General features: G+C 60.1%; 335 protein-coding genes, 3 tRNA genes, 2 pseudogenes and 2 riboswitches (1 of these 342 running past the window's edge). Of the genes and pseudogenes, 131 read left to right on the top strand and 209 right to left on the bottom strand.

Annotated elements, in window-relative coordinates:
• The 5 genes from ACMVPR_RS22030 to ACMVPR_RS22010 form a co-directional block, all read left to right on the top strand.
• On the top strand, positions 1 to 1214 hold a 1214-nt coding region (locus ACMVPR_RS22030; protein WP_416884590.1), incomplete at its 5' end, for a Z1 domain-containing protein.
• The gene (locus ACMVPR_RS22025) at positions 1201 to 2175 is read left to right on the top strand and encodes a PD-(D/E)XK motif protein (RefSeq protein WP_416884589.1); all 975 of its coding nucleotides are present in this window, start codon (positions 1201 to 1203) and stop codon (positions 2173 to 2175) included. The genes ACMVPR_RS22030 and ACMVPR_RS22025, both read left to right, overlap by 14 nt.
• Complete coding sequence (locus ACMVPR_RS22020; RefSeq protein ID WP_416884588.1) at positions 2172 to 4241, top strand: AIPR family protein; 2070 nt, start codon at positions 2172 to 2174, stop codon at positions 4239 to 4241. The genes ACMVPR_RS22025 and ACMVPR_RS22020 overlap by 4 nt, the downstream gene beginning before the upstream one ends.
• Positions 4242 to 4505: 264 nt before the next feature.
• Entirely contained in the window at positions 4506 to 5519 is a 1014-nt protein-coding gene (locus ACMVPR_RS22015; protein WP_416884587.1) for a hypothetical protein, read from the top strand.
• Between the two features lie 395 nt (positions 5520 to 5914).
• On the top strand, positions 5915 to 7021 hold the full coding sequence (locus tag ACMVPR_RS22010) for an ATP-dependent DNA helicase (protein ID WP_416884586.1): 1107 nt from the start codon (positions 5915 to 5917) through the stop codon (positions 7019 to 7021).
• A 378-nt stretch (positions 7022 to 7399) separates the two neighbouring features.
• On the opposite strand, the gene ACMVPR_RS22005 is transcribed toward ACMVPR_RS22010, so the two are convergent.
• Positions 7400 to 9160 carry a TRAP transporter permease gene (locus tag ACMVPR_RS22005; protein WP_416884585.1) on the bottom strand — a complete coding sequence of 587 codons (1761 nt, stop codon included), beginning with the start codon at positions 9158 to 9160 and terminating at the stop codon, positions 7400 to 7402.
• A 61-nt stretch (positions 9161 to 9221) separates the two neighbouring features.
• On the bottom strand, positions 9222 to 10175 hold the full coding sequence (locus tag ACMVPR_RS22000; RefSeq protein ID WP_416884584.1) for a TAXI family TRAP transporter solute-binding subunit: 954 nt from the start codon (positions 10173 to 10175) through the stop codon (positions 9222 to 9224).
• 442 nt (positions 10176 to 10617) lie between these two features.
• Here ACMVPR_RS22000 and ACMVPR_RS21995 point away from each other — a divergent pair.
• The 3 genes and pseudogenes from ACMVPR_RS21995 (at position 10618) to ACMVPR_RS21985 (ending at position 13197) form a co-directional block, all read left to right on the top strand.
• A pseudogene (locus ACMVPR_RS21995) lies at positions 10618 to 11449 on the top strand (DUF3883 domain-containing protein).
• A gap of 88 nt (positions 11450 to 11537) precedes the next feature.
• The gene (locus tag ACMVPR_RS21990; RefSeq protein WP_416884583.1) at positions 11538 to 12545 is read left to right on the top strand and encodes an LLM class flavin-dependent oxidoreductase; all 1008 of its coding nucleotides are present in this window, start codon (positions 11538 to 11540) and stop codon (positions 12543 to 12545) included.
• A gap of 406 nt (positions 12546 to 12951) precedes the next feature.
• On the top strand, positions 12952 to 13197 hold the full coding sequence (locus tag ACMVPR_RS21985; RefSeq protein ID WP_416884582.1) for a PqqD family protein: 246 nt from the start codon (positions 12952 to 12954) through the stop codon (positions 13195 to 13197).
• On the opposite strand, the gene ACMVPR_RS21980 is transcribed toward ACMVPR_RS21985, so the two are convergent.
• Positions 13185 to 13832 carry a hypothetical protein gene (locus ACMVPR_RS21980; protein ID WP_416884581.1) on the bottom strand — a complete coding sequence of 216 codons (648 nt, stop codon included), beginning with the start codon at positions 13830 to 13832 and terminating at the stop codon, positions 13185 to 13187. The two genes, ACMVPR_RS21985 and ACMVPR_RS21980, sit on opposite strands and share 13 nt — an antisense overlap.
• Before the next feature lie 63 nt (positions 13833 to 13895).
• Between ACMVPR_RS21980 and ACMVPR_RS21975 the strand changes: the two genes are divergently transcribed.
• Both ACMVPR_RS21975 and ACMVPR_RS21970 read left to right on the top strand, forming a co-directional pair.
• Positions 13896 to 14321, top strand: a complete 426-nt coding sequence (locus ACMVPR_RS21975; RefSeq protein ID WP_416884580.1) for a hypothetical protein — start codon at positions 13896 to 13898, stop codon at positions 14319 to 14321.
• Positions 14322 to 14330: 9 nt separating this feature from the next.
• Positions 14331 to 14741, top strand: a complete 411-nt coding sequence (locus ACMVPR_RS21970) for an adenylyltransferase/cytidyltransferase family protein (RefSeq protein WP_416884579.1) — start codon at positions 14331 to 14333, stop codon at positions 14739 to 14741.
• Positions 14742 to 15036: 295 nt separating this feature from the next.
• Here ACMVPR_RS21970 and ACMVPR_RS21965 read toward each other — a convergent pair whose 3' ends face one another.
• The 6 genes from ACMVPR_RS21965 to ACMVPR_RS21940 form a co-directional block, all read right to left on the bottom strand.
• Positions 15037 to 16368, bottom strand: a complete 1332-nt coding sequence (locus tag ACMVPR_RS21965; RefSeq protein WP_416884578.1) for a TRAP transporter large permease — start codon at positions 16366 to 16368, stop codon at positions 15037 to 15039.
• Complete coding sequence (locus ACMVPR_RS21960) at positions 16365 to 16931, bottom strand: TRAP transporter small permease subunit (protein ID WP_416884577.1); 567 nt, start codon at positions 16929 to 16931, stop codon at positions 16365 to 16367. Before ACMVPR_RS21960 ends, ACMVPR_RS21965 begins: the two co-directional genes overlap by 4 nt.
• A gap of 78 nt (positions 16932 to 17009) precedes the next feature.
• Complete coding sequence (locus ACMVPR_RS21955) at positions 17010 to 18062, bottom strand: C4-dicarboxylate TRAP transporter substrate-binding protein (protein WP_416884576.1); 1053 nt, start codon at positions 18060 to 18062, stop codon at positions 17010 to 17012.
• A 46-nt stretch (positions 18063 to 18108) separates the two neighbouring features.
• Positions 18109 to 20490 carry a xanthine dehydrogenase family protein molybdopterin-binding subunit gene (locus ACMVPR_RS21950; RefSeq protein WP_416884575.1) on the bottom strand — a complete coding sequence of 794 codons (2382 nt, stop codon included), beginning with the start codon at positions 20488 to 20490 and terminating at the stop codon, positions 18109 to 18111.
• Entirely contained in the window at positions 20487 to 20987 is a 501-nt protein-coding gene (locus ACMVPR_RS21945; RefSeq protein WP_416884574.1) for a (2Fe-2S)-binding protein, read from the bottom strand. The genes ACMVPR_RS21950 and ACMVPR_RS21945 overlap by 4 nt, the downstream gene beginning before the upstream one ends.
• Positions 20984 to 21817, bottom strand: a complete 834-nt coding sequence (locus tag ACMVPR_RS21940; protein WP_416884573.1) for an FAD binding domain-containing protein — start codon at positions 21815 to 21817, stop codon at positions 20984 to 20986. Before ACMVPR_RS21940 ends, ACMVPR_RS21945 begins: the two co-directional genes overlap by 4 nt.
• Positions 21818 to 21946: 129 nt before the next feature.
• Between ACMVPR_RS21940 and ACMVPR_RS21935 the strand changes: the two genes are divergently transcribed.
• The gene (locus ACMVPR_RS21935) at positions 21947 to 22591 is read left to right on the top strand and encodes a TetR/AcrR family transcriptional regulator (protein ID WP_416884572.1); all 645 of its coding nucleotides are present in this window, start codon (positions 21947 to 21949) and stop codon (positions 22589 to 22591) included.
• 235 nt (positions 22592 to 22826) lie between these two features.
• On the opposite strand, the gene ACMVPR_RS21930 is transcribed toward ACMVPR_RS21935, so the two are convergent.
• Positions 22827 to 24488, bottom strand: coding sequence for a winged helix-turn-helix domain-containing protein (locus ACMVPR_RS21930; protein WP_416884571.1), 1662 nt, complete (start codon positions 24486 to 24488; stop codon positions 22827 to 22829).
• A gap of 156 nt (positions 24489 to 24644) precedes the next feature.
• Between ACMVPR_RS21930 and ACMVPR_RS21925 the strand changes: the two genes are divergently transcribed.
• From ACMVPR_RS21925 to ACMVPR_RS21905, 5 genes and pseudogenes are all read left to right on the top strand, one after another.
• Positions 24645 to 24875 (top strand): hypothetical protein, encoded by a 231-nt coding sequence (locus tag ACMVPR_RS21925; RefSeq protein ID WP_416884570.1) that lies wholly within the window; start codon positions 24645 to 24647, stop codon positions 24873 to 24875.
• Positions 24876 to 24947: 72 nt separating this feature from the next.
• Positions 24948 to 25874 (top strand): annotated as a pseudogene (locus ACMVPR_RS21920) (IS5 family transposase); the annotation flags it as partial.
• Between the two features lie 91 nt (positions 25875 to 25965).
• A complete protein-coding gene (locus ACMVPR_RS21915) occupies positions 25966 to 28848 on the top strand; it encodes a tetratricopeptide repeat protein (RefSeq protein ID WP_416884569.1) in 2883 nt (960 codons plus the stop codon).
• Positions 28849 to 29968: 1120 nt separating this feature from the next.
• Entirely contained in the window at positions 29969 to 31099 is a 1131-nt protein-coding gene (locus tag ACMVPR_RS21910) for a metallophosphoesterase family protein (protein ID WP_416884568.1), read from the top strand.
• Positions 31096 to 33699, top strand: a complete 2604-nt coding sequence (locus tag ACMVPR_RS21905) for an AAA family ATPase (protein WP_416884567.1) — start codon at positions 31096 to 31098, stop codon at positions 33697 to 33699. The genes ACMVPR_RS21910 and ACMVPR_RS21905 overlap by 4 nt, the downstream gene beginning before the upstream one ends.
• Positions 33700 to 33968: 269 nt before the next feature.
• Here ACMVPR_RS21905 and ACMVPR_RS21900 read toward each other — a convergent pair whose 3' ends face one another.
• From ACMVPR_RS21900 to ACMVPR_RS21885, 4 genes are all read right to left on the bottom strand, one after another.
• A complete protein-coding gene (locus ACMVPR_RS21900; protein ID WP_416884566.1) occupies positions 33969 to 34370 on the bottom strand; it encodes a helix-turn-helix domain-containing protein in 402 nt (133 codons plus the stop codon).
• Between the two features lie 378 nt (positions 34371 to 34748).
• Positions 34749 to 35258, bottom strand: a complete 510-nt coding sequence (locus ACMVPR_RS21895) for a protein-tyrosine phosphatase family protein (protein WP_292266248.1) — start codon at positions 35256 to 35258, stop codon at positions 34749 to 34751.
• A 1-nt stretch (position 35259) separates the two neighbouring features.
• Entirely contained in the window at positions 35260 to 36093 is an 834-nt protein-coding gene (locus tag ACMVPR_RS21890) for a neutral zinc metallopeptidase (protein ID WP_416884565.1), read from the bottom strand.
• 63 nt (positions 36094 to 36156) lie between these two features.
• Positions 36157 to 36948, bottom strand: a complete 792-nt coding sequence (locus tag ACMVPR_RS21885; RefSeq protein WP_416884695.1) for an inositol monophosphatase family protein — start codon at positions 36946 to 36948, stop codon at positions 36157 to 36159.
• Positions 36949 to 37127: 179 nt separating this feature from the next.
• On the opposite strand from ACMVPR_RS21885, the gene ACMVPR_RS21880 reads away from it, so the two are divergent.
• Positions 37128 to 37577 carry a YHS domain-containing (seleno)protein gene (locus tag ACMVPR_RS21880; RefSeq protein ID WP_416884564.1) on the top strand — a complete coding sequence of 150 codons (450 nt, stop codon included), beginning with the start codon at positions 37128 to 37130 and terminating at the stop codon, positions 37575 to 37577.
• A gap of 53 nt (positions 37578 to 37630) precedes the next feature.
• On the opposite strand, the gene ACMVPR_RS21875 is transcribed toward ACMVPR_RS21880, so the two are convergent.
• Together ACMVPR_RS21875 and thyX are read right to left on the bottom strand one after the other, a co-directional pair.
• Complete coding sequence (locus ACMVPR_RS21875) at positions 37631 to 38641, bottom strand: hypothetical protein (protein WP_416884563.1); 1011 nt, start codon at positions 38639 to 38641, stop codon at positions 37631 to 37633.
• Positions 38634 to 39542, bottom strand: a complete 909-nt coding sequence (gene thyX, locus ACMVPR_RS21870; protein WP_416884562.1) for an FAD-dependent thymidylate synthase — start codon at positions 39540 to 39542, stop codon at positions 38634 to 38636. Before thyX ends, ACMVPR_RS21875 begins: the two co-directional genes overlap by 8 nt.
• A gap of 213 nt (positions 39543 to 39755) precedes the next feature.
• Between thyX and ACMVPR_RS21865 the strand changes: the two genes are divergently transcribed.
• The 4 genes from ACMVPR_RS21865 to ACMVPR_RS21850 all read left to right on the top strand — a co-directional run bounded on the left by ACMVPR_RS21865 (position 39756) and on the right by ACMVPR_RS21850 (position 43475).
• Positions 39756 to 40895: a hypothetical protein gene (locus ACMVPR_RS21865; RefSeq protein ID WP_416884561.1), complete on the top strand. Its 1140-nt coding sequence runs from the start codon at positions 39756 to 39758 to the stop codon at positions 40893 to 40895.
• A complete protein-coding gene (locus ACMVPR_RS21860; protein WP_416884560.1) occupies positions 40895 to 42259 on the top strand; it encodes a tetratricopeptide repeat protein in 1365 nt (454 codons plus the stop codon). The genes ACMVPR_RS21865 and ACMVPR_RS21860 overlap by 1 nt, the downstream gene beginning before the upstream one ends.
• Before the next feature lie 69 nt (positions 42260 to 42328).
• Positions 42329 to 42757, top strand: a complete 429-nt coding sequence (locus ACMVPR_RS21855; RefSeq protein ID WP_292269382.1) for a VOC family protein — start codon at positions 42329 to 42331, stop codon at positions 42755 to 42757.
• Between the two features lie 4 nt (positions 42758 to 42761).
• A complete protein-coding gene (locus tag ACMVPR_RS21850; RefSeq protein WP_416884559.1) occupies positions 42762 to 43475 on the top strand; it encodes a DUF1194 domain-containing protein in 714 nt (237 codons plus the stop codon).
• On the opposite strand, the gene ACMVPR_RS21845 is transcribed toward ACMVPR_RS21850, so the two are convergent.
• The 3 genes from ACMVPR_RS21845 to ACMVPR_RS21835 all read right to left on the bottom strand — a co-directional run bounded on the left by ACMVPR_RS21845 (position 43472) and on the right by ACMVPR_RS21835 (position 44701).
• Positions 43472 to 43969, bottom strand: a complete 498-nt coding sequence (locus tag ACMVPR_RS21845; protein ID WP_300581553.1) for a MarR family winged helix-turn-helix transcriptional regulator — start codon at positions 43967 to 43969, stop codon at positions 43472 to 43474. The two genes, ACMVPR_RS21850 and ACMVPR_RS21845, sit on opposite strands and share 4 nt — an antisense overlap.
• 82 nt (positions 43970 to 44051) lie before the next feature.
• Positions 44052 to 44312, bottom strand: coding sequence for a succinate dehydrogenase assembly factor 2 (locus ACMVPR_RS21840; RefSeq protein WP_300581556.1), 261 nt, complete (start codon positions 44310 to 44312; stop codon positions 44052 to 44054).
• Entirely contained in the window at positions 44309 to 44701 is a 393-nt protein-coding gene (locus ACMVPR_RS21835) for a helix-turn-helix domain-containing protein (protein ID WP_292269371.1), read from the bottom strand. Before ACMVPR_RS21835 ends, ACMVPR_RS21840 begins: the two co-directional genes overlap by 4 nt.
• Positions 44702 to 44786: 85 nt before the next feature.
• Here ACMVPR_RS21835 and ACMVPR_RS21830 point away from each other — a divergent pair, with 85 nt between their 5' ends.
• From ACMVPR_RS21830 to ACMVPR_RS21815, 4 genes are all read left to right on the top strand, one after another.
• The gene (locus tag ACMVPR_RS21830) at positions 44787 to 45989 is read left to right on the top strand and encodes a pyridoxal phosphate-dependent aminotransferase (protein ID WP_416884558.1); all 1203 of its coding nucleotides are present in this window, start codon (positions 44787 to 44789) and stop codon (positions 45987 to 45989) included.
• A 110-nt stretch (positions 45990 to 46099) separates the two neighbouring features.
• Complete coding sequence (locus tag ACMVPR_RS21825) at positions 46100 to 46513, top strand: hypothetical protein (RefSeq protein ID WP_300581563.1); 414 nt, start codon at positions 46100 to 46102, stop codon at positions 46511 to 46513.
• A 75-nt stretch (positions 46514 to 46588) separates the two neighbouring features.
• A complete protein-coding gene (gene parE / locus ACMVPR_RS21820) occupies positions 46589 to 48547 on the top strand; it encodes a DNA topoisomerase IV subunit B (RefSeq protein ID WP_416884557.1) in 1959 nt (652 codons plus the stop codon).
• 39 nt (positions 48548 to 48586) lie between these two features.
• Positions 48587 to 49081: a hypothetical protein gene (locus tag ACMVPR_RS21815; protein WP_416884556.1), complete on the top strand. Its 495-nt coding sequence runs from the start codon at positions 48587 to 48589 to the stop codon at positions 49079 to 49081.
• Between the two features lie 93 nt (positions 49082 to 49174).
• On the opposite strand, the gene rplQ is transcribed toward ACMVPR_RS21815, so the two are convergent.
• The 6 genes from rplQ to ACMVPR_RS21785 all read right to left on the bottom strand — a co-directional run bounded on the left by rplQ (position 49175) and on the right by ACMVPR_RS21785 (position 52571).
• Positions 49175 to 49597 (bottom strand): 50S ribosomal protein L17, encoded by a 423-nt coding sequence (gene rplQ, locus ACMVPR_RS21810; protein ID WP_416884555.1) that lies wholly within the window; start codon positions 49595 to 49597, stop codon positions 49175 to 49177.
• A gap of 121 nt (positions 49598 to 49718) precedes the next feature.
• Positions 49719 to 50735: a DNA-directed RNA polymerase subunit alpha gene (locus ACMVPR_RS21805; RefSeq protein ID WP_416884554.1), complete on the bottom strand. Its 1017-nt coding sequence runs from the start codon at positions 50733 to 50735 to the stop codon at positions 49719 to 49721.
• 115 nt (positions 50736 to 50850) lie between these two features.
• Positions 50851 to 51243 (bottom strand): 30S ribosomal protein S11, encoded by a 393-nt coding sequence (gene rpsK, locus ACMVPR_RS21800; protein WP_021693342.1) that lies wholly within the window; start codon positions 51241 to 51243, stop codon positions 50851 to 50853.
• Between the two features lie 15 nt (positions 51244 to 51258).
• The gene (rpsM, locus tag ACMVPR_RS21795; protein ID WP_292268151.1) at positions 51259 to 51627 is read right to left on the bottom strand and encodes a 30S ribosomal protein S13; all 369 of its coding nucleotides are present in this window, start codon (positions 51625 to 51627) and stop codon (positions 51259 to 51261) included.
• A gap of 201 nt (positions 51628 to 51828) precedes the next feature.
• Entirely contained in the window at positions 51829 to 52050 is a 222-nt protein-coding gene (locus tag ACMVPR_RS21790) for a helix-turn-helix domain-containing protein (protein ID WP_416884553.1), read from the bottom strand.
• Positions 52050 to 52571 (bottom strand): hypothetical protein, encoded by a 522-nt coding sequence (locus ACMVPR_RS21785; protein ID WP_416884552.1) that lies wholly within the window; start codon positions 52569 to 52571, stop codon positions 52050 to 52052. Before ACMVPR_RS21785 ends, ACMVPR_RS21790 begins: the two co-directional genes overlap by 1 nt.
• A 68-nt stretch (positions 52572 to 52639) precedes the next feature.
• Here ACMVPR_RS21785 and ACMVPR_RS21780 point away from each other — a divergent pair, with 68 nt between their 5' ends.
• Positions 52640 to 53176 (top strand): hypothetical protein, encoded by a 537-nt coding sequence (locus tag ACMVPR_RS21780; RefSeq protein ID WP_416884551.1) that lies wholly within the window; start codon positions 52640 to 52642, stop codon positions 53174 to 53176.
• On the opposite strand, the gene ACMVPR_RS21775 is transcribed toward ACMVPR_RS21780, so the two are convergent.
• From ACMVPR_RS21775 to ACMVPR_RS21760, 4 genes are all read right to left on the bottom strand, one after another.
• The gene (locus ACMVPR_RS21775) at positions 53173 to 53817 is read right to left on the bottom strand and encodes an adenylate kinase (protein ID WP_416884550.1); all 645 of its coding nucleotides are present in this window, start codon (positions 53815 to 53817) and stop codon (positions 53173 to 53175) included. The two genes, ACMVPR_RS21780 and ACMVPR_RS21775, sit on opposite strands and share 4 nt — an antisense overlap.
• Positions 53814 to 55178, bottom strand: coding sequence for a preprotein translocase subunit SecY (gene secY / locus ACMVPR_RS21770; RefSeq protein ID WP_416884549.1), 1365 nt, complete (start codon positions 55176 to 55178; stop codon positions 53814 to 53816). The genes ACMVPR_RS21775 and secY overlap by 4 nt, the downstream gene beginning before the upstream one ends.
• A 104-nt stretch (positions 55179 to 55282) precedes the next feature.
• Positions 55283 to 55756 carry a 50S ribosomal protein L15 gene (gene rplO, locus ACMVPR_RS21765; protein WP_292268141.1) on the bottom strand — a complete coding sequence of 158 codons (474 nt, stop codon included), beginning with the start codon at positions 55754 to 55756 and terminating at the stop codon, positions 55283 to 55285.
• A gap of 138 nt (positions 55757 to 55894) precedes the next feature.
• Positions 55895 to 56374 (bottom strand): papain-like cysteine protease family protein, encoded by a 480-nt coding sequence (locus tag ACMVPR_RS21760; protein ID WP_416884548.1) that lies wholly within the window; start codon positions 56372 to 56374, stop codon positions 55895 to 55897.
• A 219-nt stretch (positions 56375 to 56593) separates the two neighbouring features.
• Here ACMVPR_RS21760 and ACMVPR_RS21755 point away from each other — a divergent pair, with 219 nt between their 5' ends.
• Positions 56594 to 57298 (top strand): vWA domain-containing protein, encoded by a 705-nt coding sequence (locus ACMVPR_RS21755; RefSeq protein ID WP_300584882.1) that lies wholly within the window; start codon positions 56594 to 56596, stop codon positions 57296 to 57298.
• 81 nt (positions 57299 to 57379) lie between these two features.
• Here the strand turns inward: ACMVPR_RS21755 and rpmD are convergent, their stop codons facing one another.
• The 11 genes from rpmD to rpmC form a co-directional block, all read right to left on the bottom strand.
• Positions 57380 to 57568 carry a 50S ribosomal protein L30 gene (rpmD, locus tag ACMVPR_RS21750; RefSeq protein WP_292268137.1) on the bottom strand — a complete coding sequence of 63 codons (189 nt, stop codon included), beginning with the start codon at positions 57566 to 57568 and terminating at the stop codon, positions 57380 to 57382.
• A 5-nt stretch (positions 57569 to 57573) separates the two neighbouring features.
• The gene (rpsE, locus tag ACMVPR_RS21745) at positions 57574 to 58158 is read right to left on the bottom strand and encodes a 30S ribosomal protein S5 (RefSeq protein WP_416884547.1); all 585 of its coding nucleotides are present in this window, start codon (positions 58156 to 58158) and stop codon (positions 57574 to 57576) included.
• Between the two features lie 165 nt (positions 58159 to 58323).
• On the bottom strand, positions 58324 to 58677 hold the full coding sequence (gene rplR / locus ACMVPR_RS21740) for a 50S ribosomal protein L18 (protein WP_292268135.1): 354 nt from the start codon (positions 58675 to 58677) through the stop codon (positions 58324 to 58326).
• Between the two features lie 12 nt (positions 58678 to 58689).
• Positions 58690 to 59223, bottom strand: coding sequence for a 50S ribosomal protein L6 (rplF, locus tag ACMVPR_RS21735; protein WP_416884546.1), 534 nt, complete (start codon positions 59221 to 59223; stop codon positions 58690 to 58692).
• A gap of 12 nt (positions 59224 to 59235) precedes the next feature.
• Positions 59236 to 59628, bottom strand: a complete 393-nt coding sequence (gene rpsH, locus ACMVPR_RS21730; RefSeq protein ID WP_292268132.1) for a 30S ribosomal protein S8 — start codon at positions 59626 to 59628, stop codon at positions 59236 to 59238.
• 12 nt (positions 59629 to 59640) lie between these two features.
• Positions 59641 to 59946: a 30S ribosomal protein S14 gene (gene rpsN, locus ACMVPR_RS21725; protein ID WP_292268131.1), complete on the bottom strand. Its 306-nt coding sequence runs from the start codon at positions 59944 to 59946 to the stop codon at positions 59641 to 59643.
• Between the two features lie 13 nt (positions 59947 to 59959).
• Positions 59960 to 60520: a 50S ribosomal protein L5 gene (gene rplE / locus ACMVPR_RS21720; RefSeq protein WP_292268130.1), complete on the bottom strand. Its 561-nt coding sequence runs from the start codon at positions 60518 to 60520 to the stop codon at positions 59960 to 59962.
• Entirely contained in the window at positions 60513 to 60824 is a 312-nt protein-coding gene (gene rplX, locus ACMVPR_RS21715) for a 50S ribosomal protein L24 (protein ID WP_416884545.1), read from the bottom strand. The genes rplE and rplX overlap by 8 nt, the downstream gene beginning before the upstream one ends.
• Entirely contained in the window at positions 60824 to 61192 is a 369-nt protein-coding gene (rplN, locus tag ACMVPR_RS21710) for a 50S ribosomal protein L14 (protein ID WP_007427594.1), read from the bottom strand. Before rplN ends, rplX begins: the two co-directional genes overlap by 1 nt.
• A 77-nt stretch (positions 61193 to 61269) precedes the next feature.
• Entirely contained in the window at positions 61270 to 61500 is a 231-nt protein-coding gene (gene rpsQ, locus ACMVPR_RS21705) for a 30S ribosomal protein S17 (protein WP_292268127.1), read from the bottom strand.
• 15 nt (positions 61501 to 61515) lie between these two features.
• On the bottom strand, positions 61516 to 61722 hold the full coding sequence (gene rpmC, locus ACMVPR_RS21700; RefSeq protein WP_292063933.1) for a 50S ribosomal protein L29: 207 nt from the start codon (positions 61720 to 61722) through the stop codon (positions 61516 to 61518).
• 182 nt (positions 61723 to 61904) lie between these two features.
• On the opposite strand from rpmC, the gene ACMVPR_RS21695 reads away from it, so the two are divergent.
• A complete protein-coding gene (locus ACMVPR_RS21695; protein WP_416884544.1) occupies positions 61905 to 62525 on the top strand; it encodes a 2OG-Fe(II) oxygenase family protein in 621 nt (206 codons plus the stop codon).
• Here the strand turns inward: ACMVPR_RS21695 and ACMVPR_RS21690 are convergent, their stop codons facing one another.
• The 14 genes from ACMVPR_RS21690 to rpsL all read right to left on the bottom strand — a co-directional run bounded on the left by ACMVPR_RS21690 (position 62526) and on the right by rpsL (position 73665).
• Complete coding sequence (locus tag ACMVPR_RS21690) at positions 62526 to 62888, bottom strand: type II toxin-antitoxin system death-on-curing family toxin (RefSeq protein WP_416884543.1); 363 nt, start codon at positions 62886 to 62888, stop codon at positions 62526 to 62528.
• A gap of 354 nt (positions 62889 to 63242) precedes the next feature.
• Positions 63243 to 63656 (bottom strand): 50S ribosomal protein L16, encoded by a 414-nt coding sequence (rplP, locus tag ACMVPR_RS21685; protein ID WP_188483779.1) that lies wholly within the window; start codon positions 63654 to 63656, stop codon positions 63243 to 63245.
• 2 nt (positions 63657 to 63658) lie between these two features.
• Positions 63659 to 64372, bottom strand: a complete 714-nt coding sequence (gene rpsC, locus ACMVPR_RS21680; protein ID WP_292268125.1) for a 30S ribosomal protein S3 — start codon at positions 64370 to 64372, stop codon at positions 63659 to 63661.
• Positions 64372 to 64752: a 50S ribosomal protein L22 gene (gene rplV / locus ACMVPR_RS21675; RefSeq protein WP_292268124.1), complete on the bottom strand. Its 381-nt coding sequence runs from the start codon at positions 64750 to 64752 to the stop codon at positions 64372 to 64374. Before rplV ends, rpsC begins: the two co-directional genes overlap by 1 nt.
• Positions 64753 to 64755: 3 nt before the next feature.
• Positions 64756 to 65034, bottom strand: coding sequence for a 30S ribosomal protein S19 (rpsS, locus tag ACMVPR_RS21670; RefSeq protein ID WP_085628850.1), 279 nt, complete (start codon positions 65032 to 65034; stop codon positions 64756 to 64758).
• Between the two features lie 3 nt (positions 65035 to 65037).
• Entirely contained in the window at positions 65038 to 65880 is an 843-nt protein-coding gene (gene rplB, locus ACMVPR_RS21665) for a 50S ribosomal protein L2 (protein WP_300584878.1), read from the bottom strand.
• A gap of 1317 nt (positions 65881 to 67197) precedes the next feature.
• Entirely contained in the window at positions 67198 to 67494 is a 297-nt protein-coding gene (locus ACMVPR_RS21660) for a 50S ribosomal protein L23 (protein ID WP_292268116.1), read from the bottom strand.
• Complete coding sequence (rplD, locus tag ACMVPR_RS21655) at positions 67491 to 68108, bottom strand: 50S ribosomal protein L4 (RefSeq protein WP_416884542.1); 618 nt, start codon at positions 68106 to 68108, stop codon at positions 67491 to 67493. Before rplD ends, ACMVPR_RS21660 begins: the two co-directional genes overlap by 4 nt.
• Positions 68105 to 68947, bottom strand: coding sequence for a 50S ribosomal protein L3 (gene rplC, locus ACMVPR_RS21650; RefSeq protein ID WP_292268113.1), 843 nt, complete (start codon positions 68945 to 68947; stop codon positions 68105 to 68107). Before rplC ends, rplD begins: the two co-directional genes overlap by 4 nt.
• 13 nt (positions 68948 to 68960) lie before the next feature.
• A complete protein-coding gene (gene rpsJ, locus ACMVPR_RS21645) occupies positions 68961 to 69269 on the bottom strand; it encodes a 30S ribosomal protein S10 (protein WP_188483786.1) in 309 nt (102 codons plus the stop codon).
• A 119-nt stretch (positions 69270 to 69388) separates the two neighbouring features.
• Positions 69389 to 70564: an elongation factor Tu gene (gene tuf, locus ACMVPR_RS21640; protein WP_416884528.1), complete on the bottom strand. Its 1176-nt coding sequence runs from the start codon at positions 70562 to 70564 to the stop codon at positions 69389 to 69391.
• A 107-nt stretch (positions 70565 to 70671) separates the two neighbouring features.
• Complete coding sequence (gene fusA / locus ACMVPR_RS21635) at positions 70672 to 72795, bottom strand: elongation factor G (RefSeq protein ID WP_416884541.1); 2124 nt, start codon at positions 72793 to 72795, stop codon at positions 70672 to 70674.
• A 15-nt stretch (positions 72796 to 72810) separates the two neighbouring features.
• Entirely contained in the window at positions 72811 to 73281 is a 471-nt protein-coding gene (rpsG, locus tag ACMVPR_RS21630; protein ID WP_292270649.1) for a 30S ribosomal protein S7, read from the bottom strand.
• 12 nt (positions 73282 to 73293) lie between these two features.
• Complete coding sequence (rpsL, locus tag ACMVPR_RS21625) at positions 73294 to 73665, bottom strand: 30S ribosomal protein S12 (RefSeq protein WP_054000841.1); 372 nt, start codon at positions 73663 to 73665, stop codon at positions 73294 to 73296.
• 372 nt (positions 73666 to 74037) lie between these two features.
• Here rpsL and ACMVPR_RS21620 point away from each other — a divergent pair, with 372 nt between their 5' ends.
• Positions 74038 to 74877 carry a putative rhamnosyl transferase gene (locus ACMVPR_RS21620; protein WP_416884540.1) on the top strand — a complete coding sequence of 280 codons (840 nt, stop codon included), beginning with the start codon at positions 74038 to 74040 and terminating at the stop codon, positions 74875 to 74877.
• On the opposite strand, the gene ACMVPR_RS21615 is transcribed toward ACMVPR_RS21620, so the two are convergent.
• The gene (locus ACMVPR_RS21615) at positions 74810 to 75715 is read right to left on the bottom strand and encodes a DMT family transporter (RefSeq protein ID WP_416884539.1); all 906 of its coding nucleotides are present in this window, start codon (positions 75713 to 75715) and stop codon (positions 74810 to 74812) included. The two genes, ACMVPR_RS21620 and ACMVPR_RS21615, sit on opposite strands and share 68 nt — an antisense overlap.
• Positions 75716 to 75855: 140 nt before the next feature.
• Here ACMVPR_RS21615 and ACMVPR_RS21610 point away from each other — a divergent pair, with 140 nt between their 5' ends.
• A complete protein-coding gene (locus ACMVPR_RS21610) occupies positions 75856 to 77232 on the top strand; it encodes an MATE family efflux transporter (protein ID WP_416884538.1) in 1377 nt (458 codons plus the stop codon).
• 234 nt (positions 77233 to 77466) lie between these two features.
• Here the strand turns inward: ACMVPR_RS21610 and ACMVPR_RS21605 are convergent, their stop codons facing one another.
• The gene (locus ACMVPR_RS21605) at positions 77467 to 77856 is read right to left on the bottom strand and encodes a winged helix-turn-helix transcriptional regulator (protein WP_416884537.1); all 390 of its coding nucleotides are present in this window, start codon (positions 77854 to 77856) and stop codon (positions 77467 to 77469) included.
• 103 nt (positions 77857 to 77959) lie between these two features.
• On the opposite strand from ACMVPR_RS21605, the gene ACMVPR_RS21600 reads away from it, so the two are divergent.
• Entirely contained in the window at positions 77960 to 78805 is an 846-nt protein-coding gene (locus ACMVPR_RS21600) for an SDR family oxidoreductase (RefSeq protein ID WP_416884536.1), read from the top strand.
• 246 nt (positions 78806 to 79051) lie between these two features.
• On the opposite strand, the gene rpoC is transcribed toward ACMVPR_RS21600, so the two are convergent.
• The 9 genes from rpoC to secE form a co-directional block, all read right to left on the bottom strand.
• Positions 79052 to 83299 (bottom strand): DNA-directed RNA polymerase subunit beta', encoded by a 4248-nt coding sequence (gene rpoC, locus ACMVPR_RS21595; RefSeq protein ID WP_416884535.1) that lies wholly within the window; start codon positions 83297 to 83299, stop codon positions 79052 to 79054.
• 93 nt (positions 83300 to 83392) lie between these two features.
• Positions 83393 to 87529, bottom strand: coding sequence for a DNA-directed RNA polymerase subunit beta (gene rpoB / locus ACMVPR_RS21590; RefSeq protein WP_416884534.1), 4137 nt, complete (start codon positions 87527 to 87529; stop codon positions 83393 to 83395).
• A gap of 253 nt (positions 87530 to 87782) precedes the next feature.
• The gene (gene rplL, locus ACMVPR_RS21585; protein ID WP_292270275.1) at positions 87783 to 88166 is read right to left on the bottom strand and encodes a 50S ribosomal protein L7/L12; all 384 of its coding nucleotides are present in this window, start codon (positions 88164 to 88166) and stop codon (positions 87783 to 87785) included.
• A gap of 68 nt (positions 88167 to 88234) precedes the next feature.
• Positions 88235 to 88747, bottom strand: a complete 513-nt coding sequence (gene rplJ, locus ACMVPR_RS21580; protein WP_292270273.1) for a 50S ribosomal protein L10 — start codon at positions 88745 to 88747, stop codon at positions 88235 to 88237.
• 522 nt (positions 88748 to 89269) lie between these two features.
• Positions 89270 to 89731, bottom strand: coding sequence for a hypothetical protein (locus tag ACMVPR_RS21575; protein ID WP_416884533.1), 462 nt, complete (start codon positions 89729 to 89731; stop codon positions 89270 to 89272).
• 145 nt (positions 89732 to 89876) lie between these two features.
• Entirely contained in the window at positions 89877 to 90575 is a 699-nt protein-coding gene (gene rplA, locus ACMVPR_RS21570) for a 50S ribosomal protein L1 (protein ID WP_292270560.1), read from the bottom strand.
• A gap of 1 nt (position 90576) precedes the next feature.
• Positions 90577 to 91026 carry a 50S ribosomal protein L11 gene (rplK, locus tag ACMVPR_RS21565; RefSeq protein WP_416884532.1) on the bottom strand — a complete coding sequence of 150 codons (450 nt, stop codon included), beginning with the start codon at positions 91024 to 91026 and terminating at the stop codon, positions 90577 to 90579.
• Positions 91027 to 91207: 181 nt separating this feature from the next.
• The gene (nusG, locus tag ACMVPR_RS21560; RefSeq protein WP_292270553.1) at positions 91208 to 91738 is read right to left on the bottom strand and encodes a transcription termination/antitermination protein NusG; all 531 of its coding nucleotides are present in this window, start codon (positions 91736 to 91738) and stop codon (positions 91208 to 91210) included.
• 179 nt (positions 91739 to 91917) lie between these two features.
• Positions 91918 to 92115, bottom strand: a complete 198-nt coding sequence (gene secE, locus ACMVPR_RS21555; RefSeq protein WP_292270551.1) for a preprotein translocase subunit SecE — start codon at positions 92113 to 92115, stop codon at positions 91918 to 91920.
• 294 nt (positions 92116 to 92409) lie between these two features.
• On the opposite strand from secE, the gene ACMVPR_RS21550 reads away from it, so the two are divergent.
• Positions 92410 to 92988, top strand: a complete 579-nt coding sequence (locus tag ACMVPR_RS21550; RefSeq protein WP_416884531.1) for a hypothetical protein — start codon at positions 92410 to 92412, stop codon at positions 92986 to 92988.
• A gap of 110 nt (positions 92989 to 93098) precedes the next feature.
• Here ACMVPR_RS21550 and ACMVPR_RS21545 read toward each other — a convergent pair.
• Positions 93099 to 93174 (bottom strand) — tRNA-Trp (locus ACMVPR_RS21545).
• Between the two features lie 709 nt (positions 93175 to 93883).
• Between ACMVPR_RS21545 and ACMVPR_RS21540 the strand changes: the two genes are divergently transcribed.
• Both ACMVPR_RS21540 and ACMVPR_RS21535 read left to right on the top strand, forming a co-directional pair.
• The gene (locus tag ACMVPR_RS21540; protein ID WP_300582007.1) at positions 93884 to 94090 is read left to right on the top strand and encodes a hypothetical protein; all 207 of its coding nucleotides are present in this window, start codon (positions 93884 to 93886) and stop codon (positions 94088 to 94090) included.
• Positions 94091 to 94142: 52 nt separating this feature from the next.
• Positions 94143 to 94349, top strand: coding sequence for a hypothetical protein (locus ACMVPR_RS21535; RefSeq protein WP_416884530.1), 207 nt, complete (start codon positions 94143 to 94145; stop codon positions 94347 to 94349).
• A gap of 109 nt (positions 94350 to 94458) precedes the next feature.
• Here the strand turns inward: ACMVPR_RS21535 and ACMVPR_RS21530 are convergent, their stop codons facing one another.
• From ACMVPR_RS21530 to ACMVPR_RS21520, 3 genes are all read right to left on the bottom strand, one after another.
• Complete coding sequence (locus ACMVPR_RS21530) at positions 94459 to 95112, bottom strand: CatB-related O-acetyltransferase (RefSeq protein WP_416884529.1); 654 nt, start codon at positions 95110 to 95112, stop codon at positions 94459 to 94461.
• Between the two features lie 156 nt (positions 95113 to 95268).
• Positions 95269 to 96444, bottom strand: coding sequence for an elongation factor Tu (tuf, locus tag ACMVPR_RS21525; protein ID WP_416884528.1), 1176 nt, complete (start codon positions 96442 to 96444; stop codon positions 95269 to 95271).
• Positions 96445 to 96584: 140 nt separating this feature from the next.
• Positions 96585 to 97211 carry a hypothetical protein gene (locus ACMVPR_RS21520; protein ID WP_416884527.1) on the bottom strand — a complete coding sequence of 209 codons (627 nt, stop codon included), beginning with the start codon at positions 97209 to 97211 and terminating at the stop codon, positions 96585 to 96587.
• Between the two features lie 84 nt (positions 97212 to 97295).
• Here ACMVPR_RS21520 and ACMVPR_RS21515 point away from each other — a divergent pair, with 84 nt between their 5' ends.
• Positions 97296 to 98678, top strand: a complete 1383-nt coding sequence (locus tag ACMVPR_RS21515; RefSeq protein ID WP_416884526.1) for a cytochrome P450 — start codon at positions 97296 to 97298, stop codon at positions 98676 to 98678.
• Here ACMVPR_RS21515 and ACMVPR_RS21510 read toward each other — a convergent pair.
• Entirely contained in the window at positions 98675 to 99871 is a 1197-nt protein-coding gene (locus tag ACMVPR_RS21510; protein WP_416884525.1) for an NAD(P)/FAD-dependent oxidoreductase, read from the bottom strand. The two genes, ACMVPR_RS21515 and ACMVPR_RS21510, sit on opposite strands and share 4 nt — an antisense overlap.
• Before the next feature lie 3 nt (positions 99872 to 99874).
• Entirely contained in the window at positions 99875 to 100738 is an 864-nt protein-coding gene (locus ACMVPR_RS21505) for a D-amino-acid transaminase (RefSeq protein WP_416884524.1), read from the bottom strand.
• Positions 100739 to 100912: 174 nt separating this feature from the next.
• On the opposite strand from ACMVPR_RS21505, the gene ACMVPR_RS21500 reads away from it, so the two are divergent.
• Entirely contained in the window at positions 100913 to 101920 is a 1008-nt protein-coding gene (locus ACMVPR_RS21500; protein WP_416884523.1) for a DUF5671 domain-containing protein, read from the top strand.
• A gap of 3 nt (positions 101921 to 101923) precedes the next feature.
• Here ACMVPR_RS21500 and dgcA read toward each other — a convergent pair whose 3' ends face one another.
• Together dgcA and dgcN are read right to left on the bottom strand one after the other, a co-directional pair.
• A complete protein-coding gene (gene dgcA / locus ACMVPR_RS21495; protein WP_416884522.1) occupies positions 101924 to 102886 on the bottom strand; it encodes an N-acetyl-D-Glu racemase DgcA in 963 nt (320 codons plus the stop codon).
• A 74-nt stretch (positions 102887 to 102960) separates the two neighbouring features.
• Entirely contained in the window at positions 102961 to 103962 is a 1002-nt protein-coding gene (dgcN, locus tag ACMVPR_RS21490) for an N-acetyltransferase DgcN (protein WP_416884521.1), read from the bottom strand.
• 257 nt (positions 103963 to 104219) lie between these two features.
• Between dgcN and ACMVPR_RS21485 the strand changes: the two genes are divergently transcribed.
• Positions 104220 to 105182 (top strand): L-malyl-CoA/beta-methylmalyl-CoA lyase, encoded by a 963-nt coding sequence (locus ACMVPR_RS21485; RefSeq protein WP_416884520.1) that lies wholly within the window; start codon positions 104220 to 104222, stop codon positions 105180 to 105182.
• A gap of 166 nt (positions 105183 to 105348) precedes the next feature.
• On the opposite strand, the gene ACMVPR_RS21480 is transcribed toward ACMVPR_RS21485, so the two are convergent.
• From ACMVPR_RS21480 to ACMVPR_RS21470, 3 genes are all read right to left on the bottom strand, one after another.
• Positions 105349 to 105846, bottom strand: coding sequence for a transglycosylase SLT domain-containing protein (locus ACMVPR_RS21480; RefSeq protein ID WP_416884694.1), 498 nt, complete (start codon positions 105844 to 105846; stop codon positions 105349 to 105351).
• A gap of 72 nt (positions 105847 to 105918) precedes the next feature.
• On the bottom strand, positions 105919 to 106077 hold the full coding sequence (locus tag ACMVPR_RS21475; RefSeq protein WP_416884519.1) for a hypothetical protein: 159 nt from the start codon (positions 106075 to 106077) through the stop codon (positions 105919 to 105921).
• 103 nt (positions 106078 to 106180) lie between these two features.
• Complete coding sequence (locus ACMVPR_RS21470) at positions 106181 to 106633, bottom strand: Lrp/AsnC family transcriptional regulator (RefSeq protein WP_300586317.1); 453 nt, start codon at positions 106631 to 106633, stop codon at positions 106181 to 106183.
• Between the two features lie 74 nt (positions 106634 to 106707).
• On the opposite strand from ACMVPR_RS21470, the gene ACMVPR_RS21465 reads away from it, so the two are divergent.
• The 3 genes from ACMVPR_RS21465 (at position 106708) to dtd (ending at position 108788) form a co-directional block, all read left to right on the top strand.
• The gene (locus ACMVPR_RS21465) at positions 106708 to 107304 is read left to right on the top strand and encodes a LysE family translocator (RefSeq protein WP_300586315.1); all 597 of its coding nucleotides are present in this window, start codon (positions 106708 to 106710) and stop codon (positions 107302 to 107304) included.
• Positions 107305 to 107380: 76 nt separating this feature from the next.
• A complete protein-coding gene (locus ACMVPR_RS21460) occupies positions 107381 to 108343 on the top strand; it encodes an acetyl-CoA carboxylase carboxyltransferase subunit alpha (RefSeq protein WP_416884518.1) in 963 nt (320 codons plus the stop codon).
• Position 108344: 1 nt separating this feature from the next.
• Positions 108345 to 108788 (top strand): D-aminoacyl-tRNA deacylase, encoded by a 444-nt coding sequence (gene dtd, locus ACMVPR_RS21455; RefSeq protein ID WP_416884517.1) that lies wholly within the window; start codon positions 108345 to 108347, stop codon positions 108786 to 108788.
• A gap of 343 nt (positions 108789 to 109131) precedes the next feature.
• On the opposite strand, the gene ACMVPR_RS21450 is transcribed toward dtd, so the two are convergent.
• From ACMVPR_RS21450 to ACMVPR_RS21425, 6 genes are all read right to left on the bottom strand, one after another.
• Positions 109132 to 110313 (bottom strand): HlyD family efflux transporter periplasmic adaptor subunit, encoded by a 1182-nt coding sequence (locus ACMVPR_RS21450; RefSeq protein WP_416884516.1) that lies wholly within the window; start codon positions 110311 to 110313, stop codon positions 109132 to 109134.
• A 3-nt stretch (positions 110314 to 110316) separates the two neighbouring features.
• Positions 110317 to 112476, bottom strand: a complete 2160-nt coding sequence (locus tag ACMVPR_RS21445; protein WP_300586339.1) for a type I secretion system permease/ATPase — start codon at positions 112474 to 112476, stop codon at positions 110317 to 110319.
• A 56-nt stretch (positions 112477 to 112532) separates the two neighbouring features.
• Positions 112533 to 113843 carry a TolC family protein gene (locus ACMVPR_RS21440; RefSeq protein ID WP_416884515.1) on the bottom strand — a complete coding sequence of 437 codons (1311 nt, stop codon included), beginning with the start codon at positions 113841 to 113843 and terminating at the stop codon, positions 112533 to 112535.
• A gap of 104 nt (positions 113844 to 113947) precedes the next feature.
• Positions 113948 to 117145, bottom strand: coding sequence for an Ig-like domain-containing protein (locus ACMVPR_RS21435; RefSeq protein WP_416884514.1), 3198 nt, complete (start codon positions 117143 to 117145; stop codon positions 113948 to 113950).
• Positions 117146 to 117312: 167 nt separating this feature from the next.
• Positions 117313 to 118404: a Gfo/Idh/MocA family protein gene (locus ACMVPR_RS21430; protein WP_416884513.1), complete on the bottom strand. Its 1092-nt coding sequence runs from the start codon at positions 118402 to 118404 to the stop codon at positions 117313 to 117315.
• A 35-nt stretch (positions 118405 to 118439) separates the two neighbouring features.
• Positions 118440 to 119141 carry a GntR family transcriptional regulator gene (locus ACMVPR_RS21425; RefSeq protein WP_300586301.1) on the bottom strand — a complete coding sequence of 234 codons (702 nt, stop codon included), beginning with the start codon at positions 119139 to 119141 and terminating at the stop codon, positions 118440 to 118442.
• 85 nt (positions 119142 to 119226) lie between these two features.
• Here ACMVPR_RS21425 and ACMVPR_RS21420 point away from each other — a divergent pair, with 85 nt between their 5' ends.
• The 6 genes from ACMVPR_RS21420 to dctP (ACMVPR_RS21395) all read left to right on the top strand — a co-directional run bounded on the left by ACMVPR_RS21420 (position 119227) and on the right by dctP (ACMVPR_RS21395) (position 125011).
• On the top strand, positions 119227 to 120381 hold the full coding sequence (locus tag ACMVPR_RS21420) for an LLM class flavin-dependent oxidoreductase (RefSeq protein WP_416884512.1): 1155 nt from the start codon (positions 119227 to 119229) through the stop codon (positions 120379 to 120381).
• 166 nt (positions 120382 to 120547) lie between these two features.
• A complete protein-coding gene (locus tag ACMVPR_RS21415) occupies positions 120548 to 121435 on the top strand; it encodes an aldo/keto reductase (RefSeq protein ID WP_416884511.1) in 888 nt (295 codons plus the stop codon).
• A gap of 8 nt (positions 121436 to 121443) precedes the next feature.
• Positions 121444 to 121950: a flavin reductase family protein gene (locus tag ACMVPR_RS21410; RefSeq protein WP_416884510.1), complete on the top strand. Its 507-nt coding sequence runs from the start codon at positions 121444 to 121446 to the stop codon at positions 121948 to 121950.
• A gap of 71 nt (positions 121951 to 122021) precedes the next feature.
• Positions 122022 to 122600, top strand: coding sequence for a TRAP transporter small permease (locus tag ACMVPR_RS21405; protein ID WP_416884509.1), 579 nt, complete (start codon positions 122022 to 122024; stop codon positions 122598 to 122600).
• 4 nt (positions 122601 to 122604) lie between these two features.
• A complete protein-coding gene (locus ACMVPR_RS21400) occupies positions 122605 to 123894 on the top strand; it encodes a TRAP transporter large permease (RefSeq protein WP_300586291.1) in 1290 nt (429 codons plus the stop codon).
• Positions 123895 to 123952: 58 nt separating this feature from the next.
• On the top strand, positions 123953 to 125011 hold the full coding sequence (gene dctP / locus ACMVPR_RS21395; protein WP_416884508.1) for a TRAP transporter substrate-binding protein DctP: 1059 nt from the start codon (positions 123953 to 123955) through the stop codon (positions 125009 to 125011).
• Positions 125012 to 125763: 752 nt separating this feature from the next.
• On the opposite strand, the gene ACMVPR_RS21390 is transcribed toward dctP (ACMVPR_RS21395), so the two are convergent.
• From ACMVPR_RS21390 to ACMVPR_RS21380, 3 genes are all read right to left on the bottom strand, one after another.
• Entirely contained in the window at positions 125764 to 126561 is a 798-nt protein-coding gene (locus ACMVPR_RS21390; RefSeq protein ID WP_416884507.1) for a DUF1828 domain-containing protein, read from the bottom strand.
• Between the two features lie 8 nt (positions 126562 to 126569).
• A complete protein-coding gene (locus ACMVPR_RS21385) occupies positions 126570 to 127088 on the bottom strand; it encodes a hypothetical protein (protein WP_416884506.1) in 519 nt (172 codons plus the stop codon).
• Positions 127089 to 127256: 168 nt separating this feature from the next.
• Positions 127257 to 127733 (bottom strand): tetratricopeptide repeat protein, encoded by a 477-nt coding sequence (locus ACMVPR_RS21380; RefSeq protein WP_300586286.1) that lies wholly within the window; start codon positions 127731 to 127733, stop codon positions 127257 to 127259.
• On the opposite strand from ACMVPR_RS21380, the gene ACMVPR_RS21375 reads away from it, so the two are divergent.
• Positions 127719 to 129026 (top strand): cytochrome-c peroxidase, encoded by a 1308-nt coding sequence (locus tag ACMVPR_RS21375; protein ID WP_416884505.1) that lies wholly within the window; start codon positions 127719 to 127721, stop codon positions 129024 to 129026. The two genes, ACMVPR_RS21380 and ACMVPR_RS21375, sit on opposite strands and share 15 nt — an antisense overlap.
• A 54-nt stretch (positions 129027 to 129080) precedes the next feature.
• Positions 129081 to 129446, top strand: a complete 366-nt coding sequence (locus ACMVPR_RS21370) for a cupin domain-containing protein (RefSeq protein ID WP_416884504.1) — start codon at positions 129081 to 129083, stop codon at positions 129444 to 129446.
• A gap of 18 nt (positions 129447 to 129464) precedes the next feature.
• On the opposite strand, the gene ACMVPR_RS21365 is transcribed toward ACMVPR_RS21370, so the two are convergent.
• The 12 genes from ACMVPR_RS21365 to ACMVPR_RS21310 form a co-directional block, all read right to left on the bottom strand.
• A complete protein-coding gene (locus ACMVPR_RS21365; protein WP_300586280.1) occupies positions 129465 to 129923 on the bottom strand; it encodes an NUDIX hydrolase in 459 nt (152 codons plus the stop codon).
• A 96-nt stretch (positions 129924 to 130019) separates the two neighbouring features.
• Positions 130020 to 130631 (bottom strand): urease accessory protein UreG, encoded by a 612-nt coding sequence (ureG, locus tag ACMVPR_RS21360; RefSeq protein ID WP_300586278.1) that lies wholly within the window; start codon positions 130629 to 130631, stop codon positions 130020 to 130022.
• Positions 130628 to 131278, bottom strand: a complete 651-nt coding sequence (locus ACMVPR_RS21355) for an urease accessory protein UreF (protein ID WP_416884503.1) — start codon at positions 131276 to 131278, stop codon at positions 130628 to 130630. Before ACMVPR_RS21355 ends, ureG begins: the two co-directional genes overlap by 4 nt.
• Positions 131250 to 131690, bottom strand: coding sequence for an urease accessory protein UreE (locus tag ACMVPR_RS21350; RefSeq protein WP_300586273.1), 441 nt, complete (start codon positions 131688 to 131690; stop codon positions 131250 to 131252). The genes ACMVPR_RS21355 and ACMVPR_RS21350 overlap by 29 nt, the downstream gene beginning before the upstream one ends.
• Before the next feature lie 90 nt (positions 131691 to 131780).
• Positions 131781 to 133541, bottom strand: coding sequence for an urease subunit alpha (gene ureC, locus ACMVPR_RS21345; protein WP_416884502.1), 1761 nt, complete (start codon positions 133539 to 133541; stop codon positions 131781 to 131783).
• A gap of 1 nt (position 133542) precedes the next feature.
• On the bottom strand, positions 133543 to 133857 hold the full coding sequence (locus ACMVPR_RS21340; protein ID WP_292266954.1) for an antifreeze protein: 315 nt from the start codon (positions 133855 to 133857) through the stop codon (positions 133543 to 133545).
• The gene (locus ACMVPR_RS21335; RefSeq protein WP_292266957.1) at positions 133857 to 134162 is read right to left on the bottom strand and encodes an urease subunit beta; all 306 of its coding nucleotides are present in this window, start codon (positions 134160 to 134162) and stop codon (positions 133857 to 133859) included. The genes ACMVPR_RS21340 and ACMVPR_RS21335 overlap by 1 nt, the downstream gene beginning before the upstream one ends.
• A complete protein-coding gene (locus ACMVPR_RS21330) occupies positions 134159 to 134338 on the bottom strand; it encodes a hypothetical protein (protein WP_300586266.1) in 180 nt (59 codons plus the stop codon). The genes ACMVPR_RS21335 and ACMVPR_RS21330 overlap by 4 nt, the downstream gene beginning before the upstream one ends.
• Before the next feature lie 41 nt (positions 134339 to 134379).
• Positions 134380 to 134682, bottom strand: a complete 303-nt coding sequence (locus ACMVPR_RS21325) for an urease subunit gamma (protein ID WP_416884501.1) — start codon at positions 134680 to 134682, stop codon at positions 134380 to 134382.
• Between the two features lie 3 nt (positions 134683 to 134685).
• On the bottom strand, positions 134686 to 135501 hold the full coding sequence (locus ACMVPR_RS21320) for an urease accessory protein UreD (protein ID WP_416884500.1): 816 nt from the start codon (positions 135499 to 135501) through the stop codon (positions 134686 to 134688).
• Positions 135502 to 135682: 181 nt separating this feature from the next.
• Entirely contained in the window at positions 135683 to 136132 is a 450-nt protein-coding gene (locus tag ACMVPR_RS21315; protein WP_416884499.1) for a hypothetical protein, read from the bottom strand.
• 4 nt (positions 136133 to 136136) lie between these two features.
• Positions 136137 to 137267: a lytic murein transglycosylase gene (locus ACMVPR_RS21310; protein ID WP_416884498.1), complete on the bottom strand. Its 1131-nt coding sequence runs from the start codon at positions 137265 to 137267 to the stop codon at positions 136137 to 136139.
• Positions 137268 to 137471: 204 nt separating this feature from the next.
• Between ACMVPR_RS21310 and ACMVPR_RS21305 the strand changes: the two genes are divergently transcribed.
• The 3 genes from ACMVPR_RS21305 (at position 137472) to ACMVPR_RS21295 (ending at position 140207) form a co-directional block, all read left to right on the top strand.
• Positions 137472 to 138455, top strand: a complete 984-nt coding sequence (locus tag ACMVPR_RS21305) for a fatty acid desaturase (protein ID WP_416884497.1) — start codon at positions 137472 to 137474, stop codon at positions 138453 to 138455.
• Positions 138452 to 139294: a sugar phosphate isomerase/epimerase family protein gene (locus ACMVPR_RS21300; RefSeq protein WP_416884496.1), complete on the top strand. Its 843-nt coding sequence runs from the start codon at positions 138452 to 138454 to the stop codon at positions 139292 to 139294. The genes ACMVPR_RS21305 and ACMVPR_RS21300 overlap by 4 nt, the downstream gene beginning before the upstream one ends.
• 76 nt (positions 139295 to 139370) lie before the next feature.
• A complete protein-coding gene (locus ACMVPR_RS21295) occupies positions 139371 to 140207 on the top strand; it encodes a 3-keto-5-aminohexanoate cleavage protein (RefSeq protein WP_416884495.1) in 837 nt (278 codons plus the stop codon).
• 260 nt (positions 140208 to 140467) lie between these two features.
• On the opposite strand, the gene rpsA is transcribed toward ACMVPR_RS21295, so the two are convergent.
• The 12 genes from rpsA to miaB form a co-directional block, all read right to left on the bottom strand.
• Complete coding sequence (gene rpsA, locus ACMVPR_RS21290; protein ID WP_416884494.1) at positions 140468 to 142153, bottom strand: 30S ribosomal protein S1; 1686 nt, start codon at positions 142151 to 142153, stop codon at positions 140468 to 140470.
• 271 nt (positions 142154 to 142424) lie between these two features.
• The gene (locus tag ACMVPR_RS21285; RefSeq protein ID WP_416884493.1) at positions 142425 to 143042 is read right to left on the bottom strand and encodes a (d)CMP kinase; all 618 of its coding nucleotides are present in this window, start codon (positions 143040 to 143042) and stop codon (positions 142425 to 142427) included.
• The gene (trmB, locus tag ACMVPR_RS21280) at positions 143039 to 143755 is read right to left on the bottom strand and encodes a tRNA (guanine(46)-N(7))-methyltransferase TrmB (RefSeq protein WP_292264419.1); all 717 of its coding nucleotides are present in this window, start codon (positions 143753 to 143755) and stop codon (positions 143039 to 143041) included. The genes ACMVPR_RS21285 and trmB overlap by 4 nt, the downstream gene beginning before the upstream one ends.
• Before the next feature lie 60 nt (positions 143756 to 143815).
• On the bottom strand, positions 143816 to 144355 hold the full coding sequence (locus ACMVPR_RS21275) for a histidine phosphatase family protein (RefSeq protein ID WP_416884492.1): 540 nt from the start codon (positions 144353 to 144355) through the stop codon (positions 143816 to 143818).
• A 91-nt stretch (positions 144356 to 144446) separates the two neighbouring features.
• Positions 144447 to 145628, bottom strand: coding sequence for a methionine adenosyltransferase (metK, locus tag ACMVPR_RS21270; RefSeq protein ID WP_416884491.1), 1182 nt, complete (start codon positions 145626 to 145628; stop codon positions 144447 to 144449).
• 3 nt (positions 145629 to 145631) lie between these two features.
• Positions 145632 to 145679: riboswitch (SAM-SAH riboswitch) on the bottom strand.
• Between the two features lie 12 nt (positions 145680 to 145691).
• Complete coding sequence (gene lnt / locus ACMVPR_RS21265) at positions 145692 to 147242, bottom strand: apolipoprotein N-acyltransferase (RefSeq protein WP_416884490.1); 1551 nt, start codon at positions 147240 to 147242, stop codon at positions 145692 to 145694.
• Positions 147184 to 147951, bottom strand: a complete 768-nt coding sequence (locus tag ACMVPR_RS21260) for a hemolysin family protein (protein ID WP_416884489.1) — start codon at positions 147949 to 147951, stop codon at positions 147184 to 147186. Before ACMVPR_RS21260 ends, lnt begins: the two co-directional genes overlap by 59 nt.
• Positions 147952 to 148160: 209 nt before the next feature.
• Complete coding sequence (gene ybeY / locus ACMVPR_RS21255) at positions 148161 to 148670, bottom strand: rRNA maturation RNase YbeY (RefSeq protein ID WP_416884488.1); 510 nt, start codon at positions 148668 to 148670, stop codon at positions 148161 to 148163.
• A 59-nt stretch (positions 148671 to 148729) separates the two neighbouring features.
• On the bottom strand, positions 148730 to 149707 hold the full coding sequence (locus tag ACMVPR_RS21250; RefSeq protein ID WP_416884487.1) for a PhoH family protein: 978 nt from the start codon (positions 149705 to 149707) through the stop codon (positions 148730 to 148732).
• A gap of 75 nt (positions 149708 to 149782) precedes the next feature.
• Positions 149783 to 150079: a hypothetical protein gene (locus ACMVPR_RS21245; protein WP_416884486.1), complete on the bottom strand. Its 297-nt coding sequence runs from the start codon at positions 150077 to 150079 to the stop codon at positions 149783 to 149785.
• An 11-nt stretch (positions 150080 to 150090) separates the two neighbouring features.
• Positions 150091 to 150576 (bottom strand): OmpA family protein, encoded by a 486-nt coding sequence (locus tag ACMVPR_RS21240; RefSeq protein ID WP_416884485.1) that lies wholly within the window; start codon positions 150574 to 150576, stop codon positions 150091 to 150093.
• A 174-nt stretch (positions 150577 to 150750) separates the two neighbouring features.
• Positions 150751 to 152091 (bottom strand): tRNA (N6-isopentenyl adenosine(37)-C2)-methylthiotransferase MiaB, encoded by a 1341-nt coding sequence (miaB, locus tag ACMVPR_RS21235; protein ID WP_416884484.1) that lies wholly within the window; start codon positions 152089 to 152091, stop codon positions 150751 to 150753.
• Between the two features lie 113 nt (positions 152092 to 152204).
• On the opposite strand from miaB, the gene ACMVPR_RS21230 reads away from it, so the two are divergent.
• Entirely contained in the window at positions 152205 to 153071 is an 867-nt protein-coding gene (locus ACMVPR_RS21230) for a hypothetical protein (RefSeq protein ID WP_416884483.1), read from the top strand.
• Between the two features lie 6 nt (positions 153072 to 153077).
• Here ACMVPR_RS21230 and ACMVPR_RS21225 read toward each other — a convergent pair whose 3' ends face one another.
• The 4 genes from ACMVPR_RS21225 to ACMVPR_RS21210 form a co-directional block, all read right to left on the bottom strand.
• A complete protein-coding gene (locus ACMVPR_RS21225; protein WP_416884482.1) occupies positions 153078 to 154088 on the bottom strand; it encodes a PAS domain-containing protein in 1011 nt (336 codons plus the stop codon).
• Positions 154089 to 154203: 115 nt separating this feature from the next.
• Positions 154204 to 154878, bottom strand: a complete 675-nt coding sequence (locus tag ACMVPR_RS21220; protein ID WP_416884481.1) for an FAD-binding oxidoreductase — start codon at positions 154876 to 154878, stop codon at positions 154204 to 154206.
• A gap of 58 nt (positions 154879 to 154936) precedes the next feature.
• A complete protein-coding gene (locus tag ACMVPR_RS21215) occupies positions 154937 to 155728 on the bottom strand; it encodes an enoyl-ACP reductase FabI (RefSeq protein WP_300587484.1) in 792 nt (263 codons plus the stop codon).
• 2 nt (positions 155729 to 155730) lie between these two features.
• On the bottom strand, positions 155731 to 156960 hold the full coding sequence (locus ACMVPR_RS21210) for a beta-ketoacyl synthase N-terminal-like domain-containing protein (RefSeq protein ID WP_416884480.1): 1230 nt from the start codon (positions 156958 to 156960) through the stop codon (positions 155731 to 155733).
• Positions 156961 to 157232: 272 nt separating this feature from the next.
• Here ACMVPR_RS21210 and ACMVPR_RS21205 point away from each other — a divergent pair, with 272 nt between their 5' ends.
• Positions 157233 to 157895 carry a dimethylsulfonioproprionate lyase family protein gene (locus tag ACMVPR_RS21205; RefSeq protein ID WP_416884479.1) on the top strand — a complete coding sequence of 221 codons (663 nt, stop codon included), beginning with the start codon at positions 157233 to 157235 and terminating at the stop codon, positions 157893 to 157895.
• 26 nt (positions 157896 to 157921) lie between these two features.
• Here ACMVPR_RS21205 and fabA read toward each other — a convergent pair whose 3' ends face one another.
• Positions 157922 to 158431: a bifunctional 3-hydroxydecanoyl-ACP dehydratase/trans-2-decenoyl-ACP isomerase gene (gene fabA / locus ACMVPR_RS21200; RefSeq protein WP_416884478.1), complete on the bottom strand. Its 510-nt coding sequence runs from the start codon at positions 158429 to 158431 to the stop codon at positions 157922 to 157924.
• Positions 158432 to 158604: 173 nt separating this feature from the next.
• On the opposite strand from fabA, the gene irrA reads away from it, so the two are divergent.
• From irrA to ACMVPR_RS21185, 3 genes are all read left to right on the top strand, one after another.
• Positions 158605 to 159021, top strand: a complete 417-nt coding sequence (irrA, locus tag ACMVPR_RS21195; RefSeq protein WP_292264403.1) for an iron response transcriptional regulator IrrA — start codon at positions 158605 to 158607, stop codon at positions 159019 to 159021.
• Positions 159022 to 159351: 330 nt separating this feature from the next.
• Positions 159352 to 162942, top strand: coding sequence for a DUF4214 domain-containing protein (locus tag ACMVPR_RS21190; protein ID WP_416884477.1), 3591 nt, complete (start codon positions 159352 to 159354; stop codon positions 162940 to 162942).
• Between the two features lie 233 nt (positions 162943 to 163175).
• Positions 163176 to 163370, top strand: a riboswitch (cobalamin riboswitch).
• Positions 163371 to 163470: 100 nt separating this feature from the next.
• Positions 163471 to 163773, top strand: coding sequence for a hypothetical protein (locus tag ACMVPR_RS21185; RefSeq protein WP_416884476.1), 303 nt, complete (start codon positions 163471 to 163473; stop codon positions 163771 to 163773).
• Here the strand turns inward: ACMVPR_RS21185 and ACMVPR_RS21180 are convergent.
• The 12 genes from ACMVPR_RS21180 to ACMVPR_RS21125 form a co-directional block, all read right to left on the bottom strand.
• Complete coding sequence (locus tag ACMVPR_RS21180; RefSeq protein WP_416884475.1) at positions 163768 to 164427, bottom strand: transaldolase family protein; 660 nt, start codon at positions 164425 to 164427, stop codon at positions 163768 to 163770. The genes ACMVPR_RS21185 and ACMVPR_RS21180 overlap by 6 nt on opposite strands.
• Before the next feature lie 4 nt (positions 164428 to 164431).
• A complete protein-coding gene (locus ACMVPR_RS21175; protein WP_416884474.1) occupies positions 164432 to 165385 on the bottom strand; it encodes a carbohydrate kinase family protein in 954 nt (317 codons plus the stop codon).
• Between the two features lie 23 nt (positions 165386 to 165408).
• The gene (locus tag ACMVPR_RS21170) at positions 165409 to 166131 is read right to left on the bottom strand and encodes a peptidase (RefSeq protein ID WP_416884473.1); all 723 of its coding nucleotides are present in this window, start codon (positions 166129 to 166131) and stop codon (positions 165409 to 165411) included.
• Between the two features lie 31 nt (positions 166132 to 166162).
• Entirely contained in the window at positions 166163 to 166960 is a 798-nt protein-coding gene (locus ACMVPR_RS21165; protein WP_416884472.1) for a transglutaminase family protein, read from the bottom strand.
• Between the two features lie 21 nt (positions 166961 to 166981).
• Positions 166982 to 167923 (bottom strand): alpha-E domain-containing protein, encoded by a 942-nt coding sequence (locus ACMVPR_RS21160; RefSeq protein WP_416884471.1) that lies wholly within the window; start codon positions 167921 to 167923, stop codon positions 166982 to 166984.
• A 4-nt stretch (positions 167924 to 167927) separates the two neighbouring features.
• On the bottom strand, positions 167928 to 169352 hold the full coding sequence (locus ACMVPR_RS21155) for a circularly permuted type 2 ATP-grasp protein (protein WP_416884470.1): 1425 nt from the start codon (positions 169350 to 169352) through the stop codon (positions 167928 to 167930).
• 218 nt (positions 169353 to 169570) lie between these two features.
• Positions 169571 to 170881, bottom strand: coding sequence for a TRAP transporter large permease (locus ACMVPR_RS21150; protein ID WP_416884469.1), 1311 nt, complete (start codon positions 170879 to 170881; stop codon positions 169571 to 169573).
• Complete coding sequence (locus ACMVPR_RS21145) at positions 170881 to 171387, bottom strand: TRAP transporter small permease (RefSeq protein ID WP_300588100.1); 507 nt, start codon at positions 171385 to 171387, stop codon at positions 170881 to 170883. Before ACMVPR_RS21145 ends, ACMVPR_RS21150 begins: the two co-directional genes overlap by 1 nt.
• Before the next feature lie 56 nt (positions 171388 to 171443).
• The gene (gene dctP / locus ACMVPR_RS21140; protein ID WP_171046114.1) at positions 171444 to 172457 is read right to left on the bottom strand and encodes a TRAP transporter substrate-binding protein DctP; all 1014 of its coding nucleotides are present in this window, start codon (positions 172455 to 172457) and stop codon (positions 171444 to 171446) included.
• A 41-nt stretch (positions 172458 to 172498) separates the two neighbouring features.
• Complete coding sequence (gene leuD, locus ACMVPR_RS21135; RefSeq protein WP_416884468.1) at positions 172499 to 173146, bottom strand: 3-isopropylmalate dehydratase small subunit; 648 nt, start codon at positions 173144 to 173146, stop codon at positions 172499 to 172501.
• Entirely contained in the window at positions 173143 to 174543 is a 1401-nt protein-coding gene (leuC, locus tag ACMVPR_RS21130) for a 3-isopropylmalate dehydratase large subunit (protein WP_416884467.1), read from the bottom strand. Before leuC ends, leuD begins: the two co-directional genes overlap by 4 nt.
• On the bottom strand, positions 174540 to 175334 hold the full coding sequence (locus ACMVPR_RS21125) for a GntR family transcriptional regulator (RefSeq protein ID WP_300588092.1): 795 nt from the start codon (positions 175332 to 175334) through the stop codon (positions 174540 to 174542). The genes leuC and ACMVPR_RS21125 overlap by 4 nt, the downstream gene beginning before the upstream one ends.
• A gap of 129 nt (positions 175335 to 175463) precedes the next feature.
• On the opposite strand from ACMVPR_RS21125, the gene ACMVPR_RS21120 reads away from it, so the two are divergent.
• From ACMVPR_RS21120 to ACMVPR_RS21060, 13 genes are all read left to right on the top strand, one after another.
• Positions 175464 to 176024 carry a nuclear transport factor 2 family protein gene (locus tag ACMVPR_RS21120; RefSeq protein WP_416884466.1) on the top strand — a complete coding sequence of 187 codons (561 nt, stop codon included), beginning with the start codon at positions 175464 to 175466 and terminating at the stop codon, positions 176022 to 176024.
• Positions 176021 to 177715 carry a hydantoinase B/oxoprolinase family protein gene (locus ACMVPR_RS21115; RefSeq protein ID WP_416884465.1) on the top strand — a complete coding sequence of 565 codons (1695 nt, stop codon included), beginning with the start codon at positions 176021 to 176023 and terminating at the stop codon, positions 177713 to 177715. Before ACMVPR_RS21120 ends, ACMVPR_RS21115 begins: the two co-directional genes overlap by 4 nt.
• Positions 177712 to 179769, top strand: a complete 2058-nt coding sequence (locus tag ACMVPR_RS21110; protein WP_416884464.1) for a hydantoinase/oxoprolinase family protein — start codon at positions 177712 to 177714, stop codon at positions 179767 to 179769. Before ACMVPR_RS21115 ends, ACMVPR_RS21110 begins: the two co-directional genes overlap by 4 nt.
• A 3-nt stretch (positions 179770 to 179772) precedes the next feature.
• Positions 179773 to 180378: an isochorismatase family protein gene (locus ACMVPR_RS21105; RefSeq protein WP_416884463.1), complete on the top strand. Its 606-nt coding sequence runs from the start codon at positions 179773 to 179775 to the stop codon at positions 180376 to 180378.
• A complete protein-coding gene (locus ACMVPR_RS21100) occupies positions 180375 to 181244 on the top strand; it encodes an isocitrate lyase/PEP mutase family protein (protein ID WP_416884462.1) in 870 nt (289 codons plus the stop codon). Before ACMVPR_RS21105 ends, ACMVPR_RS21100 begins: the two co-directional genes overlap by 4 nt.
• Before the next feature lie 3 nt (positions 181245 to 181247).
• Positions 181248 to 182639: an FAD-dependent oxidoreductase gene (locus tag ACMVPR_RS21095; protein WP_416884461.1), complete on the top strand. Its 1392-nt coding sequence runs from the start codon at positions 181248 to 181250 to the stop codon at positions 182637 to 182639.
• On the top strand, positions 182632 to 183846 hold the full coding sequence (locus ACMVPR_RS21090; protein ID WP_300588078.1) for an acyl-CoA dehydrogenase: 1215 nt from the start codon (positions 182632 to 182634) through the stop codon (positions 183844 to 183846). The genes ACMVPR_RS21095 and ACMVPR_RS21090 overlap by 8 nt, the downstream gene beginning before the upstream one ends.
• Positions 183846 to 185000, top strand: coding sequence for a CaiB/BaiF CoA transferase family protein (locus tag ACMVPR_RS21085; RefSeq protein WP_416884460.1), 1155 nt, complete (start codon positions 183846 to 183848; stop codon positions 184998 to 185000). Before ACMVPR_RS21090 ends, ACMVPR_RS21085 begins: the two co-directional genes overlap by 1 nt.
• 246 nt (positions 185001 to 185246) lie before the next feature.
• Positions 185247 to 186377: an ABC transporter substrate-binding protein gene (locus tag ACMVPR_RS21080; RefSeq protein WP_416884459.1), complete on the top strand. Its 1131-nt coding sequence runs from the start codon at positions 185247 to 185249 to the stop codon at positions 186375 to 186377.
• Positions 186378 to 186431: 54 nt separating this feature from the next.
• Positions 186432 to 187352 (top strand): branched-chain amino acid ABC transporter permease, encoded by a 921-nt coding sequence (locus ACMVPR_RS21075; RefSeq protein ID WP_416884458.1) that lies wholly within the window; start codon positions 186432 to 186434, stop codon positions 187350 to 187352.
• Positions 187349 to 188332, top strand: a complete 984-nt coding sequence (locus ACMVPR_RS21070) for a branched-chain amino acid ABC transporter permease (RefSeq protein ID WP_416884457.1) — start codon at positions 187349 to 187351, stop codon at positions 188330 to 188332. Before ACMVPR_RS21075 ends, ACMVPR_RS21070 begins: the two co-directional genes overlap by 4 nt.
• Entirely contained in the window at positions 188325 to 189074 is a 750-nt protein-coding gene (locus ACMVPR_RS21065; protein WP_416884456.1) for an ABC transporter ATP-binding protein, read from the top strand. The genes ACMVPR_RS21070 and ACMVPR_RS21065 overlap by 8 nt, the downstream gene beginning before the upstream one ends.
• A complete protein-coding gene (locus ACMVPR_RS21060) occupies positions 189071 to 189757 on the top strand; it encodes an ABC transporter ATP-binding protein (protein WP_416884455.1) in 687 nt (228 codons plus the stop codon). The genes ACMVPR_RS21065 and ACMVPR_RS21060 overlap by 4 nt, the downstream gene beginning before the upstream one ends.
• 994 nt (positions 189758 to 190751) lie before the next feature.
• Here ACMVPR_RS21060 and ACMVPR_RS21055 read toward each other — a convergent pair.
• From ACMVPR_RS21055 to ACMVPR_RS20995, 13 genes are all read right to left on the bottom strand, one after another.
• Positions 190752 to 192227, bottom strand: a complete 1476-nt coding sequence (locus tag ACMVPR_RS21055; protein ID WP_416884454.1) for a TULIP family P47-like protein — start codon at positions 192225 to 192227, stop codon at positions 190752 to 190754.
• A 4-nt stretch (positions 192228 to 192231) separates the two neighbouring features.
• Positions 192232 to 193986 carry a TULIP family P47-like protein gene (locus ACMVPR_RS21050; protein WP_416884453.1) on the bottom strand — a complete coding sequence of 585 codons (1755 nt, stop codon included), beginning with the start codon at positions 193984 to 193986 and terminating at the stop codon, positions 192232 to 192234.
• Positions 193983 to 196532: a TULIP family P47-like protein gene (locus tag ACMVPR_RS21045; RefSeq protein WP_416884452.1), complete on the bottom strand. Its 2550-nt coding sequence runs from the start codon at positions 196530 to 196532 to the stop codon at positions 193983 to 193985. Before ACMVPR_RS21045 ends, ACMVPR_RS21050 begins: the two co-directional genes overlap by 4 nt.
• Before the next feature lie 30 nt (positions 196533 to 196562).
• On the bottom strand, positions 196563 to 197945 hold the full coding sequence (locus ACMVPR_RS21040) for a TULIP family P47-like protein (RefSeq protein WP_416884451.1): 1383 nt from the start codon (positions 197943 to 197945) through the stop codon (positions 196563 to 196565).
• 374 nt (positions 197946 to 198319) lie between these two features.
• Positions 198320 to 198802 carry an Lrp/AsnC family transcriptional regulator gene (locus tag ACMVPR_RS21035; RefSeq protein WP_416884450.1) on the bottom strand — a complete coding sequence of 161 codons (483 nt, stop codon included), beginning with the start codon at positions 198800 to 198802 and terminating at the stop codon, positions 198320 to 198322.
• Between the two features lie 105 nt (positions 198803 to 198907).
• Positions 198908 to 205105: an Ig-like domain-containing protein gene (locus tag ACMVPR_RS21030; RefSeq protein ID WP_416884449.1), complete on the bottom strand. Its 6198-nt coding sequence runs from the start codon at positions 205103 to 205105 to the stop codon at positions 198908 to 198910.
• A gap of 340 nt (positions 205106 to 205445) precedes the next feature.
• Positions 205446 to 205520, bottom strand: a tRNA-Gln gene (locus ACMVPR_RS21025).
• A gap of 63 nt (positions 205521 to 205583) precedes the next feature.
• Positions 205584 to 206903, bottom strand: coding sequence for a mechanosensitive ion channel domain-containing protein (locus tag ACMVPR_RS21020; protein WP_416884448.1), 1320 nt, complete (start codon positions 206901 to 206903; stop codon positions 205584 to 205586).
• A 76-nt stretch (positions 206904 to 206979) separates the two neighbouring features.
• Positions 206980 to 207996, bottom strand: coding sequence for a diguanylate cyclase domain-containing protein (locus tag ACMVPR_RS21015; protein WP_416884447.1), 1017 nt, complete (start codon positions 207994 to 207996; stop codon positions 206980 to 206982).
• The gene (locus tag ACMVPR_RS21010) at positions 207993 to 208592 is read right to left on the bottom strand and encodes a heme NO-binding domain-containing protein (protein WP_416884446.1); all 600 of its coding nucleotides are present in this window, start codon (positions 208590 to 208592) and stop codon (positions 207993 to 207995) included. Before ACMVPR_RS21010 ends, ACMVPR_RS21015 begins: the two co-directional genes overlap by 4 nt.
• A 68-nt stretch (positions 208593 to 208660) precedes the next feature.
• Positions 208661 to 210220, bottom strand: coding sequence for a trimethylamine methyltransferase family protein (locus ACMVPR_RS21005; protein ID WP_416884445.1), 1560 nt, complete (start codon positions 210218 to 210220; stop codon positions 208661 to 208663).
• Positions 210221 to 210321: 101 nt separating this feature from the next.
• Positions 210322 to 211032: an HAD family hydrolase gene (locus ACMVPR_RS21000; RefSeq protein WP_416884444.1), complete on the bottom strand. Its 711-nt coding sequence runs from the start codon at positions 211030 to 211032 to the stop codon at positions 210322 to 210324.
• On the bottom strand, positions 211029 to 211313 hold the full coding sequence (locus tag ACMVPR_RS20995; protein ID WP_416884443.1) for a DUF3572 domain-containing protein: 285 nt from the start codon (positions 211311 to 211313) through the stop codon (positions 211029 to 211031). Before ACMVPR_RS20995 ends, ACMVPR_RS21000 begins: the two co-directional genes overlap by 4 nt.
• Before the next feature lie 83 nt (positions 211314 to 211396).
• Between ACMVPR_RS20995 and ACMVPR_RS20990 the strand changes: the two genes are divergently transcribed.
• Positions 211397 to 212791: a diguanylate cyclase gene (locus ACMVPR_RS20990; RefSeq protein ID WP_416884442.1), complete on the top strand. Its 1395-nt coding sequence runs from the start codon at positions 211397 to 211399 to the stop codon at positions 212789 to 212791.
• Positions 212792 to 212816: 25 nt separating this feature from the next.
• Here ACMVPR_RS20990 and ACMVPR_RS20985 read toward each other — a convergent pair whose 3' ends face one another.
• The 4 genes from ACMVPR_RS20985 to ACMVPR_RS20970 form a co-directional block, all read right to left on the bottom strand.
• A complete protein-coding gene (locus tag ACMVPR_RS20985; protein WP_416884441.1) occupies positions 212817 to 213299 on the bottom strand; it encodes a periplasmic heavy metal sensor in 483 nt (160 codons plus the stop codon).
• A 1-nt stretch (position 213300) separates the two neighbouring features.
• On the bottom strand, positions 213301 to 213642 hold the full coding sequence (locus tag ACMVPR_RS20980; RefSeq protein ID WP_300584797.1) for a hypothetical protein: 342 nt from the start codon (positions 213640 to 213642) through the stop codon (positions 213301 to 213303).
• Positions 213617 to 214216, bottom strand: a complete 600-nt coding sequence (locus tag ACMVPR_RS20975; protein WP_416884693.1) for a sigma-70 family RNA polymerase sigma factor — start codon at positions 214214 to 214216, stop codon at positions 213617 to 213619. The genes ACMVPR_RS20980 and ACMVPR_RS20975 overlap by 26 nt, the downstream gene beginning before the upstream one ends.
• 83 nt (positions 214217 to 214299) lie before the next feature.
• Positions 214300 to 214785 carry an EF-hand domain-containing protein gene (locus ACMVPR_RS20970; RefSeq protein WP_416884440.1) on the bottom strand — a complete coding sequence of 162 codons (486 nt, stop codon included), beginning with the start codon at positions 214783 to 214785 and terminating at the stop codon, positions 214300 to 214302.
• A gap of 234 nt (positions 214786 to 215019) precedes the next feature.
• On the opposite strand from ACMVPR_RS20970, the gene ACMVPR_RS20965 reads away from it, so the two are divergent.
• Complete coding sequence (locus ACMVPR_RS20965) at positions 215020 to 215415, top strand: DUF983 domain-containing protein (RefSeq protein ID WP_416884439.1); 396 nt, start codon at positions 215020 to 215022, stop codon at positions 215413 to 215415.
• Between the two features lie 27 nt (positions 215416 to 215442).
• Positions 215443 to 216147 carry an NUDIX hydrolase gene (locus ACMVPR_RS20960; protein WP_416884438.1) on the top strand — a complete coding sequence of 235 codons (705 nt, stop codon included), beginning with the start codon at positions 215443 to 215445 and terminating at the stop codon, positions 216145 to 216147.
• On the opposite strand, the gene ACMVPR_RS20955 is transcribed toward ACMVPR_RS20960, so the two are convergent.
• Both ACMVPR_RS20955 and ACMVPR_RS20950 read right to left on the bottom strand, forming a co-directional pair.
• Positions 216144 to 217046: an EamA family transporter gene (locus ACMVPR_RS20955; RefSeq protein WP_416884437.1), complete on the bottom strand. Its 903-nt coding sequence runs from the start codon at positions 217044 to 217046 to the stop codon at positions 216144 to 216146. The two genes, ACMVPR_RS20960 and ACMVPR_RS20955, sit on opposite strands and share 4 nt — an antisense overlap.
• A 19-nt stretch (positions 217047 to 217065) precedes the next feature.
• Positions 217066 to 217998 (bottom strand): fatty acid desaturase, encoded by a 933-nt coding sequence (locus tag ACMVPR_RS20950; protein ID WP_416884436.1) that lies wholly within the window; start codon positions 217996 to 217998, stop codon positions 217066 to 217068.
• A 121-nt stretch (positions 217999 to 218119) separates the two neighbouring features.
• Here ACMVPR_RS20950 and ACMVPR_RS20945 point away from each other — a divergent pair, with 121 nt between their 5' ends.
• Positions 218120 to 218968: a helix-turn-helix domain-containing protein gene (locus tag ACMVPR_RS20945; RefSeq protein WP_416884435.1), complete on the top strand. Its 849-nt coding sequence runs from the start codon at positions 218120 to 218122 to the stop codon at positions 218966 to 218968.
• On the opposite strand, the gene ACMVPR_RS20940 is transcribed toward ACMVPR_RS20945, so the two are convergent.
• A complete protein-coding gene (locus tag ACMVPR_RS20940; protein WP_416884434.1) occupies positions 218969 to 220102 on the bottom strand; it encodes a CaiB/BaiF CoA transferase family protein in 1134 nt (377 codons plus the stop codon).
• Positions 220103 to 220236: 134 nt separating this feature from the next.
• On the opposite strand from ACMVPR_RS20940, the gene ACMVPR_RS20935 reads away from it, so the two are divergent.
• Complete coding sequence (locus tag ACMVPR_RS20935; RefSeq protein ID WP_416884433.1) at positions 220237 to 221514, top strand: MFS transporter; 1278 nt, start codon at positions 220237 to 220239, stop codon at positions 221512 to 221514.
• 20 nt (positions 221515 to 221534) lie between these two features.
• Here the strand turns inward: ACMVPR_RS20935 and ACMVPR_RS20930 are convergent, their stop codons facing one another.
• The 4 genes from ACMVPR_RS20930 to modA are packed head-to-tail and all read right to left on the bottom strand — an operon-like array spanning position 221535 to position 225180.
• Positions 221535 to 222578 carry an aldo/keto reductase gene (locus ACMVPR_RS20930; RefSeq protein ID WP_416884432.1) on the bottom strand — a complete coding sequence of 348 codons (1044 nt, stop codon included), beginning with the start codon at positions 222576 to 222578 and terminating at the stop codon, positions 221535 to 221537.
• A 39-nt stretch (positions 222579 to 222617) separates the two neighbouring features.
• Positions 222618 to 223715, bottom strand: coding sequence for a molybdenum ABC transporter ATP-binding protein (gene modC / locus ACMVPR_RS20925; protein WP_416884431.1), 1098 nt, complete (start codon positions 223713 to 223715; stop codon positions 222618 to 222620).
• Complete coding sequence (modB, locus tag ACMVPR_RS20920) at positions 223712 to 224410, bottom strand: molybdate ABC transporter permease subunit (protein ID WP_416884430.1); 699 nt, start codon at positions 224408 to 224410, stop codon at positions 223712 to 223714. The genes modC and modB overlap by 4 nt, the downstream gene beginning before the upstream one ends.
• Positions 224407 to 225180: a molybdate ABC transporter substrate-binding protein gene (gene modA, locus ACMVPR_RS20915; RefSeq protein WP_416884429.1), complete on the bottom strand. Its 774-nt coding sequence runs from the start codon at positions 225178 to 225180 to the stop codon at positions 224407 to 224409. Before modA ends, modB begins: the two co-directional genes overlap by 4 nt.
• A gap of 132 nt (positions 225181 to 225312) precedes the next feature.
• Here modA and ACMVPR_RS20910 point away from each other — a divergent pair, with 132 nt between their 5' ends.
• From ACMVPR_RS20910 to metG, 4 genes are all read left to right on the top strand, one after another.
• Positions 225313 to 225996 carry an ImuA family protein gene (locus ACMVPR_RS20910; RefSeq protein ID WP_416884428.1) on the top strand — a complete coding sequence of 228 codons (684 nt, stop codon included), beginning with the start codon at positions 225313 to 225315 and terminating at the stop codon, positions 225994 to 225996.
• Positions 225986 to 226462 (top strand): hypothetical protein, encoded by a 477-nt coding sequence (locus ACMVPR_RS20905; protein WP_416884427.1) that lies wholly within the window; start codon positions 225986 to 225988, stop codon positions 226460 to 226462. Before ACMVPR_RS20910 ends, ACMVPR_RS20905 begins: the two co-directional genes overlap by 11 nt.
• Positions 226463 to 226553: 91 nt before the next feature.
• A complete protein-coding gene (locus ACMVPR_RS20900) occupies positions 226554 to 227774 on the top strand; it encodes an MFS transporter (protein WP_300584771.1) in 1221 nt (406 codons plus the stop codon).
• Positions 227775 to 227844: 70 nt separating this feature from the next.
• Entirely contained in the window at positions 227845 to 229563 is a 1719-nt protein-coding gene (gene metG / locus ACMVPR_RS20895; protein WP_416884426.1) for a methionine--tRNA ligase, read from the top strand.
• 128 nt (positions 229564 to 229691) lie between these two features.
• Here metG and ACMVPR_RS20890 read toward each other — a convergent pair whose 3' ends face one another.
• Positions 229692 to 230126, bottom strand: a complete 435-nt coding sequence (locus tag ACMVPR_RS20890) for an FKBP-type peptidyl-prolyl cis-trans isomerase (protein WP_416884425.1) — start codon at positions 230124 to 230126, stop codon at positions 229692 to 229694.
• Positions 230127 to 230292: 166 nt separating this feature from the next.
• A complete protein-coding gene (locus ACMVPR_RS20885) occupies positions 230293 to 230751 on the bottom strand; it encodes an Lrp/AsnC family transcriptional regulator (protein WP_300584765.1) in 459 nt (152 codons plus the stop codon).
• A 137-nt stretch (positions 230752 to 230888) separates the two neighbouring features.
• Here ACMVPR_RS20885 and ald point away from each other — a divergent pair, with 137 nt between their 5' ends.
• On the top strand, positions 230889 to 232010 hold the full coding sequence (gene ald, locus ACMVPR_RS20880; protein ID WP_416884424.1) for an alanine dehydrogenase: 1122 nt from the start codon (positions 230889 to 230891) through the stop codon (positions 232008 to 232010).
• 59 nt (positions 232011 to 232069) lie between these two features.
• Here ald and ACMVPR_RS20875 read toward each other — a convergent pair whose 3' ends face one another.
• From ACMVPR_RS20875 to pyk, 9 genes are all read right to left on the bottom strand, one after another.
• A complete protein-coding gene (locus ACMVPR_RS20875; protein ID WP_416884423.1) occupies positions 232070 to 233554 on the bottom strand; it encodes a fused MFS/spermidine synthase in 1485 nt (494 codons plus the stop codon).
• Between the two features lie 68 nt (positions 233555 to 233622).
• Entirely contained in the window at positions 233623 to 234600 is a 978-nt protein-coding gene (locus ACMVPR_RS20870; protein ID WP_416884422.1) for a serine hydrolase domain-containing protein, read from the bottom strand.
• Positions 234601 to 234696: 96 nt separating this feature from the next.
• Positions 234697 to 236496 (bottom strand): NAD(P)-binding domain-containing protein, encoded by a 1800-nt coding sequence (locus ACMVPR_RS20865; protein ID WP_416884421.1) that lies wholly within the window; start codon positions 236494 to 236496, stop codon positions 234697 to 234699.
• Positions 236497 to 236667: 171 nt separating this feature from the next.
• Positions 236668 to 237033, bottom strand: a complete 366-nt coding sequence (rplT, locus tag ACMVPR_RS20860) for a 50S ribosomal protein L20 (RefSeq protein ID WP_292061203.1) — start codon at positions 237031 to 237033, stop codon at positions 236668 to 236670.
• Between the two features lie 12 nt (positions 237034 to 237045).
• The gene (gene rpmI / locus ACMVPR_RS20855) at positions 237046 to 237246 is read right to left on the bottom strand and encodes a 50S ribosomal protein L35 (RefSeq protein WP_292265484.1); all 201 of its coding nucleotides are present in this window, start codon (positions 237244 to 237246) and stop codon (positions 237046 to 237048) included.
• Positions 237247 to 237356: 110 nt separating this feature from the next.
• Entirely contained in the window at positions 237357 to 238238 is an 882-nt protein-coding gene (locus ACMVPR_RS20850) for a bile acid:sodium symporter family protein (protein WP_416884420.1), read from the bottom strand.
• Between the two features lie 5 nt (positions 238239 to 238243).
• Entirely contained in the window at positions 238244 to 239965 is a 1722-nt protein-coding gene (locus tag ACMVPR_RS20845; RefSeq protein ID WP_416884419.1) for an AMP-binding protein, read from the bottom strand.
• A gap of 126 nt (positions 239966 to 240091) precedes the next feature.
• Positions 240092 to 240313, bottom strand: a complete 222-nt coding sequence (locus ACMVPR_RS20840) for a hypothetical protein (protein WP_300584749.1) — start codon at positions 240311 to 240313, stop codon at positions 240092 to 240094.
• A gap of 34 nt (positions 240314 to 240347) precedes the next feature.
• A complete protein-coding gene (gene pyk, locus ACMVPR_RS20835; protein ID WP_300584747.1) occupies positions 240348 to 241793 on the bottom strand; it encodes a pyruvate kinase in 1446 nt (481 codons plus the stop codon).
• Between the two features lie 178 nt (positions 241794 to 241971).
• On the opposite strand from pyk, the gene ACMVPR_RS20830 reads away from it, so the two are divergent.
• Together ACMVPR_RS20830 and ACMVPR_RS20825 are read left to right on the top strand one after the other, a co-directional pair.
• Entirely contained in the window at positions 241972 to 242709 is a 738-nt protein-coding gene (locus ACMVPR_RS20830; RefSeq protein WP_300584745.1) for an N-formylglutamate amidohydrolase, read from the top strand.
• A gap of 17 nt (positions 242710 to 242726) precedes the next feature.
• Complete coding sequence (locus ACMVPR_RS20825) at positions 242727 to 243044, top strand: DUF1244 domain-containing protein (protein WP_292265478.1); 318 nt, start codon at positions 242727 to 242729, stop codon at positions 243042 to 243044.
• A gap of 61 nt (positions 243045 to 243105) precedes the next feature.
• Here the strand turns inward: ACMVPR_RS20825 and ACMVPR_RS20820 are convergent, their stop codons facing one another.
• The 4 genes from ACMVPR_RS20820 to ACMVPR_RS20805 all read right to left on the bottom strand — a co-directional run bounded on the left by ACMVPR_RS20820 (position 243106) and on the right by ACMVPR_RS20805 (position 245340).
• Positions 243106 to 243678 (bottom strand): cob(I)yrinic acid a,c-diamide adenosyltransferase, encoded by a 573-nt coding sequence (locus ACMVPR_RS20820; RefSeq protein WP_300584743.1) that lies wholly within the window; start codon positions 243676 to 243678, stop codon positions 243106 to 243108.
• Positions 243679 to 243681: 3 nt separating this feature from the next.
• A complete protein-coding gene (locus ACMVPR_RS20815; RefSeq protein WP_292265476.1) occupies positions 243682 to 243882 on the bottom strand; it encodes a twin transmembrane helix small protein in 201 nt (66 codons plus the stop codon).
• A gap of 68 nt (positions 243883 to 243950) precedes the next feature.
• Positions 243951 to 244778, bottom strand: coding sequence for an SDR family NAD(P)-dependent oxidoreductase (locus tag ACMVPR_RS20810; protein WP_416884418.1), 828 nt, complete (start codon positions 244776 to 244778; stop codon positions 243951 to 243953).
• Between the two features lies 1 nt (position 244779).
• Positions 244780 to 245340 (bottom strand): SH3 domain-containing protein, encoded by a 561-nt coding sequence (locus ACMVPR_RS20805; RefSeq protein WP_416884417.1) that lies wholly within the window; start codon positions 245338 to 245340, stop codon positions 244780 to 244782.
• 137 nt (positions 245341 to 245477) lie between these two features.
• Here ACMVPR_RS20805 and ACMVPR_RS20800 point away from each other — a divergent pair, with 137 nt between their 5' ends.
• The 5 genes from ACMVPR_RS20800 to ACMVPR_RS20780 all read left to right on the top strand — a co-directional run bounded on the left by ACMVPR_RS20800 (position 245478) and on the right by ACMVPR_RS20780 (position 251953).
• Positions 245478 to 247793: a DNA topoisomerase IV subunit A gene (locus tag ACMVPR_RS20800; RefSeq protein WP_416884416.1), complete on the top strand. Its 2316-nt coding sequence runs from the start codon at positions 245478 to 245480 to the stop codon at positions 247791 to 247793.
• 79 nt (positions 247794 to 247872) lie between these two features.
• Complete coding sequence (locus ACMVPR_RS20795; RefSeq protein WP_416884415.1) at positions 247873 to 248979, top strand: DUF898 family protein; 1107 nt, start codon at positions 247873 to 247875, stop codon at positions 248977 to 248979.
• The gene (locus ACMVPR_RS20790) at positions 248976 to 250097 is read left to right on the top strand and encodes a M48 family metallopeptidase (RefSeq protein ID WP_416884414.1); all 1122 of its coding nucleotides are present in this window, start codon (positions 248976 to 248978) and stop codon (positions 250095 to 250097) included. The genes ACMVPR_RS20795 and ACMVPR_RS20790 overlap by 4 nt, the downstream gene beginning before the upstream one ends.
• Positions 250098 to 250265: 168 nt before the next feature.
• On the top strand, positions 250266 to 251024 hold the full coding sequence (locus ACMVPR_RS20785) for an electron transfer flavoprotein subunit beta/FixA family protein (protein WP_416884413.1): 759 nt from the start codon (positions 250266 to 250268) through the stop codon (positions 251022 to 251024).
• Positions 251024 to 251953, top strand: a complete 930-nt coding sequence (locus ACMVPR_RS20780) for an electron transfer flavoprotein subunit alpha/FixB family protein (protein ID WP_300584731.1) — start codon at positions 251024 to 251026, stop codon at positions 251951 to 251953. The genes ACMVPR_RS20785 and ACMVPR_RS20780 overlap by 1 nt, the downstream gene beginning before the upstream one ends.
• 52 nt (positions 251954 to 252005) lie before the next feature.
• On the opposite strand, the gene ACMVPR_RS20775 is transcribed toward ACMVPR_RS20780, so the two are convergent.
• Positions 252006 to 252818, bottom strand: coding sequence for a DUF6473 family protein (locus tag ACMVPR_RS20775; protein WP_416884412.1), 813 nt, complete (start codon positions 252816 to 252818; stop codon positions 252006 to 252008).
• A 149-nt stretch (positions 252819 to 252967) separates the two neighbouring features.
• Here ACMVPR_RS20775 and ACMVPR_RS20770 point away from each other — a divergent pair, with 149 nt between their 5' ends.
• Positions 252968 to 253843, top strand: a complete 876-nt coding sequence (locus tag ACMVPR_RS20770) for a 3-hydroxybutyryl-CoA dehydrogenase (RefSeq protein ID WP_416884411.1) — start codon at positions 252968 to 252970, stop codon at positions 253841 to 253843.
• Here the strand turns inward: ACMVPR_RS20770 and ACMVPR_RS20765 are convergent.
• The 7 genes from ACMVPR_RS20765 to ACMVPR_RS20735 are packed head-to-tail and all read right to left on the bottom strand — an operon-like array spanning position 253840 to position 259283.
• On the bottom strand, positions 253840 to 254721 hold the full coding sequence (locus ACMVPR_RS20765; protein WP_300584725.1) for a lysophospholipid acyltransferase family protein: 882 nt from the start codon (positions 254719 to 254721) through the stop codon (positions 253840 to 253842). The genes ACMVPR_RS20770 and ACMVPR_RS20765 overlap by 4 nt on opposite strands.
• A 48-nt stretch (positions 254722 to 254769) precedes the next feature.
• A complete protein-coding gene (locus ACMVPR_RS20760; RefSeq protein WP_292265466.1) occupies positions 254770 to 255048 on the bottom strand; it encodes an HPr family phosphocarrier protein in 279 nt (92 codons plus the stop codon).
• A 28-nt stretch (positions 255049 to 255076) separates the two neighbouring features.
• Positions 255077 to 255478, bottom strand: a complete 402-nt coding sequence (locus tag ACMVPR_RS20755; RefSeq protein ID WP_292265465.1) for a PTS sugar transporter subunit IIA — start codon at positions 255476 to 255478, stop codon at positions 255077 to 255079.
• Positions 255475 to 256398 (bottom strand): RNase adapter RapZ, encoded by a 924-nt coding sequence (gene rapZ, locus ACMVPR_RS20750; protein WP_416884410.1) that lies wholly within the window; start codon positions 256396 to 256398, stop codon positions 255475 to 255477. Before rapZ ends, ACMVPR_RS20755 begins: the two co-directional genes overlap by 4 nt.
• 16 nt (positions 256399 to 256414) lie before the next feature.
• Positions 256415 to 256855 carry an HPr kinase/phosphorylase gene (locus tag ACMVPR_RS20745; RefSeq protein WP_416884409.1) on the bottom strand — a complete coding sequence of 147 codons (441 nt, stop codon included), beginning with the start codon at positions 256853 to 256855 and terminating at the stop codon, positions 256415 to 256417.
• Positions 256856 to 256863: 8 nt separating this feature from the next.
• Positions 256864 to 258576 carry an ATP-binding protein gene (locus tag ACMVPR_RS20740; RefSeq protein ID WP_416884408.1) on the bottom strand — a complete coding sequence of 571 codons (1713 nt, stop codon included), beginning with the start codon at positions 258574 to 258576 and terminating at the stop codon, positions 256864 to 256866.
• A 2-nt stretch (positions 258577 to 258578) separates the two neighbouring features.
• Positions 258579 to 259283 carry a response regulator transcription factor gene (locus ACMVPR_RS20735; protein WP_292265461.1) on the bottom strand — a complete coding sequence of 235 codons (705 nt, stop codon included), beginning with the start codon at positions 259281 to 259283 and terminating at the stop codon, positions 258579 to 258581.
• 343 nt (positions 259284 to 259626) lie between these two features.
• Between ACMVPR_RS20735 and ACMVPR_RS20730 the strand changes: the two genes are divergently transcribed.
• From ACMVPR_RS20730 to ACMVPR_RS20715, 4 genes are all read left to right on the top strand, one after another.
• Positions 259627 to 261225, top strand: a complete 1599-nt coding sequence (locus tag ACMVPR_RS20730; RefSeq protein WP_416884407.1) for a phosphoenolpyruvate carboxykinase — start codon at positions 259627 to 259629, stop codon at positions 261223 to 261225.
• 217 nt (positions 261226 to 261442) lie between these two features.
• Positions 261443 to 263131 (top strand): acyl-CoA dehydrogenase family protein, encoded by a 1689-nt coding sequence (locus ACMVPR_RS20725; protein WP_416884406.1) that lies wholly within the window; start codon positions 261443 to 261445, stop codon positions 263129 to 263131.
• A 145-nt stretch (positions 263132 to 263276) separates the two neighbouring features.
• On the top strand, positions 263277 to 263612 hold the full coding sequence (locus tag ACMVPR_RS20720; RefSeq protein WP_416884405.1) for a carboxymuconolactone decarboxylase family protein: 336 nt from the start codon (positions 263277 to 263279) through the stop codon (positions 263610 to 263612).
• Between the two features lie 80 nt (positions 263613 to 263692).
• Positions 263693 to 264124 (top strand): EF-hand domain-containing protein, encoded by a 432-nt coding sequence (locus ACMVPR_RS20715; protein ID WP_416884404.1) that lies wholly within the window; start codon positions 263693 to 263695, stop codon positions 264122 to 264124.
• A 75-nt stretch (positions 264125 to 264199) separates the two neighbouring features.
• Here ACMVPR_RS20715 and ACMVPR_RS20710 read toward each other — a convergent pair whose 3' ends face one another.
• Both ACMVPR_RS20710 and ACMVPR_RS20705 read right to left on the bottom strand, forming a co-directional pair.
• On the bottom strand, positions 264200 to 266701 hold the full coding sequence (locus ACMVPR_RS20710; protein WP_416884403.1) for a GcvT family protein: 2502 nt from the start codon (positions 266699 to 266701) through the stop codon (positions 264200 to 264202).
• Positions 266702 to 266808: 107 nt separating this feature from the next.
• On the bottom strand, positions 266809 to 267189 hold the full coding sequence (locus tag ACMVPR_RS20705; protein WP_416884402.1) for a hypothetical protein: 381 nt from the start codon (positions 267187 to 267189) through the stop codon (positions 266809 to 266811).
• Between the two features lie 361 nt (positions 267190 to 267550).
• Between ACMVPR_RS20705 and ACMVPR_RS20700 the strand changes: the two genes are divergently transcribed.
• The 7 genes from ACMVPR_RS20700 to rpe all read left to right on the top strand — a co-directional run bounded on the left by ACMVPR_RS20700 (position 267551) and on the right by rpe (position 274859).
• The gene (locus tag ACMVPR_RS20700) at positions 267551 to 268597 is read left to right on the top strand and encodes a rod shape-determining protein (protein WP_085628165.1); all 1047 of its coding nucleotides are present in this window, start codon (positions 267551 to 267553) and stop codon (positions 268595 to 268597) included.
• A 97-nt stretch (positions 268598 to 268694) separates the two neighbouring features.
• A complete protein-coding gene (gene mreC / locus ACMVPR_RS20695) occupies positions 268695 to 269600 on the top strand; it encodes a rod shape-determining protein MreC (protein WP_416884401.1) in 906 nt (301 codons plus the stop codon).
• On the top strand, positions 269600 to 270136 hold the full coding sequence (locus ACMVPR_RS20690) for a rod shape-determining protein MreD (protein WP_416884400.1): 537 nt from the start codon (positions 269600 to 269602) through the stop codon (positions 270134 to 270136). The genes mreC and ACMVPR_RS20690 overlap by 1 nt, the downstream gene beginning before the upstream one ends.
• Positions 270133 to 272076, top strand: a complete 1944-nt coding sequence (gene mrdA / locus ACMVPR_RS20685) for a penicillin-binding protein 2 (RefSeq protein WP_416884399.1) — start codon at positions 270133 to 270135, stop codon at positions 272074 to 272076. The genes ACMVPR_RS20690 and mrdA overlap by 4 nt, the downstream gene beginning before the upstream one ends.
• Positions 272073 to 273212, top strand: a complete 1140-nt coding sequence (rodA, locus tag ACMVPR_RS20680) for a rod shape-determining protein RodA (RefSeq protein ID WP_416884398.1) — start codon at positions 272073 to 272075, stop codon at positions 273210 to 273212. The genes mrdA and rodA overlap by 4 nt, the downstream gene beginning before the upstream one ends.
• Positions 273213 to 273215: 3 nt before the next feature.
• Entirely contained in the window at positions 273216 to 274151 is a 936-nt protein-coding gene (locus tag ACMVPR_RS20675) for a 2-hydroxyacid dehydrogenase (protein ID WP_300584695.1), read from the top strand.
• Between the two features lie 30 nt (positions 274152 to 274181).
• Positions 274182 to 274859 carry a ribulose-phosphate 3-epimerase gene (gene rpe, locus ACMVPR_RS20670; RefSeq protein WP_416884397.1) on the top strand — a complete coding sequence of 226 codons (678 nt, stop codon included), beginning with the start codon at positions 274182 to 274184 and terminating at the stop codon, positions 274857 to 274859.
• Here rpe and ACMVPR_RS20665 read toward each other — a convergent pair.
• On the bottom strand, positions 274856 to 275290 hold the full coding sequence (locus tag ACMVPR_RS20665) for a MaoC family dehydratase (RefSeq protein ID WP_416884396.1): 435 nt from the start codon (positions 275288 to 275290) through the stop codon (positions 274856 to 274858). The two genes, rpe and ACMVPR_RS20665, sit on opposite strands and share 4 nt — an antisense overlap.
• Positions 275280 to 276911, bottom strand: coding sequence for a long-chain fatty acid--CoA ligase (locus ACMVPR_RS20660; RefSeq protein WP_416884395.1), 1632 nt, complete (start codon positions 276909 to 276911; stop codon positions 275280 to 275282). Before ACMVPR_RS20660 ends, ACMVPR_RS20665 begins: the two co-directional genes overlap by 11 nt.
• 91 nt (positions 276912 to 277002) lie before the next feature.
• On the opposite strand from ACMVPR_RS20660, the gene ACMVPR_RS20655 reads away from it, so the two are divergent.
• Entirely contained in the window at positions 277003 to 278022 is a 1020-nt protein-coding gene (locus ACMVPR_RS20655) for an NADP-dependent oxidoreductase (RefSeq protein WP_416884394.1), read from the top strand.
• Here the strand turns inward: ACMVPR_RS20655 and ACMVPR_RS20650 are convergent.
• The 5 genes from ACMVPR_RS20650 to ACMVPR_RS20630 form a co-directional block, all read right to left on the bottom strand.
• Positions 278019 to 279551: an ATP-dependent DNA helicase gene (locus tag ACMVPR_RS20650; protein WP_416884393.1), complete on the bottom strand. Its 1533-nt coding sequence runs from the start codon at positions 279549 to 279551 to the stop codon at positions 278019 to 278021. The two genes, ACMVPR_RS20655 and ACMVPR_RS20650, sit on opposite strands and share 4 nt — an antisense overlap.
• A gap of 38 nt (positions 279552 to 279589) precedes the next feature.
• Positions 279590 to 280228 carry an acyl-homoserine-lactone synthase gene (locus ACMVPR_RS20645; RefSeq protein WP_416884392.1) on the bottom strand — a complete coding sequence of 213 codons (639 nt, stop codon included), beginning with the start codon at positions 280226 to 280228 and terminating at the stop codon, positions 279590 to 279592.
• Positions 280229 to 280347: 119 nt separating this feature from the next.
• Positions 280348 to 281067 carry a helix-turn-helix transcriptional regulator gene (locus ACMVPR_RS20640; RefSeq protein WP_416884692.1) on the bottom strand — a complete coding sequence of 240 codons (720 nt, stop codon included), beginning with the start codon at positions 281065 to 281067 and terminating at the stop codon, positions 280348 to 280350.
• Between the two features lie 359 nt (positions 281068 to 281426).
• Positions 281427 to 282713 carry a crotonyl-CoA carboxylase/reductase gene (ccrA, locus tag ACMVPR_RS20635; protein WP_416884391.1) on the bottom strand — a complete coding sequence of 429 codons (1287 nt, stop codon included), beginning with the start codon at positions 282711 to 282713 and terminating at the stop codon, positions 281427 to 281429.
• A gap of 162 nt (positions 282714 to 282875) precedes the next feature.
• Positions 282876 to 284219 carry a 1-acyl-sn-glycerol-3-phosphate acyltransferase gene (locus tag ACMVPR_RS20630; protein WP_416884390.1) on the bottom strand — a complete coding sequence of 448 codons (1344 nt, stop codon included), beginning with the start codon at positions 284217 to 284219 and terminating at the stop codon, positions 282876 to 282878.
• 227 nt (positions 284220 to 284446) lie between these two features.
• Between ACMVPR_RS20630 and ACMVPR_RS20625 the strand changes: the two genes are divergently transcribed.
• The 5 genes from ACMVPR_RS20625 to ACMVPR_RS20605 all read left to right on the top strand — a co-directional run bounded on the left by ACMVPR_RS20625 (position 284447) and on the right by ACMVPR_RS20605 (position 288873).
• Positions 284447 to 286423, top strand: a complete 1977-nt coding sequence (locus ACMVPR_RS20625) for a methylmalonyl-CoA mutase family protein (protein ID WP_416884389.1) — start codon at positions 284447 to 284449, stop codon at positions 286421 to 286423.
• A gap of 79 nt (positions 286424 to 286502) precedes the next feature.
• Positions 286503 to 286982 (top strand): hypothetical protein, encoded by a 480-nt coding sequence (locus ACMVPR_RS20620; RefSeq protein ID WP_416884388.1) that lies wholly within the window; start codon positions 286503 to 286505, stop codon positions 286980 to 286982.
• A gap of 170 nt (positions 286983 to 287152) precedes the next feature.
• Complete coding sequence (locus ACMVPR_RS20615; protein WP_416884387.1) at positions 287153 to 287464, top strand: H-NS family nucleoid-associated regulatory protein; 312 nt, start codon at positions 287153 to 287155, stop codon at positions 287462 to 287464.
• 1 nt (position 287465) lies between these two features.
• The gene (gene deoD / locus ACMVPR_RS20610) at positions 287466 to 288170 is read left to right on the top strand and encodes a purine-nucleoside phosphorylase (protein ID WP_416884386.1); all 705 of its coding nucleotides are present in this window, start codon (positions 287466 to 287468) and stop codon (positions 288168 to 288170) included.
• A gap of 79 nt (positions 288171 to 288249) precedes the next feature.
• The gene (locus ACMVPR_RS20605; protein ID WP_416884385.1) at positions 288250 to 288873 is read left to right on the top strand and encodes a hypothetical protein; all 624 of its coding nucleotides are present in this window, start codon (positions 288250 to 288252) and stop codon (positions 288871 to 288873) included.
• Here ACMVPR_RS20605 and ACMVPR_RS20600 read toward each other — a convergent pair.
• From ACMVPR_RS20600 to ACMVPR_RS20585, 4 genes are all read right to left on the bottom strand, one after another.
• Entirely contained in the window at positions 288870 to 289718 is an 849-nt protein-coding gene (locus tag ACMVPR_RS20600) for an urea carboxylase-associated family protein (protein ID WP_416884691.1), read from the bottom strand. The genes ACMVPR_RS20605 and ACMVPR_RS20600 overlap by 4 nt on opposite strands.
• Positions 289719 to 289761: 43 nt before the next feature.
• Complete coding sequence (locus ACMVPR_RS20595) at positions 289762 to 290910, bottom strand: WD40/YVTN/BNR-like repeat-containing protein (RefSeq protein ID WP_416884384.1); 1149 nt, start codon at positions 290908 to 290910, stop codon at positions 289762 to 289764.
• 67 nt (positions 290911 to 290977) lie between these two features.
• Entirely contained in the window at positions 290978 to 292147 is a 1170-nt protein-coding gene (locus ACMVPR_RS20590) for a type III PLP-dependent enzyme (RefSeq protein ID WP_416884383.1), read from the bottom strand.
• 531 nt (positions 292148 to 292678) lie between these two features.
• The gene (locus ACMVPR_RS20585; RefSeq protein ID WP_300584661.1) at positions 292679 to 293458 is read right to left on the bottom strand and encodes a succinate dehydrogenase iron-sulfur subunit; all 780 of its coding nucleotides are present in this window, start codon (positions 293456 to 293458) and stop codon (positions 292679 to 292681) included.
• Between the two features lie 149 nt (positions 293459 to 293607).
• Between ACMVPR_RS20585 and ACMVPR_RS20580 the strand changes: the two genes are divergently transcribed.
• Positions 293608 to 294678 carry a glycosyltransferase family 4 protein gene (locus ACMVPR_RS20580; RefSeq protein WP_416884382.1) on the top strand — a complete coding sequence of 357 codons (1071 nt, stop codon included), beginning with the start codon at positions 293608 to 293610 and terminating at the stop codon, positions 294676 to 294678.
• Positions 294679 to 294698: 20 nt separating this feature from the next.
• Positions 294699 to 295562 (top strand): FkbM family methyltransferase, encoded by an 864-nt coding sequence (locus ACMVPR_RS20575; RefSeq protein WP_416884381.1) that lies wholly within the window; start codon positions 294699 to 294701, stop codon positions 295560 to 295562.
• On the opposite strand, the gene ACMVPR_RS20570 is transcribed toward ACMVPR_RS20575, so the two are convergent.
• The 9 genes from ACMVPR_RS20570 to ACMVPR_RS20530 form a co-directional block, all read right to left on the bottom strand.
• A complete protein-coding gene (locus ACMVPR_RS20570; RefSeq protein WP_416884380.1) occupies positions 295552 to 295875 on the bottom strand; it encodes a hypothetical protein in 324 nt (107 codons plus the stop codon). The two genes, ACMVPR_RS20575 and ACMVPR_RS20570, sit on opposite strands and share 11 nt — an antisense overlap.
• Entirely contained in the window at positions 295875 to 297680 is a 1806-nt protein-coding gene (gene sdhA / locus ACMVPR_RS20565; RefSeq protein WP_416884379.1) for a succinate dehydrogenase flavoprotein subunit, read from the bottom strand. The genes ACMVPR_RS20570 and sdhA overlap by 1 nt, the downstream gene beginning before the upstream one ends.
• A 20-nt stretch (positions 297681 to 297700) precedes the next feature.
• Positions 297701 to 298072 carry a succinate dehydrogenase, hydrophobic membrane anchor protein gene (gene sdhD / locus ACMVPR_RS20560; protein ID WP_292267544.1) on the bottom strand — a complete coding sequence of 124 codons (372 nt, stop codon included), beginning with the start codon at positions 298070 to 298072 and terminating at the stop codon, positions 297701 to 297703.
• A 12-nt stretch (positions 298073 to 298084) separates the two neighbouring features.
• On the bottom strand, positions 298085 to 298471 hold the full coding sequence (gene sdhC, locus ACMVPR_RS20555; RefSeq protein WP_416884378.1) for a succinate dehydrogenase, cytochrome b556 subunit: 387 nt from the start codon (positions 298469 to 298471) through the stop codon (positions 298085 to 298087).
• Between the two features lie 292 nt (positions 298472 to 298763).
• Positions 298764 to 299486, bottom strand: a complete 723-nt coding sequence (locus ACMVPR_RS20550; RefSeq protein WP_416884377.1) for a DUF4344 domain-containing metallopeptidase — start codon at positions 299484 to 299486, stop codon at positions 298764 to 298766.
• A complete protein-coding gene (locus tag ACMVPR_RS20545; RefSeq protein WP_416884376.1) occupies positions 299483 to 300514 on the bottom strand; it encodes a MaoC family dehydratase in 1032 nt (343 codons plus the stop codon). Before ACMVPR_RS20545 ends, ACMVPR_RS20550 begins: the two co-directional genes overlap by 4 nt.
• A 40-nt stretch (positions 300515 to 300554) precedes the next feature.
• Positions 300555 to 300758 carry a DUF1737 domain-containing protein gene (locus tag ACMVPR_RS20540; protein WP_292267535.1) on the bottom strand — a complete coding sequence of 68 codons (204 nt, stop codon included), beginning with the start codon at positions 300756 to 300758 and terminating at the stop codon, positions 300555 to 300557.
• Positions 300759 to 300761: 3 nt separating this feature from the next.
• Positions 300762 to 301310 carry an NnrU family protein gene (locus ACMVPR_RS20535; RefSeq protein WP_416884690.1) on the bottom strand — a complete coding sequence of 183 codons (549 nt, stop codon included), beginning with the start codon at positions 301308 to 301310 and terminating at the stop codon, positions 300762 to 300764.
• A gap of 6 nt (positions 301311 to 301316) precedes the next feature.
• Positions 301317 to 302174, bottom strand: a complete 858-nt coding sequence (locus ACMVPR_RS20530; RefSeq protein ID WP_416884375.1) for an HpcH/HpaI aldolase/citrate lyase family protein — start codon at positions 302172 to 302174, stop codon at positions 301317 to 301319.
• Between the two features lie 192 nt (positions 302175 to 302366).
• Here ACMVPR_RS20530 and ACMVPR_RS20525 point away from each other — a divergent pair, with 192 nt between their 5' ends.
• Positions 302367 to 302681, top strand: coding sequence for a hypothetical protein (locus ACMVPR_RS20525; RefSeq protein WP_416884374.1), 315 nt, complete (start codon positions 302367 to 302369; stop codon positions 302679 to 302681).
• On the opposite strand, the gene ACMVPR_RS20520 is transcribed toward ACMVPR_RS20525, so the two are convergent.
• A complete protein-coding gene (locus tag ACMVPR_RS20520) occupies positions 302678 to 303433 on the bottom strand; it encodes a sulfite exporter TauE/SafE family protein (RefSeq protein WP_416884373.1) in 756 nt (251 codons plus the stop codon). The genes ACMVPR_RS20525 and ACMVPR_RS20520 overlap by 4 nt on opposite strands.
• Positions 303434 to 303580: 147 nt before the next feature.
• On the opposite strand from ACMVPR_RS20520, the gene mdh reads away from it, so the two are divergent.
• Positions 303581 to 304543: a malate dehydrogenase gene (gene mdh / locus ACMVPR_RS20515; protein WP_292267529.1), complete on the top strand. Its 963-nt coding sequence runs from the start codon at positions 303581 to 303583 to the stop codon at positions 304541 to 304543.
• Between the two features lie 51 nt (positions 304544 to 304594).
• Here mdh and ACMVPR_RS20510 read toward each other — a convergent pair whose 3' ends face one another.
• Positions 304595 to 306451 carry a glycosyltransferase 61 family protein gene (locus ACMVPR_RS20510; RefSeq protein WP_416884372.1) on the bottom strand — a complete coding sequence of 619 codons (1857 nt, stop codon included), beginning with the start codon at positions 306449 to 306451 and terminating at the stop codon, positions 304595 to 304597.
• Positions 306452 to 306793: 342 nt separating this feature from the next.
• Between ACMVPR_RS20510 and sucC the strand changes: the two genes are divergently transcribed.
• The 8 genes from sucC (at position 306794) to ACMVPR_RS20470 (ending at position 316796) form a co-directional block, all read left to right on the top strand.
• Positions 306794 to 307987: an ADP-forming succinate--CoA ligase subunit beta gene (gene sucC, locus ACMVPR_RS20505; RefSeq protein ID WP_416884371.1), complete on the top strand. Its 1194-nt coding sequence runs from the start codon at positions 306794 to 306796 to the stop codon at positions 307985 to 307987.
• On the top strand, positions 307987 to 308511 hold the full coding sequence (locus ACMVPR_RS20500) for a hypothetical protein (protein ID WP_416884370.1): 525 nt from the start codon (positions 307987 to 307989) through the stop codon (positions 308509 to 308511). The genes sucC and ACMVPR_RS20500 overlap by 1 nt, the downstream gene beginning before the upstream one ends.
• Before the next feature lie 43 nt (positions 308512 to 308554).
• A complete protein-coding gene (sucD, locus tag ACMVPR_RS20495; RefSeq protein WP_300584629.1) occupies positions 308555 to 309439 on the top strand; it encodes a succinate--CoA ligase subunit alpha in 885 nt (294 codons plus the stop codon).
• Positions 309440 to 309594: 155 nt separating this feature from the next.
• The gene (locus ACMVPR_RS20490; RefSeq protein ID WP_416884369.1) at positions 309595 to 312561 is read left to right on the top strand and encodes a 2-oxoglutarate dehydrogenase E1 component; all 2967 of its coding nucleotides are present in this window, start codon (positions 309595 to 309597) and stop codon (positions 312559 to 312561) included.
• Positions 312562 to 312564: 3 nt separating this feature from the next.
• Positions 312565 to 314085, top strand: a complete 1521-nt coding sequence (gene odhB / locus ACMVPR_RS20485; protein WP_416884368.1) for a 2-oxoglutarate dehydrogenase complex dihydrolipoyllysine-residue succinyltransferase — start codon at positions 312565 to 312567, stop codon at positions 314083 to 314085.
• Positions 314086 to 314167: 82 nt separating this feature from the next.
• Entirely contained in the window at positions 314168 to 314557 is a 390-nt protein-coding gene (locus ACMVPR_RS20480) for an MAPEG family protein (protein WP_416884367.1), read from the top strand.
• A gap of 72 nt (positions 314558 to 314629) precedes the next feature.
• Complete coding sequence (gene lpdA, locus ACMVPR_RS20475; RefSeq protein WP_416884366.1) at positions 314630 to 316018, top strand: dihydrolipoyl dehydrogenase; 1389 nt, start codon at positions 314630 to 314632, stop codon at positions 316016 to 316018.
• A gap of 406 nt (positions 316019 to 316424) precedes the next feature.
• Positions 316425 to 316796 carry a VOC family protein gene (locus ACMVPR_RS20470; protein WP_416884365.1) on the top strand — a complete coding sequence of 124 codons (372 nt, stop codon included), beginning with the start codon at positions 316425 to 316427 and terminating at the stop codon, positions 316794 to 316796.
• Here ACMVPR_RS20470 and ACMVPR_RS20465 read toward each other — a convergent pair whose 3' ends face one another.
• Genes ACMVPR_RS20465 through ACMVPR_RS20450 form a run of 4 tightly spaced genes read right to left on the bottom strand, consistent with a single transcriptional unit; the run spans position 316797 to position 319702 of the window.
• The gene (locus ACMVPR_RS20465) at positions 316797 to 317402 is read right to left on the bottom strand and encodes an MSMEG_1061 family FMN-dependent PPOX-type flavoprotein (RefSeq protein WP_416884364.1); all 606 of its coding nucleotides are present in this window, start codon (positions 317400 to 317402) and stop codon (positions 316797 to 316799) included. It abuts the gene before it with no gap.
• Positions 317389 to 318123 carry a lysophospholipid acyltransferase family protein gene (locus ACMVPR_RS20460; protein ID WP_416884363.1) on the bottom strand — a complete coding sequence of 245 codons (735 nt, stop codon included), beginning with the start codon at positions 318121 to 318123 and terminating at the stop codon, positions 317389 to 317391. Before ACMVPR_RS20460 ends, ACMVPR_RS20465 begins: the two co-directional genes overlap by 14 nt.
• Positions 318123 to 318998, bottom strand: coding sequence for a cell division protein FtsX (locus ACMVPR_RS20455; protein WP_416884689.1), 876 nt, complete (start codon positions 318996 to 318998; stop codon positions 318123 to 318125). Before ACMVPR_RS20455 ends, ACMVPR_RS20460 begins: the two co-directional genes overlap by 1 nt.
• A gap of 26 nt (positions 318999 to 319024) precedes the next feature.
• Positions 319025 to 319702 (bottom strand): cell division ATP-binding protein FtsE, encoded by a 678-nt coding sequence (locus tag ACMVPR_RS20450; RefSeq protein WP_292270389.1) that lies wholly within the window; start codon positions 319700 to 319702, stop codon positions 319025 to 319027.
• A gap of 183 nt (positions 319703 to 319885) precedes the next feature.
• On the opposite strand from ACMVPR_RS20450, the gene ACMVPR_RS20445 reads away from it, so the two are divergent.
• The 10 genes from ACMVPR_RS20445 to ACMVPR_RS20400 all read left to right on the top strand — a co-directional run bounded on the left by ACMVPR_RS20445 (position 319886) and on the right by ACMVPR_RS20400 (position 336250).
• Positions 319886 to 320746: a zinc-ribbon domain-containing protein gene (locus tag ACMVPR_RS20445; RefSeq protein ID WP_416884362.1), complete on the top strand. Its 861-nt coding sequence runs from the start codon at positions 319886 to 319888 to the stop codon at positions 320744 to 320746.
• Between the two features lie 165 nt (positions 320747 to 320911).
• A complete protein-coding gene (locus ACMVPR_RS20440) occupies positions 320912 to 322300 on the top strand; it encodes an aspartate aminotransferase family protein (RefSeq protein ID WP_416884361.1) in 1389 nt (462 codons plus the stop codon).
• Complete coding sequence (locus ACMVPR_RS20435) at positions 322297 to 323007, top strand: GNAT family N-acetyltransferase (protein WP_416884360.1); 711 nt, start codon at positions 322297 to 322299, stop codon at positions 323005 to 323007. Before ACMVPR_RS20440 ends, ACMVPR_RS20435 begins: the two co-directional genes overlap by 4 nt.
• Positions 323008 to 323231: 224 nt before the next feature.
• Complete coding sequence (locus ACMVPR_RS20430) at positions 323232 to 325610, top strand: glycogen/starch/alpha-glucan phosphorylase (protein WP_416884359.1); 2379 nt, start codon at positions 323232 to 323234, stop codon at positions 325608 to 325610.
• Positions 325607 to 327814, top strand: a complete 2208-nt coding sequence (glgB, locus tag ACMVPR_RS20425; protein WP_416884358.1) for a 1,4-alpha-glucan branching protein GlgB — start codon at positions 325607 to 325609, stop codon at positions 327812 to 327814. The genes ACMVPR_RS20430 and glgB overlap by 4 nt, the downstream gene beginning before the upstream one ends.
• A gap of 32 nt (positions 327815 to 327846) precedes the next feature.
• A complete protein-coding gene (glgC, locus tag ACMVPR_RS20420; protein ID WP_300584604.1) occupies positions 327847 to 329106 on the top strand; it encodes a glucose-1-phosphate adenylyltransferase in 1260 nt (419 codons plus the stop codon).
• 1 nt (position 329107) lies between these two features.
• A complete protein-coding gene (gene glgA, locus ACMVPR_RS20415) occupies positions 329108 to 330541 on the top strand; it encodes a glycogen synthase GlgA (RefSeq protein WP_416884357.1) in 1434 nt (477 codons plus the stop codon).
• Positions 330541 to 332649, top strand: coding sequence for a glycogen debranching protein GlgX (gene glgX / locus ACMVPR_RS20410; RefSeq protein WP_416884356.1), 2109 nt, complete (start codon positions 330541 to 330543; stop codon positions 332647 to 332649). Before glgA ends, glgX begins: the two co-directional genes overlap by 1 nt.
• A complete protein-coding gene (gene malQ / locus ACMVPR_RS20405) occupies positions 332646 to 334622 on the top strand; it encodes a 4-alpha-glucanotransferase (RefSeq protein WP_416884355.1) in 1977 nt (658 codons plus the stop codon). Before glgX ends, malQ begins: the two co-directional genes overlap by 4 nt.
• Positions 334619 to 336250 (top strand): alpha-D-glucose phosphate-specific phosphoglucomutase, encoded by a 1632-nt coding sequence (locus tag ACMVPR_RS20400; protein ID WP_416884354.1) that lies wholly within the window; start codon positions 334619 to 334621, stop codon positions 336248 to 336250. The genes malQ and ACMVPR_RS20400 overlap by 4 nt, the downstream gene beginning before the upstream one ends.
• Before the next feature lie 43 nt (positions 336251 to 336293).
• Here ACMVPR_RS20400 and ACMVPR_RS20395 read toward each other — a convergent pair whose 3' ends face one another.
• The 5 genes from ACMVPR_RS20395 to ACMVPR_RS20375 all read right to left on the bottom strand — a co-directional run bounded on the left by ACMVPR_RS20395 (position 336294) and on the right by ACMVPR_RS20375 (position 340191).
• On the bottom strand, positions 336294 to 337145 hold the full coding sequence (locus ACMVPR_RS20395; RefSeq protein ID WP_416884353.1) for a metal ABC transporter permease: 852 nt from the start codon (positions 337143 to 337145) through the stop codon (positions 336294 to 336296).
• Positions 337142 to 338041 carry a metal ABC transporter permease gene (locus tag ACMVPR_RS20390; protein WP_416884688.1) on the bottom strand — a complete coding sequence of 300 codons (900 nt, stop codon included), beginning with the start codon at positions 338039 to 338041 and terminating at the stop codon, positions 337142 to 337144. The genes ACMVPR_RS20395 and ACMVPR_RS20390 overlap by 4 nt, the downstream gene beginning before the upstream one ends.
• A complete protein-coding gene (locus ACMVPR_RS20385; RefSeq protein WP_416884352.1) occupies positions 338041 to 338937 on the bottom strand; it encodes a manganese/iron ABC transporter ATP-binding protein in 897 nt (298 codons plus the stop codon). The genes ACMVPR_RS20390 and ACMVPR_RS20385 overlap by 1 nt, the downstream gene beginning before the upstream one ends.
• Positions 338938 to 339051: 114 nt before the next feature.
• Entirely contained in the window at positions 339052 to 339930 is an 879-nt protein-coding gene (locus ACMVPR_RS20380) for a metal ABC transporter substrate-binding protein (protein ID WP_416884687.1), read from the bottom strand.
• Between the two features lie 185 nt (positions 339931 to 340115).
• Positions 340116 to 340191, bottom strand: a tRNA-Lys gene (locus ACMVPR_RS20375).
• 139 nt (positions 340192 to 340330) lie between these two features.
• On the opposite strand from ACMVPR_RS20375, the gene dapF reads away from it, so the two are divergent.
• The 4 genes from dapF to ACMVPR_RS20355 all read left to right on the top strand — a co-directional run bounded on the left by dapF (position 340331) and on the right by ACMVPR_RS20355 (position 344198).
• Positions 340331 to 341170, top strand: a complete 840-nt coding sequence (dapF, locus tag ACMVPR_RS20370; protein WP_416884351.1) for a diaminopimelate epimerase — start codon at positions 340331 to 340333, stop codon at positions 341168 to 341170.
• The gene (gene mtaB / locus ACMVPR_RS20365; protein ID WP_416884350.1) at positions 341167 to 342420 is read left to right on the top strand and encodes a tRNA (N(6)-L-threonylcarbamoyladenosine(37)-C(2))-methylthiotransferase MtaB; all 1254 of its coding nucleotides are present in this window, start codon (positions 341167 to 341169) and stop codon (positions 342418 to 342420) included. Before dapF ends, mtaB begins: the two co-directional genes overlap by 4 nt.
• Before the next feature lie 123 nt (positions 342421 to 342543).
• Positions 342544 to 343239 (top strand): CDP-alcohol phosphatidyltransferase family protein, encoded by a 696-nt coding sequence (locus ACMVPR_RS20360; RefSeq protein ID WP_416884349.1) that lies wholly within the window; start codon positions 342544 to 342546, stop codon positions 343237 to 343239.
• A 35-nt stretch (positions 343240 to 343274) separates the two neighbouring features.
• Positions 343275 to 344198, top strand: coding sequence for a DMT family transporter (locus tag ACMVPR_RS20355; RefSeq protein ID WP_416884348.1), 924 nt, complete (start codon positions 343275 to 343277; stop codon positions 344196 to 344198).
• Here the strand turns inward: ACMVPR_RS20355 and ACMVPR_RS20350 are convergent.
• Complete coding sequence (locus tag ACMVPR_RS20350; protein ID WP_416884347.1) at positions 344146 to 344955, bottom strand: ABC transporter permease; 810 nt, start codon at positions 344953 to 344955, stop codon at positions 344146 to 344148. The genes ACMVPR_RS20355 and ACMVPR_RS20350 overlap by 53 nt on opposite strands.
• A 119-nt stretch (positions 344956 to 345074) precedes the next feature.
• On the opposite strand from ACMVPR_RS20350, the gene ACMVPR_RS20345 reads away from it, so the two are divergent.
• A complete protein-coding gene (locus ACMVPR_RS20345) occupies positions 345075 to 345662 on the top strand; it encodes a GcrA family cell cycle regulator (protein WP_292268566.1) in 588 nt (195 codons plus the stop codon).
• 62 nt (positions 345663 to 345724) lie between these two features.
• Here ACMVPR_RS20345 and ACMVPR_RS20340 read toward each other — a convergent pair whose 3' ends face one another.
• Positions 345725 to 346264 carry a GNAT family N-acetyltransferase gene (locus ACMVPR_RS20340; protein WP_416884346.1) on the bottom strand — a complete coding sequence of 180 codons (540 nt, stop codon included), beginning with the start codon at positions 346262 to 346264 and terminating at the stop codon, positions 345725 to 345727.
• A gap of 116 nt (positions 346265 to 346380) precedes the next feature.
• Positions 346381 to 347596 carry the 3' portion of an MFS transporter gene (locus ACMVPR_RS20335; RefSeq protein ID WP_416884345.1) on the bottom strand. The gene runs 80 nt beyond the window's last position, so only the last 1216 of its 1296 coding nucleotides appear in the window; its start codon lies beyond the right edge, outside the window — the gene reads right to left on this strand; it ends in the stop codon at positions 346381 to 346383.

Raw genomic sequence — 347596 nt, 5'->3', positions numbered from 1 at the left:
TGGTGGCGGCCCGCGTGGTCGAGGTCAACGCCTCCAAGCGCGCCCAGGCGCTGGACTATGACCACGCCGGGGAACACGGGATCACGGTGATCGCGGTCGGTGGGTTCTCCCTTTCAAGGGGGCTGACCCTCGAAGGGCTAACGGTCAGCTACTTCCTGCGCAATTCGATGATGTACGACACGTTGATGCAGATGGGCCGCTGGTTCGGCTACCGCCCTGGCTACGAGGACCTGTGCCGTGTCTGGATGCCTGCGGATGGCGTCGGCTGGTATGCCCATATCCACGAGGCGATGGACGACCTGCAGACCCAGCTGAAGCGGATGGAGCTTGCCAAGGCGACGCCTGCGCAATTCGGCCTCGCCGTGCGCAGTCACCCCGAGGCGCTGATCGTGACGGCGCGCAACAAGATGGGGACGGGCAAGGAGTTGCCGGTCAAGGTCGGGCTGGCGGAGAACCTTATCGAGACCACGCGGATCGTCCTCGACCACGCGCAGCTTTATGCGAACCTGCGTGCGGGCGAGGAACTCCTGTCTGTCGCTGCCAGTATGGGAATACCTCGCTACGAACGGCCGAGGGGCTACCTGCTCTCCGAGGTAGGCGTCGAGTTGATCAGGGATTTCCTTCGAAAATACCGAACAGAACCCGGACTTCGACCGGTAAATCCGCTTACGGATCCCAAGTTGATCAACGACTACATCGAAGCGCGAGCTGATGATGAGCTTGCGAAATGGGATGTCTTCATCGCCAGCTCTACCCGCAAGGACATGGACCCCATACCCTTTCCAGGGCTCGATATCGTGCCCTACGAGCTTTCCGTTGATCCGGACCTCGCAAAGGGCGGTGTTCTTGCCTTCAGCGGTTCCAGCCGTCGGATTGGCTCTGCCGAGGACGAAATCGAAGGCCTGACCGCAACGCAGATTGCCGATGCGCGTGAAACATTCCGCCTTTCCCGGCCAGATCAGAAGCTGCCCAAGACCGTCAACCCGAGGATCTACCGCCAAGTGCCTGGGCGCCGTCCGTTGTTGATCCTCCGTCTCGTCAAGCCAAAGCTGGCCGATCCCGACATGCCGGAAGGGGTGCTTGTGTGGGGTCTTTCGTTTCCGTCCAGCAGGATTGGTGGCGGCACCGTCGAATACGTGGTGAACACTATCCGCATGCGCGAAATGTTCGGCGAGGAGGAAATCGAGGAGGAGGCGCTTGGTGATCCCGAATGATACACCCTGGTCCGGCCTCGAGGCAGGAAAGGTCGATACAAGGCGGGTGGATGCCGCTGCTCGATGGAACTGGTTCTGGGCAGTCATGCCGAGGGCAGATGCGACGCTGGTGCTGCAGCTCAGTGATCTGCCGCGCCCAGTCCCGGACCTCCCCAAGCTCAAGAACCTTGAAATCCGTTTCCAGACCCTGCCGGGCGGCCCGATCCTCTATATCCGGCTGAAGGACAACTCCCAGATGGAGCTGTTCGAGACGCTCTGCCGCGACGTGATGGCGGCAGGGGAACTGGCCGAGACCGAAGCCGAGGCCCTAGAGCGAGCCATCGGGCGCACCTTCCGGTGGCACTACCTTCTGCGCGGCGGAAAGCTGGAAGTGCTGTCCGAGGAGGCGCAGAAGGGCCTGATCGGCGAGATCGAGGTCCTGAAGCTTCTGATCGCCGAGCTTGGGCCGAAGGCCGCCCTTTCCGCATGGATGGGACCATCCGGCGCGCCCAAGGATTTCGAACTCAAGGCCGACTGCATCGAGGTCAAGGCCCGTCGTGGCGCGTCCCAGCCTTTCGTCAAGATCACCAGCGAGCATCAGCTGGCTGATGTGCCTGATCGGCGGATTTGGCTGGCCGTGCTGGCCGTCGACAAGGTGCAGCCGCCGCATGGCCGGACCCTGACAGAACATGTCGAAATGGTCACGGAGCTTCTGGAGCGCGCTGAGCCATCATCGGTAATGGATTGGGACCTGCACCTCGCGGATGTCGGTTACGATGCCCTGCACGACTATTCGGCATGGCGCTGGATCGTATCCGCGCCCGAGTTTTTCGCCGTCACAGACGAGTTTCCTCGGATCGCTGCACCGGTCCCACTCGGGGTATCCGGCATCAACTACGCGCTGGCGCTTTCGGCGTGTTCGCCTTTTCTCAAGGCCTGGGATGATGTGCGGGCCGGCTTGACCGAAGGTGGGCAGGCATGAGCGAGCTTCAGGAATACCATCAGAACCTTATGGCCGACATCCGCCGCGAAGCCGACGCCAGCGGGATCTTCCCTGTCGAGGCCTTTTTCGACCGGATGACCGAGCGCCTGACGGAAGCGGGGGAACTCGAGGTCGCGGATCGTTCCTACTACCAGAGCGGCGAGGGCGGGCAGAGGCTCAGGATCGACGGATACGCAGGAGACCCGCGCGACAGCGGGGGCGTGTTGGGCCTGATCGTCTGCGACTTTGTGGACAGCGAAGATATCCAGACCTTCGGAAAGGGCGATGTGCCGCCCATCCTGAACCCCTTGATCCGTTTTCTGAAAAAGGCCCGGACGGAAGATTTCCGTGATGCCCTGAACGAGGTCAGCCCAGCCTTTCAGGTCTCGGACCTGATCATCACGACGTGGTCTCAGGTCACCAAGGTCAAGCTGATCCTGGTATCGAACCGCCAGTACATCGGGCGTGACGATGCAGTGAAGCTGCAGGAGCTCGATGACGTTCCGGTCACATGGTCGGTCTGGGACCTTGCCCGCTTCGAGCGTTTCGACCGTTCCGGACAGGCGCGCGAGGACATGGTGATCGACTTCGCCGGTGACTTCGGTGGGCCGCTGCCAGCGCTGAAGGCATCACAAACGGGCGCAGCACTGGAAAGCTACCTCCTGATCGTGCCGGGCGAACAGTTGGCTTCGATCTACGACCGCTGGGGCGCACGGCTTCTCGAGGCCAATGTGCGTTCTTTCCTCCAAGCGCGCGCCAAGACTAATAAGGGCATCCTGAAGACGATCAAGGAAGAGCCGGAGCTGTTCTTTCCCTACAACAACGGGCTATCCGCGACGGCGGACGACGTGACCTGCGTCCGCACGGATGACGGTCTTGCGATCGCCTCGATCAGCAATCTGCAGATCGTGAACGGTGCCCAGACGACCGGTTCTATCCACACCGGGCTGAAGAACGCACGCGAGCAGCTTCCGCAGGTTTTCGTCCAGATGAAGCTGACCGTGGTGCCGCCTGATCGGTCGGAGGAGATCGTGCCGAAGATCTCCGAGTTCGCGAACACCCAGAACAAGGTGAACGCGGCGGACTTCTTCTCGAACCACCCATTCCACATCCGGATCGAACAGTTCTCGCGTAGTGTGATTTTCACGGCCCGCGAAGGCGAGCGTCATGACAGCAAGTGGTTCTACGAGCGGTCCCGGGGTCAGTTCATCAACGCGCGAGGGCGCCTGACGCCTGCGCAGCAGAAGAAGTTCGACCTCGAGTTCCCCAAGGCGCAGCTTTTCAGCAAGACCGACCTGGCGAAGTTCGAGTATTCGGCTGCAGGGCAGCCGCATATCGTGTCCCGTGGCGCACAGAAGAACTTCGCCGAATTTGCCAAGGAGATCGGCGAGGCCTGGGCCAAGAGCGATGCCCGATATGATGAGCTTTGGTATCGACGGCTGATCGCCAAGGCCATCATCTTCAGGAAGCTGGAAACCGAAGTGCCGAAACAGCCTTGGTATGAAGGCGGCTACCGCGCGAACATCGTGACCTACGCCATGGCGAAGGTCTTCCATGACGCGACGAGCGACAAGCAGGTGTTGGACGTCGACGCCATATGGCGGCGTCAGGCAGTCTCGGACGCCCTGTTGCGTGCGCTGCTCGTCGCCGCGGCCGAGGCCAATGATGTCATTACCCACCCACCGGCCGGGGTTCGGAACATGTCGGAGTGGGCAAAGCAGCAGGCATGCTGGAATGGTCTCAAGGGGAGGCGGCTCGACTACGATGACGACTTCGCCAGCTGCCTGACGCTGGTGGAGTCCGTGCGAACTGCGGTGCGGGATGCGAAGGCCAAGAAGGCGTTGACCGAAGGCATCAACGTCCAGACCGAAGTGGTCAACCTGGGGGCCGAATTCTGGGCCAAGGTGATGGACTGGGGGAAGGTGGAGCGGAAGCTGTCACCCAAGGATTTGCAGATCCTGCAGATATGCGCGTCGATGCCGCGCAGGATCCCGTCGGATTTCCAAGCGAAGCATGCGATGGACGTGCTGCACAGGATGAAGGATCAGGGTTTTGTGCTTGGGTAGAGAGTCCCCCGAACTCTGATTTTATGTGCCACGGGCAACCTGGCCAAGTTTCTCTGCGCTCGACACCGGCCCGAAAAACACTGAACCCCTCGATAAAATTCTGAATTTATTAAATAAAAAGATATATCTCCTATCGTTGCGCATCCCAAAGAGCCGCTCGCTATAACCAAAGCGAGGCAAGGGTTCCGCCAATCCAAAAGCCTCCAATTGAAACTAACCAACCGCCAGATATGGCCAACCCACACTTTGGAGCTTCGACCTTTGATGAACCTTCCTAACTCTTGCACGTCACTTAAACGCAGCGACGATGTTTTGCGGCTTGCGACTTTCCATTCGCACAACAACCTTAGAGATGAGGCTGAACTCATCACTTTGAAGTGGCCCGCCTACCGTTTCCTGTCACCGTGGCGGTGCAATCTTCTTTTCAGAGATGCATACAACGCCCAGATCGCCGCGATGAGCCCGCGGAATGGTGATGGCAGCCTGTCATATCTCGGCGGCATCAGCGGCAAGCTGGACATGCGGTCAAACAACTCTGCTCACACGCAACTGCATCTTGCACGGCAGCATGCTGACCGTACTGGGATGCCATACGATGAATACCTTCGGTTCTGTTTCGATTTCGCCTCCCGTCGCACACGTGATTTTGTTCCGCGGCCTAACCAGCTACGGCCAAACCCGAAGAGCGAAGCCGCTTGGTCGTCCTCAATCGTTGAATACTGGACTGCGGACCGCATGTATCTCAGCCTTGTCCGGGAACCGCACTTACCTCAGTTCTCGCAGGAGAACGGACGGGATTTGCCAGCGCAAACATCTTTCACTGAGACATTGATTTGGCTGGCAGGAGAGAATTTGCCCGGCCTGTCAACGCTTCTGGGCAATTTCGTCCTTTCGCGCCGGTGGATGCCTGAACATATCGTCGCGCATAGATTCCCGCTTGCCCTCGAAAAAGCAAAAGCAGATGCCGATCACTTCAAGTCTTTAGGCGTCTATGTTCCTGAGCCGCTGCACGTGCTTGATGATGGTGAACTTCTCCAGAGCTGCTTCGGTCTGCCGGGCATCAATGTTGACTCCGATGTCACCTGCAAAACCTGTCCTGCAAAGAACGCTTGCGAAATGCTCAGGACTCAGACGCTTAACTCTTTACTCCGCATGCGCGGCACATCGGAACCGGTAGCGGAGCGGAAACGTCAGAAAAACCGGGAACGCGTCGCGAGGCACCGGCTAAAGAAGACCGAAGGCCAGAATAACGAGCTTACAAAAGGTCTCGCTTCATAAAATGCCGGAAAAGGTCTCAGAGCCGCAGGCTCCCTAAGGTTTCACCATGTAACGCTTCCCTATATCCGGAGAGCTCCATTTCTACTTCCCACAAAACGTGCCGGTCCAAGGGATCCATATAATAGGGAAGCGTTACATCCTGCCGCCGGTAAGACTGTAACCCTTCCCTATAATCGGATGACTTCCCTTCTTCATCCCAGAAAGACGCACCGGTCCGAAAGGATCCAATAATAGGGAAGCGTTACACACCCTGAATCGCCCCGAAACAGACGCTCCGGGCCCCAAAAATGAGTGTCCAGCACGTAACACGACCGCGTCAGTTTCTGGCGCGGAACGACGGCCTGCGCGCCAAGGAAAACGCCGCCGGTTGTCACAACTTTGTCAAAGGACTTCAAATGACACATATCTTCAACGCGCTGTCGCCGGCACAGATAAACGCCCTCGCGGCTGTCAAGCATTGGCTCGAACACGATACAGCGACGAAGCCCATCTTTACGCTGTTCGGCTATGCCGGGACTGGCAAGTCGACACTTGCCGCCCACGTCGCCGAACTGCTCAACGGCAACGTCGTCTTCCTGACCTATACTGGTAAGGCGGCTTCGGTATTGCGGCAGAAAGGCTGCGACACGGCACAGACCCTCCATAGCGCGCTCTACCGGCCCATCGACGACGAGACGCAGGGCCTTCGGTTCGTGCGCAACGATGCCAGCGACATCGTCGGGTCTGCCCTTGTGGTGATCGATGAGTGCTCGATGGTCGACGACGTGCTGTTGCGCGATCTTCGATCGTTTGGCGTGCCCATTCTCGCGATGGGAGATCCCGGCCAGTTACCGCCGGTGAAAGGCGTTGGTGTGCTCCGCAGCGTCACGCCGGATGTATTCCTGACGGAAATCCACCGTCAGGCCGCCGGCAATCCGGTTCTGCAGCTGGCCGACATGGCCCGTCGCGGAGCACCGCTGTCTCTCGGCCAGTATGGATCGAGCCGGGTAATCAGCCAGGGTGACCTTACCATGGAAACTCTCCTCGAAGCAGATCAGATCATCGTCGGCACAAATGATCTTCGGCATCAGGTCAACGCATCTGTTCGCGAGCGCCTTGGTCGTTCGGGTGACATGCCGGTGGATGGTGATCGCCTTGTTTGCCTGAAGAACCACGGCGACCTCGGGATCTCCAATGGCGAACTCTTCGTCGCATGTGGCACTCCGGTCGTTCAGGGTGACACCGCCACTTTCCATATCCGCCCCGAGGACGGCATGGACCAGCCGTTCGAAGTGACAATCTCGATCAGCCAGTTCTTGTCTGGCAAGACCTCTTCCGAGGGGGGGCGCAAGCAGAAACCGCAGTTCGACTTCGGGTATGCAATCACCTGCCATAAGGCTCAGGGGTCTCAGTGGAACAATGTGTTGGTGATCGATCAGAGTGTGATTATGCGCGAGAACGCAAACGCTTGGCTCTACACGGCGATCACGCGGGCGGCGAACTCGGTTATCGTAGCCATTTAAGGGCGTACAACAGTCCGGCCGTCATCGCCCCGTCCGGAGCGTTGACGGCTGCATTCACCCGGTCACGACAATTTACGGCAGCAGTGCGCAACCGGCTTCTTAAAAAACATAGATGCAGTCGCCACCCCCAGCTCAGTCCAAGCGAAACCACGTAATTATAACATTCAAGCGGGTTCACCTGCACCATGATGCCCAAGCTTGTCTCAAAAACGCTTCGCCTCACCTAAAGCGACCGCTTAACCGGGTAAGCATGTCGAAAGACACCGTGGCAGCCTCTGCCGCTGTGCCATTGCGCGCAATCGGCCATTCGTTCGCTCTTCGCCAGCGTGGTATAAAAACTCTCGGGGCTCAGGTCAGAAAATACCGAGGATCGCGACGCTAGTTCACGAACACCGGAGCAAAGATGATCAAAGCTCCTGTAGTGACCAGTCCAAAGCGCTTCTTTCCGAGGTGTCGTCGGATCATTCCTATGGACATCATTGCGAGGCCGAGCGCGATCTGTAGCGCGGTTGCCACTGCCGCAACGGGCGAGCCGGAGAGGTCAATCAGGGCGGGGTTCGCAATCATTGCCAGAGGTATGATGTAGAGCCCGAAGCCTAATGACATCGCGGTTATCGCGACTTTCAGCCAGTTCTCTCCGATCATCCCGGCTGCGATGAAAACCGCGCCGCAGACCGGCGGCGTGATTGTTGACAGGAGCGCGAACCAGAAGACGAATAGATGTGCCTGCAGCGTGTCGAGGCCAAGCTCGCGCAGCGCAGGCCCTGCGACCGAGACGCAGATCACGTATGCAGCGGTGGTCGGCACCTCCATGCCGAGGACAAGGCACGCGAGCGCCGTCAAAAGAAGCGCGGGCCAGAGCAAGCCGCCCGCCCCTGACAGGATCAGCGATGTGATCTTCACGCCGAGGCCGGTGATCGCCAGAACGCCGATGATGATCGAGGCGCAGATGATGATCGCGGCGATCATCGACACCTGCCGGGCCGCATTGAGGCAGGCATCTTCGATCCGCGCGGCGGTCTCGCGCCATGTGCCGATGCCCCGCGCGTTGAAGAACAGAAGGACGAAGGCCGAGAGGATCGCCAGGCTGGCGGCATATTGCGGCGTGACGCGGATGACAAAGAGACCGGCCAATAGCACGACGAAGGGAACGGCGAAGAAGGCCGAGGTCACGGCGACGGTGCGCCACCCCGGCGCGTCTTCGGCCGCGATGCCCTTCAGGTCGTAACGGCTGGCATAGGCGTCGACGCCGATCCAGACAGCAACGAAATAGAGGATCGCAGGCAGAAGCGCCGCCGCCATAATCTGAGTGTAGGGCACGCCGGTCAGTTCCACCATGACGAAGGCACCAGCCCCCATTAGTGGCGGCATGATCTGTCCGCCGGACGAGGCGACCGCCTCGACCGCGGCCGCCAGCCGCTTGGGATAGCCGAGGCGTGTCATGGCCGGCAATGTGATCGCGCCGGTTGACGCAACGTTGGCCGAGGCCGATCCCGAGATCGAGCCGAAGAGCGCCGAAGACAAGACCGACACCTTGGCCGCCCCGCCCTTGAGTCGGCCAGCGGCGGCTGAAGCGAGGTTCATGAACCCCTGCCCGGCTTCGCCGGCGTTCAGGACGGCCCCAAAGATCACGAAGATCGCCACGACGCTGACCGACACCCCGGTCAGACTGCCCCAGATGCCCCCTTCGGCGATCGTCAGCGTGCCGATAAAACTGGCCAGCGGCGTGCCGGAATGGCCAAACTCGCCCGGGACATGCTGGCCAAACAGGCCATAGAGCAACGCCAGAAGCGCGACCAGAGGCAGCGGCCATCCGATCGCGCGGCGCGCTGCCTCAAGCACAACACCAAGCAGCACGAAACCGACGGCCATCTGAAAAGGGCTTTCGATGAAGCCATATTGGTTCGCCAACGTCCGGTGCATCACCGCGACCCAGAGCGTAGTAGCGACGCCAATCACCGTCAGGGCAATCCCGCTGATCCGCAGCCAACCCGTCTGCCCTGGGACGAGAAGGATCCATGGCAGCGCCAGGGCGAGGTGCACGGGACGGCTGATCAGGTTCGGCACGAGGCCGAGGAACACCAGCGTCAGGTGAAAGGCGACGAGAGCCGCCGCCAGAAGGAAGGTGAGAAGACGCATGTGTTAGGCCTTTGGAAAATTGAAACGGGCCGGGAGCAGTCTCCCGGCCCGGTCCGCGCGGTTACTTCTGCGCGTCACTCAGCGCGATGCCCGCTTCTTCGTAATAGCGGACGGCACCCGGGTGGAAGGTAACGTTGACGTTTTCCATCAGCCCGGCATCGACCCCGGCCCACCAGGGCGCGCTTTCGGCCATCTTCTCACGCTCTTCCCAGAAGGTTTTGGTCAGCTGATAGGCGGCGTCATCGCTCATCTTGGTGGTTGTGAAGGCCGCCACGGGCAGCGATGTCGTCACGATGTCGCTTTCCTGACCGGCATAGGTTCCCGCCGGGATCACAAGCTTTACGCGCCCGGTCTCGGCGATCTGCTCGTCGCTCATCGACAGGACGGTCACCCCCATGCTGGCCGCCGCTTCGATCACGTTGGGCGCAGGGAATGACCCTGCGGTCACGAAGCCGTCGATCTGACCGTTCTTCAGCGCGGCCACCGCGTTCGAAAGCTCGGCATCCGCCAGGGTCACCTTACCCTCCAGACCAAAGAGGCCGAGGTATTTCGCGCCTTCCGTTGCTCCGAACGAGCCCGAACCGAGCAGGATCGTTTTGCCCTCCATACCAGCGAAGTCTGTGACGCCGCTGTCGTTGGACATGACGAAGTGCATGGTCAGCGACGGGATCGGAAACAGCGCTCGGATCTCGTCGAAGGCCGGATCGCCCTTGCCGTCGAACGGTCCCGACGCCTTCTGCGCGGCGCCGACCAGCGCAGGCGGCGTGGTGAAGACATAGTCACCGCCCCGGGCGCGCACTTCCATGACGTTCTGGGTCGACCCTTGGCTTTCCTCGATGGTGACGATCATTCCGCCATCCGTGCCCGCCTTCACCGCCTCGGCGATCTCGACGCCCATCTGGTAATAAGAGGTGCCGGATTTGGCGGATTTGTAGGTGATGCGTTCCTGCGCCTGGGTGGCCGTGGCGGCCACGAGCGCCAAAGCGGCGAGCGAAACGAACTGTCTCAGTTTCATGGTATCCTCCCTTGAGATTGATTTTGGCTTTCGGACTATCCGACCGATTTCGTGCCAGAGAAGCAATGGCGCTTTGTATCACACGGCGCAACTACATCGACTCGGCATGCCCCATGGCACACAGGCAGATTTGATCCACCGGCATTGCTGGCAACCCTACGCATTGGGATGACAACATTCACCTTTTTCTAGGACTTCGATGGGAGCCGCCGAAAGTAATGGGTGCGCCGGTGCCGCTCTGGCCATTCCAGGGGCAAGGTAAGTGCAAATGACCGAGTGGGAGCGACTGGAACTTGCGGCGCGCTCAGGTTCTCCGGTCCTCGTTGGACTGCAATGCTCGGAAACCCAGGTGAATGACCCGGCGAAACAACCTCGTCGCCGCGCACCACATACCCTCGCGATTGGTCATGACGCGTCCCGCTGCACCCTCTAGGCTGATTACATGACATCGGGTGATTGGTCAGATTCAGAAAACGATGCTGTCGTGGCGACCTATTTCGCGATGCTGAGCGACGAGTTGTCGGGGCGCGCTTACCACAAGGCGGCCAACAATCGAGCGCTTCAAGAACAGACTGGTCGCAGCCGTAGATCAATAGAATTCAAGATGTGCAACGTGTCTGCTGTCTTTCGAGGGTTCGGCTTACCCATCGTCGCTGGTTATCAACCGCGCTTCAACTTTCAGATGTCGCTGGCGGAAGCGGCCTCCAAATGGTTGGCCCGTCATCCGGAATGGGAAATGACGCTCCATCAACCATCTCCGAGGTACGTCGCCGAACCGGTTCCATTGTTTGTCGGAACAGCGCCAACTCTGAAGAATTCACCGCCACCCGACGAAATGGAGCAGATGCAGCATATCGCCCGGCATTTTGATGTGGCTGGACGAGACGCGCGCAACCGCGACCTTGGACGCGCAGGCGAAGAACGAGTTCTTGCAGCACGAACGAACAATTCTTCAACAACATGACCGCGCCGACCTTGCACGCCGCGTGCGATGGGTTTCGGCCGAAGACGGCGATGGCGCTGGGTATGACATTGCCAGTTTCACACCTGACGGTGAGGACCGGTTGATCGAAGTGAAAACCACCAACGGCTGGGAGCGCACACCGTTCTACATCTCTCGAAACGAATTGGCCGTCGCCGAAGAGCGGCGAGAGCATTGGTGTCTATTCCGACGGTATGAGTTTGCGCGAACGCCCAAAGCGTTCGAATTGCGGCCCCCTCTAGCGGCGCATGTCTCGCTGACAGCGACTGCCTTTCAGGCGAGTTTTCAATGAATTATGTGGACGACGCGTCCCGTTTGTGCAGAGCAGCAGCTTGGCTTGGCCGTCGAGGATGATTAGCTGACTGCTATCGGAGGCAATCATGCAGAAATTCTCAATCCTCGACCTATCGCCCATCCCCGAAGGCAAAACCGCGGCGGACGCACTGGCGTCCACGGTCGACTTGGCCAAGGCCGCTGAGCGGTTCGGCTTTCACCGCTACTGGCTGGCGGAACATCACAACATGCCTGGCATTGCCAGTGCGGCCACCGCACTCGTGATCGGACATGTCGCGGCAGCGACCTCGACCATTCGTGTCGGTGCCGGCGGCATCATGCTGCCCAATCATGCGCCGCTCGTCATCGCCGAACAGTTCGGAACGCTCGCCACACTTTACCCCGGTCGGATCGACCTTGGCATCGGCCGCGCACCTGGAAGCGACATGGCCACCGCGCGGGCGCTGCGCCGGCATATGGCACCCGAAGACAGTTTCCCGCAGGACGTGCAGGAGTTGATCGGCTATTTCGACGACACGTCCGAGGACTCTTCGGTGCGCGCCATCCCCGGCAGCGGCACCCATGTTCCCGTCTGGATACTCGGCTCAAGCCTCTATGGCGCGCAACTGGCCGCGTGGCTTGGGCTGCCCTACGCCTTCGCGTCCCATTTCGCGCCCGCAATGCTCGAAGAGGCATTGAGCATCTACCGCAGCACGTTCCAACCGTCCGAACGACTTGCCAAACCCTATGTGATGATGGCCGCAGGAGTTTGTGCCGCACCAACCGATGAAGAGGCAGCATTCCTGCGATCTTCGCAGCTCTTGGCCTTTGCCCGCCTGCGCACCGGCAGACCGGGTAAGCTCCCCCACCCGACCCGTGATCTGCACAAGGAGATACCGCCACCGGTCATGGCGCAGGTCCAGCATGCCCTATCCTGCTCTGCCACGGGATCGGCGGCAACCGTGCGCACGCAACTGCGGTCCCTTCTCGACAGCTTTCAACCGGACGAGTTGATTGTCACGGGGATGATCCACGATCACGCCGCGCGTGTCAGGTCTTCCGAAATCACGGCGGAGGTTCTCGGCAAGTTTGTTGAGAGTTCGGTCGCTGCTTGAAACGGCCCAGAGCCGACCTTGAACCCGTCCTTCGGATTCTGCAATTGCAAACCGCTTTCAGGTCATTCGCTGCAGGCGCGTAATCTGAGTTTGGGTGAACTTACAGATCGCGGGACAAATCCGCTATTGGCGTTGACCCTTGCTCCAACTGAGTTGTTCTTGACCTGCCACCCGAGGAACGAGAGGCGAATGGTCGTCTGCCCCAACACGGCGAATTACGCCAGCCGGTGGGGCGCTGCCGCGCGGATGCGGTCTTCAAAGGTACTCTGACGGGCCAGTCTGAACATGAAAGCTGGAATCTTCGCGAGTAAAAGGAGCCTCGGCCAATGGGCGCATGTATCCTTTTCGATGGCAGGGAGGCCGCCGTTGACGTAGCTTGTCGGTCATGTGCTTGCCTGACCGTCCCTTGGCTGATCACTCGCTGTTGGTGACGCTCTCACAGGGCGGCGCGCGCGTCGAGGCGCGTGATGGCAGTCTGCATTACCTCAACCAGACTGCAGCGGCGGTTTGGCTGCTGGCCGACGGCAAGCGCGACGCGACCGAGATCGCAACCGTCTTGGGACGGCATTTCGAGCTGGTTGAGCCGCCACTTGCCGATGTCGAGGCGACACTCAAAACACTGCTGGACAGGGGCCTGCTTCAGGATGGGTAGAGAAACTCGAAACAAGTGTAGCGCGGCACCCGCGCGTCATGATCCGAGGGAAGCCTCGGCACATGCCAGTCCTTGCCATAGGTCAGATCCAGAAACACGCTTGTCTGACGCGGCACGCGAAACGGGACGCCGCGCAGGCACGCTTGACCGAAGGGGCGGATCGCGCGGGCAGGCAGGACACCGGGCAAGGAGGGATAGCCATAGTAGTCTGCTCCAGCGACGAAGCTTGTCCAGATCTCGATGCCGTGGTCATAGGCCCCGCCTGGTGCGCGACGCCCGGTGACCATGAAGCGTCCGGGTGCAGGTTTTCCGATGACGCGCCCAAACCGCGCGAAATGCTCGAGGATGCGCCTGCGTTCGCGCAGCACGCCGCGTTCCGATCGCGCCCGGCTGACATAGGCGACGTCGATATCGAAATCGTGCCCGATTAGGTCCCCCTCGCGCACAGCCCCCAGAAGCGTGCCCCAGGTGAGGTACATCTGCAAACCGAACTCCAAATCGAGGATCAGGTCAATTTCCTTGAGATCGGAGACCAGCCCGTCAAGGTATTCGGACGGGTAATCGACAAACCATTTTGAAGGTCGACCGTAATGGTCTATTCTGGCCAAATTAACTGAATGAGGGTCACTTGCCATGGACCGATCATGCCGTTGCATGGGCCCGATGTCAGTCCCAAATCGATAGGAAGTGAGGGACAAATGACGCAGTCAGACGACCCGGACGCCAGACGGCGCACCTTGCTGGCGAGCGTTTTGGCAAGCGGCGCAGCTTATTCGTTGCCGATCGTGGCTACGCTGGGGCACGCAATGCCAGCCGCGGCACAAGCCCAAGGCAGCACTGGGGATGGACCGAGCGCGAGTGAACCCGGGTCCTCAGAAGAGCCTGACAACGGGCAACCTGAGACGCCCGGCGCGCAGGGCAAAGGCCCCGAAAACCGCCCGGCGGAACCTGGCGAAGGCGGGCGTGGCCGCAACAGCGGCAACAACCCACATCACGACAAACCGACCGGGGGCGAACCGGAAGCGAGCGATCCAGACGGCAGCGAGCCACAGGGGGCGATTGCCGGGGCGTCCGATGGGGACTTGCCGCGTCCGTTCGGCAATGGCGGCCGCGGCTTCGGCTGACCTGCCCACGTGCTGACGGTCTTCACCGAGGGGGTTTTCGACCTCCTCCATGCTAACCATCTCCGTCTGCTCGCCAAAGCGCGCTCGATGGGCGACAGGCTGCTTGTCGGGGTGACGCCCGACGATCATGCCGCGCGCTACAAGCGACGCCCGATCCTGACGCAGGCCGAACGGATCGAGGCTGTGCGAACCACCGGATTAGCCGATGAGGTGATCCTCAGCCCTTGCATGGACGGCCCCGGGGTTACGCGCACCTTCATCGAGGCCCATTGTATCGGCCTCGTTGTCTACGCCGGCACCGGTTGGCAGGACCATTTCAGTGTGCCATCCGACATGGGTATCATGAGGCGTTTGCCCTATCACGACGGCATCAACACCTCGACCATCATCGCCCGCATCAGGGCGCGCGACGACCGTTAGGACCCGGGCGGCAGGCGGCAAGCACCTCGTCGACCATTTTGGGCTCACTACCGCCATCAGAGCGAACGCAGCATGTTACCCTGCCCTATCGCGAACTTTCTGCATGGACGGCCCATTCCCGACATTTGTCGATGTGACCGATACCGCGCCGCAGCGTCACCAGACCAGTCATTCATGCATGGCGCAGCATTCTCAGCAACGAAGGGTCAAACTGCGTACGGGCCCGACTGCTGCAAATCCCGATTCTCCAGAACGCAAGACTGACATAGATGCTTTCCGCTTGTCCGACGTCTCTTCAGTATAGAAACATCGTTACAGTCATCGGGAAAAGGGCCACGATCACCAGGACCACAAGCATCACAGCAATAAATGGCAAGGTGGCGGCAAAGATTTGCTCGACCGAGACATTGGGATCGTTGAGCGTGTTATGCACTGTGAAGACGGATATCCCAAAGGGTGGCGTCAACAACCCAATCTCGACAGCAATCACTGTCACAATCCCAAAGTGCATGAGGTCAATGCCAAGCCCTTGCGCGATGGGTGCCGCGATTGGAACCATTATGAGCAGGATCGACGTGCTGTCCAAGATCATTCCCATCAGCAATATGATGACAGCGTAGAAGAAAAGAAATCCGAGCGGGCCAAAGCCAGAATCCGTGACCAAGCCCGCGATAGCATTTGGCAACCCAGCAATGGCCAGCATCCGCGAATAGAAAGAAGCAGCCACGAGTAGCAACAGGATTGAAACCGAGATAACGCCTGTCTGCTTCATCACCTGCCAAAGCTTTTTTCGATCAAGGCTGCGTCGCGACAGTGCCACGATCAACGCGCCGAACGCACCGATGCCGCCTGCCTCGGTCGGGGTAAAAAACCCGGTGTAAAGACCACCCAGCACCAGAATGACCAGCAGGACGATCGGGAGCAGTTTGAGCACAAGCTCTTTCAACGGCATGGGCGTGAAATCACGATCCAGACGCCGCTCGCGCACAGCATCAGGATCGTTCAGCACGAATTTGGGAAAGGCGATGGTAATCCCGATCAACATCGCGACAAACCCAAGTGCCAACATCAATCCCGGAATGATCCCGGCGATAAACATGCCGCCAATCGAAACTTCGGCCAGAATGCCGTAGACAATCAACAAGAGCGACGGCGGGATCAGCATCCCCAATACAGATGACCCGGCAACGGTGCCTGCCGAAAAGGCGGGCCGATACCCGTGACGGGTCATTTCGGGGACCGCAACGCGGGTGAAGACTGCAGCTGACGCGATGGACACGCCGGTGACCGCGGCAAAGATGGTATTTGCTGCAACTGTGGCGACGCCCAGACCGCAGATCATGCGACGCAACAGCTCTTCCGCCACTTCGAACGTGTCACGCCCGACATTTGACACGCTGACCAGCAGCCCCATCAAGACGAAAAGCGGGATGGTCGCGAAAAGATAATCCGCGATCCCAGAATAGGCAGTCAGTTCCAGCATCCTGAACGCAAGATCGATATTGTCCCGGATGATCCAGATCCCAAGAAACGCCACACCAACAAGTGCGTAGGCGATTTGCATTCCTAGAAGCACAAGACCGACGAGCACCGCGATCAGGATGAAGCCGATGGTCAGCGTGGTCATGCCCTGCTCCTTACGCTGCGGAGTTCTTCGCGGGCTCTGTAAAGAGCGGCCAGTGCCGCGACGGTACAGCCCAGAATGGTGATACCACGGAAGGGCCATGTCGGGATCGTCCAGACACCCTGAACGCCAAAGAATTCGGCGGTTTGCCATGCGCTCTGGAATTTTGGCCACGAGGCCCAGAGGATCAGCGCAAAGACGATAGCACCAACGAGACAAAACAACGCCTCAAGCCAGGACACGAAGCGCGGGCTGGATTTCTGCAGACGACGGACCAGAAAATCGGCGCGGGTCAGGCGCAGTTGCAGGATCGCGGCTGGCACCTGCAAGAACACGATGGCAACAACCGCGCGGGCTGCGATCTCGGACACGCCGGTGATCGGGGCGTCCAGAAAGTTCCGACCGATCACATCCGCCACGATGAGCAGCATCAACGCGCCGATGCTGGCTGTGCCAACTGCCGACATGGCCGCCGCCATTGAGCCAAGAACCGCACCGTAAGGGGCATCCGAAAAGGACGGGACAAACCGATCCTCTTCCAGCTCTGGTGTGTCTTCATTGCTCATGGCCGGGCGTCCTGCTGCCAAGGAGACGCCCGCCCGGTCCATTTGGGTCCGGACGGGCGCGATGCTCAAATTGCGATCTTAGAGACCTTCGTCCCAATTCCGAAGCGGAGTTGCACCGCGTTCGCGCAGAGCCGCAAAATAGGCCTTGAGCACAGTCTTGCCCGCGTCACCGGTCTGTTCCAACCAAGGCTCGATGATATTGGGCAGGCCATTGACCCACTTGGTTTTTTCTTCTTCGGGAAGCTGATGGATGGTCAGACCAGCCGCCTGCATCTCGTCAAGTGCGCGCGCCGCGAGATCACCCACATAGTCGCCGTGCGCGATTGAAGTTGCCTGTGCGGCTTCGCGGAAGGCGGTTTGAACCGGCTCTGGCAAGCCATCGAAGAAATCCTTGTTTGCCGCAATGCCACCGAAATACATCGATCCGATCCCCACACGGGTCAGTTCGGGGGCCACTTCGTAAACGCGGGTTGGCAAGATGCCCGACGCAAAGGACAAGGTGCCTTCGGTCACACCGGTCTGGATATTGGTGTAATAGGTGGTCAACGCCCCATCGACTGGCGTTGCCCCTGTTTCACGAAGCCAGTTGGCGGATGTGCCCGGAGCGTTCAGTTTGCGGTTCTGAAGGTCTGCCATCGAGGTCACGGGGAACGTGCCGTAAATGTCATAGCTGTCAGTGATCAATGACGACAGATGCACCATCCCGTTCTCAGCCCAGCTATTCTTGAGCTCGGGCAGGTTCTCCGAAAGATCATCAAAAATCTCGATGATCATGCGGTGATCTTCGGTCGCGAACGGCGTGAAGTAGGTCACGTTCTGAAGCGGCATGTTCGCCCCTTCCCAGACCGTGCCGACCATGCCGACATCGACAATACCGTCCATCACCGCTTCGCGCGTGTCGGTAAACTTGTAGAGTGTGCCGGCATAGTTCTCGACCCAGTTGACCTGATATTCGTTGCCATTCTCGGCAAGAATGCGGTTCACCTCAGGCTGGAAGGTGTTTTTCATCGCGTAGACCCAGATATTGGCCTCTGGATGCGAAGAGCCGATATTGACCGTCAGGCTTTGCTGGGCAATCGCCGCACTGCCGATCAGCATCGCACCGAGTGTTGTAAGTGCTGTGAGTTTCATACTTATCCTCCCTTTGGTGGGCGCGCTCCCCGGCGCCCCTTTTGGTTCAGTCTTGCAGTTTGCCCAACGCCCGTAGAATGCGTTCGGGTGTGAAAGGCATTTCGGTCACCTGCGCCCCAAGCGGGCGCAGGGCATCGTTAATGGCGTTCATGACGGCGGCTGGTGCTCCGGCGGTTCCGGCCTCGCCCGCGCCTTTGGCACCAAGTTCGCTTTCTTTGGTGGGCGTTTCCACATGGCCCACCTCCATGTCCGGCATCTCTGCAGCCATCGGCACAAGGTAGTCGGCCATAGATCCATTCAGAAGCTGGCCATCCTCGTCATATTGGATTTCTTCGTAGAGCGCTCCGCCAAGGCCCTGAACGATCCCTCCCCGGATCTGTTCGTCAACCAGTTGTGGGTTGATCACCCGCCCGCAATCTTCGACGCACCAATGCTTGAGCAGGGTCACAACGCCTGTGTCGGTGTCGACCTCAAGGTAAGAGGCCTGCACGCCATTGGTGAAGGCGAACGGATATTCCATCGTGATGAAGTGCCGGGTCTGGACCAGTTCGCGCGGCAAATCCTTGGGTAGCGTATCGCCTCGGAAATAGACGATCCGCCCCAGTTCCTCGAGCGGCATACGCTCTTCGCCACTGTCCATATCGACAATCTGACCGTCGCGGATATCAAGCTGGCCCGCATCGGCCTGAAGCATCGCCGCCGCGACTTCGAGGATCGAGCCGCGAAGCGCCCGTGCCGCCTGCAACGCTGCTTCACCGCCAATGCCCGCACCACGCGAAGCCCAGGTTCCACCGCCATAGGGTGTGACCTGCGTGTCGCCGGTGATGACACGAACCTGCGATGGCAGGACGCCGACGCCTTCCGCCACAACCTGACTCAGCATCGCCTCGGTCCCCTGGCCCTGCTCGGTCACACCCGACAGCGCCACGACCGATCCATCTGGGTCCATTCGAACGGTGCAGCCGTCTTGTGCCGAGATACGCGCGCCGCCGATTCCATACATGAAAGGCGAAGGGTTGGTCAGTTCGATGAAGGACGCGATGCCTATGCCGCGATACTTGCCTTGTTTGCGGGCTTCAGCCTGATCAGCGCGGAGCGCATCGTAGTCCATCATCTCCATCAGCTTGTCCATCGACGCATGGTGCGACAGGCCTTCGAACTTCATCTTGGCGGGTGAGGTCACCGGATATGCGTCGTCGGGATACATATTGCGCCGCCGGATTTCGACCGGGTCCATGCCGATCGCCGCCGCTGCCATATCCACAAGGCCCTCGGTAATGGCCACGGCGATTGGGTGGCCTACGGCGCGATACTGGCAGGTTGGCGTCTTGTTCTGGAACACGACCGTGGTCTGCGCCCGATAGTTTGCAAAATCATACGGCCCGCCACACAGGTTCACGACCTGATTGCCCTCAATGGCCGAGGTGCGCGGATAGACCGAGTACGGCCCGATCCCGGTCCAGTCGTCGACGTCAATCGCGAGGATCTTGCCGTCTGCATCCACCGCGATCTTGGCTTCAATCTCGTGGTCACGGGCGTGAATGTCGGTGCTGAAGCTTTCCAGACGATCCGCGATGAACTTGATCGGTCGGCCCATCACCTTGGCAATAGCAGCGGTCGCCACCTCGTCGGGATAGACATGCACCTTGATGCCGTACGACCCTCCGACATCGCCGCAAATGACCCGCACGCGGCTTTCCGGGATATCGAGATGCTTGGCGAAGACGGTCTGCATCATGTGCGGAGCCTGAGTCGCGTGATACGCGGTCATCTGACCTTCTGCCGGGTTCCAATCAACAAGGATTGAGCGCGGCTCTAACGTGACGCCGGTGTGCCGCGCTGTGCTGAAACTGGCCGACACCACCTTATGCGCGCTCTCGAACACCGCGTCGACATCGCCTTCCTCATGCAATCGGCGAAAAGCTAGGTTGTCTCCCATCTCGGGGTGAATGACCGGCGTGTCCTTGTCGAGCGCGGTCATCGTGTCGGTGACTGCGGGCAGTTCTTCGTAATCGACAACCACCAGCGACGCCGCTTCTTCAGCCGCAGCGCGTGTGTTTGCCACAACGGCTACAACTGGCTCACCAACCCAGCAGGCGCGGTCCACTGCCAATGGGTGTTCCGGCGGAGATTTCAGACCCTTGAGGTGGGCCAATACCGCGACCCAAGGCGTACAGACCTCGGCCAGATCGGCTCCGGTGAACATGCGCACCACGCCTTTGACAGCCTTGGCTTCGTCCAGATCAATGGCACCAATCTTCGCATGTGCCAAGGGTGAGCGCGAAAACGCCACGTGCAGCATACGCGGCAACACGATGTCATCGACATAGCGGCCCCTCCCCTGAACCAGTTTGGTCGCGTTGGGGCGGGGGACAGTCTTGCCGATATAGGAGTTCGGACGGTCGGGATTATTGAACGGGATCGTCATGCTTTTGCCTTTCCAGCGCGGCCTTTGGCGACACTTTCAACGGCATCAATGATCGCCTCGTAACCTGTGCAGCGGCAGTAATTGCCAGACAGGTGCTCACGGATTTGCGCGCGGCTTGGCACACCGCCCCGGGACAGCAACTCGTCTGCAGCGACCAGCATTCCGGGCGTACAGAACCCGCATTGCAAGGCGTTGCGTTCCACAAATGCGTCCTGCAAATCACTGATCGCGTTGGTGTCGGTCAGACCTTCTACGGTCCAGACCTCGGCCCCGTCTGCCTGCGCGGCAAGCATAAGGCAGCCACGTACCGCATCGCCATCAACGCGGATGGTGCATGCACCACAGACACCATGTTCGCAGCTCGCATGAGCACCGGTGAGACCAAGCTCGAGGCGCAAAAAGTCGATCATGTGTTGCCCGGCCGGCACCCGGGCCTCGACTGGTTCTCCATTGACCGTCATTGACACGTCAACCTTGTCGCGGAACAGTTCGGTCATGCGACATCTCCTTTCAGGCGGGCAACTGCGCGACGCAACAGGACACCAGCCAAATGGCGGCGATATGCGGCACTGGCTTGTGTATCAGAAGGTGGGTCAATCTCCGCAGACAGAGCATCTACAGCCGCGTCCAGATCGCCCGCATCAAGCGCCGCCATAGCCCCTGTCGCCAGAATGGGTTTCGGCCCGACCGAGAACAGCGCGATGCGGTGACCTGCGGCGCGCTTGACCAGGCAAAGCCCGACCAAGGCATAGTCTCCGGAACGGCGTGCAACTTCTTCGATGATCTGCACTTCGTCAGCTTCGGCGACCGGCACCGTGATCGAAGTGAGGATTTCGCCTTCGTTCAGTGCAGTGGTAAAGACCTCCTCAAAGAAATCCTCTACCGCGATTGCACGCGGACCGGCCGGGCCCTCGACATGCATCGTCGCTCCAAGCGCGAGCGCACAAGCCGGAAATTCCGCTGCAGGGTCGGCATGGGCCAGCGCCCCACCAATGGTGCCCCGATTGCGGATAGCTGCATGGGCGATATGCGAAACCGCGTCCGTCAATAGCGGTGCGTGGGTCTTTACAAGCGGATCAGAACCGATCTGGGCGTGTCGGGTCAGAGCGCCGATCCGAAGCGTTTCACCCTCGACAGCGACGCCAGACAAGTCACTGATCTTCGAGATATCGACCAGCAAGTCCCCGACAGAAAGCCGCATGTTCATCGCGGCGATCAGACTTTGACCACCAGCCAAAACACGTCCCTGGCCGTCCGATGCAGCAAGCAATTCAAGCGCATGACCTACGCTCTCAGCCCGGGCATAGCCTCCCGCTGATGCCTTCATGGCGTCCTCCCCTCTTTTTTGACCTGCGCCTTATTAAGCGCTTGATCAATACTATTGAGCAGATGATCTTTAATTGTGAGTCGTTGCAAGAGAAAATTTCTGACACTACCAGACAGCTGAGAGCGTATGATGGACGGACAAACCGATAGCCCCGCCCTCGATGGCGAAGATGGCGCTGCGCGCAAGCGCTTGCCGCCCGCAGAACGCCGTCAGCAGATTGTCGATGAAGCTGTGCGTTTCTTTGCCGAAGTTGGCCTTGAGGGAAACACACGAGAATTGGCGCGTCGCCTAGGTGTGACCCAGTCCCTTATTTTCAACTACTTCGCGACGAAAGAAGAGCTGATCGAAGCGGTTTACGAAAAGGTCTACATCGGCCGCCTGGCACCGGGTTGGCCAGAACGCCTGACAGATCGCAGCGTTCCGCTACGCGAACGGCTGGTTGCTTTCTACACCGAATACAGCTCGTTGATCTTTGAACGCGAGTGGATGCGCATCTTCATGTTTTCAGGATTGGCCGGAGCGTCCCTCAACCAACGCTATCTCGAGCATTTAGGAAACGTCATCCTTCTGCCGCTCTTGGAAGAAACCGAAGCCGTGGCGAATTCTGACAAGTCCCCAAAGATGGAAGACGTTTGGAATCTTCATGGAGGGATCGTCTATATCGGGATACGTCAGCACATCTACCGCATGCCTGAACCTGCAAAACCCCAGGAAGAAATCGCGAGGGCAATCGATAGGTTTCTTCTTTATTTCGGCATAGAAATTGAACCCTGAGATCCGAACAGCATTGTTCAAAACGGCCCAGACCGGACTTTCAAGCTGATGGTCATCGCTGCGCCGCAGCTTCACCAGACCGGCCGTTCGAGCATCTGGGACGTGGCCACTAGTTTAGAGACGGAGGTTCAGGTTTTCGCGGCATTGCGGGCCAGCATGTGGCGGAAGGCGTGCGGGCCGAAGGGGGCAGGTCAGGGGAAAGATCAAGAAGCGGCAGGACGATGATCGAGTTGGTCTAGCGCGGCGACGCGGGCCAGTCAGCCTGTGCCAGCTGCGCGGTCAGCCTTTCCGCCACGCCCGGCATGGACCGGACCGCCTCGGGAAAATCATCCGGCAATGTGATCTGGAACTCCGTCGCGGCCTTGGCGAGTTGCGCTTGTGCCTCTTCCATCCGGTTGCTGTCTGCCAGGCATCCCGCCAGCAGCAGCGTTGTGGCCCCGGTCATGAGTTCGTGTTCAAAATGTTCAATTGCGCGTGGGCAATCGCCTTGAGCGTATCGCAGGGTACCGAGTTCGGAATGATCGAGCGGGTCTGGCCGATACCCCATCCCCAGGGCCCTGGCCGCCAACTCGTCCGCATAGTCATTATCCCCGACGGCGGTCGTCGGGCCGACCATGACCATGAGGCCTTCGCTATCGAAGGGGTAAGCGCGAACCACTTGCCGAACGGTATCGATGGCCCCAGCGCGGTCCCCCGCCGCGGCCTGCACATCCGCCAGCAGCCATAGTCCGTGGCGATGTCCCGCAGGTGGCAGTTTCGTGTCCGACAGGCCCTGCAGAACCAGTTCATGCACGGTTTCGATGGTATGCTGCGGCCGTGCGACATACCAGCCTTCCGCCATGTACCCCCATGCCAGCTTGATCTTCAGCAGACCGGAGTCCGGATACCGCGCAAGCCCCTCTTTCGAGATGTCGATCGCCTTTGCATTGTCCTCTCGCGTGTAGCGGTAAATCAGCGCGTGCGCACGCAGGAAGTAGTCGTATTCTTCCAGATCGGCTTCTGCCCTGGCCCAGGTCTTGGCGTATTCGTCCTCGCGCACGACACCATGATTGCCGATCAGCGACTGGACGATCCTGCCGATGACATTGTCCTGCAGCGCCAGAACATCGCTGCCCGTTTCCTCGAAACGGTCGGCCCAGACATGGTGCCCGGTTTCGCCGTCGATCAGCTGCGCGGTGATCCGGATCTCGGTGCCGAGCCGGCGCACGCTGCCTTCCAGCACGTAGCGCGTGTTCATGTCGCGGGCGACCTGACGGATATCGACCGCCCGGTCCTTGTAGGTCATGGCCGAGTTGCGCGCGGTGACCTGAAACTCCTTCCAGCGCGCCAGATCGGTGATCAGGTCCTCGGTCATGCCATCCGCGAGATGGGCCTGCGATGCATCGGGCGACAGGTCCTTGAAGGGCAGAACGGTGATGGATGCCTTGCCGACGTCGGGCGGAACCGCCGGGTCCGGCCCGCGCGATCCCCACATGCCGAGCAGGACGACGGCAAGCAGGGCGACCGCGAGCCCCGCCATGAGCGCCATCCGACGCCGTCCGGGAGGGCGAAGCGGCTCCGTGGCGGCGCGGATCGGCGGCGAGGCCGTCGGTGGGGCGACAAGTTGATACCCCTTCTTGGGTATTGTCCGCAGCAGGGTGCGGTCGGTATCGCCGATCGCCTTGCGAATGTCGGCAATGCATTGCGTCAGGCTGTCATCAGTGACACTCACGTCGGGCCAGACCGCCTCAAACAGCTCTTCCTTGGTGACGACGTCGTTCGCACGCATGGCGAGGACGGCAAGTACCTCCGCCGACTGCGGACGCAGCGGTCTGGACTGCCCGTCCGCCCCCGACAAGCTCCGGCGTGCCGGGTCAAAGAACATATCCCCGAAATCCAGCGTAACACCCTGTTCCATATGAGAAAGCACTTTCTTTCAGGTTTCTTTCAGGATTTTTCAGCGGCCTTTTCAGGACAATTCAGCGGCGGTCATTCCAGTGTTCAGGGACGGCACCCCCGGCGCTTCAAGGTCGCGATGACATGACGGCGCCCAACCCATTTCAAGGAGGTTACCATGAAGACCCTGATCTGTTCCATCACGCTCTTCGCCGCAATGTCTTCCACGGCCGCGCAGGCCGACACGTGGACCTGGACGCCCATCAGCAACGGAAGCACCCTGAATGCACATCTGGCGCGCTGCGACTTTGCCCGGCCCAATCCGATGACAATCTTTTCGACGATCGCCGAGTTGCAGGAAAAGATGGTGGCGCCCACGGGACGGTCCCATGCCGCCCGAGGAGAATGAGCGGCATGTGCGTTGTTTCGGACCTCGGCCCGGGAAGTGTACAGCACGACCCCATACGGTCAGGCGGGCTGGATGGGCGGGCGTAAGCCCGCCCGTTCCCGCACGACGAACGGCTCTGGCCGCAACGCTACGCTCAGGAGGCACGGGTCGTTGCCGATTTGGCTCGACAAGGACATGACCTGGCACGCGCCGCATGAACCCCGCCAGGGACGCCCGCCGATCTTCTCGAATGCAGCGACCCGGTACTGTCTGTCGATCAGGGTTCGGCTGGATCTACCGTTCAGGCAGACCACCGGGAGGGTCGCAAGCGTCCTGCGTCTGGCCGGGCTGGACTGGCCCGTTCCGAATGGCTCGAGGCTGTCCCTCGGACAGAGGGCCCTGCAGGTGCAGATCCCCTGTCGTCGTGCCGCTGAGCCTGCTCGTCGACAGCACCGGCATCAAGGGCTTCGGCGACGGAGAATGACAAACCCGCAAGCAAGGCGTTCAGGGCCGCGGCCAGTGGCGCAGGCTGCATCTGGCCATGGACACCGTCACCTCGGACATCCGAACTGTCGAGTTCATCCCCAGCCGGGAAGGCGACACCCCCGTCCTGCCGGACCTGCTGGACCAGACCCCGGACGACGCAGGCGTCGGCACCGTCACCGTCACCGCAGATGGCGCCTATGGAACGCGGCGCTGCCATAGCGGAATCGTCTCACATGGTGGCACGGCCATCATTCCTATCCGCGGAATGGCCGACCGCGGAAGGAGGACTGCCCCGCCGTCCAAACATGCAATGGAGAACTGCGCGCTACATATCCTTACGGCCGGGTATTCTGGAACCGATGGACGGGATACCACGCACGCAGTCGCGCCGAGGCGAAGATGCCGGGCCTCAAGTCCTTCGGCGCGCGCATCGCCGAGAGGAACCCGGACCGTCAAAGCGCCGAAATCCAGATTGGCGTCCTACCTATCAACCGCTTCAATGCCCCTGGCACCGCCGAGAGTGTCCGCGGCGCCTTGACCCGAACGGGAAAGGGGCACTCAAGCCTCAGGCCGCCTTACTGCAACAATTTCTTTGCAAGCTCATGTAGACAGGTTAGATTTATACATGCGTATCGGTCAGCTTGAATTTGATCCGTCCCGAGGTTCCCTGACGACCGCAGCAGGGGAAACTACGGAATTGAGTGCGCAGGCTGCCAAGCTGCTGTCCCTGCTCGCAGCGGCCAAGGGCGAGACGCTTTCCAAGGACGTCTTGATGGATGCGCTCTGGCCGGATCTCACCGTCTCGGAGGATTCGCTCTACCAGTGCGTTTCAGAGATACGGCGACTGCTCGGCCCCGAGGCGCGCGATCTGATCAAGACTGTCCCACGGAAGGGCTATCGGTTGATTCCGTCTGACCCGGGGTCGACGCAGCCGGAAACGCCTGTCTTGGGCGCGCATCTTGGCAACCTCCGCCTTGGCGGTCGCTGGCAGATTGCTGCCTTGAGTGTGGCCTTCGCCGTCGCCCTTGTTGCGATTGCACTTTGGGTCATTGTGGAGACCCGCGTCCCGGTTGCAACGGACAAACGCCCGCCTTCGATCGCGGTTCTGCCCTTCCAGCCCGTCGATGACGATCCCCGATGGGCACGGTTGGGTCGGGGCTTGGGTACCGACATCGCCAACGAGCTGGCGCGCAATGACTGGCTTTATGTCACGGCACCCCTGTCCGCACGCAAGACAGCGGAAGCCCCCCTCGATGCCGCGCAGGATCTGGGGGTACGCTTTGTGCTGAACGGTAGCATCCAGCACACAGACGACTCCGTGCGCATCTCGGCCAACCTGACGGATACTGACAGCAGCAAGATCCTGTGGTCGGATCGCTGGTCGGCCCCGCAGGATGATCTGTTCGATCTGCAGGACCAGATCATCGCGCGGATCGGCGCCAGCGTTGCAGGCCAGTATTCCGGCGCGATCCGCATGCTGGAAAAGCAACAGTCCCGCACCAAGTCCACGAAAAGCTTCACGGCTTATGAGCACTACATTGCCGCAGTCGAGTTGAAGCACGCCTTTCGGGCCGAGGACTACCCGAAGGCCATCGACCATCTGGAGCAAGCGGTCGCGCTGGACCCCGACTACGCCAAGGCTTGGATGTTGTTATCCCTGTTTCAGGATTGGAGCGCGGACCTCGTATCAGAAGCCGATGGCGCAACCCTCAGACAAAAGAGCCGCGCTGCAGGGCGCCGCGCCTTCGACCTCGATCCCGATGACCCGGACGTCCTGTGGAAGATCGCGATGACCCATGCCGAATTTCGCGAAATGGAGGCTGCGCAATGGGCGCTCCGGCGCGCGATCGAGGTTGCGCCCAACAATGCCGACATTCTGGCAATTGCGGGATGGATCAGCGACAACGCCGGGATCGTCGGTGAGGAGCCTTTGATCTGGGTGCGGCGCGCGTTCGAACTGCACCCCAAACGGCCCAACTGGTACCAGGCGTCCCTAGGTGTCGCGGCATTCCAGGCCGGAGAGTACGATTTGGCGGTCGGGGCCATGTCGTCGGCACCTCCCAGCCACATCGACACCCAGATTTACACGGCCGCCGCTGAAGCGCTGAGGGGGAATCTGCCTCAGGCCCGCGCGGCAGCGACGCGCCTTAGAGACCTTGCGCCCGACTTCACGATCGTGGATCACGTGTTTGGCACCCTCGAGCAGTTACCGCATTACAGCGCGCTCTTCGAGGGTGCCCGCCTTGCGGGCATTCCCATCACGCCCGAGGATCTGGCGCGTTCGCGAACGCCCTCGATCGCGGTGCTCCCTTTCGAGAACCTGAGCGATGACGACCGCTGGACGCGGTTGGGACAGGGCCTGGCCATCGATATCGCCAACGAGTTGGCACGCACCCCTCGGCTTTACGTGACAGCTCCCCACTCCGCCGAACGCGCACCCTCCGACCCGCGATCCGCCGCGCGCGACCTGAACGTGCGATTGATCGTCAGCGGTACGATCCGGTTGGAAGGCGGGCAGGTATGGCTCGATGCGCGCATGACCGATGCCACCGACGGGCGCATCCTGTGGTCAGACACGCGTGTCCTACCCGAAACAGGGTTTCTGACCGTGCAACGGGACTTCGTGGCAGCCATAGGGGCGCAACTGTCCAGTACGTTCTCGGGGGCAATCACCCTGACCGAACTGACACGGGCAGAGGGTTTGAGACCGGGGAACCTGACGGCCTACGACCACTATCTGATAGCGCAGAAAGTCAAGCACAAGTTCGACACGTCGGACTATCCAGGCGCCATAGCTCATCTGGAAAAGGCCGTTGAACTGGACCCTGGGTTTGCCAAGGCCTGGGCGCTTCTGTCCGTGATGAAGGGCTGGATGGCTAACGTGGACGATCCCTCCAGGGCCGATGGGTACCTGGCAGGCAAGGCCGCGGCAGGACATCGCGCCTTCAAGGAAGATCCCAGCGATCCGGACGTGCTCTGGACCGTTTCCATGGTCTATGCGCATGAGGGAAGGGTCGATCTGGCCCGGGCCACGTTGCGGCGCGCCGTCGAACTGGGGCCGAACAATGCGGACGCGCTTTTGATCGCGGGTTGGATGTCTGGCATTGCAGGGGTGAGCGGGCCCGAACCCTATGACTGGGCGCTGCGGGCCATCGCTCTCAACCCCGATGCACCGCCTTGGTACCGGATCGGACTGGGGGTCGCCGCTTATCATTCCGGCAAGGACGACGTGGCTGTCAGGGTGCTTCTCACCGCACCGGACAACTGGGACAAATGGATTTATCTTGCTCTGGCCGAGTATCGACGTGGCAATATCGTAAAGGCACAGGAGGCAGCCGCCACCCTGCGTGCCATCGCGCCGAACCTCACGTTGGAGAGTTATGAATACAGCCGCGAAGTGGATCGTCCGGACCGCACGTCGTTCTATTCGGATGCACGAACTCTGGGGATCCCGGTTACCCGCGAGGATCTGCAATTGAGTGCGACACAGACTGCGGCTGACAACTGAGCATTCCATGTGACGTGCAGCCTGATTGGCACACGCCAGGTTGGTCCGCTCGAGAGTATCCCGGTTTTCCGAAGAGACTTCACAACCCCCGAATGATCAATTCGCCTTGGGTGCTGCGCAGTGGCGTCCGAGGTGCCGCTGCAGTGTCAGGCTACGCACTTGATCGCTGGTTCAAACATGCTGAGACCACAAAGAAAGTTGCTGCCCAGCGTCGACGATCATTTTTCGAATACATCGAAACATGCGTGGCTGGTATCTAGTTCTCCCGCGCCCTTCAATCTTGCGCGCGCAGAACGACGGCATGCCGCCCTCTTCCGCCCTACCTGTAGAACGTTGCCGAGAAGATGTCTTGGGCGCTTTGAATGTCTGCTTCCGCCGGTGGCGCTTAATCGCTTCGCACCTGCGGAGAAGTTCCGCTTCCCGCCCCCCGTCCAGCAAAACGAGGACTACTCGAGTTCAGCGCGCGAAATGAAAAATCATGAAACGCTCAGTCCGGCGGCGCATCGCCAACACCAAATGTAGTTCAGGGATTCTGCAAAACCAATTGCAAACGGAAACTTCCGGCGGGAAAGTCGGGAAAACCGTTGTCACACTTCACCTCAATATTTCCTCTATGCACCAAAGTTCTCGGGTTTCGAGGCATCAAGCTCTTAAACTATTGAAACCATTGTATCGGCGGCCATCCAAGATCAAAGTTTCTTTGTGCGGAATCTTGACGCCACCGCCCCAACCTTTCCAAGTCCGATATGGGGTAATATAATACCTTTACCTCTAGTCTACCCCGCGCAGGGTCATGCAAGGCGCAAGAAATGCTCCACTTACACACGAGAAAGGCAACGCAAGGGTTAGGCAACGAGGGTGGCAAATCTAGATTTGGTATATGCGCTCGGCACGGCTGATTGAAGTCTGGATCGAGACGCCAAAGTGGTCGAACACGCATACCGCAAAGAAGATTGTCTGCGCTACCCTGACGTGAAATGATCGCATCATGTCATGCGAAGCATCCAAGATTTCTGTTGGCAAACCGCCACCTTGGGTGAGGAGCATCCACGCCGCATCTCCCGGCGGAAACAAGCAGTAATACACCCAGACGACCACCATCAAATCCCGAGTTTCTCCCATGACTTTTCGCTTCATTCACTCCAGCGACCTGCATCTCGGCCGCCGCTTTCTCAACTTGCCTGAACCGCAAGACGGCAACCTCCGCGGACGGCTCATGGAAGCTCGCTTCGACAAGATTCAGCGGCTGGGAGCTGCAGCGCGCGAACACGGCGCAGCGCATGTTCTGCTGGCCGGTGACACCTTTGACTCCGCAACCCCCTCGCCCCAAGTGCTGCGCCAGGCGCTTGCTGCAATGCGGGACGAGAGCGCGGTCACCTGGTGGCTATTGCCCGGTAACCACGACAACATGCGCAATGCAGAACCGATCTGGGACGAGATCAGCCGGGATTCTCCAGACAATGTGCGCGCGCTGCTTGATGGAGACCGTGTAGATCTCGCCGAAGGCGTCGCCCTCCTTCCCTGTCCGGTTCCGGTGCGTGCGGCAGGCCGCGATCTGACGGAAGGTCTGTCGCGGATGGAGACATCAGAGGGCACGATCCGCATCGGGCTTGCCCATGGTGGTGTCGTGGACTTCTCGGACCGTGGCGATCACATCCCACCTGATCGGGACCGAACTGCAGGTCTGGACTACCTGGCACTCGGCGACTGGCATGGTCGCCTGAAGGTGTCGCAACGGACCCAATATTCGGGATCGCCGGAGCAGGATCAGTTCAAGCATGGGATGCGCGGTCGCTGTCTTGCCGTCACCATTCCCAGTCAAGGAGCAGAGCCTGAGGTCACCGAGATCGAAACTGGCAGCTTTCTGTGGCAGGACACTGAGCTGGCACTCCATGAGGGCGAGGATGCAGCTGCCGCACTGGAGGCCCTCCTGCCCTCTCATGATCGTCGGAACACGCTGCTCAAGGTTCGTGCGTCCGGCTGGGCACCCATGTCTGGACATGCCGCCCTTCGCATCGCTGCGGAGCGCCACGCGCCCGAATTTGCCTATCTTGAACTGGACGCAGAGGGCCTCGGCACCTTGCACAATGTCGCCGACCTCGACGAGATCGACCATGCAGGTGCCATGCGTCTCGCGGCTGAACAGTTGATGACGGAAGCAGAAGACCCCTCACTCTCGGAAGACGATCGCGCCATCGCGGCTGCCGCGCTCAACCGCCTCTATGCCTATGCTCAGGAGGCTGCAAAATGAGGCTGCGTTCCATCACCCTGAAAGACGTTCGACGGTTCACCGATCCTGTCCGCATCGACGGGATCACGGACGGCGTGAATGTGTTGAGCGCACCAAACGAATTCGGGAAATCGACCGTCTTTGATGCGCTCCGAGCGCTGTTCTTTGTCCCTCACGGGTCGACCAAGAAAGACATCAAGCACCTACGACCCCATGCTGGTGGCTCACCCGAGGTCTCCGTCGAGGTAGAAATCCCGGATGGTCTCTTCGTGATCTCGAAGCGCTGGTTCGGCAAGTCCGAGGCGAAAGTCATGCGCGGTGGTGTTCTAATCGCGCAAGCGGACGAGGCTGAAGCCTGGATCTCTCGCCTGGTCGGCGGTGGTGATGGCGGTCCTTCCGGCCTCCTCTGGGTGCGACAAGGGCTTCTGGGGCTGTCAGACGGCGAAAAGAGCGAACAGACAACGGCCCTTGAAGCGCGCCGGGACCTTTTGTCGTCGGTGACTGGCGAAGTGGAGACGATGACCGGTGGTCGCCGAATGGATTCCGCGCTGGCGCGGTGTCATGAAGAACTGTCTGCCTATGCCACTGCGACCGGTCGCCCTAAAGCGGGCGGCCCTTGGTCCGATGCAATTCAGGAAGTCGAAACGCTCTCCGCGGACCGCGACAAGCTCGCCGGGCAGGTTGGGCTCCTGCAATCGGCGCTCGACGAGCGCACGCGCCACCGCGCTGAGCTCGAAGAACTGGAAGCGCCAGACGCCGTCGCCGAGCGCAAGTCGCGCCTTGACGCAGCACGGGCAGCTTTCGGGGCCGCAGAGGCCCATACCGGCAAGGTGAAGGCCGCAGAGCAGGCACTGCAGACGGTCACTCTCGTTGCGGAGCGTGCGCGGCAGGATCTCAAGGCGCTCCGTGACGCCCAGAGCGAGAAGTCGGCCAGTGAGAAGGCCGAGCGGTTGGCCTCAGAACAGCTTGTGAAAGCGCAGGAAGGACTGGCGAAGCATGAGAAGGTGCTCGCTGACGCCACCAAGGCGCATGATGAGGCAGAAGAAGAACGCAAACGTGCTGAAGCCCTCGTCCGGAGGATCGAAGCTCAAACGTCCGCAGCCGCCGCGCGCGAACGCCGGTTTGAGCTGGAGGAGCGGATTGGTAATGCCCGGTCTTGCCGGGAAAAGGTTGAAGCCGCGAAGGCCGCAGCCTCCGTCGGACCTGATGACAAGCAAATGGAAAAACTACGGGTGCTCTTGGCGACCCTGACCACGGCACGTGCGCTCAGGGACAGCACGGCGACCCGGGTGATTATGCGCTACGCACCAGACCGCGAGGTGGGTGTTCACCACGCCGGGCACGCACTCGCTGACGGCAAAGAGTTTGCGATCCACACAGACACGGTGTTGCACCTCGAGGGTCTTGGAGAATTGACCGTGCATCCCGGCGAAAGTCCTGCTGGTCTTGGAAGTGTTTCGCAAGCCGAAGCCGATCTCGCTGAGGCCCTGGCTTCGCTTGTGGTCTCGTCGGTCGAGGATGCAGCCCGTGCGCACCAGAAGCGCCAGGACGCCAAAAACGAGCTGCTGCAGTTGGAGGCTGAGTTCCGGGGCCATGCGCCAAAAGGCATCGAAGATCTGCAGAAACAGATCGCAGCACTCCCGGATGCAACGGAGCAGGACATCGAAGATCTGCCCCCGCTGGATGAGGCAGAGGCCAAGCTTCATTCGGCCAGTAGAATGGTTCTGGAACTGCGTGCCAGAATGAATGCCGCGCGGGATCAGCGGGATGAGGCGCGCACCGTTCACACAACCGCACTCGTACGTAAGGAAGAGGCAGAGCGGCGGCTGAACACGGCAATAGAAGCTTTGGGGCTCTTGGCGCAGCAGGACGAAGATGCGCTGGCGGCTGCCACCGCTCAAGCTGACGAGAAACGCCTTGCAGCAGAAAGTGCCCTCGCCGTGGCGCAGTCTGCCGCCCCCGACATCGACGCGGCCCAGGCTGCGTTGACGCGTGCGCAGTCGATCGAGGATGCGGCACGCACACGGATTGACGATCTGAGGCCAGCCATCGCTGCACTGGATGAAAGAATCCGGGGGAGCGCTGGTGAGGCGGTCGAGGAGCGACTTCAGGAAACCGAGGAGAAGTTTGGGGCGGCCGAGATGCGGCTGGCGCGGATCGCGCGCGAGGTCAAGGTGCTGGAGCGTTTGCAGGCTGCTCTCGAAGCGGCCCGTTCGGAGGCACGAGATCGCTATTTCGAACCGGTCGCCGGAGAATTGCGCCCCCTGCTCCACCTCCTCTGGCCAGACGCCGAGTTGAACTGGGCCGATGACACGCTTCTTCCGCAGTCGCTGATCAGAAACGGTCAGGAGGAGACCGTGGACATCCTGTCCGGCGGCACCCAAGAGCAGATTGCGCTCCTGGTTCGGTTGGCCTTTGCCAGGCTCCTGTCAAAGGACGGACGCCATGCGCCGGTCATTCTGGACGACGCCCTCGTGTTCACCGATGACGACCGGATCGAGCGGATGTTCGACGCCCTGCACCGCCAGGCAAGCGACCTGCAGATCATCGTGCTGAGCTGCCGGCAGCGCGCGTTCCGGGATCTGGGTGGAAAAGCGCTTCAGATTTCTACCACCGACTGACAAACGAAACGGACGACTTGTTCATCAAGCCAACATGCGTTGTGCGTGTCCTCCCAACGGCCCGGAGCGAGTCGCTGAGAGGCGTGCTTGCGCTTTGCGCTACCCCTACAGCCTAGGTGCACTGAGACTCGCCCTGAGGGCCTGCACCGCCGCCAGCGTTGGCTGTCGCACTGGACCGGCGTGCAAATCGCGCAGGAAGGTCAACCACGCCAGCTCGGCGTCTGTGACAACAGGCGACCTGTCAGGAAGCTTTATGCCCAAACTCATGATCAAGCTCCAAAGACGGCACGAAGGGACGTGCGCAGCCGGTTGGTGAGGCGGGGATCCGAGTGACCGGACGCATCACGGATTTCATTCAGCCAGTCGACCTCGTTGTCAGTCACGACAATGCCGAAGATGTCGCTCACAGCGGCCTCAGTGGTTTCGAACCCGGCCTGGTCCAAAGCGAGGATGAAAAGGTATTTCGGGTCAACCTCGAGCGCCTTGGCCATCGCCGGGACACGGTCCAGCGGCAACTTGGAGCTGCCCGCCTTGATCATGCTGACGTAGTTCGGGTTCGGAAATCCGGCCTGTATGGCAATCTCGCGCTGGCTCTTCTTACCGGCCAGCTCAAGGATCCGCCGGTCAAGGAACTTCGCCAGCTTGCTGTTTTCATAGGGTGTATTTTTCAATGGGCGCTCCATAGCCTCCGTCACATCATGCGACGTTTCTTGCTTGAGCTATAGCAAGCGCATCATTGGGGAGATGTTGGGTATGCTTGAGCCACGCACGAATTATGCTGTCGCAGTATGGGAGATATTGACGAGACCACCGGGATGAACGGTGTCCTGATTGAGGGGACCCCGAAAGACTGCTCCCGCCGTCCTACACGTTGAGCCAATGACGAAACACAAATCGCAAACCAACCAAAAAGCTGAGGGTGTGACTGCCGCGCTACAAACCGTGCTACAGCAGCTGCTACAAAACGGCACCCCGTGATCCATTTAAATACTTGTTTTAATTTACTTTATTTTCAGAAGAGCGAAGTCCAGCCTCTCACCTTATCCCAATCAGTCTTCGTGGCGCAGGAACAGCGCCGGTTCCCGTTTTGCCGACAGTGCCCACGCCATCTGCGCGTCCGTTTCGACCGCGCAGGACCGGACCGCGCGCAGCCGGGCCAAGGCATCATCTGCCGCCTCGCCCAATTCGATCATCAACCGAAGGGCCACCATACCGGACCGGCCACATCCGCCACGGCAATGCACCAGAATGCGCCCGCCCCCCATCAAGGCGCGCCGGGCATTTGCGCTTACCACGGGCCAGGCCTCTTCGAATGCATCGTCCGGCACGCCGAAATCGGTGATCGGCAGATGTTCCCAGCGGCATCCGGCCTCGACCAAATCATGCCACAGCCCAGCCGCTCCTGCGGCGACCATCTCAACTTCGTTCACCAGAGAAATGACAATGGCGGGTTTCCATTCGATCAGATGCTGCACGTCGCCCGCATAATCGCCCTCGGCCCCGGGTATGGGCGAAATGGCAAGGATTCCCTGCCCGACGGACAGTGCAGAGACGATCATGTCACAGCCTTTGCGCCCGGAACGTGTCGCAACTGCGGATATCGCCGCTCTGGAACCCGGTGGCGAACCAGCGCGACCGCTGTTCGGACGTGCCGTGCGTGAAGGTATGCGGCTGCGGCACCCGGCCCGCGCGTTCCTGCAGGTGGTCATCGCCGATCATCCGCGCCGCGTTCAGCGCTTCTTCGATATCCCCCGGTTCCAGCAATCCGTCCACCGACCGCGCCCAGACCCCCGACAGGCAATCCGCCTGGAGTTCCAACCGCACCGTCAGCGCATTGGCATCCGTTTCACCGACGACCTGCCGCCGCTCATTGACCTGACCAAGGATGCCCAGTTCGTTCTGAACGTGATGTGCAACCTCATGCGCAATCACATAGGCCGCCGCAAAATCACCGCGGGCGCCCAACTGCCGTGACAGCGTCGCAAAGAATTCCGTGTCGAGATACGCCTTCTGGTCGGCCGGGCAATAGAACGGACCCGTCGCACCGCTTGCATTGCCACAGGGCGAGGCCGTCACACCGGAATAGAGCACAAGAACCGGTGGCTCATAGGGCCGCCCGACCTGCGACGGAAAGATCTCGCCCCACACCGTCTCTGTCGTCGCCAGCACGCGCGAGGTGAATTCCGCTGCCCGTTCTTCTTCGGCGCTCAGCTCTCTGGGGGCAGAGGCAGGTTGCGTTGCCTGTTGCAGCAACGGCGTGACATCGATCCCGGCGAAATAGCCGATGGCCAGCACCACCAGAAGACCCACACCACCGATACCGGCACGGCCGCCACCGCCGCTCCGGCGGCGGTCTTCGATGTTGCGGCTGCCACGAACTCCCCTAAGGCGCATAGGATCCCCCAGTCAGCTTTTGGGGGTATGATACACAAGCCGTCGGGACGGGATAGCCCTTCGTCAGTCGGTTGTGCGGATCACCTTGGCTAGAGCCGCGAAAATCTGGTTGTTGGCGCACAGAACGGACCCGTCTTCCAACGGCACCTGTCCCGGGCGTACACCTTCGACCAAAGCACCGGCTTCAGAAGCAATCAAAAGCCCCGCCGCCAGGTCCGTCACCGCGCCTTCGCGTTGCCAGAACCCGTCAAATCGTCCGGCCGCCACATAGGCCAGATCCAGAGCCGACGATCCCGAGGCGCGCATCCCCGAACATTCCGGCATCACGCGAGCCAGATCCTTGAGCGTCGCGGGCAATGTCCGCTTCACACTGAACGGCACCGCATGGCCCAGAACCGCCTCGACCAGCTTGGTCCGGCTCGACACACGGACGCGTTTGTTGTCGTTCAGCCAGGCACCCTGGCCTTTTTCGGCGTAGAACATTTCGTCCTTGGCCGGGTCGAACACCACCGCAGACACGATCTGACCCTTATGCTCGAGCGCTATGGACACCGCAAAATGCGGCTGCCCGTGCAGGAAATTCGCATTCCCCTCAAGCGGGTTCACGATCCAGCGGCGCGTCGGGTCTTCGCCATCTGTTTCACCGGTCGGATCAATATACCCATAGGTGCCGCGTGCACCGGTCAGATCATCGCGCAGAATGGCTCCTGCGGCCGACGCCGACCGTGACACGAATTCCACGGCATTCGACGCCGAGGTCTGCAGATTCTCGACCTCGCGGAAATCCTTGTTGAGCGACCGACCCGCCTTGCGGGCGGCTTTGATCATGATGTTGAGATTGGCGCTGCCCTGCATCATGGGCCTCCGGCTGTTCGGGATCAGACCGGGCGTATAAGCGGGACACGCCCCAATGCCAAGGGCCTGCTGGGCGATGACGGTATTTCACGACACTGCGAGATGTGTATCAACCTCCTTCTTTCCGTGGCGTTCGCTGCCATCTTTGGCGCAGAGTTGTTGAAAAAGGATGAACGCCCATGCACCGCCGCACATTTTCCGCCCTCGCCCTTGCCACACCTGCACTCTGGCTCGCCCGTCCGGCTCTGGCCCGCGAACCCGAGATCTACCAGGAAGGCGGCATCGCCATCGACGGCTCGGACCCGGTTGGCTATTTCACCGCGAACGGTCCTGTCAGCGGCAACGCGGCCTTCACCGTGAACCACAAAGGGGCCGAATGGCGCTTTGCCGACCAGGGCTCTGCCGATGCGTTCGCCGCCAACCCCTCCGCCTACGAGCCCGCTTTCGGAGGCTACTGCGCCTGGGCCGTCAGCCAGGGCTACATCGCGCCCACGGTTCCCGAAGCGTGGACGATCCACAATGACAAGCTCTACCTCAATTTTTCGCTCTCGGTCCGCCGCCGGTTCGAACGCAATCTCGACGCGAACACCGCCAAGGCCGAAGCCAACTGGCCGGGTGTTTTGGGGTAAAACCGATCAATGCACTTCTCGCGAAGTTGCAATTGTTTAAGCGCCCGTCACCTTTACTCACCAAGCGATGGCACACTCGCCCGAGGCGTCAATGAAATTGCAGGCAAACTGGTTCCGTATCCTCGCTCTTCGTTGGAAACATAACCACTGTCGACTGGAGAATAAATCGCTGCGGCAGCGTGGTTCAGAATCGTATCACGAGCTTCTGGTGAAGCTCCAGCTTCACTCAATGTCCGATATGTCATCAGTGCGTTTTGGCGGTGTTTATTTACAACTGCGTTGTGCCTATGGCTTCGGTAATTCTTAACGCACGCAATCGCAGCATATGTTAGAACCGAAAACACAAGAACTTTACTTATTGCAATCTGAAGAAAGCCGTAGGTAGTAGCATTCTGGAAAAACGGCTTTTGAGCAAGCAGCAACATAGCAACTGTATAAACTAACAGAATTAGGACGCTAACAACAGCGGCCACCAGCCATTTATTTGCACTTATCACATGGTTGTCGGCCTCTTCCTTGAAAAACTTTGCTTGCTTTAATACTCCTTCCTCGGCAGCAACATTGCGAACCTCGTCCAACAGCTCATTTGCGCTATTGAGCGTGGTGGAGATTTCTTCGCGAATTTCTTTTGTCTCATCCGAGATTGCCTGTATTGCGGCACGTCCCCGAGCCTCAAGCTGCGGGAAGTCCGAGGTGTCAGCAATCGAAAATGAGATTATTGGCAACAATTCATCAAATGCACTATCGTAGCCAGCCTCCAAAGCTGCAATCAAGCTATCACGTCGACTCTTTACTGCACCCTCCTCAAGATCAAACTGAAGAATTTCTTCGAACCGACTAAAGGTCACATCGGCAGACCTCTTCAAAGCTCTTGCGGATCCTTTGGATAGGTCAGACACAATAGAATCTGGAATTCTTTGGTAAAGACTAATTACCCTTTTGGCTGGCTCCACGGCATTTTTGAAATCGTTCTCTCCAAGCTTCTTATTCTGAACTAGCTCGTTTGGATCAAAACCCTTAATCCTAAGCAAGCTTTTCAGCGCTTGATCATGCTCTTCACTCATTGAGCAAGCCCTCAAACTCCCGCCATTCCCCCTTGGACATGCCGGAGTTTTCCTGCGTCACGGTCTCGCCCTTGAGCATCCGCCGGACGCAATCCAGCGCAGTCGAGGAGAGCGTCGCGCCCCCCATGCGGTAATCCTCGAAGGCGCGGTAGGCGAAGGGGACCCAGTCGGCGACGACTTTGCAAATCTCTTCGGCGTAAACCCTTATTTCATACTGCGCATGCGAATCTGCCCTGAGTCGGAGGAAATGGAGCAGGTTGTGCAGATCGACCTTCCAATACCATTGCGTGTAGATGTTCGCGGGCAGGTTCATTCGGGCCAGTTCGCGGGCCAGTCCCTGCTGGCCGTCCTGGCTGATCATCTCTTCGTAATGATCATAGCAGCGCATCGCGTCATCGCGCAGGTAGCGCAGCACTCGGTCCGCTTCCTCGCCTTCCAAAGCCGCACCGCGCCCCTGATTGTTGATCACCGACTGCGCGTTCAGATGTTCGGGCGCGGGGATGTAGAACTCCCGGTCCAGAATCGAATACCGTGCCGAGTATTCGTTCACGTTCGCGGTGCGGTGCCGGATCCACTGACGCGCCACGAAGACGGGAAGTTTGACGTGCAGCTTGATCTCGCACATCTCGAACGGCGTCGAATGCCAGTGCCGCATCAGATACCGGATCAGCCCTTCATCATTCTGTACCGATTTCGTGCCCTTGCCGTACGATACGCGCGCCGCCTGACAGATCGCGGCGTCGTCGCCCATGTAATCCACCACACGGATGAACCCGTGATCCAGAACAGGATAGGCGGTGTAAAGGTGCCCCTCCATACCCTCGCTGACCGCGCGCAGCGTCTGCTGTGGCGCGCTGCGCTGTTCGGAGATTTCGGCCTCTTGTTCCGGCGACAGGGGCATTGCGAATCCTTTCCCACTAGGATGAGTCGTCCCCGACTATATCTCGCGGGTATGCCCGTAGGAACCACCAAGGATGGTATCTTGCACCGAGGCCGCAGTATGGGTCTTTTTCACAGGATGGGCTGTGCTTTGCGTTGACTTTCACACACACCTGCCGGATTTTCGCGTTGAGTGGTCGCGAAAAAGGCCAAAGCAAGCCGGGGCAGTAATAAAATGACGCGTATTCTTCTTCTTATCCTGTGTCTGGGTTTCGTGGCCGCGTGCGACAGCGGCGGCGGTGACGTGCTGCAATCGCCAACCACCGGGGAAGGCACCGACGGCGGGACTGATGGCGGCACGGATGAAACGCCGATTGACAGCACCCGTGGCACGCCGGACCTGCCCCCCGGTACCACCAACCCGACCCCGAATTCCCAGATCGTGCGCCGCGAAGAGCGGGACGAGGAAACCGGCGGCGGCTATGCAACGAACATCCGGTACCTCAATGACGAAGGTCAGGATGAATTCTTCGTCGACAACATCGCCTTTGACGGCAACAACATCTACACCCGCGGCGACCCCGTGACCGGTGTGGCGCAGTTGGGCTCTTTTGCGGTTTACGAAGGTGCTGAAACCACCGAAGACCCGGTGACCGGCACAACGCTGCGCACCTTCACCTACCGAGCGATCTATGGTCGCAGCACCACCGGTGAAACCGAATTCGCCATCGTCCGTTCTGGCTCCTATGTCGATTACGGCTTTGGTGGCTTTGTGTATCAGCGCAACGGCTTCGACGACGACGGCAATGAAGTGCGCCTTGTCCTGCCCGACGATGGCGACGCCCGTTACACCGGCGACTACGCAGGCATCCGCGTGTTCACCGGTCGTGGCGGCCTTGAATATGTGGAAGGCGACGCGGAAATGATCGTCGACTTCAAGGACTTCAACGACGGCAATCGCGGTGTGGCCCTGTTCGTCAGCAACCGGCGCCTTTATGACATCAACGGAACGGAAATCACGCGTGCCTATCTCGACGCTTTGGGGCGCGGAGATGAAGCCGATGATGGCACCACAACCCGGTCGCTGGTGCTCGAAACCGATGCAGACGGCAACCCGGTTCTGCCACGCATCCGCCCTGTGATTTCGCCGGATGACGCTGACTCCAACGGCGAAATCGCCAGTGAGATTTTCGAAATCGCCGAATTCGACAATGGCGAAACGATCGAAAGCGGTGAAGGCACCTATTATGCCATCATCTCGGGCGATGATGCGGGTGAAATCGTGGGTGTGCTTGTCATGACCGGTAACGATCCTCGGTTCGACGACAGCACGACCTACCAGGAAACCGGTGGGTTCATCGTCTACCGCCAGTGATGCTCCGCTGGTCCCGCCGGATTGGCCTGACACTCGGCGCTTTGGCCTTTGCGGCGGCACAGGCCTCTGCCCAAGCCGTGCTCAGCCCCGAGCAGATGCGGGATCTTGCCGGGCAGGCGGTGCTTCAGGGTCAGGCTGGGCTTGCCTATGATCTGACCGGGGCCTTGATCGAACGCGACGAGACCGATCTTGATGCGCATCTCATCCGGTCTCGCGCCGCGCGCAATCTTGGCCGCAACGACGAAGCCCTGACCCATGCGCGCCGCGCCTGGGCCTTGGCTGAGGGCGAGAACGCCCGATATGCTGCCGCACTTGCCATGGCACAGGCGCTGTCATCCTCCGGGAGGCGCACGGCGGCGCAACTCTGGCTGCGCCGCGCCGTACAAATCGCTCCGGATGACGGGTTGAAAGCGCGCGCGGCCGAGGATTTCCGCTATGTGCGCCGTCAGAATCCGTGGTCCACAGCGCTGCGCTTCTCAATCGCTCCCAGCTCCAACATCAACAACGGCAGCCGCAACGAAACCTCCGAACTGTTCGGCCTCCCGTTCGAATTTGCCCTCGAAGGGGAAGCCCGCGCATTGTCGGGCGTCGAAATCTCCACAGGCCTCAGCACGCGATACCGGCTGGTCAACACCGAGCGCAAGCGCACTGACCTGCTCTTTGGCGCATCGCACCGCACCTATGTCCTGTCCGACGACGCCAAGGACATCGCTCCGGATGCCGAAGGGTCGGATTTCGCCACAAGTTCAGTCTTCATCGGCCTTCAAGAGGATTATGCCCTGCCCGGGGGTCGGTCGCGGCTGGGGTGGGACGCGCGCCTGGGGCACACGTGGTACGGGGGCGAACCGCTCTTGTCCTACACACGGCTTGGCACGAATTATCGGCGCGCGACCGGGCCCAACGGAATGCTGAGCTTTTCGGTAAGCCGCGAAGGCCAGTCCGGCGAAGGGACCCGCGACGACGCCACCATCTGGAGCGCGCATCTGGGCTATGGGATGTCGCTGGCCAGCGGCAACACCGTGTCTGTGTCGACCAGTTTCATCCAATCGGAAAGCGACGCAGACTACCTTGACTACACCCAACGGGCAATCTCGGCTCGGTATGGGCTCGCAAAACCGATCGGTCCCGCACAGTTGGAATTCGGCCTGACCCTGTCCGAGAAAATCCATGACCGCTCAAGCCTGACAACCGATGGGCGCGATGAACGCAGCCTTCAGGCTACCGTGACGGCCGCGCTGCCAGAGATGGATTTCTACGGGTTCATTCCGACGGTCACGCTCAACGCGGAACGCACGCACGCCAATATCGACCTCTACGAGACCGAGAATTTCGGAATACAACTGGGCATCCGCTCGGCCTTCTGACCCCGCTTTCACCCTCGACATCCCGGTGAATTGGCCTAGCCTCTTGGCGAACCAACTCAAGAGGATGTTATGCCCCTTCGCTATCTCCACACCATGGTCCGGGTCAAAGACCTGGACGCTTCGATGAAATTCTACAGCTTGCTGGGTCTGAAAGAGACCCGCCGTACGGACAACGAAAAGGGCCGGTTTACCCTGATTTTCATGGCACCCGAGGGGCAGGAGGAATGCCCGGTCGAACTGACGTATAATTGGGATGGGGATGACGGTTTGCCCTCCGACAGCCGTCATTTCGGGCATCTGGCCTACCGGGTGGATAACATCTACGAGCTGTGCCAGCATCTGATGGACAACGGCGTGACGATCAACCGCCCGCCGCGCGACGGGCATATGGCCTTTGTCCGGTCCCCCGACAATATCTCGATCGAACTGCTGCAACTCGGCGATGCTCTGCCCCCGCAGGAACCGTGGGCCAGCATGGAAAACACCGGCCACTGGTGACGTGATGCGGCGCATCCTGGCAGCTTTGGCGCTGATGATTTGGACGGGGCTTCTCACCCCATCCAACGCGCAGCCATCGCATTGCCGTCTTGCGCTTCTACTGGCACTCGATGTGTCGTCCTCGGTCGACGCCGAAGAATACATCCTCCAGCGCGACGGCCTTGCCGCCGCGTTGGGCGATCCTTTGATCCGCAGTGCGATCCTTGATGGGGACGGGCATGTCGCCATCGCCATCTATGAATGGAGCGGTCGGCGGCAAAGCGCGATGGTCAGCAATTGGGTCGCGCTGACCGATGATGCGGCCATAGACGACGTGATTCAGACCCTGCTGTCTGCCCCGCGCAGCCATACCCGCTTTCCGACGGCGATGGGGTACGCGTTGGGATACGGCGCCACCCTGCTGTCGCGCGGTCCCAGCTGCGACCGTCAGGTGATCGATCTGTCCGGCGACGGCGAAAACAATGACGGCTTTCCACCAAGGCTTGCCTACAAGAACTTTCCCTTCGCCAATGTGACCGTCAATGGTCTGGCCGTTTTGGGCGGGTCCGACGATGTGCTGGATTATTTCCACCGCGAAGTCCGCTATGGATTTGGAGCGTTCGTCGAAACGTCCGAAGGGTATCAGGGCTACAAAGAGGCCATGACCCGCAAGCTGTTCCGCGAGTTGAACGACAGAATCCTGAGTGCCAATCCTGTCGAGGCACCCCGCCCCGGTTAGTAGATATAGCGGATCTGATCAGTCCAGTAGCGCTCCATCCGGCGCAGCGTGCTGCTCATATCGCCCAATGTGCCGTGGTCGATCACATTCTTGGCGATCAGCCCGTCGGCATGGCGGGCAAACAGCGCCGAAATCAGATCGCGGATTTCCCGGCCGCGTGGTGTCAGCCGCACCCGGACCGAGCGGCGATCAATCTCGCAGCGCTGATGGTGCATGTAGCCCATATCCACCAGCTTCTTGAGATTGTAGCTGACATTGCTGCCTTGATAGTACCCGCGGGTTTTCAATTCGCCTGCGGTCACTTCGTTATCGCCGATATTGAACAGCAGCAGCGCTTGGACTGCGTTGATTTCGATGATACCGACCCGTTCGAACTCATCCTTGATCACATCCAGCAGCAAACGATGAAGCCGCTCTACCAAAGCGAGCGCCTCAAGATAGCCGTCCAACATGGCGTTGGCACCGCCCCGATCTACCGATGCATGAATGCTCATTCGTTTCTCCGCCTTGTCCGTCAGGCGCGAGAATCGACCATAATCACCAACATTCAGTTAAGCAGGCAGAACTCTTTTCAGATCACCGCTGGAACGCAACTTCCGAGATATCGGAAATCATGTCGCGCAAATTGTCGGGCGGCGGTCTTTGTCCACTGACCCATTGGTACAGGTCCTGATCGTTTTCCGACAAAAGTGCATCGTACCGGTCGAGCATGGCATCGTCGAACCCTTGCAGCCGAAGCTCTGCATAGCGCGACAAGATGATGTCCATCTCCTTGATGCCCCGGCGCATAGATCGCATGGACAGGCGTTTCAGACGATGTTCGCGGGGTTCGTTCATGTTGAGGACACCATCACATTGCGCAGGCGTTTTTCAAGCCGTGCCAATTGTTCAGCCTTGGCATGGAGTTCCGATTTCATTTCACGGATTTCAAGAATGATTTCGCTCAGGTCCGATGGCATCGCTTCGACATCGGGGCCGTCGATCCCTTCGCCCTCGCCGTTGATGAGCCACATCATCGAAACATTCAATAGACCCGCCAGCATCGACAAGCGGTTGGCGCGCGGTTCGGCCACGTCGTTTTCCCAGTTGCGCAGCGTGCTTTTTTTGACACCCAGACGTTTCGCCAGCGCCTCCTGCGTCATGCCAGCAGCCTCGCGGGCTGCCGTCATGCGGTCGCCAAAGGTTGCAATTTCAGCGGCATACCAGTTCTGGTCGCTCTCGGTCATCCGTTCTCCTTTCGCGATCATCGCTTGATCGTGTTTCTCGCGCACCCTAAGACAGTTGCGGGGTAATCACAAACAGGGGCCGACCATGCCGTTTCTTTCCGACACACTTGCCCGCGTCAGTCCCTCTCCCACCGTGGCCGTTTCGCAAAAGGCGATGGAGCTGAAGGCAGCGGGTCACGATGTCATTGGCTTGGGTGCCGGTGAGCCAGACTTTGACACGCCGGACAACATTAAGGCCGCTGCAATTGCGGCGATCGAAGCGGGAAAAACGAAGTACACCGCAGTCGATGGCATCCCCGAGGTCAAACTGGCGATCTGCGCCAAGTTCAAGCGTGAGAACGGTTTGGACTACACGCCGTCTCAGGTGACGGTTTCCACAGGCGGAAAGCAGGTGCTGTATAACGCTCTGCTGGCCACACTGAACCCCGGCGACGAGGTGATTATCCCAGCCCCCTATTGGGTCAGCTATCCCGACATGGTGCGCCTTGGCGGCGGCGAACCGGTGATCGTGGAAACGACACTCGAAGACGGGTTCCGCATTTCCCCAGAAGCGCTTGAGGCGGCGATCACGCCCAAGACCAAGTGGTTCATCTTCAATTCGCCGTCGAATCCGACGGGTGCGGGCTATGGCCACAACCAGTTGAAAGCATTGACGGATGTTTTGATGCGCCACCCGCATGTCTGGGTGATGACCGACGACATGTACGAACATCTAGCCTATGACGGCTTTCAGTTCTGCACCCCCGCGCAGGTCGAGCCGGGGCTGTATGATCGCACGCTGACGGTGAACGGCGTGTCGAAATCCTATGCGATGACGGGCTGGCGTATCGGCTATGCGGCGGGACCGGAACACTTGATCGCGGCGATGCGCAAGCTTCAATCACAATCCACGACCAACCCCTGCTCGATCAGCCAATGGGCGACGGTTGAAGCGTTGAACGGACCTCAGGAGTTTCTGGCCGAGCGCAATGAGGCGTTCCGTAAGCGGCGGGATCTCGTGGTGGCCGGTCTGAACGCCTGCGAGGGCATCACCTGTGCCGTACCGGAGGGCGCGTTCTATGTGTACCCGTCCATCGCGGGCTGTATTGGCAAGACCAGTGCGGGCGGTACTCTGATCGACACCGACGAAGCCTTTGCCACGGCATTGCTGGAAGAACACGGCGTTGCGGTTGTTTTTGGTGCCGCGTTCGGCCTTAGCCCTTATTTCCGCGTCAGCTATGCCACTTCGGATGAGGCCTTGACGGAGGCCTGTAATCGCATCCAGGCTTTCTGCGCGGGTCTGTCCTGATACAGGCTTGAGGTTCTTTAAAGAAATTTCCCCGTGAGCCATGTCAGACAAAGGCTGGTTTACCTTAACGTGAGTTGTTAGCCTGTCGGCAATACAGGCGAGAGGCGAATATGGCTGGAGACCTGCCCGATTACTATTTCAGGGTACGCGAAAACGGCGCTCTTGTGTTTCGAGTGGATACAGAGAACCCGCAACGACGGATCGAGATGGACCAGATCGCCGTGGTCAACATCCGCAATGGTGAGATCAAACCTCATGGCGAGCGCACTCTGAGCGAAGACGATGTGTCGGTCATTCGCGATTGGATGCAAGACCGGCAAACCATTCTGGCAGATCGTGATGTGGATGACATCCTGCGGACCGTCGACCATTTGAACCTCACCACCCAATGGGCCCAATCCCGCGCCACCCGCGAACAGCTTGAAACGGTGACGGATGCGCTGCTTCTCGCGATGCACGACCTGCGCGGTGTGCTGGTGCGCCGCAAGGCCGAGCGATTGATGGGCGATGACAAGCCCAGCTAGGCCACGCTAGCGCTTCCCCCCTGCGCAACGCTCTGTCATACTGGCCCGCAAAGCAACAAACACAGAGCAGCTGCCATGGCCGAAGACCTCCTCTCCGGACACGAACCGACCGACTATGATGCCTCGTCAATCGAGGTGCTGGAAGGGCTGGAACCCGTTCGCAAGCGCCCCGGCATGTATATTGGCGGCACGGATGAACGCGCGCTGCATCATCTTGTGGCCGAGGTTCTGGACAACTCGATGGACGAGGCGGTGGCGGGACACGCCAACCGGATCGAGGTCGAGTTGCACGAGGATTACGCCGTCACCATCCGCGACAACGGGCGCGGCATCCCGATTGACCCGCACCCGAAATTTCCCGGCAAATCCGCGCTTGAGGTGATCCTGTGTACCCTGCACGCGGGCGGCAAGTTTTCGGGCGACGCCTACGAGACATCGGGCGGTCTGCACGGTGTCGGTGCCTCTGTGGTGAACGCGCTGTCCGATTCGATGGTGGTGCAGGTCGCGCGGAACAAGGAAGTCTACGAACAGCGCTTCTCGCGCGGGGTGCCGCTTGGCCCTGTGGCCAAGGTTGGTCAGGCGCCGAACCGGCGCGGGACGACAGTCACCTTCCACGCGGACGAGCAGATTTTCGGATCGCACCGGTTCAAACCCGCTCGCCTGCTCAAGATGGTGCGCTCCAAGGCCTATCTGTTTTCCGGGGTCGAGATCCGCTGGAAATCCGCGATCAACGACGGGGAAACACCGACCGAGGCCACGTTCCACTTTCCCGGCGGCCTCGCCGATTACCTGACCGAGACTTTGGGCGGGGCGTCCACCTATGCGGACAAGCCATTCGCCGGCACTGTGGAGTTTCGTGAAAAGTTCAACGCGCCGGGCAAAGTCGAATGGGCGATCAACTGGACACCGTCGCGCGACGGGTTCATCCAGTCCTACTGTAACACCGTTCCCACGCCCGAAGGCGGCACGCATGAGGCCGGGTTCTGGGCCGCGATCCTCAAGGGCATCCGCGCCTATGGAGAGCTGATCAACAACAAGAAGGCCGCGCAGATCACCCGCGACGACCTGATCACGGGCGGATGTGCATTGGTGTCCTGTTTCATCCGCGAACCGGAATTTGTGGGTCAGACCAAGGATCGCCTTGCGACAACCGAGGCGCAGCGCCTGGTCGAAGGCGCGGTGCGTGACCATTTCGACAACTGGCTGGCAGCAGATACGAAATCGGCGGGTGCGATCCTCGACTTTCTTGTCCTGCGCGCCGAAGAGCGGTTGCGGCGGCGACAGGAGAAAGAGACCCAGCGCAAGTCGGCGACGAAGAAGCTGCGACTTCCGGGCAAGCTGGTCGATTGCTCATCCGCGACCCGCGAGGGAACAGAGTTGTTCATCGTCGAGGGCGACTCGGCCGGTGGATCGGCCAAGATGGCACGGGACCGCAAGACACAGGCGCTCTTGCCGCTGCGGGGGAAAATCCTGAACGTTCTGGGTGCTGCCTCCTCCAAATTGGGGACCAATGCCGAGATCAGCGATCTGACACAGGCCTTGGGTGTGGGCCTTGGGACGAAATTCAATGTCGACGATCTGCGTTACGAAAAGATTATCATCATGACGGATGCCGACGTGGACGGCGCCCATATTGCCTCGCTTTTGATGACATTTTTCTTCACCCAGATGCGCCCGATGATCGACGCAGGCCACCTCTACCTCGCCTGCCCTCCGCTTTATCGCCTGACGCAAGGGGCCAAGCGGCTCTACGTGGCGGACGATGCCGAGAAAGAACGGATGATGGAAAAGGGCCTTGGCGGCAAAGGCAAGATTGACGTCCAGCGTTTCAAGGGTCTGGGCGAGATGGACGCGAAGGACCTCAAGGAAACCACGATGGATCCGGCCTCGCGCAAGCTCATTCGGGTGACCATCGACGAGGACGAACCGGGCGAAACCGGCGATCTGGTGGAACGGCTGATGGGGAAGAAACCCGAGCTGCGGTTCCAGTATATTCAGGAAAACGCGCGGTTTGTTGAGGAGTTGGATGTTTAAACTCAGCGTTAACCATTCAATGGCACGCTCTGTTCCAACATGGAAACCGTACAGTTCAAACTTCCCGAAGAGATGATGCGAGTCGGTGCCAGACTTGCACGGGAAGACGACATCACGCTGGGTCAATTGGTCCGCAATCTCTTGGCGAAAGAAATTTCCCGTCGCATGAATGCGAGACCGCCCAATCGGGCGGACGAGCACCTCGTCGCGCCCTTGCGCGCGCGCCTCGCCCAAGACTTCGCCTTCGCCAAAACATGGGCAGACCTGCAGCAACGGCTACGCGCAAAAGGATACGAGTTACGTCCAGCGGGTGGTGGGTTGGCACTGCATCGACATCCCTCAGGAATTCGCGTTTGCAAGGCATCTGAACTCGGGTTCGGCTACAGCAAACTGATCGAACGGTTCAGAACCGCCTTTCCCGGACATACTCATACATGGATCGCTGAGCGATTTGGTGCATCTTCGACAATAACCAGAGAGGATGATCTGACGGTCTTGGACGAAGAAGACACGTCACGAAGTGCCGTAACTTAGTTTTACCCAAAAACAGCACCTTTCGCGGCCTTCCAAAAACGAAAAAGCCCCGCCACATGGGCGGGGCCGTGATCGTGCCACTGGGGCGTGATCTTATTCTTCGTCTGCCGCTTCGAACTCGGCGATGCGGGCCTTGTCAGCCGCGCCTTTGGCGTCGACATCGCGGTCGACGAATTCGATGATCGCCATCGGTGCCATGTCGCCATAGCGGAAGCCGGCCTTCAGGATGCGGACATAGCCGCCCTGACGCTCGGTGTAACGCGGGCCAAGGATGTCGAACAGCTTGGTGACCAGCATGTCCTGCTTGAGGGCGGCGCGCGCCTGACGGCGGGCGTGCAGATCGCCGCGCTTGCCCAGCGTGATCAGCTTTTCAACGATCGGGCGCAGTTCTTTTGCCTTGGGCAGGGTTGTCTTGATTTGCTCATGTTCGATGAGCGAGCCAGCCATGTTCGCGAAAAGCGCCTTGCGGTGCTCATGGGTGCGGTTCAGGCGGCGGTAGCCTCGTGCGTGACGCATGTGTCTTCTCCTAATGTGCCCTCTACGGGCGTTTTTGCTTTGTCCGGCCCCCGATGCGTGTCAGGGACTCTCCTTGGGGCGGGTGCCCGATCGGGTGAGAGTTGCCCCTCACCCAAAGTTCTTAAAAGTTGTCTTCCAGCTTTTTCGCCAGGTCTTCGATGTTGTCTGGCGGCCAATCCTCGACATCCATGCCAAGGTGCAGGCCCATGCCGGACAGCACTTCCTTGATCTCGTTCAGCGACTTGCGGCCGAAGTTCGGGGTGCGGAGCATCTCGGCTTCGGTTTTCTGAATGAGATCGCCGATATAGACGATGTTGTCGTTCTTCAGGCAGTTCGCAGAGCGGACGCTGAGTTCCAGCTCATCCACCTTCTTGAGCAGGAGCGGGTTGAACTCAAGACCATCGTCGTCGTCCTGCGGGCGTGCCGATTCCGGCTCGTCGAAGTTGACGAAGATCGACAGCTGGTCCTGAATGATGCGCGCAGCATAGGCGACGGCATCTTCCGGGGTCAGCGACCCATCGGTTTCGATCTTCATGGTCAGCTTGTCATAGTCCAGAACCTGACCTTCGCGGGTCGGCTGAACGTCATAGGCGACCTTCTTGACCGGCGAATAGATCGCGTCGATCGGCATCAGGCCGATGGGCGCATCTTCGGGGCGGTTCTTGTCGGCCGAGACATAGCCTTTGCCGGTGTTGACCGTCAGTTCCATGTAGAGATCCGCACCATCGTCGAGGTGGCAGATCACGTGGTCGCGGTTCAGCACTTCGATGCCGTTGGTTTCCGAGATATCACCCGCAGTGACGACGCCCGGACCCTTGGCGTTGATCGACACGCGCTTGGGACCTTCGACTTCCATGCGGAGCGACACACCCTTGAGGTTCAGAACGATGTCGGTCACGTCTTCGCGGACACCAGCAACGCTGGAGAACTCGTGCAGAACGTTGTCGATCTGAACGCTGGTGATGGCTGCGCCCTGAAGCGACGACAGCAGAACGCGACGCAGCGCGTTGCCGAGCGTGAGACCAAAGCCCCGCTCGAGCGGTTCGGCAACAAGGGTTGCCACGCGCGACGGATCAGCGCCCGGCTTGACCTCAAGCTGTGTCGGCTTGATCAGTTCTGCCCAGTTTTTGTGGATCATGCGTCCCTCCATTCTTGTTTCTGCCCCATGTCCGAAAGGCAAAAACGCCCGAGGTTAAAATGACGAAAGCATGACCCCACCCAATGGTGAGGCCATGCCATTGTTGTGCTCGCTTTTAGACGCGGCGGCGCTTCGGCGGACGGCAGCCGTTATGCGCCATCGGGGTCACATCACGGATCGAGGTGATGTTGAAGCCGACAGCTGCCAGCGCGCGCAGAGCCGATTCACGACCCGAACCGGGGCCCTGAACTTCGACTTCGAGCGTCTTGACGCCATGTTCCTGTGCCTTGCGGCCCGCATCTTCGGCAGCCAGCTGGGCCGCGTAAGGTGTGGATTTCCGCGAGCCTTTGAAGCCCATGGTACCGGCAGACGACCACGAAATGGCGTTGCCCTGCACGTCGGAGATCAGGATCTTGGTGTTGTTGAAGCTGGAGTTCACATGTGCGACGCCAGCTGCGATGTTCTTGGAGACCTTCTTCTTGCCTCCGCGACGGGTATCACGTGCCATTGGTGCAGACCTCCCTTATTTCTTCTTACCGGCAATGGCCTTTGCGGGGCCTTTGCGGGTACGAGCGTTGGTGTGGGTCCGCTGACCGCGTACGGGCAGGTTACGACGATGACGGAGGCCGCGGTAGCAGCCGAGGTCCATCAGGCGCTTGATGTTCATCTGCACTTCGCGGCGCAGGTCGCCTTCGACAGTGTAGTTCGCATCGATGTGTTCCCGAATGGCGAGCACTTCTGCATCGCTCAGTTCGTTGACACGGCGGGTGACGTCGATGTTGACCGCTTCGCAAATGGCTTTTGCAGAGGTATGGCCAATACCGGTGATATAGGTGAGGGCGATTGGAACACGCTTCCCTGTGGGAATGTTCACGCCAGCAATACGTGCCACGTATGACTTCCTTTTCGTTGCGGGTCCGTAACGCCAGACCCTTTTTTCACAACATAAGGCCCTTCGGTTTTACCCTTGGGGCCCCCAGCTGATCAGGTGATCCGCAGACGGGCGCGACCCGCGCTGCGACGGTGATTCTCGGTTAAGAGATGGCGGTAGATAGGAGTGATTGGCGGTGGCGTCAAGGGCGGAGAACCCGCCTCAGGCATCTTTATCCACAAGCGGCGCCGCTTCAAGAATATCGCCCGGCTGGCACTGCAAAACCTCGCAGATCCGCGCCAGCGTATTGAACCGGATACCCTTGACCTTGCCGGTGCGCAAGAGACTGACATTCTGTTCCGAGATGCCGATCTGTTCCGCCAGATCCCGGGCCTTCATCTTGCGCTGTGCCAACACAACGTCGAGCCGCACGATGATCTCCATCAGACGAACCCGCGCATGTCGTCCACGGCGCGCGCCGCCTCGACCATGCTGCGCCCGATCACCACCATCAGACCCGCCGCCAGTAGCAGCCCGACCTGGGCGAAACCGAACTGGATCGCCAGCATCCGTTCGCCATCGACATTGGCCGAGGTGAGCATCAGGATCTGCACGGTCCGCGTCGCAACCTGCGCCACGGCGATCACCACCATCCCGACCCCGAGATTGCGGATGATCTGCGCCGCCTCAAGCGTGAGCGCGCGATTTCCGCGATAGAGCGCAAATAGAGCCTGCGCCTGATACAAGACCCAAGCGCCAATGAGCCACGGAACAAGGCCCACGATCCCGGCGCAAATGATCTGATCGTCGCTTTGCATTTCGGATACCGGCACATCCGGGAAAGCCGCCCGGATCGCCTCGGGCGAGAACTGCCCCATCAGGATAAGCACAACCAAAATCACAGGAGCCGCAACGAGCGTCGTCCATGTGCCGAAATAAAGAACTGTGGGCAGAGTGAGACGCATTTTTCCCTCCTTGTCAGATCGATATTTATCGTTTTACAATAATTTTTAAACGAATCAAGGAAATATTTATGCGCTTGACATCAATTCTAGCCGCAATCGCCCTCGTCGGATGCAGCTCCATTGACCCCAGTGCCCTTGCGGCGCTGTCGAAACTGTCGCCTCTCACAGCAAATCCGGACGACATCCGCGCGGGCATAAACTTGCCCGTTGGCGTCACAATCCCCCCGGACGGCGCCGTTCTGACCTTTGCCGCAACGCGGTCTGACACAGGACAAGCGGACATGGGTGTGTTCGAATTGGAGAGGTTGGAAACCGCGCAGGGGATGCTGCTCTTCCGTCTCGATCCAGAAGACCGCGCGGAGTACATTCGACTGCGGGACTTGTTCAATGCATGGGAAACAGACGCACCGCGCGCAACCAATGGCACATTCTCGATCACGGTGGCAGCTTGCAGAACCGGGTCGGGCCCAGACCCCGAGGCGACCTTCTCGGTCTATGTCGCAACAGCGGCTGATGCGCCGCTGTCGGTTTTGGTTGAAGATGCCCCCATCAAGGACGCGCTTGAGGCGGCCCGTAGTGCGGGAGCATCGGAGCGCTGCGATTAGGCGTCGAGCACCTTGGCGATGTCCGCTTTCACGGCGGACATTTCGCCCAGACCGTCAACAGACGACAGTTGCCCCTTGGCGTAGTAGTAGCCAATCAGCGGCGAGGTCTTTTTGTAGTACTCCATCAAACGCTGCTTGAGGCTGTCCTCATTGTCGTCCGCACGGCGCTTGAATTCAGTGCCGCCGCAGTTGGAGCACTTGCCATCCGCCGGGATCGGCTTGGTGTGGTCGTTAAAGACCTCGCCGCAGGAGCCGCAGGTGGAGCGTGCCGTGATGCGGGCGACAAGTGCATTGTCGTCGACCTGCATCTCGATCACCGCATCCAGCGTCTCGCCCGTCTCAGCCAGAAGCGCGCCTAGCGCATCGGCTTGGGCGAGTGTGCGAGGGAAGCCATCAAAGATGAAACCACCCTTTTTGTCTCCGCCCAGCTTTTCGCGGATGAGACCGATGACGATCTCGTCCGTGACCAGTTCACCGCGGGCCATGACGTCTGCCACGACCTTGCCCATTTCCGTGCCACTGTCCTTGGCTTCGCGCAGCATGTCGCCGGTCGAAAGCTGGATCATGTCACGTTCGTCACAAAGGAACCGCGCCTGAGTGCCTTTGCCCGCACCTGGCGGGCCTAACAGTATGATGTTCATCGACGCGCCGGGCTCCGTCTTTTGCCTTTGGCCTTACCCTTACCGCGCAGTTGCGACTTTTGAATGAGACCTTCGTACTGGTGGGCCAGAAGATGGCTCTGCACCTGCTGGATCGTGTCCATCGTCACCGACACCACGATCAGCACGGATGTACCGCCAAAGTAGAACGGGATCGCGAACTGACCGCGCAGAATTTCTGGCAGCAGACAGACCGCGGTCAGGTAGGCCGAGCCCAGAACCAGCACGCGGTTGACCACGTATTCGAGATACTCGGCCGTCTTTTTACCCGGACGGATGCCCGGAACAAAGCCATTCTGGTTCTTCAAGTTGTCGGCCACATCATCCACCTTGAACGACACGTTGAAGGTGTAGAAGTAAGCGAAGAAGACGATCATCGCCCCGAAGAACAACAGGTACAGCGGCTGTCCCGGCCCGAAATAGGCAAGGATCGTCGACATGACCGGGCCGGTCTGCTGACCACTGAAGGTGCTTATGGTCGTAGGCAACAGCAGAAGCGAGCTGGCAAAGATCGCGGGAATCACGCCCGACGGGTTGACCTTGACCGGCAGATGACTGCTCTGCGCTTCGGCGATTTTCATGCCCATCTGACGACGGGGATATTGAATCGTGATCTTTCGGAGCGCCCGTTCCATGAAGACCACAAACATGATCACCGCAATGACCATGAGGATCACCCCAACGATCACGGCAGGGCTGATCGCACCCGACCGGCCCGACGCAAAGAACTGCGCCAACGCGGCGGGCACTTCAGCGATGATACCAACGAAGATGATCAGCGAGATCCCGTTGCCAACGCCGCGCTGGGTGATCTGTTCCCCCAGCCACATCAGGAACATTGTCCCACCCACAAGGGTGATCACGCAGGACGCGCGGAAGAACCAACCCGGATCAGTCACCAAATCGCCCGCTTCAAGGCTGACGGCAAGGCCGTAGGCCTGGAACGTGGCAAGGAACACCGTGCCGTAACGGGTGTATTGCGCGATCTTCTTGCGACCCGCTTCGCCCTCTTTCTTCAGCTGTTCCAGCGACGGCACCATGGAGGCCAGAAGCTGAACGATGATCGAGGCCGAGATATAGGGCATGATGCCAAGGGCAAAAATGCCCATTCGGCCCAGTGCGCCACCGGTGAACATCGTGAGGATGCCCCCAATCCCCTGCTGCGCCTGCTCCATGAATTCGCGCAGGGCGATGCCATCAATCCCGGGAACGGGGATGAAAGTGCCGATGCGGTAAACGATCAGAAGGCCAAGCGTAAACAGGATGCGGTTGCGCAAATCGGTCGCTTTGCCGAGCGCAGCCCAGCTTGTATTCGCGGCCATTTGTTCTGCTGCTGATACCATGCGGGTCTCTTTTATGATGAACGCCGCCATGAGCGGTCCGGCTCAGGCGGCGTTTGGAAAGCTCTGGAGGCTATGTAAGCGGCGCAGGGGCCGCTCACAACCTCTTATTCGGCAGCCTGCGCGGTTGTGACCGTCAGTGAGCCGCCAGCCTTCTCCACCGCGTCGATCGCGGATTTCGAAGCGCCGGTGACTGCCAGCGTCACTTTCGCAGTGATGTCGCCCTTGGCGAGCACGCGGATGCCGTCCAGCTTGCGACGGACCAGACCGGAGGCGACCAGCGCGTCCTCGTCAATGGTACCCTTCGCGTCAAGCTTGCCAGCATCGACGAATTTCTGGATCAGGCCCAGATTGACCACGGCGAACGCCTTGCGGTTCGGCTTGTTGAAGCCACGCTTCGGCAGACGCTGGTAGAGCGGCATCTGGCCGCCTTCGTAACCGGCAATGGCCACACCCGAACGGGATTTCTGACCCTTGATACCACGGCCACCCATTTTACCGAGGCCGGAGCCCGGACCACGGCCAACGCGCTTCTTGCGCTTGGTTGCGCCGGGATTGTCGCGCAGTTCATGCAGTTTCATATCGCTTCTCCTTTGCCGGAAACGCCCCCGAAGCGATGTGGGACGAACGCGGCTTTTCTTGATTTTAGACTCAGTGACCCTTTGGGCCACCGGGGGCGTATAGAGGGTTGCCCATTCCGGATCAAGGGGGCACAGCGCTTATGATCTGGCATTCGGCGGATAATACATCTGCGCGGTGATTGCCGCGACTTTGTTGAAGTCCTCAAGTGGCACGATGTGACCTTTCTTTCCGGTGTCAATGGGCCACGGATCATTGATGAAAACAACATCTCCCATCTCGTCAGTGACGCCCATGATCACAACCGCGTGTTGCCAGAGAAACCCATCAGTTGTGTTGGTCCAAATCGGACCAAAACGTTGCAACGTATTAAGCAGCGAAGGTACAGTAAATTGCGGTCGGTTAGCGGACAGCATCGTGAACCCTTCCGCCCGCGCAAGTCCGGTGTAATCACGCGTCCCTTTGTCCTCGTGCCACTCCTTCTGAAAAGCTTCGGTTTTCTGCTGACCGGTCAATGTGGCAACTCCGGCATAGGCTTTCACCATCCGAATGCTTGCATGCCAGCAACTGTTCGATTTTGTCTGCGGAATAAGTGGCACATCCATCGTGTATTCGGCCATCGTTATAATCTCCTCTAGTTCGTAAACTTGACACCTCAACAGGCATTTGGGTCAAGACTGGGCTGATTCATTCCGCCATCTTGACACTTGCTCCCAAGATACCCTTCGAAACACCCACTCATCGCGGAGGTCCGCAAATCTTGAGTAGAACTACAGATCGCATGCTGCCTCTCCCTCAGACAGCCTTGCGCGCAAGCCCTGCAGTGGCATAGTTGCCTCATGCGACTTGCGCTTGCCCTCGCCCTTCTGCCGACCGTCGTGCATCCTGATTGCACGACCGACGCGATGCTGGTATTCGACGGGTCAACTTCCATGATCGATTCCTCGATGGGCATTCGCGGCCTGCCGAAAATCGCCGAAGCGCAGCGGGCCATGGCCCGCGCCCTGCCCGAGATCGAGGACATTCGCCGTGTCGGATTGATGATTTACGGGCCACAGCAGGTCGGCGACGCCTGCGAAGGCATCTCGCTGCGCTTTCTGCCCATAGAGAAATCTGCAGAACCGATCCTCGAAGCGACGCGCAATTTCGCGCCTGGCGGGCTGACGCCCCTCACGGCCTCGGTCGCACGCGCGGCTGAGGTCATGCAGTACCGCACCGAACCGGGTGTGATCGTCCTGCTCACGGATGGGTCCGAAACATGCGGCGGGCGCCCCTGTGCCCTTGGCGCCGCGCTCGCAGATCAGGCTTATGATCTCACCGTCCACGTGATCGGGTTTCAGCTGAACCCGCATGACGGTTATTTTCAGTGGAACAATCCCGAACAGGAATTCGGCGAAGCCAATGTCGCACGCTGCCTCGCCGATGCGACGGGCGGAATTTACGTCACGACCGAAACCATTGACGAATTGACCGATGCGCTGCGGATGACGCTGGGTTGCCCCGTGATCGGGTGGCGCGTGACCGTCGAAGGGAACGCAGGCTGAACGAAAAAACGCCCGCTGTTGTACAACGGGCGTTCTTCATTCTTCATCCAAGCGCAACAAGGCGCTCAGTCAGCGTATCGCTCAGCCGCGCTCTTCGATGATCTCGACGAGGTGCGGGATGCTGCGCACCATGCCGCGGACCGAAGGGGTGTCTTCGAGTTCGCGTGTGCGGTGCATCTTGTTCAGACCCAGACCGATCAGGGTCTTGCGCTGAACTTCCGGGCGGCGGATCGGGGAACCGATCTGCTTTACAACGATTGTCTTAGCCATGTGGATCAAGCCTCCTCAGCAACGTGGGCGCTGTCCTGCGGAGCGTCTTCACGCTTGGGCAGGATGTCGGCCACTTTCTTGCCACGACGCTGTGCGACGGAGCGCGGGCTGGACTCTTTGCCGAGACCATCAAGCGTGGCGCGGATCATGTTGTAGGGGTTCTGCGAGCCGATCGACTTGGCGACAACGTCCTGAACGCCCAGCATTTCGAACACGGCACGCATCGGACCACCGGCGATGATACCCGTACCGGTCGGTGCTGTGCGCATCACGACCTTGCCGGCGCCATGACGGCCTTCGATGTCGTGGTGCAGCGTGCGGCCTTCGCGCAGCGGCACGCGGATCATCTTGCGCTTGGCTTGCTCGGTTGCCTTGCGGATGGCCTCGGGGACCTCCTTGGCCTTACCTTTGCCAAAGCCGACGCGGCCTTTCTGGTCGCCCACAACGACAAGCGCGGCGAAGCCGAAACGCTTACCACCCTTAACGGTCTTGGACACCCGGTTGATTGCGACAAGGCGATCCGCGAATTCCGGTGCCTGCTCTTCACGTTCGCGGCGATTGCCACGACGATTGTTTTCACGTTCTGCCATCTAGGCATCCTTTGTGTTGTGGGCCACTGGCCCGTTTGACCAATCCAGGTGAGCCTTTCGGTGCTCCCGGATCATCGGGAGGGGTCGCCCCCTCCGCAAAACGTGTGCCGGGCAGAAGCCCGGCCTACGGTGTGTATGAGGTGCGTGCCAGCACGCACCGATCGCTTAGATCTTCAGACCAGCTTCGCGGGCTGCGTCGGCCAAAGCCTTGACGCGGCCGTGAAAGAGGAAACCGCCACGGTCGAAATACGCTTCTTCGATCCCGGCTTTCTTGGCCCGCTCGGCAATTGCCGCGCCAACCTTGGCTGCCGAAGCGACATCGTTCTTGCCGCCAAGCTCTTTTTCCATCGTCGAAGCCGCTGCCAGTGTCACGCCGCGAACGTCGTCGATCAGCTGAACGCTGATGTTCTTGTTCGAGCGGTGAACGCTGAGGCGCACGCGCCCTGCATTGACCTTGCGAAGTTTGTTCCGAACGCGCAGACGGCGCTTCTGGAACAGATCACGTTTACTGTTTGCCATGTCCTTGCGTCCTTACTTCTTCTTGCCTTCCTTCTGGAAGATGTATTCGTCCTTATAGCGAATGCCCTTGCCCTTGTAGGGCTCTGGGCGACGCCATTCACGAATGTTGGCGGCAACCTGACCAACCTGCTGAGCATCGTGACCTTCCACGATAATCTCAGTCTGCTTGGGCACGGTCACAACCACACCTTCCGGAATTTCGAAATCAACGTCATGCGACAAACCGAGGTTCAGTTTCAGGACATTGCCCTGAAGCTGAGCACGGTAACCAACACCCCGAATTTCAAGCTCTTTCTTGAACGTGTTGGTCACGCCATGCACGAGGTTCGCAACCATAGTGCGGGACATGCCCCACTGCTGGCGCGCGCGCTTGGACTTGCCACGCGGAGTCACGGTGATCACGTTGTCTTCAACCGCGATGGTGACATCGTCGGTCGCGGTGAAGCTCTTGGCGCCTTTCGGGCCCTTCACTTCGACGGTCTGGCCAGACACGGATGCAGTGACACCCGAGGGCAGCTCGACCGGCTGTTTACCAATACGAGACATTACCAGACCTCCTTAGAAGACGGTGCAAAGCACTTCGCCGCCAACATTGTGGCTGCGAGCGTTTGCATCGGTCATGACGCCTTTGGACGTGGACACGATCGACACACCCAGACCCTGACGGACCTGCGGGATGTCGTCCACACCCAGATACACACGACGGCCCGGCTTGGACACGCGCTTGAGTTCGCGGATCACGGGTGTGCCATCGTAGTACTTCAGGCTGATTTCATATGCGGGGTGGCCGTTCTTGTCCTTGGTTTCTTCGAAACCGCGGATGTAGCCTTCGTCCGCCATCACCGCGAGAACGCGGCCACGCAGCTTGGACGCCGGTGTCATGGTGGTGGACTTGCCGCGCATCTGTGCGTTGCGGATACGGGTGAGCATATCGCCGATAGGATCGTTCATTCTATGCCCTCCTTACCAGCTCGACTTGACCATACCGGGGGCTTGTCCATTGCTGGCAAGTTCACGAAGCATGATCCGGCTGACCTTGAGTTTACGATAATAGGCGTGCGGACGCCCGGTGAGCTGGCAGCGGTTGTGCAGGCGCGACGGCGCGCTGTTCCGCGGCAGTTTTGCAAGCTTCAGGCGCGCCTTGAAACGCTCTTCCATCGGCTTGCTTTCGTCGTTCGCGATTTCTTTGAGCTCAGCACGCTTGGCCGCGTAACGGGCCACCAGCTTCTGACGCTTCTTTTCGCGTTCAATCATGGATTTCTTCGCCATGGTATCAGTCCCCTCAGGCGTTGAACGGCATGTTGAAGTGCTTCAACAGCGCCTTGGCTTCCGCGTCGGTCTTTGCGGTCGTCGTGATGATGATATCCATGCCCCAAACCTCATCGACCTTGTCGAAGTCGATTTCGGGGAACACGATGTGCTCTTTCATGCCCATGGCAAAGTTGCCACGACCATCAAAGGACGGCTTCACGCCGCGGAAGTCCCGGATGCGGGGCATCGCGATTGTGATCAGACGATCGAGGAAGTCGTACATCCGGTCGCCACGCAGGGTCACCTTGGCACCAAGCGGCATTTCTTCACGAACGCGGAAGCCCGCGATGGATTTCTTTGCCTTGGTGGTCACGGCCTGCTGACCCGCGATCTTCGTCAGGTCCTCAACAGCGGATTTTGCTTTCTTGCTGTCACGGACAGCTTCAGCACCGCAGCCGATGTTCAGCACGATCTTGTCGAGGCGCGGAATCATCATGTCGTTCGAGTAGCCGAACTCTTCCTTCATCGCGGCCTTGATGGCGTCACGATAAATCGTCTTGAGACGCGGGGTGTAGGTTGCAGCATCAAGCATCGATCACATCCCCTGTTGTCTTGGCATAACGGACCTTCTTGTCGCCTTCGATCTTGAAGCCAACGCGGGTCGGTTTGCCGTTCTTGTCAACGATAGCCAGGTTCGACAGGTCGATCGGCATCGCCTTGGGGGTGCGGCCGCCCTGAGTGGTCTGGGACTGGCGCACGTGGCGGATCGCAACGTTCACACCGTCGACGACGGCTTTGCCAGCCTTCGGATCGACGGAGGAAATGGTGCCCGACTTGCCTTTGTCTTTGCCGGCAAGCACGACCACCTTGTCGCCTTTACGGAGTTTCGCAGCCATTACAGCACCTCCGGAGCAAGCGAGATGATTTTCATGAAGTTCTTGGCGCGGAGCTCACGCACAACCGGGCCGAAGATACGCGTACCGACCGGCTCACCTGCGTTGTTCAGGATGACGGCGGCGTTGCGGTCAAAACGGATGGCTGTGCCGTCTTCGCGACGGACTTCTTTGGCGGTGCGCACGACGACGGCCTTACGGACGTCACCTTTCTTCACGCGACCGCGCGGGATGGCTTCCTTCACGGAAACGACGATGATGTCACCCACCGACGCATATTTCCGCTTGGACCCACCCAGAACCTTGATGCACTGAACACGGCGTGCGCCGCTGTTGTCAGCAACATCCAGATTGGTCTGCATCTGGATCATAGTGTTTCTCCCGACGTCCCGGACCGCCTGATAAGGACATTGGCCCGGGGGTTTCGTAAATGCCGAAAGGCTATCGCTTACTCAGCGATAACCTCCCAACGTTTGGTCTTCGATTTGGGGGCGCATTCCTGAATGCGGACAACGTCCCCTACGGCGAATGTCTCGGCCTCATCATGGGCGCGATATTTCTTGGACTTCCGGATCGTCTTCTGAAGAACCGGGTGCTTGAAGCGACGCTCGACCGACACGGTCACGGTCTGAGTATTCGCAGTCGAGGTGACGACACCTTGAAGAATACGCTTGGGCATATCTGTGGCTCCCTCTTACGCGTCGCTGGCCGCAGCGGCGGCCTTCTGGTTCAGCACGGTCTTGATACGTGCCACGTTGCGACGCACCTGACGGATGCGTGCGGTGTTCTCAAGCTGGCTTGTGGCCTGCTGAAAGCGGAGGTTGAAGGCCTCTTTCTTCAGCGCGACAAGCTCATCCCGGAGCTGATCCGGGGTCTTGTCATTCAGTTCCTTGGCGTTCATGCGCCGTTCCTTTCTATCAACATCACCGGAGAGCCCCATCGTTATCGTGGGTCACCCTGATTCCCGGTGGAGGTGGATGAGCGCGCCGTATAGGCCGGACAACCCGATGGCGCAACCCCTTTGTTTACAAGGGGCGACAATGTCCTCTCGCCATCGCCTGCACCGCATATTATGACGGGCACATGAGCACAATATCTTCCCTCTTCGTGACCCGCCTCTACCACGCACCGCTGTCAGAACACGGACCGGCAATTGATGCCAATGAAATGGAAAACTCCTGTTTCGCCATCGCCGAAGATGACGAGGCCGGCCAGCAATGGTGCGAGGACAACGCGTATCCCGGCTACACCTCCTATGCGTCCCTCTCAGACCTGCCCTGGCGCTTTCCGATCTTTGCCGATCTGGTCACATCGCTCGACGCCCATGTGGCCGCTTTTGCCGAGGATCTGGAATTCGGTCTGGACGGGCGCAAGCTGGTGCTTGAGGACCTTTGGATCAACATCTTGCCGGAAGGCGGCTTTCACGCGGCCCACATCCACCCCCATTCGGTGATTTCCGGCACGACCTACGTGTCCATGCCCGAAGGCGCATCCGCGCTGAAGCTGGAAGACCCCCGCCACGCGATGATGATGGCCGCCCCACCCCGCCGCAAAGACGCGCGCGAGGAGATGCGGAACTTCATCTATGTGAAACCTGCGGTCGGTGACGTCCTGCTCTGGGAAAGCTGGCTGCGCCACGAGGTGGTGATGAACCAGTCGGAGGAGGAGCGGGTGTCCGTGAGCTTTAATTATCGGTGGGAGTGATCAGTCGTTTTTTTTGCGGACAAGATGCTGTGCGAACCATTGCTCCAAGTCGACAAACGATAATTTTCCTTGAGCCACATCGACCACGAGATCATCTACCCGTTCGTCATCTGCGATATCGAGGCTGTATCCACTCCGTTCGATGAGCAATTCGGTCAATACCCATGCGGTACGTTTGTTGCCGTCGACGAAACCGTGGTTATTTACCACGCTCTCTAACAACGCCGCTGCTTTTGACCAAATTCGAATATGGTAACCCGAGTAAGGTCTAAAAATTGCAGACTGGATGAGATGCAAACTCACAATGCCCGCACGCCCACCAAACTGCAACGCTATCTCATGCGCGGCGATGGCATCCGCCAAAGTCAGCCTGTAATGCCGTTTAGCGATCAGCTAGTCGCGCAAGCGCGTCCTTCCGACGAGACTTGACGTCTTCCAAAGTCTTTTCCGTCTTTGCAGAACTTTTCGAGATCTTGGACCCGCTTTCCACCGACACAAATCGACCGCTCTTTGCGCCGCGTGATATCCAACCGCCCTCTACAGCCAATTTTGTTGTCTTTTCAGTGCTCACGCTAAAATCCTAACGTAAATCTCTTTGTGTCTTCCGACCTCCAAGATGTGTGATTAAACGACGTTTTTTTCAAGTAAAAACCCCCGGCGTTTTCACACCGGGGGTTTCCTACCTCGTTGGGTGCGTGCTTGGACGCACCGAACCGCTTACCAGTCCTCGCGAACCACGACGCGGGTCTTGATCGGCAGCTTCATCGCGGCCAGACGCAGCGCTTCGCGGGCGACGTCCTCACCGACACCGTCGATTTCGAACATCACGCGGCCCGGCTTCACCTTGGCGGCCCAATAATCGACCGAACCCTTACCTTTACCCATACGGACTTCGGTCGGCTTCGACGTGACCGGAGTATCCGGGAAAATCCGGATCCAGACACGGCCCTGACGCTTCATGTGACGCGTCATGGCACGACGGGCTGCTTCGATCTGACGTGCAGTCACACGCTCAGGCTGAAGCGCCTTGAGGCCGAAGGTGCCAAAGTTCAGATCGGAGCCGCCCTTGGCTTCGCCCTTGATCCGGCCTTTGAACATCTTGCGGAATTTTGTACGCTTTGGTTGAAGCATGATTAGTTCCTCCGACCGCCGCCAGCACCACGCGGTGCGGGACCGTCTTGCAGTTCCTGTGCCTTACGATCCCGAGCGGACGGATCATGCTCCATGATCTCGCCTTTGAAGATCCAGACCTTGATGCCGATGATGCCGTAGGGCGTTTCCGCCTCGACATGGGCATAGTCGATGTCGGCGCGCAGCGTGTGCAGCGGCACACGGCCTTCGCGGTACCATTCAGTCCGTGCGATTTCCGCGCCACCCAGACGGCCGGCAACGTTCACGCGGATCCCAAGGGCACCCATACGCATGGCGTTCTGCACGGCGCGCTTCATGGCACGACGGAAGGACACACGACGCTCGAGCTGCTGGGCGATGCTTTCGCCAACCAGCTGGGCGTCCAGTTCCGGCTTGCGCACTTCAACGATGTTGAGGTGCAGTTCGGAATCAGACATCGCGGCCAGCTTCTTGCGGAGCGTCTCGATGTCCGCGCCTTTCTTGCCGATGATGACGCCCGGACGGGCTGTGTGAATGGTCACGCGGCACTTCTTGTGCGGACGTTCGATGATGACACGGGCCACACCGGCCTGCTTGCACTCTTTCTCGATGAACTCGCGCATTGCGATGTCTTCGAGCAGAAGATTGCCGTAGTCCTTGGTGTCTGCGTACCAGCGGCTGTCCCAGGTGCGGTTCACCTGAAGGCGCATGCCGATCGGATTGGTCTTGTTACCCATTAGGCTTGCTCCTCGACTTGACGCACCTTGATGGTGATCTCCGAAAACGGCTTCATGATCTTGCCGAAACGGCCACGTGCCCGCGGACGGCCACGCTTCATCACGAGGTTCTTGCCCACATAGGCTTCGGCGACGATCAGCTCGTCCACGTCAAGCCCGTGGTTGTTCTCGGCATTGGCGATGGCCGACTGAAGGCATTTCTTCACGTCTGCCGCGATCCGCTTCTTCGAGAAGGTCAGATCGGTCAGCGCCTTGTCCACTTTCTTGCCGCGGATGAGACCAGCGACCAGGTTGAGTTTCTGCGGGCTGGTGCGCAGCATCCGCAGCTTCGCCATGGCTTCGTTGTCAGCCACGCGGCGGGGGTTCTTTTCCTTGCCCATGACTTACTTCCGCTTCGCTTTTTTGTCAGCCGCGTGACCGTAATAGGTCCGGGTCGGCGAATATTCACCGAACTTCTGACCGATCATGTCTTCGGTGACGTTCACAGGAACATGCTTCTGGCCGTTGTAGACGCCAAACGTCAGGCCCACGAACTGGGGCAGGATCGTCGAGCGGCGCGACCAGATCTTGATGACTTCGTTGCGGCCGGATTCACGCGACGCTTCTGCCTTCTTCAAGACATAGGCATCGACGAACGGGCCCTTCCATACAGAGCGCGACATGGTTTACCGCCCCTTCTTCTTGGCGTGACGCGAGCGGATGATCAGCTTCTGCGACGCCTTGTTTCTGTTGCGGGTCTTCTTGCCCTTGGTCGGCTTGCCCCACGGGGTCACCGGGTGACGACCTCCCGAGGTCCGGCCTTCACCACCACCGTGCGGGTGGTCGATCGGGTTCATGACGACACCACGGACCGACGGACGCTTGCCGTAATGGCGCATACGACCGGCTTTACCGAAGTTCTGGTTCGAGTTGTCCGGGTTCGACACGGCACCGACGGTGGCCATGCATTCCTGACGGACCATACGAAGTTCACCCGAGCTCAGACGGATCTGCGCGTAGCCACCGTCACGACCCACGAACTGAGCGTAGGTGCCTGCGGCACGTGCGATCTGACCACCCTTGCCGGGCTTCAGCTCGATGTTGTGAATGATTGTGCCGATGGGCAGGCCCGAGAACGGCATCGCGTTGCCCGGCTTCACGTCGGCCTTGGCCGATGCGATCACGCGGTCGCCGATAGCGAGACGCTGCGGGGCAAGGATATAGGCCTGTTCGCCATCGTCATACTGAACGAGCGCGATAAAGGCGGTGCGGTTCGGGTCATATTCGATGCGCGCAACGGTTGCGCCCACGTCAAACTTGTTCCGCTTGAAATCAACGATCCGGTAGAGGCGTTTCGCCCCACCACCGCGACGACGGGATGTGATACGTCCGGTGTTGTTCCGGCCACCCGATTTGGTCAAACCCTCAGTAAGGGCTTTGACCGGACGGCCTTTCCACAGCTCCGAACGGTCGATCAGCACCAGCCCGCGCTGGCCCGGCGTCGTCGGCTTATACGACTTGAGTGCCATGCTTTCTGTCTTCCGTTAGCAGTGCAGGTCTTGTGTGACCCGCTATGTTTGGGCGGACGTATCCGCCGTAGGTATAGGGCCCCGAAGGTCCCCGGTTAACGCAACAACGAAGCCCCGGACGAATCCGGGGCTGCGCGGTTGGGGGTTACTAGGCGGTGTGGCGCGTGGCGTCAAGCGCTGTGGCCCGAGAAAGAGCATGTTCTTGGCGTCGTATACCGCACCGTCATCCCTGGGCTTGCCCCGAGGTTCTGTTTGGCCCGAGGCCCGGAAAGGCTACACCAAACACATGGCGGCTATTTTGAACAGCCTTTGCCGAGGCCCCGAAATCGCGCAAGTAGCATTCCAATTATTTTATGTGCGCTCAAGTCCAAGCCGCGACAGTAAATACAATGAGTGTGCATTTTTTGGGAGTTTCCGCCTACTCGCAATTATCCTGTGGATAAGTCCTAGCAAAACCATGTGGATAACTTAAGAAAAAACTTGATCGAAAGGCCAATGACGGGGAAAGTGTCGTTGCTGCTAATCAGTGCAAACCCAAATGGGTTGATTTGCAGACATGTACAGAAACCTTAAGTAGGAGGCTGCGATGTATGCTTTCGCAAAGCAATTCGCCTTCCATCTGATAGTGGTCATTACCGCAGATATGCTTCTGCACTTTGACATGCTGATGATGGTTGCAGCAAACACCGTCTAAGGACGGGGTTCCCGAGTTTTCGCTGAAACAATGGAGTAAGCTCGGGAACCATAATTCACATTCATTTCTACATCGTTAACCGTTCGTGCGTTTACTACATTCAACGCCACGCAAAAACAGACGCAAAAAACAATTTTGTAAAGCTTGTGATCCCAGCCATGGTGCAAGCACGACTGGGATCTTTGAGCAAGGTGATCATAGCATACTCGATGCCACAGGAGCTACCTGCGCCCGAGCGACACTCACTCATTCATGTACAGAAGACCAAACTGAAGAGTCTTCCAGCCAAATCAATATGCACAGCCCCCGTAGAGATATCAACAGATAACTCCGTAGTTCGCATTGGCCGCACATATTTCAAAATCTGGAAGCAGTCTGCTCATTTAGGGCCTCCATGACCTAACCCTACCATATATAGTTATACTTTCAACGCATTGGTGTCCTGAGTTCGAAATAATTTTCGTAGTTTTTTCACAAACTTACGATTTGGCGAAGCTTTGCGCCACGTATTTTCTGCTGACTGTAGCATAAACGACTCAGTAAAACTAATCAGCTAAAAGCCCCCCGCCATCACTGGCGAGGGGCTTTCCAATTCTCGTAGACCGGGCCGGAACCCGACCGGATCACAGACCTGTGGTCACGTCGATCGTGTTGCCTTCGGCGAGGGTCACGTAGGCCTTCTTCACGTCTTTCCGCTTGCCCAACTGGCCGCGGAAGCGCTTGACCTTGCCCTTGGTGATCGTCGTGTTCACCGCCTTGACCGACACACCAAACAGAGCCTCGACGGCCTCTTTGATCTGCGGTTTGTTGGCGTCGATCGCCACTTCAAAGACCACGGCACCATTTTCGGATGCCATTGTGGTTTTCTCGGTGATGATCGGCTTGCGGATCACATCGTAATGTTCAGCTTTCGCGCTCATTTCAGACGAGCCTCCAGTGCTTCGACACCCGCCTTGGTGAGCACGAGAGTGTCACGCTTCAGGATGTCATAGACGTTTGCCCCCATCGACGGCAGAACATCGAGACCTTCGATATTTGCTGCGGCGCGGATGAAGTTTTCATTCACCTCTGCCCCGTCGATGATCAGCGCGCGCTTCCAACCCAGGTTCTTGACCTGCTTGGCCAGAGACGATGTCTTGCCATCGGATTCGATGTTCTCGATGATGACAAGCGAGCCGTCTTTGACCTTGGCGGACAACGCGTGCATGAGGCCCAGCTTGCGCACCTTCTTGGGAAGGTCATGCGCGTGGCTGCGCGGTGTCGGGCCCTTGTAGATACCACCCTTGCGGAAGATCGGTGCCTTACGGGAGCCGTGACGTGCGCCACCGGTGCCTTTCTGGCGGTAGATCTTCTTGGTCGAGTAGCTGACTTCGGACCGTGTTTTCACCTTGTGTGTACCGGCCTGCGCTTTGTTGCGCTGCCAGCGAACGACGCGGTGCAGAATGTCGGCGCGCGGCTCGAGACCGAAGATCTCGTCGCCCAGCTCGACCGACCCGGCGGTTCCGCCGTCCAGTTTGATCACGTCGAGTTTCATTCGTCGCCTTCCTTCTTCTCGGCCTGAATTTCCGCCTCGGCTTCTTTCAGAGCGGCTTCTTCGGCTGCGGCTGCCTCGGCTGCGGCAGCTTCTGCTGCGGCGGCTGCTTCAGCTGCGGCCTGAGCGGCGGCTTCTTCGGCCAGACGCTTGGCTTCTTCACCAGCCGACCGCAGAGCGGCGGGCAGGATCACGTTTTCCGGCGTCGGCTTCTTCATGGCGTCCTTGACGGTCACCCAACCACCTTTGGAGCCGGGAACGGCGCCTTTGATCATGATGATGCCGCGTTCCGCGTCCGTCTTCACAACCTGGAGGTTCTGTGTCGTCACTTTGACAGCGCCCATGTGACCGGCCATCTTCTTACCTTTGAAGACCTTGCCCGGATCCTGACACTGACCGGTGGAGCCGTGCGAACGGTGCGAAATCGACACACCGTGCGACGCGCGCAGACCACCGAAGTTGTGACGCTTCATGGCACCGGCAAAACCCTTACCGATCGAGGTGCCGGAGACATCCACATACTGACCTTCGAAGTAGTGGTCAGCCGTGATCTCTTCACCAACGTTGATCAGGTTCTCGGGCGCGACGCGGAATTCCGCGACCTTCCGCTTGGGTTCCACGTTCGCCGCAGCAAAGTGACCGCGCATCGCCTTGGAGACGCGCTTTGCCTTGATCGAACCGGTGCCCAGCTGAACTGCCGAGTAGCCGTGCTGTTCGGGTGTGCGCTGAGCGACCACCTGAAGATTGTCGAGCTGGAGGACGGTCACGGGAATCTGCTTTCCGTCTTCCATGAAAAGCCGGGTCATGCCGACTTTTTTCGCGATGATACCAGAGCGCATCATTGGGATACCCTCCTTATACCTTGATCTCGACGTCCACGCCGGCGGCGAGGTCGAGCTTCATCAGCGCATCAACGGTTTGCGGGGTCGGATCAACGATGTCGAGCAGACGCTTGTGGGTACGGATTTCCCACTGGTCACGCGACTTCTTGTTGACGTGCGGGCCACGCAGAACGGTGAACTTCTCAATCTTGTTCGGCAGCGGAATCGGGCCGCGCACTGTGGCGCCCGTCCGCTTTGCGGTGTTGACGATTTCCTGTGTCGACGCGTCGAGCACACGGTAGTCAAACGCCTTGAGCCGAATGCGAATGTTTTGGCTTTGCATTGGTCTTAGCCTTTATTGGCGTTGCGGTTGAGAGGATGAAGCAGGACCACCCTGCCCCTTCATCGAACCGAATACGGGACGGCATGACGCCGCCCCGCGCAATTTGGGATCGTCGCGACTTAGTCGACGATTTTGGACACGACGCCCGAACCGACGGTGCGGCCGCCTTCGCGGATGGCGAAGCGGAGGCCGTCTTCCATGGCGATCGGTGCGATCAGTTCAACGTCGAACTTCAGGTTGTCGCCCGGCATCACCATCTCGGTGCCTTCCGGCAGCGTCACGGTGCCCGTCACGTCGGTTGTCCGGAAATAGAACTGCGGACGGTAGTTCGCGAAGAACGGTGTGTGGCGGCCGCCTTCTTCCTTGGTCAGGATGTAGACCTCGGCTTCAAAGCGGGTGTGCGGCTTCACCGATTTCGGCGCGCAGAGAACCTGGCCACGCTCAACGCCTTCGCGGTCGATGCCGCGCAGCAGGGCGCCGATGTTGTCGCCGGCTTCACCACGGTCCAGCAACTTGCGGAACATTTCCACACCGGTGCAGGTCGTGGTCTGGGTGTCGCGGATACCGACGATCTCGATCGAGTCGCCCACATTGATCACGCCACGCTCCACACGGCCGGTCACAACCGTACCACGGCCCGAGATCGAGAACACGTCTTCGATCGGCATCAGGAACGGCTGGTCGATCGCACGCGCCGGCTGCGGGATGTAGTCGTCAACAGCCTGCATCAGTTCGCGGATCTTCATCTCGCCGATTTCCGGCTGCGTGCCGTTCATGGCGTGCAGAGCCGAGCCCGCAACGATCGGAATGTCGTCGCCCGGGTAGTCATAGGCCGACAGAAGCTCGCGGATTTCCATCTCGACGAGTTCCAGAAGTTCCGGATCGTCCACCTGGTCCACCTTGTTCATGAACACCACCATGGCGGGGATGCCCACCTGGCGGCCCAGCAGGATGTGCTCGCGGGTCTGCGGCATCGGGCCGTCAGCTGCGTTCACAACCAGGATCGCGCCGTCCATCTGGGCAGCACCGGTGATCATGTTCTTCACGTAGTCGGCGTGGCCGGGACAGTCGACGTGAGCGTAGTGACGCGCGTCGGTCTCGTATTCCACGTGTGCGGTCGAGATCGTGATACCACGGGCCTTCTCTTCCGGCGCACCGTCGATCTGGTCATACGCCTTGAAGTCGCCAAAGTACTTCGTGATCGCCGCCGTCAGCGTCGTCTTGCCGTGGTCAACGTGACCAATCGTGCCAATGTTGCAGTGCGGCTTGCCGCGCTCAAACTTTTCCTTGCCCATTGCAAAGCTCCTTTTCTTTTATCACGGTGCGTGCTGCGCACACATCCTACAGGGTTGGTAGGGTGCGTGGTTTCCCACGCACCGCGAGGCGGGCGAACCCGCCCGGGTTATGCGTATTTCGCCTGAATCTCTTCCGAGATGTTCTGCGGAACCGGATCGTAATGATCGAACTGCATCGTGAACTGCGCGCGGCCCGAAGACATGGAGCGCAACGTGTTGATGTAGCCGAACATATTGGCCAGAGGAACCATTGCGCCGATGGCAACAGCGTTGCCGCGCGGTTCCTGACCGGTCACCTGGCCCCGACGGGATGTCAGGTCACCAATGATGCCACCGGTATATTCTTCGGGTGTGACCACCTCGACCTTCATGATCGGTTCGAGAAGCTTCGCACCGGCTTTCCGCATACCTTCACGCATACACATACGTGCTGCGATTTCGAATGCGAGAACGCTGGAGTCCACGTCGTGGAACTTACCGTCGACCAGAGCCACCTTGAAGTCGATCACAGGGAAGCCCGCCAGCGGACCGGAGTCCATGACCGACTTGATGCCCTTTTCGACACCCGGGACGTATTCCTTCGGAACGGCACCACCAACGATGCGGCTCTCGAACGAATATCCTTCACCCGGTTCTGTCGGCGTGATGATGAGCTTCACTTCAGCGAACTGACCCGAACCACCCGACTGTTTCTTGTGGGTGTAGGCATGTTCGACCTCGTGGCCGATGGTTTCACGATAGGCCACCTGCGGCGCACCGATGTTCGCCTCGACCTTGAACTCGCGCTTCATGCGATCGACGAGAATGTCGAGGTGAAGTTCGCCCATGCCCTTCATGATCGTCTGACCGGACTCGAAGTCGGTTTCGACGCGGAACGACGGGTCTTCGGCCGCGAGACGTGCCAGAGCAACGCCCATCTTTTCCTGGTCGGCCTTGGTCTTCGGTTCGACCGCAATCTCGATCACCGGCTCCGGGAAGGTCATCGTTTCAAGAACAACGGCGTCCTGCGGATCACACAATGTGTCGCCGGTCGTTGTGTTCTTGAGACCGCCAAGCGCGATGATGTCACCCGCAAAGGCTTCTTCGATTTCTTCACGGTTGATGGCATGCATCATCATCATGCGGCCCACACGCTCTTTTCCACCTTTTGTGGAGTTGAGCATCGAGTCACCCTTCTTGAGCTTGCCCGAATAGATCCGGGTAAACGTCAGAGAGCCCACGAACGGGTCGTTCATGATTTTGAATGCGAGGCCGGCAAACGGCATGTTGTCGTCAGCACGGCGCGCGATGTTGCGTGTTTCCGTTTCGTCGCCGGGCTTGAAGCCCATGTAATCAACAACGTCCAGCGGGCTGGGCAGATAGTCGATCACGGCGTTCAGCAACGGCTGCACACCTTTGTTCTTGAACGCGGAACCAGCGAGAACCGGCACGAATTTCATCGCGAGTGTGCCCTTGCGGATCAGCTTGCGAAGGGTATCAACGTCAGGCTCATTGCCTTCGAGATACTCCATCATCGCTTCGTCGTCCATTTCGACGGCGTTCTCGATGAGCTTGGCACGCCATTCCTGCGCCAGGTCTTCCATGCTTTCGCGGATCGGCTGACGGACCCAGGACGCGCCCAGATCTTCACCCTGATAGACCCACTCTTCCATGGTCACGAGGTCAATGATGCCTTCGAGTTCGGTCTCGGCGCCAATCGGCAGCTGGATCGGAGCAGGCACAGCGCCCGTCCGGTCAGCGATCATCTCGACGCACTTGTAGAAATCGGCGCCGATCTTGTCCATTTTGTTGACGAACACGATGCGCGGAACCTTGTACCGGTCGGCCTGACGCCACACGGTTTCGGTCTGCGGTTCGACACCTGCGTTGGCATCGAGAAGGCAGATCGCGCCATCGAGAACCGCCAGCGAACGCTCAACTTCAATCGTGAAGTCGACGTGGCCGGGGGTGTCGATGATGTTCATCCGGAACTTGGTGTCCGAGGTGCCATCGGCGGTCGGGTCATCCTGACGCTGCCAGAACGTGGTGGTAGCAGCGGACGTGATCGTGATGCCGCGTTCCTGCTCCTGCTCCATCCAGTCCATGGTGGCGGCACCATCGTGCACTTCACCGATGTTGTGGGACTTGCCGGTATAGTACAGAATACGCTCGGTACAGGTTGTCTTGCCTGCATCGATATGCGCCATGATCCCGAAGTTCCGGTAGCGCTGAAGGGGATAATCGCGTGCCATTGATCTTGGCTCCTATTACCAGCGGTAGTGGCTGAACGCTTTGTTCGCGTCGGCCATCTTGTGAGTGTCTTCACGCTTCTTCACTGCGGACCCGCGGGAGTTCACGGCATCCAGAAGTTCAGCGGCAAGGCGCTCTTCCATGGTGTTTTCGTTGCGGGCGCGGCTGGCGTTGATCAACCAGCGGATCGCAAGCGCTTCGCGACGCTCGGGGCGCACTTCGACGGGCACCTGGTAGGTCGCACCACCAACCCGGCGGGAACGCACTTCGACCGACGGCTTGATGTTGTCCAACGCCTCGTGGAAGATTTCCACTGGCGCGCGCTTTACCTTGCCTTCGACGCGATCGAGCGCGTTGTAGACGATGCGTTCCGCGACCGACTTCTTACCATCGATCATCAGGTTGTTCATGAACTTAGTCAGAACCCGGTCGCCATACTTGGCGTCGGGCAGGACTTCGCGTTTTTCTGCGGCGTGACGACGAGACATCTGTAATTCCTCTTACTTCGGACGCTTCGCGCCATATTTCGAACGGCGCTGTTTCCGGTCCTTGACGCCCTGGGTATCCAGAACACCACGCAGGATGTGATAGCGCACACCCGGAAGGTCTTTCACACGACCACCACGGATCAGAACCACAGAGTGTTCCTGAAGGTTGTGGCTTTCACCGGGGATGTAGCTGATGACTTCGTAACCATTGGTCAAACGGACCTTGGCCACTTTCCGCATCGCCGAGTTCGGCTTCTTCGGTGTGGTTGTATAGACGCGTGTGCAAACGCCCCGCTTCTGCGGGCACTGCTCGAGGTGCTGCGACTTCGAGCGCTTGATTTTCGGCTGCCGCGGCTTGCGGATCAGCTGTTGGATCGTTGGCATTCCGGTTCTTTCCCCGTGTAGCTCACATATGTGGTGCACGGGGTGTCCCGTGCGGGTTTCGTATGAAGATCAGGCGCGTCCGCTTGACCCTGTTCAATTCTCGCCGTTTTTCTACAAAAACGACGCAAAGAACCGCATCCGCCTCCTTCGAGGAAGCGATACGGTGCATTTCCAGAGGATCGGGGCTTGCGCCCGGATCTTGACCGCTCCAGTCCTGTAAATCGGCAAAACAGGTATTCCCCCTGCCGAATTAGACGCGCGTATATGGAGAGTCGGAAAGCTTGTCAACAGCACCCCGGCGCTTGTGTGCGCCGCGTTGCCAAGGCACAGTCTTCTTACACGAGTTGCAGTCGTTACACAGGGGCAATCGTCATGCAGACCATCGTTTTCTGTCGATTTTCCTATCCCGCCGAAGGGGGTTTTCAGGTCGAGCATGACGCGATCGAGGACCGGCGCGCCTTTCTCTACGCGACGGAACGCATGGAACAGCGGTTTGCCCTGTTCGAACACCTGTGCCTGCCCGGTCTCAAGGCGCAAACCGATCCCGATTTCGACTTCGTCATCCTTGTCGGCACCTGCCTGCCGGATCGATATCTGGCGCGGCTGCAGGCATTGGTCGCGGATATGCCGCAAGCCCGCATCATCGCACGCGACCCCGCACCCCACCGCCAGGTGTGCCAATCGGTTTTGAACGCAGCCCGCAAGCATATCAACCAACCCTGTCTGCAAGTCCGTCACGACGATGACGACGCACTGGCTGTCGATTTCGTTGCCCGTCTGCGCAAGGCCGCCACCGATTGCGCTGCGCTGGTTCTTGGCAACAAACTTGTGGGATTCGACTGGAACCGCGGCTACACGCTCTGCCGGTCCGACCTGCACCCGTTCGAAATCACGGAAACAGTCAACCCGTACCTCGGCGTGGCGCAGGCGATGGCCGTTCAGGGCGGCGTCCGACAAAGCCTGATGAATTTCGCCCACAGCCGCATCAACCGGTTCATGCCCACGGTGACCTTCACGGACACGCCAATGTTTCTGCGGGCCCATCACGGCAGCAACGATTCCCGTCAGAAGGCCAAGGTCGACAATCCGGATTTTCACGCCCCGACCGTCGAACATATCGAAACACTGAACCGGCGGTTCGCCCTTACGGCTGACGCGGTAGAATCGGCGTTCGCGCCCGTCGCTTCAATTGCGCCTCGCGCAACAGGCTGAACACCCCCGTGGCCACGATGATCGCCGCCCCGATCACGGTCAGCGGTTCAGGCCATTCGTCGAAGACCAGAAAGCCCAGGATCAACGCCCAGACCAGACCGGTATAGCGGAACGGCGCGACAAAGCTGACCTCTCCGACACGCATGACCATCACGCTGCACAGATAGGCGCAGACGACAAAACTTGTCGCCATCAGTACCAGCATCGTCAGGCGCGGTGTCATCACCACCCACTCCTGCTCGATGGACCACAGCCCGGCAAACAGCGTCACAATGAAGGACGAAAACACCGTCACTGTCAGCGAAGGCACCGCCTTCGACACACGCCGCGTGACCAGATCGCGCACCGTCACCGCCGCCACGGCACAGAGCGCGTAGACCGAGGCCGAGGTGAACCCGTCCGTGCCGGGCCGCACGATCAGCAACATGCCGATAAAACCGATGATGATCGCCGTCCAGCGCCGCCAACCCACAGCTTCGCGGAACACCAACGCTCCCCCCAAGGTCACTGTCAGCGGCAACATCTGCAAAAGCGCGTTCACATTGGCCAGGGGCATCACCAAAAGCGCGGTGAGAAAGAAATACGCCGCAGCCGCTTCGGCAAGGCCGCGACCCACGATCAGCGCCCAGTCCGATGCGGGCAGTCGCAGCTTCAGACCCTTGAAATACATCGCCATCGCGATCAGCGCCGCCGTGGCCAATGTCCCGCGGATCACCAGCAATTGCGATAACGGCAAGTCTCCGCCGGTGGCCTTGATGGACGCATCCCCAAAGGTAAAGGCGGCCATCGAGACACACATCAAAAGCGCGCCGCGCATGTTGTCGGAGAGTTGTATCATACCGCCCGGAGTAACAGGCAACCCGGGCGCTCTCCACGTCAAAAGCGACATGCCAAAGGTCTTTGGCTTTCCCGCCCTTTCCGTGTATCGCAGAACGTACGGTCTGGCGTTTGCCCGCCCCCTTTCAGACAGGAATGCCCGTGGCCACACCAGTTAACGACGATCTGACCACCGGGCCGATGCTGACCCACTACAGGAACCTCGCCATCCCCGCCGCTTTGGGGATGCTGTTCTCGACACTTTATAATGTCGTCGATGTCTATTTCGCCGGCAAACTCTCGACCGAGGCGCAGGCGGGTCTGGCAATCGGCTATCAGGCGTTCTTCATCATGATGGCCGTGGGCTTTGGCCTGAGCTCTGCGCTCAGCGCGCTGGTCAGCAACGCCAAGGGCGAAAAAAACACCAAGGCCAGCCGCAGCCTTGCCGCACAGGGCCTCAGCTTTGGGGTGATCGCGACTGCATTGCTGATGGTCGGCGGCTGGTTCGCCGGGCCGCACCTGATCGCGCTGGTGTCGGAACCCGGAGGATACCGCGACGCGGCCTTGGGCTATTTCCACCTGCTGATCCTCGCCCTGCCCGGTTTCCTGCTGGCCTATGGCGGCAACGGCATCCTGCAGGCGCATGGGGACACACGATCGATGCAACGCGCCATGATGGTCGCGTTCTTTGCCAATATCGGCCTCAACCCGCTCATGATGTTCGGCATTCCCGGCATCTGGGGCGGCATGGGCTTTAACGGCATCGCCGCCGCCACCGTCATCAGCCAGACCGGGGTGATGCTGTTCATCCTGTCCCGCGTGTTCAACCTGAACATGATGGAGAGGGTCAAACGCGCCGAATTCGTCCCCGATCCTGCGTGTTACAAGGCCATCTTTGAACAGATGCTGCCCGCCACAACGGCAATGGTGGTGATGTTCGTGTCCGGCTTTGTCGTCCAATTTGCGCTCAAGAACTTCGGCGAAGATGCCATCGCCGCCTATGGCGTCGCACTCAGGATCGAACAGATCCTGCTTCTTCCGGTGCTGGGCATGACCGGCGCGCTGCTGCCCATTGCGGGTCAGAATTTCGGGGCCAAGGAATATGACCGCGTGCGCGATGCCGTGTTCTTCTGCTGGAAGCTGGGCTTTGCGCTGTCGGTGATCGCAATGCCGCTCCTGTGGTTCGGAGGGGCCTGGGCGATGCGCCCCTTCACATCCGACCCCGACGTGATCGCGATCGGCGCCAGCTACCTGCTGGTCGACGGGTTTCTCTTTCCCATCTACATGATGCTGTTCTCCATCAACTCCCTGCTGCAAGCGATGAAGCGCCCGATTTACACGCTCTGGATCAGCATCTACCGTCAGGGCTTTGGCGTCGCCTTCTTCATCTGGGTGTTCATCGCACTTCTGGGCTTTGACGTCTGGGGCGTCTGGCTTGGCATCGCCACGTCGGTGTTCACCGGCTGGATCATGGCGCTGTTTGTTGCGGTCAAAGTGGCCGAACGGCAGATGGGTGGCCTCAGGCCACAGCCCGCTTGAGGATGGAACAAGCCACTCACTCTCGAGCCACCGTACATGCGACAGCCGTGCGGACGAAGCACGCTTTTGCTGCGGTGGAGCAAACGGCCGCTATGCGGGACATAGCTGCCCTTGGAATACCTGGCCTGAACGGCAGCTTTGAATGCTTTGCAACCGCCACAACAATCAGCAAAGTCGAAGGGTACTTGTTGCGGCATAGTTGATTGTCGAAGGTTGCAGCCCAATCGAGGCTGTTTATTCCGCCGTGATCTTTCTCCGAGTCGACACGATAGTGCTGGTGTTGTCTTCGATCCAGTCGGCGAGCACGCGCACATGTTGCGCGACCTCTTCGCCCATAGTGGTCAGGCTGTATTCTACATGCGGCGGTACGACCTTGAAGGCCTGCCGATGCACGAAGCCGTCCGCCTCCAGCGTCTGAAGCGTCTGCGTCAGCATCCGGTCACTTACCCCGCCGATCGTCCGCCTGAGCGTGGCAAAGCGAATCGTCCGCCCCTGAAGGGCGATCAGTGTCAAAACGGCCCAGCGACCAGTGACATGTTTGAGGATATCGCGCGATGGACATTCCTGAGCTTGCAGGTTGCCCACCAGCTTGCCCGAACGGACAGCGTCACTGAGTGTTGGCATAGAGACCTCAAAGAATTCAAACTAACAAAAATGTACGTACTTACTTTTAATAAGTAAAGTGTCTAGCTCTTCGCCATCGCAACCAGAAGCAAAGAGATACACCATGACCATTGCAATCACCGGCGCAACAGGCCAGCTTGGCCGCCTCGTCATCAACACCTTGAAAACCAAGAATGCGCCGGGCGGCATCGTCGCGCTGGCCCGCAACATCGACAAGGCCGCGGATTTGGGCGTGCCGACGCGTATCTTCGACTACGACGCCCCCGAAACCCTGGCTGCGGGGCTGGATGGCATCGACACGCTGCTGCTGATCTCGGGTAGCGACATCGGTCGCCGTGTAACGCAACATGCCGCCGTGATCGAAGCCGCGAAGGCCGCCGGGGTTCAGCATATCGTTTACACCAGCCTGCTGAAGGCACCCTCCAGCACGCTCGGTCTTGCCCCGGAGCACGTCGAGACGGAAAAGCTGTTGGCCGCTTCCGGCATCGGCCATACCGTGCTGCGCAACGGCTGGTATACAGAGAACTACGCCATGGGCCTGCCTGCGGCGCTGGAACACAACGCCCTGATCGGCGCGGCCAAGGATGGACGGATCTCGTCGGCCGCGCGGCAGGATTATGCCGAGGCCGCCGCCGCCGTGCTGCTGGACGCGGGCCTTCGGGGCAGGACCTATGAGCTGTCCGGCGACGAAAGTTTTACCCTCGCCGATCTGGCGGCCACTCTATCGGCGCAAGTGGGAAGGGAGATTCCTTACGTCGACATGCCCGAGGCCGACTATGCCGCCGCGTTGAGCAGCGCGGGCTTGCCGGCCGAACTGGCAGAGTTCCTTGCCCATTGCGATGTCGAGGCCTCCAAGGGTGTTCTGTTTGACGAACGAACGCAGCTATCGACCCTGATCGGCCGTCCGACTACGCCGCTTTCCAAGGTGGTCGCCACCGCGATCGGCTGAAGCCATCATGCGGGGCGTCCGATCGCGCCCCGCCTATTGATCCTGCGCAGCTTGCCGTAGGTCAATACGAGGATGCCAAGGGCTGTCCTCAGTCCTGCCAGCGTCCGCTTCTGGCGATTTCTGGCGATTGCCAGCCACCTGTGCGTTGTGCGGCATCCGTGATTACGGGCTCGAAGCAGCCACTTCCCAACAAAAAAGCCCCCTGTTGCAAAACAGGGGGCTTTCTTAATTCAAGACGCGTGAGGCTTATTCGCGGCTTTCCGGCGTATCGACGATGATGTTGTCGAACTCGTCGCCACCCACCACGTCGTCCATCCGGTCCGGTGCCGCCAGAACGGCTGCGGCCTCGGCTTCTTCGCGGCGCGCTTCGATCACGATATTGTCGCGATCCTGCGCAATGCGACGCACCTTCTGCGTTGCCCCGCCGGTGCCCGCCGGGATCAGACGGCCCACGATGACGTTCTCTTTCAGGCCAACAAGCTTGTCCTTCTTGCCCTGAACCGACGCTTCGGTCAGCACGCGCGTGGTTTCCTGGAACGACGCCGCCGAGATGAAGCTGCGGGTCTGCAGCGACGCCTTGGTGATGCCCAACAGGATCGGTTCGCCCTGCGCCGGACGGCCACCCTTCTTCTCGGCCTTCTCGTTGGCAAGGTCAAATTCGGCCTTGTCCACGTGTTCGCCCTTGAGAAGCGTGGTATCCCCACTTTCAAGGATTTCCCACTTCTGCAGCATCTGGCGCACGATCACTTCGACATGCTTGTCGTTGATCTTCACACCCTGCAGGCGATAGACGTCCTGAACCTCGTCGATCATGTAGTTCGCCAGCGCTTCGACACCCATGATGGACAGGATGTCATGCGGCGCGGGGTTGCCGTCCATGATGTAATCGCCCTTCTGGACGAAATCGCCTTCGACGACGGGGATGTGCTTGCCCTTGGGGACCATGTATTCCACGGGCTCCATGGTGTCATCCGCCGGTTCGATGGTGATGCGACGCTTGTTCTTGTAGTCCTTGCCAAAGCGCACATAGCCGTCGATTTCCGCGATGATGGCGTGGTCCTTGGGGCGACGTGCCTCAAAGAGTTCGGCCACACGCGGCAGACCACCGGTGATGTCCTTGGTCTTGGCACCTTCGCGCGGGATACGTGCAACCACGTCACCCGCCTTGATGTCCTGACCGTCTTCGACCGACAGAATGGCGTCCACCGACATCGGATAGGTGATCGGGTTGCCCGCATCGTTGCGCAGCGGCTCGCCATCTTCGCCCATCAGGATGATCTCAGGCTTGAGCTCGTTCCCGCGCGGAGCAGCCCGCCAGTCGATCACGATCTTCTGGGTCATGCCCGTCGCATCGTCAGTCTCGTCGCGCACGGCCACACCAGCGGTGAGGTCCACATGCTTGGCGATACCGTCCTTCTCGGCGATGATCGGCAGGGTATAGGGATCCCATTCGAACAGCTTGTCACCACGCTTGATCATTGCGCCTTCCTTGACGAAGACCTTGGTGCCGTAGCCCAGCTTGTGGCTGGCCCGTTCGACGCCATGCTCGTCCACGATGCGCAGCTTCATGTTGCGGCCCATAACCAGCGTGTCGCCCACCGAGTTTTCCAGCGTGGACGCGTTGTCGAACACGACCTTGCCTTCCTGGCTCGCTTCCTGGAACGACTGCTGACCACCCTGCGCAACACCGCCGATGTGGAACGTCCGCATCGTCAGCTGTGTGCCCGGCTCACCAATCGACTGTGCCGCGATGATGCCGACGGCTTCACCGATATTGACCAGCGTACCGCGTGCAAGGTCACGACCATAGCACATGGCGCAAACGCCCTCTTCCGCCTCGCATGTCAGCGGCGAACGAATGCGCATGGTTGCGACACCGGACTCTTCGATCAGGTCAGCCATGCGTTCGTCGATCAACTGACCGGCCCGCAGGATGACCTCCTCGGTCCCCGGCTTGAGGATATCGTCAGCCGCGACGCGGCCGAGGATACGCTCGGCCAGCGACGCCACGACTTCCCCGTCATTGACCGCTGCCTGAGCCGTGATCGCACGGTCAGTGCCACAGTCGTGCATGCGCACGATGCAATCCTGCGCCACGTCAACCAGACGACGGGTCAGGTAACCCGAGTTCGCGGTTTTCAGAGCGGTGTCGGACAGACCCTTACGGGCACCGTGGGTCGAGTTGAAGTACTCAAGAACGGTCAGACCTTCCTTGAAGTTCGAAATGATCGGCGTCTCGATGATGTCACCATTCGGCTTCGCCATCAGGCCGCGCATCCCGCCCAGCTGCTTCATCTGCGTGACCGAGCCACGGGCACCGGAGTGCGCCATCATATAAACCGAGTTCGGTTCCATTTCGGCGCCCGCCTCGTCGGTCTTCGCCGCCGAGATGGTGGACATCATGGCTTCGGTGACCTTGTCGTTACACTTCGACCAGGCATCGACCACCTTGTTGTACTTTTCGCCCTGAGTGATCAGGCCGTCCATGTACTGCTGTTCGAAATCCTTCACCTGCTCGCGGGTTTCTTCCACGATCGGCCACTTGGACTCCGGGATCACCATGTCGTCCTTGCCAAAGGAAATGCCCGCTTTGAACGCTTCCTTGAAACCCATCGACATGATCTGGTCACAGAAGATGACGCTCTCTTTCTGACCGCAATAGCGGTAGACAGTGTCGATGACCTTCTGCACGTCTTTCTTGCGCAGCAGCGTGTTGACGAGGTCAAACGGCGCTTTCGCATTCAGCGGCAGCAGCGCGCCAAGACGGACGCGACCCGGTGTGGTCTCGTAGCGCTTGAACACTTCGTTGCCTTCGTCGTCGATCTGTTTGACGCGGCATTCGATATTGGCATGCAGATGTACCTCACCCGCATTCAGCGCGTGCTCGACCTCTTCGATCGACGCGAACTTCATGCCTTCGCCCTTCATGCCTTTGCGGGCAATCGAGGTGTAGTAGAGGCCAAGGATCATATCCTGCGACGGAACGATGATCGGTGCGCCGTTGGCGGGCGACAGAACGTTGTTCGTCGACATCATCAGAACACGGGCTTCAAGCTGGGCTTCCAGCGACAACGGTACGTGAACCGCCATCTGGTCACCGTCGAAGTCGGCGTTGAAGGCCGAACAGACGAGCGGGTGAAGCTGGATCGCCTTACCTTCGATCAGGATCGGTTCGAACGCCTGAATGCCGAGGCGGTGCAGCGTCGGTGCCCGGTTCAGCAGAACCGGGTGTTCGCGGATCACCTCGTCAAGAATATCCCAAACCTCGGGACGCTCCTTCTCGACCAGTTTCTTCGCCTGTTTGACAGTCGACGACAGACCCTTCGCTTCAAGGCGCGAATAAATGAACGGCTTGAACAGTTCGAGTGCCATCTTCTTGGGCAGACCGCACTGGTGCAGCTTGAGTTCGGGACCGGTCACGATGACCGAACGACCGGAAAAGTCGACGCGCTTACCCAGAAGGTTCTGACGGAAGCGGCCCTGCTTGCCCTTGAGCATGTCGGACAGCGACTTGAGCGGACGCTTGTTGGCGCCTGTGATGACGCGGCCACGACGGCCGTTGTCGAACAGAGCATCCACGGATTCCTGCAGCATCCGCTTTTCGTTGCGGACGATGATATCCGGCGCGCGCAGTTCGATCAGGCGCTTCAGACGGTTGTTCCGGTTGATCACACGACGATACAGGTCGTTGAGGTCGGAGGTCGCAAAGCGGCCGCCATCCAGCGGGACCAGCGGACGCAGTTCTGGCGGGATCACGGGGATCACGGTCAGAACCATCCATTCCGGGCGGTTGCCGGATTCGAGGAAGGACTCAACCACCTTGAGGCGCTTGATGATCTTCTTCGGCTTCAATTCGCCGGTGGCTTCCTTGAGGTCCGCGCGCAGCTGATCGGCCTCGGCTTCGAGGTCGATATTGGCAAGCATCTCGCGGATCGCTTCGGCACCGATATTGGCCGTGAACGCGTCCATGCCGTAAGCATCTTGCGCGTCCATGAACTCTTCTTCGGTCATCAACTGGCCGTAGGTCAGGTCGGTAAGACCCGGCTCGATCACGACGTAGTTTTCAAAATAGAGGATGCGTTCCAGATCGCGCAGCGTCATGTCCAGCATAAGGCCGATGCGCGACGGCAGCGACTTGAGGAACCAGATATGGGCGCAGGGTGCGGCCAGTTCGATGTGGCCCATGCGCTCGCGACGAACCTTTTGCAGCGTGACTTCCACACCGCATTTTTCGCAGACAACGCCGCGATACTTCATCCGCTTGTATTTGCCGCACAGACATTCGTAATCTTTGATCGGGCCAAAGATACGCGCGCAGAAAAGGCCGTCACGCTCGGGCTTGAACGTCCGGTAGTTGATGGTTTCGGGCTTTTTGATCTCACCGAAAGACCACGACAGGATCCGCTCCGGCGACGCGAGCGAGACCTTGATCTCGTCGAACGCCTTGGGCGGTGTGACGGGGTTGAACGGGTTGTTGGTCAGTTCCTGGTTCATTTTCAAATCCTTGAAAGGGAAGTTTCGGAGTTGGCCGGGCAAATGCCCGACCTACAGAGTTTGCGTAGGGCGGGCTTCAGCCCGCCATTCGGCTCACTCATCCTCCTCCGCATCCAGGAGTTCCATATTCAGGCCGAGGCCGCGCACTTCCTTGACGAGAACGTTAAAGCTCTCGGGAATGCCCGCTTCGAAATTGTCCTCGCCCTTGACGATGCTTTCATAGACCTTGGTCCGGCCCGCGACGTCATCCGACTTGACGGTCAGCATTTCCTGCAGGGTGTATGCAGCGCCGTAAGCTTCCAGAGCCCAGACCTCCATCTCCCCGAAACGCTGGCCACCGAACTGCGCCTTACCACCCAGCGGCTGCTGGGTCACAAGGCTGTACGGCCCTGTGGAACGCGCGTGGATCTTGTCGTCCACAAGGTGGTGCAGCTTGAGCAGGTACTTCACGCCAACGGTCACCGGACGCGCGAACTGCTCACCCGAGCGACCGTCGAACAGGATCGACTGACCCGATGTGTCGAAACCGGCGCGCACGAGCGAGTCGTTCACATCAGCCTCTTTCGCACCGTCAAAGACCGGCGTTGCGATCGGCACACCATGGGTGACGTTGCTAGCCGCTGTGATCAGCTGTGCTTCGTCCATGTCCTTGATGCCTTCTTCGTAGACATCGTCGCCATAGGCGATCCGCATCGCTTCGCGCACCGGGGTCAGGTCGCCCGAGCGACGGTAATCCTGCAACGCTTCGTCGATCTTGATCCCCAGACCGCGTGCGGCCCAGCCCATATGGGTTTCCAGAATCTGACCAACGTTCATACGCGACGGCACGCCCAGCGGGTTGAGACAGAAATCGACCGGAGTGCCGTCCGCAAGGAACGGCATGTCCTCGATCGGCACCACTTTCGAAATCACACCCTTGTTGCCGTGACGTCCGGCCATCTTGTCGCCCGGCTGCAGCTTGCGCTTCACCGCGACGAACACCTTGACCATCTTCATCACGCCCGGAGGCAGATCGTCTCCACGACGGACCTTTTCGACCTTGTCCTCGAAACGGGCATCCAGGGCACGCTTCTGCGCCTCGTACTGCTCGTTCAGGGCTTCCATGATCTTGGCGTCGTCTTCGTCTTCCAATGCCAGCTGCCACCACTGACCACGGGTCAGGCTGTCCAGCAGTTCTTCGGTGATCTGGCTGTTCGACTTGATCCCTTTCGGGCCTTTGACAGCCATCTTGCCAAGGATCAGGTCCTTCAGACGCGCGTAGATGTTGCGGTCAAGGATCGCCAGCTCGTCGTCCCGGTCACGGGCCAGACGTTCGACTTCCTCGCGCTCGATCTGCAACGCACGTTCGTCTTTCTCGACGCCGTGACGGTTGAAGACCCGCACTTCCACAACGGTGCCGAAATCACCCGGCTTCACCCGCAGCGAGGTATCCCGCACGTCCGACGCTTTCTCACCAAAGATGGCGCGGAGAAGTTTCTCTTCCGGCGTCATCGGGCTTTCGCCCTTCGGAGTGATCTTACCGACGAGGATATCGCCCGGCTCCACATCCGCGCCGATATACACGATGCCCGCCTCGTCGAGGTTGCGCAGCGCTTCTTCACCGACGTTCGGAATGTCGCGGGTGATCTCTTCCGGCCCAAGCTTGGTGTCCCGCGCGGCGACTTCGAATTCCTCGATATGGATCGAGGTGAACACGTCGTCCCGTGCGATCCGCTCGGAGATGAGGATCGAGTCTTCGTAGTTGTAACCGTTCCACGGCATGAACGCGACGACCACGTTCTTACCCAGAGCCAGTTCGCCCAGATCGGTCGACGGGCCGTCGGCGATCACCTCGCCCTTGCCCACGGTGTCGCCCACATTCACCAGCGGACGCTGGTTGATACAGGTGTTCTGGTTCGAGCGCTGGAACTTGCGCAGACGGTAGATGTCCACACCCGCATCGCCCAGCTCAAGGTCTTCGGTCGCACGCACAACGATACGTGTCGCGTCCACCTGGTCGATCACGCCTGCACGCTTGGCCATGATGGCCGCACCCAAGTCGCGCGCAACCACACCTTCGATCCCGGTGCCGACCAGCGGCGCTTCGGAACGCAGGGTCGGAACCGCCTGACGTTGCATGTTCGAACCCATCAGAGCGCGGTTCGCGTCGTCGTTTTCGAGGAACGGAATGAGCGAGGCCGCAACCGACACAAGCTGCTTCGGCGACACGTCGATCAGATCGACGCTCTCGTTCGGCGCGAGCGTGTATTCACCCGATTGACGGGTGTTGACGAACTCGTTCACGAACTTGCCGTTCTCGTCCAGAAGCGCGTTGGCCTGGGCCACGGTATGACGCTGTTCCTCGGTAGCGGACATGTACTGAACGTCATCCGTCACATGGCCATTTTTGACCTTGCGATACGGTGTTTCGATGAACCCATACTTGTTCACGCGGGCAAACGTCGCCAGCGAGTTGATGAGACCGATGTTCGGACCTTCCGGCGTTTCAATCGGGCACATACGACCGTAGTGGGTCGCGTGCACGTCGCGCACCTCAAAGCCCGCACGTTCGCGTGTCAGACCGCCCGGTCCAAGCGCCGAAAGACGACGCTTGTGCGTCACTTCGGACAGCGGGTTGGTCTGGTCCATGAACTGCGACAGCTGCGAGGAGCCGAAGAATTCGCGCACAGCCGCGGCTGCCGGTTTCGCGTTGATCAGGTCCTGCGGCATCACCGTGTCGATCTCGACCGAGGACATACGTTCCTTGATCGCCCGCTCCATGCGGAGCAGACCGACGCGGTACTGGTTTTCCATCAATTCGCCGACCGAGCGCACCCGGCGGTTGCCGAGGTGGTCGATGTCGTCGATGTCGCCCTTGCCATCACGCAGTTCGACCAGTGCTTTGACGCAGGCCACGATATCTTCACGGTCGAGCGTGCGCTGGCTGTCCGGCTTGTCGAGCGCGAGACGCATGTTCATCTTCACGCGGCCCACGGCGGACAGGTCATAGCGTTCGCTGTCGAAGAACAACGTGTCGAACAATGCAGAAGCGGCTTCAACGGTCGGCGGCTCGCCCGGACGCATGACACGATAGATGTCCATGAGCGCGGTTTCGCGGTTCATGTTCTTATCGTTTGCCATCGTGTTGCGCATATACGCACCGACAGTGATGTTATCGATGTCGAGAACCGGAATCTCGGTGATCCCCGCATCCATCAGCTCTTTCAGGCTACCACCCGAAACTGCACCGTCCTTGTCGACGGTCCATGTCAGTTCGTCCCCGGCTTCGACATAGATCGCGCCGGTGTCTTCGTTGATGATGTCCTTCGCAACGAACTTGCCAACGATCTGTTCGAACGGCAGCAAAAGGTTCGTGATCTTGCCTTCGTCGATGATCTTCTTGACAGCGCGGGGCGTGATCTTCTTGCCCGCTTCTGCAAAGACTTCACCGGTGGCTGCATCGACCAGATCATAGGTCGGACGGGTGCCACGCACGCGCTCGGGGAAGAACTTGGTCTCCCAGCCTTCGCCTTTGCGCAGCTTGTAGGTCACGGTGTTGTAATACGCGTCCATGATGCTTTCCTGGTCGAGACCAAGAGCATAGAGAAGTGTTGTCACCGGCAGCTTGCGGCGACGGTCGATGCGCGCGAACACGAGGTCCTTCGCGTCGAATTCAAAGTCGAGCCACGAGCCGCGATAGGGGATAATGCGGCAGGCGAAAAGCAGCTTGCCCGAGCTGTGCGTCTTGCCCTTGTCGTGATCGAAAAACACGCCCGGCGAACGGTGCATCTGGGACACGATTACGCGCTCCGTGCCGTTCACCACGAACGTTCCATTCGGCGTCATCAAGGGCATATCGCCCATGAACACGTCCTGTTCCTTGATGTCCTTGACCGACTTCGCGCCGGTATCTTCGTCGATATCGAACACGATAAGGCGCAGCTTCACCTTGAGCGGTGCGCTGTAGGTCATGTCGCGCTGCTGGCATTCCTCGACGTCGTATTTCGGCTTTTCCAGCTCGTAGCTGACGAATTCCAGCACGCTGGTTTCGTTGAAATCCTTGATCGGGAACACCGACTGGAAGACACCCTTGATGCCTTCACCGTCAAGCGGCTGCGGCTGATCGCCGGATTTCAGGAAGAGGTCGTAGGAGGATTTCTGAACCTCGATGAGGTTCGGCATCTCCAGAACCTCGCGAATTTTTCCGTAGTATTTACGAAGACGTTTCTGGCCAAGATAGCTTTGCGCCATGGTCGATATCACCTTTTCATTCTCAGCTGAGCGTCACGCCGTCGGGCCCCGGCGGTCTGCCCAATAGAGACGACACGAACCCGATCAATTCACGGCGCACGTCCCACCGCACGCCTCCCGATCCTTGGGTCCTGTCCAAGAGAAGCCCCGATATGACAAAGGGCTTCTCTAAGACAGGCTTGGCTGGGCATGGAAAACCCCATACCCAGCCTCGCAAATGTGCTCACCGGCCCCCGAAGGAACCGTTAAGCGATTACTTGAGCTCGACTTCCGCGCCAGCTGCTTCCAGCTTCGCTTTGATGTCTTCGGCTTCTGCTTTGGAAACCTGCTCTTTGACAGCTTTGCCGCCAGCTTCAACCAGATCCTTGGCTTCTTTCAGGCCCAGACCGGTGATGCCGCGAACTTCCTTGATCACGTTGATCTTGGATGCGCCAGCCGACTTCAGGATGACGTCGAACTCGGTCTGCTCTTCAGCAGCCGCGCCACCGGCGTCGCCGCCAACCGGACCAGCCATCATCACTGCGCCGCCAGCTGCGGGCTCGATGCCGTACTCATCCTTGAGGATTGTTTTCAGTTCTTGTGCTTCGAGAAGCGTCAGACCAACGATCTCTTCTGCCAGTTTTTTCAGATCAGCCATTGTGACTTTCCTATCTAAATGTGTTCCAACGTCGAGGTTTCAACCCCACGAAGATGTTCTCAGGTGCCTTACGCCGCTTTCTCTTCGATGGTCGAGAGAATGGAGGCGATGTTCGATGCAGGTGCGCCAATCGCGCCAGCAATGTTGGCTGCCGGTGCGCCAATGCAGCCGGCGATGGAAGCGATAAGCTCCTCGCGGGACGGCATCTTGGACACGGCTTCCACGCCAGCCCGGTCAAGTGCGTTCTCGCCCATGGCCCCGCCAAGGATTTCGAACTTCTTGTTCTCCTTGGCAAAGTCCTCGACCACTTTGGCAGCTGCCACAGGGTCTTCGGAATAGGTGAGAACCGTCATGCCTGTCAGGTAGTTAGCGATGCTTGCGCAGGGCTTTCCTTCAAGGGCAATCTTGGCCAGACGGTTTTTGGCGACACGAACGGAACTGCCAGCAGCGCGTGCGCGCCCCCGCAGATCCTGCATCTCGGCAACTGTGAGACCTTCGTAGTGGGCTACCACAACGACGCCAGAGCTTTCGAAGATCTGGCCGAGTTCCTCGACCACTTTCTCTTTTTGGGCTCTATCCACAGGTGTACTCCAGTTTGGGGGGCGGACCCCCCGGCTCAGTAAAACCGGATCGCTCCGGCGGTTTTGGTCCGCAGTCTGCGGTCCCAAACCCGCCCAGCGCTCAACGGGTGAGCCTTGGCATGTCGGTCTGCTACCGCCTCGGGCAGGATTTATTGCGGCATATGCCTCAACCCACCGTCTCGGACGTAATGCAAAAAAGCGCGAGACGAATCACGCGCTGATCTACAGAGATGCGGAGTAATACGAACAGAGGCGAATGCCAACCCCTGGGGCTGGCAAATCGGAGCAGTTTCCAAACAAACTTACATTATCGTAGCACAGACACGGAATTCCTCAAACACCTTCTTTCGACAGGCTGATCTGAGCGTCATCGGCGAGATCCATCATTAAAAAGGGTCACCACACCCGGACCAATCCTTGATTGTGGATGTGGGACAGGCGCGCCCATGGCGGATTGCAGTCTCGGCATCAACTCTGCGTCACCGGTGTTAACACAGAGCCGATCTGACGGTAAAAGAGGCGTCAACCGCCGATGATGTCGCCGATATTGCCAGCAATCGCGACCAGCAGCATCGTCCCGCAGATCAGCAACGCGATCCACAATGCGTATTGCATGATGACCGCGCCGATCCCCATGCCGATAGCCAGCTTGGCCAAGCCCGCCGGTTCATGCTTGTACAGGCTGATCCCGCCCAGAAACGCTGCAAGCATCCCGAAAACCGGGGCCACATACCAAAGAACACCGTCGACATCGAAAAGGCCGCGCGGGGCGGGCGCGGAAGATGCAACAGGTGGCTCTGCCCCCGTCGCCGCAGCGCGCATGTCGCGTGCAATTTCGCCCATGAGTGTACCGATGCTTTTCTCCGTTTCCGGATCATGGGACATCACACCAGATGTCATCACGGCAGCAGCCATTAAAGCGATCGCACCGACCCCAAAGCCGATCAGCCCCCAATGGGCGCGGTCCAATGTTTCTGTGTGCATTGCAAAGCCCCTTGCGCAAACCAACAAGGTACTTCGTAACAGCCGAACTTGCGGATAATTTGGCACGGGCTGTACGTTTTGAAGGCACAAAAAAACGGCGCTCTGGAAAAGAGCGCCGTTCTGAAAATCAATGAGCCCAGTGGCCTTAGTGACCGGCTGCGTCGTCCACAGAGACGGACACGCCCGGACCCATTGTCGAAGACAGCGCGATCTTCTTCATATAGGTGCCCTTGGCGCCTGTCGGCTTGGCCTTGGCCACAGCGTCAACGAACGCCTTGACGTTCTCGACCAGCTTGGCGTCGTCGAACGAGATCTTGCCGATCCCGGCATGTACAACACCAGCCTTCTCGGCCTTGAACTGAACCTGACCGCCCTTGGCGTCTTCGACAGCCTGCTTGACGTCCATGGTCACGGTGCCGACTTTCGGGTTCGGCATCAGGTTGCGCGGGCCAAGCACCTTACCCAGACGGCCGACGATCGGCATCATGTCCGGGGTTGCGATGCAGCGGTCAAAATCGATCGTGCCGCCCTGGATGGTTTCCATCAGGTCTTCTGCACCAACGATGTCTGCGCCAGCTGCCTTGGCTTCGTCAGCCTTGGGGCCACGTGCGAACACGGCAACACGAACGGTTTTGCCGGTGCCATTCGGCAGGCCGACAACGCCGCGAACCATCTGGTCGGCGTGACGCGGGTCAACACCGAGGTTCATTGCGATTTCCAGAGTTTCGTCGAACTTCGCGTTGGCATTGCTCTTGATCAGGGCAACAGCCTCGGCAACGGTCAGACCGTCTTTGCCTGCAAAAGCTTCACGGGCGGCGCGGGTGCGTTTTCCAAGTTTAGCCATCTTACTTCACCTCGATGCCCATGGACTTCGCAGAGCCCAGGATAATCTGCATTGCACCTTCAATGTCCGTTGCATTGAGGTCTTTCATCTTGGCTTCTGCGATCTCGCGCACCTGTGCCGCGGTCACGGTGGCCACGGTCTCACGACCCGGCTTTTCTGCACCGCGCGGACGGTTCCGCTTGCCGACCGGCTTCAGACCAGCTGCCTTCTTCAGGTAATAAGACGCGGGCGGCGTCTTGATTTCCATCGTGAAGGACTTGTCCTGGTAATAATAGATCTGGGTCGGGCACGGAGCGCCCTCTTCCATGTCCTGCGTCTTGGCGTTGAACGCCTTGCAGAATTCCATGATGTTGATGCCGCGCTGACCCAGTGCAGGACCAACGGGCGGGCTCGGTGTGGCTTTACCTGCAGGGATCTGCAGCTTCATCTTGCCGACAAGTTTCTTGGCCATCTGGCCTCTCCTTTTCCAACGACCCGGGAACGCGTTCCAAGGTCACTCATGTTGTGTGGTCCGGTCCGGACATCGCGATGCCCTCGCCTCCCACTCTCTGATGATGGGCGATCCGCCCACCTTACGACAGTCGCCTGCCGTATCTCGTAAGGTGGGCAATTCTGCCCACCGTCGCAGATCCCTATTGCTTCGTGACCTGCGTAAACTCCAACTCGACCGGGGTTTCCCGGCCAAAGATGACCACCGACACCTTCAGGCGCTGGTTGTCCTCGTCCACTTCCTCGATCATGCCATCGAAATCCTCGAACGGACCGTCGTTGACCTTGACCTTCTCGCCCACCTCGAAATGGATGAGCGTGCGCGGCGCTTCTTCACCTTCGGCCACTCGGCCAAGGATCGCCTGCACTTCGGCATCGCGCATCGGCATCGGGCGACCCTGCGGACCAAGAAACCCGGTGACGCGGTTGATCGAGTTGATCAGGTGATAGCCCTGATCCGACATCTCCATCCGCACCAGCACATAGCCCGGCATGAACCGACGTTCTGCCGTCACCTTCTTGCCACGGCGGATTTCGATCACTTCCTCGGTCGGCACCATCACTTCAGCGATCTGGTCCTGAAGCCCCTGCTCCTCGACCTTCTGAAGGATCTGCTCTGCGATTTTCTTTTCGAAATTCGACAGAACACTGACCGAGTACCACCGCTTCGCCATCTGGTCGCAAACCTTCTTGTCCGTGCGGCTGAGACGCCGTCTGATTTCTTCTGGCTGACCTGTCGCCACGCCAGCTCCGGAATAAAAAAGCGGCGTGCAACACGAATCGATGCACGCCTCATTCCGTCTTAAGCGGTCAGTTACCGCCTTAGCCTGCCCTTTTCAAGAGCAGACCCGCGTCACCCGAAGATGTTGAGCAATCCCTGAAGCCCGCTGCGGATCAAAATGTCCACCAGCGCAAAGAACACAGCCGTCAAAGCCGCCATGATAAAGACCATCACAGTGGTCAAAAGCACTTCGCGCCGCGTCGGCCAGACGATCTTGGACACCTCAGCGCGAACCTGCTGGATGAACTGAAGTGGGTTGGTCGTTGCCATGACTGTAGTCTCGCTTTGCGTTTGCTCTGACCCGCACTTAGCGAAGACGCCGTTCGAATTCAAGCAAACAGCCGCCCGTCCTGTCACGACCACAAAAGAAACACTTTCAATGAACGCGCGTATGGCATCGGCGGCAAAAAGGTTCCAACACCCACTCTCACAAATATGTGTCTTATTTTCCAACAACTTGTGGGAACGATCACGCCTCCCGCCTGTTTGTCCCCCAGAGCCGGCGGGGCAACGCACCGCAAGCACTACCAAAACCAAAATGTACTGAACCGAAAGGAATTCACAATGAAACGCATGATGATTGCAACCGCACTCGCAACCACAATCGGCACCGCAGGTTTTGCTGCCACCGAGGCGGAAATTCAGCAGGTGCAGAGCTTTGATGAAAGCATCGACACCTCTGTGCTGACCGACACCCAATATGACATTGCCTATGGCATCGTGACATCCGGCGACTCGTTCAGCGAGAAATCTTCGAAACTGCGCGCCCTCACAACCAAGAACGAGTTGGAACAGGACGCGGCGGTGATCAGCGAAGCGGAAATGAACCGCCTGCTGAGCTATGCACCTGATGCAGATTTCAGCACCATCACTCAGGCACAGGCCGAAATGGCGCTCTCCGCAACCTACGGCAGCGACTCGCATTCCGAAGTCACCCAGCGCGTTCGGAGCATCCTGCGCGGCGACGACAACACGGCGCTGATCAACGTTGGCTCGAATGTCGAACGCCTCTTGCTTGATTATGCGCCCGATGCGGACCTCACCGGTCTTACCGCGGAAGAACTGTCGATCGCGATGAGCTACATCAACAGCGACATGACACGCACCGAAACGGCAGAACGTATTCAAGCGCTGCTCTACTAAGCATCGCATCCCGTGCGGAAAGGGCCGTCCCGAAAGGGGCGGCCTTTTTTTATGCGCCGCTGAATAGTCGCAGATGCACAACCGGTCGCCGTATCTGTGTATCGGAGGAATGGCAGGGGCAGCAGGGTTCGAACCCGCGACCTACGGTTTTGGAGACCGTCGCTCTACCAGCTGAGCTATACCCCTAAGGCCGAGATGACGCGTATTCCAAGGCCTGAGTGAAATCAAGGGCCAGAAACCAAAGCTCCGACAAAAAATCCTCAGCGCGACATTCGCCCGCTTCGCCGCGCTCTGGGACAATTGTTAACGCGACCTCAGGCTGGGGCATCCACACAAGAGCGATGCCGCCTCCGTGAAATGAAGAGCCGCCACCAGCAGTCCAAGCACGTAGTATGGCGTAGCTCCATCGGGTTTGATCGCTGTCCAAAGCTCCAAAGCGCATCTGACACAGCACCGCCATGGCGCGTCGCCCGCACCCAAATCGCCACGCTTTCGGGTACAACGCATCACGCCCGCGCTCTTTTTGGCTCGCACTCCAGTGATCCCGTTGAAACAATGGCGCTTTTTGCGGGCGTCACTTTTTCTTGATACGTCATGGGACATGCCAGTTCCCGTGGTTCCAGTCACGCGTCGGTGTCAAATCTTACCGCCGATCACGCGCTGAACCCCCAGCAAATCCTGACCCGCACCATGGCTGTGCAGCCCCGCGCAGGGGGTGATTGGGGGCGCTCCACGTCAAGTCCACTTTTGCGAGAGCCAGTGTGCACGAGCTGTGAATTCAAAGCCCGCCGCACCGACCCTAGCTTGAGTGGTGTCGGACAGACAGCCCGACGACAGACATCAAACCCAACCGCGCCGCAGGGCGCACACCACCTCAAGATAAAGGACCACACACATGAAAACCCTCATCACTGCCGCAGCCCTCGCCCTCACCGCCTTCTCGGCATCCGCCATGGTCGACACTTCCGCCATCGAAAAATACGTCCCGAACGCAGACGTGTCCGCTCTGTCCGACGCCGAGGTGAACTCCATCCTCAACGTCATCCATTCGAGCGACAGCGAAGGCGAAAAGCGCTCGCTGATCTGGTCGCTGCTCAACTGAACCCCACCCGCGCCTTACGGCGCATGACACATCATCTTAAAGGATCACAGACATGAAAACCCTCATCACAGCCGCAGCTCTTGCCCTCACCGCCTTCTCGGCATCCGCCATGGTCGACACCTCGGCCATCGAAAAATACGTCCCGAACGCAGACGTGACCGCTCTGTCCGACGCCGAGGTGAACTCCATCCTCAACGTCATCCACTCGAGCGACAGCGAAGGCGAAAAGCGCTCGCTGATCTGGTCGCTGCTCAATTGAGCCGGCACGGGCCTCTGACGGCCCCACACCCATCCCGCGACGGTGCTTTTGACCAAGGCCCGTCGCGGACGATGACAAGGCCGCCCCACACAGGGCGGCCTTCAATCGCTTAAGGTGCCCGACGCTCCAAGGCGTCGATGTCGCCTCCGCAAATTTCGGCCTCTGCCTCAAGGATGGTATCAATCGGCCAGTCCCACCAGGCCAGACGCTCTAGCCGCGCCACGGTGTGCGCATCAAACCGCTGCCGGACCACCCGCGCGGGATTGCCCGCGATGACCGCATAAGCGGGCACATAACCCCCGACAACAGCCCCCGCTCCGACGATCACGCCATGTCCGATCCGGGCACCGGGCAGGATCGTGGCTCCCGTACCGATCCAGACATCATGCCCGATCACGGTGTCCCGCCCCGGCGCCGGCATGCTGGGACGGCCTGCCGGGTCGCCGCCACCGAAAACCATGAAGGGAAACGTTGATATTCCGTCATGCCGATGATTGGCCGACGCGGTGATGAACTGCACGCCGCTGGCGATCTGGCAGAATTTTCCGATGCGAAGTCTCTCGGGTGAAAACGGGTAGAGATAGGGCGCAAGATGCGCCGCCCAATCCTCGGGTGGATGATGCGCGCTGGCATAGCTGTAATCCCCCACCTCGATGCGCGGATGATCAAGGGCAGCTTTCAGGAAAACGGTTCCAGCATGCGCCGAACCATCGGGCAGGCGGACAGGATTCAGGGTATTGGGATCGGCAAAGGGGCCGGACATGACAAACCTCGTGATCTGGTTGCAAAACGTACGGATCAGATCAGGTCAGTGGTCACGTCGCCCTCCATCGGTTGTCCGGGCAAGGTAACAAAGATCGCCAACAAACAAAAGGGCCGCCCATAGGGGCGGCCCTCTGTGGTTCTGAAGATCGACGACTTAGTCGACGATTTTGGACACGACGCCCGAACCGACGGTGCGGCCGCCTTCGCGGATGGCGAAGCGGAGGCCGTCTTCCATGGCGATCGGGGCGATCAGTTCAACGTCGAACTTCAGGTTGTCGCCCGGCATCACCATCTCGGTGCCTTCCGGCAGCGTCACGGTGCCCGTCACGTCGGTCGTCCGGAAGTAGAACTGCGGACGGTAGTTCGCGAAGAACGGTGTGTGGCGGCCGCCTTCTTCCTTGGTCAGGATGTAGACCTCGGCTTCAAAGCGGGTGTGCGGCTTCACCGATTTCGGCGCGCAAAGAACCTGGCCACGCTCAACGCCTTCGCGGTCGATGCCGCGCAGCAGGGCGCCGATGTTGTCGCCGGCTTCACCACGGTCCAGCAGCTTGCGGAACATTTCCACACCGGTGCAGGTCGTGGTCTGGGTGTCGCGGATACCGACGATCTCGATCGAGTCGCCCACGTTGATCACGCCACGCTCCACACGGCCGGTCACAACCGTACCACGGCCCGAGATCGAGAACACGTCTTCGATCGGCATCAGGAACGGCTGGTCGATCGCACGCGCCGGCTGCGGGATGTAGTCGTCAACAGCCTGCATCAGTTCGCGGATCTTCATCTCGCCGATTTCCGGCTGCGTGCCGTTCATGGCGTGCAGAGCCGAGCCCGCAACGATCGGAATGTCGTCGCCCGGGTAGTCATAGGCCGACAGAAGCTCGCGGATTTCCATCTCGACGAGTTCCAGAAGTTCCGGATCGTCCACCTGGTCGACCTTGTTCATGAACACGACCATGGCGGGGATGCCCACCTGGCGGCCCAGCAGGATGTGCTCGCGGGTCTGCGGCATCGGGCCGTCAGCTGCGTTCACAACCAGGATCGCGCCGTCCATCTGGGCAGCACCGGTGATCATGTTCTTCACGTAGTCGGCGTGGCCGGGGCAGTCGACGTGTGCATAGTGACGCGCGTCGGTCTCGTATTCCACGTGTGCGGTCGAGATCGTGATACCACGGGCCTTCTCTTCCGGCGCACCGTCGATCTGGTCATACGCCTTGAAGTCGCCAAAGTACTTCGTGATCGCCGCCGTCAGCGTCGTCTTGCCGTGGTCAACGTGACCAATCGTGCCAATGTTGCAGTGCGGCTTGCCGCGCTCAAACTTTTCCTTGCCCATCTCTTCAGACGCCTCGTGAATTGGGGGGTCCACCCGACCCGGTTTTCATCGCGGGCCATCTATGCGCAGAAAACCGGAAAATCAAGCCCAAACGCACCAAGAACCGTGGCGCGTTCAAGGGGTATTCCGGACCGTCCCGATCAGCGCGTAGCCGAAAGCCCCGCACCGTCCGGCGCCGCAGCCGGAAGCTCTGTCCCGGACACCTCGGGTGCCGCCGAAAGACTTGCCTCAGCCCCTCTGGTGAACCAGCCGTCGCTTTCCTGCATTTCGCGCAGCCAGACTTCGACATAGCGGGCAGCCTCTTCGGCCAGGCCGGTCAGCTGTTCTTCCCGGTTCTTGGAAATCCGGGACTCGAATACCTTGATGATCTGAATTTGCTTTGGCTCAGGGTTCATCTTTGCACGTGCTGCGTCATTCCAAAGGGTGACGTTCAGCGCGAGGGCGGATTTTCCCGGAATGATGGGCGGCGGCAGGGAATAGGCTTCGACACTGACACCAAGGTGATAATACTTGTCGCCCTCAAAGCGGCTGAACCGGTCGCCCAGCGCCTTGGTGACAGCGGCGATCCACTCGTCTTCGGTTGCATCGCGCGACACGAGAAGCTTTTGCAGATTGGGTGCCACAACCCCGATGTGACCGATACGAAAATCGCCCAAAGGCTCTGTCGGCTGCTCGAGATCGCGGGTGGAACTGCCACATGCGGCAAGCGCCAGAAGCAGTGGCAAAGCAACAAGAAAGCGGCGCATCGCGTCCCCCCGGATCATCATCCCAACCTCTCTATCCCAGCGCTGCGGGCGGCGCAACGCAACGCCATTGGCATTGCACGTATCGCGACCTAACTTCTTGGTGAGATGGCCAGCGTTTCAACACCCGACAGCCCCTCCATTCCTGCCGCATATCCGGTGCGGGCTGCTTTGGTGCGCGAACCGCTCAACCTGCTTCAAAGCTGGCAGGCGTCGCGGCAGAACCTGCTGACGATCATCCCCGAAATGTCGACCCGGCAACCCATTGTCTCGGGCCGGACCGGAACGCCGTGGCACATGCTGACCGATCCGGACGGCATCCGCCATGTGCTGCTCGAGCAGGTCGACAACTATCCGAAGTCGCGCGTGACCAAGAACCTGCTGCGCCCGGCCATTGGCGAGTCGCTGTTCATCGCCGAGGGCAAGCATTGGCGCTGGCAGCGTCGTACCGCTGCCCCCGCATTTTCGCACCGCAACGTGACCGCACTGGCCCCGGTGATGACCCGCGCCGCCGAACGGTCAGCAGATCGGATCGCACAGTCAGGCAGACGCGCGGTCAACATGCTGGACGAAATGATCTCGGCGACCTTTGACGTGATCTCCGACGTCACCTTTTCCGGCGACAGCGGTTTCGACCGCGCGGCCGTGCACAAAGCCATCGACCTCTACATCTCTGACGCAGGCAAGGTTTCCCTGTTCGACGTTCTCGGCCTGCCCGACTGGATCCCGCGTCCCGGACGCAACCTAGCCACCAACGGCATGGGCGACATGAAAGCCGCCGCTGACCGCGTGATCGATGCCCGCGAGGCTGAAGGCAGCCGTAACACGCCCGATCTGCTCGACCTTCTTCTGAGCGCTGAGGACCCAAAATCCGGTCGCAGGATGACCACAGAGAAAATCCGCGACAACCTGCTGACCTTCATCGTTGCCGGGCACGAGACCACCGCGCTGACACTGGCCTGGTCCTTTTACCTTTGCGCCTATGATCCTGATGTGCAGGACCGCGCCCACGCCGAGGCACAATCGGTCCTGCAAGGCCGCGCCGCCACTGCCAAAGACCTGCCCAATCTGCCCTATATCCGGCAGATCATCGACGAAGCTTTGCGCCTTTATCCGCCCGCCGCCATCATCTCGCGCACCGCGATAGCGAAGGACACTCTTTGCGGCACGCCGATCAATCCCGGCGACACCGTGATCATCCCGATCTACGCGCTGCACCGGTCGCACCTTCTTTGGACCGACCCTGACAGGTTCGACCCCAACCGCTGGGCAGGTGGCGCAAAGCCCGACCGATACGCCTATCTGCCCTTTGGGGACGGTCCCCGCATCTGCATCGGCGCCAGCTTTGCCGTGCAGGAGGCCGTGATCATCCTTGCCACCTTGCTAGGGCGATTCCGTTTCAAATCGGTTAAGGGCGTCGATCCCACCCCGGTGATGATCATCACCCTGCGCCCCGAAGGTGGCGTCTGGCTCGAAGTCGAACCGCTTTAGATCACCGCTTTTTCGACCTTGGGCGTCCCGCTCAAAAGGCGGTCATAATGGAACTCGGTCAGGTCCAGCGACTGGTACCCACCATGGCATATCCACTCGGCCAGCCCCCGCCCCATCGCCGGGGCCTGCTGCAACCCGTGACCGGAAAACCCGTTTATGAACAGGTAGTTGCCCAGCTCTGGGTGAGGCCCCAACACCGCATTGTGGTCAAAGGTGTTCATCTCGTAATGCCCCACCCAACTGTGGGTCAGCCTGATCGCTTCGAACTGCGGAATGCGCGCAGCCAAGAGTGGCCAGACCTCGGCCTCCCACAGCCCGTGATCCATTGCGAAATCGTCAAACGCAACCGCAGGGTCATCGCCGAAATGCCCACCCGCCTGATAGGTGCCACCGCCGTTTTCCCGCACATGCAGGCCCGACGGATCAATGGTCAGCGGCAGATCGCGGTCGAGCGGTTGTTCGGCCTTGAACACCCAGGAATAGCGCTTGCGCGGCTCCACCGGCAGATCAATCCCCGCCATCCGCGCCACATGCCCTGCGCGCGGACCGGCGGCGTTGACCACCTGCCCGCAGGCAATCCGCGTCCCGTCACCCAGCGTGACCGACTGCACCCGGTTGCCTGCAACATTCATCCCGACAACCTCGGCCTCGACATACTCGACACCGCGCTCCTGCGCCTGCCTGCGCAGCCATTCGAACACCGCCATGCTGTCGAAATAGCCTTCGTCCCGCGTGTTGATGGACCCCAGAACGATGTCGTCCAGCGCATAGAACGGATAAAGCCGCGCAATCTGGTCCCGCGACAAGAGCCGCGTCCCTGCACCCGCCGCTTGCTGCACGACCGCTCGCGCGCGCAGGTCGTCGACAAAGGTGTCAGTGTCAGCGAGGTAAAGATACCCGAAATTGCGGATGCCCAGCTGCGGCACCCGCGGATCGCCCCCCATGTAGTCCCGCAGATGGGTCACGAATTGGGCCCCGAACTGGCTGATCCGTACGTTGAGTTCGGTCGAGAATTGCTGCCGGATGCAAGAGGTCGAGGTCGCCGTCGCCGTCTTCTCAAAGTTCATATCCCGGTCGACGACCAGAATACGCCCGTCAAATCCCAGATCGGTCAGGAACCACGCCACAGCCGATCCCATGATCGCGCCGCCGACGATCACGACATCATAGCTGTCCCGCGCGGGTGTGCCCATGGATCAGACAGCGGCCTTGCGGCTTTCCTCGAGGTAGATCTCGCGCAGCCGTGCAGTCCGCGCGCCCGGCGTGCCATCGCCCAAGTTCACACCGTCGATCTCGATCACCGGCATCACAAAGGCCGAGGCCGAGGTGATGAACGCCTCATCCGCCTCTTTCGCCTCATCGATGGTGAAGTTGCGCTCTTCTACCTGCATCTGCGCCTCTCGCGCAAAACGCAACACCGCCGCGCGGGTGATCCCGTGCAGGATGTCGTTCGACAGCGCCCGCGTGATGATCGTATTGCCCTTGATGATATAGGCGTTGTTGCTGGTGCCTTCGGTTACATGCCCATCCTGCACCATCCACGCGTCATCCGCACCCGCCTTCTTCGCCATCATCTTGCCCATCGACGGGTAGAGAAGCTGCACAGTCTTGATGTCGCGACGGCCCCAGCGCACGTCTTCGATCGAGATGATCTTCATCCCCGTCTTCGCCGCCGGGCTGTCCGCCAGACCGGGCTTGTTCTGCGTGAACAGCACCACAGTCGGTTCGGTCGTCTCCGGATCAGGGAAGACGAAATCCCGGTCACCCGGCGCGCCGCGCGTGATCTGCAGATAGACCAGACCATCCTCGATCCCGTTCACCCGCACCAACTCGCGGTGAATCTCAAGCAGGTCATCGAACACCGCCGGTTTCTTGATGTCGAGCTCGTTCAGCGACCGCTCCAACCGCTTTGCATGACCAGCAAAGTCGATCAGCTTACCCCCGAGTACGGATGTCACCTCATAGACTCCGTCCGCCATCAGAAAGGCGCGGTCGAATATCGAAACCTTCGCTTCATCCTCGGGCAGATACTCTCCGTTCACAAATACGGTGCGGGTCATGGGCAGGTCCTTCCGAAAAAAGATATCGTGCAAGCACGTGTCGGTCCGGTTTAGCGGCGCGCAGCAACGACTTTCAAGGCATTTCGCATGTGCGATGAACAGCGCGCCAAAAAGTCGTTGACCGCGCGGCGCGCCCGTCCTCCCATAGGTGCAGACAACAGGCACAGGCCACCCATGCAAATTCCCCCGGAGCTTTCCCATTTTATCCGCGATGCCCTGCAATCGGGCCGGTCAAAGGACGACATCGCCAAGACCCTGCGACATGCCGACTGGACCGACACCGAGATTGACGCCGCCCTTGCAGGCTGGCTGCATCAGGAGGGTGCCGGAGCCGTCCCGCGCCCGATCAGGTCCACCGCCGCCCGCGACGCGTTGTTCTACAGCCTGCTCTTTGTGGTGTTCGGGATGGTTGTCGGCAGCACGCTCACCCTGCTGTTTGCACAGATCAACATCTGGCTGCCCGAACCGGATGAGTCCCAAACTTACGGGCGGCTGTCCGGGTTGCGCTGGTCCATGGCCGCGCTGATCGTATTTGTTCCCGTGTTCTACGTGCTCGACCGCAAAGACCGACAGGCCACCGACGCCGATCCGGCGCGCAGGCACGGCACGGTGCGCCGCTGGCTCTCCGCACTGGCGATGCTTGTGGCAACGATCACGCTTCTGGGGGACGCGCTTTACCTGATCTACAGCTGGCTCGACGGTCAGATCACGCTGCGTTTTCTGGTCAAATCGGCAACGGTCGCATGTGTCGCCTTGGTGGTTCTCGCATATTTCCGCGAAACCCGCAGTTTACCAACGGGCGGCATTCCTGTTCCCGCAGGTTGGGTTTTGATCGGCCTTGCGACCCTGTCACTTGGTCTGACGTTCTGGCTGGTGGGTGGCCCGGCACAGGGACAGATGGAACAACGCGATCGGTGGCGCTTGTCGGATCTGCGCACGCTTGCCAATGACCTGTCCCAATGCCCCGACATCGACCGCGCCAACCTGCCCGAAATGCTCGACCCGATGACCTGCGCCCGCAACCCGGCGTGGCTTACAGGTTTTGCCAGTGACATCCGCTACGCAAGGACCTCCGCAAGCGCGTTTTCGCTCTGCATCGAGATCGAGTACCCCGAGGCGATGGACGTCTACGATGTGCGCCTAGATGGCAACACGGCCTGCATCGACCGGCGCACAGACTAGACCCTATCCCCAGAGCGACGCATCCGAAGGGTGCACGCCTGCCTCGTCAAACACCAAGGGCACGTCCCGGTCTTCGGCCAGCAGCAGCGGACCATCCAGATCGGTGATCGCCGCCCCCTGCGCCACCAGCACGGCCGGGGCCATCGCCAAGGATGATCCAACCATGCAGCCCACCATCACATCATACCCTGCGGCCCGCGCCGCATCTCGCAGCGCAAGCGCCTCGGTCAATCCACCCGTCTTGTCGAGCTTGATGTTCGCCATGTCGTACTTGCCTTTGAGCTTGGGCAAGGAGGCGCGATCATGGCAGCTCTCGTCGGCACAGAGCGGCACAGGGCGGTCCACGCCCAAAAGCGCATCGTCTTCGCCTGCAGGCAAAGGCTGCTCCACCAAGGCCACACCGAGCCGGAGCAGATGCGGCGCAAGATCCGCATAGACTTCCGCCGACCAGCCCTCATTGGCATCGACAATGATCCGCGCGTCTGGCGCGCCGGCCCGCACCGCCTCAAGTCGCGGCATATCGTCGGGCGTTCCCAGCTTGATCTTGAGCAAGGGCCGATGCGCATTCTTCGCCGCCTGCGCTTGCATCACATCCGGCGCCTCCAGCGAAAGCGTGTACGCCGTCACTTCCGGCCCCGGCGAAGCTATACCGGCAAGCTCCCACACCCGGCACCCGGCCTGCTTGGCTTCCAGATCCCAGAGCGCGCAATCCACCGCGTTCCGCGCGGCCCCGGCGGGCAGAGCCTCCTGCAACGCCGCACGATCAATACCCTCGGGCAACGACCGGATCTGCGCCTCGACACTCTCAAGCGTTTCACCATAGCGCGCGTAAGGCACACATTCGCCCCATCCGGTCACCCCGCCCCGCGTCACCCGCACCGTCAACACCTTGGCCTCGCTCCGGCTCCCGCGCGAGATGGTGAACACCTGTGCCAGCCGGAACACATCGCGCGTGACTTCGATCATGGGACGCTCCCCCTGCTTCTTCTCTTTTCAAATACGCACACGCGACGCACCAACAGGCGCCGCGCAAATGGTCGTCAAAGCGCCGCCAAAGCCTCGGCCAACCGATCCGCGCCATGACGATAAGGGTCGACCGCTGGCAGACCCATCCGGTCCTCCAGTTCCTTGAGATAGGCCACCGCCTCCGCCTCGCCCATATGCTGGGTGTTGATCGAAATCCCCGCCACAACGCAATCCGGGTTGGCAATCCGCGCCAATGGGAGCGCCATGTCCCGCAGTGCCTCGAGCGATGGCAGGTCATAGCCTGGCAGCCCGCGCATATGCGTGCGCGTCGGCTCATGGCACAGGATCAGCGCATCGGGCTGCCCACCATGGATCAGCGCCAGCGTGACACCCGAGAAGGAGACGTGGAACAGGCTCCCCTGCCCTTCGATCACATCCCAATGGTCAGGATCGTTGTCCGGCGTCAGCCGCTCGATGGAGCCCGCCATGAAATCCGCCACAACCGCATCCAAAGGCACACCGTCGCCGGTGATCAGGATGCCCGTCTGCCCAGTCGCGCGGAACGTGCTCTTCATCCCCATGGCGCGCATGGATTTGTCCAAAGCGAGCCCGGTGTACATCTTGCCCACGGAACAATCCGTGCCGACGCCCAGCACCCGCTTGCCCGTGCGCTTCACGCCATCGGCAATGGGATACTCGACCTCGGGCACCCGCACATCATGCAGGCTGCGCCCGGTCGCTTCGGCCACCGCCACGAGATCGGGTTCGTTGCGCAGCAGGTTGTGCAGGCCCGAAGCAAGATCGAACCCTTCCTCAAGCGCCATCACCAGCACCTTTTTCCACGCCTGGCTGATCTTGCCGCCCCGGTTGGCCACACCAACGACAAGGGTCTTTGCACCGGCCTCTTTCGCCTCGGCAAGGGTCATGTCGGTCAGGCCCAGATCAGCCTTGCAGCCCTCCATGCGGAACTGACCCACGCAGTTTTCAGGACGCCAATCCTTGATCCCCTGCGCCACCTTCGCAGCCAGCCCGTCGGGCGCATCCCCCAGAAACAAAAGATACGGTGTCTTGATCATGGTCGTCTCCTGTAGCAGCGTGTTTGACAGAAGAATGGCAGGCCGCGCCGTCAATTGCATTGCCTCTGTCAGCGCGCAAACCCATGTTTGCACAAAATTTCCCCGCAATACGTCGATTCATCGGGAGATTCTTGCGCCGCGCAAATACGCCGCACAGCAGCGAGGATTTCGCAGGTGCAAAATGCACTTGCAGAAAGTCGCGCAATTTCATAACCCCACAGCACCACGAAACGAAATATCCTTACCAAGAGGCGCCCATGTCCTTCCGCATCCAGCCCACCCCGCCGTCCCGCCCGAACCGCTGCCAGCTCTTTGGCCCCGGCTCGCGCCCGGCGATTTTCGAAAAGATGGCCAAATCGGACGCGGATGTCATCAATCTCGATCTGGAAGACAGTGTCGCCCCAAGTGACAAGGACAGCGCGCGCGAGAACATCATTCAGGCGATCGGCGACATTGACTGGGGCACCAAGACGCTCAGCGTGCGGATCAACAGCCTTGATACACCCTTCTGGTATCGCGATGTTGTCGACCTGCTGGAACGCGCGCCCGAACGCCTCGACCAGATCATGATCCCCAAAGTCGGTTGCGGGGCCGATCTCTACGCTGTCGACGCTTTGGTCAGCGCCGTCGAAGCCGCAACGGGCCGCAAGAAACGCCTCGGTTTCGAAGTGATCATCGAATCCGCCGCTGGTATCGCCCATGTCGAAGAAATCGCCTCTGCCACACCCCGCTTGCAGGCGATGAGCCTCGGTGCCGCCGATTTCGCGGCGTCCATGGGCATGCAGACCACCGGCATTGGCGGCACGCAGGCGAATTACTATATGCTGCACGAGGGCGCGAAATACTGGTCCGACCCGTGGCACTGGGCTCAGACCGCCATCGTTGCCGCCTGCCGCACCCACGGTGTGCTGCCGGTTGACGGCCCGTTCGGCGATTTTTCGGATGATGAAGGATTCCGCGCGCAGGCGCTGCGCTCTGCCACGCTCGGCATGGTCGGCAAATGGGCGATCCACCCGAAACAGGTTGCCTTGGCCAATGAGGTCTTCACGCCCTCCGAAGAGGCAGTGACAGAGGCCCGCGAAATCCTTGCGGCAATGGAAGAGGCCAGGGCCAAGGGCGAAGGGGCCACGGTCTACAAAGGCCGCCTTGTCGATATCGCGTCAATCAAACAGGCCGAGGTGATCGTGCGGCAGTCGGAAATGATCACCACACCCGCCTGAGAGGGCGCGCCCGCGAAAACGACGCTCAGAAGCGACACAAGAAGGGCCTGCGCTTGATCCAGCGCAGGCCTTTTCCGCCACCACCGCTTCTGCTGCCAGAATTTTATGGGCGGGTCCAGAATCTTCGTACGAAGATTCTCAAACAAGTCTTACGAAATGATGGAAATCACGCCGGCCAGTCCTTGCGCCCATGAACGCCGGTCTCGTCCAGCAGTCCCAGGCGCTTCGCCTCGTAATAGTACCCGCGCGCATACCACATCAGTGCCTCTTCCTCGTCCCCATCGGAAACAAGCCAGGCGCCGCGCAGGTAACGCACCGCGTATCTGAGATTGGTTTCGGCATCCAAGAGATCCGAAGGTTCCCCCCTGAACCCCATGGATCGTGCCGTTGCCGGCAGGATCTGCATCAGCCCGTAATAGGGTCCGTTGCGCGCCTCAGGGCGGTGTGTGCTCTCCCGGATCACCACCCGCTGAACAAGCGACACAGGCACCTCATTCTCCTGCGCAGCAGCGACAATCATTTCGCGCAGTTCGGGCGTTTCATTGGGATAGAGGTTCCGCGTCGAAACGGTGGAAACGGTTTCCTCAGACGTTCTCTCCACGGTGGTGGAACACCCCGGAACAACACCCGCGACGCACAAAGCAAATAGGACAGGACGCAACATTTTCATGCGCCAGCCTTGCGACGAAGCCCGTCGCAAGGCAATCGTGATATTTTCCCATCGGCAAAGCTTTGCTCAGGCCGCGTAGTACTCGTCAAAGACCGGCGATGGCTGGCTGTTCTGTTCGGTCACCAGCTTCGGACGCGGCGTGTAATAGGCCCAGGCTTCGGACAAAAGACGCAGCGCTTCGTCAGCGGAAACAGGGTTCGATAGGGTGGCGGATGTCTCGTTCATTGGGGCCTCCAACATATGTGCCTCCCATGCGTTCCAACCTATGTGTCCTGCCCCACGACACCAGAGCCACAGCAACAGGCGCGCCATGCGCCCGCTGCATGGCTCAGGCCCGCTCGTCCTTCGGCGATCCCATCACCACGTAAGAGGTGATCGCATTGACCTGCGGCAGGACCCCCAGAACCTCGGTGTGAAAATGCTTGTAGGCCGCCAGATCCCGCGCCTCGACCCGCAAAAGGTACTCCACCGACCCGGTGATATTGTGACACTCCCGCACCTCGGGGCTGCGCGAAATCGCCCGCTCGAATGCCTCCTGCGCGGATTTCGTGTGCTGGCTCAGTCCAACGGTCACATAGGCGACGAACCCGACCCCGGTTTTCTCAGGGCTCAGAACGGCCCGATAGCCTGCAATCACCCCGGACCGTTCCAGCGCGCTGACCCGACGCAGACAGGCCGAGGGCGACAACCCGACCTGTTCGGCAAGGGCAAGGTTGCTGATGCGCCCATCCCGCGACAACACGCGCAATATCTGGCGGTCGATCTGATCAATTTCGCTCATAAATTGCAAATATATGCAATAGACGTCACAAATTCACAACCAATATGCGCGCATCTTGGCACAAAGTGCGCCGCATGACCCTAGACCTCTTCCTCGCCCTCGCAGGCTTCGCCTTCGTCACCGTGATCACACCGGGACCGAACAACCTCATGCTGATGACCTCCGGCGCGAATTTCGGCTTTCGTCGGTCCATCCCCCACATGCTGGGCGTCGGCCTTGGCTTTCCCTTGATGATTGTCCCTGTGGGGCTCGGCGTGATGCAGGTCTTCGATCTCTGGCCGATGTCCTACACCATCCTCAAAGTGCTGTCGGTGCTCTACATGCTCTATCTCGCATGGCGCATCGCCAATGCAGCCCCCCCCGATGGCGCGCCCAAGACCGGCAGCAAACCGCTTTCCTTCCTGCAAGCCGCCGCGTTCCAATGGGTCAACCCCAAGGCCTGGTCCATGGCGCTTGGTGCGATCACCCTCTACGCCACCGGACGCGACATCGCCGCCGTGCTTTGGGTGGCCGGGACCTATGTCGCGATGGGCAGCATATCCACCACCACCTGGACCGTGATCGGCCAGCAATTGCGCCGCCTCCTGAACCGCCCGACCCGGTTGCGCATCTTCAACTGGGCGATGGCAGCACTTCTGGTGGCGTCACTGATCCCAGTGATCTGGACCTGACGGGGTAGCGATTGCAAATCCCGGCCCGGACAGTCATATAAACCGCCAGCCGCAGGCAATAGGGCAACGTCGGACCATGACCAACTACCTCGATTTTGAAAAACCGCTGGCCGAGATCGAAGGCAAAGCCGAAGAACTGCGCGCCATGGCCCGCAAGAACGAAGAGATGGACATCGAAGACGAGGCCCGCGCGCTCGACGCGAAAGCGCAGGCGCTGCTCAAGGATCTCTACAAGAAGCTGACCCCGTGGCGGAAATGCCAGATCGCGCGCCACCCCGAACGCCCGCATTGCAAGGACTATATCGACGCGCTTTTTTCCGAATACACCCCGCTTGCCGGAGACCGGAACTTTGCCGATGACGATGCCGTCATGGGTGGCCTTGCCCGCTTCGACGACAAGCCGGTGGTCATCATCGGCCACGAAAAGGGTCACGACACCGAAAGCCGCCTCAAGCGCAATTTCGGCATGGCCCGCCCCGAAGGCTACCGCAAGGCGGTGCGCCTCATGGATCTGGCCGACCGCTTCCGCATTCCCGTCATCACGCTTGTCGATACACCCGGCGCCTATCCCGGCAAGGGTGCCGAGGAACGCGGCCAGTCCGAAGCTATCGCCCGCTCAACCGAGAAATGCCTGCAGATCGGCGTGCCGGTGATCTCCGTGGTGATCGGTGAAGGCGGATCAGGCGGGGCCGTGGCCTTTGCCACCGCCAACCGCGTGGCAATGCTCGAACACTCGGTCTATTCTGTTATCTCCCCCGAAGGCTGTGCCTCGATCCTCTGGAAAAACTCCGAAAAGATGCGCGAAGCGGCCGAAGCGCTGCGCCTGACCGCGCAGGATCTGCTGAACCTTGGCGTGACCGATCAGATCATTGCAGAGCCCCTCGGTGGCGCACATCGCGGCCGCGAACAGACCATCCAATCGGTCGGCAACGCGCTGCGCGCCATGCTGAAAGACCTGTCGCAACATTCACCGAAGAAACTGGTCGCCGACCGCCGCCGCAAGTTTCTCGACATCGGCAACAAGGGACTGGCCGCCTGAGATGCGCGCGCTGATCCAACGGGTATCTGATGCCTCCGTCACCGTCGATGGCGAGGGTCTTGGCGAGATCGGCGCGGGCCTGCTGATCCTGATCTGCGCCATGCAGGGCGACACCGAGGCTCAGGCCGACAAACTGGCCGCGAAAATTGCCAAGCTGCGGATTTTCAAGGATGATGAAGGGCGCATGAACCGGTCCGTCGCCGATATCGGCGGCAGCGCCCTTGTGGTCAGCCAGTTCACTCTCGCTGCCGACACCTCCCGCGGCAACCGCCCCGGCTTTTCCACCGCCGCCGCACCAGACGAGGGCAATCGCCTTTACGAATATTTTGCCGACCAGATGGCTGCGCAGGGCATCCCGGTTTCTAAGGGTCGCTTTGGTGCCGACATGAAAGTACGGTTGTTGAATGACGGGCCGGTGACGATCTGGATGGATACCGCGGACTGACCTCGGAAGGCATAGCGGCGGCACGGGCGCGTTTGCGTATTTGAAAAGAGAAGAAGACCACGGTTTTCTTCAGCGCTTAACCGCTGATTAACCTTAATGGGACATCAAGACGTGGCGGTACAGGCAGGCGTGCCGATGACCGCAAGAGGAGAAGCCCCGCGCGCGTCTTTTGTGAGCCTATCAAGGCCGGGTCGCGGCGGGGTGGACCGCTTTATCTTCTTCTCTTTTCAAATACGCCAAAACGACACTCACACAGGCGCACGGCTGCCTAGCGCGTCACATCCCCACGCGCCCGAGCCGGAGGCGAGAAACCCTGTCATGACGGGCGCAGCCCGGCATGTCCTCAGGGTTCGCGCAGCGCCTCGCGGGTCTTGTAGAGCGGCTTCAGAAGGTATTGTAGCACCGTCTTCTCGCCGGTGTGCAGTTCGACCGTGGCCTGCATGCCGGGGCGGATTTCCAACTGCCGCTGGCGGTCGCTGAGCGATGTCTTGTCGACCCGCACCGTCACCTTGTAATGGGCCGGCGCATCGGGGCGGCGTTCATCCTTGAACGTGTCCGCCGAGATCACGTCGACCCGGCCTTTCAGCGATCCGTAGATGGTAAAGTCATAAGCCGAGAGTTTGATCGTTGCTTCCTGACCGGGGCGGATGCCCGCGATGTTCTCGGGCGCGACCTTGGCCTCGACATAGAGCTCTTCGCCCAGAGGGATGATCTGCAGGATCTCTTCGCCCGGGCGCACGACGCCGCCGATCGTCGTCACACCCAGCTTGTTGACGACCCCGTGCATTGGGCTCACCAGAACCGTTCGGTTCAACTGGTCCTGCGAGGACCGCAAATTCTGACGCAATGTCGCCAGTTCCTTGAGCGTCTCGGAATATTCCTGTGCACGGGTCAATTCGGTGTGCGTGATGATCTCGTCCATCTTGATCTGCGCATCCGCATGCGCCTTGCGCGCGCGGGTCACTTCGATCAGCGCGACCACCTTCTTTTCCAGAAGGTTCTCCATCAGGTTCTTTTCCTGCGTCGCCTGCTCCAGAACACGACGCGCGCCGTCGTAGCGAGAGTTGAAATCCAGCTGCCGCGCGGCCAGAAGCGCCTGTTCCGAGGCGGCCATTTCGGGGCTGCGCTGGCGCAGTTCCCACGGGATTTCAAACTGCACCAGACCGGCCATCTCGGCCTCGATCCGCAAGCGGCGGATGTCCAGCGCGGTGATTTGATCTTCGAGATCGTCCACGGACGACCGAAACTGCGTTCCGTAAAGCCGGGCCAGCACGTCGCCGCGCATCACCTCGTCGCCTTCCTTGACCAGCAGTTCGGCCAGAATACCGCCTTCGAGGTTCTGGATGATCTGCGGCCGCGAGGTCGAGATAAACTCACCGTCGGCACGCACGATCTCGTCGATCCAGGCATAGGCGGCCCAGACGATGAACAGCCACACTGCCGCGCCCGACAGCCAGATGACCATCGACGGTCCGCGCAGGCGGCGGCCAAGCTGGGCGTTCAGATCGGTCGTGCTGACAGCCATCGCTTATGCCTCCTGTGCCGTGCGCAGGTGGTTGAGCACCTGATCGCGCGGGCCATCGACCACCAGCCGCCCCGAGGCCAGCACGCTGGTCCGGTCGGCAAGGGCAAGGATCGGCACGCGGTGGGTGGCCACAATCGCTGTGCGGTCGGCAAGCCATGTCTCAAGCCGGGAAATCAGCGTCTTCTCCAACGTCTGGTCGAGCGCCGCTGTCGGTTCGTCCAGCAGGCACACGTCGGGGTCCTGCAGCCACAGCCGCGCCCAGCCGATGGATTGGCGCTGCCCGACGGACAGCCCTTCGCCGCCGTCCCGAATGGGCAGGTCCAGACCCTGCGGGTGGCCTTTTACGAACTGGCCCAGCCCAGCGAAATCCAGCGCCTCGAACAGGCGGTCATCGTCACGCTCCATCATGTTGAGGTTCAGGTTGTCACGCAGCGTGCCATGGAACAGCCGCACATCCTGCCCGAGATACCCCAACGACCGGCGAATATCGCGCATGTCGATCTGGTTCATGTCGGTGCCATCGATCAGGATCGACCCGGAGGTCGGCGCGTAAAGACCAGCCAGCATCTTGAGCAGCGTGGACTTGCCCGAACCGTTGGTGCCGAGGATGGCCAATGTCTGGCCGGGCTGGATCACGAGGCTGGGAATGTCGAGCACCGAGGGCATTTCCGGATCATAGCGGAACGTCACTTCGCGCAGTTCGAACCGGCCTTCCAGCTTTTCGCGGCGCAGGTACTTGCGGTTCTCGGCCCGGTCCTGCGGCAGCCCTGCAATCCCGTCCAGCGCATCCAGTGCCGCCTTGACGTTGCCCCAGCGCGCCATGATGCCGGACAGTTGGGTCAAGGGTGCCAATGTGCGCGACGTCAGGATGCCCACGGCGATGATCGACCCGACAGTGAACTCTCCGGCAAAGACCAGGTAGGTGCCCGCGATCACCGCACCCACATAAGTGGCCTGCTGCACGCCCTGGCTCCAGAAGGTCAGCGCAGCGGCAAGGCGGCGTTGCTCGGAGGATTTCAGCGCCTGCACCGAGGTCAGCTCTTCCCACTGGCGGGCAAAGCGGTCTTCGGCGCGCTGGGTCTTGATCGTGTCAAGTTCGGTCACGGTCTCGTTCAGCAAACGCGATTGCTTGGTCGACGCGCCCTGCATTTCACGGGTGATGCGGATCATCTTCTTTTGCAGAAAGAAGCCCGGGATCACCATCAGAACGGCACCGGCGACCAGCACCCAGACGACGCTGCCCGCGATGGACCAGACCATCAGCAGGAAGAGCACGATGAACGGGATGTCCGCCAGCGCGCCCACGGTGGAGGCGGTGAAGAATTCGCGCACCGAGGAAAACTCTCGCATCGATGCAAAAAGCTGCGAGGGAGACCGACCCGCCGCATCCGACCGCATGCCCAAAAGCCGGTTCAGCAAGGTTTGCTGCACGCCGGTTTCGATCTGCCGTCCTGCACCATCCAGAAGCGTGGACCGCGCGACCTTGAGAAACGCCTCCAGCATCAGCGCCATTGCGGCACCTATGGCCAGCACCCAAAGCGTAGCCGAGGATTGATGCGGGATTACACGGTCATAAACCTGCAACGAAAACAGCGCGACCGACAGCGCAAGGATGTTGGCGACGAAAGACCCGACGGCGACTTCGCCGAACTGACGGGTGTAGTTGCTGAAACTGCCCCAGAACCAATGGCTCTTGCGTCCATCATCCGTATGGGTGTCGACCAGCGTCTGCACAGGCGCTTCGCCCCGCACGAGAACACCGCTGTAGAAAGGCGCGAATTCGGCGACATCGACGCGCTCGGTCTTGTCCTTGGCGGACGGATCCCAGATCGACAGGGTCATGCGGTCCTGCTTGAGCACCAGCACCGCCTGCCCGTTGGTCATCAGCGCAATCGCGGGCCAGTGGTTCGGCGTCGGGCGCGGCACATGCAGCCCCTGCGCCAGCAGGCCGGCGGCCTTGGCGCCTGCGATCAGCGCCGCTTCGCCCACAAGACCGTTCTGGTCCTGATGCAGGCTGATGGCCTCGGTGATGTCGGACGCCACCGTCGTCAGGCCCAGACGGCCCGCGTAGGTGCGGATCAGTTCTGTCCGGGCGCGGACGCGATCGGAATAGCGCGGTGCGCGTTTGGGTTCGTTGGCTGGTTTGATCCCCTGCGGGACCATGCGCAGAACAGCGTTTTTGGCGCGCCCCGACAGCAGGGTGATGTTACTGACGCCGCTCAAATCTTTGCTCCATCGGCAAGAACGCCCAGCCGCTTGGCGGCGTCCAGTTCGGCACGTGCGGCCTGAAACTTCAGGTCGAGTTGTTTTTCCAGCGCGCGCAGGAAGGTCTCGTAGACGCTGACCACGTCCATCACCTGACGCGTGCCCGCATCGTATTGGCGCTGGAACAGGTCGAGATTGGTTTTGGCCTGCGCGGTCAGCCCTTCGGCCTCGGCCGCCTGCCGCTTCAGCGCGGCGATGCTGCGCTGATCGGCTTCGATGGACCGACGCGAGATATCCTCGGCCTCGGTCACCTTGCGATCTGCGGTGATCTTGGTGGCCTCGATAGCTTGCAAGGACGCGCCTGTGCCAATGCCCAGCATCTGTTCTGTGTTTACGCTCAGGGCCAGTCCTTCGCCGCCATTGCGCACGCTTCCTCCCGCTGACAGACCGGGCAGATGCCCAGCGCGGGCGATCTTGGCCTGCGCCAGCTGCCGGTCGCGTTCCACCTTGGCGCGCAGGACGTTAAGCGATTGATCCGACGGGGTGCTGCCCATGCCGCGCAAGCCGCGCTGACCGGACAGAGAGACCGCCGACATCGCGTTCAGTTCAGCCACCGCGCGGGTCGTCTTTTCGCGCGCCGCTGCATCCCGGGCGCGCAGATCGGCCAGTTTCTGTTTCAGCACGTTGAGATCGGAAAAATCCGACACGCCGCCCTGAACACGTTCGTTCATGACCCATTCGAAATGGCCCATGTCCTTGAGCGCCTGACCGTAAAGATCTGCCGCCGCGCGGCCTTCTTCGGCCTGAAGATACAGCACCAACCCGTCATAAACACGTTTGTTGCTGCTTTCCGACAGGGCGACAGCGGCCATTTCCACATCCGCCTTGGCCAGATCGCGCTCGGCTGCCTTGCGGCCGTTATCGAAAAGGACCTGGTTGATCACCAGATCGGCAACCACGTCGCTCAGAGAGGTCAAAGTGATACGCGGGGAAATCGTCGGCCACCAGTTCTTGGACGCCGCCTCGGCGCGCAGCTGCGCGACATGCAGTTCCGCTTCCGCCACCCGCGCATCGGCGGCCAGCACACCCGCAGCAACCTCGGCATAGGGGCTTCCAGGCGTCAGAACGCTTTGCCGCGCGGCCAGTTCTGCGATGATCGGGGACGCCTCTTGCATCGTGACCGGTTTGGGAGCGGCCGTCTTGGTCTCGCCTGTCACATCTGTGCGCACGTCCGGCTGCGCGGACAAAAACCGCGACACGGCCCCGTCGCCCATATCCTGCATACACCCCGAAAGAGCCGTTACCGCGAGGACTGCCCCTGCCATGACCCTTGTATTCTGCCTCATCTCGATCGAGCCCCCCGCCTTTGGCTTTTTTTGTTTCGGGGCCCGGGCCATCGCTTGATGGCCCGAACAGTCTATCCTTTTGCTCAGATTGTGACGTTGTTGATGTCGTCGTCGACCAGCACGGTGGCATCGCCCAGATCGTAGACGTCGAAGCTCTGACCGTCCTCGAACCGGGTGCCGGTGCGGGTTGCGCCGGTGATCCGCACCGAGTCGTCGCTGTTGCCCAGAACTCGGACTGTATTGTCCTCACCCGTGATCGCGACGATCTGCGCTTCGGTGATCGTCAGCGTCGCCTCTTCGGTGAATTCGAGGTCGATCACGTCGATCTCGCGTCCACCAATATTGCTGGCGAGGCTCACGTTGCTGCGGCTGACATCCGGGTCACCCAGCACCACGTAGGTGCCTGTGCTGTTGCCTGCGCTGTCGGTGGCAGTGACCACGAGGTGCGATCCATCCGGCACGACGTTGTTGAAGGTGTAGCTGGTCTCGCCAGTGAAGCTGTTGTCCTGATCGTTGAAGCCAACGGTCTGGACGCCGCCTGCGCCGACGCGGACGATGGATACATCGTTGTCCGTGGTTTCGAGGATGATCCCCCGCGGAGCCTGACTTTGATCCCATGTGATCGCCGTCATGTCGGGCGCATCGGGGGCCACGTTGTCCACCACCATGGTTTCGGTGATCGACTTGGTGTTGCCTGCGCGGTCGGTCGCGGCGATCTGGATCGACACGTTTTCACCATCGGACATCGGGATCACGCTGACGGGAACCGCCAGGGACCATGTGCTGCCGCTGACCTGCGCGGTCAGGCGCTGGCCTCCGATGGTCACTTCGACGGTTGAGCCCTGCTCGACCTGACCGGTCAGCGTAAAGCCCTGCGCCGCCTCTGCCTCGCTGACAACGCCATCGGCGCCACCCGGCCGGCTGCTCGACGTGAGCGGGACGACTTCCGTATCGACCTGGAAGGTCTTGGTAGTGGTCGCGGTGTTGCCCGCCCGGTCCTGCGTGTTGATTTGCGCCGTGGTGGTGTAGGTGCCATCGCGCAGATCGGTCCCCGAGAACCGCGCGGTCCAGTTGCCCGCGGCATCGACGGTGGCCAAACGGCTGACACCTTCGACAACCACAGTCACGGTTGCGCCCGGCTCTGTAGTACCGCTCAGCGTCACACCCTGCCCCTGTTCCGCATCGTTGACGATGTTGTCTGCTGTGACCGGGTTTGCACTGACCGCAAAGTTGCGGACCAGAGTGTCGACCATCACGGTGTCGGACCGCGTCAGTTCGTTGCCTGCCGCGTCAATGGTATAGGCAGTGATCTGCGCTTCGTATTCGCCGGGGCGAATTTCGCCCGCCGCATAATTGGCGCGCCAGATGCCGGATCCGTCGGTCTGTACGGTTTTGCTGACACCGTCCAGGGTCACATCAACCATAGCAAACGGCGTCGATGTGCCTGTGATCACAACGCCATCGGACGCTTCGACATGGTTGATGACATCGTCGGTTTCGATCGGCGCGGGGCTGATCGTCAGCAGGCCCGCATCCGTGTCGAAGATCACGCTGCGTGTTTCCGTTGCCGTATTGCCCGCCAGATCGGTCGAGCTTGCCGTCAGAGTGGCGGTCTGTTCGCCGCTGGGCAGTTCGTTGGCCGTGAATGTCACCGTCCAGTTGCCCTGCGCGTCGACGCTGGCGCTGCGCGACACACCGCCAAGCGTCACGGACACCGACGCGCCCGGCTCTGTTGTGCCGGTCACCACCATGCCCTGCATGGCCTCTTGCGCGTTCACGATACCATCGGCGCCACCCGCCTGACTGGTGATGTCAAAGTTGCGCACCCAAGTGTCCAACACGACCTGCCCGGTCGCACTGCTGGTGTTGCCCACTTCGTCGGTCGAGGTTGCGTTGATCGTCAGGTTCTGTTCGCCCACCGGAATTTCCGTGGCGATAAAGGTCACCGTCCAGTTGCCCTGCGCATCGACCACGGCGGTCCGGGTATAGCCGTTCATCTCGACCACAACAGAAGAACCCACATCGGTGGTGCCAGTGATCTGAACACCATCGCTGCGCTCTTCGGCGTTGATGATGCCATCGGTTTCGATGGTTGTGGTGTTGATCGTGACACCCGACACGGTGTCGATCTCGACGCCGTCGTTGATGGTGGTGGAGTTGTTGAAACTGTCGGTCGCGATGACGCGGATCGCTTCGACATACTCACCGCGCTCGAAGGTCGAACTGGTTAGTGTCACGCTCCAGTTGCCTTGTGCGTCCACCTCGGCGACATGGCTCACGCCACCCGCGATCAGAACAACCGAAGCGCCGATTTCTGTTGTGCCGGTGATGGTTGCGCCACCGTCGAATTCGATCTCGGTGATGATGTCGCCGCTCGACGTGGTGCCGCTTGTGATCGCGAGGGGCGGAGGTGTCGTGTCGATGATCACGGTCGGGCCGGTCAATGTGGTGGTCGATCCGCCACCCCCGGTCACCGTGACCGTGGTGGTGTAATTGCCATCCGCAGGGAAGTCCGGTCCGTCAAAAATCACTTCCCACTTGCCGTCAGTGCCGGTGGTCGTAGTTTGTGTCTTGTCGCCGATCACAACGACGACGGTGTCGCCGGAATTCGCGGTGCCGCTGACAAGAACAGTCCGGTCTTCTTCGGTAAGGCCATCGCCGCCGATGACAAATTCGCCGTCATTCACGGTTGGAGGCTTCGGGCCGCCACTCTCGCCATTGTTGCCCGTCAGACTACCGCCACCGCCGCCGCCATCGCCATCGCCGCCAAGCACGGCAGCTCCGGTTGCCACCGCCGCGCCACCTGCCAACCAGGGCAGCAAGCCACCACCCGCAAGAAGGCCAGCGGCCAGCATGGTTACCCCGCCTTCGTCTTCGGCGGCGACGTAGTCAGCGGCCACCACTTCGGCGCGATCAAAGAAGATCAGGCTGTCATCCGGGCTCCATTTGCCCCAGGCCGCGACATCGGCATATTGCGCGAACAGCGCCCCGCCGTCCCCTTCTGCAAAGGCCACTTCGCTCAGAACGCCATCGGTGCTCAGGAACAGGCGGCTTCCGCCAGAACCAAAGTAATCCTCAAGGACGATCACCCGGCCATCTGCCAAGAGAATGTGCAAGTCATTCTCGGCGCGGTCATAGCTGCGCAGATCGGACCTATGAAGGTTAATGGAGACTTCGCGACCGCCAGACGCGTCGATCAGATACCCCAGATCATCAGCACCAACTACGCCACGTTCGATCGAACCCGTACGCGTACGGACAACGAAATTAATCGCATTCATAACTACACCGCTCTACCTCAAGACCGCCCGTTTTCGGGTTCGGCATTTTTTTGCTCTAACTTTTGATAGATGAAAAAACCTTTTGGTCAAAGCGGAGATTGTGGCGAAATTTCGTTTTTTTCCCCTTTACGGCAGAGTGTTGCGGGAAAAGCCCGACCTGAATGTGGTCAGATTTCGGTGACAACGCTATGGGATGAGGCGGATTTTTGCGCAGCAATGCCCATCCGAACAGCCCATGCGCCATCTTCTATTGACACCTCAGGCGCCCCCCCATTTCGCACCAGATCAAGGAAGCGTGCATGCTGGTAAAAGGTCGATCCATTGTGGTCACCCGCATCAAGGATGGTCGGATCGACCGGAATATCGACCGCCTGCGGCCCTTTCGGATGGCGCGGAGAGATGATGACCTGCGCCACCGGCGGCTCCCCCAGATGCGTCGGCCAGAACCGGCCCGGACCGGGAACGAAGGCTTCGATCTTGCCGTTCGGACCAACCGCGCTGATCTCTTCCTGGTATTTCGAGCCTTCGGCATACATGCACAATTCCAACATCGCCCGCGCGCCATTGGCGAAATCGACGATCACATACGCGGTGTCCCAGATGTCGGGAACCTCGCCATGATAGGTCTCATTCAGGTGGTTGACCTCCTGGCCCGCGCTCGCGGTCACCCGCACGGGATCGGACCCGAGGATCAGACGCATAAGGTCGAAGAAGTGGCAGCACTTCTCGACCAGCGTGCCGCCCGTGTTCCGGTTGAAGCGGTTCCAGTCGCCAACCTTGTGCAGGAAGGGAAAACGGTGCTCGCGGATGGTGAGCATCTTGACCCCGCCCGTGGCGCGCTGCACCTCTTCGGCAAAGGTCTGGATCGGAGGCATGTAGCGGTATTCCATCGCCACCCAGATCGGCGACGGGTAGCTCGCTGCAATCGCGTCGATGCGCGCGATGTCGGCGGGATCGGTATAAAGCGGCTTTTCCATCAAGAGCGGCAAAGGGTTCAATTCCGCGATCTGCTCCAGCGCGTCGATGTGGCAATGGTTCGGGCTGGCCACCAGCAGACAGTCCAGATCATCGCGCGCCAGCAGATCTTCGATCGATGCCTCAAGCTTCGCATTCACTGCAATCGCCTTGGCCGCCGCCGCCATGATCTCGTCCGGCTCATAGATCGCCGCGACCCGCGCGCCTTCGAGCAACGCGATATTGCGCAGGTGCTCCTGCCCCATCATGCCGCATCCGATGATGCCGTAATTGATGACTTTCATGTTGGTCCTTCAGGTGATGCGCACGCCCGTGCGGCTTAGGTGATGCGCGCGACGTAGCGCGCGACGTCTGTGTTGATCCAGTTCCATGAGGCTTCGGCCGCCTCGCCTTCGGGGCCGTAGCTGACCCGTGTCGCCCGCATGCAGGGCTGACCCGATGCCAGGCCAAAGCTGGCAGGGGCCCAGTCCGGTACGGTGTCGAGATCCAGGCGGTCCACCGCCTTGGTGATCCAGAGACCCAGCGCCTCCCGGTAGTAGAGGTACAGAGACTCGCGCAATGCCACCGTATCGATCCGGTCGACATAGCCGCCATCGAGCCAGATTTCCTCTAGCACCGCTGGCACCCCGTTCAGACGCCGCAAGCGACGAATCCGGTGTCCCTCGGGCATTGTGCCAAAGCGCGGAAAGCCATCAGGCTTGATCAAGCGATCCACCGACAAAAGCTCTGCCGTCGGCAGGCCCCCACCATCAATCAGTTCAACCCGGAAGAACGCATAGACCGATTGCGCGCCGGGCTTGGCCCGAACGTAGTTGCCCGACCCCTGCACCCGCTCAAGCATCCCCTGAGCGGTCAACTCATTCAGCGATTTGCGCAGCGTCCCAACAGAAATGCCAAGACGCGCCGCCATCTCCCGTTCGGGCGGCAGGCGTTCGCCATCAACCAGACGACCAGCCTGAATGTCCCGGATCAGCAATTCGCTGATCTGGACATATTTCGGCAAGGCATGGGTGTCGGACATTTCTCACACCAAAAATTGATACACTATTGATCTACATTTTTGCCAGTGCTACGCAAGAGGAAATCATGCGCCTCGGAGACACCTTATGACCATCGTGCCGATCACCTCCCCAGACCTCGACGCGGTAGAGGTTTCGTGGTTCGCGGCGCTCTGTTCGGATGATTACGAATTCCTCGGTGTGCCCGATGGCAAGCTGCGGTCAAGCTTTGCGCATTGCTCCTCCATCGTGAAAGAGGCCGAGGCGCAAGGGTTCCGCAACATCCTTTGCCCGTCGTCCTATCAGGTCGGTCAAGACACGCTGTCGTTTGTCGCTGGCTGCGCGCCGATCACCGACAAGATCAATATGCTGGCCGCTGTGCGTTGTGGGGAAATGCAGCCGATCATGCTGGCCCGCACGATTGCCACACTCGACCACATGCTCGAAGGGCGGCTGACGGTGAACATCATCTCGTCCGATTTTCCGGGCGAGAAGGAAGACAGCAAACTGCGCTACCAGCGCTCGCGCGAGGTGGTGGAGATCCTCAAACAGGCGTGGACGCAGGGCGAGATCACCTACAAAGGCGATGTCTACAATTTTGAAGGCCTGACCACCGATCCGGCAGTACCCTACCAGACGAACGGCCCGCTTCTGTATTTCGGCGGTTACTCCCCCGATGCGCTGGAACTCTGTGGTCAACATTGCGACGTCTACCTCATGTGGCCCGAGCCGAAAGAGGCGCTGGCGCAGCGGATGAAAGACGTGAACGCGGTGGCCGAGCGCTATGGTCGTACACTGGATTACGGTCTGCGCGTGCATGTCATCGTGCGCGACACCGAGGCCGAGGCCCGCGAATACGCGCAGCATATCGTCAGCAAGCTGGACGACGAACAGGGCAAGACAATCCGCGAACGTGCGCTGGACGCGACCTCGCTTGGCGTGTCGCATCAGGCCAAGAACCGCGAACTCGCGGATATGGAAGGCTTTGTCGAGCCGCATCTCTGGACAGGTGTGGGCCGGGCGCGCTCGGGCTGTGGCGCGGCGCTGGTCGGGTCCACCGATCAGGTGCTGAGCGAATTGGAGCAGTACCAGAAGATGGGAATCCGCGCCTTCATCCTGTCGGGTTATCCGCATCTGGACGAGTGTCGCCACTTCGGCAACCGCGTCTTGCCGCAGCTGAAGACCGTGCAACTCAACCATGCCTATGGGCGTGTGCCAGCGAGCACGCCGATGACGCCTCTGGGTGCCGGGGAGCGTCGCTGATGCCTGTTCACGGTTTACCAGAATTTTATGGAGAGCGCCTAAATTCTTCTACGAAGAATCTAGCCACAGGCCGCAAAGCAAGCCGCAACGCTGGTGTTTACCGAGCAACGGCGTGCGGCATGTCTCAACTCCAAGAACCAAAATCTGCAAACGCACAAGGATGACCATGGACCGCGTAAAACTCAACGACGCCCTCGAAATGAGCCGCCTTGTCTATGGCATGTGGCGGCTGGGTGACGATGCCGACACCAGCGTGGATCACATCCGCAACAAGATCAGTGCCTGTCTCGATCAGGGCATCACGACGATGGATCAGGCGGATATCTATGGTGGCTATGAAGCCGAAGAAATCCTCGGCTCCGCGCTCACACCCGAGTTGCGCAACCAGATCGAGATCGTGACCAAATGCGATATCGTGGCCCCGGTTGGGCGCTATGCAAACGCGCGGGTCAAATACTACGACACGTCGCGCGCGCATATCCTGTCTTCGGTCGACCATTCGCTGCGGCTGATGAAGATCGATCATATCGACCTTCTGTTGATCCACCGCCCCGATCCGCTGATGGATGCCTGCGAAACCGGTGCCGCGTTGGACGAAGTGGTGGCCTCTGGTAAAGTCCGCGCGGTCGGCGTGTCGAATTTCCGCCCCTGGGATTGGGAGCTGTTGCAGTCGTCGATGAAGACCCCGCTGGTCACCAACCAGATCGAAATCAGCCTGCTGCATCACGCGCCCTTCACCAATGGCGATATCGCCTTCCACCAGAAGAACGGACAGCCGCCGATGGCGTGGTCGCCGCTTGGTGGTGGTGCGCTTTTCGAGCCGAAAAACGCCGCTCTGCGCACAGCGCTCAAGACCATTGGCGATGATCGTGGTGTGGACGATGCCGCAGTCGCGGTCGCATGGCTCTTGGCGCATCCGGCCCGCATTCTACCTGTGCTTGGAACAAACAATCTGGACCGCATCAAGCGCATCGGCGATGCTGCCCGGATACAGATCGACCGGGAGACATGGTTTGAGCTTTACACCCACGCCCTTGGCCATGAAGTGGCCTGAGACACGCGATGAACGCCTTGACGCATAGTTTTGATCCCGCACAGGACAACAGCCGCGAGTTTCGCGATGCCCTCGGTCGTTTCGGAACCGGGGTGACAATCATCACCTGCGATGCGGGCGACGGGCCTCTGGGTATCACCGCCAACAGCTTTGCCAGTGTGTCGCTCGACCCGCCTTTGGTGTTGTGGTCGCCTGCGAAATCGTCAAGCCGCTATCCCTTCTTCATGGCTGCCGATCACTTCGCAATCCATGTCGTCGGCGCAGAACAGGCCGGGCTGTGCACCGCCTTTGCGCGCAACGGCGATGCGTTCGACCAGTTCGACTGGGAAACGGGCGATCACAATGTGCCGCTTCTGAACGGCTGTCTGAGCCGGTTCGAATGTACCAAGGTGGCCGAACATGACGGCGGCGACCATTCCATCGTCATCGCCCGCGTGCGCCGGGTGACCACGCGGGAAGGAGACCCGCTTTTGTTTTACAGCGGACGCTACGGAGGATTTACTGCAGCGACATAAACCGCCCCGATAACACAACAAACGGGGCCACCGGCGAGGAGGCCGGTGAGGGACAAGGGAGGAGGCCAGTCATGGCCATTTTGCTTTGGCTTTTGAAGCCATTGGAAGCCGTGCTCGACATCGTATTGCGGATCGGTCGCTGGATTGCGATCGTCGCCATCGGTCTGATGGTCTGCGCGATCCTTCTGCAGGTCTTTTGTCGCTATGTTCTGGGCAACGCCCTGCCCTGGCCCGAGGAAGCCGCCATCTTCCTGATGCTCTGGATGACAGCCGCCATCGCGCCATCGGCCTATCGGCGGGGTGGCTTCGTCGCGCTGGAAATCCTGTCCTCTGCCCTTCCCAAGCGCGGCGCGGCGGTATTGGCACTGCTGCTTCTTCTGATCTCGGGCCTCGTGCTGTATCTCGGCGCTCAGATGGGGCTGACCGAGATGAGTGGCCTTGCGGGCAAATTCAAAAGCGCCTCACTCAAGTATCCCACGCCTGACGGCTGGGTGAAGATGCCGAATTCCTGGCAGATCGGGTCACTGGTGGTCGGGCTCTGGCTGCTCTTCATCGTCAATATCGAATTGATCCTGCGCAATCTCATCACTCTGGCAGGAGGGGAGGATCGCTTGCGGCCTGCTTTCGATGCCGAATTGACGGCGGAGTAAACCAATGCTGGTCTGGTTCCTTCCCCTGTTCCTGCTGTTCCTGATGATCGGCCTGCCGGTGTTCTTCGGCATGCTGGCCGCCCCCGGCATCCTGCTGTGGCTCAACGGCCAGGATCGCGATCTGATCCTTCTCTATCGCAACGTCTATAACGGCATGGCGTCTTTTCCCCTGATGGCGATCCCGTTCTTCATGCTGGCGGGCGAGCTGATGAATCGCGGTGGCATCACCATGCGGCTGGTCGAGTTCTCTCAGGCGATGATGGGCCACTTCCGTGGCGGACTGGCGCATGTGAACGTGCTCAGCTCGATGCTCTTTGCCGGGTTGTCCGGATCCGCCGTGGCCGACACCTCGGCGCTGGGGTCGATGCTGATCCCCGCGATGGAGAAAGAGGGTTACACCCGCAAATTCGCCGCCGCCATCACCGCCGCAAGCTCGGTGATCGGCCCGATCATTCCGCCGTCGGGCATCATGATCATCTACGCCTATGTGATGGGGGAATCCGTCGCTGCCCTGTTCCTTGCGGGCATCATCCCAGGCATCCTCGTCGGTGTCGGCCTGATGATCATGGTCAAGTTCATGGCCGACAAATACGACTTTCCCGCCTCGCGTGCCAAGGCCAGCTGGGGCGAGAGGGGCAATGCCTCGCTCAAGGCGTTCTTCCCGCTGATGACCCCCGTGATCATCCTGGGTGGCATCCTTGGCGGTGTCTTCACCCCAACCGAGGCCGCCGCCGTGGCCGTGGGCTATGCGATCATCGTCGGTATGTTCATCCTGCGCACCCTGACACTCCGCGACCTGCCGGACGTGTTCATGCGCGCCGCGATGACCTCGGCCACGGTGCTGCTTCTGGTGGGGGCCGCGATGGCCTTCAAGACGGTGGTGTCCCTGTCGCACACGCCGGAGATATTGGCAGAATTCGTGCTGAGCCTCAGCGAGAACCCGTTGGTCCTGTTGTTCCTGATCAACCTCCTGCTGTTCGTCGTGGGCATGTTCCTCGACGCGGGCCCCGCGATCATCATCCTTGGACCGATCCTTGGGCCGATCTTCGTGGAAATGGGAGTCGATCCGATCCATTTCGCCATCATCATGTCCGTCAACCTGACGGTTGGTCTGGCGACACCCCCGATGGGCCTTGTGCTTTTTGTCGCATCATCGGTGTCGGGCGAACGGGTCGAGACCATTTCCAAGGCGATCCTGCCCTTCCTTGCCGTAGAAATCGTGGTGATCTTCCTGATCACCTTCATCCCGGAAATATCCATGACCATTCCGCGCCTGACCGGGTTCGCGGACTGACATCTGCGGGTCACATGGCCCGTGTAACCGACCAAGAGAAAGCAACAGGGAGTACACTATGCTCAAAGGTCTTACAAAAGTGGCACTGACGGCGGCCTTGCTCGCCGGAAGCGCAATGACAGCGGCGGCGCAGGATTTCACCATCCGCGCCACGGCCAACTCGAACGAGAACGACGAGGATTATGACGGCCTCGTGGTGTTCAAGAACCACGTCGAAAACGCCTCCAACGGTCGCATCGCGGTGGAACTCTTCATCGGCACGCAGCTTTGCTCGGGCGGCGCTGAGTGCCTTCAGGGTGTGTCCGACGGCTCCATCGATGTCTTCGTGACCACCTCTGGCGGTGCTGCGGGCATCTTCCCCTATGTACAGGTGCTCGACCTGCCGTACCTGATGTCGGATGACCGCGTGGCAGAGCACGTTCTGTCGGGCGATTTCACCCGCACCATGCGCAATATGGCGCTGGAAGACAGCGGCGATACGATCCGCATCATGACCATCGGCAACACCGGCGGCTGGCGCAACTTTGCCAACACGCAGCGCCGTGTGACCCAGCCGTCCGACCTCGAAGGTCTGAAAATCCGCACCGTTGTGGCCGACCTGCCGCAGGAGCTGGTGAAGGTTCTTGGTGCCGCCCCGACCCCGATCAGCTGGCCGGAACTGTTCACCTCGATCCAGACCGGTGTGGTTGACGGCTCCAAGAACGGCATCACCGACATCATGGGCATGAAATTCCCGGATGCAGGCCTCAAGTACCTGACGCTTGACGGTCACGCCTACATGGGCGCGATCTGGGTCATGAACAACGCGAAGTTCATGGACATGCCAGAAGACCTGCGCCGCGTCGTGGTCGATGGGTTCTCTGCGCTCCAGCAGGCAACATTCGCCTCGCCCAAGCGCAAGTCGATCCAGGCCTATGAGGATTTCGTCGCGGGCGGTGGTGACCTCTACGTGCCGACCCCGGAAGAAAAGGCGGCCTTCCGTGATGCCGCAGCACCCGTGTTCGACTGGTTCCAGGCGAATGTCGATGGCGGCCCGGAGATTTTCGAGGCGCTGATGAAAGCTGTGGCCGAAGCCGAAGCTGATCTGGCGGCAGAGTACGAAGCCGACCTGAACTGATTTGGTTCGGAATGCACGATTGGGCCTCGGAGGACACTCCGGGGCCTTTTTTCGTTGGCACTTTGGTGGAGGTGTGCCGGGCAAATGCCCGGCCTACGGGTGCGGTTTCGGTCAGGACTCATGCCACCGGTGTGATCTGGTGTAGGCCGGGCATCTGCCGGGCATGCCAAACCGTCATCCTCGGGCCTGACCCGAGGATCTCTGTGACACGTCTGTTGTCATCCTCGGGCGAAGTCCCGAGGATCTCTTCGGTCTGAGGTCCTCGGGTCTTCGCCCGAAGATGACGGTGTAAACGAGAAGAAGCGGCGCCGCCCCATGGGCCTGACGGTTCTCTCAACATCCCCGAGTTCAACGGGCGACCTGTACTTGGGGGAGACCCAAGCCTGTACGGAAACCGGTCTCTCATGGTCAGCCTTCCGGCATGTGAGAGGGTGTCAGTTCTGTGTGTCGCGGCATGGGAGTGACCCTTCCCGCTCAAAGCGCTTTGTGGGCGGGGGTATGCGGGAGGGTTGGTTAACGGGTTGGAAATGGGGCGTTCGGTGGAGAGCCGCGCATCGACGACGCGCTTTCGATGTCGGGAGGAAAGTGCCTAACCTATCGACAGGTTGACCCAAGACTCGTCGGAGTTACTCAATTTGGTTGCAGCACTGTTTGAAGTTTGATCATCGTCAGATTGACCCGTGAATGAAGTTGAGCCTGCCATGTGGGGCTCAGCTTCATTCACGAATTTTCTGTCTGTGTTTTAAAACTCTTCAGTGGAGACGATCATTTCCCACTTCCACTTCTTTCAGTATTCGCCCTAGCGCAGCAGCCTCATCACCACGCCAATTTGGCATTGCATCCAAGCGATTGGATGCCTTAGCCCGCGTTTTTTGGCTGCCAGTTGTGTCTGTTTCCAGCAGCGCTACCACTGACAAAGGCTGCTTAGCCTCGTAGTCAGCAACCATGCGTAAGTGCATAGCTTGCCAAAGCTTTTCGTTACCGTTTACCACGAAGAGTGCCACTGGCCTACTAACACCATCTTTGCGCAGAACATAATCTGGGACTACTTCACCGAGTTTATCACTTACCGGCTGATCTGCCTGTACGGTAAGACCTGCCACATTGAGGTCATTCAACCTGTTCGCGACATCTTCGAGAAACGTATTTCTGACACGCTCTTTGGTAAAAAGGTACATGTCTTGAAGCCTTAGCAGCATCGCCATGAAATCTAACGACTTCCTTTCAATGTCCTGTGACCTGACCCCAGACATGTGCAATTCGCCCGTTTCTTCGTCGTAAGAGCCCCCATAAGCAGATAAGATCTCGTTAAACGACTCTAATCGTTGCTTGGAGTCCAACCCGGCTCCTTCGCTTTCGAAACGCTCAACCGTAAGCGCGTTATCAACAATTTTGAACTCCCTAGCGTCTCCTCGATTCAAAACATAAAAACCAAGTTGGTCGCCGCTCACAGAGTCAGCAAACGGCGTCGAAACACCAAACCCGCCCTCGAATGGGTGAACCGAGACTTCCGAGCAGAATGCTTCACATATGCGTTTTTGGAGGTTCATTTGCGCCTTCAAATACTCCAAGAGGTTTGATGCTTGAACCCAAACCATTTCGCAGCGATGTCTAATGCCATGTTATCATTCATGGATTCTTCACTCAATGAAAATCCATCAAGGTACTGATTGCGACGGTGATGGCTTCTTGCATCAGGCAAACGTCGCTGACCATGTGGTTTCATGACGCCTGCTTCAACCTCAGCTCCGTCCTTGCACACGGCGTGAATATGCCATCCTACGATTGGATGCGCAGCATGATACTCCAGTCTCGCAAGAACCTTCGTATCGGCCCCATCACACTCGCCCAGAACGGCTTGGTACTCAGGAACGTCCTTGTGATACGCAACCATGATCCGGTACGAAGACCCCGAAACATCAAATCCAACAGTCGTCCATCGCCATTTTCGAGTTAACGGAAATCGCCCACCAGCCTTGCAAGACAATGGGTAGTCCTTGCGCTTTGGTTTTTCGTCAGTCCAAGCCGACACAAACACATTCTTTTTTTCGCGCGAAATAATCTCGCTTAGAATCATGAAGCTTCCCGCAAAAGTATTAAGGTAGAGCAAACAGGTGCTTCATGGTTGTGTCAACAATACTGATCAATTATGCAATCGTGCCTCGAAGGCGCTTCGCCGCATTTTCGAAAATGCGATCAGTGCCACACTCCTGCCACTCGCCCCTGTTAACCACATCCGCAACACTCACCGAAACGGGTAGAGCCAGACCCTGTAGTCATCCACGAGCTGTTGCGCATGTTCGATCTGATCCGGCGTCATTTTCTTGACCACCTCCTCGACCGAAATGGCCGCGTCGGGGTCTCCGCCGATGGTGCTGAGCTGGTACCACAGGAAGGCGCGAACGAGGTCCGGGGCGGGCAGGCCAAGGCCGGTTTCATAGTACCAGCCGACGCCCGATTGCGCGCCTGCATGGCCCTTCATGGCAGAGCGCAGATACCAGTCGAAGGCGCGGACATAGTCCTGATCGACGCCCAGACCCAGCGCGTACATGACGCCGATCAGTTCCTCGGCCTCGGCATTGCCCGACCGCGCGGCGGGCCAGAGCGCGTCATAGGCCTCTTCAAAGCGGCCCTCTTCCATCAGGTCGCGGGCATCTTCGATATCCGCAAGAACCGGGGTCGCCAGCAGGCAACAGGCAAACATCCAATGGGTCAGCTTCATCTTGGTTTGCTCGTCTCTTTGTCTCTGGCCGCACCTGCCGTAGCCCAACCGATCAGCGCCGAAGATTTCATCGCCTTCGATGCCGATCAGGCGCGGCTGGGTCAACTCCTTTTCTACGACAAGATTCTGAGCGGGAACAAGAACATCTCCTGCGGCACATGCCACCATCACGACCTTGGCGGGACCGATGGTCTCTCGCTTGGGATTGGTGAGGGCGGCGTCGGTCTTGGGCCCAAGCGGACGCCCGGCGACGGGGCGGATCGCATCCGCAAACGCATCCCGCGCAACGCGCCTGCGCTGTGGAATCTTGGGCACAAAGACGTGCGGGTGCTGTTCCATGACGGGCGGCTGGAAATTTCGGACATCTACGGCAACGGATATGACAGCCCCGCCGAGGAATGGCTGCCGCAGGGTTTGGAGACGATCCTTGCAGCACAAGCACTCTTCCCGATGACGGCGCAGTTCGAAATGGCCGGGAATACCGGCGAGAACGAGGTGATTGGCGCGGTCACCGACCGGATCGATCTTGGTTGGCCGATCCTGGCCAAACGGGTGCGCACTATCCCGGAATATGGCGAGATGTTCGTTCAGGCGTTCGACCATATCGACCGGCCCGAGGACGTGACCATCGTCGAGATCGGCAATGCGCTGGCGGCCTTCATCGGCACCGAATGGGCGAACTACGACAGCCCCTATGATGCGTTCCTGACAGATGGAACACCGTTGCCCGAAGCGGCCGAGCGCGGGCGTCAGTTGTTTTTTGGCGAGGCGCGCTGTGCCCAGTGTCACAACGGCCCGCTGCTGACGGATCAGGACTTTCACGCGATGGCCCTGCCGCCGTTTGGCCCCGGACGCACGCGGCAATGGGACCCGATCCCGCGCGACGTGGGACGCATGGGGGCGACCGATGATCTGGAGGATGCCTATCGGTTCCGGACGCCCCCGTTGCGCAATGTCACCCTGACCGCGCCTTATGGTCATAACGGAGCCTATGCCAACCTGCGCGACATGGTGCGGCACATGGCCGATCCGGTGTCGATGCGCGCAGACTGGACACCGACGCGGGCGGCGCTGCCAGAGGTGCCGTGGTTGCAGCAGATCGACTTTGTCATTCAATCCGATCGTCTGGAAATGGAGCGTCACGCAGCCACCCTTGACGTGCGACCGGTCTCACTGACCGAGCCACAGGTGGATGATCTCGTGGCGTTCCTCGAGAGCCTGACCGGGGTAAGCGCGATGGAGCGCCCTCTTGGACGGCCAGATCGGGTTCCCAGCGGCTTGCCGGTTGATTGACTGGACGGCATGCAGCTCTGTAACCTTGTGCCTATCGAGAACAGGAGCGCGACCATGCATGTTCACCTGCTTTACGCGGATGAGGCGGGCGAGAGCCACTGGAGCGACCAGCCGGTGTCTTTGGAGGAACGGAGTTTTGCACCGCCGGCCAAAGCCATCGAAATCTCGGAGCCGGAGGCCGCAACCCACAGTTTGTTCCTGAGGCTGCGGGCGGGTTGGGATGAACCGATCCACCCCACTCCAGTGCGCCAGACCCTTATCTGCCTTCGGGGAGAGGTCGAGGTCACGGCCAGCGACGGGGAGAAACGGCGGATCAGATCCGGCGATGTCTGGCGTATGGAAGACCGACACGGCAAAGGTCACCATACACGCGTGACCAGCGCCGAAGATTTCGAATGTGTGATCGTTCAATACGACTGATCTGACGCGCCCAGCCGATCACGATGCCTTGAGAAACTCGCGGATAACAGGCTGTTTCGACGGTTTCTTCGCAAGGCTTTTGAGCAGTTTTGCCAGCTTGCGTTCGTTCACCCGTTTGGCGGCGCTCTTGGGGGTGAACCAGCGGCGTTTGCGCTGATGCCGCTCTTTCCAGTTCCGTTCCAGCCGCTCAACAACCATCGGATAGACATCGACCTCGCATTTGAGGTTTGACCCGTCTGCCAGCTTTTTCTTGTAGGTGTACGAACCGATCACCTCGGTCCCGATATAGCCAACCGCGCCCGCCTCTTCGAGCGCTTCGATCTCTGCGGCATGCCAGGGTTTCTTGCCGTCCATCGTCCAGCCCTTGGGCATGATCCATCTTCCGGTATCGCGCGACGTGACCATGAGAACCTGAAAGGTCCCATCCTCTTTCCACCTTATAGGCAGAGCCGCGATTTGTTTTCCGGATTCCGGCATGAGCCTGACACTATGGGTTGTTGCTCTGGCAAGGTTACACACAAAATGATCGAAAGTATACGTTGGTAAAGTCAAGATAGTATGACATCAATCGGCTTAAAGCCCAGTCATTTTCTTCAAATGCCCCAGAACTTCGTCGACGCCCTGATCATGGCGGATGGCAGCAAAGACAAAGGGACGACCTTCCCGCATCTTTGTGGCGTCGCGGTCCATCACGTCGAGCGACGCGCCGACATAGGGCGCAAGGTCGGTTTTGTTGATCACAAGGATGTCCGACCGGGTCAGCGCGGGCCCGCCTTTTCGGGGGATTTCCTCACCCGCCGCCACGTCGATCACATAGAGCGTCACATCGGCCAGTTCCGGGCTGAAGGTGGCCGATAGGTTGTCGCCACCGGATTCGATCAGCACCACTTCGACATCGGGATGACGCCGCACCATCTCGGCCACGGCGGCGAGGTTGATCGACGCGTCCTCGCGGATCGCGGTGTGCGGGCAACCGCCGGTTTCGACCCCGATCACCCGGTCCTGCGGCAGGATCTGCATCCGCATCAGCGCCTCGGCGTCTTCCTGCGTGTAGATGTCATTTGTGATCACACCCACCGAATGGGTGTCCTTGAGCCGCTTCGCCAGCGCTGCGGTGAGAGAAGTCTTACCCGCACCAACCGGGCCACCGATGCCAACACGAAGGGGTCCATTGCGGGTGCTCATGTGCGGAAAATCCTTGGGCTGAGGGTTTCGTGACGCATCGCGGCGATATCGGCAGCAAAGCTCTGGCTGGTCAGATCGTCAAGCGATTGGGTTTCGGTCAGCGCGGCAATCTCTGAACAGAGCGGCGACAGCGCGGCGACGACCCTTTGTGCCTCCGTCTGACCCAGCGCCATCAGGCGTTGGCAGGCGGCGACCACGGCGGCGACCCAGGCGTGCAGGTACATCTGCACTGCCATGGTGAGGGGCAGATCAAGCTGCCTGATGCCGACACCAAGTGCCACCGGGTAGGTGAGGTTTGTCACGTCGATCCCCCAATTGGAACGGAGCTGGTCGCAGAAGGCAGCGCCCTGTGCGTCGATCTCCAAAAGTCGTTCCCGGCTGGGACAGAAGGCGCGCGCGGTCTGGTCCACGTCCCATGGGTCCGCGCCGCTGGCGGCAGCCCGGATCAGGATGGCGTCGCTCACACCGTTACCGTCGCGCAGCATGTCCGACAGCCAGTCCTCCACATTGGTGGGTGTCACCACCTTGTCGGCAATCGCCTGTTCCAAACCGCTCGAATAGGCGAAGGCCCCGATCGGAAAGCCGGGTGAAAGCCATTGTGCCAGCGTCAGGATCGGGTCAGTGGGCGTGCGAATGGGTCCGTCCATGGCCGTAGGCTCCTCCTTCCGGGGTGAAAGGTTCGACGCGTTCCGTCACCATCGCACCAAGCTTGCCCAGCATGTCGCGGATCACGTGATCGGGCTGGATCAGCAGGCGGGTTGCCTCGACCTGACACGGCGTGTGGCGGTTGCCGATGTGCCAGGCGAGCCGCACGAGGTTGTCGCCGGTGATTTCCAAAAGCGGTTCGGGGGCCGCGACCACTTCGATCTCGCGCCCATCCTCAAGCTTGATTGCACCGCCATGGTCGAGCGAGGTGGTCTGTTCGAGGTCCAGCAGGAATTCGAGACCGCCATCGGTTGTGAGGACACGCCGCCGCAGGAACCGGGACTCGTAGCTGAGAGAGATACGGTCAGCGGGCGTGCCGTGGGTGTGGTTGTGATAGTGTGAGGCTGTGAGCATGTCGAACTTCTCAGTTTAGCGATGTGACGCGACCGAACGGGTGGGCGCGTCACGTCGCTTTGCGACGTGAATGGATTTGGAAGGCGCTTATCAAAACAGGAAATAGCGCTGTGCCATCGGTAGAACCTCTGCCGGTTCACACACCAGCAACTCCCCATCCGCCCGCACCTCGTAGGTTTCGGGGTTCACCTCCACCTTGGGCGTAGCGGTGTTCAGCTTGAGATCCGACTTGCCGATCCCGCGCGTGTTCTGCACTGCGAGCGTCTTTTTTGCGATCCCCAGCTTCTCGGCAATACCATCGGCCTGCGCGGCCTCGGACACGAAGATCACGGCAGAGTTTTCAACGCTGCGCCCATAGGCGCCCCACATGGGCCGCGTGTAGACCGGCTGCGGCGTCGGGATCGACGCGTTGGGGTCGCCCATCTGCGCACAGGCAATTGTACCGCCGATCAATACCATCTCGGGCTTCACGCCAAAGAAGGCCGGATGCCACAGCACCAGATCGGCGCGCTTGCCTTCCTCGATGCTGCCGATCTCGCGGCTGATGCCATGCGCGATGGCCGGGTTGATGGTGTATTTCGCCACGTATCGGCGCACACGCATGTTGTCGTTGTCACCGGTTTCCTCGGCCAGCTTGCCGCGCTGCTTCTTCATCTTGTCGGCGGTCTGCCAGGTGCGAATGATCACCTCGCCCACACGGCCCATTGCCTGACTGTCAGACGCGATGATCGAAAACGCGCCCATGTCGTGCAGGATATCTTCGGCCGCGATGGTCTCGCGCCGGATGCGACTTTCGGCGAAGGCGATGTCTTCGGGGATCGACTTGTCGAGGTGGTGACAGACCATGAGCATGTCGAGATGCTCTTCCAGCGTGTTCACCGTGAAAGGCCGCGTCGGGTTGGTCGAGGATGGGAGCACATGCTCCTCGCCGCAGATCTTGATGATGTCCGGCGCGTGGCCGCCGCCCGCCCCTTCGGTGTGGAAGGCGTGGATCGTGCGACCCTTCATGGCTTTGACGGTGTGCTCGACAAAGCCGCTTTCGTTGAGCGTGTCGGTGTGGATCATCACCTGCACATCCATCGCGTCGGCCACAGAGAGGCAGCAGTCGATGGCACCGGGGGTGGTGCCCCAATCCTCGTGCAGTTTCAAAGCACAGGCACCCGCCTTGACCTGCTCTTCCAAGGCGGCAGGCAGAGAGGCATTGCCCTTGCCGGCGAAGGCGAGGTTCATCGGGAACGCATCCGCCGCCTGCATCATCCGTCCGATATGCCACGGGCCCGGCGTGCAGGTGGTGGCCAAGGTACCATGCGCGGGCCCGGTGCCGCCGCCCAGCATGGTCGTTAGGCCGGAATGCAACGCGTCCTCGATCTGCTGCGGGCAGATATAGTGGATGTGGCTGTCGAACCCGCCTGCGGTCAGGATTCGGCCCTCACCCGCGATGGCCTCGGTGCCCGGTCCGACGATGATGTTCACGCCCGGCTGAGTGTCCGGGTTGCCCGCCTTGCCGATCTTGTAGATGCGCCCATCGCGCAGGCCCACATCGGCCTTGTAGATGCCGGTATAGTCCACGATCAGCGCGTTGGTGATGACCGTATCCACAGCCCCTTCGGCGCGGGTGACCTGCGACTGGCCCATCCCGTCGCGGATCACCTTGCCGCCGCCGAACTTGACCTCTTCGCCGTAGACCAACGCATTTGCGCCGCTGCCCCCGGCTGTTGCCGCGCCAACGGCCTCGGCGGTCAGGTCGCGCTCGACCTCGATGATCAGGTCGGTATCGGCCAGCCGCAGCTTGTCGCCCACGGTGGGGCCGAACATGGCGGCGTAATCGGCGCGTTTGATCTGTGCTGGCATATCAGGCCCTCTTCAATCCACGTTTCGTCAGGCGTTTGTGATTGGCACGCGTTGCCTGCCGGATCGGTTTGATCGCCAGTGCGGCGACCACGTCCGGGCTTTTGCCGGTCATCGCGGCGAGCGACGCATCGGTCGAGCCTTTGACAAAGGCAAAGACCTTTTCATTGAGCATCCGGCTGTTCTCGGTCTTCGGGACCGACCAAAAGCCCAATGCCCCCATCACCCGCATGGCGATAACGCCCTGCGCTTCGGCCATGACCCAGCCCATTTGCATGGCGTTGGCCCAGTAATCCATCGGGGTGACGATGCGTGGCATCAGAGGTCTCCCATGACCTGTTGGTTGAAGCCGACGACCCGGCGCGCGCCGGAGAGCGGGATCAATTGCACCTCGCGGCGCTGGCCCGGTTCAAACCGCACGGCGGTGCCCGGCGCAATGTCGAGCCGGTGGCCGCGGGCTGCGTCCCGATCAAAGTCGAGCGCGGGGTTGGTTTCTGCGAAATGGTAATGGCTGCCCACCTGCACCGGACGGTCGCCCGTGTTGGCCACCATCAGCGTGATCGCCGGGCGGTCGGGGTTCAGGGTCAGCGACCCTTCCGCCGGAAACAGCTCACCGGGGATCATTTGCGATTCCGGATTTTGCCGAAGGCCAAACCGCCGGCGACCGCGATCAGACCCAGAGCGCTGACCAGCGCCAGCCAATGTGCGCCATCATGCGGGTGCACATGCGCGCCGGGATGGGCCAGTGCGGAAGTCGCCCAAACCATAGACGCAACTGCCAAAGCAAGACCGTTTTTCATCTCGAAACCCTTTCGCTTCTTCTCTTTTCAAATACGCACATTCAACGGATCGGGTTGTGCACCGTCACCAGTTTGGTGCCGTCCGGAAACGTCGCTTCCACCTGCACCTCGTGGATCATCTCGGGCACGCCTTCCATGCACTGATCCCGCGTGATCACCCGCGCACCGGCCTGCATCATGTCGGCCACGCTGCGCCCGTCGCGCGCGCCTTCGACCACCGCGTCGGTGATCAGCGCAATGGCTTCGGGATGGTTCAGCTTTACACCGCGTTCGAGGCGTTTGCGGGCCACGATGGCCGCCATGGCGACCAGCAGCTTGTCTTTTTCACGGGGGGTCAGGTTCATACGTCAAAGTCTCCAGGATCGCGGCAGGGCGTCACCGCTCAGCCGATCAAGAACAGGAATGAGGGTGCGGCGCAGGTCGTAACCGTCTTTGGCCAAGGCCCGCAGAACAAGCACACCGTTCTGCACCAGCGACACGCCTGCGGTCGGCGGCAGCATCGCACGGATCGGGTCAAGATGCGCCTCGGCCTCGGGGGCGGCAAAGACCATGAGCGCCATCGCGCGGGCGCCACCGCCCAAAGCAGGTTTGTCGAGGAGTCCGGTGATGTCGCCGTTCAGCGTGCTTGCATCGCGGAACACCAAATCCCCGTCGCGTTCGAGCGTCAGGCTGTCGGCAAAGCGGGCTTGTGTGACCACTTCACCCATCGCAAGACGGCCAAAGATCACAGGTTCCACCACGAGAACGCGCGCATCAGAGGCCATCTTGATGGTCAGGGACCGACGCAGCGCGCCGTTCTGAAACAGGATGGTTTCCTGCGGCAACCAATCAACGCGTCCACCGGCCTCGACCGTCACGATGTTGCGCACCCGCGCGGTGGTGTCGTCGGCGGTGCGATACACCCGTTCGGCGGCCTGAGTGGTCAGGCGCAACCGCGCACCCGTTTGTGCGGTTGCTGCGATGGACAGGGTGTCGCCCCCTGTCAGCCCACCGGAGGTATTCAGGATCACGCCTTCGACCGCATCCCGCGCCGGGGTCATCAGGATCTTGGCAGACCCGGTCTGGTGCAGATCGGCAAGCGCCGACACCCCATCTGTCCGCAGTTTGGCGGCGATGTGCAGCTTGCCATGGGATCGCGGCGGCAAGGTGGTGAGGGCGGTCAAATGAGTCATTCTGCCGAAACGCTAACAATCCGTCGCGACGGAGTTCCAATGCATTTCGTGGACGTGCATCAAAACTGGCGTGATGCCCTGCAGAAAGCAGCCCATGCCGAAACGTATCGCACAATAAATGGGCATTCATCAGAAGAACGCATTTCATTTGGGCAAAATTGAATTTGCGAAATCAGGACTCTGGCGCACATTCAGGCAGTTGGTTCAACAGCATGTCACGCGATGGGCGCATGCCCTCAGGCAAGTCCTGCAACACCTCGTCCACAACTTCGGCGCTGAGGGCGGTCACCTCACAGGAATAGTCGGCAAAACTGCCTTCGGGATTGTCGGCCTGCCAATCGCGGTAATCCTGCGCCTCGAAGGCGACAGCCGCCCCTGCACCGACCACGGGAATAGCCACAAGCATACGGCGCAACCGCGCCTTGGCCTTGGCTTTTGCAACGGCCTTGGCCAGAGCCTTGCGATGCTGCACTGCCGCCGCAGACGCGCTGGCCGTGACTGTGGCAACCTGCGCTGACAGGGTCAGGGCTTGCAGGCCCAAAGCCACGGTACTGACCAGCAATGCGCCGCAGAGCCACATCAGCACGATTGTCGTGCGCAGCCATCTGAACAGCCGGAACACCGAACTAGCGCAGGCTTTGCAGCAAGGCTTGGGATGGCGTGCCAGTGACCGGCAATCCACGGCTGGCCTGATAGGCGCGGATCGCGGTTTCAGTGTTGGCCCCGATCACCCCGTCCGCGCCCTGGGTATCAAACCCACGCGCGGTCAGGCGCTGTTGCAGAGCGATCCGGTCCGATTTGGTCAACCCATTGGCATCCGGCGGGAACGGCGTGCGCAGCGGGCCAGCACCACCAATCCGGTCAGACAGGTGGCCGACCCCAATCGCGTAGGCGTCAGAGTTGTTGTAGCGCTTGATCACCCGGAAATTCGCCGTGGTGGCAAAGCGCGGCCCGCCCGGTTGCGGCTGAAGCGAACCATTGGGGGATTCAGCCCCCCAGCCAACGCCCCGCTGCCACCCGTTGCGTTGCAGGTAAGCGGCAGCAGACGCCAGCGCATCGCTGGGATCGTCAGACCAGATGTCGCGCCGCCCGTCGCCGGTGTAGTCCACCGCAAATTGCAGGAACGATGTCGGGATGAACTGCGTGTGCCCCATGGCACCAGCCCAGCTTCCCGTCATGCGGGACGCCGGAATATCGCCGTTCTGGATGATCCGCAGCGCAGCGATAAGCTGCTGTTCGAAAAACCGACCGCGCCGCCCGTCGAAGGCCAGCGTGGAGGTGGCCGAGATCACCGGCACCTCTCCGCGCCGTTCGCCGTAAAAGCTTTCGAGACCCCAGATCGCACAGATGATCTTTGCATCGACACCATACCGGCCTTCGAGGGCGTTCAGCGTGCCTCGGTGGCGGGCAAAGGCGGCACGCCCCTTTTGCACCCGTTCGTCCGAGGCCGCGATGGCCAGATAGTCTTCGAGACTGCGGCTGAATTCGGTCTGGTTGCGGTCGCGCGTCACGACGCCGGGCAAATAGCCGGTGCCGCGAAACGCCGCGTCCAAGGTGGATTGGGATATCCCCTGCGCTGCAGCCCGGCTCCGGAACGCCGCAACCCACGCGTCATAGGCCGCGTTCGGCACGGGGCGCAGATCGGCGGGAAGACCTGTGGGGGCTTGAGTGCTCACACGCGCCGGGACGGCACGCGAACACGCAGAAAGGCCAAGGCTAAAAAGCCCCAGCCCGAATAGGCGTCGATTTATCTGCATCGGTCTGCTCACCTCATGATGCGTTTTGCGGCCATTGTGAAGCCAAGTCGCCCGTCACACAATGGGGCGTTGCACAAGCTTCGCTTTTGCGCGGATGCCCGCAAACCCGGCACCCCGCAGCAGAGCAAGAGGCCCGCCGCATCACCGGACTTTTCTTTTTCCCGAATCCCGGCCAGTCTGGCGCAAAGTCATCAGGAGGGACCGATGGAAGCCAGTTTTTCGCGCCGCAAACTGCTGACACCGGCGGAACTTCGGAGCCTGACAGAGCGCTCTGACCTGCAAGGCGCGCTCCAGATGGCAAGCCATGTGGGCGCGATCCTCATCGTCGGCGTTCTGCACGCCCAAGCCATGGGCACGGGTTGGGTCTGGGTCACAGGATTCGCGCTGGGGGTGCTGATCAACTTCCTTTACGCCGCGCAGCACGAATTGAGCCATGCCACCGTGTTCAAGACGCGGGTGCTGAACGAGGTGTTTGGCCGGATCATCGGCTTCATCCAGATTTTCCCGCGCGACTATGACCAGATTATGCATTTCGCCCATCACCAATACACGCAGGATTGGGAACGCGACGGCGAGCTGGTCCGCGAACCCTACACGCTGACCACCTACCTGCTTTGGCTGTCGGGCATCACTTATTGGCGCAACCGGGTGTTCGGCGTCGTGCGCCGGGCGCGTGGTGTGATCGTGGAACCGTTCATCCGGCCCGAGGAAGAGACCAAGGTCATCCGCGAAAGCCGCATTCATCTTGGGCTTTATGTGGGGATTGCTTTGGTGTCGCTTGTGACAGGAAGCTGGGCCGCTCTGTCGTTCTGGATTCTGCCCATGGTCCTGACCAAACCGGTGCACCAGTTGCAGAACACCATCGAACATCTGGGCCTTTCCCACGAGAACGACATTCTGGAAAACACCCGCTCGACCCGCACCAACGCCTTCTTCCGCTGGCTCTGCTGGCAGATGCCCTACCACACCGCACATCACACCTTTCCCGCCGTGCCCTTCTGGAAGCTGCGCGAGCTGAACGACAAGATCGAAGGTGCGGCTGGCGAGTTGCATCGCATGGGCTGGATCGAGTTCCAGATAGAAGTCGTCAAGAAGCTGATGGCCAAGGATGAAAGCCAATACCCGATGAACGAGGTCTGGATCGTGCCCATGTCGGGCGGCCGCACCCGCCGGGTGCCTGCGGAGTGAGGCGGCTTCAGGTCTACACCTCGCTTTGGGCGATGCAGCCGCATGACCAGACCGGGGTGAAGCTGCCCTTTGATCAGGTCTGCGAGATGGTCGCCGAAGCCGGGTTTGACGGGATGGCGATTGATCTGGGCGCCTCGGATGTGGAAGTCGCCCACGCGGTACGCCCGCATATGGAGGCCAACGGCCTGACGCCGCTGATCGTGGCGTTTCCGAAGACCATTGAAAGCCTTGAGGACACGCTGCACATGGCCGTCGATTTCGGCGCGCCGTTTGTGGATGTGATCGGTCAGGTGATGCCGATTGCCTTGGACGATATGATCCCGGTGATCGAAACCTGGATGGCGATGTCGGATCGCATCCGAATGCCGATCCAGTTCGAAACCCACCGCAACTGCATCACCAACGACCTCTACACAACGCTGCAACTGCTCGACCGCATCCCCGAGATGCGGATTTGCGCGGACCTGTCGCATTACGTGGTGGACCGGGAATTCTGGTTTCCGCTGTCAGAGCATGACCTTGGGCTGATCTCCCGCATCCTGAAACGCTCGGACAGTTTTCAGGGCCGTGTGGCCAGCCGCCAGCAGATCCAGTTGCAACTGGATTTCCCGCAGCACCAGAAATGGGTGGACCTCTTCAAAAGCTGGTGGCGCGAGGGCATGGCCGACTGGCGCGCGCGCAATGCGTCGGGGGACTGCATCTTCGTCTGTGAGCTTGGCCCGCCGGAATATGCGATGACCGGACCGGACGGGCGCGAGATGTCGAACCGCTGGGACGAAGCGCAGGTGATCCAATGCTGGGTGCGCGAGATTTGGGACGATTTGGGCGGCGACGCCTGACCGGGCGAACAGATTTGACACCCCGGCGTTTCCTGCCAAAGTGCGCGCCAACACGTTCCAAGGACATACTGATCCCATGACCACCCCCTGTATCATCTGCGTTGCCATCACCGGGTCATTGCCCACCAAGGCCGACAATCCCGCCGTTCCGACCTCTGTTGCAGAGCAGATCGAAAGCACCCATGAAGCTTTTGAGGCGGGTGCCACGATCATGCATGCCCATGTGCGCAATGATGACGAAACCCCCAGTTCGGACCCCGAAAAATTCGCGCGTCTCAAGGAGGGGGTGGAAAAGCACTGCCCCGGCATGATCGTGCAATTGTCCACCGGGGGGCGGTCAGGCGCAGGACAGACACGCGGCGGGATGCTGCCGCTGCGTCCTGACATGGCGTCGCTGTCGGTTGGGTCGAACAACTTTCCGACCCGTGTCTACGAGAACCCGCCGGATCTTGTGGCGTGGCTCGCATCCGAGATGAAGACCTACGACATCAAGCCTGAGATTGAGGCCTTTGACCTGTCGCACATCTTCCGCGCTGCTGCCATGTACGAGGCGGGCGAAATCGCCGCGACACCCTATGTGCAATTCGTCATGGGCGTGAAGAACGCGATGCCGGTGGACCGCGAGGTGTTCGATTTCTACATCCACACCGTCAAGAGGCTCTTCGGCGAAGACACGCCCTGGTGCGCTGCCGGGATCGGGCCGAACCAGATCGTTTTGAACGAATGGGCCATTTCCTCGGGCGGCCATGCGCGGACGGGACTGGAGGACAACATCCGCCTCGACCGCAACACGCTTGCGCCCTCGAACGCGGCGCTGGTCAAACGGGCAGTAGAGCTCTGCGACAAGTACGAACGCCCGATCGCCACATGGCAGCAGGCGCGCGAGATGCTGGGTCTGCGCGAGGTCGCCTGAAGGCTCCAGTCCTTCTCTGTTTCAAAAATACCTCGGGGGAGTCCGCCTCCGACGGACGGGGGCAGAGCCCCCAGTTTCCGTCAACGGAAACAAGCGATGCGTCGACGCATCGCGGCGCTGACCTTTGAGCTTGGCGCGGGCACGTTCCGTCAACGGAACGTGGAAGATGCGTCGACGCATCTTCCGCCTTCCGCAAAGGCAAAAGAAAACCCCCGCATCCAAGGATGCGAGGGTTCCCGAAATCAAAACTGATCGCTGGATCAGTTGTCGTCGCCCGACTTGAGCGCCGCGCCAAGGATGTCGCCCAGCGATGCGCCGGAATCCGACGAACCGTACTGTTCGACCGCTTCCTTCTCTTCGGCGATCTCGCGTGCCTTGATCGACAGGCCCAGACGACGGGTCTTGCTGTCCACGTTGGTCACGCGCACGTCGACCTTGTCACCGACCGAGAAACGCTCAGGGCGCTGTTCGGCACGGTCACGGCTGAGGTCGGAGCGGCGGATGAAGGACTTCATGCCTTCATATTCCACTTCGATCCCGCCATCTTCGATCGCGGTCACTTGAACAGTGATGATCGAACCACGCTTGGTTCCACCAACAGCTTCGGCGAACTTGTCGCCGCCCAGCGCCTTGACGGAGAGCGAGATACGCTCTTTCTCGACATCCACTTCGGTGACAACGGCCTGAACCATGTCGCCCTTGCGGTAGTTCTGGATCGCGTCTTCGCCACGCTCGTCCCACGACAGGTCGGACAGGTGAACCATGCCGTCGATGTCGCCGTCGAGGCCAACGAACAGACCGAATTCGGTGATGTTCTTGACTTCGCCTTCGACCTCAGTGCCCTCGGGGTGTGTTTCTGCAAACACTTCCCACGGGTTGCGCATGGTCTGCTTGAGGCCCAGGGACACGCGGCGCTTGGCACCGTCGATTTCCAGAACCATGACTTCGACTTCCTGCGAGGTCGACACGATCTTGCCCGGGTGGACGTTCTTCTTGGTCCAGGACATTTCAGACACGTGCACCAGACCTTCAACACCCGGCTCAAGCTCAACAAATGCGCCGTAATCGGTGATGTTGGTCACGCGGCCCATGTGCACCGACTCGAGCGGATACTTGGCAGCAACCAGATCCCACGGATCTTCCTGCAGCTGCTTCATGCCGAGGCTGATGCGGTGGGTGTCTTTGTTGATCTTGATGACCTGAACCTTGACGGTTTCCCCGATCGTGAGGATTTCCGACGGGTGGTTCACACGGCGCCATGCCATGTCGGTCACGTGCAGCAGGCCGTCTACGCCGCCAAGGTCCACGAACGCACCGTATTCGGTGATGTTCTTGACCACACCATCAACGGACTGACCTTCGGTGAGGTTGCCGATGACTTCGGCGCGCTGTTCGGCGCGGGACTCTTCGAGGATCGCGCGGCGCGACACAACGATGTTGCCCCGGCGACGGTCCATCTTGAGGATCTGGAACGGCTGCTTGAGACCCATGAGCGGGCCAGCGTCGCGCACAGGGCGCACGTCAACCTGGCTGCCGGGCAGGAAGGCCACGGCACCGCCGAGATCGACAGTGAAGCCGCCTTTGACACGGCCGAAGATCGCACCATCGACGCGCGCGTCATCGGCATAGGCCTTTTCAAGGCGATCCCATGCTTCTTCACGGCGCGCCATTTCGCGGGAGATGACCGCTTCACCGCGCGCGTTTTCTGCAGAGCGCAGAAACACCTCGACTTCGTCGCCGACAGCCAGGTCGGGCGCTTCGCCGGGGTTTGCAAATTCCTTGAGATCAACGCGGCCTTCCATTTTGTAGCCGACGTCGATGATGGCCTGGCCCGCTTCGATTGCGATGACCTTGCCTTTGACAACGGACCCTTCGTCCGGTGTGTCCATTTCGAGGCTTTCATTCAAAAGCGCTTCGAATTCTTCCATAGATGCGTTCATAGCCATGTGGCGTCTGTTTCCTTTACACGTATCATTTTTCTGGCCGAGCGGTTGTCTCCGCCGGTCTGGGGTGGTGTCCGCGCTTGCGGCGAACGGGATTGGTCAAGGCGTCCGCAAAACAAAGAGGGCCGGTGTGTGCCGACCCCTGCTCGATCTTCGTCTGCGGCATTGTTTGCCTTATAGCGACGCGCGGGCCATAGCAGAGCGTGTGATACAGCGCAAGACCAGAGCGCATTTGCCACCTCGGATTGGCACGGCTGAACGCTTCTTTGTGGACTCAGTCCGCTTTGCGGGCACCTACAATCGAGATGGCCGCAGCGATGGCCGCATCCACATCCAATTCAGACGTGTCAATGGTTTCCGCATCCTCGGCCGGTTTCAGCGGCGCGTCGGCGCGGTTCATGTCGCGGTCGTCACGGGTTTTGACATCGGCCAGAACGGTGTCGAAATCGGTTTCGAACCCGCGTTCGGCCAGTTCTGCCAAGCGGCGTCGCGCCCGCACCTCGGCGCTGGCGGTGACAAAGAGTTTGACCTCGGCCTGAGGGCAAATGACCGTACCGATGTCGCGCCCATCCAGAACCGCCCCACCGGAGCGGCGCGCAAAGGCGCGCTGAAAATCAAGAAGGGCTGCACGAACCTCGGGGATGACGGCAACCTTAGAGGCTGCTTGCGCCACATCAGCAGTGCGCAGATCGGGGTTTTCCAGATCCCTCGCCACAAGGCTTTGCGCGGCTGCAATCGGGTCTTCGCCCAACAACATCCGCGCACCGACAGCACGATAAAGCAGCCCGGTGTCCAGATGTGCCAAGCCGAAATGCGCCGCAACGGCCCTGCTGATCGTGCCTTTGCCGGCGGCAGCAGGACCATCAATGGCAACTGTAAACGGGGCCATCATGCCGGTTTCCGGAAGGTCAGGTAGTGGGGCATCCGACCCTCGCGCAGTGCTTTCATCTCATACCGGGTCGAATACCAGTCATCCCACGGGTGCCGCCAATCGCTTGGCCCTTCGGCCAGCCAGTCGAACCCGGCTTTGGGCACTTCGATCAGGGTCTGACGCACGTAATCGGGAATATCCGTGGCGACACGGAACTCTGCGCCGGGTTTGAGAACCTGAAAGAGCGGCTCCAAATGTTCTTGCGTGACAAAGCGGCGGCGGTGGTGGCGTTTCTTGGGCCAAGGGTCGGGGTAGAGCAGAAACGCCTTCTCGACAGAACCGGCGGGCAGCACGTCAAACAGGTTGCGCGCATCGCCGGGATGAACCCGAAGGTTGGTCACGCCCGCATCGCGGATCTTGCCCAACAGCATCGCAACGCCATTGATGAACGGCTCGCACCCGATGATGCCCACATCCGGATAGGTCTGCGCCTGATGCACAAGGTGTTCACCCCCGCCAAACCCGATCTCGACCCAGAGCGGCTTGTCCCCGAAGATCGCGGTCAGATCGAGCGGCTCTCGCTCCGGGTTTTCCTCCCAAGACACGGCACCGGGGCTGAGCGCGTCAAGGTCATGTTCGAGGTAATCCTTCTGGTTCGGTCGCAGGGTCTTGCCCCTGAACCGGCCATAAAAGTTGCGCCAGGGCGCGCCTGAGGGATGTTTGGTGTCAGTCATGGCGCGCGGTTTAGCGATTGCGTCGGCTACTCGCAACGGAGGTCTGCGAATTTGTCGGGGCTACGGGTCGATCAGGATTGATCCCAGCACGTCGAGCATGTCGCCCGCATGGCGGACGATCAGGACTTCACCGGATCGGGTGGTCTGGCCGGTGAGGGCCCGAATGTTGACCTGATGGGTGACGATGAACGGACGGTCCGAGCGATCCGCCAGAAAGGTCAGCGCCTCGGCTGTCTGGCTGTCGCGGGTCGAGAAATCCTGAAAGAAGGAATTGAAGGCGGGCACCTCTTCCACCGGGCCAAGGTTCAGAAGCTCTGCCGTGTCGCGGCAGCGGCACCACTGGCTGGTCAGAACGACGTCAAAGGCATGGCCGCGATCCCGGAACGCCTGACCGATGCGGGTGGCCTGATCCCTGCCCTGCTGGCTGAGGTTCCGTTGGGTGCTGCAATCGCCAACGGTCAGATTGGCGGGATCGCCGGTGCCGGGGGCCAGCGCGTGGCGCATGATGGCAAAGGCACCGGGGGTGTCGAGCGCGCCCCAGTCATTGGCAAGTGCTGCACCCGGCAGCATCAGGATCAGAAAAAGTAGATGTTTCAGCATGCCCTGCCCCTGTTGGTGAACTCACCTCGGGACATAGGCCTTGGTCGCGAAAGGGAAATCGGGCCGGGCTATGGCAACCGGCCCGAATGCCTTAGACAGACGCCTTGAGAGCATCCACCAGATCGGTGCGTTCCCAGCTGAACCCACCATCCGCCTCGGGTGCGCGGCCGAAATGACCATAAGCCGCCGTGCGTTCATAGATCGGCTTGTTCAGTTCCAGATGCGTGCGGATGCCGCGCGGGGTGAGGTCCATCACCTTGGGGATCGCCGCTTCGATGGCAGCTGCCTCGATGTCACCCGTGCCATGGGTGTCAGCATAGATCGACAAGGGTTTGGACACGCCGATGGCATAGGACAGCTGGATTGTGCAGCGCTCGGCAAGACCTGCGGCAACAACGTTCTTGGCGAGGTAGCGCGCCGCATAGGCGGCAGAACGGTCCACCTTGGTCGGATCTTTGCCCGAGAACGCACCGCCACCATGGGGGGCAGCGCCGCCATAGGTGTCAACGATGATCTTGCGGCCGGTGAGGCCTGCGTCGCCATCGGGACCGCCGATTACGAACGTGCCGGTCGGGTTGACCCACCATTCGGTGGCATCGGTGATCCAGCCATCCGGCAGGACTTCTCGGATATAGGGTTCGACAATCGCGCGGATGTCGGCAGAGCTTTGGCTTTCGTCGGCGTGCTGTGTCGACAGAACGATCGAGGTCACGCCCATCGGCTTACCGTTTTCGTAGCGCACGGAAATCTGCGATTTCGCATCGGGGCGCAGCAGCGGCTCCGCTCCGGATTTGCGCACCTCGGCCAGACGACGCAGGATCGCGTGGCTGAACTGGATCGGCGCGGGCATGAGCGCGTCTGTTTCATTCGTGGCATAGCCGAACATGATCCCCTGATCGCCTGCACCTTCGTCCTTGTTACCGCTGGCATTCACGCCCTGCGCGATATGAGCGGATTGCTGGTGCAGCAGATTGGTGATCTCACAGGTGGCGTGGTGGAACTTGTCCTGCTCGTAGCCGATATCCTTGATACAGGTACGGGCGATGTCGGGAATGCGGTCCATATAGGTGGCAAGACGGTTCTGGTCCGACAGCCCCACCTCTCCACCGATCACGACCCGGTTGGTCGTGGCAAAGGTTTCGCAGGCGACCCGCGCTTCGGGTTCTTCGGAAAGAAAGGCGTCGAGGATCGCGTCCGAGATACGGTCGCAGACCTTATCCGGGTGGCCCTCGGACACGGATTCCGAGGTGAAGATATAATTCTGTCGGGACATAAGTGCTCCATTAGGGTCTGCCGTCACGTCAGGAAGCCGTTGTGACGGGAATGATGGTTTGGGTTACGCGCCCGGCGCGTTGCGGTCAATGGGGTTGCGGCGTTTCCATACAAGCAAAGTCGCAAATGCCACTATCAGCGCCGCAAAGGCGAACCAATCACCCGTGCGACTGTAGAGCGTCGGCGCGCGTTTGGACGGCAGCGGCACATCCAGGAACCCCGCCCGACCAAGCGGGATCGCGCCAACAGTCCGGCCCGCCGGGTCGATCATTGCCGAAATGCCGGTATTGGCGACCCGGATCATCGGCAGGCCCTGTTCGATGGCACGCAGACGGGCTTGCGCAAGGTGCTGTTGCGGACCGGCATTGATGCCGAACCAGGCATCGTTGGTGATCTGGAGCAGCATGTCCGGACGCGTGGGCGCGCCATTTACGTCCTGCGGGAAAACCGCCTCGTAACAGATCAGCGGCAATGCAGTGCCCGTTGCGCCAAGGTCGATGAGCGCAGGGCCGGGCCCTGAGGAATATCCCGCTTCGGCACGTGCGGCGAGGCCAAGGATGTTGAACCGCGCAAAGAACGATGCGGCAGGCATGTATTCCCCAAAAGGCACAAGGTGGTGCTTGTCGTAGAGATCACCCACCTGCCCAGCGGCATCGAGCGTGATCAGCGAATTGTAGTAGCGCCCTTCTTCTTCACGCTGAATGCCAAGAACCACTGGCGTGCCAGCCGCAGCGTCTGCAATAACTTCGAGCGCCGGCCCCGCATTGTCGAGCAGGTTGGGCACCGCAGTTTCCGGCCATACGATCAGATCCGGCTTGGGCAGCTGCGCGGTGAAATCGACCTGACGGTTGAAGAATACGGGGATGAAATCGCGGTCCCATTTCTGGTGCTGCGGCGCGTTTGGCTGGATGAGGCGCACGATGGGGCGACCGGTCAGGTCCTGCACCGGCGGGGCCATGGCCGAGCCGCCGCCCCACAATCCGACGACCCCGGCCAAAGCGATCAATCCGAATTTGACGGTTCGCGCTTTGGTCACCCCTGCTGCAACTGCTGCGAGCAAAAGGGTCAGCAGAGTCAGCCCATGCGGCCCAATGAGGGAATGCCATTGGGCCACGGGGGTCGGTGCCCAGACATATCCCACCAATCCCCACGGAAAGCCCGTGAGGATATAGGCGCGCGCAAGTTCAATCCCCGCCCAGCAAAGCGCGATTCCGAACGGACCGGGGTGCAGGCGGCGACCTGCCCAGAATGCAACGGCCCAGAGCAGCGCCAGTCCGGCTGCCAGTCCAACCAGCGCAAAGGGCGCCATCCAGCCTGTTGTGGCGGCGTCCACCTGAAACGGCTCAAGTATCCAGTGCATCGAGAGGGCGAAATATCCGGTCCCGAAGAACCAGCCTGTCCAACCCGTGGATCTGGCACTGGTGTCCAACCGTACCAGACGCAGGACACCGACAAGGGCAACAAGCGCCAGCGCCCAAAGGTCGAACGGGGCCTGCCCCAGCGCAAAGATCGCGCCAAGACAGAATGCGCCAAGACGGCGGGCCACCAGCATTGGATCAGGCTGAGCGCGCGGCGGCTGTTGCAGCCTCGGCAAGTTCGCGGGCGCGGGCGGCATCGCCGGCAGCCGTCGCCTTGAGGCGCACGCGCATACGCTTGATGCGCCGCGGATCGGCGTCGATCACCTCGAACTCCGGCCCTTCAGGATGTGGCACAACTTCGCCGCGCGCGGGTACGTGACCGGCCAGCATGAAGACCAGACCGCCCAAGGTGTCGATTTCCTCACCATCAATGTCGTCATGATCGGTGAGGTTGAGACCGATTTCCGCCTCGAATTCCTCGAGCGGGGTGCGGGCGAAAGCGAGATAGACGCCCGGCTTTTCGCGTGAGAAATTCGTGCCTTCGTCGAGGTCGTGTTCGTCCTCGATTTCCCCGATCACCTGTTCGATCAGGTCTTCGATGGTCACCAATCCGTCGACACCGCCATATTCGTCGATCACCAGCGCCATGTGCCGCCGTTCCGTCTGCATCTTGGCCAGCAACACGCCAATGGGCATGGATGGCGGCACGAAGAGCAAGGGGCGGAGCATCTGTTTCAGGTCGAAATCTGCACTCTTGCCGTTAAAGCCATGTTTGAGAGCCAGATCCTTGAGATGCGCCATGCCGATCGGCGTGTCGAGCGTCCCGGTATAGACCGGCAAACGCGTCAGGCCGCTTTCGCGGAAGACATTCACAAGCTCGGCTTTGGTGATGGTGTCCGGCACGGACACGATATCGGCACGCGGCACGGACACATCGTCCACGCGCATGCGCCGCAGGTTCATCATGCCATCAATCGGAGACAATGACCGAGTGACTGATTGCGGTGCCGTTGTATCCTCCGCCTGTGCGGTTCCGCCGAACCAGCTGCGCAGACGGGATAGCAGCCCACGTCTCGGTTGAGTATCTGTCGTCTCGTGCGCGCGATGCGCTGCGTTAGACGAGTCGTCGTTGTCGCCCATTTTTTCCTGTTCCGGTGGTGGCCAATTGGCCCGTACTAGCCCTTATATGGGTCCGCAATACCCATTTTGCCAAGTATCTTCGTCTCCAACCCTTCCATCAGCGTGGCATCGCGGTCACGAACATGATCATAGCCCAGAAGATGTAACACTCCGTGAACAATCAAATGGGTGACGTGATGGCTCATGTCTTTGCCCGCAGCCTCGGCCTCGCGCAGGCAGGTGTCATAGGCGATGGCGATGTCACCAAGGCTTTCGCCCATCATCGGATCGGGGGGTGGAAGGGGGTGGGGTGTCGCACCGTCTTCGTCCGCCGCGAGATCATAGCTGGGCCAGCTGAGTACATTGGTCGGCGTCGGTTTGTCGCGGAATTCGGCGTTCAGTTCGGCAATTCGCGCATCATCGCAGGCAAGGATCGCAATTTCATAGCCTTCGATGGGAACATCCAGATATTCCAGTGTGTTGGCCGCAGCAAGTTCGGCCAGCGCGTCAAGCCCTGCTTCTTCCCAGCGGGGATCTTCGATCACGATATCGGTCAGAGTGGTCAATGCTTAATCATCGGGGGCTCTGCCCCCGAACCCCCGGAGTTTATTCGGCAAGATGAAGATCAGGGCGTTTCCGCGTCTTTTTCGTAGGCTTCGATGATCGCCGCGACAAGCGGGTGTCGCACCACGTCCTTGGACGTGAAATAGTTGAAACTGATCTTCGGGATCGTCTTGAGCAAGCGTTCCGCATCCGCAAGCCCCGAGGCGACACCGCGCGGCAGGTCGATCTGGGTGCGGTCGCCGGTGATCACCATGCGCGATCCTTCGCCGAGGCGGGTCAGGAACATCTTCATCTGCATGGAAGTGGCGTTCTGCGCTTCGTCGAGAACGACAAAGGCATTGGACAGCGTGCGGCCGCGCATGAAGGCCAAAGGCGCGATTTCGATCACCTTTTCCTCGATCATCTTGGCCAGTTGCTTGCCCGGCAGAAAATCGTTCAGCGCGTCGTAAAGCGGCTGCATGTAGGGATCGACCTTGTCTTTCATGTCGCCCGGCAGATAACCCAGCTTTTCACCCGCCTCGACCGCGGGGCGGCTGAGGATGATCTTGTCGACCTGACCGGTGATGAACATGTTCACGCCGACGGCAACCGCAAGATAGGTCTTGCCGGTTCCAGCCGGGCCAATGCCAAAGGCCAGTTCGTGTTCGAAGAGCGACCGGACATAGGCCTTTTGCGCTTCGGTGCGCGGCTCCACCAGTTTCTTGCGGGTCTTGATTTCGACCGGGCCGCCTTCGAACATTTCGATCTGCGCGTCTGGGCCGACATCGTCCGGGGCCATGCGGAATTCGCGGTCGATGTCGCCTGGTGACACGCTGCGCCCCTGTTCAAGCCGCTGATAGAGTGCCATCAGCACATCGCGCGCTTCAGACTGCGCCTCGGGTTCGCCGTGGATGGCCAACAAATTCCCACGGCGGAGAATCTGAACCCCAAGGCGGGTCTCGATTTCGGTGAGGTTGCGGTCGTATTCGCCGCAAAGGTCGATGAGCAAACGGTTATCTGGGAATTCTACAAGCGCTTCTGACAAGGTGTCTGTGGTCACGCGGGTCTCCGGTGCAAGGGTGTCAAGAACAGGGTGTCAAGTTCCATCACGCAGTGCAAGCGGTCACCCTTTCCGTCACAATACGTCCCCAAACGAGGAGCCACCTTTGAAGTCACCTATCGCGGTATTCCGCTCATCTGCATTGCCGGAGCAGACAGGCGTCCCATCCGGGTTCAGACGCGGCGAGAGATAGCCTTCGACGCCATCGTCGATGATCCAGTGATCGCAGCCATTGGGGTCAATCCAGATGCCTGCCTGAAGCTGGCTGAGCGGTTTGCTGTCAATGCCCCGGTCAAAGCTTTTGTCGTCGCCGACGGCTTCGCATCCGGCAAGCGCGACGCACAGTCCGGCAAGAGCAACAACACGGATCATGGCGGGTCTCCTCAGCGCAGGCACAGGATTTCCACCCGGCGATTTTCGGCCATTCCGGCGGCGGTTGTGTTGGTCGCGACAGGTCGGCTTTCGCCGAAACCCCGCACCGAATAAATGCGTGCACCGGCCTGCTGGGCGACCTGAGCAACTGCGCGGGCGCGGCGTTCGCTGAGCGCCATGTTCGACGCGGCGGACGCACGGCTGTCGGTGTGGCCTTCGATCACGAAGCCATTTGAGGGATTGGCGGCAAAGAAACTGCGCAGACTGTCTGCGCCACCGGGCGCAATTGCCGCGCTGCCGGTGGCGAACATCGTGTCTGTGGGCACAATCGCACAGCGGCTGACCTTGTGGCATACGGGCGTGCCGTTGCGGCGCAGATGCGGGCTCATGAAGCCTTCGGCGCCATCATCCATGACCCAGTGTTCGCACCCATCGGGGTCGATCCAGATGCCCGGAACATAGCGTTCGCCTTGCTGGGCCGATGCCCCGTGCGTCATGGCCAACGCGATACTCACTACCAATGCGGACAACCGCCCTATCATTCCCGCATCCCCCGGCTGTGGCGACGCCTCATCCTGGGAAAGGGCGCCCGATTCATTTCATACTACCAAAGACTGCGGTTCAGGAAAGACCAAACCTCTATATATCGCGGCATCCCCGTAGATGATGTGTCATTCGACCAACGCCCCCTTAAGAGAATTGCGCCCGGAGTCGATGATCCTGACGCGGCGCAGGTCGCCGGGGGTCAGTCCGTCAGCCTCGACATGGACTGCGTGAAGATGGTCGGATTTGCCCACCATCTGGCCCGGCAGGCGGCCCGGCTTTTCGAACAGCACACCGACCTCTTTTCCGACCATGGCGTCCTGCGCAGCCTTTTGCTGCTCGGTGATCAGCGCTTGCAGGCGTTGCAGGCGGTCGTCTTTGACATCTTCGGGCAGTTGGTCGCGTTCCGCCGCCGGAGTGCCCGGGCGGGTGGAGTATTTGAAGCTGTAGGCATAGCCGTAATTCGACGCGCGGATGATGTCTAAGGTCGCCTGGAAATCCTCTTCGGTCTCTTCCGGGAAACCGACGATGAAATCGCCCGACAGCAGAAGGTCTGGGCGTGCCTTACGCAGCTGGTCGATGATTGCAAGATAGCTTTCGGCGGTGTGCTGTCGGTTCATCCGCTTGAGGATGCGATCGGAACCGGACTGCACAGGAAGATGGAGGTATGGCATCAGTTTCGGGCAGGTGCCATGTGCCTCGATCAGGTCATCGGTCATGTCGTTGGGATGGCTGGTGGTGAAGCGGATGCGCTCCAGCCCGTCGATATCGTTGAGCGCCCAAATCAAACGCGCAAGCGACCAGTCACCGCCCTCCCCGTTCGCCCCCTTCGGGGCCGAACCATGATAGGCGTTCACGTTCTGGCCGAGAAGGGTGATCTCGCGCACGCCGCGTTCCACCAGATCCCGCGCTTCAGTCAGGATGCGATCCGCGGGGCGGCTGACCTCGGCACCGCGCGTATAGGGCACGACACAGAAGGCGCAGAACTTGTCGCAGCCTTCCTGAACCGTCAGGAACGCCGTCGGGCCGCGCTTGGCCTTTGGCCGGTTCTTGAGAACCTCGAACTTGTCCTCTTCGGGGAAATCGGTGTCGAGCGCCTTTTCGCCGTTGCGGGTTTTGGCCTCAAGCTCGGGCAGGCGGTGATAGCTTTGCGGACCGACCACCAGATCGACCATTGGCTGGCGGCGCATGATCTCTTCGCCCTCGGCCTGCGCGACACAACCCGCGACCCCGATCTTGAGGTCGGGCTTGGCCGCCTTCAGACCCTTGTACCGGCCCAGTTCGGAATAGACCTTTTCCGCCGCCTTTTCGCGGATGTGACAGGTGTTGAGCAGGATCATATCCGCGTCATCGGGCGACTGCGTTTCGACATAGCCCTGCCCGCCCAGCGCTTCGGCCATACGTTCGCTGTCATAAACGTTCATCTGACAGCCATAGGTCTTGATAAAGAGCTTCTTCGGTTCGGACATGGGCCAATCCTCCGGGGCAGGGTTCAGGGCGTGGCGATAGCGCATGTCACCCCCATCTTGCAATGCACGGTTTTTTCACCAACTCTGTGCAAAACACCCGCAGAGGGCCCCTCATGCGTTACGCAGGTATCACTGAACTTCTTTCCCAAGCCCCCGGTGCATTGGCCAAGGGGCCGATCGCATTGGTGTTTGTGGAGGATGCGGTCGAGATTGACACGACACTGCGCCACAACATTCATTTGGGCTTCAAATCCAACATCGTCTTCATGCCAAGCGAATTCGACCTTGCCGGCGATATCGCGGAAAAGGTCATTCGTGTGGACAGCGAGATCACCCGAAAAGGCAATCGAGAAGAGATCGTAAACAGCATCATCGCCAAGGCTCCCGGCGTGTGGATCTATGTATGCTACAACGCCGAATACCTGTTCTTTCCATTCTGCGAGACGCGCACCATCGGTGAATTGCTGGCCTTCCACACCGAAGAACGCCGTGATGCGATGCTGTGTTATGCCATCGACCTTTATGCTGGCGATCTTGAGGCCCATCCCAATGCCGTCAGTATCGACGATGCGTATATGGACCGATCAGGCTATTACGCGCTGGGGCGCAACGATCCCGCAACGACCTATCCCAAGGAACGGCAATTGGATTTCTTTGGCGGATTGCGTTGGCGCTATGAAGAGCATGTTCCACCAGAGCGCCGAAAGATCGACCGCATCGCGTTGTTCCGTGCAAAGCCTGGACTTGAGCTGCGACCGGATCACACCTTCAACGATGAGGAATACAACACCTATGCCTGCCCGTGGCACAACAACCTCACGGCGGCGGTTGCAACGTTCCGCACGGCAAAGGCGCTGAAGCGCAATCCGGGATCGGCGTTTGAGATCGAAACCTTCCGTTGGCACAATTCGGTGCCGTTCGAATGGCATTCGCGCCAATTGCTGGATTTGGGGCTGATGGAATCAGGCCAGTGGTTCTAGGCGGGGTCAATCCGCGACGGGCACGTCCAATGTGACGATGGTTCCCACGGCGCCCCGTGTGACCTGAAGAGTAGCCTCCAGACCCTCGCAAAGTCCTTGTACGATGCGCCCTCCCAATCCGTCCGAATTGGGCCATGTCACACCTTCGGGAAGACCAACCCCGTCGTCCGTCACCATTGCGCGCATCCCGCCATTGTCCGTGCGCACTACGCGCAGTTCGACCAGACCGGACTTCTGATCGCGAAACGCGTGTTGCATCGCGTTGGTCAGAACCTCCGACAGGATCAACCCGATCCGCACAGCGGTTTCCGTGTCCACCATGAGCGGTTCGACATGGATGTTCATGCGCACGCCGGGACGACTGTCGAGATAGGCGATCGCGTTGGCGACACGTCCGAGATACGCACCCAGCTTAATCTTGCCGTCATTGCGTTCCAGCGTCGCCGCCGACATTTCCTCATAGAGCAATTGCAGGCTTTCGATCCGGCGGGACAGGTCTTTGTATTCCTCAGGCGCTTTGCTCTTGCGCGCCTTCATTCGGATGAGGCCAAGGATCATCGACAGGTGGTTTTTAACGCGGTGCTGAATCTCGGCCATGACGGTTTCGAACTGCTTGAGCCGTTCCGCCTGCTTGTCGTTGGCGACTTCGCTTTGGAGCCCGACAAAGTACACCAGCTCTCCGGTGTCATCGACGACGGGCGAAATCAGAAGCGCGTTCAGGAACGGTTCACCATTTGCGCGGATGTTCGTCAAAACGGTCGAGATTTCCGCGCGGTTCCCGATGGCGTTGCGCAGGTCTTTTACCGCCGAAGCAGACGTTTGCTCGCCCTGCAGAAATCGGCAATTGCGGCCCAGCGCCATGTCTGACGTGTAGCCGGTCAGCCGTTCGAACGCGCGATTCACGTATACAATCGGATTGTCGGACAAACGGGGATTGGTCAGAACCATGGAGACTGTGGACGCGCTGAAAATCGCAGTCGCATCCTCATTGCTAATGTCGCCCGGTTGAAAAGACACTTCTCGGTCCATCGTGACTTACCTCATTGCGCCTGTGGTCGTGCCCACAGCGCACTCGTGTGACGAACGCCCGCCGAACGGTTCGGCGGACGATCTTAAGTTTTCTGGTAACGGTTCAGTCCAGGTCTTCGGTCACAATCCGCTGCTCAGACACGTCCAAGTCCCGGAGACATTTGGACATGTCGTCGATCATCGGTTCCGGTCCGCAGATATAGATGGGGCCATCCGTCTGGGCGACGATCGGGGCAAGGTATTCCGAGTCGATCTGACCCCGTGACAATTCACTTTCAGGTTCATCTGTTACAACAAAGTGGCAATTCAGACCGGACATCGACGTGAAGGCATCACGCAGAATGATGTCTTTTTCGGTCTTGTTGGAAAAGACGAGGTGGCAATCGGCAAGCGATCCATGTGTCTGCAAACGGCGTTTCAGCACGGCAATGAACGGTGTAATTCCAGCCCCGCCCGCGATGAACACACCCGGACCCTTATCTTCGATGGCGCCCCAAGGATCGCCGATCTCAACCTGGTCTGCCATCTGCATTTTGGCGATCTGTTCGGTGACGCCGTCGTGGTCGGGATAAGACTTGATGACAAATTCCAGCGTCGAGTTGGTGGGCAAAACGGTAAAGGTGAAGGGACGCTGCTGGTCGCGCCAGCCATCTTTGGCGAGCGCAAAATCGCAGGCCTGTCCTGGCGTGTAGTCGTAACCATCGGGCTTGTTGAACACCAGATGGTGAGTGTCATGCGTTACGGGTTCGATGCTTTGCAGCGTCAGCGTATATGTCATTTGACGTGTCTCCTTTGCAGGAAACAACGGTCAACTCAGGGCAGAGTTCCCGACTGCGTCAAAGATGCTCGTACTGCGGCATACCCAAAACATGGAACCCACCATCGACGCGAATGATCTCGCCCGTGGTGCAGGCACCGGCATCAGACGCAAGATACACCGCTGTCCCACCAACTGCCTCGAGCGTCGCATTCGACCGCAGAGGCGCGTTCATGTCCGTGTGCTTGTACGTCTTGCGCGCGCCGCCGATGGCCGCCCCGGCAAGCGTCTTCATCGGTCCGGGGCTGATCGCGTTGACGCGGATCCCTTCGGGACCAAGATCGTTCGCCAGATAGCGCACAGAGGCTTCCAATGCGGCCTTGGCCACGCCCATGACGTTGTAGCTGGGCGTCACACGGGTGGAGCCCATATAGGTCAGCGTCAGAAGCGTGCCTCCGTTCTCCACCATCAACGGGTGCGCCCGACGCGCCACGTCGATGAAGCTGTAGGCCGAAATATCCAGCGAATTCTTGAAGTTGGCGCGGCTGGTGTTGAGGATGCGCCCCTGCAGTTCCGACTTGTCGGAAAACGCGATGGCGTGGACAAGGAAATCAATCGTTGGCCAGCGCGCGGCGAGTTGTTCGAACGCGGCATCCAGCGAAGCGTCATCCGTCACGTCGACATCGACCATAAAATCCGACCCGACGCTTGCCGCCAGAGGCTCCAGCCGCTTGCCGAACGCTTCGCCCTGATAGGTGAAGGCAAGCTCTGCGCCCGCTTCGGCCATCGCTTTGGCGATCCCCCACGCGATGGAGCGTTCATTGGCGACGCCCATGATAAGCCCGCGTTTGCCCTGCAACTGTCCCGACATCTTCAACCTACGTACTTAGACAACAACATCGACCCGTTGGTGCCGCCGAACCCGAAAGAATTGGTCATCACCGTATCAAGCCCTGCGTTTTCCACCAATTCCGTGGCGATCTCTTCCGGTTTCAGCGCCGGGTCGAGTGTTTCCACGTTGATCGACGGAATGATGAAATCGTCCCGCAGCGCGAGCAGGCAGTAGATTGCCTCCTGCGCACCTGTGGCGCCCTGGCTGTGGCCAGTCATCGACTTGGTGGAGCTTACCGGGGGTGTGCTGCCCTCGCCGAAGACACGCCGGACGGCTTCGATCTCACCCACATCGCCCACAGGCGTCGAGGTGCCATGTGCGTTGATATAGCTGACGTTGCGCCCCTCAGGGAGCGTCTTCAGAGCGCCGCGCATCGCCCGTTCGCCGCCTTCGCCCGATGGCGCCACCATGTCAGCGCCGTCCGACGTGGCCGAAAACCCGGTGACTTCGGCATAGATCGTGGCACCGCGCGCCACGGCCCGTTCCAGCGGTTCCAGCACCACGATTGCGCCGCCACCCGAAATCACGAACCCATCGCGCCCGGCATCAAAGGCCCGCGACGCTTTCTCGGGCGTGTCGTTGTATTTCGACGACATCGCGCCCATCGCGTCGAACAGACAGGACAGCGTCCAATCGAGTTCTTCGCCACCGCCTGCGAACATCACATCCTGCATGCCCAAAGCCACCTGCTGCGCCGCCATGCCGATGCAATGCAACGAGGTCGAACAAGCCGAGGTGATCGAGAAATTCATGCCCTTGATCTGGTAGGCCGTCGCAAGGTTGGCGCTGACCGTCGACGACATCGTCTTGGGCACCGCAAACGGCCCGATCCGCTTGGTCGCCCCGGTGCTCAGAACGGACTGATGCGCGGCCAGCATGGCGCTGGTCGACGGCCCGCCCGACCCCGCGATCAGGCCTGTCATCGGGTTCACCACCTCGTCCGGTGTCAGCCCCGCATCGGCAATCGCCTGACCCATCGCGATATGCGCATAGGCCGCACCCGGCCCCATGAACCGTAACGTACGCTTGTCGACATGGTCGGCCACGTTCAGATCGATGGCCCCGGCAACCTGCGACCGGAACCCATGTTCAGCCATATCGGCATTTGCGGTGATCCCCGAGCGGCCTGCCTTCAGACTCGCGGCCACCTCTTCGGCATTGTTCCCGATCGATGAAACAATCCCCAATCCTGTCACGACAACACGGCGCATCACGGCTCCTTACAATTGTTGCATGCGTGTGTAGGGGAAGGTGGGGGGAAGGAGCAAGCAGATTGGACACAGTGGATGGCTTCCGGTGACGGCCCACGGCAGATCAGAAACTGCCACGATAGGCGGCAGACAGGCGCGGATCGGGCACAAAATGCGAAAAACCTTTGGATTATGCGCCCCTGCAGGTTCTCGCCGGGTCAGTTCGGGCTTGAACCCGTCGCCCTGAATCACGACACAGCGGCAACCCCGCCCGCGCCAGACAGGATGCCACCATGCCAGACCAACCCCGTCTTCAGGACCGCCCGGACTGGCTTTACCTTCTGCGCGACTACTACGAGCTCTACCGGCGTCTGTCTGCCGGAGGCAGCGCCAAGATCCGCAGCCACCAGAAAACGGTCCGCGACGGGATCAGTCGGGTGATCAAGGCAAATGCCGAAGTGCACGAACATGACCCCGTGTCCAAGCCAGTCACAGCCCATTGGCGCCGTGCGCTCGACAACGGCCGGATGGAACGCCACGCGCCGTTCATTCGCGCGTTGGAAAGCGTGCAGACCCATCTGGTCTGGCAATACGGCTACGAAAAAGTGCCACGCGGACTGGAACGGACCTATGCCTATGCCGAACTGGTCGGTCCCACCGGACCTGTGATCACAGACGAAGTGATCCTCGGGCTCGTTCTTTTTGCGCCGGGCTGTACCTATCCAGCCCATGCGCATGACGGCATTTCCGAAAGCTATATCTGCCTGTCTGGCGCCGTGTCGGAAAACGATCAGGGCGTCTACGCGCCGGGATCGCTGATCTTCAATCCGCCAGAACAGCGGCACCGTATCACGGTCGCAGATCAGAACCCCGCGCTTTTGTGTTACGCGTGGACCGGTGCGCGGGACAAGCTGGCGAACCAGAAAATGGTCTTCAGCCGAGGCCCGAAGAAATAGCTCGGTCGCGCCAACGGCGCGCGCTATCAGCTTTCCGACAGAGCGACCTTCATGTCCTTGACGACATAGATGGTTTCGCCATCCGCCTCGACCCGGCCGTCAGCAACACCCATCGTCAGGCGCCGCGTCTGGATCGCCTTGGTGAAATCGACGTAATAGGTCAGCATCTTGCGATCCGGACGCACCATGCCGGTCAGCTTGACCTCGCCCACACCCAACGCATAGCCGCGTCCCTGCCAGCCGCGCCAGCCCAGGTTGAAACCGGTCAATTGCCAAAGTCCATCAAGGCCCAGACAGCCCGGCATGATCGGGTTTCCGGGGAAGTGGCAGTCAAAAAACCACAGGTCCGGCGTGATATCGAACTCGGCCACAACATGGCCTTTGCCATGTTCTCCGCCATCGCCAGAGATATCGGTGATCCGATCCATCATCAGCATCGGCGGTTCAGGAAGCTGTGCATTTCCGGGTCCGAACAGCTCACCACGCGCACATTTCAAAAGATCGTCACGGTCGAAACTGCGAGGAAATTCGGACATGGTGGACAAGGCTCCCGGTGTGATTGGCAAAATCCTGCCCCCTCTAGCACCCTGCCCGCCGCGCGTGCAAGCCCACCGGGTCGCAGCGCATGAGACAAGTTGTTGCAAGAAATTTAATTGAACTGCGCGCGTTTCGCACCCTATATACACAGGTATCAAGGAGCGAAGTTGGCATGTCTTCACAATCCATCGACCGCGGAACGGAATGGCTGACCAAGGGTGGCGTGCGCCCCACACGGCAACGTGTCGCGTTGGCATCTCTGCTGGTCGGCGATGGCAAGAACCGCCATGTCACCGCTGAAAGCCTGTTTGCCGCCGCGCAATCCACTGGCGAACAGGTGTCGCTTGCGACTGTGTACAACACCCTTCGCGCATTCTGCGAAGCCGGTCTGATGCAGGAAGTCACGGTCGATGGCGCACGCAGCTACTTCGACACCAATACCCATGACCATCCGCATTTCTTCTGGGAAGACGAGGGGCGTCTGACGGATGCACCTGCGGACGAACTTGAAATCGCCCGTATTCCCGGTCCGCCGGAAGGGGCAGAGATTTCCAGCGTCAATGTCGTGATCAAGCTGCGCCGGACCTGAACTCTGTAAATCAGCTGGCGCGCGTAGGAAGCAAAGTCGGCGACATCCTCGCTTGCCTTGCTCCGCACGCGCGTTCCACCGCTTTGGACCGATCGCCTAAAATTCTAGCCATGTCGCACCCTATCAGGTCCGCGAGCTTTGCGCATCGTACCTGACGGGCATAAGACCTTGGATTTGCACGGTTCCTTCTTCACCTATCCGCACTTTGCCGACATCAACACAAGCCACTCAAAACAATAGATTTTTCGGAAAATTGGTCCTTTAAGGCCGTGTTCACTCCTGTCCTGCCATCCCCCTTCGCGGGGGCGTTTTGGATGAATGGAGTGGGGTATGGAACCCTTGACCGATGTATTCGGGACGCAGACGTCTGCGGCGGGTCTTTCGTTTGGGTTGCGGGGGATTGTTGACTGGAGTGTGCAGCAGCCGTTTCTGGACGTGTTCAAGACGGCGCGGGCGTGGCACGCGCATACCGAGAGCCAGTGGGGCGCCTATATGGCCGAGGATCTCGAGGCGATGGGTGTTCTGGATGCCAATGGCTGGATCACCGATCTGCCTGCGGGTGTCGACCGGGTCGAGACCTTCATCCTGACCGAGATGCCGGCGGAGGCGCTCTATACGGCGGGCACCTACCGGCTGAGCTATGACGGCGCGGGCGAGATTTCCGTTTACGGCGCCGAGATCGTGTCGCAATCCGATGGCGAGATCTGGTTCAACTACACCCCCACCGGCGAAGGCATGGTCGTCGTTTCCATCTCCGCCACCGACCCCCGCAACACCGGCGACTACCTGCGCAATATCGAGGTGGTCAAACAGGACTACATCCCTGCCTTCGAGGCAGGCGCGCTTTTCAACCCTCTCTGGCTCGAGGTCATCAACGACGCCCAGGGGCTGCGCTTCATGGATTGGCAGGAGACCAACGAATCCACCATCCGCAGCTGGTCCGACCGCCCCACACCCAGCACCTACACCTATTCCGAGGGTGTGCCCCTCGAGGTCATGGTGGCGCTGGCCAATGCCACCGGCACCGAGCCCTGGTTCAACATCCCCTGGAATGCCGACGAGACCTATATCCGCAACTTCGCCACCTATGTGCGCGACAATCTCGACCCCGATCTGCGCGCCCATATCGAGATGTCCAACGAGGTCTGGAACTGGATGTTCGAACAGGCCCGCGAGGCCGTGACCGCCGCAGAGGCGCGCTTTGGTCAGGACCTTGGTGATGGCTGGATGCAGGAATACGGCGCCCGCTCCGCCGAGATGGCCCGCGTGCTCGACAGCGTCTATGCCGGCAACGAGGACCGGCTGGTCAAGGTCATCGCGACCCACACCTACTGGCCCGGTCTCGAGGAGTCCCTTCTGGACGCCCCGGCCTGGCAGGCCCTCAGCCCGGCCAATGACGCGCCCTATCTCTCCTTCGACACCTATGCGATCACCGGCTATTTCGGCAACAGCCTCGGCACCGACGAGAAAGCCCCCGCCGTGCTCGGCTGGATCGCCCAGAGCGAGGCGCAGGCCCGCCAGGAGGCGCAGGCCCAGGGGCTGAGCGGGACTGCCGCCCAGGCCTATGTCGCACAGCACCGCTTCGATCTGGCCGTGGATCTGGCCGTGCGCGAGCTGCGCGATGGTTCCGTCACCGGCAATGCCGAGGATTCCCTGCAGGGCATGTTCGAGCTCTTCCGCTATCACAAGGCGGTGGCCGATGCGCATGGCCTCGATCTGGTGATGTACGAGGGCGGCACCCATGTGGTCGGCGTCGGGTCCTGGGTCAACAACGACCTGCTCACCGAGTTCTTCACCCATCTCAACTATTCCGCCGGCATGGGCCAGCTCTACACCGAGCTGCTCGCGGGTTGGGAAGCGGCCGGTGGCACGCTGTTCAACGTCTTCGTCGATGTCTCCGAGCCCAGCCAGTGGGGCAGCTGGGGGTCGCTGCGCCACCTGCAGGACAGCACCGCGCGCCATGACGCCGTGGTGGCGTTCATGGACAGCCATCCCGCCCCCGCCACCATGAAGGACGGGATCACGGGCAATGCCGATTTCGACTTCGGCCCCGCACCCGCGCCCGCACCGCAGGAGGACGAGGACGACGACGCCCCGGTCGTCACCCCCCAGCCCCGCCCGGAGCCGGACCCCCAGCCAGAGCCCGAACCGGACGTCACGCCGACCCCGGCACCACAGCCGGTCGATGCCGTCCGCGAATATGTCTTCGGCAATGATCTCTTCGCCTGGGGCAATGGCGATCCCGAAGCCTCCGTGCCCTACTGGACCGATATGCTGGCCGAGGCTGCCGGCACCTCCTATGCCGTCGACATCCAGACCGGCATGCTGACCCGGCATGACGACCTGCCGCCGAACCCGCATCTCTGGCTCGATGGCGTCGACTCCGTCTGGGACCCGGAAAGCGGCCAGAGCTTTGCCGAGGCTGGCTTCACCCAGATCACCCTGTCGGCGGTGAACTTCGTGCAGGACCAGTCCCCCGACAGCCCCTATTGGCACGAGCCCGCAACCTCGCCGCTGGAAGCCGCGCTGCGCATCATCGACTGGACCCAGGCCCGCGCCCCCGGCGCTGCCGTCAACATCTACGAGACCTGGCCCGAAATGGACGGCTTCCCCTCCAGCCCGGCCGCCTTCGCCGCATGGACCGATCTCATGACCGGCGACTGGCACGGCTGGTGGGTCGACCTCACCGAGATGATCCAGCAGGCCCGCCCCAACCTCGACGTCCGCCTCATCAGCGTCGGACCCCGCATCGCCGACATGCTCGACACACCCGAGCTTGGCCTCACACGCCTCTCCGCACGCGACCTCTTCCTCGACGACGAAGGCCACGCCACCCCAACACTCGCTTTCCTCGCATCCCTCCTCCACTACACAACACTCACCGGAACAACACCCCCGCAAAACATCCAAATCCCAAACACAATCCATCCAACCGTCGCTCAAAACTACCAACAGATCGTTGAGTGGGTGGGAGAGCAGATCGGGCTTGTATTGCCCGAACCACTGGTTGGACCATTTACGGAAAGGTCCGGCGATCGGGTGCAAGACGATGGACCGAGCCTGACATCTGGGGCCACCAGTGGCGACGATGTGTTCAGCCCGCAGACAGGTGAGGTTCTGATCGACGGGGGAGACGGGTTCGATACTGTATTTTTGAATGGTGATCAAAGCAGCTATTCGTTGCGGTTTTCCGGAGACGAGATCTGGATAGAAAACCGCGTGGCGGGCGCGACGCCGCTGCAATTGAGAAGCATAGAACAGGTCGATTTCGAGCGGGAAGTGCAACCATTTACGAATACCGGCATCTCGATTGACATGTTCGATGGCATGGCCCGTCTGGACGGCGCGGCGATGGAAGCCTTGACCGAGCTTTACATCGCCTATTTCAACCGCGCCCCGGACGCGGTAGGGCTCTACTTCTGGGGCGACCAGATGGCCGGCGGTCTGAGCCTTGACGAGATCGCCGCGTTTTTCTTTGACCAGCCAGAGACCCGCAACTTGTACGGTGCTTTGGAGGACATGCCGTCCTTCGTCACCGCGGTCTACGAAAACGTGTTGGGGCGCGCGCCGGATGCGACGGGGATGGCGTTCTGGTTGGATGCGCTGGAAGATGAGTCCGGTCTTGCGCCGTCGCAGTTCATTCGCGCCATTCTTGAGGGAGCGAAGGCGGAAACGGGTGGGCCTGAGGACGCCGCCTATCTGGCCAACAAGGTGCTGCTGGGCGGTCATTTTGCCGTGACACTTGGAATGTCGGACCTGCCTGCGGCGCATATCGTGATGCAAAGTTTCGACGGATCGGACAGCAGTCTTGAGGCCGGGCGCCTGCAAAGCGACAGTCTGCATGCCGATATCGTTGGTGGTACGCGCGACGGCTTCCTGATGCAGCTGGTCGGGGTCGCCGACCAGCCCTTTGTCATGTGATGATCCCGCACGGGCCGCATCACCGCACAAGACACCAATCGAGCAGTGCCAGAGCAGTCGAAACATGGCGACTAGGTGCATCGGACAGGGCCCATTCCAAGTGAATTGGGCCGTACCGCCCAAGTGCTGCCCTGTTCTGGCACCGAAATCTTAACAACCGGTATGCCGTGACTGACGATTGCATCGAATTGGAGGTATTCCCACAAAGTAGATTGATTGGACTCGCATCATCTGTGACAGTGAACGTTGATGGTGGGCAGCGTGTGATGCGCTGTCCGAATAGGGAATACGGTGTAATTCCGTGACTGCCCCCGCAACTGTAAGCGGTGAGTGCTTCGCGCAAAACCACTGGACCGTTTGGTCTGGGAAGGTGCGAGCCGCACTATGACCCGCGAGTCAGGAGACCTGCCATCTTACGTGAACTGAACCCGGGCGGGGTGCACCGGAGGTCGAGATGCCTTGCGCCCGAAACGCGCAAAACATGCGTGCGGCCTCAATGCGACCCGTCCCAGCGCGGAGGGCGCTTTTATGTCTATCGAACGAACACTGACCCAGTTGCAGGTCAATCCCCGCACGGCAGAACGGGCGCGGGAAATCGGGCAATTGGGCTATATGCAATGGCTTGGAAGCTTGCCGGCGCAAGCCTGTTACCTGACCGAAGCCACCTGTGCCTACATGGCTGCCGCGCCATTTCGGGAGACCGATCCGGCGGTTGCAGAATTCTGTGCGCTGTTGAAGGCGTCGTTGGACGCGCCGCTCACGCCGCTTGAACTGGCGCTGCCGAAGCCACGCCGGAGAGGTGGAGCAAAGGAGCGACGGCTGTCTTTATAGATCGCGTCCCGCCGCCGCGGCTTCGAATGCGGCGGCCGCCTGTTCGGTCATCGGATCGGAAAGGAGACCGCGCGCAATGTCCGGGGCCAAAGTAAAGCAGTCGAGACCCAAGGCGGCGAGGGACACCATCTGGTCGCTGGTCCTCAGGGATGCGACAAGGATGCGGGGGGTCCCGCCAGCGATCGCCTGCATCTTGGACAGGTGGTCAAGGGCGGGCAAACCAGCCTCCTGCATCCGCCCGAAATAAGGGGCCACGAAATCGGCGCCCAACGCCTTGGCGACGATCACCTGCTTGGGGTCATAGACGGCTGTCAGGAGGATCGGACCACCCAGCGCCCGAACAACAGGCACCGCCTTCAGGGCATCGGGTGTCATCGGGATCTTGACGACCGTGCGCAGCCCTGCGGCAGCGCCAGCTTCGTAAAGGCGGCTGGTCCAATCGAGATAGGTTTCCACCGGGCCATAGACCTGAGCGTGCAGCTCTTGCGCGCCCAGGTCACGGGCGCGGTGCGCCATGTCGGCCCAGTTGATCGACGGATAGGTCAGACCCGCGCGGTGGGCGAGCAGCGGGTTGGTTGTGATACCCCGGAAAAGACCGCTGGGCATAAGGTCTGCCCAAGCGTCCTGGTCCGCGGTATCGAGATAGAGGTCCATTGGTTCAGACCGCAGATGCCATTGCCGCGTCAAGCTCTTGCAGAGTGGGCGGGTTGCATCCGGCGCGGCTGCAATTGATGGCAGCGGCCATACCTGCGCGGCGGATCAGGGCCTCGACCTGCGCAGCATCGAGATGATCCAGTGCGTTGGGCGCTAGTGCATCGGTCCGTGCCAGACCGGCCAGCAGCGTTGCCATGAACGTGTCACCTGCCCCAACCGTATCAACAAGACCCGGCACCGGAGGCGCTGGTATCGTGACAGTGTGATCGCCGCGCATCGCGATGGCGCCTTCGGGACCTTTGGTCATCACCAAAAGGGATGCGGATGTCTGGCTGCGCACATGGGCGAGTGCTTGGTCCTGCGGCATGTCAGGACACAGACCTTCGAGGTCTTCATCACTGAGTTTCAGAACATGTGTGGCTTTCATCATGCGGAATATGCGCGCACGGTAGGTGGCGATGTCGGTGATGACGGACAGGCGCACATTCGGGTCGAGCGAGACCAGCGTTCCAGAGGCGTAGGCCCCAGTGCAGGTCTCTTCCCAAGCATCAGCATCGGCCCCATCTGTCAACGCCAAAGACCCGGTGTGCAGGGCCCGGGTGGCTCCGGGCATGGCGGCGGCGAGCGATGCGGCGGTGACGCTGCGCTCTGCGGTGCCATCACGTTCGAACACGTAGGATGGAATGCCCTTCGTCACGGTCACGCGGGCAATGGTTGTCGGCGCGTCGACACGGCCACCAGCGAGCGTCACGCCGGAGGCGATCAGAGTATCGGCCAGAATATCGCCCCAGGAATTGGTCGAGATCGGCGTCAGGTAATGCACGTCGGCCTGTTGCCGCCCCAGCGCCATGGCGACGTTGAACGGCGATCCACCGGCAAGGGCCGAGACCTCTCCATCGCGGGTGACGTGATCAATGAGGTTTTCACCGCCGACGCAGATAACGGGGCTCATGGGCATGACAGGACTCTCGGCTTTTTGGTTCAGTTCGTGTTCAGATGAACGTCGGGCAACGTATCAAGCGCCTGCTTAAGCGCATTGCCCCATTGAGTTGAGATCGCCTGAAACTCCGGGTTGTCGGCTTCGACACGACCGACATGCTTTTTCTCAAGACTGTCCGTTTTGTAGCAGAAGTAATCGAGCGGCGCGCCCACGGACAGGTTTGCCTTGAGCGTGGAGTTGAAACTGACAAGCAGCAGCTTCAATGCCTCGGCAAAAGTGATATCGGGATCATAGGCCCGGACAAGGATCGGGCGCCCATACTTGATCTCACCGATCTGGAAGAACGGCGTGTCTTCCCCTGCCTCGATGAAATTGCCCTGCGGGTAGATCAGGAACAGGCGTGGCGGGTTTCCGGCAATCTGGCCGCCTAGGATCAGCGTTGCCTCAAAGCTGGTTTCCGCGCGTTGCCCGCCATCGCGCAGCCCCTTGATGACCTCGCGCAGCGTATCGCCGACCATGCAGGCGGCCTGAAACATCGACGGGGCCCGCATCAGCGACGGCGTACGGTCCTCGGGATGTTTGCTGCGTTCGTCCAGAAGACTGACGACAGCTTGCGTGGTCGCAAGATTGCCCGCGGACATGAGCGTCAGAACGCGCTCGCCCGGTTCTTCCCAGATGGTCATCTTCTTGAAGGTCGAGATGTTGTCCAACCCGGCATTGGTGCGCGTGTCCGACATGAACACCAAACCGCTGCGAAGCATCATTCCAACGCAATATGTCACTTGAGGCGTGCCTTTACTGCTGAACCACGTGGATGCTGACGTGCAACTCTTCGTTCACTCCGCCAATCCGCGTACCAGTTATCGGCGCAGCATCGGAATAGTCCAGCCCTGTTGCGACGCGCACATAGCGTGTGTCGGGCGAAACACCGTTCGAGACATCGAACCCGACCCAACCCAGGCCTTCCACATGCACTTCGGCCCAGGCGTGCATCGCGTCCTGGATCGTTGTTTCGTTCAGCATCAGATAGCCACTGGCATAGCGCGCCGGCAGTTTCAGCGCCCGCGCACAGGCGAGCATGATATGGGTGTGATCCTGACACACCCCCTGCCCGGCCGCGATCGCGTCTTCCGCGCTCCAATTCGGTGACGATGCACCAAGGGTATAGGAGACCTGCGACCGGATGCGATCGGACAAGTCGTGGAGTTCAGATATCCCCGCGTCGGCGGTCATCCCCTTGACCAGAGCCCGCGTTCCCGGCCCGGCTTCGGTGAGGGAAGTGTTCATCTGATAAAGCCAGAGCGGGGTCATACCGTGATGCGGCCCCAGAATACCGGCGTTATCCGTAATCTCGACCTCACCCGCGCTTGAAACCGACAATTCGGTAATGTTGGGATCAAAGCTGATCAGTTCGGTCGTGTTATGGTGATGATCCTCGAACGTGACTTCCTTACGGCCACCGTCAATGCGGGTATGCCATCCAAGAACTGACTGATTGTACGACGATTTCGGCGTCTTGCGCAGTTGCTGCAAACCGTAAACCACCGGCGTTTCGAACCGATACACCGTCGTGTGGTCAATCTTCAGGCGCATGCCGTGCAGTCTTGGTATGGCCTAGGCATAAAACCGGAAATCCTGTTCGATCTGGCGCGAGATGCTTGACAGTTCCTCAAGGGTTTTCTGCAGGAACTCGTGCAATCCGAAGTCGAAGATATCATCAATACTCTGGGACAACAGCCCGTTTTCCAATGCACCAACCCGTGCGCGGGAAGCCGCTCCTGCGTCGTCCTCATTGCCCAGATAGTTCAGGTTGTCACACAGCTTGCTGGCGCAGAACGCAAGGGATCGTGGCATGCGCTTGTCGAGGATCAGGAACGCAGCGATCTCTCTTGGTCCGCCCCCCGCACCATATTCCATGCGGAACCCGCCCTTGGCCGAGACAGACCGCAAGATCGATTCCCACTGCACATTGTCGAGTGACGTTCCGACGGCACGCGCCGACGGCAGCAGGACATAGTATTTCACGTCAAGGATACGGGCGGTGTTGTCGGCGCGTTCCAGAAACGTGCCCAGTCGGGCAAAATCGTAGATGTCGTTGCGCAGCATCGTGCCGTGAGTCACACCACGCACCAAGGCCGCGTGATGACGGATCAGGCGCAACGTGCTGGGCAGATCGCGCTCTGACACTTTGCGCGCCAGTGCCGTTTTCAGCGCCATGTAAGCCGAGTTCACGGCCTCCCAGACTTCACCGGTGATCGCCGTCCGCACCAGACGCGCGTTCTGACGTGCGGCATTCACGCTGGACAGGATCGACGACGGGTTGTCCTTGCTACGCAACATCCAGTCGACGGCCAGATCGCGGGACATCTCGTCATGGGCTGCGCGAAAACCATAGAGACAATCGGCGGACTGCAACACAGAAGCCCATTCGTCATCGGTCTGGTTGAGCCGTGTCAGCGCAATCCGTTGCCCCGTTTCGATCAGACGCGCGGTGTTCTCGGCCCTCTCCATGTAACGGTACATCCAGAAGAGGCCATTTGCGGTTTTTCCCAGCATGCCGCTATTCCTCCAGAACCCAGGTGTCTTTCGTGCCACCGCCTTGCGACGAGTTCACCACCAAGGACCCCTTTTTGAGTGCTACCCGCGTCAGGCCACCGGGCGTGATCTTGATCCCATCCGGGCTGACCAGCACATAGGGACGCAGATCGACATGGCGCGGGGTGAGACCGGCCTTGGCGAAAATCGGAACAGTGGACAGGCTGAGCGTGGGTTGCGCAATATAGTTCTTCGGACGCGCCTTGAGCTTCTTGCGGAAAGCCGAGATCTCTTTCTTCGTCGCGGTCGGACCGATCAGCATGCCGTAGCCGCCTGATCCATGCACCTCTTTCACGACAAGGTCTTCAAGGTTGTCGAGCACATGAGCCAGCGAGTTGGGTTCCGAACACCGCCATGTCGGGACGTTCTGCAGCAATGGCCGTTCGCCTGTGTAGAATTCGACAATTTCCGGCATGTAGGAATAGATCGCCTTGTCGTCGGAAATCCCAGTGCCCGGCGCGTTGGCGATGGTGATCCCACCGGCGCGGTAGACATCCATGATCCCTGGCACACCAAGCTGGCTTTCGGGATTGAAGTTCAGCGGATCGAGGAAGTCATCATCCACGCGACGATACAGAACATCGATGGGCTTGTACCCGTTCGTCGTGCGCATCGCGACACGCCCGTCCACCACGCGAAGGTCATGCCCTTCGACAAGTTCAACGCCCATCTGATCGGCAAGGAACGCGTGTTCGAAATAGGCCGAGTTGTAGATCCCCGGTGTCAGCACGGCAACGGTTGGCTCTGCATCCGTCATGTTCGGTGCGCAGGCGGCCAGCGACCGACGCAAGTCAATCGGGTATTGCTGCACGGGTTGAACCCGGTTCTTCGAGAAAAGCTCTGGGAACATCTGCAACATGGTTTCCCGGTTTTCGAGCATGTAGCTCACACCCGACGGGGTGCGGGCGTTGTCTTCGAGAACGTAGAACTCCCCCGGTCCGGTGCAGACGAGGTCGATACCCACAATATGGGTATAGACCCCGCCCGGCACGTCGACGCCGATCATCTTGGGCTGGAATGCTTCGTTCTGTGAGATCATCTCACGCGGGATGCGCCCGGCCTTCAGGATTTCCTGGGTATGGTAGATGTCATGCAGAAAGGCGTTGATCGCCCGCACCCGCTGTTCGATCCCGCGAGACAGTTTGGCCCATTCGGAGCCTGAAATGATCCGCGGGATGATGTCGAAGGGGATCAGACGCTCTTCAGCTTCGGATCGGCCATAAACGTTGAAAGTGATGCCCGTCAGGCGGAACAGGTCTTCCGCCTCGCGGTTTTTTGCACGCAATCGCTTGGGATCTTCCTGATCGAACCAATCGAAAAAATTTTGGTAGGGTGCGCGAAGCTGCGCATCACGGCCCCACATTTCATCGAAGACAGAGTGTTCAGACATGGCTCAAGCTTGCGCAGCGCCGGACGGAGTGCAAGGCACAGCAACGCTTCCCGCGCCTCACCGCACAAAAATCTTGCTAAATGCCCATTTATTGGGCGCTTGATGTCCTTACCGACCATCCCGAATTTCACAACACCGATTGCGGTTGCCCAAAAGTACAGCCCTCAGCTCCTTTTTGAGCCCAAGAGCACTCTGCTTTTCAGGTAGGGCCAGCGCCTCTAACCGAGTCCCGGCAACCATGTTGCCAGAGGTGGGAAAAGGATCAGCAGCGCAACGACCATCAGCGAGCAAAGGATGAATGGAAACGCGGCGCGGTAGATCTCGCGCATCGTCGTATTTGGCGGGGCCACGCCCTTCATCACGAAAAGCAGCAGACCAAACGGCGGCGTCGTAAAGCTGATCTCGAGCGAAAGGAGCATGATTAGACCGAACCAGATCGGATCGAATCCGAGTGTTTGCGCCAGTGGGAAAAAGATCGGCACGGTCAGCAGCATGATCGAAATCTGCTCCATGAACATGCCAAGAAGCAGGAGCACCCCGAACATCACCAAGAGCATCAGCGTCGGGTCGAGGTCAAAACCTGTCGCCCAGTTGATCAGACCCTTCGACGCCCCGGAAAAAGCCAGAAGCTGGCTGAAGGTCGCGGACCCGAAAACGATCAGATAGGCCATCAGGGTCACACGCAGCGCGCCACGGACGGATTTCTTGATCGAGTCCCATGTCAGGCAGCGATACAGCGCGGCAAGGATCAGCACGCCCAGCGCCCCAAAAGCGGCGGCTTCCGACGGGGTGACGATGCCGTTGATCATCATGATGACAATAACGACCATGAGACCGATCATCGGCACCACGTCGCGCATCAGAATGCCGATTTTTTCGCCAGCGGTCATCGGCTCCACGTCATAGGCTGGGGCCGCTTCCGGGTCGATCCGGGTCTGGATGTAGATTGTTGCAACGTAAAAGCCGGCAAGGATCAGACCGGGTATCACGCCCGCGATCAGCAACGCGCCCACGTCGATCTTGGCGAGTGTCGCCAGCAGCACCGCCAGCGCAGAGGGTGGAATGATGATCGCCAGACCGCCGGTCCCAAGGATCGGACCGATGGACATGTGGCTCTTGTAGCCGCGGCGGTTCATCTCGGGCACCATCAATGACCCGAGCAGCGCGGTAGACCCCATCGACGATCCAGACAGCGTGGAAAACCCGGTGCCGCCAAGAACGGTGACATAGCTCAGACGCCCCGGCAGCCGTCCCAGCAGCTTGTCGATGGCCGAGAACATGCGTCCGCCGAGACCGGTCTGGAAAAAGATCTCGCCCATCAGCAGGAACAGCGGGATCGGCACCAGCGCAAAGATTGTCAGCGCGCCCCATCCGTTGTTCAGCAGCGCGACGACCCCACGGTCGCCGCCCATGAACACCCACGCACCGATGATATTGGCGGCAAGGAACGCCAGCGCGACGGGCATGCCGATCGCCATGAGGAGCATGATGCTGCCGACCAGCAGACCAAGCGCTTCGAACCATTCCATTATTCGTGAATCCCCGCTTCACCCGAGTGCATGAGGTCAGACCCGAACACGAACCGCGAGAACTCGATCGCCATCACAGAAAAGGCGATGGGAAAGGTCACGGTCAGCAGCCAACGGGGATAGTAATAGGCGCGCACATCGTAGTTGTTGCGCTCGATATTGGTCAGGAAAAGCTGCAGCCCGTACCACGCTAGGATCACGCACACGAGCACACATAGTGCTGCGACCATGCGGCTCACGAAGCGTCGCAAGGCAGGCGGCAGGGCGGCGGTGACCAGTTCGATGTGTACATGCCCCTTTTCGCGCACCAGCCAAGGCGCACCGAGCATGGTCATGTAAAGAATGCCGTATTCGGCTGAGGTGAACAGCCATGCAAAGGGCTGAAGCCCCAGATTGCGCATCAGGACGGAAACGACCACCGACACCATCAGCCAGACCAAGGTCACGGCTGCGATGAAGGCCATCGTGTAAAGCAGGGCGTCATAGACGCGGGTCACGGCGCGCATGGGGTCATCCGTTCAATTGAGTTGGGCCGGGAGTCCAAACCCCCGGCCCTTTGGTCTTAGTTGTCTGCGGCCGGATCGTAGAACTTGGCGATCAGGTCGTCATAGCTCGCAACCGACTGCGGCTCTGCTTCCATCAGCTCTTTCATCCGCGCCCATGTGGTTTCACGCGCAGCGGCAAGGTAGTTGGCTTTCGCCTCCCCCTCGAGTTCGACCACCTTCATACCAGCAGCATCAAGCGCAGCGAAATCCTCGTCCCTCTTGGTGCGCAGCGCGTTCACGCTGTCGATCTCGTGCTGGATTGCGGTGTCCTGAAGAATGGTCTTGGCCTCGTCGCTCAGCCCGTCCCATGTTTCCTGGTTCACGATCACCCCAAGATCGGTCGAGAAGAAGCACGGCTCAATCCGGTAGTTCAGGAATTCATTCCACTTGAGGTCGATCAGGCCGATCTGGGTCCAGCCTGTTGCGTCCACCACACCGTTCTGGAGCGCGGAATACACCTCGCCTGTGGGCAGGTCGATCACCTGTGCCTGAAGGTAATTGGTGAAGAACGCGTTATATACCGCGTTGCCGCGCAGGCGCAGACCATCCACTTCGAGGTTGCCATCGGCGTCGAACGACGGCTCATCGCGAGTCCAGAGGTTGTAGCACACGCCGCTGTCGAACCAGCCAAGATACTTAAGGCCCATACGTTCCTGATGGATCTGGTCGATCAGCTCGATCCCGCCGTTTTCGCGGGTCTCGACCGCCGTCAGGTTTGACGCCACAAGCGCGTCCTTCTCGGGCAGCGCACCGCCATAGAACGATCCCGGCGTGTAGACCATGTCCACGATGCCGTCGCGTACCGCGTCGGGTTGCTGGAACATGCCGATGGCTTCGGGGCCGCCGCGCACTTCGATCTGGATCACGCCTTCACCTGCCGCGTTCACCTTGTCCACGAAGGACAGGAAGCTTTGCGTATAGATCAGCGTTTCGGGAAACGCATGCACCGCCGTGATTGTTTCTTGCGCCTGCGCCACTGTGCCCAGCATGACGCCACCGGCGACGCAGCCTTTCAAAAGGTTCATGTTCATAGATAGTTCCTCCTACACCCTTCGGCCTGTCATGGCCTGTGTTACTGCGAAACGGTGTCCCGCCCCGCGCTCCTGAAGTCGTTCTGTTGGACTGGTATGGCCCACGGCATGCCCGCCACGTGTCGCGTACGGAATTCCGAAATGGCCTTTTGGTGGTTTTGGGTCAGGTCGATATCGTCCCAACCGTTGATAAGTTTCTGCTGCCAGACATCATCCAGCGTGAACTCGATTGTGGTATTGCCCAGACGAATTGTCTTGTCGGTCAGGTCAACCGTCACCTCTTTTGCGCCGCCCGCCAAGGTGGCCATGGCCGTATCGACCTCTGCCTCTGAAACGTGGGCGGGCAGAAGGCCGTTGTTCACCGAATTGCTGGCGAAGATGTCGCCAAAGCTGGGGGCGATGACGACGCGGATGCCGAAATCGACCAGTGCATAAACCGCCGCCTCGCGCGACGACCCGCTGCCGAAATTCCGGCGTGAGATCAGGACGCTGGCGTTCGGAACGGTGTTCAGGGGGAAGTCGGGCACAGATGTGCCGTTGCTGTCCTTGCGCATGTCGTGCAGCAGGAAATCGCCATAGCCTGCAGACCGGGGCGTCGACATGAACCGCGCCGGGATCAACTGGTCGGTGTCCACGTTCTGTCGGTCCAAAGCGACGGCAAGACCGCTATGTGTGCGCCAACCGCTCATGCGACCTCCCGCTCTTTCAGAAGCTCGCGCACATCGGTCAGATGCCCGGTCACAGCCGCTGCCGCCACCATCGCGGGCGACATGAGATGCGTCCGCGACCCACGCCCCTGCCGGCCGCGGAAATTGCGGTTGGTGGTCGAGGCGCAACGCATGCCCGGCTCCACAAGGTCGCCGTTCATCGCGGCACACATCGAACAGCCAGACCCGACCCAATCTAGGCCTGCGTCGACAAAGATTCGGTCCAGGCCTTCTGCTTCGGCCTGTGCTTTGACCAGTTGCGATCCGGGCGAGACGATCCCCGGAACCTTGGCCCGTCGCCCGGCCAGCACCGCCGCCGCCGCGCGCAGGTCTTCGATGCGGGCATTGGTGCACGACCCGATAAACACCTGATCCACAGCGATCTCGGTCAGCTTGCGCCCCGGCGTGAGCCCCATGTAATCCAGCGCGTTTCGCGCACGTTCGGCCGCGCTGCCTTGCATATGGGCGGGGTCGGGAATTGTCGCAGTGACGGGCAAGGCGTCTTCCGGCGTTGTGCCCCAAGTCACGATGGGCGCGATCTCGGACGCGTCCATCGTCACTTCGGTTTCAAACGCCGCATCCGCGTCGGACGGCAGTTCGGACCAAAGGTCGACTGCGCGATCCCAATCGTCTCCGCTGGGCGCGAAGGGACGCCCTGTGACGTAGGCAAAGGTAGTCTCATCCGGCGCGATCATCCCGAACCGGGCTCCACCTTCGATGGAGAGATTGCAGAGCGTCATGCGCCCTTCCATCGATAAGGAGCGTACCGCAGGCCCGGTATATTCGATGGCATGCCCCCGCGCGCCATCCGCGCCCAGCTTGGCAATCCAAGCGAGAGCAAGATCCTTAGCGCCAACTCCCGGCCCAAGCCGCCCGGTCACGTTAATCCGCATCGCCTTGGGCTTTTTCTGCCAGACCGTCTGCGTCGCCAGCACGTGGGCCACTTCGGTCGCGCCGATGCCAAAGGCCAGGGCCCCGAAAGCCCCGTGGGTGGACGTATGGCTGTCCCCGCAATTGATCAGCAGCCCCGGCAGGGTCAGCCCTTGTTCCGGTCCGATCACATGCACAATGCCCTGACGTGGATCTTCGAGGCCAAAGCAGGTGATCCCGTGTCTCGCGGTGTTCGACGCCAGCGTCGCGATCATCCGCGCTATCGCGTCCGTTGCAGGACCGCCGCGCGTCGGCGCATAGTGATCGGCCACCCCAAAGGTCAGGCCCGGTTCGGCCACCGGCACGCCCCGCTCTGCGATCTTGGCAAAGGCGTGGTGCGAGCCTTCGTGGACCAGATGGCGATCCACCCAAAGCAGACTTGTCCCGTCTTCACGGCGCAGGATTTCGTGGCTCTCCCACAGCTTGTCGAGAAGACGGCGGGCGATCATTTCGATGCCCCTCCGATCACAGGTTCCCAATGCCGCGCTTCACCTGCACCGACCCGCGCGAGGCTCATTTCGAGCCGGAACAGATCTGGTCGGTAGAGCGCGGACAGGTGTTCGACCCCCTGCCCGTTTGCATCGCGCACGATGCGCTGCACGAATAAGAGCGGCGATCCAACCGAGACCTCCAAGGCGTCCGCTACATCGGGCGTGGCAAGAGCTGCGGTCACGGTCTGGTGGGCGCTGCTGACGCTCACGCCGCTGCGTTCAAGCAGACGGAAAAGCGGCTGTGTTGCAAGGTCAGCTTCGTCGTAGCTGACGGCGATCTCTTTGGGCACATACGTTGTGAGGTGCGAAAAGGGCTGACCGCCCGACGAGCGGACCCGCACCGCCTTTTGCACATCCGCACCTTCGGGGATGCCCAACGCTTCGGCAACAGCAGCAGGCGCGCTGTCGTAGGAAAAGGACAACAGCCGCGCGGTTGTCTTGCGGTCCATCTCGACGAGATGCGGGATCAGCGTTGCGAAATCGGCCGACAGGCGATGACCGACCTGCTCCTGCGCGCGCACAACCGACCCAGCACCCGTCTTTTTCTCGATCCAGCCATCGGCAGCCAGCGCCTCGAGCGCGCGACGGATGGTGATGCGGGACACGTCGAACTGCTCTGCCAGCTTATGCTCACCGGGAAGCCGAACACCATCCTTGAAAACACCATTTGAAATTTCGTCGCGCAGCAACAGGTAAACCCTGCGGGCCTTACCGCCTTCTGGAAGTCCGGAATGCGCGTTCAATGTCACGGCAGCGCGGCCCCTGTTGGTTGGCGATCCTCGCGGCCAGTGGATGATCCGGCGAAGATTCTTCGTTTGTTGGTCTTTCAATATACCAAAACCTGTTATATGAAAAGTGCAGATTTTGGGGAGGGTCATATGCCAATCGTGGAAGCGCACATCCTTCAAGGATACAGCCCCACCGAGAAATCCCGCCTGACTTCGGCCCTCACAGATGCGATTCGATTTGTCGTTCCCGCTCCCGATGAAGCCATCACCGTGATGCTGCACGAATACCCGTCCGAGGCCTATGCCCGTGGCGGTCAGCACCGCCAACCGGCCCCAGCCCTGCCCGATCCCGCCCAAATCGTGCGCGATTACCTCGCCGCGATGGAAGCCCGCGACCTGGACACCGCGCAGGGGATGCTGGGCGACGGGTTCCAGATGGTGTTCCCGGCGACCCAGCCGATGACGCAGTTGTCCGAACTGATCGACTGGTCCAGGGGCCGCTACAAGTTCGTCAAGAAAACCTATGACGGGTTCGACGCGATGCACAGCGGCGGTGTCGCTGTCGTCTACGCGCGCGGCACGCTTTACGGTGAATGGATGGACGGTACCCCGTTCGAAGGCATCCGGTTCATCGACCGTTTCGAAATTTCCGGAGGCAAGATCGTTCGCCAGGACGTCTGGAACGACATGGCAGAGGTGCGCGCAAAATGAGTGCTGCCATCGACCCGATCACGCTGGCCGTTCTGGCTGGACGGATGGAGCAGATCGCCGACGAAATGGACGCGACCCTGTTCCGCGCCGCCTTTAACCCGATCATCGCCGAAGCGCATGACGCTTCGCACGGTTTTTACGATGCGGAGAGCGGCGACACGCTGGTACAGGGCAAATCCGGTCTGCCGATCTTTGTCGGGGTCATGGCCTTTGCCGTGAAAGCAGTAATCGACAAAGCCGCCGAGGCCGGTGATTTGGCGGATGGCGACATCTACATCTTCAACGACGCCCATATGGGCGGCACGCACCTGTCCGACATGCGGCTGGTGCGCCCGTATTTCCGCGACGGGGAGCTGTTCTGCTACCTCGCCAGTGTCGGCCACTGGCACGATGTCGGCGGTGCCGTTCCCGGAAATTACAACCCCTCTGCCACCGAAGCCTTTCAAGAGGCGTTCATCCTGCCGCCGGTCAAGCTGGCCCGCGCAGGCGTGATCCAGCAGGACATCATCGACATACTCTTGCGCAACACCCGCCTGCCGCAATCGGCAATGGGTGATCTGAACGGGCAGTTGGGCGCTTTGGACCTCGGTGTGAAGCGACTGGACGAATTGCTGGATGAATACGGAGCCGAGACCGTGTCTGCGGCTTTAAGCGCCTTGGGCGACCGGGCGGAGACGCTGATGCGTTCGGAACTGTCGGGTCTGCCCGATGGGCGCTGGGAGGCGGTGGATTACCTCGACAATGACGGGATCACCGATGTTGCCCTGCCGATCCAGGTCGCGCTTGAGATCAAGGGCGACCGGATGGTTCTTGATTTCGAGGGCACCGCACCTGTGACAGCTGGCCCGGTGAACATCGCCTACCCGACCGCCGTGGCGACCGCCTATGTCGCGATCAAACACATCTTCCCCGACCTGCCCGCCAATGCCGGTGTCATGCGCCCGATTGATGTGCGTGTGCCGGACGGGTCGCTTCTGTCGGCAGAATTCCCCGCCCCTGTCGGCGGCTACACCGAAACCATCCTGCGCATGATCGACGTGATCTTCAGCGCCGCATCCCAAGCCGCGCCCGACCGCGTCGTCGCCAACGCCTATGGCACGATCAATGCGCTGTCCATCGCGGGCAAGCGGGCGAATGGCCAGCGCTGGGTGATGTTCAGCTTCTACGGCGGCGGACATGGCGGCAGCAGCGAGTCCGATGGCCTAAACCACGGCAACGCGCCGATTTCTACCGCAACGATACCGCCAATGGAGATCCTCGAAGCGGCCTATCCCATCATGTTCCGCCAATGGGCGCTGCGCCCCGACAGCGCGGGCGCGGGTGCGCATCGCGGCGGATTGGGCGCGACCTACGAGATCGAAGTGCTGGAGGAAAACGCCGAGGCGTTTCTTTTCGGTGAGCGTGGCCGTTTCGCGCCCCAAGGTGTTCAAGGCGGCGGCACGGGGGCGATGAACGTGTTTCACTACGAACAAGCGGATGGGTGGAAGACCCCGCCGCTGGCGTCGAAAATGCTCGGGATCAAGCTGACTAAAGGACAGGCGGTGCGCCTCGACACCCCAGGTGGAGGTGGCTACGGCGCAGCGTCCGACCGGGATGCAAGCGCAGTCGCCCGCGACGTGGCGCTGGGATACCTGACACCGGACAAAGCGACCGAGCTTTACGGCCCCGCATGGAAAGAGGTCGCGGCATGAGCAAGATGATCGGCGTCGATGTCGGCGGCACATTCACCGACGTGTTCGTGCTCGACGAGGCCACCGGCACTGCGACCGTCGCAAAGGTGCCCACGACCCGTCCCGACCAGTCGGGCGGTTTTTTGGATGGGATCGGCCAGCAGGTCGATGACCTATCTACCGTCGCGGCGGTTGTGCATGGCACCACCGCCGGAACCAATGCTCTGCTCGAGCGCAAAGGCGCAAAGATCGGCGTGATCACCACTCACGGACTCCGCGACGTTCTTGAAATGCGCCGCCGCGACAGGCCCCGCACTTGGGGCCTGCGCGGCGATTTCGAGCCTGTTGTGCCGCGCAATCTGCGCCTTGAGGTGCCGGAACGGACTCTGGCCGATGGCACGATCCGCACGCCCGTCGATCTGGACTCGGTCAGGGCCGCCGCCCAACAATTGATCGACGAAGGCTGTTTGGCCGTCGCGATCCTCTTCGCCAACGCTTATGCCAATGCCGAGAACGAGGCCAAGGCTGTTGAGGTGGTCCGCGCCACGTGGCCCAATGACCATGTGAGCTGTTCGTCGGAAATCCTGCCGGAAATCCGCGAGTTCGAACGTTTCTCGACCACCGCGCTGAACGCCTACCTGCAACCCGAAGTGTCGGGCTATATCAACCGATTGGATCAGGCTCTGACCAAAGGCGGGTTCGGTGGCGAGTTCATGATCGTGCAGTCGAATGGCGGCGTCATGGGCACCGACACCGCCTGCCGCCTGCCGATCCGCACGGCGCTGTCCGGTCCCGCTGCTGGCGTGATCGCTGCCGGGCATATCGCGACGACGGCGGGTTTTGAGAACGTCATCACCGGTGACATGGGTGGCACAAGTTTTGACGTGGCGCTGATCGCCAAAGGGCAGTCCATGCTGTCGCCACAGACCTCCATCGACTTCGGCATGGTGGTGCGCAACCCGATGATCGAGATCACGACGATTGGTGCCGGTGGCGGCTCCATCGCGTGGGTCGACAAGGGTGGCTTGCTGAACATCGGCCCGGAAAGCGCAGGGTCGACCCCCGGCCCGGTGGCCTATGGTCAGGGCAATGACCGCCCGACTGTGACGGATGCGAATGTGGTCCTTGGCCGGATCGACCCGAACAATCCCATCGGCGGCAAGCTTGACCGTCTGGATGTGGACGCCGCCGCCAAGGCCATCGACATCCATGTCGGATCAAAGCTTGGCCTGACCACAATCGAGGCCGCCGAAGCCATTCTGCGCGTCGCCAATTCGCGCATGGCGGGCGCAATCCGTCTGGTCAGCATCGAACGGGGGTTCGACCCCAAGCGGTTCGCCTTCATGCCCTTCGGTGGCGGTGGCGCGCTGCACACAGGCGCGATCCTGAAAGAGGTCGGCATCGGCAGCGCAATCGTCCCGCGCTATCCCGGTGTGACCAGTGCTATGGGCTGTGTGATTGCCGACATGCGGCAGGATTTCGTGCAGACGATCAACTCTCTGACCGCAACGCTCGACACCGACGCGCTGCGCGAGGTGATGCAGAAACATATCGACGATGGGATGGCTCTGCTCGATGCTGCGCAATCCCGGTTCGAGGCGCGCGATATCGTGATTGAATTGGACATGGCCTATGTCGGACAGACCCATACTGTCGCTGTGCCCCTACCGATCAAGGTCGAAGGCACCACTGTGACAGCGCCCACGATTACCGAGGTCGAAGCCGCGTTTGATGCGGCCTACCAAGCCACCTATGGGCGGCTCCTGAAGAACGGCACGCGTCGGGTGATGAACCTGCGCACCGCCGTCATCGGACGGCGACCAAAGTTCGATCTGACCACGCTGGCCCCCAAGGGCGGGTCCGTCGAGGCCGCCCATACCGGAAGCCGCAAGGTGCATTTCGGCGATACGTGGTTCGACACCGCGATTTACAACCGCCTTGCCCTTCCCGTCGGCGCCGAGGTCAAAGGCCCCGCGATCCTCGTACAGCCGGACACCACCGTGCTGGTCGATCCCGGCCTGACCGCCAGGGTCGACACCTGCGGGAACACCATCATCACACGGGATGAGGACTGAGACATGGCCCACACCATCGACCCAAAGCGCACGGCCCTTCTGACCATCGACCTGCAGAACGACTTTCTGCACCCCGAAGGTGCCTATGGCCGCGCCGGACAGACGGCCGAGGCGATCACCGCCCTGCCCGCCCGGATCAAGCCCGTTGTGGACGTGCTGCGCGCCAAGGGTGGCACCTATATCAGTGCGCAGTTCACGCTGGTGCCGGGACCGAATGATGAACCGCTTATTGCACCGCACCTGAAAGAGCTGCGCCCCTTTCTTGGCAAAGGCGACTTTGCTCCCGGCAAGTTCGGGCACAACTTGGTCGATGCTTTGGCCCCGGCGGACTACACCATTGAAAAGGTGGCCTATTCCGCGCTGTACCAGACGCGGCTGGAATACATCCTGCGGGCACTCAACATTGACACGCTGATCATCGGCGGGATCGTAACCAATGGCGGGGTCGCCAGCACGGTACGCGATGCACATCTGCGGAACCTGCACACGATCCTGCTTTCCGATGGCTGTGCCGCCTTCAAACAGGAGGTGCACGACGCCACGCTGTTGTCCCTTGCGTCGGTCTGCCCGAATGTGACCTGCGCCGAGATGCTGGAAACCCTGACATGAGCCTGAAAACCCGCCTTGCCTCTGACGAGATCCTTGTCGCGCCGGGTGTTTACGACGCCCTGACGGCGGCGCTTGCGGCACAAGCCGGGTTCGAAGCGCTGTATCTCAGCGGCGCGGCGGTGGCCTATACGCGGCTGGGTCGTCCGGACATTGGCCTCACCTCGGTCAGCGAAATGACCGACACGATGGCGCTGATCCGCGACCGCGTGGACATCCCGGTGATCATTGACGCCGATACAGGGTTCGGCAATGCGCTGAACGCGCAACGGACCATGCGGCTCTATGAACGCGCCGGGGCCAATGCGTTGCAGGTCGAGGATCAGACCTATCCGAAGCGCTGCGGGCATCTGGCCGAAAAGTCCATCATCCCGACGACAGAAATGGTCGGCAAGATCGCCGCGATGGCAGATGCACGGGCCAGCGATGAGACCCTGATCATTGCCCGGACCGATGCGGTGGCTGTCGAAGGGTTTGAGGCCGCAATCGATCGGGCCGAGGCTTATGTCGAAGCAGGGGCCGATGCGCTGTTCATCGAAGCGCTGCGGTCGGTGGACGAGATGAGAACCGTGACAGAGCGGTTCAAGGATCGTGTGCCGTTGCTGGTGAATATGGTCGAAGGCGGCGCGACACCGATCCAGAATGCGGCTTTCCTGAACGACCTTGGGTTCTCAATCGTGATCTTCCCCGGCGGGATCGTCCGCGCCTTGGCGCATACGGCTGAAAGCTATTACCAGAGCCTGAAGGATACCGGCAGCAACCGCGCTTTTGCCGACCGGATGTTCGATTTCAGCGGGTTGAACGACCGGCTGGGCACCGACGAGATGCTGGCCCTCGGCAAACATTACGAGTCCGGCGGGCGCAACTGAGCCATGTCGATCTTGCCGCCCCCCGACACCGGGTTCGATCTGGACGTGCCGATCCTGATCGTCGGCGCGGGGGCGTGTGGTCTGGTTGCGGCGCTGACCGCCAACGATGCCGGGGCTGAAGTTCTGGTGGTCGAGGCGGATGCTGCACCCTCGGGATCTACCGCTCTGTCTGCCGGTTTGATCCCTGCAGCGGGCACGCGGTTTCAGCGGGAGGCTGGGATCGAGGACACTCCGGAGTTGTTCGCACAGGACATCCAGAAGAAGGCCAAGGGTGAGAACCCGCAGGATCTTGTTGATCTGCTGGCAGAAAAGTCGGGCACAGTGATCGAATGGCTGGCGGACAAGTTCGACCTTCCCTTCTCGGTCGTCACCGATTTCGACTATCCCGGCCATTCGCGCAGACGCATGCACGGGCTTCCCACCCGCGCGGGGCGCGAGTTGATCGACAGGCTGCGCACCGCCTGTGAGGCGCAGGGGATCGACATCATCTGCAACCGCCGCGCGACATCTCTCTTTGCGGAGGGCGACATCGTCAAAGGCGTACGGTTGGAGGGGCCGAACGGTACGGAAGATGTGGGCTGCGGCACTCTGATCCTTGCCTGCAACGGCTATGGCGGCAACCGCGCAATGGTCCGCAAATTCATGCCAGAGATCGAAAACGCGGTCTGGTTCGGGCATGACTACAATCAGGGCGACGCGGTGACATGGGGCGAGGCGCTTGGGGCGGAAACCCTGCATCTGGGTGCCTATCAAAGCCACGGCAATGTCGCGCACCCGCAGGGCATCCTGATCACCTGGGCGGTGATCACGCAAGGCGGGGTGCAGGTAAACCTGAATGGCGCGCGATTCTGGGACGAGAGCCAGGGCTACTCTGAGGCAGCCCGCGCGGTGCTCGCCCAACCCGAGGGCATCGCCTGGACGATCTTTGACAGCCGCATCGCAGGCATCGCGCGGCAGTTTCAGGACTTCAAGGATGCCGAGGCCATCGGCGCAATCCGCACCGCCGACACTTTGACCAAACTGGCCGAGGTCACGGGCCTTCCTAAAGACGCGTTGACGCAGACGATCACCAGGATTCCCACCGACGGGCCTGACGTTTTTGGACGCAGCTTCCTTGGCGAACCGCTCAAACCGCCTTACTGTGCGGTGAAGGTGACCGGAGCCTTGTTCCACACGCAGGGTGGTTTGCGCGTCGATCAAGACGCCCGCGTCTGCAAAACCGACGGTGGCGTCTTGAAAAACCTCTTTGCGGCGGGAGGTGCTGCGGTGGGTGTTTCAGGTTCCGGTGATAGCGGGTATCTATCCGGCAATGGGCTGCTGGCAGCGACGGTTCTGGGGCACATCGCCGGATCGGCTGCCGCCAATGACATGAAAGAGGAGCATGGACATGCTTGATGCGTCACACGCGGGTCACGGACCCTCACTCGCCAAATTCGACTGGCAGGACCCTCTGGGTCTGAGCGCGGCTCTGTCCGAAGAAGAGCGCATGATCGCGGACAGTGCGGCGGCGTATGCAAAAGACAAGCTGCTGCCGCGCGTGACAGACATGTACCTGAACGAAGGTGTCGCGCCCGAGATTTTCGCCGAGATGGGCGAGATGGGTCTGTTGGGTGTGACCATCCCCGAAGAGTTCGGCGGTCTGGGCGCGGGATATGTGAGCTATGGCCTTGTCGCCCGCGAAGTCGAACGCATCGACAGCGGGTATCGGTCGATGATGAGCGTACAAAGCTCCCTCGTGATGTATCCGATCCACGCCTATGGAAGCGACGAGCAGCGCAAGAAATACCTGCCCGGTCTGGCTGCAGGCACGCTGGTCGGGTGCTTTGGTCTGACCGAACCCGATGCCGGGTCCGACCCTGCGGGAATGAAGACCGTCGCCAAGAAAACCGACGGTGGCTACATCATCAATGGCGCCAAGATGTGGATCTCGAACAGCCCGATCGCGGATGTGTTCGTCGTCTGGGCCAAGTCTGAAGCGCATGGCGGCGCGATCCGGGGCTTCGTCCTTGAGAAAGGCATGAAAGGCCTCAGCGCGCCCAAGATCAACGGCAAGCTGTCATTGCGCGCGTCGATCACCGGCGAGATCGTAATGAAGGATGTCGAGGTTGGTGAAGACGCGTTGCTGCCGGGTGTCGAAGGCCTGAAAGGTCCGTTCGGCTGTCTGAACCGCGCGCGCTATGGCATCGCTTGGGGCGTGATGGGGGCGGCTGAGGACAGCTGGCACCGCGCACGTCAGTACGGTTTGGACCGGACGCAATTTGGAAAGCCGCTGGCACAGACGCAGCTTTTCCAGAAGAAACTCGCCGATATGCAGACCGAGATCACTCTGGGCCTGCACGCGGCGTTGCAAGTGGGCCGGATGCTCGACGCTGGCACCGCAGCGCCCGAGGCGATCAGCCTGATCAAGCGCAACAATTGTGGCAAGGCTTTGGACATCGCGCGCAATGCCCGCGACATGCATGGTGGCAACGGGATCATGGCGGAATACCACGTCATGCGCCACGCGCAGAACCTTGAAACGGTCAACACCTACGAGGGCACCCATGACGTGCACGCTCTCATCCTTGGCCGGGCACAGACAGGGTTGCAGGCGTTCTTCTGATGTCAGCACCGCTGGAAGGTTTGAAAGTTCTTGAATTGGCCCGCATCCTTGCCGGGCCAATTGTCGGTCAGACGCTGGCCGACCTTGGCGCAACCGTGATCAAGGTGGAAAGCCCCAAGGGCGACGACACCCGCACTTGGGGGCCTCCGTTTATTGAACGCGAGGGTGAGGACACGCCGTCAGCCGCCTATTTCTACAGCTGCAACCGGGGCAAATATTCGGTCACGGCGGATCTGACGACCGAGGAAGGCCGCGCCTTTGTGCAAGACCTCGCCCGCGAGGCGGATGTGCTGATCGAGAACTTCAAGGTGGGCGGGCTGACCAAGTACGGGCTGGACTATTCCAGCCTGTCTGCGGCCAATCCCGGCCTGATCTACTGTTCGATCACCGGCTTCGGCCAAACCGGTCCCTACGCCGAACGCGCAGGTTATGACTACCTTGTGCAAGGGCTGTCCGGGCTGATGTCAATCACGGGTGACCCCAAGGGAGAACCGCAAAAGGTGGGTGTTGCTGTCACCGACATTTACACCGGGCTTTACGCCGTGATCGGGATACAGGCCGCCCTGCGCGAACGCGACAAGACGGGTTTGGGCCAGCATATCGACATGAGCCTGCTCGATGCGGGCACCGGGTGTCTGGTCAATCAGGCGATGAATTTCCTTGTGACCGGCGAGTCCCCCAATCGCATGGGCAACCAGCACCCGAATATCGTGCCTTACGAGGTCTTCCCGACTTCGGATGGCGACATCATCATCGCGTCTGGCAATGACCGCCAGTTCCAGGGGCTTTGCGAGATTGTGGGACGACCGGACATTGGCGAGAACCCGGAGTTCCGGACCAACGCGCAGCGCGTGCAGCACCGCGACGAACTGATCGCGATGCTCAAAGCCGAAACGGCGAAGATGACGAAGGCGGATTTGCTTGAGGCGTTGAAGGCCAAGCAGGTAGCCTCGTCACCGATCAACACGGTTGGCGAAGTGTTCGACGATCCGCAGATCATTCATCGCGGGATGAAGATCATGCCCGAGGGCGTTCCGGGTGTTCGTACGCCCATAACCTTCAGCACGTCGACCCTTGCGTTGGACAGGACCGCGCCCACGTTGGGCGCGCATACGGATCAGGTGAAAGCTTCCGGGTGGTCTTTCAAAGACTGACCACCCGGTCATCGGCCGTTCGATCTCAATTCGCCCTGCCGATTGGCCCGACGTCTTTGCCCGCAGGGATCGTTCCAGCGCGCACTTAGCATCGGCACGACGGAAGTTATTCGCTCTGCTGTCTTGTTTTTCGGTGCGCTTTGTTCAACACATTTAAGAATAAAATGTTCTGGATCAGACGTGCACCACCAACCCGGCGGACAGAACGCGTCGATCAAACAGAGCGATCACAACGGGGAGAACCACATGAAAAAGCTATTGATGGCCACAGCGGCCTTGGCAATCGGCGCGACATCCGCCTTTGCCGAAACGAAGATCGGCATGATCACCACCCTGTCCGGCGGCGGCGCGGGCCTTGGCATTGACGTGCGGGATGGCTTCATGCTGGCCATCGGCCAGTCGGGCCGGGATGACATCGAAGTGGTCATCGAGGACGACCAGCAAAAGCCCGACATCGCCGTGCAACTGGCTGACAAGATGGTCCAGTCCGAGCGCGTTGATATCTTGACCGGGATCATCTGGTCCAACCTCGCAATGGCCGTGATCCCGAGCGTCACCGCGCAGGGCAAGTTCTACCTGTCGCCGAACGCGGGCCCCTCGGCGCTCGCGGGACAGGGCTGCCATCAAAACTACTTCAACGTGGCATGGCAAAACGACAACCTGCACGAAGCGGCGGGCGCTTATGCGACATCCGCAGGCTATTCCAACACCTTCATCCTCGCGCCGAACTATCCGGCGGGCCAGGACGCGCTGACCGGGTTCAAGCGCATGTTCAAGGGCGAGCTGGCGGGCGAGGTTTACACCCAGCTTGGTCAGACCGACTATGCCGCCGAGATCGCGCAGATCCGCGCCTCTGGTGCCGACAGCGTGTTCTTCTTCCTGCCTGGCGGGATGGGGATTTCCTTCCTCAAGCAATATGCCGACAGCGGTGTCGATCTGCCCGTCGTGGGCCCAGCCTTCAGCTTTGATCAGGGCATCCTGCAAGCGGTGGGCGATGCGGCGCTTGGCGTGGTGAACACCAGCCAGTGGAACAAGGATATCGACAACCCGACCAACGCTGCCTTTGTCGAGAGCTTCCAGGCGGAATATGGGCGTTTGCCGTCGCTTTACGCGAGCCAGGGCTTTGACACAGCCAACCTGATCCTGTCGGCACTTGAGAAAGCCGAAGTTTCGGACGCCGATGCCTTCCGCGAGGCGCTTCGGGCCGCCGATTTCGACAGCACGCGGGGCGCGTTCAAGTTCGGGCCGAACCACCACCCGATCCAGACGATCTACGCGCGTGAGGTCATCAAGGAAGGCGATGTCTTCACCAACAAGATCATCGGTGTCGCCCTTGAGAACCACAGCGACGTCTACGCTGCCGACTGCAAGATGTAAGACATCACACGGCGTGCCGGGGTCCTGCCCCGGCACATCGGGTTTCGGGCAGGCATGTCGACACTTCTGATCATCGAGCAGGTCCTCAACGGACTGCAATTCGGCGTCATGCTGTTTCTCATGGCAGCGGGGCTGACGCTGATCTTTGGTGTGATGGGCCTGATCAACCTCGCACACGGATCGCTTTACATGATCGGCGCCTTTGCCGCCGCCGCCGTGGCGGGCGCAACGGGTTCGTTTGTGTTGGCTCTGGCCGCCGCGTTGGCCGTGGCCGCCATCGCCGGAGCGCTGATCGAGATGACGGTGATCCGACGGCTCTACGGCAAGGCGCATCTGGATCAGGTGCTGGCGACCTTCGCGCTCATCCTGATCTTTTCCGAAGGCACAAGGTGGCTCTTTGGGTCGTTCCCACTTTTCCTTGATATTCCCGACTACCTGTCCGGGCCAATCACCCTGCCCGGCGGTATTCAGTATCCGCTTTACCGTCTGACGCTGATTGCCGTCGGACTGTTGGTCGGGCTGGGTCTGTGGCTCTTGATCGAACGGACGCGCATCGGCATCCAGATCCGCGCGGGCGAGAATGACCGCGAGATGATCGCCGCACTGGGGGTCGATATCCGGCTGCTCTACACGCTGGTCTTTGCCATCGGCGCTGCACTGGCGGGGCTGGCAGGCGCACTTGTGGGCGCGATCCAGTCGGTGCAGGTGGGCATGGGTGAACCCGTACTGATCCTTGCCTTCGTGGTGATCGTGATCGGCGGCATCGGGTCGATCAAAGGTGCGTTCATCGGTGCTTTGCTGGTGGGGCTGACCGACACGCTGGGCGGCATCTTCCTGCCGGAGCTGTTCAAACTGTTCATGGAGCCGGGTGCTGCCACACAGACCGGATCGGCGCTGGCCTCCATGGCGATCTACATCTTGATGAGCCTTGTCCTGATCTGGCGGCCCACCGGCTTGTTCGGAGCGCGCGCATGATACCCGAACGTCTGGTCAACTGGATTGTGTTCGCAGGTCTTCTGGCGGTACCTCTTTGGGCCATTGTCGTCGACGAGCCGTTCACAATCACCCTTGTCACCCGCGCGGTGATCCTTGCGATTGCCGCAGTGGGTCTGAACATCGCGCTTGGCATCGGCGGGCTGGTCAGCCTTGGGCATGCAGTGTTCTTCGGCATTGGCGGCTATGCGATGGGCATCCTTGCTTACCATGCGCAGACCTATACCTCGCTTGATCTCTTAGGGATGAGCCTTGCGGGCACCAAGTCCATGCCAATCATCTGGCTGGTGGCGGTGGTCATGTCCGCCCTTGCCGCGTGGATCATCGGGCTGCTGAGCCTGCGCACCTCGGGTGTCTATTTCATCATGATCACCCTCGCCTTCGGGCAGATGTTCTACTACTTCGCCATTTCCTGGAGCACATATGGCGGCGAAGACGGGCTGTCGATCTATGTGCGGAACGGCTTTCCCGGACTGAACACGCTGGTGCCAATCCAGTTTTTCGGACTGTGCTTTGTGCTGCTCTGCATTGTGCTGTTCCTGAACGCGAGGCTCCAGAACGCGCCTTTTGGGCTGGCGTTGAACGCTGCCCGACAGGTCCCGACGCGGGTTGAGACGGTCGGCCTGAACCCGATGCGGCTCAAGCTGGTCGCGTTTGTGATCTCCGGCGCAATCACCGGTTTGGCGGGGGCGCTTTTTGCCGATCTCAACCGGTTCGTGTCGCCCACCATGTTCAGCTGGCAGCTTTCGGGCGAATTGATCGTGTTGATCATCATCGGCGGGGTTGGGCGGCTTTATGGCCCCGTGGTCGGCGCTTGTCTCTTTGTGGCGCTGGAGCATTGGCTGGGGGCGCTGACCGAGTTCTGGCACATCTATCTGGGCCTGATCCTGCTCGCGATCGTGCTGTTTGCGCGTGGTGGGATCATCGGTCTATTGACCGGCAAGGAGGGCGCGCATGTCTGAGCCAATCCTTGCCACACGCAATCTGTGCAAGAATTTCGGCGCTTTGGCCGCAACAGACGATGTGTCCATCGACCTGCGCGCAGGGGAAATCCACGCCATCATCGGTCCCAATGGCGCGGGCAAGTCGACACTGATCGCGCAGATCTGCGGGGGGCTGAGGCCAGATTCAGGCTCGGTGCACCTTTTGGGGCGCGACGTGACGCAGGACAGCACACAAGCGCGCGCACGCTCCGGGTTGGGACGCACGTTCCAGATCTCGGCACTGGCGATGGAAGACAGCGTTCTGGAAAACGTCGTGCTGGGCGCTTTGGGCGCGTCGGGCAATCCGTGGCGGTTCTGGCCGCGGGCGCTCTCGGACACATCGCTGACCGCCAAGGCCGAAGCGGCGCTGGAGCGTGTCGGGCTGATCGAACATCGACACACCCGCTGTGCCGAGCTGTCACACGGGCAACGACGTCAGCTTGAGGTCGCCGTGGCGCTGACCCTGTCGCCCAAAGCCTTCGTGATGGACGAACCGATGGCAGGGCTTGGGGCGGAAGGATCAAAACTGCTGACGGCGTTCCTTGACCAACTCAGGGCCGAAGCACCGATCCTGCTGGTGGAACACGACATGGATGCGGTCTTTGCCCTCGCCGACCGGATCAGCGTGCTGGTTTACGGACAGGTGATCGCGTCCGGAACGGTCGAGGAGATCAAGTCGAGCCGCGCCGTGCGCGAGGCCTATCTGGGGGAAGAGGCGTGACGCTGCTGTCGGTCGAAAACCTGACCGCCCGCTATGGCGTGGCACAGGTGCTGTTCGGTGTGACACTGGACGTGGCCGAGGGCGAGGTCGTTGCACTCATGGGCCGTAACGGCATGGGCAAGACGACGACCGTCAAGGCGATCTGCCGTATGATTGCGTCGGACGGCGGGCTGAGCTTTGCCGGGCAATCGCTACACGGACTGCCCAGCCATAAGGTGGCGCGGTTGGGAGTCGGCCTCGCCCCCGAGGGGCGGCGCTGTTTCCGCGATCTGACGGTGGAGGAAAACCTTATTGCCGCCGCCCAACCAGGCGATTGGACCCTCAAAACCATTGCGGACCTGTTTCCGCGTCTCGGGGAGCGCCGCACCCAGCGCGCCGCGTCCCTGTCTGGCGGTGAACAGCAGATGCTGGCCATAGGGCGTGCGCTTATGACCAACCCACGCCTGTTGATCCTCGACGAGGCGACAGAAGGCCTCGCCCCGATCATCCGACAGGAAATCTGGGCCGCCATCGCACGCCTGAAACGAGAGACCGGAACCGCAATCCTGCTCATCGACAAATCGGTGCGCGAACTGGCGCAGGTGTCGGACCGGGCGGTGATCCTTGCCCGTGGCGAAACCGTGTGGTCGGGCGCGTTCGTAGAAATGACACCGGACGTGTCCGAAACCTATGTCGGCGTCTGACGCCCGGCACATCCGCCAATAACGGAGCGATTTGAATTTTTCCGAGTTTAGGAAAATTCAATTCTCAACCCGCTTTTAACAACCCGCTGTTTTGTTGGGCGCGTGGTGGGCGGGTTCAGAAGAGCGCGCCTTGGTGATGAATATCGAACATTGAGGTACTCCAATGGCTCTTTTGCCAAATGCGCAGCCATGCCTGCGCAATAAAATCCCTTTGGCCTTTGTCTCGGCTGCATTTTTTGCCCTTCTCGCACAACCGTCCGCGGCCCAGTCCGCGGCGCTCATTGTCGGCAATGATCGAGGTGGTGTGATCGGGACTCGAGCGCAGGAAGTGCTGCAGTTAAAGGCCGAAAACAGACGTGTCGAAATCCGCGGAGGCGTTTGCCTGTCGTCCTGTACGATGTATCTTGGCGCTGGCAACGTCTGCGTCAGCCCCGAGACCCGGTTCGGTTTTCATGGCCCAAGCTATTATGGCCAACCCCTCTTGCCCGTCCACTTTGACTACTGGTCAGAAGTTCTGGCATCGCATTACCCACCCGCGGTGCGGCAATGGTTCCTTGATCGTGCCCGGCACAGAACGAATGGCTATCACACCGTTCTCGGGAAAGAACTCATCCGGCACGGGGTCGCTGCGTGCAATTAGCGCAGCATCTGTTGATGCTTTCCTAGAACGCTGCCGGCAAAATAATTGCGCTGAATGTGCAGAACGGACACCTCATCGCGGCAGCACTTCAGACCGCAGCCGATAGGCCTTTCAGAGCAAGCGCAGGCCCGAGTTGTCTTCTCGGAATGGAGAGAGCACGGCAACGAGAATGGCACTTTTCGCAAAATCGCGGAGAGTTTCTCGATTGTCGTGAGCGATCCCGATGGCATCACCAGACCGCCATCGGGGTACCACGTGGAAACACCAGTTGGCTCTGGCATGGCTCTTTAGATCAAGTTTGATCGGGAGATCCGGCGCCGTCCCGTGTCCAGAGATTTTGACCAAAGTGTCAGATCAACTGAAGTCTCCGCCAAGCTGCAAGGACTCGTGTAGGCCGCTGGAGGTGAGATGCATATGGCGCGACGTCCATTTGATGGCGCCGGTAAAGTGTTTGGCCATTTCGCTGAGTCCCGGTGCGGCATCAAGCGCCTTGTCCTGCAAGCTGGTAACTGCGAAATGCCCGATCATGACGAACAGCAGGGCTGCAACTACAATTGCCGCAGCGCCGTCTGTCAACACGATCAAAACGACCCCGAGAACGGCCGCAATGATCGTCAATACGGTCTGCAAGACTTCAACACCGGGTTTTGACCAGTGACCTTTTTGAATACTGGGTGTTCGGCTCTGCTTGTAATTGATGATTTGCTCGCCTTTCTTGCTCTTTCCGATTTCAAGTTCGTAGTAGGTTCGCGAAAAACACGTGCCATAAATGCCCGGTGAAACTTCGACCTGCGTGCTGGTCGTTACAACCAGCTCGTTTCCAGAGACTTTGCAATCAAAGCTCAGGAGTTCGGGCGAATAGGTGGTTCCGTTGTGCGTAACGTCGGGCAACATGACGGATGTTCCGTCTTTCATGCGCAAACTTCGCGCGTCTTTGGACAGTTCAAGCATGCTGTCGTCGAGGTTTGGCCACATCTTTAGAAGTCCCGGCTTGACCATGTCGACCAAGAATCTCTTGCGGCGGATCAGGAACGCAGCAGTCGCGCCGTCCGGGATCGCCTGGCTTGAGACCTGCTGAATAGCAGGCGCCGGGTCGGATGATGTCATTGAAAGAACAGCCAGCAGTCCAGAACTTTTGTCAATCGTATCGCAAACGGCGTAACTGGTTGTGACAGGCTTGGTGAAGGCAAAGTCGCCGTGGTCAATTTGGTCGTTGAGATCGATGAATGCAAAGATATGTTCGAACGTGTGGATTTGGGTCAGCGCCCAGCTATCAAGACAAGTGCGGATCGGGGTGCTGGCGCTAGGGTCGGATAATGGTTTGACATAATCCACATTCACCACGCTTGCGATCGGGTCTTGAGGCGTTGTGCCGGTCGTTCTCAGCCTCAATGCGTGGCGTGTCGTGCCCTTGGCTGGCGGCGGCAGGAGGTTGCCATCGGCGTCTTTCGCGGGTCCAGTATGCGGGAGAAGAGCCAGCTTGACCGCGACGGTCATCGTCATGGCATCACAGGTGACCGTCCCTGGCGTGCCCTTCAATACGTAATGCGCGGTCATATCCGTCATTGGCAGAAGGAAATGCACGCTATCGCCATCGCCACCCGGAATAATCTGCCAGTCGCCGAAAGTCGCGTTGACCGAGAACTGGAAATAGCCTGATGGCGGGCAAACCAAATGTGTGGGTCTGCACCCTTTGTTTTTCTTGATGGCACTGTTGATATCGTCATAGCTCACCGCAAAGACGGTATCCCAGTCCAACGTCGACGCTTCTTCTGTCGGAGGGGGTGCAGTCTCGATGAGCAGCGGATTCTGGATATAGGCTTCGAGCATGAGGTCACATCGTCCGGTTGAAATACAGCAAGAGGGATTGCGCCAATCGCACGTGTTTAAGCTCTGTGCCCGTGACTCCGGGCCATTGCTCAGCCCCCAAAACGTTTTCGAGAAAGTTGTTGAGGTCAGGCAGTGTATCGGGATCAAACTCTTGATCGCTTGTAATTGCCAGCTTGTTTATATACACGGCCTCCCCCAATATTGCGGCCAAAATGCCGGCGCATGCATAGAAGCGGTAGAGATAAACGGCGTATTTTATGTCCAGCACCGTTCGTGATGCGCCGACGAACGCGGCCGCTGCGGCAAGATTGCCGGAGTCTGCCACGGTTTGCGAGACCGAGTTCATGGCTTCCTCGCCGTCTACAGCTACATTCAGAACGTCGTCGGCTGAGTTGATCCAGTTTGTCACGGCGGTTGCTGTCTTTGCATCTGCCGCCGCAGTCAAAATCCACTTGTTTGCAGAATAGGCACCAATAGACAGAACGGATAGAACCATCCCGACAATCTGCGTCCATCTGTCGAATTCGACGGCCGTGCGATCCGGTCTGGCAGAAATGTGCGGTCGTTCAATGTCGGGCACTTCCTTTTTCTTTTTCTGGGCCTTGTAGTCATTGGTGGTCATGATGACCGGCTGACCTTTGGAGTTCTTGGCAAGCTTCAGATAGACGTTCTGCGTAAAGTTCAGCGTGAAGACGTCATTTCCGACAAGGAGTGGATGGTTCCAGGTCACCCCTGTGAATTCTGCGGAGAGCTTGTCTTCCACGACCTTCATGGTCAGGCCATTCTTCGGGACGGTTGGGCTGACTTGAGTTCCATCCTCCAATTGGAAGTCGCCCCAAACCAACATCTTGTTGTTGGTGACGATCAACTGGTCGCCGTCGACATCGAAGTCTTCGGGCTTAGCCCCTTTGAAGATGTGCACCGCACCGCGCTTGAGAAATTCCTCGGCAAATCGGGGCCCACTGATCGCGAAAATGGAGTTCACACCGGACGGCCAATCATCCGCAACCGCGCTGTCGATCTGGTTTGCAAGCTTTTTCCAAGATGGATTTTTCTTGTCTGTCTTGCACAAGGCCGCGAAATACCCGTCGCCCCCGGCATTCGTCAGCGACGCGTAGGACAAAAGCGTCGGCTTGACCCATTGGTACGCCCCGTGCGCCGCTTTCGTGTTGAGCAACGCCGCATGGAACAAAGGGTTGAATGACGTGATCTCTTTGTTGAACCATAGCTCGAATAAAGGCTTGAACGGCCCCGTCAAAGTGGACGGTTCGATCATGTCCACGGTCACGGCATCTACGTGGTTGTGCGGTTTGCTTTGAACGTAAAGCGCCCAGGGTTCGCCGGGTTGCGCCGCGTCTGCCGTGGGGTCCGTCAATTTGACGCTTGGGTCTTTGACCGGTGAGATACTGACAGTGATGTAGACCTTTGTCCCCTTGAGAACGGGGTACTGGGTACCTTTTACATCGATGGCGTGCCCGGATTTCAGGGTACAGCAAAAGCGCACCGCACCGCCAACCGCATTCGGGTCGGGGATCATGTCCCAACTGTCCCAGACACCATGGATTTCCCCGTTCCACGTGCTGGTTTGACCAAGGGCGGGAAGCGTGATGTTCTGGCCTTTCACCACCTTGTTCATTGCGTCCAAGGTCAGGATGCTGGCGGTATCCCACCCTTGCAGGCCGACTTCATGTGGACCGCCTGCAACTTGAAGTTCGACATCCGGGTTCGGAAACACACAGCCTTCGGGCAAGAACGTCATGATTTCAATCCTTTCTTTGCTGACGATTGAACGGTCGAGGACTTCAATTCGCCTTGCAGTAAAAGTGCCCCCTGCAGGTTTGCCGATGTCAGATCGAAGCCAGTGGTCTCGGGCCAATCGAAGGGTGAGAGTGCGGTTTTCAGGAAATTCTGCACGGTTGTTTCAAGACCAAGTACGTCCACATCCTCGCCTGCGAACTTTTTGATGTCCTGTTCCGTCAGGTTGAGCTCTTTGACGTGATCCAGTCCGGCCATCGTTTTCAGGCCGCTAAACGCCACACCCCAGCGTGGTGTGTACAAAAGCGACCCCGTAGACAGCGCTGCTTTGGATGTCGAAGCGAGACTCGCTGATAGGTTCGGTTCAGCAACGGCATTCGAAAGAGTAAGCGGTGCGTTAAAGCTATCGTAAATATTGCCCGCAACACCTATTTGCTGCTGTTGTTGTACCAATATGGCCGGTGGGAAATCTTGAAAAGGTCCGAACGTCCCACCAGCGTCTTGAACAGGAGGCATGTCCCATTCACCTTGGCCATTATTGGCCTGCATGTCTTGCATGGCAACATCGCCGAAAAACTCGGCCTCCGATCCAGCCGCCGCTACGCAACTATAAATGCCATAGATTGCAAAGCCACCCAACACGATGCCCACGGCCCCACAGGCAAGCCCGATCCAAAGCATCGTCTTATCCTGAGTAGGTGGATCCAGCTTCATGCTGACCGTCCATTTGTCGATCACGTTGCTCCAGTCGACAATCTCGCCTTTCGTCTTTGGCTGTTTGCCCAAAGGATCGTTGAAGGTGGGTATCAACACATGCGACCCATCGCTGCGTTCCTTTAATTCCAGGAACATTGTCTGCTGGTAGCCAAAGGTTACTTTTTCGTTTTGTTTGAGAACGTTGTTCGCAAAGTCGAAATGCAGTCCCGTATATTCGATTTTGATCCGCCGCCCGACGATCCGCATCGTAAAGCCACCGGGTGGTACGATGGGTTGAACAACATCGCCAGCTTGGGCAAGTTTCGTCGGACGCAGCTTGAATTCTGCGGCGTTGGTGACAACGCGCTTGTCATTGCTGATCTGGAAATCGGGTTTTTCACCATCCGCCGCCGCGGCATGTGCGCCTGCCAGAAGGATCTCTTCGGTCAGACGCTCGGCCGAAATGGCGACCACGGCGTTTTCTTTGCCCGACAGATTGGCAATCAGATCCGGCGACACCTGTGCGGCGAGAGTGTTTTTATCCACCGTCGATTTGGCCGTCTGGTTCAAAACCGCAAAAACGGCCTCTGGTTCGCCGGACGAGGCAGATGGGATATCTGCAACCGCGTAGTCTGAATAAACAGGCGCGATCCATTTCATCGTGTCTTTGATCTGACCACTTTGTGATGCCAGTTTCGCATAGTCGATGGCATGAAAGATGTTGTCGAATTGCGAAAGGTTGGCAGGCTCGTTGAGCCATGCATCGAATGCGGACTGGACCGGAGGAACCACAGGCGCGCCGTTCCGCGTGATCGAAAGGATTTCGACAGCTTGCGTTGTGGCTCCGGCCTGATCATTGACCATCAGAGCCTTCGTGTTGCTGCCGCTATCCTTTTTATGAAGCGTCACCCGCGCAGCGATTTTCAAACCCGCCAAATCCTGAGTGCGATCGGAGGAATCGCTGATCTTGATTCCTCGGTCGAACCCGGAAGGCTGGGCATGAACAAAAGGCTTTTGGCCCAGATTGATGCGAACACTCGCCTGTGAGAACACACCGATCAGCGGATAAAGGTCTTTCGTGACATCAAACGTGGTCAGCGCACCCATGTTCTGCGCAGGGTCGGCATTGGCTCCTTGCCACGACCCATCCGGTCCACGCAACCAAACCTGGCCATTGTCGTAATCGACTGCCATGCCGATCGTGTCGTTGGGAAGGCTCCATTGCGCGCCATTTTCCTTTGCCCCTTGCGCGTTCAGCACTCCTTGCGGTTGCCCGCCATAATGGATGATGCCATTCGATCGGTAGGACACCGAGGCAGAATCGGTCCAGAAGTTCGACGCAGGCGCAGTGAGCGGAGCCAAACCGACCAATAGACCGAAGCCGTGGGTCAAAGCCGTCACTTCGAAATAGATCTTGCCGGTCTTGGGGGCCTTTTCGCTGAAGGCGTGCGCGTTAAGGGTTTTAAGGTCCTGCGACTGGAGCGTCAATCCATCTGCGCCGAGCGATACATTTCCCTGTGTTGCCGTATTCGTAGCTGGAGGGCTGAGTTTGGCATAGCTCGGCGTCCGCATGGTATAGGTCGTTGTTCCGGACTTTACCGGCAACTCCATCATGACATCACGGCCACTTCCGCCGTTGGTCAGTTGCCACGTCTCCCAAGCCCCTGAGATAATCGCAACACCTGCTGGCGGCGCCGGTGTCCCATTGTCAAACGTTTTTGGGGTCTTGTCCTGAAGCACAACCGACCTGTTCACTCCCTTGAACGTGGTCGCATTCACGATATCCCACAGAAACAGGTCGACTTCATCGGTGGATTGTGTCGCCGCGAGTTCTGTTGTTTTGATAAATGCCATGTGAAAATTTTCCTTTCTGTGGCTATGAAATCAGGTTTCAAAATGACCGCGAACGACAAATGCAGTTTCGAGATCTGCTTTTGAAATATTGACCGACTTGCTGCCTGGCCATTGAACCAGTGCGTCTGCAAGATCCCCAAGCTTGGTTTGCTGTCCGCCGGCGCCCGCAGCTTGCTTCGCAACAGCCGTGGTGACTGCGGCTACGACAACATCGACAATCGCAGTGATCACAGCGGCGACGATCAGGGGAACAGCCAACGCAGCAACGCCTGACACAATGTAAATCCAGGCTGGGATATGTTTGTGATAGTCTGACTTGGTATCGCCAAAAGCCTTGAACTTGAGAGATTGTGTCTTGGCGTCGAATTCTGGTTTCAACGACTGTGTGAACCAGAAGGACACAGAGCTGTCCGCAAGTCCCGTGATGTCAAATGTCCCGTCCGCGTGGACCGTCATCAGATCATCGTCGATGCTGACGGTCAAAGGATAGAGCCACGGTGTATATCCCGTTCCCCAATGATCTACGGGCTTGCATTCAGCTGCGGTTGAAATGTACGGAGCTTTGGACATCGGCCCTATTGCCAATTGAATTTTGTCTCCTTTCATTTTGAACACGAGGTAATTCGGGTTCTGAAAGGAGTTGGGAAGTGATGGCATGATGAAATGCTCCAGAAACAAATCTGGTGCGAAGGCCATATTCAATCCAGAAGAACTGTTGGTCAGGGCATCGTCGATCTTGTCTGATCTGCTTGCCGGTGGTCGGTCTCGAACCATGATCGCAACCACGAGATGGCCCGGTTCCTGTTGACCGTTCTTGTCCTTGGTGCCTTGCGCAAACATAAAATGTTTGACCAAAGGTTTGATCCAGGACCGCTCGCTGCTTGGAACCATGTTCAGGGATGTCAGCGCGTAGCTCAACTTGTCGGCATGTGCGATCAGGACCTGAGGGATATGCTCCTTAAGTTGGGTCGCCGAGTTGCCCGAGGGATCTTCCTTCTGCAGCGTGCCGTCCAAATCGGCATTCATCACAAAAACTGCACCGTTGGTTTTATCCTGTCTCGATTTCCCAGCGGTCTTGAGCTGGAATTTCAGATCGGATGCCGTTCCTGCCGCGTTATCGACAAAGTCGATCTGCACAGAAACCTCTATCTTGACACCAGAGAGGTCGATTTGCGGTTTGACCGAGAACTTCCCTGAATCCTTCAGGGTACCCCTTTTGATAGGCAGAAGGAGGGTCAGTGTTTTGTCGGTCCCGAAACTCGTGATTTGCCAAGGCTCGAATACAATTTCGATATCAATGCCAGCACCGGGGTATGACAACGTTGGTGGGGATTCCCCCATCCTCTTGGCCAGCAGTTTGTTCAGATCGTCTTGCCGACACGCTGCCAATACATCCCAACCCTGCGTGTCCATCGCCCCTCCCCCAAGACTCATTAGATGACGTAGGGTAAACCGCTGATCAGTATCACGAAACAGTTTTTATTCTCCCAGACAGTCGAAGCGGGAGAACCAAAGCATTGGGCCTCGAACCGCTCAAATAGGGAGCAACTGCACAGGAATAATCTGGCATCTGTACGATAATGAACCTGTCGGATTTTCGTGCAGCCAAGGCGCGTTTCGGAGCCTTTCCGTTCGAAGACGACAGGGCTTTTAGTACATCGATGTTCCGGATGTCTTGTTCATCTTCGCTCCACAATGGCTTCGATGAACCAGAAATCCTCCGTTGCTCAAACCCATAGATCTGTCCAATGGGCGCTCACGTCAGACAAGGGCGCGGTCGGCATGGATCAACCCGCCTCAGGTTGGTTTTCCGACGGTACAACCGGAAAGGCCGTCGTCATTTTGACTTGCTCGGTCACCACACGGGTCAGGAAATTTGTGACATTTGGGTTTTTGACGAAGTAGCGAGAACAAAAAGCGCGGTATTCTGCAATGTCGCGCGCCGAAACGATCAGGATGCAGTCATCCTCGCCTGTAACAAAATAGCATTGCTGGACTTCCGGAGCCTCCTGCATTCGGGCGGTGAACTTTGCAAGAAGCTTTTCCGACTGTCCTACCAGCCTGACACCCACGACAAGCGTCAGAGATCGACCGATCTTCACAGGGTCCACGATTGCTACATCGGCCACTATGACGCCGCTTTCGCGAAGACGCTTCAGTCGCTTCTGGCAAGCAGTGGCCGACAAGCCTACCTCTTCGGATAATTGCTCCGAAGTCAAACGGTTGCTCTGTTGCACAAGGCGGAGGATCCGCTTGTCGAATTCATCCACTCTTTGCAATCACTCCAGCACGCTATCGCATCGTGGCTTGACGATGGCGCATTAGGGATAAGCTGGCAATCTGTTTCGAATTGTCGGTTTGGGCGTCCTGATATCTCATAGCTCCCAGTGATTGCCGAGGTCATCAGACCTAAGGGCCAACACGCCGATCAGCAAAACGGAGTCTCCGTCGCCGAAATCCAGAAGCAGCCCATTCTGACCAGCCGTTCCAATCGCGTCGCGTGCGTCAATCAGCCCGTCATTTGTATCGTCCAGAAATGCGAAGGCTTCGGCATGTGTCGAAACACCAGTGACACCTCGCAGGTCGAGCACATCAACACCTGAGACAAAGCCGAAAATCATGTCCGCGTCTGCGCCGGGGTCGATGACGAATGTGTCCGGACCGCCACCGCCAATTATCCGGTCATTGCCGGGGCCGCTGTTGATCAGGTCGGCGCCCCCGCCCCCGTTCAGGAACTCGTTCGCTTCGGTCCCCTGAAGCACGTTGTCACCACCACCCCCGACAAGCTGTCCGTTCCTGTTGGGTTCGATAACGCCGCCGATCGTGATGTCGACCTGCGCCGTGGCCGTGCCATCATTGCCGTCGCCGATCGTGTAGGTGAACGCTGTCACGACCGTCTCGCCCGGTTTCAGCGCGTCGAGCGTTGGATCGTCAGCTACAAAGACAAGTGTTTGCGCGTCCGCGTCGAATAGAACGGTTCCCAACGTTCCTGTGGTGTCGACCGACATGACGGTCAACGTATCGCCCTCGATGTCGCTGTCATTGGCAAGAAGCAGCGTCCGCAGGTCGAGCGTCCGTCCGTCCTCGTAAACGAAGGTGCTGTCATTGATTGCGATGGGCGGGTCGTTGACCGGGGCAAGATAGACCTCGACCGTCGCCGTGTCCGTCTCGCCGGCGCTGTCGATGACGGTGTAGGTAAAGCTGTCCAACCCGTTGTAATCCGTGTTGGGCGTGTACCGAATGATCCCGTCTTCCGAAACATGCGCGCTACCATGTGCAGGCAGGCCGACCGCAGCGATCCGCAAAGAATCGCCCACGTCGACGTCGGTATCGTTGAGAAGGACCGCGACGTCGATAGGCGTGTCTTCTTGTCCAACGGCGACGTCGTCATTAGCGACAGGCGCATCGTTGACCGGCGTGATGGTAACGTCGACGTTCCCGATAACAAAGGATGTTCCATCGGTCACGGTGTAAGTGAAGGCAATGTCTTCAATGACATTCTCATCAGGTGTGAACAAGACTGTTCCGTCGCCCTGGAGTGAGAGCGTCGCGCCAATCACCGCAGAAAATCCTGAGATCTGCAAAGCATCGCCATCCGGATCGCTGTCATTGGCGAGCAGGGCAAGGTTCAGCGGCACGTCTTCGGTTGCGATGAAGCTGTCGTCCCCGATCACGGGGGCGTCATCGACACCGGTGACCCGAAGCGTGATCGCGACGGGCGCACTTTGCGCAGTTCCGTCAAAAGCTGCATATTCAAATCTGTCTTCGCCGAAAAAATCGAGGTTGGGTGTATAGTCAAACGAACCGTCGTCCCTGAAATCGAGCGTTCCGTTGGATGGGCCCGAGATCAGAACTGCTGTCAGTTGATCCTTATCGACGTCCTTGTCGTTTGACAGCACGCCGGAAATCGCGTCGACGTTTCGGACCACGTCTTCTGTGACCCCGTAGGTGTCAGGCAACGCGACCGGGGCGTCATTGACCGGTGCGACATCGACCGTGACGCGTGCCGTGATGGCGCCCGAGCTGACAACTTTGTAGTCGAAATAAGCGGTCCCCGAGAAATCAGACGCGGGCGTGAAGAGGATCTGCCCATCCACGAAGTCGACACTGCCATTGATGGCATTCGCGACACTGTCAATCACCAGCGGGTCGTCGATATCTACATCATTCGCCGTCAGGATCGCGGGATCAATCAGCAGGGGCACGTCTTCATCGGTCGATAGGCTGTCAGGTTGCAACTCTGGTGCGTCATCTATTGGCGAAACGGTCAGCGTGACGGTCTGCACGGCACTCTCGGACAGACCGTCGAAGACGCGGTAGGTGAACGTATCAATGCCGAAGAAGTCCTCGGACGGTAGATAAAAAAAGCTGCCGTTGGGTGCGAGCCCTTTGTCGAGTATGCCGTTGACCGGACCATCGACGAGGATGGCAGTCAGTGTGCCCGATGAGTCGGTGTCATTTGCCAGAACTCCGGCTGACGGCGTCACGGAACGGAAGCCGTCTTCAATCACCGTGTAGGCGTCCGGGTTGGCGACAGGCACATCGTTGACGATGATTGTGACCAAGGTCGGCACGGAGGAAGATGTCCCGTCGGAAGCTAGATACAAAAACTCGTCGACGCCGATGAACCCGTCCGGCGCAGTATATTCGAATCGCCCGCCACTTCCGTCAATGACCGTCCCTTGCACTTGCGAATTAAAGAAGACCACCGACAGCCCGTCGCCCTCGACGTCGCTGTCATTGTCGAGAACGTTTGCCCTTATCGTGCCACCTGGCGCGACAAGGTAGGTGTCAGGCGTTGTGTCCGGTGCATCGTTGACCGGCTCTACGACAAGCGAAACTGTCGCAGGCGCGCTTTCCTGCAGTTCGGATTGTACGGCATATGTAAAGCTGTCGGGTCCTGCGTAGTTCTCGTCGGGCGTGTAGACGAAGGTCCCGTCGAGGGACAGTTGCAGCGTTCCATGCGATGGTCCGGTCTTGAGCACTGCCAAAAGCCGTGTCCCGTCGTCATCGCTATCATTCGCAAGAACGCTTGTCCGCGCGTCGAGAGGCGTATCCTCGGACGTCGTGTAGCTGTCATCTACCGCTATCGGATCAAAGTCGCTGACCGGCGTCACATCAAAGAAGATTGTCGCTTGATCCGAGGCGTTGCCGTCGGTCACTTCATAGGTAAACCTGTCTTCGCCCCAGTAATCCGCGACGGGTGTGTAGATGAAAGCTCCATCCGATCGGAGTGAAAGCGCGCCGTGGGACACGTCGCTCACAAGCGTGACGGTCAGATCGTCCCCGTCGACATCTATAACGTTATCAAGGACCGCTCCCGATGCGCTTGTATCCTCGGGAAGACTCACGAACGCATTTGTCGCAGCAGGTGCATCATTGACCGGTGCGAAGTCGACTGTGATCGTTGCAGGATCGCTTAAGAAGGTGCCATCAAATACGCGGTACGTGAATGTCAGCGACCCATTGAAGTTATCGGCCGGGCGCAACGTGAAAAGGCCCGAGGCGCCATCGAACGAGACAATCTCGCCTTGCGTTCTGTCCGGACGTTGGACTAACTCGGCGACTTTCAGTTCGCTGGACGCACTGGTGTCGTTGTCTTGGTCGGTATCGTTTGAAAGGATGCTGATCGAGGCGACGTAAATCTCGTCCTCGACTGCGTTGTCATAGATGTCGTCGTTCGCGACCGGTGCGAAATCGCTGACTCCCGTCACCTGGAGCGTGACAGTCGCCGTGTCCGAGAGCTGGCCATCGGTGACTTCGTAAGTGAAGCTGTCGGTTCCCCAGAAGTTGGTGTCGGGGATGTAGTCAAAGGTCCCGTCCGGACGCAGCGCGAGAGTGCCGTTCGAGACAGTATCGACGAGGCGGACCGTCAATAGATCCTGATCGACATCGTTAACATTGCTTAGAACAGAGGCGAAGCTGCCGCCTATGTCCTCAGACAGGTTCACAACCGAGTCCATTGCGACAGGCGCGTCGTTGACTGCGGCGAAGTCGACCGTGACTGTCGCGGGGGCGCTGAAGAAAGTCCCGTCACCGGTGCGATAGGTAAAGGTCAGTGGACCGTTGAAATCTGCAGCCGGGCGCACGGTGAATTCGCCGGTGTCGGAATTGAACGCGATGATCTCGCCCTCGGCCGGGTCTGGCCCGTCGACAAGTTCGGCAAATCTCCGTTCTTCGAATTGGCCGGTCTCGTTGTCCGCATCGGTATCGTTTTCAAGGATGCTGACGGCGGACACAAAGTCGCTGTCTTCGACCGCGTCATTGTAGCTGTCCCCTTTCGCGATAGGTGCGAAGTCGCTGACAGGGGTGACAGTGATCGTTGCCAACGCCGGATTGCTGCTCCGGCCCCCTACGGAATAGACATACTCAAAGCTTGTGGTCCCAAAGAAGTTCAGCTCGGGGACAAAATGCAACCGCCCGTTAATCGTCTCGATGGTGCCATTTGGCACGTCGGAGACAATTTCGATCATTTGATCGCCAACCATTCCATCGGGGTCCACATCGTTGCGGGTCAGGAAGTTCAGATTTAGGTTGGTGTCCTCGGCAATAGTGAAGTTGTCAGGCTCGGCAATTGGATTGTCTGCGACCGGTGCCACGTCGAACCTTACCTCGAAAAGCGTCTCGCTGGCCCCATCGCTCGCCGCAACGGTAAAGATATCCGAGCCGTTGAAGTTGCTTGCGGGAAAGTAGGTGAAGCTGCCATCCCGTTGCAGGTCCAGCGTCGATCCATTTCCGGAGGCCGCGTCGACGCTATAACTGACCGTCTGTCCTTCGGGATCGGTGGCCGAGAATGCAAGCGATCCTACAAGTTCGTTGTCCTCGATTGCTTGGAAGGTTGGTAACTCGGTCACCCGCGGCGCATCGTTTACCGGCAAAACCTCGATTGGGATCGTTACCAAGGTCTCGACCCCGGCATCGGTCACCAGAATTTGCAGGCTGTCCGGGCCGAAATAATCGAAAGCGGGCCGAAAGCCCAAAAGCGGGTCCGACTGGTTTGCGGAGACCACTGCGCTGCCATGTGTGGGCATGGTGACGAGGCGGTATATATACGTTTCGGTTGGTCCATCGGGATCATTGATCAAATCCAGTATGCTGACCTCAGTTGGCTGGTCTTCGTTGATCTGAAATGTCCTACCCACGGCATCGGGTTGCTGATTTTCGCCCTCGATCACGATCGAAAGCTCGCGCTGAACCCGTGTGACATTCGCCTCGTCAACAACACTCCATCGAACCTCGACCTGCTGCGATTCACCTGCCAGGAGACTGGCATAGGCAGAGGGGTCAACGAGGAGCCGCCCATTCTCGATGCTCACGGCCCCGTTCGGATCACCGGATATGACGACCCCGTCGCCGACAATCGCGGTTCCGCCTTCGGGCAGCTCGAACCCAAGTAGTCCGACATCCAGCGGCGCATCCGTATCGCGGATCTGAAGTGAAGAAGCTGCAAATGTAGCTGCCGAGAATTGAATACCGTCGCGATCAACGTCGAGCACGGCGGCGATGCTCCCGGTATCCCGGTCAAAGGCGAACCGATCTGCGTCGACATCTGGCGTGTCGATACGGACGAGCGGGCTATCTTTGTCGTTGACGGGATCGAGTTCCCAAATCCACGCTTCCTTATTCGCTGGATCGGCGATGGCCACGCGCTGACCATCTGCCGATACGCGAACGTCTGCACCAAATCGGCCGCCAGGTTCGGGGTCGGCGATCTCCTGTTTCACCGCGATGCCGCTTCGGATTGTATCGTCGAGCTCAAACCGGATCACTTTGCCAGCATCCGGCGACCCGATGACAAGGACTGATCCTGTCCTGTCGAAATCAATCGAAATCTCGGCGCCAGTCTCGGCGATGAACGACAGGTCATACCGTGCGTTGCTATTAAGCGAGGTATCTGGTTCAAAAAACCCGTTTATGCGCGTGTAGAGATAAACAGCGCGGTCGCCGGAATGGTAAACCGCAAGTCTGTCGCCGGTTTCGCTGATCGCGACGGTCGCGCCGAATGTCCCGTCAATCACATCCGGGACCGGATCTATCAGCTTCTGCTCGACGCCTCCGTACACGGCAATCACTTCACCACCCAAACCAAAACTGCCTGAGCAATAGACGAATGCATTCTCGTCGGCCGAGATGTCTACGCGCAGCCCTACTCGATCCAGAGTTTGGCCGTAGATCCCCGCATCGCGCACATAGCCGTCGTCCGATCGAGTCCAGATCGAAACAGCCCCTGCTGCATTCCCGGCAGACTGACCGGAGGGGTCCGGGTTCGCGTTTGCGCCGGGATCGCCGACGATCAGAGTGCGCCCGTCATCGCTCACGCGGAAATTTTCACCGAACGAGGCCGGGACGATGGCGGCATCGTTTGTGAAAAGCCAGGATCCGAAGATGCTATCGAACAGTTGAAAGCTCTTGGTGTCCTGATCCCAATCATAAATTTCGATCCGGTTCTGATCAGGTCGGCCTACAAAGAGCATCTTGCCAACGGCGGTAAGCTCGACATGCCCGTCTGCCACCAGATCTACGGAGGCAAGTGGATCGAAATATTGAACAAAACCATCATTCCATACGGACATCGCTTAATCTCCTAAAAAAATTGGGCTGTTTAATAATGAGACCCCAATGGAAGTCTCGCAAAAGCTGAACAACCAATCTCGGATCATTTGACGCCGTTTGGTCCGCCTTGCGTCAATTTCCGCGTCCAAGACGCTGGAATTCGGACGAACGCGGCGGCGTTAAGATTTAAGGTTAGGACCCGTTGCATCCGTTCTGGTAGGAGTCTTGTTCCTCCCTGTCAGTACTCGCCTTCCACAATCCTTGCAGACCGCTACCCAACCAGAATACCTGCCCGAGAATGGGGGCATTTCTGTCCCGAAAGGTCTCAGACCTGTGTAAGTCGTTGATGTCAGGAAGAACTGGCTGGGGTGGTAGGATTCGAACCTACGGTACGCGGTACCAAAAACCGTTGCCTTACCACTTGGCTACACCCCAACCGTGCGCGGGTACTTACGCCGCTCTTTGGGCGGGATCAAGACCCGGAATTCGAAATTTTTCCTACTCTTCCGGCGCGTCTTTCTTGAGCAGATCATCGACACCTTTCTCGGCGCGTTCGGTGGCCACGATCCGCTCGAGTTCCTTGTCCATTGCTGCCTCGACATCGCCGACTGTCGCGGTTGCGGCTGCGATGGCAGCGGCGTTCGACGTGACCCGTTTCGCGGCGGGCTGCGGCGCCGCCGCATCGCCGACGCCGACGATCCGCAAGGTGGTTTCCGGCATGACGATGCCCGCGTGATCGAAGGCAGCGAGGCAAAGGCGCCAGGCTTCACTCCGGGCCTTGAGATAGCTGGTTTCGTGCTGCCTGATCCAACCGGCCACGTTCAGGATGATCGCGCTGTCCCCCAGTTCCTCGATCCAGACCGCAGGCGCGGGTTCGTCGATCACGAAAGGCAAGGAGGCCACGGTTTGCAGTGCCAAATCCTGCGCCCGCAGCAGATCGGTGTCATAGGCGACGCCAAGGCTCACCAGAAACCGGCGCTCATCGTTGCGCGAATAGTTCACGATCCGGCTTTTGAAGACGGTCGCATTGGGGATGCGGATGTGATTTCCGTCAAAGCTGAGCAAAATCGTGGCGCGGCTGGTCAGACGAATGACCTTGCCGATGTCGCCTTCGATTTCGACCTGATCATTGGGTCGGAAGGGTTGGCGAATCGACAGCATGATCGAGGCGATGAAGTTCTCGACCGTGTCCCGGACAGCAAAACCGATGGCGAGGCCGATGATCCCCGCCGCACCAAGGATCGTCGAGAGCAAAGCGGTTGCCCCCAGGATATCCAGCGCGATCACCAATCCGCCAAGCATGAAGGCAATACGGATCACCTGACGATAAATGTCCGCGATAAACGCATTTGGCGCGATCCGGTCCCACGGTCGTTTCATACGGGCGATGAGAAAGCCGACCGCGACCACAAGCGCAAACGCGGCGACGGCGATGGCGAGCAATGGCAGGTAATTGATGAACTGCTCTGACCGCGCGCGGAACCGCTCAAGCGCGGGGTCGAGGCGGCGCACAACGTCGGTGGTTTCCTGCACCCGGTTTTCGATGGTCACCACACCTTCGACGCGGCCCGCGATTTCGTTCAACCGAGTGACCGCAGTCCCATCAAGTGCTGTTCCACGCAACGTGACGATGCCGGAATTGACCGTAACGGTGACATCTTCGTAACCGTCCAGTTCCATGAGGATTTCGCGAATCCGGTTGGCGATGGCCGCATCTTTCTCGGCGCTGTCCTCGACTGCGATGGTGCCCGTCGGCTGATCCGAATTCTGGGCCTGTAGCGGTGCGGAAAAAACGCCAAAGACGCAAAGAGTGATCAAGAAAAGACTGCGGAAAATCAGACCCATGCCAGTAACAATGCGCGACAAATCCTTGGGTTTCAAGAACGATGTTCGGCTAGGCGCCGCGCGACGTTGGGACAGGCAAGTCAAGCTCCACAAGGCTGTTTCCCATGTCTGGTGACCAGAAGAGGTGCTGCCCCCGACCGGATCGCTTTGCAGCATACAGGGCTATATCGGCAAAAGTGACCGTGGTCTTTGGGTCGCGCCGCGCCGCGGTCTGGGAAACAGCTATTCCGATGCTTGCACCAATGGCAACGTCCTGCCCTTCGATCACGAGCGGTTCTGAAATGTCCCGGATCAGGCCACCTGCAAGTGCGTTCAGACGCGCGGTGTCCGTCAATCCAGGGCAAACGATGACAAATTCATCACCACCGGCGCGAACGAGCAGATCATCTTGCCGAGTATGCGCGCGCAAGACCCCGGCGACCCGTTTGAGAACCGCATCCCCAACCCCGTGACCAAGCGTGTCGTTCACCTGTTTGAACCGGTCCAGATCCATCTGCAGGATCGCGTATTCGGTATCGGACTGGCCCAACCGCTCCAACGCGCCGTCCAGACCGCGGCGGTTGTGCAGCCCAGTCAAACCATCCGTCAATGCCTCTGTTTCGGCGGCAAGGCGCGCACCGTTCAGCCGGGAATTCAGGCTGAAGGATGCCGCCATCGCGCTCGACTTGGCCTCTTGCAGGAACAGCAGTTCCATCACCAGATCGCTGGGTGCGAAATCCTGCGCCGTCAGCCCGTAACGCTGCACCGCGTCGACCACCGCCATCCCGAAGGACAGGTCGAGGATCACGCCATCTGTCTGATCTTCGATCAGAAGCCCGCGCAGCCCTAGCCCAGGTTCGGACCGCACGCGCAGACGCACCACTTGCCCTGCAAGGCCTCTCAGATCGGCCATCTTGGACGGTTTCTTCGGGCGTTGAACTTCGAATACTTCAAGGAATCGCTGTCCTGTCGGGTCATCAATACCCAGCTTTGCAAAGCTCTTTCCGACCTGCCTGACATGCCCGGTCGGACCGACCCAGACATGCAGCGGCCTGAGCGCGCGCAAAAGGTCCGGCGCAGAGATCATGCGCCCTCCGCAATCGCGACCTCGGCCAGCGAGAAGCCACGATCATCGGCAAAGGCCGCCTCAACAACCGTCACTTCGATCACCTCTGCCCCGTCGCGTTGGCCACGATGGTCAAGCAGGGCCAGCGTTCCGTAATCGTCTGCCATGGCCCGCAGCAACCCTACCAGTACGTGACCGAAGCCCGCAGGCTTGCCCCGGCAGAAGATGGTGAAGCTTCCGGCAGCCGGTTGGCGCACTTCCACCTGCGGCAGGTCCAGACCCGACACGGCCAAACGCGTGCGGCCCGGCAGATCGTCGAGCGAGTGCAGCAGTTCGGAAAACGTCTCTCCTCCGAAACGCATGAGGCGACGGACCGATGCGTGGTTCTGATGGGTGATCAGGTATGTGCCAATGTCTTCGAGGATCACCGACTCAGGTCGGTCCAGTACATGCGCAGCCGCAGCGAGGAGTTGCGGAAAATAGTCCCCATCATATTGCAACATCGCCTCGAACCCGGTGACGGGCAAATCCGACAGGACAACCACCCGCGTCCAGTTTTCAGGGCCGAAGGTATCGGAAATGAATGCCTCTAGGGTGCGGAAGATCAAACCATGCATGCTGTGCGCCTGTTATTCGGCGCGCATCATGGCAAGAGGGTCTTAACAATCGGCAAACGCCAGCCAGATCAGAAATCCGTTGGCGCCCCGCCCTCTGCCTTGCGGCGTTCGACAAAGGCCACAAGCTCTTCGTGGATGGCTTCATCCATCGGCGGTGCTTCGAATTCCTCAAGGATGGCTTTGTACATCACGTGTGCCCGCTCTGCGGTCCAGACACTGCCTGCGGCCTCCCATGCCTCGTAGTTCTTCCAGTCCGAGAGGAAAGGTTGATAGAACGCGGTCGTGTAGCGTTCCTGCGTGTGCTTGGTGCCGAAGAAATGTCCGTTGCTCCCCACTTCGCGGATCGCCTCGAGGCCAAGCCCGTCATCACTGACATCGCAGATCGCCGGGTCCATGTAGCGGATCAACTGCTGGATCACCTCGCAATCCATGACGAACTTTTCGGGGCTGGCGATCAGGCCGCCTTCGAGCCATCCGGCGGCGTGATAGACAAGGTTCGTGCCCGACTGAATGGCGGCCCAGAGGCTGTGCTCGGTTTCCCACATCGCCTGACCATCGGGGACGTTCGCGGCGCACACACCGGAGGACCGCAGCGGCAGGCCGTAGAACCGCGCCATCTGGCCGGTCATCTGGGTCGCGCGGATGTATTCCGGCGTGCCAAAAGCGGGCGCACCGGATTTCATATCGACATTCGATGTGAAGGTGCCGATGGCACAAGGCGCACCGGGGTTGATGATCTGGGCCAAAACGATCGCGCTGAGCCCTTCGGCCAGCGATTGGGCAACAGCGCCTGCCATGGTCACCGGGGCCATTGCACCGGCAAGGGTAAACGGCGTGACGATACAGCCCTGCCCGCGGGCCGCACAGCGCATCCAGCCGTCCATCATCGGATGGTCATGCTTCAGCGGCGAGGTCGAGTTGATGTTGGTGTACATGCGCGGGCTGGCGTCGAATTCCTCGTGGGTCAGTCCACCCGCGATGCGGACCATCTCCATCACGTCCTCGACACGCTCCTTGCCCAGCGAATAGGCATGGGCCACTTTGTCGGTCAGGGTGAGCTTGTCATAAAGCACATCCAAGTGCCGGACGCTGGCGTGGATATCGACGGGTTCCACCGGATACCCCCCGACGAAGTGGATGCAGTTGAAATACTGCGACAATTTCAGGAAATTGCGGCACATCTCGCGGGTGCCGGGGACCTTGCGGCCCATTTCCATGTCCCAGTAATTGGGCGGCGACGACACGTTGCCGAACAGGATATGCCCCTCACCGACAACAATCTTGCGGTCCGTGTTACGCGGCGTGATCGTGAAGGACCGTGGCGTCTTGCGCACCCATTCCATCACGAAATCCCGGTCCATGCGGACGTTCTCACCGTCTACGGTACAGCCGGCCTCCTTGAGGATGCGCACCGCCTCGGGGTTCAGGAACTCGATCCCGATCTCTTCGAGGATCACCATCGCCGTTTCATGGACCCGCGCGATGCCCTCTTCGGTCAAAGGTTCTGTCGGGCGGTCGATATTGATGGGCAAGCTCCACGGAAGCTGTTCGATCACCGCCGATCCACGGCGCACAGCATGGCCGGATCGCCCTCCGCTCCGACGTTTGCGTGTCGTGGCCTCTGTCATCGCGTCCTCCTGCGTTGCCCTTTCAAGCTAGGCATCGCAGGTGTGCGTTATCCTGCCGGAACACGACTCCTGCGGTCGCTTTTGTCGTTTTCCAGACGAGATCAGCTTATGCCAAGCCAGTCAGGCAGGTGGCCGATGTCGGGCAGAACGAGATCCGCGAAGGGTTGCAAATCCTCAGCAGTGGCAAGACCGGTCAGCACTGCAACAGTGCGCATGCCGGCAGCACGGCCTGCCATCAGGTCATGGGTGCTGTCCCCGACCATCAGCACACGGTCGGGAGCGACACCAACAGAGGAACAGAACGCCAGCAACTGACCCGGTTCAGGCTTTGCCCCATAGCCGCTGTCGGACCCCGCGATGAAGTCGAACCAATGGCGTACACCTGCGGCGTCAAGATGGGCATAGGCCGGTGCCTCGGCATCATTTGTCGCCACGCCAAGACGCAATCCCGATGCCGAAAGCCGTTCCAGCAAGGGTGCCAGCGGGACAGCCTCGGCCATAGGTGCTGCAGCGGCTTCTTCGTTGATGAGCGCAAAAAGTGCCGCATCGGTCAGGTCGGGACATTCCGGCGACAAGGTCGCAACAAGCTCATCCGGTGTGCCTGCGATGACAAAGCTGTCAGGCGCGAACAAGCCAGCGTCCAAATCGAACCCGATCACATGACCCAAGGCCACCGCGCGCGCCCGGTCGCCATTTGCCAGACGCATGAGAAACGCCTTGGCCCACGCATTCCACGTCGCGCCGAAATCAAACAGCGTGCCGTCCTTGTCGAACAGAATCGCACCGACATTGCTCGGATTGGCTGTGGTCATGTCCAGTGCACCTGCTGTCCACCCGGCAAGGCGGCGCGCGCCTGCATCAGACGGTCATAAGGGATGCCTTCATTATCGCAGAAGGCGATCACCCAAGCATCGTCCATCATGATGAAATCAAGCACGGATGCTTGAAATTCCGGCAGGACGAGCCCCTCGCGGAACGTGGCCTCATCGGCCCCGGTCGAGCCCATGAACACAGGCAAAAGTTCATCATTGCCCGCCAGCCAGACGATGGCTTTCACAGCGATCTGCTCTGCGCCATCCCGAGAAATCGTCATTTTTAGATATTTCCCAAACACTTTTTTAACCAAATAGCCGCAATGAATTGGTGAGCAAAGCCTTAACGCATGCCGGAGGGTCCGTGCCTGGATATGTCCTGATCATCGACGCCATGAGCAACCGGCGCATTCACCTGCGGTCGCAGTTGGATACGGCCGCGTATCAAGTGGATTTGGCCGAGACCCAGGCGGAAGGCCTTGCGAAGATACGACAGGACGCGCCGGATGTTGTCATCGTTGCGGATGATCTGCCCGGCCTGAGGTTGCGACAGTTTTGCAGGGCGCTCCGTGCCACACCGATGTCCCAACTCACAACCGTCGTTGTCGCGGTGCGCAGCGAAAACCATTCAGCACGTGTCAGTGCCCTGAATGACGGCGCCTTCGACGTGATTGATCAGACAGCCAACTCGACAGATCTCAAGGCCCGGATGCGCAGTTTTTTGCGATCAAGACAGTTTCTTCAAGACACCCGGGCGCACCCCGCACCACAACAGGTGCAGGGTCTGTCCGAGCCCATGCAGGAATTTGCGCCAGCCGTTATCGCAACCTTCGTCCACGGATCGTTGGCCGACCACAGCGACATCGCCCGCGTCTTTGATGCCGAAACCGGTATAGAAACCCGTACTCTGGCAGCGCACGCGGCGCGGCGTGACCCGGATCCAGAAACCGACGTCTATGTTCTTTTTGAAACCGACCACAGCGACGAAGCGCGTGAAACCCTTGCGGCGCTGCTCACACACCCTGTCAGCCGACACAGCCGCATCCTGTTCGTCACTGACAGAGCCGACAAAAGCGCATCGCCACTTGACCTTGGGGCGCATGACCATGTCCCGAACACGGTGACGCAGAATGAATTGGCACTGCGGATCAAGCGGCAAGCGCGTCTCAAACGTGATGCTGAACGGCAGCGAAAAACTGCGACCAAGCTCGAGCAAATTGCCTATGTCGATGCAGTCACAGGATTGAACAATCGCGCGGCGATGGACGATTACCTGATCGGAACCGATCGGTCGCTTGCCGCACATCCAAGGCAGCTTGCTGTCTTGATCGCGGATCTCGATCACTTCAAGGCGATCAACGACAATCACGGTCACGCGGCGGGGGACCTCATTCTTGCGCATGTAGCGCAGACGATGAAAGCGCATTTGCGCGACGGTGATTTCATCGCGAGATATGGCGGTGAGGAATTTCTGATTGTCCTGCCAGACGTTGCACCAGATCAGGCACGAACTGTCGCGCAACGCTTACGGAACGCTGTGTCAGACAGCCCGAAGATGATCGCGGGCGGAACCTATGTTCGCGCGACGATCAGCATCGGCGTTGCGATCGCGCTTCGCACCGACCGGGTATCGACCCGCGCTTTGTGTGATGCGGCGGACAAGGCGCTCTACGCCGCCAAACGGAACGGGCGCAATCGGATCGAGGTTGCGCAACACCACGTCCAACCCGATTTGAAGGCACAAAGCATCGGGGCCTGAACGCGCGGGTCAAACTTCTCGCGCTTTAGCGACGAACTCGCTTGGCCAATTCGTTAAGGCGTTCTTCGATCCGATCAGCATAGGTGGCGCGTTCGGCATCCGTCATCGTGGCAATACGATTGGCAAGAATCTGGCGACCTATGTCTTCCCTTTGAGCCCGCGCGCGAGACTGGTCTGCCAGTGCAGCCTCAAAAGCCTCTGCATCGAACGGCGTTGCCCGAAGCGTGTCGAGCGTCGCGCTCAAATCTGAAAGAAATGCCCCCCGGTCGCGCCCCTGTTTCTGCAAGCCGGATACGAAGTCGCGCCGCAACGCGCGCTGATCCTGTTCGCTGAGCGCACGCATGTAGAACGCTCCGAAATCGAACCGGTCCCGGTCCGACCGTCGATCCGGACCGCCCATGAGCAGGAAGCCTGCAATTGCTCCGACGACAAGAACGTTCAGGGCGATCGAGACAAACAGCGTCAGGCGCATCCAGAGCGGTGTCTTGGGTTTCGTTGCATCTGCCATATCAGCCATCCACCAAGAGCAAGTCGAAGGCCCCCAGACCGGCACCAATGTCAAGTGTCGCCTCATCCAGAGGCGTCAGCGAGAGCATCAAGTCATCCGTCAGCGTACCGCCGACCCAAACCCCGACGCAGGCCGTCATCGCAAGCCCTGCGACTGCGGGCCAGCCCCCAAGCGTGCCGAAGATCTGCCGCCACCAGGGTTGTCGGACAGGACGGGGCATCTCGGCCGCCGCATCCGCCAGAACGCGCGCCATCAACCCGTCCGGAAGCGGCGGCATCGTCTGACGCGCCTGGGCAAAGGCTGCCTCGAGCGGATCGTCAAAAGGAGGTTTCGACTGTGTCATCTGTATACCCCAAGCCTGTGCGCTGACCGCTCAGAAGCGCGGCCAGAGTTCGTTTGCCGCGTGCGGTCAGACTTTCCACCGCACGAGGCCCAATGTCCATGATCTGGGCAATCTCGGTGTTGCCCAAACCCTCGATATGTCGCAGCACGACTGCCTGTCTCTGGCGGTCCGGCAATTGCATCAGCGCCTCGTCCAGCGCCATCTGCCGTGCCTTCGCCTGCAATTGCGCTTCGGCCCCCGGCGCATCGTCGGGCACATCCAGACCCTCTGGCATCCCGTCGGGCCGTGTCTTCCGAAGCCGGTCGATACACAGATTGGCCGTCACCCGGTAAAGCCATGTGCGCACCGACGCACCCCCGCCTGCATCCCATCCCGGGGCCTGCCGCCACAGCTTCAGCATCGCCTCTTGCGCGACATCCTCGGCCTCGGCCCGGTCGTTGAGCATCCGAAAGGCATGCGCGAACACAAGAGGCGTGTATTTCGCCGCAAGCGTTCGCGCCGCGTCGGAGTCACCGGCGGCGTAAGCGTCTAGCAATGCCGCCTCCGCAGCAGAATCGGTCGGGTTCTGGGTCATTCCACCGCGCGGTTGTGGTTTCCGGTCCAGTCTATCAGGTGCCATGAGCGATGCACACACACCGCTCATGGCGCTGCTCGATCTTAGCGGTTGCCACCGTGGCCTTTGCCACCGAACAGTCCACCCCGCTTGCCGCCGTGATCGCCCATGCGGGCCTCGGCGAACTCTTCAGCGCTCACCATGCCGTCGTCATTGGCATCCAGCCGCTCGAACATCCGGGCGGGATCACGGCGCGACTTGATCTCGTCTTCAGAGAGCGAACCATCGCCGTTTGTATCTAGCCGCGCGATCATGCGCTCGGCCCGCTGTGCGGCCCGCTCGCCAACGGATGCAGCGATTTCCTCGGCGGTCAGAAGCCCGTCACCATTGGTGTCCGCACGCGCGAACATGTTGGCACCAGCGGCAAATTCCTCGGCCGAAACGGAACCGTCAGCATTCGCGTCCAATTCGGCAAAGACTGCAGCACGACGCTCTTCACGTGTGGTCGCATCCTGGGCAAAGGCCGCACCGGCTGTGGTCGCCAGAAGAGCCGCAATAACGAGTGCCGAAACCTGCTTGTTCATGGTCATGTCTTTTTTCCTTTCCATGTCCGGTCTTTCGTCCGGATCGTTTGAACAACGGGCCAGATCGACGTCCTGTCTCTCTGGCATCCACTGCGTTTCACGGGGCAGGTCTGAACTTCCGTCGCAGAAAATTCGAAGCGGTGTTCACGGCTGCGTGATTTGCGACATCCAGCCGCAAGGACAGTTTGGTCACTGTTCATCGCCAACGCGGGTCGTCATCTTGCAGGAGGGAGTGCGAACATGGCGACATCACACATGACAGACGAGGACGAACGTCCGACTTGGCCTGCGCTGCGCAAAGGCTGGCGGCGGAAATGCCCGAATTGCGGCAGCGGTCCGTTGCTGAGCGGCTATCTCACGGTACGTGACACCTGCCCGGTGTGCCGCGAGGAGCTGCATCATCACCGTGCCGATGACGGCCCGGCTTACCTCACGATTCTGATCGTGGGTCACCTGATGGCGCCGCTTCTGCACATCGTGTTCGTCAATTTCCGCCCAGAGCCACTTGTGCTGTTCACGATCTTCGCGGTTGGCTGCGTCGCGCTGACGCTCTACCTTCTGCCCAGATTGAAAGGGGCGATCGTGGCGTTTCAGTGGTCACGACAGATGCACGGGTTTGCCAACAGCGGATCCTGACCCTTTCGCCACAGGAAGGGTGCGTGCGTGACCGAAGAGGCAATCATCGACAAAACAGCCATCCGCGACGCGGCCACGGTGATCGTGCTGCGTGACCGCAATCACGAACCCAGCGTTCTGATGGGCCAGCGCGGGGCTAGCGCCGCGTTTATGCCCAACAAGTTTGTCTTTCCCGGTGGCGCAGTGGACCCGGAAGATGCGCATGTGCCCTTTGCCGACCCTCTGTCGCCACTTTGCGAAAGCCGGTTGACCGATGGTGTTGCCAAAGATCGCGCATTGGCGTTAGCAGGCGCAGCAATCCGCGAATTGTGGGAGGAAACCGGGCAGATCCTAGGACGTCCGGGCACATGGGATGCTCCTCCGCACAACTGGCAGGACTTCGCGGCACGCGGCCATGTACCCAGCGCAGCACCGCTTCAATTCGTGTTTCGGGCTATCACACCGCCGGGACGCCCGCGCAGGTTCGATGCAAGGTTCTTTCTTCTGGATGCGGATGATCTGGCCAGCGACCCGGATGATTTCTCGGCCGCGTCAGACGAGCTGGCGCATCTGCAATGGATCGCTCTGGACAAGGTGCGTGGCTTCGACCTGCCATTCATCACCGAGGTGGTTCTGGCCGAAGTCGCAGCGCGCGCCACTGATCCGCACCCGCCAGCCTCGGTTCCCTTCTTTCGCAATGATGACGAGGAAAGCCTGTTCCTGCGCCTTTATGGTCGGCCGATGCCGGACTAGATCACGAGGATGAAGGTCAGGATCGACAATGCAAGAAAGCCGATCCCGATCAATTCGCGAGCGGTGACCTTTTCCTTGAAGAACAACACCGACGCCATGAGCGAAAAGATCAGTTCGATCTGACCGACCGCCTGCACATAGGCCGCCGTCTGCAAGGTGAAGGCGGTGAACCATCCCATGGACCCCGCCATCGACGTGAGACCCACCCAGACCGCCACTTTGCGCGCGCGCCAGACGGCGCTGAGCTGCCCCGGCTCCCGCCAACGCAACCACAGCGCCATGCCAATGAATTGGGACGCCGTCACGCAGGTCAGGGTCACCGCAGCCCGCAGCAAAGCATCCTCGCTGTCGATCTGAAGCGATGCTGCGCGGTAGCTGGTGCCGGAAAACGCAAAGAAGAACCCCGAAGTCAGTCCGAGTCCCGTGGCGCGGCTGGTCAGGCTTGTCCACAGACCTTGATCCAGCCCCGGCGTTCGTGACAGCAAAAGAACGCCCACCAACCCGATGAGGATCGCGCCCCAGCCTTCGATTGAGACTTCCGCGCCAAACAAGGCGACGCCGACAATCGCAGTCTGGATCACTTCGGTTTTCTTGAAGGTGATCCCGACCGCGAAATTGCGCTGTCGGAACAGCGCGACCACGCAGACGGTGGCAAGGATTTGCGACACCCCGCCGAGCATCGCATAGAACCAGAACCACCCGTTAAGCACGGGAAACGGCGTCTCGCGGAACCACAGATAGGCGAGTGTCACCCCCAGTGCAGCGGGGGCCGCATACGCGAAGCGGGCAAAGGTCGAGCCAGCCGTGCTCAGCACATCCATGCTCAGCACTTTTTGCAGCATGAACCGAACGGTCTGAAACAGGGCTGCCGCGACGCTGGCGAAAATCCAGAGTTCCATCCGCCTCTATGGCGTCAGGTCAGCGCCCTTGTCCATCCCGATACAGCGGATGAGGCACCGGATCCTTGGCGCGGAACAGGTACTTGCGGGCCACCTCGGCATAGGTGCCGTAGTGATAGTCCTGATTGGACGCGAGGTACTGCGCCCGCCGTGTCCGGTAGAGATCGGGCAAGGCGTACCACGGCACGCTTGGGTGCATATGGTGCACCGCGTGCAGGTTGTTGTTGAGAAAAAGCAATCCGAAAAACCCGTGATCCTCGACGATGGCCGTGCGGGCGGTTGTGCGATCATGCGCGCGGTGTTCGAGATACGTACGCAGCTTGAGCAGCGACAGCGACAGGTAGACCGACAGCAGCCACGCCCAGATCGGCATCTGCGCAACCGAGACCATCCACCAGACGACACTGGCAGCTGCCGGGATGTGCAGAAGCCACCCCGCCAGAACGCGACGGTCACCCGCGCGGATCAGCCGCCAATCGGCCGCCATGAAAGAGATCTGGCCGATAACGGGACCAAGGATAAGACGCCCCGCCAACGTGTTGTTCGCGCGGCACACCGCCTTGCGCCACTTAGGCAAGCGGTCCCAGATCATAGGATCGAGATAGTTGGTTTCCGGGTCATCATAGGGGTCGGTCAGGTTTTCGTCCTGATGGTGCGCAATATGGGTATCCAAGAAACGAAGGTAGGGAACCACAAGGGTCAGCGGCGGAAACACCAAGGCCGCGTTCAGAAGCTTGTTCCGGGTGGGATGACCATGGAGCGCCTCATGTGTGAGCGATGAATGCTGTGCCGCAGCCCACGCACAAAGCGCGATGGCCAGAAATACCGACATGTCGCTGACCCAGACGGTCGCAACAGCCCAAACACCATAGGTGATGCCAAGCATCAAAAGCGTCGGCCATTCGGCCGCACGTCGCAGCTCTGCCGATCGTGGCAAAGGCATGTCTGTCATATTGTGACCCCAAGAGTTCCCGGCGATCACCATAGAACCCGCGCCCGACTTGCAGAATTCTGAGAACAGTGCACAATTATCCATAAGCGTGATTTTTATCACCAGATGCTGGATTTCACCCATGGATAAGCTGCAACGCGCCGACCTGTTCCGCACACGCCTGCTGATCGCGATCCGACGATCTGACACGAACCAGAGCGAATTGGCCCGACGCACAGGAATCGACCGGTCCACGATCTCGCAGATCCTGCGGGACGACGCAGCACGGTTGCCGAACGCACATGTCGTGGGAGCCTGCGCCTCTGCGCTTGGCGTTTCGGCGGACTGGCTGTTGGGGTTGTCTGAACATCCTGAAAACGCGACCGACCTTCTGGCCAATGCAATGACCTTGACCAACGCGCCCCGCGCCTTGGTGGATCAACAGATCTTCGACTGGCACCGCGAGGCGGAGGGCTACAAGATCCGCCATGTGCCTGCGGCGCTGCCGGACATGCTCAAGACCAACGACGTGCTGACATGGGAATACGGCCGTCATCTGGGACGCACCACCGGGCAGGCGATCACCGCTTCGGCCAATCGGTTGGCCTGGATGCGGCAGTCGGCCTCGGATTATGAGATAGCCATGCCGCTGTTCGAGGTGCAGAGCTTCGTCGATGGCACAGGCTATTACGCCGATCTTCCCCTGGAACTACGCAGACAACAGATCGAACACTGGCTAAACCTGACGAAAGCGCTGTATCCAAGAATGCGCATCTATCTGTTTGATGCGCGGCAGGTCTATTCCGCCCCGATCACCGTATTCGGCCCGTTGCTCGCTGTTATCTACCTGGGCAGCAACTACCTCGCTTTCCGCGACACGCAGCGGGTGCGGGCGTTTTCAGATCATTTCGACAATCTGGTGCGGCAATCACAGATCACCGCGCGATCCTTTCCCGATCACCTGTCAGACTTGCGCGCGGCTTTGGGTTGATCAGTTCTCAGGGCTTTCCGGCCAACCAGAATGTTCGGACAACGCGGCAAGAATTGCATCACTGTCCTGCCCTCTGGCCCGAATATCCGCAGGCGGCGCTGGCGTCTGACCATCAAAGCGCGGCGCAGCAGCGGCTTGCAGGCTGCCGTCAACTTCATGCCATGTCTGCCGAGCCACATTTTGCGGGTGCGCAAAAGCTTCGCGCGGAGAGAGCACTGGCGCGACGCAGGCGTCGCTGCCCTCGAAAAGCTGTTCCCAATATGACCGCTTCTGCGCGGCAAAGACCTGCGCCAGCCGATCCGACAAGCGTGGCCAAGTGGCTTGATCGAACTGGTGGTTCACAAAGTCCGCATCTTCGGCAAGGCCAAGCTTGCCAAGAAACTCTGTATAAAACTTCGGCTCAAGGCATTGCACGCTGACGAACCCGCCATCCGCACAGCGATAGGTTCGCGACCAGTGCGCGCCGACTAGCGGATTGGCCTGCGCCGAAGGGCCGTCTTCCACCCTGCCCGCAATCGACATGAGCAGGTTTTGCATATGCGCAGCACCATCATAGATCGCAGCATCGACCACTGTGCCCATCCCGGTGCGCCCGGCGGCGATGATTCCCGACAGCATCCCTGCAACCAGGTAAAGCGCGCCGCCGCCGATATCGCCGATCAAAGTCGGCGGAACGGTCGGTCGGTCGCCCTCGAGCCCAGAAGACCAGAGCGCGCCCGACATCGAAATGTAATTCAGGTCATGCCCCGCACGTTCCGCCAATGGGCCATCCTGTCCCCAACCTGTCATGCGCCCATAGACCAGACGCGGATTGGCGGCATGGCAGATCTCGGGGCCAAGTCCCAAGCGTTCCATAACTCCGGGCCGGAAGCCTTCGATCAGGCCATCGGCATGGGCGACCAGCTTGAAAAGCGCGTCCCGGTCCGTATCCGATTTCAAGTCGAGCATGAGAGACCGTTTGCCTCTGTCAGTGACGGGGCGCTCTTTCAATCCGACAACAGGACCGGATCGGGGGCGGTGCACGACAATCACGTCTGCCCCCAGATCAGCCAGCATCATGGCCGCAAAAGGGCCGGGGCCAATGCCTTCGACCTCAACGATGCGGATCCCGGTCAGAGGTCCGTATTGTGGCATAAACATCCTTTCCGACCCGCATCGCTCAAGAGCGATCGTTAAGTGTCGTTTCAAGAAAACGACATCGGGTCGCAGACAGCAATGCATGGGATGCACGGGCGCGTATTTCTGCCCTACGACACCGAAGGCAAGACATGCACGACAGACGCATACCCGAGTGGCTTCGCCACGCACCTGCACCCAGCGTGCGCGGCTTTGCCATGCTGGCTGCGGCCGAAGCGGTGGCGCGGGGTATCCTGATCTCGGTCTTTCCGTTGCGCATGTATCAGGCGCTGCAAGATGCAGCACTGGTGTCGCAGGTCTATTTCCTGATCGGCATCGTGTCGCTTTTGACCGGCCTGCTTGTGCCGTTCCTCGCACGGTTTCTGCCCAGACGCTGGGTCTACATGTCGGGCGCATCTTGTTTCATCGCGGGATCGCTTCTTGCTATCGACGGATCGGCACCGACGACGATCATCGGGCTGACGCTGACTTCTGCCGCGACCGTGACAACCTTTGTCTGCTTCAACGCCTATGTGCTGGATTACATCGCCAAGATCGAACTGGGCCGCTGCGAGACATCGCGCATGTTCTACAGCGCAGCAGGCTGGACGGTAGGTCCGGTTCTTGGAGTCATCTTGCTCAAATGGTGGGAACCGGCGCCGTTTCTGGTGGCGGCAACCGCGTCGTTCAGCATGCTTTTGATGTTCCTTGCCATGCGCATGGGCAATGGCAAACTGATCACCAAGAGCCGTCGTGCCCCGACAAATCCGTTGGGGTTCCTGCCAAGGTTCTTTGCTCAACCCCGTCTGGTGGCCGGCTGGCTCTTCGCGGTGATCCGGTCTTGTGGATGGTGGGTCTATGTCGTCTATCTGCCGATCTTTGCGATCCAGTCCGGCTTGGGCGAACAATTGGGCGGGATCGCACTGTCGATTTCCAACGCTGCGCTGTTCGTAACACCGTTCATGCTGCGCTTCATGCAGCGTTATTCAATCCGGCATGCCGTCCGCACCGGGTTTTTAATGGCGGGACTGCTCTTCGGGTCGGCGGCTTTGCTGTCCGGCCTGCCATGGCTCACCGTGCTATGCCTGATGTCGGGATCATTCTTTCTGATCTTGCTCGATGTTTCGGCGGGATTGCCGTTTCTACTGGCGGTCAAACCGTCGGAACGGACCGAAATGTCTGCGGTCTATTCGAGTTTCCGCGACGTATCGGGCATTCTCACACCCGGTATGGCGTGGCTGGTGCTGCTTGTGGCGCCGTTGGCGGCAATCTTTGGCGCTGGGGCGACCGCGCTGCTTGGCGCGTGGGCCTTGTCGGGAACTCTTCCCGCGCGATTGGGCAAGACGGGCAGCCGTCCTGTTCCCGTGCCTGAACCCACGAGCACCGATGTGCTGCCGCTGGATGCCAAAGAAGCGGCCAGCAGCGCGTAATCGATCATTCGTCCAGCGGCTCAGTACGGCATAGGATGCTGCTTGTGCGTGTCATCCAGCGCCTTCAGAACGTCGGCGCTCAGGGTCATGCCTTCGACCTTGAGCAAATGCGCCAGCTGATCGGCTGTTGTCGCGCCAAAGATCGAAGACGCCACGAAGGGTCGTTGCACTGACCACGCCAGGGCCATCAGCGCCATATCGAGACCAGCCTCTTGCGCAACCTTGGCATAGGCATCGACGGCCAGGAACGCCCGGTCCGTCTTGCGCCCCCCCAGATTGCCATTGAGCGACATGCGCGACCCCTCGGGCACAGCACCGTTCTGGTATTTCCCGGTCAACAGCCCTGCCGCCAAAGGTGAGAACGGCAGAAGCGACACTTCTTCATGCACCATCACCTCGGCCAGATCGGTATCGGCCAAACGGCACATCAGTGAGTATTCATTCTGGATGCTTTCCATCCGCGGCCCAGCCATCGCGTGCGCCACCTGCAGCCACATCATCGTGCCCCAGGCACTTTCGTTGGACAGACCAATGTGCCGGATGCGCCCCTTCTCGATCTCGCGACCCAGCGCGCCAAGAACATCCGCCATGTTCTGAAGTGTCTCGGTCCGGTTCTGGGTGCTGGGGTCAAAGGTCCAGTTCTTGCGGAACATGTAGGACCCGCGATTGGGCCAATGCAGCTGGTAGAGATCAATATGGTCGGTCTTGAGCCGCTTCAGCGATCCTTCGACGGCGGCGGGAACACTCTCGCTTGTGATCGGCGCACCGTCACGGACAAATTGCATCCCCTCGCCGGAATGTTTGGTGGCGAGAATCCAATCATTGCGGCGGCCGGTTTTCTGGAACCAGTTGCCAAGGATTTCTTCGGTCAGACCAATGGTCTCCTTGGCAACCGGGTTGACCGGATACATCTCGGCCGCGTCGATGAAATTGATCCCCGCGTCCAGCGCCATATCCATCTGCATATGGGCATCCGCCTCGGGCGTCTGATTGCCGTAGGTCATCGTGCCAAGGCACAGTTCGGACACCATCAGATCGGTTTTGCCCAGTCGGTTCGTCTTCATCGTGCGTTCCTTCGAATTTGGTTGCGCGCAACGTAGCGGCTAAAGCCCGGTCTGCAAGCCAACAGCGATGTCCGTTTGCGAGACAGCAACAGATTTCATCACCGCGTAACATTCGCCGCCTTCGACGATGTTCAACGCATCTGCACTACGTCGAGTGATGCGAGCCAGAAGACGGTCCTCGCCCGCCTTGAGCTGCACGATAACACCCGGCCCTTCGCCACGGCGCACGGCAAGCACGCGGACCGGCAGAATGTTGAGCGCTGACAATCCTTCAGGACGCGCTCGGGCAAGGATCACATCCTGCGCCAGAATGCGGACCCTCAACTTGGCTCCTACGCGGGCATCCACCGCTGGCAACAAGAGCGTCCCGGCAGATATCGCCAATTCGCTCAAACCGTCAGGATGATGCGCTGCCACTTGGGCTGACAACACGGCACCCGCATCGCGAATGCCGAGCATGCGGACCATGTCAGGGTCCGTCAGCACCTCTTCCGGGGCACCCGAGCGTACCACGCGACCGTCGTCGATCAGAACGATATGGGTGGCCAGCCGCGCCACCTCGGCCATGTTGTGGGTCACGTAAAGGATCGAAAGTCCGGTCTCGCGCCGCAAAGTTTCGAGATAGGGCAGAATCTCTGCCTTGCGCGGCCCATCTAGCGAGGCGAGCGGTTCGTCCATCAAGAGCATGTCGGGTTCCGACAACAGCGCCCGGCCAATCGCCACCCGCTGTGCCTCACCACCCGATAGGGAATGGGTCCTCCGGTCCAGAAGATGCGAAATTCCCAAGAGTGCACCGACATCCTTGGGATCTTTTGCCCCACGTCCACTGACGCGCGCCGCGTAACACAGGTTGTCCCGAACGCTGAGATGAGGAAACAGGCGACTGTCCTGGAACACATATCCCAAGCGCCGCTTGTGCACCGGCACATCCGTCCGCGTGCCAGCATCGAACAGAACCCGGCCGTTCAAGGTGATCCGTCCCTGCTCAGGCGTCACCAGACCCGCGACGGATTTGACGACCGATGTTTTGCCGCTGCCCGACCGACCGAAGAGCACGGTCACGCCTTCGGGCGCCTCGAACGTGGTGTTCAGATCGAACCCGCCAAGGGACCGCCGTATGTCGATTGACAGACTCATGATCCCGAAATCCGTTTTGCGACGCGGCGGGATAGCCATTCGGACAGGATCAGCGCACCGATGGCGATGGCGACCGCGACCACGACAAGGCGGATCGCGCTGGTCTCGCCGCCGGGGACTTGAAGGAAGGCGTAGATCGCTGATGGCACGGTGCGTGTTTCACTGGGGATGTTCGACACAAAGGTGATGGTTGCGCCGAATTCGCCCATCGCCTTGGCAAATGCCAGAACCGCCCCCGCGATGATCCCCGGCAGGATCAAAGGCAGGGTGACCGTGCTGAACACCTTGAGCCGGCTGGCCCCCAAGGTGGCGGCGGCCTCTTCCAGCTTGGGATCAACGGCTTCGATCGCCAGCCGCATGGCCCGCACCATCAGCGGGAACGCCATGATTGAGGCGGCCAAGGCGGCCCCGGTCCATTGGAAGGCCAATGTGATCCCGAAGACGCTATCAAGCACGGACCCGATCGGCCCTTGCCGCCCGAAGCCAAGCAAAAGCAGATAGCCGGTCACGACCGGTGGAAGAACAAGCGGCAAATGGACCAGCCAATTCAGCACATCCCGCCCGATGAACCGCCCTCGTGCGAGCGCCAGCGCGCAGAGCAAGCCGAATGGCAGGCTGAGCAGCGTTGCCCAGAACGACACCTTGAGCGACAGGGCGACCGCCTGCCATTCCTCTGGCCCAAGCCATCCGGTCATTCCGATATCCCGACTGGAAGAAACCCATAGCGGCTTAGAACGTCTTGCGCTGCCGGGCTGACCAGCCACGCCACAAATTCGGAAGCTTCGTTGGGTGACTGGGTATCGGTGACCACGGCTGCCGGATAGCGGATGGGCGGATGGCTGTCTTCGGGGAACACACCTGCGGTAACGACGCGCGGCTCAGCCTTGGCGTCAGTCGCATAGACGATTGCCAAGGGCGCTTCGCCCAAGGCCACGAGCGCCAGCGCCGCGCGGACATTGTCGGTGGGGGCCAGTCGTGTGCTCAACCCTTCCCAAAGCCCAAGAGCGGTGAGTGCGGTCTTGGCGTAAATGCCTGCGGGCACGGCTTCGGGCAAGGCGATGGCCAGACGCCCCGACGTTCCCAAGGCACGCACTATGTCGGTCTGCGCTGTGATATCGGTATCCGAAGCTGCGGCGGGATCGTGTGCCACCAGGACAAGACGGTTCGACGCGATGTTTACACGGCTTTCTGGCACAGCTCGGCCACGGTCGACCAGCCAATCCATCCATGTCTCGTTTGCCGAAACATAGACATCGGCAGGTGCGCCAGCGTCGATCTGGCGCGCCAATGTGGAGCTGCCCGCGAGAACAAGGGTGACGTCCTGACCGGTGTCAGCTTTCCAAACCGTTGCAAGTTCGGCCATCGCGTCGCCCAACGAGGCCGCCGCAAACACCGTCAGGTCAGCCGCCTTTGCTGGGAAAGCCAGCCAGATCGCAACCAATGTGGCGCGCAAAATCGGGATCACGGCAGACGGAACCTTGTTCTTGAGGGCAATTCTTTGACGTACCTGACCAATTGCACCGATCCGAGGCAAGGGCTGACACGCAAGGTGCGACGAATCTCTTGAGAACAAAATAAGAACACGTAAACTGCTGCCATGCACAGTGCCAACGCCCTTCTGTCCCGACGCCCCCACCGCCCCGCGCCGCAGATCACGCTGGGCGATCCCGAAATCGCGTTGCGGCTGGGACGCGTGCACGAACTCTGTGGGCTGGCGCGGCACACACTGGCGGTGACCATTGCCGCACAATTGGGGGGACCGGTGGTCTGGATCACGCAGCACGCGGCGACTGAATTCCTCTGCCCTGACGCCATCGCGGGTCACATCACGCCGGGCCATATCCTGTTCGTCACACCCGCCAAACGCGACATGCTGCTCTGGGCGATGGAAGAAGCGCTGCGTGATGGGCATGCGCCCGTGGTGGTGGCCGATCTGACGGCACCCCCCGCGATGGTGCCGATCCGCCGTCTGCATCTGGCCGCCGAGGCGGGATGTGGTGCGGGCATCTGCCGTCCACTTGCCCTGCTTCTGACCCCCGGTCAGGGCGGCGCGCCGGGGATAGAAACCCGCTGGTCGCTGGACCCTGCCCATCACCACGGGGCGGGTCACTGGACCCTGAGCCGCCTGCGCGCCCGCATGGCCCCGCCCCGTGACTGGCTGATGACAATCCGTCCGTCTGGCCTCGTTCCCAAAATCTCTGCAACCGGGAGATCACCCGCTTTACCGGACAAGGAGGCGTGCTCTAGGCTAGGCGCAAAGGAGCAACCACATGTCGCTTAGCCAGCTTGCCCCGATAGCAGATATCCTTGCCGCGCTCGGCGTGATCCTGTCACTGATCTTTCTGGCCTACGAACTGCGACAGAACCGAAAACAATCCGAACTCGCCAACTGGCGCGATTTGCTTGAAAGCCTGAGCAACTTCAAAGGATTGAGCAACAATCTGGACTTTGCGGAATTTCTGGAGCGCGCAGAAAGAGACTATGATGCGCTCACGCCAGCCGAAAAACGCGCGTTCGGAATGTATCTCGAGCAAGGCATCCACATCATCGGCAACTTCGTCAAACACAATGACACCATCCCGAACAAGCTTGTTGGAATGGAGGGCGCGCTTCACAGCCTTCTCCGTGATTTACTGAACAATAAAGGCGCGCGGGCTTGGTGGATTGAGACAAAACCGAAAGGGCGCTTCATGCCACAGACCTATGTCATGGTGGACACCGTCCTCGACCAATACAACAAAGTCTAGGCGGAACACTGCACGTCCAAAGCGCGGAAAACGACCTCTCGCGTCGGATAAACAGTGGACGTGCCCGGCGTATCAGTCTTTTAAAAGCTGAATGCGCCTGCCCTTGTCCTTCGCCGCCTTGTTCCTGTCTGTTGCCTTGCTTCAGATCTCATCCGGTGGTGTCGGACCACTGGACGCCATCTCCGGCATAACACTGGGCTTTACCACCGCCGAAATCGGGATGCTGGGATCTGCGCATTTCGTTGGTTTCTTTGTCGGCTGCTGGTGGGCCCCGCGTCTGATGGGCACTGTCGGCCATGCACGCGCCTTTTCCGCGTTCACGGTACTGGGCGCGATTGGGCTGATCAGCCATATGATGTGGGCCGATCCCGTCGCCTGGGCGCTGATGCGGATCGCAACAGGGGTCTGCGTTGCAGGCTGCTACACCGTGATCGAAGCCTGGCTTCAGGCGGAGGTGACCAATGAGACCCGCGGCCGTGCCATGGGGCTTTACCGGATCGCAGACATGGGTGCATCGCTGATCGCCCAACTGCTGATCGGTGTGCTGACCCCAGCGGCTTATGTCAGCTACAACCTGTTGGCCATCTTCTGCTGTGCAGCGCTGCTACCGCTGGCCCTGACCACCCGGCCACAACCCGAAACACCTGACGCGCCGCGATTGCGCCCCAAAATGGCGATCGCCCGCTCGCCCCTTGCCGTGGCGGGCGTGATCGTCGCTGCGATCTCGTCTGCCTCCTTCCGCATGGTGGGCCCGGTCTATGGGCAAGGTGTCGGCCTCGCGCTGGATCAGATCGCGCTCTTCATGGCGGCCTTCGTGGCGGGCGGCGCATTGGCACAATACCCCGTGGGGTGGCTCGCCGACAAATACGACAGGCGTTGGGTGCTGATCTGGCTGTCGGTTGCAGCCATCGCATCCTGTGTGCTGACCGCAACGCTGACGGATCTTCCAACCTCTGGCGTTTTCCTGACCGCGATGATCTTTGGCCTGACCAGTTTCCCGATCTACTCTGTGGCCGCAGCGCACGCCCATGATTTCGCAAGCGACAGCGAACGGGTCGAACTGTCTGCGGCACTGATGTTCTGGTACGCCTGCGGGGCGATTGCAGCACCCTACCTTGCCTCGGTACTTATGGGCATCTTCGGTCCTCCGGCTCTCTTTGCCATGATCGCCGTAGGTCACGCGGGCTTGGTGGTTTTCGGATTGATCCGGATGCGTGCCCGACCCAGTCAGCCCAAGACGCCTTATGTCTATGCGCCGCGCACATCTTTCCTGATCGGGCGGTTGATGCGAACCAGCCGAGAAAAGGACTGATCCTCTGGCACTTGGGCCTGTGATCCGCTAAAGCGGCGCAAACCTCAGTTACAGCGCGGGCGCATACGATATGGCACGGCACCTCATCACGTCGGCAATCCCCTATATCAACGGGATCAAGCACCTTGGAAACCTCGTGGGCAGCCAATTGCCCGCAGATCTCTATGCCCGCTACCTGCGGGCACGAGGCAACGAGGTGATGTTCCTGTGCGCCACGGACGAGCACGGAACCCCGGCCGAGTTGGCCGCCGCAAAGGCTGGCAAGCCCGTGGCCGATTACTGCGCCGAGATGCATGCGGTTCAGGCCGAGATCGCACAAGGCTTCCGCCTGTCCTTTGATCATTTCGGCCGCTCGTCCAGCCCGCAGAACCACAAGCTGACCCAGCATCTGGCGGGACGTCTTGCCGACGCTGGCCTGATCCGCGAAGTCAGCGAAAAGCAGGTCTACAGCCATGCGGACAAACGGTTCTTGCCCGACCGCTATATCGAAGGCACCTGCCCCAATTGCGGCTATGATAAAGCGCGTGGCGATCAGTGCGAGAACTGTACCAAGCAGCTCGACCCGACCGACCTGATCAACCCGCGGTCCGCCATTTCCGGCTCAACCGATCTTGAGGTGCGGGAAACCAAGCACCTGTACCTGCGCCAGTCCGACATGCGCGGCAAGCTGCAGGAGTGGATCGACAGCAAGACCGACTGGCCTGTGCTCACCACTTCCATCGCCAAGAAATGGCTGAACGATGGCGACGGGTTGCAGGACCGGGGCATCACACGCGATCTGGACTGGGGCATCCCGGTCAAGAAAGGCGACGAAGAGTGGCCCGGCATGGAGGGCAAGGTCTTCTATGTCTGGTTCGACGCGCCCATCGAATACATCGCCTGCGCCGGTGAATGGGCCGAAGCCAATGGCAAGACCGATGCCGACTGGGAACGCTGGTGGCGGACTGAGCGCGGCGCGGACGATGTGCGCTACACGCAATTCATGGGCAAGGACAACGTCCCTTTCCACACGCTCAGCTTTCCAGTGACGATCCTCGGGTCGGGCGAGGATTGGAAGCTGGTCGACTACATCAAGTCGTTCAACTACCTGAACTACGATGGCGGCCAGTTCAGCACCTCGCAGGGCCGCGGCGTTTTCATGGATCAGGCGCTCGAGATTCTGCCCGCAGATTACTGGCGCTGGTGGCTGCTGAGCCACGCGCCCGAAAGCTCGGACAGCGAATTCACCTGGGAAAATTTCCAAGGCTCCGTGAACAAGGATCTGGCCGACGTGCTGGGCAACTTCGCCAGCCGTGTGACAAAGTTCTGCCGCTCCAAGTTCAGCGAGGCGGTTCCGTCTGGCGGCACACCGGGGGCGCGCGAAGACCAGTTGATCGCCGATCTTGAAAAGGGCCTGCGCGAATACGAAGCGCATATGGACGCCATCGAGGTCCGCAAATCCGCCGCCGCTCTGCGCGCACTTTGGGTGCTTGGCAACGAATACCTGCAGGATGTCGCCCCTTGGAGCACATTCAAGGAAGACCCAGATGCGGCAGCCATGCAGATCCGCATCGCGCTCAACCTGATCCGGTTCTACGCGGTGATCTCGAGCCCGTTCATCCCGGATGCTTCGGCACAGCTATTGACAGCGATGCATGCGGAAGACGCAACCTGGCCTGCCGACGTGGCATCAGCCGTTCAGGCATTGCCGGAAGGTCATGTGTTCTCGGTGCCCGAGGTGACGTTCCGCAAGATCAGCGACGAAGAACGCGCAGGCTGGCAAGAACGGTTCGCCGGGGTTCGTACCTGAAGCCGGCTTCTTTGGGCTGACAATAGTTCGGGGAGAGCGAGGGATCGTCCATTGTTCGCCATTGGTTCAGGAACAATGTACGATCACGCTCGCCTTGGTCTGATCGGCACCGCCGGTCAGCCCCCATCTCAGGCCGCTTTGATTTCGACCAACTCAACGTCGAACCTCAGATCCTGCCCGGCAAGCGGGTGGTTTGCGTCCAAGGTGACCTCGGTCTCGGTGACTTCGGCGACCATGACCGGGACAACCTGCCCCGTGGGTGTTTGCATCTGCAACTGTGTGCCCGGCTCAAGCGGAATGTCAGCCGGAATGTCGGCGCGCGGCACGGCCTGCTGTGCATTCGGGTCGCGCTGACCGTACGCCTGATCGGCAGGCACCTGTACGGTTTTGGTGTCGCCCACAGCCATGCCGGGGATCGCCTGATCGAGACCGGGGATGATGTGGCCCGCGCCAACCGTGAACTCCAACGGGGCGCGCCCGGCGGAACTGTCGAATGTCGAACCGTCAGACAAGGTTCCGGTGTAATGAATCGAAACGGTATCGCCCGTTTTTACCTGGGTCATGAATACTCCGTATGTCGGGGGATGAGTGTGGGAGGCCGCGTCTCTGGCGGGTGCTCCGGCGTATCCCGCTACTCTAACAAAACGGCAGCAAAGACACAAACCACCTGTGCCAGAGCGCGTATTCTGCGGGATGCAGGCCCTGCTCTGCTGTGTCTGAAGGTGGGTCCTAGACCGGAAGTGCGGTGGTCTTGAACACCGTGCGGAGCGCAAACGAGCTTTGCATCTGCGCCACGCCGGGAAGCCGCGTGAGATACTGGCGATGAATGCGGGCGAAATCTTCGGTGTCTTCGGCTACGATCTTGAGGATGTAATCCGCCGTTCCCGCCATCAGATGACATTCGAGCACGTCAGGCACCCGCGCGACCGCTTTTTCGAACGCCTCCAGCAATTCGTCCGCCTGGCTGCTGAGCTTGATCTCGACAAAGACCGTCGTCGGCATCCCCAGTTTGCGCGCATTGAGAAGCGCAACATAGTCCCGGATATATCCATCCGCTTCCAATCGCTGCACCCGGCGATGGCAGGCGGATGCCGAAAGGTTCACCGACTCGGCCAGTTCGGCATTCGAGATGCGGCCCTTGCGCTGCAGGACGCGCAGAATCCGCCGATCCGTGTCATCTAGGGACATGACGCAAGTTTCCTCCCGATAAATACCCTATTCTTCGAAGGGTCTTCGCAAAATGGCCTGTCTGCCGCCAAAGATCCATACGAAATTGCAACGAAAGAGGCGCATCCTCTCGACAGACAGAGTCGGAGGAGACAGTCATGAAAATCGGATGCCCAACCGAAATCAAACCCCAGGAATTCCGCGTCGGCGTCACTCCGAGCGCGGCACAGGAAGCCGTTGCACATGGCCATACCGTTCTGATCCAGAAAGGTGCCGGCATTGGCGCAGGCTTTGACGATGCGGCTTACACCGCTGCTGGCGCGCAGATCCTCGACACCGCAGAAGAGGTGTTCGCGACCGCCGACATGATCGTCAAGGTCAAGGAACCGCAGGCGGTCGAGCGCAAGATGCTGCGCGAAGGTCAGTTGCTGTTCACCTATCTGCACCTCGCGCCGGACCCCGAGCAGACCCGTGATCTGCTCGCCTCGGGCTGCACCGCGATCGCCTATGAAACCGTGACCGACCGCAATGGCGGCCTGCCCCTGCTGGCCCCGATGTCCGAAGTCGCCGGTAAGCTTGCGCCGCAGATGGGCGCGTGGACCTTGCAGAAGGCCAATGGCGGCCGTGGTGTACTGATGGGCGGCGTGCCCGGTGTTACTCCGGCACAGGTTGTCGTGATTGGTGGCGGCGTTGTCGGCACCCATGCGGCCCGCGTGGCGGCTGGTATGGGCGCAGATGTGACGGTTCTGGATCGCTCCCTGCCCCGCATGCGCTATCTCGATGACGTGTTCGGAGGCACTTTCCGCACCCGCTACGCCAGCCAGGCGAACATTGCCGAGATGATCACGACCGCTGACATGGTTGTCGGTGCCGTGCTTATCCCCGGTGCCGCTGCCCCCAAACTGGTGAGCCGTGCAGACCTTGGCCTGATGAAACCGGGTTCCGCGCTTGTGGACGTGGCCATCGACCAGGGCGGATGCTTCGAGACCTCGAAAGCCACCACGCATGAGAACCCGATCTACGAGGTCGATGGCATCATGCATTACTGCGTGGCCAACATGCCGGGCGCGGTTGCCCGCACGTCGACCATCGCGCTTGGCAACGCCACGATGCCGTTCATGCTGGCATTGGCGAACAAGGGCTGGCAGCAGGCCTGTGCCGACGATCCGCACCTTCTGGCAGGTCTGAACGTGCATGCAGGTCAGCTCACCTATGGTGCGGTTGGTCAGGCGCTTGGCCTTGACGTGACCGAGCCTCAGAAGCTGCTCAAGGCGGCATAAAAAAAGAACATCCAGCGCCACTCCGGCGAGGGCGCTGGCATGGGCTTGGTCGGGTTGTGTTAATCGCGCGGCCCGACCAAGCGATCTATCGGCGCGTAGTCGTCGGTCAGGTAAACGCCTGCCGCAGCAAGCTGGTCCACAAATCCGGGACCAAGCGCGGCAAAGGTGGTTTGTTCAGGCGCGGGCACCGAAAAGCTGTTTGTCGGAGTTTCCGACACGCCTGCGGCAATCACCATCACAACACGCTCTCCGGGTGCAGGTCGCCGCGCTTCGGCCCAGACTTCGACCACCGGAAATACCCCGCGCAGCGTTGCGACCAGACTGCCGACCGCCTGCATGCGGTCCGAATAGTCGATCACGTTCATCAGATAGGTGCCATCGGGTGTAAGCCGGTCGCGGATCAACGCAAAGAACTCGGCGGTGACCAGATGTTGCGGCACGGCTGTGTCGGTGAACGCATCCCCAATGACCACGTCGTAGCGCTGATCCTCCGTCAGCAGCGCCCGCCGCGCATCCATATGCAGGACGCGAACATCCGTGGGATCGAACCAGAAGTCCTGCTGCGCGAGGGCGGTCACCGCCGGGTCAATCTCGGCCACCGTTGTCTGGGTAAAGCCGCGATGGGCAAAGGCGCGGGGCAACGCATAGTTACCCCCGCCAATATGGAACGTCGCGGGGTCGGCAGAAGGCGCACGAAGTCGGGTCAAGGCGTCCAGCATGGCGGCGTGATCGGTGAACATCACATCCGGTGCATCCTGGGCGGAAATACCGTGTACCAAATGGTCGATCACCATGGCGCGGGTCGGATGCGACGTATCGGCTGACACATCGACGGATTGCAGGCAGAAATAGCGGCTTTCCAGCGTGCATGGCCCTTTCGAAAGGCCGGAGGACAGCGCAAGTGCCGCCGATGCGACAAGGCTCGCGCCCTGAACAATGCGCAAGCCTTTGCCCAGCACAAAGCACAGCGCTGCCCCTGCCGTGTAAACGAGCGTCACGGTTGTGAGAGTCCACAGGCTTCCCAGCCACGATATGAACACGAACCCGGCCAGCAGCGTACCCACGATGGCCCCAATGGCACCCGAAGCGAACATCGCGCCCAATGCCTGCCCTTGTCGCGATGGGCCGGACAGCGACACCTGCGTCAGCAAGGGCGCCGGGATGCCAGCAAACAGCGATGGCAGAAAAAACGCGGCCAGTGTCAGCCCGGTGATGCCCCAGACGGGTTGTGGGAAAGCGCTTAGCACAGGCTCTGCCGACGCACGCAAGGCGACACCCGCCAGTGCCGTGGTGACTGCTGCCGCGACCAGCGCCCAAGCGGTCGCCACCATCGGGTTGATGCCGGGGCGATCTGCCAGACGCCCGCCCCACCAATGCCCGGCGGAAAACCCCGCCAAGACCACGGCGATCACTGAGGTCCATGTATAAAGCGACATACCGACATATGGCGCCAGCATGCGCCCTGCGACGATCTCCACCACCATCGACGCGGCGGAAACGGTGGCTTGCAGGGCAACAAGCAGCCAAAGGGGCGCTGTGGGCATGATCTCTCCGCACGGTTAGGGTTCATGCATCTTGCGGAGCGTGCGGGCGAAGGCAAGGGAGGTTCGTGTCAGGCCAGTGCCAAAACGGGTCCATCCAACAGTCGCATCAGATCGCCGAAATAGCCGCCGGATCGGGCGGGTTGGTTCGGATCGGACGTGATCGCCACGGCAAGATTGCGGGCTTTGTGTGATGCGATGATCTGACCACCGTATCCGCGGGCCAGCGTGTAACCCGACGGAGACAGGAACCAGCCGTAGCCGTACGAAAGGCCCGACCACGGCGACCGCGCATAGGGGATGGTCGAGGCCGCGACCCAGCTTTGCGGGATCACTTGCGCCCCTTCAAACTGACCATCATCGCGCATCAGCTTGGCGATCTTGAGTATCGCCGTCGGGCGCAATGCCATTTCATTGCCCCCCATGTAGTAGCCCTGAGGATCGCGGGTCCAAGGCGGGATTTCGATGCCCAAGGGTCGGCCCAGCCGTTCGCGTGCCTGCGCCAGAAGGCTTTGCCCAGTGGCTTCTGCCAATGCCGCGCCCAGGATATGTGTCGATCCGGTCGAATAGAGCATCTGCCCACCGGGTTCAGCCACCATTGGTCGAGACAACGCATCTGCCAGCCAGTTGCGGGAATTCACCCATGCGCCGTAGTTCTGACCCGACGTGCGTTCCAACCCTGCGCGCAAGGTGACAAGGTCTTCGAGAGTGATGTCCGCCGCCCCCGGAGTGGCATTGGAAGGCAGGATATTGGGCGCGACTTCGGAGAGCGGTGCTTGCACCGAAGCCACCTCGCCCCGGTCGATGGCAGCTCCCAGCAAGAGCGCCACGATGCTCTTTGAGCAGGATTTGATGTTGGCGAGCCGATCAAGACCGGGTCCGCGAGGCGCCTCGGCGATCACAGTTTCGTCGCCCTTGCTGACCTGAATGGAATGCAACTGCGGCAAAGCATCAATCGCGCTGCGCAGGTCGTCGGTCTGCGCCCGCGCAAGGAATGGCGCGCAAAATGCGGCGGCTGTCGTTGTCAGGAATGTACGTCGGTGCATCATGCGTTTTGGTGTAACGCCCTAAGACCGCGAGTCCAGAACGCCGCTGTCACGACTCCGTGCAATGGGGCGGACCAAACGGCCCGCCCCATGCCGACATTACGACGTGTGATGCACCTCTTGCAGCGCATAAACCGGGGTCGGGATACCTTCCATCCGTGCCTTGATCTGCAAGGCAAGGAATTGCGAATAGTGCCTCGATTGATGCAGGTTGCCGCCATGGAACCACAGGTTTTCCTGCTGCGTCGGCTTCCACATGTTGCGCTGTTCACCTTCCCAAGGGCCGGGGTCCTTGGTGGTGTTCGACCCAAGTCCCCAGACCTTGCCCACCTTGTCGGCCATCTCTTGGCCCATCAGATCAGCCACCCAGCCGTTCATGGAGTTGTAGCCGGTCGCCAGCACGATCAGATCCGCTTCAAGCTTTTCGCCGGTGTCGAGGATGAGCCCGTCTTCAACGATCTCGGTCACCTGCCCGCGCTTGAGCTTGATCTCTCCGTCGATGATCAGCTGGCTCGCACCCACGTCGATGTAATAGCCAGACCCACGGCGCAGGTACTTCATGAACAGACCCGAGTCGTCGTCTCCCCAATCCAGCCAGAACCCGGCTTTTTCCAGCCCCTCGTAAAACTCTTTGTCCTGCTCCTTCATCGCGGCATAGGCCGGGATCTGGAACTCGTGCAGGATCGCATAGGGCAAGGACGCAAAGATCAGATCGGCCTTTTCGGTGGTCATTCCCGCATTGACGGCGCGTTCGGAATAGAGGTCGCCCAGACCGATCTCCATCAGCGTGTCAGACCGCACGATGTGGGTCGAGGACCGCTGCACCATGGTCACGTCGGCGTCATGCTCCCAAAGGGCCGCACAGATGTCATGCGCAGAATTGTTCGACCCGATGACAACGCATTTCTTGCCTTTGTAGCGATCCGGGCCGGGGTGCTGCGAGGAATGGTGGATATCACCCTTGAACGTGTCCATACCCGGCAAATCCGGGATGCGCGCCTTGCCGGACATACCCGTTGCCATGACCAGTTGCTTGGGCCGCAGGGTGACTTCTTCACCGTCGCGGTCGACCACAACGGTCCATTCCTGCTTGGCCTCGTCATAGGTGGCGGATTTGGCGGTGGTGCGGGTCCAGTAGTTCAGCTCCATCACCTTGGTGTACATCTCGAGCCAGTCGCCGATCTTGTCCTTGGGTGCAAAGACAGGCCAGTTTTCCGGGAATTTGATGTAGGGCAGATGGTCATACCAGACCGGGTCATGCAGGCAGAGCGACTTGTAGCGCTTACGCCAGCTGTCACCCGGGCGCTCGTTGCGTTCGACGATGATGGTCGGCACACCCAATTGGCGCAAACGCGCGCCAAGAGCGATGCCGCCCTGCCCGCCGCCGATGATCAGCGTATAGGGTTGGGAGGTGTAGCCGAGTTCGCTCGCCTCTGCCTCCCGTTCTTCCTTCCAAGTGGTCCGGTTCTTGCCGGCCCCGTGCTTGGCCCCCAACGGACGGTCAAACCCTTTGGGTTCTTCATGGCCCTTCAACTCGACCATTGTGGTCAAAAGCGTCCAGATCTTGCCCTCGCGCAGACGGATCAGGCCATACCCACGGGCAACCTCTGTCTCGAAGGTAATCCAGGCGGTCACGATCCCGCCGTCTTCGGTCACCACTTCGCCTTCGGCGATGGCCCAATTGTGCGGTTTGGTCGTGGCAAGCTGATGTTTCAGCATATCCTCGACCTGATCCTTGCCTTCGACTGTTTTGATATTCCAGGTGAAGGTGACAAGATCGCGCCAGTAGCAATCGTCTGCGAACATCTCGCGGGCGCGGGCGATGTCGCCTTCCTCCAGCGCCTTCCCGAATTCATCAAGAAAGGCCTGCGTGGTGTCGGACAATGTCGAGTCGAGCATAAATTCCTCCCAGATTTTTGCTGTTCTGATCTGAGAGTGCCAACAGCGACCCAATGACGCTAGGGAAACTTTGGTCGTGTTGCGGGATCGGCGGATTGGGGTGTCTGATGCCGAAACGAAAAAAGCCCCGCTGAACCAACGGGGCTTTCTTTATTCAGAACTCTGGGTCGCTTACGCGGCCAGTGCGCCTTTGGCCTGTTCGACGATCGCGCCGAAGGCTTCGGGCTCGTGCACGGCCAGATCGGCCAGCACTTTGCGGTCCACTTCGATGCCGGCCAGGTTCAGGCCGTTGATGAAGCGGGAATATGTCAGCGCTTCGTCATGCAGACGCACAGCCGCGTTGATCCGCTGGATCCACAGCGCGCGGAAGTTGCGCTTGCGGTTCTTGCGGTCGCGTGTGGCGTACTGGTTCGCCTTGTCGACGGCCTGACGTGCAACCTTGAAGGTGTTCTTTCGGCGGCCATAGTAACCTTTGGCGGCCTTGATGACCTTCTTGTGACGGGCGTGTGTGGTGGTTCCGCCTTTTACTCGGGACATGTCAATTCCTCCTTAGCGCGCGTAGGGCATCATCGGCTTGATGATCTGTTCATCAGCCTTCGACAGCGTGGTGGTTCCGCGCGCGTCGCGGATGAACTTTTTGTGGCGCTTGATCATGCCGTGGCGTTTGCCAGCCTGACCTGCCTTGATGCGGCCCGTGGCCGTCACCTTGAACCGCTTTTTGCAGCTCGACTTTGTCTTCATCTTCGGCATTTCCGTCTCCTGTCTTCAGATCGGTGAACGCGCGACTCGGTATGCCAATTCGACCGGTCCCGCGGGTAGAGCGCGCCGTATAGGCGGGGTTTGAGGGCAATGCAACTGTTTCAGAGCAGGCTGTCCGGGATTTTCTGCTCTGCCGCCGTGTTGGCGCGTCGGAACACCAAGGTCACGCAGGTCGATACGATCACGATGAACAGCGAATAGAGCACGGGCACCGCCATGATCGCCTGCGCCTCGGACCCCTGGAAGGTGAATACGATGATCGCGATCGCCAGTGGTCCGTTCTGGATGCCCGTCTCAAGCGCCACGGTCCTCGCATTGCGGGGATGCAGACGCAAGGCGCGGGCAAACAGATAGCCGATTGTGATTCCAAACAAACCCAGACCAATAGATGCGAAATAGGTGGCAGGCGTGGTTTCCAGCAGGAACTGCCAGTTTCGCGGTATCCAGCTGACCATCAGGAACACGATAAAGAACAGCGCCAGCGCAGAGCCAAAGAACTCTGTCACCGCTCCCACATTGGCGCTCAGCTTTCGCAGAACCATCCCGATGGCCACCGGGACAAGCAGCAGAACCAGCGTAACGATGATGTTCTCTCGCGGAATCTCGAGATTTAGCGCGGACGCATAGAGCACCAGCACCAGCGGGATCAGCACGACACCGGTGACAGTCGACGTCACCGTCATCAGAACCGACAGCGCCAGATTGCCCTTGGAGAAGTAGGTAAAGATGTTCGAGGTCGTCCCACCCGGCATACACGCCATGATGAGAATGCCCAGCGCGATGGTCTCGGGCACAACCAGAAACGTCGCCAGAAGGAACCCGATCAGCGGCATGAACCCGTATTGCGAGATCACCCCGATGGCGAGACCGTAGGGGCGCCGCAAGGCCAGATAGAAATCTCGCGGTGTGAGGGACGCGCCCATGCCCAGCATGATGACGAAGATCATCAGCGCCAGCAGCGCTTGTTCGAAGGCTCCAACCATGCCCGTTACTCCGCTGCGATACGCGCCAGTTCTTCGGCGCGCAGGTCTTTTCTGAGAATTTTTCCGACATTCGATTTCGGCAGCTCATCGCGGAATTCGACCCGCTTGGGCACCTTGTAGGCGGTCAGATGCGCTTTGCAGTGGGCACGGATGTCCGCTTCGGTCAGGCCGTTGTCGCGTTTGACGACAAAAGCTTTGACCGCCTCACCTGTTCCATCGTCGGGCACGCCGATGACCGCCGCCTCCAAGATACCGGGGTGTTGCGCGAGGCAGTCTTCGACCTCGTTCGGATAGACGTTGAAGCCGGACACAACCACCATGTCCTTCTTCCTGTCGACAATTCGGAAATAGCCGTCCGGGTCCATGACACCGATGTCACCGGTCAGGAACCATCCATCACGCAGCGCATGCGCGGTCTCTTCGGGTTTGTTCCAGTACCCGGCCATGATCTGCGGGCCTTTGGCCGCGATCTCTCCGGTTTGGCCTTGGGGAACCGGGTTCCCAGCTTCGTCCAGACAAACGACCATTGTTCCGGGTACAGGAATCCCGATGGACCCATCCCGCGTTTTGCCAAGCGGGTTGAACGTCAGCACTGGCGAAGTTTCGGTCAGGCCATACCCCTGCAAAACAGACTTGCCCGTGATGCCTTCCCATTTTTGCGCGACGGCTGCTTGCAATGCCATGCCGCCCGCAGATGAGAATTTGAGGTATTTGGGCGGGCTGTCGGTAAACCAGACCTCGTTGGTCAGCCCATTGAACAATGTGTTCACCCCGCTCATCCAGGTGATCTTGTAGTTCTCGAACGCCCGCTTGAGGTTCGACAGGGGTCGTGGATTGGGGATCAGGATGTTGCGCGCACCAAGCCAGTAAAAGGCCAGCATGTTCACGGTAAAAGCGAAAATGTGGTAGAGCGGCAGCGCGGTCAGGGCGATTTCCTTGCCCTTCTCCACGCCTTCCAGCATCTCCATCGTCTGTTCCATGTTCATGATTAGATTGGCATGCGTCAGCATTGCGCCTTTGGCGACACCCGTTGTCCCGCCGGTATATTGTAGGCACGCCACGTCATTGGCATCGACGGTCTGGGAATAGACGTCGGGCGCAATGCGTTCGCGCTGCATGTGATCACGCCCGGCGCCCAAAGCGTCCGGAAGGCGAATATGGGCAACCTCGATCGGCTTGACCGACTTGTCCCAGTGTTTTTGCACCAAACCGACAATCCCGCGCGGCAGGGATGGCAGAAATTCAGCAACCCGCGTGACGATGATGTTGGGGATCGGATGGCCTTGGGTTGCCGCCGGGATCTTGTCAGCGAACATATCCACGATCACCAGTGCATGTGGTTCGGCATCGGTGAACTGCTTGGCCATCTCTTCGGCGGTATAGAGCGGGTTGACGTTCACAAGGATGCACCCCGCCTTCAGAATCCCGAAGGCCGCGACCGGGAAGGACAGACAGTTCGGCATCTGAAGCGCGACGCGATCGCCTTGGTTCAAGCCCGCGACCTCGCGCAGATAGACCGCAAAGGCATCGGACATCTCGTCCACTTGACGAAAGCTCAACGTGCCGTTCATGCCGTTCGGCAAACAGGTCGTGAACGCTGGTGCGTCGCCAAATGTGCTCGACACCGACCGGATCAAATCCGCCAGTGTGCGATACGATGCCGTCTCGATGTCCTTGCGGACCTTCGGACCATAAAAAGCCGTCCAGGGACGCGCCTCTGCTGTCATACCATCCTCCTCCCAATACATCGCCCGGCCGCCTCCACGATCCGGGCGATATGTCTGAGAGAAGTGCTAAAGGCATATACGAGATTGATCTATAGTGATCGAACGTCACAAATCTCGACAGTCACCTTAGGTAAAGCCGCGAAGAACCCGCGCGACAACTTCGGGGATGGCTTCAATCGCGTAGCCGCCCGGCTTGTTCGAGATGGCCCAGACCATCATCGTACCCGCGATCATCAACGTGATCGTGGCAATCCGCGGCCTTTCGCCCTTGGAGACGGCTGATACGACCGCGGGAATGGACAACACCCCAAGCCCGAGGCCGATAACAAAAAGCGTATCAGGATCCATTACGACCTGCTCCCACTGGTTACACGGGGGCAGGTTACTCCGGATCAGTGTTGTAGATCAAACGTTCGTCACAAGGGGCCACACGAAGAATATTCGTTGTGCCCGGCGTGTTGAACGGCACACCAGCCGTCACAAGGATTTGGTCCGTCGGCTCCGCATAGCCTCCGGCGCGTGCCGCGCGAGCGGCATTGACCACCGCCTGTTTGAAGCGCTCGAGCTCGCCGGTGATCACGCAATTCGTGCCCCAGGTCAGGGCCAGACGGCGCGCCGTCCGGATGTGGTTGGTCATTGCAATGATCGGAACGCGTGGGCGCTCCCGTGCCGTGAGAAGCGCGGTCGTGCCAGAGGATGTGAAACAGCAGATTGCCTTGATGTCCGTGGTTTCCGCAATCTCACGTGCAGCGGCCACGATCCCGTCCGCGACGGTGGCCCGCTTGGCCACACGCGAGGCTTCCATGATTTCGGTGTAGGTCGGATCGCTTTCCACTTCGATGGCCACGTTGTTCATCGTGGTCACCGCCTCGACCGGATAGGCTCCAGCAGCTGACTCCGCCGACAGCATGATGGCGTCAGAGCCTTCGTAGATCGCGGTGGCAACGTCAGAGACTTCGGCACGCGTGGGCATTGGCGACTCGATCATCGACTCGAGCATCTGTGTTGCCACGATCACCGGCTTGGCCGCCGCGCGGCAACGACGGATCAGACGCTTCTGGATCGGAGGAACGTTCTGCACGGGAAGTTCTACACCCAGATCGCCACGGGCGACCATGATCCCGTCGGACACTTCGAGAATCTCATCGAAGGCTTTGACGCCAGCCGGCTTTTCGATCTTCGACAGAATGGCTGCACGGCCTTTGCACAGCTCGCGTGCCTCGATCACGTCCTGCGCGCGCTGCACAAAGCTCAGGGCGAGCCAGTCAACGCCCAAATCTGCGACGAATTCGAGATCAAGGCGATCCTTCTCGGACAGCGCCGCCAGCGGCAGAACCACGTCCGGAACGTTGACGCCCTTGCGATTCGAAATCGTGCCGCCGGTGACCACTTTGCAATCCGCGAAATCCTTGCCGCAGGATTCGACTTTCAAGCGGATCTTGCCGTCATTCACCAATAGATGCGCGCCCGGCTCAAGAGCGGCAAAAATTTCGGGATGCGGTAGCGTCACACGGTCGATGCTGCCTTCCTTGTCCGCAAGGTCCAGACGGAAGCTTGCGCCCTCCTCAAGTTCCTCTTCACCATTGGCGAAAACGCCCACACGGAGCTTCGGACCCTGAAGGTCAGCAAGAATACCGATCGTGCTGTCGAGATCTTTTTCGACCTGCCGGATGATGGCATGGCGCTCCGCGATCTCGGCATGGCTGCCATGACTCATGTTGAGGCGAAAGACATCTGCCCCTGCCTCGTGCAGGGCCCGGATCATCTCGTAGCTGCTTGACGCTGGGCCAAGGGTGGCCACGATTTTCACACTCCGCAAACGTCTCATCGGGAATTCAATCCTTCACCTGTGTTCTGGCGGTCCAATTGCCGGTCATGGCAGACTGTGACCGCGTGTCGGGCAAGATGGCACCACCATGTTACCGCTAACTTCCGGTTTGGGTTATTGCCCATTTCCCTTTCTTGCGCAACTCAACTATCTGATGCGTCCGGGAGATCACACACCTATGACATATGTCCCATTTTTTGTGCATGGAGAGAACCGGTCCACACGCTGGCTGATCACCTGCGATCATGCGACGAATACGGTGCCACCCGATCTTGGGGGCTCGCTCGGGCTGACCGAGGCCGACATGTCGCGGCATATTGCATTCGATCCCGGAGCCGCCGGAGTCACCCGCGCTTTGGCGGATGCCTTGGGCGGAACTGCGATCCTGTCGAACTTTTCTCGCCTGGTAATTGATCCGAACCGGGGCGAAGACGATCCGACCCTTTTGATGCGCCTCTACGACGGGTCGGTGATCCCGGGCAATCGCAACGCGGACGCGGCAGAGAAGACACGCAGGCTCAACGCCTATTACCGACCCTATCATGATGCACTGGCTGCGCTTGCCGCGCGACGTGACGATACGGTGATCGTGGCCATCCATTCGTTCACCCGCCAGCTTAAAGCGCGGCCAAGCCGCCCATGGCATGTCGGTATCCTGCACGCTTATGATCGCCGCCTGTCCGACCCGCTGATCGCGGCGTTGGAGGCGGAACCCGATCTGGTGGTTGGACGGAACGAACCCTATCCCGGCCATCTGCCCGGCGATGCGATTGACCGACACGCCTTGCATCATGGCCGCCTGAACACACTTATCGAATTGCGAAACGACCTGATCGCCACTGAAGCGTCTCAAGCGGAATGGGGCAAACGCCTTGCGCCGATGTTGCAAGCGGCCTTGGCGCAGGTGACGGATTGAACCGGAGGACAGAAAAGATGGACGAACAGACCCAACTCGAGATCGAAGCAGCCGCGTTTCGCCGTTTGCGCCAGCATCTGATCGAGGACCGGCCTGATGTGCAGAACATCGACATGATGAACCTGACCGGGTTCTGCCGGAATTGCCTCAGTCGCTGGTACCAGGAAGCCGCGAACGAACGCGGGATCGAAATGGACAAGGATGCCGGGCGCGAGGCGTTCTACGGGATGCCGATGTCGGAATGGAAAGCGCGGTATCAGACCGAAGCCACGGGCGAGCAAAAGGCGGCATTCGAAGTGGCTTTCAAGGAAAACGTCACCGACAAGAACGGCTGATGGGACTGACGGGGCGATGCGTCGACGCATCGCCCGTTTTGGTCAACCAAAACGGCCCGTCTTAGCGGGTCGCACCCGGCACCCAGAGAACGTCTGCTTTGCCATCGTCATTTGCAACACGGGCCGCCACGAAGAACCAGTCACTCAGTCGGTTCAGGTATTTCACCGCGTCCGGGTTCACGCTTTCCATCGTGGCCAGTTCCACCGTCAAGCGCTCCGCCCGCCGCGCCACAGTCCTGCACTGATGCAGGTAGGCTGAAAGCGGCGCGCCACCCGGCAGAATAAAGCTGCGCAGCGGTTCCAGCTTGGCGTTCATCGCGTCGATCTCGGACTCGAGCCGTTTCACCTGTGATGCGACGATGCGCAGCGGCGTGTATTCCGCCTCGGAATCCTTTTCCATATCCGGGCGGCACAGGTCCGCGCCAAGATCGAAGAGATCGTTCTGGATTCGCGACAGGCTGTCATCGACATCGCCGTCAGCCTGCAGTCGCGCCAAACCGACAATCGAATTCAGTTCGTCCACCGTGCCATACGCCGTCACGCGCATTGAATGTTTCGCGACGCGGGCCCCATTGCCCAGCGCGGTTTCGCCGTCATCGCCTGTTTTGGTGTAAATCTTGTTCAGTACGACCATGGTTCACTCTCCTCGCAGCCAGACGAACAGCAGGATCAGCATCACGGCCACGAATTGCGCGATGATCCGCCAGCGCATTGCCCTGTTGGCGTATTTCTTGTTGAACTCTCCACCCTTGGCAAAGCTGCCGATGCCGAAAAACAGGATGGCCACAACCGCCAGACAGGCGATAGCGACGACAATGAACAGCGGGTCTTGCGACATGGCAGGGTCTTCCTTCGGTTGGTGTTCCCGGGGATGTAGCCGTATCGCGCCGCAAGGCGAATGAAAAGTCAGCCTTTGGACAAAACCCAATCAAGCGCCCGTGTCGGCAAAAGGCGGCGGGCAATGGCCATGGCGTGGGTCGGGGTCGTGACCCGGTAGCGCGCCTTGGGACGCGAGGCCGTCAGAGCTTTTACAACGGCATCAGTCACTGCCGAGGCAGGCCATTGCACGCCAGAGCTCCCACCCTTCTTCAACATGTCGAGCAACGATGCCTCATACTGCGCACGACGCGCCGAGGACTCCCAATCGACCCATTTTTCGAATTGTTTGATCGCGTTCTTGCGGAAATCAGTCTCGATCGGTCCCGGTTCGATCAGCACAACCTTGATGCCGGTCTCTGCCATCTCCATGCGCAAGACATCAGCATACCCCTCAAGCGCAAACTTGGTAGCCACATAGGGCCCGCGATACTTCATGCCGACGATACCAAGCACCGATGAATTGAAGAGGATCCGCCCGTTGCCCGCCCGGCGCATCGCCGGGATCAGGTGACGGTTCAGATCATGCCAGCCCAGAAAATTCGCCGCGAACTGGGCGCGCATCCCCTCTGCGGGAATGTCCTCCAGCGGGCCGGGCAACGCGTAGGCACCATTATGGAAGACGGCATCCAGCACGCCGTTGGTGGCCTGAAGAACCGTCGCGGCGCAGCCCGCAATGCTTTCAGGGTCCTCGTAATCCAATTGCGGCGCGGCGAACCCTTCGGCAGCACGCGCATCACAGTCTTTTTGCGCACGGCACGACGCGAAGACCGTCCAGCCCAACGACTTGAGCCGTCGAGCCGTATCAAGTCCGATGCCCGAAGAGCAGCCGGTTATCAGGATTGTCTTCGCGCTCACGTCAGTTGGCAGCCGTCACAAGCCAGTCGGCGATCCAGCCTTCTTCGCCTGTGGATGTCGCACGCAGGTGCAGCCAACCGTTGCCTTCATCTTTCAGAACTTCGACCATATCATTGCGGAAAAGTTTTCCGACAACCGCATAATCGGTCCCCGGACCACCGCGCATGTTCACCCGGTCGCCATCCACAAAGCGCAGATCGGGCGTTTCCTGAGGGATCGGAGCAACGGTGTCGGTGACCACCGCAGTCGGTTGAGGCACGTCCTGAGAGACAACGCTGTCTTCTGTCGCCTGCGTTGTCAAAGACACTGGTGTCACAACAGAACCCGGGTTGGTCGCAACAGGCTCGATCAGCGCGCGTGTGGGCGCGATGTCGGTCAGTTCGGCAGCGCGTGTATTCGCGCGGGCAACAACCTCCGGACGCGGCTCGGGTTTGGTCACAATTGGTTTGGGTTCGGCGAAGATGACCAGAGAGGTGTCCCCCGGCTCGAAATCTGCACCACCAGATAACTCGTAAAACGCCATCGCCATGACCGCAAATGCGATGAGAATGTACCTATTCATAACAACCCCCTGGGCAGGCTTTTCGACTGCCGCACACCGAGCAATACCTTGATTCCCCGTTCAACCCGAAGGGGAAATCGAAAAAATATTCCCGCAATTGCTTTACGGCCTCAGAGGGTCTGAGTATCACATCATCTATGGCTGATGATGTCGATGACCCCAAGATGACCCCCCGCGACTTTGCGGAACCGCTCCGCCGAGCCATCGGGGAACGGTACCTGACCTATGCATTGTCGACGATCATGCACCGAGCACTGCCCGATGCACGCGACGGGTTGAAGCCCGTGCATCGTCGTATCCTTTATGCAATGCGCGAACTGCGTCTGAGTTCCACAGGTGGTTTCAGAAAGTCGGCCAAGATCAGCGGCGACGTGATGGGCAATTACCATCCGCATGGTGATGCTGCGATCTATGACGCGATGGCGCGCCTCGCGCAGGACTTCAACGTCCGCTACCCGCTGGTGGACGGTCAGGGCAATTTCGGTAATATCGACGGTGATAACCCGGCTGCAGCGCGCTATACCGAGGCGCGTCTGACCGCTGTCGCCGAAGCGCTGCTGGATGGGTTGAACGAGAATGCCGTTGATTTCCGGGCCAATTACGACGGCACGCTCGAAGAACCGATTGTCCTTCCCGCGCAATTCCCGAACTTGCTGGCCAATGGATCAAGCGGGATTGCGGTCGGCATGGCGACCAACATTCCGCCGCACAATATTTCTGAACTGATCGACGCCTGTCTGCACCTGATCAAGGTGCCGGATGCGCGGGATGACACGCTGCTCAATTATGTGCCGGGACCGGATTTCCCAACCGGCGGCGTGATCGTCGAAGATCGCGACTCAATTGCACAGGCGTACCGTACCGGGCGCGGGTCGATCCGTTTGCGCTGCCGTTGGGAGATCGAGGATCTGGGTCGGGGACAGTGGCAGATCATTGTCACCGAAATCCCCTATCAGGTGCAGAAATCCAAGCTGGTCGAACGGCTTGCCGAGTTGATCCAGACCAAGAAGGTCCCGATCCTCGCCGATATCCGCGACGAATCCGCCGATGACATCCGCATGGTGCTGGAGCCGCGCTCCAAGAACGTGGACCCGGATGTTCTGATGAACATGCTGTTCCGCAATTCCGACCTGGAAACGCGCTTCAGTCTGAACATGAACGTGCTGATCGACGGTCTGACGCCCAAGGTCTGTTCGATGAAGGAAGTGCTGCGTGCATTCCTTGATTTCCGTCGCGAAGTCCTGATCCGGCGCAGCCAGCACCGGATGGACAAGATCGATCACCGTCTTGAGGTGTTGGAAGGCCTGATCGTCGCCTTCCTCAATCTTGACCGCGTCATCGACATCATCCGTTACGATGACGACCCCAAAGCCGCGTTGATGCGCGAGGATTGGGGCAAGGATCACCCCCGCGCCATGAACGAGCGCGACTATGTCTCGCCGCCGATGGTCACGGGTGACGATGAACTGGGCCTGACCGAGGTTCAGACCGAAGCGATCCTGAACATGCGACTGCGCAGCTTGCGCAAACTCGAAGAGATGGAACTGGTCGCTGAGCGTGATCGACTGATGGAAGAGCGTGCCGGTCTCGAAGACCTGCTCGAAAGTGGCGATCTGCAATGGGACGCGATCGCCGAGCAGTTGCGCGAAACCAAAAAGACTTTTGGGAAGAATTGTCCCGGTGGCGAACGCCGCACCACCTTCGCCGAAGCGGGCGAGGTCGAGGATGTGCCGATCGAGGCGATGATCGAACGTGAACCGATCACCGTGGTCTGTTCGGGAATGGGCTGGATTCGGGCAATGACGGGCCATATCGACCTGACCCGAGAGTTGAAGTTCAAAGACGGTGACGGGCCGCGCTTTATCTTCCACGCCGAAACAACCGACAAACTGTTGGTCTTCGGCTCGAATGGTCGCTTTTACACAATCCCTGCGGCCAACCTGCCCGGCGGGCGAGGCATGGGTGAACCCTTGCGCCTGATGGTGGACCTGCCGAACGAAGCCGCGATCGTTGTGCTGTTCATCCACAATCCCGAGCGCAAACTTCTGGTGGCGTCCAGCGCGGGCGACGGGTTCATCGTTCCCGAAACCGAAGTGGTTGCGCAGACGCGCGCGGGGAAACAAGTTCTGAACGTCAATGGTGATGTACGCGCCAAAGTGTGCAAACCTGTGAATGGTGACTCTGTGGCCGTTGTCGGAGAAAACCGCAAAGTGCTGGTTTTTGCTCTGGACGAACTCCCTGAAATGGGACGTGGGAAAGGCGTGCGGCTGCAAAAGTACAAGGACGGGGGCCTGTCGGATGCAACCACCTTCACCCTGGGAGAAGGCCTCACCTGGCGCGACCCGGCCGGACGCACCAGAACCGAAACAGACCTCGCCGAATGGGCAGGAAAACGCGCCGGGTCGGGACGTATGGCCCCGCGCGGTTTCCCCAGAGACAACACCTTCACCTGACACGGACAGTCTGCGCACTGAGGTCGTTGGCACCCGAACTACGCTGTTCTGGCTGGCACTCAAGACAGGTTTTCTGACGGTGCTGACCCTTGGTTTTTATCGCTTCTGGATGCGGACGCGGTTGCGCCGGTGGTACTGGTCCGCGATCCGGCCCGGAGGCCATCCGCTCGAATACGTGGGCGACCCGGTGGAAAAGCTTCTGGGGTTTCTCTTTGCCGTCGTCGTGCTGGCCTTCTACATCGGCATCGTAAACCTGATCCTGATGTTTGCGAGCTTCTCGCTGTTTCAGGACAATTTCGCAGCCTACGCCACCAGCCTCGTCGGTGTGATCCCGCTCTGGTTCTTTGCCCAATACCGCGCCCGCCGATACATCCTGGCCCGCACCCGCTGGCGCGGCCTTCGGTTCGGGCTCGAGCCAGGCGCATGGGGCTATGCGTGGCGCGCGGTCCTGCATTGGACGGTCACACTCCTCAGCATTGGTCTGCTGTTGCCCCGCATGACATTCTGGCTTGAGAAGTACAAAACCGACCGCACATTTTTCGGCACGGCCCGCATGGAACAGGGCGGCAAGTGGACGATGCTCTATCCCGCGATGAAACCAATGTTCCTCGCACTCGGGATCGCGTTGGTCGGCGGCGGCGCGATCTATGCGGAAAACATCCCGCTGGGCGCAGGGATTTGCCTGTTCGCCACCTTCATCGGATTGTACGGTCTTGTCTATTACCGTGTCGAAAGCCTGCGCCGTCTGACCGAAACCAAAAGGATCAACGGGGTCAGCTTCACATTGTCGCCAAGCGCATTCCGGGTATTGATGATCTACGTTCTGGGCACGCTTCTGGCCTCCGCTGCTGTCTTCATCCCGTTTATGGTCTTCGGGTTTCTACTCTTGCTGATCCAGTCCGCCGACATTCTCACCGAGATGGGACTGGAGGACGTGATTGCACCGGTTGCGGGTCTTGGGCGATACGCCATCATCGGGCTGAGCGTGATGATCTATTTCACCATCTTCCTGCTGTGGTCGGCACTCACCAACGTGTTCATCACCTTGCCGGTGATCCGTCACTATTTCTCGACCCTCACGCTCGCGCCTGCCTCTGCCACCTCGGACATCCGGCAGCGCCCACGCGATGAGTTCGCCGAAGCCGAGGGCTTTGCCGACGCGCTGGACGTTGGGGCATCGCTATGACTGTTCTGCGCGTGGGCCGCGCGCCCAAACCCTTCTCTGCCACTGCGACCTACTTCGACGGCACCCGCGCTGCGCCGGCACATGTGGCTTTGACCGTGGACGAAGACACCAAGGCGCTTGTCGGGCTGGCGGATACGGGGGCGGAAATTCGCTGGCCTTTGACCGAGATTCGCGAAGTTCCCGATCAGGCAGGCGGCGACCAGATGGTGCTTCAACTGGCCAATGATCCGGTTCAACGCATCGTGCTTGCGGACCACACATTGGCGCCGCGCCTGCCAAACCGCACCAAGCGACCCAAAGTGACCAAACGCGGCCCGCTGATCGTTTGGGCCATGGCCGCTTTGGCGTCGGTCGCGCTGATCATTTTCGTTCTGGTCCCGACGATGGCCAACCAGCTTGCCCGCTTCATCCCACCTGAAGGCGAGCGCGCGTTGGGTGAGGTTACGCTGAACCAGATCCGTACTGCCTTGGATCAAACCGGGCTGAACCCTGTGCCGGTCTGCGACAACCCAGACGGTCTGGCCGCTTTGGCCAAGATGGAAACCCGGTTGCAGAATGCCTTGCCCGAGGCACAAGCGCTGACGGTGTCGGTGCTGGATCACGAGATGATCAACGCCTTTGCCTTGCCCGGCAATTACATCGTGTTTTTCCGCGGTCTCATCGACAAAGCGCAGACCCCCGAAGAAGTGGCCGCCGTCTTTGCACATGAAATCGGCCATGTGGTGAGCCGCGATCCCACACGCCATGCGCTGCGGTCCGCCGGATCTTTGGGTGTTCTGGGCCTTCTGTTCGGGGATTTCGCCGGGGGCGCCGCCGTCCTGTTACTGGCAGAGCGTCTGATCGAAGCACAATACAGTCAGGGCGCAGAGGCGGATGCAGATGTCTTTGCCCATGCTGTTCTGATCAAGGCGCAGATCGCCCCTTCGGCCTTGGCCACGATGTTTGAACGGTTTCGCGAACTTGGAGGCGAAACCAGCCCGTTTGTCGCGCATTTCCTCAGCCACCCCTCCCTCGGTGACCGTGTTCAAGCCGCCCGGGACGCGACTCCAAGCGGTTTCGAGGCGGTTCCGCTGTTGACGGCGCAGGAATGGCGGGCCCTTCAGAACATCTGCGATTGATGCCGCATCACAGCATTACGCAGGGCAAATACTGAAAAACGCGACGTCCGATGGCGCTAACGTGACGATTTTGCCCTGTTTCCCCTGTTCAGGGTTCGGTATCCCTTCCCCGGAACGAAACGTCAGAATCGCAGATTTCCCTGCGATCCCAACGAGAGGAACGCGCCCATGAAGGTCTTGGTACCTGTCAAACGCGTGATCGATTACAACGTGAAAGTTCGCGTCAAAGCGGATGGGTCCGGTGTCGATCTCGCCAACGTCAAGATGTCGATGAACCCCTTTGACGAGATCGCCGTAGAAGAGGCCATTCGTCTGAAGGAAGCGGGCAAAGCCGACGAGATCGTTGCGGTGAGCATCGGCGTCAAGCAGAGCCAGGAAACCCTGCGTACGGCACTGGCGATGGGCGCAGACCGCGCAATCCTCGTGGTCGCTGCCGAAGACGTTCACACCGATATCGAACCACTGGCCGTGGCAAAAATCCTTGCCGCCATCGTCAAGGAAGAAGCGCCGGGTCTGGTGCTTTGCGGCAAGCAGGCCATCGACAATGACATGAATGCCACCGGCCAGATGCTGTCGGCGCTCTTGGGCTGGTCGCAGGCGATGTATGCCAACAATGTCGACATCGACGGAGATCATGCTGTCGTGACGCGCGAAGTCGACGGCGGCTTGCAGACCATCAAGGTCAAGATGCCGACGATCATTTCGACCGACCTGCGTCTCAATGAACCGCGCTATGCGTCGCTGCCGAACATCATGAAGGCGAAGAAAAAGCCGCTCGATGAAAAGACAGCCGCCGATTACGGAGTCGATGTCACACCGCGCCTTGAGATCGTGAAAACCTCCGAACCATCGGAGCGCGCAGCAGGCATCAAGGTGGGCTCGGTGGACGAGCTGGTCGCGAAACTCAAAGAAGTGGGAGCTGTGTAATGGCCGTTCTTCTGATTGCCGAAGTTGTCGACGGACATCTGGCCACCGACGCGGTCGCCAAGACCCTGACCGCTGTCAAGCCGCTGGGCGATGTGCATGTGCTGGTTCCGGGTACGGGTGGCGATGCCGCCGCTGCCGAAGCCGCAACATTGCAAGGCGTTGCCAAAGTTCTGTTTGCTGATGACCACATGTATTGCCACAGCCTTGCTGAACCGACGGCCGCACTGATCGCGGGCCTCGCGGGCGATTATAGCCACATCGCAGCACCTGCGACGGTCTCGGCCAAGAACATCCTGCCGCGCGTTGCTGCGCTTCTGGACGTGATGATCCTGACCGACGTGACCGCCGTGGTCGATGCGGACACGTTTGAGCGTCCGATCTATGCGGGCAACGCGATCCAGACGGTCAAGTCGTCCGATGCCAAAAAGCTGTTCACTGTGCGGACCTCAACATTCGATGCGGCGCCTGCAGGCGGTTCGGCTTCTGTCGAAAAAATCGGAGCGTCCGACAATCCGAGCCTGTCCGAATGGGTCGAAGACAAGGTTGCCGCAAGTGACCGTCCGGAACTGACCTCGGCTGGGATCGTGGTGTCGGGTGGTCGCGGCGTCGGGTCCGAAAGCGACTTTGCCATGATCGAGAAACTGGCAGACACGCTGGGCGCCGCCGTTGGGGCGTCGCGCGCAGCTGTCGACTCGGGCTTCGCCCCGAACGACTGGCAGGTTGGTCAGACCGGCAAGGTGGTTGCGCCTGATCTCTACATCGCCGTCGGCATCTCGGGTGCGATTCAGCACCTTGCGGGCATGAAGGACAGCAAGATCATCGTCGCCATCAACAAGGACGAAGAAGCCCCGATCTTCCAGGTCGCGGATTTCGGGCTTGTGGCGGACCTGTTCCAGGCCGTCCCGGAACTGACCGAAAAGCTCAGCTGATCTCAGCAGTAAACCAGACCGACCGGCGCGCCCGTCAAAGGCGCGCCGTTTTCTATTGCAGCGCCGGAATAATCGCCTGCGCCAGCGCTTCCGCCACTTCCGCATGTGCCGCCGCCCCCGGAAGATGAGCAGCCCGCGAGATCTCCAATGGCGGCACATCAAGAAATTCATCTGGCGCACGCCACGTCTTGGGCTGAACCTCGATCAAAGCCCGCACGTGCGGGGCAAGCCCATCAGCCATTTTCCGGCTGAGGAACAGGTCATCACCGTCGCCAAAAGGATCGCGCAGAGGATTGGACGAAAACCAAAGCAGGACCACATCCCCGGTCATCTGTGCAAGCAGCGACCGCATGCGCGCCTGCCACGCGGTTTGCACTTCACGCGCGACCATATCGAACCGCTCGGGACAGATGGTGTGCAAGCGTGACAATAGATGGCGTGTGAAATGCACTTCGGTGAAATCCATTTCAGGATACAACGAGATAAGTGCCTGAGAGGCTTTGAGAAACCGGTCGTTGCGACGCGGATGAGTTGCATAGAACCGGTTCGAGATATTGTGCGTGCCCGTCAGTTGAATCACCACCACGCGCGCGTTCGCAGCGGTGGCCAAAGCCCCCGGATCGTTGAGATAGGCGTCAATGCCCACATTCTCGACCCCGAGGTTCACCACGGTGCTGCCAACCCGCGCTTCGAGCAGTTGCGTCCATGGACGCGCCACGTAGCGGCCGTAGACACCGCACCCGCCCAGACAGGCCACATAGGACGACCGCAGCGACCGTCGCGGCCCCCGAAACCACAATCGCGATCCACCATAGCGACACGGCGCATAATCAATAGCTTGATTGCGCGTCGAGGAAATATCCATTCACCCAACCCTTTTCTTCACCCAAGGATCAAGGTGCCGTGATTCGGTTCCCAAAACGCTAAAGCTAAAAATCGAGGCATCGCCCCGATCCGCCTTGCAGCCCCCTGCCCCACAGGTCATTGTTGCGGCGAAACGGATGGAGCAGTCGCATGACGGTCAATTCAATCGGCGTGGTCGGGGCTGGACAGATGGGCAACGGGATCGCCCATGTCATGGCCTTGGCCGGGTATGATGTTGTCCTGAATGATATCAGCGAGGACGCCCTGAAGCGGGCCATGGACCTGATCGCGCGGAACATGGATCGTCAGGTCAGCCGCGAGAAGATCACACAAGCCGAACGGGATCAGGCGATGGCGCGCATCGTCATCACCCAAGATCTGCCGCAGGTCGCGCAGACCGACCTTATCATCGAAGCGGCCACCGAACAGGAAACGATCAAGCAAAAAATCTTTGACAGCCTGCTGCCGCATCTGGGTGAGAATACGATCCTGACCTCGAACACCTCGTCGATCTCGATCACACGTTTGGCCAGCCGCACCGACCGCCCGGAAAAATTCATGGGCTTTCACTTCATGAACCCGGTTCCGGTAATGCAACTGGTGGAACTCATCCGCGGCATCGCCACGGATAAGCAAACTTACGAAACCTGCCTTGGCGTTGTCGAAAAGCTTGGAAAGACGGCAGCGTCGGCTGAAGATTTTCCAGCCTTCATCGTCAACCGCATCCTGATGCCGATGATCAACGAAGCGGTGTACACGCTGTACGAAGGCGTCGGAAACGTGAATTCGATCGACCAGTCCATGAAGCTTGGCGCGAACCACCCGATGGGTCCACTGGAACTCGCGGATTTCATCGGTCTGGACACCTGTCTTGCAATCATGAACGTGCTGCATGACGGTTTGGCCGATACCAAATACCGCCCCTGCCCGTTGCTGACCAAGTATGTCGAAGCAGGATGGCTGGGACGCAAGACGCAGCGCGGGTTTTACGATTATCGCGGCGAAACACCCGTCCCGACGCGTTAAGGCTTCTGACCCAGACCCATCGTCGTTTCACGCAATGATGCGACGAAATCGCGGCTGCGACCCGCAAATGCCTCGATCGCATCTGCGGAAATCGGTTCCCCGACAACCGGGGCCTGTGGCTTTCCGCAGGCCTGTATCACCTCGTGAATCAGCAAACCTTGCCGCAGGGTCGCGGATACCTGACTGGCCATCTGGTACAGGCGCGAATTCTGACCCGGAAAGAAGATCGGAACCACAGTTGCACCGGACCGCTGGATCAGATTGGCGGTAAACGGATTCCAGACACGCTCTATGGCGGGACCGAAGAAACTGTCGCTCGACGCGACCACACCTGAAGGGAACAGCGCGATCACGCCCCCCTTCTTGAGATGGCTCATCGCCCGGCTGCGCATTTCAAGGCTTTGTTCCCGTGCGTCTTCCTCATGGGGAAATGGCACCGGAATCATGAACTCCTCGATCTCGGTCACACCGGTCAGCAAGGACCGCGTCAAAATCTTGTAGTCCGTCCGAACCCGTCCGATCAGTTCGGCAAGGATCATTCCGTCGACCAGACCGTGGGGATGATTGGCTACCACGATCACGGGACCTTCCTTGGGAATGCGCGCAATCTGGTCCTGCGGCGTCTCAAGGCGAATGTTCATCAACCCCAGCGCCTGACCCCAGAAGGCCTGGCCTTCGGCAGGCCCCATCCGTTCAAACCGCCGCACCAGACGCAACAACGGAATCTTGCCCGTCATCCATTCCATGGCACGGATGGTGTTCGCCTTCCACGGATTGGTGAACGTGTTGGCGTAGCTCAGCTTGCGCTTATCGTAGGGAACATCGGCCTGCGCCACAGGGTGCGCGTCCGATGTCGTATGCTGATAGCTTTCAACCATGAGGCAGTGCGCCGTCCTGTTCCTAGTCGGTCAAACCAATCCAGAGGATCAGCTGCCTTCTCCAAAGCGATCGGCCACCAAGGTTTCGATTGCGGTGGCAAGGGCCTCAGCGTCAGGCCCTGAAGTCACTACCTCAATAGAGGTTCCTTTGGAGGCTGCCAACATCAAAAGGCCCATGATGCTGTCGCCGGATGCGCTCATTCCGTCCTTGCGGACTTCTGCCGTTGCGTCAAAACCTTCGACCACCTCGACCAGCTTTGCAGACGCGCGCGCGTGCAAACCCTTTTCGTTCACGATCTTCAAGACGCGCTGCGCGGTTGCGGACATGGTGCCGGGCCTCCCTAAACCCTTGTGATCAGACGCTCTGATCCAGAGTTATGTCTTGGCTGTCAATGTATTTCCGCCCTGCATCCAGCGCAGCACGAACGGCCTCCGGCACCGATTTGTCGCGGCTTTTCGCCAGTTTGATCAACATCGGCAGGTTGGCGCCGTAGACGATCCGACGATTCTCCGGCTGACAGGCCCTCAGACTCAGGTTCGATGGAGACCCGCCGAACATGTCTGTCACGATCACCACGCCGTCGCCCTTATCGACCTCATCGGCAAGACGGCAAATCTCGTTCTGCTTGGCGTCGCGATTGTGGTCCGCATCAATCGAAACGGCAGCCATGCCGGGTTGATGACCAACGACATGTTCGACGGCAGACAGGTATTCCTGCGCCAAACCGCCGTGAGCCACGATCACGATGCCGATCACTTTGCCAACCCTCCAAGATCCGGCACGACTGCATTCCCAGCGGGTGCCATCCCCCGGCGCGCCAGTTCCTTGTGGCCAATTGACACTCGCCAGCCCTGCTCTGCAAGGGTTCGCGCGACCCGTTCCGTTACGACAACCGAACGGTGTTGCCCGCCGGTACATCCAATCCCAATCGAGACGTGTGTTTTACCTTCGCGATCAACTTCTGGCAGCAAGAACGCAAGCATTTCGGTGATTTTGGAAAGGAATACGGGCAAGCGACTGTCCTTTGCGACAAAGTCCTGCACGTCGGCGTCCAGCCCGGTCTGGTTGCGAAGCCTTGGTTCCCAATGGGGGTTTGCAAGAAAGCGGCAGTCGAACACCATATCGACACCATGGGGGATGCCGCGCTTGTAGGAAAATGATTGCAGAGCGACCGACAGTTTCTGGGAGGATGCATCTGCAAACCATTGATGCAGCTCTGCCTTGAGATCATGCGGTGACAAATGAGATGTGTCGATAAGGATATCGGCTCGCGTTTCGACCGGTCCCAGAAGTTCAATTTCGCGAGCAATCCCGATCTCAGGCGTTTCGCCCTGTGCCATGGGATGGCGTCTGCGGGTTTCCGAATAGCGCCGCAAAAGAATGTCCGGTCGGCAATCGAGATAGAGCAGCGTGGCGTGGCCATCGGTCTGTCGCACCAGATCGTCATGCAGGTCCAACAGGCGCGACAGCGAAAAATCGCGATTGCGCACATCAATGCCCAAAGCCAGCGGATGCGTCGGTGGTTCGCCCTCGAACAAGCGGGGGATCATGCGCAGCGGAATGTTGTCGATCGCCTCAAACCCCAAATCCTCAAGCACGTTGATCGCAGTGCTGCGACCCGCACCCGAAGGGCCGGTTACCAATACGACGCGAACTGGATCGGGTTGTGTCGCCATGTCTCTGCTTCTGCGCTCAGGGCTGCATGTCCGCACGCCCGTCGGAGCGTAGATATTGCAAAATAGCGGCAGGAAAATGCCCTGACGCAACATTGTGAAGCAATGGAAACGTTTGCGATAGCTGCGTGATGGTGCGGTCCGCAGGCAATCGGTAGGTTTCAATCTGGTCCATGTCCACCACGAGGGCGAGCGCAACAGGTGACCTGTAGTTGGCATGCAAGAGGCCCACGCCACGCGCTTCGATCATGCCGCTCAGAGGTTCGGGGCAGGACAGCATCACGGCCTGCCCGCTGCGCGACAGGATCACACGGTCATCGGCAACCAGCGTCGCCCCGCGCGCCATCATTTCGAGTGCCAATGAAGACTTCCCGCTGCCGGACGATCCTGTGATCAGCACAGCCTTGTCACCAAGTGCGACTGCGGTTGCATGAAGAACCAATGGTTCAGGGTCGGACATGTGGCGGCCTAGAGCGGCAATCCGACGACAAATCGCGCGCCGAGCGGTTCGGATGTAGCGTCAGCCTCGGTCGGGCGGATATTTTCGGCCCAGATCACACCGCCATGCGCCTCGACGATCTGCTTGGAAATCGCCAGACCAAGCCCGGAATTGTTCCCGAAATCCGTTTCAGGACGTTGAGAATAAAAGCGTTTGAAGATCTTGGTCAGCGCTTCGTCCGGAATGCCGGGGCCTGTGTCTTCGACCACGATCAAAACACGGTTCTCCCGACGGCGCGCCCAGATCCGGATGGCATCGCCATCTTCGCAAAAGCTGATTGCATTGGTGATGAGGTTGACAAACACCTGTGCCAGACGGGCCTCAAGCCCATGCACAAGGATCGGGCGATCCGGCAAATCCGCGATGAACTCGATGCCCTGCCGCTTGGCATCATCGCCAAGGAACTGCGCCAGATTGCGCAGCATATCCAGAAGGTTGAATTCGGCTTCTTCTTCCTTAACCAACTCGCTGTCGAGGCGGGATGCGTTCGAGATGTCGCTGACAAGACGGTCAAGGCGGCGCACATCGTGGTCGATCACATCCAAAAGGCGTTCGACTTGGTCAGGCCTCTTGGCCAACCGCAGGGTTCCCACCGCGGAGCGAAGCGAGGCGAGCGGGTTCTTGATTTCGTGCGCGACATCGGCTGCGAACTGTTCGTTCGCGTCGATCCGGTCATACAACGCGGCGACCATGCCACGCAAAGCACCAGACAGTCGCCCGATCTCGTCTGGACGCGCGGTCAGGTCCGGGATGCGAATGCGCCCCGAGGACACGTTGCGACGGTTGCGATCACGGCCCACTTCGGCGGCATCGGCAAGGTTCGAAATCGGGTTCGAGATGGTCGAGGCCAGAACAAGGCTCAGACCAATCGACACCAGCGTGGCGATCACGAACATCTGCAACACATTCTCGCGCTCAAGCCGAACCGCTGCGTCGATTTCGGGCGCATAACTGACCAGAGCAATTGTCCCAGCAACCCCGCTGTCGACCTCGATTGGGCTGAGCGCGGTGAAGATTGTCTCACCGTTCGGCCCTTCAGACCGCTCGATCCGCGTGAGGGTCGGATCGGTCTCTTCGATCTGGCGCCGCAGGATGTCTTCCAGCGTCAGCGGTTGCCTGCTTTCATCTGGCTGAAAGACCGATGACACGCTGCTCCAGACGGTGAGAAGGAAATCGGAAATGACGGTCGGCTTTTCCGCGATGGAAAGCCCGTTTGCACCGCTCGATGCGTCGACATTTCCGACGAGAAACCGTGCGGCGTCAAAAACGAACAGTTGCACGCCGCGGCGCAGCTCGAGATTGTCGAGCGTTTCGGACACGTCAATGCCTTCGCCCGTTCCAAGATTGACGGACTCGGCCTGCATGGCCTGCGCTTCGAAGACGTCTGCGATCAATTCCACCTCGACGCGGACCGCTTCGGCCTTTTGTTCGGCCAGCGTGTCCCGCGACGAGTTGAGAAACAGGATGCCCGCAACAAGAAAGTTGAGGGCAACCAGATTGAAGGTGATGATCTTGCGGGTCAGGGGGGACCGGTTGAGAGAAAACAGCCCGCGCTTTTCGCGGCTGTTGCGCACTTCGGACTCGACTGTTCTGTCGGGGGCGACCCAATCGTCCCCGAGCACCACATCCGCGTCCTTGCGCCCGCCGTCCTTGCCGTGGGTCACACCCTCAACCAGTGCCATGGTCACTCTTCGTTGTAACGGTACCCGATCCCGTAAAGCGTTTCGATAGCCGAGAAGTCGTTATCGACCGTGCGCATCTTCTTGCGCAGCCGCTTGATGTGGCTGTCGATGGTGCGGTCATCGACATAGACCTGATCGTCGTAGGCCACATCCATCAGTTGATCGCGCGATTTCACGAAACCCGGACGCTGCGCAAGAGCCTGCAACAGCAGGAATTCCGTCACGGTCAGCGACACGTCCTGACCTTTCCAGGATACCGAGTGGCGCAGCGGGTCCATGGTCAGGTTGCCCCGCACCATCAGCTTGGTCTCTTCAACCTCGATACCATTGGCATCGCCGGAAATCGCGTCCTGGCGGCGCAGGAGCGCGCGAATGCGCTCAACCAGAAGACGCTGCGAAAACGGCTTCTTGACGTAGTCGTCCGCACCCATGCGAAGGCCCAGAACTTCGTCGATCTCGTCGTCTTTCGACGTCAGGAAGATGACCGGCATCTTCGATTTCTGGCGCACCCGTTGCAACAGGTCCATGCCATCCATGCGTGGCATCTTGATATCGAAGACAGCCATATCCGGCATCTTCTTGTTGAATGCGTCCAGCGCGGCCTGTCCGTCATTATAGGTCTCAACCTCGAAACCCTCAGCCTCAAGGGTGATCGCGACCGATGTCAGGATATTCCTGTCATCGTCCACAAGGGCGATTTTCGACATGGATGGTGTTCCTTGTTCTGCTCTCATTTATATTTTTTCCGCCATTATGTGGCTTTTTTCCGTTTGCGCCAACTCAATTCTGCGAATCACTCCGCACCGACTGCCTTATTGAGACGGAAAATTCCTTACGGATGGCTAATTTGCATCACACCGGTGAGCGGAGAGCGGCCATGGTTGCGCTAAACCCGTTTTGGTTGCGCTAACTGCGCGATTGCGTCCTGTTCAGATTTGGAAACGACATGCTAAGAGGCCAATACCCTGGGCGTTCCGCCACGGGTGGGACGTGACCTCTTCGTCCCTCTTCAATACCGCCGCACGACGCGCGGCTACAGGAGCTTGGCAAATGACATTTGGACGGGTGAACCCGGAATTCCGGCTGGAAGATCAACAGATCAACGGGCTTGGCAATGTCTATTACAACCTCACAGAGCCCGCGCTTATCGAAGCCGCGCTCAAACGCGGCGAAGGCACGCTGGGCAATGGCGGGGCATTCCTTGTCACCACCGGGAAATTCACCGGCCGGTCCCCCAAGGACAAGCACGTTGTCAAGACCGACAGTGTGGCTGACACGATCTGGTGGGAAAACAACGCGCCCATGTCACCCGAAGGGTTCGACGCGCTCTATGCCGACATGCTTGAGCACATGAAAGGCCGCGAATATTTCGTACAAGACCTCGTCGGCGGCGCCGATCCCAAGCACTCCATCGACGTGCGCTTCATTCAGGAACTGGCGTGGCACAACCTGTTCATCCGTCACATGATGCGCCGCCCGGAACGCGAAGACCTCGACAGCTTCACCGCTGATTTCACGGTCATCAACTGCCCGTCGTTCAAGGCTGACCCCAAGAAACACAGCTGCCGGTCCGAAACCGTGATCGCAATGAACTTCGACAAGAAGCTGATCCTGATCGGCGGCACCGAATACGCAGGCGAGAACAAGAAATCCATCTTCTCGCTGTTGAACTACCTGTTGCCGGAAAAAGGCATCATGCCGATGCACTGCTCGGCCAACCACGCCGTTGGCAACCCGGTCGACACCGCGATCTTCTTTGGCCTTTCGGGCACCGGCAAGACCACACTCTCCGCTGACCCGAACCGCGTTCTGATCGGCGACGACGAGCATGGCTGGTCCGACCGCGGCACCTTCAACTTCGAAGGCGGCTGCTACGCCAAGACGATCAACCTGTCAGCCGAGGCCGAGCCCGAGATCTACGCGACCACCACCAAGTTCGGCACAGTCATCGAGAACATGGTGTTCGATCCCGAGACGTTCGAGCTTGATTTCAAGGACGACAGTCTGACCGCGAACATGCGCTGCGCCTACCCGCTCGACTACATTTCGAACGCGTCCGAAAGCGCGCTTGGTGGACATCCGAAGAACATCATCATGCTGACCTGCGACGCCTTCGGCGTTCTGCCTCCGATCGCGCGGCTGACACCGGCACAGGCGATGTATCACTTCCTGTCTGGCTTCACCTCCAAGGTGGCCGGAACAGAGCGTGGCGTCACCGAACCGGAGCCCACGTTCTCGACCTGCTTTGGCGCGCCGTTCATGCCGCGCCGCCCCGAGGTTTATGGCAACCTGCTACGGGAAAAGATCGCGTCCCACGGTGCGACCTGCTGGCTGGTCAACACCGGCTGGACCGGCGGGGCTTATGGCGCGGGCCAGCGGATGCCGATCAAGGCGACCCGCGCGCTTTTGACGGCCGCCCTTGACGGCAGCCTTGCCGAGGCGGAGTTCCGCAAGGACCCCAACTTTGGCTTCGAAGTCCCCGTCAAGGTCGAAGGCGTGCCGGACATGCTGCTAGACCCACGCCGCACATGGAATGACAAAGAGGCATATGACGCGCAGGCCGCCAAGCTGGTGCAGATGTTTGCCGACAACTTTGCGCAATACGTGCCGTTCATCGATGACGACGTGAAAGCGGCCGCCATCGGCTAAGGCACCTGCGTCGAAAGGCGCTTGGAAATAGAGGGGCGAGCGCACCATACTCAGGTGCACTCGCCCTTTCTTGTTTCTGCACCTGCATTGACACCAACGCCGCGAAGCAGCGATTCAATACGAAAGATTGAAACAAATTTTGGCTCTATTGGGTATTTTTGTTGCGCTGCACCTGCAAAATAGATATCCAGCGCCAAAGCTGAAAAGGACGTGATTCATGGCCCATGATGGACAAGACCTGACCCTGACCACCGCAACGGTCCTCCCAGACCTGCTGGCGCTGACAGGTGCGGCAATCGAACCGGCAAACACCATCCTCGAGATGGCGAACGCCCGCGTGCGGGGTATGGTCGAAGCGGATGGCCGGGTGTCAGGTGCCCTGATCGAAGAAAACCAGACGGCAGCACACGGCCTTGCATGGCTCGCCACCTATGTGGAATCCCTGCGCCAGATGCAGGGCTGGGCCGAACGTCTGACCACAGACGGCAAATTCGGCGAGGTCGAACAGCTGATCCACCAGATCGCTTTTGGTGAATACCTCTGGCAGATCTACGGTGGCATTCAGATGAACCAGGGCGAAATGGTCCGCCTTCAGGACATCGGCGTGTCTCAGGACGACATGCGCGTTCTGATGACACCAGAGGTCATGCAGCTGACCCAGAGCGCCAACACCCAGGCGGCCCGTATGCGTCTTGTCGAACTCATGCAGGAGCGCAGCGCAGAGCTGACCGTGGGGGCCTGCGGCCTTGACGATGAACTCGACATGATCCGCGAACAATTCCGCCGCTTCTCGCTCGACAAGGTGGAACCCTATGCGCACGAATGGCACCTCAAGGACGAACTCATCCCGATGGAAATCATCGACGAGTTGGCCGAAATGGGCGTCTTCGGCCTGACCATCCCGGAAGAGCATGGCGGCTTTGGCCTGTCCAAGAACTCCATGTGCGTGGTGTCCGAGGAACTCTCGCGCGGCTATATCGGTGTCGGCTCTCTCGGCACCCGGTCCGAGATTGCGGCGGAGCTGGTGATCGCTGGCGGCACGGACGAACAGAAAGCGAAATGGCTGCCGGGACTCGCGTCTGGCGAGATCCTCCCAACCGCCGTCTTTACGGAACCGAACACCGGCTCCGACCTCGGATCGCTCCGCACCAAAGCGGTGAAGGACGAAAACGGCGATTGGGTCATCAACGGCAACAAAACGTGGATCACCCATGCCGCCCGCACGCATGTGATGACCGTTCTGGCGCGCACCGTTCCTGACACCACCGATTACCGTGGTCTGTCGATGTTCCTCGCCGAAAAGACCCCCGGCACGGATGAGGCACCTTGGCAGGATCCGGGCATTTCAGGTGGTGAGATCGAAGTGCTCGGCTATCGCGGCATGAAGGAATACACGCTCAACTTCGACGATTTCAAAGTGAAGGGCGAGAACCTTCTGGGGATGGAAGAGGGCAAAGGCTTCAAACAGCTTATGGAGACGTTTGAATCGGCCCGCATCCAGACCGCCGCCCGGGCCATCGGCGTCGCGCAATCCGCGCTGGACGAAGGCATGAAGTATGCACAGGACCGCAAGCAATTCGGCAAATCGCTGATCAACTTCCCCCGTGTTGCGTCGAAACTGGCGATGATGGCGGTCGAAATCATGATCGCGCGTCAGCTGACCTACTTCTCGGCCCGCGAAAAGGACGAAGGCCGCCGTTGCGACCTTGAAGCAGGCATGGCCAAACTGCTGGGTGCACGTGTGGCTTGGGCTGCGGCCGACAACGCGCTGCAAATTCACGGCGGCAACGGCTTCGCGCTGGAATACAAGATCAGCCGCATCCTGTGTGACGCGCGCATCCTGAACATCTTTGAAGGGGCCGCCGAGATTCAGGCTCAGGTCATCGCGCGGCGCCTGCTGGGGTAAAGCGCCGAACAGATCACAGAAGTTGCAAAGGCCGGACGCTGTGTCCGGCCTTCTTTTTTGCACCCGACCCGCGTGCCTGATCTGCATCAAAGACCGGCGCGAACCAGAATGCTCTTGCAAACCAAACACATCGCAGGAGCATGATATGAGCTGGAAAGCCAAACTCACCGACATGAAAGCACAGTTGAAATCTCTCAACGGCGCAGTCCCTGACACGACTGCCGCCTTCGGGGCCTTGGGCAAGACCGTCAAGAAAGACGCGGCGCTCACCTTCAAGGAAAAGGAATACGTGGCCCTTGGCATTGCCGTAGCCACGCGTTGCGAGCCGTGCATCCTCTTCCACACCGAAGCGCTGATCCGTCTGGGCGCAACCCGCGAAGAGGTGTCCGAGGTGCTGGCCACCTGCATCCAGATGGGCGGTGGCCCCGGCCTGATGTACGCGGGCAAGGCCTTGGATGTGTTCGACGAACTGGTCGCCTAGACCCTGCGACACTTTGGGGGGATGTAGATCTGAGAGATCAGCAATACATATTCCAAATAACTAATATGTATGAGGTCATCATGTCCAAATCTCCCATCCTTCTTGCCCTTCTTTTCGCAGCAACAACCGCAACCGCCCAACAAAATGTCCCCGGCGGGCATTTCGTCGAAAGCTGGGATCTGGACGGTGACGGTCAGGTCACTTTGGCCGAGGCCACAGAACGGCGCGGCGACGTGTTCCTGACCTTTGACGCCGACGAGAATGGCGTTCTGACAAGCGAAGAACACGATCTCTTCGACGAGGCCCGCGCGCTTGATATGGCCGAAAACGGCGAGGGCCATGGCACAGGCAAGCGCAACCCAGCCAATGGCATGCTGCGAGAAGTGACGGATGCCAATGGTGATGGAAACGTCACGCGCGAAGAATTCCTGGATGCCGTGCCCGCATGGTTCGCTGGCATGGACCGCAATGGCGACAACGTGGTCACCACCGAAGACTTTGGACGGGGCTAAACCCCAGCGCCCGACACGGGCGTTTTTCCGTCAACGGAAAAACCGGACGCGTCGACGCGTCCGGTTTCGCGCAGATCATCCGTCTTTGCGGATGACCTCGTTTTTCGGATCATAGGGGCTGTCTTCGACCACTTCGGCATCCCAAAGCTGATCCAGAATCTTGACCTTGAGCTTGGTCCCCGGCACCGCCAGTTCAGGCTTCACATAGCCCATCCCGATGGATTTCGCGAACGCCACGGAATACCCACCCGACGTCAGACGCCCAACGCGGGTCTCGCCATCATATAGCGCCTCCCGGCCCCACGGATCGGCATCCTCCGGCCCGTCGATAAGCAGGGTACAGCACTTGGAGCGCACGCCGGTGGCCACCATGGCCTCTTTGCCGTGGAAATCCTTGTCGAGATCCACAAAGCGCGGCAGATCGGCTTCCAGCGGGGTTGCGTCGCGGCCCAGTTCGTTGCCGAAGGCACGGTAGGATTTCTCCTGACGCAGCCAGTTCTGCGCCCGCGCACCAACCAGCTTCAACCCATGCTTGGCCCCCGCCGCCATCAGCTGATCCCAAAGGTAGTTCTGCATCTCGATCGGGTGATGCAGTTCCCACCCCAACTCACCGGTATAGGCCACGCGGATCGCTCGCACCGGGCACATGCCCAGTTCGATGTCGCGGCAGGTCAGCCACGGGAACCGCTTGTTGCCCAGAACGGTCTCGGGATCGGCATCCTTGACGATCTCTTTCAACACATCGCGCGACTTCGGCCCGGCGATGGCAAAAACACCCCACTGGGTGGTCACATCTTGGATCTCGATATAGCCGAAGTCACCCGCTTTGTCCTCGGCCGCCTTGCGCAGGTAATCAGCGTCGTAAGCGGTCCAAGCCCCGGCAGACACGAGGTAATACTCGTTCTCGGCCAGCCGAACGATGGTGTATTCCGTCCGCGTCGTCCCCTTACTTGTCAGCGCATAGGTCAGGTTGATCCGCCCCACCTTGGGCAGCTTGTTGCAGGTGAACCAGTCGAGGAACTGCGTGGCCCCCGGTCCTTTGACGACATGCTTGGTGAACGCTGTGGCGTCGATCAGACCAACGCCTTCGCGCACAGCTTTGGCTTCATCGACGGCATATTGCCACCAGCCGCCCCGGCGGAACGACCGCGCGTCATGGTCGAAAGTTTCAGGCGCATCCAGTGGACCGTAATAGTTCGGACGCTCCCAACCGTTCACATGACCAAACTGCGCGCCCAGCGCCTTTTGCCGGTCATACGCCGGAGCGGTCCGAAGCGGACGGCACGCAGGACGCTCTTCGTCCGGATGGTGCAGAATGTAGACGTGCTCATACGCCTCTTCGTTCTTGCGCGCGGCGTATTCGGTGGTCATCCACGAGCCGTAGCGCTTGGGATCGAGCGACGCCATGTCGATCTCAGCCTCGCCTTCGACCATCAGTTGCGCAAGGTAATAGCCGGTTCCGCCAGCAGCAGTGATCCCGAACGAGAAGCCTTCGGCCAGCCACATGTTGCGCAGGCCCGGAGCCGGACCAACCAGCGGGTTGCCATCGGGCGTGTAGCAGATCGGACCGTTGAAATCGTCCTTGAGGCCCACGGTTTCCGACGACGGAATCCGGTGGATCATGCTCATGTATTCTTCTTCGATCCGCTCCAGATCAAGCGGGAAAAGGTCGGCACGGAAACTGTCCGGCACACCGTATTCAAACCGCGCGGGCGCATTGCGCTCATACGGACCGAGAATCCAGCCACCGCGTTCTTCACGCACATACCACTTGGCGTCTGCGTCGCGCAGAACAGGGTGTTCCGGGTTGCCCGCTTTGCGCCATTCCACCAGCGCCGGATCGGGTTCCGTCACGATGAACTGATGCTCCACCGGGATCGCAGGGATCTTGAGGCCCAAGAGTTTCGCTGTCCGCTGCGGGTGGTTGCCCGTGGCCGTCACAACATGTTCCGCATGGATGACGATCTGTTCGTCGGACGGAACAAGATTGCCGCCTTTTTCCACCATTTTGGTGCAGGTCACATCCCAATGATCGCCTGTCCAATGGAAGGCATCCGCCTGCCACTTGCGTTCAATCATCACGCCGCGCTGCCGTGCCCCTTTGGCCATCGCCATGGTGACATCGGCAGGGTTTATGTAACCATCCGTTGGGTGATAGATCGCGCCAACCAGATTGGTGCAATTCACAAGCGGATACCGCTCTTTGATCTGCGCAGGCGTGAGCCACTCATACGGCACGTCACAGGTTTCCGCCGTCGTGGCGTAGACCATGTATTCATCCATTCGCGCCTGCGTTTGGGCCATGCGCAGGTTGCCGACAACCGAGAAGCCGGCATTCAGTCCGGTTTCAGCCTCAAGCGTCTTGTAGAACTTGATCGAATAGTCGTGGATGTGGGTCGTCGCGTAGGACATGTTGAAATAGGGCAGCAGGCCCGCCGCGTGCCATGTCGAACCGGATGTCAACTCATCCCGTTCGAGCAGCATCACATCGTTCCAACCTGCGCGGGCAAGGTGGTAGGCAATTGACGTACCGACGGCACCACCACCAACAACCAAAGCTTTGACATGCGTTTTCATGGGTCTTCACTCCAAGGCGTTTGACCCTGTGAATACCGTCAGCGCAAATAAGCCACCAAACCGACCCGACACGTTGCAGCAGGAAAACGACGCGCTGTCGTTTCCCGCTATTGTTGCAGCACGCGGGCGCGCGGATAGAGCGAGCTTTCGGGTGCGAGCCGCGACCCTGCCGAAGCCAGAACAATCGGTGCGGCAAGCGGAACCGCAGCGCCGGATGTCGCGTCCGACGGTTCGGGTGTCATCCTAGGCAGCGAAATGCCCAGCGACGCCAGCATCCCGGATTTTTCCGCCAACTCGAGCCCGTGGGCTGCGCCTGTCTTGACGGTATCAATCACGGCAAAGGCAATCGACGCTTCGGGACCGTAACGGTCCACGACCGACTTTTTATAATCCTCGAAGGAATAGACGTAGTCGGCGGCTTTGGCCTGACGCGTGTAATCCCATGTGCCGACCACGCCGCACACGCCAACCGCGTAAAAGCCAAGCATGAAGATACTCTTTACCAGCTTACCAATCATAAGAACCCCAGACAGACTTGCGGCCATTGTTGGTCGGCAAAGAGGTCTGAATGAGGTGCAAACATGGCTTTTCAAAGGGTCTTGGCCCTTAACCGTTTCCGATCTGGCAACAATACGCGGCATCGGAGGGAACTGGTCGCAGGCTCGGTTCCAAACCGCTTTGTCCGTCGATTGCCCTCCCTCAAAGAGGTTAACCTCAGGCTGTGGCAGATTCACGCTGGCGAAGCGCGTTCTGGCCCTTTCGCCCCCGCCCAACCACACCTATAAGACCCTCGGCTTACGACCCAGAGAGTCGTTGGCCTAAGAGGTATTGGCGCGGGGCAGATCGCAGATGTTTGGACTGGACAAACTGTTGGGCATGTTTTCGTCGGACATGGCCATCGACTTGGGAACAGCGAATACGCTGGTCTATGTCAAGGGGCGCGGCGTCGTGTTGTCTGAACCTTCTGTGGTCGCGTACCACATCAAGGACGGGCAGAAAAAAGTTCTCGCAGTTGGTGAAGACGCCAAGCTGATGTTGGGCCGGACACCGGGCAGCATCGAGGCAATCCGCCCGATGCGCGAAGGGGTCATTGCGGATTTCGACGTGGCCGAAGAAATGATCAAGCACTTCATCCGCAAGGTTCACAAGCGCTCGACCTTTTCCAAGCCCAAGATCATCGTCTGCGTCCCGCATGGCGCAACCCCTGTTGAAAAGCGCGCGATCCGTCAGTCGGTTCTGTCTGCCGGTGCGCGCAAGGCAGGTCTCATCGCCGAACCCATCGCGGCGGCCATCGGCGCGGGCATGCCCATCACCGATCCCACCGGCAACATGGTTGTCGACATCGGCGGCGGGACCACCGAAGTGGCGGTTCTGTCTCTCGGCGACATCGTCTACGCGCGGTCGGTCCGCGTCGGTGGCGACCGCATGGATGAGGCAATCATCAACTACCTGCGTCGTCAGCAGAACCTTCTGGTCGGCGAATCGACCGCCGAACGTATCAAGACCTCCATCGGAACGGCCCGCATGCCCGATGACGGGCGCGGCACCTCCATGATGATCCGGGGGCGCGATCTGTTGAACGGCGTGCCCAAGGAAACCGAGATCAGCCAGGCCCAGGTGGCCGAGGCTCTCTCAGAGCCCGTTCAGGCGATCTGCGAGGCGGTCATGACCGCTTTGGAGGCCACACCTCCGGACCTTGCGGCCGACATCGTTGACCGCGGCGTGATGTTGACCGGGGGCGGCGCATTGCTTGGGGATCTGGATCTTGCCCTGCGCGAACAAACGGGTCTGGCGGTGTCCATCGCGGACGAAAGCCTGAACTGTGTGGCTTTGGGCACTGGCAAAGCGCTGGAATATGAAAAACAGCTCCGCCACGCGATTGACTACGACAGCTGATCTGACCACCCAATTGTCCCAGTATATGTTAAGAGTGCGCGCAACCTGATCTCAAACCCGGTTCCCTTTTTTCGGGTTGCGCTTGGAAAGGGAAGTTTTGGCGAAGAACGGCACCAACAGCGAAGACTACACAACCCCTCTGCGGCGCTTGCTGCTGGCGGTTGTCATCTTGTGCCTGCTCGGCCTGTTCTTCATCTGGCGGATCGACAGCCCCCGCGTGGAACGTTTCCGCGCGGCGGTGATCGACACGGTCATCCCCAGCTTTGACTGGGCGATGGCGCCGGTCACCGCAACGGTGAACATCGTTCGCGATTTCCGCAGCTATCAACGCATCTACGAACAGAACCAGGAACTGCGCCGCGAACTGCGCCAGATGACTGCCTGGAAAGAAGCCGCGCTCCAGCTTGAACAGGAAAACGCCAAACTGCGTGACTTGAACAACGTACGTCTTGATCCGCGCCTGACCTACATCACCGGAGTGGTTCTGGCGGATTCCGGATCACCCTTCCGCCAGTCGGTTCTCATCAATGTCGGCTCTCGTGACGGGATTGTCGACGGTTGGGCAACAATGGATGGCACCGGCTTGGTCGGGCGCATCTCCGGCGTCGGACCAAACACCAGCCGTGTCATCATGCTCACCGACGCGACCAGCCGCATTCCAGCGACGATCCAACCGTCGGGTCAGCGTGCGCTGATCGTCGGGGACAACACCTCGGCACCCCCCATCGATTTTCTGGAAAACCCCGATCAGGTCCGCCCCGGCGACCGCATCGTCACCTCTGGGGATGGCGACGTGTTCCCACCGGGCCTCTTGATCGGACAAGTCGCCCAAGACCCTGGTGGACGCCTGCGCACCCGCCTTGCTGCCGACTATGAGAGGCTCGAATTCCTTCGCGTTCTGCGCGACCACGGTGCCCGCCGCGTGTCCAGCCCGTCGGCATTGATCCTTCCGGAAACCCCTCCCGGCATCACAGATGCCGCAACAGCAGAGCCTCAACAGTAATGGATTCGGGGGCTCTGCAAATCTGGGGGATGCGCCTGCTTTTCGTTCTGCTGACGATGCTCATCCTGTTTTTCCACCTCTTGCCGCTCAACCCGGCGCCAAGCCAATGGGCCGGTCCCGATGTTTTGGTCGCGATGGTTTTCGCGTGGGCAGTGCGCCGACCCGAATATGTTCCGATCCTGCTGGTCGCCGGGGTGATGCTTCTTGCAGACATGATGCTTCAACGCCCCCCCGGTCTGTGGTCAGTTCTGGTGGTTTGCGCAGCAGAATGGCTCAAATCCCGCGAAAGACGACAGCGGGAAACGACATTTTTTCTTGAATGGCTCACCTTCGCGGGTACCCTGATTGTGATTACGATCCTCTACCGCACGGTAATGGTGGTCCTTATACTTGCACCCGGCACGCTCGTGTTGAGTCTGGTTCAGGTTTTGATGACAATCGCCATCTACCCTGCGGCTGTGGGCGTATCCTTTTTCCTTTTCGGCGTGCGCAAATCCGCACCCGGAGACATGGATCGGCTGGGGCGGACCCTATGAGACGAGCGCCAAAGGATACCGCGGAAAGCGTCCGCAAAATCTCGCGCCGCGGGCTTTTCCTTGGCGGCGTGCAGCTTGCCTTTGCGGGGGCGCTCGGGCTGCGCATGCAACATCTGCAGGTCGATCAAGCCGATGAATTCCGCCTGCTCGCCGAAGAAAACCGCATCAACATCCGCCTGATCCCGCCCACCCGTGGCCAGATCTTTGACCGCAACGGCGTGATCATCGCAGGTAATGAGCCGTCTTACCGCATCACGATGGTCAAGGAAGACGCCGGCAATGTCGATGAGGTGATCGCGCGTCTGTCCGCGCTGGTTGAACTGGACGAGGATGAATTGAACCGGGCGCTCACGGAAATGCAGCGCAGCGCACCCTTCCTGCCTGTCACCGTGGCCGAACGCGTGACGTGGGACGACATCAGCCGCGTCGCCGTCAACGCCCCTGCCCTACCCGGTGTCACGCCCGAGGTAGGCCTGTCACGCATCTATCCGCGCCGGGGCGATTTCGCACATGTCGTCGGCTATGTCGGTCCTGTCAGTGAACGTGATCTGGCGCGGTACGAAACACCCGACCCCGTTCTGCGCATTCCTCGCTTCCAGATCGGCAAGGTAGGTATCGAAGCCCGACACGAAGAGGTCTTGCGTGGTCGTGCCGGGGCCAAACGTGTCGAAGTGAATGCCGTCGGACGCGTAATGCGCGAACTCGACCGGCGCGAAGGCATACCCGGTGCCGACATGCAGCTAACCGTCGATACCAAACTGCAAAGCTACATTCAGGCCCGTCTTGGTGAGGAAAGCGCTTCGGTCGTGGTGATGGACGTGAACAACGGTGATCTCTTGGGGATCGCCTCGTCTCCGTCCTATGACCCCAACAAATTCGTGCGGGGCATCTCTGTCGCCGATTTCGGCGAATTGCGCGACAACGATCACCGTCCACTCGCGTCAAAAACGGTGCAAGACGCGTACCCCCCCGGGTCAACCTTCAAGATGGTCACCGTTCTGGCGGCACTGGATGCCGGGGTCGTCGCCCCCGACGAAACCGTCTGGTGCCCCGGTCACATGGAGGTCGGGGGCCGTCGCTTCCACTGCTGGAAACGTGCCGGTCACGGGCATATGAACCTCGAGCAATCGCTCCGCGAAAGCTGTGACGTCTATTACTACGATCTCGCGCTCAAGGTCGGGATTGAAAGGATCGCAGAGACGGCACGACGGCTCGGTCTCGGCCAGGCGTTCGGCATCGGCATGTCTGCGGTGACCGAGGGACTGGTTCCGAATATGGACTGGAAACAGCGCGAACGTGGCTCAAGCTGGGTCATCGGTGACACCGTGAACGCCTCGATCGGTCAGGGCTTCGTACTCAGTTCTCCTTTGCAGCTTGCCGTGATGACCGCCCGCCTTGCCACCGGCAAAGAGGTCACGCCCCGCCTTGTCCGCAGGATCGGCGATACCGAAACCGCAGAAACCGGCGGTGCGGAACTGGGCTTCAACGAGAACCATCTGCGCCAGATCCGGCGTGCCATGTATGCGGTGACAAACAACCGGCGCGGTACGGCCTATGGCTCTCGCATCATCGACGAAACCGTCCGCATGGCGGGCAAGACCGGCACCAGCCAGGTGCGCAACATTACCGCCGCTGAACGTGCGCGCGGAGTGACCCGCAACGAAGACCTGCCCTGGAACAGGCGCGACCACGCATTGTTCGTGAACTACGCCCCTTACGAGGCACCCAAGATCGCTGTGTCAGTCGTCGTCGAACATGGCGGCGGCGGATCGGCGGCGGCGGCCCCCATCGCGCGCGACGTGACCTTGCAGGCGCTGTTCGGGCAAGACCCGCCGCTTGACGCCTATCCGTCCAAAGACCGGGAACGCATCCGCAGCCAGCAGGAACGTCTGCAACAGGTTCTGCGCGAAAACGACCCGGATGGCCGGAGCCGCGCATGAGTTATCTTGAGTATACCGTCAAAACCGTCCCAAGCGGCTGGCGCAAAATGCTGTTCATCAACTGGCCGCTGGTCATCCTTCTGACCGCCATCGCGGGCGTCGGTCTGTTGATGCTTTATTCCGTGGCGGGAGGGTCGATGACCCCCTGGGCGGAACCGCAGATGAAACGCTACGCGCTGGGGCTGACGGTGATGTTTGTCATCGCCATGGTGCCAATCTGGTTCTGGCGCAACATGTCGGTGATGGCCTATCTCGTCGCGTTGGCACTTCTCGTTGCGGTCGAGTTTTTCGGAACGGTGGGCATGGGCGCCCAGCGCTGGATCAACCTTGGCTTCATGCGGTTGCAGCCGTCCGAGCTGATGAAAATCGCCATGGTGATGATCCTGGCTGCCTATTACGACTGGCTCCCGATCAAGAAAACCTCGCATCCGTTCTGGGTGCTGGTGCCCGTATTCATTATCCTGTTGCCCACGTTCCTTGTTCTGACCCAACCCGACCTTGGCACGGCCATTCTGCTGGTGGCAGGTGGCGGTCTGATGATGTTCCTTGCGGGCGTGCACTGGGCCTATTTCGCCACTGTGATTGCCGCCGGGATAGGGGGCATCTACACCGTGTTTCTCAGCCGCGGCACCGATTGGCAATTGCTCAAGGACTACCAGTTCCGCCGCATCGACACCTTCCTCGACCCGTCCTCAGATCCGCTCGGCGCGGGCTATCACATCACGCAGGCGAAGATCGCGATGGGGTCTGGCGGCTGGACAGGACGTGGCTTCATGCAAGGCACCCAGTCGCGGCTCAATTTCCTGCCAGAAAAACACACCGACTTCATTTTCAACACCTTGGCCGAGGAATTCGGCTTTGTCGGCGGTTTCTCCTTGCTGACCCTCTATGTTCTGATCCTTGTCTTCTGCATCGTGTCTGCGCTGCAAAATCGCGACCGCTATTCCTCGCTGCTGATCCTTGGGATTGGCGTGACCTTCTTCCTGTTCTTCGCCGTCAACATGTCGATGGTGATGGGTCTCGCCCCGGTCGTAGGCGTACCGCTGCCACTGGTCAGCTATGGCGGTTCGGCCATGTTGGTCTTGATGCTCGCGTTCGGCTTGGTACAGAGCGCTCATATCCACCGACCGAGGTAAGCCATGCCGATCAACGTCCTCTTCGCCGCCCACGAAAAACGCTGGGCGCAATACGAAGCACCTTTGCGCACCGCTCTGGACGACATCGGCGTGGACTACTCGCTGGCGACCGACATGCCTCCGGCAGAGGTCGACTACATCGTCTACGCGCCCAACTCGCCGGTGCAGGATTTCACGCCTTACACACGTCTCAAGGCGGTTCTGAACCTCTGGGCTGGGGTCGAGGACGCTGTGGGCAATCCGACCCTTAAAGTGCCCTACGCCCGCATGGTTGATGACCAAGGACTGACCCAAGGCATGGTTGAATGGGTCACGGGCCACACCCTGCGGCACCACCTTGGCATGGATGCGCATATCATGAACCCGGATCACAAATGGGTGCCCGATGCACCGCCCGTGTCTGCCGATCGCCCGGTCGGCATCCTCGGCCTTGGGGAATTGGGCAGCGCCTGCGGACAAGCCATTGCGCGGCTTGGCTTTCCGGTCAGTGGCTGGGCGCGCAGCCAGAAACAGATCGACGGCATCACCTGCCATACAGGCACCGACGGGTTGCGCGCCGTGCTAAGCCAGTCGCAGATCCTGATCCTGCTCCTGCCCAGCACACCCGCAACGGAAAACACGCTCAACGCCGAAACGCTGGCAATGCTTCCCAAAGGCGCGTTCATCATCAACCCCGGTCGCGGCCCCCTCATCGACGACGACGCTCTCCTTGCCGCTCTCGACTCCGGCCACATCGCGCACGCCACGCTCGACGTGTTCCGCGTCGAACCCCTGCCGCAGGACCATCCATTCTGGGCACATCCCCGCGTCACCGTCACCCCGCACATCGCGTCCGAGACCCGCGCACCCAGCGCGTCCCGCGCCATTGCCGAGAATATCCGCCGCGGCGAGGCCGGTGAGCCGTTCTTGCATCTTGTGGACCGGGACGCCGGGTACTAAGCCCGCACCAACCTGTCAGGAGCTGCCGCCATGAAATTTGACCGTTCGGTAAAAATCGCCCCCTCCATCCTCTCTGCCGACTTCGCAAACTTTGGTGCCGAGATTGAGGCAGTCGAAGCACAGGGCGCCGATTGGATTCACGTCGACGTCATGGACGGCCATTTCGTGCCCAACATCACCTTCGGCCCCGCCACCTGCGCCGCGATCCGCCCGCACATCAAGACGGTGATGGACGTTCACCTGATGATCGCACCCGTCGATCCCTACATCCAGGCCTTCGCCGATGCCGGTGCCGATGTCATCACAGCCCATGTGGAGGCCGGTCCACACATCCACCGCACGCTTCAGGCCATCCGCGCCACGGGTGCCAAAGCGGGCCTCGCCCTCAACCCCGGCACCCCGGCCGAGGCGGCTGCCCCCCTGCTCGATCTCGTGGACCTGATCTGCGTCATGACCGTGAACCCCGGCTTTGGCGGCCAGAAATTCATCCATTCCTGCGTGCAGAAAGTCACCGAACTGCGCGAGTTGATCGGCGACCGCGAAGTGCATATCGAGATCGACGGAGGGGTCGATCCCTCGACCGCTCCGCTTGTCGTCGCCGCAGGTGCCGACGTACTGGTCGCAGGCTCTGCCGTGTTCAAAGGCGGCTCGGTCGACAACCCCGCACCCTATGGCGAGAACATTCGGGCGATCCGGGCGTCGGTCTAAGTCTCGACCTCGAACACGTTGATCCATTTGGCAACGATGGCGGGGCGGTCGGCCCCGTCGATCTCGACCGTGACGTCCCATGTCACGTCGTAACGCCCGGGCTTTTCCACCACATTCGCAACGCTGAACCGCCCGCGTATCCGCTGCCCGGCCCTTACCGGGCTGACAAAACGAATTCGGTCAAACCCGTAATTCAACCCCTGCACCATGCCGGGGATCTCGGGCTGGACGTCATAGGACATGGCCGACAGCATCGACAGGGTCAGGAACCCATGTGCCATGGTCCCGCCCTGCGGGGCCATGCGCTCTTCGTCCAGATGGATGAACTGCCAATCCTCGGTCACATCGGCAAAGGCGTTGATCCGGTCCTGCCCGATCTCGTACCAGCGCGACAGGCTGGGCGGCATGTTCCGCAAAAGGTCAGCGGACATCCGGCAGCACGTAATCGGCGAACTGCTGACGCAGGGTGAGCTTGGACACCTTGCCCGTCGCGGTCAGAGGCAGCGCATCCACGAACACCAGATCGTCAGGCAACTGCCACTTGGCAAAGTGCGGCTCCATCAAGGCATGGAAGTCGTCCAAGCTTGGCTTGCATCCCTCTTTCGGCACAACCACCAGAACCGGTCGCTCGTCCCATTTCGGATGCGCGATTGCGATCACCGCGCAATTCGCCACGTCGGGATGGGACATGGCGATGTTTTCCAGATCAATCGAACTGATCCATTCACCCCCCGACTTGATCAGGTCCTTGGACCGGTCCTGAATGCTCAGGTATCCATCGGGCGAAATGCTGGCCACATCGCCAGTGCCGAACCAGCCTTCAGCATCAATCGCCGCTTTGGTGGCATCCTCGTTGTTGAAGTACCCGGAAATGACACCGTTCCCGCGCACATACAGTTCGCCAACCGCCTTACCGTCATGCGGCAGGCGCTGGCCGTCTTCGCCCACGATCTTGAGATCGACTCCAAAAATGCGCCGCCCCTGCAAAGCTTTGCGCGCCATGCGGTCGGAAAACGGGGTATCAGCCATGGTGTTCGGCAACTGACCTGTGGTGCCGACCGGACTCATCTCGGTCATGCCCCACGCATGACAGACATCCACATCCCGCGCCTCGAAGAACTCGATCATGCTGCGCGGCGCGGCAGAGCCACCAATCACCACCTGATCCAACGCCGACGGGGGCTTGCCTCGCGCCTCGATCTCGGCCCGCAGACCCAGCCAGACGGTGGGCACGCCCCAGCTTGCCGTGACCTTTTCGCTCTCCATCAGATCATAAAGCGACGGCCCGTCCAGCTTGCCGCCCGGCATGATCAGCGACGCCCCGACGATGGGCGCGGCGTAGGGCATGCCCCATGAATTGACGTGGAACATTGGCACGACCGGCAACAATCGCGCGCCTTCGTGCAAGGAACGCGGCAGCGTCACCGCGATGAAGAGCGCGTGCAGCACGGTGGAGCGATGCGTGTAGAGTGAGCCTTTGGGATTGCCTGTCGTGCCAGAGGTATAGCACAGCCCCGCCGCAGTTTCTTCGGGCAGGTCGGGCCAGTCATACTCGGTCGGATGCGGTGCAATCAGGTCTTCGTAACACTGCAGGTCCAGCGAAGACTCGGACATATGCGCCGCATCGGTCATCACCACCAACGTCAGGCCCGCAGGCAGATGCTCCTTGAGCGCCTCGAGGATCGGCACAAAGGTCAGGTCGACAAACAGCACCCGATCCACGGCATGGCCGATGATGTAAAGCATCTGCTCGGCAGACAGGCGCGGGTTGATCGTGTGGCACACGGCCCCCATGCCCGAAATCGCATAGTACAGCTCGAAATGGCGATACCCGTTCCACGCCAGTGTCGCCACACGGTCGCCCTGCTCGACCCCCAAAGCCGCAAGCCCATGCGCCAGTTGCGCCGTGCGTTTGAAGGTCTCGGCATAGGTCTGACGGTGCAGATCGCCCTCGGTCCGAACCGACACGATTTCCCCGGCGCTGTGGATTTCCGCCGCGTAGCGCAGCAGTTCGATCACCGACAACGGTCGGTTCATCATCATTCCGTGCATCAAGCCCTCCCTTGCCTTCTGCCTTATCGTTCCAGATACACTGGTGATCCGACCGACCACGCGCAACCCCTAACAGTGAGGAAGCAATCCCATGTCCGACACGATGTCCCGCATCACGCTGGCCCGCCGCCCCAAAGGCGCCCCTGTGCCCGAGGATTTCAAACTGGAAACCGGCCCGCTGCCTGCGCCCTCCGACGGTGAGGTGCTGATTGAAATCACCCACCTGTCGCTCGACCCCTACATGCGCGGCCGGATGGATGACGTCAAAAGCTATGCGCCTTCGATCGATCTGGGCGGCACCATGACCGGTCAGGGCGTTGGCCGCGTGCTTGCCAGCAAAGCTGACGGGTTTGCCGAAGGTGACACCGTGACCGGCATGACCGGCTGGGCCAGTCACGCCTGCCTGCCCGGCAAGGACGTGCGTAAACTTGACCCTTCGCTGCCGCCTTCAACCGCGCTTGGTGTTCTCGGTATGCCCGGCCTGACTGGCTGGGTCGGCCTCAAGGAATTCGGAAAACCCAAGGCGGGCGAAACGCTGGTTGTCGGTGCCGCCACCGGACCTGTCGGGTCCATGGTCGGGCAATTGGCAAAACAGATGGGCCTGCGCACCATCGCCATTGCCGGAGGTGCCGAGAAATGCCGTCTGGCTACTGAGACCTTCGGCTTTGACGCTGCCATCGACCACCGCGCCCACGCCGACGCGTCCTCCCTGCGCAACGCGATTGCCGAGGTCGCACCAGATGGCGTGGACATCTACTGGGAAAACGTCGGTGGTCAGGTGCTAGAGGCCGTGATGCCGCTGATGAACGTGCACGGGCGCATCCCGGTCTGCGGCATGATCGCTTGGTATGGCGGGTCGAACATCTCACCCGAAAACCAGCTTCCCGGCATGTGGCGCAGCATTCTGGTCAAACGTCTTCAGGTGTCGGGCTTCATCATCTTCGACCATTGGGATCAATACCCGGCCTTTCTCAAAGATGTTGCCCCCAAGGTCGCAGCGGGTGAGATTGCCTATCTCGAAGACATCGCCGAAGGTCTGGAAACCGCGCTGGACGCCTTCATTGCCATGCTCAAGGGCGGCAACACAGGCAAGCAGATCGTCAAACTTTAGAAATCGGCTTCGACTTCAAGCGCCAAGGGGGCCGCGGGGGCGGCCCTCAGATCATCAACCTGCAACGGCCCTGTGGGTTTCGACAAGCGGTTGCGCACCACCCAATACAGGCGGTTCGACGCCCGCGTGATCGCGACATAGGCCAGACGTTTCCACAAAGGCTGGCCCGCCTCACTCCGCCCCATGCGGGCTGCCGCGTAGAGGTCGGGCGCGAAGACCTGCACCTCGTCCCATTGCGAGCCCTGCGCTTTGTGGATTGTCACTGCAGCCCCATGCAGGAACGTCGCCCCCATCCGGGCGGCAAATGGGATGAACGGCTCTTCCTCGTCCGGCTTTTCGATCTTCACAATCGACGCCGCCGACACCTGTGGGTCTTCGGCTCCGATCACATGCAACCGCGAAAATCCCGGCTTGCGACCCGGCCCAAGGTAAATCACCTGCGCGCCTTTGATCAGTCCCCGCGCCTCAAGGTCCAACCGTTTCTTGCGGTGCTTGAGCGGCAATTCCAGCCCGTCACAAATCAGTGGCTCGCCTTCCAGCAGCGAATCCTCGGGCGCGCCATGGACCGACCGGAACGCATTGATCAGACGGATACGCGTCGCGTTGCGCCAGACCAGCACCGGTGAGCGCGCCATCAGATCAACCTCGACCCGTTGGCCAAGGACGACGCGGTCATCGGTGCGGGCAATGTCTTCGACCATGCGCTCAAAACCCTCAAAACTCAGGTTCGGATCAGCCAAGGCATGGGCCAGATCGAGGATCGGGTTGTCGGCGTCCTGTCGGTGTATGCGATTGAGGTTAAGCACCTGACTGGGCGCCAGGGTTTCAAACACCATCTTGCCGGACTGGTTCACTGGGGCCAACTGTGCCGGATCGCCGAAAAGCAGCAGGTTCGGGAAAATCTCGCGCAAGTCCTCGACCTGCCGCTCATCCAGCATTGACGCTTCATCGACAAACCCGATGTCCAACGGGTCTTCCCGCCGTTTCCAGCCGGTGATGAAATCCGACCCTCGCAAACCTGCCGCGGCCAACGCGGCAGGAACGGATTTGTGCGACTCGTATGAGACCTGCGCCCGTGCGAGCGCCTCTTCGGTCAAACCTTCAATTTCGGGCTTGTCGCCATTGCCCATCAGCCATTCGGCGATGCGCTCGTATTCGGGGTCATAGACCGGCGTATAGAGAATACGGTGAATGGTCGTCGCGGGCACACCGCGCATCCGCAGCACGAACGCCGCCTTGTTGGTCGGGGCCAGCACCGCAAGCGTCCGTCGGTCCTTGCGTCTGCGGCCTTCGTAATCGCCTGAAACGACCTCGACACCTGCCGCCTGCAAGGACTTGCACAGCTCGGCCAATAGCAGCGTCTTACCCGATCCCGCCTTGCCGGTGATCGCCATGATCTTGGTCTTGCCGTCACGCGGCGGCAGCAGAAGACCATCGTCAAGGTCGATGCCCGCTTCGCGCAGCATCTCGGCCACCGCATCATGCGCGGCGGCCTGATCTTCGGAATATGTCAGCGCAGGCAAGGTCATGCGCGGACCCTATAGCGCCCGCGCATCAGGCACCAGCGTCAGGCGGCGCTAACATCCTGTTGCGGCACCACGTCACCAAAGGACGCCGTGAACCAACCGCGCGAGGCCTGCAACGGGATGCCCGCCACGCGCGAGACCCGCGTTTGCGCCGCTTCGCTGAAGTCCCAAAGTCCAACGCTGATCGATTGCCGCCCTTCGCCTTGTGTGCCCAGAACCTCGGGTGCTGCGCCGATCCGATTATAGATCCGCACCATCCGGGCATCGAACACGCCGACAAAATGCTTTATCCCAAACCCTTGCATGATCTCGCCTCCGGCAAGCATCAGGGCCGCCGCCGTCCCAGGCTCGGCACCGCGCGCCAGACAGAACCTCGTACATTCCCAAATGAAAGGGCTCTGAAACGGCACGCCATCTGTCAGATCAAGGAAATGATCGTTCACCATCGTCCGTCCTGTCGTCGGCAGGAACCGCATCGACCCGCCATGCGCCCCGGTCGCGGTTTCCCAGATCACATAGAGCGGATTGAAGTCATCATAGTCGTCCCGCTCCTGCCCGTTCGCATTCACCGTCACATCCCAACCGAGCCGGGTCTTGAATTGGTCTGCACGATCTTCGAACATGGTGCGGGCCAAATGCGGGTGCTTGGCCAATTGATCTGCGTAAAGATATCGAATCACGAAAATGTCCTCCGTTGCCGGGGGACACGCTCGTGTTCAAAGATGACTCGGTTCTTTAGTCAGCGTGCGTTGCGCCGCGTTCGGAGGGTTGTTTCCCAATTAGAAACGGGTAGCCCGGATCAGACAACAATCTGGCCCCGCGCCATCGCCCGCGCCACGGCATGGGTCGTGTTCATGGCACCAAGTTTGAACCGGGCGCTTTCGATATAAACCCGCAGAGTGTGTTCCGAGATCGCCAGTGTTTCGGCGACCTGTGCGCGGCTGTATCCAACTGCCAACAGCGTCATGGTTTCCACCTCGCGCGGCGACAGCGGTTGCGTGGGTTCCGGTTTGCGCCCCGGTTCCAGCCGCAGCGCGGTCTGGTTGAAGTAATGAGCAAAAAGGATCAGGTCGCGCCGATTAAGCTCGGTAAAGTTGCGCCATTTTTCATCGTCGCAGGTGTGACTTACCGTAAACAGGGCAAACTGCCCGTTCGGTCCGCGGATTGGGATCGAATACCCCTGATTGCCGATACCGTGCTCAAATGCGTCCTGCATGAAGGCGCGCGCAGCCTTGCCCGACCAGTCAAGCCGCTTCCAATCGACGGGATGGAAGCGCTGGTAGCACCCGATCACAACGGGATCTATGCGCAGATATCCCTTTTCCAGATAGCGGGTGACCCATTTCGGATCATAGGTGCCACACCCATATTGCGTGCCGTTGCTGGACACCCAGTGATACACCATATCATCGACAGCGTAGTAATCGCGCAGCCATTCAATGATACTTTGCAACTCGTCAAGTCGCTCTGTCCCCTCCAACCGAGCGATCACGTCGTCCAGTTGCGGCACTCGTTCCAAGAAGCCCACGGTCTATCCCTTTACCGCGCGCGCCGATCTCTGCTTCTGCCACCAATTGCGTATCGTCAAGCTTGGCTGCCAGCGCATCCAGATCATTCGCAACAGCGAACGTCTTGAGGTCGGTCAACACATCAATAATCCAGTCATGTCCCACGACACAGTCACCCTCAGATGGTTAACAAATGGTTAATGCAACTATAGCATGTGGCGATTTCTTGGCAAACTCCCTGATTCCAACTCCCCAATTATGGTGAGGGAAAAATAGCGGCAGCAGCATTCGATTTGCCCCCAAAAAAGCGAAAAACCCGCGCGCCTTGTGGCCCGCGGGGTTGTTCTATCATTCAGAAGTAAGCAGATCGTTACGATCTGGCCGCCAACGCATCCTCGAATGTGCGCAGCCCGGTCTTGGGCGCTTGAACGAGAACCGCCATGTTGCCGGGCTTGTGTTCATTGCGCAGCATCTTGGTATGCGCCTGCGGGATCTCGTTCCACGGGAAAACCTCTGACATGCAGGGGTCCAGACGACGTTCGACCATAAGCTGGTTGGCCGAGGCAGCCTGCTTGAGATGCGCAAAGTGCGAGCCCTGAAGACGCTTCTGGTGCATCCACATATAGCGCACGTCGAAGGTGCAGTTGAAACCTGTGGTGCCGGCGCAGATCACGACCATGCCACCCTTTTTGCAGACCAGCGTCGAGACCGGGAAGGTCGATTCGCCCGGGTGTTCAAACACCATGTCGACGTTATTGCCCTTGCCGGTAATGTCCCAGATCGCCTTGCCAAACTTGCGGGCCTCGTTGAACCATTCCTTGTATTCGGGCGTGTTCACTGTCGGCAGCTGTCCCCAACAGTTGAAGTCCTTCCGGTTGATGACGCCTTTGGCCCCCATCGACATAACGAAGTCGCGCTTGTCCTCGTCCGAAATCACGCCGATCGCATTGGCACCCGCCGTATTGGCCAACTGGATCGCATAGGATCCCAGACCACCGGACGCACCCCAGACCAACACGTTCTGACCGGGACGCAACTCATGGGGCTGGTGGCCGAACAGCATCCGGTAGGCCGTGGCAAGTGTGAGCGTGTAGCAGGCGCTTTCTTCCCAAGTCAGGTGCTTGGGGCGCGGCATCAACTGTTGGGCTTGAACGCGCGTGAACTGCGAGAACGATCCATCCGGTGTTTCATAACCCCAGATGCGCTGCGTCGGGCTGAACATCGGGTCGCCGCCGTTGCATTCCTCATCATCGCCGTCGTCCTGATTACAGTGGATCACCACCTCATCGCCGACTTTCCAGCGCTTCACCTTGTCGCCAACCTTCCAGACGATCCCCGACGCATCGGACCCAGCGATGTGATACGGCTGCTTGTGGCCGTCAAACGGGCTGATCGGCACACCCAGACCGGCCCAGACACCGTTGTAGTTCACACCAGCAGCCATCACGAGTACCAGAACCTCGTGGCTGTCGATTTCCCAGGTATCGACCACTTCGACTTCGAAAGACTGCTCGGGCTCACCATGACGCTCGCGGCGGATCGCCCATGCGTACATCTTCTTTGGCACATACCCGAGCGGGGGCATCTCGCCGATCTCGTACAAGTCTTTCTCAGGCGCATCATACGCCGCGATGCTGGTCTGCTGGTCCAGTGCCATCGGAGCCTCCATAGAGTCATGTTTTTCCGTGCCGCAATGCAGAATCGCGGCGTCTGACCCTGAAATAGGACCCCTCTTGAAATTATGCAACAAGATTTCGGTCTATTTTGTAATTTTATGACCGAGCGACTGCAGCATTATTTTTGCATGCGCAGAATGAGATCACATCAGATGCCGGATGGAATTGGCATAGAACCCCGCAAGCAATTCCTTGTCCGGCGCAATGCTGATCTGGTCCCCGTCTTCAATGACCATCCGCCGTTCCCTGAGATTGCGCAGCCCGAACTCGACGGCATAGTCACGATTGTTACGCGGGACATGCACCAGCGCCGTATCAAGCTGTTTCAGCATCTCCGCAAAGGCGATTTCGAGAGTGCCGCGCGTCATGGTGCCGTTTTTCAGCAGCAGATAGGAAATCAACGGAACCGGCAGCACCGGAACCGCAGCCGCGATCCGCTCCATGATCGTGGCGGAAATCGCGTCCGGCGTGCTGTCCTCTTCCGGCACCTGACTGAGTGTCAGCGGTTCTCCAAAGCTGACCGCCGCATAGCCGAAGCGATGGAACTTTCCGGTGATCCGCAGCCAGATCTGTCGCAGGATCGCGAGGAACACGACACTGATCCGCGCCCGGAATTTGCGCTCTCCCTTGGCTTGGGCACGCATCAGGATGGTATCCTCGAGAACCCGGTCATAGTTCAGCGCAATCGGCACAAACACCACGTCCCGCTTTGCCGCCTCCGCGCCTTCGAGGATGTATTTCAGAATACCGACCTTGGGCGCAGCCAGACTGCCATCAAGGCTCAGCCCACCTTCGGGAAACACCGCCTGTGTCACACCAGCGCCGGTCGCCTGCTGCACGTATTTCGCCAAGACCTTGCGATACAGATCATTGCGTGATTTGCGCCGGATGAAATACGCGCCCATCGCCCGGATCAAACGCGACAGCGGCCAGACCCGGGCCCATTCCCCCACCGCATAAGACAAGGCCGACCGATCCGCAGCCAGATAAGTGACCAGCACATAATCCATGTTGGATCGGTGGTTCATCACAAAGACCACCGTCGCCTCGGGATCGACATTGGCCAGACCCGAATCCTGATGCACCATTCTCACGCGATAAAGCGATGTGCTCAGAAGCCGCGCTGCGCGAATGGCAAAACCGAAATAGGCCCATGCCGAAAAGGACGGCACGATTTCCTTGGCGTAACGCCGCGCCCGTTCAAAGGCCACGTCCTCGCGCACCGCTTCCTCTTTGGCATGATCGACAATCGCTTGTGTGATCTCAGGGTCGTAGACCAGTCGCTGGATCATGTCCTGACGCCGCAACAGTTTGAAAGGCTGGATGGGCCGTTCAAGCCGTTCGTTCAGCTTTTTGACGGCCCGCTCCATACGCCGACGAAAAAACCAACGCACTGACGGAAACAGGAAATGCGACGCAAAGGTCACTGCCGCGAACAGCAGGATCAAAACGAAGGCCCAAAGCGGTAATGTCACCTGCGAGGTCATGCGCACACTCTTGCAATGAACCCGGTCCGGGTAAATGACAAAGCACGTGCTCGGTCGCTCCGATGCGACAACGACTGGCTTTCTATACCAAGAGCCGTCGCATATGCTGTCGCGCAGCAACAAAAACCACGCCGCAGCGCGGCGAATTGACAGCGACATAAAGTTTCGCGTATGCATCGCACGACGCAACAAGATTACACACCCGAATCCCGCCTGACGGAGCCGACATGACCGACGCACAGACAGCCACACGTGACAAACCCTGGCTTATCCGCACCTATGCAGGACACTCGACCGCGCAGGCCTCGAACGCGCTCTACCGCTCGAACCTGTCCAAAGGGCAGACCGGTCTCTCCGTCGCCTTCGACCTCCCCACGCAGACGGGCTACGACAGCGATCACGTTCTGGCACGCGGCGAAGTCGGCAAGGTCGGTGTGCCCGTCAGCCATCTGGGCGACATGCGCACACTCTTCGACCAGATCCCGCTGGAACAGATGAACACCTCGATGACGATCAACGCGACCGCCCCGTGGCTGCTCGCGCTCTATGTCGCCGTGGCAGAGGAACAGGGCGCAGATGTCAGCCAACTGCAAGGCACCGTACAGAACGACCTGATCAAGGAGTATCTGTCGCGCGGCACCTATATCTGCCCGCCGAAACCGTCGCTCAAGATGATCGGGGACGTGGCTGAATACTGCTACATCCATATCCCCAAATGGAACCCGATGAACGTGTGTTCCTACCACCTGCAAGAAGCGGGCGCGACGCCGGAACAGGAACTCTCATTCGCCCTCGCCACCGCCATCGCCGTTCTGGATGAATTGAAGCCCCGCGTCCCAGCCGAAGACTTCCCGGCGCTTTGCGGTCGGATCAGCTTCTTCGTCAACGCAGGCATCCGCTTTGTGACTGAGATGTGCAAGATGCGCGCCTTCGTTGATCTCTGGGACGAAATCCTGGAACAGCGCTACGGCGTGACCGACGCGAAATACCGCCGCTTCCGCTATGGCGTTCAGGTCAACTCGCTGGGCTTGACCGAACAGCAGCCGGAAAACAACGTCTACCGCATCCTGATCGAGATGCTGGCTGTCACGCTCTCCAAGAAAGCCCGCGCACGCGCAGTGCAGCTTCCCGCGTGGAACGAGGCGCTTGGCCTGCCCCGCCCGTGGGACCAGCAATGGTCGATGCGGATGCAACAGATCCTCGCCTATGAAACCGACCTTCTGGAATTCGACGACCTCTTCGACGGCAACCCCGCTGTTGATGCCAAGGTCGAACAACTCAAGGAAGGCGCCCGCGCCGAACTCGCCAACCTCAACTCCATGGGCGGCGCCATCGGCTCGATCGAATACATGAAGGGCCGTCTGGTCGATTCAAACGCCGACCGCCTGAACAAGATCGAACGCAACGAGACCATCGTCGTCGGCGTGAACAAATGGGTCGAAGGCGAACCCTCCCCGCTCCAAACCGAAGACGGCGGCATCATGGTCGTCGACCCAGCTGTCGAGCAGGAGCAAATCAACCGCCTGAACGCATGGCGCGGAGAGCGTGACAGTGATGCCGTGCAAAAAGCCCTTGCCGATCTGCGCGCGGCTGCAAAGGAAGGCGCAAACGTCATGCCCGCCTCAATCGCCTGCGCCAAGGCCGGGGTCACCACCGGCGAATGGGCCGGCGAGATGCGCGCTGTCTTCGGTGAATACCGTGGCCCGACCGGCGTGTCGAAATCGGTGTCCAACAAGACCGAAGGACTGGACGACATCCGTGAAGCGGTCAACGCCGTCAGCGACCGTCTGGGTCGCCGCCTCAAGTTCCTTGTCGGCAAGCCGGGCCTCGACGGTCATTCCAATGGTGCCGAACAGATCGCCTTCCGCGCCCGCGATTGCGGCATGGACATCGATTACGAAGGCATCCGCCTCACCCCAGACCAAATTGTCACCGCCGCCCGTGAAAACGAAGTTCATGTGGTCGGCCTGTCGATCCTGTCGGGCAGCCATATCCCGCTGGTCGAGGACATGATGACCAAGATGCGCGATGCAGGCCTCGGCCACATCCCGGTCATCGTCGGCGGCATTATCCCCGACGAAGACGCCAAACGCCTGCGCGCGATGGGTGTGGCCAAGGTCTACACGCCCAAGGATTTCGAACTGAATGCGATCATGATGGACATTGTCACATTGGCCGATCCAAAAGCCGTGGCCGCCGAGTAGCCTGGCAACCAGCTTTCCCGATGCAAGATCTGCGGGTACGATGAAAATCGTACCCGTTTTCTTTTTTGGAAAGGCATAGATGAAACAGCTTATTGTCGCCGCCCTTGTCACCGCATGCCCTGTAGCTGCGCTGGCAGAAACACAGCTTGACCGGCTCGAAACCATTTCAGAGCGCATGAGCGACGCCATGTTCGACGCGATGGTCCGCATGGTCGAACAGCAGGGCGGCAATCCCGAACCCTTGCGCGCCGCGATCCCAGATAGCGCATGGGACGATGAATACCGTACAGCCGGGGCCTGCCTGCTCGACAAATTCGTTGCTGCTTCCAGTTCCTCGGCGGTGGATGAAATGCTCGACGAGATGGAAGCCTTCATTCCTCGTATGGCCGAGATGGAACTCGAAGCGATGGGCGAGAACACCGATTTCCTACCGGACGGTATTTCCGAGGATTTTTCGATTTCGGCAAACGAGGAATGCGGACTCACCGACATCATGTTGGACCGTATGGATGAGTCCGGCTTCATGGCGGCAATGATGCAATCCATGGCGGGAAATTGACGCTATTAAGCGTCAAAACAACTCCCCCTTGCGATATTTTAAATCCTGGTCAACCCTGTATTGCGCCAAGAGGCGCCAATTTTATCTAAAGATGCTTCTCGAATTGACTTAATTCAGCAGAGGAGTATCCCACATTTATTAAAAACAACAAAAGCCACTCGGAGACTAGCATGAGCATTGATCTCAACAACATGTCCAAAGACGAGCTGAAAAAGCTGATCAAGGACGCTGAAAAAGCACTCAAAACAATCGAAACACGCCGCTTGACCGAGGCCAAAAAAGCCGCCGAGTCTGCGGCCAAGGAATACGGTTTCTCACTGGATGAACTCTTGGGCACGTCGCCGAAAAAAGGCTCCAAAAGCGAACCGAAATACAAGAATCCAGCCGATGCGTCGCAAACCTGGACAGGAAAAGGCCGCAAGCCGAATTGGGTCAACGACGCGCTCGCCGCTGGCAAAACCATGGAAGACCTGAAGATCTGATATGACCGTTCATATCGGAACGCAGAAGGGTGAAATTGCCGAAACCGTGCTGATGCCCGGCGATCCCTACCGCGCGAAATGGGCGGCGGAATCCTTTCTGAAAGATGCTCGACTTGTCAACGAGGTGCGCGGAATGCTCGGCTTCACGGGAACGTGGAACGGGCATCCGGTCACCATTCAGGGGTCGGGAATGGGCATGCCCTCGCTGTCCATTTACGCCAACGAACTTATCCGCGATTACGGCGCGAAGACACTCATTCGCATCGGATCGTGCGGCGCGATGCAGCCCTATGTCGGAATCCGCGACGTGATCATCGCCATGACGGCAAGCACGTTGTCCACACCGTCACGGGGGATTTTCAAGGAATTGAATTTCGCACCCTGTGCGGATTGGAGCCTTTTGCGGGCGGCTGTTGCGGCTGCCGAAGCCAAAGGCACCCAAACGCATGTCGGCGGCATCTATTCGTCGGATGTGTTCTATGACGAACGCCCCGACCTGAACGAGCAGATGACACGTCACGGTATTCTTGGCGTCGAAATGGAAGCAGCCGAACTCTACAATCTCGCGGCCCGCCACTCGGTCCGCGCCTTGGCGGTTCTGACGGTTTCCGACCATCTGCAAACTGGAGAAGCCTTGCCGTCGGAAGACCGCGAACGCAGCTTCGGTGATATGGTAGAAATCGCGCTGACCGCCGCTTTCGCCTAATCAAAGACCAAGGCCGGGATAGTCAATAATGTCCCGGCCCTTTCCAATTTCCGCCACAATCCTGTGGCACGCAGAATGAATGCCGAATTGGATCGTTGATATATACATCCTGCTGACAACCCGGGTTCCAATCCCGCGGATGCTGTTTCTGTTCAGCGTGATCACCCTCTCGCTCTTCACACTCACCGCACATCACCAAACCGCCCTAAAGGAAATCGGCCTTGTTCTGCCAGTAATGTGCGCGTTGTTCGGGCATGTTGCGGTTGTCGCGGTAAAAATGCCGGACTCGCTCAACACCTATGACCGCATTGGCATCAGAAACGCCGGGGGCAAACTGATCCTGATCTGGCTTGCGGCCTATGCAATTGCCATTGCGCTGCCGTCTATGGCCGCGGCACAGGCGGCCTTCACACTGTCAATTGCAGTCTATCTCTGCCTGTTCATCGTTGTGTTCTATTTCTACGAAACCGGCGACAAGGTCGGTTGGTTTGCGCGCGATTGGACCGATGGCCAACGCAACGCTGCAAATTGGCAGGTGGTGCGGCTTGTGGCCCTGATCCTGCTCAACGAACTTGCCGCCCGACACGGCACCGCGCTCGACTGGATCATCGCGATCACTCTGGGCCCGATTGCTCTGCACTACCTGATGTACTGGACAATTCTTGCCACGCATCCCTACGACAAGACCAGCCGACCTGACTAACCGCGCCCGTGGCTCCGGTCATAGCCATTGGCCGGTGGTGACGCCCAGCCATTCAACGCCCCATCCGCAGGTTTCAGAACCTCAACCCGCAACGGATAGCACGCTGCCACATCGCTGGTATGCTCGGTTGAACAATCCCCACCAGGACAGGCCGACAGCGCGCCCAACAGGTCAATCTCGGCAAAGAACGTCAGGTGGTCTTCCGGCCGCACTGGGCTGGCCTTCATGAAATACTGCCCGGTATCCCGCGTGAACCCGGTACACATGAACACGTTCAGCACGTCATGCACATGCGGCTCTGCCTCTGCCAAAGACAAACCAGTGGCATCCGCGAGTGCCCGCGTCAGGTTTGAATGGCAGCAATGGTGATACTGCACACCCGACAGCAAGTTGCCGGTATACGGATCACAGCGCGTTCCAATGACGTCATGCACCGACCCGCCATAAGCGTCGATCCCGTACCAGCTCAGCGTGTCCTCGACGATCGTCGCCATCGGGCGCAGCGTCGGAAAGGACGACCACAGCCGCTCGCCCGTCGTCACATGTGTTCCGTGCAGGGCGCGAGTCTTGCCGGAATAAAACCGCTCGGACAGGTCATGGGCGTTCCACAGGTTGAGGTCCCCCACCTGCGGACCATCCACACTCACGATCCGAAAGAACGATCCGGCAGGGACACGAAAGGTACAGGCCTCCCGCGGCGCGGCAATGACCACGTCCACCACCTCGGCCCCGACCAGAGCACGCGCGTAAAGCGTCATGTCCGGCACCGGCAGCGTGTCGTTGGGATAACAGATCACCGGCGCAATGGCGCGGCGGGCTTCGGCATCTTCAGGAACATGTGTCATGCCGCCATGATTGGAACCAGACGACGTCATGCACAAGCCCCGTTTAATGCGCGCGGTCCAACACCTCGACTGACAGAACCGTGGGCAAATGCCGCGCGATCTCGTTCCAATTGTCGCCTTCGTCGAAGCTTGCAAAGACCGACCCGGAATTGGTGCCGAAATAAATGCCCACTTGCTCCCGTTGATCCGTCGCCATCGCCTGCCGCAACACGGTGAAATAGCATTGCTGCGGAAGCCCTGCGCGACAATCCTGCCACGTATCCCCACCATCGCGAGACCGCCAAACGGCAGCCGCCGCATCAGGTGGATAGCGCCCTGCGGAATCCCCGTTCAAAGGCAGTGTCCACAGCGTATCCGGATCATGCGGATGCACGGCAACGGGAAAGCCAAAGGTAGACGGCAGCCCTTCGGTGATGTCGTCCCAATGGCGGCCACCATCACGTGATCGCCAGACCCCGTGGTGGTTCTGTTGATACAGCAGATCGCTGCCACCAGCCCGAACCATGTTGTGCACGCAATGCCCGATCTCGCCATTTGACGGCGCCGCCGGGTGGTGATGATCCTGACAGGCTTCAGCATTCGACAACCGGTTGCGCCGCTCCCAGGTCGCGCCGCCATCCTCGGTTGCGAACACACCGGCAGCGGAGATCCCAATCCACATCTTTTCCTGAACATCGGGGTCAGGAACGATGGTGTGCAGCACCATCCCCGCAGCACCGGGGTTCCACGTATCGCGCGTCGGATGCTGCGAGATCCTCTCGACCATCTCGAATTGCGCACCACCGTCCCGGCTGACCAGCAATTGCGCCGGATTGGTCCCGGCATACAATGCGCCATGTGCGAACTTCACCGACCACACCGCCTTGAGGCCCTCGAACGGTGCAGGCGTATCCTCCCAGCCGATCATGGCGGCAAAACCGGGATCATTGGCGGCCCACTCGTCCATCTGGCCCTTGGTCAGCTTCGTCAGGTCCCACGTCACGCCCCTGTCCCGCGACACGAACACCCCGGCCCCGGACCAGTCGTTCCCGCCACCAGCCGCCAACAGGCCGGTCTCGGGATCACCGCTGACATGGTTGATTGTCCAGCCCTCGCAATGCGGGCCACTCAAGGTCCAGCCTGAACGGTCGTCTTGAGATGTCAGAAGAAAAGCGCCCTTGGTGGTGCCGACCAGTACTGTGATATCCGCCATGATGCCCTCCCGCAGATAGCGGGAGGGTAACACCGTTCAATGAGTCTCGACAGCGCGATGCGCAGGATCAGATCGCGATCACATCCAGCGGCGGGAAGCCATTAAAGCCGACCGACGCATAGGTCGATGTATAGGCGCCGCAGTTACGGATCACGATGCGGTCGCCCGATTGCAGACCCAGTGGCAGTTGCACTGGCTGCTTTTCGTACAGCACGTCGGCGCTATCACAGGACGGACCGGCCAGAATGCAGGCACCTGTCGGCTCGTGGTCATGGTCGGTGATGAACTGGTAGCGGATCGCCTCATCCATGGTTTCCGCGAGGCCCGAGAACTTGCCGATATCAAGATACACCCAACGGTGCAACTCGCTGTCCGACTTGCGCGACACCAGCAGCACTTCGGCAGCAATCGCACCCGCTTCGGCCACAAGGCCACGGCCCGGCTCTGCCATGATCGACGGGATCTCACCGAACTTATCGTGAATCTGGCGCATCACGTCCGACGCGTAGGTCTGCGGCGCGTCAAGCTCCTGACCGTAGAAGGCCGGGAACCCACCACCGATATTGAGCAGCGACAGGTCGAACCCATCCGCCTTCAGCCCGTGCCAAACCTCTGCCACCTGATCCAGCGTTTCGCCCCACATCTCGGCGCGGCGGGTTTGCGAGCCGACGTGGAAGGACAGGCCCACCGGCTTGAGACCGAGGTCAATGGCCAGACGGAACAGCGACGGCGTCTTGTCCAGCGCACAGCCGAACTTGCGCGACAGCGGCCAGTCGGCGTGGAGCGAGCCCACGATCAGGCGAATATAGACCTCTGCACCGGGCGCGTGCTGTGCCAGCTTGTACAGCTCTCCTTCCGAGTCCGCGGCGAAATGCGTGATCCCGATCTCATGCGCCCAGGTGATGTCGGACGGACGTTTGATGGTGTTGCCGAAGGACACGCGCGACGCGTCCGCGCCAGCTGTGAGGCACATCTCGATCTCGGCCCGCGATGCCGCGTCAAAGTTGCTGCCCAGCGCAACCAGCGTTTGCAGGATTTCCGGCGCTGGGTTCGCCTTGACGGCATAGTGGATCCGCGCACGACCCAAGCCCTGTGCCAGAGCCGCATATTGGCGCGCAACGGCTTGGGTGTCGATCACGAGCGTCGGACGCTCAAAACGGTGGCTCAGGATGAAAGCCTCTGCACGAGAGACAGATGTTTCTTCGCGGGCGGAAAGCCCGGTTACGTATGCGTTCATTGGTCATCTCCAATAGACCCGGCCATTCCGATTGCTCGGCACAGACCGCTCACTTCTTTCAGAGACGTTACCGTCGCTACGTAACCGCGTGGGTGCAGGTCCTGCTTGCCCACCTCGCCAGAGGCGCGTGCGTTGGCGTCACTAAGCGGGGAAATGGAGTCGAATTCGAGTTGGTGCAATAGAAAATATTGCGCTGCCTAAAATTTTTTTGGTCAGGGTTCTCGTCGCAAACACAGCACAGGGCTATCATCCGACGCCATCTCTGCTCCACAGAACGCACAGCGCCACTGTCCCGGTGCAGTGCGTCGCCAACGACATTCCCGCGTCAACGTCGTCGTCCTGCGCCGCCAGTACAGGTAAGCCAGCACACCGAGCAGGAGCAGGATCAGGAGGAGGGGCATGGGACCTGTGTAGTCATCTCATCGAATACGACGCAACCAATCTGCGGAAAACGAAACGGGGCTGGCACAATCACCAGCCCCGTTATCACACCAATTTTATCAGATGGTAAAATCGCGGTTCAGCCGTCCATCAAACGTGCCGCTCGACCATCATCTTCTTGATCTCGGCGATCGCCTTGGCCGGGTTCAGACCCTTCGGGCAGGTCTTGGCGCAGTTCATGATCGTGTGGCAGCGATACAGCTTGAACGGATCTTCCAGCTCGTCCAACCGCTCACCGGTGGCTTCGTCACGGCTGTCGATGATCCAACGATAGGCGTGCAGCAAAGCGGCTGGTCCAAGATAGCGGTCGCCGTTCCACCAATAGGACGGGCAGGATGTCGAACAGGACGCGCACATCACGCATTCATAAAGACCGTCCAGCTTTTTGCGATCCTCGATGGACTGCTTCCATTCCTTGGCAGGGCGGTTTGTCTTGGTTTCCAGCCACGGCATGATCGACGCGTGCTGCGCGTAGAAATGCGTCAGGTCAGGGATCAAATCCTTGACCACCGGCATGTGCGGCAGCGGATAGATCTTCACGTCGCCCTTGATCTCGTCGAGGCCATAGATACAGGCCAGCGTGTTGATCCCGTCGATGTTCATCGCGCAGGATCCGCAGATGCCTTCGCGGCAGGACCGGCGGAAGGTCAGCGTCGGGTCGATCTCGTTCTTGATCTTGATCAGCGCATCCAGAACCATCGGACCACATTTGTCCATGTCGACGAAATACGTGTCGACACGGGGGTTTTCGCCGTCATCCGGATTCCAGCGATAGATGCTGAACTTACGAATGTTGGTGGCACCTTCAGGCTTGGGCCATGTCTTGCCCGTGCGGATGGTCGAATTCTTGGGGAGCGTCAGCTGAACCATGGTAAACTCTGTTGCCTTCCTGCCATCTTGTCCGGGACGCTGCAAAAAATGCGCATCACTCATCTGGCAATTAGTATAACTTCGACATGCCATGTCTACGGGATTACGGTCAAAAACAACAGGCAAACACAGGCAAAAAGAGACCAAAGATGCAAAATGCCGCAGTCGCGAAGCCCCTGACGGAGAACAGGAAACTGTTGTGTTTGCCCTCCACGGCAGGCAACCCCTATCAGTCACTTCTGTATTCGGAACTCCCCGAAGAGTTTGACTGCGAATATGCAGGCCCTGGTGCCCTTGACCGGCTGAAAACCGGGGACTTCACCGTCGTCCATATCCATTGGGACGACCGCATGTTCGGGCGCAGTGACGATGCCGAAAGCAACGAGGCAGACCTTGACGCGGCCCTTGAGACGCTGCGCCGCTTCAAGGCGCGCGGCGGACGGATCGTATGGACCATCCACAATGACGCCCCGCACAAAGCCCGCGACCTGGAAACCTTCCAAAGGGGTCGCCGAGAGCTGAGCCAACTGGCCGACGCGATCCACGTACATGCCGAGCATGCCGCCGACCACATGGTCTCCACCTATGGCGCGGACCGCAGCAAACTGCACGTGATTCCCCATCCCAGCTACCTTGGCGCATATGAGCCTGCAAAAACGACGACCACCCGCAAACTCGCAAAGGCCGATACACGTCAATTCCTGTTCTTCGGCATGTTCCGCGGTCCAAAAGGCGTCCACGCCATAGCCGACGTGGCCGGAAAACTGACCAAGCGGGGCGTGCCCTATCACCTGCGAATGTACGGCAAGGCGTTTTCATCCCAGGCGCGGATGCTCCGCGTTCTCAATGCAAACCCGAATATTGATCTGCGCACGGATCGCATCCCCGACGAAGAGATCCCCGAAATCTTCGGCGCGTCCCATGTGTTTCTGGCACCCTATCAATCCATGTTCACCTCTGGATCGGTCATGCTGGCGCTGACCTTCGGTCTGCCAATCATTGGCCCGAACATCCGCGAATTGCGCGAAACTACTCCCGAAGCGTGCCACGATCTGCTTTATGATCCTGCTTCCCCGCGCGGGCTGATCCGCAGCATGTTGCAGTTCATCGAGATGTCGGACACCGATCTGCGCAAGGTTCGAATGGCCTGCTTTGACTTTGCCAAAGAGCGTGGGCCGGACATATGCAGCGCCGAGATCGCAAAGCTTCTTACCCAGTAATCCCAATCGAAAGTGTCCCGATGCCGAACGCGTTTGCAAACCGTATCAAAACCCTTCGCGCCGCGTTGCGCTATGACGACAAGCTGCACATCACGGATGTCGGCGCAAACCCGATGAACTTCGAGGCGCCCTACAAGGATCTTCAGGAAAACGGGGATGTGGTAATCACGGGATTCGATCCGCAGGCCGAAACGCTTGTCACACTGACCGAAGGGCGTGGCGAGGGCGACCGCTATCTGCCACACGCCATCGGTGACGGCAAAGCCCATAGTTTGAACATCTACAAAGGTTCCGGGCTAACCTCTCTCCTCTCGATCCGCAGGCCGACCCTGTTCTACCTCATGGGCCTGAAACGCGCCGCGCAATTGATCGAGACTGCCGAAATGGAAACGCGCCGTCTTGATGACCTGGACGACATTCAACGCATTGACCTGCTCAAGATCGACATTCAGGGCGCGGAAAAGATGGTATTCGAAAACGGCAAAGACAAAATCGCAACTGCCGTCGCCGTGCATTCTGAAATCAATTTCTTCCCGCTTTATGAGGATCAGCCGAGCTTTGGCGACATCGACGTGACCTTGCGCAATCTCGGGTTTGTCCCGCACTCCTTCTATCACACGGTCCAACGGCACGTGCGGTCACGCTACTTGGGCCATGTGAACGACGCGAAACGCACCCATCTTCTGGACGGTGACATCCTGTATTTCCGCGATCTGTCGCGCGCTGACGACCTGACCAGCGACCAGTTGCGCAAGATGGCCCTGATTGCGGATGGCGTGTATGGATTCACGGATTACGCGTTGCGCTGCATGGACGAACTGGAACGCCGCAAAGACGCGGATGAGGCCGCCATCCTCGCCTATGTCGAAGCGGTCAACGCCTAGCGCCCGCCACCAGCAAGGCAGGCAAACCCTCAACCGCCAAACACCGGATCGTCTCGGGTTTCGAGACGATATCGGTCACGATCTGCACCGCGCTCTCGGTCGGTCCTGTCACACTGTCCAGCGCGAGCGCCCGGATCTGCACGGCGCTCGCATTGTCGATCACGCAGTTCAGCGCGGGTTCAAGCGGTACCCCCGGGAACCGCTCGATAAGCACCGGCGTGATCGCCGACCGTGCCGCATCGCGCGCAATCTGGTCCTGCTGCTGTACGGAACAGCCCGCCAGAACCAGACACGCGACAACCGCAAGACGCATCAGAACGTGCGTTCCTTCGGCTTGATCTTCTCAAGCGAGATACCGCCCTGCTCTTCCGTCGTCAGCGGGTCTTTGACCACCGGACGATAGGTCAGGTCGATCTGGTTGCCCTCAACCCGTGCGATGGTGTGAACACGCCAGTTTTCGTCATCCCGCGTGGTATAATCCTCATGCGCATGCGCACCACGGCTTTCCTTGCGCGCCTCAGCCCCGGCAATCGTCGCAAGCGCGTTGGGCATCAGGTTGGTCAGTTCCAGCGTTTCCATCAGGTCGCTGTTCCAGACAAGGCTGCGATCTGTGACCTTAAGGTCGTCCATCTTGCCCGCAATGGCGACCATCTTGTCGAGACCTTCCTTCATGGTCTTCGAGGTACGGAACACGGCCGCATCGGCCTGCATCGTTTTCTGCATCTCAAGCCGCAGTTCGGCGGTCGGGATGGTGCCCTTGGCGTTGCGCAGCCCGTCGAAGCGGTCGAACGCCTTGTCCACCGACGCGGTGTTGGTTGACGGCACAGCGCTGTCGCGATCCACAACCTTGCCCGCGCGGATGGCAGCCGCACGACCAAAGACCACGAGGTCGATCAGCGAGTTCGATCCAAGGCGGTTCGCACCATGCACAGATGCACAGCCCGCTTCACCCACAGCCATCAGGCCGGGAACAACCGCGTTCGGGTCGTCCTTGGTCGGGTTCAACACTTCGCCCCAGTAGTTGGTCGGAATGCCGCCCATGTTGTAGTGGACCGTCGGCAGAACCGGGATCGGTTCCTTGGTCACGTCAACACCGGCGAAGATCTTGGCGGACTCAGAGATGCCCGGCAGACGCTCGGCCAAAGCCTCTTTCGGCAGGTGCGACAGGTTCAGGTGGATATGGTCGCCCTCGGCGCCCACACCACGGCCTTCGCGGATTTCCATCGTCATGGACCGGGATACGTAATCGCGCGGTGCCAGGTCTTTGTAGTTCGGCGCATAGCGCTCCATGAACCGCTCGCCTTCGGAGTTGGTGAGATACCCACCTTCTCCGCGCGCGCCTTCGGTGATCAGACAGCCAGAGCCGTAGATGCCCGTCGGGTGGAACTGCACGAACTCCATGTCCTGAAGCGGCAGACCCGCGCGGGCCACCATGCCGCCACCGTCACCGGTGCAGGTGTGGGCCGAGGTCGCGCTGAAATAGGCCCGGCCATAGCCGCCGGTCGCCAGCACCACCATCTTGGCGTTGAAGACATGCATCGTGCCGTCGTCCAGCTTCCAGCAGACAACACCGGTGCAACGGCCATCGTCGGACATCACCAGATCAATTGCGAAATATTCGATGTAGAATTCCGCGTTGTTCTTCAGCGACTGCCCATAAAGCGTGTGCAGGATCGCGTGACCGGTCCGGTCCGCCGCCGCACAGGTGCGCTGCACGGGCGGGCCTTCACCGAATTCGGTCGTGTGGCCGCCGAACGGACGCTGGTAGATCTTGCCTTCCTCGGTCCGCGAGAACGGCACGCCATAATGCTCAAGCTCGTACACCGCCTTGGGCGCTTCACGGGCGAGGTATTCCATCGCGTCCGTGTCACCCAGCCAGTCCGACCCCTTCACGGTGTCGTACATGTGCCACTGCCAGTGGTCCGGGCCCATGTTGGACAGTGATGCGGCAATCCCGCCCTGCGCCGCAACCGTGTGCGAGCGTGTCGGGAACACCTTGGTCACACAGGCGGTGCGCAGCCCCTGTTCGGCCATGCCAAGCGTGGCGCGCAACCCTGCGCCGCCTGCGCCGACGACCACGACGTCATATTCATGCGTCTCGTATTCGTATGCAGCCATGTTGCTGGAAACTCCGCTAGTCAAAGGGCCATTTTGGCGATGGCAAAGATGCCCACGGCCGCTGCGCCGTAGCTGATGCAGGTCATGCCAAGGATCAGGATTTTCTCCCAGATGCCATGCACATAGTCTTCGATCAGCACTTGGAAACCATCATTGAAGTGCTTGAAGCCAACGATCAGGGTCAGTGCCGCGATGATCGCCGGGAAAGGACGGGCGTAGTAGGCCTGCACCTCTTCAAAAGAAGATCCAAGGATACCGCCGAAGGTGAAGACAAAGAAAGGGATCAGGATCAGCAGCGCGACAGACGATTTCTTCATCGCCCAGAAATGCTCGGTCCCGGATTTTGCGGCACCCATGCCAACGGCGCGTTTACGGTCAGTCAGAAAAGCCATGATGCGCCCCCCTTACCAAAGCACGATGACGGAAAAGACCGTCAAAACGCCAGAGCCGATGATCACCATCCACCCCAGCATTTCAGCCTGGTCAAGCTCCAGCATCTTCGCGTTGTCCCAGATCAGATGCCGGATGCCCGCCAGCGTGTGATACCACAGCGCCCAGAGCGACAAGAACATCACCAGATCACCGAACCAGCTTGTGACAAAGCCGTTGGCGAAGGCGAAATATTCCGGCCCTGTCGAGGCCGCGAGCAACCACCAGACGATCATCAAGGCCGCGACGATCAGGGCGTTGCCCGTGATACGTGTGAGGATCGACGTGATCGAGGTCAGCTGTGGGCGATAAACTTGCAGGTGTGGTGACAGGGGTCGATTGCCCCGATTGACGTCAGCCATGATCTGAGTCCTTTCCGGTTCCTGACAGCCTTTTTATTGGTTTTGAAAGCGGTGTCACGCGGGCCCGCCCCTCAAAGGCGCGGTTTTTTGGCGCAATCAGGCAGATTTCTGAAATTATGTGATCACACGCACAAAAACAGTGATCACAAATAATCCAATGAGCAAAGACCCGCAACTTTTACGCAGCGCGTTCCATCATAATGACGGCCCTTGCCAGGTCCGAATTGAGTCGCCCGGCCTGTGGCCATTCTGATCCAAGAGCGCCCATGACATCGGCCGAATGGCAAAGATTTCAGTTTTGCAGCATCTCGTAAAGCAGCCGAAGATGCGCTTCAAACTCTTCGCACATGATGATCGACTGGTCCGATGGATCGTAAAACGCGTTGGCCTCATCGCATACGCCCGTGATCACCTGCACCGTGCTTGGGAACCCGAAATCCGCATTCAACGCCTCAACCTCGGCTCCGATGATACCGGCCGTAAAACTGCCTTCCACCTCAGCCGTGAACAGCATCGGCTCCCCACCCTCGGCCAACTCGTCGAACACCGCGCCCCAGCTGTCTGCCGCCAGCTCGTATTCCTCGACACAGTATTCCGCGCGTTCCTCGGGCAGTTCCATGTCTTCTGCAAAATCATCCCGCGTATCCGGATCGCCGCCGTAGAACAGACAGACCGTGTTATAGAACCGCTGTTCGTCTGGGCCATGTGTGTCCCAATAGGGCACAGGGTTTTCGGCATTCGCCACCGCTTCGGCCCAGAAGCCGTTGGCCACGTCATAGGCCATCGCAAGCGCCGACTCAGGCTCGAACAAATGGTCAATGAGCAGGATCGACGCCACATCGGCGGCATCTTCCTCCTGCCCGAACACGGGCATCTGCATCACGTCGATCAGCGCATGACCCAGTTCGTGATAGAAAATCCCAAGGATGTTTGCTTCGACAAAGGCATCCTCCGCCTCGTCGGCCATCAGACTGCCGGGGACACCGGCAGCCAAAAGGGCAAGCGCGTATCTCACACAGGCATCAAAGCCCAATAATCGAGATCAAGCAAGACATGCGGCAGGTACTTCCCGTCCTCGTCCTTCAACTCCATCGACCCGCCAGCCGAGGTTGCCACCAGCCGCAACCGCACAGCACCAACGCCGGGGGCAGAGGTTTCCGCCTTGTCCAGCACCTCGGACCACGCACGAACGGTCGTCCCACTGAAACACGGGTTCGCATGTGCGCCACCGTTCAAGCCCACGATCATCTGCGCATTCGCCAGACCGTTGAACGACAGCGCCCGCGCCATGCTGATCACGTGCCCACCGTAAATGAGCCGCTGCCCATCGGGCCGGAACGTGGCATCGAAATGCACTTTGGCCGTGTTCTGCCACAGCCGGGTCGCCATCATGTGTTCCGCTTCCTCGATGGTCACGCCGTCCACGTGGTCAATCTTTTCGCCAATGGCGTAGTCCCCCCAACGATGCGACTCGCCCGCCAGTTCGAAATCGTAGTTGGTAAAGTCCAAACCACGCGGAATGGTCAGGTCGTCCACGGACAGAACCGTCTTCAACTCCGGCACCACAGTTTCGGGCGCGGGCGCATCGGCGTCCCGCTTGCGCACCATGACCCAGCGCACATATTCCATCACCAACTGGTCGTTCTGGTTCAAACCGCGTGTCCGTACCCAAACCACACCGGTCTTGCCGTTGGAGTTCTGCTTCAGCCCGATCACCTCGGATTCCGACCGCAGCGTGTCCCCCGCATAGACCGGGGTCAGCCAGCGTCCTTCGGCATAGCCGAGGTTCGCAACCGCGTTCAGCGACACATCCGGCACCGTCTTGCCGAACACCACATGGAACGCCGCGAGATCGTCAATCGGCGACGACGGCAGACCACAGCTTTGCGCAAACATGTCCGACGAATAGAGCGCATGCCGTGCCGGATACAGCGCGTGATAAAGCGCCCGCTCCCCGCCCGACACCGTACGCGGGACCGCATGGCGGATCACATGCCCGACCACGTAATCCTCAAAGAAACGGCCTTCATTCGTTTTCGTCATCGAAGCGCCCTTCGTTGCGGTCGCAGGTCGGTCGAGTGTGTCACTGTTCGCCAAGTTTCATCTCCGGATGGTAGGGGGCGTCGATCTCTTTGGTCACCGCCTGCCCACAGCGCATCACGCCATTGGCATGATCGAACGCATAAGTGGGATCGCCATAAAGCTCCCACCCCTTGCTCAGGGCCAGCGACACCTTGTGGCAAAAGGCCGACGTGTCGTCTTCAGTCAAAAGTCGATAAATCTTCATGGCTTACCCCGGAAATGGCCAAACGCCGAGCCACGCGTGAATGCCGGTCATCAGCCCGAACATCACCAGCGTGATCACAACAAGCACCACGTCTTTCTTCGCCTCACCCGGCTGCGGACGATCCCACACCGGCACGGCCTTGTTGATCAGGATCACCTCAAGCACCGCCCAGGCCAGCATCCCGCCGAACAGAATGATCGAGGCAACATCGCCATTCACCAACAAGTGCGCCACCGCCCAGATCTTGACCGACGTCAGTTGCGGATGCCGCATCTTTCCGCGCAGACGGCCCGTTGTGGCGCTCATGCCGAACACAAAGACCGCGATCAGCATCAGCAGATTGTTGATGTGCACCATGAATGAGGGCGGGTTCCACACGGGGATGAACTCCGCACCGCGATAGCCCCAGATCATCAGGCCAAGGCTGACTAGCAGCAGAACCGCCACCACACCTTTGCCCTTGTCGCCCATCGCCTCGCGTTGCGCGGGCGCGACGCGCTTGAAAATATGGGCTCCGACCCAAATCAGCAGTCCGAGAACAAGAAGACCCATCATGGCTTACCCCGCTTGGATGGTTTCGATTGCCTCTGCTTTTGCCAGTATTTCACGCGCCGTGGCAACGTGAAGGTTTTCAACGATCTTGCCATCGACCACCGCAACCCCCTGCCCTTCGGCCTCCGCCGCCTCGAAAGCGGCGATCTGGCGGCGGGCGAGATCAATCTCTTCCGGTGCGGGCGCGAAGGCGGTGTTGGCGATGTCCACCTGTGCCGGATGGATCAGCGTCTTACCGTCAAAGCCCATGTCGCGGCCCTGCGTACATTCCGCCTTCAGGCCCTCATCATCCTTGAACGCGTTATACACACCGTCCACGATCACCAGCCCCTCGGCCTTGGCCGCCAGCAGGCACATCGACAGAGAGGTCAGAAGCGGCAGACGATCCGGACGGAACCGGGTCTGCAATTCCTTGGCAAGGTCATTGGTGCCCATCACCATCCCCGCCATCTTTGGATGCGCCGCAATCTCGGCGGCATTCAGCATCCCTCGCGGCGTTTCCATCATCGCCCAGATCGGCAGGTCGCCGGTGATCTCGGCCAGCGCATCAAGCTGTGCAGCGCTCTCCACCTTGGGCAGCAGCACCGCATCGCAGTCCATCTGCGCCACGGCTTCCGCATCTGCCCGGCCCCACTCGGTGTCCAGCCCGTTGATCCGCACGATCCGCACCCGCGCACCGTAGCCACCCACCGCAAGCGCCGCTTTCAGCGTTTCCCGCGCGGCGGGCTTTTCATCGACAGCCACCGCATCTTCGAGGTCAAAGATGATTGCATCAACAGGCAAACCCCGCGCCTTTTCCAACGCCCGGTCCTTCGACCCCGGAATGTAAAGAACCGAGCGATAAGGGCGGGTGCGCATGTCCATGGCGGCCTCCTGGGCGAGTCTTGGGTAATAATGTTGCGCCAGAGAGCTACATTCTTTTGCAAAAACTGCAAGAGGCGATGCGCCGCACCGCAGAAAAAAGCTGCTGCACCCGCATTCGAACGTTGCGTTAACCAATTCCAAACCGATCCACCGGACGCTCTGCCCCATCACAGCCGACAAAGGGGTAAGGCGATGAAACGAGATTTCTGGAAGATGACAGTGCTGGCCATCGGCGCGCTGATGGCATCTTCGACACTCACGCAGGCACAGCAGAACTGCGCTGCACGCGATCTGGTGATCGAACGACTGGCCAGCGCCTATGGTGAAACCCGCCAATCCATCGGCCTTGCCCAGAACAACACGATGGTCGAGGTGTTCGCCTCCACCACGACCGGAAGCTGGACGATCACCGTCACCAACGCGTCCGGCCTCACCTGCCTTGTCGCCAGCGGTCAGGCGTTTGAGCGTCTGGAAGAATCTCTGCCAACCCCTGCCGAGGACGCCTAGGTCAGCGCGTCAAAGATCAGCTTTGATCCGGTCACCATGAGCAACACATAGGTCAGACCGAAAAACACCCGTTCGGGCACGATATGATGTGCCCGGACACCCAGATAGGTTCCCAAAATCGCAAACGGCGCCAGCGCGAGGTTCAGCGTCAGCGTCTCCAGCGTGAAAAAGCCCATCGCGGCATAAATCCCCGCTTTCAGAACGTTCATCGCCCAGAAGACGATCACCGTCGTCGCCTGAAAGGCGGTTTTGCTCAGCTTTCGTCCCAGCAGATACACCGCCGCCACCGGCCCGCCCGCATGGCTGACAAAACTGGTGAACCCTAACGCGACACCCGCGGTCACACCTGCGGTCGGGGACATCGGGCGTTCCCCGATCTTCACCCAGCCTGCCGCCTGAACCAACTGCCAGACGACAAAGGCGACCGAGATACCCCCGATCAGGAACCGGATCGCATCATCATCGGCCCAGCCAAAGAACAGCGCCCCCAGAAACGTGCCAGGCACGCCGCCCCACAGGAGCAGTCGCGTTTCCGGCCAGCTCCACTTCTTCCAATAAGCAGGCAGGCTGACCACGTCGATCAGCATCAAGAGCGGCAGCATGATCCCCAGCGCAATCGCGGGCTCCACCACCAACGCCAGAATCGACGCGCTGGCAAACGCCGCGCCCGACCCGAAACCGCCTTTCGAGACGCCCGCAAAGACCACCGCAGGAACGCCCAACGCAAAAACTGTCCAGCTCAGAGCGTCCATGAAACCTCCACTTTCCCACGGCATTTCATTGACATATCCCGGCCTGCCCCGACCTGCCAGCCAAGACGTGCGTCTCCGCCGCACTTGCGAAATACCCCAAGTCGGACTAGCACAGCGCAAATTCAAAACGGACCGGAGACAAATTCCATGGCCAGACCCAAGATTGCCCTCATCGGCGCGGGACAGATCGGTGGCACCCTTGCTCACCTCGTGGCACTCAAAGAACTGGGCGACGTCGTACTTTTCGACATTGCCGAAGGCACCCCCGAGGGCAAGGCGCTCGACATCGCTGAATCCGGCCCGTCAGAAGGGTTCGATGCAAAGCTCAAAGGCACGCAGGACTACGCCGACATCGCGGGCGCGGACGTCTGCATCGTCACCGCCGGTGTACCGCGCAAGCCGGGCATGAGCCGCGATGACCTGTTGGGCATCAACCTCAAGGTCATGAAATCCGTGGGCGAAGGCATCGCCGCCAACGCACCGGACGCGTTCGTGATCTGCATCACCAACCCGCTCGACGCGATGGTCTGGGCGCTCCAGCAGTTCTCGGGCCTGCCGACCCACAAGGTCTGCGGCATGGCCGGTGTTCTCGACAGCGCCCGCTTCCGCCACTTCCTGAGCCTCGAATTCGACGTGTCGATGAAAGACGTCACCGCCTTTGTACTCGGCGGACACGGCGACACGATGGTTCCGCTGACCCGCTACTCCACCGTCGCAGGCATCCCCCTGCCCGATCTGGTGAAGATGGGCTGGACCACGCAAGACAAGCTCGACGCCATTGTGCAGCGCACCCGTGACGGCGGCGCAGAGATCGTTGGTCTGCTGAAAACCGGCTCCGCGTTCTACGCCCCCGCGACATCCGCCATCGAAATGGCCGAAGCCTACCTCAAGGATCAGAAACGCCTCCTGCCCTGCGCGGCCTATTGCGACGGCGAATTCGGCCTTGATGGCTTCTACGTTGGCGTTCCCACCATCATCGGCGCCGGCGGCATCGAAAAGATCGTCGACATCCAGCTCAGCAAAGACGAGCAGGCCATGTTCGACAATTCGGTCAACGCCGTCAAAGGTCTGGTTGAAGCCTGCAAAGGCATCGACGAAAGCCTCGCGTAACGCCACGTTGGATAAAGACAAAAAAGGCGGCCCAGTGGCCGCCTTTTTCATTTACATCTTTTTCAGAACCTCTACCGGATCCTTTAGGTTCAGCGTTTTGAAAAACCCGGCGATGCCATCGTCAAAATCCGACAACTCCTTGTCCATGAATTCCTTGACCAGCGCATCGTACTTCTTGCTTAGTACGGTGCTGCGTGGGTTCAGGTTACGGATCAGCACCAACCCGGTCGGCTGCGCGGTCGTCACGTCGATCTTGAGATCGGGACGATAGAGTTGCAGGATTTGAAGGGTCTTCCAGACGTCCCCTGTCCAGTCTCCCCGATGGAATTCGCGGGTCGCCATATATTCCGTTGTCGGGCAGCAATCGTGAAGCGCGATCACCCCTTTCTTGGACATTGCCTTTTCGGTCTCGATAAAATCCCGAAGCAGATACTCGAAAAGATGCATCCCATCCAGAAACGCAAGATCTACAGAAATCTTGTTTTTCTTCAGAAAATCACCCGCGAAAAAGTCATCGCTGCCCTGCTGGAAGAAAAACATCTGCGTCCCGGCGGTGTTCACAGCCGGGTACTTCAGCTTGAACTCCGGATCGACGGCAATTGTATTGCATTTGGCCAGAGACAGGCTCTTGCCGGTGAATGTGCCGACCTCAAGGTACCAGTTCGGTTTCAGTTTTTCGTGCAGTTGACCAAGGACCTCGATATAGGGTTGCCCCTCAAGCGCGGGAACCGTCGTCTCTTCACTCATATCCTTCATACTCTTTTTCTCCTGTCGTGTGCGACGCAACTGCCTCAAGAACTGAGGACGCTCGGCGTCTGTGACAAAGCCGACAGATCGGGGTCGACCAAGGTTGCGTGATTTTTCGAACTCTTCCTGGGTGGGGCAGCGCCATGGATCATTCGCTCCCACGACGCCCTGTGCGATCAAGGCAACGCGCAGTTTTTCGAAATCGAGTGTGACCAACGAAATGTTGTCGGCGCGCTGGCGTGGCCACGCCACGTCCTCGATCGCATCGATTTCGACGATCCGAGCTTGTGTGAAACTGCGCACATGATTGGTGATCAGTGCCGGGACTTCCGACCTGCGCTTCACAATGATGCAAGTTGCGTCGGGACGGAACGTGAATGGCAGGATATGCAGCGCAGATCCATCTGCAGCGATGACCGTATCGGCCTCTCGATACATCTCGAGCTGTTCAGTTAAACTAAGCCGCTCCGGCGCGACGATATCGAAGCCAGCACTTGCCAGATTCTCCTCGAGAACATCTTCGCAAAGATGCCGTCCTACCGTTCCAGACATCTGGTTACGCGTGATGTAGATTTTGCGACCAAATCGCGACTGGCCATTTCGGGGCAGTTTGCTGCGAACCCAAGCAGCGTAACTCGGCGTCGCCAGGCCGTCACATACCTCACTGAACAGATCCGGCGCGGTGTAAAGCGTTTCGACATGCGTCGGCGCATGAACAATCGCGTACTCGTTTTCTATGCCCAACGACTTGAGCAAACGGTTCAGGAAAGCGTGTTCACATTCTGAGTAGAGCAGCGAACTGAACAGCAGATTTACCGACTTCGGCAACCTGTCCGTGGCCCAAATTCGCCCAAGTCCGCGGGTGATAACATGTCCGAACTGGATCGACATACCTCCGCAAAACAGCCACGATCCCGGCAGGCTTTGTGCGTCAGCCAAGGCAGCATCGCGCACATCGCGCGTCGCAAGCGTATTGCGAGTCAGGGTCCGAATCTCGGTGTCGCGCAAAACTTTGCCGTCGACGTCAAACACTCCGGCGTGAAACGTTTTGCCGTCACGATGCCTCCGGCGAAAAGGCACGACGAGGGCATTGCGATGGCAGGCGATTTCAGAAAACGGCAAAGCGCACGTGTCGACGCTTGAACTGGCCGACAGGCACACCTCGAATGTGCGGACACTCGTATTCATTGACCTGCGTCGTCCTCAAAGTGCCGCGATTTATTGTGTGCTTTGGTGCACGAGCGACATCGAATTTAAGTGTATGCGCCTGCGCGAGTCATGGTCAACACATCCAAAATTCAAAAGATTCGGGTGTGGCCATGCTGCATGTTGGACCCGCGTCTATCTCTTTCGATAGATATGTGATCACACTTTTTTTCGCTGTGATCACAAATGTCGGTTTTTTGCCGATTTGCCCGCCCTGCGGCAAAAAAACAATTAAGTCTTCACACCTCCCGCACTTATATCGCCGCAAATCGCAGCAAGAAACGGGACAGTTGACCGATGAACATCCACGAGTATCAGGCGAAAGCCCTGCTACGCAGCTACGGCGCCCCGGTGTCGGATGGCCGCGTGGTCCTCAAGGCCGAAGAAGCCAAGACCAAGGCAGGCGAAATGGACGGGCCGCTCTGGGTGGTCAAGGCCCAGATCCACGCAGGTGGTCGCGGCAAGGGCAAGTTCAAGGAAGAGAGCGCTGGCGAAGCCGGTGGTGTACGCCTTGCCCGTTCGGTTGAAGAAGCCGCCGAAGAAGCCAAGAAAATGTTGGGCCGCACCCTTGTGACCAAGCAGACCGGCGACGCGGGCAAGCAGGTCAACCGCATCTATATCGAAGACGGATCGGGCATCCAGACCGAGATGTATCTCGCCCTTCTCGTCGACCGCCAGACCAGCCGTGTGTCCTTCGTCGCCTCCACCGAAGGCGGCATGGACATCGAGGAAGTCGCGGAAAAGACGCCCGAGAAAATCCTAAGCTTCTCGGTCGACCCTGCAACGGGCTACCAGCCGTTCCACGGTCGCCGCATCGCGTTCAACCTCGGCCTCGAAGGCAAGCAGGTCAAACAATGCGTTCAGCTGATGGGCACACTCTACAAGCTCTTCACCGAAAAAGACATGGAGATGCTCGAGATCAACCCGCTGATCGTGTCCGACGATGGCGATCTGAAATGCCTCGACGCCAAGATGGGCTTTGACGGCAACGCGATGTACCGGCACCCCGAAATCGCCGAACTGCGGGATGAGACCGAAGAAGACCCGAAAGAGCTTGAGGCATCCAAATACGACCTCAACTACATCGCGCTCGACGGTGAAATCGGCTGCATGGTGAACGGCGCGGGCCTTGCCATGGCGACGATGGACATCATCAAGCTTTACGGAGCGGAACCCGCCAACTTCCTGGACGTGGGGGGTGGGGCGACCAAGGAAAAGGTCACCGAGGCGTTCAAGATCATCACATCCGACCCGAACGTCAAAGGCATCCTCGTCAACATCTTCGGCGGCATCATGCGGTGTGACGTGATCGCGGAAGGCGTGATCGCGGCGGTCAAAGAGGTCGGCCTCAAGGTGCCGTTGGTTGTGCGTCTCGAAGGCACGAACGTCGAAAAGGGCAAGGAGATCATCCAGAACTCCGGCCTCGACGTGATTGCCGCCGACGATCTCAAGGACGGCGCGCAGAAGATCGTGAAGGCGGTCAAGGGCTGATGATCCGGGCTGGCTGGATAACCGCACTTGCTGTTGCGGCCATTCCCGGCTGGGTCGCTGCTGGACCGTTTGACGATCCGGCAGACGCAGGCGCGTTGATGGGCGAGGCGTGTGTCACAACATCGCTCGACTTCGATGCGCTCTTCGCATCCGCACAGGAACTCGCAACCGCCGCAGGGTTGCCGCAGGTGATGGCCTCGGACGAGGCCGCCATGTTCGGCAATCCCGGCGGCGCGCACGTGGTGTTCTCGCGTCGGATCGACTCCCTCGCCTGCCAGCTCACCATTCCGCCCGACCCCGGAACCGAGGCGTTCTTCAATGACCTGCGCGACATCATGCAGGCCCGGATCGACGCGACATACCCCGGCGCGCTCTCAGACGAGATGGACACACCATCGCCGCATGAGTCCGCACATCAATGGGTCTTCCGCGTCCCCAAGGAACGCCATTTCGCCGTCTCGCACAGCTGGATCCGCGACAGGGGGGTCTCCCTCTCGATCGGCTACAGCCAGATTTACGAATAATTCCGCACCGCGCGGACCGAACGACAGAAGTAGGAGAGCCACCGTGGCCGTACTCATCGACGAAAACACCAAAGTGATCTGCCAGGGCCTCACCGGCTCGCAGGGCACCTTCCATACCGAACAGGCGATTGCCTATGGCACCAAGATGGTCGGCGGCGTGACCCCCGGCAAAGGTGGCATGACCCATCTTGACCTGCCGGTCTTCAACTCGGTCCACGAGGCCAAGCACGCAACCGAGGCGAACGCGACCGTGATCTACGTGCCACCACCCTTCGCCGCGGACTCGATCCTCGAAGCGATCGACGCCGAGATGGAAGTGATCGTCTGCATCACTGAAGGCATCCCGGTGATGGACATGATGAAGGTCAAGCGCGCGCTTGAAACCTCCAAGTCGCGCCTCATCGGCCCGAACTGCCCCGGTGTCATCACACCCGACGCCTGCAAGATCGGCATCATGCCCGGCCACATCCACCGTCGCGGCAGCGTCGGCGTTGTGTCGCGCTCGGGAACTCTGACCTACGAGGCGGTCAAGCAGACCACTGACGTCGGCCTTGGCCAGTCCACCTGTGTGGGCATTGGCGGCGATCCCATCAAAGGGACCGAGCATATTGATGTGCTCGAATGGTTCCTCGCGGATGACGAGACCGAGTCGATCATCATGATCGGGGAGATCGGTGGCTCTGCCGAAGAAGAAGCAGCACAGTTCCTCGCCGATGAGAAGAAAAAAGGCCGCTGGAAGCCAACCGCTGGCTTCATCGCGGGCCGCACTGCCCCTCCGGGCCGTCGCATGGGCCATGCTGGCGCAATTGTTGCAGGCGGCAAGGGCGGCGCAGAAGACAAGATCGAAGCGATGAAATCCGCTGGCATCGTCGTTGCCGAAAGCCCCGCCAGCCTTGGCGAAGCGGTGCTGGCTGCGATCAAGGGTTAAGGCAAGGGCCGGGCAGACGCCCCGGCCTACGCCCATGATTATCGGCAGGCCGGGCACGCGCCCGGCTTGCGCACAACAAGAGAGCCGCGCGATAGCGGATCGCATGATCCTCTTTCCTGCTGCTTGATCAGACCGGTTCGGGAGGACCACAACACATGACGGATCAAAGCCCCAACGACCTTTTCCACGCCTCCAGCTTTATGCAGGGGCACAACGCGGCGTATCTGGAACAGATGTACGCGCGGTATGCGAACGACCCCAACGCGGTCGATGAAGCGTGGCAGGCGTTTTTCCGGCAACTGGGCGATGACGAGGTCAGCGTCAAGAAAGAGGCATCCGGCCCAAGCTGGGCACGTCCCGACTGGCCGCCGATGCCGAATGATGACTTGACCGCAGCACTGGATGGTCAATGGCCCGTCGCCCCGGCAGAGATCAAAGGCGCAGGCGAAAAGATCAAGGCGAAGGCGCAGGAAAAAGGCGTTCAGGTCACCGACGACGCAATCCAGCGCGCCGTGCTCGACTCCATCCGGGCCCTGATGATCATCCGCGCCTACCGTATCCGGGGCCATCTGGCTGCCGATCTTGATCCGCTGGGCATGCGCGAACAGACGGCCCACCCCGAACTTGATCCGAAATCCTACGGCTTCACCGAGGCCGACATGGACCGCCCGATCTTCATCGACAACGTTCTGGGCCTCCAGATCGCGTCCATGCGCGAGATCCTTGATATCGTGCGCCGCACTTATTGCGGCACATTCGCGCTGCAATACATGCACATCTCCGATCCTGAACAGTCCGCATGGCTGAAGGAACGAATCGAAGGCTACGGCAAAGAAGTCGCCTTCACCCGCGAAGGCCGCAAGGCGATCCTGAACAAGATGGTCGAGGCCGAAGGCTTCGAGAAATTCCTCCATGTGAAGTACATGGGCACCAAGCGCTTTGGCCTTGATGGCGGCGAAAGCCTCATTCCGGCGATGGAGCAGATCATCAAGCGGGGTGGCAACCTTGGCGTTCAGGAAATCGTCATCGGCATGCCGCACCGCGGCCGCCTGTCGGTTCTGGCTAACGTGATGCAGAAGCCCTACCGCGCGATCTTCAACGAATTCCAGGGTGGCAGCTTCAAACCCGAAGAAGTCGATGGCTCGGGCGACGTGAAATATCACCTCGGTGCGTCCTCCGACCGCGAATTCGATGGCAACTCCGTCCACCTGTCGCTGACCGCCAACCCCTCGCACCTCGAGGCGGTGAACCCGGTTGTTCTGGGCAAGGTCCGCGCCAAGCAGGACCAGATGGGCGACACCGAGCGCCGCAAGGTCATGCCGATCCTTCTGCACGGCGATGCGGCCTTTGCGGGTCAGGGTGTCGTGGCGGAATGTTTCGCCCTGTCCGGCCTGCGCGGTCACCGCACCGGCGGCACGGTCCATATCGTCGTAAACAACCAGATCGGCTTTACCACAGCGCCGCACTTCTCGCGCTCGTCGCCCTACCCCACGGACAACGCGCTGGTGGTCGAGGCCCCGATCTTCCACGTCAACGGCGACGATCCCGAAGCCGTGGTGCATGCCGCCAAGGTCGCCACCGAGTTCCGCCAGAAATTCGGCAAGGACGTTGTCATCGACATGTTCTGCTACCGCCGCTTTGGTCACAACGAGGGCGATGAACCGATGTTCACCAACCCGTTGATGTACAAGAAGATCAAGCAACAGAAGACCACCCTGTCGCTCTACACCGAGCGTCTGGTCAAGGACGGCCTGATCCCCGAAGGCGAAATCGAGGATATGAAGGCGGCGTTCCAGGCGCATCTGAACGAAGAGTTCGAAGCCGGCAAAACCTACAAGCCCAACAAGGCCGACTGGCTGGACGGCCGCTGGAGCCATCTCGACCGTCAGGACAAGGACGACTACCAGCGCGGCCAGACCGCGATCCAGCCCGAGACCATGGCCCAGGTCGGTGAGGCCCTCACGCGCCTGCCCGACGGCTTCCCGGTGCACAAGACCGTGGAACGCCTGCTCGAGACCCGCAAGGAGATGTTCAGCTCCGGCATCGGCTTTGACTGGGCAACCGCCGAGGCACTGGCCTTTGGCTCATTGCTCACCGAAGGGTATCCCGTGCGTCTTGCCGGGCAGGACAGCACACGCGGCACGTTCAGCCAGCGTCATTCAGGCATCGTGAACCAGGAAACCGAAGAGCGGTACTACCCGCTGAACCACATCCGCGAAGGCCAGTCGCGCTACGAAGTGATCGACTCCGCTCTGTCGGAATATGCGGTTTTGGGCTTTGAGTATGGTTACTCGCTGGCCGAACCGAATGCGCTGACCCTGTGGGAAGCCCAGTTCGGTGACTTCGCCAACGGCGCGCAGATCATGTTCGACCAGTTCGTGAGCTCTGGTGAATCCAAGTGGCTGCGCATGTCGGGCCTTGTCTGCCTACTGCCGCACGGGTTCGAAGGTCAGGGTCCGGAACATTCCTCCGCGCGCCTTGAACGCTTCCTGCAGATGAGCGGTCAGGACAACTGGATCGTGGCCAACTGCACCACCCCGGCCAACTACTTCCACATCCTGCGCCGCCAGCTGCACCGCTCGTTCCGCAAGCCGCTCATCCTGATGACGCCGAAATCGCTTCTGCGTCACAAGCTGGCGGTCTCCAAGACCGAGGAATTCACCACCGGATCAAGCTTCCACCGCGTGCTCTGGGACGATGCGCAGTATGGCAACTCGGACACCACCTTGGTCAGCGATGACAAGATCAAGCGCGTCGTGATGTGCTCGGGCAAGGTCTATTACGACCTTCTGGAAGAGCGCGACGCCCGTGGCATCGACGACATCTACATCCTGCGGTTCGAACAGTTCTACCCGTTCCCGGCCATCTCTGCGGTCAAGGAACTGGAACGCTTCCCACAGGCCGAGATGATCTGGTGCCAGGAAGAACCCAAGAACCAGGGGGCCTGGACGTTCATGGAACCGAACCTCGAATGGGTTCTGGGCCGCATCAACGCCAAGCACCCGCGCCCCCGCTACGTGGGCCGCGCCACATCGGCCTCCCCGGCGACGGGTCTGGCCAGCCAACACAAAGCACAGCAAACGGCGCTCGTGAACGACGCGCTGACGATCGAAGGGAACTAAGACATGACAACCGAAGTGCGTGTGCCCACCTTGGGTAAATCCGTGACAGAAGCCACGGTCGCCACATGGTTCAAGAAACCGGGTGACAGCGTTGCCGTGGACGAGATGCTGTGTGAACTGGAAACCGACAAGGTCACGGTCGAAGTGCCGTCGCCCGCAGCAGGCACTCTGGCCGAGATCGTCGCTGGTGAAGGCGAGACCGTGGGCGTGGATGCCCTGCTCGCAAACATCTCCGAAGGCGGTGCGGCAACTGCTGCCCCCGCCAAGGCCGAAGCCCCGGCAGCCGCAGCCGCACCTTCGGGCGACAGCGGCAAATCGGTTGACGTGATGGTGCCGACCTTGGGTGAATCCGTGTCCGAGGCCACAGTCTCCACATGGTTCAAAAAGGTCGGCGATACTGTCGCACAGGACGAGATGCTCTGCGAGTTGGAAACTGACAAGGTCTCAGTCGAAGTGCCCGCCCCGGCGGCCGGTGTTCTCTCCGAGATCCTTGCCGCCGAAGGCGCAACCGTTGCCGCAGGTGGCAAGCTCGGTGTGATCGGTGGCAGCGCCGGTGCCGCAGCGTCTGCCCCGGCTCAGCAATCCGCCCCCGCCCCGGCAGCGCAGTCATCCGGCAGCAGCAGCGCCGATGTGGAAAACGCCCCCTCCGCCAAGAAGGCGATGGCCGAAGCGGGTCTCTCCGCCGATCAGGTCAAGGGCTCGGGCCGCGATGGCCGCATCATGAAGGACGATGTGGCCAAGGCCGTGGCTGCCGCCGCATCTGCCCCGGCCCAGACATCCGCGCCCGCCGCCGCCCCGCGCGCACCGGTCAGCGCCGACGATGCCGCCCGTGAGGAACGGGTCAAGATGACCCGCCTGCGCCAGACCATCGCCCGCCGCCTCAAGGATGCGCAGAACACCGCCGCGATCCTGACCACCTATAACGAGGTCGACATGACCGAGGTCATGGCCCTGCGGAACGAATACAAAGACCTCTTCGAGAAAAAGCACGGCGTGCGCCTTGGCTTCATGTCCTTCTTCACCAAGGCCTGCTGCCACGCCCTGCGCGAAGTGCCCGAGGTCAATGCCGAGATCGACGGCACCGACATCGTCTACAAGAACTTCGTCCACATGGGCGTCGCCGCGGGTACGCCGCAGGGTCTGGTGGTTCCGGTCATCCGCGATGCCGACCAGATGAGCTTTGCCGAGATCGAGAAAGCGATTGCCGAAAAAGGCCGCCGCGCCCGCGACGGCAAGCTGAGCATGGCCGAAATGCAGGGTGGCACCTTCACCATCTCCAACGGCGGTGTCTACGGCTCGCTCATGTCCTCGCCGATCCTGAACCCGCCGCAATCGGGTATCCTCGGCATGCACAAGATCCAGGACCGCCCGATGGTCATCAATGGCGAGATCAAGATCCGCCCGATGATGTATCTCGCCCTCAGCTACGACCACCGCATCGTCGACGGCAAAGGCGCCGTGACCTTCCTCGTGCGCGTGAAAGAAGCGCTCGAGGATCCGCGCCGGTTGTTGATGGATCTTTAACCTCAAGCCGGGCTGAAGCCCGGCCTACGGAGACCTCGTAGGGCGGGCTTCAGCCCGCCAGACGGGTCGCGAAGGCAAGCCCATGACCCCCGAACTCACCGCCCTCACCCTCGCCGCCCTGCTGCAAGTGCTTCAATTCGCGGCCTACTCCATCACGGCGCAACTGCAGGTCGGCACGAAAAAGGCGCTCAGCCCACGCGACACGCCGGTGCAACTGACGGGCAAAGCAGGCCGCCTGCAACGGGCGATGAACAACCATTTCGAAGGCCTGATCCTCTTCGGCATCGCTGTGATGGTGATCACCTATTCCGGGCAGGGCGACGGCAGCACGGCCATCGCCTGCGCCCTATACCTTGCCGCGCGGGTACTCTACGTGCCCGCCTATGTGTTCGGCTGGGTCCCTTGGCGCTCGGTGATCTGGGCGGTCGGGTTCTGCGCCACGCTCTACCTGCTGATCGCAGCACTCTTGTAACTTCATCTTGCCCCTGAACTCCGGGGGTTTGGGGGCTGGCCCCCAATCGACAGACCAAAAAGGACCAAACCCATGGCACAATACGACGTCATCGTCATCGGCTCCGGCCCCGGCGGCTACGTGGCCGCGATCCGCTGCGCGCAGCTGGGCCTGAAAACCGCCTGCGTCGAAGGCCGCGAGACATTGGGCGGCACCTGCCTGAACGTGGGCTGCATTCCGTCAAAAGCGCTGCTGCATGCCAGCCACCAGCTCCACGAGGCGGAACACAACTTCGCCAAGATGGGCCTCAAGGGCAAAGCCCCGTCCGTCGACTGGAAACAGATGCTCGCCTACAAGGACGACGTGATCGGCCAGAACACCAAGGGCATCGAGTTCCTGTTCAAGAAGAACAAGATCGACTGGCTCAAGGGCTGGGGCTCCATCCCCGCGGCCGGCAAGGTCAAGGTCGGCGACGAGGTACATGAGGCGAAGAACATCATCGTGGCCTCCGGCTCCGAAGCGTCCTCCCTGCCCGGCATCGAGATCGACGAGAAGATCGTGGTCACTTCCACCGGCGCGCTGGAGCTGCCGAAGATCCCGAAAAAGATGATCGTGATCGGTGCGGGTGTGATCGGTCTGGAACTGGGCTCGGTCTACAGCCGTCTGGGCACCGAGGTGCATGTGATCGAATTCCTCGACACGATCACCCCGGGCATGGATGGCGAGGTGCAGAAGACCTTCCAGAAACTGCTGCAGAAACAGGGCCTGAAATTCACCCTTGGCGCCGCAGTGCAATCCGTCGATGCGGGCAAGGGCAAGGCGAAAGTCACCTACAAACTGCGCAAGGATGACAGTGAACACGACATGGACGCGGATGTGGTGCTCGTCGCCACCGGTCGCCGCCCCTTCACCGACGGGCTGGGTCTTGATGCGCTGGGGATCGAGATGTCGCAGCGCGGTCAGATCAAAACCGACGCGCATTGGCAGACCAATGTCAAAGGCATCTACGCCATCGGCGACTGCATCGACGGCCCCATGCTGGCGCACAAGGCCGAGGACGAAGGCATGGCCTGCGCCGAGGTGATCGCGGGCAAGGCGGGCCATGTGAATTACGGCGTCATTCCGGGCGTGATCTACACCCATCCCGAAGTGGCCAATGTCGGCCAGACCGAGGAACAGCTCAAGGAAGCGGGCCGCAACTACAAGGTCGGCAAGTTCAGCTTCATGGGCAATGGCCGCGCAAAGGCGAACTTCGCCGCCGACGGCTTTGTGAAGATCCTTGCAGACAAGGACACTGACCGCATTCTGGGCGCGCATATCATCGGGCCGATGGCGGGCGATCTGATCCACGAGATCTGTGTGGCGATGGAATTCGGTGCCTCGGCCGAGGATCTGGCCCTGACCTGTCACGCCCACCCGACCTATTCCGAAGCGGTACGCGAAGCCGCGTTGGCCTGCGGCGACGGTGCCATCCACATGTAAACACGTGGATTGGGGAACGCCTTTTCGAAAAGGCGTCCCCCAAGCGCGTATCAACGCGCTTGCCGACGCGGTTTCGAAACCGCGTCATCAAGGCTCTTCGAAGGGCCTTTCCTGTCTCTGAAAGAAGCGGCGCCGCCCCATTGGGCTGACGGTCTTCCGAAATATCGGGGATCATACCCCGGACCTGTGCCCGTCTCCGGGCCTACGTGAAACCGGTTTCTCATGGTCGGCGCGTCAGCACCACTGCGGAAAACCATCGTTCAGATCGCGGTGTGGGAGTGACCCTCTCCGCTCGTTGCGCAACGTGGGGGCACCCTGCATCCCATCCGTTAAGGTTTTGGAAAGCAACCGTGCGGCCCGGTTTTGTGCTACACTCACACGTGTCGGAAAACGGAAAGGACAGAACATGCATCTGGGCGCATTTTCGGTCAGCCTCGCGGTCAAGGACCTCACCGCCTCAAAAACCTTCTACGAAGCCATCGGGTTCGAAACGCTGGGTGGCGATGCGGCGGCAGGCTGGCTCATGCTCAAGAGCGGAGACACCGTTTTGGGCTTGTTTCAGGGAATGTTCGAAAAGAACACCCTGACCTTTAACCCCGGATGGGATCAGTCGGCACAGCCCTTGGACGACTTCATGGATGTGCGGGCCATTCAGGCCGATCTGAAATCAAAGGGTCTGACGCTGGACGTGGCAACCGACCCCGAAGGCACCGGCCCCGCGCATATCGTGCTGACCGACCCCGATGGCAATCCAGTGCTGATCGACCAGCACCGCTGATCACCACATCCGCGGAATGGCGTTCACCTCGTAATTGGCGTCATACTCTGCACCACCCAGCGCGCCGTCGGTCTGATCGGCGAGGATCTCGCCAACTGTCGGCAATCCTTCGGGCAAGGGCGCGCCGTCCCACAGGCCCGAGCGCATCAGCGCTTTGGCGCATTGGGTGTAGACCTCGGACACTTCGGTCACGATCACGGTGGCGGGCAGGATGTTCTTTTTCTGGAATGTCGCGCGCAGCTCCGGATCATCCGTGATCCACGCGCGGCCATTGACCCGCACCGTGGTCTTGGTGCCGGGGATCATGAAGAGGAACGCGATGCGCGGGTCTTCGACAAGATCGCGCAGCGCATCCAACCGGTTGTTGCCACGCCAGTCGGGCAGCAGGATCGTTTGACGGTCGGCCACCCGCACCACCGGGTCGACGTCCCCGCGCGGCGTGCCATGGGTGCCCCGCGATCCGGCAGTCGAGATGACGCAGAACCGCGCGGCCTCGACCCAGCGGCGGTAGCTCGGGGTCATATGATCCGCAACCTTGAACAAGGATGCCGGAACCGCCGCGTCGTAAAGCGCTTCAAGCTCTGCGATGGTTTCAATGCGGCGCATGGAATCCGGCCTCTTCGTTCAGACGGTTCGAGGCACTCTCGATCCGCGTTTCCAACAACTTGAGAAATTCATCACGCGGCAGGCCCGGCGCGATCGGCTCAAGAAACTCGACAACCGCAGTCCCCTGTTTGCGGTAGATGCCGCGCTTGGGCCAGAAGAGGCCGACATTCGCCGCAACCGGCACGCAAGGCTGGCCAAGCTGTTCGTAAAGCACAGCGGTTCCGATCTTGTAGGGCGCTTTCACACCGGGGGCGATGCGGGTGCCCTGCGGGTAGATGATGAGCTGACCCGGCGTTGCCGTGCCCTTTTTCACCCCTTCGACCATCTGCTTAATCGCAGCCCCACGCTTGCCCCGGTCCACCGGGATACATCCAATGCGCAACCCGTACTGACCCACGATGGGCGAATACATCAGGATACGCTTCATGATGAACTTGCCCGCCGGGACAGCCGAGAAGACAAGAAACACGTCCAGAAAGCTTTGATGTTTGGAGGCGACGATACATTCGTAATCGGGGGGTGTGCCGCGGATTTCGGTCTTGAGCCCGATCATCCAAGGTGCAGCCCAGCGCACGTACCGGCAGACGCTCATGCAACCTGCGCGCGCCCCTTTGCGCGACACCAAGGCCCATGGAAACAGACCAAGGCCCACCACAGCAATGGCCACATAGACCGAGATCACGAACAGCAGCGACCGCACCCACTGGATTGCATATGCCATCAGGCCAAGTCCTCCAACACACGTCCCGCCGCATAGCGCGTGGCGACGAATGCAACCAGCCCGGACAACGGCGGGATCAGCACCACCCAGACCCAGCCGATGCCCTGAATGCTCAGATCGGTGAGCACCCCTGCGGTTTCGCTGCCGGACGGCACAAGCACCAGCGCGATGATCCCCGTGAGCGTGCCAAAGGCAGCGCCGGTCAGTGCCCGCAGCGCAAAACGCCGCACAAAAGCGCTTGCGATATAGGTATCCTTGGCACCGACCAGCCGGAGTACGGCAATCACCTGTGCGTTGGCGGCAAGGGCGGCATTGGCAGCCAGCGTCACCATGGCCGCCGCAGCCGTCGCGATCAGCAGGATCGACGCCCAGCCCAAAAGCCGCAGCCGGGACGCCGCATCAATAAGCGGACGCCGCCATCGGGCGTGGTCGTCCAGCACGGCGGCAGGGGCTTCGGCGGCCAGGCGCAAGCGCAGGCCCGCAGCATCGTAACCATCCTCGGTTTCAATGATGTCGATCAGTTGTGGCAGCGGCAGGTCGTCGATTGGCAGATCGGCTCCGAACCACGGGCTGAGCAAGGCGCGTTGCTCGTCGAGCGTCAGAGCACGGGCATCGACAATGCCGGGCGTGGTGCGCAACACACGCAGCGCCGCTTCGGTCTGGGTGGCGACCTCGCCCGCCGGGGCCGAGATGCGAATGGTCGAGGATTGCGCCAGCTCATTGCCCCACCGATCCGCAACCCGGCCCGCTGCCAGCGACAGGGCCAAGGCAAAGACCGCGAGGAACGACATCGCAAAGGCGCTGAACAGCGTCAGGCGCGCGGTGAACCCGGTTGGCGGAACAACACGATCCGCCCGTTCGTCGAATTGCAGCATCCGGGCCGTGGTGCGCAGATCAAAATTCACAGATCTGCCCCCGCCATCTGAAGCCGACGGTTCGAGATCCGCAGAACCCGAGTCTGCACCTGCGCCTTGGCCGCACGGATCAGCCCAAGGTCGTGGGTGGCAATCAGGATCGTCTTGCCCATGCGGTTCAGCTCGACCAGCAGCGTCAGCAGGCGCTGCGACATTTCCCAGTCGATATTGCCGGTTGGTTCATCGGCAAGGATCACATCCGGCGACATGATGACCGCACGCGCCAATGCAGCGCGCTGGCGTTCGCCGCCCGACAGCTCTGGAGGTAATGCATTGGCCCGTCCAGTCAGTCCGACCCACGCCAGCAGCTCCTTGAGATTGGCATCCGCGCCATCGGGGTCCTGCCCGGACACTGTCAGCGGCAACGCGACGTTTTCGGTCACTGGCAAATGGTCGAGGAACTGGCAGTCCTGATGCACCACCCCGATTTTTCGACGCAGGATGGCGACGTCATCGCGGCTCAGGCCACGCACATCGCGCTCAAAAAGGCGCACATGTCCTGCCGTCGCCTGCAAGGCACCATAGCAGAGCTTGAGGAAGGTGGTTTTCCCCGATCCGGACGGGCCGGTGAGAAAGTGAAACGACCCCGGCGCCACGTTCAGGGTCATGTCCGTCAATAATTCTCCGCCGCCATAACTATAGGCTACATTTTCCAACTCAATCACGGCGGTTCGGTCCCTGCCACTGGTTCGGCGTTGTTGTGCCTGAGCATCGTGCGGGTTTCAATGCGCCGGAACGGTCACATTGGGCATTTACATGCGGAAACCCGCGCTTATTGTTCGATTTCAACAAGAAGGTGGTGGGCTGGTCGTGCAGTAGCGGCCAGCTGAGTAGGGGCAACAGGCAAAATGCGGCTGAAATGTCCAAGTTGTGGGGCGCAGTACGAAGTCCCGGACGATGTCATTCCCGAGGACGGTCGGGATGTTCAGTGTTCCAATTGCGGCAACACGTGGTTTCAGGCGCGCGACACCAGTAATACACCAGAAGCCCTCGAAGCAGCCGCCAAGGCGCCGAAGGATGCGGTTTGGCATCCCGAGGTTGATGCGGATGTCGATGATCGTCCTTCGGTCAATCAGGAAGCGACACCGGGCAATTCTGCACCACCCTCGCCACCCAAGCGCCGCGAGCTTGACCCTTCGGTCGCCGACATCCTGCGTGAAGAGGCCGAGATCGAGGCGCGTGCGCGCCGCGCCGAAGCTGGAACTCTTGAAGAGCAGCCCGATCTGGGCTTGCAGGAGCCAGAAGACGAGGCGGCAAAGCGCGCCCGTCAGGCGCAGGAGAGAATGCGCAAGCTGCGTGGTGAAAATCCGGAAGCCGCCGCGGTTGCGGCCGCCGCAGCTGCTGTGGCCGATCGTCCGAAATCCCGACGCGATATGCTGCCGGATGTGGAAGAGATCAATCAGAGCCTGCGCGCCTCCAGCGAACGCACCGAAGTGCGCAGTGTGCAGGCCGATCTTGAAGACGATGACGAACCGTCCGGCGGTTTCGGGCGCGGTTTTCTCTATACCATCCTGCTGTTTGCGATAGCTGCAGCCCTCTACGTGTACGCACCCGAAGTCGGTGAGGCCGTGCCGCAACTGAAGGCTCCGATGGAGTCTTTCGTGATAATGGTGGACCAGCTGCGCGCCTGGCTGGACGCGCAAATCGCGATGCTGATGGGCATGATCAATGGCGCGCCCGCCGAACCACCGGCAGCGGACGGGTCCTGAACCGCCGAAACCTTGGGCAACATGGCAAGCGCAACTCCGCCAATGTGGACCTATCTGTGCGCGGGCTCTGGCCCTAACGTCGCAATGCTGATCTGATCAAGATGTTTCCAGCCAGATCGACAGCCGCGTCTGGCCCATTGTGATTCTCAAACCGAGGTGACGCCCATGGACGGTACATTGACCCAGAACGATCTCAGCCACGTGGTCGAAGCCGACCGCGCCCATGTGTGGCACCACCTGATCCAGCACAAGCCGTTCGAGACCAACGATCCCCGGATCATCGTCGAAGGCAAAGGCATGCGGGTCTGGGACCAGAAGGGCAAAGAGCATCTGGATGCCGTGTCCGGTGGCGTCTGGACGGTGAACGTCGGCTACGGCCGCGAAAGCATCGCCAAGGCGGTTTATGACCAGCTTCTGAAGCTGAACTATTTTGCCGGTTCCGCCGGGTCGATCCCCGGTGCGCTGTTCTCGGAAAAGCTGATCTCGAAGATGCCGGGCATGACCCGCGTCTACTACACGAACTCGGGGTCCGAGGCGAACGAGAAGGCGTTCAAGATGGTCCGCCAGATCGCGCACAAGCGCTATGGCGGCAACAAGCACAAGATCCTCTACCGTGACCGCGATTACCACGGCACCACCATCGGCTGTCTGTCTGCTGGAGGTCAGGACGAGCGCAACGCGCAGTACGGGCCGTTCACGCCCGGTTTCGTGCGCGTGCCGCATTGCCTTGAGTACCGCGCAGGCGATCAGGGCGCCCCGACCGAGAATTACGGCGAATGGGCCGCTGACCAGATCGAACAGGTGATCCTTCGCGAAGGCCCGGACACAGTCGGCGCGCTCTGCCTTGAGCCGGTGACCGCTGGTGGTGGTGTGATCACCCCGCCGCAGGGCTATTGGGACCGCGTGCAGGAGATTTGCCGCAAGTACGACATCCTGCTGCATATCGACGAAGTGGTCTGCGGCGTGGGCCGCACGGGCACATGGTTCGGCTACCAGCATTACGGCGTGCAGCCCGACATGGTGACGATGGCCAAAGGTGTGGCGTCGGGCTATGCGGCGATTGCCTGCCTTGTGACCACCGAGGACGTGTTCTCGATGTTCAAGGACAATGCCGACGATCCGATGAACTACTTCCGCGACATCTCGACCTTTGGCGGCTGCACGGCTGGCCCGGCAGCGGCGCTGGAGAACATGCGCATCATCGAGGACGAAGGTCTGCTGGAGAACACCACGGCGATGGGCCACTACATGCTGGACCAGCTTCACGCGCTGGCCGACAAGCACGCTGTCATCGGCAACGTGCGCGGCAAGGGTTTGTTCCTGGGTGCCGAACTGGTCGAAGACCGCGAAACCCGCAAGCCGATGGCCGAAAAGCGGGTACAGAAAGTGGTCGCAGATTGCATGCAGCAAGGCATCATCATCGGCGCGACCAACCGGTCCCTGCCCGGCTACAACAACACGCTCTGCTTCAGCCCCGCGCTGATCGCCACCAAGGACGACATCAACCAGATCATCGCATCGGTTGACGAGGCTTTGGGCCGCGAATTTGCGTGAGTGATCCCCTGATCACGGGTCAGCGCCTGAACGCGCTGACCCAACCCGTCGGCTTGCCTCTTGCCGACACATCGCCGCGCCCGGTGCCGCCGCGCACCGCCATGGTGGGGCGATATTGTTCTGTGGTGCCGCTTTCGCTGGATCACGCGGACGACCTTTATACCGCCTTCCGCGCGGATGAAGTGAACCGCATCTGGACCTATTTGCCCAACGGCCCGTACAACGATCCTGCCGACTTCCGGGCATGGGTGAACGAGGCGATCCAGAAAGACGATCCTTTGATGCACGCCATTGTCGTGGACGGGTGCGCCTTGGGTCATGCCAGCTACCTGCGGATCACCCCGGCCAGCGCCAGCATCGAGGTCGGGTTCATCAACCTTTCACCTGCCCTGCAACGCACCCGCGCCGCGACCGAGTTTCAGTTTCTGATGATGCGGCGCGCTCTTGATGAGTTGGGCTATCGCCGATACGAATGGAAATGCGACGCGCTCAACGCACCATCGCGCAAGGCGGCCGAGCGGCTGGGCTTTACCTATGAAGGCACGTTCCGCCAAGCGACGCATTACAAGGGCCGCAACCGCGATACTGCATGGTTTTCGATTATCGACAGTGAATGGCCCGGCCTGAAGCACCGCTTCGAACGCTGGCTTGCTCCAGAGAATTTCGACGACACTGGTACGCAAAAACGCGGCTTAGCGGCGGTGTGACAGTGGAGTGACGCGCAGGCCAAGGCACAAAGCAGCGCCTTGATATGCAGCGCAATGGGTCTATTCCATAAAGACAAACTGGTGTCACTTGGCCCTCTCCATGAAGAATCTGGCAATCACCCCTGCAAAATGCGCAATGGTAATTGGTGCGTTTTGCGGTATGAGGGGCCAATGTTAGCGCTATCGTAACTCTTGACCCGACCGTGGAACCCATCTGGATGAGCATGAAAACCGATATTCTGAACCGTCTGAAATACTCGCTGGGCAAAGATGCCGAGAACGCATCGACCTATGACTGGCGCATCGCGCTGTCGCTTGTCCTGCGCGACCAGATGGTCGAAGCGTGGTTCCGGTCGACCAAGGAAACCTACGCCGCCTCGCCCAAGCGGGTCTATTACCTGTCGATGGAGTTTCTCATCGGGCGGTTGATCGAGGACATGATCTCGAACCTGCGGATGGAGGACGAGGTCAAGACGGCGATTGCCGAACTGGGTCAGGACTATAGCACCATCGTACATGACGAACCCGACGCGGCACTTGGCAATGGCGGTCTGGGGCGGTTGGCGGCCTGTTTCATGGATTCGCTGGCAACCTTGGGCATTCCAGCCTTCGGCTATGGCATCCGTTACGAACACGGTTTGTTCGAACAAAGCTTTGCCCAAGGCCAGCAGGTCGAAAAGCCCGAAATGTGGCTGACCCAGCGCCATGCATGGGAATTCGAACGCCCCGAAGCACAATACCGCATCGGGTTCGGCGGGCATGTTGAACATCACGAAGGTAAGGCGCATTGGCACCCCGGCGAAGTGGTGATGGCAACGGCGCATGACACGCCCGTGGTTGGCTGGAAGGGCGAGTGGGGCAACACGCTCCGCCTCTGGTCTGCAGAGCCATCCAAGGATTTCGACCTCGAAAGCTTCAATCGTGGAGATTACCTCGCCGCCGGTCGGTCCGAGGCGCTGGCGCGCACGATCAGCCGCGTGCTCTATCCCGACGACACCACCGAAAGCGGCAAGGAACTGCGCCTCAAGCAGGAGTATTTCTTCACCGCCGCGTCGATCATGGACCTGCTGCGCCGCTACCTGAAGGATCACGACGACATTCGCGCCCTGCCCGATTACGTGGCGATCCAGCTCAACGACACGCACCCTGCCATCGCCGGGCCGGAACTGGTGCGCATTCTGGTAGACGAGCATGCCATCCCGATGGACGAAGCGATCCCGCTGGCGCGCAAATGTCTGGCCTACACCAACCATACGCTGCTGCCCGAGGCGCTGGAGCGGTGGAGCGAACATCTCATGGGCCGCATCCTGCCCCGGCACCTCGACATCATCCGCGCCATCGAACACGCGCATCAGAGCGAATTCCCCGGCAGCCCCCGTATTCTGGAACATGGCGATGTGCGGATGGGGGAACTGGCGTTCATCATGGCGCACAAGGTCAACGGCGTGTCTGCGCTGCACACCGAACTGGTCAAGGAAACGGTTTTCGCCGACCTGCACCGCATCCATCCGACCCGGATCATCAACCAGACCAACGGCATCACCCCGCGCCGCTGGCTTTATGGCTGCAACCCGTCGCTGCGGCACCTGATCACCGACACGATCGGCGAAGGCTGGGTGACGGACCTTGAACAACTGACCGCGCTGAAAACGCACCGCGATGATGCGGCGTTCATCGAGGCGTTCAACGCGTCAAAGCGCGAGAACAAGGCGAACCTGTCCAATTGGATCGGTCAGACGATGGGTGTCACACTTGACCCTGGCGCGATGTTCGACGTGCAGATCAAGCGCATCCACGAATACAAACGTCAGTTGATGAACCTTCTGGAGACTGTCGCGCTCTGGAACGAGATGCGTGACAATCCGAATGGTGACTGGACCCCACGGGTCAAGATCTTCGGTGGCAAGGCAGCGCCGGGATACTTCGTGGCCAAGGACATCATCCGCCTGATCAACGACGTGGCACAGGTGATCAATGCCGATCCGATCACCGGCGACCGGCTCAAGATCGTGTATCCGCCGAACTACAACGTGACGATGGCCGAACGGCTGATCCCGGCGGCGGACCTGTCGGAACAGATCTCGACCGCTGGCAAAGAAGCATCCGGCACCGGAAACATGAAATTCGCCCTGAACGGTGCGCTGACCATCGGCACGCTCGACGGTGCGAACGTCGAGATCCGCGACCATGTCGGGTCGGAAAACTTCTTCCTCTTCGGTCTGACCGCACAAGAAGTGATGGAGCGCCGCACGCATCACGGCTATTCCCGCGCTGCCATCGAGGCCAGCCCGCGTCTGCAGCGGGTGCTGGGCCAGATCGCCGAGGGGCGTTTTGCACCACATGACCCAAGCCGCTATCATGGGCTTGTGGGGATGCTTTATGACCATGATTATTTCCTCGTGACCTGCGATTTCGACAGCTATTTCGACACGCAGCGCCGCGCCGACACCGCCTATCGCAACCCGGCGAACTGGGCAGCGATGGCTCTGATGAACACCGCCAGCATGGGCTGGTTCTCGTCCGACCGTACGATCAAGGGCTATGCCCGCGACATCTGGGGCGCCGAGAGCCTGACCAAAGCCAAGCTTGGGAAAACGGCATGACACAGGCAGCGCCTCTGATCGACGCCGACGCAGGACACGCAATCGCTCAGGGGCGGCACGGTGATCCTTTTGCGGTGCTGGGCCTGCATGAGGTTGCTGGCACTCTGGTCATGCGCGCGATGCGACCCGAGGCGGACAGTGTCGAGGTGATCGACGCCAAGACCGGGCGCGCACTTGTCACGCTTGAGCGGGTCGCGGATGGGCTTTTTGCGGGCGTGATCCCGCGCAGAAAAAAGCGCTTTGCGTACCGCCTTCGCATGACACGCGGCAGCGATGTCTGGGAAGAACAGGACGCCTATGCCTTTGGCCCTAAGCTGGGCGAGATGGACGAGTACCTTCTGGGCGAAGGCACACATAACCAGCTTTGGGATGCACTTGGCGCGCATGTCTGCATACTGGAAGGCGTAGACGGCACGCATTTCGCCGTCTGGGCGCCGAATGCTTTGCGCGTGTCCGTTGTGGGTGACTTCAACGGGTGGGATGGCCGCCGCCACGTGATGCGCCGCCGGGGTGCCACCGGCGTGCATGAGATTTTCCTGCCTGGACTGGGCGATGGGACGGTCTACAAGTACGAAATCATCGACGGCGCGGGCAACCTGCTGCCGCTAAAGGCCGACCCGGTCGGGTTCGGCGCGGAATTACCCCCTGCAACGGCGTCGGTCGTACGTGATCTGCGTGAATTTGAATGGTCCGATGCCGGGTGGCTGTCCAAGCGCGGGGCGAAGCAGAAGATCGACCAGCCGATTTCTATATACGAAGTGCATCTGGAAAGCTGGCGGCGCGTGCCGGAAGAGGGCAACCGGTCGCTCACCTATCTCGAACATGCGTCGATGCTGGTAGATTACGCTCGCGACATGGGCTTCACCCATATCGAACTGACGCCTGTATCCGAGTACCCGTTCGGCGGATCGTGGGGCTATCAGCCCGTGGGCCTTTTTGCGCCAACATCCCGTTTTGGCACTCCGCAGGAGTTTCGCGCCTTTGTAGATGCCTGCCACAAGGCGGGCCTTGGCCTGATCATCGACTGGGTGCCGGGGCATTTCCCGACTGACCAGCACGGGCTGGGCCGGTTCGACGGCACGCCGCTTTATGAACACGCCGACCCCAAGGAAGGCTTCCACCCCGACTGGAACACGCTGGTCTACAACTATGGCCGGACAGAGGTGCAGAACTTCCTGATCGCCAACGCGAAATTCTGGTTCGAGGAATATCACATCGACGGACTGCGCGTGGATGCCGTGGCCTCCATGCTCTACCGCGATTATTCGCGCAAAGAGGGTGAATGGGTCCCCAACCAGCATGGCGGGCGCGAGAACCTTGAGGCCATCGCCTTCATGCAGCGGATGAACGAAACGGTCTATGCCGCCGACGACAGCATCCTGACCGCCGCCGAGGAAAGCACCGCCTTTCCGGGCGTGAGCGCCCCGACAAGCACGGGCGGTCTGGGCTTCGGCTTCAAGTGGAACATGGGGTGGATGAACGACACCCTTCGCTACATGGCTGAAGACCCGATCAACCGGAAGTATCACCACGACAAGATGACCTTCGGGCTGCATTACGCCTTTTCGGAAAACTTCATCCTGCCGATCAGCCATGACGAGGTGGTGCATGGCAAAAGGTCGATGCTGGGCAAAATGCCGGGCGACGACTGGCAGCGCTTTGCCAACCTGCGGGCCTATTATGGGTTCATGTGGGGGCATCCCGGCAAAAAGCTGTTGTTCATGGGCTGCGAATTTGCCCAAGCGCAAGAGTGGAACAACGAGACCAGTCTGGACTGGCATCTGCTCGACCACGCCCCGCACAAGGGCATGCAGAGCCTCGTGCGCGATCTGAACTCGCTCTATCGCACGACGCCCGCGCTTTTCGAGAAGGACACGTCGCAGGACGGGTTCCGCTGGATCGATGGCGGCAACGCGGCGGATTCGGTGTTTTCGTGGGTCCGATACGGCAAAGAGGGCACGCCGCCGGTTCTGGTGGTTGCGAATTTCACACCGGTGCCGCGCACCAATTACCGCATTGGCGTGCCACACACGGGCCACTGGGCGGAAAAATTCAACTCTGATGCCGCGATCTATGGCGGCACGGACACAGGCAATCCGGGCGGTGCTGACGCACAGGAGATGTCGATGCACGGCTGCCCATATTCCATTGAGATCACCGTGCCGCCGCTGGCGACCGTGTTCTTTCAACTGTCGGACAGCTGAGGACGCAGATGACAAAAAGGGGGAGGAAAGACATGAGAGAAGACAGGTTCAGCCTGGCGCAGCAATCCATGGCGTTCATTCTTGCAGGGGGCCGAGGAAGCCGCCTGAAGGAAATGACCGACATCCGCGCCAAACCCGCCGTCTATTTCGGCGGCAAGACACGGATCATCGACTTTGCCCTGTCCAACGCGGTGAATTCCGGCATCCGGCGGATCGGTGTCGCGACGCAGTACAAGGCACACAGCCTGATCCGGCATATGCAGCGCGGCTGGAGCTTCTTCCGGGCCGAGCGCAACGAGTCGCTGGATATTCTGCCCGCCTCCCAGCAGATCAACGAGGACAACTGGTACAAGGGCACCGCCGACGCCGTGACCCAGAACATCGCGATCATACGCGGCTATGGGCCCAAATACGTGCTGATCCTTGCAGGCGACCACATCTACAAGCAGGACTACTCCTTCATGATCGAAGAGCATGTCCGCTCTGGCGCCAAGGTCACGGTGGGCTGTATCGCCGTGCCGCGTGAAGAGGCCAAGGGTTTTGGCGTCATGCATGTCGACGACAACGACAAGATCCTCGATTTCGTGGAAAAGCCCGCCGATCCACCTTCCATGCCCGGTGACGAAACCAAGTCGCTGGCCAGCATGGGCATTTACGTGTTCGAGGCTGAATACCTTTACGAGATCCTCGAAAAGGACGCGCAGAACCCCAACTCGGAAAACGATTTCGGCAAGGACATCATTCCAGCCATCGTCGCCGAGGGTGGTGCGCGGGCGCATCCGTTCAGCCGCTCCTGCGTCATGTCGGGGCTGGAAACCGAACCCTATTGGCGCGACGTAGGAACGATCGACGCCTATTGGCAGGCCAATATCGACCTCACGGATTTTGAACCAGCGCTGGATATCTACGCGACCGACTGGCCGATCTGGACCTATTCGGAACTGACCCCACCCGCGAAGTTCATCCATAACGAAGAAGGCAGACGCGGTCAGGCGGTGTCGTCCATGGTGTCGGGCGGGTGCATCATCTCGGGCTCATCGCTGTATCGGTGCCTGCTGTTCACCGGTGTGAAGACCCATTCCTACTCGCAACTCGAAGGTGTGGTCGCCCTGCCCTACGCCGAGGTGGGCCGTCGCGCCTACCTCAAGAACGTGATCCTCGATCGGGGTGTGAAAATCCCACCGGGCATGATCGTGGGTGAAGACCCCAAGGAAGACGCCAAGCGGTTCCGCCGCACCGAGAATGGCATCTGCCTGATTACACAAGCGATGATCGACAAGCTGGGAAAGTGACATGAATGTCCTGATGGTGGCTTCGGAATGTGCGCCCTTCGTGAAAACGGGGGGACTGGCGGATGTGGTCGGCGCCTTGCCCGCCGCTCTGTCACGGGTGGATGTGGATGCACAGGTGGTGCTGCCCGCCTATCCGCCACTGTTTCCGTTGCTGCCTGAAGGGACTGAAGTCGCGCGGTTCGACGACCTGCCCGGCGGGTCCGGGCGCATCGTCAAAGTCACGGCTCAGGGCATTACGCTTTTGCTTCTGGACGCGCCGCAATTGTTCGACCGTCCCGGCGGGCTGTACGTCGATGAAAACGGCAAGGATTGGACCGACAACCACCTGCGCTTTGGCGCGTTGTCGATGGCAGGTGCCCGCATCGCGATGGGGGCCATCGACGGCTACCAGCCGGATGTCCTGCACGTCCATGATTGGCAGGCGGCCCTTGCGCCCGTCTACCTGCGCATGGCCGGGCGCGACAGACCGCGGTCGATCCTCACCATCCATAACATTGCGTTCCAAGGCAGGTTCGGCCCGCAGGTTCTGGATCGCCTGCACCTCAAGACCGACTGGTTCCACCCCGAAGGTCTGGAGTTCCATGGCGATCTGAGCTTCCTCAAGGGTGCTTTGATGTTCTCGGACCGGATCACCACGGTCAGCCCGACCTATGCGCGCGAAATCCTGACGCCGGAGTTCGGCATGGGGCTTGAGGGTGTGTTGCAGGCGCGGGCCGGAGCCCTGAGCGGTGTGCTGAACGGGATCGACACCGACGCGTGGAACCCGGCAGACGACACCGCTTTGGCCCAGACCTATGATGCCAAGACACTGAAACGAAAAGCAGACAACAAAACCGCCCTGCGCGCGAAGCTGGGGCTTGATCCCGAAAGCTCCGGGCCTTTGCTTTGCGTGGTCAGCCGCTTGACCAACCAAAAGGGACTGGATGCCTTGCTGGACGCCGTGCCGCATCTGGTCGAGGGCGGGGCGCAACTGGCGGTGTTGGGCACCGGCCAGCCCGAACTGGAACAGGGGTTCCGCGATGCGGCACTAGCCTATCCCGGTCAGGTTGCCACCCATATCGGCTACGACGAGGGGTTGTCTCATCTGTTTCAGGCCGGCAGCGATGCGATCCTGATCCCATCCCGGTTTGAACCCTGCGGGCTGACGCAGTTGTACGGTCTGCGATACGGCACGCTGCCGGTTGTGGCACGCACAGGCGGGCTGGCCGATACGGTGATCGACGCGAACGTCGCAGCCATTCTTGCCAAGGCCGCGACGGGGTTCGTCTTCACCGATGTCAGCGCCCTCGGGATCGCGCAGGTGATCGAGCGCGTGGTCGAGGCTTATGCCGATCCGAAACTGTGGCAATCCATGCAGCGCGCCGCTATGCGTCATCCCGTGAGCTGGGACAGCTCTGCCCAAGCCTATCGTGACCTTTACGCCGAACTTGTCTGATGACCTATCACGCCACCGTTTCTGCAACGCTTGAACCCGGCTCTCCGTCGCGGTTGGGGGCACATTTCGACGGTGGCGGAACGAATTTCGCGGTGTTCTCGGAACATGCGCAACAGGTGTTCCTCTGTCTGTTTTCACCGGATGGCACCCGCGAGGAAATGCGCCTGCCGCTGCCTGAACGCACAGGGGCGGTGTGGCACGGGTATCTGCCGGGGGTGCAACCCGGCACGCTTTACGGCTATCGCGCGTCCGGACCATATGCGCCTGAAGCCGGGCATCGGTTCAACCGCAACAAGCTGCTGATTGACCCCTATACGCGCGAGTTGCACGGCACGTTCACGGATCATACCGCGACCTTTGGATATCAGCACGCCTCACCCGAGGCGGACCTGTCCTTTGACAGCCGTGACAGCGCGCCCTTTGTGGCAAAGTCGGTAGTGTCGGACCCGGCGCTTTTCCCGCTGGACGCGCGCCCCCTGTCCAAGGGCTGGCAGGACACGCTGATCTATGAGGCGCATGTCAAAGGGCTGACCATGCGCCATCCGGGCGTGCCCGAGGCTCTGCGCGGCACATACGAGGGCTTGGCCTCACCTGTCATGCTGGATCACCTGACACGGCTCGGCGTGACGGCGGTGGAATTACTGCCCGTTCAGGCGATCAAGTCCGAAGGCGCGCTGTCCGGGCGCGGGCTTGTGAATTACTGGGGCTACAACACGGTCGGGTTCTTTGCACCCGAACCTCGCTATTTCGGCCCCGAAGGCGTGCGCGGGTTCCGCGCGATGGTGGATCGGTTCCATTCTGCCGGAATCGAGGTGATCCTTGATGTGGTCTACAACCATTCAGCCGAGGGCGATCACCTTGGTCCAACATTGTCGTTCCGAGGACTGGACAACGCGTCCTACTACCGGCTTCAGGACGACGCGCCGCGCTATTACGTGAACGACACGGGTTGCGGCAACACGCTCAACGTAACGCATCCCTTCGTCACCCGCATGATCCTCGACAGTTTGCGCTTCTGGGTGCAGGCGATGGGGGTCGACGGCTTCCGCTTTGATCTGGCAGCCACCCTCTGTCGCGAAGCGGACGGCTTCGACCGCACCGGGCGCTTCATGACCGCACTGCGGCAAGACCCGGTGCTGGCCGAGGTCAAACTTATCGCGGAGCCGTGGGACATCGGCCCCGGTGGGTATCAACTGGGCGGATTTCCAGCCAAGTTCGCCGAATGGAACGACCGTTACCGCGACACCGTGCGCAAGTTCTGGCGCGGCGATGCGCATGGCGCGCAGGAGCTGGGATCGGCGCTGCTCGGCACGGCCTATATCTTTGACAAGCGGGGGCGGCGGGTTTGGTCGTCGGTCAATTACGCCGCCTCGCATGACGGCTACACGCTGGCCGACACGACGCAATACGAAGAACGCCACAACGAGGCCAATGGCGAAGGCAACCGCGACGGGCACAAGGTCAACTACAGCGACAATTTCGGCGTTGAAGGACCAAGCGACGATCCCGTGATCTGTGCCCAGCGCGCAAGGCGGCATCGCAACATGCTGGCCACGGTGTTCCTGTCGCAAGGCACGCCGATGCTTCTATCAGGCGACGAAGGCGGGCACACGCAGAACGGCAACAACAACGCGTATTGCCAGGACAACGCCACCACGTGGATCGACTGGGCGTCACAGGACCCCGACATGATCACCTTCACCGAAGCGCTGTCGCGGTTCCGGCATGCGACTCCGATCCTGCGCCAGATGGATTTCCTGCATGGCGCGACCCGCCCGACCGACCGGCGCAAGGATGTGGAGTGGCGCGGTTTCGATGGCAAACCGCTGAACTGGGGGGACAGCACGCTGTCGAGCCTGTGCCTGCACCTGCGTGGCAATGCCGAAAGCGTGGCGGGCAAGGCTCTGACCGATGAGGTGTTCCTGGCGTTCAACCGCACGGATGATGATCTGGACCTCATGCTTCCGTCCACAGCCCCCGATCTGTGGCTGCGCGAGATCGACACGTCCGAGCCTGTGCAGACCGCGACGCCCATCGTCGGCGAGCGCGTCAGCGTGCCTGCCCATTCGGTCAGCGCCTTTGTCCTCAAGCCTGGGTCCGCGCAATGAGCAACACAGACGACGCATTGCGCGCGCTGGCCAAGGCAAAGGGCATCTACCTTGATTTCTATGACCTGCATGGTGCGCGGCACGATGCCAGCCCCGACACATTGCGCGCATTGCTCAAGGCCTTGGGCACCGACGCGGACAACCCCGCTTTGGTGTCAGACGCCTTGGCAGCCCAAGCGGAAGATGGTGGACCGACCGAGGTGATCGCCTTTGCCGGGGACCCGATCACGATCCCCGCGCCCGGCCCCTGCGACTGGTCTGTGCTCAATGAGACAGGACAGGTGGTGGCCGAGGGCCGCGCCAAGGGTGTGATTGATCTGCCGCGCCTTGGTGTCGGGTATTACGACCTGCAGATGAGCGGCAAACACCCGGGCCAGTGTTTTGTCATGGTCCGTCCGCACCGCGCGCCTGATTTGGCGTCGAAATCCCGCAGTGACCGGTGCTGGGGTACGACCGGGGCGCTTTACGGTTTGCGCTCGGAGTCGAATGGCGGGCTGGGCAGTTATGCCGATCTCGGCGCGGTTTCCGCGACCTTCGGGCGTGTCGGTGCGCACTTCCTTGGGGTCAATCCGCTGCATGCGCTGGGCTGGGCGATGGAGGAGATCATCAGCCCCTATTCGCCCTCGCATCGCGGAATGTTCAACATCGACCATATCGCGATTGAGGGCGGTCTCGAGCCGACGCCAAACTCGGGTCTTGTCGACTACGCCGCCTTTCGCCATCGCCATCGCGCGGCGTTGGGGGCACAGTTCAAGACACGCGACAAACCGGCATTTGCGGCATGGTGCGAGACCTGTTCAGACGAAACCCGCCAGTTCGCCGAGTTCGAGGCCATCAGCGAAACGCATGGGCATGATTTCCGCACTTGGCCCGCCGCTCTGCAAATACCCGGAGCGGCAGCGCGCAAGGCTGCGGGGAAACGCGCCGAGTTCCATCTGTGGTTGCAATATCTGGCCGACACCCAGATCGACGCGGCACAGCGCGACGCCTGTGCCGCCGGGATGGCGCTTGGCCTCTATCTCGATCTTGCGGTTGGCCCGCGCCCCGATGGGGCAGAGGTCTGGATCAACGCGGACACGATTGCCAAAGGCGTCACCATCGGTGCGCCACCCGATCACCTGAGCCCTGAAGGCCAATCCTGGGCGCTTGCGGCCCATGCCCCCGGACCTTTGGCGCGCGCGCGGTATGCGCCGCTGCGGTCGATGCTGCGGCGGCTTATGGCAAAATGCGGCGTGTTGCGGATCGACCATGCACTTGGGCTGTTGCGCAGTTATTGGCTGCCCGATGATGGCAGTCCGGGTGGGTATATCACGCAGCCGCTCGAGTCCCTGCTGGCGGTGATTACCATCGAAGCACATCGTGCGGGCTGTCTCGTGGTCGGCGAAGACCTTGGGCTGGTGCCCGACGGGTTCCGGAATGCAATGAACGACGCGGGGCTTTACAGCTATGCGGTCTGGCAGTTCGAGGGCACCCATCTGGGCGACATCCTGCCTGCGGACACCCTTCCGCCCTACAGCCTTGCCTGTTTCGGCACCCATGACACGCCGACGCTGAACGGGTTCTGGCATGGCACTGACATCGAATGGTGGCAGAAGGTCGGCTGGCTGAACTCCGGCGATCGCGCCGCGCGGCACAGCCACCGCGCCAAACAACGCGCGAGCTTACGGGATGTTTGCGCCATTCCGAGCACGGCACCGATTGGCGAAATCGCCGACATGATCCATCGCGGTTTGGCACAGTCGCCCGCAGCTTTGGTGTCGGTTCAGATGGACGATGTATTCGGTGAGCTTGAGGCACAGAACCTGCCCGGCACGATCAACGAACACCCGAACTGGCGACGTCGGCTAAGTGTTCCCATCGAGGCGATGGAACAGAGCACCGCCTTGCGACATATTTCAGACGTGATGTCCCACGCCCGCGGCGGACCCGCACAATACGACGACACGGACCACCCCAAGGAGGTACCCGCATGACGATCCTGACCCAGACCTGCACCCCGTTCGAGGGCCAGAAACCCGGCACCTCGGGCCTGCGCAAGAAGACCCGCGTCTATATGCAGCCGGGCTATGTGGAATGCTTCGTGCAGTCGATCTTCAACGCAATCGGTGGCGTTGCGGGCAAGACGCTGGTGATCGGCGGGGATGGACGGTACTTCAACGCCGAAGCGATCCAGACGATCCTGCGCATGGCCTCGGCCAATGGCGCGACGCTGGCGATTGTCGGTCAGGGCGGGCTTCTGTCCACCCCGGCGGCGTCGAACCTGATCCGACAGCGGGGGGCCGACGGTGGTCTGATCCTGTCGGCCAGCCACAACCCCGGCGGCATCGACGAGGATTTCGGCCTCAAGTACAACATCTCGAACGGCGGACCTGCGCCCGAGGCGATCACTGACGCCATCTTCGAGCAGACGAAAACCATCAGCAGCTACAAGACGCTGGATACGGGCGATATCGACCTTGGGCAGATCGGGACAGTGGCGCTGGGCGACATGGCGGTGGAGATCGTTGATCCGGTCGACGACTACGCCGCGCTGATGGAAGACCTGTTCGACTTCGCAGCCCTGCGCGCGCTGTTCGCCAGCGGCTTCACCATGAAATTCGACGCGATGCATGCAGTGACCGGGCCCTATGCCAAGACCATTCTGGAGGACACTCTGGGCGCGCCTGCGGGTACGGTGCTGAACGGTGTGCCGTCGGTGGATTTCGGAAAGGGCCACCCCGACCCGAACCCGATCTGGGCCAAGCCGCTGGTCGATCTGGTGATGTCCGAGGATGGACCTGACTTTGCCGCCGCCTCGGACGGGGATGGCGACCGCAACATGATCCTTGGTCGTGGGGTCTATGTGACACCATCCAACTCGCTGGCTGTGCTGGCCGCCAACGCGCATCTGGCCCCCGGCTATGAGCGCGGTATCGCCGGGGTGGCAAGGTCGATGCCGACGAGCGGAGCCTGTGACCGGGTGGCCGAGGCGCTGGCGGTCGAGTGTTTCGAAACACCGACGGGCTGGAAATTCTTCGGCAACCTGCTGGACGCCGGGCGCGTGACGCTCTGTGGAGAGGAAAGCGCGGGCACGGGCAGCGACCATGTGCGCGAAAAGGACGGGCTGTGGGCGGTGCTGCTGTGGCTGAATATTCTGGCGGTGCGCAAGATGTCGGTGAAAGACATCCTGCAGGACCATTGGCAGACCTATGGCCGCAACTACTATTCGCGCCACGACTATGAAGCCGTAGACTCGGCAGCGGCGAACGGCTTGATGGCCGACCTGACGATGAAGCTGGACGCTTTGGCCGGGCAGACCTTCGGGGCCTGTACGGTGACGATGGCGGACAGCTTTTCCTACCATGATCCGGTGGACGGGTCGGTGAGCCACAATCAGGGGCTTCGCATCAACTTCGATGGGGGTGGTCGCGCCGTGCTGCGGTTGTCCGGCACTGGGACAGAGGGCGCGACGTTGCGTGTCTATCTGGAGCGGTATGAAGCGCCCGAGGGCAATCTGAACATCGAGACACAGGCGGCGCTCAAGGACATCGCAGAGGCGACGGCGCTGATCAGCGGTTTGACCGAGCGCACCGGACGGACAGCGCCAGACGTGATGACCTGAGCGGGGCAAGCCCTTTCGAAAGGAGTTTCGAAAATCCTCGGCCCTACCCCTGCTGGACACGCAAGCGAGATGCGCGACGGGTCTGAACCTGACGGCGGATGAAGGCCAGGATGAAGAGCGCGCTGAGGATCAGGATGATGGTCGGTGCAGGAGCGCTGTCGAGGAAGAAGCTCAGGTAGGTGCCCAGCAGCATCGCCGCGATGTTCACCCCGACCGCGACCCAGAGCATCGCCTTGAACTGTCGCACCAACAGGAAGGCAATCGCCCCCGGCGCGATCAAAAGACCAATGGCAAGGATCAGTCCGGCCGCAGAAAGCGTGGCCACGATGGTCAGCGACAGGGCTGTCAACATCCCGTAATGCAGCGCATTGACCCAAAGGCCCGAGGCTTGTGCTTGCGCGGGATCGAAGCTGTGCAACAGCCAGTCCTTCCACTTGAGCATCAGCACCCCGGCAACCAGCGCCGAGATGATACCAGCGGTCCAAAGCTCGTGCGGCTCGACCCCCAGCATGTTGCCGAACAGGATGTGATCGAGATGGGCGTTCGTTTCGACCGAGACATAGAGCACGATCCCAAGGCCGAACATGCCCGAGAACACCACGCCCATCACCGTGTCCTCTTTGACCCGGCTGTTGGTGGACAGATAGCCCGTCGCAAGCGCGCAAGTCATGCCCGCGGCAAACGCTCCGATGATGAGCGGAATCCCCAGAATGTAGGCCAGCACGATCCCCGGCAGGACAGCGTGGCTCACCGCGTCGCCCATCAGCGCCCAGCCTTTGAGCACCAGAAAGCAGGAGAGCAGCGCGGTGGGCACCGCCACCATCATCGAGATGAGGAAGGCATTTTGCATAAATGCAAAGCGGAAGGGCAAAAGGAGTGCTTCAACGTCCATCATGCACCGCCTTTTGCAGGATCAGCCTGAACAAGGCTGTCTTTCGGCCCATCGCGCAACGCGGCTTCGGCCTTGCGCCGCGCGGCCAGCAGGCCGTGCTGTGGTGCAAGGACAAAGACAACGAGGAAGATCAGCGTTTGCAGGCAGACGATGATGCCGCCCGTCGCGCCGTCGAGGAAGTAGCTGATATAGGCCCCGGTGAAGCTGGTCACCGACCCGATCAGCACCGAGGTCACGATCAGGCGCGGGAACCGGTCGCAAAGCAGGTAGGCGGTGGCCCCCGGCGTCACCACCATGGCGATCACGAGGAACGCGCCAACGGTCTGCATCGCGGCCACGACAGAGGCCGAGAGCAGAACGAAGAACACCGCCTTGAGCAGTTGCGGACGCAAGCCAATGGTGCGGGCGTGGTTCTCGTCAAAGAAGGTGACCATGAGGTCCTTCCACTTGAGCATCAGCACGGCCAGAGACACGAAGCCGATGATGGCCAGTTGAGCCGTGTCTTCGGGTGTGATGGCGAGGATGTTGCCCATGGTGATGGTCTGCACCGAGACCGACATCGGATTCACGGACACCATGAACAGGCCCAGTCCGAAGAACGAAGTGAAGATCAACCCGATGATCACGTCTGGTTTCAGCCCCGAGCGTTCCGACAAAAACAGCATCGCTCCTGCCGCCAGACCGCCTGCAATGAAGGCCCCCAGAGCGAACGGCAGGCCAAGGATGTAAGCGCCCGCCACGCCCGGCACGACCGAATGCGCCAGCGCGTCGCCGATCAGGGACCAGCCCTTGAGCATCAGATAAGCCGAAAGGAACGCACAGACAGCGCCGACCAGCGCGGAAACCCACACGGCGTTGACCATGTAATTGTAGCTGAAAGGTTCAAGCAGCAGGCCGATCACGGCTTGGACTCCGTCACCTGGGTCTTGTCGCCGTATTGAACCAGCGGGCGTTCATCGTCGGTGAAGATGGTGATCGCGCGGGCGTCCTCGTCGTCATGCAGCGCATCGCCGGCCAAGGTGAAGTGGCGGAGAACGCCGCCGAAGGCACGTTCAAGGTTCTCGCGGGTGAACGTGGTCTCAGTCGGCCCGTAGCTGAGCACGGTGCCTTTGACCAACACGGTCCGGTCGCAGAATTCCGGCACCGAACCAAGGTTATAAGTCGAGACCAGCATCACCCGGCCTTCGTCACGGAGTTCGCGCAGGAGCGCGATGATCTGGTCTTCGGTCTTGACGTCCACGCCGGTGAACGGCTCATCCAGCAGGATCACCTGCCCGTCTTGCGCCAGCGCACGGGCCAGGAACACGCGTTTGCGCTGGCCGCCGGAGAGCTCGCCAATCTGGCGATGGCGGAATTCGGTCATGTTCACTCGGGCCAGCGCCTGATCAACCGCATCATGATCTGCGGCTTTGGGACGGCGCAGAAACCCCATCTTGCCATAGCGGCCCATCATCACAACGTCTTCGACCAGCACCGGGAAGGCCCAGTCGACCTCTTCGGATTGCGGCACATAGGCGACCAAGTTCTTCGCAAGCGCCTCTTTCACGGTCATGCCAAGGATACGAATCTCGCCTTTGGCGGCGGGCACAAAGCCCATGATTGCCTTGAAAAGCGTGGACTTACCCGCGCCATTGATGCCCACCAGCGCGGTCACGGTGCCGCGCGGGATTTCGAAACTGGCGTTCCAGAGCGCGGTGTGACCGTTGCGATATGTGACGGTCACGTCCCGTGCCGAAAGACCGTCCTTGCCTGTGCTTTGCGTTGTCTTGGTCGTCTGGCTCTGCTCATCGAGCATGGCGTGTCCTTGGTGCTGCAGGCCTTTGGCCTGTCGGTGCTGCAGGCGAAAGGCCTGACATGGGTGCGCCCGCAGCCTTGCAGCTGCGGGCCTTCTTGTCCGGTTCGGCGCCACCTAGTTGCTGACGGCGGTGGTCAGCCCTTCGGCAACGGTGCGGGTCGTCACGGTCAGAAGGTCAAGGTAGGTCGGCACCGGACCGCCTTCCTCGCTCAACGAATCGACATAGAGCACACCGCCATAGGTGACACCCGTTTCGCGCGCGACCTGTTCCGCCGGGGCGGTGTTGACCGTGCTTTCACAGAAGACCACCGGAATATTGTTTTCGCGGACCCCGTCGATCACCGCACGCACCTGTTGTGGCGTGCCGTTCTGATCGGCATTCATCGGCCAGAGATACAGTTCTTTCAGCCCCATGTCGCGGGCAAGGTAACTGAACGCACCTTCACAGGTCACAAGCCAGCGCTGATCTTCGGGGATGTCCGCCACCGCCGCGCGCAGCGGCTCTATCGTGGCGCGCAATTCGCCTTTGTAGCGTTCGGCGTTCGCAGCATAGATTGCGGCATTGTCCGGGTCTGCTTCCGAAAAGGCCTTGGTGATATTGTCGATATAGATCAGAGCGTTATCCAGACCCATCCAGGCATGCGGGTTGGGCTTGCCTTCGTAGCTGCCAGACGAGATCGAAATCGGGTCGATGCCATCGCTGAGCGTCACCGACGGCACATCGTCCATATTGGCGATGAATTGTTCGAACCACAGTTCGAGGTTCAGACCGTTCCATAGGATCAGATCGGCGTCATAGGCGCGCACGATGTCCTGTGGGGTCGGTTCGTAGCCATGGATTTCGGCCCCCGGCTTGGTGATCGACACCACTTCGGCCGCATCCCCCGCCACATTTGCCGCCATATCGGCCAGAACGGTGAAGGTGGTGACCACTTTCATCTTCTCATCTGCTGCTGCCGCACTGGCCACGGCACACAATACCCCAGCCGACATGATGGCTGCGAAGCTTCGTTTCATGCTTGACCCTCCGTGTTGAGTATGTCTGCTAGTTTTTGAAAATGCAAATCACTCGCAATTAGGTAGGCGCAAGAAACCCCCTTGCAAGGCCTCCACGACAAAATCGGCGCTTTCCGCCGCCAAACGGATGCTTGGTTTAGTCTTCATTTTCTGGATATCAGTGGTGAGCCGTGCAGGATTCGAACCTGCGACCCACTGATTAAAAGTCAGTTGCTCTACCAACTGAGCTAACGGCCCACTGGCGGGCTATCTAGAAAGAGGGCGGAGTGCGGTCAACCCCCAAAACGGCACAATTCCAAGCTATCTTCCAGAATGCCGCAGCGGTGCGGTTGGCGCGGTCTGGAAAGATGTACCCGACAGGCGTATATGCGCGGCCATGATGACCAACGGCACCCGCGATATCGCCTTCATGAAAATGCATGGCCTCGGCAATGATTTTGTCGTGCTTGATGCGCGTGTGCAGCCTGTAGGCATGACCTCGGCACTGGCGCAGGCGATTGGGGATCGGCACCGAGGCGTGGGATTCGACCAGCTTGCGGTGATCGAAGCGGGCGAAGACGGCGCACATGCGCGGTTGGTGTTTTACAATTCCGATGGATCGACAGCCGGCGCCTGTGGCAATGCCACGCGCTGCATTGCGCGGCACCTCATGGACGAAACGGGCCTGTCGGAGGTTGTTTTGCTCACCGAACGCGGACGTCTGATCGCGCAGGATGCCGGGGGCGGGCTGACCTCCGTGAACATGGGGCAGCCACAGTTGTGCTGGGACGAGGTGCCGCTCGCGCGCGAGATGGACACGCTCGAATTGCCCATCGACGGCGCGCCGACGGCGACAGGCATGGGCAACCCGCATTGTACGTTCTTTGTCGAGGACGCCGAATCGGTCGACCTTGCCGCGCGCGGAGCCGAGATCGAGCATCATCCGCTTTATCCGCAGCGCACCAATGTGCAGTTCGCCAGCGTCATCGGACCCGACCATCTTCGGATGCGGGTCTGGGAGCGCGGGGTGGGTGTCACGCTCGCCTCGGGGTCGTCCTCCTGCGCCACGGCGGTTGCGGCGGCACGGCGGGGGCTGACCGGGCGGCGCGTGAGCATCGACCTTGATGGCGGGCGGATTGAGATCGACTGGCGCGAGGATGGCGTCTGGATGACCGGGCCAACCGCGCATGTGTTCTCCGGAACCTTCACGGCGGACTGGCTGGAGCGCGTGTCGTGAGCGCACCCAAGTTCACCACATTGGGCTGTCGCCTGAACGCCTATGAGACCGAGGCGATGAAAGACCTTGCCGCGCAGGCGGGGCTTGAGAATGCCGTTGTGGTCAACACCTGCGCCGTGACCGCTGAAGCGGTGCGAAAGGCGCGGCAGGAGATCCGCAAGCTGCGTCGGGACAACCCAAACGCCAAGCTGATCGTGACCGGCTGTGCGGCACAGACCGAACCCGAGACTTTTGCCCGGATGGCCGAGGTCGATGCGGTAATCGGCAATACAGAAAAGATGACACCGGACACCTGGAAAGGTCTGGCGGCCGATTTCATCGGTGAGACCGAAGCGGTGCAGGTCAACGACATCATGTCCGTGACGGAAACCGCGCAACATCTGATCGACGGCTTTGGCACGCGGTCCCGCGCCTATGTTCAGGTGCAGAATGGTTGTGACCACCGCTGCACCTTCTGCATCATTCCCTATGGTCGCGGCAATTCGCGATCTGTTCCTGCAGGCGTAATCGTGGACCAGATCAAGCGGCTGGTGGACAAGGGCTTTAATGAGGTGGTGCTGACCGGGGTCGATCTGACGTCCTGGGGGGCAGACCTGCCTGCACAGCCGAAGCTGGGTGATCTGGTGATGCGCATCCTCAAGCTGGTGCCGGATCTGCCGCGGCTGCGGATCAGTTCGATCGACAGCATCGAGGTTGACGAGAACCTGATGCAGGCCATCGCCACGGAACCGCGTTTGATGCCGCATCTGCATCTGAGCCTTCAGCATGGCGACGACCTGATCCTGAAGCGGATGAAACGCCGTCACCTGCGCGACGACGCCATCCGTTTTGCGGAAGAGGCACGCAAACTGCGTCCCGACATGACTTTTGGCGCAGACATCATCGCCGGGTTCCCGACCGAGACCGAGGCGCATTTCGAGAATTCGCTGAAACTGGTCGAAGAGTGCAGCCTGACATGGTTGCACGTCTTCCCCTATTCGCCGCGCGAAGGCACTCCGGCGGCCCGGATGCCGCAGGTGGACGGGCGCGCGATCAAGGAGCGGGCCGCGCGGTTGCGGGCGGCCGGTGAGGCCGCCGTCTCGCGCCATCTGATCGCGCAGCAGGGACGCACCCACAGCGTGTTGATGGAAGCGCCCGACATGGGGCGGACCGAGCAGTTCACCGAAGTCCGGTTTTCGGAAGAACAGCCTGTGGGACAGATCGTGCGCGCGACCATTACCGGGCAGCACGGGCATCAACTCGTTGCCTGATCGGGGCGGGCGTTTGCGTCACCGCAAACGGTCGATGCGTCGATGCATCGGCCCTGCTCACAACCGCGGGAAAAATACGCGCGACCAATTGCACCGCTTCAACAATTCGGCCAAAACCTCGGAATGAGTGATCAATCCCGCGCGCTGTGCGTCCACCTCCTGACCGCGACCGGAGCCGTTTTTGCCATGCTGGCCTTGCTGGCAGCGGCGCAGGAAAAATGGTCCATCATGTTCCTGTGGCTGGTTGTGGCCTTTGCGGTCGATGGCATCGACGGCCCCTTGGCCCGGAAATACGATGTGAAAACATACGCACCGCGCTTTGACGGGGTGCTGCTCGACCTGATCATCGACTATCTCACTTACGTTTTCATTCCGGCTTTTGCCCTGTTCCAATCCGGTTTGCTTCCCGGTTGGACAGGATGGTTTGCGATCATCGTGATCACCTTCGCCTCGGCCATGTATTTCGCCGACAGCCGGATGAAGACTTCGGACAATTCGTTTCAAGGCTTTCCCGGATGCTGGAACATGGTGGTCCTGGTGTTGTTCGCCATCGAGCCGAATTTCTGGGTGTCCTTAACGATGGTCGCTGTGCTGGCGGTGGCCATGTTCCTGCCGCTAAAGTTCATCCATCCGGTGCGTACCGAACGCTGGCGCAGCGTGTCGCTGCCGATTGCGCTGGCGTGGACGTTCTTTGCAGGCTGGGCCGCATGGGTCGATTTCCACCCGGAAAGCTGGGCGCATTGGGGGCTGATTGCCACGTCGCTTTACCTGATCCTTGTCGGGATCGTTCAGCAGATTGTACCGATACGCAACCAGTGATTGCCTTCGGCTAAAAAGCTGAGCATGGCTTGACCATGTTCGTGCCCAAAGCCCCAAACCCACTTCTTGCCGCGCTGTTGACGTTGCTGGCTTCGGCATTCGTCGCTGGAACGACCTTGCTGGCAAAGATGCTGGGAACAGATGTGCTGGGGCCTGCGCTCAATCCGTTGCAGATTAGCCAGGGGCGGTTCATCTTTGCCTTTCTCGCCTTTGGCCTTGCCGCGTTGGTGATGCGATTGCACTTCACTCAAATCGCGTGGAAGACCCATACGCTGCGGGTCGCGTTCGGCTGGGGTGGCGTCACGCTGATGTTCGCGGCAGCGGCGTTTATCCCGCTGTCGGATGCCACCGCGATCAGTTTTCTGAACCCGGTGATCGGGATGCTTCTGGCGATCCCATTGCTGGGAGAGCGCGTTGGGCCAGTTCGATTGTCGGCGGCGGCGATTGCTTTGATCGGTGCGATGATCCTGTTGCGCCCGACACCGGAAGCGTTCCAGCCTGCAGCGCTGTTGGCGGTTGGCGCAGCCCTGTCGCTTGGGTTCGAGGTGATCGTGATCAAGCGGCTGACCGGGCGCGAGGGGCCGCTGCAAATCCTGCTGATCAACAACGTGATTGGTGTTGGCATCGCGTCTGCAGCTGCTGCCTGGGTGTGGATCGCACCAACACCGCAGCAATGGATGGCGCTGGCGGGGATCGGGCTTTTGATGGCGTCGGCGCAAACCTGCTTCATCAATGCCATCTCCCGGGCCGACGCCAGCTTTGTCGGGCCGTTCTTTTACGCGACGCTGGTCTTTGCCGCGCTTTACGATTTTCTGGTCTTCGGCGTGCGCCCCGATGCGGTGTCCGTCATCGGGACGCTGATCATCCTGTGCGGCGCAGGTCTATTGATGTGGCGCGAAGGCCGGATCAGGCCTTCAGCCGGTAGCCCCGTCGGAAAAATACCCACGCCGTCAGATTGATCGCGACTGTGCTGACGACCGCGATCACCGCGCCCAGGATCGGGCTGCTGTCCGAGACCCCGATCATGCCCCAGCGCGCCCCGTCGATCAGGTAGAAGATCGGGTTGGCATGAGTGATGTCGTACATCACCGGCGGCAGCGCCTCAACCGAGTAGAAGGTGCCCGACAGGAAGGCCAGCGGGGTCACGACGAAATTGGTGATCGCCGCCATCTGATCGAACTTTTCCGCATAGATGCCTGCGACCATGCCGATACCGGAGAGCAACGCCGCACCAACGGTGACAAAGAACAACGCCGTCAGCGGATGCTGTGGCACCAGGCCCAAGAACACCCAAAGAGCCACGGCTATGGCGACAGCAACCATCAGCCCGCGCGCAACGCCTCCGGCAAGGTATCCCAGCACCAATTCACCCGCCGAAAGCGGCGGCATCAGTGTGTCGACGATATTGCCCTGCACCTTGGACACCACGATCGAGGATGAGGTGTTGGCAAAGGCGTTCTGGATCACTGTCATCATCAGGATACCCGGCGCAATGAAGGTCGTGAAGTCGACCCCCATCACCTCACCCCGACGGGGGCCGATGGCGATGGTGAAGATCAGCATGAAGAGGCCCGCCGTCACCAAAGGTGCAAGCAGGGTTTGTGTCCAGACATTGAGGAACCGCAGGATTTCACGTTGCCCCAATGTGTACAAACCCAGCCAGTTCACCCGGCCAAAGCGGCGTTCGTTCGCAATCATCTGTCCAGCCTGCTGCATTGAAGCCCTCTTGCCTGTCGGTTCGGGTTGTAACTCGCCCGCGCATGATTAGAATAGGGAGCGACTTAGAGATTTCGGGCGGCCAACGCAAACGGCCGCTCTTTTTGATGGAGGGCACGATGTCCTGGACCGATGAACGCGTAGAGCTGTTGAAGAAGATGTGGGGCGAAGGCCAGTCGGCCAGCCAGATCGCCAAGGAGCTTGGTGGTGTGACCCGCAACGCCGTGATCGGGAAAGTGCATCGTCTGGGCTTGTCGAACCGTGCTGGCGCTGCCGGCCCAGCGGCCAAGCCCGAGGCGAAACCCGCACCGAAGGCCGAAGCACCGAAGCCAAAGGCCGCGGCGCCAAAGCCCGCCCCGGCACCAAAGCCTGAAGAACCCGAGGTTGTGATGGAAACGAAATCCGCAACGCCGCCGCCCAGCCCGCGTCGCCAGATCATTCCAGCCGGTCAGCCCCTGCCGCCGCAGCCTTCGGCCAACGAGATCAGCCCCGAGGCCCTGGCCAAGGTGAACGCGGTCGAGAAGAAGGCCAAGAAGCTCACGCTGATGGAATTGACCGAGAAGACCTGCAAATGGCCGGTGGGCGATCCCGCGACACCGAATTTCTGGTTCTGCGGTCTGCCGGTACAACAGGGCAAACCCTATTGCGAGGCGCATGTCGGTGTTGCGTTCCAACCCATGAGCTCGCGCCGTGACCGTCGGCGGTAAGGCGTTTAACGATATCAGGCAGGAAGGGGCGGTTTGACCGCCCTTTTTCTTTGGGCGCGTGGCTACCAGAACTCCGGATTGTTCAAAGCGGGCGCGCAGGTCGATGGTCCGGAAAGCGGTGACAATTCGGCGTCTGTCAGGGATTGCGCGATCCAGCCTTGGGGCATGTTGAGTGGTTGCGGCGCAGGAACGGTGTGGGTGCTGACCGGCGCAAACCCGACCCGACCGTAGAAGTTCGGATCGCCATAGGTCACGGCAACCTGCACGCCTTCGTCGCGCAGTGCGTTCAAGGCATGGGTCAGAAGCTTTTGACCCACGCCCTTGCCCTGATGTTCGGTTGCGACGGCCATGGGCGACAGCAGGAACGCGACGCGCGGGTCATTCGCAAAGCGCAGCCGAGTGAAGATTGCGCAGCCGCAGAGGGTGTCCGTGTCTTCCGCCGTAAAGACGCGCAGATCATCCGCCAGTGTCGTGGTCAGAAGGTCATTGGACAGCGCGTGGATCAACGCACCTTCGTCTGCGCCTTCGGACGCGGTGAAAGTGTCCTTGAACAATCGGGCGATCTGGTCGTTCCGTCCACCTTGGTCTTGAGTGATCTGCATGGCTGTGAACCTCAAGGTTATAGGGTCATCCGGCGCATACCAGATCGACCGCCGTGATTCCATCCGCGCGTCCAATGCTTTGTGGGTCGTTCTTGTTCAGCAGGTTTGATCAAGTCTCACTCTGGCTCCAAGGGAATACGTCGGGCCAGCAAGGCCAGCACCCCCCAAACCAAGAGACCAACGAGAGCAAAACCGCCCAGCACGCGGGCCAGATCAGCGAAGGGCATCTCTCCTACATCACTGACATTGCGCGAGGCCAACCAAAGGCTTGCCGCAAAGACAATCCGTCCCGCAAAACTCTGAAGTGACAGGTAGGTGGCACGCATCCCATCGGTCAGCAGAGGCTGTGTTCGGGCTAGAATGAACGGCCGGGACAGCGAATCCGGCACCATGCGAATAAACAGGAAGGCGATGACAAGCGGGCTTTGGCTGAGCGCGAGGACCGCGCAGAGTAGCACCTGCAATGCGAAAGCAAGGAGCAGAGTGGCTGCCAACCCGATGCGCTGGCGGATCGCCGGTGCGGCAAATGACGCGGCCACCGACACTGCCATCATAATGGTCGTCACCACACCACTGACCAAAGGTGCTTCGCCAGACAGGCCCATCTGATCGAGGGCTTTCAGGATAAACGGTTGACCGAACACGAACGGCACATGCGAGAACCCGTACATCACGACGCTGAGTGCAAAAAGCCAAAGCAAGACCGGGTTCCGGAATGCCGCAGCGATGGCCGGACCGATGGCTGTTGGCACAGGCGGTGTGTCAGGATCAGCCTGCGAGTCGCGCAGCCGAGTCGCCAGCAGCAGCATCGCCACAAAGGCGAGGCCCGAAAGAACAAAGGGCAGGACAGGCAGAGCGCGCGCCATAAGCCCGCCGGTGACCGCCGACACCATCAGAGCCGCGAAGGTAAACCGCCAAAGGCGCAATTCGTACTGTTCGACGTCGTGCTCCCGCCCTTCGACGGCAAGCGTTTCGTAGAGCAACGAACTGTCGGTGCCGGACGCAAAAGCCATCGACGCGCCCAGAAACAACTGCGCCAGGACGAAGACGGCAAAGCTGCCCCCTACGGAAAAACAGACCATCGCGGCGATCCCTGCGACCGCTGACGCGATCAGCGTCACACGGCGGCCGACGCGGTCTGACATGTACCCGGACGGCACTTCGAACAGGGTCGTGCAGATGTCGTAGATTGCATAGAGCAGCACCGCTTCGGCTGCCGATAACGTGCCTTGCAGATATAAGAACCACGTCGCCTGCCAGAACAACAGGTTCTGGGCGAACTTCATCCAAGGCAGGATGGTCAGGTTGCGGGACAGGTTTTGCGGTGCGATG

The sequence above is a fragment of the Marivita sp. genome, assembly GCF_048006345.1.
In the GTDB taxonomy this organism is placed as follows: domain Bacteria; phylum Pseudomonadota; class Alphaproteobacteria; order Rhodobacterales; family Rhodobacteraceae; genus Marivita.
The sequence above is the reverse complement of the archived record's forward strand: the minus strand, read 5'-3'. Positions and strand labels throughout refer to the sequence as shown.

Coding starts and splice junctions, on each gene's coding strand:
- ACMVPR_RS21355 (WP_416884503.1), bottom strand. CDS start 131,278: ATGGACGGACCCATTCGCACGCCCACTGACCCGATCCTGACGCTGGCA.
- ACMVPR_RS21385 (WP_416884506.1), bottom strand. CDS start 127,088: ATGATTCTAAGCGAGATTATTTCGCGCGAAAAAAAGAATGTGTTTGTG.
- ACMVPR_RS21815 (WP_416884556.1), top strand. CDS start 48,587: ATGGAAACCGTACAGTTCAAACTTCCCGAAGAGATGATGCGAGTCGGT.
- parE (WP_416884557.1), top strand. CDS start 46,589: ATGGCCGAAGACCTCCTCTCCGGACACGAACCGACCGACTATGATGCC.
- ACMVPR_RS20945 (WP_416884435.1), top strand. CDS start 218,120: ATGGATAAGCTGCAACGCGCCGACCTGTTCCGCACACGCCTGCTGATC.
- ACMVPR_RS21065 (WP_416884456.1), top strand. CDS start 188,325: ATGTCTGAGCCAATCCTTGCCACACGCAATCTGTGCAAGAATTTCGGC.
- ACMVPR_RS21115 (WP_416884465.1), top strand. CDS start 176,021: ATGAGTGCTGCCATCGACCCGATCACGCTGGCCGTTCTGGCTGGACGG.
- rpoB (WP_416884534.1), bottom strand. CDS start 87,529: ATGGCGCAAAGCTATCTTGGCCAGAAACGTCTTCGTAAATACTACGGA.
- ACMVPR_RS21865 (WP_416884561.1), top strand. CDS start 39,756: ATGACGCGTATTCTTCTTCTTATCCTGTGTCTGGGTTTCGTGGCCGCG.
- ACMVPR_RS21285 (WP_416884493.1), bottom strand. CDS start 143,042: ATGATGGCCCCGTTTACAGTTGCCATTGATGGTCCTGCTGCCGCCGGC.
- ACMVPR_RS20820 (WP_300584743.1), bottom strand. CDS start 243,678: ATGGTCGTACTGAACAAGATTTACACCAAAACAGGCGATGACGGCGAA.
- ACMVPR_RS21445 (WP_300586339.1), bottom strand. CDS start 112,476: ATGGTCCCGCAGGGGATCAAACCAGCCAACGAACCCAAACGCGCACCG.
- rodA (WP_416884398.1), top strand. CDS start 272,073: ATGAGTTATCTTGAGTATACCGTCAAAACCGTCCCAAGCGGCTGGCGC.
- modC (WP_416884431.1), bottom strand. CDS start 223,715: ATGAGTCTGTCAATCGACATACGGCGGTCCCTTGGCGGGTTCGATCTG.
- ACMVPR_RS21695 (WP_416884544.1), top strand. CDS start 61,905: ATGAGCACAATATCTTCCCTCTTCGTGACCCGCCTCTACCACGCACCG.
- ACMVPR_RS21120 (WP_416884466.1), top strand. CDS start 175,464: ATGCCAATCGTGGAAGCGCACATCCTTCAAGGATACAGCCCCACCGAG.
- ACMVPR_RS21105 (WP_416884463.1), top strand. CDS start 179,773: ATGGCCCACACCATCGACCCAAAGCGCACGGCCCTTCTGACCATCGAC.
- ACMVPR_RS20890 (WP_416884425.1), bottom strand. CDS start 230,126: ATGACCCAGGTAAAAACGGGCGATACCGTTTCGATTCATTACACCGGA.
- ACMVPR_RS20395 (WP_416884353.1), bottom strand. CDS start 337,145: ATGATGGACGTTGAAGCACTCCTTTTGCCCTTCCGCTTTGCATTTATG.
- leuC (WP_416884467.1), bottom strand. CDS start 174,543: ATGATCGCCCGCCGTCTTCTCGACAAGCTGTGGGAGAGCCACGAAATC.
- rpsL (WP_054000841.1), bottom strand. CDS start 73,665: ATGCCAACGATCCAACAGCTGATCCGCAAGCCGCGGCAGCCGAAAATC.
- ACMVPR_RS21340 (WP_292266954.1), bottom strand. CDS start 133,857: ATGCCACGCATCGTCACCCCGATGGATTACTGGGCCAACGCCATGCAA.
- sdhC (WP_416884378.1), bottom strand. CDS start 298,471: ATGGCTGACGTCAATCGGGGCAATCGACCCCTGTCACCACACCTGCAA.
- ACMVPR_RS20345 (WP_292268566.1), top strand. CDS start 345,075: ATGTCCTGGACCGATGAACGCGTAGAGCTGTTGAAGAAGATGTGGGGC.
- ACMVPR_RS21935 (WP_416884572.1), top strand. CDS start 21,947: ATGGACGGACAAACCGATAGCCCCGCCCTCGATGGCGAAGATGGCGCT.
- ACMVPR_RS21245 (WP_416884486.1), bottom strand. CDS start 150,079: ATGATCCGTGTTGTTGCTCTTGCCGGACTGTGCGTCGCGCTTGCCGGA.
- ACMVPR_RS21990 (WP_416884583.1), top strand. CDS start 11,538: ATGCAGAAATTCTCAATCCTCGACCTATCGCCCATCCCCGAAGGCAAA.
- thyX (WP_416884562.1), bottom strand. CDS start 39,542: ATGCCCCTGTCGCCGGAACAAGAGGCCGAAATCTCCGAACAGCGCAGC.
- ACMVPR_RS20800 (WP_416884416.1), top strand. CDS start 245,478: ATGGCTGATGATGTCGATGACCCCAAGATGACCCCCCGCGACTTTGCG.
- ACMVPR_RS20350 (WP_416884347.1), bottom strand. CDS start 344,955: ATGCAGCAGGCTGGACAGATGATTGCGAACGAACGCCGCTTTGGCCGG.
- ACMVPR_RS21005 (WP_416884445.1), bottom strand. CDS start 210,220: ATGACAGAGGCCACGACACGCAAACGTCGGAGCGGAGGGCGATCCGGC.
- ACMVPR_RS21260 (WP_416884489.1), bottom strand. CDS start 147,951: ATGATGAACCTGCGGCGCATGCGCGTGGACGATGTGTCCGTGCCGCGT.
- ACMVPR_RS21000 (WP_416884444.1), bottom strand. CDS start 211,032: ATGACCACAGCCAATCCGAGCAATGTCGGTGCGATTCTGTTCGACAAG.
- rpsG (WP_292270649.1), bottom strand. CDS start 73,281: ATGTCTCGTCGTCACGCCGCAGAAAAACGCGAAGTCCTGCCCGACGCC.
- ACMVPR_RS21860 (WP_416884560.1), top strand. CDS start 40,895: ATGCTCCGCTGGTCCCGCCGGATTGGCCTGACACTCGGCGCTTTGGCC.
- mdh (WP_292267529.1), top strand. CDS start 303,581: ATGGCCAGACCCAAGATTGCCCTCATCGGCGCGGGACAGATCGGTGGC.
- ACMVPR_RS20910 (WP_416884428.1), top strand. CDS start 225,313: ATGCACAGTGCCAACGCCCTTCTGTCCCGACGCCCCCACCGCCCCGCG.
- ACMVPR_RS21465 (WP_300586315.1), top strand. CDS start 106,708: ATGACCCTAGACCTCTTCCTCGCCCTCGCAGGCTTCGCCTTCGTCACC.
- ACMVPR_RS20930 (WP_416884432.1), bottom strand. CDS start 222,578: ATGAAGACGAACCGACTGGGCAAAACCGATCTGATGGTGTCCGAACTG.
- rpsK (WP_021693342.1), bottom strand. CDS start 51,243: ATGGCACGTGATACCCGTCGCGGAGGCAAGAAGAAGGTCTCCAAGAAC.
- ACMVPR_RS21420 (WP_416884512.1), top strand. CDS start 119,227: ATGACCATCGTGCCGATCACCTCCCCAGACCTCGACGCGGTAGAGGTT.
- ACMVPR_RS20950 (WP_416884436.1), bottom strand. CDS start 217,998: ATGACAGACATGCCTTTGCCACGATCGGCAGAGCTGCGACGTGCGGCC.
- ACMVPR_RS21945 (WP_416884574.1), bottom strand. CDS start 20,987: ATGACCGAACTGTTCCGCGACAAGGTTGACGTGTCAATGACGGTCAAT.
- ACMVPR_RS20585 (WP_300584661.1), bottom strand. CDS start 293,458: ATGGTTCAGCTGACGCTCCCCAAGAATTCGACCATCCGCACGGGCAAG.
- ACMVPR_RS21760 (WP_416884548.1), bottom strand. CDS start 56,374: ATGGCCGAATACACGATGGATGTGCCACTTATTCCGCAGACAAAATCG.
- rpmD (WP_292268137.1), bottom strand. CDS start 57,568: ATGGCTAAGACAATCGTTGTAAAGCAGATCGGTTCCCCGATCCGCCGC.
- ACMVPR_RS21375 (WP_416884505.1), top strand. CDS start 127,719: ATGGGTCAGCTTCATCTTGGTTTGCTCGTCTCTTTGTCTCTGGCCGCA.
- ACMVPR_RS20500 (WP_416884370.1), top strand. CDS start 307,987: ATGATCCGGGCTGGCTGGATAACCGCACTTGCTGTTGCGGCCATTCCC.
- ACMVPR_RS21530 (WP_416884529.1), bottom strand. CDS start 95,112: ATGTCCGGCCCCTTTGCCGATCCCAATACCCTGAATCCTGTCCGCCTG.
- ACMVPR_RS21930 (WP_416884571.1), bottom strand. CDS start 24,488: ATGGAACAGGGTGTTACGCTGGATTTCGGGGATATGTTCTTTGACCCG.
- ACMVPR_RS20970 (WP_416884440.1), bottom strand. CDS start 214,785: ATGACCATGAACAAGCAGGTTTCGGCACTCGTTATTGCGGCTCTTCTG.
- ACMVPR_RS21380 (WP_300586286.1), bottom strand. CDS start 127,733: ATGAAGCTGACCCATTGGATGTTTGCCTGTTGCCTGCTGGCGACCCCG.
- rplK (WP_416884532.1), bottom strand. CDS start 91,026: ATGGCCAAGAAACTTGTCGGCAAGATGAAGCTGCAGATCCCTGCAGGT.
- rpsJ (WP_188483786.1), bottom strand. CDS start 69,269: ATGCAAAGCCAAAACATTCGCATTCGGCTCAAGGCGTTTGACTACCGT.
- rplB (WP_300584878.1), bottom strand. CDS start 65,880: ATGGCACTCAAGTCGTATAAGCCGACGACGCCGGGCCAGCGCGGGCTG.
- ACMVPR_RS20720 (WP_416884405.1), top strand. CDS start 263,277: ATGAGCTGGAAAGCCAAACTCACCGACATGAAAGCACAGTTGAAATCT.
- deoD (WP_416884386.1), top strand. CDS start 287,466: ATGACCGTTCATATCGGAACGCAGAAGGGTGAAATTGCCGAAACCGTG.
- miaB (WP_416884484.1), bottom strand. CDS start 152,091: ATGTCCGAACCGAAGAAGCTCTTTATCAAGACCTATGGCTGTCAGATG.
- pyk (WP_300584747.1), bottom strand. CDS start 241,793: ATGAGACGTTTGCGGAGTGTGAAAATCGTGGCCACCCTTGGCCCAGCG.
- ACMVPR_RS20445 (WP_416884362.1), top strand. CDS start 319,886: ATGCGGCTGAAATGTCCAAGTTGTGGGGCGCAGTACGAAGTCCCGGAC.
- ACMVPR_RS20540 (WP_292267535.1), bottom strand. CDS start 300,758: ATGAAGATTTATCGACTTTTGACTGAAGACGACACGTCGGCCTTTTGC.
- ACMVPR_RS21755 (WP_300584882.1), top strand. CDS start 56,594: ATGCGACTTGCGCTTGCCCTCGCCCTTCTGCCGACCGTCGTGCATCCT.
- dtd (WP_416884517.1), top strand. CDS start 108,345: ATGCGCGCGCTGATCCAACGGGTATCTGATGCCTCCGTCACCGTCGAT.
- dctP (WP_171046114.1), bottom strand. CDS start 172,457: ATGAACATGAACCTTTTGAAAGGCTGCGTCGCCGGTGGCGTCATGCTG.
- ACMVPR_RS20570 (WP_416884380.1), bottom strand. CDS start 295,875: ATGCGTCTTGCGGTTGTCGCGTGTCTGGTTCTGGCGGGCTGTTCCGTA.
- ACMVPR_RS21150 (WP_416884469.1), bottom strand. CDS start 170,881: ATGGAATGGTTCGAAGCGCTTGGTCTGCTGGTCGGCAGCATCATGCTC.
- ACMVPR_RS21535 (WP_416884530.1), top strand. CDS start 94,143: ATGAAAACCCTCATCACAGCCGCAGCTCTTGCCCTCACCGCCTTCTCG.
- ACMVPR_RS21775 (WP_416884550.1), bottom strand. CDS start 53,817: ATGAACATCATACTGTTAGGCCCGCCAGGTGCGGGCAAAGGCACTCAG.
- ACMVPR_RS21615 (WP_416884539.1), bottom strand. CDS start 75,715: ATGATACAACTCTCCGACAACATGCGCGGCGCGCTTTTGATGTGTGTC.
- ACMVPR_RS21460 (WP_416884518.1), top strand. CDS start 107,381: ATGACCAACTACCTCGATTTTGAAAAACCGCTGGCCGAGATCGAAGGC.
- ACMVPR_RS20665 (WP_416884396.1), bottom strand. CDS start 275,290: ATGTCCGCTGACCTTTTGCGGAACATGCCGCCCAGCCTGTCGCGCTGG.
- ACMVPR_RS22020 (WP_416884588.1), top strand. CDS start 2,172: ATGAGCGAGCTTCAGGAATACCATCAGAACCTTATGGCCGACATCCGC.
- ACMVPR_RS21605 (WP_416884537.1), bottom strand. CDS start 77,856: ATGCCAACACTCAGTGACGCTGTCCGTTCGGGCAAGCTGGTGGGCAAC.
- ACMVPR_RS21905 (WP_416884567.1), top strand. CDS start 31,096: ATGAGGCTGCGTTCCATCACCCTGAAAGACGTTCGACGGTTCACCGAT.
- ACMVPR_RS21295 (WP_416884495.1), top strand. CDS start 139,371: ATGACCACCCCCTGTATCATCTGCGTTGCCATCACCGGGTCATTGCCC.
- ACMVPR_RS20580 (WP_416884382.1), top strand. CDS start 293,608: ATGCAAAATGCCGCAGTCGCGAAGCCCCTGACGGAGAACAGGAAACTG.
- ACMVPR_RS21440 (WP_416884515.1), bottom strand. CDS start 113,843: ATGGCAGGGGCAGTCCTCGCGGTAACGGCTCTTTCGGGGTGTATGCAG.
- ACMVPR_RS21055 (WP_416884454.1), bottom strand. CDS start 192,227: ATGCTCGAAGCCTATATCCAGAATCCGCTGCTCATCGAGACTGCACCC.
- ACMVPR_RS20965 (WP_416884439.1), top strand. CDS start 215,020: ATGGCGACATCACACATGACAGACGAGGACGAACGTCCGACTTGGCCT.
- ACMVPR_RS21980 (WP_416884581.1), bottom strand. CDS start 13,832: ATGGCAAGTGACCCTCATTCAGTTAATTTGGCCAGAATAGACCATTAC.
- sdhA (WP_416884379.1), bottom strand. CDS start 297,680: ATGGCTGCATACGAATACGAGACGCATGAATATGACGTCGTGGTCGTC.
- ACMVPR_RS21435 (WP_416884514.1), bottom strand. CDS start 117,145: ATGAATGCGATTAATTTCGTTGTCCGTACGCGTACGGGTTCGATCGAA.
- ACMVPR_RS21965 (WP_416884578.1), bottom strand. CDS start 16,368: ATGACCACGCTGACCATCGGCTTCATCCTGATCGCGGTGCTCGTCGGT.
- ACMVPR_RS20815 (WP_292265476.1), bottom strand. CDS start 243,882: ATGTCGCAAGACCCGCTGTTCATTGTCGTCGCTATCGCCTGTCTGGCG.
- ACMVPR_RS20655 (WP_416884394.1), top strand. CDS start 277,003: ATGTCCGACACGATGTCCCGCATCACGCTGGCCCGCCGCCCCAAAGGC.
- ACMVPR_RS20730 (WP_416884407.1), top strand. CDS start 259,627: ATGACATTTGGACGGGTGAACCCGGAATTCCGGCTGGAAGATCAACAG.
- ACMVPR_RS20995 (WP_416884443.1), bottom strand. CDS start 211,313: ATGACGATTTCTCGGGATGGCGCAGAGCAGATCGCTGTGAAAGCCATC.
- dgcN (WP_416884521.1), bottom strand. CDS start 103,962: ATGATCAAGACACCGTATCTTTTGTTTCTGGGGGATGCGCCCGACGGG.
- ACMVPR_RS21100 (WP_416884462.1), top strand. CDS start 180,375: ATGAGCCTGAAAACCCGCCTTGCCTCTGACGAGATCCTTGTCGCGCCG.
- ACMVPR_RS21330 (WP_300586266.1), bottom strand. CDS start 134,338: ATGAAAAACGGTCTTGCTTTGGCAGTTGCGTCTATGGTTTGGGCGACT.
- ACMVPR_RS21010 (WP_416884446.1), bottom strand. CDS start 208,592: ATGCATGGTTTGATCTTCCGCACCCTAGAGGCATTCATTTCCGATACC.
- tuf (WP_416884528.1), bottom strand. CDS start 70,564: ATGGGCAAGGAAAAGTTTGAGCGCGGCAAGCCGCACTGCAACATTGGC.
- ACMVPR_RS21310 (WP_416884498.1), bottom strand. CDS start 137,267: ATGCAGATAAATCGACGCCTATTCGGGCTGGGGCTTTTTAGCCTTGGC.
- ACMVPR_RS21175 (WP_416884474.1), bottom strand. CDS start 165,385: ATGCCCATGAGCCCCGTTATCTGCGTCGGCGGTGAAAACCTCATTGAT.
- ACMVPR_RS21475 (WP_416884519.1), bottom strand. CDS start 106,077: ATGAACGAGACATCCGCCACCCTATCGAACCCTGTTTCCGCTGACGAA.
- ACMVPR_RS20600 (WP_416884691.1), bottom strand. CDS start 289,718: ATGACACATGTTCCTGAAGATGCCGAAGCCCGCCGCGCCATTGCGCCG.
- ACMVPR_RS21015 (WP_416884447.1), bottom strand. CDS start 207,996: ATGATCTCTGCGCCGGACCTTTTGCGCGCGCTCAGGCCGCTGCATGTC.
- ACMVPR_RS20850 (WP_416884420.1), bottom strand. CDS start 238,238: ATGGTTGGAGCCTTCGAACAAGCGCTGCTGGCGCTGATGATCTTCGTC.
- ACMVPR_RS21240 (WP_416884485.1), bottom strand. CDS start 150,576: ATGACGCACGGGGCATCGGCCCAGCAAGGCGAACGCTATGTTCCGGGC.
- rplN (WP_007427594.1), bottom strand. CDS start 61,192: ATGATCCAGATGCAGACCAATCTGGATGTTGCTGACAACAGCGGCGCA.
- ACMVPR_RS21960 (WP_416884577.1), bottom strand. CDS start 16,931: ATGAGCAATGAAGACACACCAGAGCTGGAAGAGGATCGGTTTGTCCCG.
- ACMVPR_RS21850 (WP_416884559.1), top strand. CDS start 42,762: ATGCGGCGCATCCTGGCAGCTTTGGCGCTGATGATTTGGACGGGGCTT.
- ACMVPR_RS21480 (WP_416884694.1), bottom strand. CDS start 105,846: ATGTTGCGTCCTGTCCTATTTGCTTTGTGCGTCGCGGGTGTTGTTCCG.
- ACMVPR_RS22010 (WP_416884586.1), top strand. CDS start 5,915: ATGACACATATCTTCAACGCGCTGTCGCCGGCACAGATAAACGCCCTC.
- ACMVPR_RS20700 (WP_085628165.1), top strand. CDS start 267,551: ATGTTTGGACTGGACAAACTGTTGGGCATGTTTTCGTCGGACATGGCC.
- ACMVPR_RS20590 (WP_416884383.1), bottom strand. CDS start 292,147: ATGAACGCATACGTAACCGGGCTTTCCGCCCGCGAAGAAACATCTGTC.
- ACMVPR_RS21885 (WP_416884695.1), bottom strand. CDS start 36,948: ATGCAGGGCAGCGCCAATCTCAACATCATGATCAAAGCCGCCCGCAAG.
- fusA (WP_416884541.1), bottom strand. CDS start 72,795: ATGGCACGCGATTATCCCCTTCAGCGCTACCGGAACTTCGGGATCATG.
- ACMVPR_RS20340 (WP_416884346.1), bottom strand. CDS start 346,264: ATGCAGATCACTCAAGACCAAGGTGGACGGAACGACCAGATCGCCCGA.
- ACMVPR_RS21080 (WP_416884459.1), top strand. CDS start 185,247: ATGAAAAAGCTATTGATGGCCACAGCGGCCTTGGCAATCGGCGCGACA.
- malQ (WP_416884355.1), top strand. CDS start 332,646: ATGAGCAACACAGACGACGCATTGCGCGCGCTGGCCAAGGCAAAGGGC.
- glgB (WP_416884358.1), top strand. CDS start 325,607: ATGACACAGGCAGCGCCTCTGATCGACGCCGACGCAGGACACGCAATC.
- ACMVPR_RS21510 (WP_416884525.1), bottom strand. CDS start 99,871: ATGGGCACACCCGCGCGGGACAGCTATGATGTCGTGATCGTCGGCGGC.
- ACMVPR_RS20885 (WP_300584765.1), bottom strand. CDS start 230,751: ATGTCCCTAGATGACACGGATCGGCGGATTCTGCGCGTCCTGCAGCGC.
- ACMVPR_RS20455 (WP_416884689.1), bottom strand. CDS start 318,998: ATGCTGCAATTCGACGAACGGGCGGATCGTGTTGTTCCGCCAACCGGG.
- ACMVPR_RS21875 (WP_416884563.1), bottom strand. CDS start 38,641: ATGAGTGAAGAGCATGATCAAGCGCTGAAAAGCTTGCTTAGGATTAAG.
- ACMVPR_RS21790 (WP_416884553.1), bottom strand. CDS start 52,050: ATGGAGATCATCGTGCGGCTCGACGTTGTGTTGGCACAGCGCAAGATG.
- ACMVPR_RS21485 (WP_416884520.1), top strand. CDS start 104,220: ATGTCCTTCCGCATCCAGCCCACCCCGCCGTCCCGCCCGAACCGCTGC.
- ACMVPR_RS20870 (WP_416884422.1), bottom strand. CDS start 234,600: ATGATGCACCGACGTACATTCCTGACAACGACAGCCGCCGCATTTTGC.
- sucC (WP_416884371.1), top strand. CDS start 306,794: ATGAACATCCACGAGTATCAGGCGAAAGCCCTGCTACGCAGCTACGGC.
- ACMVPR_RS20545 (WP_416884376.1), bottom strand. CDS start 300,514: ATGACGAAAACGAATGAAGGCCGTTTCTTTGAGGATTACGTGGTCGGG.
- ACMVPR_RS21050 (WP_416884453.1), bottom strand. CDS start 193,986: ATGACGTTCTTGCCCGAAGGCTGTGTGTTTCCGAACCCGGATGTCGAA.
- ACMVPR_RS20805 (WP_416884417.1), bottom strand. CDS start 245,340: ATGAATAGGTACATTCTCATCGCATTTGCGGTCATGGCGATGGCGTTT.
- ACMVPR_RS22000 (WP_416884584.1), bottom strand. CDS start 10,175: ATGAAACTGAGACAGTTCGTTTCGCTCGCCGCTTTGGCGCTCGTGGCC.
- ACMVPR_RS21095 (WP_416884461.1), top strand. CDS start 181,248: ATGTCGATCTTGCCGCCCCCCGACACCGGGTTCGATCTGGACGTGCCG.
- ACMVPR_RS21390 (WP_416884507.1), bottom strand. CDS start 126,561: ATGAACCTCCAAAAACGCATATGTGAAGCATTCTGCTCGGAAGTCTCG.
- ACMVPR_RS21830 (WP_416884558.1), top strand. CDS start 44,787: ATGCCGTTTCTTTCCGACACACTTGCCCGCGTCAGTCCCTCTCCCACC.
- ACMVPR_RS21895 (WP_292266248.1), bottom strand. CDS start 35,258: ATGATCGTCTCTGCACTGTCCGTCGGGCAGGGAATCCTTGCCATTTCG.
- ACMVPR_RS21955 (WP_416884576.1), bottom strand. CDS start 18,062: ATGAAACTCACAGCACTTACAACACTCGGTGCGATGCTGATCGGCAGT.
- rpsH (WP_292268132.1), bottom strand. CDS start 59,628: ATGAACGATCCTATCGGCGATATGCTCACCCGTATCCGCAACGCACAG.
- rpe (WP_416884397.1), top strand. CDS start 274,182: ATGAAATTTGACCGTTCGGTAAAAATCGCCCCCTCCATCCTCTCTGCC.
- ACMVPR_RS20955 (WP_416884437.1), bottom strand. CDS start 217,046: ATGGAACTCTGGATTTTCGCCAGCGTCGCGGCAGCCCTGTTTCAGACC.
- ACMVPR_RS20595 (WP_416884384.1), bottom strand. CDS start 290,910: ATGGCGGATATCACAGTACTGGTCGGCACCACCAAGGGCGCTTTTCTT.
- ACMVPR_RS20465 (WP_416884364.1), bottom strand. CDS start 317,402: ATGCGCCGCATTGAAACCATCGCAGAGCTTGAAGCGCTTTACGACGCG.
- ACMVPR_RS21925 (WP_416884570.1), top strand. CDS start 24,645: ATGAAGACCCTGATCTGTTCCATCACGCTCTTCGCCGCAATGTCTTCC.
- trmB (WP_292264419.1), bottom strand. CDS start 143,755: ATGACTGACACCAAACATCCCTCAGGCGCGCCCTGGCGCAACTTTTAT.
- secY (WP_416884549.1), bottom strand. CDS start 55,178: ATGGTATCAGCAGCAGAACAAATGGCCGCGAATACAAGCTGGGCTGCG.
- modB (WP_416884430.1), bottom strand. CDS start 224,410: ATGACCGGATGGCTTGGGCCAGAGGAATGGCAGGCGGTCGCCCTGTCG.
- ACMVPR_RS21275 (WP_416884492.1), bottom strand. CDS start 144,355: ATGCTGAAACATCTACTTTTTCTGATCCTGATGCTGCCGGGTGCAGCA.
- ACMVPR_RS20690 (WP_416884400.1), top strand. CDS start 269,600: ATGGATTCGGGGGCTCTGCAAATCTGGGGGATGCGCCTGCTTTTCGTT.
- ACMVPR_RS21350 (WP_300586273.1), bottom strand. CDS start 131,690: ATGCTCACAGCCTCACACTATCACAACCACACCCACGGCACGCCCGCT.
- ACMVPR_RS20905 (WP_416884427.1), top strand. CDS start 225,986: ATGTCGCTTAGCCAGCTTGCCCCGATAGCAGATATCCTTGCCGCGCTC.
- rplA (WP_292270560.1), bottom strand. CDS start 90,575: ATGGCTAAACTTGGAAAACGCACCCGCGCCGCCCGTGAAGCTTTTGCA.
- ACMVPR_RS20840 (WP_300584749.1), bottom strand. CDS start 240,313: ATGGATCCTGATACGCTTTTTGTTATCGGCCTCGGGCTTGGGGTGTTG.
- ACMVPR_RS20715 (WP_416884404.1), top strand. CDS start 263,693: ATGTCCAAATCTCCCATCCTTCTTGCCCTTCTTTTCGCAGCAACAACC.
- glgC (WP_300584604.1), top strand. CDS start 327,847: ATGAGAGAAGACAGGTTCAGCCTGGCGCAGCAATCCATGGCGTTCATT.
- ACMVPR_RS21365 (WP_300586280.1), bottom strand. CDS start 129,923: ATGCCGGAATCCGGAAAACAAATCGCGGCTCTGCCTATAAGGTGGAAA.
- ACMVPR_RS20740 (WP_416884408.1), bottom strand. CDS start 258,576: ATGGCACTGGTTGAGGGTGTGACCCACGGCAAGGACGGCGGGCGCAAG.
- ACMVPR_RS21660 (WP_292268116.1), bottom strand. CDS start 67,494: ATGAGCGCGAAAGCTGAACATTACGATGTGATCCGCAAGCCGATCATC.
- lnt (WP_416884490.1), bottom strand. CDS start 147,242: ATGCCGCCCGCGCCCGCGAACTTGCCGAGGCTGCAACAGCCGCCGCGC.
- ACMVPR_RS21155 (WP_416884470.1), bottom strand. CDS start 169,352: ATGTCTGAACACTCTGTCTTCGATGAAATGTGGGGCCGTGATGCGCAG.
- ACMVPR_RS21840 (WP_300581556.1), bottom strand. CDS start 44,312: ATGAACGAACCCCGCGAACATCGTCTGAAACGCCTGTCCATGCGATCT.
- ACMVPR_RS20650 (WP_416884393.1), bottom strand. CDS start 279,551: ATGACCTTGCCTGCGCTGACATATTCCGAAGATCAGGCCGCCGCGCAT.
- ACMVPR_RS21185 (WP_416884476.1), top strand. CDS start 163,471: ATGTCTATCGAACGAACACTGACCCAGTTGCAGGTCAATCCCCGCACG.
- dapF (WP_416884351.1), top strand. CDS start 340,331: ATGATGACCAACGGCACCCGCGATATCGCCTTCATGAAAATGCATGGC.
- ACMVPR_RS21090 (WP_300588078.1), top strand. CDS start 182,632: ATGCTTGATGCGTCACACGCGGGTCACGGACCCTCACTCGCCAAATTC.
- ACMVPR_RS21040 (WP_416884451.1), bottom strand. CDS start 197,945: ATGGACACGCAGGGTTGGGATGTATTGGCAGCGTGTCGGCAAGACGAT.
- ACMVPR_RS20615 (WP_416884387.1), top strand. CDS start 287,153: ATGAGCATTGATCTCAACAACATGTCCAAAGACGAGCTGAAAAAGCTG.
- metG (WP_416884426.1), top strand. CDS start 227,845: ATGGCACGGCACCTCATCACGTCGGCAATCCCCTATATCAACGGGATC.
- ACMVPR_RS20575 (WP_416884381.1), top strand. CDS start 294,699: ATGCCGAACGCGTTTGCAAACCGTATCAAAACCCTTCGCGCCGCGTTG.
- ACMVPR_RS21915 (WP_416884569.1), top strand. CDS start 25,966: ATGCGTATCGGTCAGCTTGAATTTGATCCGTCCCGAGGTTCCCTGACG.
- ACMVPR_RS20380 (WP_416884687.1), bottom strand. CDS start 339,930: ATGTCGGCTGGGGTATTGTGTGCCGTGGCCAGTGCGGCAGCAGCAGAT.
- ACMVPR_RS21170 (WP_416884473.1), bottom strand. CDS start 166,131: ATGATGCTTCGCAGCGGTTTGGTGTTCATGTCGGACACGCGCACCAAT.
- ACMVPR_RS21575 (WP_416884533.1), bottom strand. CDS start 89,731: ATGCACACAGAAACATTGGACCGCGCCCATTGGGGGCTGATCGGCTTT.
- fabA (WP_416884478.1), bottom strand. CDS start 158,431: ATGTCCGAATTTCCTCGCAGTTTCGACCGTGACGATCTTTTGAAATGT.
- nusG (WP_292270553.1), bottom strand. CDS start 91,738: ATGGCGAAGCGGTGGTACTCGGTCAGTGTTCTGTCGAATTTCGAAAAG.
- ACMVPR_RS21505 (WP_416884524.1), bottom strand. CDS start 100,738: ATGACCCGCACCGTATTTGTGAACGGAGAGTATCTGCCCGAGGATGAA.
- rpoC (WP_416884535.1), bottom strand. CDS start 83,299: ATGAACCAGGAACTGACCAACAACCCGTTCAACCCCGTCACACCGCCC.
- ACMVPR_RS21600 (WP_416884536.1), top strand. CDS start 77,960: ATGACCATTGCAATCACCGGCGCAACAGGCCAGCTTGGCCGCCTCGTC.
- ACMVPR_RS21470 (WP_300586317.1), bottom strand. CDS start 106,633: ATGAGCGAAATTGATCAGATCGACCGCCAGATATTGCGCGTGTTGTCG.
- ACMVPR_RS20470 (WP_416884365.1), top strand. CDS start 316,425: ATGCATCTGGGCGCATTTTCGGTCAGCCTCGCGGTCAAGGACCTCACC.
- ACMVPR_RS21500 (WP_416884523.1), top strand. CDS start 100,913: ATGCAAATTCCCCCGGAGCTTTCCCATTTTATCCGCGATGCCCTGCAA.
- ACMVPR_RS21220 (WP_416884481.1), bottom strand. CDS start 154,878: ATGACATATACGCTGACGCTGCAAAGCATCGAACCCGTAACGCATGAC.
- ACMVPR_RS20985 (WP_416884441.1), bottom strand. CDS start 213,299: ATGGCAGATGCAACGAAACCCAAGACACCGCTCTGGATGCGCCTGACG.
- ACMVPR_RS21520 (WP_416884527.1), bottom strand. CDS start 97,211: ATGATGATCCGGGGGGACGCGATGCGCCGCTTTCTTGTTGCTTTGCCA.
- ACMVPR_RS21165 (WP_416884472.1), bottom strand. CDS start 166,960: ATGCGCCTGAAGATTGACCACACGACGGTGTATCGGTTCGAAACGCCG.
- ACMVPR_RS21880 (WP_416884564.1), top strand. CDS start 37,128: ATGCACCGCCGCACATTTTCCGCCCTCGCCCTTGCCACACCTGCACTC.
- ACMVPR_RS21855 (WP_292269382.1), top strand. CDS start 42,329: ATGCCCCTTCGCTATCTCCACACCATGGTCCGGGTCAAAGACCTGGAC.
- ACMVPR_RS20480 (WP_416884367.1), top strand. CDS start 314,168: ATGACCCCCGAACTCACCGCCCTCACCCTCGCCGCCCTGCTGCAAGTG.
- ACMVPR_RS21845 (WP_300581553.1), bottom strand. CDS start 43,969: ATGAGCATTCATGCATCGGTAGATCGGGGCGGTGCCAACGCCATGTTG.
- ACMVPR_RS20530 (WP_416884375.1), bottom strand. CDS start 302,174: ATGGACATGCGCACCCGCCCTTATCGCTCGGTTCTTTACATTCCGGGG.
- ACMVPR_RS21805 (WP_416884554.1), bottom strand. CDS start 50,735: ATGATCCACAAAAACTGGGCAGAACTGATCAAGCCGACACAGCTTGAG.
- ACMVPR_RS20630 (WP_416884390.1), bottom strand. CDS start 284,219: ATGACCTCGCAGGTGACATTACCGCTTTGGGCCTTCGTTTTGATCCTG.
- ACMVPR_RS21825 (WP_300581563.1), top strand. CDS start 46,100: ATGGCTGGAGACCTGCCCGATTACTATTTCAGGGTACGCGAAAACGGC.
- ACMVPR_RS21410 (WP_416884510.1), top strand. CDS start 121,444: ATGAACGCCTTGACGCATAGTTTTGATCCCGCACAGGACAACAGCCGC.
- ACMVPR_RS20490 (WP_416884369.1), top strand. CDS start 309,595: ATGACGGATCAAAGCCCCAACGACCTTTTCCACGCCTCCAGCTTTATG.
- ACMVPR_RS21180 (WP_416884475.1), bottom strand. CDS start 164,427: ATGGACCTCTATCTCGATACCGCGGACCAGGACGCTTGGGCAGACCTT.
- ACMVPR_RS22005 (WP_416884585.1), bottom strand. CDS start 9,160: ATGCGTCTTCTCACCTTCCTTCTGGCGGCGGCTCTCGTCGCCTTTCAC.
- ccrA (WP_416884391.1), bottom strand. CDS start 282,713: ATGGCACTGGACCAGCAGACCAGCATCGCGGCGTATGATGCGCCTGAG.
- ACMVPR_RS20830 (WP_300584745.1), top strand. CDS start 241,972: ATGACATATGTCCCATTTTTTGTGCATGGAGAGAACCGGTCCACACGC.
- ACMVPR_RS21370 (WP_416884504.1), top strand. CDS start 129,081: ATGCATGTTCACCTGCTTTACGCGGATGAGGCGGGCGAGAGCCACTGG.
- ACMVPR_RS20710 (WP_416884403.1), bottom strand. CDS start 266,701: ATGAAAACGCATGTCAAAGCTTTGGTTGTTGGTGGTGGTGCCGTCGGT.
- mrdA (WP_416884399.1), top strand. CDS start 270,133: ATGAGACGAGCGCCAAAGGATACCGCGGAAAGCGTCCGCAAAATCTCG.
- ACMVPR_RS20705 (WP_416884402.1), bottom strand. CDS start 267,189: ATGCTTGGCTTTTACGCGGTTGGCGTGTGCGGCGTGGTCGGCACATGG.
- ACMVPR_RS21305 (WP_416884497.1), top strand. CDS start 137,472: ATGGAAGCCAGTTTTTCGCGCCGCAAACTGCTGACACCGGCGGAACTT.
- odhB (WP_416884368.1), top strand. CDS start 312,565: ATGACAACCGAAGTGCGTGTGCCCACCTTGGGTAAATCCGTGACAGAA.
- ACMVPR_RS21045 (WP_416884452.1), bottom strand. CDS start 196,532: ATGGCATTTATCAAAACAACAGAACTCGCGGCGACACAATCCACCGAT.
- ACMVPR_RS21620 (WP_416884540.1), top strand. CDS start 74,038: ATGCAGACCATCGTTTTCTGTCGATTTTCCTATCCCGCCGAAGGGGGT.
- ACMVPR_RS20360 (WP_416884349.1), top strand. CDS start 342,544: ATGAGTGATCAATCCCGCGCGCTGTGCGTCCACCTCCTGACCGCGACC.
- ACMVPR_RS21145 (WP_300588100.1), bottom strand. CDS start 171,387: ATGCGCGCCGTGACCCGCGTCTATGACGCCCTGCTTTACACGATGGCC.
- ACMVPR_RS21030 (WP_416884449.1), bottom strand. CDS start 205,105: ATGTCCGTATGGAATGATGGTTTTGTTCAATATTTCGATCCACTTGCC.
- ACMVPR_RS20845 (WP_416884419.1), bottom strand. CDS start 239,965: ATGACAGCAGAGGCGCGTCCCTGGACGGCTTTTTATGGTCCGAAGGTC.
- ACMVPR_RS20385 (WP_416884352.1), bottom strand. CDS start 338,937: ATGCTCGATGAGCAGAGCCAGACGACCAAGACAACGCAAAGCACAGGC.
- tuf (WP_416884528.1), bottom strand. CDS start 96,444: ATGGGCAAGGAAAAGTTTGAGCGCGGCAAGCCGCACTGCAACATTGGC.
- rpmC (WP_292063933.1), bottom strand. CDS start 61,722: ATGAACGCCAAGGAACTGAATGACAAGACCCCGGATCAGCTCCGGGAT.
- rplL (WP_292270275.1), bottom strand. CDS start 88,166: ATGGCTGATCTGAAAAAACTGGCAGAAGAGATCGTTGGTCTGACGCTT.
- ACMVPR_RS21190 (WP_416884477.1), top strand. CDS start 159,352: ATGGAACCCTTGACCGATGTATTCGGGACGCAGACGTCTGCGGCGGGT.
- ACMVPR_RS20725 (WP_416884406.1), top strand. CDS start 261,443: ATGGCCCATGATGGACAAGACCTGACCCTGACCACCGCAACGGTCCTC.
- ACMVPR_RS21540 (WP_300582007.1), top strand. CDS start 93,884: ATGAAAACCCTCATCACTGCCGCAGCCCTCGCCCTCACCGCCTTCTCG.
- lpdA (WP_416884366.1), top strand. CDS start 314,630: ATGGCACAATACGACGTCATCGTCATCGGCTCCGGCCCCGGCGGCTAC.
- secE (WP_292270551.1), bottom strand. CDS start 92,115: ATGGCAACGACCAACCCACTTCAGTTCATCCAGCAGGTTCGCGCTGAG.
- irrA (WP_292264403.1), top strand. CDS start 158,605: ATGTCTTCACAATCCATCGACCGCGGAACGGAATGGCTGACCAAGGGT.
- ACMVPR_RS21335 (WP_292266957.1), bottom strand. CDS start 134,162: ATGATCCCCGGTGAGCTGTTTCCGGCGGAAGGGTCGCTGACCCTGAAC.
- ACMVPR_RS21550 (WP_416884531.1), top strand. CDS start 92,410: ATGAAACGCATGATGATTGCAACCGCACTCGCAACCACAATCGGCACC.
- ACMVPR_RS20940 (WP_416884434.1), bottom strand. CDS start 220,102: ATGCCACAATACGGACCTCTGACCGGGATCCGCATCGTTGAGGTCGAA.
- rplR (WP_292268135.1), bottom strand. CDS start 58,677: ATGGCAAACAGTAAACGTGATCTGTTCCAGAAGCGCCGTCTGCGCGTT.
- ACMVPR_RS21415 (WP_416884511.1), top strand. CDS start 120,548: ATGGACCGCGTAAAACTCAACGACGCCCTCGAAATGAGCCGCCTTGTC.
- ACMVPR_RS20875 (WP_416884423.1), bottom strand. CDS start 233,554: ATGCCCACAGCGCCCCTTTGGCTGCTTGTTGCCCTGCAAGCCACCGTT.
- rpsC (WP_292268125.1), bottom strand. CDS start 64,372: ATGGGTAACAAGACCAATCCGATCGGCATGCGCCTTCAGGTGAACCGC.
- ACMVPR_RS20770 (WP_416884411.1), top strand. CDS start 252,968: ATGACGGTCAATTCAATCGGCGTGGTCGGGGCTGGACAGATGGGCAAC.
- sdhD (WP_292267544.1), bottom strand. CDS start 298,072: ATGGCTTTTCTGACTGACCGTAAACGCGCCGTTGGCATGGGTGCCGCA.
- rplQ (WP_416884555.1), bottom strand. CDS start 49,597: ATGCGTCACGCACGAGGCTACCGCCGCCTGAACCGCACCCATGAGCAC.
- ACMVPR_RS21160 (WP_416884471.1), bottom strand. CDS start 167,923: ATGCTGGGAAAAACCGCAAATGGCCTCTTCTGGATGTACCGTTACATG.
- rplP (WP_188483779.1), bottom strand. CDS start 63,656: ATGCTTCAACCAAAGCGTACAAAATTCCGCAAGATGTTCAAAGGCCGG.
- ACMVPR_RS20825 (WP_292265478.1), top strand. CDS start 242,727: ATGGACGAACAGACCCAACTCGAGATCGAAGCAGCCGCGTTTCGCCGT.
- ACMVPR_RS21110 (WP_416884464.1), top strand. CDS start 177,712: ATGAGCAAGATGATCGGCGTCGATGTCGGCGGCACATTCACCGACGTG.
- ACMVPR_RS20525 (WP_416884374.1), top strand. CDS start 302,367: ATGAAACGAGATTTCTGGAAGATGACAGTGCTGGCCATCGGCGCGCTG.
- ald (WP_416884424.1), top strand. CDS start 230,889: ATGAAAATCGGATGCCCAACCGAAATCAAACCCCAGGAATTCCGCGTC.
- rplO (WP_292268141.1), bottom strand. CDS start 55,756: ATGAAACTGCATGAACTGCGCGACAATCCCGGCGCAACCAAGCGCAAG.
- ACMVPR_RS20355 (WP_416884348.1), top strand. CDS start 343,275: ATGTTCGTGCCCAAAGCCCCAAACCCACTTCTTGCCGCGCTGTTGACG.
- dgcA (WP_416884522.1), bottom strand. CDS start 102,886: ATGATCGAAGTCACGCGCGATGTGTTCCGGCTGGCACAGGTGTTCACC.
- ACMVPR_RS21430 (WP_416884513.1), bottom strand. CDS start 118,404: ATGAAAGTCATCAATTACGGCATCATCGGATGCGGCATGATGGGGCAG.
- ACMVPR_RS20780 (WP_300584731.1), top strand. CDS start 251,024: ATGGCCGTTCTTCTGATTGCCGAAGTTGTCGACGGACATCTGGCCACC.
- ACMVPR_RS20765 (WP_300584725.1), bottom strand. CDS start 254,721: ATGGTTGAAAGCTATCAGCATACGACATCGGACGCGCACCCTGTGGCG.
- rplX (WP_416884545.1), bottom strand. CDS start 60,824: ATGGCTGCGAAACTCCGTAAAGGCGACAAGGTGGTCGTGCTTGCCGGC.
- ACMVPR_RS20760 (WP_292265466.1), bottom strand. CDS start 255,048: ATGTCCGCAACCGCGCAGCGCGTCTTGAAGATCGTGAACGAAAAGGGT.
- ACMVPR_RS20620 (WP_416884388.1), top strand. CDS start 286,503: ATGAAACAGCTTATTGTCGCCGCCCTTGTCACCGCATGCCCTGTAGCT.
- ACMVPR_RS21910 (WP_416884568.1), top strand. CDS start 29,969: ATGACTTTTCGCTTCATTCACTCCAGCGACCTGCATCTCGGCCGCCGC.
- rpsQ (WP_292268127.1), bottom strand. CDS start 61,500: ATGCCCAAGCGTATTCTTCAAGGTGTCGTCACCTCGACTGCGAATACT.
- ACMVPR_RS20535 (WP_416884690.1), bottom strand. CDS start 301,310: ATGGGTCTTCTTGTTCTCGGACTGCTGATTTGGGTCGGAGCCCATATT.
- rplV (WP_292268124.1), bottom strand. CDS start 64,752: ATGGGCAAGGAAAAGAACCCCCGCCGCGTGGCTGACAACGAAGCCATG.
- ACMVPR_RS21405 (WP_416884509.1), top strand. CDS start 122,022: ATGGCCATTTTGCTTTGGCTTTTGAAGCCATTGGAAGCCGTGCTCGAC.
- ACMVPR_RS21975 (WP_416884580.1), top strand. CDS start 13,896: ATGACGCAGTCAGACGACCCGGACGCCAGACGGCGCACCTTGCTGGCG.
- ACMVPR_RS20900 (WP_300584771.1), top strand. CDS start 226,554: ATGCGCCTGCCCTTGTCCTTCGCCGCCTTGTTCCTGTCTGTTGCCTTG.
- ACMVPR_RS20625 (WP_416884389.1), top strand. CDS start 284,447: ATGACCGACGCACAGACAGCCACACGTGACAAACCCTGGCTTATCCGC.
- ACMVPR_RS20735 (WP_292265461.1), bottom strand. CDS start 259,283: ATGTCGAAAATCGCCCTTGTGGACGATGACAGGAATATCCTGACATCG.
- ACMVPR_RS20775 (WP_416884412.1), bottom strand. CDS start 252,818: ATGGATATTTCCTCGACGCGCAATCAAGCTATTGATTATGCGCCGTGT.
- rplD (WP_416884542.1), bottom strand. CDS start 68,108: ATGAAACTCGACGTGATCAAACTGGACGGCGGAACCGCCGGGTCGGTC.
- ACMVPR_RS21835 (WP_292269371.1), bottom strand. CDS start 44,701: ATGACCGAGAGCGACCAGAACTGGTATGCCGCTGAAATTGCAACCTTT.
- rpsA (WP_416884494.1), bottom strand. CDS start 142,153: ATGGCTATGAACGCATCTATGGAAGAATTCGAAGCGCTTTTGAATGAA.
- rpmI (WP_292265484.1), bottom strand. CDS start 237,246: ATGCCGAAGATGAAGACAAAGTCGAGCTGCAAAAAGCGGTTCAAGGTG.
- ACMVPR_RS21780 (WP_416884551.1), top strand. CDS start 52,640: ATGCGCTTGACATCAATTCTAGCCGCAATCGCCCTCGTCGGATGCAGC.
- rplE (WP_292268130.1), bottom strand. CDS start 60,520: ATGCTTGATGCTGCAACCTACACCCCGCGTCTCAAGACGATTTATCGT.
- ACMVPR_RS20745 (WP_416884409.1), bottom strand. CDS start 256,855: ATGTCCGACCCTGAACCATTGGTTCTTCATGCAACCGCAGTCGCACTT.
- ACMVPR_RS21515 (WP_416884526.1), top strand. CDS start 97,296: ATGGCCAGCGTTTCAACACCCGACAGCCCCTCCATTCCTGCCGCATAT.
- ACMVPR_RS21205 (WP_416884479.1), top strand. CDS start 157,233: ATGCCAGACCAACCCCGTCTTCAGGACCGCCCGGACTGGCTTTACCTT.
- ACMVPR_RS20605 (WP_416884385.1), top strand. CDS start 288,250: ATGCCGAATTGGATCGTTGATATATACATCCTGCTGACAACCCGGGTT.
- ACMVPR_RS20430 (WP_416884359.1), top strand. CDS start 323,232: ATGAAAACCGATATTCTGAACCGTCTGAAATACTCGCTGGGCAAAGAT.
- ACMVPR_RS20785 (WP_416884413.1), top strand. CDS start 250,266: ATGAAGGTCTTGGTACCTGTCAAACGCGTGATCGATTACAACGTGAAA.
- ACMVPR_RS20460 (WP_416884363.1), bottom strand. CDS start 318,123: ATGGCATATGCAATCCAGTGGGTGCGGTCGCTGCTGTTCGTGATCTCG.
- ACMVPR_RS20975 (WP_416884693.1), bottom strand. CDS start 214,216: ATGACCCAGAACCCGACCGATTCTGCTGCGGAGGCGGCATTGCTAGAC.
- leuD (WP_416884468.1), bottom strand. CDS start 173,146: ATGAGCGGTTGGCGCACACATAGCGGTCTTGCCGTCGCTTTGGACCGA.
- ACMVPR_RS20520 (WP_416884373.1), bottom strand. CDS start 303,433: ATGGACGCTCTGAGCTGGACAGTTTTTGCGTTGGGCGTTCCTGCGGTG.
- rplC (WP_292268113.1), bottom strand. CDS start 68,947: ATGATGCGCTCTGGTATCATCGCGAAAAAAGTCGGCATGACCCGGCTT.
- ureG (WP_300586278.1), bottom strand. CDS start 130,631: ATGAGCACCCGCAATGGACCCCTTCGTGTTGGCATCGGTGGCCCGGTT.
- ACMVPR_RS20660 (WP_416884395.1), bottom strand. CDS start 276,911: ATGCACGGAATGATGATGAACCGACCGTTGTCGGTGATCGAACTGCTG.
- rpsN (WP_292268131.1), bottom strand. CDS start 59,946: ATGGCGAAGAAATCCATGATTGAACGCGAAAAGAAGCGTCAGAAGCTG.
- ACMVPR_RS21425 (WP_300586301.1), bottom strand. CDS start 119,141: ATGTCCGACACCCATGCCTTGCCGAAATATGTCCAGATCAGCGAATTG.
- rapZ (WP_416884410.1), bottom strand. CDS start 256,398: ATGGCGACACAACCCGATCCAGTTCGCGTCGTATTGGTAACCGGCCCT.
- ACMVPR_RS21070 (WP_416884457.1), top strand. CDS start 187,349: ATGATACCCGAACGTCTGGTCAACTGGATTGTGTTCGCAGGTCTTCTG.
- ACMVPR_RS21450 (WP_416884516.1), bottom strand. CDS start 110,313: ATGGCTGTCAGCACGACCGATCTGAACGCCCAGCTTGGCCGCCGCCTG.
- ACMVPR_RS21940 (WP_416884573.1), bottom strand. CDS start 21,817: ATGAAGGCATCAGCGGGAGGCTATGCCCGGGCTGAGAGCGTAGGTCAT.
- ACMVPR_RS20400 (WP_416884354.1), top strand. CDS start 334,619: ATGACGATCCTGACCCAGACCTGCACCCCGTTCGAGGGCCAGAAACCC.
- ACMVPR_RS21785 (WP_416884552.1), bottom strand. CDS start 52,571: ATGCGTCTCACTCTGCCCACAGTTCTTTATTTCGGCACATGGACGACG.
- ACMVPR_RS21950 (WP_416884575.1), bottom strand. CDS start 20,490: ATGACGATCCCGTTCAATAATCCCGACCGTCCGAACTCCTATATCGGC.
- rplT (WP_292061203.1), bottom strand. CDS start 237,033: ATGTCCCGAGTAAAAGGCGGAACCACCACACACGCCCGTCACAAGAAG.
- dctP (WP_416884508.1), top strand. CDS start 123,953: ATGCTCAAAGGTCTTACAAAAGTGGCACTGACGGCGGCCTTGCTCGCC.
- ACMVPR_RS22015 (WP_416884587.1), top strand. CDS start 4,506: ATGAACCTTCCTAACTCTTGCACGTCACTTAAACGCAGCGACGATGTT.
- ACMVPR_RS21215 (WP_300587484.1), bottom strand. CDS start 155,728: ATGTCGGGACAGTTGCAGGGCAAACGCGGGCTTATCATGGGCGTCGCC.
- ACMVPR_RS21400 (WP_300586291.1), top strand. CDS start 122,605: ATGCTGGTCTGGTTCCTTCCCCTGTTCCTGCTGTTCCTGATGATCGGC.
- ACMVPR_RS20980 (WP_300584797.1), bottom strand. CDS start 213,642: ATGACACAGTCGAAACCTCCTTTTGACGATCCGCTCGAGGCAGCCTTT.
- ACMVPR_RS20675 (WP_300584695.1), top strand. CDS start 273,216: ATGCCGATCAACGTCCTCTTCGCCGCCCACGAAAAACGCTGGGCGCAA.
- glgX (WP_416884356.1), top strand. CDS start 330,541: ATGACCTATCACGCCACCGTTTCTGCAACGCTTGAACCCGGCTCTCCG.
- glgA (WP_416884357.1), top strand. CDS start 329,108: ATGAATGTCCTGATGGTGGCTTCGGAATGTGCGCCCTTCGTGAAAACG.
- ureC (WP_416884502.1), bottom strand. CDS start 133,541: ATGCCAGCACAGATCAAACGCGCCGATTACGCCGCCATGTTCGGCCCC.
- metK (WP_416884491.1), bottom strand. CDS start 145,628: ATGTCCCGACAGAATTATATCTTCACCTCGGAATCCGTGTCCGAGGGC.
- rpsE (WP_416884547.1), bottom strand. CDS start 58,158: ATGGCAGAACGTGAAAACAATCGTCGTGGCAATCGCCGCGAACGTGAA.
- ACMVPR_RS20440 (WP_416884361.1), top strand. CDS start 320,912: ATGGACGGTACATTGACCCAGAACGATCTCAGCCACGTGGTCGAAGCC.
- ACMVPR_RS21075 (WP_416884458.1), top strand. CDS start 186,432: ATGTCGACACTTCTGATCATCGAGCAGGTCCTCAACGGACTGCAATTC.
- ACMVPR_RS21085 (WP_416884460.1), top strand. CDS start 183,846: ATGTCAGCACCGCTGGAAGGTTTGAAAGTTCTTGAATTGGCCCGCATC.
- ACMVPR_RS21890 (WP_416884565.1), bottom strand. CDS start 36,093: ATGCGCCTTAGGGGAGTTCGTGGCAGCCGCAACATCGAAGACCGCCGC.
- ACMVPR_RS20865 (WP_416884421.1), bottom strand. CDS start 236,496: ATGCTCGACTCGACATTGTCCGACACCACGCAGGCCTTTCTTGATGAA.
- rplF (WP_416884546.1), bottom strand. CDS start 59,223: ATGTCTCGTATTGGTAAACAGCCGGTCGAGCTGCCCTCGGGTGTCACT.
- ACMVPR_RS21210 (WP_416884480.1), bottom strand. CDS start 156,960: ATGCGCCGTGTTGTCGTGACAGGATTGGGGATTGTTTCATCGATCGGG.
- ACMVPR_RS21230 (WP_416884483.1), top strand. CDS start 152,205: ATGCGTTACGCAGGTATCACTGAACTTCTTTCCCAAGCCCCCGGTGCA.
- ACMVPR_RS20935 (WP_416884433.1), top strand. CDS start 220,237: ATGCACGACAGACGCATACCCGAGTGGCTTCGCCACGCACCTGCACCC.
- ACMVPR_RS20790 (WP_416884414.1), top strand. CDS start 248,976: ATGACTGTTCTGCGCGTGGGCCGCGCGCCCAAACCCTTCTCTGCCACT.
- ACMVPR_RS21325 (WP_416884501.1), bottom strand. CDS start 134,682: ATGAACCTGACCCCCCGTGAAAAAGACAAGCTGCTGGTCGCCATGGCG.
- rpsS (WP_085628850.1), bottom strand. CDS start 65,034: ATGTCGCGCTCTGTATGGAAGGGCCCGTTCGTCGATGCCTATGTCTTG.